Origin of the sequence: Hamadaea sp. NPDC050747 (assembly GCF_040654195.1) — a bacterium.
In the GTDB taxonomy this organism is placed as follows: domain Bacteria; phylum Actinomycetota; class Actinomycetes; order Mycobacteriales; family Micromonosporaceae; genus Hamadaea.
Map to the genome: position 1 here is coordinate 1 of NZ_JBFAHM010000004.1, position 444,398 is coordinate 444,398.

The following is a 444,398-nucleotide window of genomic DNA, read 5'->3' on the forward strand; positions in this document are numbered from 1 at the left end:
CGCGGGTGCACCGGCCACCGTCAAGCTTCGGCTGACGTCGAATCATGGGCCAAGATTCGACCCGGATCCCTGATCCAGCGCCGAAGGGGCCGGAGGCGCGGAGGGCGCCGAAGGGGCGGAGGGAGCCGAAGGGGCGGAGGGCGCCGAAGGGGCCGCAGGGCCGGACGGCGCCGGAGGCGCGGAGGGCGCGGGGTGGGACGAGGGCGCGGCGGCGGTCAGGCCCAGGACGAGGGCCCAGGTCGGGAAGACGAACCAGAGCGCCGCCCCGACCGCGCCGCCGGCCACCCAGGCCCAGGAGACGTCGGTGACCATCGTCACCAGGGTGCCGGCGAGGAAGGCGGCCAGGGCAACCGGGAGCCCGATGAGGAGGATCCGGCTCAGGGTGCGTACGACGCCGCCCAGGGGCAGTCCGGCGAACCCGGCCCACAGCATCGACGCGATCGAGGCGGCGGAGACGAACCCGACCTGGGTCTCGAACGGCATCGCCCCGGTCACCAGCAGCAACTGGAACACCACAACGGTCGCGGCGGCGACCGCACCGACGATCGTCCACACTCGACGGGTGCTGAGCAGGAACACCACCGGTAGCAACGCGGCGTACTGGACGATGACCAGGCAGTCGTTGGCGAAGCCGAGCCAGGTGTCGCGCGGCGTGCCGGTCCACGGCTGCGCCACCACGTAGAAGAGCACCAGGAGGACGTCGGCCAGGAGGCCGATCACGCCGCTGATGATCGCGAACCAGCGCATCGCCGGCACCTCACTCCGGTTCGTTGCCGCTGGCCGGGCCGAGCACGTACGGGGTGGTGTACCCCGCGTACATCAGGTGCGCGAGCAGGCCGTCAGCGGCATGTTTCAGGTTATGACAGTGGTCGGCCCAGATGCCGGGATTGTCGGCCACGAAGGCGATCTCGTACGTCTCCCCGTCGCCGACGTTGAGCGAGTCGATCCACCACGGGCTGCCGGTCGCGCGTACGCCGTCGCGGCTGAGCACCACCGCGTGATGGCCGTGCAGGTGCATCGGATGCACCTCGCCGCTGCGGTTCACGATCGTCATCCGGACGACGTCGCCTTCGTGGACGACGTACATCGGGACGTCCGGGAACAACCGGCCGTTGACGGTCCAGAACATTCCGGGGCGGCCGTCGACGAAGCCCGGGCGGCGGCCGATCTCGTAGCGGAACGTCCGGTCCGGCCGGTCCGGATCGAAGCCCAGCGCGGCCGGGGCACCGTAGGAGAGCAGATCGACTGCCGTCCTCGGCTGCGGAGCCGGTGGAACGTCGCCGGAGCCGAGGACGACCGACAGCGGCCCGCCGAGCTGGACGCGTACGGGTGTGGCCGGCATGGTGAGGAGCAGGTCGACCCGGCCGCCCGCGGTGAGCAGCACGGAGACGTCCCGGACGTCGCCGGGTTCGTGCAGGTCGGTCCCGTCGACGGCGGCGATCCGGAACGGCGCGCCGGTCACCCACACCGACATCGGGCCGTTGTCCGTGTTGATCACCCGCACCCGGACGGTCTGCCCGGTGTGGGCGGCCACTCGCAGATCGGTGGGGGATCCGTTGATCGTGTGCGTGCCGCCGTAGAGGTGGGCCGTCGCCACCGTGTCTACATCGGATGGCTGAGCGGGCAGCACGACAAGCGCTCCGAACAGGCCACGCGCCACCTGTTCGTGCGAGACCTGGACCAGAACGTCCCCGGCTCCGGCGCCACGAATCGGTACACGTGCTCGCCACCGGGGCGTACCGCGTCCTGGGTGACGCCCGCGACGCCGTCCTCGGCGTTCGGCACGTCGACGCCGTGCCAGTGCAGGGTCACACCGCCGGTCACGTCCGCGTTCACCAGGCGTACCTGGACCAGCTGCCCGGCCCGGGCGAAGATCGCCGGGCCGGGCGTCGTGCCGTTCACCGTGTACCGGTCGCCGTCCTGGCGCGCGGTGAGCGTCACCGTCACGTCCGCGGGCCGGTTCCGGTCCGCGACCAGCTCGGTGATCGACCTCGCGCCGTGTGCGGGGTGGTCGCCGCCCGCCGCGCCGCCCAGCTCCACGTGCCCCATGCTCATGAGGGAGTACGCGTCGGGCAGCAGACTGTCCTGCCACCACCATCCCACCGGACCGAGCACGAGCAGGGTGGCGGCGACGGCGATCAGCGGGCGGGCCTTCCTCATGACGCGACGGCGTCCTTCGTCGCCGGGACGTCGGCCGCCCCGGTGTCTCGGCCCACCCGGCGAGCGGTGTAGAGCGCGGTGGCGAACAACAACAACGCGTTGCCACCGTGGATCATGCCAGCGATCGGCAGGTGCGCGTACCCGAGCATCGCCTGGATCGCGACGAGGACCAGGACGGCGGCCCCGAACCACACGCCCTTGGGCACTTTGGCGAAGAACGACGAGATCAGCAACAGCAGAGCGACGAGCGGGATGAGCATCCCGCCGTTGATGCCGTGCACGATGATCCCGACGACCTCGGGGAACGGCAGCGGCCCGTCGCTTTCCATCACGGACTTGTCGAACACGCCGCCGCCGTCCACCCAACTCCCCAGGCCGGCCACCATCCACGCGATCGACATCGCCTGGACGACGACGAGCCCGGCGACGGCGTACGCGAGGACTTTGTAGACGGTTCTCATGGTCTTCCCCCTCGGATCTGACAGCGCCGCCGCGGTGTAGAGGCCGAGTCCCACGGCTCCGGAGACGATCGCGGCGTACCAGGGCACGCCGAGGTCTGCGGCCGGGTAGGCCAGCTGCGCCACGGTGGCGACGGTGAGGACCGCGGCGGAGATCCCGAGCAGGGTCAGCGCCACGGCCGCCGGGCGTACGCCGCCGCGCCGGGCGACACGGCGGTAGCCGACGGCGGCCGTGGCCACCACCAGCCAAGCCGCGACGCATCCGGCGACACCGGTCCAGCCCGAATTCATGCCGTCAGCGTCGGCCGGGCGGCGTCCCGATGTCACGGGACGATGTCCCGGGCGGCCCAGGAATCTGCGCCGGCCGACCGCTACCCGCCGAGGCCCGCCTCCCGGGCCTTGATCACGGCGCCGGAACGGTCGGCGACGTGCAGTTTCGTGATCACGTTCGAGACGTGGTTGCGGACCGTCTTGCCGCTGACCCCGAGCCGCCGGGCGATGGCGGTGTTGTCCATGCCCCGGGCGAGCAACCCGAGCACCTCATGCTCGCGTTCGGTGAGCTGGGGAAACGGCGACGTCGAGGCGGCCTTGGCGAAGTGACCGAGCAGTTTCGCCGCGATGCCAGCCCCGAACACCGCCTCGCCGCGGGCCACCGCCCGGACCGCCGAGACGATCTCCTCCGGACCGGAGCCCTTCAACGCATACCCGTACGCTCCCGCCCGCAGCGCGGCCAGGACGTTCTCGTCGTCGTCGTACATGGTCAGGATCAGCGCCCGGGTCGCCAGCCCCTGCGAGCGCAGCGCCGCCGTGACGGTGAGCCCGTCGCCGTCGGGCATGTTCACGTCGAGCACGGCGACGTCGGGTTGCCGCGCGACGGCCTCCCGCAGAGCCTCCGCGCCGGTCGCGCAGACGGCGACGACGGCGAGGTCCTCCTCGGCGGCCAGGAGCGCGCTCAGCCCCGACACGAACATCGGATGGTCGTCGGCGACCAGCACCCGGATCATCCGGTCCTCCCGTCAGACGGCGGTAATCGGCAGGTGTGCGTGCACCCGGGTGCCGCCACCGGTTCCACCGGCGCCACCGGTGCCTGAGCCTATCGAGACTTCGCCGCCGACCTCGGCGGCGCGCTCACGCATCGACCGCAGGCCGACGCCGGCCGCCTTCGCCGGATCGATGCCCCGGCCGTCGTCGGACACGGTGACCTCGACGGACTCCGGTCGCAGCGTTATCCCGACCACACACTTCGTCGCGCCCGAATGGCGTACCACATTGGTCATGGCCTCCACCGCGATGCGGTAGGCCGCCGTCTCGACCGCGGCCGGAAGCGGACCCGGTGCGCCGTCGCCGCTCACCGAGATCGTGACCTCGCCCGCGAGCGTGGCGGCGCGCGAGCGGACAGCCCCCACCAGGCCCAGCTCGTCCAAGGCGGGCGGACGCAGCGCCTCGACCAGGCGGCGCACGTCGCCCAGCGAGGCAGTGGCCTCGGTGGCGATCTCCGTGAGCGCGGCATGCGCGGCCGAATCCTCCGGTACGCCGCGCGCCGCCAGCCCGGCCTTCAGCCCGATCGCCGCCAGCGTCGGCCCGAGCCCGTCGTGGAGATCTCGCCGGAGCCGCCGGCGTTCGTCCTCTCTGGACGCGACGACCTCGGCCCGCGACCGCACCAGATCGTCGTGCAGCCGGACGGCCTGCACCGCCGGTCCGGCCTGCTGCGCGAGCGAGCCGAGCAACGACAGGTCGACGGGGTCGAGCGGATCGTCGCGGCCCCGCGCCGACACGCGCAACCGGCCGACGGTCTGACCCTGGTAGTGCACCGGTTCGGTGTGGATCGACTCGGCCGCCTTCGCCGGGCCGTGCTCGGCCGCGACGGCGAACCCGCCCGCGCCGTCGGCCAGATCGATCGCGGCATATGGGACGCGCAGCGACCGCGCCACCGTCTCCACCAGCGCGGGCAGCACGTCGGCCGGCAGCAGCACCGCCTGGAGTCGCGTGCCGAGACGATCGAGGGCACCGGCTGGATCATGCCTGTCGCCGTACATCATCTTGTCGACGGCTCGTTGAGCGGCCGCCCGCAACGGGGCCAACGCCAATGCCGCCCCGGCCGCGGCCAGCGCCGCCGCGACCGAGCCGGACAGCCGCAGGACGCTGGCGAGCAGGCCGACGGCGAGCGCGTACCCGGCGACCAGGACGGCCACCGTCGAGGCGTAGACGAGCGATCGGTTCGCCAGCCGTTCGATGTCGAACAGTCGATGCCGCCGTAACGCCACGCCGATCCCGGCGACGAACGGCAGGCCGGACAATCCGAGCGCGCCCCAGGGCAGGGCCGGATGCCCAGTGACCACCTGCGGCAGGTGCCAGCCGACGATGCCCAGCACAGCCGTGAGCACGCCGCCACCGCCGAGCCAGCGCAGCCGCCCGCGCATCGGGGCGCTCGTGCGGCGGTAGCACACGACCCAGGAGATCACCGCCGCGACCAGCGAGAGTCCGGCCACCGTGGTCTCTCCGGTGTGGATCCAGGCCAGGGCGCGCAACGGATTGCTCTCGGCCAGTCCGGCGACCAGGCTGAGCGCCAGCATCACGGCAAGGGGTACGGCGTAGGCGAGCCCGACCGTGCGACGAGAACCCCAGGGGTGGTCCCGGGTGAAGGTCAGCGAGAAGGCGAGCAACGCGCCCCAGGCGATCGAGTACGCCCCGACGGCGTTGAGGTGGAACAGCCAGAACTGCGGCCCGCCCAGCGCCAGCGACAGCACCGGCAGCCCGGCGACCACGACGGCGGTGCTGCCGAGCAGCCCGGCCGCGAGCACCAGCAACGGCCCGGTCGAGCGCTCCTCGGGACGGCGTACGTAGAGGGCGACGGCCAGCGCCGCCAGCGTCAGGACGAAGACGAGATTGCCCCAGGCCTGCTCGGCCAGCGGCCCGATCTGGGGCCGGGTGACCGTGACCTGCTCGGTCCGCCCGGCGACGTCGTAGGGGAGTGCGGCGCCGAGGGCGGGACGTTCGACCGTGCCGAGTCCCTCGTTCAGCGCCCGCCCGTCGATCCCGACGACCAGATCCCCCGTCCGCAGGATCGTCCCGCCCGGGTCGGGGACCTCCACGACGACCCCGTCCGGGCGCAAGGCGGACCAGCCGAGCGGCACCACGGAGCCGTCGCCGGGGGAGTCGAGCCGTGCGGCCACCCCGACGACGCCCAGCACCGCGAGGGCGATCGCCACGACCGCCGGAGCTTTGCGCGACACGTGCTCATCATCGCTGATGCGGGCGATTCGCGAAGGAGGGTGACCGGGGCGCCGACGATGCCGGTTTGTCCCGCGCCCCGGTCACACTGGGTCCGCGACCCGCCTGTTTGCAGCAGAAGCGGGCGCTCGATGGAGCCTGTCGGGGAGGACAGACGGACCGACCGCGTCCAGCGCACCTACCCGCACCGACGCGAGTCCCAGCCTAGAAGCGGCGGCCGCCGAAGATCAGCCGCGTGACAGGACTGTCATCTGCTGCCCGGCGGGGTGGCGGGCACCCGCAGCGTGACCGTCGTCCCCGTCGGGGGCTCGTGCGTCAGGCGTATGTCGCCGCCCCAGCCCGCCACGACGGTCCGGGCCATCACCAGCCCCAGACTCGTGCCGGTGCCCGGTCCGCCCGGCGTCGGCCCGGGACCGCTGTCGGTGACCGTGATCGTCCACGCCACGTCGTCGGCCTCGCCCCGGACTGCGATGCGGTCGCCGGGGCCGGTGAACTTGACCGCGTTGTCCAGCAGGCAGTCCAGCACCGCCTCCAACCGGTCGCGGTTGGCGACCACCGTTCCGGCGGAGCACGCCCAGGACCACTCCCGGTCGGCGGCCGGCGTCCAGCGCCGGACGATCCGGGTCACCTCGGCCGGAAGGTCCAGCGCCTCCGGGACGTACGCGCCGTCGGCGTCGATCAGCGTCACCAGCCGCTGCGTGATCCGGGCGAGTTTGTCCAGCTCGGCCAGCACGGTGTCGGAGTCCTCGCGAGTCCCCGGATCGGCGTGCCGGTCGGCGATCAACTCGGTGAAGCCCCGCGCCACCGTGATCGGCGTACGCAGCTCGTGGGCGACCTGCCGCATCAGATGCTGCCGGGCCTCGGCGACCTGACGATCCCGGTCGGCGGAGTCGGCCAGCGCCAGCAACGCCAGGTGGCGGCGGCGGACCAGGGCGGCGGTCACGGCGATCAAGGCGACGCTGAGCGGGACCTCGAGCGTCTCCAGCCACTCGATCCGGCCGCCCGCCGCATGGCTGACGAGGATCGCGCCGGTCGCGGCGGCGGTCACGCCCACCATGACGGCGAGCTCGACCGGGCGCCACCGGGTGAAGCCGTAGAGCAGCGACAGCCCGATCCACATCAGGTGGAACGGAATCGTCGCGGTGCCCGGGAGCAGCCACATCGCGGTGGCGCAGACGGCCGCGCCCACGAGCCAGACGAACCGCAGCGGCCAGCCCAGCCGGAACGACTCGGGCAGCTTGTGCTTGGGCAGCTTGTTCTTGGGCGGCTTGTGCTTGGGCGGCTTGTCCGCGGACGGCTTGTTACGGAGTGGCGAAGCGATAGCCGACATGGCGTACGGTCTCGATCCGGTCGGGGTGGTCCAGCTTGGCGCGCAACCGGCGGACGGTCACGTCGACGACGTTGCTGCCGGGGTCGAAGGTCATCCCCCAGACGGCGTGCAGCAACTCCGACCGGTCGCAGGCCCGGCCGTCGGCCTCCATCAGATGCCGCAGCAGCAGGAACTCGCGATAGCTCAGCGCCGTCCAGCGCCCGTCCACCGCCACCCGATGCAGCGCCAGATCCAGGCAGATCGGGCCGATGACCACCGAGTCGGCGGCCGGTCCCGGCGCCCGGTCCCGCAGCCGGGCGCGTACCCGGGCGAGCAGCTCCGCCAGCGCGAACGGCTTGCCGACGAAATCGGCCGCGCCCGCCTCCAGGCAGGCGACCCGGGTGCCGACCTCGGGCACCGCCGACAACACGATGACCCGCTGATACGGCCGCTGCCGCATCAGCTCGGCCAGCACCGCCGACCCGTGCAACCCGGGAAGCATCAGGTCGAGCAGAACCAGGTCGAAGTCCTCGCCGGTGGCGTACCGGAGGCCCTCCTCGCCGGTGACGGCCCGCTCGACTACGTGCCCGTCCCGGTTCAGGGCACGCGCGATCAGCCGCGCGACGCCGTCGTCATCCTCGATGAGGAGCAGGCGCGCGGTCCGGGCGGGGGCCGCCTCCGGTGGGGCGGGGGTGGTCGTGACGATTCCTCATGATGGCACGCGACCCGCCGAGGTCAAGATTCCGTTCCCCCTCCGGAAGACGAGAACCGACGAAAGGAGCGTGATGGCTGTGGACGACGCCGACGACTGCCCGCGCTCGACCCGGCCTGAGCCGGCCGCCGTTGTCGGTGCCCGGCACTAAGGTGATCGCCGTGCCCCGACTGGAGTTCAGCGGGCCGGACCTCGGCCGGGTCCGGTTCGCGATCATGCCGTTCCAGGAGACGCTCAAGGCCGCCCGGGGGCTCGGGCTGCCGGTCGCGCCGGCCGGGCTGGCGGGGTGGCGGCACACGGCGTTGTCCCGGCTGCCCGCCGCGGCCCGCCCGGCGCTCGCGTTGTGCGGAGCCCATCCGCGACACCTGCCGGACTTCCTGACCCCGCAGCCGCCGTCGGGCGGGCAGCTCACCTTCGACGACGAACTGGCGGCCGCCCTGGCCGACCCCGGGCTCCCCGTCGAGGACGACACCCAGGCGTTCCGCTCCGTTCTGCGTACCCCTTCGCGAGTGGTGGAGGACCTGCTGGCCGAGCCGGACCGCGGACGGCGGGCCCTCACCGCCTCGTTCGTCGCGCTGCATCGCGCGGTGCTGGCGGCGGACTGGCCGCGGTTGCACGCGCAGCTCGCCGCGGACGTGGCCGAGCGGGCGCGGACGGCGGCCCAGCACGGCGTCGAGGCGATGCTGGCCGGGCTGGCGCCGGGGCTGGTGCGTTGGTCCCACCCCTTCCTCGAGTACGCAGGTCCGCCCGCGCCCGATCACCGGCTCGCCGGTCGTGGCCTCGTGCTGGTGCCGAGCATGTTCCTCACCGACGCCGTGCATCGGCAGCTCAACGACCGGCAGCAGCCGATGCTGTTCTATCCGGCCCGGACCGCCCTCGGGTTCTGGCGGGACGATCGGGCGGCGGACGGCCGGCTCGCCGGGCCGGTGGGCGGGGCGCGGGCGCGCATCCTGCGGCTGCTGGCCGCGCGACCGCGGGGGACGAGTGAACTGGCCGCGGAGCTGGGTGTCGCGCCGTCGACCGCGTCGGAGCAGCTGGCCGCGTTGCGGCGGGCCGGGCTGGTGACGACGACCCGGTCCGGGCGGCAAGCGTGTCATGAGCCGACCGCGCTGGCCTGGTCCTTGTTGGACGTCTACATCGGATGATCAGGCGACCGCGATCGCCTCGATCTCCAGCAGCCACTCCTCGGCGTAGATGTCGGCGATGATGATCGTCACCGCCGGACGGTGATCGCCCAATACCTCTTCGCGAATCCGGCCGTTGATTGTTCGGTACGCCCGGTCGGCGAGGAAGATCCGCACACTGGCGAGGTTGGCGACCCCCATGTCGGCCTCGGCCAGGACGGCGAGGACGTTGCGCCAGGTCAGCCGGCACTGATCGGCGAAGTCCGGTGGGACCGGTTCGTGGCGATCCCACGGCACCTGGCCGCTGACGAACACGGTCCGGCGTACGCCGGAGACGAGAGTGCCGTGTGTGTAGGTTCCGGTCGCCTCGGGCAGGACCGGCGGATCGAGCGCCTGGATCGAGTAGGTCATGGCGGTGAACCGTACGGACCGTCCCTCGTCCGGACGAACGCTTCGGTCGGGGACCGAAACGCCGCCTGTACTTTTTGTGAGATATGCGGCGCTTTGCGAGTATGCCGGACTAGCGTGAACCGTGGCGAGACATCGTCCACGTGGCGAGTGTCCGATCGCGACACCGCGCAAACGGCTCCATACGGCCGACAGACGTCATGACGGTGTATCTCCACAATCAACTAGCCCCGATACATCCTGGGAGTTGCCATGAAGATCGAGTACCTCTGGAAGACCGTGTGGTCCGGCGGCGGGGGCTGCCCGGCCCTCTACCGCACCGACGGCGGATACGTCGTGCAGGGGGTCAAGCTCGACGACGCCACCCGCGCCGCCCTGCGTGACCTGGCCGCCGACGAGGACGCTGTGTACGTTCCGGCCGACGTTCTTGATCGGCTCCGCGAAGTCGCCTGACTACACGACGTAACCCGAAGCGGTGCCTTTACCGCTGGACGGGCATCGTCGGGACTTAGCGGCCTACCGTGAAACGGCGGCACTTCGGGGTCGCACTTTCAGGGGGCGGTACGGGGGACGGCTCTCGGCTGCCATGTTTCGCCAAGTCGACGAAGTAGACGATGACCACCCTCACCGAACGGCAGCGGGAAACCGGGATGCTGGCGGAAGCGCTCAGGGCGCTCCGCCGGCGTACCGGCTTGTCCGGGAAAGACTTCGCCGCCCAGCTCGGATGGCACGCCTCCCGGGTGAGCCGGATCGAGCACGGCCGCCAGATCCCCACCGCCGCCGACCTGCACGCCTGGTCGGCCCTGTGTCAGGTCAGCCGGTCCGAGTCGGCCGAGCTGGCCGGCCTGTTGCGCCGGGCCGAAGCGGAACACCGCGACTGGCGTCGCCGGATGCGCCAAGGCCAGAACTCGGTCCAGGCCGACTACAACCAGCTCGTCGAACGGTCGGCGTCGGTACGCCATTTCGAGGTCGCCTGGGTGCCCGGGCTCGTGCAGACCGCCGCGTACGCCCGGCGGGTGTTCCGCGAGCAGGTCGAGCTGCACGGGCTGGAGGTCCACGACGAGGAGGCCGCCGTCCAGACCCGGCTGGCCCGGGGCCGGCAGCTCTACAACCCGGCGAAACGATTCGAGTTCCTGCTCGCCGAGCCGGTGCTGCGCTGGCGTACCTGCCCGCCGGAGGTGCTCCGGGACCAGCTGGCGGCGCTCCGGGAGATCCTCGCGCTGCCCAACGTCCGCTTCGGGGTGCTGCCGTTGGACCGGCCGATCGCGACCACCCCGCAGAACGGCTTCCAGATCTACGACGCGGTCACCGTCGTCGAGACCTTCAGTGGCGAGATCTTCTTCTCCAACGGCGCCACCGCGTTGTACGCCCGCACGCTCGACCGGCTCTGGGCCGACGCGCTGGTCGGAGCGGACCTCGACGCGCTGCTCACCGCCTCGATCACCTCGCTAGAGTGAGCCTGTACCGGTCTTGGTTGCCGGTGTTCGGCTCTCTTGGGAGGCACAGTGCCGATTCGCGCAGTACGCGGGGCGACCCAGCTGGACGTCGACGAGCGGGAACACCTGCTGGACCGGGTCGCCGAACTCGTCAAGGAGGTCCTGCACAGCAACGACCTCGACACCGAGGACCTGATCAGCGCGATCTTCACGGCCACGCCGGACATCCACTCCGAGTTCCCGGCGTACGCCGCCCGCCTGATGGGGATGTCGGACGTCCCGCTCATCTGCGCCCAGGAACTCGACATCGCCGGGGCGATGCCCCGGGTGATCCGGTTGATGGCCCACGTCGACACCGACCTGCCGCGTGATCGCATCACGCACGTGTACCTGCACGGGGCGGCCGCGCTGCGGCGAGACCTCACACACGTGCACGCCGTGCCGGACTAGCCCGCTACGGCTTGCGACCGTCGTGACGCGTCACGACGGTCGGGTGATGCCGAGCGGCGGGCGCTTCGGGTGGACGCTGAAGTAGGTCAGCCCGTCCGGTCCGGCGACGACGGCCCGCTGAGACCCGCGGGGGAGCCAGACCAGCGCGCCGGGCGCCAGCTCGAGCGTCTGACCGTCGCTGTCGAGGTGGCCGCCCCCGGCGAGGACGTGGATGAGCACGTCGAGGTCGGGTCCCTGGTGAGCGGCGATGCGGTCGCCGGCTGGCAGATGGATGATGTTCGCGTCGAGATGCCGCGGTTCCGCCGTGACGCGCCAGACGGCTCCGGCCGTGTCCGCGTTCGCGACGATGGCGGTGGCGTCGCCGATGAGGCGGGGCTGATCGGTCACGATGTCCAGGCTAGCGGGCCGGTCCTCGGTGAACGCACATGATCAGGGTCATTTCCATGCCGCCATGACAGCATGGAAATGACCCTGATCACGAAAGCGTCCTAGTCGGAGTCGCCGGCGGCGTCGAGCGCGCCCTCGACCGGGAACAGGATCGGGCTGAGGAGGTATCGCGCCCGTTCGGCGGTCGGCTCCATGGCCAACCGGGGCAGGATGGCCCGGCGCAGGTCCTCGACGAGCCCGTCCAGTTCGGCGGGCGTCAGCCAGACCATGTGCTGCCGGTAGCCGACCATGTCCTTCGCCGGGTCGGCGTCCGGCCGGTCCAGGTACGCGGTGAACTCGGCGATCAACGCCGCCATCGCGTCGGCGAAGGTCTGACGATGTTCGTGCGGCGCGACCGGCGTGGCCGTCTCGCGGTCCATCAGCTCATGGTCCCACAGCCGACCCGGGTCGCGGGCCAACGCCGAGATCGACGCGGGAGTCAGGTGACGCTCAGTCCAGGTCGTTGAGGCCGAGCAGGCCGTCCGGCGTACGCGGGGCCACGGGCACCGGCTCGGGCGCCTTGGCCACCGGTGTCGGGGCGGCCGGGGCCGGGGCGACCTGGGCCGGCACGACGGGCTGCTTGCCCCGCTGCTTGCCGCCCTGTGCCGGGGCCTGCGACTGCGCGGCGGTCTGGGGCGGCAGCGCGGTCTCCGCGCCGACTCCGAGGACGCGGAGCTGGCCCTGCATGAAGGTGACGAGCCGGTCGCGGTAGTTGCGCTCGAACTGCTTGAGCCCGTCGATCTCCTGCTGCAGTGCCGTGCTCTCGGCTTCGAGACTGCCCACGATCTCCTCGTAGCGCTGCTGCCCCTCGCGGACGAGATCATCGGCCTGCGCCCGGGCACTGTTGAGCGTCTCGTCGGCGGCGAGGCGGGCGTCGGACAGCGTCTTGTCGGCCTCCCGCTGCAGGGCGTCGGCCTGCGAACGGGCGTCCCGCCCGATGCGCTCGGCTTCGCCGCGCGCCTCGCTGAGCGTCTTCTCGGCCTCCCGGTGCAAGACGTTGGCTCCCGCCCGCGCCTCGCCGAGGATGTCCTCGGCCTGGGCGTGCGCCTCGGCGCGGATCCGGTCGGCTTCCCGCTGGGCGTTGGCGAGGTGTTCGTCGGCGGTCCGACGGGCGAGGACGAGCACCTGGAGGGCCTGCCTTTCGGCGTCGGAGTCGTGGGTGGCCGGATCGGCGGCCGGCCCGGTCGCCGCGGGCAGGCCGCCCGGGGAACCGCCGGGTGCGCCGCCCGGGATCGGGGGCAGCTCATCGGCGGTGGGCGGGGGCGCGAACAGACCCTTGACGCGACCCTTCAGCCGGTTCTCGGTCATCAGTGCCCCTCTCCTCGGACGGTGAAAACTTGATCATGGTACGGCCGGAGTTCCCTGGGCGTGGACCGGCCTGGGAAAGTATGGCGTGAAACCGGGCTAGGAGATAGCCCCGCGAAGAACGCCCGGATACGCCCGAGTCGTCGGCCCGCCCGTACGGGTGACAGCAGCTCAGCCCGCGGCTGGGGTCAGTCCGAGCTGGTCGATCGCCTCGCCGGCGAGCTGATCGGGAGTCTGCGACAGGTCGAGCACGAGCCCGTGCTCGTCGGCCTTCAGGGGCTCGAGGGCGGCGTACTGCGACTCGAGGAGGCTGGCCGGCATGTAGTGCCCGGCCCGGTGGGCCAGCCGGAGCTGGATGACCTGCATCGGCCCGTCGAGGTGCACGAAGGCGAGGTCGGGGGCGCCACTGCGAAGGATGTCGCGGTAGCTGCGGCGTAGCGCCGAACAGGCCAGCACGGTCGAGACGCCGAGCCGGTCCTGATGAGCCAGCCACCAGGCGAGACGGTTGAGCCAGGGAATCCGGTCCGCGTCGTTGAGCGGCACACCGCGCCGCATGCGGTCGACGTTCTCCTCGGAGTGGTAGTCGTCGGCGTCGGCGAAGAGGAAACCGGTGCGCTCGGCGATCAGCCGGGCGACGGTCGACTTGCCGCAGCCGGACACGCCCATGACGACTACGTGTCGTGCTGGGTTCGCCCGTGCGCTGTCCATCGGGACGAGCGTACCGAACGCGTGGCCGGGTCCGCCGCGCTACCGCCCGACCAGCAGACGGACCGGCGCGGTCGCGGTCCGCGGCGCCAGCGGCCCGGTCACCGACCCCAGGACGCTCGCGGTCCGCGCGCCGGTGCAGGCCGGCAGGGTGCCCGCGAGGCCGTGCGCGGTCAGCCACCCGATCAGCGCGAACAGCAGCGCCTCTTTCACATCAGCGGGTACGCCCAGCGCATCCGACGTCGTCACCACGGCCGGTCCCACCAATTCGGTGAGCCGGTCCATCAGATAGGCGTTGCGTACGCCGCCGCCGGAGACGACGATCGAGGCGAGGCCGTGTTCGGCGACCTCGGTGGCGATCGTGACGGCGGTCAGCTCGGTCAGCGTGGCGAGCAGGTCGGCCGGGCTCGCGTCGGTCTGCGGCAGATAGCCGGGATGGAACAGTTCCTTGCCGGTCGACTTCGGCGGCCGCCGGTCGTAGTACGGGTCCTGCAGCAGGTCGCCGAGGAGTCCGGGCAGCACCCGCCCGCTCCGGGCCAGCTCGCCGTTCTCGTCGTACGCCCGCCCGGTCAGCCGCAGCGCAGCCGCGTCGAGCAGGGCGTTGCCCGGCCCCGTGTCGTACGCCAGCCCCTTGGCCGGGACGGTCAGGTTGGCGATCCCGCCGACGTTGAGAGCGCCCGCCGAGGGCCGGTCGGCCAGCAGCAGGGTGTCGAGGATCGCGACCAGGGGAGCGCCCTGACCGCCGGCGGCGATGTCGCGGGCACGGACGTCGGAGACGACGGGCAGCCCCGTGCGCTCGGCGATCCAGGCCGGCTGGCCGAGCTGGAGGGTGCCGAGCGCCTGTCCGCCGTCGACCCAATGGAACAGGGTCTGCCCGTGCGAGCAGACCAGCTCCGGCTTCTCGTCCTGATAGGACTCGGCGACGGCGGCGAACTCCTGGCCGATCCAGGTGTCGAGCCGGCACACCGCGCCGAGGTCGACCCGGTTCGGCGGCAGCGCCGCCCGGATCGCGTCGCGAGTGCGCTCGCTGTAGGGAACGGCGCCGGTGCGGACCAGGCGGGCGTGCAACTGAGGACCGTCGGACTCGAACTCGACCAGGGCCGCGTCGATCCCGTCGTACGAGGTCCCCGAGCTGAGCCCGAGGACCCTCATCCGCGTACCGCTCCCGCGGTGAGGCCGCGGGCGAGGTTCCGCTGGACGAACATGAAGAAGATCGCGACCGGCGCGGCGATGATGGTCGCGCCCGCCATCAGCGGCCCGAACGAGGTCCCCTCGGTGGTGACGAAGTGGCTCAGCCACAGCGGCAGCGTGTACTTCTCGGGACTGCTGATGAGGAAGTACGTGAGCAGATACTCGTTCCAGGCCAGGATCATCGTGAAGATCGACGTCGCGACGAGCCCGGGGACGATGAGCGGCAGCGTGACCCGCCGGAATGCCTGGACCTGGGAGCAGCCGTCGATCATCGCCGCCTCCTCCAGCTCCGACGGCACCCCGAGGACGAAGCCGCGCAGCGCCCACACCGCGAACGGCAACGCGAACGCCAGGTACGCGATGACGAGGCCGGGCACGGCGTCGGTCAGCTGCAGCGCGCCCAGGGAGGCGTCCTGGATCTCCGTGAGGGTCAGGAAGATCGGGATGACCAGGGCGATCGACGGCACCATCTTCATGATGAGGATCGAGATGAGGAAGGTACGCCGCCCGAAGAACCGGAACCGGGCGACCGCCACGGCGGCGGCGAACGCGACCGCCATCGCCAGCAGGACGGTGAGCACGGTCGCGATGGCGCTGTTGCCGGCCGCCTGCCAGAACGTGTCGTCCCCGAAGACCTCGGCGAAGTTGCGCCCGGTCGGGTGCAGCGGGATGAACTGCGGGGTCGCGGAGTACATGTCCCGGCCGGACTTGAACGCCGTCGACACCATCCAGTAGATCGGGAACGCCCACACCACCGCGATCACCAGGCCGAGCGCGGAGTATCCGACGCGGACCGCTCGTCTCATTCGGCTTCTCCCGTCTTGATCAGCTGACGCAGGTAGAAGACGCTCACCACGAGCAGGAGCAGCACCGTCACGACGGCCACCGCCGAGGCGTACCCGTATTCGTGGCCCTGATAGGCCTGCATGTACGCGTAGATGGCCAGCGTCTGGTAGTCGGGCGAGGGCGCGCCGTTGCGCAGGATGTAGATCTGGTTGAAGACGCTGAAGTCCCAGATGACCGACAACGCGGTGACGATGACGAGCACCGGCCGGATCGAGGGGAGGGTGATGCCGAAGAAGACCTGCCGTCCGCCGGCGCCGTCGAGCCGGGCCGCTTCGACCAGTTCGGCGGGGACCTGGGTGAGCGCGGCGTACGTGGTGACCGTGATGAACGGGACGGCGCCCCAGACGACGATGAGCGTCGCGACCGCGAGTCCTTGTTTGGCGTCGGTGTACCAGTTGTGCTGGCCGAGCCCGAGGACGTAGTTGAGGATGCCGAAGTTCTGCTCGGTCATCCAGGCGAAGATCTGCGTCGACACGAAGGTCGGCACCGCCCACGCCATGATCAGGGAGAACGTCATCACCCCCCGCACCCAGCCGTGGACGCGTTCCATCAGCAGGGCCAGGCCGACCCCGACGCCCATGGACAGGCCCACCATGACGACGGTCAGCACGAGGGTGCGGACGACGACCGTCCAGAAGACCGGGTCACTGAGGATGCGGGTGTAGTTCTTGAGGCCGACGAAGGGCGGGCCGGCGTCGCTGAAGATCTGGGCGACGCCCCACTGCTGGAACGACAGGACGATCACCCGGATCAGCGGGAAGCCGATCACCGCCAGCGACACCGCCAGCGCGGGCAGGATGAGCAGGTAGGGCAGGCGCGGGCGCGATCGGCGGGCGCGGGTCGCGCTCGGCCTCGGCGCCGGAAGCGGCCGGGCGACGGCCGGTTCGTCGAGAGTGGACACGGCTCCTCCTGGCGAGCGGACGGCGGTGCGTACGGCGATCCGGGCGGGCGGCGGCACTCCGCCCACCCGGATCGTCGGGCTCAGCTAGGTCAGCTGGCGTTGAGGGTAGTCTCGATCGCCTTGTCCGCGGCGGCCGTGATGTCCTCGATGCTGCCCTTGTTCGTGGCGATGTCCACGAACATGTTCAGCACCGTCTTGTTCTTCTCGACCTGGGCCCAGTTCTTCGCGGCGGGCAGCGTCCAGGTGCTGGACAGGGTGTCGACGTACCCCTTCATCAGCGGGTCGTTGGTCACGATCGTCGTGGTGTTGGCCATGAAGCCACCGTCGACGAACATCTGCTGGACGGCCGGCGCGGTGTACGCCTTGATCCAGGCCTTCGCCCAGTCCTTGTGCTTGCCCTTGGCCGGGATCGCGAGGTCGGAGCCGCCCATGAAGGCCGGCATCGCGCTGCCCGCCTTGGTCGGGCTCGGCATGACGAACGAGCCGATCTGGTCCTTGAGCTTCGCGTCGCCGTCCTTGCCGAAGACCTTCTTCATCTGGCCGCTGGTGTCGTAGAACATGGCGGCCTTGCCCGCGACCATCGTGCTGAACGCGGTGAGGTCGTTGATGGTGCGGTCGCCGTGATAGCCGGCGTCCATCAGCGCCTTCCAGGTCTTCAGGCCGGCCACCGACTCGGGGGAGGAGAAGGTGGCGTCCCACTTGCCGTCCGCGCCCTGCTTGGCGACCTGGCCGCCGGCGTCGTAGATGAACGGCATGGCGCCGTACTGGTGCTGACCGGGCAGGAAGAACGCCGAGAAGGTCGGGTCGGCCTTGTGCTTGTCCGACAGCTTCTGGACGGCCGTCATGAGCTCGGCCCAGGTGGTCGGCGGGGTGGTGACGCCGGCGTCGGCGAGGATGTCCTTGCGGTAGATCACCGCGCGGAGGCCGCCGTAGTAGGGCACGCCGTACAGCTTGCCCTGGTAGGTCGCCGAGTCCTGGAGCGCCTTGACCCAGGTGCCGGAGTTGGCGAACTGGTCCTTGTCGGCGGTCAGGTCGGCGAACGCGCCGTTGCCCATGTACAGGCCCATCTCGGTGGTGCCCAGCTCGATCACGTCGGGCGAGGTGCCACCCTGCGCGGCGGCGTCGAACTTGGTGAGGTGATCCGCCCACGCCTGGTAGGCCACGGTCACCTTGACGTTCGGGTACTCCTTGTTGAACTCCGCGGTGGCGGTCTCGACGGCCTTCGGCCACAGGGTCTGCGCGTCGACCTGGAGCCAGACGGTCAGGTCGCCCTTGGCGTCCTTGCCGCTGCCGGAGTCCTCCTTGCTGCCGCATGCCGCTGCGGCGAACAATGTGGCTGCCGCCACCGCCGCTGCGATGATCCTTCTCTGCATTCCATCCTCCCTGGACAGGTGGCGGTACCTGGATGCTGTCGGATGCTGCTGGACAATCGGTGGAGATGACTGAACCGTGCTGGACCGCTACGCTGGCAGAAACCTCCGCCCTCGTCAATGTGGGTGAAGGAAATCGTCATTAACCAGTTACGAACCGCGGGTTACAGGAGGTGGCGCGGTGACGACCACACCAGTCCGGCCGGAGAATCTGGTCGCCGCGGTCCGCGCGGTGCTGCCCTCGCTGACGCCGTCGGGCCGCCGGATCGCCGAGCTGATTCTGCACGACCCGGCGATGGTCGCCGCGCACACGATAACCGAGTTGAGCGCCGTGTCGGGGGTCAGCGAAGCGACGATCGTGCGTACGGCACGGTCGCTCGGCTTCGCGGGATATCCGCCGCTGCGGCTGGCGCTGGCCGCCGCGGCGGCGCACACGGAGGAGGGCGACCGGCTCGTCCCCGGTGACCTCGGCCCGGACGATCCACTGTCCGACGTGATCACCAAGGTCACCCGGGCCGAGACCGAGGCGCTGGCCGACACCGGCCGGCAGCTCACGCCGGAGCAGCTGGCGCCGGTGGTCGACGCGATCGCCAAGGCGCGCCGGGTCGACGTGTACGGCGTCGCCGCCTCCGGCCTGGTCGCGGCCGACATGGCGCAGAAGCTGCTGCGCATAGGCATCCTGAGTCACGCCTTCTCCGACGCCCATCTCGCGCTGACCAGCTCGGCGCTGCTGCGTACGGGGGATGTGGCGGTCGGGGTGTCCACCTCCGGCGAGACGCCGGACGTCCTCGAACCGATCCGGCGGGCGGCCGCCGCCGGGGCGTACACGGTGGCCATCACCAACAATCCGCGGTCCACTCTGGCCGCCGCGGCCGCGTTGACGCTGGTCTCCGCGGGCCGGGAGACGGCGTTCCGGCCGGCCGCGCTGGCCAGCCGGATCAGCCAGCTGCTGGTGGTCGACTGCATCTTCGTCGGGGTCGCCCAGCGCACCTTCGAGACGTCGCAACCGGCGATACAGGACACCCGCGACGCGGTCAACCGGTTCGTCGCCGACTCCCGGGCGCGGCGACGCCGCTGAATGTGACCCGCCCGTTGCGTACGCCATCGATACTGGACAGTGCACAAGGTCTTAGGCCAGATCCGCATCGTGGGCGAGAGGGGAACCGGCATGGGCGACGGCGATCGGCAGGGGCGCCGCTGGCGCGGCGGCGGCGGGGGCTGCGGCACCGGCGGCGGTTATTTCATCGGGTTCATCGGCGCGGCGGTCTACTACATCCAGCAGGCCGACGGGTTCTGGGAAGGCGTGGTGGGCGTCCTCAAGGCCATGGTGTGGCCCGCGTTCCTGGTCTACGAGGTGCTGAAGTTCGTCAGCGCCTGAGCGGCTGGACCATTACGACCGAGGAGTGACCCGCGGCCTCGGCCGCGGGTCACTCCTCGGTCTGCGTGGCGAAGTCGGCCACGAGCCGGGGGAGCAGGCGAGCCAGGGCGGCCCGGTCGGCCACCGGCCAGCTCCTGGTGGCGTCGGCGACCACGCCCCGGCGGAAGTCCTGGATCCGGCGCAGGGCGGCGTCGCCCGCCTGGGTCAGCACCAGCAGCGACCGCCGCCCGTCGCGTTGATCGGCCTGTCGCCGGATCAGCGACGCGTCCAGAGCCAGCGCGGCCAACCGGCTCGCCCGGGGCTGGTCGACGTCCAGCACCGCCGCCGCCTCGCCGACGGTCAGGGTCTCGTCCCGATCGGCGGCGGCGGCGATGGCGTCGAGCAGCTCGAACACGGAATCGGGCAGCCGTCCGGTCGCGTCCTCGCGGTCCCCGGTGCGCGCGGACAACCGGGCCAGTGCCCGCCGCTTCTGCGCCCGGCGGAGCGCCACCAGTGCGCCTTCGATCGCCGCCACCTGCTCGTCCGCGGTGAGCTTGTCAGCCATGGCACTCCGATGCATACTCGAAGACAATTAGTTGTCATCATACATGTTTCTGGGGGCAGGCACATGAACGCGTCCAAGCCGATCGGCTATTGGCTCCGGCATCTTCACAATCTCCTCGAGGAGCACCTGGACCGGACCCTCGCCGACGACTCCGCCGGTCGGTCGGTCACCCGCCGCCAGTGGCAGCTGCTCGCCACGCTCAGCCGCGGTCCGCGTACAAGTGAGGAGCTGGCCGCGGCGCTCGCTCCGTTCTGGACCGGCGCGGCGGAAGACCCCCGGGCGGCGATCGCCGACCTCGCGGAGCGAGGCTGGATGCGGACCGACGGCGACATGATCAGTCTGAACGAGACCGGCCGCGAGCTGCACGCGCAGCTGGCCACGCGGGTGGAGCAGGCCCGCGCCGTCGTACTCGGCGACCTGACGCCCGAGGACTACCACCAGACCCTGCGCTCGCTTCAGGTCATGGCGGCGAACGTCGCGACGGCCCTGGGCAATCCGGCCCAAACGCCGTCGCCGGTGTCCTAGCGTGGGAGGCATGGCAGCCAAGGCTTTGGTGAACTCGCTGACCCGGGCGCAGCAGGATCTGCTGCGCGAGACCGATCGCGACAACCTCGCGCTGCTCGACGAGGACGGCCTGGTCGAGCTGCACACCCGGATCCGGCGCGCCCGGGACAAGCACGTCGGCCTGTATCGGCGGGAGGCGGCGTCGAAGGTCGCCACCGTCGGCGGCCGGGGCAAGGCGCACGCGAAGAACACCCGCAACCGGGAGACGGCCGAGGTGTTCGAGGACGCGCTTGCCCGGGTCAGCCGGGCGCTCGCCGCCGCCGCGCGGGCCAGCGCCAACGCGCTGCGCGCCGAACGACTCGCGATGGCGCGTGCGGCTCGCTCGGCACCGGCCGTGCCGGCCGGCTCGCGGCGCCCACCGGCCAAACGCGGTACGCCGAGCCAGCGCCGCCGCCCGGCGCCCGACCAGCCCGTGCTGAGCAAACAGCACGCGTCGACGCGGGCGATGGGCGCGCGACGGCAGGCTCGCCGCGACAGCCGTTAGTGCTTCGCCGCCGGTGTTCGGCGCAGCAGCGACAGCGCGGAGACGATGGCCCAGGTGCCCTCCAGCAGGAGGAAACCCCAGGACCGTTGATCCAGCGCGATCACGGCGAGCACGCCGGAACCGGCGAGGTTGAGCAGGAGATAGGTCCGGGAGCGCAGGTCGAGCCGACCGGCTTGCGCGGCGGCGAAGGCGGCCAGGATCAGCAGCGATCCGCCGACTTCGATGAAATCAAGAAGAGTCATGGCGTCTGCGCGCCGTCTTCGCGGGGCCGGGTACGGCGTGCTCTCGTCCGGGGCGTCGCGGAGCGCGAGCGCCGTGATCGAGGATAGCTCACGGATGCGGCGCGCAGGTCCGGCGTACGTAGCTCTCCTGCCAGGGCAGCTCGTAGGGGTCGTGGTCGCCGGTGAACGAGTAGTCCGTCGGCGCGTCGGGATTCGGCATCGAGTCCGGCACGACGTAGACGGTCTGCACGCCCCAGGGGCGGTGGATGCGGACCGGCAGCGGCCAGTCGCCGCGGACGTAGTCGCGGCAGTCGGCGACGGCGTACTCCACATGCAAGGTGGTGACTTCGCCGGGCTGCACCGTCTTGGGCTCCGCCCATGCGTCGAGCAGCGTCAGCGCCTCACCTTCCCGCCCGACCCCCTCGATCGTGATCGGCACGCGGCCGTCGTTGCGGACCCCGAAGGTCACGTCGAACCGCATCGGGCTCAGCGTCGCCGAGGCCGAGTAGCTGCCGTCGGGGGTCAGCGGGTCGGTGAGCGTCCGCCAGCCGACGACGACCGTGCCGGCGGCGAGCGCCACGACGGCAAGGCTCGCCAGGAGCAGCCGGAACGCCCGGCGGCTCAGGCGCCCGGCGTCGCGGTCGAGGGTCTGCCACACCTCGTCGGGGAGCGTCATGCTGTGCAATGTAGCAAGACATTGCTACATTGGGGAGGTGACTCCATGGTGGATCATCCCGGCCTTCCTCGTCGCGCTGCCCGCCCTCGCGGCTGCCTATCACGCGTACGGGCCGATCAGCCGGTCGCGGCTGACGGCGTTCGCCCGCCGGCACGAACTGCCGATCACGACGGCCAACGGCGATCGGGTGATCCGCTACCTCGCGGTGACCCGCCGATGGCGCAGCGCCGGACTGATCGCGGGCTGGGCAATCGCGTTCGCCGTCGAGCTGCCGCAAGGCCGGTTCTCCTTCAACCCGCTGGTGCTCTTCGCGGGCTGGTTCGCCGGTGCGCTGGCGGCCGAGATTCACCTCGCGGTCGGCGTGCACGGCCGCCGTCGCGTGGCATCCCTCGTCCCGCGTACGCCGAAACGCTATGTGAGCACGGTCGTCTGGGGTCTGCTGCCGGTCGGCGCGCTCGCCGGGATCGCAGCGCTGCCCGGGGCCGTCGTCGACCGGACGCTGACCGCCGCGACGGTCGCCTGGGTCGCCCTCGCGCTGGGCATCGTCATCGTGGTCGCCCTGGTACGCCGCAAGGTGCTGCTGCGGGCGCAGCCGGTCGATCCGGCGGACGTGGTCCAGGCCGACGATGCGATCCGAACCCGGTCGCTGCACGTGCTCAGCGCGGGCGGTTTCGCCCTGGCGGCGTACTGCGGGCTGGCCGCGTTGGCGACGCGTGGCGCCGCCGAGGCCGGGGTCGCGACCGCCGCCGGACTGGCCGTGCTGGCGGTCGGCATCACCGCCGCCCGCGGCCGGGGACCCGCCTCGCGGCCGGCCGTATGATCGTCGAGGTCGACACCGGCAGCGCCGTCCCGGTGTACGAGCAGATCCGCGCCCAGCTCGCCACGATGATCGAGACCGGGCTGCTGCCGGCCGGCCGCCAACTGCCACCCGTCCGGCAGCTCGCCGCCGACCTGGGTTTGGCGGTCAACACCGCCGCGCGGGCGTACCGGGAACTGGAGGCGGCCGGACTGGTGACCAGCCGCGTACGCCACGGCACCGTCGTCGCGGACCGGTCGACGCTCAGCCCGACGCAGATCGCCGACCGGCTGCGCGACGCCGCCGCCGAGTACGCCGCGATCGCGCGGCGGCTGGGCGTGCCGGCCGAGCGGGCTGAAGCCGTGGTGCGCAGTGCGCTTCAGGCCAGGACGACGGGCACGCCCGCGTAGGCGGCGTACCGCTGGAAGGCCTCGTCCACGGCGGCGCGTTGACTGCCGGTGAGGGAGACCGTGAGCGACAGCGACGCCGTGAGCTGTTTCGCGGACGCGGTCCGCCGCCACGAACCGATCAACCGGCCGTCGAGGATCAGCGGATGGACGACCAGGTTGGCCCCGAAGCCCGCCAGTCGCCGGCTCTCCGAGTACGCCACCACGTACTCGTCGTAGACCTGCAGGGCGTGCGCCTCCGGGGAGGGCACGGGCGACGACTCGTCGGCGGACGCGTACCAATAGGTCGTTCCATCGCAGGTGACGCTGGACAGGTCCGCGCCGGCCAGGTCGAGGCCCCGGCGGATTCGCGCTACGGGAAGGCTCGACCACCAAGCGAAGTCCTTGACCGTCGCCGGGCCGTGGCCGGTGAAGTAGCGCCGGGTCAGCTCGGCGAGCCCGTCGTCGGCCGACCGGCCGGGAGTCGCCGGTACGCGTTCGCTGACCAGTGCGTACGTGTGCTGCTTGCCGCGCATCGGGCCGCTGCAGACTATGCCTTCGAGTTCCGTGTCGATCACGAGGTACGCCAGCCGGTTGCCGGTCGGGTCGGCGATTCCGGCGGCGGCCAGCGCCCGGCCCAGCTCGGGACGGGTCAGGTGGTTCCCGCCGCCGAGGATGTCCTGAATGAGCGGCCGGGTCTTGGCGGTGGTCGCCTCGTCCACGCCGAGCTGCCGATAGTAGTACGCGTTGAGCTGGTGGACCCGGGGCGCGGCGACGGCCTGCAGCCACACCAGGTCCTCGGCCGCCACGAAGTGCCACGTCGGGCGCAGCGCGTGCACTCGCACGATCCGGCCGGAGTCCACGGCGGCCTGCATCGCGGCTTCGTCCACACCGGAACTGCGCTGCGCCACCGACCACTTCGCGACCGCGTACTCCTGGGCCTGGACGGCGCCGAGACGGCGGACCACCGCGACCGGATCGGGCAGCGGCTCACCGGTCAGCCGCTGGTTGCGCAGGCGTCGTTCGACGATCTCCCGCTCGTCCACCACCGCATCCTATGCGGTCGACCCGGACGCACCGCCGGTTCAGCGCACCGCCGGTCAGCCCAGCGCCGGTCCGTTCAGCCGCCGGTCAGGTCAGCGCTGGGCAGCCCAGCCGCCGGGCGGCTCAGCGTACGGTCGCGGGCGTCGGCACCGGGTCCGGGCGCGCGACGTCGAAGGTGGACGGACGACGGCGGGCCAGCGCGGTCGCGGCGGCCAGCACGAGCAGCGCTGAGAGGCTCATCGCGGCGCCGGCCCACAGCGTGGCGGCGTACCCGAGACCGGCGGTGATCGTGACGCCGCCCAGCCACGCCCCGAGCGCGTTGCCGACGTTGAAGGCCGCGATGTTGGAGCCGGACGCCAGCGTCGGGGCCTGGCCCGCGTACTTCATGATCCGCATCTGGAGGCCGGGCGCGGTCGCGAAGCCGAACGCCCCCATCAGGAACAGCGCGATCACGGTCAGGACCTGGTTCGACGCCGTCATCGCGAAGACCGCCATCACCGCGGTCAGTCCGGCGAGGACGACCGCGAGCGTACGCGGGATCGACCGGTCGGCGCCCCGGCCGCCCAGCGAGTTGCCGACGAACAGACCGGCGCCGAACAGGACCAGCAGCCACGGCACCGTCGCGGTGGCGAAGCCGCTGACCGCCGTCAGCGTGTACGCGATGTAGGTGAACGCCCCGAACATGCCGCCGAAGCCGAGCACCGTCATCAGCAGCGAGAACCAGACCTGCGGTTCGGTGAAGGCGCGCAGCTCGTGCCGCAGCCCGGCGGAGCCGCTGGTCGACGTGTGCGCCGGGACCAGGGCCGCCACCCCGATCAGGGCGACGACGCCGATGCCGGTGATCGCCCAGAAGGTGGCCCGCCAGCCGAGCTGCTGGCCGAGGAAGGTGCCGAACGGTACGCCGAGCACGTTGGCGGCGGTCAGCCCGGTGAACATCATCGCGATCGCGCCCGCCCGACGGGACGGCTCGACCAGCCCGGCCGCGACGACCGATCCGATGCCGAAGAACGCGCCGTGACTGAGTGCGGCCAGAACCCGGCCCGCCATCATCACCTCGTACGTCCCGGCCAGCGCCGAGGTCAGGTTGCCCGCGATGAACAACGCCATCAGCCCGATGAGGACCTGTTTGCGGCCGAACCGGGTGACCGCGGCGGTGAGCCCGATCGCCCCGACCGCCACCGCCAGGGCGTACCCGGAGATCAGCCAGCCCGCGACCGACTCGGTCACCCGGAAATCGGCGGCCACCTCCGGCAGCAGACCCATGATCACGAACTCGGTCAGGCCGATGCCGAACCCGCCGATGGCGAGCGCGAGCAGGCCGAGAGGCATCTTGCGCATGAACCGATAGTTGCACGCGCCGTATATCCGCGCAAGCGTGCTCCTGCTCACTGGTACTATCGAGGCATGGGGATCGGCGATGACGCCGTAGAGATCCGAGCACAGGGCTGGCGTACGCTCGCCGCGCTGCACGGGCTCATCGACACGGCGCTGGAGAAGGCGCTCCAGACCCGGCACAACCTGTCGGTGGTGGAGTTCACCGTGCTGGACGCGCTGTCGCGCCAGGACGGCTGGCACATGCGCATGCAGCAGCTGTCCCGGGCGGCGGCGCTGTCGAGCAGTGCGACGACCCGGCTGGTGAACCGGCTGGAGGAGCGCGGGCTGCTGACTCGCGTGTTGTGCCAGGACGACCGCCGGGGCATCTACACCGAACTGACCCCTCAGGGGTCGAAACTGCTCGACCAGGCGCGGCCGACGCACGACGACGTCCTCGCGGGCGCCCTGGCCGACGCCGAGCGCCTGCCCGAACTGGCGCCGCTGGTCGGCGCCCTGCACCGGCTGCCCGCGCAGGACGCCGTGCGCGCCTAGGCGGCGCTCTCCTCGGGTTCGTGCACGAGCAGCACGATCTCTCCGGTCGCCGCCTTCTGGATCTTCTCGCCGGTCTCCACTTCGTAGACCAGGCCCAGCACCAGCTCGGTGAAGCCACGCGGGCGCGGGCGATGCCCGGTCAGCGTGGCCGAGAGGCGTACGCGTGACCCGACCGGCACGGCGGCGCGCAGCTTCAGCTCCCGCAGTCCCTGGTTGACCATCATGTCGATGCCGTCGATGACGAACACCTCGCCGATCAGCGACGGCGCCAGCGAGATCGTCAGGAAGCCGTGCGCGATGGTGCCGCCGTACGGCCCGGCCGCCGCCCGCTCCGGGTCGACGTGGATCCACTGGTGGTCCCAGGTCGCGTCGGCGAACAGGTCGACCTGCTTCTGCGTGATCTCGTGCCAGGAGCTGGTGCCGAGCGGTTCGCCGAGCTGGGCGGCGAGGTCGCGGACGTGGATGGTCTGGGTCATCGGCTGATCCTACGGCCCGGCTCACCACGGTCGGCGTGTGGTTCCCCGGCCGTGGCGATCAGTTCCTGGTGTACCAGAGTCGTGCGGTCACCGACATCAGGATGACCGCGACGATGACGGCGATCAGCGCGCCCGCCGTGACGGCGAGCAACGGCATCACGCACCACATCGCGAAGCACACGAATAGCGGCCAGCGACCGGGTGGCGGCTCACCCCGGGACAGGGCGACCGCCAGCCGGGGACTGCTGGCTTCCAGATTCCGTTCGATCTCGGCGAGCTGACGTCGCTCCTCGCTGGTGAGCACCGCGAACTCCCTCCGGGGTGACCGTGCGTTGCCGCGACATACCCGCATCGGGGCGTACGCACACCCCGCGTGGTCAGCTCGGCACAGTCGGCGGGATCAGCCGGTGATACGGAATACCAACGGTTGTGGCGTCAACTCTCCCGACGGCGTACGCACCGCGACGGTCGCCGCGTGCGAACCACCGCTGGTGGGCAGCGGCCACACCGGGTCCGCCCCGTCGACCACATGCCGTTCGCCGTCGTACTGCACGGCGTACCCGATGGTGTAGGGGTGGCGGCTGGTGAACCGCGTGGCCGCAGTGCCGCCGCGGACGTCGACGCTGATCCCGATCTCCGCGAGGTCGGGGTAGACGTCCTGGGGCGAGCCGACGAGCAGCTGGCTGGGCCGCAGCTCGTGCTGGAAGTGCGGGACGAACGGCGGTTGGGCCCAGGTCGCGCCGGTCGTGCTGACCTGGTGGAAGTAGGTGAACCACCAAGCCGCGACGTCCGGCCTCATCGGACCGTCGGCCGCGAGCAGCGCGGGCTGCCGGCCGTCGGCGAGGGCGGCCTGAAGCTCCAGTGTGGAGAGAGGGGCGACGTCGAAGCTCCAGTAGGCGCCGTTCTGGCCGTCGAGCACGACCCACTGCCCGAAGTCGTCGATCCAGGCCTCGCTGACCACGTGGCCCTTGCCCCATCCGGCGTGGAAGTCCCGCTGTCGCAGGCTGAGCCGCCGTGCCGGGATGCCGGATGCGTTGAGGGCGTGGGACAGCACGGTGCTGTACTCGACACAGGCGAACCGCAGCCCGTCCTCGTCGACGTGCCGCAGAACGTCGACGGCGTCCTCGTCGGCACCGACGTGGTCGTTGGCGTGTTCCCAGCGGTCCGTCACCCAGTGGAGCAGCGTGACCGCCCGTTCCCAGGAGGAGCCCGACAGCTCCGGCAACAGTGGGCGGAGCTGTTCCTCCCGCTCGGGCGTCGTGCGGAACAACTCCAGCGGCAGTTTCGGCGTCAGCGACGGCCACACGACGATCTCGAGCGGCGCGGGCGGCAGGTTCGCGGTCAGCTTGGCCTGCAATTGCGGCCAGTCGGGCTCCGCCCCGAACGCTCGCTCGAGTTCGCCGTCGAACAACTCGGGCTGGAAGAACCCGCCGTCCAGCGCCTCGAACAGGAAGTCCCGGGCCTCGTCCGCGCGTCCCAGGCGGGCGGCGGCGATCGCGCACCCCGGCGCCCACATGCGCCCCCAATGCTCGTCGGTACGCAGTCGCGGCACGAGCAGGAGAAGGCCTTCGTCGTCCTCGGCGCGCATCAGGTCCTCGGCCTGTACGCGAAGCTGCACACCGTCGGTCATGGGCGTCATTCTGCCGCGTCGGCGGCTTCCTTCGCCGCCCCGGCGGCCGCGGCCCCGGCGCGCGCGTTTGGCGGCGCCGGCCCGCGCGCTTCGGGGCACCAGCCCGGGGTTCGGCGGTGCCAGGGCGCTACGGCGTTGATCTTGGCGAGAAAGGTTGCTGGAGCGACCCTGACTTGCCTAGATCAACTCTTCGGCGCAGTGTCGTAGCCGCGGACGGTCGCGGCGAGCGCGTCCAGCCACAGCCGTCGCGCCCGAGCCGGATCGCCGAGGAATCCCTTGAGCTCCAGCGAGGCGAGGCCGTGGACGAGCGCCCACAGGTGGCGGCCGACGTCGACCGGTTCGTGGTCGCCGAGCCGGCCGGAGGCGGCGGCGCGGCGCAGCGTACGCAGCACCCGGTCGAAGCTGCGGTAGTAGAGCGCCTGGGTGTCGTGGTCGAGGTCGACGCCCTCGCCGAGGTAGATGCCGTAGACGTGCGGGCGTTCGAGGGCGGCGGCCCGGTAGGCGAGCACCAGCTCGGGCAGCTCGTCGAGGGGCTCGTCCTGCTCGGGGACCGCCTCGTGATGACGCCGCATCGTCTCGGCCGCCTCCTGGGCGAGGGCGGTCAGCAGGCCGTTCTTGTCGCCGAACAGGCTGTAGACGGCCCGGGTGCTGGTCCCGGCCTCGTCGGCCACCCGCCGGACGCTGATCGCCGCCGGTCCCTCGCTGTGCAGCGTCGCGGCGGCCGCGGTCAGCAACGCCTCCCGGGTCTGATCGCCGTGTTCCTTCGGTCGTCCCACGCTCGACAGGATAGCGCAACGGTGTTACGTTACGTCGTAACGAAACAGTGTCACGAAACTCTGCCGTGAACGGGGAGGGGTCATGAAGTACGACGTCGTGATCGTGGGGACGCGGGTGGCCGGGGCGGCGACCGCGCTGCTGCTCGCCCGGCAAGGCGTACGCGTGCTCGCGGTGGATCGGGCGCGCGCCGGGACCGACACGCTGTCCACCCACCAGATCCAGCTGCCGGGCGGCGCTCGGCTGAAGCAGTGGGGTCTGCTCGACCGGGTCATCGCGACGGGCTGCCCGCCCGCGTCCTCGGTCCGGTTCGACAGCGGGTACGCCGTGCTCACCGGCGACTATCCGGAGACGGGCGGGGTCGGCGCCGTCTACAGCCCCCGGCGTACGCTGCTCGACCGCCTGCTGCAGGAGGCGGCGGCCGAAGCGGGCGCCATCGTGCGCGACGGCTTCGTCATCGAAGGTGTGCGTACTGGGCGGGACGGGCGGGTCGTCGGCCTCCGGGGTGCGGCCAAGGGCGGCGTCGCCGAGGACATCGAAGCCGACCTGGTCATCGGGGCGGACGGCAAGCACTCCACCGTCGCCCAGGCCGTCGGCGCGGCGACCTATCTCGACCGGGGTGCCACGGCGGCGGCGTGTTACGCGTACTTCGCGGGGCTGCCCGTCTCCGGCGGCGAGGTCTACATCCGGCCCGACCGCATGGTCGGGCTGTGGCCGACCAACGGCGGGCTCACCATCGTCTTCCTCTCCGTTCCGGCGCCCCGGTTCGCCGCGATGCGCTCCGATCTGGACAGTGCCTTCCGGGAACTGGTCGGCGGAGTCGCCGACCTCGGCCCTCGGCTGGCCGCGGCGACCCAGGCGGAACGCCTACGCGCCACACCGGATCTGCCGAACCGGTTCCGTATGCCGCACGGGCCGGGCTGGGCGCTGGTGGGCGACGCCGGCGTCGTCATGGATCCGTGCACCGGCCTCGGCATCGGACACGCCTTGCACGATGCCGAGCTGTTCAGCGAAGCCGTCGTCTCCGGCGACTTCGCCCGGGCGCACCGGGTGCGCGACGCGTACCGCCGGCCGGTCTTCGACTTGACGACGCGGCTGGCGGCGCATCGGCCGGACCCGACCGGCGCCGTGCTGTTCCCGGCGATCGCCCGCGATCCCCGCGTCGTCACGGAGTTCCTGGGCGTCCTGACCGGGATCACGCCGCCGGACCGGTTCTTCCGGCCCGGACGGCTGCGCCACATCGTCGGCTGGCGTGGACTCGGCCGCCTCGCCCGTACGCGCCTCACCGGCGACCGGGCGGTCGTCGACGCGTAGTCGATCACCTGCTTGCGAGATCGATCAGGGCGCCGCGGACACGACACCACCACCCACCCGCCCACACGATTCCACCAAGATCACGACCGATGGTTCATGATCGCGCGGAAAGAGGGGTGGGGAGGAGCGGGGTGGGGGTCAGGTGAGGGTTAGCAGGTTGCGGGCTTTGACTGCCTTCAGGGCCAGCGTCCGGTAGCCGACCGACTCGAAGAGCACCGTGATCCGGTCCTCCTCTTCGCGCATGACGATGCCGGCGCCCCATTCGGCATGGCGTACGCGGGATTGCACGGCGAAGCCGGTGTCCAGCCCGGCCTTGTCCTCGGCCGTCCCGGCGGTGCAGGTGTCGCAGTTGCCGCACAACGCGTCCAGCTCCTCGCCGAAGTAGCCGAGGAGGAACTGGCGACGGCAGTCTTCGGTCTCGGCGTATCCGCGCATCATCTCGACCCGGGTCAGCTCGATCGTGCGCATCTGCTCGGCTTCGGCGGCGGCTGCTTCGACGGCGTCGGCGACGCTCACCGACTCCATCCATTCCAGACCGTCGGCGGTGGTGAGGACGGCCAGCGCCTCCTGCAGCAGGTTGACGGAGCGGGTCACGCGCGCCCGGCTGATGTCGAGCGCCTCGGCGACGTCGTCGAGCTTGATCGGCCCGTCCGCCTCGCGGATGGCCTTGGCGACCTGTCCGATCAGGTCGAGGTCGACCTTGCCCGAGGTGAAGAACCGGGGCAGCCGGAGGTCTTCGGGGCGGAAGTACAGCACGGCGGTCGCCGCCTGCCCGTCGCGACCGGCCCGGCCGATCTGCTGGTAGTACGAGTCGAGCGACTCGGCCGGCGCGGCGTGCAGGACGAACCGCACGTCCGGCTTGTCGATGCCCATCCCGAAGGCGGAGGTCGCCACCACGATCGCCCGGTCGGAGTGCAGGAAGGCGTCGTGCACCTCGGCGCGTTCGGCCGCCGACAGCCCGGCGTGGTAGGCGTACGCCTCTTCACCGGCCTCGCGCAGCGCCTCGGCGTACTCCTCGGTCTCGCCGCGGGTCTGCACGTAGAGCAGGCCGGGCGGGTCGAGGGCGACGACCCGGTCGACGATCTCGCGCCGCTTCTCCCGTTCGGTGACCTCCCGCGACACCTCGAGCCGGATGTTGGGCCGGTCGAAGCCCTTGACCAACTCGACCGCGTCGCGCATGGCGAGCCGGTCGAGGATGTCGGCGCGCACCGGCGGCGACGCGGTCGCGGTGAGCGCGACGACCGTCGGGTGGCCGAGCCGTTCGATGACCTCGCCGAGGCGCAGGTAGTCCGGCCGGAAGTCGTGGCCCCAGGAGGAGACGCAGTGCGCCTCGTCCACCACGAACAGCGAGGGCTTCGCCTCGGCCAGTTCGGCGACGACCTCGTCCTTGGCGAGCTGTTCGGGCGCGAGGAACAGGAATTCGGCGGCGCCGGTCTGGAGCGCCTCGAACGAGGCGTCGTTGGCGCGCTCGGACCGGGACGAGTTCACCACGTGCGCGTCCGGCCCGCCGCGTCCGAGCAGCCCCTTGACCTGGTCGCGTTGCAGCGCGATGAGCGGGGACACGACGATCGTCGGCCCGCCGACCAGCACCGCCGGCACCTGGTAGATCGCCGACTTGCCCGAGCCGGTCGGCGAGACCACCAGCGTGTCGCGGCCCGCCACCACGTGCTCCATCGCCTCCGCCTGCGCTGGGCGCAGGCTCTCCCAGCCGAAGGTGGTCCGGGCTACCTCGCTCAGTCGCTTCAGGGTCTCGCTCATCGCAGCATCCTCGCACGCGAAATCCAGTTGCCGGTCCGCGGTGGTCCCTGTTTTGCTCAGCTCGTACGCACAGCGCAGCGACCACGTGAAGTGGCTTGAGGTTGGGAGATCCGATGCGAGGACGTTCTCTGCTCCGTCCGATTCCCGCCTACGCAGAGGACTTCTCGCTTCGTGTCTACTGTTCGTCCAACTTTGAATCTCGGGATCCTGGCGCATGTCGACGCCGGTAAGACGAGCCTGACTGAGCGGCTGCTGCTGGCGGCCGGGGTGATCGACGTGTTGGGGAGCGTCGACGCCGGTAGTACGCAGACTGATTCGCTGGAGCTGGAACGGCGCCGGGGGATCACGATCAAGTCGGCGGTGGTGTCGTTCGTGGTGGACGGCACGGTCGTGAATTTGATCGATACTCCGGGGCATCCGGATTTCATCGCCGAGGTCGAGCGGGTGCTGGGTGTGCTCGACGGGGTGGTGCTGGTGGTGTCGGCGGTCGAGGGTGTGCAGGCGCAGACCCGGGTGTTGTTCCGCACGGTGCGCCGGTTGGGGTTGCCGGTGGTGGTGTTCGTGAACAAGACCGACCGGGCGGGTGCGGATGTGCCGCGGGTGCTGGCGCAGATCCGGTCGCGGTTGAGTCCGGCGCTGGTGCCGATGCCGGTCGACGTGTCGTCGGCGGCTGATGTGTTGTCCCGGCATGACGACGGTGTGTTGGCGTCGTTTGTGGATGGCACGCTGACGGAGGCGGGGATCCTGTCGTCGTTGCGGGTGTTGTCGCGGGCGGGTGTGGTGCAGGCGGCGTACGCGGGGTCGGCGATCACCGGTGACGGGGTGGATGTGCTGTTGCGGGGGTTGCCGGGGTTGTTGCCGTCGCGGTGTGCGCCGGTGGACGGTCCGGTGTCGGGGGTGGTGTTCAAGGTCGAGCGCGGTGTGAACGGGGAGAAGATCGCGTACACGCAGGTCTTGTCCGGGAGTCTGCGGGTGCGTGACCGGATACCGGTACGTGGGGTCGAGGCGAAGGTGACCGCGATCCAGGTGTTCGACGACGGCGCCGCAGTCCCGCGGACGTCGGCCGAGGCCGGGCGGATCGCGAAGGTCTGGGGACTGACCGACGTCCGCATCGGCGACGCGATCGGCGAGTATCGCGCGACGACCGGTCATCTGTTCGCGCCGCCGACCCTGGAGACGGTTGTCGTGCCCGGCGCGGCCGACCGGACGGCGGTCCACACCGCGCTCGCGCAGCTCGCCGAGCAGGACCCGTTGATCAACCTCCGCCAGGACGACGTCCGCGGCGAGTTGTATCTGTCGCTCTACGGCGAGGTGCAGAAGGAGGTCATCCAGACCACCCTGACCGAGCAGTACGGCGTCGACGTGGCGTTCCGGGAGACCACGATGATCTGCGCCGAGCGGGTCACCGGAGTCGGCGCGGCGGTCGAGCACATCTACCGGAATCCGTTCCTGGCGACCGTCGGGCTACGGGTCGAACCGGGTACGCCCGGCAGCGGCCTGACGTTCCGGCTGGACGTGCCGGTCGAGTCGATGCCGCTGTTCCTCTACAAAAGCGTCGACGTCTTCCGCGACGCCGTGGAGGAGACCGTACGTGAGACGCTCCAGCAAGGTCTGCGCGGCTGGCGGGTGGAGGACTGCGTGGTCACGTTGACCGACTGCGACTACAACTCGCCCGGTACGACGCCCGGGGACTACCGCAAGCTGGTGCCGCTCGTGCTCATGGACGCGTTGCGGCAGGCGGACACGGTCGTGTGCGAACCGGTCCACCGGCTCACGATGGAGGGCCCCGCCGACGTGCTCAGCGCGGTCCTGCGGCTGCTCGCCCAGCACGGTGCGACGCCGTACGCGCCGGCCACGGCCGGGACGGTGTTCGAGCTGACCGCCGACGTCCCGGCGGCCGAGGTGCACGCGGTCCAGCAGCGGCTGCCCGCGTTGACCCGGGGCGAGGGAGTGCTCCAAGCGGAGTTCGATCACTACCGCCCGGTTCGCGGGCCGGCTCCGGAGCGGCCGCGTACCGACTTGAATCCGTTGCACCGCAAGGAGTATCTGCTGCACGTGCTACGCCGGGTCTGAGCCTCAGCCGTCGAGGGTCGCCGCCAGTTCGGCGTTGTGCGCCGCGAACCCGGTCCACTGCGCCGGGGTCGCGGCGACCCGGGCGGCCGCGGCGGCGGCCGTGCACGGGCGGGCCTGCCAGCCGGTGAGCCGCCCGGCCCGGATCTCGAAGCGCACCAGCCGCCCGGCGGCCCAGCCGTGGAAGTCCAGGTCGCCGTCGGCGAATCCGGTCGCGCGCTGGGTCGCCACCACCCAGTCGACCGCCTCGATCTCGGTCTGCACCCGCCCAGCGTGCTCGTACGCCGTTCGCCGGGCGGCCTCGTCCCGCCGCGCGATCAGCTCCGTCTTGAGGCAGTGGACGGCGTCGGGATCGCGGCGCAGCACTCCGGCCAGTGCGGCGGCGAGCTGCTCCCGCGACTGGGGCGTCACGTCGCGTACGCGGGCGAACTCCCGTTCGGCGGCGGTGAGCCGGTCGGCGGCGTACGGGAGCGGGAAGACCCGGTGCAGTCCGGCGACGGCGGCGCGGACCTTCGTCCCGCCGAGATACGGCCCGAAGCCGTCCGCGGCCGGGGCGTACGCCACGCTCAGCCCCGGAGCCGTCGCCGACACGTCCAGCCGCAGCCAGACCGGGGTCTCCTGGCCGCCGGCCGTCCGGTTCCACGGGGTCAGCCGCCGTTCGAGCACGTTGCGCTCCAGCCAGGCCGCCTCGTGCTCGGACGCGCAGACGACCGCCTCCACCCGGGCGACCCGGGGCATCATCCGCCGCAGGTGCGGCCGGTCGTCCAGTTCGGACCAGTACGACAGCGCCCGGCGCCGCAGGTTGACCGCCCGCCCGACGTACAGCGCCCGGCCGCGTTCGTCGCGGAACCGGTAGACGCCCGGTTCTGCGGGCAGACGCGCGGCTGCTCCACGGGGATCGGCTGGGGGCACCGGCTAATAATCGCTGCCGCCGGCCCGATTCGCCAGGAGGCAGATGTACAGGATGACGATCAGCACACCCAGGCCGATCGCCCACAGCGTCCAGGTCTTGGCGCGTTCGGTCCGTTCCTCGGCCAGCCCATGGTCGCCGCGGCTGTTGGCGTCCATCGCCATCGCCGAGAAGACGATGCCGACGATGCCGAGCGGGGTGCAGCAGAACAGGGTGGCCGCGATGGACAGGCCGAGCCACAACCCCGGCGAGCTGTCGCCGCGGTAGGAAGGGCGGCCGTAGGGATCGGTCATGACCACTGTGTAGCAAAGCCGCGCCAATCCCGCCGACCCGTCAGAGCCGGGCCGCCCGGCCGTTGAGGTAGCGTTGCTGCTGGAGGTTGCGCGCGCGATCGGCGGCGTCGCGGTAGGCCTGCCGGGCCTCGTCCCGCCGACCGGCCCGCTCCAGCAGGTGGGCGCGGACGGCGTACAGGCGATGGTCGTCGCGTGTGCGGGCATCGGTGGCCAGCGGTTCGAGGAGGTCGAGCCCGGTCTGCGGCCCGTGCACCATGGCCGCCGCCACGGCGTGGTTCAACGCCACCATCGGGTTGTCGGCCAGCCGCAGCAGCACCTCGTACAACGCGAGGATCTGCGGCCAGTCGGTCTGTTCGGCGGTCGGCGCCTCGTCGTGCAGCGCGGCGATCGCGGCTTGCAGCTGGTAGGGGCCGACCGGCCCGCGCGGCAGGGTCGCGGTGATCAGGGCGACGCCTTCGGCGATCAGGTCCGCGTCCCAGCGGCCGCGGTCCTGCTCAGCCATCGGCACCAGGGCTCCGTCCCGGCTGGTACGCGCAGCGCGGCGAGCGTCGGTCAGCACCATGAGCGCCAGCAACCCGGCGACCTCGGATTCGCCGGGGAGCAGCCGGTGCAGCATCCGGGTCAGCCGGATCGCTTCAGCGGTCAGTTCCACTCGGTGCACTGCGGGACCGGACGTCGTCGCGTACCCCTCGGTGAACACGAGGTAGAGCGTGTGCAGCACGGCGGCGAGCCGCTGGTCGCGGTCGGCCGGCGAGGGCAGCGCGAACGGCTGGCCGCTCGTGGCGACGGTCTGTTTGGCCCGGGTGATCCGCCGCGTCATGGTGTCCTCGGGGACGAGGAAGGCACGGGCGATCTCGGCCGTGGTCAGGCCGCCCACAGCGCGCAGTGTGAGCGCGATCTGGGAAGCGGGCGTGAGTGACGGGTGGCAGCACAGGAACAGCAGGACGAGGGTGTCGTCCTCGGCGGGGCCACCGGATTGCGCGTTCGTGCCCGCCGTCAGCAGCACGTACCGTTCCTCGCGGGCGCGCCGCGCCTGCTCGCTGCGGACCAGGTCGGTGAGTCTGCGGGCGGCGACCGCGATGAGCCAGCCTCGCGGATTGTCCGGCAGCCCGTCGGTGGGCCAGCTCGTCGCGGCGGCCAGCAGCGCCTCCTGGACGGCGTCCTCGGCGAGGTCGAAGTGGCCGAACCGGCGCACCACCGCGCCGAGAACCCGCGGCGCCAGGTCCCGCAGCAGGTCCTCGGTCGGCGTCATGGCGCTGGCGGCGGCCGGTGGCGTCACAGATCCAGCTCGTCGCGCCCGTCGGCGATCGGCCGGACGTCGGCGTACCCGTTGGCCCAGACGTCACCGGGGCTAGGGCAGGCCGACAGCTTGGCGGCGATCTCGGTGGCCCGGTCGAAGCCGTCGCAGTCGACGATCCACCAGCCCGCGAGCACCTCTTCGGTCTCCGCGTAGGGGCCGTCGGTCACCACCGGGACCCCGTTCTCCAGCCCGCGTACGCGACGGGTGTGCACCGGGGCGACGAGCGCCTTGGTGTCGACGAGTTCGCCGGACTCGGCCAGCTCGCGGTTGAAGTTCTCCATGAACTGGTACATCGGCGCCCAGTCCTCGGGGGCGTAGTCGCCCTTGCCGCTCATCAGGTCGTAGTCCGCCTGCGAGCCGAACGTCAGGATCATGTACTTCATCGTGGTCTCCTTCTGCGAACGATCCTTTCACCTGGGACGTCGGAGCCGGGGGACCTGACCGGACATGGTCCGGCGATCAATTCTCCGCGATCGCGTCGTTCTCCCGGGCGCGAGCGGCCCGGCGTGCCACGGCGACGAGGAAGCCGAGGGCCGGTAGCACCAGAAGGCCGACGCAGAGCGGCGTAGCGAGATTCAGCGGGTTGAGCGAGGCGAGCGCGTACGCCCGGCTCGGCCCGGTCAGGGCGAGCTGCCGCCGGCCGGACTCCGGGATGACGACCTCCCACTCGAAGCGGCTGTCCGGGCGCGGGTCGACGACCTGCCAGTCGGTGCCGACGAACGCTCCGGTCACCGGGCCGTGCGCCGTCCCGAACAGCGACGGCCAGTGCCCGTCACAGCGGGAGTGCTGCTGTTCCAGCCGGTCGTAGGTGACGTGGCAGTGGTCGAGGGTCACGGCGCCGACGCCCGGCAGCCCGAGCAGCACGGCGAGCAGACCCGTGCCGACAGCGGCCGCGATCACGACGGCGCGGGGAGCGAACCTTCTCATGACGGGTAGAGGCGCGCCGCCGGGCCGGACGTTGCCGGTCGTCGGCCGGGGCCGCTGGACGTTGCCTCGGACAACTTATTCAGAAATCTGAATGTGGCATTGACGCGGGCATCGTGCGGCCATAAACATTCAGGAAAGTTTCCTAAAAGTTTTAGGAGGGCTCATGCGCACCAGACGCCTGATGGGCGCGCTGCTCACCGCGGGAATCGTGGCCACCGCCCTGGTCGCGACGGCGCCCGCCGCGTACGCCGCGGCCGGCCTGACCGCGACGTTCTCGGCGGCCAACAACGGTTCCTGGTATCTCGACAAGTACGTCGTCGCCAACCCCACGGCGGCGGCGATCACCGGCTGGTCCCTGGAGTTCGACCTGCCGTCGGGGGCCACCCTCGGCAACGTCTACAACGGAGTCGCGAGCCAGTCCGGTTCGCACGTCACGATCGTCAACGCGCACTACAACGGGACGGTGGCCGCCGGGGCGACGACCGAGCCGTACAGCCCGTGGTGGGTGGCGTACGGGTCGGGGGCGGCTCCGCTGAACTGCCGGATCAACGGCAACAAGTGCGACGGCAGCGCCGACCGCGCCCCCGGTACGCCCACCGGCCTGACCGTCACCGGGCGGACGACCAAGACGGCGTCGCTGTCGTGGACCGCCGCGGCCGCCACCGACTTCCCGATCGCGGGCTACGACGTGCTCTCCGGTTCGACCGTCGTGGCCTCCAGCACCACCACCAGCGCGGTGGTGACCGGGTTGACCCCCAACACCGCCTATTCGCTGAGCGTCCGGGCCAAGGACACCCGCGGCAACCTGTCGGCCGCGAGCACACCGGTGAGCGTGACGACGCTGAACCCGGCCGACGACACCACCGCGCCGACGGCGCCGAGCGGGCTGCGCTCGACCGCGAAGAGTTCGACGACGGTGAGCCTGGCCTGGACCGGCAGCACGGACGCCAGCGGCATCGCCGGGTACGACGTCTACACCGGCACGACACTGCGGGCCAGCGTTACCGGCACGAGTGCGACCGTGTCCGGGCTTTCGCCGCTGACGGCGTACGCGTTCACGGTGAAGGCCCGCGACACCTACGACAACGTGTCGGCGGCGAGCAACTCCGTGAGCGTGACGACCGACGACGTGATCGGCTCCGGCCAGTACGCCAAGGTCGGCTACTTCGTCCAGTGGGGCATCTACGGCCGCCAGTACTTCGTCCGCAACCTGGACACCAGCGGCTCGGCGGCGAAACTCACCCACATCAACTACGCCTTCGCCAACATCGACCCGGTGAACCTCACCTGCCTGCAGGGCGTCACCAAGGGCGTGACCAGCAACCCGCAGGATCCCGACCAGGGCACCGGCGCAGGTGACGCGGACGCCGACTACGGCCGCCCGATGTCGGCGTCGCAGTCGGTGGACGGGGTCGCCGACACCGGCTGGGAGCCGTTGCGCGGCAACTTCAACCAGCTCAAGAAGCTCAAGGCGAAGTACCCGAACCTCAAGGTGCTCATCTCGATCGGCGGCTGGACCTACTCCAAGTACTTCTCCGACGTCGCGGCGACCCCGGCGAGCCGGCAGAAGTTCGTCCAGTCCTGCCTCGACATCTACCTCAAGGGCAACCTGCCCGCGTACAACGGGGCGGGCGGCCCGGGCACCGCGGCCGGCATCTTCGACGGCATCGACCTGGACTGGGAGTGGCCCGGCGCGGAGGGGCACGCGGGCAATCACGTGAGCCCCGCGGACAGGGCGAACAACACACTGCTGCTGGCGGAGTTCCGGCGGCAGATGGACACGCTGACCGTCACCACCGGCAAGCGGTACCTGCTCACCGCCTTCACCCCGGCGGACCCGGCGAAGATCGCGGCGGGCTGGGACATCGGCCCGGCCGGGGTGTTCAGCTCGCTGGACTTCGCCAACGTGCAGGGCTACGACTTCCACGGCGCCGGGTCGGACAACTCGTGGGAGCCGAACCGCACCGGCCACCAGGCGAACCTCTACCGCGACACGCAGGACCCGTACGCCTTCGAGTTCAGCGTGAACCTCGCGATCCAGAGCTATCTGGACGCCGGGATCAGCCCCCGCAAGCTGACCTTCGGCCTGCCGTTCTACGGCCGGGGCTGGCAGGGCGTGGCCGCCGGGAGCGTCAACGGCGAGTGGCAGTCGGCCACAGGTGCCGCGCCCGGCCAGTTCGCCGAGGAGGCCGGCACCCGCGGCTACTCGAACCTGATCGCGGGCGTGCCGGGCTGCACGGTGTACCACGACACCCAGTCGGTGTCGACGTACTGCTACACGGGAGCCAACGGGCAGTGGTGGTCCTTCGACGACACCTGGTCGATCGGGCAGAAGATGGCCTGGCTGAAGAGTAAGGGCCTGCTCGGCACGATGATCTGGGAGATGTCGGGCGACACCGCCTCCGGCACCCTGATGGCGGCGGTCAGTTCCGGCCTCTGATCCCGTCATGATCATTGCGTCAGCCATGCTGCTTCAACGGGCATTTCGCCGCGCGAAACGGCATGGCTGGCGCGATGATCACGGGAAGGCCGGTACTACGCTGGGCACATGATCACTCTGGCGGACATCATCGCCGCCCGGCGGCGCATCGAGGGCCGGATCCGGCGTACGCCCGTCTTCGAGGCGGCGCCGGAGCTGGTCTTCAAGCTCGAATACCTCCAGCACACGGGTTCGTTCAAGGCCCGGGGCGCGCTGAACAACGTGCTGGCAGCCCAGGAACGGGGTGATCTCGGTCCGGCTGGGGTGATCGCGGCGTCCGGCGGCAACGCCGGGCTGGCCGTCGCGTGGGCTGCGGCGCAGGTCGGCGTACCGGCCGAGATCCACGTCCCGGCGAACGCGCCGGCCGTCAAGGTGAAGCGGCTCCAGGCGCTCGGGGCGACCGTGGTGCAGACGGGCACCGAGTACAGCCACGCCCTGGCCGCCTCGGCCGAACGCGCCACGCAGACCGGCGCGTTCGTGTGTCACGCGTACGACCAGCCCGAGATGGTCGCCGGAGCGGGCACCATCGCCCTGGAACTCCTTGCGGACACCACGGTGGACACCGTGCTCGTGGCGGTCGGCGGGGGTGGGCTCGTCGGCGGGATCGCGGCCGCCCTGGATGACACCCCGGTACGCGTAGTGGGCGTCGAACCCGTCGCGGCGCCCAGCCTGCATACCGCTCTCGACCGGGGTGGCCCGGTGGACGTCGAGGTCGGTGGCTACGCCGCCGACTCCCTCGGGGCACGCCGCGCCGGCCGGATCGCGTACGCCGTCGCCGAACGCACGGCGATGGTCAGTGCCCTCGTGGCGGACGCGGCGATCCGGGAGGCCCGGCAGCGGCTGTGGGACGAGTGGCGGATCGTCGCCGAACCCGGGGCGGCCGCGGCGTACGCCGGGCTGACCGCGTACCGGCCCGAGCCGGGCGAACGGGTGGCCGTCATCGTGTGCGGGGCGAACACCGACCCGAGTGACCTGGTCTAGCCCTGACCGCCGTCGGCGGGCACGATCAGGGTCTTTCCGCGGAGCCGACCGGCTTCGGCGTCGGCGTGCGCCGCGGCGAGCTCGGCGAGCGGCCGGACGCCGGCGACGTCCACGGCGACCACTCCGGCGTCGACCAGCCGGACGAGGTCGGCCAGCTGCTCCGGGTCTCGCCGCATCACGAACTGCTCACTGCGTACGCCGTCGGCCGCCACCTCGGTGGTGATGGAGACGATCACGCCGCCCGGCCGGACGAGCCCGGCGACCGCGGCTCCCGAATCGGGGACCAGGTGCAGCAGCACGTCGACCGGTTCGGCGACGGCGTCGGCGACGGGTCCCGCGGTGTAGTCGACGATCTCGTGCGCGCCGAAGCGGCGTACGGCGTCGGCGCTGCGGGCGGAGGCGGTGGCGAGCACATGCCCGCCCGCGTGCCGGGCGAGCTGCACGGCCAATCCGCCTACGCCGCCGCCCGCCCCGTTGATGAGGACCCGGTGTCCTGGCCGGATCCGCGCGCGGTCGATCGCCTGCCACGCGGTCAGCCCCGCGATCGGCAGCGCGGCGGCGTCTCTCAGCGGGATGCGCTGTGGGGCGCGTACCAGGAGCTCGGCGGGGGCGACGGCGTACTCGGCGGCTGCGCCGCCGTCGAGCTGACCGATGACGGGGTCGCCCGGCGCCAGCCCGCGCACGCCCGGTCCGACTGCCGTGATCGTGCCCGCGACATCCCAGCCCAGCGTGTACGGCAGCGTGACCGGGAGGATCTCGGTGAGCCAGCCGGACCGGAGCCCGATCTCGGAGGGGTTGACGGAGGTGGCGGCGACCTCGAGGAGGACTTCGCCAGGTCCGGGGACCGGGCGGGCGACGTCGTCGAGGCGGATCACGGACGGGTCGCCGAAGGCGTGGATTCTCGCGGCTTGCATGTCCTCGACGCTAGGCGAACCTTCGCGAGACGATCTATGGGACGCAGTCCCGAAAACTTAAGCAATCGTCTCGTGCGAGAGTGTGCCCGTGGACGTGCTCAGCGACGTGATCAGCGTGATGCGGACGGGCCGGCCCCGGTCGGCGCAGGTAACCTGGCACGCGCCGTGGGCGCAGCGGTTCGCCGGCGTGCCGGGCTCGGCCGGGTTCCAGATCATCCTGAGTGGACCGTGCACGCTGGTCGAGCCCGGGCCGGTGGTGCTGGCTCCCGGTGACGTCCTGCTCCTGCCGCACGGGCGCGGGCTCACCCTCGCCGACAACGCGTCGACGCCGGTGACCGTGCCGGAGTGCGAATCCACCGGGCCGCCCGGTGAGCGCGGCGCCGTCGCCGTGGTGGGCGAGCCGAGCGGTCCGGGCGCTCCGGCGACGGTGACGCTGTGCGGGGCGTACGAGCTGGATCGGGCGCTGACGCATCCGTTCCTGCTGAGCCTGCCGGAGCTGATCCATCTTCCGGCGCACCTCGGCCGGCACCCCGAGCTGCGTACGGTGGTCGACCTGCTCGCGGCCGAGCTGGCCGCGCCCCGGCTCGGCGGCGACGCGGCGGTCCGGGCACTGCTGGACACGTTGCTGCTGCTCATCCTGCGCAGCTGGGTCGACGACGCCGCGCCGGACACCCGGACCGGCTGGGCCGCCGCGTTGCGCGATCCCGCGACGGTGGCCGCGCTGGACGCCGTCCATCGCGATCCGGCCCGGCCGTGGACGGTCGCCGCGCTGGCCGCCGAGGCCGGGCTGTCCCGGGCGCCGTTCGCCCGCCGGTTCGCCGAACTGACCGGGCGGCCGCCGCTGGCGTACCTGACGTGGTGGCGGATGACGCTGGCGGCCAGGCTGCTCCGGCAGACCGACGCCCCGCTGCACGCGATCGCCCGGCGGGTCGGCTACGGCTCCGAGTACGCCTTCACCGCCGCGTTCAAACGCCAGTACGCGTCGCCGCCGGGCCGGTACCGCCGGTCGGGTTAGCCGAAGATCCGGGCCCGGTCGAGGACGCAGACCGCTTCGGTTCGGTCCTCCACCGCGGCATCGCGTTCGTAGCGGAACCCGGCTTTGAGCAGCGCCCGGATCGACTGCTCGTTGGCCGCGTCCGGGGAGGCGAGCACCCGGGGCGCGGCCGGGGCGACGTCGCGGGCGTACGCCCAGATCGCCTGGGGGCCGACGCCCCGCCCGACGAGGGCGGGGTCGCCGAGGAGGTAGTCGATCGCGACGGCGTCGTCGTCGCCCACGGCCTCCGCGTACGCCGGATAGTCGGCGGTCCGGTAGTGCTGGAAGATCCCGGCCGGGACGTCGTCGACGAGCAGCACCTGCACCTGCACGGGGCTGTTGCCGTCGACGCGGGGGCCGTATTTGCGCTCGATCGAGGCCAGGTCGTCGGGCCGGTGCCGCCACCAGTGGGCGACGTGCGGCTCGGCGAGCCAGCCGAGCAGGGCCGGGAAGTCGGCCCGAGTCAGCGGCCGGAACGCCAGGCGGGGCAGCGGTACGCCGGACCCGCGGCGGAAGTTGTCGGCGACCGACTCGGGGGCGAGCCGGGCGAGCGCGACGTCGCGGGCGAGCCACTCGAAGCGGTCGTGCTCGGGGTCGATCATGACGACGGCCGCGGCCGGGTCGACCTCGGCGGCGAAGACCGCCCAGCCGCCGGACAGGTCGACCGGGCGCAGGTCCAGTCCGAGCAGCCCGGCTTCCTCGGCGAGTTCCCGGACTGCGCCGGTCAGCACCGGTTCGCCCGGGTGCCGGGCGCCGGACGGCGAGGTCCAGGCCCAGTCGCCTTCGTAGTCCGGGCCTTCGTGGCTGCGGTGCAGGAGCAGGAACTGCGCCCCGTCCGGGCCGGGACGGCGGACCACGACGCCCGAGCCGCGCGGGTTGTCGGGCGCGATCGGCAGCCCGTCCCACGTGGTTTCGAGCTCTGGCTCCGGCGCACCCTCCGGCTCGGTCGCGACATCCGTCTCTTCGGTCACCCGACGACCCTACCGGTCGGTGCATCTGTGCCGGGCTCCGCGCCGATACGATTGGATCATGGGGATCGACCCGGGCCTGAGCGGTGTGCCGGAGACCGCGCTGTGGACGCTCTATCACCGCGTACGCGAGGCTCGGCGGCCGGACACCGTGCTGCCCGATCCGATGGCGGTGCATCTGATCGAGCAGTTCGACTATCCGTTCGAAACCCGGTTCGGCGTGGGTTTCCCGGTGCAGCCGCAGATCATGGCACTGCGGGCGCGGACCTTCGACGACGAGGTGCGCCGGTTTCTCGGCGATCATCCGGGCGGGCAGGTCGTCGCGCTGGGCGAAGGGCTGGAGACGACCTATTGGCGGGTCGGCGATCCGCAGGTCCGCTGGCTGACCGTCGATCTGCCGCCCATGGTGGAGTTGCGCCGGCGGCTGCTGCCGCAGGAGGACCGGCAGCGGCTGTGGGCCGGGTCCGCGCTGGATCCGGCCTGGCTGGACGAGGTCGACCCGTCGCGGGGCGTGCTGGTGACCGCCCAGGGGCTGATGATGTATCTGCAGCCCGCTGAGGCGGAGGGACTGATCGCCACCGTCGCGGAGCGGTTCCCCGGCGGGCGGATGATCTTCGACGCGATTACGCCGGCGATCGATCAGCAGGTCGTCCGCCACATCCGCGGCCGTAGCGCGTTCGAGCCGCCGCCGCTGCACTGGTTCGTCAGCCCGCAGGACCTGCCCCGGCTGCGCGCGCTGTCACCGGCGATCTCCGGCGTACGCGAGGTGCAGCCCCGGGTCGGCCGCGGTCTCGCGGGCTGGCTGGCGCCCCGGCTGAAGCGCATCCCCGGCCTGAGCCGCCGCCGGCCCATGATTCTCGTGGTGGACTTCTGAGGGACTTGACCCTCACGTAACGGGAGGCGGCAGGCTGGTCCGTGGAAGGAGGGGAGAGGCCATGAGCTATTCCGTGGGCCGGGTCGCCGAGCTGGCCGGCGTCACCGTACGCACGCTGCATCACTACGACGAGATCGGGCTGCTGACGCCGGGCGGCCGGACGAGCGCCGGGTACCGCCGCTACGACGACGCCGACCTGGACCGCCTGCAGCGGATCCTGCTCTACCGGGAGCTCGGGTTCACCCTCGAGGAGATCGCCGTCATTCTCGACGACCCGGAGGCGGACGCGGCCGAGCATCTGCGCCGCCAGCACCGGTTGCTGACCGACCGGATCGCCCGGCTGCGGGAGATGGTGGCGGCGGTCGAATACGTGTTGGAGGCACAGAAGGTGGGCATCAACCTCACGCCGGAGGAGAAGTTCGAGGTGTTCGGGGAGTTCGACCCCGACCGGTACGCCGAGGAGGCCGAGCAGCGCTGGGGCGGCACCGACGCGTACGCCGAGTCGGCGCGGCGGACCCAGCGGTACACCAAGGACGACTGGCAGCGGATTCAGCAGGAGTCCGCCGAGCTGCTGGAGCGCTTCGTCGCCGCGTACGACGCGGGGGTGCCGGCCGACAGCGAGGACGGCATGGCGCTGGCGGAGGAGCATCGGCAGCAGATCACGAAGTTCTACTACGACTGCACGTTCGAGATCCACACCGGGCTGGCCGAGCTGTACCTGGCCGACGAGCGGTTCACCGCGACCTACGACGGGCACCGGCCGGGCCTGGCCCGGTATGTGCACGACGCCATCGTGGCGAACGCGATCACCCGCGCCTGACCCCCGGCGGGCGTGGAGTTCACTCATGCCGGACGCATTGAGAAATTGATGCATTTATTGCTAGCGTCGGCCGGGTAACCGCCACGAGGGGGTCGTGATGACCATGGCCGACCGGTCGCCTGTCTCGTTTCCGTTCGCCGAACCGCCGTCGCTGTACCACCCCTCGCCCGAGCTGGGCGAGCTGCGGGAAGAGCAGCCGGTGGCGCCGGTCGTCTTCCCCGACGGCGCCACCGCCTGGCTCGTCACCCGGCACGCCGACGTACGCCAGGTGCTCACCGATCCGCGTTTCTCCCGGGCGCAGGCCGTCGCGGGCGCGGTCGAATCCGGACTGGGCCGGTTGGCGAGCGAGTCCATCATCGGCATGGATCCGCCCGAGCACACCCGGTTGCGGCGGCTCGTCGCCGGCGCGTTCACCGCCCGGCGGGTGGAGCAGCTGCGGCCCCGGGTGGTGTCCATCGTCGACGATCTGCTGCTCGCCCTGCGGAAGCTGCCGCAACCCGCCGACCTGGTGCACAACTTCAGCCTGGCGTTGCCCGTACGCGTCATCTGCGAGCTGCTCGGCGTGCCGGAGTCCGATCAGTATCGGTTCCACGGCTGGTCCGACTCCGTGATGGGCGACCGCAGCCGCGACCCGGCGATCATCTCGGCCGCCTTCGAGAGCCTGCAGGGCTACCTGTCCGAGCTGATCGCCGACAAGCGCAGGCATCCGGCCGACGACCTGATGACCGCCCTCATCAACGCCCGCGACAACAGCGATCGGCTGTCCGAAGCCGAACTGGTCAATCTCGGCGTGTCGCTGCTCATCGGCGGGCACGAGACGACGGCCAACCAGATCGTGATGATGCTCCTGACCCTGCGGGCGCACCCGGAACAGTGGGCGGCACTCCAGGCCGACCCGTCACTGGTCCCGGCCGCGGTCGAGGAACTGATGCGCTTCACGCAACTCGGCGCGGGCGGTGGCGGCATCGCGCGGGTTACCACCGAGCCGGTGGAGTTGTCCGGCGTCACCATCCCGGCGGGGCAGGCCGTGCTGCCCGCACTCGCCTCCGCCAACCGTGATCCGCGCGTCTTCGCCGACCCGGACACCCTCGACCTCGACCGCGGCGACTCGCACGGGCACCTCGGGTTCGGGGCCGGCGTACACCACTGCCTGGGGGCGCAGCTGGCGCGCATGGAGCTGCAGGAAGCCCTGGCGGGAATCCTGCGCAACCTGCCCGGCTTCCAGATCACGACGGACGACGGCGACATCGCCTTCAAGCCGACGATGATCGTGCGGTCGGTCGCCACCCTCCCCGTCCGGTGGGACGCGTGATGTGGACTGTCCGCGTCGACCGGTCGCAATGCATCGGCTCGGCCATGTGCGTCGGCGTCGCCCGCGACCGGTTCAAGCTCGACGCGGACGACCGCTCGGTGCCGGTGACGTCGCCGATCGAGCCGGACGAACGCGTCCGCGACGCGGCGGCCAACTGCCCGATGGAGGCGATCGAGCTGCGCGACGCCACGACGGGGGAGTTGATCGACCCCTACGCCTGAGCGTCGCTCGGGTAGCGTGCGGCGGGTGATCGACACCTACTCGCTGCCGCCCGGCCCGCCCGACATCATGCCCGAGGGCATAGCCGGCCACGGGGACGTCTTCTACGTCTCCAGCGCCCGGCACGGCGCCCTCTACCGCGGCCGCCTCGGCGAGCCCACGCTGGAGCTGTGGCAACCGGCCGGCGCCGACGGGCGTACACAGGCGCTCGGGCTCACGGTCGACCCGCTCGGGCGCCTGCTGGTCTGCGGCTGGGAGACCGGCCACCTGTTCGCGTACGACACGGCCACCGGCGTGCTGTCCGCGCGGGTCACGGTCGACGCGCCGGTCGCCGGCCTCAACGACGTCTGCGTCCTCGACGGGTACGCCTATGTGACCGACTCGAAACGGCCGGTGATCTGGCGGCTGGCCGTCGACGGGGAGGTGGGACCGGCCGAGGAGTTCGTCGACCTCGGCCCGTTCGGCGCGCCCGACGCGGCGGACTGCTTCCTCAACGGCATCGTCCCCGGGCCCACGCCCGGCACGCTGATCGTCTGCGACCAGGCGGAGGAGGTGCTGTGGCGGGTCGACACCGTCACGGGCACCGCCGAACGGGTGGATCTCGGGGGAGCGCACCTCGCCGGGGACGGCCTGGTCTGGGTCGACGACGTCCTGTACGCCTGCGACAACTCCGAGGCCGACGGCGTCATCCGGATGTGGCTCACCGCGCTGGCGCTGTCCGGCGACGGGCGTACGGGCAAGGTGGTCCAGCGGTGGGAGCGGCCGGTGGCGGACACTCCGACCACGGCGGCGTACCTCGACGGGCGCTTGCTGCTGGTGAACTCGCAGATGTTCGCCGAGCGCAGCGGCTATCCGGTCCGGCAGCCGTTCACGGTCAGCGCGCTGACCCCACCGCACATCTGATGTCCTAGGACGCCGTAGAGGGAGTGACGCATGCTGCCCGAAGGACCACACCGGATCACGGTCAACGACGTCGAGCATTGGGTCCGGATCGAGGGGAGCGACGCCCCGGGCCGGCCGGTGGTCTTCGTCCACGGCGGACCGGGGGCGAACGCCGCGATCCTGGAGCAGACTGTCGGCCCGTATCTGGCCGCGTCGCATCCGGTCGTCTACTACGACCAGCGGGGCTGTGGCCGGTCCGGGCCGGCGCCGGGCTATTCGACCGACGACCTCGTGTCCGACCTGGACGGTCTGGTGGAAGCGCTCGGTTTGGCGCCGGTGACGTTGGCCGGGTTCTCGTTCGGCGGGCAGGTGGCCGCGGAGTACGCGGTGCGCCATCCCGATCGCGTGGACCGGCTGATCCTGGTCGCCCCGTTGATCCAGGGCCCGCTGCGGTGGGACAACCGGCTCGCGGCGATGGACGCGGTGGCCGATCCGGTGTTCCGTCAGCGGCTCCGGGCCGCCGCGCCGTCCGTGGAGTTCACCCTCGGCCATCACGCCTTCGGTGAGCTGGCCGAGTTGTGGGCGGCGATGGACGAGCCGACGGGTGCGCGGTTCTCGTTGCACGATCCGGCGACGCGCCGCCCGCCGGGGCTGCCGGAGGAGGAGGGGCTCGCGCGGAACGTGGCGTTCTCCCAGGCTTTGCTAGCCGAGCGGCGCGATGCTCCGCTGCTGGACGACCTGGCGGACGTGGACGTGCCGACACTCGTCATCGTCGGGCTCTACGACCGCAACGTCGGAGTGGACGCCTGCCGGGACGTCGTGGACCGCATGCCGGACGCGCGATTGGCGGTCATGCTGCGCAGCGCGCACGCTCCGATCGAGGAGCCCGAGGCGTACGCCGCTGCGATGACCGCATTTCTAGTGTCCTAGGACGTCCTACGCGGTGTGATGCCACGTAGACCTATTAGCAGGAGCGCCTTCGGCGCACCGACTCAAAGGGGCCGCCCTTGTCGATCTTGAATTCGACGCATCGGTTCGCCGTCACCGGCGACGTGCTGGTCAAGCGGTACGCCTCGTGGGATCGCGGCGAGCACCTGCGGGAGTGGACGGTGCTGTCGGCGTTGGCCGTCGCGGCACCGGATCTGGTGCCGTGTCCGGTCGAGTCCGGGGTGGACGCCGTACCGCCGTGGCTGTCGATGAGGGTGCTGCCCGGCGAACCGTTGTCGGGGCGGCTCGACGGCGTACGCCTCGACGCGCTGGAGGTGGCGTTGCGCCGGTTGTGGTCGGTTCCGGTCGGGTCGTTACCGCTGCGGCGGTTCGATCCGGCGTACTGCTGCGATGAGGTGCGCCGCCGGTTGGCGGGGTCGGCGCGTCCGGGCGGGGTCGCCGGGGACGCGTTCGACGTGGCGCTCGGCGTGCCGCCGCTGCCGGTGGTGTCGCCGTCGGTGGTCGGGCATGGGGATCCGAATCTGGCGAACTACCTGTGGGACGGCGTACGCGTCCGGGTGGTGGACTTCGAGGACGCGGGCGCGTCGGATGTGGCGTACGAGCTGGCGACGTTGGTGGAGCATCTGTCGGCGCGTGAGGTGGACGCGGACCTGTTCTGCGCGCGGTTCGCCGATCTGGGGCTGGATGCCGGGCGGTTGCGGCTGGCGCGGGTGTGGTGGGCGGCGTTCTGGCTGCATCTGCTGCTGCCGGGTGGGCCGGCGGCGCGCCGGAATCCGCCCGGAACGCTGGAGGCTCAGGCGCTGCGGCTGCTCGCGTTGGCCGGCTGAGTGCCGAGTCCCGCGTGGTATGCGCGCGCTGTCAGCACGATCTCCTCGGGCGGTGTGCGGGTGTCGTCGTATGCCAGGACGTGCTTGGGCTGGTTGCGCAGGGTCCATTCGATGGCCGGGCCGGTGAGGTGGACGCCGAGTACGTCGTGCCACGGCACGGGTCGCCGGAAGCGGCCGAAGCGGATGCCCTCGTCGGTGAGGCGGATGGGCATCGGAGCGCGGCGGCGTCCGGCGCGGCGTCGGCGGGTGGCCGAGTCGATCAGGTGGAAGGCGGCGTAGGCGAGCGCGCTGAGGACGAGAGTCGGCACAGCGCGGGCGGGTTCCAGGGACCGGCCGGTGTGGCGGGCGAGGAGGTAGCCGAGCGGTGCGGCGATGGGTATCGCGGCGAGGACGACTGGCAGGGTGCGGAAGTGGCGGCGGATCGTGTGCGGTTCGGGCCAGGCCGGTGTGGGGGTCTGCTGGATCAGCGCGCGGAGGTTCGGTGTCTCGGCGGTCTCCGGTGGGTTGTGGTGGCGGCGTAGCAGCAGCCCGCTGAGGCCGGCGCCGGCGAAGAACGCCGTGACGCCGAGGACGGCGCTGATGATGATGGGCGCGTCGGCGGCTCCGGCGTCGTGGATGGATCCGCCGAGCAGGAACAGGGCAGCTGCCGCGGCGCCCCATCCGAGGGCGGTCAGCCACACGGTGACCCGCAGGTGGCGCTGGCCCAGAAGTCGGGAGCCGCGGGCGGCGGTGATGATGGCTGCGGCGACGGCGGGGTCGGGGTGGGCTTTGCCGTGTGCGGCGAGCCAGAGGGCTTCGGTCCGGGTGGCCGCGGGCAGCGCGGACCAGGCTGGGTCTGCGGCCGGTGGCATGGGCTGAGGTTAGCGGGTCAGCGCAATTCGCGGCGGATGACGAGTTTGAGGGCGGACCAGACGTCGTCGACGGCGGCGACTTTGACGTCGACGAGGCCGGTGGGCAGGGCGATGTCGCGGATGGCGGCTTCGGTGAGGTCGGTGGGTTCGGCGAGGCCTTTCTTGACGGCGGCTTGTTTGGGCCAGCAGACCCAGTAGGCGGCGTCGGGGGCCATCGCTGTGCGTACTCGGGGGAGGTCGTCGAGCAGCGCGGCGCGGGTGGTGACGAAGGTGAGGATGACGTCGAGCGGGCCGTGCAGGGTGGTGCGGGCGGTGGCGCCGAGGTCGAGGGTGAGGCCGGCGGGCCGATGGAGGACCGCCAGCCGGGTTGTCGGGGTGATGCCGAGTTTGCGGGGCAGGGGAGTGCCGGAGTAGCCGCTCATTCCGATCGCACGGTCAGCAGGAGTTTGCCGGTGGTACGCCGTCCTTCGAGGTCTTCGTGGGCGCGTCGGGCTTGGCTGAGCGGGTATCGCTGGGAGACCTGGATGCGTAGTTGCCCGCCGGCGATCCAGCTGAACAGGTCGTGGGCGCGGCCGAGGAGTTCGTCGCGGTCGGCGACGTAGTGGGCGAGGGTGGGCCGGGTGACGAACAGGGAGCCGAGGCCAGACAGGCGTTGCAGGTCGAACGGTGGTACCGGGCCGCTGGCCGCGCCGAAGAGGGCGATCAGCGCGCGGGGGCGTACGCATTGCAGGTCGCCTTCGAAGGTGGACGCTCCGACGCCGTCGTAGACGATGTCGACGCCGCGGCCGCCGGTCAGTTCTTTGACCTGTTCCGGGAAGGGTGTCTGGTCGTAGCGGATCACGTCGTCGGCGCCGGCTTGGCGGGCGAGTTTCTCCTTCTCCTCGGTGGACACGGTGCCGATGACCCGGCCGCCTTGGAGTTTGATCAGCTGGGTGAGGAGCAGTCCCATGCCGCCGGCGGCGGCGTGCACGAGGACTTGGTCGCCGGGGCGAACGGCGTACGTGGAGTGGGTCAGGTAGTGCGCGGTCAGTCCTTGCAGCATCGCGGCGGCGGCGAGGTCGAGGTCCACCCCGGACGGCACGTGCACCAGCATTTTCTCCGGTACGACGGCCAGTTCGGCGTAGCTGCCGGGCACCGAGCACCAGGCGACCCGGTCGCCGGGGGCCACGTGGGTCACGCCGTCGCCGACTTCGGCGACGATGCCGGCGCCTTCGGATCCGGGGACGAGCGGCAGCGGCAGCGGGTAGCGGCCTTCGCGGTGGTAGACGTCGATGAAGTTCACTCCGGCGGTGGCGACTCGCACGAGCGCCTGCCCGGGGCCGGGCCGCGGGTCGGGGCGTTCGGTGTAGGTGAGGGCCTCGGGACCGCCGGGGGCGTCGACGACAATCGCATGCATTCCCTCACCCTAGTGCGGGCGGGAGCCGGTGGCGCGGTGGTCAGGCCAGGCCCGGCAGGTAGGGCGGCAGGGCGGCGCCGGGGGCGAGGCGCTGGTATTGCGGCGAGTCGACGAAGCGGGCCAGCACGTAGCCGGAGGCCAGGGTGAAGGCCCGCCCGGACAGGATCTCCTCGCCGGGCAGGAACACCTTGTGCACCCGGGTGGGTTCGGGTAGTTCCCCGGCGGGGGTGATCTCGACGACCTGGGCCACGTCTTCGGGGGTGGCGTGGGTGCGCCCGCAGAACGCGACGGTCAGCACGGGGTGGCCGGGGGCGTATCCGGACCAGAACAGTTCCAGGTCGCCGTCGACGGGGACGTGGGCGACCTGGGCCGCGACGCGGGCGCCCGCCGTGGCCGGGTCCTCCCCGGCCTCGACGCGCGCGTGTGGCAGGCTCCACCGGTTGGGCCGGTCGGCGGCCTGGTCGTCGTGCAGGTGCACGAGGATCCGGCCCTGGAAGTCGACCAGGGCCACCAGCGCGATGCGGGCTGTCATGGGTCTAGTCTGCCTCGCCCGATCAAGCCGTGCCGTCCGCACCGGTGAGCGGCTGCGGCCGTCAGCCCATCCAGTTCATCTTGTCGGGGTCGGGTCCGATGCGGCCGTCGGCGTCGAGCCCGTCGATCGCGGCCATGTCCGGGGCGGACAGTTCGAAGCCGAACACGTCGAGGTTTTCGGCGATCCGGGATGGGGTGACCGACTTCGGGATGACGATGTTGCCGAGTTGCAGGTGCCAGCGCAGCACGACTTGGGCCGGCGTACGGCCGTGCGTGTCGGCGATCTTGGCCAGGACGGGGTCGTCGAGCAGTCCCTTGCCCTGCCCGAGGGGGCTCCACGCCTCGGTCGCGATGCCGTGCTCGGCGTGGTACGCCCGCAGCGCCGCCTGGTTGAACCGCGGGTGCAGTTCGATCTGGTTGACGGCGGGGACGACGCCGCTGTCGTCGATGACGCGGGTCAGGTTGGCCTGGGTGAAGTTGGAGACGCCGATCGCGCGTACGCGGCCGGCTTCCTGCAGCTCGACGAGGGTCCGCCAGGCCTCGGTGTACTTGTCCTGCCGCGGAACCGGCCAGTGGATCAGGTAGAGGTCCAGATAGTCCAGGCCGAGCTTGTCCAGGCTGGCGTCGAAGGCGCGCAGCACCTTGTCGTGGTCGTGGTCGTCGTTCCACAGTTTGGTGGTGATGAACAGTTCGTCGCGGGCGATCCCGGACTCGGCGATCGCCCGGCCGACGCCTTCCTCGTTGAAGTACAGCTTGGCGGTGTCGATGCTGCGGTAGCCGGCCCGCAGTGCGGTGGCGACCGCGTCGTGGGCCTGTTGGTCGGGCACCTGCCAGACGCCGAAACCGAGCTGCGGCATGACGACGCCGTTGTTCAACGTGACTGTCTGCATGCTCCCGATGATTCCACTTGCCCGGCGGCGGGATCGGGACAACGCTGCGGAGTGTGACCATCATCCGGGCGTACGCCCTCGAGAGGGATGCCGAGGGCGTCGCCGCGCTCGCCGGCGAGGTGTGGCATCGGCCGGTGCCCGTGCAGGACATCCTGGAGCAGGAGCGGACCGCCCCGGCCGGGCGGATCGCGGTGCAGCTGGTCGCCGAGTCCGGCGGCGTGGTCGCGTATGGGAACGCGATCTGGGATCCGGCGAACCCGGCCGGGTTGTTCCAGGTCGACGTCGTCGTGACGGCCGGACGTCGGCGTCGGGGGCTCGGCTCGGCGCTGCTGACCCGGGTGGAGCGGTTCGCCGTCGAGCACGGCGCGACCCGGCTCGGCGCGGTCGTGCCCGGGTTCGACGAGGACACCGGTACGGCTTTCGCCGCACGTCACGGGTATCGGGTAGTGCGCCGGGCGTATCACTCCTATTTGACGGTGGCCGACGTGGACCCGGGGCTGCTGGCGGAGCCGGACCCGCCGGGCGTCGAGGTGACGACGCTGGCCGCGCTGGGCGACGGTGAGCAGGCCCGGCGGGCGTTGTGGGACGTGCACGAGCGGACGGTGCCGGACATGCCGGGGTCGCGGACCGCGGCCCGGCGGCCGTACGCGGACTTCGCCGAGGCGGTGCTGGGGCGGCGGTGGTTCCGGGCGGACGGCGCGTTCCTCGCGTTCGCCGGCGGTGCGGCGGTGGGTTTGGCGATCGTGTCGTTCCAGCCGGAGAGCGACTCGATGAACCACACGTTCACCGGGGTGCTGCCGGAATGGCGTGGCCGTGGTGTGGCGTCGGCGCTGAAACGGGCCACGATCCGGTACGCGCGGCAGGTGGGGGTGGCGACGATGCGGGCGGGCAACGACGCGGCGAACGCGCCGATGCTGGCGATCAACGCACGGTTCGGCTATCAGCGGCGCGGCGGTCACGTCCGGCTCGAAAAGACTGTCCCGCCTTCTCCGCCGGATGCCGTCCCGCCGATCATGAACTGATGGCCGTGATCGGCCGGTGTGTCGTGTCCGGGGCGTCCTGATCGATTCCCGGGCGCCTTGATCAGCGAGCGGGCTGGGCCGCGGCCGGCGTGGCTGCCGGCGTCGTGGCTGGGCTCGGCTGGTCGGTGGCCGGCAGGACCGCGTCGAGCAGGCCGGGGAAGCGTTCGGCGACCTCGCCGGCGCGCAGCCGGACGTATTTACTGGTGCCTTCGCGGCGGGTGGTGGTCAGGCCCGCTTCGCGGAGCACCTTGAGGTGGTGTGAGCGGGTGGCTTTCGGCATGTCGGGGAACAGGTGGCCGCAGGCGTACTCGTGGCCGCCGGACAGCGTCGCCACGATCTGCAGGCGGATCGGGTCGGACAGGGCGAACAGCACGGCGGTGACCGGTACTTCGGTCAGGGCCGGCTCGTCGGGGTTCACGGCGGAAGTCACGTGATCGTCCTCACCACGTCATTGGTTCGACTTTTCTCGAACAAGCTCCTAGGCTCAGCTTGTTCGGATCTTGTCGAACAATACCTGGCTTGGAAGGGGACCGCCATGGGCCGCGCCGCCGCCCTCACCTCCGTACTCATCTGGGGCGTCCAGTTCAGCGTGCTCGCCGCCGCGCTGCGGCGACTGGACGCGTACCACTTCAGCAGTCTGCGGTTCGCGCTCGGAGCGCTGGTCGTCGCCCTGGTGCTGGTCTGGCGGGAAGGCCGCGGCGCGCTGCGCTACGAAGGCCGCCTGCTCGCCGCCACCGGCTACGGCGCGGCCGGGTTCGCCGCGTTCAGCATCCTGCTCATCGTCGCGCTCGGCTACACGTCGCCGCAGAACGTCGCCCTGGTCGCGGCCACCTCGCCGATCCTCACTCAGCTGCTGCGCTGGGTCCTGGACGGCGTACGCCCCCACCCGGCGATCCTCGCCCTGGCCGTGGCCGCCCTCGCCGGTCTGGCCCTAGTCATCACGAAGGGACAGCTCGGCGGATTCGGCGCGTTCGGCCTCGGCGACCTGATGGCGCTGGGCGCGGCGCTCGGCTGGTCGATCTTCACCTACGGCGCGGGGAAGTTCCCCGGCTGGAGCCCGCTGCGCTACACCACCCTGACCATGATCGGCGGCGCGGGCGTGACGATCGCGGTGACGGTGATCGCCGACCTCACCGGCCTGGCCCACCTGCCGGCGATCTCCGCGGTGTGGGCGGTCACCCCGCACCTGGTCTACGTCGCCGTCATCGGCTCGGTCCTGGCCGCTGGAGTGTGGACGGTGGCCGTACGCTCGCTGGGCGCCACCACAGCGGTCCTGTTCATGAACCTCGTGCCGATCATCGCGCTGCTCGTGGCGGTGGCGACCGGCGCCCGGCTGAGCGCGGTCGAACTGCTCGGCGCGGCGATCACCGTGGCGGCGCTGCTCGGCGCGGCCGCTGTCCACCGGAGGGTGACCGCCACCGCCGCCCGGGCCGCAGGCTCGGCCTCCACGCCGGCTGTTTCGGTCCCGGCGTCGGTTGTTTCGGTCCCGGCGTCGGCCGCGCAGGTCCCGGTACGCTCCGAGGCATGACCATCCCAGGCTTGTCCTTCGGCTCGGCTGCCCGCCTCTACGACACGATCCGGCCCACCTATCCGCAGACGGCGATCACCTGGGCGCTGCGCCCGGTGCTCGGCGAGCGGCCGGTGCGGGTGCTGGATCTGGGGGCGGGCACCGGGCTGCTGTCCGGCGTACTGGTGGCTGCCGGGCACGAGGTGGTCGCGGTCGAACCGGACGACCAGATGCGGGCGGTGGCCGCCGGGAACCTGCCCGGCGTCGAAGTGCTGTCCGGCAGCGCGGAGCAGATCCCGCTGCCGGACGCGTCCGTCGACGCGGTCGTCGTCGGGCAGGCGTACCACTGGTTCACGCCCGAGCGGGCGCTGCCGGAGATCCGCCGGGTGCTGCGCGCAGAAGGCGTGTTCGCTCCGATGTGGAACATCCGCGACGAGCGTACGCCGTGGGTGGCGGCGTTCTCCGAGGTCGTCGGCCAGGAAGGCTGGGGCTTGGACGAAGGCTGGCCGTATGGGGCGGTCGAACCGTGGTTCACCACGCCGGAGCTCGGCATGTTCGAGCACACGGTGCCGATCCCACCGGCGGCGCTGGTCGACCTGGCCCGGTCGCGCTCCTACTACCTGACCGCCGACGCCGACGAGCAGGCGCGGCTGGACCGGGACCTCGCCACGCTGGCCGATACGCACCCGGACCTGGCCGGGCGGGACGTCGTCGACATGCCCTACCGGACGTGCGTATACCGGATGCGGCCCGCCTGACTCTGTCGCAGTCGGGTGGGCGCGTCGCGATCGGGTGAGGCCGTCGCGTTATCGGGTCGGGCCGTCGCGATCGGGTCGGGCCGTCGCGATCGGGTCGGGCCGTCGCGATCGGGTCGGGCCGTCGCGTTATCCCGGATAACGCGGCTTATCGCTCGCGTGAAGGGGACGTTTTCCCGGATAACGTGAGACGGCCCCAACGTGAGACGGCCCCAACGCGAGATGGGTTGGCAACGCGAGACCACCCCAACGCGACACGGGTCACACCCTGTCCCAGGTGACGGGCTCCCGCAGGTCACGCCGCGAGCGGGAGCACCTCCGCGCCGGCCAGCTCGGCGAGCAGTTTGCCCGGCACGAGCAGCTTGCCGCGCCGGCGTCCGCTGCCGATCACGACCCACGGCGTACCGGCGACGGCGGCGTCGACGAGCACCGGCCACGACGCGGGCAGGCCGATCGGGGTGATGCCGCCGTACTCCATGCCGGTCTGCTCGACGGCGTCGTCCATCGGCGCGAACGACGCCTTGCGCGCGTCGAGCCGTTTGCGGATCACCCCGTTGACGTCGGCCCGGGTGCTGGCCAGCACGACACACGCCGCCATCGTGGTGTTCTCACCGCGCCGCCCGGCCACCACGACACAGTTCGCCGACTGCTCCGGCGGCACGGCGTACACCTCGCCGAACACGGCGGTGTCGGCGTTGGCCGGGTCGGTGTCGACCACGAGCACCGACCCGGCGTGCTCCCAGCCGGACAGGGCCGCGGCCACCGGCGGGGCGAGCAGGTCCAGGCGCTCGGCCGCGGGCCAGGCCGCGTCGAAGCGGCCGATGGGCGTGTCAGTCATCCCGCCAGCATACGAACGCCCGCCGCCGGGCTGCGTGACGGCGTGGTCCCGGCCGGGAAACGCTGGGGCGTCGGCGGATACGCGTAGGCTGGCAGCCGATGGCGACCTGTCTGTTCTGCGAGATCGCCGCCGGTCGGCAACCGGCGGCCGTTGTGTACGCCGACGATCTGGTGACGGCGTTCCTGGACATCCGCCCGTTGTTTCCCGGGCACACGCTGGTCGTGCCGAAGGAGCACATCGCGGTGCTGGCCGACCTGCCCGCGCCGGACGTCGGCCCGTACTTCGCGCAGGTGCAGCGGATCGCGGTCGCGGTGCAGTCGGCGATGGGCGGGCAGGGCAGTTTCGTGGCCGTCAACAATGTGGTGTCGCAGAGCGTCCCGCATCTGCACACGCATGTCGTGCCGCGGACCAAGGGCGACGGGCTGCGCGGATTCTTCTGGCCCCGCGCCAAGTACGCCTCGTCGCAGGAGGCCGACGACGTGGCAGCCAAGATCCGCGCGGCCCTCTAGGCAAGCCGCCGCGAAGAAGACGAGCCGTCCGCTAAGGCGAGCGGTAGACGGTCGAGCTACGGCGTACGGTCATCCCGGCGCGTTCGTAGACGCCGAGCGCCCCGGTGTCGGAGTGGGTCCACACGACGCAGGAGCGCCGCCCGGCCGCGTGGCACGCGGCGAAGCAGGCCCGCAGCAGCGCCTGGGCCAGGCCCCGGCCCCGGTGGTCGGCGCGTACGGCGAGGCGTTCGATGTAGCCGTCGGCGATGCCGGGCAGGTCCAGCGCGAGCAGCACGCCGACGATCTGACCGCCGGCGGTCGCGATGACCGATCGCGCCGGGTCGAACGTATCCCGCCCGACCGTCAGCATCGCCCATTCCTCGTAGGACTTGCGCCGCTGCTGCCACTCGTCGAAGGCGTCTTCGAGCACCGTGTACGCGTCGTGCTCGTCGCCGGGCTGGAACGGCCGCAGGGCGATCCCGTCCGGGGCGTCCGGCGCGGGCGGCTCGTCGAACGCGATCGCCAACTGCCAGGAGGTCACCATGGGCGTCCAGCCGTGCGAGCGCAGCAGCCGGGTGGCGGCGTGGTCGCCGTCGGGGACGGTCTGGCTGATCACCGCCGCACCGGCGCGGAGTTCGATCCAGTCGAGCAGCCCGGTCCCGATGCCCCGGCCCCGGTGTGCGGGGTGGACGTCGGCGTCGCTGCGGCGGTTCACCCAGGCCCACGCGGCGACCGTGCCGTCCGGGCCGGTCACCAGCACCGTGTCGCTGGCCGGGTCGAGCCCGGGCCGGCCCAGCACCGCCCGGATCTCGTCGGCGTCGCTCTCGGCATACCCGAGCAGCTGCCGTTCGCAGGCCTGGATCAGCGCGTGCAGCGCGGCGATGTCGCGGGCCTGGACGGGACGGGTGGTGTAGCCGGGCGGAAGGACAAGATCAGTCACCGGCCGAGTCTAGGCGGCCGTCAACTGGGCAGGCCGGCCGCGACCCGCAACCAGAAGTCCACGTCGGACGGGCCGTGGTGGCGGATCGCCCAGTCGACCAGCCGCAGGCTCATGTGCGCCCAGTACGCCCGCAGCCGGTCCGGAGCGAGCGCGGCCAGCCGCTCGTCGAGCATGGGCAGCAGCGCCGGGCTGCGCAGCGCCACGTCGAAGCGCAGCGTCACCAGGTCCAGCGCACGGTCGCCGCGCCCGGCGCCGTCCCAGTCCACGACGCCGGTGAGCGTCCCATCGCCGAACAGCGTGTTTCCAGGATGGAAGTCGAGGTGCACCAGGTCGTCGCCGTCGGCGACGTCGCGGTCCTCCCCGGCCTCGCGTACGCGGCGCAGCAGCGCCCGGGTTCGCCCGTCGTAGGCCGCGAGGGTTTCGTGAACGCAGAACCCGGGACCGCTGCGCCGCAGGAACAACTCCAGCTCACTGCCGGCTCGAGCGTTCGGGCCGGCCGGCATGAGCCCGGCGAACAGGTCGTGGACGGCGAGCAGCTGGCCGAGCGCGTCGGCGTCCAAGCTCGCCGGTGGTACGCCGGGCAGCAGCTCCTGCACGACGTACGGGCCGGCGCACAGCAGATACTCGGGGGCGGGAATGCCGGCGGCGCGGGCGATCGGGATCAGCTGTGCGGTGGCGGCCCGGCCGCTGGACAGCACCGATCGGGTGCCGTCGGGCCAGCGCACGTACGCCGCCCCGACCTCACCGCCCGCGCATGGGCCGTCGTAGCGCAGCCGGACCCCGGTGTGTTCGGCGATGGCGCCGATCGCGGCGTACGGGTCGAGGCGGCGCACCGGGTCGGTCACGGCGCGCAGCGTAACGCTAGGCCCGGTGACGGGTGAAGCGGATAATCCGGGCATGGACCTCAGCGCGTTCTACGGCGTCGTGTCGGGCATCAACTTCACCCTGCTCGGCCTGTGGTGGGTCGCGGTCCGGGAGCGGCCCGAGGTCGGGGTCGGCACCGCCGCCGGACGGAAGATGGCTTACCTGGTCGCGTTGCAGTTCCTGATCCCGGGCACGATGGCGTTGCTGTCGCAGGTCGCGCCGGACGAACCCGGGCTGTGGCGGGCGTCGTTCACCATCGCCGGTGTGGCCGGGGCGTACGGCAGTGTGCTGCTGGGCCGGTCGCTGACGCGGGTGCCGGGGCAGGCGCTCGTCGCGGGCCTGATCCGCTGGGGGTCGGGCCTGCTGTATGCGGCCGTCGCGGTGCTCGCCGCGATACCGGGGCTGACCGCCGGTCTGACCTTGTCGGCGTTGCAGGTCGAGGCGGTGCTGCTGTGCCTGCTGGTGTTCCTCGGTGTGCACGCCGCGTGGGTGGTCGCGATGGTCCCCAAGGAAACCTGAGTCCGGTGCGGTAGGCTCCGCCGCCGTGAGCCTCACCGATCTCTGGGACCGTTTCACCGCCGTCCAGGCGCCTCCGGCGTCCGGCCTCATCCTGGCGACCGCGGTCGCGGCGCTCGCGGCGGTGCTCGTCCCCGCGGTGTGGCGGCTGGCCCGGAACCTGATCACGATCACCCACGAGGGCGGGCACGCGCTCGTCGCGGTGCTCACCGGGCGGCAGTTGCGCGGGATCCGGCTGCACTCGGACACGTCCGGGCTGACGCTGGCCCGGGGCAAGCCGCGCGGACTCGGGATGATCCTCACCTTGTCGGCCGGATATCTGATGCCGTCGCTGCTCGGGCTGGCGGCCGCGGCGGTGCTCGCGACGGGCCGGGTGACTCTGCTGCTGTGGGCGGCGCTGATCCTGCTGTTTCTGGTGCTGCTGCTCATCCGTAACTGGTTCGGGCTGCTGTCGGTGACCGTGACCGGTGCGGTGGTGTTCGCGGTGTCCTACTACGCCGCCGAGGCGACCCAGGCCGCGATCACCTACGTCGCGGTGTGGTTCCTGCTGATCGGCGGGGTCAAACCGGTCCTGGAACTGCGCGGCCGCCGCCGTCGCGGGCGGACCGGCTCCGACCCCGATCAGCTGGCCCGGATCACCGGCGTGCCGGCCGGCGTGTGGATCGCCGTCTTCTCGGTCGCCAACCTCGCCTGCCTCGCGTACGGGGGTTATCTTCTCGTCCAAGACTGGGTTATGTAGACGCCGGGTTTCGATTACCGTACGCGAGGTGATGATCCCCTTCACCTACGCCTTCGACGGCTACTGCGGATGGTGCTACGGGTTCGCCCCCGCGTTGCACAAGTTCGCGCGCGACAACGCCGACCGGGTCAGCATCCGCGTGCTGTCGGCCGGCATGCGCGTCGGCGACCGCATCAAACCGTTCAGCGCCCTGCGGTTCACGACCACCTCCAACGAGAAGGTGACCGAAGCCCTCGGCGCGGTCTTCGGCCCCGGCTACCGCGCGCTGGTCGACGAAGGCAGCTTCGCGATGGACTCGCACGGCCCCGCGTACGGGCTGATCGCGCTCAGCCTCCAGGCCCCGGAGCGGGCACTGGAGTTCGCCGGGGCGATGCAGTCCGCGTTCTTCCTCGACGGGCACTCACTGTCCGACCCCGACACCTACTACGCGCTCGCCGAACGGTTCGGCCTCGACCCCGACCAGGTGGTCGCCGCGCTCGGCCGCCCCGAGGTCCAGGAACGCGCTCTGCGGGAGATGCGGGAGGTACGCGACCTCGGCGTGCCCGGCTACCCGACGCTGCTGATCCACCTGCCCGGTCAGGCTCCGCAGATCTTCGGCGCCGAGGAGATGAGCGGCGACGAGCTGACCGCCGAGTTGACCAAGGTGCTCGCCGAGAACGGCCTGGGCTGATACTGGATCACGTGACCGATCCGCTGCTCACGGCGGCGTACGCGGCGTACGGGTGGAGCCCGGAGGTGACCGTCGCCCCCGGGCCACGCGGCGCGCTCGGCCGGATCTGGCGAGTACGCACCCCGGCCGGTCAGTACGCGCTCAAGCACTCCTTCGAGACCCCGCCGGACGGGCGGCTGCAAGCCGAGCTGCACCTGACCCGGCGGGCCGCCGACGCCGGCGTACGCGTTCCCGCGACCCACCCCGCCGCCGACGGGCGCCTGCAGGTGCCCGCGCCGGGCGGCGGGGTGCTACGGCTCTACGACTGGGTGGACCTGCGCCCGATCGACCCCGCCGCGGCGGACACCCCGGAAAGGCTGGGGGAGTTGCTGGCCCGCCTGCACTCCTGCGCGCCCGCCGCCGGCCAGCAGGAGCCGTGGTACCACCAGGCGCCCGACGCGGCACAGTTCGCGGCCTTCACCGATCAGCCCTGGTCGGCGCGGCTCGACCGGCTGCTTACCGACCTGCCGCAGCTGACCGGCGCGCTGACCCCACCAGATCCGGCGGCGCTGCGGGTGTGCCATCGCGACCTGCATCCGGAGAACGTCCAAGCCGGACCGGACGGCGACCTGGTGGTGCTCGACTGGGATCAGCTCGGCCCGGCCGACCCCGCCCGCGAGCTGGTCCAGACTCTGTACGCCTGGTTCACCATCGACGCCGACGACGCTGCGACCGACGCCTCGAACAACGTCTCGAACAGCGTCTCGAACAGCGTCTCGAACAGCGTCTCGAACGGTGTCGAGGCAGGTGCCGGGGACGCGCCGGTCGGAGATTCGGCGTACCGCCGGGCCGAGGACCGGATGGCCGCCTGCTACGCGGCCTACGTGGACGCCGGGGGACCGGGACGCGTCACCGGGCCGGGCGACTACACGATGCTGCTGGCCGACCGGCTGAACTTCCTGCTGCACCAGGCCCGTATCGCCGCCGACCCAGGAACCTCCGCCGACGACCGGGCCTGGGCCGAACTGGAGATCGACGAGACGTTGCGGCTGCTGCCCACCCCGGAGCAGCTGCGCGTCAGCCCCGCGCGTATCGGGCGAACGCGTCCCGCAGCACCCGGCCCACCTCCGGATGACCCGCGCCGTGCTCAGCCGGGCCGACGATGACCAGCTCCGCGTCGGTCCAGCGCTGCGCCAGCCGGTACGCCACATCCGGCGGCCCGCTCACGTCGGCGCGCCCGGTCACCAGCACACCGGGGATCCCGTTCAGCTTCACCGCGTCGGACAGTAGCTGCCCGTCCGGCAGGAACCCGGCGTTGGCCCAGTAGTGCGTGACGAGCCGGGCGAACTGCAGCCGGAACCTCGGATCGGCGTACCGGGGATCGGGTGACGGGCCGGACAGCACCGCCACATGCGTGTCCTCCCACGCGCACCACTGCTCGGCCGCCGCCGCCCGCACCGCCGGATCCGGATCGCTCAGCAGCCGGGCGTACGCCGCCGCCAGGTTCCCGTCGCGCTCGGCGGCCGGCACATGCCCGGCGAACCGATCCCACTCGGCCGGGAACAACCGCCCCATCCGACGGGTCACCCAGTCGACCTCGGCCGCCGTCGTCGTCACCACACTGAACAGCACCAGCTCCGACACCCGCGCCGGATGCGCCTCGGCGTACGCCAACCCGAGCGTCGACCCCCACGAGCCGCCGAACACCAGCCACCGGTCGACGCCCAGATGCTCCCGCAGCCGCTCGACGTCGCCGACCAGATGCGCGGTCGTGTTCGCCGCCAGCGACGTGTCATGGTCGGCCACGTTCGGGGTGCTACGCCCGCAGCCCCGCTGATCGAACAGCACCACCCGATACCGGTCGAGGTCGAAGTGCCGCGCCCAGGAGGGACCCGAACCCGAGCCCGGCCCGCCGTGCAGGCACACCGCCGGCTTGCCCTCGGGATTGCCGAGCACCTCCCAGTAGAGCCGGTTGCCGTCGCCGACGTCGAGCATCCCCATGCGCACCCCCTCCAAGATTTAACAGCACTGTTATATCATGGCGCCATCTGCCTAGTGGTGTTAGGTTAAAACCTAGAGCTACTAGGGAGATGTCATGAGCCTGCACCACCAGATCCAGACCTACCTCGACCACCTCATCACCACCGGCCGCGAAACCGGCCTCCAAGTCACCGCCTACCACCACGGAAACCTTCTCACCGACGCCGTCGCCGGCCACGCCGACCACCAGGGGAGAGCAGTCACCCCCGACACCCCGTTCTTCGCCTTCTCCATCGGCAAAGGCCTCACCGGCGCCGCCATCCACCTCCTCGCCGACCGCGGCCACCTCGACGACGACCTCCGCCTCGCCGACGTCTGGCCCGAATTCGCCCAGCACGGCAAAGACACCATCACCCTCCGCCACGTACTGACCCACAGCGCCGGACTACCCACCGTCCCCGCCGACACCACCGCCGAACACCTCGCCGACTGGAACCACATGTGCGACCTGCTCGCCGACGCCCAGCCGATCTGGGAACCCGGCACCCGCCACGGCTACCACGCCTGGACCTACGGCTACCTCGCCGGCGAAACCGTCCGCCGCGCCACCGGCCGCACCCTCAGCGACATCCTCGACACCGACATCGCCACACCCCTCGGCGTACCCGGCGAACTACGCTTCGGCGTACCCGACAGCGACCTGCCCCGCCTCGCCGTCCTCGAAGACCACGGCTGGACCGCAGCCTTCACCCAACTCAGCACCTACGCACCCAACGTCGCCGCCGCCGCACCACCCGGCGTACGCCCCGACGCCACCCTCGGCAACCAACCCACCATCCAGCGCGCCGACATCCCCGCCGTCGGCACCGTCACCGCCCGAGCCGCCGCCCGCCTCTACAGCGCCCTGCTCACCGGCGAACTCATCTCACCCGACCGGCTGAAGACCGCCACCACCACCGCCGTCACCGGACCCGACTGGACCTTCGGCGGACCCAGCGCCTTCACCCTCGGCTTCGGCGTCATCGACGACACCTGGATCGGCTACGACGGCAGCGGCGGCAGCATCGCCGCCATGGCACCCGCCCACGGCATCGCCCTCGCCGCCACCAAAAACGCACTGTCCTACGGCGACGACGACCCCATGGACACCATCCGCCGCATGGTCCTCGACGCCGTCACCGGATAACGCCGACACCGGCTACCCGGGCAACAATCACTCCGGCCCGGTCAAGAACGGAACCACCACTGCCAGGAACTCCGCCAAAGCCTCCCGATGAATGTGATGCCCCACCGGAATCTCCACCACCCGCGCATCCGCCAACCGGCCGGCCGCCACCGCGAACAACTCCTGCGGCACATGACTGGCCGCCCCACCCGCCAGCAACAACACCCGCGCCGACACCAGGCCCAGCCGATCCCACCACGCCGGATCCGGATCAGCCAGCTGACCCATCACCGCGACCAGCGCCTCCCACGCGAACGGCAACTCCTCCTCGGGCGGGGGACCCAGCGGACCACCCCGCAGATCCCCAGCCCGAGGCGGCGGACTGTCCTCGATCACCAACCGCCGCACCCGACCCGGCCGCTCCTGCGCCACCAGCCACGACACCGTCCCACCCAGCGAATGCCCGATCACATCCACCGCGTCGGCGCCCAGCACGTCCAGCAACCCGAGCACGTCGTCCCGCATCAGCTCGAACGAGTACGCCCCCGGCCGATCACTGTCCCCATAACCCCGCAGATCCACCGCGTACACCCGATGCGACCCCGCGAACGCCGGAGCCACCGAATCCCACGACGACCTCGTCGACCCACCCGAATGCAACAACAGCAACGGCCTCGCCCCAGGCGCACCCGACACCTCAACCGCCAGCCGCACCCCGTTCACCGTGAAGAACTCCACCGCACCTCCCGGCGTACAAGCTAACCGGACGAACGGAACCGCGCCGCCCCCACAAGCTCGTCCACGACGGACCACGCGACCACCGCAGCCGGATCAGCGGGGGAGACCGGCATGAACTCCGCGACCCCCGCACCCACCACATCACCCTCCGACACCAGACCACGCAGCGCGCCCGTCAACCGAGCCGCCGACAACCCACCCGCCGCCGGGAAACCCACCGACCCGAACACCGACGGATCCAGCACATCCAGATCGACATGGACATAGACCCGCCGCGAACCCACCACCGACACCACCTCCTCCGGCGGCACGATCGCGATCCCCGCCCGCTCGACGAACTCCACCTCACCCGGATCCAGCTCCCGCGCACCCACCAGCACCACCTGATCCGGCCGCAACGGACGCTCCGGCACCAACCCCGCCGGACCCTCACCCAGCAACGTCCGCAACACCATCCCGTGGAACGCCCCCGACGGCGACGACTCCGGCGTATTCAGATCCGCGTGCGCGTCGAACCACACCACCATCAGGTCGTCGAACCGCGCCGACGCCGCCGAGACAGGGGAGAGGTCCACCGAACAGTCCCCGCCCACCGTCACCACGAACCGCCCCGCCAGCTCCGCGACCGCCTTCGACACCCGCGCGGCCACCTGCTCCACAGCAGACCAGACTGGTACGCCGTCCGGCACCTCGACGAACGTATGTTCCAACGCAGGGAACCGCCCGGCGATCAACCCAGCACCGGCAGCCAACCGGCGCGCATCACGCCGTGACGAACCCTGCCACTGTGGAACCACCAGCAGCGCATCCCGCCGGGCGTCTTCAGTGCGGGGCTGCCGGCCGGCCAGGAACCTTCCTAGGACATCCACGTCGAGGTGCACGAGGGGCCGACCGTCCCAGATGGACTCCGGCCCGGCGAACTCCAACGCCAGACCCTCACCGAGCACCAAGTCATCCGCCGACGCCGACGTCTCGGCCAGAAACACGAACCGCTCGACATCCCGCCCCGGCAAGACGTCATACGCGAAGAACTCGAACGGCCCCACCGGCCGCAGACCCGTCTCCTCGAACAACTCGCGGCGCGCAGCTTCCTCCGGCGACTCGCCGGGCTCGATGACACCCCCCGGCAACGCCCACAGGTCCGGGAACGCCGCCTTGTCCGGCGCCCGGAGTTGCAGCAGAACCCGGCCGGCCGGGTCGACGAGAAGAACGACCGCGATCTGGATCATGCGCAGACCCTAGCGGGAGCCTCCGACAGTCCCCGGCGGCCCTTTTGGGCGTGTTTGACCCTAGGCCTACCCCTCACCAGGGGCGTTTCGGCGCTCTACGGCGATCTGAGGGCGTTTTAGCAGGTCAGATGGCATATTGGAGATCAACTCGGGTGGTCAGCGGCCCGGTCGGGCCCGGTCGCTCGGATCTCGTCCGGTTCGGCGGCCGACTTCGGGGTGCCCGCGAGAGATCACCGGTGGAGGAGCGAGCTCTCGGCGAGACGGATGCGTACCCCGACGTTCGGGAGTCGGGCATCTGCCGTTCCGTGATCGTGATCTTGGAGTCGAATTATTGGTTCCCGCCCCCGTCGGTCCGGTCGGTTCACCGTTTCTTCTGCGCGCCCATAACGGTCATTATGGGCGGCCTAAATCCGAGCGGGTTTCCACGTTCAGACCGGATTTCTGGATATCTGGATTAGGAATATCAGTAATCCCGTAATTCATAACCGGACAGGCCGAAACATGTGGGCCGGGTTTCCCCGCGTACGCGGACCGGAATCGCTCCCTCTCGGCCCGCACCAACATGATCAACTAACGGGTGGCGATAATCGGCCGATGCTGCTCGTGATGAGTCGGGGGGTGTCGGCCGCCGGGCGCCTCTCCCCCGCTGCTGATCTTGGTTAGCATGCCGGTCGTGGAGGTTGTGCGGGTCGGGGCGGACGAGTTCGCCGTCGTCGTGGACGGGTTGGCGGACCTGCTGGTGGACGCGGTGGCCGGTGGTGCGTCGATGGGGTTTCTGCTGCCGTTCGGGCTGGTGGAGGCGCGTACGTGGTGGTCGGGTGTGGAGCCGTCGGTGGCGGCTGGGCGTACGGCGCTGTGGGTCGCGCGGGACGCGTCCGGGGTTGTGGGGACCGTGCAGCTGAGGCTGGAGCTGGAGTATCCGAACGGGCGTCATCGGGCCGAGGTCGCGAAGTTCATGGTGGCGTCGCGGGCTCGGGGTCGTGGGATCGGCCGGGCGTTGCTGGCCGCGGTGGAGGCGGCGGCTGCGGGGCTGGGGGTGTCGTTGCTGGTGCTGGACACGGAGACGGCCAGCCCGGCGGAGGGGTTGTATCGGTCGGCGGGGTGGATGGAGCTCGGTGTGATGCCGGGGCATTCGGCGGATCCGTGGGGTGTGCTGCGGCCGACGACGTTCTTCTACAAGCAGCTGTGACGCCGCCCGCGCGACGGGGGTACGCGCGGGCGGCGGGTCTGTGGTGGGCTGGTCAGCCGGCGTTGCCGAAGGCGGTGACGGCGTGGGCTTTGCCGAGCGGGTTGCGGATGGTGACGATCCAGTACTCGCCGGTCGCGGTGAATTGGGCGCTGTAGACCCAGTGGGGTTCCCCGGTGAGGGTGAGGGTGTAGCCGGCGGGTGGGGCGTCGGCGACGACGGAGTCCACGACGCTCTGGGAGGACAGGGCGAGCATGCGGGGCTTGTTGTGGTTGACGAAGGCGTCGAGGTATTCGCGGGCGTACTTCTCGGCGTCGGTGTAGTAGACGGTGACGTCGAGGCGTACTTCGGTGATGGCGTGGTCGGTGGCGTCGTTGCGGGTGCGGATGATCAGGTCGGAGCCGAGTTTGTTGCGGTAGGTGCAGTAGGTGGCGCCGGCAGCGCCGTCGCAGGTGGCTTTGGTCCAGGTCATGTCGAGTTTCGGGGTGCCGATCTTGGTGACCTGGGTGTAGGCGGCGTCGGTGGTGAGGTTTTTCAGCTTGGTGGTGTCGCAGGTGAGCCAGGCTTTCATGAACTGCAGGGCGGTTCCGTCGCCGCCGGTGACGGTGCCGGTCATGGCGCAGGCGGTGGTGGTCGCTGCGGTCGACGGTTGCGGGGAGGCCTCGGTGGTGGTGGTCGCGGCGGGGCCGACGGTGGTGTTGGCCGAGGGTGCGGCGCTGGGTTCGTCGGTGCTCTGGCAGCCGGCCAGGAGGGCGAGGCCGGCGAGCAGTGCGGCGGCGGTCGCGGTGAGGCGCATCGGGGTTCTCCGTCGGTGAGGTCGGTGGCTCAGGTGACCTCACGGTAGGGAGTCGGCGGGTGGTGGGCCATCGGGGGCGGTACGGATCTTTGCCGCCGTCCGGTGGGTCCGTACCGTCGTGCGTACCGGGTGGTCGGGCGGGCCGGTGGGTTCGGGGCGGGCCAGGTGGCGGGCGAGGTATTGGCCGGTGAGGCTGCCGGGCTGGCGGGTCAGGTGGTCGGGTGTGCCGGCCGCGACGAGGGTGCAGTGGCGGAGTTAGCGGACCTTGCGGGTCGTACGCGCGACGATGTCCTCGTATTCGGGGTGCTTGTCGAGCCAGCCGTGGATGAAGGGGCAGATCGGCACGACCGTGCGGCCTTTGGCGCGGGCGTCGTCGAGGACGGCGCGGGCGAGCGTGGAGCCGACGCCCTTGCCCTCGTACTCGGGGATCACCTCGGTGTGGGTGTAGGCGATGATCGCCCCGGTGAGCTGGTAGGTGACGAATCCGGCGAGGTCGTCGCCGTCGCGGGCTTCGAATCGTTCGCGTTCGGGCACGTCGGTCACGGTGAGTTGCATGCGTTCAGCCTAATTCGGTCGCCGGGCGGTATGCGGCGGACCTACGCTGCGCGGCATGACGGTGCGGTGGACGCAGGTGACCGAGCAGGATGCTGCCGCGTGGGCGGGGCTGTGCGCGCGGGCGGAGGAGGTCGACAAGACCGGGGAGAATTACGACGCGGAGGATCTGGCGGAGGAACTCGCCGATCCCCTGGTGTCGCTGGAGCACGGGACGTTGGCCGGATGGGACGGTGACGTGCTCGTCGCGGTCGGTGTGCTGCGGAACCGGGCGACGGCCAATCCGGTGAACCGCGTGTACTTCGACGGCGTGGTGGATCCGGCGTACCGGCGGCAGGGGCTGGGCCGGCGGTTGACGGAGTGGGCGATCGAGACGACGCCGGCGGTGTCCCGGTCAAGGTTCCCGGACGCGCCGATGGAGCTGCACGCTTCGGTGCACGAGCACAACACGGTCAAGGCCGGGTTGCTGACCGAGTCGGGGTTCGCTCCGCAGCGCTGGTTCTTCACGATGCAGCGGCCGTTGGACGGCGAGCTGCCCGAGCCGGTGTGGCCCGACGGCGTACGCGTGGAGGGGTTCGACCACGCGCGGCATGATCTGGCGGCGTTGCGCGTACGCAACGAGTCGTTCGCCGATCACTGGGGCAGTTCGCCGCAGGATGAGGAGTCGTGGCGGCAGTGGTACACGGGCACGCGCGCGTTCGTGCCGGAGCTGTCCTACGTGGCGTTGGCGGGTTCCGGCGACGGGGCCGGCGACGAGATGGTGGCGTTCCTGCTGACGCAGTTCTTCGAGGCGGATCAGGTCGTGACGGGTCGCCGCGAGGCGTGGATCTCGACGATCGGTACGCTGCGCGCGCATCGGCGGCGGGGGCTGGCGTCGGCGTTGATCGCGACGTGTCTGCGGGCGGCGGCCGCGCAGGGCTACGACCGGGCGGCGCTCGGGGTGGACGCCGACAATCCGACGGGTGCGCTGGGCGTCTACGAGGCGGCCGGGTTCACGGTGGACCGCCGGCACGTCACCTACGTGCGGGAGTTCCCGTTGCGTTGATCATTGGGTTCCCGGTTCCGGGACACCGGCGAGACCACGACGGTTGATTCCATGATCACAAGGATGGATCAGCGGAGGTCGGTGAGGGGGACGGTCGGGTCGGCGAGTCTGCCCAGGTCGACGCGTTCGCCTCGATAGCCGGCGCGGACGAGGTCTTGGATCGGGTCGACGACGTCCCAGACGTTGGCGTTCATCCCGGCCAGGACCCGTCCGCCGGACACCCAGAAGGCGAGGAACTCCGGCGCGGTGCCGTCGGGTCTGATCGCGAGATCGCCCCGGACGACGATCTGGTCGTAGCCGTGCAACGGCACGTACCCGGAGTACTCCATGCTCAGGTCGTACTGGTCGGAGAAGAAGTACGGCACCGGGTCGTAGGGCTCGTTGCGGTCGAGGATGGACTTGGCTGCGGCGGGTCCGCCGTTGAGGGCGTTGGCCCAGTGCTCGACCCGCAGGCGGGCACCCACGAGGTGGCTGTTCCAGGCGGCGACGTCGCCGCAGGCGAAGATGTCGGGATCGCTGGTGCGCAGATGCGCGTCGACCGCGACACCGTTGTCGATCTCCAGGCCGCAGGCCTCGGCGAGTTCGGTCGCGGGCCGGATCCCGACGCCGACCACGACCAGGTCGGCGGGGATCTCGGTACCGTCGGTGAGCACGACGTCGGTGATCTGGCCGTCGAGGCCGCCGAATTCGCGCACTCCGGAGTCGAGGTGGAACTCGACGCCGTGCCCGGCGTGCAGGTCGCGGTAGAGGCCGCCCAGCTCGTCGCCCAGGACACGGCGCAACGGCAGCGTCTCGGTCTCGATCACGGCCACCGTGCAGCCGTGCTCGCGGGCGGCCGCGGTCACCTCCAGGCCGATCCACCCGGCTCCGACCACCACGACCTGGGTGCCCGGCTTGAGGTCCGCGCGCAACTGGTCCGCTTCAGGAAGGGTACGCAGATAGCGGACCCCGGAGTTCTCCCCGCCGGGCACGTCGAGACTGCGTACCCGGGAGCCGGTCGCGAGCAGCAGCCGGTCGTAGGGCACGGATTGGCCGTCGGCGAGCGACACGGTGTGCCCAGTGCGGTCGATCGCCACCACCCGGGTGCCCAGCCGCAGGTCGATGCGCTGGTCGACGTACCAGGCCTCGTCGTGGACCTGCCCGCCGTCGCGGGGATCCTTGCCGAGCAGGTAGCCCTTGGACAGCGGAGGCCGTTCGTACGGAAGTTCGGACTCCTCCCCGATCAGCACGACCCGGCCGGTGAACCCTTCGGCGCGCAGCGTCTCGGCGGCTTTGGCACCGGCCAGGGACGCGCCGACGATGACGACGGACTCCATGGGGTCGAGTCTTCCACCGGTGGCGGCCGGGCGCAGCCAGGACGGGCGGCGCGCCACAATGAGTTGTGCGATTCCGGCCGGTGACCTTCGACAGGCTCGTGGCGGAGGTGGCTGAGCGTGTCGTCGCCTTGGACCCCGGGCAGGCCCCGTGGCCCCGGGTGGCGATCGACGGCGCTCCCCCGGCCGAACCGCAGACGCTGGCCGACGCGCTGGTGGCGCCGTTGCGCGTACGCGGGCGGCCGGTGGTGCGGGTGCGGGCCGAGGACTTCCTGCGGCCCGCGTCGCTGCGGTTCGAGCACGGCCGGACCGATCCCGACGCGTACTACGACGACTGGCTCGACACCGGCGGACTGCTGCGAGAAGTGCTCGAACCGCTCGATCCGGGTGGGACGGGCCGTGTGCTGCCGTCGCTGTGGAATCCGGTGACCGACCGGGCTACCCGGGCCCAGTACGTGACGGTGCCGCCCGGTGGGGTGGTCGTCGTCGACGGCGCGCTGCTGCTGGGCCGGTGGCTGCCGTTCGACTTCACCGTCCACCTGCAGCAGTCCCCCGCGGCGTTGGCCCGCCGGACGGCCGACGCCGACCGGTGGCGGCTTCCGGCGTACCAGCGATATGAGCAGGAGGTGGACCCGCAGACGGCCGCGGACCTGGTGGTGCGGGTGGAGGATCCGCGACGCCCGGCGGTGCTGGAGTGAGGCGCGCGGTCCTGGGACTGACCGCGGCGGGCCTGGCCGGTGCGCTGGTGCTGCGCGGTGAGCCGTTGCCGCTGGACCGGTGGTCGCTGGAGGCGCTGGCCGGGCAGCGGGGTCCGGTGGGGACGGCCGTCGCCGGCGCGGTGGCGTTGCTCGGCTCGGGCATGCTGCTGTATCCGCTGCTGGCGGCGCTGGTGTTCGTCCGCGGTACGCGGGCCGTGCTCGCGGTGGCGTTGCTGGCCGCCGCCCAGCTGGGGCACGACGTGCTGCTGGCCGGGGTGCCGCTGGAACGGCCGGACCCCGGGTTGCGGCTGGCGGCGGCGTCCGGGGCGGCGACCGCGTCCGGGCATGCGATGACCGCGGTCGTGGGCTGGGGGCTGCTGCTGACCGTGCTGGGCGTGCCCCGCCGGTGGGTGTACGCGGCGGCGGGGCTGGCCGGGGTGCTCGTCGGCGCGGCCCGCGCCTACCTCGCCGTGCACTGGCTGTCCGACGTGGTCGCCGGTCTGTTGCTCGGGCTCGCGGCGCTGACCGTCTCGCGGTGGGTCCTCGACCGCCCGTGGCCGGCGCTGCGCCGCCCGGCGTGGGATTGGAAGTGGCTGCTGACCGCGGGCGCGGCGGTGTTCGCGCTGGCCCCGATCGTGTGGACCGCACCGGATCAGCGGATGAAAGACCTCCTCGTGTACGCCGGATCGGCGGCGGCCGCCGGTTCCGGGACCGACGTGTACGCCTATCGGACGCCGTTCGGGATGCCGTTCACCTATCCCCCGTTCGCGGCGATCCTGGTCGAGCCGCTGTCGCGGGTGCCGCTGGGGCTGCTGCAGGTGCTGTGGGCGCTCGGCACGGTCGCGCTGCTGATCCCGCTCGCACAGGTCGCCCTCGAACCCGTCGTACGCCGCGTGGGCCTGCCGGTCACGGTGGCGTTGCTGCTGATCAGCTCCCCAGTACGCAGCCATCTGCGGTTCGGCCAGGTCGGCGTGCTCCTGGTGCTGCTGGTGGCGCTGGACCTGCTACGCCCTGGTATTTCCCGGCGTTGGCAAGGGTGGGGGGTCGGGCTGGCGGCGGCGGTGAAACTGACCCCGGCGGTGTACGTGCCGTGGATGTTCGTGACTGCTCCGCTGCGGCGGCGAGGACTGTCGACCGTCCTGTGGGCAGGCGGCGCGACCCTGGTCGGGCTGCTGTTGATGTGGCCGAGTTCGCCGTCCTATCTGCTGCGGGCGGCGTGGGACACCGACCGGTTCGGCGACAACGCCTGGCCCGGCAACCAATCCATACGCGGAGCGCTGCTGCGGGCCGGACTGTCGCCGTTGTGGCTCGTCTGCGCGCTGATCCTGCTGGTCCTGGCAACGTGGGGTGCGCGGCGGCTGGAACTGCGCGGCGACCGGCTCGGGGCGGTGGGCGTCCTGGCGGCGCTGGCCGTCGCGGTGTCGCCGATCAGCTGGGTACACCACCTCGTATGGCTGGCCCTGCCGATCGCGGCCCTCGTCCACTCCGGCCGCACCCGGCTCGCGGCGGTCTGGTACGCGCTGCTCGTCGTGAGCCTGCCCAGCATCGGATCCACGCTGGACGCCCGATGGCCGGTGCTTCATCCACTGTGGGCGTTGATCGTGGACGCTCAGGGGTTGACCGCTGTCGCGGCGGTGGTGCTGCTTCCTTTTCTGCTGCGCTCGCCCCCGCCAGCGGGGGTGCCGGTGCAGCGGGCGGACATTCCTCCCGCCGACGCGTCTCCGGCCGTCTCCCGTACGCCTGCCTAGATCGTGGCGGCTCGTCGCGCTGGCGGCGCAGACGCGCGGTCGGGGGTCCCCTCCGCGCCCGCGTCCGCGCCGCCGCTGCCCCGCAGGCGGCTCATCGGTGGAACGTCACGTACGTCTCGGGCTTCCGGATAGGTCGACAGCGTTCCACCGACGAATCATGCACCGGACCATGACGGCGCTCGACGCCAGGGTTCCGGCGACGGACCGGGCACCGAGTCATGACGCGGCGCCAGGTGATGATCTCCGGAGGCTGACGCACCTATCCCAGGCGCCGTGAGGTACCTGAGCATCCGGAGATCACTGCGCCCACGCGGCCAGCGAGCCCCCGCGAGCGCCGCCAAGGCGGGAAGGCGGGCCGGTGCACAGCCGGAGATCACCGCGCCCACGCCGCGCCCACGCGGCCGGCGGGCCGGGTCAGAGGCGGGACAGCAGTTCTTGGGCCTGGGCCTGTTCGCGGTGGTACCGGCCCGGCCGGGCGGCCACGAGGCCTTTGTACAGTGCGACGGCTTCGGCGGCGGGCGTACGGGCGTCGGCGGGTTGCCCGGCGGCGACCAGGGACGCGCCGAGCGCCCACAGCGCCCGTGCCCGCTGACCGTCGTCGGTGCCGGTCAAGGAACAGGCCTCCTGGGCGGCGGTCACCGCGTCGGCGGGCCGGTCCAGGGCGGTCAGCATCTCGGCGGTGGCGGTGAGGGTGTCGGCGAGCCAGGCCCGGCCGCGGTGCGGCTCGCGGGCGGCGGCCGCGCGAGCCAGGCCGAGCGCGTCGCGCAGCGGGGCCTCGGCCAGCGGCGTACGCCCCAACGCCAGCAGGCAGCGGCCGAGCACGGTCAGAGTCACGCAGTGGCGGAACGAGTGCCCGTCGAATCCCCGGGCGCCGTGCGCGACTGCTTCGTTGACGGCCGCGAGCGCTTCCTCGTCGCGTCCGGCGGCCAGCAGGATCGCGGCGTGATCTGTGCCCGCCGCGGCGAGTTCGGCCGGGTCGGCGGTACGCAGCAACCCGGTCGCCTCGGCCGCGGCGGCCAGGGCTTCGGCCTCCCGGCCGATCTCGTGGAAGTGGCGGGCCTCGGCGGCCAGGGCGAGCCCGAGCCGGCGGGCGTACGCGGCCGGGCGGTCGCCGGACAGGTCGCGCAGCAGCGGGACGATGCGGCCGTCGAGGCGCAGTGCTTCGTCGATGTGCCCGCGGTCGGCTTCGGCGGCGGCGGTCGCAATGAGCGCGTCGGCCAGCATGGGCCGGTAGCGGGCCGGGTCGGCGTCGGCGCGTTCGGCCAGCACCGCCTGGGCGGCGGTCAGGTGCACGAGGGCGTCCTCCGGCCGGCCCGCCGTGCGCAGGTCTTCGGCGTACGCGATGGCGAGACCGGCGACGCGGACCCGCAACCCGGCCGAGGTCGGCGGTGTCCCCGCGGCCGTCCACGCCTCGAGGGCCTGCCGTCCGATCTCGACGGCGCGGTCGATCTCCGCCGAGCGGTCGGCGGCGGTCTGCCCGGCGACGGTGGTGTCCACAGCGGAGCCCAGCGCGAGCCGGGCGCGCTGGTAGAGCTCGGCGGACGAGCGCAAGGCGCGCCAACGGTCACGGCGCAGCAGGTGCAGGAGGATGCCGAGTACGCCGAGGGCGCACAGCGCCACCCCGGCGACGAGTACCACGCGCGCCACGAATTGCCCTCCCCAGCAGGACGTGTCGGCAGAGTACCCGGAGTGTGCCGGGAGCGGCGAGCGACGCCCACGATCTTGGTGAAAGGCGTCCTAAGTACCCTATTGGGTTATAGAGACTTTCGCACTGAATGTCCGATAATGGCGAAGTGGCCTCAACCCCTTGGAGGTGACGACCATGGACGCCATCGGCGGACTCCTCGGTGCCATCGGTGCCCTGCTCAGCGGCCTGCTCGGAATCCTGTTCCCGATCAGCCCGCCCAACCTTCCCGTGACGCCGCCAAGCGTGCCAGGCGTGCCCGGCGCACCCAGCCTCCCCGTGACGCCGCCGGGTCTCCCGGTGGACCCCGGAGCGCCGAGCCTGCCGGTCACCCCGCCAAGCCTGCCCGCAGACCCCGGTCTTCCCGTGGACCCGAGCCTGCCGGTGGACCCGAGTCTGCCCGTCAGCCCCAGCGTTCCGCCGCTGCCCGGCTCGCAACGCTAGCGCCCCGCCCTCGCCCAGCCCTCATCGCGCGCCACCCTCGGCCGCGCCGGTAAGGGACCAGATCACGGTTAGGCCTGGAATCTTGGCCGCCGGAAGCCACCAGATCCCTGATCTGCCGCGAAACGCAGCCGCGAGACGCCGCAGCGAGACGCAGCCGCGAAAGCGCCGCCAAACGAGCGCCGCCAAACGAGCGCCGCCGAAGAGCGCTAGGCGAGCAGCGCGATCACCGCCACAAGAGGAAAGAATCCCTGCATGAGGGCGGCCCGCGCCATCCGCCGTTCGCCGGCGACGAGGACGATCGCCGCGCCGAGCATGCAGGCGCAGGCGAAGCCGGTCAGCGTACGCCCGGCGGTGCCGGACACGAACACGCCGGCGATCGCCCCGATCCCGAGGAACAGGTTGTAGAAGCCCTGGTTGAACGCCCACGGACGGACGGCGTCCACGTCGGACGCGGCCGTGCGGAACCGGCGATGCACCTCCGGGCGGCGGAACAGCAGCGATTCCATCGCGAAGATGAGCACGTGGAGCAGGCCCGCGAGGACCGCGGCGAGGACGGCCACGAGATTCATGCCGTCAGTATCGCCCGCCTGTGGATCAGCGTGTCACCATCGGAGGATGCAGAGCAGCAACCCGGCGTTGGCGAAGTTGTCCGAGACTTCGGCGTCCAACGCGTACGGCGAACCCGGCTGGTATCAGCCCGGCGCGGGCGGCACCGCGACCTACCCCGGTGTGGTCACCAGCGCGCGTACCGGTCTGATGACGGTCGACGGTGTCATCGGCCGCACGCTCGCCTTGATGGCGATGCTGACGCTGGCCGCAGCGGCCGCCTGGATCTGGGTCCCTCAGGAGTTCACCGGCGTCGCGGTGTTCGGCAGCGCGATCGTCGCCTTGATCGTGGGCCTGATCGTCAGCTTCCGCCAGTCGACCAGCCCGGTCCTGATCGGGGCGTACGCGCTGCTCGAAGGCGCGGCGCTAGGCATGATCAGCGAGTGGTTCAACACGGTCTACCCGGGCATCGCCGCCCAGGCGGTGGCGGCGACCATCGGCATCTTCTTCGTGATGCTGATCCTCTACCGGTTCCGCGTCATCCGGGCCACCCCGCGGTTCACCAAGGGCCTGATGGGCGCGCTGATCGCCGCGGTGATCCTGATGCTGGGCAACTGGGTGCTGGCCCTGTTCGGGGTGAACACCGGGCTGCGGGAGGCCGGGCCGATCGGCATCATCTTCAGCCTCGCGATGATCGTCATCGGGGCGCTGACCTTCATCCTCGACTTCGACCAGGTCGAGCAGGGCGTCCGGCACGGGCTCCCGGCCCGCTTCGGCTGGTTCGCCGCCTTCGGCATCATCCTCGGGCTGGTCTGGGTCTACCTGGAGGTGCTGCGGCTGCTCAGCTACCTGCGCGGCCGGGACTAGGCCGGCATCCGCTTCTTCTTGCGGTTCTCGCGAACGATCCTCTGGGCGTCCGGGTCGTCGAGCGCGGCCGGCCGCGCTCCGGGTCGGCCGGCCAGCGGTCGAGATCCGCGAGGTCCGCGACGTCGGCGGGGGCCTGGGCGAGCGTCAGGTTCGCCCGTGGTCCCGGCAATCCCGAGCTGGTACGCAGAAAGCTGTCCCGGTCGGCGCAGCTCCCCGGTGAGCGTTCCGGGCTGGGCACCGTCCCATTCTGATCTCCGCGCACCGGTCCTGTCGGCGTACCGGCCTAAGATGAGCGCGTGTCGCGTAAGGGCTGGCTGCTGTTCGCCGCGTTGGGCATCATCTGGGGCGTTCCCTACCTGTTCATCAAGATCGCCGTCGGTGGGTTGACCCCGGCGTCGGTGGTGTTCTGGCGCTGCGCCATCGCCGCCCTGATCCTGCTGCCGATCGCGATCGCCCGGGGTCAGCTGCGGGCGCTGCTGCCCCATTGGAAGGCGCTGCTGGCGTTCACCGCGGCGGAGATCGCCGTGCCGTGGTTCCTGCTGACCTCCGCCGAGCAGCGGTTGAGCAGTTCGCTGGCCGGGCTGCTGATCGCCGGGGTGCCGCTGGTGGCGGCCCTGCTCGGCTGGGCCACCGGCGGTGAGCGCCTCGGTCCCCGGCGCATTCTGGGTCTGGGCGTCGGCCTGGCGGGGGTGGCCGCCCTCGTCGGGCTCGACCTGTCCGCCGACGACACGTGGGCCCTGGTGCAGATGGCGATCGTCGTCATCGGCTACGCCGTCGGCCCCTTCATCCTCAACCGGCAGCTCAAAGGCGTACCGGGGCTGGCCGTGATGGCGGTGTCGCTGGCGCTGTCGGCGATCGTGTACGCCCCGGCCGGGATCATGCAGCACCCCGCCGAGCTGCCCGGGGCCGACGTGATCGTCGCGGTCCTCGTGCTCGCCGTGCTGTGCACCGCCGTCGCGCTGACCGTGTTCAACGCGCTCATCGCCGAGGTCGGCCCGGTCCGGGGACCGGTCATCACCTACATCAACCCGGCCGTCGCGGTGATCCTCGGCGTCCTCGTGCTCGGTGAGCCGTTCACCGCCGGGATCGGGCTCGGGTTCGCGCTGGTGCTGGCCGGTTCGGTGCTGGCGACCCAGCGGGCGGCCGACAAGAAGGCCCCGGCGCCCGGCCCGGCGGAGGCCGCCGGCGTCGAGCCGGTAGCGTCCCGGAAGTGACTTCGCTCCAGCTTTCCGTCGCCGGCGACACTCAGGTCGGCAACCGCTATCCGGCCAACTTCGACGTGCTCGCCGTGGCGGGCGACCCCGGCGACCGCACCGTCCTCGTGGTCGCCGACGGGATGGGGTCCGGCCGGGGCAGCGCCTTCGCTGGGCGTACCACTGCGGACACCTTCCTGGAGGTGACGCGGACCGGGCCGCCGAGCGCGGACCTGATGCGGGCGGCGGTCGCCGAGTGCCAGCGGCGCGTGATCGACGGCGGGCGGGCCTGGCCGGAGCTGACCGGCTGTACGCTGACCGCCCTGGTCGTCGACGGCGAGCAGGCCTGGATCACGCAGGTCGGCGACTCGCGCTGCTACCGGTGGCGCAACGGGTTGCTGGAGCAGCTGACGGTCGACCACACCGAGGCCTGGCTGGGCGCGGTCAACGGCTGGTGGCCGCACGACTCGCCGCAGGCCCACACCGCCCGCTACCACCTGCTGCGCTACATCGGGCACCCGGACGCCCCCGAGCCGGACGTGCTGAACGTGGCCCTGCGCCCGGGCGACGTGCTGTGCCTGTGCACCGACGGCATCGGCGAGGAGGTGTCCTACCGGAAGCTGGCGCAGGTGCTCGGCTCCGGCTCGACGCCGGCCGAGATGTGCACGTCGTTGCTGGCCGAGGCGCTGGCGACCGGTGGGAACGACAACGCGACCGTGGCCGTCGTCAAAGTCGCCTAGGCGCGCGGTATGCGCGGAGATAGTATGACGGTATGCCCGCGAAGCGTGTGACGATCACGGTGCCGGAGGATGTCGCCCGGCTGATCGAAAACGTCGACAACGTGTCCGCCTACTTCACCGCCGCCGCCCGCGCCTCCGACCGCAGGATGCGGACCGAAGCGCTGCTGCGCCGGGCGGTGGGCGACAACGTCGACCCCGCGGTTCAGGCCCGGGTGCGGGCCAACATCGAGCGGCAGCGCGCCGCGAACGCCGCCGCCCGTGCTCAGCGGGAGGTCCGCGAAGCACAGAAGGCGCTGGAGGAGGCCGAAGCACGGGTCGCCGCGCTCGACGCCCACCCGCGGGGGAACGCCGCATGACGGTCCGGGCGGTCCTCGACACCTCGGCGATGCTCGCCTACGCGAGCGTCGACCAGGCCATCCCCGTGTCGGAGTTCGTCCGGTCGGTCATGGAGGAGAACGAGGCGATCGGCGACGACCCCGACAACGTCGAGGCGTGGGCCGAGATCAGCCAGGTCGGCATCCCCACCTCGACCTTCATCGCCGCCTACGCGCAGGCCGATTCCTTCGGCCGGAACCTGCTCGCCGACCTCGCCTCGGACCTCGCCGTCGCCGAGGAACTCCAGGACGTCGAACGGTCGACGTTCGTGTTCCTGCCGCTCGCCGGCGTCGGCGACATCCTCGAGGCCAGCGAGCTGGAGCACCAGTGGCCGGGGCGTGGGGAGGCCATCCACCACGCGTTGCGCCTGAACGCCGAGCTGGCCACCTTCGATCCGCCCAAGCAACCCATCCCCCGGCTGCAACTCACCGATCTCTCGATGACCTGGGACGACTAGGCGTTCTCGGCCGCCCGGTCCAGCAACGCCCGCCGCTCGGACTCGCTGTGGGTCCGGGCGGCCGCTTCGCGGAACAGGTCCGCCGCCCGTTCCCGGTCGCCCTCACGGGCGGTGAGGTCGGCCTCGGCCGCCCAGGCGAGCGGATAGTCGTCCAGAGCACCCCCGGCGCGGGCCAGCGCGAGCAGTTCGAGGCCAGCGGCCGGGCCGAAGGCGTACCCGTGGGCGACCGCCCGGTTGAGTTCGATGACCGGACTGGGCTGGCGGCCTACGAGGCGGTCGTAGCAGCCGGCGATCGTGGCCCAATCGGTGCGTTCCGGCGACGGCGCGGTCGCGTGACAGGCCGCGATCTGGGCCTGGAGCGCGTACGGGCCGTCACCGGGCAGGTCACGCAGCAACGCGGCCGCCTCCTCGATGGCGCTGTGGTCCCAGCGGGTGCGGTCCTGCTTGTCGAGCGTGACGAGGTTGCCGTCGGCGTCGCGGCGCGCCGCCCGGCGGGAATGCTGCAACAGCAGCAGCGCCAGCAACGCGGTGGCCTCCGGCTGCTGCGGCATGAGCTGGGCGAGCAGCCGGGCCAGCCGGATCGCCTCGGTGGCGAACGCCGGTTCCCCGTCGGCGTTGTAGCCGTGGGTGAACAGCAGGTACAGCACGGCCAGGACGCCGGGCAGCCGCTCGGTCAGCGCCGGGCCTTCGGGGACGGCGTACGGGATGCCCGCGTCGGCGATCTTCGCCTTGGCCCGGGTCAGCCGCCGGGTCATGGTCGACTCACTGGTCAGCAACGCGCGGGCGATGTCGGCCGTCGGCACGGCGCAGATCGTGCGCAGGGTCAGCGCCACCCGGGCCTCCAGCGCCAGCGCCGGATGGCAGCAGGTGAAGATCAGCCGCAGCCGGTCGTCGACGACCTCGTCGGGTGGCTGCGGATCGCCGGTCGCGGCGGTCAGCGCCAGCACAGCCAGGTCGCGGAGCTTGCGGCGTTCCACGGTCGCCCGGCGTACGGTGTCCAGCGCCCGGTTACGGGCCACGGTCATCAGCCACGCCCCCGGATTGCCGGGTACGCCGTCGGCCGGCCACCGTTCGAGCGCCGTCGCCAGCGCGTCCTGGGCGCTGTCCTCCGCCAGGGTCCAGTCCCCGGTGATCCGGATCAGCGCCGCGACGATCCGGGGGTATGCGTCGGCCGCCGCCTCGGCCGCGGCGCCCCGAGCCGCCGCGGCCGAAGACTGCGTCATCACTGCCGAGCCGTCCTCATCGAGCCCGTCCGCATCGAGCCGTCACTGCTCGAAGTCGGCGAACGGGCGGATCTCGATCCGGCCGCCGCGGGCCATCGGGTGCGTACGCGCGACTTCGATGGCCTCGTCGAGGTCGGCGCATTCGATCAGGTCATAGCCGACGATCAGCTCCTTGGTCTCCGTGAACGGGCCGTCGGAGATCAGCAGCTGGCCGTTGCGTACGCGGACCGTGGTCGCCGCGCTGGCCGGGGCGAGGACGTGCCCCTGCAGGCGGCGGCCCTTGGCGTCGTTGGTGGCCACCCACTCGTCGATGTCGGGCTCGTTGGTCGTGTCGGGATCGGGGTCGCCGTCGACGCAGACGAACATCATGTACTTCATGTCAACTCCTCTGTTGCCGAATGTTGCCTTCACCGGAGATGACGATCAACGGGCGGCCGACCGGACAACCACGGGGAAGAAAATCTCGGCGAATCAGCGCTCGCCGGGGAACACCACCCCGACCTGGCCGCGTACGCCGTCGAGCAGGCCCATCACGTCGAGGGTGTCCTGCCAGCTGACCAGCGGACTCTCCTGCAGTCCTTCGCGCAGGCAGCGCATCACCTCGACCGCCTCGTGCACCATCCCGCGGGCGGTGAACGGCACGCGGATCGTCTGCGGGTCGGTGCCCGCCCGGTGCAGGGTGAACGACTCGGGCCGGAAGAACAGCGAGTCCAGCACGATCCGGCCGCGGCTGCCCGACACCGCCGCGCGTACCGGGCTGTCGGCGGTGATGCCGCAGGTCAGAGCGGCCAGCGCCCCCTGGTGCGGGCCGTGCGCGTACCCGAACAGCATCCCGGTGTTGGCGTCGGTGCCCTCCGGGTTCAGCGAAGACCACGCGGTCACCGACGACGGGAGGCCGAGCACCGCGTGGGCGAAGGTCACCGGGTAGACGCCGAGGTCGAGCAGCGCGCCGCCGCCCTGCTGGGGATCGCGCAGGCGGTGGTCGGCGGCGAACGGCCCGGCCAGGTGGAAGTCGGCGTGCACCGTGCTGATCTCACCGATCGCGCCGTCGGCCAGCATTTCCAGCATCCGGCGGAACGCCGGGTTGGTCCGCATCCACATCGCCTCCATGAGGAAGACGCCGCGGTCGCGGGCCAGGTCGATCAACGCCTGGGCCTGGCCGAGGTTCAGGGTGAACGCCTTCTCACACAGCACGTTCTTGCCCGCGCGCAGCATCAGCTCGGCCGCCGGGAAGTGCGCGTTGTGGGTGTTGGCCACGTAGACGACGTCGACGTCGGGGTCTTCGGCCAGCTCCTGCCAGCTGCCGTGGGCGCGCGGGATGTCGAACCGGTCGGCGAACGCGCGGGCGCTGGCGTGGCTGCGGGAGCCGACTGCCACGACGTCGGCGTCGGGCAGCGTACGCAGGTCTTCGGTGAACGTGGCGGCGATGCCGCCGGTGGCGAGGACACCCCACCTGATCTTGTCGGCCATGCGCTCCATCTAACCGGGTCGGCGTACGCCGGATAAGCTCGGCCCGTGCTGGCGACCAAGATCCAGGAAACGTGTCACCTGACCGGGGAGTTCCGGCTGCGCTCCGGCCGGGTCGCGACCGAGTACTTCGACAAGTACCGGTTCGAGGCCGACCCGGTGCTGCTCGACGAGGTCGGGGCGGGCCTGGCCGGGCTGGTCCCGGCGTACGCGGAGGTGCTGGCCGGGCTGGAGATGGGCGGCATCGCGGTCGTCACCGCGCTCGGGCGGCACACCGGGCTGCCGTGCGCGTTCGTCCGCAAGGCCGCCAAGGAGTACGGCACCCGGCGGCTCGCCGAGGGCGCCGAGCTGGCCGGTCGGCGCGTCGTGATCGTCGAGGACGTCGTCACCTCCGGCGGCCAGATCGTGATCTCGACCCGGCAGCTACGCGACCTCGGCGCGATCGTCGACACCGCGCTGTGCGTCATCGACCGGCAGGAAGGCGGCGCCGAGGCGCTGGCCGAAGACGGGATCACCCTGCGGGCGCTGCTGACCCGGGCCGACCTGGAGGCCGCCCGGTCAGCTGGGTGAGGCAGGTGACGGGCGGTCGCCGATCCGCAGGATCAGCTCGCCCGACCCGGACTCGTTGACGACGCGTACGGTCCAGCAGCCCGCGGCCGGGAAGTCGAGCCCGACGCCGAACTCGCCGCCGGGCTTGTCGAACGTGCTGCCGCCGTGCCACTCCGGCCCCCATTCCGGGGTGATCTGCTGCTGACCGGGAGCGTCGGCGGTGACCGTCACCTGCTGCCCGCCCGTGAGGCGTACGACGATCTTCAAGGTCTGCCCGGCGACCAAGGTCCGCTGCGTCGCGAACAACATCACCCACATCTCCACCCCCCGCCCGTACGCCTGGCGTACGAGTGGATCGGCAGCGGCCGTCGCGGGACAGGCGGCGACCGGCCCGATCACGCCGGCGGACGACGCGGCGGGAACGGCGGTCGGAGCAGGGGCCGGGGTGCCGGTGCAGCCGGCGGCGAACAGGACCACGGTCAGCAGGGCGCGTCTCATGCGAAGTGGACACCGCTCGGCGCCGCGAGGTTCCTCAGCACGTTGTGAGCATCTCACCGAGCGTGGCCGCCTCGGGCGGCGTGACGCTCAGCGCGTACCGGCTCTTGGCGGTGACGTAGCGGCGCGCGTAGTCGCACCAGGCCTCGCGGCGCGCCGGATTCCAATGGTCCGGCGTCTGGCTGCGCTTGTCCTGATTGGCCGTCTTGTCGGCGGCGAGCAGGTTGTCGACATCGTTGGCGAAGGCGCGACGCCGATCGAGCGGCCAGGACCACGCTCCGGCCCGCCAGGCGGCGGCGACCGCCACCACGTGGTCGATCTCGATCTCGGACGCGCGGCTGCGATCGTAGGGCAAGGTCTTGCCCGTGTACGGATCGCGCAGCACCCCGGACAGCACGACACAAGGGTTGCCCGTGCTGAGCCGTACCCCGGTCAGGTCGCGCCGCAGCACGTCGTCACGGGTGTCGCAGCCGTTGTGGCCGCCGGGGGCGTCGGTGTCGTCGGTCCACAGCGGATCGCCGAACGACTCCCGGGTGTAGCTGTCCCAGTGGGACTGGGCGGCCCGGGGCAGCTTGGCCAGCAGTGCGTGCGCCGCGTCCTTGGCCGCCACGCCACCGGACGGAACAGACGCCCCAGCCGACGCGGTCGCGGTCGCGGTGGAAGGGTCGTCGAGATGCCCCTGATCCCACCACCAGGCGACCGCCGCCGCGACGAGCAGCAGCAGGACCAGCGTGACGAGCTCCCCCCGATAACGCTTCATCAACCCTCACCATAGGGTGTCCGGGTGAAGTCGGAGCGCCTGATCGCGTTGCTGTTCACGCTGCAAGCGCGGCGTAGCGCCACCGCCGGGCAGCTGGCCGCGATCCTGGAGGTCTCCGAGCGAACGATTCTCCGCGACGTGGCAGCGCTGCAGGCCGCGGGCGTTCCGCTCTACTCCGAACCGGGGCGCGGTGGCGGCATCCGGCTGCTCGACGGATGGCGTACGCGGCTGGACGGGCTCACCGGACCGGAGGCGGCTGCGCTGTTCGTCAGCGGCGTCCCGGCCGCGCTGGCCGATCTCGGGCTGGCCGGTGCGGCGACCACCGCGCAGGCCAAGCTGCTGGCGACGTTGCCGGACGACGCCCGCGAACGCGCCCGGGACCTGGGTGAACGGTTCCACCTGGACGCGCCCGGCTGGTTCCACCGCGACGAGCCACTGCCCCACCTCGCCGACGTGGCGACCGCCGTCTTCGACCGGCAACGGCTGCGGATCAGCTACGAGCGCGGCCGGCAGCTCGTCCACCGGACCGTCGACCCGCTCGGGCTCGTCCTCAAAGCCGGTGTCTGGTACGCCGTCGCCGCCGTCAGTACCGGTGACCTGCGCACCTACCGAGTAGCCCGGATCCGCTCGGTCGATCGGATCGGCGAGCAGTTCGAGCGCCCGGACGGATTCGTGCTCGCGGAGTACTGGGCTCAGTCGGCCGCGGAGTTCGACCGCAGCATCCTGCACGCCACCGTCCGGATCAGAGTGCCGGTCCGGGTGCTGCCGGACCTGGCCCGCCATCTTGGCCGCACCTCGGTGGAAGAGCTGGGCGCGGTCGGCCCGCCCGACGCGGACGGCTGGGTTGAGGCGGAGGTGCTGGTCGAGACGCTGCACATCGCCCAGCATCAGCTGATCGCGCTGGCCCCCGATGTGGAGGTCCTCGATCCGCCGGAGCTGCGGGCGGCACTGGCCGAGGTCGGCCGGAAGCTCGCCGCCCGCAACTCCGTTGGGAACGCCGCCGGTTAACGCCACTTAGCGTCGTCGATCACTTCCTGGCTCTCCAGGTCGTTGACGGCGGCGTACGCCCAGAAGTCGGGCCGGGTGCCGTCGGTGTCGACGACGGCGTACTCCTTGGCCAGCCGGCCGCTGCTGAGGGTCTGCCCGGCGAACCGGGCGGCGTCGGGATCGGCGGCCAGCGCGGCGACGCCCCGGCCCAGGTACGCAGGCGACTCCGACAACGAGAAGTGCGGATTGTCCGGGCCGGCGGCGTCCCGCCAGGTGGCCTCGGTGACGCCGAAATGGTCCAGCATCGCCTCGGACCGCAGGAATCCCGGCGTCACCCCGACCGCCACACAGCCGACCTTCGCCAGTTCCTCGCCCTGCGCCATCGCGATGCGGTTGATCGACGCCTTCACGAGGTCGTAGAAGAACTCACCCCGGTACGCCCGGTTGAACTCGGCGGTGCCGTCGGTGACCTCGATCAGCAGCCCGCCCGGCCGGGCACTCAGCAGTCCGAGCGCGTAATGGCTGGTGATGATGTGCGTACGCAGGCCGAGGTCCAGCATGCGCAGGCCCTTGCCGAGGTCGTGCTCCCACAGTGGCTTGTCCCATTCGGAGAACGGGTCGCCGCCCCAGATGTCGTTGACGAGCACGTCGAGACGGCCCTGCTCGTCGCGTATGCGGGCGACCAGCGCCTCGACCTGCTCGGGGACGAGATGGTCGACTTCGACGGCGTACGCCGTGCCGCCCGCTGCGGTGATCAGCTCGGCGGTCTCTTCGATCGTCTCCGGGCGGCTCATCTCCGACTGCTTCACACGGGTGGTGCGTCCGGTGGCGTACACGGTGGCTCCGGCCAGCCCGAGGTGCACCGCGATGGCCCGCCCGCAGCCACGGGTCGCACCCGCCACCAGGACGACCCGGCCTTTCAAGGGTGTGTTCATACCGGCCAGCGTCCCCGCCAAACCGGACAACCACCGTCAGGTTTGGCGGGGAGATCACGCTGCCGGTCAGGCGACCGGCGTCCGCTCCCGCACCGGGGTCCGCGCGACCGGCTGAGCCTTGCGGCCGCGCCAGACCCGCCACAGCATCCGCGGCGACATCAGCTGCTGCGGGCTGATCAGGAAGTTGACCGCCTTGAGGAAGGTCCGCCCGACGAACGGGTCGGCCTGCGCCGCGACGTGCACCTTCGACAGGTACGCGTTGAGCAGCTTGACCCGGCCGGTCCGCCGGCCCGGCACGTGCGGGAACCGCAGATCGCCGGAGACGGTGATGTCCCACGGCGTGTCCACGATGGCGGTCACGCCCGCGAAGTAGCGCTTGGTCAGCCCGGCGGTCCCCGAGCGCAGGCACTGGCCGAGCCACTGCGCCGCCATCGCGGCCGTCGTCATGCCCTGCCCGTACGCCGGGTTGAAGCAGCACAGCGAGTCGCCGAGGGCCAGGTAACCCTCCGGAAGCCGCTCGCAGCGCTCATAGCGGCGACGGGCGCTGGGGCCGATGCGGAACCGGGTCGGTTCGGTCAGCGGCTCGGCAGTGGCCAGCAGCCGGGCCAGTTCGGGCCCGTCGAGCCGGGCGGCGAACGCCTCGAATCCGGGGCCGTCCGACGGCGGGATGTCGTCGTTGACCCCCATCAACGTGACGATCCAGCGGTCGCCTTCGGCGGCGAGCGTGCCGGTGCTCGTCGGGTTGGCCGGGTGGTGGCCGACGACGATCGCGGCGTAGTCCTGGGCGGCCGGGTCACGGCGGTACTCCCGGGTGACGTAGACCAGACCGGCCTTGACCGTGTCCTCCGGCGGGGCGGCGTACCCGTGCTCGGTCAGCCAGGCTGGACCGCGGTTGCTGCGCCCGGTGGCGTCCACGACCACGTCGGCCGGCAGGATCTCGTCCTGGGTGCGTACGCCAGTGACCCGGCCGTCGGCGACGGTCAGCCCGTCGACGGCGACCCCGGACCGGATCTCGACCTTGGGCAGCGCGGCGACCCGGCTGCGGATGTACGCCTCCAGCGTCGGGCGGCTCACGCACAGCGCGGTCATGTCCGACGGGGCACGCAGCATCCGGCGGCCGTCGTTGTACCAGACCACGTCGGCGTGGGTGTCGGCGGTGACCGCGCCCCGGGCGACGAGATCGGCGGTGAAGCCGGGCAGCAGGTCGTCGAGGATCGCGCGGCCCTTGTCGAGCAGCCCGTGCGCGTGCCGGCTCTGCGGTACGCCCTTGCGGTGGACCGCCGGCTCGAACGCTCGAGCCGGGAGTGCGGACGAAGAGCCGGTGCCCAGTGGCACCGCCGCCATCGGAAGCTCGTCGCGGTCGAGGATCAGGACGTGGTCGAACGTGTCGGCGAGGACTCGCGCGGCCAGCAGGCCCGCGACGCTCCCGCCGACGACGATCGCCCGGCCGGTCCCGGCGGAAGAGTCGGTGCCGGCGGAAGAGTTAGCGGAATGACTGGAGGGGTGCATCGTGAACTCCTGGAAGCGCTTGTGGCGTAACGGATTGGCGAAAGTTAGCCAGCCGCGAGGCATCCAGGGAAAGGAATATGGCGTCAGGTGATAGACAATGTGCAGTGCGCCACAGTGGACAGGCAGTCATCAATGCCACGGAATCGGGCGTACCGCAGAGTGCCGTGACGCTTTCACGACATCGCCGCTCATCCCTGTGAAGGAGTCACCGTTCCGTCGATCGGGTCACCCGACTCGAGGTACACCGTCGCCCCCGCCGCCCGCGCCCGCACCGCCGCGGCGACCCGCTTGGTCAGGATCGGCGGCAGCAACCCGGCCGTCTCGTTGACCTCGTCGTCCACCCGGCAGAACCGATAGCCGCGCAGCTCCTCCGGCTGCAGCCGGATGGCGGCCACGTCGGCCTCGGTGAGCACCCCGCCGTCGAACACGAACGCCATCAGGTCGATCGTCCGGCGACCCCGGGGCGGCGACCAGTCGACGACCAGCAGCCGGCCCAGCGCCCGGTCCAACCCCAGCTCCTCGAGAACCTCGCGGTGCGCCCCGGCCAGCGGCGGCTCGTTGCGCTCGACCACGCCGCCCGGAATCTCCCAGTGGTCCTTGTAGGACGGCTCGACGATCAGCACCCGGCCGGCCTCGTCGAAGAAGACCGCGCCCGAACCGAGGATCTTGTGCGGCAACGACCGGTAGTGCTCGGCCGACGCGCGGCGTACCGGCAGCTGATGCTGGACCTCGCGGCCGTAGGCGACGAACCCGGCCCGGCGCAGGATCGGGCTCGACGTGCCGATACGCGCCTTCACGAGGGCGAATCTCGCGCCGAGCGCGGCGGCCTGGGCGAGCCGGACCGCCAGCAGCGCCCGGTACGCCCCCCGCCCGCGCGCGTCGGCGAGCACACCGCCGCCCCAGAGCTTGGCGACGCCGCCGTCGACGGTGAGCCCGGCCGAGCCGACCGGCCGCCCGTCGATCCGGGCCAGATACCGGAAGACCGTCCGATCCGGACCGGCCGCCACCTGCGTGGCCAGCTCAGCGGCTTCGGCGTCGGCGAACTCCGGCGACGGCAAAGGCTGGCCGAACGCGGCCGAAGCGACCGCGTACGCCTCCGCGAGCTGCTCGGGCGTGTCCACCCGCTCCACCGTCACATCGGCCGGGACGGCCAGCTCCGGCAGTCCCCCACTCAGGTCGTACGCACTGATGTCGTGCTCGCCGACGATCTCGCTGCCCCGCCGGGTCAGCTCGTCGCCCAGGTCGGCCGGGACGGTCGCCGGATGGACGGAGAACACGACGGCGTCGCCGCCGTTGACGCCGGTCAGCCGCAGCGCCTGGGTCACCAGCCGGGCCGGGTCGTCGCCGTACGCCCGCTGGACGGTTCCCTTGCCCTCATGGACGGCCACGGTCACGTCGTCGCTGCTCGCGACGATCGCGTCGTACGGCGTCCACACCCAGGCCGCCGCGGCGGCGAGGGCCTCGTCGCGCAGCTCGTGTTCTCCCATGAGCGTGCATGCTGCCACAGCGGACGGTCGTCTGGTGGCATCGCCGATCTTTCGCCGCCTCCGGTCGCCGGTGTACTCTCGCCGCACCCCGCCTCCCCCAGGAGCCGCCCGTGCCCCCCATCCACTCGCGGCGCCTCGTCCCGGCGCTGCTCGGTGCGGTCGTCGCCGCGCTGCTGCTGACCGGCTGCACCGGCGGCCCGCAGGCGGCCTCGCCCGGCGTGACCGAGCCGGGCTCGCCGACGCCGGAGATCAGCAGCCCCGTGCCGTCCCCGTCGCCGGCCGAGACCCCGTCGCCGATGCCGACGCCGTCACCGACCCGCAAGCCGTCGCCCAAGCCGAGCCCGACCAGGTCGCGTACCGAGTCGGGGGCGTTGTCCTGCAAGTCCACGGTGCCGCTGGTCCGCTCGCAGGCCACCGGGCACGGCCCGGCCGGCTCGGTCAGCGTCACGGGTACGCAGAACGTGGCGCTCACCTTCGACGACGGCCCGGACCCGATCAACACCCCGAAGATGCTGGACATGCTCAAGCAGTGCGGGGTGAAGGCGACGTTCTGCCTGGTCGGCTTCCGGGCCCGGGACCATCCCGACCTCGTGCGCCGGATCGTCGCCGAAGGACACACGGTGTGCAACCACTCGTGGCAGCACCTGCTGGACCTGGCCGCCGACAAGCGGACCGACGCGTACATCAAGCGGGATCTGGAGCACACCAACGAGGTCATCCACGCGGCCGCGCCGGACGCGAAGATCCGCTACTTCCGGGCGCCGGGCGGTAACTTCACGACCCGGCTGGTGCAGATCGCCAAGGATCTCGGCATGACCTCGATCTACTGGTCGCTGGATCCCCGCGACTGGGAGAGCAGCAAGTACGGCACCGGCTCGTCGATGACCAACCACGTCATCAGCGCGGTCGAAAGCGGCGTACGCCCCGGGTCGATCGTGCTGTCGCACGACAACGGCAAGCCGACCACCATCGCGGCGTACCGGGTGCTGCTGCCCTGGCTCAAGGCCAGGTTCCGGCTGATCGCACTGCCGACCGAGACCTGATCACCCGAAGCCGGGCACGATTAGGGGGACGCCCGCGTCCGGACGTCCCCCTGGGTGTCTCGATCAGTAGCCGCTGTTGCTCATCGACGACAGGATCGTGCCGCAGCAGCAGCACAGGATGATCAGCGCCGGCAGGCCGAGGCCGAGGATCAGCGCAAGGGTCTTGTTCGGCGACTCCACGGGGGTGGTGCCGATCGCGCCCGCGCCGAAGGCCCATGGCGGCGACGCGTAGAAGACCTGCGCCTCACCGTAGCTGTTGTCGACGACGATGCTGGCCTCGCCGACCTTCCACAGGTACGGGATCCAGATGGTGATGTGGTGCTGCCCCGGCGCGGCCGGGATCGCGTTGTCGCCCCACTGCAGCCGGTGCTGCTGGCCGTCGATGACCAGCCACGGCTTGAAGAAGGCGAACATGAACGCCAGCCAGAAGTACTTGGTCGAGATCCGAATCATGAGCGCACACCCTAGTGCATCAATGCGAACCGGTGTCACGTGCGTGTCACGCATCTGCGAAATCCCTGGCACAAGCGGTTTTCCGGGCTCTATAACGGTCAGGTGATCAAGTATCCGCGGACGCCCCACCTGGCCGGATCGCGTCTGCAGCCCGGCGACCACGACCTCGCGCAGGCGCCGTTCGACGCCGTACGCGGCCGGCATCTGGTCGTCGAGGAGAAGCTCGACGGTGCCAACGCCGGGATCAGTTTCGACGCCGGCGGCCGCCTGCTGCTGCAGTCGCGGGGCCACTACCTGACCGGCGGTCCCCGCGAGAAGCAGTTCGCCCCGCTGAAGTCGTGGGCGGCGACCGTCGCCGACCGGCTGCGCCCGGTGCTCGGCGACCGGTTCGTGCTCTACGGCGAATGGCTGTACGCCAAGCACACCGTCTTCTACGACGCGCTGCCGCACTACTTCTGCGAATTCGATGTGTTCGATGTGCGTACCAGCGAGTTCTTGAGCACGCCACGCCGCCGCGAGATGCTCGCGGGTCTGCCGGTGACGAGCGTGCCGGTGCTGCGCGAAGGCCGCTTCACCACGGCGGCTGAGCTGACCGCGCTGGTCGGGCCGTCGACCTGCCGGACCGCCGCGTGGCGCGAGAATCTGCGCGCGGCCGCGGCGGAGGCCGGGACCGACACCGATCGGGTCGTCGCGGAGACCGACCGCGCCGACGAGATGGAAGGCCTCTACCTCAAGGTTGAGGAGGACGGCCGGGTGGTCGAACGCTACAAGTGGGTGCGCGCGAGCTTCCTGACCGCCGTCTTGGACTCCGGCACCCATTGGGCCGACCGCCCGATCGTGCCCAACCGGCTCGCCGACCCGGAGGCGCTCTATGCCCATCTTTGACGAACTCTGCCCGCGCGGACCGGAATGGACCGTCGACTGGCCGCGACTGCGCACGGCGTTCGCGTGGCTGCGCCGCCTCGAAGGCGTCGAGCAGGACCCGCGCCACCACGCGGAGGGCGACGTCGCCACCCACACGCGGCTGGCGGCCGAGGCGCTCGCCGCCCTGCCATCGTGGCGCGCGCTCGATCCGGACCATCGGGTACGCCTGTTCGCGGCGGTCCTGCTCCACGACGTCGCGAAACCATTCTGTACGCAGACCGAGGCCGACGGGTCGGTGACGGCGCACGGGCATTCCCGGCGCGGTGAGTTGCTGGCGCGGCGGATCCTGTGGGAGCTGGACGCTCCGCTCGGGTTCCGGGAACAGGTGGCGGCGCTCGTGCGGCACCACCAGATCCCGTTCTGGGCGCTGGAGCGCGACGACGTGGAACAGATCGTGCTGCGCGTCTCGATCACCGCGCGCAACGACGACCTGGCGATGCTGGCGACCGCCGACATCCTCGGCCGGGTGTGCACGGACGCGTCCTCGGTGCTCGACAACATCGAGCTGTTCCGGGAGTACTGCGCCGACCTCGGGGTGCTGGACCGGCCGTGGCCGTTCGCCAACGACCACTCCCGCTACGGCTACTTCGCGACCCCCGGGCGTGATCCGCGCTGGGCGGCGTACGACGACACGACCTTCACCGTGACGGTGATGTCCGGGCTGCCCGGCGTCGGCAAGGACACCTACCTTGCGGGCCTGGACCTGCCGGTGATCAGCCTCGACGCGCTGCGTGCTTCGTTAGGCGTCCGGGCTTCTTCTCCGCAAGGCCCCGTGCTCGCGGCGGCCCGATCGGCGGCGCGAACGCTGCTGCGGACGCGGACCCCGTTCGTGTGGAACGCGACCAACGTGTCCCGCCAGGTACGCCAGCAGATCATCTCGCTCGCCGCCGGCTACGGCGCCCGCGTCCACGTCGTGTCGCTCGAAGCCCCGCCCGGCGCCATTTCGGCGCGCAACTCCGCGCGTACGTCGCCGGTGCCGGCCGCCGCCGTCGAGCGCATGATCGGCCGCTGGGAGACCCCGGATCTGACCGAGGCCCACGCCGTGTCCTGGATCGACACCCGGGTCTGACGGCGGTGCCGGACCGGCCGTCCTGTCGGCCCTGGACGGTATCTTGGGGATCATGGAGATCGTCCCCCGGTTCTCGCCCCCGGCGTCGACCTCGAAGCAGAGCTCCGGCGCGCTCATGCACCCCGTGCAGGAGTACACCGACTTCACCGAGGCCTGGCTGCGCAACCGGCGGCTGTCGGAGCACACCCGCGACGCCTACCGGCGGGACGTCACCTCCTTCCTGGCCTGGTGCGGCGAGCACGACATCGATCCCCGGTCGGTTAAGTTCACGCACGTCAACGAGTACGCCCGCGCGCTGGAGGCGACCGTCGACCCGCGTACCGGCAAGCCGCTCGCGCCGACGACGATCGCCCGGAAGCTGTCCGGCCTGTCCAGTTGGTACGACTTCCTGCTCAAACTGGAGGCGGTCACCGCCAACCCGGTCGGCGGCGCGGACCGGCCGCACGTCAGCCGTGACCACTCGACCACGATCGGGATGAGCCCGGCCGAGGTCGACGCCATCCTGCGGGCCGCCCGAGAGGACGGCGTCCGGGCGTACGCCATCATCGCGTTGCTCGCCGACCTGGGGCTACGCGTCAGCGAAGTGTGCGGACTCGACCTCGACGACCTCGGTCACGAACGCGGGCACCGGACCATCCGGTTCGTCGGCAAGGGCGGCCGTCCCCGCCGCCGGGCGCTGGCCCCGGGCACGGCGTCCGCCCTCGACGCGTACCTGGAAGCGCGGGCCGAGCTGGCCGGGGTCGCCGTCGAGGAACTGACCGGGCCGGTGTTCGTCACCGCCACCGGCGCGCCCGTTGACCGGCACGCCGTCAAACGACTCATCCCGCAGCTGGCCAAGCGCGCCGGGATCCCCAGCGCCGAGCACCTGTCGCCGCACTCGCTGCGGCACGCGTTCGCGACGACGGCCCGGGCCGAAGGCGTACCGCTGGAAGACGTGCAGGACGCCATGGGTCACGCCGACCCGCGGACGACCCGTCGCTACGACCGTGACCGGCACAACCTCGACCGCGACCCCTCGTACGCCATCTGGGCCGCCCGCGCCCGCCGCTCGTCGCCTTCGGAGCCCGCGTCGCCGGAAGACACATGATCAGGGTCATTTCCCTGTCGCCATGGCAACGGGGAAATGACCCTGATCATGAAATCGCCTCGGGTGTGGCTGTGTAACCGGCAGAGCTGCGTAACCGGTGGGGTGGCCGCCGGATCTGGCTTCGGGCGGCCACCCCACTCGGCGGCTACTCCTTCGGCAACGCGAACTCCACCAGATCCCGGTAACGCTGAACGGCCTGCCGCAGCCGTTCAGTGTCGCCTTCGCCGTCCTCCCACTCGGACAGGGCACGCTTACGCTCCGCCAGCGCCGCCGTCAGGCCCTCCAGCGCCTCGTCGGCGAGCGCCTGCGCATCCCGGGCCGCCGCCGCGGGATCGTCGACGAACCGCACCTGGACCTCGTGCCAGCGCCGCCGCAGATCCTCGGCCGCCGCCGCGTCCCACACGCCGGCCACGACCGGCAGCGGAGCCGCTGCTGCTGCCACGGGTGCCGCCGCGGTGGCTTCTTCCACCGCGTCGTCTGCCGTGTCGCCTGTCCCGTCGGCGACCGGCTCCACGTCGTGGCTTGCCGCCACCACAGCGTCTTCAGCCGCCACGTCACCGGCTTCTACGTCTTCGGCTTTGGCGTCGCCCGCATCGGCGGGCTCATCCGCCGATCCCTCGAAATGCCCCGCCTCGGCGAACGCGTCAGCGCCCGCGACCGCATCGGCGTCGTCTGCCTCGGCGACCGGGCCGCTGGCTTTGTCATCCGCCACGTCGGCGGGTTCATCGGCCGAGCCTTCGTAATGGCCAGCCTCAGTCGTCGCGTCAGCCTCTGCAGACGGATCGGCGTCGTCCGTCTCGGTCAGCGCGTCAGCCTCCGCCACCGAATCGGCAGCGCTGGCTTCGGCGTCCGCGGCGGCGGGGCCGTCGTCCTCGGTGATCGCGCCCGGCGACTCCGCCAGATCGGCCGCGTCAACCGTCTCGGCTGCATCCTCGTGTTCTGTCGCGCTTTCCGCCACGTCGTCTCCGACCACGTCGTCTCGGTCTTCGTCGTCCGCCGCGGAAACGTCAGTAGGCTCGTCAGCGGGTTCGTCAGCGGGTTCGTCGGCGACGCCGTCCAGGTCCGCCGCCTCAGCGACCGGCTCGTCCTCCGACGTTTCCGCAACCGCGTCGGCGGGGGGTTCCGCGTCGAGCGTGTCGTCCTGAGCGGACTCAGTCTCGTCGGCTGCTTCAGCGACCGGCTCGGCGTCGTCCGCCGACTCGTCGTCGCCGGGCGCATCCGTGTCGCCGGCGGTGTCGGCGAGCCCGTCACCGTCGTCTTCGTCGTCTTCGTCGTCCGCTGCGAGCGACGCCGGGTCGGCCTCGGCGACCGGCTCGTCGTCCGCGGTCTCGTCCCCGGGTGACTCGTCCGCTTCGGCGGAGTCCGCCTCCGCGACCGGATCATCCACATCGGATTCACCGTCGAGGGACTCACTGTCGACGGCGTCGCCGGGTTCCCGCTGTGCGGGCACCACCAACCGCTGCTCGTCGACCTCCGGGTCGGCGTCCGAAGCAGCGACGTGGTTGTCGATGTCGGCGGCGAAGTCGTCGATGACCTGCGGCTCCTCCTCCGGGCGACCCGAAGGTGCCAGCGGCCCCCGGATCTGGTCTGACTGCATAAGCTTTCCCCTTTCAGGCCGCGTCGATGGACGCGGTGAACTCATGCCGCGTCGTGGTACGCGGCGAACGGTGGGCCGCGTCGTGGGAGGCGCGGCGCGTCATGGCCGCGGAGCCGGGCGACCTTCGGCGGTCGGCTGCGGCCGTTGAGGTGGTACGGGCTCCTCGCCGAGCAGGTCGGCGACGAGCTCGCGATACTGCACTACCGCCTGCCGAAGCTCCTCGACGGACGCCTCATGGCGGCGGGCGCGCTCGCTGATCTCGTGAGCCCGCCGGTAGGCCGAAAGCGTTCGGGCATGGTCGACGGACAGCTGCGCGACCTGGTCGTCGTAATCTCCGGTCGGGTACCCGATCTCACCCACGAGCCGGGTCACGACCTCGTCGGCGGCGCCGACGGCGTCCTCGGGCGCGTCGACGAATCGCGCCTGGACCTCCTGCCATTCATCAGCGTATCTGCTCCGGGCCTCCGGCGTCAGTGGCCGAAGGTCGAGCTCGGCGTGCCGACGCTGCCGTTCGAGCAATTCCTTCTCGGCCGCCGCCTTGCTGTCGTGCTCGGTGACCAGCCGTTCGTATTCGTCGCCGAAGGTCGCCTGCAGTTTCCGGCTGCGCTGGATCCGGATCCCGACGACGACGGCCGCCACGACGATGGCGGCGACCACGAGCAACAGGATGACTTGTGCCGGTGACATGGCCTCTCCTTTCCGGGCGGGCCTCGCATACCCGATGGCCAGAGTTTTCAATCTGGGTGTGCGGCGGCGTCCGGACCGGCGCATGCTGTGGGCATGACCGACCAGACGAGGGTGGCGCGAGCGTTCGCCGGCATCGCCCGCTGCGTCCTGGCGGAATCGCCGGCGGCTGAGGTACTTCAGGTCTTCGCCGACAGTTGCGCTTCGGCGGTGGGGGTGCCGTCGATCGGGGTGAGCGTCGGGCCGGACGGCGACTGCCCGCCCGTCGTGGTCGCGTCCGACGAACGTGCGCATGTCTTGGAGGACTTGGTTTCCGGCGACGGGCCGACCCCGGCCGGCTACGTCCGCGGGCGTGGGCGGCCGCTGGTCAACACGCGGCTCCTGCCGCACGACGGCCGTTGGCCGGCCGTGGCCGAGAATGCGTTGGCCGTCGGCGTCGGGCTGGTCACCGTGCTGCCCTTGCGCGACGGTGACGACGTTCTGGGCACCATCACCTTGTACTGCGACGACTGGGTCGGCTTGGACGCGTCGCGGATCGAGATCGCCGAAGCGCTGGCCGTCACCGCGACGGCGGTTCTGATCGAAGCCCGTCGCCGGGACGCCTCCGCGGCCCGCGCCCGCCGGTTGAGCGAGGCGCTGGACCAGCGCGTCCGGGTGGAGCAGACGATCGGCCGGTTGGCCGAACGCTGGCAGGTCACGCCGGACGAGGCATACCACCGGATGCGGCTGGACGCCGAGGATCGAGGCGTGCCGGTCGACGCTCTGCTGAGGGAGGCGGCGTCCGCGGATCGGGGCTGACCGTATGAGTCCCCGTGACCAGCTTCGCGCCGCGATCCTGCTCGCCACCGCGATGGCCGAGCACGAACGGCAGTGCGCCGAACGATCGCAGCGGTTCGCCGAGCGGCACGAACGCCTCCTCGCCGCCGGCGCGTCCGAGCATCGTGACCTGCACGAACGGATGGTGACCGTCAACCGCGGGTCGGTCGACCGTCACCTTGCCGCCCGGCGCATCCATCTGGCTCACGCCGAGCGCTTACGGAAATGGCGGCTCGATCAGACGCCCGGCGCGGAGCCGCTCCTGTCCGCCATGGCGGAGATCGTCGGTGCGCCTGCCGCACTGACCCTCGTCGGACGCAACCTCGCCCAGGCGTACGCCTCCGCCTCCGATCGGATCGCCGAAGCGGCACAGGATCTGGAGTTGATGCTCAGCGAGGGACCCATGACCGACGCGGTTCGCGCCGGAGCGCCGGTCGTCGCCGAGGTGACCAGCGAATCCGACGCGCTGCGCTGGCCGCTCTACCTGCCGGCGCTGGCCGATCTCGGCGTACGGGAGGTCATCGCGGTGCCGGTCGGGTCCCGCTGGTCCTGTCTGGGCGCGCTCGCCGTGTTCGGTCCCGGGCACGCCGCCGCCACCGTCCGCCGACTGGGCCAGGTCGCCGATGCGCTGACCCAGTCGGTGCTGCTGGCCTCGGACGGCAGCGGCGGTTTTCCCTATCTGACCTTCTTCGACGTCGACGCCGGCCGCAGCACGCTCCACCAGGCGGTCGGCATGCTCTGCGAACGTCTGGGCTGCGACCCGGCCGACGCGCTGGCCCTGCTGCGCGCCCGGGCCTTCGCCGCCGGGCTGGCCGTCGAGACGGTTGCGGCCGGCGTGGTCCGGCGCGAGATCACACTGGACTGACCTCGCCTTGCGGCAAGGCCAGCTCCGGCCCGGCCCAGCGACGGCGCAGCCATCGGTCGTGCGAGGCGATGACGACCGCGCCGGGCGCGGTGCCCAGCGCCTGTTCCAGCTCGTCGGCCAGGGCCAGCGAGATGTGGTTGGTCGGCTCGTCCAGCAGCAGCAGATGCGGAGGTCGCACCAGCAGCAGGGCGAGCGCCACCCGCCGTCGCTGCCCCACGCTCAGCGCGCCCACCGGCCGGTCGAGATCACGCGGCGCCACGAGGCCCAGCTCCACGAGCGGCACCGCCGGGCCGCCCGACTCATACATCTCCCGAGGCGTACGCGTGAAGTCGGGCCACTCGTCGTCCTGCGCCAGCATGGCAGTACGCAGGCCGCGCCGGCGTAGGACGGTGCCTTCCCCGGCGTCGAGCCGGCCGGCGAGCACACTGAGCAACGTGGACTTTCCGCTGCCGTTCGCGCCGGTGATCAGCAGCCGCCCCGAGGCGTCCAGGTCGAGCCGGTCGAGCCGGACGCGTCCGGGCACGTGCAGACCGCGTACGGCGAGCACCGGGCCGTCCTCGGTAGCCGCCGACGCTGTCAACGCCGGAGCCCGGAACTCCAACGGTGCCGGCGGTTTGCGGATCTGCTCCCGTTCCAGCACCGCCAGGCGCTGCTGCGCGTTGCGTACGCGCCGGGAGACCACGGCCTCGATCGCGCGGGCCTTGGCGAAGGCGATGTTCTTGTCGCCGTCACGGGGCGCGCGCCCGGGGTGGCCGATCTGCCGCGCGGTCACGCGGACGGTGTGCCGCAGCAGGTTGATCTCGTCCTGCTGGGCGAGGAACGCCTGTTCCCAGCGGGCTCGCTCGGCTCGTTTCGCGCCGAGATAGTCGCTGTAGGTGCCGCGGTAGCGGGTCGGGCCGCGCCGGCCGGTCATGTGCTGCGCCGGGTCGAGGTCGACGATGTCGGTGCAGACCTCGTCGAGGAACACCCGGTCGTGGCTGGCCACCACGACGACGCCGGGTAGCGCTCGCAGCCGTTCCTCGACGAACGCGACCGCCTCGTCGTCGAGGTGGTTGGTCGGCTCGTCGAGCAGCAACGCCGACGGCTGCCGGACCAGGAGCGCGGCGAGCGCGACCCGGGACCGCTGGCCGCCCGACATCTCCCCGAGCCTCCGGTCGCGGCCGAGCGCGGCCAGGCCGAGCCCGTGGAGCACTTCGTCGGCGCGGCGGTCGGCGTCCCAGGCGCCGATCTCCTCGGCCCGGGTCAGCGCCTCCCCGTAGACGGCGACCGCGTCCGGGTCGTCGGCCGCCCGCTGGGCGGACTCCTCCAGTAGGGCCAGGACGGCCCGGCTCTCGGCCAGCGCTTCGGCGATCACGTCGCCGACCGTGTCCGTGGCGACGAACGGCAGCTCCTGGTGGAGCAGACCGAGATCCGGCGGCCGGACGATCTCGCCGGCGTCCGGGGTGTCCACTCCGGCCAGCAGCCGTAGCAGGGTCGACTTCCCGGCGCCGTTCTCGCCGACCAGGCCGATGCGCTGGCCGGGCGACGCGGTCAGGTGTACGCCGTCGAGCACGGCCCGGGGGCCGTAGAACTTCACAAGGTCACGAGCGACCAGAAAGGGATTCGCAGGCAAGAAAAGACACCACCGAAAGGGTCTGAAGGATGCCCGCCGGGTGTCGTCACCTCGGGCGCGGGCAGGTCGGTGGTGTCACAGCTCCATAGTGCGATCAGGCTAGCACGCTTCCGGGACGCGAGGAACGCCCCGGAAGCGTGCGGCAGGTCACCCTGCCTCAGCCTTTGCCGCCGGACGACGGCTTGCAGGTGAGGTTGATCGGCGTGCCGGCCGGGACGGCGGTGCCCGCCTTCGGCGTCTGCGCGGTCACGACGTACCCGTCCAGCGCGGTCACCACGTTGCCGGCCGGGTCCTTGCAGGTGATCGTCGAGAATCCGGCGTCGGTGAGGATCTGCTGCGCCGACGACCCCTTCTCCCCCACGACGTCCGGGACGGTGATCGTCACCGTGGACGGGCTGACCGACGGGGAGGGCGACGGCACGGTGCTGGCGCTGACCGTCGGAGTGGCACTCGCTCCGCCGGGCACCGCCGTCGCGGACGACGAGGCGGAGGCGGCAGCGGTCGGCGACGCGGGCGCTCCCGGCGTCGTGACGGCCACACTGGGCGACGGGGTGGCCGACGTCGACCCGGTGCCGTCGTCGCGGTTGCCCCAGTAGACGAATCCGGCCACGCAGCACAGCAGGAGAAGGAGCAGCAGGAGCAGCCACAGCCACCATGGGCGGCGCTTCTTCTCCGGCGTACCGGACGGGGGCGGTGGGGCGGCGGGCGGGGTGCTCGCCGGTCCCGACGAGGCCGGTTCGCTCGGTGCCGGCGTCTCGGTGGCTGGCGGCTCCGTCGCGGGCTGGTCCGCGGCCGGCGGCTCCGTCGCGGGCTGGTCCGCGGCCGGGGGTTCCGTCGCCGGTGGTTCGGTCGGCGGTTCGCTCGCCGACGGCCGGTACGCCGGGGCAGCCGGTGGTTCGGCGGCGAAGGCCTGCTCGGTCGGGGCGTCCGCCGGTGTTACGGCGTCGGCCTCCGGTGGGGCGTCGGACGACGCGGCGGCGCCACCGGCCGCAGCGGCTTCCGCAGCCGCGGCGGCTGCGGCGGCTGCCGCCCGGCGACGCCAGTTGATGTACCGGCCGCGCTCATCGCGCGGCGGGTTCGCTCGGGTGTCGAGCGGGAGGTCGGCGGCCTCGTTGTCAGACACTGACGCCTCTCAAGTCCGGGGGGAACTCAGGGATTTCCATCGGACATCGTGAGGTTCGCCGCGCTTTCCGGCACTCGCCCGCAAGGTGCGTGATTCGCGCCGAACGGTCAGCGTACGGGGGTGGAGGCTGTCCACTGGGGAGGGCGTACGCCACAAGTGCGGGCGAAGCCGGACGACACCGATAGCATCGGGACATGACCGATCCTGATCTCCATGCCCGGGCGCTGGCTGCCGAGGCCGCCGCGAACAACGACGCGACCGGCTGGTTCGAGCGCCTGTACGCCGAGGCCGAGGCCGGCGAAGCGGCCGTGCCGTGGGACACGAGGGTGCCGCACCCGCTGCTCGTCGACTGGGCCGACGCGGTGGGCCTGCACGGGCACGGCGAACCGGCGCTGGTGATCGGCTGCGGATACGGCGACGACGCGGAGTTCGCGGCCGCCCGGGGGTTCGGCGTCACGGCGTTCGACGTCTCGCCGAGCGCCGTCGCGGGCGTACGCGCCCGGTTCCCCGAGTCGACGGTCGACTATGTCGCCGCCGACCTCTTCGAACTGCCGAGCGCGTGGCGTCAGGCGTACCAGCTGGTCATCGAGATCTTCACCGTGCAAGCGCTACCGGAACGCCTGCGGGAGGCGGCCGTCGCCGCGATCTGCGAGACCGTCGCGCCGGGCGGACGGCTGATCGTGATCCAGCGTCAGCGGCCGGACGGGCCGGCCCCGGAAGGCCCGCCGTGGCCGCTGACCCGCGCGGACATCGACTTGTTCACCGCGAACGGCTTGGCGGCGGTGCAGGTGGAGTTACTGCCGGACGCCAGTGGCAACGGCGCGCGGTGGCGTGCGGAGTTCCGGCGCCCCGCGTCCTGACCTCTTCCCCGCTCGTCGCAGGACGCTCGTCGCGGATTTCTCGTCGCAGGATGCGGGATAACGCGGCTTTGGCTCGCGCCGAGGGGACGTTATCCGGCATCCTGCGACGGGCAGCCGGACACGGAAGCCCGACCAAGCGCCCGATCAAGCCCGGCGCGCTGGACCCAGTCGCCGCAGCAGCAGGTAGGCCTCACACCCGAGGCAGAGCCCGAAGGCGGCGTTGAGGAACGCCGCGATCAGCGCGAACGCGGTCGCGACGAGGCCGACCGCGGTCGCGCCGGTCAGGAAACCGAGGGCGGCAACGGTGGCGAAGACGAAGCCGACCGCTTGCGCGAACCGTACCGGTTCGGCCGGCTCGACCTCGCGCGGCGGGCCGAGCCGGGGCGCGACCAGGACGCGGAAGAGCACGCCGTAGGGGGCGTGCCGGGCGCTGAGCGCGCCGACGGCGAACACGACCGCCTGAGCGGCGGCGAGCCAGCCGCTCCGGGTGAGCGCGATCACGATGAGTACCACCGTGGTCACCATCGCCGCGAAACGGGGGCCACGGACGTCGAGCTGCATGAACGCCAAGTTACCGGGCAGTTGTGAACTCGCCGAGAACCGCGGCGACCGCTCCCATCAGCTGGGCACGGGTCGGCTGCCCGCTGGCCCGGCGGACGATGTTCCCGCCGGCGTCGACGAGCAGCACCGTCGGCGTACGCATGATGCCCAGCTCGCGGACGGCGTCGAGGTGCGACTCGGCGTCGACCTCGACGTGGCGTACGCCGTCGACGGTCTTCGCCGCCTGCTCGCACAGCACCCGGGTCGCCCGGCACGGGGCGCAGAACGCTGAGGAGAACTGGAGCAAAGTCAGCGGCGTGCCCGGCTGCCAGCCGAGTTCCCGCAGCATCGGCGCCTCCCCCGGAGCCTGGGATGTGAATCGGCCGTTGCGCCGCTTCCACGCGACGCCGATCGCGCTCGCGGCGGCGAGGGCGACGACGACGGTAAACAAGCTGACCAACGGCACCGCTCAACGGTAGCTTCCCGGTGTGAACGAATTGCGGCCGGAAGACTGGGCGACGACGGAACTCACAGCCCGCGGGATCAGCGTGCACGAGGTCACGTGGCCCCACCGATATCCCTGGTCCCAAGTGGCCAAGATCACCACCGACGCCGGGGACATGTGGCTCAAGCTGAACCTGGCCGACACGGTGTTCGAGGCGGGCCTGCTGCGCCTGCTCGGGACGCTGGTCCCGGCGCACGTCGTGGTGCCGCTCGCGGTCGACGCCGTACGCGGCTGGTCGCTGAGCCCGGACGGCGGTGTCACCCTGCGGGCGACCGAGGACGGCAAGTTCCGGATCGAGGTGTGGGAGCAGATGCTCGGCGAGTACGCCGACCTCCAGCGCAGCCTCACCCCGCACGTGGCCGACGTGCTCGCCGTCGGTACGCCCGACCTGCGTCCGCACCGGCTGCCGGAGCTGTTCGACCTGCTGCTGGACGAGCCCCTCGTCCGGGCGAACGTCGCCGATCAGCTCGACGCGCTGGCGGCCGTGCGGCCGGTCGTGGTCCGGGCGGCCGAGGAGCTCGCAGCGTCCGGGATCGCCCCGACGCTGCAGCACGACGACCTGCACGACGCGAACGTGCTCGTCCGGGGCGACAAACACGCCTTCTTCGACTGGGGCGACGCGAGCGTGGCGCACCCGTTCGGGACGCTGCTGGTGACGTTGCGCGTCGCCGCCCGCAAGGCCGAGGTCGAGGAGGGCGACCCGTTGCTGGCCCGGCTGCGGGACGCGTACCTGGAGGCGTGGACGGGTGAGCATGCCCGCGCGGACCTGGTCCGGTGGGCCGACGCCGCGCTGACCGTGACGAAGATCAGCCGCGCGATGTCCTATCGGCGGTCGCTGCAGGACGCTGAGGAGAAGGTGCTCGCCGAGTACGGCGAAGGCGTGTGGGGCTGGTTCGCCGAGCTGCTCGAACCCAACCCGATCTGACCCCCGACACGCCGCCCGGGCGACACCAGTCGGGCGCGTCTGCCAGGAGTGCGCTGGATCAGGGTTCTCGGTCGAATCTTGGCCCAAGATTCGACCCGGAACCCTGATCCAGCGCGCAAGGCAGGCCAGCGCGCAAGCGGGCGAAAGGCCGGCGCGCGGGTTGAAGCTAGCGGCCGGTGAGGCGCGAGACGGCCGGCCGGATCGCCCCACTGGTCTCGGCGAGCGCCTGCCGGGCGGCGTCGACGTCGGCGAGCTGGTGGTCGGGCGCGGCCAGCAGCATGAGCAGCGCCACCGACGGGTCGTCGCCGGATTCGGCCAGCGCTTCGGCGGCGAGGTCGCCGTCGACGTGCGCGGCGGCCGACAGCGTCCACACCGCACGCCGGCGCAGCTTGGCGTTGGTCGGCACGGCGCAGACCATCAGGTTGCCGTAGGTCCGCCCGTACTGGATCATCAGCGCGGTCGAGAACGTGTTGAGGATCAGCTTCGCCGCGGTGGCCGCCTTCATCCGGGTCGAGCCGGTGATGATCTCCGGGCCGGTGTCGGCGGCGATGAAGATGTCGGCGTGTTCGGCCAGCGACGCCTGCGGGTTCGACGTGATCAGCCCGGTGGTCGCGCCCAGCTTGCGGGCTTGCCGCAGCGCCCCGCCGACGTAGGGGGTACCGCCGCTGGCGGCGACGCCGAGCACCAGGTCGCCCGGTTGGACGTCGGAGGCGTCGCGCGCCCCGGCGCTGTCGTCGTCCTCGGCCTGTTCGGCGGCCCGCCACAGGGCGTCCACGCCGCCCGCGACGTGCGGGACGACCTGGTCCGGGCGCAGCGCGTAGGTCGGGCGCAGCTCGGCGGCGTCGGCGAAGGCCACCCGGCCGGAGGTGCCCGCGCCGTAGTAGTGGATGCGGCCGCCGCCGGCCAGGGCGCGTACCCCGGCTTCCACGGCCTCACCGATCTGGGGCAGTACCGCCGCCACCGCCGCCGGCACGGTCGCGTCGGCCTCGTTGATCAGCCGCAGGACGTCGGCCAGCGGCAGTTCGTCGATCCGCTCGGAGGCGGGGTTACGGCGTTCGGTCGGTGCGTCAGGTTCGACTTCCACGTACACGGTTGTTGGTCCTGCCTGCAGAGTGTCGGGACGAGACCGCGTCGTGCGCGCGGTCGAACGCCTCCCACGTCTGGTCCCCGCGTCGTTGTGCGAGCGCGGCGAACAGACAGTCGGCGACGTAGAGCTGAGCGATCCGGCTGACCGTCGCGCCGGTGCGGAAGAAGATGCTCTCCCGACCGGCGCTGGCCAGCACGATGTCGCTCATCTCGGCCAGGGGTGAGCGGGGGTAGTTGGTGATGGCCAGGGTGGTGGCGCCCCGCTGTTTCGCCACACGGACCGGGTCGAGCACTTCGACGGTGCGCCCCGAGTGCGACACCGCGATGACGACGTCCTGCGCGCTCAGGTGCGCCGCCGAGGCGACCGCCCGGTGCACGTCCGAGTACGCCAGGCAGGTGAGCCCGAGGTGGGACAGTTTGTGGTCGAGGTCGGCCACGACGACGTCGCTGGAGCCGACGCCGTACAGGTAGACCCGGTGCGCCCCGTTGAGGGCGTCGACCGCCGCCGCCAGCGCGTCCAGATCGAACGTGTCCACAGTGTCCTGGATGGCGCGCTGGGCGGCGTGGGCCATCTTCTGGGTGATGGCCGGCAGGTTGTCCTCAGGGGCGATGTCGGTCTCCGCGCCGATCGGCACATGCCGACCGGCCGACTGCTGCCGGTCGACCGCCACCGCCAGCAGCAGCCGCAGCTCGTGGTATCCGGTCAGGCCGACGTCGCGGCAGAACCGGGTGACCGTCGTCGCCGAGGTGCCGGCCCGCCGGGCCAGCTCCGAGATGCTGGCCCGGGCGATCTCCGACGGCTGCTCGATGACGAGCCGGCCGACGGCCTGTTCCGAGTCGGGCAGCGAGGGCAGCAGCCCCCGGAGCCGGGCCAGCAGGGAGTCGGCGTCGATCGGCGGGGTGTCACGCAGCGCACCCGAGCCGGAGGCGGCGGCGCCGGAGGAAACAGTCGTCATGCGCACATCATCCGTCACTTCATCTGACCGGCGGTCAGTCCGGCCTGGATTTGCCGTTGGAAGACGGCGTACACGACGAGGACGGGCAGCATGGCCAGGGTCAGACCGGCGAACAGCCGGGAGTAGTCGCCCCGATAGCCCTCGCTGACCGCCAACGCGGCCAGCCCCTGTGCCAGGACGTACTTGTTCTCGTCCTTCAGCAGGACGACCGGCAGCAGGTACTGGTTCCAGTGCGCGAGGAAGTTGAAGATGCCGACGCTGATCAGGCCGGGCTTGGCCATCGGCAGCATCACCCGGAAGAACAGCCGGAACGGTCCGCAGCCGTCGATCAGGGCCGCCTCGCTGACCGCGGTGGGCAGCGTACGGAAGAACGCGGTGAGGAAGAAGACCGTGAACGGCAGCGAGTACGCCGTGTACACCAGCATCAGGCCGGGCAGCGTGTCGAGCATCCCCGCGTCGCGGACGACGAAGAACAGCGGCACGAACGCGAGCACGACCGGGAACATCATGCCGCCGACGAAGGCGAAGTAGATGATCCGGTTGCCCCAGAACTGGTAGCGGGCCAGGGCGTACGCCGCGGTCGCGCCGAGCAGCATCGTCAGCGTGAGCGAACCGAGCAGCACGATGCCGGTGTTGACGAAGTACTGGCCGATGTGGCCGTGCGTCCAGGCTCGGCTGAAGTTGTCCCAGCGCAGCGAGCCCGGCAGACCCCACGGGTCGGACAGGATCTCGTTGTCGCTCTTGAACGCGCTCAGCACCGCCCACAGCAGCGGCAGCGCGGTGAGCAGACCCCAGACGAGCAGGAACGCGTGGGAGAAGACGTTGAGGGTGCCGTCGACGAGGCTCTTGCCGCCGGGCCGCGTCGCCGGGCCCCGTCGCGCCGGTGCGGCCTCGGTCGCCGGGTCGGCCGAAGTCAGAGTGCTCACGACAGCTCGATCCTCTCGCGGCGGGTCAGTCGCAGTGCGACGACGGTGATGGTGAGGGTCAGGAAGAACATGACCACGCCGATGGCCGAGCCGTAGCCGAACTGCGAGTCGCCGAAGGAGACGTCGTACACGCGCTCGCCGATGACGTCGGTGGAGAAGCTTGGCCCGCCGCGCGTCATGATCTGCACCAGCGCGAACGAGTCCATCGCGATGATGGCCAGGTACACCCAGGCGACCTGGATGGTGTCCCACAGCAGCGGCACGGTGATCTTGAACATGGTGGCGAACCGGCTGGCTCCGTCGAGCGCGGCGGCCTCGTAAATGTCCTTGGGCACCGACTGCATGGCCGCGCCGAACAGCACGACGTAGAAGCCGACGTTCGCCCAGACCATGACGGCCACGACCGCCCACAGGGCCACGTCGGGGTCGCCGAGCCAGATCTGCGCGAGGCCGTCGAGCCCGATCGCGCGCAGGCCGGCGTTCAGCAGGCCGGACCGTGGGTTGTAGACCTCGGTCCACAGCACGCCGATGACGGCGACCGACAGCATCTGGGGCGCGAAGTAGATCAGCTTGTAGATCGACGCGCCGCGCACGCCGGTGATCCGGCCGCTGCGCCCGCCGACGTTGAGCATCGTGGCCAGGAACAGCCCGAGCAGGATCGTGACGACGGGCAACAGCAGGAGCAGCCACAGGTTGTGCAGCAGGGCGTTCCAGATGTGCTCGTCGTGCCACAGGCGCTTGAAGTTGTCGAGCCCGACGACGTTGTAGTTCCGTGAAAGCCCGTGCCAGTCCGTCGTGGAGATGACGAAGGTCTGCGCGTACGGGGAGATCACGAAGTACGCGTACAGCGCCAACGGGGGCAGCAGGAAGGTCGCCAGCAGCGGCCATCTCCCGTGCTTCACAGTGTCACCTCCCAAAGGGGGAGCCCTCGCCGGGCTCCCCCTCCGTCTAGCCGGATCACGCGGTGCGCTTGTACTTCTTGAAGGAGCTGTCGGCGGCGATCTCGTCGGCGCCCTTCTGACAGGCCTTGAGGAACTCCTCCGGCGTCGTACGCCCGGAGAAGAAGTCGCCGCACGCGGCGTCGACCAGGTTGCGCTCCAGCTTGCGGTAGTACACCGGGTACACCCAGTTGAAGCCGTTGGAGCCGGACGCCTTGAGCGCGTCGACGACCGAGGACAGGCCCGGCGGCAGGGTGACGCCGTCGGCGGAGCCGGCCACGATGGTCAGGCTGGACACCTTCTGGGTGAAGTCCTTGGCGCCCTTCATCGACAGCATGTGCCGCATGTACTCCAGGCCACCGCGCTCGTTCTTGGCCTTGGCGGGGACGATGAACGGCTCACCGGCGGTGCCGCGGATCGCCTCGAACGGCAGCTTGTCGCCGGCGCCGAGGCTGGGCGTCGGGGCCACCGACATGTTGAAGCCCTGCGGCGTGACGTCCTTCTGCTCGCTCTCCAGCCACGACCCGTTGGGGATCATCGCCGCCTTGCCCTTGCACCATTCCGCCTGCGACTGCTTGTGGTCCAGGCCGGGGCTGCCCTCGAGGATGTACTTGTCCTTGACGATCTGGTACCAGGCGTCGGCCGCGGTCTTCATCGCGTCCGAGGTCCAGGCGTTCGGCTCGAGGTTGTCGATGGCCAGCGCGACGGAGTTGCCGCCGAGCTTGATCGCCGTCGACAGCACGGCCCAGCTGAAGTAGCGCGGGTGCTTGCCGGCGTAGGTCCACGGCGCGATGCCGGCCGCCTTGATGGTCTTGCACAGCGCGATGTGCTCGTCCCAGGTCTTCGGGTACGCCCAGCCCTTGTCGGTGAACAGCTTGCGGGAGTACCAGATGCCGTAGACGCTGTAGGCGTAGTTGAGGGCGTAGACGCCGTCGCCGAAGGTGCCGGAGGCGATCGCGCCCGGCAGCAGGGTCTCGCGGACCTTCTTGCCCGGCACGTCCAGGCTGGGCGCGTCGAGCAGCGGGGTCAGGTCGGCGAGCTGGTTCTGCGCGACGAGGTCGCCCAGCGGGATCTGGCCGGCGCCCGAGTCGTTGATGAAGTCCGGCGGCGTGCCGTCGACGAACCGCGGCTGGAGAGTCTTGTTGATCTCCACGACGGCGGAGTGCTTGATCTCCGCCTTCGGGTAGCTCTCCTTGTACATCGCCTCGTGCGCCTTGGCGTAGTCCTCGCCGAAGCCGCCGTTGAAGATGACGATCTCGAGCGGGGCGTCTTCCTTGACACCGAGCGGGTTCTTGTCGCTCTTGGTGCCCTCGTACTTGTCGGACTTGGTCTCCGGCTCGTCGTCGCCGAGCGCGCAGCCCGCGAGCAGGCCCGCCGATCCGGCGGCCGCAGCCACGCCCGCGCCGGCGCGCAGCACCGTGCGGCGGGTCAGATCATGTGCAGACATTCGGCTGTCCCTCTTCGTTGATGGGAGGTCTAGGGGTGGTGCCTCGTGTGCGGTGCGAGTGGTGAGACTGTGCCGGGTCGCCGTTGCCGTTGTCAAGGTTTAACCGTCACCTTTGTTGGATCGTTAAGAAATCACCGTGACCGGTTCGCGCCGTGTATCGTGCCGCTCGTGCTCACCATCGGCCTCGACGTCGGCGGCACCGGCGCCCGCGCCGCCCTCGCGCGCGACGGCGTCATTATCGCCACGACCAGCACAGATCGACCAACCCGGATCGGAGCGGGCGGGGTCGACGCGGCCAACGCGGTCGCCATCCTGACGCCCCTGGTGCGCGAATTCGTCACCGGCGGCCCCGGGCCGATCGCTGCGGTCGCCGCCGGCCTCACCGGCTTCGCGCTGCTCGGCGACGAGCTGCGGGTACGCCTGCCGCAAGCGCTGGCCGAGGCTACCGGAGCGCCCGTCGTGGCGCTCTGCTCCGACATGCTCACCTCGTACGCCGGAGCGCTGGGCCTGCGCGGTGGGGCCGTCGTCGCGGCGGGCACCGGCGCGGTGGCGTTGGGCTCGGACTGGCAGGGCGCCTGGCATCGGGTCGACGGCTGGGGCTACCTGCTCGGCGACGTCGGCGGCGGTTCGTGGCTCGGCCGGGCGGGCCTGCAGGCGGGGTTGCGCGCCGCCGACGGCCGTCCCGGCGGCTCACCGGCGTTGCTGGCGGCCCTGACCGAGCAGTACGGCGACCCGGCCGCGCTCGTCCGCGACCTCGCCGGGCGCGACGACCGGGCGGGGGTGATGGCCGGGTTCGTGCCCGCGATCGCCGACGCCGCCCGCTGCGGCGACCCGGTCGCCGCCGGCCTGCTCACCGACGCCGGTACGCAGTTGGCCCAGTCGGCGCTCGCCGCGCTGCCGCCCGGCGCGCCGCGCGAGATCGCGTACACGGGGAATCTGTTCCAGGCCGGTCCGGCGTTGTGGGACGCGTTCACCACGACCGTGACCGCCAGCGCGTCGTTGCGGGAACCGGCCGGCAGCGCCGTCGACGGTGCGCTGCGCCTCGCCCAGGGCGCCGCCTCAGGCACCCTGCCCCCCAACGCCCCCCTGCACCTCACCCACCCAGGCTCGTGATCATTGCGTCAGCCATGCTGTTTCGCGCGGCGAAATGCCCGATGCAACAGCATGGCTGACGCAATGATCTTGGCTTGGGCCGGGCAGCGGGCCGGGCGGCTGGTGCAGGGGGCGTCGGGTGCGGGCACCGGGCCGAGCGGTGCCCGCAGGAGGAAAGCCCGGATCACCAACCGGCCGGGTAGTACGCCACCGACCAGCCCCGGTACGAGCCGTGGTCGAGATACCCGGCCACGCCGACGCCGCCGCTGACCGAGGTCCCGATGACCTTGCCCTCGCCGAGGCTGATCGCGACGTGCCCGCTGCCGGCGGAGTTGTGGTACCAGACGAGCGCGCCGCGTGGCGGGATGCCGCTGGTCTTCATGTAGCCGTGGTTGACCATGTAGTCGCCGCCGATCTCGGCGGTGTTCCAGCCCGAGCCGCCCCACCCGTACGCCTGCGCGGTGAACGCCAGGCACAGGTTCTCGTAGGACGTCGACCGGTAGCGTGCGAACGCCCAGTCGATGGCGCCGTTGGCCGACCGCGGGTTCGCCCGCGGCGGCGCGCCGACGTAGTTGCACGAGTCGGCGACGGTGCCGTCCGAGCCGGTGTAGACGTACGCGTCGGAGACGTAGCCGCCGTTGGACAGCATGTCCCAGATGTTCGAGGTGCCGTATGTTCCGGTCACCGTGGTGCCGGTCTGCTGGCACAGGATGGTGACGGCGGCGCCGTCGGCGACGGTGCGCCACCCGTTGTAGCCGGTGCCAGGGCCTGACCGTACGGTCAGCGCGCTGCCGGCGGTGTTGACGGTGCCGGAGCCGTCGGCGTTGGCGACCCCGGGCAGTCCGAGCAGCAGGCCCGTGATCGCGGTGGCGACGACGGCCGCATTGATGAGTTTCCGCATACCGATGATAGTGGGGCGGCCGGTTACACGATCCCTACAGCCGCACTACAGCCCGGCGGCCCGACCCGATGGTAAGCGCTTTCCGAACCTGCTAGCCTGCCCCGATGCACGAGACGTTCGAGGTGACTCCGGCCGGTTTCCAGCTGGCCGGCCGCCCCTTCCGGGTCCTGTCCGGCGCGCTGCACTACTTCCGGGTGCACCCCGATCAGTGGCGCCACCGGCTGCGCATGCTGCGCGCGATGGGGCTGAACACGGTGGAGACCTACGTCCCGTGGAACCTGCACGAGCCCCGGCGCGGCGAGCACCACTTCGCGGGGCTGACCGATCTCGGCGGTTTCCTCGACGCAGCCCGCGACGAGGGCCTGTACGCGATCGTCCGCCCCGGTCCCTACATCTGCGCCGAGTGGGACAACGGCGGACTGCCCTCGTGGCTGACCGGCGCATTGCCGCCGACCCGGTTGCGCTGCGCCGACCCGGAGTACCTGGCCGAAGTGGACCGCTGGTTCGACGTGCTGATCCCGCACGTCGCCGCCCGCCAGCTCACACGCGGCGGCACCGTCCTCATGGTCCAGGTCGAGAACGAGTACGGCTCCTACGGCAGCGACCTGACCTATCTGCGGCACCTCGCCGACGGGCTGCGCGAGCGCGGGATCGCCGTGCCGCTGTTCACCTCCGACGGCCCCGAGGACCACATGCTCACCGGCGGCTCCGTCCCGGGACTGCTCGCCACGGTGAACTTCGGCAGCCGCCCGCTGGAGGCGTTCGCCAAGCTCGCCGAGCACCGCCCGCAAGACCCGCCGATGTGCATGGAGTTCTGGTGCGGCTGGTTCGACCACTGGGGTCACGATCGCGTACTGCGCGACCCGGCCGACGCCGCCAAGGACCTCGACGCGATGCTCGCGGCGGGCGCGTCGGTCAACATCTACATGGCGCACGGCGGCACCAACTTCGGCACGACCGCGGGCGCCAACCTCGCCGCGCCCGGTCTCGACGGCGACTACCGGCCGACCGTCACCTCCTACGACTACGACGCCCCGATCGACGAGGCGGGCCGCGCGACGCCGAAGTTCTGGGCGTTCCGCGAGGTGCTGTCCGCGTACCGCAACGAGGTCGACGGGCCGCTGCCCGAGCCGCCCGCCCCGACGCCGGTCCAGGCCCGCACCTCGGTCACGCTTGCCCAAGGGGTACGCCTGGAGCAGGTCATCGACAGCGTCGGGCTCCCCGAGACGGTCGCGCCGAACCCGCCGACCTTCGAGGAGCTCGGGATCGTCCACGGGATCGTGCGCTACACCGCCACCGTCCCGGGCCTGCGGACGGCGTACCCCTTGGTGCTTCGCGGACTGGCCGACCGCGCACAGGTGGCGGTCGACGGTGTGGTCCTCGGCGTGCTGGAGCGCGACCGGCCCGCGGACCTGTCGTTCGCGGTGCCCGCCGAAGGCGCGCGCCTGGAGCTGCTCGTCGAGTCGATGGGCCGGGCGAACTACGGCCCGATCGTCGGCGAACGCAAAGGCCTGACCGGCGGGGTGCTGCACGAACGTCAGTACGTCCACGGCTGGACCGCCCGGCCCCTGCCGCTCGACGGGCCACTGCCGGCCGTGCCGTGGGACTCCTCCGCTGACGACACTGTGGACGGGCCGGCCTTCCGCCGCGGCTTCGTCACCGTCGGCGAACCCGCCGACGCGTGGCTGCGCCCGGGCGGCGGCAAGGGCTACCTGTGGCTCAACGGGTTCCTGCTGGGCCGCTGCTGGTCGGCCGGCCCGCAACGCGCCCTGTACGCTCCGGCGCCTCTGTGGCGCCCCGGCCCCAACGAACTCGTCGTCCTCACCCTCGACCCGCCCCTCACCGCCGCCACCCCGGCCGTCGTCGACCTCCTCGACTCCCCCGCCTTGTCCTGACCCCCGTCGTGTCCCGTCGATCATGAACCTTCGGTCATGATCGACCGGTGTGTCGTGTCCCTGGCGCCCTGATCGTTTCCCCAGCGCCCTGATCAAAATCGGGGCGTAGCGTCGGCCGCATGGTGGAGATCCTGCGGCCGCACGCCGTACGCCCCGGTGACGTGGTGGCGGTGGCCGCCTTGTCGGCGCCGCTGATGCCGGCCGACGAACCGCTGCTCGACCGGGGTGTGGCCGTGCTGGAGTCGGCCGGGTTCCGCGTACGCGTCGCGGCGCTGGTCGTCGACGGGTCGCGGCGCTGGTGGTCGGCGGGTTCGCCGGAGCGCATCGCCGGGGAGTTCAACGGGTTGCTCCGCGATCCGCAGGTGCGGGCGGTCGTCGCACACACCGGCGGCAATACGACCGCGTCCTACCTGGATCTGGTGGACCTCGACGCGATCCGGGCCGATCCGAAGCCCATCCTCGGCTACAGCGACGTCTCCCTGCTCACTTTGTCCCTGTACGCCCGGCTGGGGTTGGTCGGCTTCCACGCCGACTTCGCCACGCACGGCATGGGGCTGGACTGGTTCGGCCTGGCCGACGCCGCCCGCCGCGCGCAGCTGGCCGACGTCTACCGCCGGGTGCTCGCCGGCGACGCGCCGGTCGTGCTGCCGCCGAGCCGGCCGGACGCCTGGGCGACGTGGCGGCCGGGGGTCGCCGAGGGCCGGCTGGTCGGCGGGCTGCTGAACCGGATCGTGCGCCTGCAGGCGACCCCGTACGCGTTGCGGCAGCACTTCGACGGGGCGCTGCTGTTCTGGGAGGAGGTACGCCGTCCGCTCGAGTGGGTCTGGAACGATCTGCACCTGCTGCGCGTCGCCGGGGTGCTGGACCGGATCGCCGGGATGGTCGTCGGCGTACCGCTGGAGGTGTCCACCGAGTATCCCGATCCGCCGTCGTTGCGTGACGTGGTCCTCGACGTCGTCGGCGGGCGTGACCTGCCGATCCTGGCCGGAGTCGACTTCGGACACACGTCGGCGAACCTGCCGTTGCCGCTCGGCGTGCGGGCCTCGCTCGACGCGAGCGCGCGTACGCTGACGCTGCTCGAATCCGCCGTGCGGTAAGGCCCGGCGGGGTGTCGGTGCCGGACTGTCGGTAGCCTCTGGTAGAAGAGTGCTATCAAACATGTGTTCGGAGAGTGGACGGAGTGGAGTAGCGACGATGACCGGGAAGGGACTGACCAAGACGGATCTGGAGCAGATCCGTGGGGTGCTCGACGGCGGCAAGCGGCCGCGTGTGATGTTCACCGAGTCGGCCGGGCAGATCGCCGGCCAGATCGGCCAGGTCGTCGCCCTGGAGGATCCGGACGCCGGTGACGAGTGGATCGTGGTGAAGTTCGGCGGCGACGCCCTGCCCTTCTCCCCCGCCGATCTCCAGCTGCCGCCGAAGGGCGCGGCCGCCCGGCGTGCCGACGCGGTGGTGACGCCGGCTCCGGAGCAGACTGAGCCGGGTGGGCGGCGTCCGCTCGCGATCGGCGAAGACCTCATCGACCCCGCCAAACCCAGCACCGAGAAGACCGCACGTCAGGAGCCCGCAGTGTCCGATGTCACGCCCGCCGAGCCGGCCGCGCCGGCGCCCCGCAAGCCCGCCGCGCGTGCGGCGAAGGTGAAGACCCCGCCGGGGCTGGTGGTGACGCTGGCCTATACCGAGGGCGAGTGGACGGTCGGCGCGATGCAGGGTTCCAAGGCGCTGGCCAAGCCTTATGTGATCAAGCCGGCCGAGGCGCTGAAGATGGTGAGCCTGCTCGACGTGCCCGGTGTGCAGGAGGCGGTGGAGCAGATCCTGGCGTCCGAGCGGGACAACGCGCGGGCGGCGGCGGAGAAGCTGCGGGCCGAGCTGGCCGAGATCGAGGCGAAGCTGGCCGAGCTGGGCGCGTGACCCGGTCCGGCCGCACACCTGACCGGGGTCAGCTCGGCAGCATGCCTGATCGGGGTCAGGCCAGGAGCACGGCCAGCGGGAAGACCACGAACTCGGCGTAGAACAGCTTCCAGATCAGCATGTAGTAGCGACGGACGGCGTCGGTGTCGGCGCCGTCCACGCGTATCCCGGTCAGCCACAGGACGGCCAGCGCGATCAGGTGCGTGGCGATGAGCACGAGGCTGCTGGCGTCCGGGACGCCGGCCAGCCCGGCGGCGATGACGGCGGCGTACCCGGCGGTCAGGATCGCCTGGCACAGGCGCAGCGTGCGGCGCGGGCCGATGGTCAGCACCAGGGTCGAGACCTGGTGGCGGCGGTCGCCTTCGACGTCCGGGATGTCTTTCATGAGCGCGATGACGGCCGCGAACCCGGCCATGAAGCCCACCATCAGCAGCACGTAGGCGGGCAGCTCAGCCCGTCCGGTGAGCGCCGCCGAGTAGGCGAGGTAGACGCCGAGGTTGGCGACGATGGCGCGGGCGGCGATGATGCACGCCGCGGCCAGCACCGGGAACCGTTTGAGCCGCACCGGCGGCACCGAGTAGCCGGTGCCGATCGCGGCGATGACCGCGATCGCGGTGAACAGGTAGCGGCCTTGCAGCCCGGCCAGCAGCAACGCCCCGGCGCCGGACACCACGACGATCGCGACCGCTACGCCGCGGCGTAGCGTACCGGCGGCCAGCGGCAGGTAAGGCTTGCTGATCCGATCGATCTCGACGTCGGTGAGCTGGTTGAGCCCGACGACGTACACGTTGACGGCGAGGCTGGCGGCGAGCACCAGCAGCCACAGGGCCGGGTCCTGCCGCTGGGCGGCGTGGGTGGCCAGCACATACAGCGCGCACACCGCGAACGCGGTGCCGATGACGGTGTGCGGGCGCGAGAACGCCCACAGGGTGCGTAGTCCCGCCGCGGTGGTCCTCATGCCGCTGACTATGCCTTGATCAAGGACGCCGCACCACCGGCTCGCCTGTGGTGGTGCGGCATTTTCATCCCTCTGGTGCGAGGGTTGAGTCACCCGGGATGGGATGACTGAGTCGCCCGGGACGGAGCGACTGAGTAGGCGACTGAGGCCGTCAGTGCGCCCCGTCCGGGATGTGCTCGACGCCGATGCGCTTGCGGAACACCCAGTAGGTCCAGCCCTGGTAGAGCAGCACCAGCGGAGTGAACACGACCGCCACCCAGGTCATGATCTTCAGCGTGTACGGGGTGGACGACGCGTTCTGCGCGGTCAGGCTCCACTCCGGCAGCAGCGACGACGGGAACACGTTCGGCCACAGGGCCACGAACAGCGAGACCACCGTCAACGCTATGCACGCGGCCGTCCCGGCGAACGCCCAGCCTTCCTTGCGGGTCCCCGGTCGCTGCCCCTTGCGTACCACGATGAGCGACAGGGAGGCCGCGAACGCCGCGACCGCCGCCACGGACAGCGCGATCGACGCGCCGGTGGACCGGTAGCTGAAGGTGAACGCGAAGAACGCTACCGCGAACACCGCGGCGACCAGCCCGGCCTTCGACGCGATCGCGCGGGCCGAGTCGCGGACCTCGCCGGTGGTCTTGAGGGTCAGGAAGATCGCGCCGTGGGTGAGGAACAGCAGCACCATCGTCACCCCGGCCAGCACCGAGTACGGGTTGAGCAGGTCCCAGAACGAGCCGACGTACTCCAGCGGCCCGTTGGGCAGCGGCTGGGGCCGGATCTTGAGCCCGTGGACGATGTTGCCGAACGCGACGCCCCACAGGAACGCCGGGACCACCGACCCGATCACGATGCAGGCGTCCCACCGGCGGCGCCACTTCGGGTCGTCACGGGTGCCGCGGTACTCGAACGCCACCCCGCGCACGATCAACGCGACCAGGATGAGCAGCAGCGGCAGGTAGAACGCGCTGAACATGGTCGCGTACCACTCGGGGAAGGCGGCGAACGTCGCGCCGCCGGCGGTGATGACCCAGACCTCGTTGCCGTCCCAGACCGGCCCGATCGTGTTGATCAGCACGCGGCGGCGGCGTTCGGCCAGCGCCTGGTCGCCGCGGGCCCGGCCGAGGACCGGCAGGAGCATGCCGACGCCGAAGTCGAAGCCTTCCAGGACGAAGTAGCCGGTCCACAGGATCGCGATGAGGATGAACCAGACGGTGGTCAGTTCCATGGTCTTCTCTCCGGCCTAGTAGGCGAACGCCAGGGGCTGGTCGGTCTTGTCCGGCTTCTCCGGCGGCGGCGTCACGTCCGGTACGCCGGCCTTGGCGTACTTGAGCAGCAGCCCGATCTCGACGACGGCGAGCACCCCGTAGAGCACGGTGAACACGGTCAGCGAGGTGATCACTTGGCTGACGCCGACCGACGGTGACACGCCCTGCGCCGTCTTGAGCTGGCCGAACACGATCCACGGCTGGCGGCCCATCTCGGTGAAGATCCAGCCGACCGAGTTCGCGGCCAGCGGCAGCAGCGGCAGGCTCAGCCCGGCCCAGCGCAGCCACCGTCCGCGCGGCGTACGCCCGCGCCGGGTCGCCCACAGCGCCCACAGCGCGACCAGGCCGGCGAGCGCACCGAAGGTGATCATGAGGCGGAACGTCCAGTAGGTCACCGGGATGATCGGCGTGTAGCTGCCCGGCCCGTACTTCTGCTCATACTCGGCCTGCAGGTCGTTGATGCCCTGGACTTGCCCGTCGAAGCTGCCGGTGCCGAGGAACGACAGCAGGCCCGGCACCTCGATCGAGTAGATCGGCTCACTGCCGTCCAGGGTGCCGATCGTGAACAGCGAGAACGGCGCGGGCTGCTGCGTCTCGTACAACGCCTCGGCCGCCGCCATCTTCATCGGCTGCACCTCGGTCATGATCTTGCCCTGGGTGTCGCCGGTGACGAACAGGGCCGCGGTCGCCACCAGCGCCGTCCACCCGCCGACCTTCAACGCGCTGCGGTACGCCCGCCGGTCTTTGTCGTCGGTGGTCTTGTCGCGCATGACGTGCCATAGGGCGACTCCGGCGACCAGTGCGCCGCCGGTGAGGAAGCAGCCGGCGAGGGTGTGCGGGAAGGTGACCAGGGTGACCTTGTTCGTCAGGACCGCCACGAAGTCGGTCAGTTCGGCCCGCCCGGTCTCCGGGTTGAGCTTGAACCCGACCGGGTTCTGCATGAACGAGTTCGCGGCGAGGATGAAGTACGCCGACAGCGCGGTGCCGAACGCGGCGATCCAGATGCACGCGAGGTGGATCTTGCGGGGCAGCTTGTCCCAGCCGAAGATCCACAGCCCGAGGAAGGTCGACTCGAGGAAGAACGCCAGCAGCGCCTCGATCGCCAGCGGCGCGCCGAAGATGTCGCCGACGAACCGCGAGTACGCCGACCAGTTCATGCCGAACTGGAACTCCTGCACGATCCCGGTGACGACGCCCATCGCGAAGTTGATCAGGAACAGCTTGCCGTAGAACTTCGTCAGCTTCAGCCACCGCGCGGCGTGCGGATCGCGACGCTTCTCCGCGCGTACCCAGGCCGTCTGGAACCCCGCCACGAGGAACGACAACCCGATCGTGATCGGTACGAACAGGAAGTGGTAGACGGTCGTGATGCCGAACTGCCACCTGGCCCAGTCGAGCGCGTCCATGCCGGTCCTTTCGCTGGTCGTCCTGCCGCGACCATACGACCGGCCCAGGGGCGTTGGAGGGGAAATGTGACCCAACTCCGCAGGCCGCAGGTCCTGCGCCGGGTGGGGTGATCTGACCGGATTCGATGGGCCGGGCCATCGATCCCCTGCTGGCGGCCGATTCCGCCGTTCGGCACCTGCACCGGCGGCCGACAGAATTCATGTTTGCGCAGGCCGTGGCCACAGCCGACCGCCATGAGCCGATAGCTTGCGGCTATCGTGGCTGCATTGTGCCTCGCCCAACGGGCATCGCCCTGGAGGTTGGCGGTGCCACGCGGCCGAGCTCCGCCGGGGGTCCGCGCGGTGGGATCGCGCCGGCAGCGGGACTCCGCCCGGTGGGGTTGCGCTCCGCCGGCCGGGGTCCGCCCGCCCGGGCCGACTCCGCCCGGCGTGGCTGGACCGGCTCGGTGATCTCCGGAAGCAGGCGTACCTCACTGGCCGGCGGAAAGGTACTCCGCCTTCCGGAGATCACGGACCCGGCCGGGGCGCATGGGGTCGGCCGGGTGTTGCCAGGCGCGGTGGAGGCGGCGGAGGCGGCGGCTGCGGCCCTTCCGGAGGCGGGACGGCACGGTCGCCGCACGACCCAGGCTCGCCAAAGCCGCGCATGGTGACGCGACCGCGCCGCAGGAGCTGCACGAGACGCCCCGGTGACACCGGGCATGGCCTGCATGTGCCACGATCGTCCCGCGATGAGCACGACACCGACACCGACCGGCCCCCGTTGGCGCGCGCCCCTGGTCTGGCGCGTGCTGCAGTTGCTCGCCCGGATCGTCACCGGCTTGCTGGCCCGGCTCGAGGTCACCGGCGATGTGCCCGATCGGCTTCGGCACGGGCCGCTGATTCTGGCCGTGAACCACATCGGCACCTTCGACCCGATCGCGTTTTCCGCCGCCACGCTGAAGATCGGCGTACGGCCGCGGATCATGGCGACAGGGGGGCTGTTCCGTGCGCCGATCGCCGGCGCGGCCATGCGAGCCAGCGGCCACATCCGGGTCAATCGCACCCGGGTGTCGGCCGACGAGGCGCTGGCGTCGGCGGCTGTCGACGACGCGGTCGCCGCGCTCGCCGAGGGCAGTGTCGTCGCCGGCTACCCGGAGGGCCGCATCACCCTCGATCCGGGCCTGTGGCCCGAACGCGGCCGCAGCGGCATGGCCCGCCTGGCGCTCGCGACCCGGGTCACCGTCGTCCCCGTCGCCCAGTGGGGCTCGCACGAGGTCCTCCCGTACGCCGACATCCCGGCCAACCTGGCCCGGGCGGTGTGGCGGGACTTCCGTAAACGCCCGACGGTGAAAGTCCACTTCGGCAAGCCGATCGATCTGTCCGATCTGGACCCCGCCGTACGCGGAGACGTGCAACGCGCGACCGACCGCATCATCGCGGCGTTGCACGCGGAGCTGATCCCGTTGCGGGTGAACGAACCCGACCGGCCCGCCTACACCGACCCGACCCGGCGCAGCGAGACCCGCCGGTCGTTCAACCCCGACTCACGTACGCCGGCGGTGCTTGATGTAGGCGGCGACGACCTCCCGGGTGCTGGACAGTCCCAGCAACGCCCGTAACTCGGCGACGCGGCGATTGGCGGTCCGCAGCGACATCCACTCGGCGGCCGCGGCCGCGGCGATGGTCTGCCCGTCGGCCAGCCGCTCCAACAGGGCCACCTGATCAGGGGCCAGGCGCACCACCCAGTCGTCGGAGCCGGTTTCGGCAGCCAACGCGAACACCTCCCCACCCTCCGCGCCGCCGGGGGGACCGGTGCCGCCGTCGCGTCCCGCCCCTTCGAGGCCTGCCTATTAAATTGACGATCGTTCGGACATTGTCACTGACGACGTACGGATTGACTAGAGGCATCCGGCAACCGGCAGGCCCACCCTCGGGTGAACGTCGGATACCCGCCAGGAAGATGGACGTCGCCGCGAAACCGGCCCCCGCCTCGCGAGCGGGGACACGGCACGCCGGGAAGGGACCGGCCACCCGGATGATCGCGGGCGGCACCCGCTCCTGGCATCATCTGCCGCTATGACCGCAGAAGCGCCGCCCCAAGCGGGGGCCGCCGCCTTGTCCACGCCGCGGGAGCGGCTCGGTTGGTACTTCTACGACTGGGCCAACTCGGCGTTCTCCACGACCGTCGTCACCGCCTTCCTCGGCCCGTACTTGACGGCGATCGCGAAGGCGGGCGCCGACGCCGCCGGCAACGTGCACCTGCTCGGCCTGACGTTCAAAGCCGGCTCGCTGTTCCCCTACGTCACCTCGCTGTCAGTGGCGTTGCAGGTGCTCGTGCTGCCCGTCGCCGGCGCGATGGCCGACCGGTCCAGCCGCAAACGCCGCCTGCTCGGCCTGTTCGCCTACATCGGCGCGTTCGCCACCATCGGCCTGCTGTTCCTCACCGGCGAGCGGTACGCCCTCGGCGCGGCCCTGTTCCTCATCGCCAACGTCGCGTTCGGCGCCAGCGTCGTCGTCAACAACTCGTTCCTGCCGCAGCTGGCCGACGAGAACGACCGCGACGCGGTGTCCAGCCGCGGCTGGGCGTTCGGCTACCTCGGCGGCGGCCTGCTGTTCCTGCTCAACGTCGTCGCCGTCGTCCTGTTCGGCACCGACGACCACAGCAAAGCCGAAGTCGCCCGCTGGTCGCTGGTGTCCGCCGGCGTGTGGTGGGCCGTGTTCACCACACTGCCACTGATGTGGCTGCGCGACCGGCCCGCGTCCGGCGGCGAGCACCGCGGCAACGTGCTGCTCGACGGCTTCCGCCAGCTGTGGCACACCCTGCGCAGCCTCAAGGCGTACCCGCTGACCTTGTTCTTCCTGATCGCGTTCCTCGTCTACAACGACGGCATCCAGACCGTCATCGGCCTCGCCGGCACCTACGCCTCCGAAGAACTCGGCTTCGACATCACCGTCACCATGCCGGTCATCCTCATGGTCCAGTTCATGGCGTTCGGCGGCGCGCTGCTGCTCGGCTGGTTCGCCAAGAAGGTCGGCGCGTGGAAGACCGTCCTCGGCAGCCTCGCCGTCTGGTCGGTCATCGTCATCGCCGCCTACTTCCTCCCCGAAGGCAAGGTCCTGCCGTTCGCCGCGCTCGCCGCCGCGATCGGCCTGGTCCTCGGCGGCAGCCAAGCCCTGTCCCGGTCACTGTTCTCCCAGCTCATCCCCAAGGGCCGCGAAGGCGAATACTTCGGCCTCTACGAGATCTCCGACAAGGGCACCAGCTGGCTCGGCCCGCTGCTGTTCGGCTTCGCCTTCGACCAGACCGGCAGCTACCGGTTCGCGATCGTCTCGCTCATCGCGTTCTTCATCTTCGGCTTCGCCGCATTGCTCGCCGTGCCCATGCGGCGCGCGATCACCGCCGCCGGCAACACGCCGCCCAAGCTTCTCTAACATCAAGTGGTACGCCGTGCGCACACCGGGTGGCGTGCACACGGCACCGCCACGTTTACTAGGCTGCCGCCCGTGGATCACACCGGACACGGGGCGTCCTGCCGGGCGGCGGGCGACGGCAGACTACGCGACGGGGCCTCGCTGAAGTTCTTCTGGGGACCGATGGACTGCGGCAAGTCCACACTGGCCCTGCAAATGGACTACAACCACTCCCGGCAGGGCCGCCGCGGCATCGTCCTCACCCGTAACGACCGGTCGCTGAGCCCCCGCGTCACCACCCGCATCGGCCTGTCCCACGACGCCGTCGAGGTGACCGACGACCTCGACCTCGTGACGCTCGTCCGGGAACGCTGGGCCGCCGGCGCCGCCGTCGACTACCTCATCTGCGACGAGGCCTGCTTCTACACCGAACACCAGATCGAGCAGCTCGCCGACCTCGTCGACACCTACGACGTCGACGTGTACGCCTTCGGCCTGGCCACCGACTTCCGCTCCCAACTGTTCCCCGCCGCGCGACGCCTGTTCGAACTCGCCGACAGCGTCCACCGCCTCCAAGTCGAAGTCCTCTGCTGGTGCGGCCGCCCCGGCCTGCTCAACGCCCGCCTCGTCGGCGGCGCCGTGGCCCGCGAAGGCGAACAGGTCGTCATCGGCGACACCGGCGCCACCCAGGACGACGTGCGCTACCAAGTGCTGTGCCGCAGGCACTACCGCGCCGGCGAACTGGGCGCCACCGACACCGCTCTGGCGCACGACGGCTCGGCTGAGTAGCGTCACCCTATGGGACGAGTAAGCAGCGGTACCTTCGACGAAGCCATATCGGCCTGGCGGCAATGGCAGGACGCACCCTGGGGCAGGCTGCGATACGCCATCGCCGCCCACAACCTGGCCCGCCACCTCGACGAAGCCCTCCCCGGCGGCGCGCCCGGGCGGGTCCTCGACGTCGCCGGCGGCAACGGAGTCGAAGCCGTCCGCCTCGCCACCGCCGGTCACAAGGTGACACTCGTCGACTACTCCGCGCAGATGCTCGCCGCCGCCGGCGAACTCGCCCGCAAAGCCGGCGTCGCCGACCGCATGACCATCGTGGAATCCGACGTCGCCCGCCTGCCCGACCTGCTCGCCGGCCTCGAACACGACCTCGTGCTCTGCCACAACCTGCTGCCCTACGTCACCGACGTCGAAGCCACCCTCACCACCTGCCTCGACGCCCTGCGCCCCGGCGGCGTCCTGTCGGTCATCAGCGGCAACGCCCACAGCGAACCCCTCCGCGCCGCCGTACGCGAACAAGACCCCACCGCCGCCCTCGAAGCGCTCAAGTCTCCGGTTCGCATGACCCGCACCTTCGGCACCCCGATGACCCCCCGCACCGCCGACGAAGTCATCGCCGTCCTGACCAAGCTCGGCGCCCGCGTCGACGGCCACTACGGCATCCGCAGCGTCTGCGACTACATGGCCGACGACGACCGCAAATACGACGCCGGCTTCTACGCCGAACTCGAACGCCTCGAGATGGCCCTCGCCGACCGGCTGCCCTACAAACTCACCGCCCGCCTCTTCCACGTCATCGCCGTCAAACCACTCGCCTGACCGGAGAGCGGCGAAACCACTCGCCTGACCAGCCCGGGGCGCGTACCGTCGCCCGGATGCGCCCCGGACCCGGCGAACTCCTGCACTTCTCCGAAGACCCCACGATCAGCGTCTTCCACCCCCACGTCGCCCCGACCGCCCGCGAAACCGGCGCCTACGTGTGGGCCGTCGACGACGCCCACAGCCCGTCCTACTGGTTCCCCCGCCAATGCCCCCGCGCCATGGCCTGGACCGGCACCCACACCGACCCGGCCGACGCCGCCCGCCTCCTCGGCCCGGCCACCACCCGAGTCCACGTCATCGAATACGACTGGCTCCCCACCCTCCAAACCACCACCCTGTACGCCTACCGCCTTCCCGCCACGGCGTTCCAGCCCATCCACGAAGACCGCCACGCGTACGTCGCGACCACCACCGTCGAACCCCTCGGCCCCGCCGAACCCGTCGGCGACCTCCTCACCGCCCACCGCGACGCCGGCATCCAACTCCGCCTCACCGAAACGCTCTGGCCCTGGTGGGACGAGGTCATCACCAGCACCCTCAGCTTCAGCGGCATCCGCCTCCGCAACGCCCGCCCACGACCCTGAGCCGCACCCCTGAGACTTCCCTGAAACACCCCCACGGCACCGGCGGATGTTGCGCCCACGAGCCATCATGGGCAGATGGTCTTCAAGAAACTCCTGGGCAGCCTCGGCATCGGCGGACCCACCGTCGACACCGTGCTGTCCACCCCGACCGCCACCCCCGGCGGCCCCCTCCAGGGCCAGATCCACCTCAAGGGCGGCGGCACCGACACCGAAATCGAAGGCATCACCCTTATCCTCGCCGCCCACTCCGGCGGCGCCACCTTCGAAGTCGCCCGCATCATCGCCGCCGGCCGCTTCACCCTCCCCGCCGGCGCCACCCACGCGATCCCGCTCAACACCCAGACCCCGTGGGAAACCCCGATCACCACCATCTACGGGCAACCCCTGCCCGGCATCACCCTCGGCGTACACACGCAGGTCGACCTCCGCACCGGCTCCGGCAAAACCGACCTCGACCCGCTCACCATCGCCCCACTGCCGGTGCACAACCACCTCCTCGACGCCCTCGGCAACCTCGGCTGCCGATTCGTCCGCGCCGACCTGCGCCCCGGCCAGCAAGTCGGCCTCCCCGCCCCGGTCGTCCAGCGGATCACGTTCTACGCCCCCGCCGACACCCGCCGGCCCGGCGCACACCTGCCCCAACTCAGCCTCAACTTCGCGGCCAACCCCCACGCGCTCGACATCGCGATCGAAGCCGGCTGGGGCAGCCCGCCCACCCACCACACCCTCGCCCACACCGACGCGAGCGGCGACCTCACCGAGATCATCGGCGGCTGGGTCCGCGAAGCCCTCGCCCGGCTCCCCCAGCAGGCGGCACCCCAAGGCGCGTTCATGCAACCCGCCCAACCCGGCTACCAGCAGCAGCCCGGCTACCGCCCCGGCGGACCCGGATACGCCGCCGCCGGCAACCACGGCGGCTACCGAGGCGGCCATGACCGAGGCTACGAGTACCGCGGCTACGACAGCGGACACCGCCGCGGCCCGGGCATGGGCGGCATGATCGCCGCCGGTGCGGGCGGAGCCGCCCTCGGCTTCCTCGGCGGCATGGTCATCGGCGACATGCTCACCCCCGACGTGAACGTCACCGAAAACGTCACCGAGAACTACTACGACACCGGCGACACCGGCGACACCGGCGGCGACGTCGGCGACAGCGGATACACCGACACCGGCTACGACCCCGGCTACACCGACGCCGGCTACGACAGCGGCTACGACGGCGGTGGCTACGACGCCGGCGGATTCGACGGCGGCGACTTCGGGGGCGGCGACTTCGGCGGAGGCGACTTCTAACCCACCCTGGTCACCAGGCACAGCGCGGAGCTAGGCTGACGCCCATGTTCAAGGCCGTCGTCTGCTTCGCGCTCTTCTTCATCGCCGTCGGAGCAGCCGGCATGTTCTTCGCCGAACAACGCCGAAAGATGGGCAACGGCCCCCGCCGCTGATCAACGCCCCAGCCGCCTCACCCGAGTCGGCCGTGCACCGATGAGCCGAATCAGCGACCGACCGGCGAACCCGGACGAGCCGCCGCATACCACTCGGCCAGATCGGCGAACAACCGCCGATGCTCCTCCGCCGACCCGATCGCCGCCCGCCGCTCCGAATGCCGCACATAAAACTCGATCGCATCCCGCACGAACCGGCGATCGACATCGGCGACCCGCAACGGCAGCGCCGCCCGTGGACGCACCAGCCCGACACCTCGCGGCGCCACCACATCCGACGGCTCCCACACCAGCGCATCATCCCGAAGCCGCAGACCACCGACGGCGAACGCCTCCCACCGAATCGTCACCACACCCAACGGCCTGCCACTCACCACCCCCTGCGGCGTCAGCGCGATCGCAAACCCCCGCACACCTGCCGCCACACTGGGCAGCACCACCGCGACCAGCGCCAGCGTCAACGCCGCCGTGCCGACCATCAGCGGGACCCAGCCAGCACGCCCGAACCGGCTGGCATTCTCCACCCACCAACCGGCCATCAACGCCAGATAAGCCACGAGCATCGCCGTAACCGGCCACCGCACCGGCACCCCGAACCGACCTCGACGCACCACGAACGCCGCGGGCCCCCACGACCGCCCCAACAGCACGAGATTCAGGCACATCGGCGCAATCCCCAGCAACGGAGCCACCGGGACCCACCACCCGTGCGCCTTCAACACCGCACTGACCGCCGCCACCACAGCGACCGCCGCTGCAACCACAATCCACCCGCCGAACCACCGCCGCGGCTCCCCCGGCCTCACGCCACACCCGGCAAACCCTGCGCCGCCGCCAGATCCGCACACAACCGCCGATGCTCGTCCGCCGACCCGATCGCCGCCCGCCGCTCCGGATGCCGCACATAGAAATCCACGACGTCAGCCAAGAACCGCGGATCCACCGCCACCCGACGCACCGGCACCGCCGAGTTGTGCGTCGGCGCACCCCACAACCGCGGCTGCTCCGACAAACCGAACATCAGCCACCACCCCTCCGCCCGATATGCCCCCGGCACCACCGCCGACCACGAAATCAGCACCGTGCCCAACGACTGCCGCAACGTCAGCCCCGCCGCCGTCACCGTCACCACGCCTGACCGCCGCACCGCCACCACGATCTGCCGTACGCACACCGTCGCCAGCGCGCCACCCAAGACCAGCCACACCATGAACGTCGCCCGCAGGACGACGTCGTCCCCGTGCCGCACCACCATCCCGGCCTGGCCGAGCAGAAACGAGGCGACGAGCACCAACCCGGCCAGCGCCGGAACGATCGCCCGCCAAGCCATCGGCACCCCGAACCCGGACGGGCCTACCAGAAAGCCGACCCGTCGACCCGGCCGACCACCCACCGAAGCCAACCCAGCCACCACCCCGGCGACCACGAACAGCGGCAAACCCAGCACCGGCAACCACCACACCATCGCAACCGAACCGACGGCCACCAGCGCCACAGCGGCCACGACCAGCCACCCCCACCACCGAAGCGGCTCCCCCGGCGTACGCATCGACATGGCTGACACGGTAAGTCCACCCGCCAGTGCCACTCATCACACGAACTGGCCCGGCCCAACCCCGAACGGCCACAATCCGCAGCCGTGGACTTCGCCGGACTCCCCATCCTCATGATCACCGCAGCCACCGGCGGAGCCGTCGACGCCATCGTCGGCGGAGGCGGCCTCGTCGTCCTCCCCGCCATGCTGCTGGCCTCCGGCCTCCCCCTGCCCACGATCCTCGGCACCAACAAACTCACCGCGATCGCCGGCACCTCCTCCGCCGCCTACACGTACGCCCGCCACACCGCCATCGACTGGAAAGTCGCCGGCCCCGCCGCCGGATTCGCCGTCCTCAGCTCCGGCCTCGGCGCCCTCTTCGCCGGCAGCGTCCCCGCCGGCGCGTACCGGCCTGTCATCCTCGGCGTACTCGTCGCCGTAGCGCTCTTCGTCACCTTCCGGCCCAGCCTCGGCCTCGCCGCCGACCCCGCCAAACGCACCCCCACCCGCATCGCCGCCATGATCGCCCTCGGCGGCGGCGCCATCGCCTTCTACGACGGCGCGATCGGACCCGGCACCGGCACCTTCCTCGTCCTCGCCTTCACCAGCATCGTCGGCGCCGACTTCGTCCACGGCAGCGCCATGGCGAAGATCCTCAACACCGGCACCAACCTCGGCGCGCTCGCCGTCTTCGGCTTCTTCGGCCACGTCGACTGGCTCCTCGGCGGAATCCTCGCCGTCTGCAACATCGCCGGCGCCCAACTCGGCGCGCGGCTGGCCCTCAAGCGCGGCGCGAAGTTCATCCGGATCGTGCTGCTCGTCGTCGTGCTCGCCCTCGTCGCGCGACTCGGCTGGGACCAGTTCCGCTGACCCTCCCCCACGGAGAAGTCGATGAGGCCCGCACGGGGACGATCAGGGTGCCCGGGACACGACACGCCGCGTGATCACGACCGTTAGTTCATGATCGCGCGGAAAGCCGGCAAGGGCGGGCTTGGGGGTCGGTGCGCCGGAGGCGCTCCTTTTAGGAAAGGTGCTGTGGAGTAACCCGTGGAACAGTCACACCGCGTAGGGCATCCTAGGACTCTAGGTGTATGACAATGTGATCGTGACGCACCCCGATGCCGAGCAGACCCGCCGGGCGCTGCTCGAGATCCGTCCCGATCTCGTGGACGGCTTCGACGAGCACCTTCCGGCCGCCCGGGCGGCAATCCTGAGTCGACTGTGGACCGCGTTACGGCGGGAGCCCGTCCCTGGGGTGGCCCACACGAGGTCGGTCGGCGGCGACGCGCTCGTGACCCTCGCCGACGGGCGGATGGCCATCGGCCCGGCTCTCGGCCAGTACGCCGAAGCCGACGCCGACGTCCGGATTCGCGTCCAGGTGAACGGCGGGACGGCGGCGTACGCCGACCCGGCCGAGCTGCTCAACGCGATGAACCCGGAGACCGTCCACCTCCAACGGGAGCTGAGCAACAGCGTCGCGAACCTGGCCCTGGCCAGGACCGCGCAGACCGGACTGGACCTGGCGGAGTTGCAAGGCGATCCCCGTGGGCTGGCGGTGATGGAGCAGGCGGTCGTGGACGGGCACCCGTTGCATCCGTGTTGCCGTACGCGGCTCGGGATGTCGACCGCCGACGTCCTCGCGTACGCCCCGGAGCACCGGACGCCGGTGGAGTTGCAGATCTGGTCGGTGCCGCCGAGCCGATGGCTCACCACGGGCGCCGGGGCGCCGCCGCGGTTGGTGCTGCATCCGTGGCAGGCCACGCATTACGGCGACGAGCTGCGACGGCTCGGCGGCAAGCCGGTCGACCGGGTGACGGGTCAGCCGCTCATGTCACTGCGCACGCTCGCGGTCGCCAAGGACCGGCACTATAAGACGGCCCTCGGTGTGCAGATGACCAGCGCCGTACGCCAGGTCTCCCCCGCCGCCGTCCACAACGGACCCCGGGTGAGCGACCTGCTGATCCGGTTGGCGGCCGACCTGCCGATCCTCGTCCTGCAAGAGGTGGCGGCCGGGGCGGTGCTGGTCGACGGCGCACCGCACCCGATGTTGGCGTACAGCGTCCGGCGAGCGCCGCTGCCCCAGGCCGGTGACGTCTGGACGCCGTTGGCGGCGGTCGCCCGGCCGGATGTGCTGGACCAGGTCCTGCGGATCGGCTACGGAGGTCATCCGGTCGCGTTCTGGCGGGATCTGACGACCGTGCTGATCCCACCGGTGCTGACGCTGCTGGCCCGGGGCGCCGGGCTGGAGGCGCACGGCCAGAATCTGCTGATCCGGCTCGCGTACGGCCGGCCCGCCGAGGCGGGCTATCGGGACGTCGGCGGCATCCACCTGCACCCCGGTCGCCTGCGGCAGGCCGGGGTGGACCTGCCCGACGTCCGGGGCAGCCTGCCGACCGACGATCTCGACGAGCTGCGGGCCAAGCCGTTCGCGACGCTGTTCGCCGTCGTGCTCACCCAGATCGCGGACCGCCTCGAACATGGGCACGGCGCCGATCCCCAGACGCTCTGGCGGATGGCGGCCGACCTCGCCGAGCAGGCGCCCGATCCGCGCGATCGGCTGGCGTTGGCGGGAACCACCTTGCCGATCAAGGCGACCACTGCCATGCGGCTGGCCGCCGATCCGGTCGCCGACATCTGGGCGACCACGACCAATCCGCTGGCTGGAGTGTGATGACGGAGTTCCGGGACCGCGCGGCCGCCGCCGTCGAGGGCAAGCTCACGGCCGCGCTCCGGCGCGAGGGCCTCGCCCCGGGGGACGTGACCGCGCCGCTGCGGGCCGAACTCGACGACGCGATCGACAAGCTCGCGCTCGCGTACCGCCGCCGGGCCGAGGCCGACGACCAGGCCCGCGCGTCGCAAGCGCCGGACCTGCTCACGCAGATTGAGGGTCAAGCCGCCGACGATCAAGTGGTACGCCTGGAGCAGCTGGCCACCGAGGGTCACAATCTGCACCCGTGCGGCCGCACCCGGCTGGGCTGGACGCGTACCGACGCCGAGGCGCACGACCTGGAGAGCCCGGGCACCACGGTGCGCTTCGTCGGCGTACCAAATGATGATCATCTCGGGGACGACCTGGGTGAGCGGCTCGACGTGCCCGCGCCGCGCGGGCATCGCGCCCAGCCGGTGCACGAGTGGCAGCTGGGCGTCGTGCGGGAGCGGTACCCGCAGCTGCCGGTCTTGGGCGCGAGCCTGCCCGCGCGCGTGACCGCCGCGGTCCGGACACTGTGGACGCCGGTCGGCTATCTGAAGGTGTCGCTGGACGTGCAGATCACCTCGACGCGCCGCACGATCTCGATCGCCAGTACGCGCAACGGCCCGCTGCTGTCGTCGGTGCTGCCGCCGCTGCTGGCCGAGTGCGACGACCGGGCGGTGCTGCTCCGGGAACCGGCCGGCGCGGCGTCGACGCTGGGCTCGGGCCGTGACCTGTCGGCGATCCTGCGGGAGCCGCTGCCGCCGATGGCGTCCGGCGAGCACCCCGTGCCGGCGATCGCGCTGGCGGCGACCGACCCGATCACCGGCGAGCCCATCGCGAAGCTGCTGCTGGCGCGCTCGGGGCTGACCGCGACGGACTTCGCCGAGCAGTACGCCCGCCTCCTGCTGACCCCGGTCCTCGGCATGGTGACCCGGTACGGCGTGGGCCTGGAGGCGCACCTGCAGAACTGCCTGGTGACCTTCACCGGCGGCCGGCCGACCCGGCTGATCCTCCGGGACCTGGCCGGGCTGCGGCTCCACAGCGGACGGCTGGCCGAGGCCAGGCTGAGCGTCGGCCTCTGGCCGGGCTCCGTGGTCGGCACCGACGACGACACCGTGCTGCTGGCGAAGGTGGCGTACACGGCGTTCCAGGCGCACCTCGGCGAGGTCGTCCACGCCCTCGGGGACCCGCCCGGCGCGTGGGCCGCGATCCGCCGTGTTGTGGACGAGATCTACGACGACCTCGCTCCGGCGCTGCCGGACACCGCCAAGGCCGACCACGCGTTCCTCACCGCCACCACGGTGCCGCACAAGGCGCTGGTGCGCATGCGGCTCGACCCGGGCCGCGGCGACATCTACGTGCCGTTGGAGAATCCGCTGCATGAGCCTGCCTGATCAGGTCGTCGCCGCGCTGGCCTCGGCGTCTGCGGCGGCGCGACCCGTTTGCGCCTACGTCTACGACACCGGCGTGGCCCGGGCGCGGGTCGCGGCCGTCCGCGCGGCGCTGCCGCCGGGAGCGACGCTGTACTACGCGATGAAGGCGAACGGGCATCCCGCGCTCGTCGGGGCGTACGCCGAGACGGCCGACGGCCTGGAAGTCGCGTCCGGCGGCGAACTCCAGCTCGCCCTCTCCGCGTCGGCTCGCAGGCTGGCCTTCGGGGGCCCGGCCAAGACTCCGGCCGAACTGGCGGCCGCCCTCGACGCCGCCCGGACGACCGAGCTGACCCTGCACGTCGAAAGCGCCCTCGAACTGCGGCGGCTGGCCGCGCTCGGACCGCTCCCCCCGTCGGCCCGCGTCGCCCTGCGCGTCAACCGCGCCGTCGCCGGACCGGCCGGCTCACACGCCATGACCGGTACGCCGACGCCGTTCGGCATCGACGAGACGCAGCTGGCCTCGGTCGCCGCGCTGGCCGCTTCGCTGGGAGTGCCGGTGTGCGGGTTCCACCTGCACGCCGTCAGCAACTCCCTCGACGCCGGCGCGTACGCCGAGTTCACCGCCGACGCGGTCGCGTGGTCCCGGCGTACGGCGGCGGAGCTGGGCATCCAGCTGCGGTATGTGAACGTCGGCGGCGGCTTCGGCATCTCGTACGACGACGCGGACCGTGGTTTCGATCTGACGGCGCTGGACTGGTCGGCGCTCGACCTGCCGGACGGCGTCGAACTCGCCTTCGAACCCGGGCGCTTCCTCGCCGCCCCCACCGGCTGGTACGCCGCCGAGGTACTGGACCTCAAACAGACCCACGGACGGTGGTTCGCGGTGCTGCGCGGCGGCACCCACCACTTCCGGCTCCCCACCGCGTGGGGCTACAGCCACCCGTTCACCGTCGTACGCGTCGACGACTGGCCGCATCCGTGGGAGCGTCCCGAGATCGCCGGGGTCGACGTCGACGCCGTCGGCGAGCTGTGCACCCCGCGGGACGTGCTCGCCCGTGGGGTGCGCGTCGACCGGTTGCGCGTCGGTGACCTGCTGGTCTTCGGCCAGACCGGGGCGTACGGGTGGGACATCTCCCACCACGAGTTCCTCCGCCATCCGCACCCGGATGTGATCGTCCTCTGACAGCCCGTGACGGGTGATCACAAGATGGTCTCCCAGAACAGCGCAACCCTCTGGTAACCCCCTAGACTGTGCCGGGTCTCACCCCCAAGGAGACCTACTCAGCCCCGCCACCCCCTCGGAGGCACCCGACATGCCGAACGGTCGCTCCGCCGCCGTCCGGTCGCACCGCCGCAGCTCCCCTCGCCGCGGCGGCCGCACCGCGCTGTTCATCCTCGTGCCCGTGCTGGTGGCGGTCGCCGCCGGAGGTGGCGTCTACGGCTACCAGAACCTGCTGGCCGACCGCTGCTCCGGTGAGGTGACCGCGACGATCGTCGCGGCGCCCTCGACCGCGCCCCTGCTCGAGGAGCTCGGCAAGACCTGGGCGGCCACGAGCCCCAACGTGGACGGCCATTGCGGCAAGGTCACCGTGACGCCCGCCGACTCGAACAAGGTCGCCAACGCGCTGTCCGGCGTCTGGCCGAGCGAGCTGGGCCAGCAGCCGGACGTGTGGGTGCCGGAGTCGAGCGCGTGGTTCCGCAGCGCCCAGACCGGCGACGCCGAGGCGATCCTGCCCGACCTGCAGCCCAGCGTCGCCCGGTCGCCGGTCGTGCTGGCGATGCCGAAGGCCATGGCGCAGGCGCTGGGCTGGCCGTCGGCCAAGGTCGACTGGGGCTCGGTCCTCGACCAGGCCGCCGTCAAGGGCTGGAACTCCTACGGCAAGAGCTGGGGCAAGTTCAAGCTCGGCATGACCGATCCGGGCCAGTCGACGCCGGGCCTGCTCGCCCTCTCCGCGATCATCGACCGCGACGACGACCAGGACGTCTCCGACACCGAGCGGCAGGGTCTCCTCAAGCTCAAGACGGTGCTCGAGGTCAAGGCCGACGACACCGGCGCGATCATGGACGAGTTCGACTCCAAGGGCGGCCAGGGCGGCGAAGGCGGGCTGACCTACGTCTCGGCGTTCCCGGCCCTGGAGCAGGAGGTGCTGGCCCACAACCGGGCGCACCCCACCTCGCCCCTCGTCGCGATCTACCCGAAGAGCAACATCGAGGCGGACAACCCGTACCTCGTGCTCGACAACGCCGACTGGGTGCAGAAGCCGAAGCAGGACGTCGCGCGGGCCTTCCTGCGGTACATCCGCACCGACGGCCGGGCGACCTTCCAGAACGCCGGCTACCGCGACGCCAACCGCAAGCCCGGCCCCGACTTCACGCAGGACAACGGCGTGGTCTCCACGTTGACGGCGCTGCCGCGTGGCGTCCTGCTGACCGACGCGGTCAACGACACCATCAACACCTGGACGGCGCTGACCCGGCTCACCAACGCCCTGTTCGTGCTCGACGTCTCCGGCTCGATGGGCGCCGACGTGCCCGGCCTGGGCAAGTCCAAGCTGGACTTGACCAAGGAGGCGGCCAAGCAGGCGGTCGACGTGTTCCAGGGCAAGGGCAACGCCGGGCTGTGGTCGTTCTCGTCGAACAAGGCCGGCAGCAAGTCCTACGTCGAGAACGTGCCGCTCGGCCCGCTCGACGACGAGATGGACGGCGGCACCCGCGAGTCGAAGCTGAAGTCCGCCATCGACGATCTCAAGGCGGGCGGCAACACCGGCATGTACGAGGCCGTGCTGGCCGCGTACAAGGCGGTGCAGGCGAAGTACGTCCCGGACGCCGCCAACATGGTGGTGCTGCTGACCGACGGCGCCAACGACGACCAGGAGAAGAACCTCAAGCTGGCGCAGCTGCTCGACCAGCTGAAGAAGGGCGACCCGAAGCGGCCGGTCACCATCGTCACGATCGCGCTCGGCCAGGACGCCAACGGCAAGGTGCTCTCGCAGATCTCGTCGGCGTCCACCCCGGACGCGCCCGCGCCGCTGGTGTCGAAGGGCTCCTACGACATCACGCCGGTCATGCAGAAGGCCATCTTCGGCGTCCGCTGACCCCCACGGCGTGATCATTGCGCCAGCCATGCTGTTTCAGGCCGCGAAATGCCGGAATTCACAGCATGGCTGGCGCAATGATCATTCGGCGGCCGGTGCAGCGCCGAGCAGAGCCTTGATGGGCGCGGCCTTGGCGGCGGCCTCGGCGACTTCGGCGGCCGGATCGCTGCCCCAGGTGATGCCACCGCCGGCCCACAGATGCAGCTGTGTCGGCGTGGCGGCCACCGTGCGGATGGTCAGCCCCAGGTCCAGCCCGTCCGGGCCGACCCAGCCGAGCGCGCCCATGCTCGCGCCCCGGCCGACCGGTTCGAGCCGGGCGATCTGAGCCAGCGCGGCGAGTTTCGGCGCACCGGTGACGGACCCGCCGGGGCATACCGCGACGAGCAGTTCGGCCAGGCCCACGCCGGGGCGCAGCCGCGCGGTCACGGTCGACTCCGCCTGCCACAGATCGCCCCAGTGCTTCAGGGCGAACAGCTCCTCCACGCGTACGCTGCCGATCTGGGCCACGTGCGCGAGGTCGTTGCGCTCCAGATCCACGATCATGACGTGCTCGGCCCGTTCCTTGGCCGAGGCCAGCAACTGCGCCCGGCCCTCCTCGGTCGCCTTCGCGGTGCCCTTGATCGGGCGTGTCTGCGCAATTCCGGCGCGTACGCGCACGAGGGTCTCCGGCGAGGCACAGGCGATGGCCCACCCCTCTCCGGAGATGAGCCCGCCGTAGTGAGCGCCCCGGAGCCGGGCGAGCCGCTCCAGCGCGGGCACTGGATCACCTGCGTACGCCGCGGCCGCGTGCCCGACGACGTTGACCTGATACACGTCGCCGACGGCGATCGCGTCCCGGACGGCGGCCACCGCCTCGGCATGATCAGACTCCGTCCAACTGGGTATCCAGGGTTCGAGCGCGAACTGCGCAGACGCCGAGGCCGATGAAGAGCCAAGATCACTACTCTGAGTGACGGAATATTCCGAATGTGCGTACACGATGGCGGCGATTTCGGGCACTTCGGGGACCGGAGTCGACCGACCGGGGGACGCGCCGGCCAGCGCCGCCCCGGCCGCCGCCGAGACGTAGAGCGCGGCTCCGCAGACGTCGCCGGGGCCGTGCGGGAGATCGAGCCCGGACCCTGCCGCAGCGAGATCACGTACCGGCAAACCGTGCTCACTCAAGAAGAATTCGACCAGCTCAGCCGGGGTATGGCCAGCACCGACGGGGTCGCCGGGGCGCCATTCGAGCCGAGCGACCGGGGTCGCGTGCCGCCGGCAACGAGCCGGTACGCCGGGCGGCCCGGCGGCCGGTGAAAGCCCCCGCATGGATACCGAATGTACGACGACCGGACTCACTTGGATCATCCAAAGGGTTGATTACTGGGTGTGAGGGGCGTTACTTGCTCGAAATAGCATCGTTCGGCGTAGTAGCGTGCGTGACTGTTCATGTGACCAACTCCACAGGGGCGTGTGATTCGTCACTACAGTGGCGAGGCATCACCCCTCAACCACAGCGGAGACCACCCCATGTGCCAGCACCAACCGCCCTGCCCGAGCGCCGACGCCGTCGACCGTGACGCGGCCCGGGTCGTCGCCAGCTTCCCGGAGCAGGGCTGGAGCCTTCTCTGCAACGGCGTCATCATCTTCGAGGACACCGGCGAGCTGCTCCCGGACGGGAGAATGATCGCACCGCAGCGAGGCCCGGCAGTGCACGCGCTCGCGTGACCTGCGCCACGCTCCTTGTGGCAGCTCAGAACTCCCCCGGCTGACACCGACGGTCAGCCGCCGACCCAGCAGACAGCGCCGAAGCCCCACCGGACAGCACCGAAGAGACCGCGTACCAAAGACTTTCAGGCCCGGCCGACCGAACGGCCGGGCCTCGTGACGTTCCGGGCCGGATCAGGCGAACGCCTCCGGCGGCGGGCACGAGCAGACCAGGTTCCGGTCGCCGTAGGCCCCGTCGATCCGCCGCACCGGCGCCCAGTACTTCCCCACCGGATCCATGCCACCCGGCTGAGTCGTTCCCGACGCACGCGTCGGCCAAGCCGCGACCGACCGCGGGTACGCGTGCGCCCACTCGTCGCCGCTCACCATCGCCGCCGTGTGCGGGGCGTTGGCCAGCGGGTTGTCGTCCTTCGGCCAGACGCCCTCGGCGACGGCGTCGATCTCGCGCCGGATGGCGATCATCGCGTCCACGAAGCGGTCCAGCTCGCCGAGGTCTTCGCTCTCGGTCGGCTCGACCATGAGCGTCCCGGCGACCGGGAAGGACATCGTCGGGGCGTGGAAGCCGTAGTCGATGAGCCGCTTCGCCACGTCGTCCACCGACACGCCGGTCGTCTTGGTCAGCGGCCGCAGGTCGAGGATGCATTCGTGGGCCACCAGCCCCTTGTTGCCCGTGTAGAGCACCGGGTAGTGGTCGCGCAGCTTGGCGGCGACGTAGTTCGCGGCCAGCACGGCGTGCGCGGTCGCCGAGGCGAGCCCGTCCGGCCCCATGAGCCGCACGTACGCCCACGGAATCGGCAGGATGCCGGCGGAACCATGCGGGGCCGCCGAAATCGCCTTGACGGCCTCGTCGCCCCGCCCCGGCAGGTACGCCGCCAGGTGCGCCCGGACCGCGACGGGCCCGACGCCGGGGCCGCCGCCGCCGTGCGGGATGCAGAAGGTCTTGTGCAGGTTCAGGTGCGACACGTCCGCCCCGAACTTGCCCGGCTTGGCGAAGCCGACCAGCGCGTTGAGGTTGGCGCCGTCCACGTAGACCTGACCGCCGGCGTCGTGCACCTTCGCGCACAGCTCCGCGATGCTCGTCTCGTAGACGCCGTGGGTCGACGGGTAGGTCACCATGATGGCGGCCAGCCGCTCGGCGTGGTCGGCGAGCTTACGGTCGAGGTCGACGAGGTCCACGTTGCCGTTCTCGTCGCAGGCCACCACGACGACCCGCATCCCGGCCATCACGGCGCTGGCGGCGTTGGTGCCGTGGGCGCTCGACGGGATCAGGCAGACGTCGCGGCCGTCGTCGCCCCGCGACCGGTGGTACGCCCGGATGGCGAGCAGGCCGGCCAACTCACCCTGCGACCCGGCGTTCGGCTGCACGCTGACCGCGTCGTACCCGGTCAGCTCGGCGAGCCAGCTCTCCAGCGACTCGATCAGCTCGGCGTACCCAGCGGTCTGGGCAGCCGGCGCGAACGGGTGCACGTTCGCGAACTCCGGCCAGGTCACCGCCTCCATCTCGGTGGTGGCGTTGAGCTTCATCGTGCACGAACCGAGCGGGATCATGCCCCGGTCGAGCGCGTAGTCGAGATCGGACAGGCGGCGCAGGTAGCGCAGCATCGCCGTCTCGGAGTGGTGCGTACGGAAGACCGGATGGGTCAGGAAGTCGCTGGTGCGCTCGAACGCGACCGGCGACGCGTCCACCTCGGAGACACCGGCGACGCCGAACGCGGCCCACACGGCGGCGATGTCGGCCGCGGTGGTGGTTTCGTCGCAGGCGATGCCGACCCGGTCGGCGTCGAACGCCCACAGGTTGACGCCCTGCTCGACGGCGGCCGCCACGACCTCGGCGGCCCGGCCCGGCACGACCGCGGTCACCGTGTCGAAGAACCGCTCGGTCGCCAGCTCCACGCCGCCGTCGCGCAGGCCGGCCGCGAGCAGGGTCGCGCTGTCGTGCGCGTGCTGGGCGATCGCGCGCAGCCCGTTCGGGCCGTGGTAGACGGCGTACATGCTCGCCATGACGGCGAGCAGGACCTGCGCGGTGCAGATGTTGCTGGTCGCCTTCTCGCGGCGGATGTGCTGCTCGCGGGTCTGCAACGCCAGGCGGTAGGCCCGGTTGCCGTCCGCGTCCCGCGAGACGCCCACGAGACGCCCGGGCAGCGAGCGCTCCAGGCCCGCGCGCACCGCCAGGTAGCCCGCGTGCGGTCCGCCGAAGCCCATGGGTACGCCGAACCGCTGCGCGCTGCCGCAGGCGATGTCGGCGCCGATCGCGCCCGGCTCGCGCAGCAGCACGAGGGCGAGCAGATCGGCCGCGACCGTGACGAGTGCGCCCTGGGCGTGGGCCGCCTCGATCAGGGCGGCGTGATCCCGGACGGCTCCCGAGGCTCCCGGGTACTGCAGGTGCAGGCCGAAGTACTCGAAGTCGAAGGCCTGATCGATGTCGACGACGCGTACCTCGATGCCGAGCGGCTCGGCCCGCGTACGGATGACGTCGATGCTCTGCGGGAGGGTGTCGGCGTCCACGGCGTACACATTGGACTTGGATTTGGACGACCGGCGCGCGAGCGTCATCGCCTCCGCGGCCGCTGTGGCCTCGTCGAGCATCGACGCGTTGGCGGTGTCGAGGCCGGTGAGGTCGGTGACCACGGTCTGGAAGTTGAGCAGCGCCTCGAGCCGCCCCTGGCTGATCTCCGGCTGGTACGGCGTGTAGGCCGTGTACCAGGCCGGGTTCTCCAGGACGTTGCGCTTGATGACGCCGGGGGTGTGCGTGCCGTAGTAGCCGAGCCCGATCATGGAGGTCAGGACCTGGTTACGCGAGGCCAGCTCGCGCAGCTCGGCGAGGACCTCGGCCTCGGTGGCGGCGGCCGGGAGGTCCAGCTGCTCGTGCCACCGGATGGCCTCGGGAATGGCCGCGTCCATCAGCTCGTCGAGGCTGCTGTAGCCGACCGACTCCAGCATGCGGCGGGCGTCGTCGGAGGTGGGCCCGATGTGCCGCGCGGAGAACGAGAATGGGCTCGTCATGGGTTCTGCTGCTCCCAGGGAGGCGGGGACGATGTCGTCCTCCCCCGCTGTCGCCACCCTGCGCTCCAGCGTCGCCGACCCGTGCGGTCCGGGTGCCTGAGAGGTTCCGGGGAGGAATTGCCCCTTCGGCGCCGTTCTGCCCGGTCTATGCCGGGTACGCGGACTCTCCCGCGCGGGCGTACCAGCTACCCGCCACGGTACCAGTGCCCCGACGGCGGTGCTGTTACGCATCTCTCCCGGCGAGCCGACGATCCGCTGGCCCGGACGGCCGGCGGAGCCGAGGTCTAGGGTGAAGATCGTGACCTACCCACCTGGCTACGCCGCCGCTTCCGACCGTTACGACACGATGACCTACCGCCGGTCCGGGCGCAGTGGCCTGCGGCTGCCCGCGATCTCGCTCGGGCTCTGGCACAACTTCGGGGCCCAGCGGTCCTACGAGGTCGAGCGCGACATCGTCCTGCGGGCCTTCGACCTGGGCGTCACCCACTTCGACCTGGCCAACAACTACGGTCCCCCGCCCGGGACGGCGGAGGAGACCTTCGGCCGGTTGCTCGCCGGCGACCTGAAGGCGTACCGGGACGAGCTGGTGATCTCCACGAAGGCGGGCTACCTCATGTGGCCCGGTCCGTACGGCGAATGGGGCTCCCGCAAGTACCTCACCGCCTCCCTCGACCAGTCGCTGCGCCGGATGGGCCTGGACTACGTCGACGTCTTCTACAGCCACCGGTTCGACCCGGACACGCCGCTGGAGGAGACCATGATGGCTCTGGACGCGGCGGTCCGCGCGGGCAAGGCCCTCTACGTCGGGATCTCCTCCTACCGGTCCGAGCAGACGGCCCAGGCGGCCGCGATCCTGCGCGATCTGGGTACGCCGCTGCTGATCCACCAGCCGTCCTACTCGATGATCAACCGCTGGATCGAGGACGACGGGCTGCTCGACACCCTGGAGGAGGTGGGCGCGGGCTGCATCGCGTTCTCCCCGCTGGCCCAGGGGCTGCTGACCGACCGCTACCTCAACGGCGTACCGGCCGACTCCCGGGTCGCGACGAGCGTCTTCCTGAGCGAGAGCGACCTGACGCCGGAGCGGCTCGCACAGGTCAGCGCGCTCAACGAGCTGGCCCGGGCGCGGGGGCAGTCGCTGGCCCAGCTCGCGCTCGCCTGGGCGCTGCGCGACCCGCGGATGACCAGCCTGATCATCGGGGCGTCCAGCGTGGCCCAGCTCGAGGCGAACGTCGCCGCCCTGGACAACCTGGAGTTCACCGACGCCGAACTGGCCGACATCGACAAGCTCCTTTGACGTTTTGGCGCTGGATCAGGGTTCTCGGTCGAATCTTGGGGCAAGATTCGACCCGGAGCCCTGATCCAGCGCCAAAAGCGCCGTAGAGGTCCGGCGCGGGAGAGGTCCGAAGCGGGAGCGGGTCAGCGGGGGGTGGCGAGGGCGTGTTCCACCCCCGTCTCATGCGGGCCGAGGTAGACCGGATCACGCCGCGACACCACGTCCACGAGCGCCTTGAGATAGGCGCCCTGTTCACGGATGGTCGCCCGCTCCCATTGCGGCCGCCACTGCCGGGCGGTGTCGTCCCCGACGCCGACCGCGTCCATCCCGGCGTCGCGACAGAGGGTCACCGCCCGCTGGATGTGAAAGCTCTGGGTCACGACGATGGCGGCGGTGACGCCGAAGACGCGTACGGCCCGCTGGCACGAGTCGTAGGTGTCGAAGCCCGCGTAGTCGGCCACCACCTTCGGCGCGGGGACGCCGTTGGCCAGGAGCCACTGCTGCATGTGCCCCGGCTCGTCGTACCGCCATTCGCCGTGATCGCCGGAGACGAGGATCGCCTGGACCTTACCGGCGTCGTAGAGCCGCTTGGCCTCCGCCAGCCGGGCCGTCAGGAAGCCCGACGGCCGGCCGTCCGGGTCGACCTGCGCGCCCAGCACCAACGCCACCGGCCGCGCCGGGACGTCGCTCTCCGCGTACACGTGGCCGCGGGCGCCGCCGCGGATCCACAGCTGGCTGGCCGTCACCGTCACGACCCCGGCCAGGCCCGCGATGAGCAGGCCGCGCCGGATCAACCGCCAATGGATCTTCACATTCTTCAGGATGTCGTACGCACGCCAGTTGGTTGCCGGGGCCGGACCTAGGCGACGAAGTTGTTCTGCAGGAAGACGATGATCATCGCGCCCTGCAGACCGACCGCGCCCATGCTGAAGAACCGGTCGAAGCTCGCGTTGCGCCCCATCTTCGCCAGGACGAGGAACGCCGCCGTGCACTCCAGGCTGTAGCGCCACAGCGAACTGAGCGGGTAGTGCGAGTGGATCGGGCTGATCAGCGGCAGCAGCAAGGTGATCGCGGCGAAGACGACGAGGTAGCGATCCTCGGGGCCGAGCTTCCACGGCCCCACCAGCGCCAGCGTCAGCAGTGCGATCATCAGCAGCGCGGTGGCGAGATTGGCGACGTTGCGGAAGTTGTCCGGGGAGAACATCGGCGTCCAGTCGTGGATCATCTTCGCGACCTGGCCGATCGTGGTCCACGGGGCCTGGTAGCCGTCGTGGAACCACGCCTTCTGCGACTCCATGAAGTGGGTGGCGCTGCCGAAGCTCTGCTGCAGGTAGAGCATGTACGCCGCCAGCCCGGACGGCACGAGCGCGATCGACAAGGCGTCCCATCGGATGCGGCGGACCGACCATCCGCGCTGCCGCAGGTACTCGTACACGAACGCGGCGCCCAGGAGGACGCCCGCCATCCGGGTCGCCCCGGCGAGCCCGGCGAGCGCACCGGCGATCCACCAGTGCCCCCGGCGCATGCAGTAGAGCGACCCGACCGCGAGCGCGATGAACATCGACTCGTTGTACGCGGCCACGAGGTAGAACCCGGTCGGGAAGGCGAGCAGGTAGAACGCCGCCCGGCGGGCGTGCCGCTCGTCCATGACCTCCGCCGCGAGGCGGTGCGTCAGGACGAGGGCCACCAGGCAGCACACCAGCGACACCGCCAGGGCCGCCCCGAACGAGCCACCCGGCAGCACGGCGTTGGCGGCGCGGACGGTCATCGGGTAGAGCGGCCAGAACGCGGTCGCCCGGGTGTCCCAGTGGTAACCGGTGTCCGCGATGATCAGGTACCAGGTGGTGTCCCACCGGTTCCAGGCGTCCAGCGCCACCGAGACGCTGTCCGGCGGGTCGCCGGCCTTCGCCGCCAGCCCTTCGAACGGCACCCAGGCGGCGAAGGTGACGACGGCGTACAGCGCCAGACCGGACAACCAGGTCCAGAACCCCACGATGAACGACTGCCGCCAGCGTTCCCGCATGGACGGCCCAGCGGGCGGCGGGGCGGCGTGCTCGCCGCCGGCGGTGCCGGAGGGCGCGGCTTCCTCGGCGGCCTGGGCCGGGATCGCCGAACGGACTGCGGGCGAGGCGCCCTCCAGCGCCAGCGTTTCGTCGGGCATGCGGAGACGATAATGCATGCCTGACTGTCAGCGGTTCAGGGTCAGCGTTCCGTTCACGGCGGTCAACGTCCGGTCATAGCGCCGTCCCGGTTCGGTGAGCGTGTAGTGCAGGCTGGTCGTAGCGGTCGCGTGGCGGTCCTCCCGCGGTACGCCCAGCGTCCAGCCGGCCGTCCCGGTGTACGCGTTCTCCTGCCGGACCGGCACCCCGTCGGTGACGAAGCTCGCCGCGTCGGTCAGCGAGATCGTCGTGACGAGCCGATTCGCCTCGTCGACGCTGATCGCGCCGTCGATCGCGTACCGGCGGTCGGCCAGGCGCACGTCGTGGACCCGTGGCCCGGTGACGGTCACCATCTCACGATCGGTCCACTCGGCGGTCAGCGCGTCCGGGTTCTCCTCCGCGCCCCAGCGGTGGGACGAGGTGTTCGCCAGGTCGCGGGCGACGGTCGTGGTGACGCGCCCGTGCGAGGTGTTCACGAATCCGCTCACCGTCAACCGGTGCGCGCCGTTCGTCGTGACCGAGTCCTGGTCGCTGCCGTCCGCGTACGAGCTGTCGTTGACGAGCGGCGAGGCGACCGATCGCGTGAGCGAACCGGTGACCCGGCTGGATCCGTGGTCCCGCCAGCCGAGCAGGGTGACCGGGAGGTCCCAGCCGGACTGCCCGGCGGGCACCCCGGCGACGGTGACCGACACGGTGTGCTCGCGGCCGTCGGTGAGCAGGCCGGCGAACGGGCTGAGGTCGTAGCGGACCGGCTGGATGTCGAAGGCGCGCGGCGCGGGCAGCACGTACCAGAGGAACGGGTTGGACCAGCCGCCGGTGTAGATGTGCGGATAGGGCGCGGCGATGCCCGCCAGGACGCCGTCGACGCTGATCTGGACCTCCCGGTAGGGGCCCTCGTCGGCCGGGCAGGAGTAGCCCGACTCGGGTGGCGCGGTGAGGTACCAGAACTCCTCGCAGCCGCCGCCGGAGCCGGTCGCGTAGACCTCCGCGACGAGCCGTTCGGTGTTCGGGGCGACGGTCAGGCCGCCGACCCGGGCGGTCCCCTCCGCGTGGACGCCGGTCAGCCCGAACACGTCGTCAGCGCCGCCCCGGGGCGCCGGATGCCCGGCGTCCGCGGTGTAGAACGTCAGGTACGCCTGGACGTGCAGGACGCCGGTGTAGGTGTCGTTCACGACGTTGCCGATGAGCGACTCGACCGGCTGTGGCCGGGCGAACAACGACGAGTACGCCGTCACGTCCTTCTCGACGTGCCAGGCGATCCCCTCCGCCGACGGTTCCGGTGTGGACGTCTTGAAGACGGTGACCCCGCCGACGTTCAGGTATCCGAGGCGGTCGAACTGGCGCCCGGCGACCTGCCCGTCGAGGCTCAGCACGACCTTCGCCCACGGGCCGGCGCACTCGGTGGGCGGCGCGTAGGCCCCTCGGTACGGCGTGAAGTCCTGGAAGTGCGCGTCCACGATCCGCACGCGGCACGACCTCGTCGGCGGTGTCTGGATCGGAGGGTCCGCGGTGAGCGGATCGTGCCAGTCGGTGCCGAACTCCGCCGGCGGCGTGTCCGCCGCGGCCGGTACCGGTGCCAAAACCAGGCCCACGACGAGGCCCGCGGTCAGCAGGCGTCGAAGTCGGAGCATGGGAACCTCCCCAGTATCGATGGATGAGTCCATCTCACTGGAGAGTCGGGTTCACCGCAAGATCAGCACCGCCGGCGCTGCGGACCGGATGTATTCAGCAGCGCGCCTGATGTATTCAGGAAGCTCGCCGGCGGGCGCGGCGGGCCGCCAGCTCGTCGGTGACGCCGAACGGGGCCTCGATGACCGGGGCGGGGTCGCCGACCTCGGCCTCCTCGGGCACGATCGCACGTTCGCCCGGCAGCATCGACAGCGAGCCCTGGATCTCCTTGAACGCGCCGCCGATCGCGATGCCGAACACGCCCTGCCCACCTTGCAGCAGGTCGACGACCTCCTCGGCCGAGCGGCACTCGTAGACCGTCGTGCCGTCGGAGATCAACGTGATGCCCGCCAGATCTTCGACGCCGTGCGACCGGAGCGTCTCGATCGCCTTGCGGATGTTCTGGAGCGAAACTCCGGCGTCCAGCAATCGTTTGACGACTTTGAGGACGACGAGATCACGGAAGGAGTAGAGCCGCTGAGTGCCGGAGCCCGAGGCGTCGCGGATGCTCGGCGAGACCAGCCCGGTACGCGCCCAGTAGTCGATCTGGCGGTAGCTGATCCCCACGGCGTGGCACGCGGTGACCCCCCGGTAGCCGACCGTCGGCTCCGGCAGGATCGCCTCCGCCAGTGTCGCCTGGTCTGCGCTGTAAGGCTCCATACGAATACCTCCACTCCGCGGCGCCGGCAAGCACACAGCTCAGCGCCCGCTCGCGCAACGGCTCGCGGTGGAGAGCGTCGGTGCCAGATCCGACACCTGTCACCCTATAGCGCAGGGCCGGGTGCGGGGTGGAGGCAACACGCGGACACGCCGCGAAAGGAGTATCCGGGTACTCCCGGCGCGGCGGACGGCCGGCGGCTAGCTCGCGAAGTCCTCGGGCGTTACCTGCTCGAGGAACTCCCGGAACTTCTCGACCTCGTCCTCCTGCTCGTCGGGGATGATGATCCCCGCCTCGTCCAGGACCGACTCCGCGCAGCGGATGGGCGCGCCGACCCGCAACGCGAGCGCGATCGCGTCGCTGGGGCGGCCGGACACCCGGATCGCGCCGTCCGAGAAGAGCAGATCCGCGAAGTAGATGCTGTCCCGCAGGTCGGTGATCTCGACCGCCGACAGCGGTGCGGACAGCGCCTGCAGGACGTCTCGCATGAGGTCGTGGGTCAACGGCCGCTGCGGCTTCACGCCCTGCTGTTCGTAGGCGATGGCGGTCGCCTCCACCGCACCGATCCAGATCGGCAGGTACCGGTCGCCATCGACCTCGCGCAGCAGCACGATCGGCTGGTTGGTGGGCAACTCGACCCGCACCCCGACCACGCTCAGCTCACGCACCGTCGCCTCCCTCTCTCCGGCACAGCCCTCAGTTCCACCGTACACGCATCTCACTGGCCGGGCGTGGTGCGCAGCCCTACGCGTACCAGGGCGGCGTGCAGGCGTTGGGACAGCACGGTCAGCTCCCGCACCGTCTCGGCCGCGCGTGCCTGAGCGCTCGGGTCGGGGTGCCGCAGCAACGGCGCCACCAGGGCGGCGATCAGCCCCACCTCACGGTCCGCGGCCGCCCGCCAGGCCCGCAGATGCCGCGCCTGTACGCCGTGCTCCGCGAACGCGGCGGCGACCTCGGCGACGGCCAGCGCGTCGGCGTCGTAGCGGCCACCGGCGTCCGGCGTGAGCAACCCGTGCTGTTCGAGATCGCGCAGCTGCCCGGTGGTCAGCCCGGACCGGTCGCACAGCTCGGCCGTCGTCAACCGGACCGAGGCGGCGTCCCGCGGCTGCGGCGGCGGCACGGCGGAAGGCGTACTGGGCGGTAGCGCGTCGTCCGGGCCGAGCGCGACCAGGTTCGGCCGGCCGGCCGCCTCGACGAGGTCGTCGCCGCCGTCGGCGAGCTGCTCCCGGATGACCCGCAACGGCAGGTACTGGTCCCGCTGCGCGGTCAGCACGAAGCGAAGGCGCTGGACGTCGGCCCGCGAGTACTTCCGGTAACCCGACGGAGTCCGCTGCGGCTCGACCAGCCCCTCGCTCTCCAGGAACCGGAGCTTGGAGATGGTCGTGTCGGGAAACTCAGCACGCAGCTCCGCCAGCACCTCACCGATGCTGAACAGCGGCTGCGCCTCGGCGCGGGCGCGGCCTTCCGCCGCGCCCGGCCGGTCGCCGGGCGTCGCGGCCCGTTCGGACAGCGTCACGACTCCTCGGGGCGGGGCCCCGCGATGTAGACCAGCCGGAACTTGCCGATCTGAACCTCGTCACCGTTGTTGAGGGTGGCCGACTCGACCCGCTCGCGGTTGACGTAGGTGCCGTTGAGGCTGCCCACGTCGCGGACGGTGAAGGTGGACCCCTCACGGTGGAACTCGGCGTGCCGCCGGGAGACGGTCACGTCGTCGAGGAAGATGTCGCTGTCGGGGTGCCGTCCGCTGGTCGTCACGTCGTGGTCGAGCAGGAACCGGGCGCCCGCGTTGGGGCCTCGCCGCACCACGAGCAGGGCCATCCCGGCCGGCAGCTGACCGGAGACCCGACCGGGCACGACGTCGGAGTCGGGACCCTCGAGAACCTCGTCCAACGAGCCGAGGTGCAGGGTCGACGTGACATCGAGCGGAGGGAACTCGTCGCCGGGGCGGGTCATCGGACCACCTCACGATTTCGTCTAGCGGTGCTTCGTCAACAAACCTGGATGCAACGGAGCTTGGGCTGCGATGGCGGCTACGCCCGCGGGCGGACTGCCCTCGGGCGATCGGTTGTGCGAGCGTAGCCAGCCAGGGAAGAAAGGGTCAACCGGACGCGCGGGCAGATCAGCTCTCGGTGAGCTTGCGGTAGCCGTCCGCGTCGAGCAGGGAGGTGAGCGCCGCCGGGTCGCTCGGTTCCAGCTCGACCAGCCACCCTTCGCCGTACGGGTCGGTGTTGATCAGGTCCGGCGAGTCGCCCAGTGCCTCGTTGCGGGCGACGACGACCCCGCTGACCGGGGCGTAGATCTCGGAGACGCTCTTGGTCGACTCGACCTCGCCGAACGCGTCTCCGGCGGCGACGGTCGTGCCGGGCTCGGGCAGCTGCACGTAGACGATGTCGCCGAGCGCGTCCTGCGCGAAGTCGGTGATGCCCACCCGTACCGGATCGGCGCCCACGGCCACCCACTCGTGCTCCGCGGTGTAGCGCAGATTCTCGGGAATCAACGGCTGCTCCTCTTCCATCGTCTACCGCCGGTCCGCCACCGGTCAGGAGGCGGGCTGCGCGTACTGCAGGTCCGGTTCCGCGGCGAGCGCGGACACGGTCACCTTGCCCGGATCTTCGACGATCACGTTACCGCCGTCGCTACTGACCGTCGCGACCACCCCGCCCGGAATGTTCAGCGCGGTCTTCATCGTCGCCGGGTCGCCGATGACGGTGATCGTGTACGGGCCGGTCAGCTTCGTCCCACTGACGTTCAGGCCGCCGTCTGCGTCCTGGAAGTAGGTGGAGACGATGATGCGGACCGCTTGCCCGTTGCCGCCGCTGATCTGCATCGCCTCGGCTCCGGCGTTACGGAGTTCCTCGACGGCGTCCAGGATCCGGGAGGCGCGGACCTGGCCGGAGAAGCGTACGGTGAGGCCGGTTCCCTCGGCGGGCAGCGTTCCCGCCAGGATGCCCAGCTCGTCGGCGCGCTGCTCGGCCGCCGCCCGGGCGGCGTCGGCGCTCTCGCTACCCGCGGTCAGCTCCCGCTTCAGCTGCTCCAGATCCGCGATCTCCTGGCGTACGCGGTTCTCGTTGGAGTCCAGATCGGACAGAATCCGGACGAGGTCGTCGGTCCGGGCGGAGGCCAGCGTCGAGTCCTCCGAGGTGCCCCGCACCTGCACGATCAACGCGAAGCCGAGCAGGCCCACCAGAGCCGCGATGACGACGGTCGCCGCCGACACCTTCTTCTTGGCCGCCGGCGCGGGCGGCTCGGAGGTCTCGGCCGCCTCGCGGGGATGGGACTCGCCGGGCTCAGACTCGTCCGGCTCAGCCTCGGCGGGCTCGGACTCAGCCGGCTCGGCCTCGTCGGCGGCGGCGTCCGGCCGGACCGGTTCGGCGTCGTCGCCCGGCTCGGCGGGATCGTCGTCCGCCGGCCGGTCGAGCCGGATGGTCTGCTCGGCGTCGAACTCCGCGCGCAGCGCCTCCGGGCGTACGCCGTCGAGCCCGTCGTCCCGGTGGGCGTCGTCCGGCCGCCGCTCCGGTTCGGGCTGGTTCTCGTGAGGGTTCGTCATGCCGTCTCCTACGCCCGGAACAGATGCCGCCGGATCGCCGCGACGTTGCCGAAGATGCGTACGCCCAGGACGACCACCACGCCGGTGGAGAGCTGACCGCCGACGCCCAGCTGGTCGCCCAGCCACACGATGAGCCCGGCGACCAGGACGTTGGAGATGAACGAGACGACGAACTGCTTGTCGTCGAAGATCCCGTCCAGCTTGGCCCGCACCCCGCCGAACACGGCGTCGAGCGCCGCGACGACGGCGATGGGCAGATAGGGCTCGAGCGCCGCCGGGACCGTCGGGTCCAGGATGACGCCGAGCAGGACCCCGGCGATCAAGGCGAGGACGGGGATCACTTGCCACCTCCCGATGGCGACGCGGTCGCCGACGGCGACCCGGACACGACTGGCTTGGCGTACCGCAGCTGCGGGTTGGCGGCGGCGGGCAGGGTGAGGTCGTCGCTCCGCTTGACCGAGAACGACATCCCCTTGCTGTCGACGAGCTTGCGGAACAGGTCCGCGGTCGCCGATTCCGAGAACTTCGTCGCCATCGAGCCCGGCCCGATGGCGACGATCTTGTACGGGCCGACGAGCGGCTTGAAGTCCACAAGGATCGCCTCACCCGCCGAGCGGATGGTCGAGGTCGAGGTGAGCCGCTGGCCGTTGATCGCGATGGCCTCCGCGCCGTCGGTGAACAGCTCGTTCACCACGTTGCGCAGGTCCACGAAGAGCACGCGCGCGGTCTTGTCGGCCTGGCCGGTCACCGGATCGGCCTTGGCCGGGCCGTCGCCCAGCGTGATGGTCACCCCGTCGCCGGTCACCCGGCGCAGCCCGGTGGCCGCCTCGTAGGTCCGCAGCCGCTGCAACGTGCTGTCGTTGAGCAGGGCCGCCTGCAGGCTGTTCACCTGCCCCCGCAGCAACTCCTCCCGCCCGGTCAGCCCGTCGATGCGGTCCTGCCGGGTGTGGATGTCGGCGATCAGGCCGTCGCGGGCCGTCTGCCGCTGGGGCTGCTCCTCGACGACCTTCTGGTACGCCACCGCGAGCAGGAAGCCCAAGGCCAGCGCGGTCACCGCGCCGAGCGCCTTGTACGCAGCCTTCGCCGCCGGTGTCCGGCGAGTGGACGCCTCGTACGCGGCCCGGCTGGCCTCGACGGACTCCCGGAACAGGGAGTCCAGCAGATCCGTGCTGTATCGGCGGCGGGCCTGCGCGGCCTGCTCGCCGGTGTCGGGCTGGGGCGCCGGGGCGGCGGTCATGCCGAGCCTCCGGCGGCGACCGGCTGCTTCGCGCGTACCACCGACCGAGCCTGGAGGATGTAGAGGCCGCCGGCGACCCAGTAGAGGACGAGCCCCCACCAGGCCAGCGCCCACCCGATCGCGTGCGCGACCGACGCCACCGCACCGTCGGCGGCGGAGGCGAGCAGCAGCACCGGGAACGCGAACAGAAGGATGAACGTGGCGGTCTTGCCGACGTAATGGACCGGCAGCGGCGGCACGCCGTATCGGCGCAGCACCAGGACCACCACGCTGAGCACGGCCTCGCGGGCGAGCAGCGCGATGGTGAACGCCCAGGGCACGACGCCTTCGACGGTGAACGCGACGATGGTGGCGAGGATATAGAGCCGGTCGGCGACCGGGTCCATCAGCTCGCCGAGGCGGCTCACCTGCCCGAGGCGCCGGGCCAGGTAGCCGTCGATCCAGTCGGTGGTCCCGCCGACCGCCAGCACCGCGACCGCCCAGCCCCACTCGTGCGGGCCGAGGAAGAGATAGAGGAACAGCGGTACGCCGAGCAGCCGCAGAAAGCTGATCGCGTTGGGGATGGTCAGGATCCTCGACCGGGGATCCGCCTGCGTCATCTCGCCCCCCTAGCCTGTCCGCCGCCGAGCCACTATATCCGCCCGGGAGTGGATCATCGCAGTCCCACTCCCGGCCGGGCCACGCTGGGTGGTTTCCGCCCGATTGCGACCGGTCACGCCTCGTCGTCAGGCTTGCCCTGGCTCAGGGTCGGGCTTGCTGCGCCCCACCGTGACGCGGCAGCGCAGCACGTGCTCGCCCGGAGCGAGCTCCGACCGGAGCGTCGGCAGCACCGTACGCGGGAAGTAGAGGTGCGACCCCGGCATCGGGTGGACGATCTCCCCCACGCGGCCGGGATCGTCGGAGCGGATCGAGCCGGCGATCCCCCCGCCGTCGGCGGCGGCGATCCCGTCCCCCGCGGAGGAGGTGGACGACGGCAGCCACGGTACGCAGAACCCGCCCTCGGCCACGTACAGCGTCCGGCCGGTGACGATGCGGTGTTCCCGGAGGTGCGCGTCGCCGTCGAAGGAGAGCCGGGTCTCGACCACCACGTCGGCGTACGGCTCCCATCGGATCACCACGGCCGAGCCGTCCAGCGAGGACTCCCCCGCGGACCGCGTACGCCAGTGGACGCCGTCGTCGGACAACCCGAGCGCCGAGTCGAGCGCCGAGTTCTCCAGGTCGGCTCCGCCCGTCGGCACACTGATCCCCGCGAGCGTGGAGTACGCGAACTTCGCGTACTTGGCCGCTCCGCCCCGGGCGTTCCACAGCGGGGCGTGCTGGCCGTTCAGCGTCACCACGTCCCCGGCGGCGTCCTTGGCCAGCACCATCGTCGGCGCGGGCTGCACCGAGATCGGCTCACGAACCGGGGCGGCCGGCGTGGCGGTCCAGAAAGGATGGCCGGCCGGAGCCGCGAGACCGGAGAAGAACTTGGTCCCCCAGTACGGCGATCCCCCGGCCAGGTACTGCTCGACGACGCCGGTGTTGGGGTAGGCGTACCCGACGGTCAAGCCACCGTCCTCGGCGGCGGCGGGCTGCCGCCACCACCAGTCGAGGTGCCGCTGGGCCAGTCCGCGTACGCGCTCCCAGGGCAGCGCGGGGACGTCGGCAGCGGCGAGCAGCGGCCAGAACGACCCCTGCGCGAACCGGTAGCCGAGGCTGCGCCCGAACGGCACGCCCGCGCCGTCGTCGGCGAACCAGTGCTGGAACTGCTGCGCGAACTCGACCGCCCGCGCCCGGAAGCGGGCGGCCCGCCCGGCGTCGACCGCGCCCAGCGACGCCAGCAGCAAACCGTAGAAGTGGAACCCGAACGGCACGTAGTAGTCCCGGGGTGCGCTCCGCCCCGGCAGGCCGGGACCGTCGGCGTACCAGCCGTCCGCGACCGCGAACTCCTCCAGCCGGTCCAGGTGCGCGGTCACGCGCGCCTCATCCACCGGTACGCCCACCGCGCGCAGCCCGGTCGCAGCCAGCACCGGGAAGAAGTGCCAGTTGTTGTCGACCGGGGTCGCGTTCGCCGCCGCCGACAGCCAGTCCCGGAGGTGGTCGCGCTGCGGTCCGGTCAGCGGATCCCACACCTCGTGCGGGGCGACCGCGAGGGCGTACCCGACGGCGGCGGACTCGACGATGCGCTGATCGAGGTCGGGCGGCAGGCCGATGTACCACGGATGGGCCGGATCGACCGCGGCGGTCAGCGAACCGCGCAGCTCGTCCCACTGGGCGTCGGCCCGCAATCCGCCGGCCGCCGCCGCGGCCAGCCCCCAGAGCGGCCGGGCGACCAGCTCGAACCAGGTCGCGCCGGAGTCGTGGTTGGTGGCGTGGACCGGTTGCCGGTCGGGGCCGAGCGCGGCGGTACGCGTAGCGGGCGAGACGACTGCGAGGAGGGCCGAGAACCAGCCTTCGCGATGGGCAGAAACAGCGCCGTGGATCTGGTGCAACGAGGGCATGGCTGGCAGAATACGATCACAGTAACCGCTTTCACAACGGTTTTCCCAAGACAAGATCGCGAGCACCCCGCCGCCGGCGGACCAGATCGGAGCACCGTGAGCCAGCCGTCCAAGCGCCCCACCATCCGAGACGTCGCCCGCGCGGCCGGCGTCTCGGTCGCGACGGTCTCCCGGGCGCTCTCCGGCGACTACCCCGTCTCCAGCGCGACCCGCGCTCGCATCCAACGGGCCGTCCGCGACCTCGACTACGTGGTCAACGCACACGCCCGCGCGCTCTCGGGGGCAACCTCCAAGGTCGTGGCCATCCTCATGAAGGAGACGGTGACCCCGTTCTACGCGCACATCGCGGCGGGTGTGGAGGCCGAGGCGGCCGAGCACGGACGGCTCTGCCTGGTCTGCACCACGCACGGCGACGCCGACCGCGAGCTGGAGATCATCAAGCTCATGCGCGAGCAGCACGCCGACGCCGTCATTCTCGTCGGCGGGGTCGTGGAGAACGAGGAATACCGCGAGCGGATGAAGCGCTACGCGATCGGCCTGGCCGACGCGGGCTCGAAGCTGGTGACCTGCGCCCGCCCGTCGCTGGGCCCGGACATCCCGGCGATCAGCGTCGAGTACGACAACGTCGGCGGGGCATACGCGGCCACGTCGCACCTGCTCTCCGCCGGTCACCGGCGCATCCTGATGCTGGCCGGGCCGGACGGCTTCACCACCAGCGACCAGCGCGTGGTGGGCTACCGCAACGCGCTGGCGGCATACAAGATCCCGGTCGACCCGGCGCTCGTCAGCCACGGCGACATGGGGCGCGACGGCGGGTACGACCGCACGGCGGAGGTGCTCGACCGGGGCGTCGAGTTCACCGGCGTCTTCGCCGGCAACGACAACACCGCCGCCGGGGCGATCGCCGCGCTGCGGGACCGGGGCAAACGCGTACCGGAGGACGTCAGCATCATCGGGTTCGACGACGTCCCGCTGGCCGGTGACCTCAACCCGCCGCTGACGACGGTGCACCTGCCGCACGAGGAGCTGGGCCGCACGGCGGTGAAGATGGCGTTGCAGGGCAACGGCTCCGGTCGCCAGCACGTCATGCTCGGTACGCACATCGTCGTCCGCGACTCGGTCACCACCGCCACCCCCCACTGACGATCAGCGCTGGATCAGGGCTCCCGGTCGAATCTTGAGGCTGGATTCGACCGCGAACCCTGATCCAGCGCCGGAGAAAAGGCGGTCACGGCGGAGAGGGAGCCCGCGGGCACGAAGATGTCCAGGGAGGACGCCGTGACGGGCGGGACGGCGTGCCACCGGCGTATCCCGACGGTTGAGCCGACCGCGATCCGCTTACCGTCGGCCACCACGGCGTACCCGTCGATCTGCTGACCGGCCTGGAGGTCCTCGCGCAGTTCGAGGTGATCGAACCGCACGGGCGTGGGGAAGATGGCGCGGACGCCGCCGGGGATCGCGGACAGCGTGGCCGGGACGGGACGCGCGAAGCGGCGCCGCAGCTCCCCGGTGACCTCGAGCAACCGGTCGACGTCGGCCGGGTCCAGTCGGCCGGACGGCATGGGCGCGAGGTTGAGCAGCAGGCCGGCGCCGAGCCCCATCGACCGGTAGAAGATCTCCAGCAGTTGCTCCCGGGTCTTCAACACCGACGACGGCTGCCAGAACCAGTCGGCCCGGATCGGGACGTCGCACTCCGGCGGCAGGTAGCGAGGTCCGTCCAACTGCGACACCGCGGTGGTGAACATCGAGACGTCCGTCGCGGAAACGGTGTAGCGCACCGGGTCGGTGGCCAGGCCGTCCTCGTTGCCGATCCATCGGATGGTCGGCTCGCCCAGGTTGAAGACCATCGCGTCGGGTTGATGTTCGCCGACGACCGCCATGATCCGCGCCCAGTCGTAGCTTCGACCCTCGGAGCCCGCGCCGTCGAACCAGATCTCGAACAGCGGCCCGTAGCCGGTGCACAGCTCGGTCAGCTGAGCGAGGTAGAAGTCGTCGTAGGCGCGCGGGTCGTCGTAGCAGGCCGCGTTCCGGTCCCAGGGCGACAGGTAGAGGCCCAGCCCCAGGCCCGCGGCCCGGCACGCTTGGGCCAGCTCCGCGACCACGTCACCCTGGCCGTCGCGCCAGGTCGCGCTCTTCACCGAGTACGCCGTGGTGGCGGTCGGCCAGAGGCAGAAGCCGTCGTGATGTTTGGCGGTGAGCACGACGTACCGCGCGCCCGCCTGCTTCGCGGTTTCGACCCACTGCCCGGCGTCGAGGCCGTCCGGCGCGAAGGTGGCCGGGTCGGCAGTGCCGTCGCCCCATTCCACGCCGTGGAAGGTGTTGATCCCGAAGTGGAAGAACAGCCCGAACCCGGCCTCCTGCCAGGCGAGCTGCTGCGGGGTCGGCCGCATCCGGTTCTCCTCACGCGAAGGGCGGCGCCGGTGGTCCGGCGCCGCCCAGTCGAGCCGTCCTACTGGGCGGCCGCGTACTCCTTGCCGTACTCCTCGCCGATCTTGTCGCCGCCGTCGGCCTTGTACCGCTTGACGGCCGCGTCCCAGTCGTCGAGCGACGCCCGGCCCATGACGACCGCGTTCAGCACGTCGGTAATGGTCTTGCGGATGGCCGCCTCGCTCTTGCTGGCGGTGTCCGAGACCAGCCCGTACGCCGGGTTGCGGACCAGGTTCGGGGCGGTCTTCTGCTCGAACGAGTGCATGAGGGCGATCGCCTCGGGCGACACCCCGGGGTAGAAGAGCACCTGCGGCGCGTCGCAGAGGTAGGTGATGGGCAGGTTGGTCTTGTTCTCCCCGCCCTTCCACAGGTCGGTCTGCGCGGGGTTGCCGTCCGCGTCCCGGGTGAAGTGCGTGCCCTCGACGCCGTAGTGGACCAGCTCGTACTCCTTGGTGCCGAACGGGGCGGCCAGGAAGTCGAGCACCCGCAGCAGCAGCTTGATGCGGTCGGGCGCGGCCTTCTTCAGCACGGTGTAGCCGAAGACGCTCCGGGCGGCGAAGAGCTTGCCGCCGGCGTTCCCGCCGACGTAGGGCAGCGCCGGGGCGACGGTGTACGCGCCCTTGGCCGAGGTGATCATCTGCGAGTACGCGCCGAAGCCGTCGGTGAGGCTGGCGGTGATCTGCCCGGCGAAGTGGGTCTTCGCGTCCACCTGCGACACGGTCAGCGCGTCCGGATAGTACGCGCCCGCCGCGAACAGGTCCCGCATGAACGCCACGGCCTGCTTGAACTCCGGCGTCGCGAAGTACGACACGAAGGTGCCGTTGTCGTTCTTCCAGAGGTTCGGCGCGCCCCACGCGGGGGCGTGCACGCCGAGGCCGAAGTTGCCGCTCTTGCTCGCGCCGAGGGCGTACTTCTTGTCCTTGGTGAGCGTCTTGGCCGCGGTCAGCAGGTCCGAGCTGGTCCAGCCGCCCGCGCTGAACGCCTTGTCGTCGACTCCGGCGCCCTTCCACATCTCCCGGTTGGCGTAGAAGATGTTGCCCGGCGCGGGCCGCTCGACCGGCACGCCCATGATCCGGCCCTTGACCCGGCCCATGTCCTTCCAGGCCCGGGTGGGGATGTTCGCCAGGTTCGGGTACGCCTTCACGGCGTCGCCGGACAGGTACTCCGACAGGTCGGCGCACTTGCTGGCGACGAAGTCGGCCTCGCGCGGCAGGATGTAGCCGCCACCGATGTTCATGATGTCGGGCAGGTCGTCGCCGGCCATCAGGGTGGCCATCTTCGCCTGGTAGTCGGCGTCCGGGACGACGGTCAGCTGCAGGTCGATGCCGAGCGCCTCGTTGACCGCCTGAAGGAACTTGTTGGTCTCCTTCGGGCCGGGCGGCGTGCCGTAGGTGATCACGACCGCCTTGACGACGCTGCCGTCGCCGGGCTTGCCGTTGGTGGCGTTGCCGATCTGCGACGGGTATTTGGTGTAGCCGTTCTGCACGTCGTTGCCGTCGCCCGGCAGGTCCGGGGTGGGCACCTTGGCCGCCGTGTAGGTCGGCCACGCCGCCAGCTCGGTGCCGGCGTTGCCGACACCGCCGCCACCGCTGCCGTCGCCGCAGGCGCTGATCAGCGACGGCACCGCGACCGCGGTCGCGCCCAGGCCGATCGCCCGGAACACCGAGCGGCGGGAAAGCTCCGAAGACATGGAGTGGTTCCTTTCTCGACAGTGAGAATGAGCGGGAGGAGGAGGAGGACTAGCTCTTGATCGCCCCGGTCAGCACTCCGCGGACGAAGAAGCGCTGGACGAACGGGTAGACGAGGATGATCGGGATGACCGCGATGATCACGACGGCCATCCGGACCGTCTGCGGCGCCGACACCGCCGCCGCGTCGGCGGCCGACGGGTCCGCCAGCTGGGCGCCCTGGATGACGTACATCCGCAGCACCTGCTGGATCGGGAACTTCGAGTCCGACATGTAGATCGCGGCGTGGAACCACGCGTTCCAGTAGCTGACCGCGTAGAAGAGGCCGATGACGGCCAGCACCGCCTTGGACAGCGGGAGCACGACGCGCCACAGCACCTGCCATTCGCCGGCGCCGTCGAGGCGGGCCGCCTCGAACAGCTCCTCCGGCAGGCCCTGGATGAAGCCCCGGACGATCACGAGGTTGAACACGTTGATCATCACCGGCGCGATCAGGGCCGCGTAGTTGTCCAGCAGGCCGAGCTGTTTCACGACCAGGTACGCCGGGATCATGCCGGGCGGGAAGAGGAAGGTGAACAGGATGCCGAGCAGGATCTTCTTCCCGCCGACCAGCTGCGGGCGGCTCAGCGCGTACGCCAGCAGGGTGGTGGCGACGAGACTGGCCAGCGTGCCGACGAGCGTCACGCCGATGCTGACGCCGATGGCCTTGGTGACCTGACCACCCCGGAAGATGTCCCGGTACGCGTCCAGCGTGGGATGCTCCGGCCACAGCACCCAGCCGCCGTTGGCGACGACCTCGTCCGGGCTGGCCAGGCTGGTCGAGATGACCACGAGGAACGGGACCAGCACGAGCGCGCAGATGACCACCAGCGCCAGGCCCTTGGCCGCCTTCGTGACCGGCTTGGCGGGCTCCTGCCAGGCCGGCCGGCCCGCCCGCTTGAGGGTCGCGCTGCTCATCGGTAGACCCCCTGCTCGCCGAGGCGGTGGGCGACCTTGTTGGCGGCGTACACGAGGATCGCGCCGATGACGCCCTTGAAGATGCCGGCCGCGGCGGCCAGCGGGAAGTCGCCTCCACCGCCGAGGCTCTTGTAATAGACGTAGGTGTCGATGATCTCCCCGGCCGCCGGGCCGACCGCGTCCCGTTGCAGCAGGAGCTGTTCGAAGCCGACGGAGAGCACCTCGCCGAGGCGCAGGACCAGCAGCAGCACGACGACCGAGCGGATGCCGGGCAGGGTGACGTGCCAGAACCGCCGCCAGGGGCCGGCGCCGTCCATCGCGGACGCCTCGTAGAGCGTGTCGTCGACCTGGGCCAGCGCGGCCAGGAAGATGATCGTGCCCCAGCCCGAGTCCTTCCAGATGACCTGCGCGATGAGCAGCGGCTTGAAGGCGTCCGGGTTGCCGATGATGTCCACGGTGTGCAGGCCGTGATCGGCGAGGAACCCGTTGACCACGCCCGCGCCGCCCAGGATCTGCTGGAACAGCGCGACGACGATGACCCACGAGATGAAGTGCGGCAGGTAAACGACGTTCTGCACCAGGCGCTTGATGGTGGTGCTCGTCAGACTGTGCAGCAGCAGCGCCAGCCCCAACGGCACCGGGAAGTAGAAGATCAGCTGCAGCAGCGAGATCTCCACCGTGTTGAGCACCGCGTGCCAGAAGTCGGCGTCGCCGAACATCTTCTGGAAGGTCTCGAAGCCGACGAGGTTCGACTCGGTGACCGAGATGCCCGGCCAGTAGTCGGTGAAGGCGATGACCATCCCGAAGGCGGCGCCCAGGTGGAAGATCAAGAAGTACGCGAGACCGGGCAGAAGGAACAGCCACAGTAACCGGTCACGTACCAGTTTCCGCCACAGAGGCGTACGATCGCGCGGCACGCGGGGTGCCTTACCTGCGCCTCCGCCATCTGCCGCCGCGGTTTTCCGGGCGATCGTGCTGGCCGTCATGGCCCTCCCTCCTCGGCAAGTGACCGAGAACATAAACCGGTTACTAGCCCGGCGTCAAGAGAGCCGCTTTCCCGCGCAGTCTTGTCCGGCATTGACCTCGTGTGACCGCGCAGATTACAGTGCCGCTCGTACAGAAAGCGGTTTCTGTCAACTGCGCAAGGAGCAGCTCACGATGACTCTCCCCCGCCCGGTCGGCGCCTTCTCGATGCGCCCCGACGTGCTGCCGGCGGCGTTCACCCCGGACCTCCTCGCCCGGCTCGGCGAGCGGCTGGCCCTGATGCCCGCGACCGAGCCCGGCGACGGACCGGCCGTGCTCGGCCCGGACGACGACCGGCTCGCCGAGGTGACCGTCCTGATCACCTCGTGGGAGGCGTTCCGGCTGGACGCGACCGCGCTCGAGCGCATGCCCCGGCTACGGGCGGTGGTGCACGCGGCCGGTTCCGTCCGGCATCACGTCACCGAGGAGGTGTGGCGACGCGGCATCCTGGTCTCGTCGGCCGCCGACGCCAACGCCGATCCGGTCGCCGACTTCACCGCCGCCGCCATCGCGCTCGGCCTGAAGCGGGTGATCCCGATGGCCCGGCAGTACGCCGACACCGGCCGCGTGCCCGCGTTCGGCGAGCGAGTGGGGGCGGACGGGCGGACGGTCGGCGTCGTCGGGGCCTCCCGGATCGGGCGCCGCGTCATCCGCCGCCTGGTCACGGCCGGGCACACCGTCCTGGTCTCGGATCCGTTCCTGGACAAGGCCGACGCCGCGGAACTAGGCGCCCAGCTGACCGACCTCGACGACATGTGCCGCCGCAGCGACGTACTGACGGTCCACGCCCCGGCGCTGCCGGAGACCCGTCACCTCATCAACGCGGACCGCCTGAAACTGCTGCGCGACGGCGCGCTGCTGGTGAACACCGCCCGAGGCAGCCTCGTCGACACCGAGGCGCTGCTGGCCGAGTGCCGCACCGGCCGCCTCGACGCCGTCCTGGATGTCACCGACCCGGAGCCGCTGCCCGTCGGCCATCCCCTCTTCGACCTGCCGAACGTGCTGATCACGCCGCATCTGGGCGGAGTTCAGGGCAGCGAGGTACGCCGCTTCGGCGCGTACGCCACCGCCGAGGTCGAGCGGTTCACGAGCGGGCAGCCTCTGCTCGGCGAGGTACGCCTCGAGGACCTTCCCCGCCTCGCCTAGTCACCGCCGCGTGCACCGCGTACGCAACCGCGACGCCGACGGCGTACCAGAGCAGGTCGGGGGCGTTGAAGGTGCTGCCGAGGATCAGCCGGGCGAGGGCGCTGCGCTCCGACAGCTCGGCCGGGATCGGGCTGAGCTGGAAGAACTCCACCGCCCAGCAGACGGCGAGCGCGATCGCTGCGCTCGGCAACGGCCGGAGCCGGGGCGCGACGACGAGGACGAGGACGTAGACGAGCACGGCGTACAGCGCCACTCCGGCGTACTTCGCGAACACGCCACCTGTGAAGGCGCGTACCCCGAGCCCGGCGAGGAGGACGACGACCGCGGCGAGCACCGCCCGCAGGCGGGTCACCGCTCCTTCCGGAAGACCACCTGGTGTACGCCGTCGTCGTCGTCGAACTCGGTGAGCGGAGACATGCCGAGCCGCCGCATGACGGCCTGCGACCGCACGTTGCCGACCGCCGTGATCGACAGGATTTCCGGCAGGCCGAGACGGTCGAAGCCGTAGTCCAGCACCGCCAGTGCCGCCTCGGTGGCGTACCCGTGGCCCCAGGCCGACCGGGCGAGCCGCCAGCCGATCTCGACCCCGTCGACCGGCGCCTCCTCGTCGACCGCGTCCAGGCCGGCCATCCCGACGAGCTCGCCGGTCTCCAGGACCTCCACGGCCCAGAAGCCGAAGCCGTCACGGTCGATGCACTCCTGGAAGTAGCGGATGGACGCCGCTGCCTGCTCCCGTGACAGCAAAGGGCCGAGATGCTCGCGGACCTCGGGGTCTGCGCTCATCTCGGCCCACGGGTCGAGGTCGGTGTCACGCCAGCTGCGCAGCAGCAGACGGCCGGTCTTGATCTCGATCATCCGGCCAGCCTAGCCGGACGTGTTCAGCGCTCCTCGCGGAACTCAACGTGCTGCTTCACGATCGGGTCGTACTTGCGGACGACCAGGCGATCGGGGTCGTTTCGGCGGTTCTTCCGCGTGACGTACGTGTATCCGGTCCCGGCGGTGGAGCGCAGCTTCACGATCGGGCGGGTGTCGACGGCCATGTCACTCTCCTAGCTCTTTCGACCCCTGACAACGTCACGCCTCGGAGGTTTGTTCCGGGACCAGGTTCCGGCCGATCATGAACTGCCGCACAGCCGCCTCGTCGGTGGCGGTGAGGTGCCGCCGGGGCACCACCAGCCGGGGCCGGCGGTCGGCGTACAAGACCCAGAACTCGGCCGTCTCCACCACGGACGTGACGGCGGCCCACCGGACCGACAGGTGGCCGACCGCGGAGGTCTCCCCTGCCTCGACCTCGCTGATCTCGAAGGTCACCGGATTGGCGAAATGGCGCGGCGAGGCCCGCAGCGTCCGCGAGCCGCAGCGCCATGGGAACGTCACTCCCCAGAGCGCCAGGAGGAGCAAAACCACCGGCTCCACGATCGGAATCCGGTGCAACAACGCGACAACCAGCACGACGTCCGCGAAAGCCAGGGCCGCGAGACCGATCGCGAACCAGAAGAAGATCCGGAACAGAACACGATGCACGATTTTGTACGCACGACGCTGCTCGGCGCAATCCGGCGGCACGGTGAACTCCACGCGGATTCGTGTCTCGGTCGGGGTCACGGGCCGAGCGTACTGGTTCTGTCACGCCCGTTGCCGCGAGAAATGTCGGCCCCTGGAGGCAGGATCTTGCTCATGGGATTTCAGCTCACCATCGACTGCGCCGACCCGGACCGCCTGGTGCCCTTCTGGGCGGCCGCCTTGGGCTACCGCCCGCAGGATCCGCCCGAGGGCCACGCCACCTGGCGGGACTACTACCTGAGCGTCGGAGTCCCGGCCGAGGAGCTCGGCGACGGTCCCTGCGCCGATCGGCTCGAAGACCCGGCTGGAAACGGGCCGTCGATCTGGTTCCAGATCGTCCCCGAGAAGAAGACCGTCAAGAACCGCCTGCATCTCGACGTGATGGTCGGCGGCGGTCGGTCGGTGCCGGTGACAGAGCGCCGGCCCCGCGTGGACGCCAAGGTGGCACAGCTCGTCGACCTCGGCGCGACTGTCCTTTATCGACACGACGGCGACACCGAGGGTCACTACGGGGTGACGATGGCCGACCCCGAAGGCAACGAATTCTGCGTCGCCTGACGGCCATCCCCGCTAACCCGGAATGTAGTAATGCACTAGCGCCGGGCGGCCGTCGGCGTCCAGCCAGTCGGCATGCTCGGTGAACACGTGCCGCCAGCCCGTGCGCTCATAACAGCGGCGCGCGCCGAGAGCGTTGTCGGCCACGCCGAGGAACAGCTCATACCCGTGATCGGCAGCCCACCCGGCGACCTCGTCCAACAGCCGACGTGCGACGCCGCTCTGCCGCGCCGCCGGGACGGTGAAGAGCCGGCTGACCATCGCCGGTGAGCCCAGCGCCGGATCCATCCGCTCGGCGACCGGTGCGGGCGGCTCGGTCCGGCGGAGGGCGGCGTGGCCGACGACGCGGTCTCCAGCCACGGCGACCCAGCTGCTCAGCGAGTCTGCCGGAGTGAGCCAGTCCACCGGATCGGCGGGCCACCGGACCGGATAGGCGTCGGCCACGTGCACCTCCCGGAGGGCTTCGACACAGGACATCACCTGCCCGTCCGTCCGCGGAACCACCATCACGTCCACGAGCCGGAACAATAGCCCACTGCTCGCCGCGGACAGAATGCCAAAGAACCCGTTGACATCTCGCAAAGCCAAAGTACCCTTTGGCATATGCGCGTCACCGATCCGCAGGCGATCCGAGCCCTGGCACATCCCCTCCGGCTGGACCTCCTCGGACTCCTCGGCACCCTCAGCTCGGCGACGGCCGCCCAGTGCGGCCGGATCCTCGGCGTACCGCAGGCGAACTGCTCGTTCCATCTGCGGCAGCTCGCCAAGTACGGCTTCGTCGAGGACGCCGGGCCGGGCGAGGACCGCCGCGAACGCCAATGGCGGATCGCGGTGAAGACACCACGGCTCCGGGTCGACTCCGGTGACGACCATCTGCTCGGCCAGCAGATCGGAAACGTGGTGGTCGACCGCGAGATGGCGGCGATCCGGGCCTACCTCGACCGCGTTCCGGACGAGCGTCCGGAATGGCGCGAAGGGCTGGGCATGGCGACCGCCGTCGTGAAACTCACCGCCGCGGAAGCCGCCGACCTCGCCGCGAAGTGGCGCGCCCTGCTCGAACCGTATCAAGCAGACGCCGACAAACCCGACGCCCGGCACGTCCGCGTGTTCGTGTCCCTCACACCCCTGGGAGAAGCACCATGAACCTCGACGTCACCTGGATCCACGGCGCGCTCGGCGAACCGGCGCTCCAAGTCCACCGGGCCGACGACCACACCTACATCCTGCGGCAGAACAAGGCCGTCACCTACGAGGCTCCCTTCCTCTACCTTCTGGTCGGCGACGACCGCGCGCTCTTGCTGGACACCGGGGCGACCGCCGAGCCGGAGCAGTTCCCGCTGCGGGCGACGGTCGACGAGTTGATCGGCGACCTCCCGCTCGTGGTCGCGCACTCCCACGGCCACGGCGATCACGTGGCCGCCGACGGGCAGTTCGCGGATCGTCCACACACGACCATCGTCGATCGTGACCTCGAAGAGGTACGGGCGTTCTTCGGTTTCGGCCCGGCGCCGGACCGGCTGCCCGACGAGACCGTGCCGTTCGAGCTGGGCGGCCGTACGCTGTCGATCATCGGCTCGCCGGGCCACCACAAGGCGGCGATCACGATCTACGACCCGCGTACGCGCTTCCTGCTCACCGGCGACACCGTGCTCCCCGGCCGGCTGTACGCCTTCGACTACCCCATGTTCCTCGCCACGTTGGACCGGCTGGTGGCCTTCGCCGAGGAGAACGAGATCTCCTACGTCCTCGGCTGCCACGTCGAGATGCGGCGACGGCCGGGCCGCGACTTCCCGATCGGCGCCACCTACCAGCCGGACGAGCGGCCCCTGGAGATGACCGTCGAACAACTGCGGCACGTCCGGAAAGCGGCGTACGAGGTGGCCGGACGCCGGGGCGTGCACCGTTTCGACGACTTCGTCGTCTACAACGAGCCCCGGCAGCGCGACCTGCTCTGGCTCGTGGGCAAGGGGCGACTGCACAAGCTGATCGGCCGGCGTCCCCGCTGACGCCGGGTGGCTCGTCGATCTCCGGAGGCTGACGCACCCCACCGGCGCCCGGTAACGTGCGCGGACCTCCGGAGATCACCACCGGCGACGGCGGTACCCGAGCGGCGGACGCCGTACCCGGCGCACGTGGCACAAGCGCGAGGCGTACGCCGTACCGGAGCGCCGCGCCCCGGCGCGCGAGGCGAGCGCCGTACCGGCTACCGAGCGGCCGCCGTCGAAGACCGCACCACCAGCGAAGCCGGGACGGTGACCGAGCCGTCCGGCGGCCCGACGGCCAGGCCGAGCACCCGCGATCCCAGTTCGGCCAGGTCGAGGCGGATCGTGGTGAGCGGCGGGCCGACGTCGGCCGCTCCGGGCACGTCGTCGAAGCCCACCACGCTCAGGTCGCCCGGGACGCTCCGGCCGAGGTCCCGGGCCGCCGCCAGCACGCCGTAGGCCATCACGTCGTCGAGCGCGAAGACCGCCGTCAGCGATGGATGCGCGGTGAGCAGTTCCCGGGCGGCCGCGTACCCGCCGTCGCGGCTGAAGTCACCGGCCGCGATCGCGGTGGCCGGCAGGACGGACTCGAATCCGGCGAGCCGGTCGGCCACGGTGGCCAGCGCGACCGGGCCGCTGACGACGCCCACCTGCGTATGCCCGAGCGACACGAGATGTTCAGCGGCCATCACCGCGCCCGCGTAGTTCGACGGCAGCACGGCGTCGACGCCCGGCCCGTGGTCGCCGATCGCGACGACGCGACCGCCTTGGTCGGCGTACCCGTCGAGGTGGTCGGCGAGGTCCGCGAGGAAACGCGTACCGGTGAAGGCCGAGGCGGCCAGGATGATCGCGCGTGCGCGCTGGGCGCGGAGCCGGGCGACGTATTCCAGCTCGAGCTGCGGTTCGCGGAAGGTGCACGCGACCATGACCATGAGGTCGTGGTCGCGGGCGGCGCGCATGGCGCCGGCCGCGATCGCTGCGAAGTAGGGGTCGGCGATGTCGTGGACGATCAGCCCGACGATCGAGGTGGTGGCCCGGGCGAGCGCCTGGGCCGGGGCGTGCGAGACGTAGCGCAGGCGATTGGCCTCGGCCAGGACCCGGGCGCGTAGTTCCTCGCGGACGGTTCGGCCACCGCTGCCGTGCAGGACACGGGACGCGGTGGCCAGGGAGACGCCGGCGGCGTCGGCGACCTGCTGCAGGGTCGCCTGTGTTGACGGTTTGTCGCGCACCCCGGTAACGTACCGCCTCACACGCCGTTGGAAAGCGCTTTCCGTCCCCGGACGCCGCCCTACGAAGGGAAAACCATGCGCAAGGTGAACATCATCATGAACGGGGTGACCGGGCGCATGGGCTATCGCCAGCACCTGGTCCGTTCGATCCTGGCCATCCGTGAGCAGGGCGGCCTGCCGCTGCCGGGCGGCGAGGTGCTATACCCGGAGCCCGTGCTGGTCGGCCGCAACGCCGCCAAGCTGGAGGCGCTGTGCGCGCAGCACAACCTGAGCCAGTACACCACCGATCTGGACGCGGCGCTCGCTGACGAGTCCAACGAGATCTACTTCGACTCGCAGGTGACCACGGCGCGGGTCGCGGCGCTGACCAAGGCGATCGAGGCCGGCAAGCACATCTACACCGAGAAGCCGGTCGCCGAGACCCTCGACGAGGCGCTCGGCCTGGCCAAGCTGGCCGAGGCCAAGGGCGTACGCCACGGTGTGGTCGCCGACAAGCTCTACCTCCCCGGCCTGCGCAAGCTCAAGCGCCTGGTCGACTCCGGCTTCTTCGGCCGCATTCTCACCGTACGCATCGACTTCGGCTACTGGGTGTTCGAGGGCGACTGGCAGCCCGCCCAGCGGCCGAGCTGGAACTACCGTTCCGAGGACGGCGGCGGCATGATCCTCGACATGTTCCCGCACTGGCGCTACGTGCTCGACCACGTGATCGCGCCGGTCCGCTCGGTGTACGCCCAGTCGGTGACCCACATCCCGGCCCGCTGGGACGAGCAGGGCGCCGAGTACGCCGCCACCGCCGACGACGCCGCGTACGCCGTCCTGGAGTTGGAGGGCGGGATCGTCGCGCAGATCAACTCGTCGTGGGCGACCCGGGTCGACCGGACCGAGCTGGTCACCTTCCACGTCGACGGTACGCACGGCAGCGCCGTCGCGGGTCTGCGCGGCTGCCGCATCCAGCACCGCAACGCCACCCCGAAGCCGGTCTGGAACCCGGACCTGCCGACCAGCCACGACTTCCGGGCACTGTGGACCGAGGTGCCGGACAACGACGTCTACGACAACGGCTTCAAGGTCCAGTGGGAGGAGTACCTGACGGCGGTCGCGACCGGCGCCCCGTACGCCCACGACCTGTTCGCCGGGGCGCGCGGCGTCCAGCTGGCCGAACTCGGCACGCAGTCCGCCCGCGAGGGCCGCAAGCTCGAGGTACCCGCGCTGTGAGCAAGACCTTTTATGCGGCCGCACATGTCGTCGCCGATCCGCGGGGCGACAACGGCGAGGGCAAGCCGGCCGTCGTCGACTGGGACGCCACGATGCGGTTCCGTCACCACCTCTGGTCGCTGGGACTGGGCATCGCCGACGCGATGGACACCGCGCAGCGCGGGATGGGCCTGGACTGGGCCGCCACGCAGGAGCTGATCCGTCGCAGTGGCGCCGAGGCGCGGGCCGTCAACGGCTTGCTCGCCTGCGGTGCAGGGACCGACCACCTCGCTCCGGGTACGCATTCCCTCGACGCGATCGAGCGCGCGTACCGGGAGCAGCTCGAGGTCGTGCAGGACGCGGGCGCGCGGGTCATCCTGATGGCGAGCCGCGCCTTGGCCGCCAGCGCGCACGGTCCGGCCGACTACGCCCGGATCTATGGCACTCTGCTGACCGAGGTGGATCAGCCGGTGATCCTGCACTGGCTCGGCGACATGTTCGACCCGGCGCTCGCCGGATACTGGGGAGACTCCGATCTCGACAGGGCGGCCGACGCCGTGCTCGAGATCATCCACCAGCATGCCGCCAAGGTCGACGGGATCAAGGTGTCGCTGCTCGACGCCGATCGGGAGATCGCGCTGCGGGCGAAGCTGCCGGACGGCGTGCGCCTCTACACCGGTGACGACTTCAACTACCCGTCGCTGATCGAGAGCGGCTCGCACGCGTTGCTGGGCATCTTCGACGCGATCGCGGTGCCCGCCGCGGCCGCCCGGCAGGCGCTCGACGCTGGAGACACCGCGAAGTTCCGGGAGATCTTGGATCCGACGGTGCCGTTGGCCCGGCACATCTTCGCCACGCCCACCTACCACTACAAGACCGGCATCGTCTTCCTGGCCTGGCTCAACGGGCACCAGGAGGAGTTCCGGATGGTCGGTGGCCAGGAGCACTCGCGCAGCCTCGACCACCTGATCGAGCTGCACCGGCTCGCCGCCGAGTGCGGCGTGCTGAGCGATCCGGAGCTGGCCGCCGCCCGCCTCGCGTCCCTGGTGGCGCCGTGAGACTGTCGCTCAACACCGCCACGGTCAAGAAGGCGTCGCTCGAGACCGCCGCGCGCCTCTGCGCGGAGAACGGCATCAGCGGCATCGGCCCTTGGCGCGACGTCGTCGAGGCCGCCGGTGGGGCGCAGGCCGCGCGCAAGATAACCGACGCGTACGCCTTGAGCGTGACCACGCTCTGCCGGGGCGGGTTCTTCACGACCGGGTTCGGCAAGGGCGCGACGCCGGAGGCACGGGCGGCGGCGCTGGCCGACAACCGGTCGGCGATCGACGAGGCGGCCACCCTCGGCACGAGCGAACTCGTACTGGTCGTCGGCGGGCTGCCGGACGGGTCCAAGGATCTGCCGGCCGCCCGGCAGGCCGTCGCCGACGCCCTCGCCGAGCTGGTCCCCTACGCGACCGACCGGGGCGTACGCCTCGCGATCGAGCCGCTGCACCCGATGTTCTGCGCCGACCGGGCGGTCGTCTCGACCCTCGGTCAGGCGCTGGACCTCGCCGCCCCGTTCGCGCCGGACGAGGTCGGCGTGTGCGTGGACACCTATCACATCTGGTGGGACCCCGACCTGTACGCCCAGATCGAGCGGGCCGGCCGGGAGGGGCGCATCTCGTCGTACCAGGTCTGTGACTGGGTGCTGCCGCTCGCGGCGGACGCGCTCCTGAGCCGGGGGCACGTCGGCGACGGCCACATCGACTTCGCCCCGATCACCGACGCCGTACGCGCGACGGGCTACACCGGGCACGTCGAGGTGGAGATCTTCAACCAGGCGATCTGGGACACCGATCCGGCGATCACCCTCGCCACGATGGCGGACCGCCACCGGCGCTACATCAATCCGCAGGGACCGCTGTGAAGCTCGCCTTCTCGACGCTGGGCTGTTCCGGACTCCCCCTGCCCGAGGTCGTACGCCTCGCGCAGGAGACCGGCTGGCCCGGCGTCGAGCTGCGGGCGGCCCCCGACGAGCCGATCCACATCGGACTGTCATCGGCCGGGCGCGCGGCGGCGAAGGCAGCACTCGAAGGCGTCACGCCGCTCTGTGTCGCGAGCTATGTGAAGGTCGCGGCCGACGGCGACGACGACGCCTGCGTCGCGGACGCGCTCGCCCACGCCGAGCTTGCGAAAGACCTCGGCATCCCCGCCGTGCGGGTCTTCCCGGGCGCCTCGGCGCCCGGGACCGGCCAACTCAGCCCGGGCGCCTCGGCGCCCGGGACCGGCCAACTCAGCCCGGACGCCTCGGCTCCCGGGAACGGCCAGCTCAGCCCGGACGCGGCGCAACCGAGTGCCGAAGCCGACGAGCGAGCCGTCAGAAGGCTCGCGACCATCGCGCAGCGGCTGCCGGACGGCGTACAGATCTGGCTGGAGACGCACGACTCCCACCCTCGCGGAGTCGACGTGGCCCGCATCCTCCACCAGGTCGACGACGACCGCGTACGCGCGATCTGGGACGTCCTGCATCCGTGGCGGGTCGGCGAGCCGCTGACGGTGTCGTTGGCGGCGCTCCACCCGTACCTGGCGCATGTGCAGGTCAAGGATGTGCTCAGCCCGGCCGAACGCACTCCCCTGCCACTCGGCGACGGAAGCGTTCCGCTGCGCGACGCGCTGGACCTGCTCCGGCGCGAGGCGTACGACGGCTGGCTGAGCCTGGAGTGGGAGAGCAAGTGGCATCCCGAGGCCCGGCCGCTGCGGGAGGCCTTGATCGCGAGCCGGGCGTGGCTGGCATCATGATCGCGTGAACGCCCCCTCCGCCACTCTGCGTTCGAAGGCCGACGACGAGACCGCCGCGATCGGGAAGGTCGCCGGGAAGAAGGTCACCCCGGCCGAACTGTTCTGCGACCTGGTGTTCGTGTTCGCGATCGTCCAGGTCTCGGCCCTGCTGCACCACGACCACAGCTGGGCGGGGATCGGCCACGCCGCGGTCCTCTTCCTGCCGCTGTTCTGGGCCTGGTCGGCGATCTCGATCCACGCCAACCTCAACCCGATCGAGAACTCCGCCGACCGGATCACGATGTTCGTCGCGGCGCTGGGCGCGCTGTTCATGGCGGTCTCGGTCCCCGAGGCGTTCGGCGACCGTGGGGTGATCTTCGGGGCCGCGTACCTGGTGCAGCGGGCCGCTCTGACGCTCCACGAGGCGGTCGCGCCCACCGACCGGCACCCGGGGCTGTTCTTCCTCGTCTTCTTCCAGATCAGCGGTCCGCTGATGTTCGTCGGCGGATTTCTGCACGGTCACGCCCGGCTGGCGGTCTGGGGCCTGGCGATCGCCATCGACATCGTCATGCCGCGTCTCATGCGACGCCATCTGAGCCGGATGACCTTCGACCTGCCGCATCTGCTCGAACGCCACGGCCTGTTCCTGCTCATCGCGCTCGGCGAATCGATCCTCTCGGTCGGCGCGACCGCGGTCACCCTCGACCACCTCAGCTCGCCGGTGATCGCGACCATGATCAGCGGGTTCGCGCTCGTCTGCGGCCTGTGGTGGATCTACTTCGTGTTCGCCGGGGCGGCGTTGGAGGAACGGCTGCCGGTCGCGATCGCCCGCCTGCGGACCGACCAGCTCGGCCGCATGCTCGGCTTCAGCCATCTGTGGCTGGTCGCCGGGGTCATCGCGGTCGCGGTCGGCCTCGCCGAGGCCATCGCGCACCCCGAGCACCATCTGGACCGCGGCGTGGCGAGCTTGCTGTTCGGCGGGGTCGCGCTCTACCTGGCCACCTTCGGCTACACCACCTGGCGCATGTTCCGCCGGCTCCCGCTCGCCCGGCTCGTCTCGGCCGCGCTCGTGCTCGGCATGCTGCCGTTCGCGACCGAGGTCCCCGCCGTGCTCGCGCTTCTCGATCTCGCCGTCGTGCTCATGCTCCTCGCCATCATCGAGTACGCCGTCCGCGCGTACCGGGACCGTCAAGCGCGAAAGCGGCCGATCGCACCGGAGGAAGTGCCCGCGTGAGCAGCAAGCTGGGCGGGCGCGATTTCGCCCTGTTCTGGGCCGTGGAGACGTTGTCGACGTTCGGCAGCTCGTTCTCGGTCATCGCGGTGCCGCTGATGGTGCTGCACGCGACCGGATCGGTGACGCAGATGGGCCTGCTCACCGGCGCACTCGGCGCGGCGACGCTGGTCAGCGGCTTCTTCGCGGGGGTGGTGGCCGACCGGTTCGATCGCATGCGCCTGCTGATCATGTGCAATGTGGCCCAGGCCGTGCTGTTCGGCATCGTGCCGCTCGTCTGGTTGTTCGCCAGTCCCCTTTGGCTGCTCTACGTCGTGGTGCCGCTGACGGGCGCCTTCGCCATGCTGTTCCGGGTCACCTACGTGACCGTGGTCCCGCGGCTCGTCGACGCCGACCAGTTGACCCGGGCGAACGGGCGGCTGTCGGCAAGCTTCGCCGCGACCCAGGTCATCGGGCCGATTCTGGCCGGCGTCGTCTCGGGCCGGTTCGGCCCGTCCGTCGCGATCGCCGTGGACGCCGCCACCTTCGTCCTGGCCTCGATCGGCCTGCTGTTCGTCCGCCTTCGAGCGCAGGCGCCGGCCGAGGAGCATGCCGTCCCGGCGAGGATGTCCTTCTGGACCGAGTTCAGCGGCGGCGCGCGCTTCCTCTGGCGGCATCCGGTGCTGCGCTCGATGCTCGTGCTGCTGACGATGATGATCTTCTTCTGGCAGGGCCTGGTCGACGTCGTCATCTTCTACCTCAAGCACGACCTCGGGCAGCCCGACCGAACCGTGGGCTACGTGATGGCGGTCGCCGCGCTGGGGACCGTCGCGGGAGCGCTCGTGGTGGCCCGCGTACGCCGGCTGATCGGGTTCGGGGTGACCTGGATCGGTTCGACCATGCTCGCCGGGCTGTGCGTGGCGGCGATCGCGTTCACCCATTCCGTGCCGGGTGTCGCCGTGTTCACCACCCTCGCGTTCGGCTGCACGGCGATCGGCGGCATCTGCTCGATGTCGCTGCGCCAGGAGATCACGCCGAGTGCCCTGCTGGGCCGGGTGACCTCGGCCTGGTGGACGATCCACTTCTCGCTCGGCCCGATCGGCGCGGCCGTGGTCACCGCGTCGGCCGAACGCTTCGGAGTCGCCCTGGTCATCGGCATCGCCGGGCTGGCGTACCTGCTCATCTCGGCGATCGGCTTCCTCACGCCGATCCGGCAGCCGCATCCGGAGCGACTGGCCGTCGACGCCGTCTGACACGCGGTACGCGGGTCGCCGGGAACGCCCGCATTCGGCATACTGTCGGGCGTCCCCCACCGGCCACTGTGTACTCACCGGAGGATCGCCGGATGACCGCCCCCGAGCCGCCCGCCCTGCCGCCTGCGTCACCAGCTCTGCCGCCTGCGCCGTCCGCCCTGCCCGCACAGCCCTCGCCGGAGGTCGCGCCCGTCGGCGGACGGTTGCCGGAGGTGGTCCGGACGTCGACCGACGCGTTCCGGCGTACGACGGCGAAGCACAACGTGCTGGCGATCGTCGCGCTGCTGACCGTGGCCCTGTCCGTGCTGACCTTCGGCATCCTGGCCCCGATCGGCGCCATTCTCGGGCACTTCGCGCTCCGGCAGATGAAAGGCCGGGAACAGACCGGCCGGGGCATGGCGCGGGCCGCCGTCATCCTGGGCTGGACGTTCACCTTCTTCTTGCCATGCATCACGCTGTTCCTCGGGATGGGCACCATCCTCGCGTTGCTCAAGGCGGCGGCCGAGCTGATCGGCCTGTTCGCCGGCTGAGAACGAACGGCGCGGCTATTCCGTGGCGGAGAGTGACGGCCTTCACACTCCCGATGACGATCTTCGGATCGCCGGGCAGTCTTGCCTGCATGGCAGCCCCCGCTCGCACCTCCGCCACGCCTCGCAAGCTCGTACGCGCCGCCCTGGTCGCGGTGCTCGCCGGGGCGGTCGTCGCTGGACTGGCGGTGCCCGGCAGCGCGCTGGCGGCCTGGGCGGTCAACCACGCCGGGGTCGCCTGGGACGACCTCCCCGAGGCGCTGCAGAACCCGGCCCGGCAGGAGGCCAGCTACCTGTACGCCAGCGACGGCAAGACGCTGCTCACCACGTTCTACGACCAGAATCGCCGCGACGTGAGCCTCGACGAGGTCGCGCCGGTGCTGCGGCAGGCGGTCGTGGCCGCCGAGGACTCCCGGTTCTACGAGCACGGCGGCGTGGATCTCAAGGGCATCCTCCGTGCCGTGGTGGCCAACGGCGCGAGCGGCGAGGTCGAGCAGGGCGCGTCCACGCTGACCATGCAGTACGTCCGGAACGTGCTGAAGAACGATCCCACGCTGACCGACGAGGAACGCGCGGCCGCGACGCAGGTGACCGCCGGCCGCAAGATCAACGAAGCCCGGTACGCGATCACGCTGGAGACCCGGCTGACCAAGGACCAGATCCTGGAGCGGTACCTCAACATCGCGTACTTCGGGCACGGCGCCTACGGCGTGTACGCCGCCGCCCACACCTACTTCTCGAAGGACCCGAGCAAGCTGACCCTGGACGAGGCGTCGCTGCTGGCCGGTCTGCTCCAGTCGCCGGAGTCCGACAACCCGATCGACGGCGACACCAGCCGGGCGCTGACCCGGCGCAGCTACGTCCTGCAGGCCATGGTCGGGCTCGGTGAGATCACCGCCGACCAGGCGAAGACGGCCACCGACGCCGAGCTGAAGCTCACCCCCGGAGCGTCGCCGAACGACTGCACCGCGGCCAAGGCCTCGACCGGCTACTTCTGCGACTACTTCCGCAGCTGGTGGCAGTCGCAGGCGGCGTTCGGCGAAACCGCCGCCGACCGGCTGCAGGCGCTCAAGACCGGCGGCTACCGCATCGTCACGTCGTTGGACGCCAAGGTGCAGGCGACCGCGCAGGCGCAGGTGCTGACCGTGTACGGCTACACGAACAAGCGCGTCGCGCCGATGGCGGTCGTGCAGCCCGGCACGGGCAAGGTCCTCGCGTTGGCGGTGAACCGCCACTACAGCGCCGCCGCCGGGGCCGGCAACACCATGAACCAGCTCGTCGCCGGCAACGGCACGAGCCTGCCGGGCTACCAGGCCGGTTCCACGTTCAAGATGTTCACGATGCTGGCCGCGCTGGAGGCGGGCAAGACGCTGGACACCGGCTACTACTCGCCGAACCAGTACAAGTCCCAGTACGCGGACTCCGGGCCGAACAGCTGTGACGGCTACTGGTGCCCGGAGAACGCCGCGGCCTCGATGGCCGGATACCGGAACATGTGGACCGGCTTCGGCCGCTCGGTGAACACCTACTTCGTGCAGCTGGAGGAAGCCGTCGGCGCGGACAAGGCCGTCGAGATGGCCGAGCGTCTCGGCATCCGGTTCCGGTCCAAGGAGAACCAGCAGAACGCGCAGGACGCGTCGAGCTGGGGCGCGTTCACCCTCGGCACCTCGCTGACCACGCCGCTGGACCTGGCCAACGCGTACGCCACCGTCGCCGCCGAGGGCAAGTACTGCTCCCCCACGCCGATCTCGTCGATCGTGGACGCCGACGGCAAGGCGATCGCGGCCGGGCAGCCCGACTGCAAGCAGGTCATCAGCGCCGAGGTCGCCCGGGCCGCCACCGACGCCGCCCGGTGCCCGGTCGGTCAGCAGTCGGCGTACCACCGGTGCAACGGCGCGACCGCGAGTTCGGTCGCCGGCATCGTCGGCAGCCGCGACGTCGCGGGAAAGACGGGCAGCTCCGATGGCAACGTCACCGAGTCGTTCGTCGCGTACACGCCGCAGATGGCCATCGCGTCCATCGCGGCCAACCCGACCACCAGCAAGGACGCCGTCGGCGCCGCCGTCCAGCGGGACGTGATCCAGGCGGTCGCGCGTACGCTCAACACCTCGCTCAAGGGCGTGGCCGAGAAGAAGTTCACCGCCCCGAAGCTGACCAGTGCCTTCGCGTCGGGGTTCGAACCGCGCGAGGAGCCGAGCCCCACGCAGTCGGAGTCCACGGGCCGGAACAACGGCAACGACAACGGCGGCCGGAAGAACCGGAACACGACGCCGACACCCTCGACCAGCCCGACCAGCGGGCTCGGCGGAATCTTCGGCGGCTGGGGCAACTGACCGAGCAGCCGAACGGTCTCATCGCCCGACCTCCCGGCTGACGCCGGATCGAGCGGGGACGCGACGCCGAGGCGATGATCCTATAGGATCTTGCGACGTGAGGGTCGCACTGTTCGTCACGTGCCTGGCCGACGCCATGTTCCCCGACGTCGGCCGGGCGACGGTGGCGGTCCTGGAACGCCTCGGCGTCGACGTCGTCTTCCCGCCGGGGCAGACCTGCTGCGGGCAGATGCACGTCAACACCGGATATCCGCGGCAGGCGACCAAGCTCGTCCGCAACCACGTCGCGGCGTTCGAGCCGTTCGACTACGTCGTCGCTCCGTCCGGCTCCTGCGTCGGCTCGGTACGCCACCAGCACGCGATGGTCGCCCGCAACGCCGGAGACACCGCGCTGGCCGACCGGGCGCAGTCCGTCGCGGGCCGTACCTACGAGTTGTCGGAGTTCCTCGTCGACGTCCTCGGCGTGGAGGACGTCGGGGCGGCGTACCCGCATCGGGTCACCTATCACCCGACCTGTCACAGTCTGCGGATGCTGCGCGTGGACGACAAACCGCTGCGCCTGCTCCGCCGCGTACGCGGACTGGATCTCGTCGAGCTGCCCGGCGCCGACCAGTGCTGCGGCTTCGGCGGCACCTTCGCGGTCAAGAACGCCGACACCTCGACGGCGATGCTGGCCGACAAGATGCGCAACGTGCTGTCCACCCGGGCGGAAGCGGTCTGCGCCGGCGACTCGTCCTGCCTGATGCACATCGGCGGTGGGCTCTCGCGGCTGCGCACCGGCGTACGCCCAGTCCATCTGGCCGAGATCCTCGCCAGCACCGGGAGCTTGTCATGATCCTTCGAAGAATGATCATCGATAAGCACAGCTTGCGTCATGCGGTCGCCGGCCGAAGGACGGTGGCCGCATGACGCGGACGTTCCTGGGGATGCCGCATGCCCCGGCCGGGGTCGGCCATCTGCACGGCAAGCGGCCGTTCCCCGACGCCGCCCGGGACGCCCTGGCCAACCCTCAACTCCGGCGCAACCTGGGCCACGCGACCGCCACCATCCGGGCCAAGCGCGCCGCTGTCGTCGGCGAACTCGATGACTGGGAAGAGCTTCGCCGCGCCGGGGAGGCGCTCAAGGCGTACACGATGGCTCATCTGGACGAGTTGCTGCCGCAGCTGGAGGCGGCCGTGACCGCCCGCGGCGGGATCGTGCACTGGGCGCGGGACGCGGCCGAGGCGAATCAGATCGTGGTGGAACTGGTCCGCGCGACCGGCGCGGACGAGGTCGTGAAGGTCAAGTCGATGGCCACCGCGGAGATCGGCTTGAACGAGGCCCTGGCGGCGGCCGGGATCGCGGCCGTCGAGACCGACCTGGCCGAGTTGATCGTCCAGTTGGGACACGACGAGCCGAGCCACATCCTGGTGCCGGCGATTCACCGCAACCGGGCCGAGATCCGCGAGATCTTCCTCCGCGAGATGCCCGGGGTCGACCCGGAGCTGACCGACGAGCCCCGGCGGCTCGCGATGGCCGCGCGGGCGCACCTGCGCGCCAAGTTCCTCACCACGAAGGTCGCGATCTCGGGGGCGAACTTCGGCGTCGCCGAGACCGGCACGATCACCGTCGTGGAATCCGAGGGCAACGGCCGGATGTGCCTGACCCTGCCGGACACCCTGATCACCGTGATGGGCATCGAGAAGGTCGTGCCGACCTGGACCGACCTCGAAGTCTTCCTCCAGCTGCTGCCCCGGTCGTCGACCGGCGAGCGGATGAACCCCTACACCTCCACCTGGACCGGGGTGACGCCGGGCGACGGGCCGCAGGCCTTCCACCTCGTTCTGGTCGACAATGGACGGACTGCGGTACTGGCCGACCCGGACGGGCGATCGGCGCTGCACTGCATCCGCTGCTCGGCCTGCCTCAACGTGTGCCCGGTCTACGAACGCGCGGGCGGGCACGCCTACGGCTCGGTCTACCCGGGGCCGATCGGCGCGGTGCTGACCCCGCAGTTGACCGGTGCCGCCACCTCTCTCCCGTACGCCTCCAGCCTGTGCGGGGCGTGTTTCGACGCCTGCCCGGTACGCATCGACATTCCCTCGATGCTGGTGCACCTGCGCTCCACCCAGCCGCATCCGCCTGCCGAGAAGGCCGTCATGGCCGCGACCGCCTGGACGATGTCGTCGGCGGGCCGATTCCGGCTTGGCGAACGGCTGCTGCGGCTCGGCCGGTTGATCACCCGCCGGGGACGGATTCGGCGGCTGCCCCCGCCGCTGTCGGCCTGGACCGACACCCGCGATCTGCCCGCGCCGCCCCAGCAGACCTTCCGGGATTGGTGGGCTGCCCGATGACCGCTCGCGACGACGTGCTGGCCCGGATCCGGGCCGCCAATTCCGGTGTCTCCGCGCCCGCGATCCCCCGCGAGTATCGGCGTACCGGGTCGGTTACCGGTGCCGCGTTGCTGGAGCTGTTCACCGACCGGCTCGTCGACTACAAGGCCACCGTCGTGCCGTGTACGCCGCCCGCCCTGGCGGCGACGCTCGCCGGCATCTGTCGCGACTGGACCGTCGTGGTCCCGCCGTCGTCCGAGCTGACCGTGCCCGGCTCCGTCCCCGACGACGGGCTCACGTACGCCCAGCTCGACGAGATCGACGCCGTCCTCACCGGCTGCGCCGCCGCCTGCGCCGAAACCGGCACCATCGCCCTCGACGCCGGACCCGACCAAGGTCGCCGCGCCCTGACCCTGATCCCCGACCGGCACGTCTGCGTCGTCCGGGCCGACCAGGTCGTGTCCACCGTGCCCGAGCTGCTGGCCCGGCTGAACCCGGCCCGCCCGCTCACCTTCATCAGCGGACCGTCGGCGACCAGCGACATCGAACTGCACCGGGTCGAAGGCGTCCACGGCCCGCGTACGCTCATCGTCGTCCTCGTCGCCTGACCCGGCTCCGGCCGCGACGGACTCAGGCGGCGCGTTTGAGGATCTCCGCAGCGACCCGCTCGGGCACCGCGTCCGGAATCCAGTGGCTCACGCCGTCCAGCTCGACGAAGGCGTACTCGCCGGTCACGTGACGGGCACAGGCCTCGGCGGCTGTGCGCCCGATCGCGATGTCCTCGTTGCTCCAGAGGAACGTCGTCGGCACGGTCACCGGGCCGAGCCGGCCGAAGTCGCCGTACGCCATCGCGCGATACCAGTTGAGGCCGCCGGTGAGCCGGTCTCGGTCCAGCATCGGCGTCACATACCGGTCGACCCGGGCTTCGGGGCAGCCGAGGAACATCGCCCGGATGCGCAGACCGTCGTCTTCGAGGAGGACGTCCTCGGCCTCCGGCGTACGGAAGAAGTCCATGTAGGACGATCGTTCCCGCTGGTCGCCGTCCTCGCGGAGGGCGCGGCCGAATGCGGCCAGGTGCGGCACCGACAACGCGGTGAGCGTGGCGGTCCGGTCGGGGTGGCGGACGGCCAGGTACCAGGCGACCGCCGCGCCCCAGTCGTGCCCGACGATGTGCGCCTGCTCGACCCCGAGCTCGTCGAGGACGGCCAAGGCGTCGGCCGCGCATTCGCTGATCCGGTACGCCTCCACCTCGGCCGGGCGGGCCCCCGGTGAGTACCCGCGCTGGTCGAAGGCGACCGTACGCAGTCCCGCCTCCCGGAGCGCCGGAGTGACGAGATCCCACTCCCCCTTGTGCTGCGGGAACCCGTGGAGCAGCAGGACGACCGGGCCGTCGGCCGGGCCGTCCACGTCGGCGTCGAAGGTCAGCCCGCGTACGTCGAACTTCACGTGACGATCTCCCATCGTGTCAGGCCGAGCGCGGTCGAGACGCTGACGACCGCGGCCGAGCCGGCGTCCGCCGCGAGGGTGCGCAACGGCTCGGTCCGGGCGTACGCCAGCGGCCGCCCGTCCGGCGTCCAAGTCCGCAGCCCGTCGTCCCCCGAGGTGACGAGCATGCCGCCGGAGACGGCGATCCCGGTGACCGGACCAGGAGCACTCGCGATGATCCGCTGCGCCCCGGAGCCCAGGTCCCACCGCCGGATCTGCCCGGCCGCGTCGCCGGAGTACGCGTACCCGCCATGGAGGGCGACGGCCCACACGGGCTCTTCGCCGGGGTGCACCCGAATCAGCTCAGCGCCCGGCCGAAGGATGCGTACGCTCCCGGTCATGTGACCGGTGACGACGAGCCCGTCGTCGGCGATCGCGACCGCCGTGACCGACTCGCCCACCGGTGGTTGAGGCACCTTCTCCCAGCCCGAGCCGATCGCCTTCTCCCAGCCCGAGCCGATCGCCGAGCGCCAGACCGAGACGCCGCCCCGGCCGCCGCCCGCGGCGAGGTGACCACCGTCCGGCGAGGCGGCGAGGATCCGGCCGCCCTCGTGCCAGAACGCGCCACCCGTCAGCGCGGGCGGAACCTCCCGCACCGTCGTCGTGACCTGGGGGAAAATCACCCGGCCGTCGTCGAGCAGCGCCGTAATTCCGGCGCTCGTGACGGCTACGCCGTGAATCGGCTGTCCCAGGTCGACGGACGCGTCGCCCGGCCAGATCCGGAGGTGACCGTCCTGCCTGGCGCCGACGATCAGTCCGCCCGCAATGGGGCCGCCATCCGCCTCGACAGGCCCGACCTGACCCGATCTTGAATCGTTGGCATCGTCAGGGCGACGATTTCCGTTCAAGATCATCCCTGCGCCCAGCTTGGGTCCGCCGCCCGAGCCGCCAACGGGTCCGCCGCCGGAGCCCCCAACGGTCTCGGCGGCGCCGCCGAACCCGGTGCCCGAGCCGCCAGTAGGGTCACCCGAGCCGCGAGCGAACTCCGCAGCACCGCCCGAGCCCCCACCCGAGCCGCCAACGGTTCCAGCAGCCGCGCCGGAGCCGCCGCCACCGAGGCGGCCGCAGGCGACAGCGGTCCACGGAGCGTCCCGAGCGGCGAGCCCGTCCCCGGCGAAATCCCAGACGTGCACCAGCTCCTCGGCGGCCGTGGACACCACTCGCAACCCATCGGGGCTCACCGTCACGCAGCGGACCGGTTGCCGATGCCGCCCGAGGACACGCCCGGGCACGACATCGCCGTCCAAGGTCCGCACCGCCAGCGCGGAAGCCGCCGCGGATGCCCCGGCCGGGGAGGACGCGTCGAGCCGCCAGGCCATGACCTGCCCGTCCCCACCACCCGACACGACGGAGCTCCCGTCGGGCGTCACCGTCACGCTCCAGACCTGGCCCTCGTGCTGGCCGAGCGATCGCCGCGAGTCCCCGGCCAGCGGGAACGCGAAGACTTGGCCGATGTAGGTGCCGACGATGACGGTCGAGCCGTCGGGGGTGACGGTCAGCGTTTCGGCCCAGCGTTTGACCCGGCCGAGGATCCAGCCGGTGCCCGAGGCGAGGGCCCAGACGCGTACGGTGTCGTCCCGGCCGCCGCTGATCAGCAGTTCGCTGTCGGGGCTGAAGGCCAATGACCGGACCTGGTCGTCGTGTTCGCCGACGACGGTCGCCTGGCCGGTGGCGAGGTCCCAGAGGCGTACTCGGCCGTCTTGGCCGCCGGTGGCGACGCGGTCGCCGCTGGGGGCGTACGCGATCGCCCAGATGTGCCCGGCACTGGTGACGAAGGGCGGATCGTCGAGGGAGTACGCGTCGGCGTCGAGCCGCCAGCGTCGCACCGTCTTGTCAGCGGCGCAGGTGACCACTTCGTCGCCGCGTGGGCTCACGGCGAGGGCCCGGATCGCGCCGAAGTGGCGGCCGATGTCGACCGCGCGGCCGTCGTCGAGGTCCCAGCGGCGTACGCGACCGTCGTCGTCCCCCGTGATCAGCTGAGCGGGGCCGGCGAACGCGGCCGCCCAGACCTGACGGCTGCCGGAGTCCACCGTACGCGTCAAGGACCGGCTGGCCCGCCCGGTCGTCGACAGTGCGACGATCGCCGGGGCTTGGCGTGAAGCCGCCGCCGCCCACGGACCGGCTGGGAGTCCGGTATGGACAGCGGTCAGCCCGAGTTGGGTGGCCGGCCGGACGAGCGACGCCCCCAGCGTGGGCGTGGCGATCTCCAGGACGCGCACCGCCGACCGGACCTCCGCCGAGGTGGCGGCCGCGGTCCGCAGTATCGGCCGGACCACGTCGATTCCGAGGGCGTCGATCGCGGTGGCCAGCCAGCCCGGGTCGGCCAGGAAACCGAGGTCGCCGCCGGCCGCCATGACCGCCCAGGGCCGATGTTCGAGCAGGTGCCGAGGGGTGTCCGCCGGCCAGCCGCGGGCGGCCCACGACTCCGCCCAGGCGGCGACCTGCGACGTGAACGGCGCGAGGCGTACCGGGCCGAAGACGAGGTCACGGCAGGTGTCGAGCAGCGTCTGGTGGGCGAACCGCCAGGCGCCCGTGTCCTCCAGGACCCGGCCGAAGCGCGCCCGCAACAGCGCCTCGATCTCGAACGGCGAGACCGCGGAACCGCCGAGGATCAGGGCCACCTCGTCGGCGGTCAACGGACCCGCTGCCGCCGTCAGCACCCCGAGGACTCCACGCGTGGCGGCGTCGGCGGCCAGCTCGCGCAGGTCCGACTCGGCCCGCTGCTCGACCCGCTGCGCCTCGACCACCTGGGTCAGCTCGGCCGGATGGAGTGTCCACAACGGATGGTCCGGGTGGACGTCGTCCGGCACCGGCGTCTTCCGTCCGGTCACCAGCACGTGCGTGAAGAACGGCGTACGCGACGGCAGCAGTGAGGCGACGCTCCGTTGCCCGGCTGGGCGGAGGTCCTCGTCGAGCCCGTCGACGATCAGCAGCAGGTGCCGTTCCAGACGTTCCGCTCGGTCGGCAGCGCGCCCCCACAGATCGGCGAACGCGGCCGCATCCGGCTCCGCGGGCGGGTCCTCACCGAGCAGCGAGGCCAGCTGACCGGTGACGGCGGCGAGGAACCGGTCCGCGCTGGCATCGAGCGCGCGCCGCTGCAGCAGGTACGCCACGCAGTCGACCCCGTCAGGCGGCGAAACGGCCAGATGGGCGGCCACCGCGGTCTTCCCCGCCCAGGGCGGTCCCACGACGCGCCGATAGCCGGGCGAGCCGGTCGCGAAGGCGCGCAGCGCCGCGAGATCGGCGGCTCGGTCCAGCAGCTCCGGCGTACGCCCGGCGACCTCGGCGAGGACGGCCTGGTAGCCCGCTCGCCGGTTAGTCGCGGGGAGGCGTACCAGGGTGGACGGGGTGCAGCCGAGCTCCCGCCACCACAGCCGGGCGTTGGGCAGCCGTTCGATGTGCGTGATCGGCGTGGCGGTCAACGCCGACTCCCCCGCCCGCGGCTGGTGCTCCGTCACGACACCGAGCACGATCTCGTTGCCCGCCGAGCCGGTCACGATCGCGCTGCCGGACACGCCGGACCACTGGCTGCGCCCGAGCGCCTCCTGCTGCGGCGGAAGCGGCCGGGGCGTACTGGTCACGCGCAAGGTCAGCAGGTCGGCGACCCGCTGGTCGGCGGTGGGGATCTCGCCGTCGAGCTGGGCGGTGTCGCGTACCGGCCGGCCGTCGGCCGAGCGTCGCTCCTGAAAACTCGGGTAGCCGATCGCGCGGCAGTCCCGGATCAGCGTCGCCGCCTCCCGGTCCACCGCGCCGAACCGCAGCGGCCGGACACCGGGCACCGGCGTCGCGAGTTCCAGCAGAGCCAGGTCCGCGCGCTCGCCGCCCAGCAACAGGACGGCCGCCGGATGCTCCACCTTGTCCACGCCACGAACGGTGACGGTGCCGTCCGCGGTCACCGCGTGGGCCGCGGTCAGCACCAGCCGGTCGGTGACGAGCAGGCCGGAGCCGCTGATCCAGCCCTCCGCGCCTTCGCACAGCACCTCGACGGCCCGATCGGTGTACCCGGTCACGCGGGTTTCTCCAGGCCGCGCGCACCCACCTTGATCGGGCGGCCGTCGGCGTCGACCGGCGGCTCCAGCACGATGGTCACCTTCTGCACCGACTCGCTCGCGACCCCGGCCTGCCCGCCCAGCTCCAGCACCCAGAACCGCACCCCTGCCTGCGCCTCCGCGCTCCGGGTCACGCCCACCTGGAACTCCAGCGTCACCTGCCCGACCGGGAACTGCACCGGCGCGTCGGCCGCCTCCGCGCTCGCCCGCGCGAGTTCCGCGCGCAAAGCCTGGACGACATCGACGAGCCCGATCTGCGACATGCGGCCCATCCTTCCCGGGCGCTCAGATCATGCGCAAGACCGTCGTGTGCTTCAGGTCCGCGTCCTCCAGGTCCGCATTCACTGGTACGCGGAAAGCAGCGACCTGCTCGAAGCCGGTGGTCGGCCGATAGGCGCGTCCGGGGTCCCCGACGAGCACCAGCGCACCGCGATCGTGCTGCCGTCGCAGGAACCCGAGCATCGCGTTCGCCATGTCCCGGCTGTAGAAGACGTCCCCCGCGAGGACGACGTCCGCCTCCGGGACGGGCAGCTCGGGCGGCGTACTGAGCAGGTCGCCCAGCGCGCGGTCGACGGACACTCCGTTCAGCTCCGCGTTGAGCGCGATCGCGGCGTCGGCGTACTCGTCGATCTCGTTGGCGACGACGTGGCTCGCGCCGGACCGCGCGGCCGCGATCGCGACGAGCCCGCCGCCGGCTGCCAGATCGAGCACGGTCCGGCCGGCGACCAGCTCGGGATGGTCGAGGATGTGGCGGGCGAGCCCCTGGCCGCCGGCCCAGGCGAAGGCCCAGAACGGCGGCGGCAGCCCCTTGCGCCCGGTGACCTGCTCCATCAGCTCCCACAGCGGGATGGCCTCGGCGGCCTGCCGCAGTTTCAGCTCGGGCAGGAACGGCAGCCCCAGCGGTTCGGTGTGGGCCCGGACGAAGTCGATCAGCACCCTCCGACCCTACCCATCGGGCTGATCCGCCGGGCATCGCTCGGGCCGTACGCTGGCCGCCGTGACCTCCGTCGAACACATCCGCGACGCCGCCCGCGCCGACCAGTACTGGGCGCTGGTGCCGCAGGGCCCGGGCTTCTGGGCGCTGTGCCGCTTCGACGACGCCACCGGATTCGTCGGCCCGCCGGTGCACGTCTCCGGCACGATCGGCGGCCACCCCGGAGTGGCCGTGGCCTGGGCGCAGCGGATCACGGGGTTGGCGGGCTGGGTGCCGATGACCTCCCGGCCCGGCATCCTGGTCGAGGAGGCGTACTCGCTGGTTCTGGAGATCGCGCGCCAACCGCGCACCGGGCGGCGGATCGTGTTGCGGGTGGAGGCGGATCCGCAGCGGCCGAGCGGCGCGTCGGTCGTGGTGCGCGAGCGCTGGGACGCCTCGGGCCTCTACAGTGACGCGCTGTCGGTGGTGGACCGGGCGGAGTTCGCCGACGAGACGCAGATGCTCCAGCAGACGGCCGAGGGGTTCGGCCTCGATCCGGCGCTGTGGACGCCGGTTCTGCCCGGCGTGGAGTACGCCCACGGCCCACTGACCTGATCAAAACGCGGACGACGTCCACCAAGCCCGACTCTGTCCTCATTTGACAGACAATCGGACTGGACTGCCACCCCGGGGTGCCGCAGGATGGGTGTCGGTGCGGCGGCGCCTCGTTCGACACGGCTCGCACCCGACCGCGTCGCCGCACCGACACCCTTGACGGCCTGGGCTACAGCGCGCCCGCCTGCTGCATCACACCCACGACGGACTTGGCGATCTCCGGCATCCCGCCGTCGGACGGGCAGTCCACGTAGGCCACGCTGACCGCGTCGACGGTGACCACGTATGAGAACGCGTCGCGGCACTGGGTCGGCTTCTGCGACCGCAGCGCCTCCTGGCCCAGCCGCTGGTCGGAGGTCAGCGCCAGCAACTGGTCCAGCTGAGCGGCGGTGAGCTTGCCGGACTTGGCCGAGCCGTTCTTGGCCGTCGTCGTCCACGCCCCTTCCGGGGTCACGGCGACCTTGTCACTCATTCCGGCGATCCCGCCGGCGCGGCGTACCTCGAGGGTGGTGAACCGGGCAGCGAGGGTCGGCGCGGCCATCGTCGCGCCCGGTGAGGGCTGCTGACCAGGGCTGTTGGCGCAACCGGTCAGCAAGGCGAGGGCAACCGCTATGACACCTAGTGTCCATCGGCCGGACAAGGATGTCACATTCCCAGCATTCACAATGTGTCTTCCTTCGATATATAAATCTCTCGGTGGCTACCGCCATCATCACACTAAGTCGGGGAGGACTCAGTGAGAAGATCCATCGCGATCGCCGGCGCCGCCCTCTTGATGGGCGGCGTTTTGCTCGGCACCGCGCCCGCAAGCGCGGCTCCGGGCGGATCGGCGTCCGCCGTCGCCCGCGCCGACCAGGCGCTGTCCGAGCATAGGGCGGCTGCCGCAGCGTCCGCGTCCGACGCGTTCAGCGCGTACCGGACGATCAACGACGCGAACGGCGGCGCACACGTGCGCTACACGCGTACCTACAACGGGTTGCGGGTCTACGGCGGCGACATCGTCGTGCACACCAGCCCCACCGGCGCGTACGCCGGAACCTCGGTCGGCCTCGCCTCGCCGCTGTCGCTGAGCACCACGGCGAAGACCACCACGGCTCAGGCCAAGGCGGTCGCCCGGCAGAACTTCCGGGGCACCATCACCTCGGTCGGCGACTCCGAGCTGTTCGTCGACGCCTCCTCGGGCACCGGCAAACTGGCCTGGGAGACCGTCGTGTCCGGCTGGGGACCCGACAAGCAGACCCCGTCCAAGCTGCACGTGATCAGCGACGCGGTCACCGGGGCGTACCTCGGCGCGTTCGACGAGATCGAGACGGTCTCCGGCACGGGCAACAGCATCTTCTCGGGCACCGTCACCGTGGACACCACGCTGTCGGGCAGCACCTACTCGATGGTGGACCCGTCGCACGGCAACGGCCGCACCTGCGACCTGAACAACGGGACGTCCACCTGCACCACGTTCACCGACACGGACAACGTGTGGGGCAACGGCACGAACTCCAACCGGCAGTCGGCCGGCGTCGACGCGCACTACGGCGCGGCGCTCACGTTCGACTACTACAAGAACGTCCACGGCCGCAACGGCATCTTCGGCAACGGCACCGGCGTACCCTCCCGCGTGCACTACGGCAACAACTACGTCAACGCCTTCTGGGACGGCGCCCAGATGACCTACGGCGACGGATCGGGCAACGCGAACCCGCTCGTCGCGATCGACGTGGCCGGCCACGAGATGTCGCACGGCGTCACGGAGAACGTGGTCTCCGGCGGCCTGACCTACTCCGGTGAGTCCGGCGGTCTCAACGAGGCCACCAGCGACATCTTCGGCACCGCCGTCGAGTTCTCCGCCAACAACACCTCCGACCCGGGCGACTACCTGATCGGCGAGGAGATCAACATCAACGGCGACGGCACCCCGCTGCGCTGGATGTACAACCCGACCCTCGACGGCGCGTCGCACGGCTGCTGGTCGACCAGCACCAACAGCGTCGACGTGCACTACTCGTCCGGCGTCGCCAACCACTTCTTCTTCGACCTCGCCGAGGGCACCGGCGCGACCCAGTGGGGCACCAGCCCGGTCTGCGGCAGCGCTCCCGCCGTCGTCGGCATCGGCCGGACCAAGGCCGAGAAGATCTGGTTCCGCGCGCTCGACGTCTACTTCACGTCGAACACCCGGTACGTGAACACCACCACGCCGTCCAACACCTCCCGGGCGTACACGCTCAGCGCCGCCACCGACCTCTACGGTCTGTGCAGCGCCGAGTACAAGGCCGTCCAGGCGGCGTGGACCGCGGTCAACGTGGCCGGCTCCGACGCGTCCTGCCCGGCGGGCAACGACTTCTCGATCGCCGCCTCGCCGGCCTCGGGCTCGGTCAACCCCGGCGGTACGCTCACCAGCACGATCAGCACCGCGCTGACCAACGGCTCGGCCCAGACGATCAACCTGTCGGCCTCCGGCCTGCCGAGCGGCGCCACCGCGTCGTTCAGCCCGGCCTCGGTCACCACGGGCGGCTCGTCCACGCTGACCATCGCCACCGCGGCGAGCACCCCGGCCGGCACCTACTCCGTCACCGTGACGGGTACCGGCACCGGCTCGACCCGCACCACCACCTACACGCTGACGGTCAACGGCCCGCCCGGATGCTCGCAGACCAACGCGACCGACGTGACGATCCCGGACAACACCACGGTCGAGTCCCTGATCACGATCTCCGGCTGCACCGGCAACGCCGGCGCGGGCTCCACCGTCGAGGTGCACATCGTCCACACCTACATCGGTGACCTCGTCGTCTCCCTCGTCGCCCCGGACGGCACCGTCTACACGCTGTCCAACCGGGCCGGCGGCTCGACCGACAACATCGACACCACCTACACCGTCAACCTGTCCAGCGAGGTCGCCAACGGCACCTGGCGGCTACGCGTACAAGACGCCGCCAGCGCTGACACCGGCTACATCAACAGCTGGACGCTCAACCTCGGCGGATCGGCGCCGCCGGCCTGCACCGGCACCAACGGCACCGACGTCACCATCCCCGACAACACCACGGTGAACAGCGCGATCACCATCGCCGGCTGCACCGGCAACGCCAGCTCGACCTCCACCGTCGAGGTGCACATCGTGCACACCTACGTCGGTGACCTCGTCGTCTCGCTGGTCGCCCCGGACGGCTCGGTGTACGCCCTGCGCAACCGCACCGGCGGGTCGGCCGACAACATCGACCAGACCTTCACCGTCAACCTGTCCACCGAGGTACGCAACGGCACCTGGAACCTGCGCGTACAAGACGCCGCCAGCGCCGACACCGGCTACATCAACAGCTGGACGCTGACCCTCTGATCACCCCCGGGAAGCGGCGCCGGTCCTCGTGACCGGCGCCGCTTCGCATCATCTCCGGCGCTGATCTCCGCGGCTTCAGGACCAGCGATCGCCCGTCTCCGCGTCCCACAGGTCGATGACGTCGCCCAGGAACTCGTGGACGTATCCGCAGTTGCCGCAGATCAGCCCGAGCGACGACCGGTTGGCCCAGGCCAGATCCAGGAACTCCATCACCGCCGTGTTGAGCTTGATACGCCGGCTGCTGAACAGCCCGCCTTGGCAGACGAGACACCGAAACAGGTTGCCGTTGATCGTCGCCGCCAGCGGCGCTCGCCCACCCGAAGTCATCCTGACACCTTATGAACGTGCCACCACTCGTCCGGCATCTTCTGTGCCGCCGAACGATCCGCCCACGATCGGCGCGACTTCACCCTCGTGCCCTACGGCGACGGCGAATACCGCGTACGCGGCGTGCTCGACGCGGAGATGGCCGCGATCGTCCGGACCGCTCTCGGCCCACTGTCCGCGCCCCGCAGGCCTGCTCCGACAGCAGCGGCCACATCCGTGTCCGGCGAGTGCGCCGGTGCCGGCGCGCCGAACGGGTACGGACGGGCCGCGTCTTGGAAGCGGCGCTTCTAAATGCGGTGGTAGCTCCAGCTGACCATCTCGCCGTCGTGGTAGGGCATCACGCCGTGGAACTGGCGCGGATCGTCGTCCAGCACCATCGGCAGCCACTCGTGATCGCTGGCCCACATCGGGATGCTGCGGATGGCGTCGACCGCGACCCATTCGAGGGTGCCCTCGTCCGGGCCGTCGTGCAGCTCGCCGGAGTAGGCATCGACCCGGAAGATGAAGCCGAGCCAGTCCTCGCCTTGTTTGCCGAAGCCCGGCCACAGCACCGTGCCGCGCAGCAGCAGCTCGTCGGCGATCAGGCCGGACTCCTCCTTGATCTCGCGGCGTACGCCGGTCACCACGTCCTCGGAGCGTTCGACCTTTCCGCCGAGCCCGACGTATTTGCCGAGGTGGACGTCGCCGGCCCGTTTGTTCCGGTGCAGCATGAGCACTCGCTGCCGATCCGGGGAGAGCACGTACGCCAGGGTCGCCAGCACCGGAGTCACCATGTCCCGAACCCTATCGTCCGGCGGAATCGTCAGACCTTCGCGGCACGATGGCGGGGTGTCGTTGCAGAACCGGGTGCTGCCGACCGGTGAGATCGTCCGGGATCCCGGGCGGGGACTGTTCACCGGCAATCGGGGCTGCCTGCACGGGGAGGATCGGGAGCTTGGGGTCTCCCGCTGGCGGTCGAAACTATGGATCTGCTGCGTGCTGGACTGGCGGGGCAGGCAACGCGAGGTGATGCCGCCCGGGCGGTGGACGGCGCTGTTCTTCCTCGACGAGGCGACCGCGTTCGCCGCCGGGCATCGGCCGTGCGCGTACTGCCGACGCCGGGACTTCCTGGCGTACGCCGAAGCCTGGCGTTGTGCATACCAGTTGACGGAAAGGCCGAGAGCCGCGGAGATGGACGCGCGTCTGCACAGTCAGCGAGTCGAACCGCGGACCCGGCGGCAGCGCACGAGCCGCGCGCTGTTCGCGGACCTGCCGGACAGCACGATGATCCGCCTGGCCGGGCCGGCGCTCAAGCTCGGCGGGCTGGCGTTGCCCTGGTCGTTCGCCGGATATGGTGAGCCCGTGCCTGCCGGGGGCGAGGTCGAGGTGCTGACGCCGCCCGCGACCGTGGCGGTCCTAGCGGCGGGCTATCGTCCCGTGCTGCACCCGACCGCGCTCAGGCAAGGCCTTTGAGCCGACGCCACTCGCGGACGACCTCGTCGACGTCGATCCGGTCGATCACCACCGGCGGACCGTCGACCAGACCGCGATTGGCCTGCGCGATGCGGTCGTTGAGGTCGGCGACCATCTGCCGGACCGTCTGCTCGGAGTTCTTCTTGACCGCCTCGTCGAGGATGTCCTCGGCCGCCTTGCGGATCTTCAACGAGGTCGGTGCGAGGCCGCCGAGATTCTCCCGGGCGACCATGCTCTTGAGCCACCAGTCTTCGTCGTAGTGCTCGCCCGCGCCGGGAAGCGGCTTGCCGGTGCCGGGCAGATCGTCGAAGTCGCCCCGTTCCTGGGCCTCACGGATCTGCCGGTCGATGCGCGATTCGTACCAGGTCCCCATGGTCCGACGATACCCGCCGCGATCTTCGCAGCTCGGCGCGGGATGATGAGCGGGTGCCGGATCTGCGCATCACCAGCCGCAACGCCCGCTTCCAGCAGTGGTCGGCGTTGCTGACCAACCGCACCAAACGCCACCGGGCGGGTGAGTTCCTCGTCCAGGGCGTCCGCCCGATCTCGCAGGCCATCGAGCACGGCTGGGCGGTGCGTGCCCTGGTCTACGACCTCGACGCGCAGCTCTCGCACTGGGCCACCGACCTGCTCGACACGGTACGCGCGCCGGCCGTCGCCATGGCGCCCGAACTGCTCGCCGAGTTGGGCGGCAAAGAGGACGACGCGCCCGAGCTGATCGCGGTCGTGGCCCAGCGGCCGGACGACTTCCGGCGTATCCAGCCGGCGCCCGGCCGCCCGGCCGTCGTCTTCGACCGACCCACCAGCCCCGGCAACATCGGCACGCTGATCCGGTCGGCCGACGCGTTCGGGGCGGCCGGGGTGATCGTCACCGGGCACGCCGCTGATCCGTACGATCCGAAGGCGGTGCGGGCCAGCACCGGATCGTTCTTCGCGGTGCCGGTCGTCCGGGCGCCGTCGCATCGCGAGGTGCTCGAGTGGGCGGCGTCCCAATCGCTCGCGGTGGCCGGAACGGATGAGACCGGCGACGTCGACGTGGCCGAGTACGGGTACGAACAGCCCACGCTGCTGGTCATCGGCAACGAGACAGCCGGGATGAGCGCCGGGTGGCGCGAGGCGTGCGACACCGTGCTCAGCATTCCCATGATCGGCGCGGCCAGTTCGCTCAACGCCGCGACCGCCGGTTCGATCGCGTTGTACGAGGCGGCCCGCGCCCGGTCCCGTTCTTGACTCGTTCGAACTACTGTTCGATAATGGTGGCCATGGAGCTGGTGGAGCACTGGTGGAACGGGGGTGCCGGCGGGCACCGCGAAGACGTCATCGTGCGGCGAGGCCCGGAGGGCACGCACGAAGTGGAGCTGCGCGTCGGCGCACGCTCGATCAAGCGCGAATACCGGACGCGCGACGAGGCCAAGACCATCTCCGACGGCCTGCGGGCGGTCGGGGTCTGGCTGGACCTGACTCGGCTACGCTCGTTCGCCGGGCAGGCCGTGGCGCGGTGACTCAGCACGCCGGGACCGAACGGGAGCCCGCGATCATCGCCGTCCACGCCGTCCTGCGGCGAGGCGACCAGGTGCTGCTCGGGCTGCGGCAGGGCACCGGCTGGTCCGACGGTCACTGGCACCTTCCGTCAGGCCACGTCGAGCGGGAGTCGTCGCTCGCGGCACTCGTCCGGGAGTCCTGGGAGGAGCTGGGCGTCGTCGTCGACCCGGCCGCGACGCGGCTCGTCCACGTGCTGCACCACTGGGGCGCGCCGAGTCGCGTCAATCTGTTCTTCGAGGTCGGCGGGTGGGACGGCGAGCCCGTCAACGCCGAGCCCGACAAATGCGCCGCCGTCGGGTGGTTCGACCTCGATCGGCTACCTCCGGTGACAGTGGCCTACGCGGCCCAAGCGCTGGCCCGCTATCGCCAGGGCGTCGCGTACAGCGAGTTCGGATTCGCCTCGGAGCGCGTCCGCTAAGCTCCTCGCCCATGACGGCGGCGGCGATCTTCGACCAGCAGGAACGACGGCAGTGGCGCGACCGCGCCGAGGCGTACGCGGACAGCTTCGCGCACTTGTGCGGGCACACCGCGGCGGCATTGCTCGACGCGGTCGCCGTCCGGCCGGGTGATCGCCTGCTCGACGCCGGCACTGGGACGGGCACGGTCGCCGCGCTGGCCGTCACACGTGGCGCCGCCGTCTCCGCCGTCGACGCGGAGCCTTCCATGGTCGCGTACGCCCGCGAACGGGTGCCCTCCGCGCAGGTAGTCGAGGCGACTCTTCCGGAGCTGCCATTCGAGGACGGTGCCTTCGACCGCGTGGTCGCGAACTTCGTCCTCAACCACGTCGGCGATCCCCGCGCGGCCGCGGCCGAACTGCGTCGCGTCACCCGGCCCGGCGGACGGATCGCCGTGACGATCTGGCCCTACCCCCAGCCGCCACTGCAGCGCCTCTGGGCCGACGCCGTCGAGGTCCCCGGACTGGTCCGCCCGGCCGAGCGAGTCACGGTCGTGCCCGAACTCGACTTTCCCCGCACCGTCGCCGGCCTCGCGGCCTTGCTGAGGGAAGCCGGGCTGGACCAAGTCGGCTGCGATGTCGTCGCGTGGGAGCACATCACCGACGCTGAGGACTGGTGGAGCGGACCGGCCAACGGCATCGCCTCGATCGGGCAACTCGTGGTCGCGCAGACGCCCGAGGTGGTCGAAAGAATTCGCGCTCGCTACCTGGACCTGGCGTCGGCGTACCGGCGTGCGGACGGGCTGCTCGCATTGCCGACTGCTGGCCTGATCGGCGTCGGCACCGCCTGACGCCGCATCGCAGCTGCCAGAGAACGCCCGGCATCGCGGGAACGCCCAGCATCGCGGGAACGCCCAGCATCGCGGGAACGCCCAGCATCGCGGGAACGCCCAGCATCGCGGGAACGCCCAGCATCAGACCGCCGCTAGAACGGGCATCGCCGTAGGAAGCGCCCACCGGTTCCCGGCCCACCGCGATCGGGCAAGCTCCACCGAGTGGGCAGCGAGTGGAACGCTATGCACCTTACGGTGGGCCGGAAAGGTACACCATGTTCCACCGAAGTCCTGTCGCTGGGCCGCCCGGCCAGACGCGCGAGAACCGCGCGAACCGCGAGGCACTCGGCAACCGCGAGACGCGCGAGCGGTCCAGCGATGCCGGAGGTGATCAAGCGGGCGGCACCGGGCGCTCGAAGAAGCTTTCCAGCACCACGACGGTCTGCGTACTGGTGACGCCGTCCACGGCGAAGAGCCGGCGCAGCACGCCCTGCAGCTCCTCCGTCGTCCGCGTACGCACCTTGACCATGAGCGACGCCGCCCCGGCGACGACGTGCGCCTCCAGGATCTCCGGGATGGCGGCGAGCGCCTCCTTCGTGTCGCCCATCCAGGCATTGCCGTCGACCATCACGTACGCGAGAACTCCGCGCCCGACGGCGGCCGCGTCGACGTCCACAGTGGTCCGCCGGATGACCCCGCGCTCGCGGAGCTTCCGGACCCGGTCGTGCGTGGCGGCGGCGGACAGCCCGACGGCCTGCCCGAGAGCGGCGTACGCCGATGTCGCGTCCCGCTGCAGTTCCGCCAGCAACGCACGGTCGACGTCATCCAGATCACTCACGGGTTGACCGTACCAGATTCGGCATGCATAGGATATTCCCGAATGTCATACAGACAGGAGCGAGGAACCATGGAGTCGAACGGCACGGACACGATCCCGGCCCGATTCGAGAAGCTGGACGAGCGGTTCCGCTGGTGCGACGGCGACTACGAGGTACGCCGCCTGTTCACCGGCGCCCGCAAGACGGAGGGGCCGGCGTACTTCCCGGCGGGGCGATACCTCGTGTTCAGCGACATCCCCAACGACCGGCTGCTGCGCTACGACGAGCTCACCGGAGCGGTCGGCGTCTTCCGCCCCACCTCCGGGTACGCCAACGGCAACACCGTCGATCGCGAAGGCCGCCTGATCACCTGCGAGCAGGGCAATCGCCGGGTCACCCGGACCGAGCACGACGGCACCGTCACGGTCCTGGCCGACAGGTACCAGGGCAAGCGTCTCAACAGCCCCAACGACGTCGTCGTCCATGCGGACGGCTCGATCTGGTTCACCGATCCGAGCTACGGCATCGACTCGGATTACGAGGGAAACCAGGCGGAGTCCGAATTGGACGGCTGCTTCGTCTTCCGGCTCGACCCGTCGGGCGAGCTGACCGTGGTCGCCGACGACTTCTGCCGCCCGAACGGGCTGGCCTTCTCGCCCGACTTCCAGCGGCTCTTCATCGCCGACACCCGCCAGGAACCGAGCCACATCCGCGTCTTCGAGGTGACCGCCGACGGCCGCCTCGCCGGTGGCGCCATCCACGCGACCTGCACCTTCGGGCGGTTCGACGGGCTGCGGCTCGACACCGAAGGCCGGATCTGGGCGGCCGCCTGGGACGGCGTCCACTGCTTCGCCCCCGACGGCGACCTGATCGGCAAGCTGCTCCTGCCGGAGTCGGTGTCCAACCTGGCCTTCGCCGGGCCGAAGCGCAACCAGCTCTACATCACCGCGGCGACGTCGCTCTATTCCCTTCGCGTCACCTTCAACGGCGCCCGCTGAAAGGGCGCTGGATCAGGGATCTCGGCCGAATCATGGCCCAAGATTCGACCCAGATCCCTGATCCAGCACAAAAGGCGGGCAGCGCGAAACGCGGGCAGCGGGAAACGCGAGAGGGCAAGCGCAAAAGTCGGGGGTCGGCGCGAAAGGCGAGGCGGCGACCCATGGATATCCGTGATCTGTGGCTATAAAATTCACACTGCCCAATGTGGGAGCGCTCCCAACGCCCAAGGAGACAGCATGCCCAGATTCCGCCTGCTGGCGGCCACGGCGGTGACCGCCTTGATCGCCGGCCTGACCAGCGCCGTCCCCGCGCCCGCCCAAGCGGCCGGCCCTTACAACTACGCCGAAGCACTGCAGAAGTCGATCTGGTTCTACGAGGCGCAGCAGTCCGGCGCCAAGCCGAGTTGGAGCCGCGTCGGATGGCGCGGCAACTCCGGCATGTCCGACGGCTCCGACGTCGGTCTCGATCTGACCGGCGGCTGGTACGACGCCGGCGACCACGTGAAGTTCGGCTTCCCGATGGCGGCCAGCACGACGATGCTGGCTTGGGGAGCGGTCGAGTACCGCACCGCGTACCAGAGTTCGGGGCAGCTGACGCCGCTGCTGAACAACCTGCGGTTCGTCAACGACTACTTCATCAAGGCCCACCCGTCGGCCAACGTCCTCTACGGACAGGTCGGCAACGGCGGCACCGACCACGCCTGGTGGGGACCGGCCGAGGTGATGAAGATGGCGCGCCCGGCGTACAAGATCGATGCCAGCTGTGGCGGCACGGACCTGGCGGCGGAGACGGCGGCCGCGATGGCGGCCAGCTCGATGGTCTTCCGGCCCACGGACAGCGCCTACGCCGACAAGCTGCTGACCCACGCGACGCAGCTGTACACCTTCGCCGACACGGTGCGGAAGAAGTACCACGAGTGCATCACCGACGCGCAGGGGTACTACCAGTCCTGGAGCGGCTACAACGACGAACTGGTCTGGGGCGCGATCTGGCTCTACCGCGCGACCGGCACCGCGTCCTACCTGGACAAGGCCAAGGCCTACTACGCGAACCTCGGCACCGAGCCGCAGTCGACGACGCACTCCTACAAGTGGACGCAGGACTGGGATGACAAGTCCTACGGGTCTTATGTGCTGATGGCCAAGCTGACCGGTGAGCAGCAGTACATCGACGACGCCAACCGCTGGCTCGACTACTGGACCGTCGGCGTCAACGGCGCGAAGATCACCTACTCCCCCGGCGGCCAGGCATGGTTGCAGCAGTGGGGCTCGCTGCGCTACTCGGCGAACACCGCGTGGGTGGCGCTCGTCTACTCGGATTACCTGAGCGACGCGACGCGTAAGGCGCGCTATCACGACTTCGCGACGTCGCAGATCAACTACATCCTCGGCAGCAACCCGAACAACCGCAGCTACATGATCGGGTTCGGCAACAACTCCCCGATCAACCCGCACCACCGCACCGCGCACGGTTCATGGACTGACAGCCTCACCAGCCCGACGAACAACCGGCACGTGCTCTACGGCGCGCTCGTCGGCGGGCCCGGCGCGGCGAACGACGCGTACACCGACGACCGCAGCAACTACCAGATGAACGAGGTCGCCGACGACTACAACGCCGGGTTCACCTCGGCGCTCGTCCGGATGTACTCCGAGTACGGCGGCACGCCGCTGGCGAACTTCCCGCCCACGGAGACGCCGGACGACAACGAGATGTACATCGAGGCGGGCGTCAACGCGTCCGGCGCGACGTTCACCGAGATGAAGGCGACCGTCTACAACAAGTCGGCCTGGCCCGCCCGCGCGCTGACCAACGGCTCGTTCCGGTACTACTTCACCCTCGACGGCAGCACCACGCCGTCGCAGATCTCGCTGTCGTCGGCGTACAACCAGTGCACGGCGCCGACCGGCCCGACGCAGTTCAGCGGGAACGTCTACTACGTGACGGTCTCGTGCGCCGGGCAGAGCATCGCGCCCGCGGGCCAGTCAGACTGGCGGCGCGAGGTCCAGTTCCGGATCGCCAGCACCGGCACGTGGGACCCGACCAACGACTGGTCCTACCAGTCGGCCATCGCACGCGACGCGCACATGACGCTCTACGACGGCGCGACGCTCGTCTGGGGTTCCGCGCCGAGCGGCGGCTCCACCGACACGACTCCGCCGTCATCCCCTGGTACGCCCACCGCATCGGCGATCACATCCACCTCGGCGACGCTGACGTGGACGGCGTCCACCGACACCGGCGGCAGCGGCCTGGCCGGCTACGACGTCTACCGTGAAGCGGGCGCCACCGACGTCCTCGCCGGAACCACCACGTCTCTGTCGCTGGCGTTGACCGGGCTGACCGCGTCCACGTCGTACACCTATTACGTCGTGGCGCGGGACGGAGCCGGGAACTCGACGGCGTCGTCGCCGGTGACGTTCTCGACGAGCGCACCGCCCAACGACACCACTCCCCCGTCGGCCCCCGGTACGCCGGTCGCCTCGGCGATCACGTCCAGCGGCGCGACGCTGACCTGGACCGCATCCACCGACACCGGCGGCAGCGGCCTGGCCGGCTACGACGTCTACCGCGAGGCCGGCACCACCGACGTCCTCGCCGGCACGACCACCACCACGTCGTTCGCCCTCACCGGCCTCACCGCGTCCACTTCGTACACCTACTACGTCGTGGCCCGGGACGGGTCCGGCAACAAGACAGCCTCGTCGCCGGTCACCTTCAGCACCACCACGGCCGCCGCGCTGAGCTGCGACGTCGCGTTCGTGTTCAGCAGCCAGTGGCCGGGCGGCTTCACCGCCGCGATCACGGTCAAGAACACCGGCACGACGACGATCGGCCCGAACTGGACCCTGGTCTTCACCTGGCCGGCGAGCGGGCAGGCGGTCACCCAGGGCTGGTCGGCGACCTTCACCCAGACCGGGCAGATCGTCACGGCGAAGAGCCTCGACTACAACGGCTCCATCGCTCCGGGGGCGAGCGTGTCCCTCGGGTTCAACGGCTCGTACACGGGCTCGAACCCGGAGCCGACCGCGTTCACCCTCAACGGCACCCCCTGCACCGTCTCCTAACCCCGTCACCCCTGCGGGAGGTCCCGCACAGGATCAGGGTTCTCGGTCGAATCATGCTTCAAGATTCGGCCGAGAACCCTGATCCAGCCCCCAAATCGGCCGCCGAAGCAAGCGATCCGGGAGCCCGGGCGCGACAATGGAAGCAGCCGACGAGGGAGGCGACATGGCCAACGAATGGAACGAGCTGGGTGAGAAGCTGGAAGGCCTCGGCCTGAAGCTGAAGATGCACCTCCAGCAGAGCGACACCAGCGAGGTGCCCGACGCGCTGAGCAAGCTCGGGAACGCCGTCCAGGAGGTGTTCGCGGCGGCGGGCAACGCCGTCAAGGACGACGCCGTCCGGGCCGACGTCAAGGAGGCCGGGCAGATGCTCGGCGACGCGCTCGCCAACACGTTCAGCAAGGCGAGCAACGATATCCGCGACCGTTTCGGCAAGAAGCCCGGCGAGTCCGGCCCGGAACCCACGCCGGACGCGCCCGAGACCAAGCCAGCCGACGGGTCAGCTCAGGAATGACAGGATGCGCCGCCAGGCGTCGGCGGAGGCCTGGCGGTTCTCCTGGTGGTGCAGGTCGAAGAAGCTGTGCGGGGCGTCGGGGTAGACGACCAGGTCGTGGGGCGTACCGACGGCGGTGAGAGCCTGATCGAAGCGGTCGATGGCCGACGCGGGGATGCCGGGGTCGGCCCCGCCGAACAGGCCCAGGATCGGCGTCGTCAGCGTCGCGGCGACCTGGTTGGGGCCGGCTGATCCGTTGATCTCGTCGAGCGCCCCGTAGAGCCCGACGACGTGGGAGAGCCCGTAGGACGGATCGGCGGTCAGGAAGGCGAGCCGGCCGCCGAAGCAGAAGCCGAGCGCGGCGACCGGCTGCCCCAGTGTCCGCAGGTACGCGATCCCGGCCGCGATGTCGCCGTACAGGCCGGGCCGGGTGAGCGCCATCAGGTGCGGCAGGACCGTCGCCAGGTCGTCGAACCCGGTGCGGGCCCGGTGATCCACCCCCGCCGTACGCCCGAAGTAGTCGACGGCGAGCGCCGGGTGTCCCTTCTCGGCGAGCCGGAGCGCGAGGTGCTCGTAGAAGCCGGAGAGTCCCCGGTTGTCGGGGAGGATCAGGACCGAGCGGCCGGAGACGTCGGCGGGGACGGCCCGGTACGCGGCGAACAACGCGCCGTCCGCGCCGGTCAGGCGAAGATCGGCGGACTCGGCGGTGGTGACGGGTTCGGAGTGGATCGGCGGCTGGGCGTCGAGGTCGTGGCACATGCGGCCGATGCTAGTTCCGTGATTCGCCCATAATACCACAAAAACGATCTTGAAGCAAGTACGCAGTGGACGGAAATCGATCCGCCGAAGGCCTTAAGGTGTCGCCATGAAGGTCATCGTCTTCGGCGCCACCGGCATGGTCGGCCAGGGTGTGTTGCGGGAGTGCCTGCAGGCCCCCGACGTCGACCAGGTCCTCACCGTCGGGCGGCGGGCCACCGCGCGCGGGCACACCAAGCTGCGCGAGGTCGAAGTGCCCGACCTGGCGAACCTGTCGGCGATCGAGGACGAGTTCGGGGCGTACGACGCCTGCTTCTTCTGCCTCGGCGTCTCCTCGGCCGGGATGAAGGAGGCGGACTACCGGCGGCTGACCTACGACCTGACGCTGGCCGTCGCCCGCCCGCTCGCCGAGCGCAATCCCGAGGCCACCTTCGTCTACGTCTCGGGCGCGGGGACCGACAGCACCGAGCAGGGTCGCAGCATGTGGGCACGGGTGAAGGGCAAGACGGAGAACGACCTGTTCGCCCTGCCCTTCCACGCGTACGCGCTGCGTCCCGGTTTCATCCAGCCGATGCACGGCGAGGTTTCGCGTACGCGCTTGTATCGCACGTTGTACGCGATCGGCCGCCCCGTCTTCCCCTTGGTGCGGCGGCTGTCCCCGAGGTCGGTGACCACCACGGTGAACATGGGCCGGGCGATGCTGACCTTGGCCCGGCACGGCTGGCCGGACAAGGTGCTCGGTCCGGAGCAGATCAACGCGGCGGCTGGACGAAGCTGACTCCGTGCCGCGCCGCCGCGGCGGCGGCGAGCGGAAACACCTCGGCCATCGGGGCGTCCACCGGGATCGACTCGTCGAGGTCGGCGAAGAACCGCCCCATCGCGTCGGTCAGCGTGAACACCAGGAACTTCGCCGACGGCGTGGCGATCGAGAAGGTGTGCTGGGCGTAGGGCGGGACGGTCAGGGCCGCGCCCGGCGTCAGGTCGTAGGCGTCCTCGCCGACCTGGACGCTCATGGTGCCGTGGAGCAGGTAGTAGGCCTCGGGCCAGGCGTGCGTGTGCAGTGGGATGGCATGGCCGCGCGGCGCGTCGATCTCGAAGAGCTCGTAGCCGCCGTCGGTCTGCTTCCCGCCGATCTTCACCGTGTGAATCGCGTCGATGGCCCGCAGCTCCACGCCGTCGCCGGCCGGGCTGTGGTGGACGAAGTGCGTCATGACTCCCCCTTCAACGATCTTTCGAGCTCGGCCAGCCCCGGGCCGCCGAGCCACCGGAGACCGGCCGGACGGCCGGTCAGGACGAGCAGCAGCGCCGAGATCGGCCCCTCGACGCGTACGCCGTCGCCCGCCGCCCAGGACGCATCGGAGGCGACCAGGCGGAGGCCACGCAACCGGCGTCGGGCCCCGAACGGGAAGCTCGTCGACCACACCCGCTTCGCCGAGTTCACCGCCGCCGCGACCGGCATCTTCCGGTCGATGCCCAGCGGGATCGCGATGTCCTGCCCGTGCACGAGGACGTCCAGCAACGGCTCATGGATCGAGGTGCCCGGCGCCGGGCGGCGAGATCCGCTGATCGCCCGCAGATCGGCCACGATCTGGTCGACCGGCCGCTGCGCGCGCTCGACCGCGGTCGCGTACACCATGCGGTTGAAGCTGCCCCGCGCCCGCACGATCTCGCGGAGCACGGTCCCCCACGAGGTGATCGGCCCGAGCGTGAGATGCGCCGCGACGTCGCGGACGCGCCACCCCGGACACAGTGAAGGCTGCTCCCACTGCTCGGGTGTCAATCTGTCGAGCAGGCCGGCCAAGTCGAGCCGCTGGGCATCGACCTCGCGCCAGATCTCGTCGTTCCGCATGATTCGTCTCCCTGCCCGCTCCCGAATCCCTGCCCGCTCTCGTAATTTGGTACGATGCTCTGACCAATTTTAGTCAGAGCGTCTGACCAATTGTCAACGAACCGCAAGGGGAGAGAATGCCGGAGGAACAGCTCAACGTGGGCCTGCTGCTGTTCATCCCGTACCGGGCGATGGAGTCTCGGGTCTTCGCCGAGCTGGCCGAGGCCGGATACGCCGACTTCACTCCGGCCCAGGCCCGCGTGTTCCAGCGGATCGGGCCGGACGGCACGCGCCTGACCGAGCTGGCCGAGGCGGCCGGGGTGACCAAGCAGACCGCCGGATTCCTCGTGGATCAGCTGGAGAAGGCCGGCTACGTGGAACGAGTGCCCGATCCGCGGGACGCGCGCGCCCGGCTGGTGCGTATAGCGAAGCGCGGCCACGAGGCGATTCCCGTGGCCGCGCAGGTGGTGGCGCGAGTGGAGGCGGAGTGGACCGCCCATCTGGGCAAGCGGCGGATGGCTCAGCTCAAGGAGATCCTCGGCGACCTGCGGAGCATCACCGACCCCTACGCCTGACCGTTAGGACGCGCGGTGCAGCTCCCACTTCACGTACCCGCTGTCCAGCGTCGCGGTGTCGCCGGAGCAGGTGTAGGCCAGGCTGTTCTTGGACAGGTCGAGGTTGCCGTCGAAGGCCTTCGTCGTCAGCGGCGTCTCGACGCCGTTCATCACCATGACCGACTTGGTGGTCACCGTGCCGCCCGGCGTCGTGCCGGACAGCTTGCCGTTCTCGCCCGACCACGAGGTACTGGTGGAGCTGCCGTCGAAGGTCTGCTTCATGGTGACCTCCTGACCCATCTGCGTCGTCTTGATGTTGATCGCCGCCTGGGTGAACTTGATCGTCATCTGGTCGGCGAAGGTCAGCGTGATCGCACCGGTGCCGCTGCCGGTCGAGCCGTTGCCGATCAGCGCCGCGGCGGCCTGCGCGAGCTTGGTGACGTCCACGTTCCAGGTGCCCTTGAGACAGTCGGCGCCGGTCGCGGCGCCACCGCCGGTCGTCGGGCTCGCCGCCACGCTGGCGGCCGCCGAGGAGCTGGGCGTACCGCTCGCGGTCGGGGTGTCGGAGCCGCAGCCGGCGAGGGCGAACAGGGATGCGGCCAGCAGGCCGAGCAAAGGCGCCTTGGGGGTCATCGCGCCATCGTGGTCACGGCCCGCCGCCTGGTTCAACGCCGCGTCGGCTTTCAGACATCGGGTACGCCCAGCGGCGCGCCCTCAGCTGGCCGGCCGGGCGAACGGCGCGAACGGGGTCTCCCGGGAGGCCGCCACCGCGGCGAAGGCGTACTCCAGCATCTGGGTCTCGTAGTCAGCCTTGGCCTGGGCCGGCGGACGGCCCGAACCGAGCAGGTCGCTCAGCAGGTGAGCGTCCCGCAGGGCCACATTGGCGCCGTCGCCCCGGCCCGGCGACATGGTGTGGATCGCGTCGCCCAGCAGCGTCACCCGAGGCTCGGCCCAGCGTGCGACCGGACGGGCGGAGGTGATCGTGACGGGGAAGGTCGCCGCCACGTCGGCGGCCTCGACGATCCGGCGTACGCCGGAATGCCAGCCCCGCACGGCGTCGAGCACGCGAGCGTGCAACCCGGCAGGGTCCACTCTGGACGGTCGCGGGCCGGGCATCGTCGCAGTCCAGGAGAAGTAGCCGCCGACGTCGGTCAGGTGGGCGTATGGGGCGATCCGCGCGACCGCCTCCGGGATCGGCGTCCGAGACCGGCAGGTGGCGATCGCGACCGCGGTCCCGTCCGGTGCGATCACGCGGTTGAACGTGTCGATCAGATCGTCGGGGGTCTGCGCCAGCAGCTCCGCCGTGATCGGAGTACGCCCGTACGCCGCCCAGCCCAGGTCGTCGATCACCGCCTCCGGCAGCAGCTTCCGGCGTACCGCCGAAGTGACGCCGTCCGCCCCCACGAGCAGGTCGCCGACGGCACTGGACCCGTCGGCGAAGTCGGCGCGCACCTCCTCGTGCCCGGCGGTGAAGCCGGTGCACGTCTTTCCGAAGTGGACGTCCGGCAGCGCGGTCAGCAGGATCTCGCGCAGAGTGAGCCGGTGTACGCCGAATCCCTCGCGCGCCTCCGGGATGGGCTTGGCGAACTTCGGGACCAGGTCGGGCGACAGGAACACCATGCGAGTGGCCGGGCGCAGCGCAGTCGCCGCCGCCAGGGCGAACAGGTCGGGCGGGAGGCAGGCACGAAGGGCCTGCTCCCCCACGCCTTTCAGACTGATGCGGTAGCCCTGCTCGCGCAGATCGGTGGAGCGCTCGAAGACGGTGGCGGGCAGGCCGGACCGGCGTAGCCCGTGCGCCAGGCACAATCCGCCGATGCCGCCGCCCGCGATCAGGACGGTCATGGCGGCGAAGCTAGCATGATAGCTGTCATGACAGCAAGTTCAGATGAACTATCCTTGGTGAATGACAGACGCTGACGCGCCGGCGGGGCTGGTGCTGGGCGGCGGTTCGCTGCTCAACCAGGTCGGCCGGGAACTCACCACGACGACCGAGCGCCTGCTCGCGCCGTTGGGGCTGACCTCGCAGCAGGCGGCTCTGCTGCTCCACGCCTCGCGGGGCGACGCACCCGGGCCGAGCGCGCTGCGGGCTGCGTTGGGCACCGACACCGCGGGCATGACCCGACTGCTGGACCGCTTGGAGGACAAGGGCCTGCTGCGACGCGTACGCCATCCCAGCGACCGTCGCGCGGTGGTCATCGAGCTCACCGACGCCGGCCGAGCCCTGCTACCGCGCATCCCGCCGGTCTTCGGCCAGGTCAGCCGGCAGGTCTTCGCCGGGTTCAGCGCGAGCGAGGTCGGCGTCATGACCGCCATGCTCCAGCGGATGCTCACCAACCTGACCGCGTGACCGGGCTACACCGCGGGGCTGCGCCGTGCCACTGGATGGGGCCGCCGCACCGGACTGCGTGTGCCGCCACCAGAAGAAGGCCGCCATGCCCAGCGGGATCGGCAGCAGCCAGACGAAGATGCGGAAGATCAGACTCGCCGCGACCAGCTGGGCGTTCAATTCGTCCGACTGCAGGCCCAGCACCCCGATCAGGATCAGCTCGGTCACGCCGAGATTCCCGGGAGTGAGCGGCACCAGCGAGGCGATCGTCCCGAGGGCGTACGCGTAGAGCACCGCCGACGCCGGGAGCACCTCGCGGGTCAGGCCGACCGCCCGCAGCGAGGCGAGCAGGACGCCGTAACTGGCGCCGGTCGCGGCGATCTGGGTCGCCACGACGAGGGGCGCGTTCCGGCGTACGCCGATGACGAGGTGCTCCCGCGTCCGGAGGACGCGTACCGCGACTCCCCGAGGTGGCGGCCGGCGCAGCTTTCGCGCAAGCGCAGTAGCCACCGTCTGGAGCCGGTACGCGAATCGGTGCGCGTAGTCCTCGCGCCGCAGCAGCAGCCACGGTATGCCCACCAGCAGCACCAACGCGGTCACGCCGAGCGCGAAGAACAGCGGCGTGTGCTCGTCGCCGCGACCGGTGATCAACACCGCCGAGGTGCCGACGACGGGAAGGAGCAGCATCGTCAGGTAGCGGCCGATGCCGGCCAGCGCGACCGCTGTGGTCGTCCGGTCGGTGGAGAAGCCCCACGAGCGGCACATGGCGTACCGGGCGGCGAGGTCGGCCCCGGTCGGGAACAGCGCGGTGAGGAAGTTGCCGACGAGGCCGGTCTGCGTGCCGCGCCACCAGCTGAGCCCCGGCAAGGCGGCGACGGCGGACCAGCCGTTCAACGCCAGTACGATCAGGCCCAGCGCGAGCAGGAGCAACAGTTCGCCGCCGGACAGGCCGCGCACCGTCTGCCAGATCTCGGCGTAGCTCGCCACGTGCGGCACGACCCAGCCGAAGACCGCCACCATCGCCACGACGCCGATCAGCCAGACGATCTTCTCCCGCCGGCTTGATCGGGTCATGACGATCATGCTAATCCGGCTATCGGACCCCTCGCGGGCGGAACTGGATGCTGATCCGTGGCCCGGCCGGCTTGGCCGTCTTCAGGATGGCGTGTTCCCAGGTGCGCTGACAGCTGCCGCCCATGACGATCAGGTCGCCGTGGCCCTGTTCGAACCGCAGCACGTCGCCGCCGCCGGCCGGGCGCAGGGCCAGCGCTCGGGGATCGCCGACGGAGACGATGGCGACCATGGTGTCGTGGGTGGCGCCGCGCCCGATGCGGTCGCCGTGCCAGGCCACGCTGTCCTGGCCGTCCCGGTAGTAACAGAGCCCGGCCGTGCGGAACGGCTCCCCCAGCTCCTCGGCGTAGTAGGCGTTCAGCGCCTCCTTGACCACCTCCAGCGACGGGTCGGGCAGTTCGGCGTCCTCGTCGTAGAAGCAGAGCAGCCGGGGGACGTCGACGACCCGCTCGTACATCTGGCGGCGCTCGGCCTTCCACGGGACCTGGTCGCGCAGGCGGAGGAACAGTTCGTCGGCCCCGGTCAGCCAGCCCGGGCAGAGATCGACCCAGGCGCCCCGGCTCAGCTCCACGCGCTGCACCGACCCGGCCAGCGCACCGGGCGTGATCTCGTCACCGAGATCGAACAGCGAGCCCTGAAACGCAGCGGTCATCTTCGCAGCATACGCCGCCGGTTAGCACAGGTGTGCCAGCGGGCGGGTCACAGGCGCCGCCCGTGCCGGTCGAGCCAGCGGAGATATTCGGGCCGCCGCGCCGCATACGCCCGGTACGCCTCCCGGGCGAGCCGAACGAGGTCGTCGAAGCGGTCGGCCAGCGGCCCGTCTCGGCGGCAGACGACCAGGTGACGCAGCGTGATGGGAGTCCCGGCCAACGGGCGGACGACGACGCCGTCCCCAGCTGGGAAGACGGCCTGGCACGGGCTGACCGCGCGCCGGGTCGCCACCATCTCCCGGATCGGCACCGCGTCGGAGATCGTGTACAGCACCCGGGGCGTGAAGCCCGCCTGTTCGCAGGCCAGGTGCCAGCAGTCGGGCCAGCCGGCGCCGTCGGCCGGGGTCATCGCCATCGGCTCGCCGGCGAGGTCGGCCAGCTCCACCTCGTCGCGGTCGGCGTACGGGTGGCCCTCCCAGAGCGCGACGAAGACCGGCTCCTGCACGATGACGTCCCACAGGAGGGTCGGCGGCGGGCGCAGTTCGAAACCGGGATAGTCCACTGTGGCCGCCGCGTCCAGCCGGTCGGCCAGCAGCAGTTCCCAGAGCAGCCGGGGCGAGTATTCGGCGTGCAGGCGTACCTCGGTGGCGGGCAGCCGCGCGCCGAGCCGGTCGGCCAGGCCCACCGACACCGGACCGGCGAGTCCGCCGAGCCGCAACGGCTCGGACTCCCGCCGCGTCTGGTACGCCGCCCCCCGCCGCAGGTCGTCCATCGCCATCAGCATCGACCTGGCCCGGACCAGAACGTACTGGCCGAGCGGCGTCGGCCGCGCGCCCTGGCGATCCCGGACGAAGACCTGCCCGCCGAGTTCGCGTTCCACCCGCTGGAGCAGCGCCGTCAGGGCGGGCTGCGACACCCCGAGGGCCGCCGCCGCCTTGGTGATGCTGCCGGTGTCGGCGATCACGCAGACGGCGCGGAGGTGACGCAGCTCCAGTTCCATAACGCCGATGCTATGGCCACTCGCGATTGCCGCAATGCCTTCATCAATGGGGATATTTGGATGGCCCGCACCCCCTCACGCGAAGGAGGCATCCGTTGCGTCCATCCATCCGGCTGGCCGCCCTGGCGGCGCTCACGTTGGCCGCCGCTTTCGCCGGACCGGCCCCGGCGTCGGCCACTTCCCCGGCTACGCAATGGTTGGAGGCGTTCGCCGAAGACGGTGGCATCAGCCAGATCGCCGTTCCGGCGCAGTCCGCCGCCCAGCGCACCGCCGCCACGGCGGCGGTCACCGCGACCGTCACTCCGTTGCAGCAGACCGGCAGCACGGGCACACGTTTCGACCTCGTCTTCGTCGGCGACGGCTACACCTCGTCCGAGCTGGCCCTCTACCACCAGCACGTCGCGGAGAAGTGGGCGACCCTCACGACCCTCGCGCCGTACAGCACCTACAAGAACTACTTCAACGTGTGGATGGTCGACGTCGTCTCGGCACAGTCCGGGGTGGACAACGACCCGACCCAGGGCATCAGCAAGAACACCGCGCTGGGCATGTACTTCTGGTGCTCCGGCACCGAACGGCTGCTGTGCCTGGACGAGTCGGCCGCGCAGGCGTACGCCGCGAACGCGCCCGCGGTGGACATGATCGTCGCCGTCGGCAACAGCACGAAGTACGGCGGCGCGGGATACTCCACCGTGGCCACCGCGTCCGGCGGCAACGCCCAGTCGGGCCTCATCGTCCAGCACGAGCTGGGCCACTCCATCGGCGGGCTCGCCGACGAGTACGACACCCCCTACAACCGGTACGCGGGCGGGGAGCCGGCCGAGCCCAACGTCACCCGGTACACCGCCGCCCAGCTCACCTCGGGCAAACGCAAGTGGTACGCGCTGCTGGGTCAGGCGACCCCGGACGGCGGCGTGATCGGCGCGTACGAGGGCGCCCGCTACTACAAGTACGGGCTCTACCGGCCGTCGCAGAACTCCGTCATGCGCTCGCTCGGCCAGCAGTTCAACACGATCGGGCTGAACGTGATGACACAGAAGCTCCTCGCCAAGATTCAGCTCACCACCGTGACGGGCGTCGTCCCCGCCGGCTGAGTCAGCGTCCGGCCGGACCGCGCCGAATCGCCGGAGCGACAAGATCGTGTCGCTCCGGCGTCCTGCCACTACTTATGGTTATTGTGCGGAGATGACCGGTTCCGCCCTTCTCCGGCCGTTGCTGTTCGTCGCCGTCGCCCTGATGGGAATCCTGTTCCATCCCACCGGGGCCCACGCCGACGACCGGGTGAAGCTGACCGACACCGAAGCCCGCGCCCGGCTGAAATCTGCCGGCATCACCTGGTGGTCCAGCGGAAACTGCACCAACCGGCAGCGCGCCGACTGCACCTCGTTCGACCAGATCCGGCGTACGACGATCGCGGGCGTCGTGACTCTCCGAAAATCCAGCACCTGCCCGATCATGGTGACCGGCGGGACCGAGACCGGCCACGGCGCCGGGACCTACACGCACTGGAACGGCTGGAAGGTCGACATCGCGCTGAACGACTGCGTCAACGCGTACGTGCGTCGGTGGTTCAGCGACGTCGGGACGATCAGCGGCTGGGGTCACCAGTATCGGGCGCCCTCCGGCAACCTCTACACCAACGAGGGCAACCACTGGGACATCCTGTACTACGGATGTGGTGGCTGCGATCCCGAGCCCACACCGCCGAAACCGGCTCAGGCGGTCGGGCGTACGAGCGCGATCTGGTAGCTGTAGCGGTCGCCGCGATAGGTGGACACCGCCCGTTCCACCGGCCGGTCGCGCTGGTCGAACGCGGTCCGCTCGACCAGCAGCGCCGGGCTGAACGCGGGGACCGCCAGCAGGTCGGCGGCGCCTTGGTCGAGGACGGTCGCCCGGATGGTCTGCTCCGCCCGGACCAGGGTGATCCGGTAGCGCTCGCGGAGCACGTCGTAGAGCGATCCGTCGAGCGGTTCGTCGAGCAGGCCGGGCACCGTCGCGCCGGCCAGGTAGGTGTGCTCCAGGCACATCGGCTCGCCGTCGGCGGTGCGTACGCGTTCGATGTGGACCACCGGAGCGGACGGCGAGATCCCCAGCGCGAAGCCGATCTCGGCCCCGGCCGGGATGTCCTCGGCGACGCGCAGCCGCGAGCCCGGGCGCAGTCCGCGACTGCGCATGTCGTCGCTGAACGAGGTCAGCTCGATGCTCTTGGTGATCGCGGGTGGCGCGACGAAGGTGCCCGCGCCTTGCACCCGGTAGACACGCCGCTCCTGCTCGAGGCGTTCCAGCGCTTGGCGGACCGTCATCCGGCTGACCGCGAACTCCTCGGCGAGGTCCCGTTCGGTCGGCAGCCGGTCGTGCGGGGCCAGCTCGTACTCGATCAGCCGCCCGAGATGGTTCTGCAGCAGCTCGCGCTTCGTCCGCGCCATGTCTCCCACCCGAGCGATTGGTATGAACCATCGAAAGGATACCTGCCGCTTGCGGTCGGACGAAGTCTGAGGCAGACTCGCCAGCGCGCCAATTGGACTAGACCATTCGTGATCTTGGGAGGATGACCGGCGATGAGTGTCCTGGATCGGCTCGTGGGGGGCCTGATCGTGTCCTGTCAGGCGAGGCAGGGTCACCCGCTGCGCTCGGCCGAGATCATCGCGCGGCTCGCGCAGTGCGCGGTCCTGGGCGGGGCGGTGGGCGTACGGGTGAACTCCCCGGAAGACGTCCGCGCCGTCCGGGCGGCCGTCGGCGACCTGCCGATCGTCGCCCTGCACAAGGTGCGCGCGGCCGACCGCGACCTCATCACGCCCCGCTTCGAGCTGGCCGAAGGGCTCGCCGAGGCGGGTGCGGACGTGATCGCCTTCGAGGCGACGGCTCGCATCGACGGGGATCCGGCGCGACTCATCGCCCGGATCCACGACGAGCTGCGGCTGCCGGTCATGGCCGACGTCGCCACCGCCGCCGAGGGATTCGCCGCGTGGGACGCGGGCGCCGATCTCGTGAGCAGCACCCTCTCTGGGTATACATCGGACAGTCCGCAGCGCGAGGAGCCCGACCTCGACCTGGTCGCGGCGCTGGCGGCCTATGGGGCGCGCACGGTCGCCGAAGGCCGGCTGATCACCCCGGACCACGTCCGATCGGCGTTCGCGGCGGGCGCGTGCGCCGTCGTAGTGGGCACGGCGGTCACCGACCCGGCCGCCATCGCCCGCCGCCTGGCCATGGTTTCTCCGGCGTTTTCCAGGGATACGCGGTGAGCAGCGCATCGATTTCACCAGTGATCGGGGTCGACATCGGCGGCACCAAGACCCTGGCAGCCGCAGTCGGGGCCGACGGTGTGATCGGCGAGCGGGTCCGCGTACCGACTCCGGCGGCGGACGGGCCGGACGCCGTGCTCGCGGCGGCCGTCGACGCTGCCCGCAGGGCAGCTGCCGGAGTCGGCGTTGTGGCCTGCGGCGTGGGGACGGCGGGCGCGGTCGACCCGTCGGGGCGGATCAGTCACGCGACGGCCAGCCTGCCCGGGTGGACGGGCACCGACGTCCGGGGCGCTTTCGAGGCGGCACTCGGGCTGACCACCGTCGTGCTGAACGACGTCCACGCGATGGCCCTCAGCGAGGCGGCCGGTGAAGCCGGGACGGTCCTCGTGGTCGCGGCCGGCACCGGGGTCGGCGGCGCACTCCTGCAGGACGGCGTACTGGTGGCTGGGGAACATGGGCTGGCCGGGAGCGTCGGGCACCTGCCGTCGGTCGTCCGGGACGGCCGCCCGTGCGGCTGCGGCGGCGTGGACCACGTCGAGGCGTACGCCGCCGGTCCGGCGATCGCCGCCGACTACGCCGCCCGCCGGCGTTTTCCCGGCCCCGTGGCGCTGGAGGCGGTCGCCGCTGCGGCCGCAGACGGCGATGCCGCCGCACTCGCCGCCATCGACTTGGGCGCCCGAGTGCTCGGAGCCGGACTGGCCGCCGCGGCCACGCTCCTGGACCCGGTCGCGATGGTCCTCGGCGGCGGAGTGCTCCACCTCGGCGGCCGATACCTCTCGACCGTACGCGAGGAGGTCGCCGCGCACTCGCTCGGCGAAACCGGGCGCGCCGCTGTGCGTACCACTGCCTGGGGACCGGCCGCGGTCGTAGCGGGAGCGGCCCGCGCGACCCGGAACGCACGGACCTGACCGGCCGGTTATTCCCCACCGTGGGATCGGTCTCCATCCCGCATGCCGCGCTGATCTTTGTGCCTACGATCAGCGCGGGAGGCTCGCGAAGGAGAACCGATGGTCAACGGCACGGCCCTGCGGACGGCGTGGACGCGGAACATGGACACGCCGCTCCGGCGGTTCCTGCGCACGTCGACCGGCGGCGCGGCCATCCTGCTGGGCGCGACCGTGCTCGCCCTGCTCTGGGCGAACATCAGCCTGTCCTCCTACGAGCGGGTGTGGGAGACCGAATTCTCGATCCACCTGGGACGGTGGGGCATCGAGCTGACCCTGCGCGAGTGGATCAATTCCGGGCTGATGACGTTCTTCTTCTTCGTCGTCGGGCTGGAGGCGCGCCGCGAATTCGACCTCGGCGAACTGCGGGAGCGACGCCGGTTCGCGCTCCCGCTGGCCGCCGGCACGGCCGGCATCCTCGTGCCCATCGGGATCTACCTGCTGATCAACGCGGGCTCGGACTCCGCGCACGGCTGGGGCGCGGCGATGTCGACCGACACCGCGCTGGCGCTCGGGATGCTGGCGCTCGTCGGCCCGCGGTTCCCCGACCGGCTACGGGCCTTTCTGCTCACCGTGACCGTCGTCGACGACCTTCTCGCCCTGGTGGTCATCGCGCTGTTCTACACCGGCGGCGTCGCCCTGGGGCCGCTGCTGCTCGGCGTGCTGTTCCTCCTGCTGGTCCTCGCCGCCCGGATCGCCCGCGTCCGGACCGGCTTCGTCTACGTGGCGCTCAGCATCGCCGCCTGGATCGCCGTGTTCGGCTCCGGCGTCGACCCGATCGTCGTGGGTCTCGTGGCCGGTCTCGTCACGTACGCGTACCCGGCGCCGCGCAGCGAACTGGAGCGGGCCACCGACCTGTTCCGGACCTTCCGCGAGGAGCCCACCGCCGAACTGGAACGGGAGGCACGCGCGGGCCTGCGGCTGGCGGTCTCGCCCAACGAACGTCTCCAGGCGCTGTACCTGCCCTGGACGAGCTATCTGATCGTGCCGCTGTTCGCGCTCGCCAACGCCGGGATCAAGATCGACGGCGAGTTCCTCGGCCGGGCCGTCACGTCGCCGATCACGCTCGGCATCGCCGCCGGTTTCGTGATCGGCAAGCCGGTCGGCATCATCGGCGGCTCCTGGCTGGTGACCCGGCTGTCCAAGGGCCGGCTGCGGCCCCCGGTCGGCTGGGCCGCCGTCGGCGGCGCCGGGACGATCGCCGGCATCGGCTTCACCGTCTCCCTGCTCGTCGCCACCCTGGCGTTCACCGGCGACCAACTCGAGGAGGCGAAGCTCGGCGTCCTGGTCGCGGGATTGTTGGCCTCCGCGGTCACCTGGATCGTCTTCCGCGTGGTGACCATGCTGTCGCCGTTGCGCCGCGCACGTGCCCTCGCCGACGGCGCGGAGTCCATCGTGGACCTCGCTGTCGAGGTGGACACCGATCGCGACCACATCCGGGGACCGGCCGACGCGCGGATCACCATCGTCGAGTACGGCGACTTCGAGTGCCCGCACTGCGGACGGGCCGAACCGATCATGCGCGAGCTGCTGTCCGGCTCGGCCGAGATCGCCTACGTGTGGCGGCATCTGCCGCTGACCGATGTGCACCCGCACGCGCAACTCGCGGCCGAGGCCGCCGAGGCCGCCGCCGAGCAGGGCGCGTTCTGGGAGATGCACGACGTGCTGCTCGATCATCAGGGCGATCTCGACCTGGCCGACCTCGTACGCTACGCCGAGCAGCTGAAGCTGGACACGGAACGGTTCGAGGAGGATCTGCGTACGCGGGAAGGTGCCGCGCGCATCGCCGAGGACGTCGATTCGGCCGATCTGAGCGGGGTCGCCGGGACGCCGACGTTCTTCGTGAACGGGCGACGGCACCATGGCGCGTACGACATCGACTCGTTGAAGGCGGCCGTGCACGCCGCGAAGACCCGCGCGGTGATCCTCAACGTTTAGCCGTCGTACGCGCGGGGTAGCTCCCGCGCCGTGTCTAACTCCGCCGTCCAGATGATGGTTGTCACGACCCGTTTTACCCGTTATCTGCTGAACGGGGTGCGGGTCCCTGCCGCCACCGCCAGTTCGCCTCGTCGGCCGACGGCGGCGGTCCGGGGAGATCGGGATCGGCGTCGGTCCGGCGGAGACCGGCGAGAATGACGGCGAGATAGCGGCGGCGCAGTTCCTTCGTGCGCACCCCGTCCGGTACGCGGATCGCCGCGCACGCCTCCAGCACGAAGCCGAGATCGGAGAGGCCGACGTCCGGCCGCAGTTCGCTCTTCGCCTGCTCGACGAGGCGGGCGGCCAGTTCTCCCGATCGACGGGCCTCCTGCGTCATCTCCGGGGTGGGCGCGAACGTGCCGGCGAGGTGCACGGTGAGCGAGTGGACGTCCGCGTCGACCACGTTGCCCAGGAACGCTTCCAGCGCTTCCCAACCCGGCGTGCCGCCGGCCAATGCGGCTTCGGCTTCGGCGTTGTAGCGCAGCAGGCCGTCCTGGCACAGCCGGCGCAGCATGTCCTCTTTGCCGGGGAACCGGCGATACAGCGCGCTCATGCCGACGCCGGCCCGCTCCGCCACCGCCGCCACCGGAGCCTTCGGGTCGGCCAGGAACACCTCGCGCGCGGCTTCGAGGATGGCCTCGTCGTTGCGGGCGGCTTGGGCTCGGCGGCCGGAAAGTCCTTGGGTCACACCGGTGACATTACCGGAACGGACCATTCCGGTCTACAGTGGCGTCGCGGCGTGCGTGGCGTCGTGACCATCGGTGGAACGCCATCGACGTCATCCGGTCGCCGTAAGGTGCACCGCGTTCCACCGAGCGCGCCCCAGCCCGCGCGGAAACGACGCACGAGGGCCGGTAACGGCGTGAGTTTCACCTCACACGGCGTCACTCAGCCGTTCGGCGGAGCGCGTCCGGGTTGCGAAGACCCGCAACGGATGGGCAGACTATCTGCCTGCCTCGCGTACGACTCGGCGTACGACTCGCGGCGGTTCCGATTGGCGGATTGGACCCGTAACCTGAGTCGGCCCAGAGTCGGTTAAGCCGTGGCAGGCCGGGAGACCGGCACGGCGCGCGGGATGCGGGCGGGAGACCAGCCGCCGCGGCCAGGGGCACCGTCCGCACCCCCGCGTCGTGCAGAAGACCGGCGGTGCAAGAGATTCCGGGTCAGCGATCGTGTTTGTGGACCACGCCGATCGCGCCGGAACCGTGATGGGTCAACGCCCGGCTCACCGAACCGAGCAGCGCCCCGGTGAAACCGCCCCGGCCCCGGCAGCCCACCACCGTCAGGCCCGCCGACCGTGCGGCTTCGATCATCGTGTCCTCGACGTTCTTGCTCGACACGATCCGCTTCTCCACCGGAATCCCCGCGACCTCGGCCGCCGCCTGTTCGAGCACCTCGTCGAGGACGTCGACGTCGTCGCCTTCCGGCCGGGCGTGCACCAGGACGAGCGACGTGCGGCGCAACTGCGCCTCCTCGGCCGCGAACCGCAGCGCCGCTTGGGATTCGGCCGATCCGTCGACGCCGACGAGCACCGGCCCGGCGTCCGGATCGGGGTCCACGCCGGCCATGCCCTCGGCGGTATCAGTGTCGGTGTCGCCCTCGGCGGTGTCGCCCTCGGGGAGTACCGGGCGTACGACGATGACCGGACCTTGGCCGTGCGCGGCGACCTGGCTGGAGACCGAACCGAGCAGCAACTGTTCGAAGCCGCCGACGCCCCGGCTGCCGACGACGGTCACGGCCGCCTCGCGAGACAGCTCGATCAACGCCGCCGCCGGCCCGCCCGGCACCTGACGCGCGGTCACCTCGGTCAACTCCGGGTACGCGTCCCGCAGCCCGTCACCGATGTGGGCGACCATCCGGTCGAGGTCTTCGCGTACCTGGTCGTCGGCGAGCACTCCGGGGTCCATCCCACCCATCGGCGGGTACGCGTACACGGCCGGCTGGTAGGCCAGCACACAGTCGAGGGAGGTCTGCCGGCGGACGGCCAGGCGGGCGGCGTACCGGGCGGCGGCGAGGCTGGAGGGTGAGCCGTCGACGCCGACGACAACTGGAGCGATCATGTGCCACGTTTCCCCCGTACGCCCGGCGGCGAAACAGCCGCCCGTCTTATGGTGAGGGCATGAAGGCGAAGGTCGGCGATCGCTTGATCATGGAAGGCGCCCACGTCGGCGAGGCCCGCCGGGTCGGCGTCGTGCTGGAAGTGCGCCACGAAGACGGTACGCCGCCGTACCTCGTACGGTGGGCGGACGACCACGAGGGGCTGGTGTTCCCGGGGCCTGACTCGCACATCGAGGAACCCCGGGAACGGTGACGTCAGCGGCGACGTCAGCGGAGGGCGGCGGCCAGCTGCCCCAACCCGAGCGAGCCGAGATCGAGCGCTCGCCGGTGGAATTCCCGTAACGGCAGACCGGAGGCGGCGCGCGCGTCGAGCCAGACGCGCTCGCCCGCCTTGTACGCCAACGCCTGCGCCGGTCGGCCGAGGTAACGCGCAAGTTCCGAGGACGCGTACCCGCCTTGCTGGCAGCGGTTCGCCAGCATGTCGTAGGCGGCGTCCGGCGTCCAGGTCCGCCCGTCGCGGTCCGGCAGCTCCAGGTGCAGTCCGATGTCGATCACGACGCGGGCGGCCCGGAGCAGCTGCGCGAACAGGTAACCGAGCCGCGCGCCCGGCTGTGTGTACCAGCCCAGCTCGTCCATCAGGCGCTCGGCGTAGAGCGCCCAGCCCTCCTGCCCGGCCGACAGCCCGCCGAGCAGGTTCAGCCGCTGCCCGAGCGGGTTGCGCCAGGACTCGTAGCCGATCTGCAGATGATGTCCGGGCACACCCTCGTGGTATACGGTCGTGTAGGCGTACCAGGTGGCGAACTCGGTGTCGTGCTCCGGCAGCTGCCACCACACGCGGCCCGGCCGGGTCAGGTCGGCGGACGGCCCGATGTACATCGTCCCGGCCGACGTCGTGACGCGCGACTCGATGCGCCGCAACGGTTCGGGGATGTCGAAGTGCGTACCGTCCAATTCGGACAGCGTGCGTTCGAGCACAGCCTGCAGCCAGTCCGCGAACTCCGGCGGGCTGCCGATCATGCCCGGCGACCCGGGCGCGTCGAGGTGGTCGAGCACGTCGCCGAGACCGGCCCCCGGCATGATCGCCTCGGCCTCCGCGCGCAGCTGTGCCTCGATCGCCTCCACCTCGTCCCAGCCCCACGCGTACAGCTCGGCCAGGTCGGGCCGCACGCCCAGGAACTTGCGCAACCAGACCGCGTACCGGTCCGGGCCGAAGGCCTCAGCCGGGTTCGCCTTCGGCTTCAGGTCCGCGCTGAGCCGGCTCGCCAGCAGCTGGTACGCCTCGACCGCGGCCTTCGTCGCCACAGTCAGCGCGGCCTGGTGCGGTCCTCCGGAGTAGGACGCGGCGAGCTGCTCGGTGTCGGCGATCCACCCGTCGCACCGCGCCACGACCAGGTCGATCTGCCGGGCGGCGGCGACGTGGCCTCGGCTCGCCGCGACGGTCAGGCTCTCGGCGTACCCGGCGAGGGCGCGAGGCACGTCGGCGAGCCGTTCGGCGACCAGCGCCCAGCCCGTCTCCCGCTCGTCCGCGTCCACGTCGCCGGCCGGGACGGCGGCGTCGACCGCCTGGCGGATCATCTGCAGCGGCCCGGTCGCGGCGGCATGCAGCTCCCGGAGATCCTCGCCGCTGTCATGGAACTCGATCATCGACTCGAGGCGTTCGGCGAGATGGTCGAGCAGGCGGCGGTCGTGCGCGGACTCGGCCGGCACCCCGGCGATCTTCCGCAGCTCGGCCGCCGCGAAGTCGGCCCGCGCCTGGTGCCCGGCCGGGCTGTAGTCGGTCAGCCGGTCCGGATCCTTCGCGCCCGCCTCCACGACGGCGGACGTCGGGTCGAGGACGGCGTACGCGGCCAGCAGTTCGTCGGCGAACTGATCCGCGGCCCCCATCAGAAGTACGTCCGCAGCAGCTCGGTGACGGTGTAGTCGTCCTCGACGACCGGGATCACCGACCATTTGTCGAACGCGGTGCACGGATGGGAGATGCCCAGGCACACCAGGTCGCCCACGGCGACCGCCCCTTCGTCGCGTACCGACAGATGCCCGTGATGATCGTTGAGCCGCACGATCTCGAGCCCATCCGCGGCCTCGACCCGCCCGTCGGCCCGCCGGACGCGCAGCGGGACCGGCAGGCCCTCGTCGTAGGGCGCCTCGCGCTTGCCCACACCGAGCAGCGCGAGACCGGGCTCGGGCGTGGCGAGGACCTGGGCCCAGACCTCCAAGGCGGCGTCGAGCGTCCCCTCCCCCGGAACGCGCAGGAACGGCGTCTTGTGCCGATAGGTCCCGTCGTCGTGGGAGATGTACGCGCCGCTGCGCAGCACGAGCCGCAGCCGCCGGCCGTCGAGCCACTGCCCGCCAAGGGTGGCGGTGACCAGGTCGAAGTACGCGCTGCCGCCCGCCGTCACGAGGGGCTCGGCCGGCAGCAGGTGGGCGATCGCCTTGGTCGCCTCGACCAGACTGTCCAGAAAGGACTGCGCGTCCGCGGTGGTCGGCAGGAGCCCCTCGAACGACGAGATCCCGATGAGGTCGAGGTTCGGGGCGTCATGCACGGCCTGGGCGACGGCGACCGCGTCCGCATTCGTCCGGCACCCGGTACGCCCACCGGCGTAGCCCCATTCGAGCAGCACCCGGAAATGCCCGCCCGCCTCGGTCGCCGCCGACAGCCGCTCGACGGCCGCGAGCGAATCCGCGTAGACGAGGATCTCGGTGTCCTGGGTCGCCAGCCAGCGCAGCGCCACCGGGTCCACTACCTCGTTGGCGAGCAGCACGCGGGGCACCCCCAGCGCCGCACACACCAGCGCCTGATTCGGCGTGGCGACCGTGATCGCCCACGCGCCCGCCGCCAGCTGCGCCTGGAACAGCGACGGCGCCATCGTCGTCTTGCCGTGCGGGGCGAACAACGCGCCGTGCCGCTCGCAGTAGTCGGCGAGGGTCCGCACGTTGTGCTCGATCGCCGTACGCCGCGCGACCATCACCGGCCACGTGAACGCCCCGCCGAACAGGTTGTGCCGCGCTGCGGCGAACTCGGTCAGCGTCACCGGCGGGCCCGGATTCCAGACGCCCTTGGTCCGCCAGTCCACGTATTCGTCGGGGATCTTCATCCCCGCATTCTGTCGCCTTTCGCCGGTCCGCTCACACCGGGCTTTCGCTTTCGCCGTGGGCGGAACGCGGACCCGTCGACGTATGTCGAGCAACGGTGTAATCATGTAAGCATGATTCGAGTAGTGAGTCGCACCGAGCAACCACCTCCGGCCGACGACGCCCCGGCCTGGATCACCGGCCTGCTGCCGGACGACTGGTTCACCGGACCGGCGGAGATCGTCATCGACCGCGACGAGATCCTCATCGTCGGCACTCTCGCCGAGCCCGCCCACGCGGCGGACGCGTCCGAGGCCGACCGCGCCGCCGCCGAGCGCGGCCGCATCGCCGCCTATCGCGAGGAGACCCGCGAACGGCGGATCCGGTTCGCCCGGCAGATCGAGCACAAGTACCAGCGGAAGGCCGCCTGGGGCGTGGTCTGCGGCGGCACCCGCGAACTGTTCACCACCCTGTCGGCTCCGGTGATGACCCGGCTGCGCCAGCCGGACCGGCAGGTCCTCGACACGCTCGTGGACGCCGGAGTCGCCCGTTCCCGGTCGGAGGCGCTGGCCTGGTGCGTACGCCTCGTCGGGCAGCATGCCGATCAGTGGCTCGCCGAACTGCGCGACGCCATGACGGCGGTGGACGATCTCCGTAAGCGGGGGCCGGCGCTCTAGTCTTGTCCGGTGGAGATCACCACCGGGACGCTGCATCACGTCGAACTCTGGGTGCCCGACCTCGACCGCGCGGTCGCCAGTTGGGGCTGGCTGCTCACCGAGCTGGGTTACGAGCAGTTCCAGGACTGGCCGGGCGGGCGCAGCTGGCGGCTCGGCCCGACGTATCTCGTAGTGGAGCAGAGCCCGGCGATGAACGCCGGCGAGCACGACCGGCATCGGCCCGGCCTGAATCACCTGGCCTTCACCGTGTCCGGGCGCGACCGCGTCGACCAGCTCGTCGCGGTCGCGCCCGCACACGGCTGGTCGCTGATGTTCTCCGACCGGCACCCGTACGCCGGCGGCCCCGAGCACTACGCCGCCTATCTGGAGAATGTGGACGGTTACGAGGTCGAACTAGTCGCTGACTAGCTTCAGATACGGCAGGTGTGCCCCGCCGAACGGGCCGCGGCGGTCGCGTACCGCGTCGAGCAGCCACCTCGCCGAGGCCTCGGCGTTCGCGACGACGTCCGGCGGGTAGGCGTACCGGACCTGGTGCTCGGCGAATTCGTCCGCGTCGTCGAGCAGCACCCGCCCGTCTTTCATACGCAGCACGTCGAGGTCGAGGTCGACCATGGTCACCTCGCCGGGATGCGGCCAGATCGCCGGGGTGGCGATGTCGCAGTAGATCTCGTTGCGCGCCCCCGGGCCGTTGAAGGCAGCCGTCCACCAGGCATCGTGCGGGATCAGGACCACGTGCGCCCATTCCGCCTCCGTGACGACGTCGTCGTGGCCTTTGCGGACGACGGTCCCCTTGGTCCCGCCGAGCCAGACGCCGTGCTCGTCTTCGCCGAGCCGGCGCGCCTTCTGATGCCAGTGCAGGGAACCGTCGTACTTCGTGTAAGCCAGCCAGACCTCCGCCATGCCGTGACGGTAACGGTCAGCGGGCCGCCTGTCGTGCCCTTAACACGTCGGCGGTGAACGGATCGGCCGGGAAGAACGACTCGATCGCCAGCTCGGCCACGGTCACGTCGGCCGGTATGCCGAAGGTGGCGATGGTGCTGAAGAAGGCCAGCTCGCCGAGCGGCGTACGCAGCCGCAGTGGGGTGACGACGTCGCCCGACCCGGGCGACTCCACCTCCGGCTCCGGATCGTCGCACGGGTACGCCTTCAGCTCCTCGTACAGCTCCTGGAGGTCGGCGTCGCCCGCGACGGCCGCCTGCCGCCGCAGCCGGGTCAGCAGATGCGCCCGCCACTCGCCGAAGTTGACGATGTGCGGCGCCAGCCCCTCCGGGTGCAGGCCGGCCCGCAGGATGTTGGCCGGCGGCTCCAGCAGCCACGGGGCGACCACCCCGGTCAGGAGGTCGATGGCGGCGTTGGCGTCGAGCATGCGCCAGAAGCGGTCGGTCACCACCGCCGGGTACGGCTCGTGTCCCGTCAGCACCTGGCGTACCGCCTGCCACACACCGGCCATGCGGGGCGAGGTGACCTCGCTTTCGGTGTACGCCGGGGCGTACCCGCCCGCGAGGAGCAGCCGGTTGCGCTCCCGCAGCGGCACGTCGAGGTTCTCGGCGAGCCGCAGCAGCATCGGCCGGCTGGGCTTGGCCCGGCCGGTCTCGAGGAAGCTGAGATGCCGGGCGGACACCTCGGCGATCCCGGCGAGGTCGAGCTGGCTCAGCCGGCGGTGTGACCGCCAGTGGCGTAGCAGTTCACCCACCGTGGGCGAGGACACCGTCATGATCGTTCTCCTCCGTCGCGTGGACCGGGGCCAGTCTGCCCGGACATCTGGCGATTCGCCGAACAGACCGGCACCGAGCGGGCAATGCTGAACAGATGACCAGCGGCACGCAGGGTCCTGCGATTCACGAACACGGCCTGATCGGCGATCTGCAGACCGCCGCCTTGATCGACACGAACGGAACCGTCGACTGGTTCTGCGCGCCCCGCTTCGACGGGCCGAGCATCTTCGCGTCCCTCCTCGACCCGGTACGCGGCGGGCACCTGCGGGTGGCGCCCGAGGGCGTCGACTACGTGACCCGGCAGCTCTACCTGCCCGGTACGCCGATCCTGATCACGCGGTTCCTCAGCGAGGCGGGCGTCGGCGAGGTCATGGACTTCATGCCGATCGCCGCGGGCCACGGGAAGGTCGCGACCGATCGGCACCGGCTGGTCCGGATGATCAGCGTCGTCCGGGGCAAGATGCGCTTCCGGTTCGACTGCGAGCCGCGGTTCGACTACGGCCGGGCCCGGACCGAGGTCGAGTACGGCCTGAACGGCGCGGTTTTCCAGGGCGGGGGGATGACGGTCAACATCAACCCGGCCCGCAAGGACCGGATGCTGATCCAGCCCGGCGACATCCAGCGGACCGAGCAGGGGCTGACCGCCTTCGCCGACCTGGTCGCCGGGGACGTCGGCGGCATGGTCCTCGAGACCATGCCGGACGAGCCGCCCCGGGTGTTCGCCCCGGAGGAGATCGTCGCGCTGTTCGAGCAGACCCGGGACTTCTGGCGGTCGTGGATCGGCCGCTCGCAGTATCAGGGCCGCTGGCGCGAGATGGTGGAGCGCTCGGCGATGACGCTCAAGCTCATGACATACGCCCCGACCGGCGCGCTCGTGGCGGCTCCGACGGCCGGCCTGCCCGAGCAGATCGGCGGCGAGCGCAACTGGGACTACCGGTTCACGTGGGTCCGGGATGCTTCGTTCTCCGTCTACGCCCTTCTCGGCCTCGGCTTCACCGACGAGGCGGCGGCGTACATGGGCTGGCTCAACGATCGGGTGAAGGAGTCCAAGAACGGACATCCCCTCCAGATCATGTACCGGGTGGACGGTTCGCCCGACCTCGACGAGGAGGTCCTCGGCCACCTGTCCGGCTACCGTGACTCCCGCCCGGTACGCATCGGCAACGGCGCGGCCGGTCAGCTGCAGCTCGACATCTACGGCGAGGCCATGGATTCGCTGTACCTGGCCGACAGTCACGGGCTCACCATCGGCAACGCGGGCTGGCGTAACGTCCGGGATCTCGTCGACTGGCTCTGCGACAACTGGGACCAGCCGGATGAGGGCATCTGGGAGACGCGCGGCGGCCGGCAGAACTTCACCTACGGGCGCCTGATGTCGTGGGTGGCGTTCGACCGGGCGGTACGCCTCGCCCGCGACAAGGGCCGCCCGGCCGACCTGGCCCGGTGGACCGAGCAGCGCGACGCGGTCTACGAACAGATCATGGACCGCGGCTTCCATCCCAAGCGGGACGCGTTCGTCCAGCACTACGACACCGACGTGCTCGACGCGTCGCTGCTCTACATGCCGCTGGTCGGCTTCGTGGCGCCCAGTGACCCGATGTGGCAGTCGACGTTGCGGGCGATGGACACCGAACTGGTCTCCGACAGCCTCGTCTACCGCTACGACCCGGAGGCCTCGCCGGACGGCCTGCAGGGCTCCGAGGGCACCTTCACCATCTGCTCGTTCTGGTACGTCGACGCGCTCGCCCGCTCCGGACGGCTGGAGGAGGCCCGGCTCACCTTCGAGAAGATGCTCACCTACAGCAACCACCTCGGCCTCTACTCCGAGGAGATCGCCGCGACCGGTGAGCAGATCGGCAACTTCCCGCAGGCGTTCAGTCACCTGTCGCTGATCAGCGCCGCGATGAACCTCGACTTCCAGCTCGATCACGGCGCGGGCTGGGTCGGGCCGGTGCTGAGCCATGCGTAACCGTGCCCTGGTCCCGTTGGCGCTGGCCCAGTTCATCTGCAGCTTCGCCGGCTCCAACATGAACGTGATGATCAACGACATCAGTCAGGACCTGAACACGACGGTGGCCGGCGTACAGCTGTCCATCACGCTGTTCCTCCTGGTCATGGCGGCGTTGATGATCCCGGGCGGCAAACTGACCGACAAGTTCGGCCGCAAGCGCCTGTTCCAGCTCGGGCTGATCACTTACGGCGTCGGCGCGCTGGCCTGCGCGGTCGCGCCCGGGCTGGGCGTCCTGGTCCTCGGGAACTCCATTTTGGAGGGTGTCGGCACGGCGTTGCTCATCCCGCCCGTCTACATCCTGGCCACGCTGTACTTCACCGATCTGACCTCCCGAGCGAAGGCATTCGGCATGATCAGCGCGATGGCCGGGGTTGGCGCGGCGGCCGGTCCGCTCATCGGCGGGCTGATCACCTCCGCCATCAGCTGGCGGGCCGCGTTCGTCTTCCAGGCGCTGGTCATCGTCGTGATCGTGATCCTCGGCCGCGGGCTGACCGATCCTCTGCCGGCCCAGCCCGACCGGAAGTTCGACGTCCGCGGCACGGTGCTGTCGGCGGTGGGGCTCATCCTGATCGTCGGGGGCATTCTCCTGTCCAGCAAGAAGGCCTGGCTCATGCTCCTGATGATCGCCGCCGGGGTCGTGGTGCTCGTGCTCTTCTTCCGGCATGTACGCACAACGGAGGCGGCGGGCCAGGAACCGTTGCTGTCGATGCGATTGTTCGGCAGCCGCGTGGCGAACCTCGGCATGATCACCCAGAACCTCCAGTGGCTCGTCCTGATGGGCACCTCGTTCGTGGTCGCCGCGTTCCTGCAGGTGGTCCGCGGATACAACGCCATCGAGACCGGCCTGATCTTCACCGCGGCCACGGTCGGCATCCTCGGCACCTCGCTGGTGGCCGAACGGCTGGCCAAACGGTGGCCGCAGCGTACGCTCATCGAGACCGGCTTCTTCGTGACCGTCGTCGGCGTCTGCGCGCTGCTGCTGATCGTCGCCTGGTCCAACGGCGGCGCGCCCGCCCTGCTGCCGGGCCTGTTCATCATCGGCGTCGGCATCGGGCTGATGATCACGCCGTCGGTGAACATCGTGCAGTCGGCGTTCGGCGAGAAGCTGCAGGGCGAGATCTCCGGGCTGTCCCGGAGCGTGTCCAACCTGGGCTCGTCACTCGGCACCGCCATCGCCGGCACGGTCATCGTCGCCGGGATCACCCGCACCCCCGAGCGCTCGTACGCCCTGGCGATGCTCGTGCTCGCGGTCGCCGCCCTCGCCGGTCTGCTCGTCGCCGAACGCTTGCCGAAGGAACAGCCGTCAGGCGGCCCCGCTCCCGACGGCGCCACTGCGGACGGCGGCGCGGACGCGACGCAGACCGAGGTACTGGAGATCGATGAACAGCAGAACGGGCAACGCCTGGAGAGCTGACACCGCGACGCCCCACCCGGTGAGGTCGAACGCCCCGCCGAAGGCGACGGCGAGGCTGGCCCCGATCCAGCCCACGTTGAGCACGATGACGGTCCACCCGCCGGCCGGGGAGATGTCCCGTTGAGCCGCCAGCACCGCCAGCCCCGTCGCCCACACGAGCAGGAACACGCCCACGCCGACGGTGAACGCGGTCGGCGTACCGAGCCACTCGTCGAGCTTGCCGCTGAGGACGAGGATGACGACACCGAGACCGGCGGAAGCGCCGGCGTCGAGCCGCAACGCGAAACGCAGAAGATTCATGCGCTTACTGTCGCGGCTCGACGTCATGCCGTCGATTACCTGCCAGGTAATGCGCTGAGCCCCGCCTCGGCCCTCGCCTCAAACCTCGCTGAGGACCAGTGGGGACGATCCGGGGAGCTTCGTGACGTAGTCCGCGCCCATCAGCTGTGACGGGGTCCGGGCGCCGCTGTCGGCGTATCCCTCGGAGAGGAGCTTGACCACCACGGGGAGCGAGCCGGTCACGGTGAGGTCGTAGCCGTTGGCCGTGGTGATCCGGGCGACGCGGCGCTCGCCGGGCGCGGTCACCTCGCCCCAGACGTGCATGGGCCGTTTCGCGCGGGTCTCGGGCGACGGGCCGGGCCGGCTGCCCGCCCGGTTCTGCAGGAACCGCTGGACCGCCCCGATTTTCAGGACGGGCCGCGCGATCTCGGTGAACCGGAGGCCGCGGATCTGGCGGCGGGAGGTCGGTAGGTAGACCTCGATGTCGGGGATGCCGGTGGTGCGGTACGCGCTCGCGACGTCGCCCCATGGGATGGCGACGGCGAGCTTCTCCCCCACGCCGAAGTCGATCGTGCGGGTCAGGCTGCCCATCGGCACCCGGGTGAGGCGGCCCTGCCGGCGCACCCTCGTGCCGCCGACCGCACCTTCCACTGTGGTCTTCGCCGTGCCGGGCGACAACGCCGACCGGGTGTCGAAACCGAGCCGGAGCCGCGTCGCGCCAGGCAGTTCGGCGGCGAGCGTCGCCGCGACGCAGTCGGTCGGGATCACGTCAAAGCCGACCGCCGGGCAGATCACGATCCCGGCCTGCCGCGCCGCCTCGTCGAGCGAGTACGCGTGCTCCAAGACGTCGATCTCGCCGGTGATGTCGAGATAGTGCGCGCCCATTCGGAGGCACGCGGCGAGCATGGGCGCCGAGGTCCGGGAGAACGGGCCGGCGCAGTGCAGGACCAGCGCGACGCCACGCAGACCGGCGTCGAGTCGAGCCGGGTCGTCGAGCGGGAACGCACGCATCTGGAGACCGAGTTCTGCCGCGAGCGGTCGCAGCCTCGTTTCGTCCCGGCCTGCCAGGATCGGCGTCAACCCGCGCGCCACCGCCTCCCGGGCGATCAGCTCACCGGTGAACCCGTACGCGCCGTAGAGCACCCACTCGCGCCCCATCGCACCCTCCCCTTCCCCGGCTTTCCGCGCGGTCATGAACTTTCGGCCATGATCGACCGGCGTGTCGTGTCCACAGCGCCCTGATCGTTCCCCGAACGGACTGATCGGCAGCCTACGGGAGCAGGTGATGGGTGGCGAGGGTTCAGGGCCGGCGGCGAGCCACAGTCAGCACCTGCGTCGGGGTGTTCCAGGCGGCCGTGGTGAGTGGCTGCGGCTGGACCCGGGCCGGGGCGAGCAGCGACAGCGCGTGCTGCGCGCGTTCGGTGGCGGCGTTGGCCTCCCGGCGCAGGCTGCGAGCCTGGTCGGCTGCGGCGACGTAGGCGTCCCAGGCGTTGCGTTCGCGCTGCGCGACCGCCCGGTACGCCGCTTCGCCGGCTTGGCGTACGACCCGGCTCAGTTGGCGCTCCTGGTCGGCGAGGGGGCGTTCAGGATCCCAGCCGTCGCGGCCGGCGACGGCGTCGCCGAGGGCGAGCGGGGAGATCTGCCCACGCAGGGCAGCCTCGGTGACGATCCGGCGGAGGTGGCGTACTCGGGCGGACAGGTCCTCGTCGTTCTCGGTGTCGGAGGCGACGGCAGCGGCCAGGGTCAGCCGGCGCCAGCGTTCGTCGGCCGCGTCGTATGCCTGCTCGGCTCGCTCCAGTTCGGCCTGGGCCTGGTGCCACAACTCCCGCAGGCGCGTTTCCCGGGCTCCGGCGCGGTCGGCCGCGACCGTCACCTCTCCCGCGTATCGGGTGGACTCGACGGCCAGCGTGGACAGCCGTTCCCGCCGCAGCACCGTCGCCGTCCGCAGCCGGGCGGCGTCGCGCGTCCACCGCCGGACGCCGGGGACGATCAGCCAACCGGTGGCGTAGACGGCGAAGAGGACCAGGAGAAACCACAGCGCGGCGGCGTTCGGTACCACGCGAATAACCTACAGCTTTCGCCGTTAATCCGCATCAGATACGACAAGTCCGTTTGTCCACTCTGGACTGTCAGATCAGGTCAACGGCTTGATGAGCAGCTCGAACTCCAGATCGTCGCGCTTGGGCAGCCCGAAACGTTCGTCGCCGTACGGGAACGGGGTCGTCTTGCCCGTACGCGTGTAGCCGCGCCGGGCGTACCAGGCGATCAGCTCCTCCCGGACGGAGATCACGGTCATGTGCATCTCGCGTACGCCGAAGGCCGCGACGGCGACGCGTTCGGCCTCGGCGATGACCGCCTTGCCGACGCCGCCGCCCTGGAGTCCCGGGCGCACCGCGAACATCCCGAAGTACGCGTAGTCGCCGCGATTCTCGACGTGACAGCAGGCCACGAGGTCGTCCGGCCGACCGGCGGCCGTCGCGACCAGCAGCCGGCTGTCGGAGTCCTCGACCAGGTCGGCGACCTCGTCGGCGTCGGTGCGCTGGCCGTCGAGGAAGTCCGCCTCGGTGGTCCATCCGGCCCGGCTGGCCTCCCCCCGGTACGCCGACTCCACCAGGGCCACGATGGCCGGCACGTCGGACTCGGCGGCGAAGCGGAACGAAAGATCCATCAGCCCAGCATAGGCGGATACCCGGCTAGACCGGCACGGCGCGGCGGGCGGCCGGGATCACCAGCGGCGCCCCGGTTTCGGGGCACTCGACGATCCGGCACGGCAGCCCGAAGACCTCTTCGATCAGCTCGGCGGTGACGATCTCGGACGGCTTGCCCTCCGCCACGATCCGGCCGTCGCGCATGGCGATCAGATGCGTGGCGTACCGGGCGGCCTGGTTGAGGTCGTGCAGGACGGCGACGAGCGTGTGCCCCTGGTCGGAGTGCAGCCGGGCGCACAGGTCGAGCACGTCGAGCTGGTGGGCGATGTCCAGGTAGGTCGTCGGCTCGTCGAGCAGCAGCAACGGGGTCTGCTGGGCGAGCGCCATCGCGATCCAGACGCGTTGCCGCTGGCCGCCGGACAGTTCGTCGACGAACGCGGTGGCGAGATCGCCCACCCCGGTGGCCACCATCGCCTGCTGGACGATCTCCTCGTCCTGCGCCGACCATTGGCGCAACAGCCCCTGGTGTGGATAGCGGCCGCGGGCGACCAGGTCGGCGACGGTGATCCCGTCCGGCGCGATCGACGTCTGCGGGAGCAGTCCGAGCGTCCGCGCGACCGTCTTGGCCGGCAGCGCCCGGATGTCCTTGCCGTCCAGCAGGACGGTGCCCGTCTGCGGCCGCAGCGTCCGGGCCAGCGCCTTGAGCAAGGTGGACTTGCCGCAGGCGTTGGGGCCGACGATGACGGTGAACGAGCCGTCCGGGATCACCACGCTGAGATCCTCGGCGACGACGCGCCGCTCGTACGCGAGCTTCAGGCCGGTCGCGGCGAGCCGCGTCATGAACGTCCCCCTTTGCTGAAGCGGCGACGCGCCGCGAGAAGCCAAACCAGGTACGCGCCGCCGAGGATGCCGGTGAGCACTCCGACCGGCAGGTCGCGGCCGGGCACGAGCCGTTGGGCGGCGAGGTCGGCCGCCGTCATGAGGGCCGCCCCCACCAGCAGTGAGGACAGCAGGTTGGGACCGGGGTCACCGGTGATCCGCCGGGCGACCTGCGGTGCGGTCAACGCGACGAACGCCACCGGGCCCGCCGCTGCCGCAGCGGCCGAGCAGAGCAGGACCGCCGCGCCCAGCAGCGACACGCGCACCGGGGTGACGCGTACGCCGAGCGCCAGGGCCTGGTCGTCGCCGAGCGCCAAGGCCGACAGCGGCCGCGACAGTCCGAACAGGACGATCGGCCCGACGACGGTCAGGACGGCCAGGAGGGGCAGTGCGTCCTCCCAGCCCCGGCCGTCGAGGCTGCCGGTCAGCCACAGCATGGCCCGGGACGCGTCGGTGATCTCCGCCCGGGTGAACAGGTAGCCGTTGACGCCGGTCAGTACCGCTGCCACCCCGATGCCCACGAGCACCAGGTGGTTGCCGTGCGAGCCGTGCCGGACGGCGAGCAGGTAGATCCCGGCGCCGGTGACGATCCCGCCGACGAGCGCACCGGCGGCCAGGGTCAGGCTGCCGCCGCCGGTGACGACGATCGCCAGCAGCGCTCCGGCCGCCGATCCCTGGGTGAAGCCGAGCACGTCGGGGCTGCCGAGCGGGTTGCGGGTCAACGCCTGGAAGATCGCGCCGGCCAGCGCCAGGGCCGCCCCGGCGAGCAACGCCGTCACGACGCGCGGGGCACGCAATTCCTGCACGATGTACGCGTCGGCGGGCGTACCGGAGCCGAGGGCCGCTCGCAGTGCGGCACCCGGGCTGAGGGGATAGTCGCCGGTGCTCAACAGCAACAGCGCACAACCGACGGCGACGGCGAGGACGACGAATCCGGCCGCCACCGAACGCGGGCGGAGTTTGACAGAGACGGCGGCGGCGCGCAGGACGGTCATACCGCCACCGCCCGCGTCCGGCGTACCGCCCAGACGAAGAAGGCGCCCCCGGCGACCGCGGTGACGATGCCGACCTGCACCTCGCCGGGCCGGGCGAGGACCCGGCCGAGCACGTCCGCGCCGAGCAGCACGAACGGTGCCACGAGGGCGCTGACCGCCAGCAGCCAGCGCATGTCCGGCCCGGTGAGCGGGCGGACCAGATGCGGCACCAGGAGTCCCACGAAGACGATCGGCCCACAGGCGGCGGTCGCGGCTCCGCAGAGCAGCGTGATGGCGACGATGCAGCCGACCCGGACGACGGCCGGGCGGGCGCCCAGCGCGCGGGCGGATTCGTCGCCGAGCGCCAGCGCGTTCAGCGGCCGGGACAGCACCGCGACCGCGATCACCCCGACGGCGACGAACGGCGCGATGAACAATGTGGACGGAGCTCCGGCCGCCGCCAGCGAGCCGACCGTCCAGAACCGCATGGCGTCCAGCGACGCCGTGTCGAGCAGCTGCACCGCCGACACGTACGCGTACAGCACCGCGTTGACGGCGGCCCCGGCGAGCGCGAGCCGGCCCGGCGTGGCGGTACGCCCACCGCCGACGGCCCACACGAGCACCGAGACGACGGCCGCGCCGAGGAAGGCGAACCAGACATATCCGCTGAGCGAACCGATCCCGAACACCGTGATGGCGGTGACCACCGCGGCGGAGGCTCCGGCGTTGATGCCGAGCAGCCCCGGATCGGCCAGCGGATTGCGGGTCAGTGCCTGCATGACGCCACCGGCCAGGCCCAGCGCCGCCCCGACCTCAAGACCGAGCAGCGTACGCGGCAGGCGCATCTCGCGTACCACCGTGTAGGCGGAGGCCTGGGGGTCGACGAGGCCGGACCAGACCTCGGACAGCGACATCGGCCTTGCGCCCACCGCCAGGCTGAGCGCGGTCGCGGCGGCCAGCAGGACCGCGGATCCCAGCAGGACGGCGGACCGGTTGGGGGGTCGGGAGAGCACGGGGATATCTCCGAAAAGATGTGACACGCCCGGCATGCGAGCTTCGCTTGACAACACTGACTCAGGTAAGGCTAGCCTAACCACAGCTGAGGCGGAAGCCCGGCCCCCCGCGATCCCCGTCGCGGGCTCATCCCCATTCGCAGGAGTAGAACGATGACGCACACCTTCAGCCGCCGCGGCCTGCTTTCGGCCGCCGGAGCCCTCGGACTGGCCGCCCTGACCAGCGCCTGCGGCTCCGGCGACAAGCCCAGCTCGACCTCGGGCACCGGCGGGGCCTGGTCGTTCACCGACGACCGCGGCACGAAGGCGTCCACGCCGAGCCGCCCGCAGAAGGTGGTCGCCTTCATCGGCGCCGCCGCCGCCCTCTACGACTTCGGCATCAGCGACCAGATCGTCGGCGTCTTCGGCCCCACCAAGACGGCCGACGGCAAGCCCGACGTACAGGCCGGCGACTTCCCCATCGACAAGGTCGAGATCCTCGGCAACGTCTGGGGCGAGTTCAACGTGGAGAAGTACGCGGCACTGCGGCCCGAGGTCCTGATCACCGACATCTACGAGAAGGACACGCTCTGGTACGTGCCGGACGAGAGCAAGGACAAGATCGTCCCGCTCGCGCCGACCGTCGGCATCAACGCCGCGCGTACGCCGCTCAACAAAATCATCGAGCGGTTCGGCGAGCTGGCCGCCTCGCTCGGCGCGGACCTGACCGCACCGAAGGTGACCGACGCGAAGACCCGATTCGAGGCGGCGGCCAAGAAACTGGGCGAGGCGGGCAAGTCGACCGGCCTCAAGGTGCTCGCCTGCTCGGCCGCGGCCGACCTGTTCTACGCCTCCAACCCCGGCGTCAACAGCGACATCATGTACTTCAAGGAGCTGGGCGTGGACGTCATCGTCCCGGACAAGCTCGACGACCTCGGCTACTTCGAGAGCCTCAGCTGGGAGAACGCCGGCAAGTACGCCGCCGACATCCTGCTCCTCGACAACCGCAGCTCCACGTTGCAGCCCAAGGACCTCACCGGCAAGCCGACCTGGAACCAGCTGCCCGCCGTCAAGGCCGGCCAGATCGTCGGCTGGAACAGCGAGCCCCGGTTCTCCTACGCCGGCAGCGCAAGCGTCCTCGAACACCTCGCCAACGCCCTGACCACGGCGAAGAAGGTCAGCTGATCGAGATGCAGGCCCTGTCGCACCTGCTCGACGCCGCCGGAGCCGACCGGTACCGGCTGGCGGTCGCGGACGGCGCGCAGCGAGTCGCCCGGCGGATCACCTCCGCCGGGCGGCCGTTCACCGGGATCTCCCCCGCCCGGCTCGCCGACGACATCGACGCGATCGACCTGGACCACCCGCTCGGCGACACCACCGCCGCCCTCGACGAACTGGACCGCGTCTACCTCCGCGACGCCGTCTACTTCCACCACCCCCGCTACCTCGCCCACCTCAACTGCCCGGTCGTCGTGCCCGCCCTGCTGGGCGAGACCGTACTGTCGGCCGTCAACTCCTCGCTCGACACCTGGGACCAGAGCGCGGGCGGCACACTCATCGAACGCCGCCTGATCGACTGGACGGCCGCGCGCATCGACCTAGGGCCGCTCGCCGACGGCGTCTTCACCAGCGGCGGTACGCAGTCCAATGTGCACGCGCTGATGCTGGCCCGCGACGAGGCGCTGGACCGCTTCGCTTGCCCAGCCGATCAGCTGCGCGTGTTCGCCTCCGAGTACGCCCACTTCAGCGTCACCAAGGCGGCCAAGCTCCTCGGGCTGGCCGAGGACGCGGTCATCTCCGTCCCCGGCACCGCCGACCGCCGGATGTCACCCGAAGCGTTGCAGCGGTCCTTGGACGCCTGTCGCCAGGCCGGGCTCGTGCCGATGGCCGTCGTCGCGACCGCGGGCACCACCGACTTCGGCAGCATCGATCCCCTCCCCCAGCTCGCCGACCTGTGCCGGCGTACCGGGGTGTGGTTGCACGTGGACGCGGCGTACGGGTGCGGACTGCTCGTCTCCCGCCGGCGGCGGCTCCTCGACGGGATCGAACGGGCCGACTCCGTCACCGTCGACTACCACAAGTCCTTCTTCCAGCCCGTCAGCAGCAGCGCCGTCCTCGTCCGCGACCGCGCCGTCCTGCGGCACGCGACCTACCACGCGGACTACCTCAACCCCAAGCGAGCTGCCGAGGAACAGATCCCGAACCAGGTCGACAAGAGCCCGCAGACGACCCGCCGGTTCGACGCGCTCAAACTGTGGCTGACCCTGCGCATCATGGGGCCGGACGCCGTCGGCGCGCTCTTCGACGCCGTCGTCGACCTGGCTGACGCCGGCTGGCGGATCCTCGACGCCGACCCCCGCTTCGAAGTCCTCGTCCGGCCCCAGCTGAGCACGCTCGTCTTCCGCTTCGTCACCGCCGAATCACAGGCCGACGCCGCGAACCTGTACGCGCGCAGAGCGATCGCGGAATCGGGCGAGGCGATGGTCGCGAGCACCGTCGTCGACGGCCGCCACTACCTGAAGCTCACCCTGCTCAATCCGCGTACCACCGTCGACGACGTCAGCGCGGTCCTCGATCTCCTCGCTCAGCACGCCGAGACCTATCTGGGGAGCAGCCTTGTCGCAGCATGAGGTCCACGACACCCGGACGCACGACTTCGTGGCCGTCGGGCTCGGCCCGTTCAACCTGGGCCTGGCCTGCCTCGCAGAACCGCTCGGCCTCGACGGCGTCTTCCTGGAGCGCAAGCCCGACTTCGACTGGCACCCGGGCATGCTGCTGCCGGGCAGCACCCTCCAGACGCCGTTCCTGGCCGACCTGGTCAGCCTGGCCGATCCGACGTCGGCGTACTCGTTCCTCAACTATCTCAAGCACTCGGGGCGGCTGTACTCGTTCTACATCCGCGAGAGCTTCTTCCCGCTGCGCCGGGAGTACGCCGACTACTGCCGCTGGGCCGCCCACCAGTTGAGATCCCTCCGATTCGGGCGGCACGTCACCTCTGTGTCCTACCACGACGGTGCGTACGTCGCCGCGACCGCGAGCGGCGAGACCTTCCGCGGACGGCGGCTCGTGCTCGGCGTCGGCACAGTCCCGCATCTGCCACCGGCCGCGGCCGGGCTGCCCGGCGTAGTGCACAGCTCGGCGTACCTGGATCGGCGGGACGCGATACGCGCCAAGGAGAGCGTCACCGTCGTCGGCAGCGGCCAGAGCGCGGCCGAGATCTACCACGATCTCCTCACGAGCCGGGGCGACGACGGCCACGACTACGGCCTCACCTGGATCACCCGGTCGCCGCGGTTCTACCCGCTCGAATACACCAAGCTCACGCTGGAGATGACCTCCCCCGAGTACGCCGACTACTTCCACGCGCTGCCGATGGGCGTACGCGACGCGCTGAACGTGAGCCAGAAACAGCTCTACAAGGGCATCAACGCGGACCTGATCAACGCGATCTTCGACGAGCTGTATGAACAGCGGATCCGGCCGGGCGGCCGGGGCGCGCGTACGCGGCTCATGACGAACACCGCACTGCGTAGAGCGTCCTATGACGCTAGCCAGGACATCTACACCCTCGGGCTGCGGCACGAGGAGCAGGGCGCCGGCTTCGAGCTGCGAACGCAGGCGCTGGTGCTCGCCACCGGCTATCGGCAGCCGGAGCCGGAGTTCCTCGGCCCGATCGGCGACCTGCTCGCCCGGGACCCGGCGGGACGGTTCGCGGTCAGCCGCGACTATCGCATCGACAATGGACAGTCCGGCGCCGTCTACCTCCAGAACGGCGAACTGCACACGCACGGCTTCGTCGCACCGGATCTGGGCATGGGGGCGTACCGCAACTCGGTCATCCTGCGGGACATGCTCGGGCGGGAGGCGTACCCGGTCGAGAAGGCCATCGCCGTCCAGGAGTTCGGGGTGCCCGCATGAGCTTCGAGGTGCGGCACGTCGACCCCGTGGGCGACGCCGAACTGCTCCACGGCTGGGTCACCCACCCCAAAGCGGCCTTCTGGATGATGCGGCACGCCTCCCTCGGCGACGTGGCCGCCGAGTACGCCGCGATCGCCGCCCGGCCGGGCCACGACGCGCTGATCGGGTCGCGGGACGGTGTGCCGGTGTTCCTCATGGAACGCTACGACCCCCGGCACGAACTGGCCGGGGCGTACCCGGTGCGGCCGGGCGACGTCGGAATGCACTTCCTCGTCGCCCCGGCCGAGACGCCGATCCCCGGCTTCACGCGCGCCGTCATCCTGGCCGTCCTCGACCTGCTGTTCGCCGATCCGCTCACCCACCGGGTCGTGGTCGAACCCGACGCCCGAAACACCGCCGTGCACACGCTCAACGCGTACGCCGGTTTCGAGATCGCCGAGAAGGTCCGGCTGCCGCACAAGGAAGCCCTGCTCAGCTTCTGCACCCGCGCGGCGTTCGAGCACGCCCAGCGAAGGAGTCGTCATGTCCATTAAGCACCTGCGCCCCGAGTTGTGGGCGCGCGCCAACCGGCACCTGGCGGCCAAGGCGCTGGCCGAGTTCGCCCACGAGCGGCTGCTCACGCCCATCCCGCACGGCGACGAATTCGCCGTCCGGGCAGCCGGCACCGAGTATCGCTTCGCCGCCCGCCTCTTCGCCCTCGACCACTGGCAGATCGATCCGGACTCGGTGAGCCGGGTCTGGGACGGCGTACGGCTGCCGGTCGACGCCGTCGACCTCATCCTGGATCTGCGCGACACTCTCGGGCTCAGCTCCACCGTGCTACCCGTCTACCTGGAGGAGATCACCAGCACGCTCGCCGGGCTCGCGTACAAGCTCGACCGGCCGCCGGTGGATCTGAGCACGGCCGGCTTTCAGGCCATCGAGACCGGCATGACCGAAGGCCACCCCTGCTTCGTCGCCAACAACGGCCGCCTCGGCTACAGCCTCAGCGACTTCCACGAGTACGCCCCGGAGGCGGCGAACCCCGTCCGGTTGACCTGGATCGCCGTGCACCGGTCGGTCTCGGCCTTCACCTCGTGCTCCGACGTCACCTACGAGTCGCTGATCACCGGTGAGCTTGATCCGTCCACTCTGGAGCGGTTCACCGCGTCCCTCGACGACCCCGGCGACTATCACCTCATGCCGGTGCACCCGTGGCAGTGGCGCAACCGGATCGCCGTCACCTTCGCCGGTGAGATCGCCCAGCGCCGCATAGTCCACCTCGGCGACGGCGACGACCTCCATCAGGCGCAGCAGTCGGTGCGCACCTTCTACAACGTCAGCGCGCCGGACCGGCACTACGTGAAGACCGCCTTGTCGGTGCTCAACATGGGCTTCCTGCGCGGGCTGTCGGCCGAGTACATGCAGGCCACTCCCGCGATCAACGAGTGGCTCGCGGGGCTGATCGCCGACGACCCGGTGCTCGCCAAGACCGGGCTGACGATCCTGCGCGAACGGGCCGCGATCGGCTACCGCCACCCCCAGTACGCCCAAGCCGCGCCGAAGGGCTCGCCCTACCGAAAAATGCTGGCGGCGTTGTGGCGGGAAAGCCCGGTCGTCGCCCCCGGCGAACAGCTCACGACGATGGCCGCGCTGCTCCACGAAGACCTCGCCGTCCAGTGGATCACGCGTTCGGGTCTGCCCGCCGCGGAGTGGCTCCGGCGGTACCTCGACGCGTACCTGACCCCGCTGCTGCACTGCTTCTACGCGTACGAGCTGGTCTTCATGCCGCACGGGGAGAACGTCATCCTGGTGCTGGACGAGCGGGCCGTGCCGGTCCGCGCGATCTTCAAGGACATCGCCGAGGAGATCGCGGTGATGGACCCGGACCTGCCGCTGCCCGCGGAGGCCGAGCGGATCCGGGTGACCGTGCCGGACGAGCTGAAGCTGCTGTCGCTCTTCACCGACGTGCTGGACTGCTTCTTCCGCTTCCTCGCGCCGCGGCTGGAGCCCGTGCTGCCCGAGGCGTCGTTCTGGCAGGTGGTGGCGGATTGCGTCCGCGACTATCAGACCGCCAATCCGGCGCTGGCCGCACGGTTCGCCAAGTACGACATGTTCGCCGAGCGGTTCGACCTGTCCTGCCTGAATCGGCTGCAACTGCGGAACAACCAGCAGATGGTCGACCTCACGGACCCGTCCGGCTCGCTGCAACTCGTGGGTACGCTCGCCAATCCCCTCCACACCGCCCAGCGGGGTGGCGGCGGCGTGTAGCATCGAAGGCCGTGCCCCGTCCGATGCTCCTGCTCGACGTCGACGGCGTCCTCAATCCTTACGCCGCCGTCAGCTGCCCCGCCGGGTTCGGCGAGTACGCCTTCTTCCCGGCCGAGGAGCCCGTACGCCTCTGTGAAGGCCACGCGTCGTGGCTGGCCGATCTCGGGGAGGCGTACGAGCTGATCTGGGCGACCGGCTGGGGGGTCAACGCGAACCGGCTGCTCGCGCCGCTCCTCGGGCTCGCTCAGTTGCCGGTGATCCAGTTCCCGCCCGCGCCGTTCCGGCCGGAGGACAAGGTCCCCGCGATCGCCGCGTATGCCGAGGGGCGCCCGGCGGTGTGGATCGACGACATGCTGACGGCGGAGGCGTACGCATGGGCTGATCGGCGCGCCGAGCCGACGCTGCTGATCGCGGCCGACCCGGCTGAGGGCCTCACCCGTGCGATGGTCGACGAGGCGCTCAGCTGGGCGGCGACGCTCGACGGCGGCCCCGTCCGGCCACGCCGGCGGCTGGCCCTGCATCGGCACCTGCGGCGTCTCCGCACCCGATGACGCGTCCGCTGTTCGGCCTGGCCGCCGCCGTCTGCCTGCTGCACGTCGGGACCGGGGTGACCGCCCATCGGTCCGGGGTCGTCGAGGACGCGGGCGACACCGTCGTCAGCCTGATCATCTCGGCGGCACTGGCCGGCTTTCTACTCGGAATGGCCGCCGTGTTCCGGTCGCGCAAGCTCGCCGTCGCCGCACTGCTTCCGGCGGTGGCCCGGGTCGGCTGTGGCGTGCCGGGCGTGTTCGTCGTGCTGGACGGCGGGCGCCCCTTCGACGGCTGGGCCGCGTACGCCGAACTCTTCGCCGGGGCTGTGCTGATCCCGTTGATCGTCGCGGGGCTCTTCACCGGCGGGCCGTTGATGATCTCCGGAAGGCTGGATACCTCACCGACGGCCGATGAGGTATCCAGGCCTCCGGAAGTCGCGAGCGCTCCCCCGCTCCGGCGGGCAGCGCCGGACTAGCCCGCCGGGCCAGCCTCGCGGGGCGGGCCGCGCGGGGCGGGGCGGGCGGGGCGGGGCGGGCGGGGCGGGGCGGGCCGCGCCGGGCCAGCCGCGCCGGATTAGCCGAGGTAGAGGACCGCGTCCACCTCGATGTCGAACCCGTTGAGCGCCACCGGCACGGTGGTCCGGGCGGGCAGGCCGTCGGCCGGGAAGTATTCGCGGTAGATCTCGTTCATCTCGGCGAAGTCGGCCCAGTCGCGCAGGTAGACGCCGACGCGTACGGCTTGGCTCAGGTCGCCGCCGCAGGCCCGGGCCACCTTGGCGAGGTTGTCGAACGCGGCCCGCGCCTGCTCCGCGAAGGTCCCCTTGACCCACGTGCCGTCCGGCAGCATCGGCACCTGGCCCGAGAGGTGGGCGTACTCCCCGGCGACGATGGCGTGCGACAGTGGGGCCGGGGAAGCGGCGACGTCGTCAGCGCGGATGATCTTCTTGGGCACAGGTCAACCTCCACTACGCGGGTACTGTTCGGCGAGCGCGTCCGGGCTCACCAGCGGACGAGTCATCATGGCCCGGATCGCCTCGTCCCGGGCCGCCAGGGCGGCCCGCTGGGAGTCGGTCAGCGGGATCCAGGGCGCGGGCGGCTCCGGCAGCCGAGCGGGCAACCGGCGACCGGCCCGGTAGGTCGCCTCGTTCACCAGGCGCGTGGGCGCGGTGCGTACCTGGCCGTGCACATCGGCGACCGTCCAGGGCTCCTCGACGAGGCGGAAGACCGCCAGGTCCGCCGGGGCGCCGACGTCGATCGTCCCGGCGGCCAGTCCCAGCACGTCGGCGGGCCGCTTGGTCGCGGCCGCCACGACGTCCGCCAGCGGCCAGCCCACCGCCAGCATCTTGGCCATCGTCGTGGGCAGGTCGAACACCGGGCCGTGCAGCGACCGCGCGTGCAGGTCGCTGGAGACCGTGTGCGGCTTCAGCCCGGCGGCCAGCTGCGCCTCCAGGATGTCGAAGGCGAAGCCGCCCGAGCCGTGGCCGATGTCGAAGACGACTCCCGAGGCGTACGCCTCCTTGGCGGCCGGGTCGAGTCCGCCCGGCAGCGCCGCGGCCGCGATCCCGCTGGCGCAGTGCGTGACGATGTCGCCCGCCCGCAGCAACGGCAGGATCTCGCCCAGCGAAGGCGGCGCTGCTCCGATGTGGACCATCACGGGCAGGCCGCACGCCTCGCCTGCCTCGATCGCCCGGCGCAACGGTTCCAGCCCGCTCGGGCCGACGGCGTGCCGGTCGACGCGCACTTTGAAGCCGCGTACGCGGTCCGGGAAGGCGCGCGCGGTCGACACGGCCAGCTCGACGTCGCAGTTCTCCAGGGCCCGGGACTCCCCTGTGGACGCCACGAGCCCGACCGCCGAGATGTTCAGCAACGCCGGGACGTCCACCGCGAACCGGCGTACGCGCTCGTCGAGGGCAGGGAACGAGAAGGCCCCGGCCGATCCGGCGTCGACCCACGTGGTGACGCCCGAGTGCCACGCCGTCGGGTCGGGGTGGATACCCCAGTAGGTCGCTCCGGCGTACACGTGGGTGTGCAGGTCGACCAGGCCCGGCGTGACCAGGCGCCCGGACACGTCGAGCGTCTCGGCTCCGGCGGCGGCCGGGTCGGCGGCGAGGCCGGGATCGACGGCGGCGATCCGGCCACGCGCGACCGCCACGTCGGCCCGGCGCGGCCCGCCCGGCCGGGTGGGGTCCAGGACGTCGCCGCCGCGGAGCACTAGATCCCATCTCATGTGGTTGATCCTGCCCGATGTTTCGCGGAGGTGGCACACGGGGATCGTCTGGCGTGTCTCGCGAACCGTGACGAGGACGTCCGAGACGGCACATTCGGCCTATCCGCGTGGCACCGGGCATGGAAAGATCGATGGCGGTGAAAGGAGACCGATGACGCCGCAGTTGATCAGCCCGCCCCGCCGCTCGCTGGCCGACCTCGGGGAGGTGATCGGGCCGGACCGGCTGCGAGCGCTCTGGGAGTCCGCCGACGAGCTGCGCCGCCGGTTGGGCGGGCGCACGGTGTGGCAGGTCAACTCGACGGCCACCGGCGGCGGCGTCGCCGAGATGCTCCAAGTGCTGATGGGCTACCTGGCCGACGCGGAGTTGCCGGTGCACTGGCTGGTCGTCGGCGGTGAGGCGGAGTTCTTCGACATCACCAAGCGGCTGCACAACCGAATGCACGGCGCGGCCGGCGGACCGCCGCTGACCGAGTCCGACGCGGCGGCGTACGCACGGGCGACGGCGATCAACGCGGCAGCGGTCGGCGAGCTGACCCGGCCCGGGGACATAGTGGTGCTGCACGACCCGCAGACGGCGGGGATGGCGCCCGGTCTGGCCGCGCGGGGTGTCACCGTGATCTGGCGTTGCCACATCGGCGCCGATCGGCGTACGCCGGTCAGTCAGGAGGCCTGGGAGTTCCTGCGGCCGCATCTGACCGCCGCGGAGGCGTACGTGTTCTCCCTGGCCCACTACCGGCCGGACTTCCTGCCCGCTGAGCGTACGGTGGTCATCCCGCCGTCCATCGACCCGGCCGCGCCCAAGAACGCCGACCTCGACCCGGCGACCGTGGAGGCCGTGCTGCGTGCCTGCGGAGTCTTCACCGGCGGAGCCGACGGACCCGCTCGGTTCATCCGGCGCGACGGCCGTCCCGGCGAGGTGACCCGGACGGCCAAACTGCTCGCCGACGAACTGCCGAGCCCGGACGAACCGATGCTGGTCCAGATCTCCCGCTGGGACCGGCTCAAGGACATGGCCGGAGTGCTGACGGCGTTCGCCCAGCGGGTCGCCCCCGCCGGGCCGGGCTGCCTCGTGCTGGCCGGCCCGCAGGTCGACGAGGTCGGCGACGATCCCGAAGGCGCCCAGGTGTACGCCGAATGCCAAGCGGTGTGGCAGGCGCTGCCGCGCGAGAGCCGCCGCCGGACGGTGCTGGCGAGCCTGCCGCTGGAGGATCTCGACGAGAACGCCGTCATGGTGAACGCGCTCCAGCGGCACGCCACGGTGATCGCGCAGAAGAGCCTCGCCGAGGGTTTCGGGCTGACCGTCGCCGAGGCGATGTGGAAGCGGCGGCCGGTCGTCGGGTCCGCCGTCGGCGGCATCCTGGACCAGCTCGGCGACGGTCGTGGGGTGCTCGTCGAGCCGTCGGACGCGGCCGGCTTCGCCGGAGCGGTACGCCGCCTGCTCGACGATCGCACCGAGGCGGCCCGGATCGGGGAGGCCGCCCACGACTTCGTCCACCAGGAGTATCTCGGCGACCGTCACCTGCTGCGCTGGGCCGGCCTGCTCGGCCGCTTCCTCTGACGAGTCCCTCACCTGCGGCACGGGTGACGCGTAAAGCGGCCTCACCTGGGTAAACGACTCTCGTGGATCATGAACGGGCGGCGCAGCTCGACGCGATCGAGCAGTTCCGTGTCGCAGGCAGACCGCGAACCGGGTGACCGCGTGCGGTCCGGACCGTCTGTTCCCGACGCAGTCGTCGTCGGCGCGGGGCACAACGGCCTTGTGGCGGCCAACATGCTGGCCGACGCGGGCTGGCAGGTGCTCGTATTGGAGGCCACGGACCGCCCGGGTGGCGGCGTACGCTCCGCCGAACTGGTCGCCCCCGGCTATCTGAGCGACTTGTGCAGCGCGTTCTACCCGTTGGCGGCGTGCTCTCCGGCGTTGGCCGCGCTGGACCTGCCCGCGTACGGGCTGCGCTGGCGGCATGCGCCGAGGGTGCTCGCCCACGTGCTGCCGGACGACCGGGCGGTTGTGCTGTCGCGGGAGGTGGCCGAGACGGCCGCCTCGGTCGACGCGTTCGCGGCCGGCGACGGCGATCGCTGGGCGGCGGCAGCGGCGGACTGGGATCGGTTCGGCGACCAGGTGACGGCTGCGCTGCTGAGCCCGTTCCCGCCGGTGCGCGCGGGGATCCGGGTGCTGCGGGACCTGCGCGCGGCAGGTGCGGCCCGGCTGGCCCGGCGGTTGCTGCTGCCCGCCCGTACGCTCGCGGCGGAGCTGTTCCGGGGCGAGGGCGCCCGGGCCATGCTCACCGGGCTCGCCCTGCACACGGACCTGACGCCGCTCGACGCGGCGAGCGGGGTCTACGGCTGGCTGCTGGCCATGCTGGGACAGCGGCACGGCTTTCCGGTGCCCGCCGGTGGGGCACAGCGCCTGACGGACGCGTTGGTCGCCCGGCTGCTCGCCCGGCACGGCAAGATCGTCTACGGCGTGCGCGTGGCTCGGATCGACACGGCGCACGGCCGGGCCACCGGAGTGTCAGCGGCCGACGGTCGCCGCTGGCCGGCCGCTCGTGCAGTGCTCGCCGACGTACCGGCGCCGGCGCTGTATCTGAACCTCATCGGCCCGGAACGACTGCCCGCCGGGCTGGCCGACGACATGACCCGGTTCCAGTGGGACGGTGCGACCGTGAAGCTGGACTGGGCGCTCAGCGAACCGATCCCGTGGTCGGCAGGTGAAGCGGTCGGCGCCGGGACGGTGCACCTCGGCGGGGACGTCGCCGGGCTCACGCGGGCCTCGCTCGACCTCGCCGACGGTCGCGTTCCGGACCGCCCGTTCGTCCTCGTCGGGCAGATGACGACCGCCGACCCGAGCCGGTCGCCCGCGGGGACCGAGTGCGCGTGGGCGTACACCCATCTGCCGCACCGGTCGCAGTGGACGGCGGCGGAAGTGGCCGATTGCGCCGGCCGGCTCGAGGACCTGGTCGAGCAGCACGCTCCCGGCTTCGCCAAGACGGTCGTCGCCCGGGTGGTGAGCGGGCCGGCCGAGCTGGAACAGGAGAACCCGAGCCTCGTCGGCGGCGCGCTCAACGGCGGCACGTCAGCGGCGTACCAGCAGCTCTTCCTACGCCCGGTGCCGGGTCTCGGCCGGGCGGACACCCCGATCGACCGGCTCTACCTGGCCAGCGCTTCGGCGCACCCGGGCGGCGGCGTGCACGGCGCACCGGGAGCCAACGCCGCTCGGGCGGCGCTGGCCCGCGAGCGGCCGGTGACCGGGCCCTTCTATGGCGCGGCGATCCGGCGTACGCAACGCGCCCTGTACGGCGGCTGACTCAGATCCGCACAGCGCCGCCGGGCGCGCCGCGGTCGAGGGTCACGCGAACCGCCGGGCAGCCAGCTCAGCGAGGCGGCGCAGCGCTTCGCGGTTGCGGTAGTGCAGCAGCAGGTCGTCCAGCTTGTTGCGGGTCCAGCGCAGTGGTCCGGCGGCGAACTCCTCGGCCAGCGTCACCTTGGTCTCCTGCGGGCTCAGCGCGGTGAGGCGCAGCCGGACGGTGAGTTCGCCGAACGGCCACAGGTGTGGTCGCATGACCAGTTCGTGGGGCGGGTCGCAGCTGACCGCGACGGTCTTGTCCTTCAGCGCGAGCGGCCAGCCGGCGGCCTGGTGGTAGATGTGCGACCCGGGAGCGGGCCAGTCGGTGTCGACGTCCCGGATGTGGGCCGTGCCCACCACCCAGTCGCTGTAGGTCCAGCCATCGGCCAGCACTGCGAACACCCGGTCGGCCGACACCGGCACGACCTTTTCCACGACCGCCATGACCTGCGGATACCCTCGTTCGGCCGGGCTAGTCCTGGTCCGGCGATCGACGACCCGCTATCGTGCGGCCGATGGGAGCCCACTGGCTGAAGCTGATCGGTGGCATCGTCGCGCCGGGGATCGGCGACCGGGTGCTGCGACGGCGGGTGGCGGGCCGCATCGTGCTCGTCACCGGGGCGTCGGAGGGCATCGGCGCGGCCACGGCGGTCCGGCTCGGTGCGGCGGGCGCGGTCGTGTTGCTCGCGGCGCGGACCGAGAGCCGCCTCGCCGAGGTACGCACGGCGATCGAGGCGGCAGGCGGGCGGGCGTACGCGTACCCGGCCGACCTGTCGGATCCGGAGCAGGCCGAACGGCTGGGCGAACGGATTCTGCGCGACCATCGCCGGGTGGACGTCGTCGTGTGCAACGCGGGCCGGTCGATCCGCCGGTCGGTGGCCGACACCGCCGACCGCTTCCACGATGTCGTCCGTACCACTGACCTGAATTTTCTCGGCCCGGTCCGGCTGCTGCTGACGCTGCTTCCCGCCATGCGGGCGGCCGGCGGGGGTCACATCGTCAACGTGTCGACGGCCGGGGTGCTGACGCCCGGCCAGAACTGGTCGTCGTACCTCGCGTCGAAGGCGGCATTCGACGTGTGGCTGCGGTGTGCCGCCCCGGAACTGCGGCTCGACGGCATCACCGTGACGAGCTTCTACAGTGGACTGGTCCGGACCCGGATGAGCGCACCGACGAAGTACCTGCGGCGTTATCCCGCCGCCAGTCCGGAGGAGGCGGCGAGCACGGTGTGCCGCGCGGTCGCCCGGCGGCCGCGTACGGTGCAGCCCTGGTGGTCCCGGCCGGGCGAGGTGCTGGCCACCGCGTTCAAGGGCCCGGTGGAGCGTGGCATGGCGGCGAGCGCCCGTCTGCTGCCGCTGCGAGCGGTGGTGCTCGTGGATCCGCTGCGCATGCTCCGGCTGGCCTGGGCGAGCCGCCGCTTCGGGTGGACACTCGCGGCGGCCACCGCCGGTGGGCGGACCGGGGAGGTCGCGGTCGTCGACCGAACGGGGTCGCTCACACGCGGCGAGCTTCGGTCGGCGGCGCTGTCCTGCGCGACCGCGCTACGCGACCGCGGCGTCCGTCCCGGCGACCGGGTGGGCATCCGCTGCGCCACCCATCGCGGGCTCGCGATCACCGCAAGCGCGGCCGGGCTGCTGGGTGTCGACGCGGTGTTGCTGCCTCCGAACGCCGATCCGCCGGACACGCTGGCCGTGCTGGTCTCCGACGACGCGCCGGGCACGCCGTGGTCCACGCTCGTCGGCGGCCCCGGCGGCCCGCTCGGCCGTCCCTCGGTCCGCGGCCGGCTCACGGTCCTCACGTCCGGCACCACCGGGACACCACGACTGATACGCCGAAACCTCACCTGGCGTACGCTGCTCGGCCCGGCGCTGGCCCATCTGCGGCACATCCCGATCCGGCGGGGCCGACCGATCATCGTCGCCGTTCCCGCGTACCACGGCTATGGCCTGAGCTATCTGGCGGCGGGTCTGGCGCTGGGCGCGCCCGTCATCCTCGTGCCGGGCAAGGATCCCGCGGCCGTGCTCGCCGCGGCGCGGGAACACCGGCCGACCGCGATCTTCGCGTTGCCCGAGCATCTGGCCGGATTGGCCGCCCAGCCCGACGCGGCCGAGCTGCCGCGCGGCGTACGCATCGTGACCGGCGCGGAACCGTTGGACCCGCAGCTGTCGCAGCAGCTGCTCGACGTCTTCGGCGACCGTGTCTACAACTTGTTCGGCTCGACCGAGGCGGGCTGGGCCGCGATGGCGACCCCGGCCGATCTGAAGGCCGCCCCCGGCACGGTCGGGCGACCGCCGACCGGCGTACGCCTGCACGTCCTGACCGACGACGGCCGGCCGGCGCTGCCGGGCGAGACCGGGGCGGTGCACGTCGGCGGCTGGCTGCCCCGGGGACGTCTCGTCGCCACCGGGGACCTCGGCCACCTCGACCGGGCCGGCCGCCTGATGCTCGACGGCCGCGCCCCGTCGTGACCGATCACCGGCAGGGATAGCTGGACGCCGTGCAGGTGACGCCGGTGTTATACGCGTCGTTGAAGTGCGTGTAGTACGCGTCGTAGAGCGGATGCGTGGCACCCGTCTCCGGCCCCATCTTGACGAAGATCTCGTCGTTCTCGTTGAGGGCGTCCTGCGTCCAGTTCTGCGAGCCGGTGTAGACCCGATACTGGTATGCCGACCCGTTGAGCCCGTACAGCAGGAAGAACTTGTCGTGCACGTGGTCCTTCCGGCGGATCTTCACTCCGGCGGCGAACAGGTCGGCGTACACGCCGCTGTCCATCGCGATCCCGCCGGCCGCGTCGGTCCCGACGGCCATCCACACCGCGCATCCGGCGGACCGGAAGCGTCGGACGAGGCTGACCAGCTCCGGGCGGCCGCCGGTGACGCTGGCCATGCCGATGCGCAGGCGGCAGTCGCTGTTGGGGGTGATGTCGTTGAGCCGGTTCACGATCGTGTCGGTCTGGCCCGCGCCCTCCGGCGACGCGTACGCGTCCGCAGCGGTGCCCAGGTAGTAGCCCCGGCTGGAGGCGGCGTCGTAGTAGTCGTTGCCGGTGAAGTGGCGGCGGTTCCACATGTCGGTGAAGTTCGCGACGAACCCCGCGTAGAGGGCCGAGTCCCCGTACACCGTGATCGCGTTGTTGAACGCGTCCGGGCCGGTCGCGTAGGTGAGGTTGGCCGAGCCGAACCACACGACGTTCGAGCGCGTCGCGCCGTTCGGGTCCACGGTGCCGCTGAACGTGAACATCTTCGTATGCATGTCGCCGTCGGCGCTGGTGCTGATGCAGCCGTGCCCGCCGTTGGTGTTCTGGCAGAACTTGTAGTGCGCCAGCTGCTTGATCGTCGTCACCGCGGGATCGGCGGAGGCCTCGTTCTTGCCGTCGACGACGACCCAGACGGCGACGCCCCGGTTCTGCGCGCGCAGCAGCGCGTCGGCGACGGAGTCGATGCTCAGCGAGTGGATCGTGCCCCGGATCGTGCCACCGGCCGGCGTCTTGTCGATCAACCGCTGCAGTTCGGTGTGGATGGTGTAGTCCCGCCCGGCGTCCGGGTTCGAGAAGTGCGCCCATACGGGGTACCCGCCGATGACCGCGGAGGCCGACGAGACGGCCGCGGCGCTGGGCGCTCCGGGAACGATCGCCACCAGGGCGCCCAGCATCGCGGCCGCGGCCGCGCCGGCCCAGAGCCGGCGAGCCGGAAGTCGAAGCGTCATGGACGCATCTTGATGAAAGACTTTAACGCTGTCAATGTCCGCCAGCGTTGAGCCTTCACGAGCCGAGCGTCACGACCTCCTCCAGTGTGGACAGCGGCAGTGGCCCGTGTCCCAGCACGGCGTGGTGGAAGTCGCGGATGTCGAAGCTCGCGCCACGGGCCGCCCGCATCCGCTCCCCCAGTTCCTCGATGCGCAGCTTCCCGATCATGTACGCCAGCGCCTGCCCCGGCACGGCGATGTACCGGTCGACCTCGTTGGTGATGTTGCTCATCGACAGCGCCGTGTTGTCGCGCATGTAGTCGATGGCGCGCTGCCGCGACCAGCCGAACTGGTGCATACCGGTGTCGACGACGAGGCGGCAGGCCCGCCAGGCGTCGAACGAGACCATGCCGAGCCGGGTCGTGTCGTCGCTGTAGAGGCCCATGCGATCCGACAGGCGCTCGGCGTACAGGCCCCAGCCTTCCCCGTGCGCGGTGATGTAGGTGTACCGGCGGAACTCGGGCAGCTCCCGCTGCGCCTGCGCCAGCGCGATCTGCAAATGGTGGCCGGGCACGCTCTCGTGGAATGCCAGCGCCTCGTACTCGAACCGCGTACGGGTCTGGGGGTGCAGCGTGTTGATGACGTGCGCGCCCGGCCGCGTCCCGTCGCCGGTCGGCGGCTGGTAGTAGCCGAGCACGGAGTTCTCCGCCTCGGCCGCGTCCATCTCGCGTACCACGCAGGGGGCCAGAGAGTAGTCGCGGAACCAGTCCGGCAGCGCCTCCTCGGCCCGGCGGAGCGCGCCGGTGACGGTGTCGACGATCTGCGCACTGGTCTCGAAGCGCAGCGCCGGATCGTCGCGCAGCCGGGCGATCACCTCGTCCGGGTCGCTCGTGCCGAGCACTTTGGCGCCCCGTTCGGAGAACTCCTCACGCAGTCGCGCCACCAGGCGTACCCCTGTCTCATGAATCTCGGCCGGGGTGAGCTCCGTGGTGGTGTGCGCGCGGACCAGGCCGAGGTAGGCGGCCTCGCCGCCGGGCAGCCCGCCCACGCCGACCTCGTCGTCGCCGCGGCCCGCCGGCAGCAGACGGTCCGCGAGCAGCTCGCGGTAGCGGGTCAAAGCGGGCCGCACCGTGCCGCGGACCAGGTCCTCCGCGCGGGCCAGCCAGCGCGTGCCGTCCACGTCCGCGCCCGGCCGCGGGCTGATCAGCGGGTCGCTCTCCAGGTCGCTCGACAAGTACGCATCCAGCTGCGCGACCGCCTGCTCGACGCCCAGTCTCGTGGGAGTACGCCCATCGGCGAGCGCTTCGACGTGCCGGTGGCCGAGGGCGTCCAGGAAGCCGCCGAGTCTCTCCAGGCGCGCCAGGTACGCCTCCGCACCGGCCGGGTCGGCCACCGACGCGGTCGGGATCGTGCCGACCAGCAGCGGCACCACTCCGGCGATGCTCGCGTTGACGGCGACCTCGTCCAGCCCGCCCCGGAGCACCTCCTGCTCGTCGGCGAGCACCCGGGTGAGCCAGGCGTGGCTGACCCGGTCGGTCTCCCCCAGCGTGGCCGGGTCGATCTCGGCGACCTTCGCGGCGATGCCGCCGAGCCGGTTCGCGGCCCGGTCGGCGGCCGCCCGGCTCGGGTCGGGCACCTCGGCGTCGTAGCCCGTCACCCCGAACACCGTGGCGCCGAACGGGTCGTGCTCGTTCCTCGCCCGGAAGTACTCGTCGCCCAGTGCGGCGAGACGCGCGTCCTGTGTCGTGTCCATGGTTCAGCAGCCTATTAGCCTTGGAGTCGTGCAACCGACCGCTGACGCCTCGTCCAACGGCCCGCCCTCCGCGTTCTCTGGCGCCTCGCCCGACGCGTCGTCTGGCGCCTCGCTCGGCGCTGGGGCCGACGCCGAGGCCGACGTGCTGGTGGCGTCGCTCGCTGAGCGGCTCACCGCGCTGACCTTCGCCGGCCGCTCCGCCGACGAGGTCTCTCAGCTGATGCTGGACGAGATCGTCGCGTGGGGCCGCGATCGCGGCTGGCGGGTCTACCGGAGGGCGGCCAGCGTCGCGAAGCTGCCGCCGCCCATGGACAAGCAGCATTCCTATGTCGACGTCGCCTTCGCCCGTCCCGACGGCCGTCCCGTCGTCATCGAGGTCGACCACACCGACCGGCGACGCACCGTGGACAAACTGCTCGAAGAGTCCGCCGCCGGGCGTGTCGCGATCTGGGTCCGCTGGAGCAGCCGCGCCATCGCCGCCCCGCCCGACCCCGTACGCCTCGTCGCCGTCCCGGTGACCTCGAACCGGGGGCTGCACTCGCGGCGGCCCGACCTGCCGGTGCCGTCGCACAGCTCCACCGACCTGGCCGACGCCGAACAGCCCGACCTGTTCTGACCGCGCCGCTTACGTCTGGGGGTGATCATCGCGTCAGCCATGCTGCTTCGCGCGGCGAAATGTCCGCTCAAACAGCATGGCTGACGCGATGATCAAGCGATGCGGTGTGCGGCATCTGCCAGGCGTCGGCGAGGCGGGACTCGGCGAGGTTCTCCCCACCGCCGAAGAACTCGCAGAACTTCATGATCAGCGGATCCCAGGCGACAGGGTCGACGTATGCCGTACCCGGGATGCCCACCTGCTCGTGGACGTACGCCCGGAGCACCTTGGCGTGAAACGCGGTCGCGCTCAGGTCGCTCAACGGATGGGCCGCCGTCACGGTGCACTCCAACTGGATCGGGCACTCCTGGACGCGCCGGGGGCGTACCAGCTGGGACTTCTGGGGAGTGAGGCCCGCGGCCTGGAACTTATCGGCGACGTGGTGGTAGCCCATGGTCGCCTTGTGGGCCGGGACGTCGGCGCGGCCGGTCGTGAGCGCGAGCCGGTCGACCGCGGCGACCAATGTGGAGGGTACGAGGTTGAGCACACATTCGCCCTCGCGGCGGAGGTTGGCGGCGGTCTGGGAGGAGTTCCCCAGCCCGAGTACGCACTCCTGACCGAGCCACCACGCCGAGGACATCGGCGCGAGATTGGTGGTCCCGTCCGGATTGCGCGAGCTGATCATGACGACAGGGGTGCCGAAGTAGAGGACCTTGAGGTCGGTTGTCTGATGCACATCACGATCGTGGCCTGGTACGACGCCAGGTGCTGGCGGGAATCGGCCGTCACGATCATTGGAGCAGGCGGTTGGTCCAGCCGCCCTCGATGATGCCGTCGCCGTCGATCCAGATGCCCCAGTCCACGATGTCGGCGACCTCGACGAACGCCGGTCGCCCGGCCCGGACGGTCGGATCGGTCTCGGCGTCGGACATGCTCACGCCGTGCAGGCGGTCGGGATCGGTCCACGAGGTCACCGTCGACCAGACGAACTCGTCGGCGTCCTTGGTGTGCAGGTGGTGTTTCACCAGCAAATGCGCGGGCGGCTCGATCTCGCCGGCGAGGAAGCGTGTGCGGGCCGACGGAAGCGCGGCCCGAGCGGTCGCGATGGCCGTCTCCATCTCGTCGCTGTGCTGCGACCGCAGGACGCTGGTCGACGGCGTGTCGAACAACGCCGCGCAGATCTGCGCGAGGAATTCGCCGGACGAGGCCGGGAAGTCGTCCGGCGGGACGACCGTCAGGAACGTCTGCTCGTCGAACTGGTCCGGCGGGTCGAGGCGCAGTGGCAGTTGCACCGTCGCCGTCGGATCGCCGCCCGTGTGATCCCCGTACGCCTCCGCGACGTCGGCACTGGTGACGGTCAGGATGCGGGGAACGCTGACGAACGCCGGGTCGTCCGTCTCGTCGACCGCCCGCGACCAGTGCCGGAGCAGGACGACGGCGGCGCCGCTGAGCGCTGCGGTCCACGGCCCGGCCAGCGTCGGCGGCACGTCGAGCACCTGAAGCTCCGGCAGCCCGTAGCGATCGAGTCCCTTGGTGGTCATCCAGATCCCGCGGTCGTCCGGCGACTGCGGTACGAGCACCCAGCGGGTCAGCGTCACCCGGCCCTCTTCGTCCGGCAGCGTCTCCAGGGCCTGCCGCGGATTCAGGATCTGCGGCATGAACGCGTCGATGAGCGTACCGGGGAGGTCCTGGGCGAGTGCGGCGGCGACGCCACGGGCGTGCCACTCGTGCGCGGGCGGCCACCCCGGCCGGAACGCCGCCTGGCAGATCACGACATGGGTGGCGGTGGAGGCGACCCCCAGCTCGGCCGGGGTGGCGCCGAACATCCGCAGATAGTCCAGCGGCAGCGGCGGCGCTTCCTCGACCGGCCAGACCTCCAGCGTCAGCAGCGGCCCGGCCAGCATCTGCAGGGCGCCCGAGCGCAGGGGCTCCGGCAGCCGTAACGCGGCCTGCGCGGCCGCCACGTCGATGTCGTCGGGCGGCGAGGACGTCGTCACGACGTAGGTCGCCTGGACCATCTCGGGAACGCTGAGGGTCACCACGTCGTCGGAATCAGCCACTCAGCCATCGTGCCCAAGATCGGGGCTCCCGGCTAGTACGACGCGAGGTGCGGCGCAGTCGATCATGCCGCCGCGGAACGATCAGTGCTCCGGGGACACGGCTCGCCGGTCGATCACGACCGTTAGTTCATGATCGCGCGGAAAGGGGTTCGGGCGGGGAGGCGAGCGCCGACACGACGACGTCGCACGGGTCGGTGACGGCGTCGATGTCGCGCACGGCGCAGGCGACCCGCCGCAGCAGGGCGCGGAACGCGTCCCGTTCGGCCGGCGACAACGTGCCGAGCACCGTGTCCTCCGCTGTGCGTACCCGTTTCTGGAGGTCTTTGAGGGCGCGACGGCCCGCCGCCGTGGCGACCACCTTGCGCTGGCGGCGGTCGGCCGGGTTGAGCTGCCGCTCGACGAGCCCGGCGGTGACCAGGTCGTCGATGAGGTAGGTCATCACGGTCCGGTCGATGCCCAGGTACGCCGCGAGCGCGAGCTGGCTCGGGTGCTCGCCCCGGACGACCTCCGTGAGCGTCTGGTAGCCGCGCGGGCCGTGGGGGAAGTCGCCCAGTTCGGTGACGACCGTGCTCTGGTACGCCCGCAGCAGCACGCCCAGGCCCCACCCGAAGTCGTCGTGCTCCCGATCCATGACGGGAAGCATACCCGCCGAAGCGCGGTTGCACCTATCATCTGCGCGACATACGATCTGCTCGGCAACACGTATCGGGGAGGACACATGGAGTTCGGCACGTCGATAACCCCGGCCAACGGGGGCGACCCGGTCGGGTTGGCTCGGCGGAGCGAGGAGCTGGGCTTCGACCTGGTCACCTTCCAAGACCATCCGTATCAGCCCCGGTTCCACGACACCTGGACGCTGCTGGCCTGGGTCGCCGGGCAGACCGAGCGCATCCGCCTCGCGGGCAACGTGCTGAATCTGCCGTTGCGCGAACCGGCGGTGCTGGCGCGCAGCGCGGCGAGCCTCGACCTGCTGTCCGGCGGGCGGCTGGAGCTGGCCCTGGGCGCGGGCGGCTTCTGGGACGCGATCGAGGCGATGGGCGGTCCCCGGCGGGAGCCGCGCGAGGCGGTCGAGGCCACCGACGAGGCGATCGACATCATCCGTGGTCTTCACGACGCTGGAGATCCGACGCCGTTCCGCTATCACGGCACGCATTACCGGGTGCCGAACGCGCAACGGGGTCCGCTGCCGGCCCACCACATCCCCCTTTGGCTGGGCGCGCTCGGCCCCCGGATGCTGCGCCTGATCGGCCGCAAGGCGGACGGCTGGCTGCCGAGCCTGGGCCGGGTGACCCCGGACGGCCTCCGGGCGGGCAACAAGCTGATCGACGAGGCCGCGATCGCGGCGGGCCGGGATCCGTCGGACATCCGCCGCATCGTGAACGTCACGCCCGACGTTCCGCTGGCGGTGCTGCGAACCCTGGAAGCGGACACCCTCATCCTCTACACCGACGAAGTGTCCGAGATGGAGCGGTTCGCCCGGGAGATCATGCCGGTGCTGCGCGAGACGAACCGCCGGCCCACCCGGCCGAGCTGGGCGCGGGCGAAACGGCGCGAGGGAATCGACTACGACGGGGTACCGGCGTCGGCGGAGGCGGTCGAGCCCGGCGACATCGACTTTCCCCGCCTGAAGTCGACCTACCTGCGCGGCGGGAGTCCCGGGATCGTGCTGCGACCCCGGACGACCGCCGACGTGGTCGAGGCGCTGGCGTTCGCGCGCCGCCATCGCGACCTTCCGCTCGGCATCCGCAGCGCCGGGCACGGCATCAGCGGACGGTCCACCAACGACGGTGGCATCGTGCTCAGCGTCGCGCGGCTCGACCACGTCGAGATCGTCGGCGACCGCCGGATCCGCGTCGGCCCGGGCGCACGCTGGGCCGACATCGCCCAGACGCTCGCGCCCCACGGGTGGGCGCTCACCTCGGGCGATTACGGCGGCGTCGGCGTCGGCGGCCTGGCCACCGCGGGCGGCGTCGGCTGGCTCGCGCGCAAGCACGGGCTCACCCTCGATCACTTGCGGTCCGCGGAGGTCGTGCTCGCTTCAGGCCAAGTCGTACGCGTTGACGCGGCGCACGACGCCGATCTGTTCTGGGCGATCCGGGGAGCCGGCGCCAACTTCGGGATCGTGACGGACTTCGAGTTCGACGTCGACGAGGTCGGCGACGTCGGGTTCGCTCAGCTGGCCGTGGACGGGAGCGATCCGGCCGGGCTGCTCGAACGGTTCGGCGCGGCCGTGGAGGCCGCACCCCGCGACCTGACGGCTTCGCTCATCATGGGCCGGCCCCGGCCGGGGGCGTACGCGACGATCCTGGCCGTCGTGGACAGCGACGACCCCGAGACGATCGTGTCGCAGCTGGAACCGGTGGCGTCCGTCGCTCCGCTGCTCGACCAGCGCGTCGTCCTCACCCCGTACGCGGGGATCATGGCGAACGCGAGCGGGGCGGACCACGACGGCCAGGGTGAGCCGGCGGCGCGATCCGGGCTGATCGAGCACCTGACGCCGGAGTTCGGCGCCGCCGCCGAGGAACTGCTGCGCAGCGGCGCAGTCCACTTCTTCCAGCTCCGCTCGGTCGGCGGCGCGGTCGCCGACGTCGACCCCATGGCGACGGCGTACGCGAATCGCTCGGCGAACTTCTCGGTGACCGCGCTCGGCGGCAGTCAGCGGCGGCTCGACGAACTCTGGGATCGCCTGCTGCAGCCGCATTTCTCGGGCAGTTACCTCAGCTTCGACACCGACCGGCGACCGGAACGGCTGCGTGACGCGTGGCCGCCGGAGCATCTGGCCCGGCTACGCGAGCTCAAGCGCCGCTACGACCCGGACGGTCTCTTCCGCGACAACTTCTACCTCGGGGACCACTGATGACCGACTACGGACACGACCTGCAGTTCGGGGTGTTCGTCACCCCGGCCGCCCACCCCGCGCAGCACGCCGTCGAGCTGGCCGTCGCCGCCGACCGGGCCGGGCTCGACCTGGTGACCTTTCAGGACCACCCGTACCAGCCGCGCTTCCACGACACCTGGACGCTGTTGAGCTACGCCGCGTCGCGTACGTCGCGGGTGCATGTCAGCGGCAACGTCCTGAACCTGCCGCTGCGGCAGCCCGCCGTCCTCGCCCGGGCCGCCGCCTCCCTGGATCTGCTCTCGGGCGGCCGGTTCGAGCTGGGCATCGGCGCGGGCGGGTTCTGGGACGCGATCGAGGCGATGGGCGGGCGTCGGCTGACCCCCGGACAGTCCGTCCAGGCCCTCGAAGAGGCGATCACCATCTTCCGCGAGATCTGGAACCCGGCCGAGCGGGGCGGCGTACGCGTCGACGGCGAGTTCTATCAGGTACGCGGAGCGAAGCGCGGTCCCGCCCCGGCGCACGACATTCCGATCTGGCTGGGCGCGTACAAGCCGCGCATGCTGCGCCTGATCGGGCGGAAGGCCGACGGCTGGCTGCCGTCGCTGGGCTACCTGCCGGGCGGCCCGGCCGAGCTGGCCTCGCTCAACGCGGTGATCGACGACGCGGCGACCGCCGCCGGGCGTTCACTGAAGGCCATCCGGCGGCTCCTGAACGTCGGCGGGCAGTTCTCCGCCCGGTCCAACGGCTTCCTCAACGGGCCGCCGGATCAGTGGGCCGAAGACCTCGCCGGGCTGACCCTGGAGTACGGCGTGAGCACCTTCATCCTGGCCACCGACGACGCCGCCACGATCGAGCTGTACGCGGCCGAGGTCGCGCCGGCGACTCGCGAGCTCGTCGCCGCCGCCCGCTGACCCGTCCGCTCGCGTCACGTCGGGCGCTTCCGCCCGCGTCGCGTTGCGCGCTTCCGCCCCGTCACGTTTGGCGCTGGATCAGGGTTCCCGGTCGAATCTTGGGCCATGATTCGACCGGGAACCCTGATCCAGTGCTGAAGGGCCGGCCGAGAGTGGAAGGCGGACGGTGAACGTCGTCCGGCCCGGTTCGCTGGCCACCGAGACGCTCCCCCGGTGTGCCGTGACGACGGCCTGCACGATGGCGAGGCCCAGCCCGGTGCTCCCGGCGGTACGCGACCGCGAGCCGTCGCCGCGGGCGAACCGTTCGAAGATGTGCGGCAGCAGCTCAGGCGGGATGCCGGGACCGGCGTCGGAGACGCTCAGCTCGGCCTCGTGACCCGAGGGCGCCACCGTGACGGTGACGACGGTCCCCTCCGGGGTGTGCGTACGCGCGTTGGCCAGGAGGTTCGCGACGACTTGATGCAGGCGCGCCCGGTCGCCGGTGACGACGACGGGTTCCTCGGCGACGTCGAGCCGCCACCCGTGCCGGGGACCGGCGGCGTGCGCGTCGCTGACCGCGTCCACCACGAGCGAGGACAGGTCGACCGGCTGATACTCCAGCGGGCGTCCGGCGTCGAGGCGGGCGAGCAGCAGCAGGTCCTCGACCAGGCCGCTCATGCGGTGCGCCTCCGACTCCATCCGGCCCAGCAGGTGCGCGACGTCGTCGGGGAGGTCGTGGCGGCGGCTGAGTTCGGCGTACCCGCGGATGGAGGCCAGCGGCGTACGCAGTTCGTGACTGGCGTCGGCGACGAATTGGCGTACCTGGGTCTCGCTGGCGTGGCGGGCTTCGAGCGCCTCACCGACGTGGTCGAGCATCCGGTTCAGCGCCGCGCCGACCTGGCCGACCTCCGTACGCGGATCGGTGTCCCGCTCGTCGACCCGTTGTGGCAGCTCGACCTCGCCGCGATCGAGGCGTACCTGGGAGACGCGGGTGGCGGTGGCGGCCACTCTCGACAGTGGACGGAGTGCTCGGCGGACGATCACCGTTCCGCCGATCGCCACCGAGCCGAGCACGAGCACGGTCGCGGCGCCGACGACGATCGTCAGTAACAGCACCGTCTCCTGGGTCTCCTCCAGCGGCAGCCCGGTGATCAAGACCGCCCCGTCGTCCAGCTGGCGCGCGACGACCCGGTACGCCCCCTGGTCGCACAGCTCGATGGTGTGCGCCCGGCCGTCCACCGGGACCGCCAGCAGATTCGCGTACGCGTCGCTGAGGTCGGGCGACGTCTGGCCCTGCTCCGACAGGACGGACGCCGAGGTGACCTGGCCGTCGCAGAGGCGCGCGTTGAGCGTCCCGATGCTCTGCCCGAGCACCCAGTTGTCCTGGTCCGGCTGGCCCGAGCAGCCCTGGCCGGAAGAATCGGCGGCGGGCTTCGGTTTGTGGTTGTCGTAGCCCTTCGGCGCCCGGGTCGCCGCCGCGGTCAGCTGCTTGTCGATCTGACCGTTGAGCGTCTTGGTCAGGGCGACGACGGTCGTGATGCCCACGGCGAGGAACGCCAGAGCCAGCAGCGTCGTCATCGCCGCCACCAGCCGGGCGCGCAACGTCCAGGCCGACGGGCGCGGGAGCAGCCTCCTACGCGGCCGGCTTGAGGACATACCCGGCACCACGCATCGTGTGGATCATCGGCACCCGCCCGGCGTCGATCTTCTTGCGCAGGTAGGAGATGTACAGCTCGACCACGTTGGCCTGGCCGCCGAAGTCGTAGTTCCAGACGCGGTCGAGGATCTGCCGCTTGGACAGCACCCGGCGCGGATTGCGCATGAGGTAGCGCAAAAGTTCGAACTCGGTCGCGGTCAGCTCGATCGTGTGGCCGCCGCGGCGAACCTCCCGGCTGTCCTCTTCGAGCACGAGGTCGCCGACGACCAGCATCGACTCCGACTGGGACTCGGCGCGCACCGAACGGCGTACGAGGGCGCGGAGGCGGGCGACGAGTTCCTCGACGCTGAACGGCTTGGTGACGTAGTCGTCACCGCCGGCGGTGAGCCCGGCCACCCGATCCTCCACCGAGTCCTTGGCCGTCAGGAAGAGCACGGGCACCTCCGGGGCGTCGGCGCGCAGCTTACGCAGCACCTGCAGGCCGTCGAAGTCGGGCAGCATCATGTCGAGGACGACGGCGTCCGGCCGGAACTCCCGGGCCGTACGCACCGCGCTGCCGCCGTCGGCGGCGCTGCGTACCTCCCAGCCCTCGTAGCGCAGCGCCATCGAGAGCAGCTCGGCCAGGGTGGGCTCGTCGTCCACCACGAGCATCCGGACGGGACTGCCGTCGGCTCGCCGCAGTTGCCCTCGCTTGGCCGAGCCGGCCGCCGAAGCCACTGTCACCGACGTCACCGTGGCTGAGTTCACCGAGGCTGGATTCACCGTCATGCCCTCGATGATGCGGGTGATCGCTAGAGGCCCGCTTTTCGTTCGCTGTGTGTTCCCTGTACTTGCCGGCAACCTTCCGGCTCACACGTCACGCCTAGCTCGGGACCGCTGAATGCCGCTGGCGGCCGGTGCTCGCGAGATCGTTGCGGCAGACATGCTGTTTCCGGAGGCGAAATGCCGGAGAATGCAGCTTGGCTGGCGCAATGATCGAGCGGCGGACCTTCGGCGCCGGTAGCCTGGGCGCATGGGCGGCATCCGGGTCGGCACCGCCTCGTGGACCGACAAGACCCTGCTCGCCTCCGGGTGGTATCCGCCGACGGCCGACACCGCGGAGAAGCGCCTGGCGTACTACGCCCGGCAGTTCCCGCTCGTCGAGGTCGACGCCACCTATTACTCCCCGCCCGCCGAGCAGACCGTGAAGCTGTGGGCCGACCGGACTCCAGCCGGGTTCACCTTCAACGTCAAGGCGTTCAGTTTGCTCACCGGACACCCCACGAAGGTGTCGTCGATCTTCAAGGACCTGCGCCCGGAGACCGACAAGTCCTCGGTGTACCCGCGTGACCTGGACCCGAAGACGACCGACGAGATCTGGGAACGGTTCCTGTCTGCACTGCAGCCGTTGAGCGACGCGGGCAAGCTGGGTGTGCTGCTCTTCCAGTTCCCGCCGTGGTTCACCATCCGGCGCTCGAACAAGGACTACATCCTGGAGGCGGCCCAGCGGTGCCGGCCACTGCCGATCGCGGTCGAGTTCCGGCACGCGTCCTGGTTCGCCGGGGACAACCGCGCCGAGACGCTGGACTTCCTCCGCCGGCATCATCTGCCGTTCGTCTGCGTCGACATGCCGCAGGGCCACAAGACCTCGATCCCGCCGGTCGTCGAGGCCACCGCCGATCGCGCGGTCGTCCGCTTCCACGGTCACAGCGACGGCTGGACGAGCCGGGACATCTACGAGAAGTTCGGCTACCTCTACTCGGAGCGTGAGCTGAAGGACTGGGCGCCGAAGCTGGAGAAGCTCGCCGACACCACCGGCGAGACCCATGTGCTGATGAACAACTGTTATTCGGACTACGCCCAGAGGAACGCCAGGCAGCTGATTGACTTGCTCACCAGCGAAAACATGTCCTGATCACCTGACCAATGGGTTTGCATGTCGCTCCTAGTCCCGATAATATCGCGATCATGAGCGCCGCACCATCGGCTCACCCAGACTTCGCGCTCCTCAGCGACTCCTGGGAGTTGACTTTGCGTGCCGATGGCTACGCCGCCAACACCCTCAGCAGCTACCGCCGAGCACTGGCTCACTTCGCCGCATGGCTGGCCGTGCATCAACCCGCCGCGGGACCAGCCGACGTCACCCGCGAGCACGTCCGGGCCTGGATCGTGCACACCCGCGAGACCACCTCCAGCGGCACCGCCCGCTCCGAGTTCGCCGGCGTGCGGCACTTCTTCCGTTGGGCGCTGGCGGAGCAGGAGACCGGCCACGACCCGACCGATGGCGTCAAGACACCCGCGCCCAATGACACCCGGACTGAGCTGCTCAAGGTCGACGACATCAGGGCGCTTCTGGCCACCTGCACCGGACGCGACTTCGTCTCCCGCCGGGACAGCGGGATCGTGTACCTATTCGCCGACGGAGGGCTACGCCTTGCGGAGCTGGCCGGGCTCACCGTGGATGACGTGGACCTACATGAGCGTAGCGTCCTGGTGCAGGGCAAGGGCACCAACCGATCGGGGCCCCGTCGGCGCACGGTATTCCTCGGCGTGAAGGCCGCGCAGGCGCTCGACCGGTACCTGCGGGAGCGCCGACGGCACCCGTATGCGTCGCTGGCACAGCTATGGCTGGGCGATCGGGGCCGCGCGAACCTGACCCCAGACGGCATCGACGCGATGCTGAAGCGCCGGGCCGAGCGCGCCGGTATCGGTCACATCTACCCGCATCAATTCCGACACACCTGGGCGGACGGGTTCCGGGCCGCCGGGGGCTCCGAGGGCGACCTGATGGTGACGGGCGGCTGGCGCTCCCGGGCGATGCTCGACCGGTACGGCCGCAGCAACGCGGAGGGCCGCGCGAGGGAGGCGCAGCGCCGCCTCAGCTTCGGCGACCGGCTCTAGAGACCGCTGACGTCGCGGGGCAGCACGATCACACGATCGCGCGCGGGCCGGGAGACCACGGCGAAATAGGCGGTGTTCAACTTGTCCGCCCGCACCGGGTGCTGCGCGCCGCAATGCTTGCACACGAGGCGCAAGCCGTACGTGCGCCAAACCTGGCCCACGCTGTCGGCCCCGTCAATTCGCGCGAGCAGCCTAGTCAATCCAGCCATTTGCAAGCACTCGTAAGCGGCCGCGTATGACACGTCGGCGGGGGGCGCGGCGAAAAGAGCGGCGGCGACCGCATCCTCGTCAAGATGGAGCATCTCGTCGGGCACGGCCCGAAAGAATGACGGATGCAGGATGCCGCCCGTCATCTGGTCGAGTAGGTGCTTGCAGCACTCACAGAGCAGTCGCACCCGTGCGCCGCTGGTTCCGGCCGGGGGGACCCGCTCCTGTTTTGCCTGCTGGCGACGCATGGACGCCATGCTAACCTGGTCGGACAGGTTCACACATCGCCCGTCTGCGGAACCCCCTAAGTCGCTTCCGCGACGCGCACGTCACTGGCTGGCTCTGGCGTCACTCCCGGCCGCAAACCTCATCCCGGCGGATGCGGGTCGAGGAGCTGACGTCCCCGTGGCCGCATCCACCAGCATGACCCCTGAGCAGAGGTCGCAGCGCGCCCGCCTGGCGGCGCTCGCCCGCTGGTCCCGCGAAGATCCCAAGCCCTCCGGCCTGCGCGCCAATGCTGGGCTGCGCGCGAAGTTCACGCGCGAAGTCGAAGCCGAGTACCCCGGCCTTCCGCCAGCCGAGCTGGCCCGCCGTGCCGAAGTCAGATTCCGCGAGCACATGGTCCGGCTCGCATTGGCTAGCTCGAAGGCTCGGGGTGCTCGCAAGGCGAATGGCGAGTCGCCATGACCGACCCCGATCACCTCTACCACTCCGCAGACCTCGTCTGTTTTGGTGGCACCCACCCCGTCTGGTCTGTGGGTCCCAACGGTGAACTCTGGCCGTGGCTGATCGACCTCGCGCACGAGCACCACGAGGGTGACGTCTGCTGCCACATGGCGACCCCCGCACACGAGCAACTCGGCCGGCTGCCGCGCGAAATCCGTGCCCGCCTCAACCCGTGCCAGGCGATGACCCGGGCCGGCGACGCCTGCACCCAGGCCGCACGACCCGGCCAGCCGTTCTGTCACATCCACGCATCGCGGACCGAGAGGCGGTGACCGTGATGGGTGCTAAGAACGTCATCGCCGCGCTGACCCTCTACTCCGACAAGGTCTACCTCGGCGAGAGGAACGGCGGCATACCCCCGATCTCGCTGATTGTGCTGGTGCACATGGCCGCCCACTCCCGCGACAAGGACGACCCGCCGTTCTACGAGTACGGCCATGACCACATCGCCGCGTCGGCGCTGGGACGGCCGCGACCCACCAGCCAGAACGACCGAAACGCCGATCTCAAGGCCGTTCAGCGCGCAATCGAGCCGCTGAGAAGGATTGGGGCCGTAACCATCGTGCGGAGGCCGACCGTGCGCCGTGACGGCCGGAACAGCACGACCCGCTACGTCCTGAACCTTAAGACGGTCGTCGATACCGAGCGGACGAACATCGTCCAGCGTCGGACAGCTCACGGTGGACGAACCTCGTCCGGTCACGGTGGACGTAGTGCGTCGACACGGGGGACGACCCTCGTCGACACGGGGGACGAACGTCGTCCCCCTAAGGAGTACGAGGAGTTACTCCGTAAGGAAGAGGACGGCGTGGCGGCAAGAAAGCCGCCGCCAGCGCCCGAGGAAGAAATGGTTGCTGTTCGTACGGATCTCGCGGTTCCGCGCGCGCGAGAGGCCGCGAACGATCAGAACACATCGACCACGACAAACCAGCCGACCTGTCCTGACTGCCGCGTCTATCTCGACCGCGATGGCTCCTGCTTCATGTGCGGGAGTTCGTCATGACCGGACAGCACGACCTTGAACACAGCTGCGTCCTCGATGGCGAGCTCGACGACCGGTCACACACCGGCGAGATCCGCACCTGCGCCGCTCACGGCTGCGGCGCGCGTTACGACGACGACCCGGCTGGCTACCAGGCGCACTCGGTCGTGTTCGGCCACCAGCCCCGGAGTCGGCGATGACTACGCCGGAGCCGACGGCAGCCGACCGGCCCGCTGAGCGCCACGCTGACGGCCCAACGCGGCCAAGCGCATACCTCGGTGACCAGGCGAAATGGCGTGAGCGCCTGGCCGCCGTCAGGTCGCGCCAAGATTTTTTAAGCCAGGCCACCCGGACACCCCCCGATCCACCGTGTCCCCGTTCTCCAGTTCGTTCGCGGAGGTTTCGCGAACGCCTGGGGGCCGCCGCCGAGCACCGAGCCGCAGATTTTCCTGCGGCCAAACCGATCGGAGGACTCCGGTCCCGACATGCTGCACCGAACATCGAGAACAAGCGATACGAAGTGAGGAACGAATGACCGACGACAACATGAACGATGACCTGATCGACCTGCCGCTTGAGGTGCCGTTCCCGTTGTACGCGCAGCTGACCGCCTTGTCCGCGCGTAAGGGTCTGGCGGTTCGGGAGATGGCGCTGGCGCTGCTCACGGTCGCCTTGGTGCCCGCCAAGATCCCCGAGGACGCCGATGCGACGTTGATCGCCGCCGCAAGGGCGTTCCTGGCTGGCGACTTCGATGCGATCACCAACCTGCTCGCCGACGTCGACGCCCGTCTGCTGCTGGGTACCGCGTTGGGGATGATCAACAGCGTTGGGCTGACCCTGCACGACGGCGACCATGACGCCTGGGACGCCGAACTGCTGCGCGGGCTTCAGGGAACGGCCCGGCCTGGCGATATAGCAGAAGATTGATCTTCCCCGGTAGACTGGAACCGAGCGCATCGCGAACCGGGCCGACGCGGTGGGGGCAGAAGACCCCCGCGCAGCGTCAGATGAACGCCTCCTCGGCCCGGGGGTGGTGACCTCCCCGTGTCAGGAGCAAGCGTCGGGAGCAGATGACCGACGGCGCGCCCGTAGCCGAACCGCCAGACGAGCGGATTCGAGCGTCCGGGCTGCGCTTCGACACACACCTAAATCTGTCTATCCCCCAAGGTGTGTGTGTTTCCATGGCTACAACCCTTCCCGAGCTTCTGCGCACGCTGGAGACCCAGCGCGCCGGAGCGCGGCGGCGCGAGCAAGATGCCGTCGCCACCATCAAGGACATCTGCGCCAAGGCCCGCCAGGAGGGCCGCGCGAATCTCACCGCGTCCGAAGACATCCGCGTCGCGTCGCTGCAACGGCAGCAGGAGCAGGCGCGCGCTGAGGCGGACCGGCTGGGCCGGGATCTCGCCGAGGCGCAGGATGCCGCCACCGACGAGGTTCGCGACGCGCGGGCGATGCAGACCCGTTCCGCCGAACCGCGTACAACCGGCGCGTCCCTGCCGGCCTATGACCGGGTGGCCCGCATCGGTGGCGAGGCGCGGTCATACCGGCCTGACCACGACCCGAGGGGCAAACGCTTCTTGTCCGACGTGATCGGCGCGAAGCTGGGCGACTATTCGGCCAGCCAGCGCTTGGCACGGCATAACGACGAGGAGCGCGTCGAGAACCCGCAGTACTTCACGCGTGCGGCCGGTGACGCTGGTACGGGCGCGTTCACGGGCCTAGTGGTGCCGCAGTACGTGACGGAGTTGTACGCGCCGAAGGCCCGCGCCCGTCGGCCGTTCGCCGACAATTGTCTGCATCACGACCTCCCGGCCGAGGGCATGACGGTGAACATCTCGGCGATCACGACAGGGTCGTCGGCGGCGTTGCAGGCGTCGGAGTTCACGACGGTGTCCGCCACGAGCATGGACGACACCTTGATCACCGAGAACGTGCAGACCTGCGCCGGCTCCCAGGACGTGTCGCGGCAGGCGATCGAACGCGGCACGTCCATCGAAGAGACGGTCATGGCCGACCTGTTCGGCGCGCACGCGTCCTCCCTGGATTCGACGCTGCTCAACCAGGCCACCACGGGCCTGGCCGCCATCTCGGCGTCGCAGACCTACACCAACGCCACCGTGGATACCACGGCGATCCCAGCCGCGTGGAAACAAGTCATCCAGGCGCAGAACGCCGTCGAGCTGGTGCTGCTCGGCCAGGCCCCGGTGTCCCATGTGGTGATGCATAATCGTCGATGGAATTGGTTGTGTGCGGCGATCTCGTCCTCGTGGCCGGTGATCGCCGGCACGAACGTGCCGCCGCAGTCCTGGGGGCTCCAGCTCACGAACGAGTACGGGCCAAGCGTCCGGGGGGTGACCGCGTCCGGGCTGAAGATCATCGTGGATGCGAACGTCTCGACAACCTGTCTGGCGCAGGCGACCACCGGCGGGACGCAGGACCACATTTACGTGGTGGCCGGCGACGAGTGTCACCTGTGGGAGGACCCGAACGCGCCCATGTTCATCCGGGCCGACCAGCCGCGGGCGAAGGATCTTGCGGTGGTCCTCGTCGCGTACAGCTACTTCGCGTACAGCTTCCGGCGGTACGCGAACGGTTCGGCCGTGATCAACGGCACCGGGCTGGCGACGCCGAGCTTCGCCTAAACCGAGGCCCTTTGCCTCATTTACCCGCCCCCTGGCCAGATCCCAGGGGGCGGTGCCGTCAGACGCGGCTACGCGTATGCAGCTCCCGCATCGGTGGCAATCTCTTCCCTGGCCACAGCGCGTATTTCCTGGATTACATCGCCCAGCTCGTCCACTTGAGAGCCCAGCAAGACGGTCAGCTCCTGGAGTTCGGCAGCGTCGTCCTTCGAACGGGCCGAGACTTCGCGTTCGTTAAGGTCGCACCACCGGTCATAGTTTCCGAGCACAACCAAGATGGCTGGTTGAAACTTCTCCAGTGTTGCTCGGAATTCCTTGCTTCCGTACAGCTCTGTGAGCGCGTCCAGACGTGCGCGATGTACAAGCTCGGAACCTTCACCTTCCCAACGTTTCTTCAGGTTGATGCTGATCCGGAGCGTGTCTCTTACGAGAGCAAACCATGTCAGGACCTCGGTGTACGCATCTCGCTTTAGCTGCTCAAAGGCCAGCCTTCGGTTGTGCTTCTCGGCGCGGCGCGCGCTGAAATTGCTCGAAATCAGCTGAATCGCACTGCCCGCCAAGGCGAGCCCACCACCGACAGCCGCGCCCCATATTGCGGCCACAACTTCCGTATCCATCTAAACTCCCGAATCTTGTTCCAGGATTGACTAGCTCACCTTGGTACCGGAATCGGCGATGAACGACAGAAGCTCGCGGCCGAGCGAAGTGATAGCTGATGCCCACAGCCCGTTTTCCGTCATCATTCCGCTCAATGACTGGCTTATCAGACCAAAGCTCGTTAGGGCGCCCGCGTAGCGATCGATTAGATCGCGACGGCCCGCAAGCTCGGGCATACCAGCTTCGACGATGTCGGCCTTGGGGCCGGCGTAGATGTTCGGTCGGCTGATGCCGTGACTCTCGAACCAGCCAGGCGGGTCGGAGAGCAGCTTCAGCATCCGCACGTGAGTAGGCGTCAGCCGGTCGATCATGTCGAAGAACAGCTGTTGCGTGTCGAGATCGGGCGCGCCCGGCATCACGGAGTTCACGACTGCATTGCGCAAGATCTCAAGCTTCTCCACCCTGGATGTGCGATCGGCGATCTGCGCCGCCGTGGTCAGCGCGTCCATGAACGCATCCTCACTGATCAGCTCTGCAAAGGTGCCGACCTGGTCTTCGAGATCATGGACTTTCTCGGCGAGATCGTTCAGCCAGCGAGTGCGTCGGTCTGCTAATCGCCGACCGGCGAGATCGTTGAGGGCGACCTGTAGGGCGCTGCCTATGGCTGGCACGAAGGAGAGGGCGATCTCCGCAGATTTTGTAAGCCCCTGCTTTCGGTCGCTGTCTTCTGGAAATGGCTCCATAGTGGCATGATGCCGCACGGCCCCCACCATCCCCGCTAGGGTTCATCACCGGTCGCCTTCGTCGAAGGTCAGCAGGCTGTCCACGGCAGCTGTTGCGGCATGGCGGCGGCGATGAAGTCATGCGGTGATGTGCTCCCTGCATCTCGATGCAGCGCATGCCCAAGGACTGAACCCGATAGTTCTTCTACTGCGTTACCGCCGAGGTGTCACCGTGCTCGATCGCATGCTGCTGGCGCACCTGATTCTGCATGGCCATGCGCTCACGGCGCTTGGCTCGGGTGCTCTGACCAGGAGGGGGCGGTTCTGGCCCCAGATCCACATCAAGCTTGATCACCTTCAGGTCCTTGGAGATGGCGCGATGACGCATCCCTGTGTCGTAGGTGATCAACGTGACCTGTCGTTGGGCTAGTGGCTGGATGCTGGCCAGGCGATCGATCAGCTCGTCGTCATCGCTGGGCAGGCGGACATGACCGGGCCGGTCCAAAATGATCTCCACTGTGACTTCGCCGCGTGGAATCCGATTGTCACCTTCGCCGGAGAAGCCAGCCGCGAATAGTCTGGCCGGTCTGCGGGGGTCCGCGACGATCCGGTCCAGGACCGCCAGCGTGTATCCGGCTCGCCACCGGATGTGAACGTCGTTCTTCTCCTTCAGTCGGTCCAGTTCATCGATGACTACCATCGGGATCAGTAGCCGGATCGGTTCAAGAGTTCCGTGGAGGATCTGCTGAAGGTCTAGTTCTTCGATCTTGTCGCCGTGAAGGAAGACGCCGGTATCCATCGCGACGAATCGTTCCCCGTCGTCCGGCCAGCGTTCGGTCTGCCGCTGAAGGTCGGAGATCAAATCGTCGAGGATCCTGACTCGGGAATCCAGCTCCGCGTACAACAGGTTCAAGATCGCCTTGCTATGAAGCTCTCCGGCACCTAGAAGCAGCTCATAACGTCTGGTCAAAATTAGACGGTCAATGTCTCGCGGGCTTACCTGATAGGTCAGCATCGACACGGCCCGGTTGGCCCATGCCACGTACTCAGCGACACGCTGCGACGGTCCCGAGCCATCCGACGTCCCTCTATTGCGAAGATTCTGTGCGTCTGACGAAATCGCGTTGAGCGTCTGAAGCAGGTTCGCCCGGTTGGCCCCCGGGACCATGTCAATGAACATCGGACTATGTTCGCACCGCGGTACGGCGGTGTCTCAAACGGTTTCGGCCCCCGGGTCGCTCAGCGCCATGTTTGCTGAGCCACACAGCTTGCCCTCGGGTCGTCGGATACGTGCAAGCGGCCCCGCGGCCATCTGGGAAACCGGGGCGCTTGAGTTAGTGATCAAATCGCCGTGCGCGGAAAGCGCTGATGCCGTCCTACGCCACCTGCTCGATGCCGGAGACCTTCGCCCAGGGGACGTAGGTATTGGGCCGGCTGTTGGGCACGGTGAACGACAGGCCCTCCGGGAGCCATTCAACGTCGCCGGTGGCCGCGTCCACGACGTCGGCGTTGCCGTTGGCCGGGTTGATGTAGAAGATCCGGACGGTGACGGCGGTGGCCCACCAGGTGGGCTCCAGGAATTCGATTGTGAGCCGGGCCATGATCATGCTCCTTTCGAGCGGATGGGTCAGACCTCTTAAGCCCCGACCGCGTTTGGCGGCCTGGGCTCGTACGGTCTACCCGGCTGCAACATCTTCAGACGTAACCAGCGCGATCGCGTCGGCCAGCTGGCCGGCCAGCCGCCGCGCCGCGTCGAGGGACAGCAGCTCGTCGCCGACGCGCACCTGCGGCGGGTGCTCGTAGATGACGCCGGATTGCTGGTCCACCAGCTCGACCAGGCGAATCGGCTCGGCCCAGATCGACCCACCCGTCTCGGTCGGGATCGGCTCAACCGCCCCGGCGCACTCCCGTAGCTCCGCCACGTCCTCGTGCACCCGGCCATGTTCAGTGACGCACCAGGGTGGGCAAGGTGGCATGTCATTCATGATCATCCCCGTTGGTTAGTCTCGATAAACACGTGCATCGGCTTCGGTTCTGAGCGCTGTTTCCGCAGGTGAGCATGCCGCTAAATGGATCACAGACAACTGCTATTCAGACTACGCCCAGCGCAATGCGAGGCAGCTCCTCGATCTGCTGACGGACACCGACTGAGCTGGGGCGGACGGCGTTCCCACCGGGGTTCGACAGACGTCGATGATGTGATCCACGACATGCCCGCCTGGGGCCGGGCAACGCGCCGCAGTGATCTTGCGTCAAGGTGCTCAGATCACCCTCCCCCTTTGACCCCGGTGGTGCCCTTATGCGCAAAGGCGATCGCAATCCCCTCATGAACGTGGTGTCGCTGCTGATCTGCGGGGTGCTCGCGGGTGTCGTGGTGGCGGCGGCGGCGTTCCCCGCGATCGCGATGTCCGGGCTGGCGGCCAAGACGGGCGCGCAGGCGTTCGCCGATCTGCCGAGCGAGCTGACGGTGAAGCGGTCGCCGCAGATGAGCAAGATCTACGCGAGCGACGGCAGGACCCTGCTGGCCTCGATCTATGACGAGAACCGCCAGGACATCGGCATGGATCAGATCCCCAAGGTGATGCAGCAGGCGATGATCGCCGCCGAGGACCACAAGTTCTACGAGCACAACGGGGTCGACGTGCAGGGCATCGCCCGCGCGTTCGTGGCGAACAAGAACTCCGGGGAGACTCAGCAGGGCGCGTCGACGCTCACGATGCAGTATGTCCGGCTGTCGATCACGTACGCGGCCGACAACCCGAACGACGTGCTCGACGCGGCCGAGGACACGCCGGCACGGAAGCTGCGGGAGGTCAAGTACTCGCTGGCGATCGAGAAGAAGCTGACCAAGGACCAAATCCTCGAGGGCTACCTCAACATCGCGTACTTCGGCAACCACGCCTTCGGCATCTACGCCGCGTCGCAGGTCTACTTCGGCAAGGAGCCGAAGAACCTGACCGTGGAGGAGGCGGCCTTCCTCGCCGGCCTGGTCAAGTCGCCGAGCGACTTCAACCCGATTCAGGACGACGGCTCGGTCAACGAGCAGGCGGCCGCCTACGGCAAGGGCCGGCGCGACTGGGTCATCGACCAGATGCACGAGATCGGCGCGATCACGGCCGATCAGGCGACTCAGGCCAAGGCCAAGGAACTGAAGATCACCGGCAAGCCCGCGCCGAACGGATGTACCGCGACCGCGATCGCCAGCGCCGGCTTCTTCTGCGACTTCCTGCAGCGCTGGTGGACGAACGAACCGGCGTTCGGGGCCAACTCCTACGAGCGCGAGCGGGCGCTGAAGACCGGCGGCTACAAGATCATCTCCTCGCTGGACGTCTCCACGCAGAACGCCGCCAAGGCGAACGTCGAGAAGTACCTCAAGACCGGCAAGAAGCACGCGCTGATGGTGGTTGCGGTCGAGCCCGGCACGGGCAAGGTCCGGTCGATGGCGGTCAACCGGAACTTCAAGATCGACGACGCCGCCAACCCGAAGAACGGCCTGTCCACCGACCCGGCCAAGGCCGCCAAGAACATCCGCGGCACCTACCCGAACACGGTGAACCCGCTGATGAGCGGCGACCAGTACGGCTACCAGTTCGGCTCGACGTTCAAGGTCTTCACGGCGGTCGCCGCCCTCGAGAACGGCTACCCGCTCGACTACACGATCAACTCGCCGTATCAGTGGGTGTCGCCGTTCATCACCGCGCCGGGTCCGGCGAGCTGCGGCGACAAATGGTGCCCGAAGAACGCGTCGCAGTCGATGACCGGCGTCCACACGATGTGGCAGGCGTTCGGCCGCTCGGTCAACACGTACTTCGCGCAGCTCATCGCGCGAGTCGGGCCGGCCAAGGCGGTCGAGGCGGCCAAGCAGATGGGCCTGACCTTCCGGGGCGACCCGAACCAGCAGAACACCGACGCGTACTTCGCGGCGCACCCCGACGCGTGGGGCACCTTCACCCTCGGCGTCACCCAGAACACGCCGATGGAGATGGCCAACGCCTTCGCGACGCTGGCCGCCGACGGCACCTACTGCCAGCCGATCCCGGTCGAGTCGATCACCGACGCCAACGGCGTACAGCTGGACGCGGCGAAGCCGCGCTGCCAGAAGGTGATCGACACTGACGTGGCGCGGGCCGCGATCGACATGGCGCGCTGCCCCCTCGGTGACCGTTCGCAGCTCGGCGGCTGCGCCAACGGCGGCACCGCGCCCTACGTCCACGACATGGTCGGTAAGCCGGTGGCGGGCAAGACCGGCACCACCGACAACGACCGCACCGCCGCGATGGTGGCCACGACGCGGCAGCTGTCGGTGGCGGGCATCGTGGCCGATCCGGACTGGACGAACAACACGGTCAGCGACGCGAACCTCGGCGGGAAGGACGCCCACCGGGACGTCGTCAACCCGGCGGTCGCCGACACCCTGCACGACGGGATGAAAGGCAAGCCGTCGCAGCAGTTCGGCAAGCCGGACAGCACGAAGATCGTGCACGGGACGAAGACGTCGATCCCCAGCGTCACCTGCAAGACGGTGAGCGAGGCGACGACCCTTCTGCGGAACAAGGGCTTCACCGTGACGATCGAGTCCCGCGAGGTGAACTCCACCTGCCCGAAGGGCACCGTCGCCGGGACGTCGCCGAGCGGCTCGACGAGCAAGGGCAGCACCGTGTCCATCCAGGTCAGCAACGGTCAGGGCGGCGGACAGAGCCCGCCGCCCGCCGGCGGTTAGAGGGCGGACCAGCCGGGCGTCGCCGCGACCGCCGGCGGCGCCTCGATCCGCGTACGCCCGACGACCCGCCCGTCGCGGTCCAGCGCCTCGTACGCCACGGCGGACGGGTCGGCGACTGTCAGCACCGCCGCGTCGTCGGCGACGGGGGCCTCCGCGACGGTGGAGTCGCCGACGACGGCCCGCACCGAGACCGCACCCTCGGGCGCGATCACCAGTACGCCGGAGCTCTCCGACTCGAACCGCACGGCGACTGTCGCATGGGGATCGGCGGGGTTCTCCGAGCTGAAGAAGCCGTTCCCGAGACCCTGCTGGTCGTCGTCGTAGCGGATGCTGACCTCGCCGTACCAGCCGCCGAAGGCGTGCGGCGCCGCCGCCACCGTCGTGATCCCCCGGCGTCCCTTCGCCTCACCGTCGGGCCAGGCGACCCGGCCGCCCCAGACGAGCCGCGGCATACCGCTGAGCAGCACACCGCCGTTACGGACGGACGTCAGCGTCTCCTGGGCGTACCTGCGGTCCGGCGTGCCCCGGGCCGTCAGCATCTCCTGGTCGACCACCTTGGTCGTCACCGACAGGACGCCGGTGTCGTAGGGCGCGGGCATCTGCTCGCGCAGCACCCCGCCACACTCCACCCGCCACCATTCGGGCCGGGCGGAGGCGGCGTCGCGCGTCAGGAAGGAGCCGGTCGGCTCGGCCTGCCACCGGTTCAGCTCCGGCCACGCCGCCGAGGACACGGTGCAGCCCGCCGGGGCCAGCGCCACCGTCGCCGTCATCGTGCCGACGTCGGACAGCTCCACGTGATAGAAGGGCTCGAGGCCGTCCCCGTAACCACGCAGCGCCTCCATGCGGGTCAGCGTCGCGGCGTCGGAACCCCGGGGCGCCACGAAGGTGGCCGAGGCGTGGGTCCACGACGACGGCGAAGGATCGGTCAGCGCCAGTGCGACGATCGCGATGCGCCACGGGCCGACGTCGTCGACGTACAGCACCTTCTCTTGGCGTACCGAATATTTGCCGAGGTAGAGCCCGGCTCGGCGCCGTTCCCCGACCAGCTGGGCCACCGCGGCGACGTAACCTGGGTCCGCGAGCGCGACCTTGCCGCGGACCGGCGTGTCCGCGAGCCGTTGTTCCCAGACCCGGACCGCGTCGAAGCCGGTGGCGGGCGGCGGCTCCGGCGCGCGCCCCGGCGCGACGGCCCCAGCCACCGCCAACGCCCCCGCGACCGTGGTCGCGACGACGGCGGTCCGGCGTCGGCGTGACCGGCGGTGACGCACGCGGATCCGGCCGTACGGGTCGTGTTCCGGGCGGACTTCGTCGGCCAGGTCGCGCAGAGCGCGGCCGACCATCTCGTCGACGCTCACAGCGGCATCCTTTCCAGATCGACCGGGTCGAGGACGGCCCGCAGCCGGGCCAGTCCGCGGCTGGCGTGACTCTTGACGTTGCCCAGGGAACAGCCCAGCGCCGCGGCCACCTCGGCCTCGGACATGTCGCTCAGATAGCGCAGGACGACCACCGCCCGGGTACGCGGCGGCAGCGACCGCAGCGCGTCCCGCACCGCGTGACGCTGCGTGACAGCGTCGGCGGTGTCGGCGAACGCCGTGTCCGGAGGCGAGGCGGTCACCAGCTCCCGTCGCCGGACCCGACGCCAGACGCTGATGTGCTGATTCACCATGACCCGGCGGACGTAGGGCATGGGCTCCTCCACCCGCGACCACGCCCGCATGGTGCGGACCAGCGCGTTCTGGACCAGATCCTCGGCCTCGTGCGCCGAGCCGGTGAGCAGGTACGCGATCCGCAACAGCTCGACGTAGCGAGCCTCCACGAATTCGCGGAACCCGTCCTCACCCGGCATCGGCGTGCTCCCCCTTCGGCAAGTGCCGGGCGCGGCCGCTCGGCTACCTGACACGACCCGGTGTCACCGCCGAAGGTTGTGTCCAGGGGCCAAGATCTTCACACGGCCACCTTCGCCGGGGCGAGCGGGGCGACCGCCGCCCGCGACGTACGCAGCCAGACGGAGAACCCGTAGGCCACCAGTCCCCCGTAGACCACGTAGAGGACCGCCGACGGATAGAAGTGCGACTTGATCAGCAGCGGTACGCCGACCGCGTCGACGGCCAGCCAGGCGAGCCAGAAGTCGTTCCAGCCCCGCGCCATGGCGTACGTGGCGACCATGGAGCCGACGAAGATCCAGGCGTCGCACCAGAAGTACCACCGTGGAGCCGGCCAGCCCGCCCCGAATCCGACGAAGACCTGCTGGACGACGGCGACCGCGATCACCCAGAAGGCGACCAGGGCCAGCCGCTCGCGAGCGGTCGCCCAGCGGGGGGTGATCGCCGGGCCGGTGGCGCCGCGACCGCGCGACACGCTGTACCACCGCCACCAGCCGTAGACGCTGGTGACGATGAAGAAGATCTGCCGGCCGGCCTGGCCGAACAGGGTCATCGCCTGCGGATTGTCGAAGGCGACGCCGAAGAACACGGTGAACAGCAGGAGATTTCCGGCGATGCCGACCGGCCAAGCCCAGACCCGGCGGCGCAGGCCGCCGATCGCCGAGGCGAAGCCGAACGCGTTGCCGATGACCTCGCGCCACAGGATGTGCTGGCCGAAGACGGCCAGCTGGGCGTCGAACAGGTCGTGCAGAACACTCATCACAGGGTCCCTTTCCACTATGGACCCCGGGGGACGCGAGACGACGGCGTCAGCCCACGGCTGACCCCGTACGTCGCGTGCTGCCTCCCGTCCGGACTTTCACCGTCGGTCCCGGAGTTTCACCGGGTCAACCGGCCGCTGGCTGCGGCCGGGTCGCGGACTGTCACCGCCGGTTCGGACTTTCACCGACCCCGGAGCACGTCTGTCGCGCAGTATCACACTTGTGCGGCTCGCTCCCTAGGGTGCCGGTCACACACTTCGCTGGGCTGATTCGCAGACGGCGGCTTCGCGTACGTGACCCGGGCTGTGCGCCCGTTATCCGGGATAACGCCGCCTGGAACACTGTGCGAGACCGCGTTATGCCGGATTACGCAGGTCGCGAAGAACCCGCTCGCTAGCCGGCGAGCGCTGCGGCCTCCTCGCGACCCGCGGTTCGCAGGATGCCGGCGATCTTCGCCCGGTGCGCCGATTCCCAGTCGTCCAATGTCTCGGCCGCCTCCTGGGCGAGCTTGGCCGTCGCCTGCGCGGCGATCTCGTCCCGCCGGGCAGCCGGGACGACGACCACGCCCTCCTCGTCGGCGACCACGACATCGCCGGAGTGGACAGTCACCCCGCCGCAGGACACCGGAACGTTCAGCGGTTCCGGGCAGGCCTTCGCCCCCGGAATCGGGATGACCCCGCGGGCGAAGACCGGGAACTGCGCCGCGCGTACCTCGGCGAGGTCGCGGATCAGTCCGTCCAGGACGAACCCGGCGATCCCCCGCGACTGGGCGACGGCGCAGACGTTGCCGCCCGCGAGGGCGTAATCGAGGTCGCCGGACTCGACCACGATCACCGAACCCGGCTCGGCCAGATGGATCGCGGCGTGCAGCATCAGGTTGTCGCCCGGCCGGCAACGGACCGTGTACGCCGGGCCGGCCATGCGCGGCGTCGGCGACCACAACGGCCGGATACCGATGTCCATGACCTGGGCTCGATCCAGGAGGTCGGCCAGGGTGGTCGTGGGGAGGTCAGCGAAGTCGATCACCTCCCCATTTAACAGTACGGACGTACGGTACGCAACCGTCAGAGACCGCCGAAGAACGCCCGCAGGTCCGCGACGACCAGGTCCGGATCGGTCGTGTACGCGAAGTGCCCGCCCCGGTCGAACTCGGTGTAGCGCACGATGTTGTTGGACCGCCCGGCGAAGGTCTGAATCGTGCGGAAGTCCTGCGGGAACACCGCGACCGCGGTCGGCACCTCGTTGGGCTCCTCGCGGTAGCCGGCGCCGCTCTGGGCGTCCTCGTAGTAGTGCCGGGCGCTCGATCCGCCCGTCCTGGTGAACCAGTAGATGCTCACGTGGGTCAAGTAGTTGTCCACGTCGAGGTAGTCCGCGAAGTCGCCCCAGCCGGTCCAGAGTTCGGCGTTCCAGGCCAGCTGGCCGGCCGGCGAGTCGGTCAGCCCGTACGCCAGGGTCAGCGGCCGGCTCTGCTGGATCTTCTGATAGCCCGCCTTGCTCTGGAACTCGGCGGTCGTGCCGGACAGGCTCGCCTTGTCGGCCTCGGAGATCTTGTCGAACTCGGCCGGATCCCCGGACGGGAAGGCGAAGATCTGCAGCAGATGTACGCCGATGAGCCCGGCCGGTGCGAGGATGCCCAGCTCGCGGCCGACCAGTGCGCCCGCGTCGCCACCGGCGGCGCCCCAGCGTTCGTAGCCGAGGCCGGTCATCAAGGTCGCGAACGCCCGGGCGATCCGGGCGCTGTCCCAGCCCGGCTCAGTCGGCGGACCGGAGAAGCCGTACCCGGGCAACGACGGTGCGACGACGTGGAACGCCTGCGCCGGATCGCCGCCGTGCGACCGGGGATCGGTCAGCGGGCCGATCACGTTCAGGAACTCCACGATGGACCCCGGCCAGCCGTGCATCAGCAGCAGCGGCGTCGCGTCCGGCTCGGCCGAGCGTACGTGGAGGAAGTGGATGTTCTGCCCGTCGACCGTCGTGGTGAACTGCGGGATCTCGTTGAGCCGAGCCTCCTGCGCCCGCCAGTCGAAGCCGTCGCGCCAGTGGTCGGCCAGCCGCCGCACGACCGCCGTGGGCATGCCGTACGCCGTACCGCTGCCGGGCACCTCGTCGGGCCAGCGGGTCGCCGCCAGCCGCGACGCCAAGTCGTCGAGCTCGGCCTGCGGAATGTCGATCCGGAAGGGCTTAATGTCGATCGTCTCAGTCATGACCCCGACGTTACGGGGGCATTAGGACGAGTTAATTCCTAATGCGGCAACGCACGGCGCGGACTCCCCGGGCCGCCGCGCCCGGGCCGCCGCGCCCGGGCCGCCCGCGATCTCCGGAATCTCCCGTACCTAACAGCGTCGCGGTGAGGTACCTGAGCCTCCGGAGATCATCCACTCGCGCGCCGAGGCCATCCGACGAGTCGGCAGCCCGCCGCCGGACAGGAGGCAGCCCGCCGCCGCCGTGGAGGAGGCAGCCCGCCGCCGACGAGTCGGCAGCCCGGCGCCGGAGAGGAGGAATGCCCCCCGACGCCGGGCCGCCGACGGCCTGCGATCGGCCGGTCAGGTGGTCAAGTCCCGTCGCCGGAACAGGGCCAGCCCGCCGACGGTCAGCGCGACCGCCACCACAGCCAGCGCGATGAGGGGCAGCGCCCGGGGGTCGGCGACCGGTACCGCCGGCACGTGGCTGAACGGCGAGATGTCGCGGACCGCCTGTGGCAGGCCGAACAAGTCGCCGAGCATGCCGAAGGCGATGCTCACAACCAGTCCCGCCCAGGCGAGCGCGACGCTGATCCGGGGCAGCGCCCCGAAGGCGAGGACGACGAACCCAGCGACGGTCAGCGCGGCCGGCAGCTGGACGAGGGCGGCCCCGGCGAGGGTGCCGACGCTGGTCTGACCACCGGTCGACAGGTCGCCGAGCCCCATGGCGAGTCCCGACGCGACCAGCAGAACCGCGGCGCCCACGACCGCGATGACGAGGTGCGAGGCGACCCAGCGGATCCGGCCGGTCGCCGTGGCCAGGACCGCTTCGGCGGTGCCGGCCGTCTCCTCGCTGCGCAGCCGCAGCAGGACCTGGACGGCGAACCCGGCGGCGAGGACGCCGAAGACCGCCATCATGGCCGCGTAGAAGACGTCCACGAGACCGCCGGACGCTCCCCCGGCGAGCTGGCCCATGAGGTCGGCGACGCCCTTGTTCTCCTCGAAGGCGTCGTTCACCGTGTTGCCGAGGGTGCCGATGCCGTAGCCGAACACGACACCGCCGATCAGCCAGCCGAAGACGGTGCCGCGCTGCAGTCGCCAGGCCAGGCCGGTCGGGCTGAGCAGCGAGGGGGCCGCGGCGGGCGGGCCGAGCCGCGCGGGCACCAGGCCCGCGCCCAGGTCGCGGCGATTCACCAAGGCGTACGCCCCGGCGGCGCAGACGGCGAAGAAGAGCAGCGGGAGGATCAGCACCCACCAGCGCTCTGCGCCGTAGGGCCGGACTTGTTCGCCCCAGCCGAGCGGCGAAAGCCAGGCGACCCAAGAGCTCGTGACCTTGATCCCGTCCGGCCCGATGTCGCCGAGCGCGTCGCCGACGCCCCGGAGGAAGTACGCCACGCCGATGCTCGCGGCGGCGAACCCGTTCGCGGCGCGGGCGGTGCTGAACACCTGAGCCGCCAGCGCCGCGATCCCGGCGAACGACAGCCCGGTGACGAGACTCGCCGCGCCCCAGGCGACCGAGCCCGCCGCCGGTAGACCGGCCCCGAGCAGGGCAAGGGTGGAAAGGAGTCCCATGAGGACGTTCGCGATCACCGCATGGGTCAGCGCGGCGGCCAGGGCGGCGTGCCGGCCGATCGCGGCCGAGCCGATCAGCTCCGCCCGGCCGGTCTCCTCGTTCTGCCGCGTATGCCGGACGACGAGGAAGGTGCTCATCAGCGCCACGAGCACGAGCAGGGATGCGAGGTTCCGGAAATTGACGAGCGCGCCCTGCGTGACGCCGACCGGGATGCCCCGCATCAGCAGGACGGCCGGGCTCGTGACGGCGCCCTTGAGCGCGGTGGCCGCGTCGGCCTCCGTCGGGAACTCGTCCTTGACGGCGGCGGCGCCGGCGTACAGGAGCAGCATCGCGCCGACGATCCAGATCGGCAGCTGCACACGGTCTCGCCTTAGCGCGAGTCTGGTCAACCGGAGCGCGCCCGTCATCGCGACGCTCCCGAGGCCGTGACGGCAGCCGGGCGGTCGTAGTGACGCAGGAACAGCTCCTCCAGCGTCGGCGGCTGGCTGACCAGCCCGCGTACGCCGGCCTCGGCGAGCAGGCGCAGCGCCTGCTCCAGGGCGGTGTTGTCCACAGCGAAGCTCACGTGGCCGTCCCGGGCCTGCAGATCGTGCACACCTGCCAGGGTGGCCAGACCGTCGACCGGCCCCGCGAGGTCGGCCCGGATCGCCGTACGCGTCAGATGCCGCAGGTCGGCGAGCGTACCGGTCTCGACGGCCTGGCCGTCGCGGATGATGGTGAGCCGGTCGCAGAGGGCCTCCACCTCCGACAGGATGTGGCTCGACAGCAGGACGGTACGCCCGCCGCGCTGCACCTCGGCCCGCACGACCTGCCGGAAGACCTCCTCCATCAGGGGGTCGAGGCCGGACGTCGGCTCGTCCAGAATGAGCAGTTCCACATCGGAGGCGAGTGCCGCGACGAGGGCCACCTTCTGCCGGTTGCCCTTGGAATAGGTGCGGGCCTTCTTGCGGGGGTCGAGGTCGAACGCCGTGAGCAGTTCGGCGCGGCGTTGCTTGTTGAGCCCGCCGCGCAGGTCGCCGAGCAGGTCGATGACCTCCCCGCCGGACAGGTTGGGCCACAGCGTGACGTCGCCGGGCACGTACGCCAGCCGCCGGTGCAGCTCGGTGGCCTGTGCCCAGGGATCGCCGCCGAGCAGCCGGACCGTGCCGCCGTCGGAGCGGAGCAGGCCGAGCAGGATGCGGATGGTCGTGGTCTTCCCGGCGCCGTTCGGGCCGAGGAATCCGTGCACCTCGCCCGTGCGGACGGCGAGGTCGAGGCCGTCCAGCGCGCGCGTGCGCCCGAACGACTTCACCAGGCTTTCCACATGGATCGCGTGCGTGATCGCGTCGGACATGGTGGTCGTCACTCCTTCGGAGAGGATTCGGGAGAGGTGTCGAGCAGTCGATCCATCGCCGCGTGCAGGTAGCCGGCCTGCTCGGGCGACAACATGGCGGTGGCGGCGACGTCGATGAGGGCGTGGTTCAGCCGCACGTAGCCCTCGGTGCTGGCGAGGTCGACGCCGAGCACTCGGGACAGTTGATCGGAGAGCAGGAAGAGGCCGAGTTGCATCGCGCAGATCGCGGCCCCGTAGGCCCGCGCGTCGCGTGTCTGCACGCCGGTCTTGCCGACCCACTCCTCGCCGAGGTCGACCATCCGGTCGAACATCGCCGTGGCGGCCGGTGAGCCGTCCCGGATGGACTGAACCAGGTAGCGCTGCAACAGCCGCATCTCCGGGCTGTGGCTGACGAGGAAGCCCGGATCGGCGATCTTGCCGGCGAAGACCTCCTCGCGGAACTGGTCGGTTCGCTCCTGCGCGAAGACGTCGCAGGCGTCGCGCAACGCCTCCTTGGAGCCGAAGTGGTGCCGCAGCAGCCCGGAGGAGACCCCGGCCTCCTGCGCGATGTCGCGGACGGACGCCCCGGCGATCCCCCGGTCGGCGAACAGCCGGATGGCGGCGTCTCGGATGCGAGCCCGGGCGGTCAGATCGTCGGGCGCTCGTTCGCTACACACGCGTATAGCGTACTACACGGCCGTGTAGCCGCCAAGAGGCCGTAGCGGAAGGTAGGTTCGGATCATGGCGACCGCTGACCCCGCAGCCGATCTGGCCCCGAGCGAACTGCGTGTCCTCGTCGCGGTCGAGGCCACCGGCGGTTTCACCGCCGCTGCCGCGCAGCTCGGGCTGACCCAGCCGGCCGTGTCTCACGCCGTCCGAGCCTGCGAACGCAAGATCGGCGTGGTGCTGTTCGAGCGCGGGCGGCACGGCGCCCGGCCCACCCCGGCGGGCGTACGCGCGGTGGCGCACGCGCGCCGCATCCTGCGGCTGCTCGAGACGCTGGGCGCGGAGGCACGAGGAGCCGCGGCAGGCGTCGTCGAGGGCCCGCTGCGGATCGCCGCCTTCCGCAGTGCGGCCGCGCACCTGCTGCCGCCGGTGCTCGCCCGGCTGACCGCCCGGCTCCCCGGCGTACGCCCGGAGGTGGCGATCGTGCGGGAAGTCGGCCGGGGCACCGCCGGTGAGGTCGCCGACGGCCGGGCCGACATCGGCATCGCCACCCTCGGCGGGAGCCAGACGATCCCCGCCGGGCTGCTGTCGGGCCGCCTGTTCGAGGAGCCGTACGCGCTCGCGTACCCCTTGGGCCACCGGGAGCCGCGCGGCCTGCCGTTGATCGACTGGGACGAGAACTGCGGCTCCTACACGCGCGAGTGGTGGTCGCGGCGGGAGTGGCTGCCGCGCGCGACGATCAAGGCGCAGGACGACAGCGTGGTGTTGTCCATGGTGGCGCAGGGCATGGGCATGGCCGTCGCGCCGCGGCTCAGCCTGCTCGGCGCGCCGCCGGGGCTGGCGGTCGAGGATCTGGGCGAGTGCCGTCCCCGGCGGGAGATCGGGTACGTGACGACGCCCGCCATGGCGCAGTCGCTGGCGGTCCGGACCTTCATCCGTGAGCTGCGCTCGACCGCCCGCACGGCCCTCGACCCCGCGTAGCGCACTCCAGCATCGTCGGCACCCAGAGCGGGGGCGAACATCGATCTAGACGAGAAACGGTCGCCTGGACCACCATTTCTCGCCTAGATCAACTAGGGTCGCTCTTACTGGGGATGGACGATGTCGATCATCCAGGGCACGCCGAACTGGTCGACGACCATGCCGAACTCGTCGCCCCACATCTGCTTCTCGAGCTGCATCGTCACCGTGCCCTTGGCGGCCAGCTTCTCCCAGTAGCCGCGCAGCGCGTCTGCGTCCTCGCCGCTGACGCTGATCGAGATGTTCTGGCCCGGCTGGTGTTCCATGCCGGGCGGCAGGTCCGAGGCCATGATGGTGAACCCGGCCGGGGTCTCCAGCAGGGCGTGCATGATCTGGTCCTTGGTGGCCGCGTCGTCCGAGCCGTACTCGCCGAAGGTGTTGAGCTTCAGGTCGCCGCCGAGGACTTCCTGGTAGAACTCCATGGCCTCCCGGGCCGAGCCGGGGAAGTTCAGATACGGGTTCAGGCGCGTGGTCATCGGATCCTCCTGATCGCTGATCGCCCTGACGTGCGGTGTGCTGTCGCCGTCGTTCCTGAGCCTAGGACGATGTCGCGGAGCCGACCGGCGCTTCAGCCGAACGGGTTCGGCGAATTCGGTTGTGCCGGTCCAGGGGGCATGCCATCTTTCGCAGCGTGAACAACCCCGTAGACATCGATCCCGCCGACAGCATCGCGGTCAACCGCGCGAACTGGGACGAACGCGCCCCGGCCCATGCCCAGTCCCCCGACTACAACGTCGCCGACTTCGCCGCGGATCCGGCGTACCTGTCGGAGGTCGTGCGGTTCGACGTCCCCCGGCTCGGGGACATCGCCGGGCTTCGCGGCGTACACCTGCAGTGTCACATCGGCACCGACACCGTGTCCCTCGCGCGGCTCGGCGCGCGCATGACCGGTCTCGACTTCTCGCCCGCCGCGTTGGTCGAGGCCCGCGCGCTGGCCAAGGCCGCCGGGGCCGAGGTCGACTTCGTCGAATCCGACGTGTACGCCGCCGCCGACGTCCTTCCCAACGGGGAGTTCGACCTGGTCTTCACCGGCATCGGCGCGCTGTGCTGGCTGCCGGACGTGCGCCGCTGGGCGGCGGTGGTGGCACGGCTGCTCAAGCCGGGCGGGCGGCTGTTCCTCCGGGAGGGGCATCCGATGCTCTGGGCGCTCAACGAGCACACCACCGACGGCATCCAGGTGACCTACCCCTACTTCGAGACCGCGGAGCCGCTGGTCTTCGACGAGCCGGGCACCTATGTGGCGACGGAGACGCAGCTCGCGCACAACGTCAGCCACAGCTGGAACCACGGGCTGGGCGAGATCGTGTCCGCCCTGCTCGCCGAGGGGATGCGGCTGACGATGCTCGAAGAGCACGACAGCGTGCCGTGGAAGGCGCTGCTCGAAGGCATGGTCTCCGACGAGCACGGTGAGTGGCGGCTGGCCGAGCATCGCGAGCGGGTGCCGATGAGCTACACGCTGCAGGCGGTTCGGGAGCGGTAGCGCGCCGGAGCAGTAAAATCTGTCGCGATGAATGATCCGACCACCGAGGGGTACGCCGCCACTCCCGCCGAGATCGAGGGGATGGTGCGCAACCTCTGCGCGTACGCCTTGAGCGAGCCCGATCCGATGCAGCGCTATGTCGAGCTGACCCATCAGCAGGTGCTGTTCGAGGGCATGGTCGAGGCGATCCGCCGGGAACGCGGGCGGGCGCTGGCCGACCTGATCGTGGCCGGGATGCCGGCCGCTCAGGTGGCGGCCAAGACGAATCTCGCGACCGAACCCAAGGTACGCAAGCTGATCAGTGCCGCCGGTGAGACCGACCGGGTCAAGGCGGCGGCGCGACCAGCCAAAGCCGCCAAAGCGACGAAAGCGGCGAAGCCGAAGAAGGCACCCGAGCCGTTGCCGCCACACCTGGCCGCACCGAGCGGGAAACGCGTACTGACCCCGGCCGATCTGGAGGCGTTGGGCGTCGCACCGAAGAAGCGCGCCGCCCCGAAGCAGCCGCGGGCGAAGAAGGCGGCGGTTCAGAAGAGCGCGAGCTGACCGGGGATCGGATCGCGCCGGTTGCGCCGCCGCCACTGGTTCGGCACGAAGGCCGCGGTCCCACCGGCCGAGTCCGCGCCGTTCGGGTCGGCACGGCCGGTCAGCGCCCACAACGAAGGGCCGAGTGAGATCCCGTGTCCGGACAGCGCCCGGCGCATGACGGCGAGGTCCAGCGGCAGGCGGATGCCGTCGAGCGCCGGGATGCTCAGGTCGTGCTTCATCGCCATGATCCGCCGGTTCCGGTCGACGACCTCGCGGGCTTCCGGCGTACCGAAGTTTGTGGCGGCCCGATCGCCGACGGCGCCCCGGACGGCTTCGGCCTTCCCGTCGTCCCAGGCCGACCAGGCGGCGTCGACGCTGCCGAACGCGGCAAGCAGCCGAGCGGCGGTGGCCGAGCCGAAACCGCGTACGCCATGCAGGTTGTCGGACGGGTCGCCGCGGAGGGCCGCGTAGTCGCGGTACTGGCCGGGTGTGACGCCGTACACGTCGGCGAGGGACTCCGGGGTGACGACGACCGCCTCGTCGAACCCGCCGTTGCGGATGCGCAGCACCGACGTCGTGGGGTCGAGCAGCGCGAAAGCGTCGCGGTCGCTGGTGACGAGAATCGAGTGCCAGCCGGCGCGACGAGCCTGTTCGGCCGAGCTGGCGAGCACGTCGTCCGCCTCGTAGGCCGTCGGCGTGACCACGCACAATCCGGCCGCCCGCAGCAGGTCGGGCGCGGTCGCCAGCTGCGTGGTCAGGTCGGCGGGCTTGTCCGGCCGATGCGCCTTGTAGGCGGGGTACACCACCCGGCGGGCCGACTCGTGCGGGCAGTCGAAGCCGACCACCACCGCGTCGGGCCGGATCTTCGCGGCGGCGCGGGCGATCGAGAGCACGAGCCCGTGCAACGCCCAGACCGGGCGGTCCGCGCCGTCGACGAGCTTGCCGATCGGAGCCGCGTGGTACGCCCGGTGCAGCAGGCTGTTGCCGTCGACGGCGAGCAGCAACGACCGCCGTTTCGCCTGCGCGCCCGAGGCGGCCGTTCCTGAGACGGCAGTCCCCGTGGCAGCCGGTCCCGAGGCAGTAGTCCCCGAGGCTGGGGGCGGCGGGGACGGCGGGGGCACCCGATCAGAGTAGCGTCAGGGTCCGATCTCGATGCCGAGTTCCCGCCGCAGGTGTTTGCGGAGCGCCTCCTCCATCGCGTCCGGCCAGGTCGCCCCGGTCCGTTCGGCCAGCTCCCGCGCGATCGGGAAGAACAGCCGTGAGCAGGCAAGATGCGCCGACACCACCGACGTACGCGTCGCTTCGATCGCCGGCAGGGCGGCGTACGCGGCCAGCCGGTCCGCCGGCAGGACGCCCTTGAGCCGCAGCGCTCCCGCGCGGTCGGCGCCCCGCAGGACGGCGTCCTCCAGCATCACCTGCAGGATCAGCGTACGCAGCAGCGCCGAACCGGAGGCGCCGACGGCATACTCGCTGCGGCCGAGGACGACCGGGAGCAGGCCCAGCACCCGGAGGAACTCCCGGATCAGGTGCTCGACTCGGGCCGGGTCCGGCGACGCCGGCTCGTCGCCGGGCGGCGCGAGCTCACCGAACAGCGGGCGCAGCTGTCCGCGTACGCGGTCGGGAGTGGTGATGGTGACGTCGAAGCGCAGCCAGTCCCCGGTCACGTGGGTGACGACCGTCGTCGTCGCGTCGGCCATCCGCTGGCGGTGGACGACGGGGGCGACGCGGTCGGCGAACGCGTCCCAGTCGGCGGCGAACCCCTTCGGGTCGTCCGTCGCGAGGACGACGTCGACGTCGCTGAACTGGTCCGCCGTTCCCCGGCCGAGGCTTCCGCCGAGCCAGGCGGCCTGGACCCGGCCGTCGGCACGCAGCAAAGCGGTCAGCCGCTCGATCAGTTCGGCGCGGGTCATCGCAGCCTCCGGTTGCCGGGCCCACGATAGAGACTCAGGTAGTACACACCCGCGCCGAACACGTTGAACCCGACGAACGCCGCCAGCCAGGCCGTCCGGGCGTTGCGGGTGAGCAGCGGATTCTGCAGCATGTCGTCGAGCATCCAGGCCCAGAACACGATCAGTGGAGCGACGAGGAGGAACAGCAGAACGCTCTGCAGCAAGGGACTGAGCCGGTTCACGCCGACCAATCTACGTCGGACCGATCAACGTCTCCCTCAGGCCTGAGCCGTGGGGAGACCGAACCAGGCGGTGACCTCCGCGACGAGGTCGTCCTCGCTCGCCGCGCCGTCCACCTCGATCACGCGCAGCCCGAGATCGGCCGCCTCGGCCCGGACCCGCTCGGTGAACATCGCGTCGCGGGCGAGCAGGTTCTCCAGTGCCCTCGGCGGATCACTCGTGCGGCTCGCGATGCTCCACAGCGATCCGCGATGTTCGAAGGCCCGCCGCCGGAACTCCGGGGTCGGCAGCAGCCAGACCGCCCGGTGCGGATCCGCCACCTGCGCCCGGACCAGGTGCGGCAGCAGCCGGAAGCCCTCCACGACGACGCCGCCGTCATCGGCCGCGAGATCGTCGACGATCAGGTCGAAACCCTCGCCGCGATACCAGTGGAACGTGTCGAGCATCGTCTCCGGCGACCGCAGCAGCCACCGCTCGTCCATGTCCATCGCCTGGAACCGCGCCAGATAAGGACTGGTGGTGGGCGTACTGCGCTGGGCGTGGTCGGCCATGACGTCGTCGGTCGCGTACAACCGCAGGCCGTGGGCGGCGGCCAGGCGGCGGGCCACCGTCGACTTGCCGCCACCGCTTCCGCCGCCGATCCAGTAGACCTGCTCCATCAGAACGGGTCGCTCTGGCCGGTCAGCTCCAGGCTCCGGCGCCACAGCTCCGCGCGGGCACCCAAGTCGTACGCCTGATCAGCGGCGCGTTCCTCGCGCATGCGGTCGTAGAAGCGTCCAGTGACGCCGTCGAGGTCCCCGCTGACCGCGAGCCGCCGAACCGACTCCACGCCGACGTCGAGGCTGTCGACCGAGCGGCCGATCGACTTCAGCACCATCTTGGTCGGCATGTAGGTGGCCGGGTGCAGGCTGTTGACGGTCACCTCGTCGGCGGGCAGGCGGTCGGCCAGCTCGAAACCGGAGATGATCTGAGCGAGTTTGCTCTGGGCGTACGCCCGCATGCCGTCGTAGCCGTGCTCGAGCATGAGATCGTCGAAGTCGAGCGGGTACTGCCCGAGCGAGGCGACGTTGACGATCCGCGCCGGAGCGCTCGCCCGCAGCAGCGGCAACAGGTCCACCGTCAACGCGAACCCGGCCAGGTAGTTCACGGCGAACCGCAGCTCGTAGCCGTCGGCGCTGAGCCGCCGGTCGACGCCGTCGGGTTCGCCGCCGCCGATGCCCGCGTTGCTCACGAACACGTCCAGCCGGTCGGCCACTTCGCGGACCTCGGCAGCGAGACGGCGTACCTGCTGGAGATCGGCGAGGTCGGCCACGACGGTCCGGGGACTCTTCCCACGCTGCGCGACCTCGGCGGCGACCTCGTCGAGCCGGGCCGCGTCGCGGCCGTGCAGGATCAGGTCGTGGCCGCCGGCCGCGAGCCGGTACGCGAGCGCGCGGCCGAGCCCGTCGGTGGCGCCGGTGAGGAAGATGGTGCTCATCGTCAGACTCCCGTGTTCGCGAGGGTGTGGACCATTTCGTCGACCAGCTCGTCGTCGAACGGCCGGCGGGTGGCGAGCAGGCGGTACCAGAGCAGGCCGAAGACCAGGTCGAGGACCGTATCCGGGGAGAGGCCGGGCGGCAGGTCGCCGCGCTCTCGTGCCCGGTCCACCAGGTGGCGGAGCGCGGCGCGCCGATGGGCGAGGAACTCCGCCCGGAAGCGCTCGCCGAACGCCGGGTTGACCTGCGCCTCCGCCATCAATGCCCGCAAGGTGTCGGCGATCTGCGGCTGCCCGCCGAGCCGGAAGGTCGCGACGAGGAAGGCCCGCAAATCCTCACGGTAGCCGCCCTCGTCCGGAATCGGGATGTGCAGCTCGGCCTTGGTGGTCAAGGCGTCCAGGAGCACGTCTGCCTTGGACGGCCACCAGCGGTAGATCGTCTGCTTGCCCGCGCCCGAGCGGGCCGCGATGCCCTCGATGGTGAGCCCGGCGTAGCCGACCTCGGCCAGCAGATCGAGGGCGGCCGCAAGGATCGCGAGGCGGCTGGCCTCGCTGCGCTTGCGCCCGGGACGGGCGGGTTGGCGTTCCACGATCACAATGCTAGCGTAAATCGAGACGAGACGTCACGGTTCGAAATTCAAGCCGGCTCAGGTCTCGCGTTCGCAAGGGAGAACCTCATGAGTGACCTCACCGCTCTGATCGTCGGGGGCACGTCGGGTATCGGCCTGGCCACCGCCCGGCTGCTGGCCGCCCGAGGTGCGCGTACGCACATCGCCGGGCGCAGCCGCGACCGGCTGGACGCGGTCGCCGCCAGTGACCCGGGGCTGATCGGGCATCAAGTCGACGGCAACGACCGGGACGGCATCGCCGCCGTCGCCGCGTCGATCGGGCGCATCGACGCGCTCGTGCTCAGCCTGAGCAGTAGCCTAGGCGCCGGCCCCGTCGCCGACCTGGATCTCGGCGTACTCCGGCAGGCGTTCGACGGGAAGTTCTGGGCGCATCTGACCACGCTGCAGACGACGTTGCCCTACCTGGCGCCGGACGCGTCGATCACCTTCGTCAGCGCCATCAGCGCGCGTACTGGGCTGACCGGGACGGCCGGGCTCGCCGCGATCAACGGAGCCATCGAATCGCTCGTGCCGCCGCTGGCGGTGGAACTCGCGCCGCGCCGGGTCAACGCGGTCTCCCCCGGGCTGGTGGACACGCCCTGGTGGAGTGGACTGCCCGCCGACGGGCGGCAGGCGTACTTCGACCAGGTCGCCGCCGCGCTGCCGGTGCGGCATGTCGCCACGGCCGAGGAGGTCGCCGAGGTCGTCGCATTGGCGGCGACCAACCGCAACCTCACCGGGACGGTGCTGGAAGCCGACGGTGGGGCTCGCCTGGCCTCGCTGTAAGCGTTGCGCTTTCACCATCACGGTTATGGTCACGGTGACGGTCACGTTATGCGGGATAACGTCGCTTCGGCAGCGGGTTGAGGGGACGTTATCCCACATAACGCGCGATGGGCACGCCGCCCGCAGGCGCGATGGGCACGCCGCCCGCAGGCGCGATGGGCACGCCGCCCGCAGGCGCGATGGGCACGCCGCCCGCGAGTCGCTCAGGAGCGGGAGACGAGGGCTCGCAGGAAGAACGTCAGGTTCGCCGGGCGCTCGGCGAGCCGCCGCATGAAGTAGCCGTAGTACTCGCCGCCGTAGGGGACGTACACCCGCATCGTGTAGCCGGCGGCGGCGAGCCGCTCCTGCTCGGGGACCCGGATGCCGTGCAGCATCTGGTGCTCCCAGGAGTCGGCGGACCGCTTGTACTGGGCGGCCATCCGCTGGGCGGCCTCGATGATCGCCGGATCGTGCGAGGCGACCATCGGATAGCCGGGACCTGCCATCAGGATGTCGAGGCAGCGCAGGTACGCCGCGTCGATCTCGTCCTTCTTCTGGTACGCCACCGTCGCCGGTTCCTTGTAAGCGCCCTTGCACAGGCGTACGCGGGAACCGGCGGCGGCCAGTTCCCGGCAGTCGGCCTCGGTGCGGTGCAGCGCCGCCTGGACGACTGCGCCGACCCAGGGAAACTCCGTGCGCAGTTTGTGCAGGATACGCAGCGTCGAGTCGGTCGTGGTGTGCGACTCCATGTCCAGGGTGACCGTCGTGCCGACGTCGGCCGCGGCCGTACAGATGCGCCGGGCGTTCGCGAGGGCGATCTCCTCGCCGTCGCCGGGCAGTGCTTGACCGACCGCCGACAGCTTGACGGAGACCTCGGCCAGCGTCCCGTAGGACAGCCCGCCCAGCAACGCCAGGTAGGCCTCCACGGTGGCGTCGGCCTGCGATCGGTCGAGGGTGTCCTCGCCGAGGTAGTCGAGCGTGACGGCGCGCCCGCTGCGGATCAGGTCGCCGGTGACGGCGAGGGCGTCGGTGGTGGCGGTGCCGGGGACGAACCGGTTGACCATCGCCCGGGTCGGGCGCAGGCGCTCGACGACGCGGCGGGTGCGGCCCGATCGGGCGGCCGCAAGCAGGAGGGTACGCATCACGCTGATCACGCTAGGCGGCCGGCGGGCGCTACTGTTTGTGCTGATGGACAACGTACGCGCCGACGGGTTGGAGCAGCGGACAACGCTCCGGGAGATGGTCACCGCGTTGGGCGGGCATCTCGTCGATGTCGTGATCGCTCCGAAGGGCCTGGCGGTCGGCGTACGCGATGTCGTGGTGGCCGACCCTTACGACGATCCGGCGTTGCGGCCGGGCGACGTCGTGCTCGTCGTCGGAGCCCGTGGCGCCGACGCCCGTCCACTGGTGGCGCAGGCCGGGAGCCGGGGAGCCGCCGCGGTCGTGGTCAAGAGCGGCGTGATCTTGAAGGAGGCCGCCCGGGACGCGGGCGTCGCGCTCCTGACCGTGGACGCCGACGCGCGCTGGGATCAGGTGCAGACCCTGCTGCGATCGGGGCTCGCCACCGCCGAACCGGTCGCCCTGCCGAACGAGACGGGCGACTTGTTCGCGCTCGCGCAGACGATCGCGACCTTGACGGGCGGCAGCGTCAGCATCGAGGACGTCGGCAGTCGCGTCCTGGCGTACTCGGCGGTGGCGGGCGAGGTCGACGACCTGCGGCTGCGATCGATCCTGGGCCGCCGCGGCCCGGAGTCGTACCTGGCGCTGCTGCGCGAGTGGGGCGTCTACGACGAGCTGCGCCGACCTGATCACGTGGTGACCGTGCCCGACCATCCGGAGCTGGGCATCCGGCGGCGGCTGGCGATCGGGCTGCACGCGGGCGGCCGGCAGCTGGGCTCGCTCTGGGTGCAGGAGGGCGGCCGGGCGCTGGCCGAGGGTGCGGCCGAGGTCCTGGTCGGCGCGGCGCGGCTGGCCGCGCAGGACGTGGTCGCGCAGGCGCACGGCGCGACGAGTCGCGGCTCCCGATCGCGGCTGCTCGCCGACGGGCTCACCGGGCGCGTACCGGGTGGGCTGGTCGCGGCCGACCTTGGCCTGCCCGCCGGTCCGGCGTTGCTGGTCGCCTGCGACATCCGGGATCAGCCGGGCGACGGCGAACCGGCGGGCGCCGCGCTCCGGCGGGCGCGGGCGGCCGAGATCATCGCGGTGCACGCGGCCGCGTTCCGGCGCAGCGCCGTCACGGCTCAGGTCGGTCCCCGCGTGTACGCGCTCCTGCCCGGCCTCGACGTCGACCCCGCCGGGCCGCAGGCGCAGACTTGGGCGGCTGAGACGACCGAGGCGGTACGCCGGGAGTCGGGTTTCCCGGTGCGGGCCGCGATCGTCACCGCTGCCACGGAAGCGTTGGAGCAGGCCCGTTCCGAGGCCGATCAGGTGCTCCGGGTGCTGCTGCGTTCCCCCGCCCGCCCGGTCGGCACGATGGCCCAGGTACGCGCGGCCGTCCTCCTCGAGGAGGCGCTGGACGCCACGGCCGGCCTGCGCCATCCAGGGCTGGACGCGCTCGCTGCGCACGACGCGGCCCACCACGGCGAACTGGGTGCGACGCTGTCGTCCTACCTGGACGCGTTCGGGGACGTCACAGTCGTCGCCGCGCAGTTGCACGTCCATCCCAACACCGTGCGGCATCGCGTACGCCGGGCGGCGGAGATCGCCGGCCTGGAGCTGGGCGACCCGGAGCAGCGGCTGCTGGCGGCCTTGCTGCTGCGGGGCGCCCGGCGTGGTCCGGCCGAATCCGGCCGGCCGTAGGGATGCTCAGCGCCCGACGGGCGTGAACTCCGGCCGGTCCAGGACCCGGAGCCAGCTGCCGTCCGGCTGACGGCGGGCGACCTGCGCCCGCGCTCCGGCGGCGTCCTTCGGAGGTGTCGCGGTCAACGCCAGGTCACCGTGGATCAACGTCGGCAACGGCGTCTCGGGCTCGAACCGAGCCCCACTCGCGAGGACCTTCTCCCACAGCGCCTGGATCGCGGCCCGCCCCACGGTCTGCCCGCCCGGCGGGTACGCCAGCACGGCGTCCTCCTCGTAGAGGGCGGCCACCCCGGCCGCGTCCCCGGCGTTGGACCGTTCCACGAACAGGCGCGTGATGTCCTCCGGCGTCTGTGCCTTCTCGTACTGCGTCATCGTGCGCTCCTTCCCATCCCTTCCAGCGTCCCGCGTACAGATCTAGAAGTCCAACAGCTGGTTCTTCTGATGACTAGAATCAGCACTTATGGAACTGCGCCAGCTGGAGTACTTCGTCGCGGTGGCCGAGGAGCAGAACTTCACCCGGGCCGGCGACCGCGTGCACATCAGCCAGTCCGGGATCAGCGCGCAGATCCGGCAGCTGGAAAAGGAGCTAGGGGCGGAGCTGTTCGACCGCTCGGGGCGTACCGCGACGCTGACGGTCGCCGGGAAGGCGGCGTTGGAGCACGCACGGGCGGCGCTGGCCGCCGCGGGCGCAGTCGAGCAGGCCGTCGGCGAGGTCAGCGACGTGCTGCGGGGGCGGCTGCGGCTCGGGATGGTGGTCGGCTGCACGGTGACACCGTTGTTCGAGGCGCTGGCCGCCTTCCATCAGGCGTACCCCGGAGTCGAGCTGTCGCTCACCGAGGACGCCTCCGACCGCATGGCCGACGGCGTACGCGCCGGTGAGCTGGACGCCGCCCTGATCGGCGCGGCCGGGGCGCCACCATCCGGAGTGGAGTCATTGACGCTGGTCAGCGAGCCCTTGGTCGCCGTCGTCCCGGCGAGCCATCCCGTGGCGGATCGGCGGACGCTGACACTACGCGCACTGTGTGCGTACCCCTTGGTGTGCATGCCCCTCGGGACGGGGCTGCGGGCGGTGCTGGACCGGGCGTGCGCGGCGCGCGGCCTGACGCCGAGGGTGGTGGTGGAGGCCGGGGCGGGCGACGCCATCGCCGATCTCGCGGGGCGCGGCTTGGGCGTCGGTGTGCTCAGCGCCTCGATGGCGGCGGCCTATCCGCTCACCGCGAAGGTCGTGTCCGACGTGGACGAACCGGCGCTGCTCACCCTGATCTGGCGGACCGCGCCATCCCCCGCGGTACGCCGTTTCGTGAGCCTGGCCCGGAAGAGTTTCAGCGCAGAACGCTGAACCGCAGGTGGTTCGCCAGCGGGGCGGAGGCCTCGCCGATGCGGCGCAGCTTCACGGTCGCGCCACCCGGATGCGCGAACAGCCGCACGCCGTCGCCGAGCAGCACGGGTGCGATGAAGACGGCGACCTCGTCGAGCCACCCGGCCTCGAGGCACTGCCGGGCGACGTCGGCCCCGATGATGTTGACCACCTTCTCCCCCGCGGCCGTCCGGGCGGCCTCGATCGCCTCCTCGAAGTCGTTGACGAAGGTGACTCCGGGAACCGGCTCGGCGGGCGGATTGTGGGTCAGCACGAACTGCGGACCCTCCCAGCCGCCGCCGAACGCCTTGCCCTCGCCTTCGGTGCCGCGATGCGGGTCGTCGCCGCCGAACGACCGCCGGCCGACCAGGATCGAGCCGACCTCGCCGACGAGCGCCTCGGCCGCCGGATCAGGGCCGATGAACTCGGTCAGCCAGGACATGTCGCCCCCGGGCCCGGCGATGAACCCGTCCAGCGACATCGTCGCGGAGTACACCAGCTTCGCCATGGCCGAAGCCTAGGCGCCGAGTCCGACATTTTCCCGCGACGATCTCATTCGTCGGCGCGGCGTGCCTTGATGGCGTCGATGAAGACGAGCCACTCGATCGGCGCGGGGATCACCTGACGGCGGGAACGCTCCTCGCGGTCCCAGCGGTCGTGGTCCCAGCGGTCGTGGTCACGGCGGTCCGGCGCGGGCTCGCCGCAGCCCGTGTCGAGGGTGTGCTCGGTCATCGACGTCACCTGCTCTCCGTACGCCGCGCTCCGTCATATATAGAACGACGCGACTGTCCAGAGCGTTTCACCCGTTACCGCACCGCCGGCACGCCCAGGCTCGCCCGGGCGTACGCCCCCACCTCCGGACCGGCCTCGGCCAGCACGGTTCCCGCCGGACCCCAGATCCGCGAGCGCCCGGCCGCGTCGTCGTAACCGGCGCCGGTCGACCCGGCGAAGCTGGCCGTCACCACCCAGACGCCGTACTTCGCCGCGGTGCGCCGAGCCCGCTCGTCCTGCACGGCGATCTCGTGCGCCCCGTCGAGCGCCCCCGCCACGTACGCGTGGACACCGAGTTCGCAGGTGATCGCGGCGTGCTCGGCGACACCGGTGTCCTTGCAGACCGCGAGGCCGAGACGCCAGCCGTCGACCTCGAGCACCGCCGGAGCGTCGCCCGGCACGAAATGCTCGGGTTCGGCCCCGCCGAGGAACATCTTCCGGTACGCCACGCGTACGCCGCCGCCGTCGATCGCCAGGACGGCGATGTGTCGGCCCGCCGACCCGGATGCCGCGACGGGCGCGCCGGCGAGCGCGATCGCGCCGGTTGCCGCGCAGGCGGCCACGATCGGGGCGAGCCGGGGATCGTCGGCCGCGACTGGCGCGGCGTCGAACTCGTAGCCCGTCAGCGACATCTCCGGGAACACGACGACCCGGGCTCCGGCGCTCCGGACGAGATCGGCGTGCGCGAGCGCGTTGGCGGCGACGTCGTGCGCGGAACAGGCGGGCTGGGCCGCCGCGATGCTCAGCGGAGCCGACGGTGGGGCGATCATGACGACAGGCTAGGTCCGGTTTGTTTCCCGTCTGTGTCGGCTGTGACCGCCTCGGCGTGGTGGCGAGCCTCTGCCAGAAGTCCCGCCAACCGATCTGGGTCGGCCAGTGTTGTGACATGTCCGGTGTGCGGCAGGCGTACGCGTCGGCCGTCCCGGCAGGCCGCGAGGAACTCCCGTTCGTCCGCCCGGAACGGGTCGCGGTCGCCGTTGACCAGCCACACCGGCCCGGCGTACGCCCGGAGCGCGGCGAGCTGGTCGTGGGCGGTGATCGCGGCGACGGCGGACGGCAGCACCGCGCAGCCCACCCCGCCGCTGAGGACGGATTCGGCCACGTCGCGCGGCAGTGCCCGCCGGATCGCGTACGCGCTCACCGCGTCGGCCCGCCGGGGGAAGCGCCCCGCGACGGCCGCGGCCGCCCGGTAGAGCAGAGTCATCGCCCGATTCCGTGCGGTGCAACCCATCGCGACCAGCCCCGCGACCTTCTCGGGATACCGCTCGGCCGTCGCGATCGCGGTGTAGCCGCCGAGGGAGAGTCCGGCCAACAGGGCTCGGCCGCCGGCGGCGTCGATCGCATCGGCCGCGGTCTCCGTGGCCGCTTCGAGGGTGAACACTTCCCCGCGCCGCCGGCCATGGCCGGGCAGATCCGGGGCGAAAGCCGTCGGCCCGAGCCGGATGACGACGGGCTCCCACATCGTGCGGCTGAGCCGGATGCCGTGCAGCAGGACGATCGGGAGCGTCATGCGTCCAGTAAAACACAACGCAACGTTGCGTTGCTATAGTGGCGTCGTGGCGCCTCGCAAGCAGCAGCACATCCTCGACACCACGCTCGCCCTGCTGGCCGAACGCGGATACGACCGGCTGACCATCGAAAGCGTCGCCGAGCGCTCGGGCGTCAACAAGACGACGCTCTACCGGTGGTGGCCCTCCAAACCGGCGCTGCTGGCAGACGCGCTCATCCAGGCACGCGCGCTGGACTTCGGCGTACCGGACACGGGCTCCTTGGAGGGCGACCTGCTAGGGCTGGCAGAGGCGATCGCCGCTCTGCTCACGACTCCCCCCACCGCCGGAATCGCCGTCGCGGCGCTGGCGGCCTCCGCTCAGCATCCCGAACTCGCGACGAGCGTACGCGCGTTCTTCGCCGACCGGATCGCTCGCGAGCGGCCCGTCTTCGAGCGGGCAGTCGCGCGCGGCGAGCTGCGGCCCGACGCCGACCCGATGACCATCGTGGACCTCGTCGCGGGCGCCGTCTGGCTGCGTGCGGTGTTTCGCGGGCAGCCGGTGGACGAGGCGTTCCTGCGTGACGTCGTCCGGCTGGCGCTCACCGGCGTGGCCGCGTGAGCCGGGTGAGCGGCGTCAGACGATCCTGGGCTCCGGCTGTTCAGTGCCGGCCGTGTCCGGGGCGGGTTTCGACGGGAACAACACCGCCGTCAGGTCCCGGCCTTTGAGCAGCCACGACGTGCCGAACGCCCAGACCGCGACGACTTCGCCGAGGTAGAGCGGGGTCAGCTCGCCCAGCGTCAGCCGGAGCAGCCCGCCGACCGCGACCCAGACGACGGCGGCGACGATCGCCCAGCCGCAGATCTTCTGCACCAGTGCCATGCGCCGGTCGTTCTCGTACTTCTTCTCGCGGTACGCGAAGATGAACGCGATCGCCGCGAGGCAGCTGATGAAGACCGCGGCGCAGACGAAGTGGACGATCGCCACCGTGTTCTCGCCCAGGGCCTGCTGGATCGGGGCGCACCCGGCCGGTTGGGGCTCGACGCCGCACAGCGGCGCTCCCGGCTGGATGCCGACCCGCCGGGTCGGGAAGAAGACCACCCCGATGACGGCGATCCCGGCGACCGTGCTGAGCCAGTAGTCCCAGGTCCGGGGCTGCGCCGACATGTAGGTGAGCAGCAGGAAGCCGACCACGCTCAGCCCGGCCACGAACAGGTCGCGCATCGACGAGTGGTAGTACGCGCTGATCGACCCGCGGACGTGGACACTCCCCCGCAGGTACGCCGCCTCGCCGACGATGAACGCGATCGGCAGGGCGAGCCCGATGACGCCGACGACGGTGCGGATGTTCAGATAGGACCGGACGTAGAGGGCGGCCGGGTCCGTGCGGGCGGCGAGGTCCGCGGGGCGCTGGAAAGTGTCGGTGGCGGCCATCTTCCCACGATCCGCCGCTTCGATCATCGACGCAAGATGATCCCCTACACGGTGTACGTCTTGGCCACCAGCACCAGCTCGGAGGTGTGCGACCCTTCGACGCCGACGTCCGGCGGCCGGGGCGTGAACCCGGGCAGACCGGTGAGCCCGTCGCTGCCGTCCATGACGCGTACGCTCACCGGACCGGTCTGTTCGACGGTCAGAGTGAGGGTGAGCCCGTCGGCGGGCGGCGCGTGGAACAGCACCCCGAAGTCGCCGTCCAGCGCGTCGGCGGGAACGGCGCGCCCGGCGACGGTCGCACTGGTCACCTTCGTCCCGGGCAGTTTCAGGTACACCAGGCGGACGTCACGGTTGGGCTTGACGAGCAGATTCAGCGTCCGGCGACTGCCTTCCACTGTGGAGGACGTGACGGTCAGGCTCGGGGCGGGCAGGTCGGCCGCCTGCGCCGGTCCGCTGGCGATCTCGCCGTGCAGCAGCGGGAACTTCGCCTCGACGTGCTCGGTGCCGGTGGCGTACTGGGCGGCCCAGGCGCCCGGCTCGTCGTCGGCGCTGACCCAGCGGGCCTGCCCGTTGTCCGTGTCGAGGGCGTACATGAGCTGCTCGGGAGCGGGATGCTTCGCGTCGAACCGGTCGACCGCCAGACCGACGCCGGTGAACACCAGGGTCAGCACGGCCGCGCCGACCGCCGGCCACAGCGCCCGCCGGGGGAACACCACCCACAAGGCCAAGCCCAGCATCGTCGCGAAGAGCGCGGCCGCGGCGCCGGTGGCCAGGCCCAGCGCCGGGAAGAAGAGCATCACGGTGGGCGCGAGGATCACCACCGCGATCGCGCCGCCGACGGTCACCGCCGCGAGCTTCACCCAAGGGATACGCACAACGAAGGCGACGATGCCCGCCAGTGCCCCGAACAGGGCGGGCAACGCAGCGAGATAGGAACCGCCGGGGGCGAACGCCGCGAGGACGAGGCCGAGGACGGCGAGCCAGCCGAACCCGGCCACGGCCAACGACCACCTCCCGAGACGCCGGCCCCACAAGGCGTACCAGAGCAGTAAGAGGGTCGCGACGAGCGCGACCACGGCGGCGCGGAACCACTCCGGCCGCCAGGGGTCGAGCATCTGCCGGTAGCCGGGCCGGATCGCGACCAGGACCAGCCAGTAGACCTGGGCGAGAATCGGAGCGAGGGCGAGTGGGACGAGGCCGAGCCCGAATGCGGCGGCCTGCCGCCCGAAGCTCGCGCGGCTTCGGACGACGACGCCGAGCGCGACCACGGCGAGCAGCGCGAGCACCGCGACCGGCCAGACGAGCCAGCCCGGGTAGCGCACGAGGTAGCCGAGGACCGGGAAGTAGGTCGAGTCGCCCGCCGACGGCTCCTCCAGAGTGGACAGGTCTCGGGCCGCGAACGCCTTCGTGACCGCGAGCGCGTTCGCGCCGTGATGCTGGAGGCTCGCCTGATCCATGTACTCCGGGCGGTCCTCCGGCGTGTGGTAGACGGCCGACCCGTCGATGTACGCCGTGTTCAGCCCGGTGAACCGGCCCGCGTCGCGGAACGGCGAGAAGTCGGTGTCGTTGGGCAGGATCCGGTAGACCTCGACGGCGAAGCTGGTCGCGACCGGATAGGGCGCGACATCGCCGTAGACGCCGACGACGTCCGCGTTGTCCCGAGTGGTCTCGAACATGATCGCCGGACCGGACGAGCCGCGCGCCTCGAAGTTGAGCACGACGCCACCGTCCTTCGCCAGGTCATGCTGGCCGACGAACGCCTCCGCGCCGCAGAGGCACGCCTCCTCCGCGTCGGTGAACAGGAAAACGACGTCGTTGCGCGGGCGTTCGCCGCTGGTCAGGATGCGGGCGGTTTCGAGGAGCGTGGCGACTCCGGCCCCGTCGTCGTTGCCGCCGTAGGAGACCTGCACCGAGTCGTAGTGCGCGACGAGGAACACCCGGCCGGTCGAGGCGGTGCCCTTCAGCTCGGCGACGACGTTGCGTACGCGGGCCATCGTGTAACCCTCGCCGAGCGCGTCGTCGGCTCCGATCGCGTCCTGGATCCGGGGATCGAGCCCGTAGTCCTTGAGCGTGCCGACGATGTAGTCCCGGGCGGCCTCGGCGTTCTTCGACCCGGCGACGTGCACCGACTCGCCGAGCGTCTGGACGTGGGCGTACGCCCGCCCCGCGCTGAACTCGTCACCGGGGGCGTCGGCGGCCAACGGGGCGGGTGGCTGGACCGTCCACACGCTCAGGACGGCCAGCCCGGCCAGCACGACGAAGACGATGAGACCGCCGAGTGCGCGGCGGGCGGGTGTCTGCTCCACGCCCACATCTTCACCCGGCGGTCCGCCGTCTGTCAGTCAAGCCGGTCGCCCAGGTCGATTTTCAGCTCGGTGATCTGCCGGAACTGATCGTCGAGCAGCCGGGTCACGACCGACCGGATCGCGCCGGCGAACTCCTCCTCGGCGTACTCCCGCAGCGTGCCGGGTTGGACGCGGACCGTCCACTCCTGCATGCCCCGGACCGAGATGGCGATCCTGCCGTCGGGCGACTCGCCGCGGGCGACGATCTGCGCCCGCCGTTCGACGAACTCCCACTGCCCCGCGGTGACCGGCTCGGGCTCGGCGGTGATCGGGACGTCCTCGTCCTCGCTCATGATCTCGAAGTACTCCCGCATGCGGCGGGCCCACAGCACCCGGGCCAGCGCCTCGAGCTGGCCGGGCAGGCGGCTCTCGTCGAGCCACCGGTAGCCGCCGGGGAAGCTCAGCCGCACCTGGTCACGGTCGAACAGTTCCGCCACGATCGCGCCGTCCGGCGTGGACGCCGTGACCACCATGCGGTCGAGTCGCTCGCTCACCATCATCGTCATCACCGTCCTCGGCGCTAGTTGGCGTTGCCCATCATGTCGTGCACATTGCCCCGGGTGGCTCCGGCGAGTTCGGGGCGCATCGGGATCAGCTTCGAGCGGCCGCCCTGCAGCGCGCTCAGATCCTTCGAGACGACCGTGTACACCTTGTTCTGCTCTTCCTTGATGTGCTGGGTCAGCTTCGTCAGGGCCTGCTTGAGTTTCGGCACGATGATCAGCGGATCCGAGCCGGAGATGTTGATCTCCTCCTTCGGCTGACCGGCGGCCTGCGCCCCGACCTGGGCCGCGCCGGCCACGAGTTCGAGCGCGAGCACACCGGCCACGACCGGCCCGCCGGCGAACGCGGTGCCGACCGAGGCGACCGATCCGATGACGGTGAGCACCATCGCCGAGCTGCCGCCCAGACTGCAGTCGTGTTCCAGCGCCTTCAGCGTCTTGTCGGCGATCTTGTTCACGTCTTCCCGCGCGGTCTTCCAGACGCTCTGATAGGCCTGGATCGCGCCGCGCATCACGTAGACGGCGATGAACTGGCTCTGCACCTTCGCCGGGAACGGCTTGATGAAGTTGGTCGTGAAGTTCTGCGCGGCACTACCGGTCCAGCCGTCGACCAACGTGCTGACGTCCATGTGCTTGAGATCGCCGATCGGCGAGATGGTCTCCCCTTCCTTGTTGGCTTTGGTCGGCGGCAGCAGCTGACCGTCGGACAGCTCGGTCAGCGCGCCCTTGAGGTCGTCGATGAGCGTCTTCACCGGACCGTTCGGGTCGGGCAGCTGTGCGAACGGCTCGAACAGCTGCGGGATCTGGCCCCAGGTCGCCATCTCCGCCCGCTGCTCGGCGTCCAGCACCGTCCCGTTCGCCTGGATCTTCTGCGCCCACTCGTTGCACTTCTGCAGGATCTTGTTCGCTTTGCCGCGGATGTCGTCGCTCATGTCAGCCTCACAGCGCCAGCTTGATGTTCGGGATGTCCACCCGGTTGCCGGAGCCGTCCTGGGTGTAGTCGTTGTTCATCAGTTTCTGCAGCTCCGCACGGGCCGCCTGGTCGGTGCGGGCGTACTCCTGCGCGGCCAGGCGCAGCGCCTCCGCGGTCAGCTCGACGTTGTGCCCGGCTTCCTTCACGCAGCCGGCGATGATGTCGCCCATCTGCGAGATCACGTCGGCGTGCTTGTCACCGCCGCCGCCGTCGAAGTCCGCGGGCCGGGTGAAGGCCGCCAACACGTTGTCCGCCGCGTACTGGACCTTGCCCTGCACGCGATAGAACGCCGCCTGCACCACCGGCATCTCGGCATTGGCCGCCCGCACCAGCTCCTCGAGCCGTGCTCCCAGCAGCTGCCCGCTCAGATAATTGCCCACCGCCACCTCCCCAGTCGTTGGCGCTCAGCGAAAAGCTGGGGAACGCACAGTGTGGGATGTGGTGTGACCGCGAGCCCCCCAGCTGCCGTCATCGTAGGAAGATTCCGACACCGGGGACGTCGCACAGGAAGTGGAAATACGCCTACAACTTGCGCGGTATGTGAATGAGGGGGACTACTCCGCCTCGGCGACTCGATCTAGCGCGGGCAGATACTTGCGATACGGCCCGACGTCGAGACGATGCCGCCTGGCCAGCACCTCGGCCATCTGCCCCAGATGGGTGAGGTCATGCGCGACCCAGGCCGACACGACCTGCCGCATCGTGACCTCGCCGAACTCGGGGTGCGACCCGACCCGGTCCAGCTCCCCGCCATCGAGCGCGAGGTCGGCGAGCGTCCGGCGCCGCCCGGTCCGGAACCGGTCCAGCAGGACGTCCACCGCTTCGGGCGCGTCGCGCAGCATCGCCTCCCGGTCGAACGGCTCGAAGACGCGGCCGGCGCCGTGCTCCCGGATCATCCGGATGCGGGGCCGCCAGTTCGTGGCGTCCGCATAGGTCAGGTGCCCGAGGATCGCGTACGCACTCCAGGTGCCCGGCCCGTCGTCGCGATGCAGCCAGGCGTCGGGCAGCCCGCCGAGCAGCGCGGCCACGACGTCCGGCGTCCTGGTCAGGAGGTGTTCGGCAGCGGCCAGGTCGAGGTCCATGCCGCCATGCTGTCGGGTGGGCCGCCGTCCTCACCAGAGCCAATCCCGACCCCTTGGCCCGCGCCGCTTCGATGGTCGTGGGTGATCCACATCCCGTCAGATGTCGTGAAGTAGCTCGATCGCGACACGCGACGGGATGTGGATCATCCGCGGTTCAGGGCGGCGACCATGTGCCGGGTGTTGGCCCAGACGACGTACAACGCCGGGCCGGGCAGCAGGAAAAGCCCGATCGCGGGCTTGGTGACGACCGCGCCGATCAGGATGCCCAGCACGGCCAGGTTCGCCACGCTGACGTACCACTTGCGGACCGACAGGTACGCGGCCGTCACGACCAGCCGCCACGACAGCCGGTCGTCGAGCACCAGCAACGTGGTGGCAGTGACGAACACCAGGACGACGAGCAGGGCCAGCATCGGCGTGGCCGCGCCGAACGGCGTACCGAGGGCGAGCCGGAAGTCGGTGGCGAGCACGATGACGGCGAACGCCGCCGCCGCCCCGATCGCCAGCGACCGGCCGAACCGCTTGCGGTATGTCTGCCAGAACGGCGCACCCGCGAACGAGCCGAACGCGCCCGCCACCGCCGGGCCGAGCAACGCCGACAACGCGACGAAGAACGGCCAGGCCGCCAGCGGTTCCCCGCTGAAGGCGAAGGCGATCAGCAGAGGCAGCGACGCCGCCACGAGGCCGAGGTTGGTCTTTCCGAACGCGTACGCCGTGCTGAAGATCGTGTCGTAGGGCAGCCGGGCGAGCAGTCTCATGCGATCACCCCTTCATCCCGGAGGTGGCGATGCCCTGGATGAAGTACCGCTGGCCGACGAGGAAGATCAGCAGGATCGGCAGGACGGACAGCACCGAGCCGGTCATCATCATTGCGTAGTCGGCGTCGAACTGGCCGACGAACGAGCGCAGACCGAGCTGGATGGTCCAGAGGTCGTTGCTGGTCAGGTAGATGAACGGGCCCATGTAGTCGTTCCAGGTGTTGACGAACGTGAGCAGGCCCAGGCTCGCCAGCGCCGGCTTGGACAGCGGCAGGATGATCCGCGCCCAGATGCCGTACTCGGACAGGCCGTCGACCCGGGCGGCCTCGGACAGCTCCTCCGGGATGGTCAGGTAGTACTGCCGCATCAGGAAGACGCCGAACGCGCCGAACGCCTGGAGCAGGATCAGCGACCAGAACGTGTTCGTCAGGCCGGCCTTCTGCATCATGATGTACTGCGGGATCATGTACGCCTGCCACGGCACGGCGATGGTCGCGATGTACGCGAAGAACAACGCGTCCCGGCCGGGAAAGCGCATCTTGGCGAACCCGTACGCCGCGAAGCTGCCCGTCAGCACCTGCAGGAAGGTGATGACCGCACTCAGGAACACGGTGTTACGCAGGTAGGCGCCCAGCGGAATCTGCGTCCAGATGTCGCTGAAGTTCTTCCACTGGAAGTCCTTCGGGATCCACTGCACCGGGACGGTCAGGACCTCGTTGTTGCGCTTGAGCGAGGCGCTGATCATCCAGAGGAACGGGACGAGGATCGCGACGGCGGCGACGATCAGGACGACGTAGAGCAGCACGCGCCCCGCGACGCGGAACGTGCCACGGCCCCCGGAGGGAATTGCAGTCATGAGCGCTCCCGGCGGTTGTTGAACCAGAACTGCGTCAGCGTGAGCACCAGCACGAGCAGGAACAGCACGAGGGAGATCGCCGAGGCGTACCCGAACTCGCCTTCGACGATGCCCTGGCGGTAGATCTGCTGGGACAGCACCAGGGTCGCCCGGCCCGGTCCGCCGTCGGTCATGACGACGATCAGGTCGAACACCTTGAAGCTCTGCACTGTCAGCAGGATCAGCACGAGGAAGGTGACCGGCCGCAGGCCGGGCAGGGTCACGTGGCGGAACCGCTGCCAGGTGTTGGCGCCGTCCATCCTGGCGGCCTCGTAGTGCTCGGTCGGGATCGCCTGGAGACCGGCCAGGAACAGGATCATGTAGTAGCCCATGTCCCGCCACACGCTGGTGAGGATGACGGCGGGCATGGCCCAGGTGGTGCTCGTCGTCCAGCCCGGCGCGTCGTCGATGCCGATGAAGTGCAGGAACTGGTTGACCGGCCCGACTTCCGGGTTGAACAACATGTTCCACACGATGGCGACCGCGACCATCGAGGTGATGTACGGGAAGAAGGCCGCGGCCCGGAAGAAGCCGACCCCGGCGATCTTGCGATTCAGCAGCAGGGCCAGCGCGAGCGCGGCGAGCACGGTCAGCGGCACATGCCCGAGCGCGTAGTACGCCGTGTTGCGTAGCGCGATCTTGGTCGACTCGTCGTTCAGCAGTCGCTGGAAGTTCTTCAGCCCGATCCACTCGGGCGTGTTGTACGAGTCCCAGTCCATGAAGGACAAGACGAACGCGGCGATCACCGGGATGAGCGTGAGCACCGCGAAGCCGAGGAAGTTCGGCAGGATGAAGCTCCAGCCGATGAGCGTGTTGCGCCACCGGCGCCGGGTGCGCCGCGGCGGCGACGGGGCGGCGGTCGCCGGTGTCGCGGTGAGCAGGTCTGCCATAGTCTCTGCCTTCGTCAGTCCTCAGTGACCCCCGGACCGCCCCGGCCGCCGTCGGCCAGGCGGCGGAGCGGTCCGGCGGAGTGTCACAGCGGTCAGCTGGCCTCGTTCTTGACGCGCTTCTCGATCTCGGCGATGCCCGCGTCGATCGACTTCTCCTTGGTCATGATCAGCTGGTGCTCCTCGTTGAGGATCGTGTCGATCTTCGAGGTCTTGTCGCTGACCGGCATCTCCAGGACGATCTTGTCCGGCGCGAACGCCTTCTTCGACGTCTCGTCGGTGGGCATGCCCTCCAGGCCGAAGTACGACGTGCGGATCTCCTCCGTGAGCAGCGCCGGGACCACGCCGATGGCGGCGATCGCCTTGGCGCCCTCGGGACCGCAGGCGAACTCGACGAACTTCTGCGCCGCGGCGGCGTGCTTGGCGTTCTTGTTCACCGCGAACGCCGTCGGCGAGCCGAACGTCGTCACGCCGGACGCACCGGCCGTCTGGGGCAACGGCGCGATCGCCCAGTCGGCGTCGGTCGAGCCCTTCTTCTTCTCCGCCATGATCTTGGCGATGTACCAGGTGCCCATGGGCAGCATGGCGGTCTTCTTGGTCTCGAACATCGAAGCGTAGCCGGTCTTCTGCGTCTTGGCGGTGCCGTAGTCCAGGGTGGCGCCCGCGTCCTGGATGCCCAGCGCGGTCTTGTACTGGTCGCCGAAGAACTTGTAGTCCGGGCCCAGCAGGTTGCCGCCGGTCTGCGCGGCCGAGATGGCCTGCACGACCGACCGCCAGGTGTGGTGGTAGGTGCCGTACACCTTGTTCTGGCCCGCGCCGGCGGTCAGCGACTTGGCCAGGTCGGCGTACTGGTCCCAGGTCAGGTTCGCCGGGTACTGCTTGCCCGCCGCGTCGAACAGCTTCTTGTTGTAGTACAGGACCCAGAAGTCCTGCCGGTACGGAAGGGCGTAGTACTTGTCGCCCTCCTGCTTGAACGCGTCGAGACCGTTCAGCTTCGCGCCGTTGTCCGACTTCGCCAGCGAGGTGATGTCCTTGAGCTGGCCCCGGCCGGCGTACCGCGCGTAGTCGATGACGTTCTTCATCGTGATGACGTCGGTGCTGTCGCCACCGGCGAGCATCGTGGTCACCTTGGTCGGGTAGTCGTCGGCCAGGATGTCGACCGGCTTGACGGTGATGTCCGGGTTCGCCTTCTGGAACGCGTCGAACAGCGCCTTGAACTCCGGCGTGGAATCCAGGTTCCACACGCTGATGGTCAGCTCGACGGGGCCGCTCTCAGCACTGTCGTCGTCCGAGCCGCAGGCCGCGAGAGGCGCGGCGGCGGCCACGGCCGCGCCGAACGCCAGCAACTTTCTTCTGTTCACGAGGGGTCCTTCCTAGGGAGCGGGAAATCGAGGGGGGCGGTCGTTCTGGTCAGGTCGGGCCAGGTCACCGTGACGATCGGCCCGGAGATGCCGGCTCGCGGAGCCTGCTCGCCGCCGTTCAGCGCCAGGCCCGCGAGCTTCCAGCCGTCCATCTGGTACGCCGAGAGCCACGGAGTGCTGGTGAGCCCGCCGAGGGGAGTGGCGTCCCGGGCTTGATGGGTGCCGGAGACTTCGAATCCGCCGAGGTTCACCGCGACGGACGTGTGGTGGTCGCCGGTGACCGGCCAGCCGCCGACGCGCAGCGCCACGGCCCGGTCCCAGCCGGGCGCGCCGTCCGGATCGGCGACGGGGTCCACCCGCACGCAGCGGACCTCCCATGCGCCCCGGACGATCGACACGGTCGTGAGGGTGGCGGCGTCGACCGCCGGACCCGGACGGCCGGAGCCGTGGTCGGGCACGGTGCGATCCGGTTCGACCCAGTGGGCACGAGCCCGCGAGGCCAGCACGATCGCGCCGTCGACTTCGGCCACTGAGAGCGTCTCGAACCCGGTGCGGTGGGTCGCCCGCCCGTCCGCGTCGAGCAGCACGACCGAGTTGTCCAGCGGCGCGTCCCAGCCCTCGTCGTCCATCAGCGGGGCCGTCGCCGTCGAGTACGCCATCCGCGCGTACAGGGGCGAGTCGCCGGTCCGGTCGCCGGGGTGGGCGTGGTCGGTGCCGTGGTTGTAGACGCGGACGACACCGTCGGCCTGCGTACCCGCGACCGCCCAGCCGGGCGCTGCGATGACGGCGAGCTGGTCGGCCTGCTCGACCGGCAGTGGCTGTTCGACGTCGGTCCAGACCGGATGATCGGCGGGCAGGGCGAGCCCGAGCATGCCCTTGGCGGCCCAGTAGGGAGAGCCCGGTCCGGAGTAGCGCTGGGCGATCGGCCGCCACGGATGGTGCCAGCCCAGGGTCAGCAGGCCGTCGTCGTCCGGTGCCCCATGGTCGGCGAAGTGCTTCACGATCCCGGACGCCGCCCGCCGGACCAGGCCGGGGGCGAGTGCGGGCGAACCGGCGTACGCGCCGACCCAGAACGGGGCGGCGGCGGCGAAGCGGTAGGTGAGGCTGCGGCCCTGGATCAGCGGTGAGCCGTCAGCACCGACGAGACGCACCGCGTCGAGGAGGAAGCGGTCCAGCCGTTCGGCGTACGCCGGCAGCCGCGGAGCGGAGAGCTGTTCCGCGCCGGTCATCCGGCTCCAGAGGATCGGATACAGGTGCAGCGCCCAGCCGGCGTAGTGGTCGTAGTTGCGCGAGACGCCGTCGCAGTACCAGCCGCCGTCGCGGGCGAACGACTCGTGCGTCGCCAGGTCGGCCTCCATGTCGTCGAGCGACCACGGTCCGCCGACGGACGCCAGGAACTGCTCGACGACGATGCGGAACCACACCCAGTTCGAGCGCGGGTAGTCATGGTCGCCGACGACCTCGGCGAGGTAGTCCACGACGCGTTGCTGGACGCCGCTGTCGAGGGCGTCCCACAGCCACGGCCGGGTCAGGTCCAGGATCAGCGCGATGGACGCCGCCTCCACCTTGGCCTGACCGTGTTCACTCGGCCGGACCCAGCGCTCGGGGGACGCGGGATCCGTGCCCGTGGCGATGCCTTGTGCGTACCACTCGAGGAGATGGAGCGGGTCCTCGCCGCGCTCCCCCGCGACGCGGAAGCCGGCGAGCAGCAGGGTGCGGGCGAAGCCCTCGAGCCCGTCCACATCGGTGCCGTAGCCGCCGGGCGGGCCGGGCGGCGTGATGCGCGCGTGCGTGGGCGAGCCGAAGCGCCGGGCCGCGAGCAGCATGCGGTCGGCGAGCGCGGTCCAGTCGTCGCGCGTCCAGCCGGTGATCGGCGAGATGGTCATGCGCTCACCTCGAGTACCTCGCTGGTCACGGCGTCGATCGGGGGTTCACCGGCGATGAATCGTTCCAGTTCGTCCAGTGCCTGGGCGCTCATCCGGCGCGTCTCCGAGCCGAGCGACCCGGCGATGTGTGGTGTGATCATCACGTTGGGCAGCTGGTAGAGCAGCGAATCCTCGGGCAGCGGCTCCGGCTCGGTGACGTCGAGGATGGCGTTGAGCCGGCCGGTCGCGCATTCGCGCTCCAGCGCCGCGTGGTCGATGACCCCGCCGCGGGCGGTGTTGATGACCGTGGCCCCGTCCGGCAGCAGCGCGAGTTCCCGTACGCCGATCGCGTTGCGCGTCTGCGGCAGCTCCGGCAGGTGCAGCGACAGGATCTCCGACCGGGACAGCAGTTCGTCGAGGTCGACGAGGCGGCCGCCGGCGGCCGTCACCGAGGCGGCGTCCGCGTACGGGTCGGTGACGAGAACCTCGGCGGTGTCGAGGGTCTGGAGACGCTCGACGACGCGGCGGCCGATCCGGGAGAACCCCAGGACGCCGATCGTCCGCCCGAAGTTGGACAGATCCTCCCGGGCGGCGACGGTGTACCAGTCGGCGCGGTTCGCGCGGGCCTCCGCCGCGAGCACGTGCGCCTTCTTCCCGGCGAAGATGATGGCGGCCATGGTGAACTCGGCGACCGGTGTCGCGTTGGCCTCCGCCCCGCTCGTGACGAGGATTCCCCGGTTCCACACCTCGTCGGAGACGAGGTTGCGGACGCTGCCGGCACAGTGGAGCACCGCCCGCAGCTTCGGCGCGGCGTCCAGGCGTTCGGGAGTGAGCGTCGGGCACCCCCACGAGGTGAGCAGTACCTCCGTCTCGGCCAGGCGGGCGCGGGTGTGCGGCGCGTCGAGGTCGTCCGACCAGATCGGATCGCCGAGGTCGGCGAACGACCGCAGCCGCTGCATCTCCTTCGGGCCGAATTGGAGCCGGAAACTGTCGGGCCGCATCACGAGCAGTGCCTGCGGACGGTGCATGCGATCTTGCCTTCCGGTGTCCCTCAGGGAGGGGGTTCGTTTGTGTTCGTTTTTGTTCGTTCGATCGGGGTGAGAGGGAGTAGATCGCATGCAGAACTGCACCACAAGGTTTCGTTACCAGTCTGTAACACGATATGGCTCGGAACTCGGCGCACTTTTGTGATCGAATCTGATCGGTTCTGAGCGTATGCCGATCACCGGCTGATGACTGAGGGGGTTCTCGTGCCGTCGACACCAGGGCGCACAATCGAACTCCCGACCGTGCACCCCCTCATCCGCCCGACGCTGGAGGCGCAGCAGTGACCCTGTCCGAGCCCCCGCTGCTGCCCGCCGAACGACGCGAACGGCTGCTCGCCGACCTGCGCGTACGCGGCACCCTGCGGGTCAGCGACATCGCCCGCTCGCTCGGCGTCACCGCCGTGACCGTGCGCCGCGACATCGCCCAGCTCGCCGACGAGGGCGCGATCGAACGCGTGCACGGCGGGATCCGGCTGCCCCGCCAAGCCGGGCCTGTCCTGTCCCCCGCGGTGACGGTCGACGAGGATGCGACCTCCGCCCCGGACGAGTCGGAGCTGGCCGCCGTCGGGATGGTCGTACCCTCGCTGGACTACTACTGGCCCGCCATCGTGCAAGGCGCTCGCGACGCCGCCCCGGCCGCGGGCGTACGCATCGTGCTGCGCGGCTCGTCCTATGACGACGTCGCCGACGTCCGCCGCCAGGTCAGCTGGCTGCTGGAATCGATCGGCATCCAAGGCCTGCTCATCGCCCCGCCGACGGTGGGAGCCGAGGCCGCCGAGCTGATCACCTGGCTCACCGGGCTGGAGATCCCGGTCGTGCTGGTCGAACGCACCGCCACCGTCGGCCCGTATCACGAACACGTCGAGTCGGTCACCACCGATCACGCGTTCGGCGCGAGCCTCGCGGTGCGCTACCTCGCCGCCGAAGGCCACCGGCGCATCGGCTTCTTCGCCTCCGCGACCAGCCCGCACACGCCGAAGGTGCGGCTGGGCTGGCGGGATACCGCCACCGAACTGGCCCTCGACCTCGACGGCACGCCCGACGTCATCTCCCCCGACCATCGCCATCCGCAGTGGAGCGAAGAGGTCGACCGGGCGCTCGACGCCTGCGTCGCGACTGGGACGACCGCCCTGCTCGTGCACTCCGACCGGGAGGCGATCTCGCTGGTCGCCCGATGCGAGGAACGCGGCATCCGGGTGCCCGGCGACCTGGCCGTGGTCGCGTACGACGACGAGGTGGCGGGCTTGGCGAACCCCGCGCTCAGCGCGGTCCGACCGGCCAAGTTCACCATCGGCGAGACCGCCGTCCAGCTGCTCGCCCAGCGCATGCAGGCCGGCCGCGACCGGCCCGTTCGTCGCGTACGCGTCAGCCCGCGGCTGGTCGTCCGCGACTCGAGCGGGCGCTAGAGGTTCACCCAGTACCGTCTGGTTCGGCCGAGGGCGGTGTCGCGCACGTCTTCGAGGACTCCCCCATTGCGCTCGATCGTCCGGGCCGACCCGGTATTGGCGTCATCGCACGTGATCAGCACTCGGTCCAGTCCTCGTTGCTGGGCGCGCCGCAAAACCTCGGCGAGCGCCCAGGAGGCGATGCCGCGTCGGCGGGCCGACGGGCGTACGCCGTAGCCGATGTGGCCGCCGGCGTTCAGCAGGAAGTCGGTGAGCTGGTGCCGCAGCGTGATCGCGCCCAGGATCTCGTCGCCCTCGGCGATCCACCAATAGTCGGCGTGGACCCGACCCTCCTCGACCGGCACCGACGTGTCCGACTGCCGCCGCAGGTACGCGACCCAGGCCGCGAACCCCTCGGGCGTGCTCACGTCGTACTTCGCCGACAGCCCCGTGCCGTGCACCTCCTCGCCGCCCCACTCGTCGCGGAACTCCAGCCAGGCGCGGTACCGGTCGGCGGCCGGTTCGATCAGGTCCAGCATGCCCTCACCGTAGGCACCGGAGGCGATACCCGCTTCCCAATTACCCGCCCGGCGGTGTTCACTTCTGACCCATGGGCCCTGTGTTGTCGCACGTCGTCGATGTCCTCCCGCAGTTCCTGCTGGCCTGCCTCGTGCTGGCGGTGCTGCCCGGCCCGGCCACGGCGCTGTTCCTGCACCGCTCGGTCCGCGACGGCCGGGCGGCCGGACTCGCGGCCGTCGCCGGGAACGAGATCGGCATCTTCGCCTGGGCGCTGGCGGCCGGTAGCGGCTTGACCGCCCTGCTCCAGGCCAACCGCATGCTGTTCGACGCGCTGCACATCGTCGGCGCGGGCGTCCTGGTCTGGCTGGGCGTCTCCGCCTGGCGCAGCGCGGGCCGCCTCGACGTGGCCGCCCTCGCCGACCTGACTCCCCCGCGCGGGCGTACGCCGGCCGCCGCGTTCCGGGCCTCGCTCATGTCGATCGCGGCCAACCCCAAGGCGGCCGTCTTCGCCTTCTCCTTCTTCCCTCAATTCCTGCCCGCCGACGGACCCGTCTTCACCACCACGCTCGCATTGGCAGCCGTGCAGGTGATCCTCGACGGCGCCTACTGCGCCCTCATCGTCCTGCTGGCCGTACGCGTACGCGGCTGGCTGTCCCGCGCGTCCGTCCGGCGTCGCCTAGAACGCACCCTCGGCGCCGTGCTCGTCGCGCTCGGCGTACGCCTCGCCGCCGAAACCCGGTGAGCGAGACGCCATGCCATTGATGGACGGCGCCCCGCCGCTGTACTTGCTGAAGGTCGAACGCTACGGCTTCATCGACGACGGCTGGCCGCCCTGGGTGAAGGCACGGCTGGTGGACGCCGACGGCCGCACATGGCATTTCCACGAAAAGATGCCGACGCTCTTCACCGACGACGAGCCCACCGAGGCGACGCCGTTGCCCGTGATCTGCGATTCCTGCCGGCCTCTCGGCATCATTCGCCCTTCGTATGCGCTCAGGCGCCGTTTCGCGCACAGGGAGGGTGAATGTCGCCGCGAACCGGCGCGAAATCGCAGATGTAGGGCACACGAATGCCTCACTTGCCGCATCTTCGATGGAGGGTGTTGCGGACGGGCCTTCGTTGTGGGTCGATGAAGGTGGGTGGGAGGAATTCGGGGAAGCCGTCGGGTCGGATGCGGACTTCCCAGTGCCCGTGGTGGATCTCGCGATGGTGGAACGCGCAGAGTAGAACGCTATTGGCCAGGCAGGTGTCGCCGCCGTCTGCCCAGGCCTTGAGGTGATGACCGTGACACCACTGCGGTGGCCGATCACATCCCGGGAACGCGCATCCCTTGTCCCGCAAGACAAGCGCCCGCCGCAGGGGTCCGTCGATCAATCGTCGGGCGCGGCCGACGTCGAGGACTTGGCCGTCGCCACCCAACACCGTTGGGATGATCATGGCGTCGCAGGCGAGGCGTCGCACGGTCTCGGGGGTGAGCAGGTCTCCGGTGTCGAGCAGGCGGGCGCCGACTTTGGCTTGCAGGGCGTCCCACGGCAGCGTGACGGTCAGGTGCGGCTTCTCCCCACCGTTGTCGGGCAGTTCCCCGGCGTTGAGGATCCGCTGGCACAGCTCGATCAACGCATCAGCCCGCCGGGCACCAGCCGAGCGCAAATCTGCCTCGCCCGGCAGCGCCCGGCCAGCTGAGCCCGCAGCACCGTTTCTGCCCCCGTCGTCCCCGCCCGCGCCACCTTCACACCCGGCGCTACCTTCCCAGCCTGCGCCGCCATCGCCGCTCGCGCTGCCTTCCCCTCCCGCCCCGCGGTTCCCGGTCGCGCCGCCAATCCCGTTCGCGCCGAGGTTCCCGTGCGCGCCGCCGTTCCCGCTTGGCGCGCCAGCACGGGCGCACGCGCGACCGGAACCGGCGCACTCGCCGGACACGGATGTGGCCGCTGCGGTCGGGGCAGGCCTGCGGGGTCCGGACAGCGGATCCAGGGCTGTTCGGACGATCGCAGCCATCTCCGCGTCGAGCACACCACGCACCCGGTATTCGCCGTCGCCGTACGGGACGAGGGTGAAGTCGCGCCGATCATGCGCCGATCGTTCGGCCCGTTCCAACTCCCGGCGAAGCCGATCCTCGGCGATCTCCGGCGCGATCATCTCCAGGATCTGCGACCGGTGCTTCTCCAACACCTCCGGGCGAAGGTGGTCGTCGACAGCCAGCCGAGTCAGCGCGTCGGCGGCCTTCGCCTTGCCCACCTCACCCACCGCCGAGGGCAGGTCGTGGACGGTCTTGGCGATCACCCGCGCCTGCTCCACGTTGACCTGCCCCGAAGACAACGCCGACTCCACCACGGGAACAGCGGGCAGCATCGCCGCCAGAGACACCCACGCACGAGCGTCCCTGTCCCGGATCGCCAACAGAAACGTCAGCCAGTTCACCGTCCCGGTCGCACCCGCGTTATACGGAACCTCACGACCTTCAGCGGTAGCGATCAACGCCGCCAACCGACCCGACAAGCGCTGGATCAACGCGAACGTACGCCGGACTTCGTCGGTGATCTCGGCGTCCGAAAGCGTCCACAGGGGACCGGCGAGCAGCTCGGCGACATCCGCCTCCACCTGCGCCAACACCCCCGTGCCCATGAGATCAAGTTTAGAACGCCTGTCGGAGTGCTAACCGGGGGAAGAAGGAGGCGGCACACAAGATGCCAAGGGCGATCAAGCCCCTTGACCTGTCCACATCAGATGCCGTGGGAGAACGTGTACGGAACGGCGCCGATCAGCGACGCCGCCGGAGGGCATTTCAGTAGCCGATGCGGAAGGTGGCGTCCTGCTTGTCGGTGGTGGTGCTGATCGGGTCGATCCGCAGCACGTAGTTGGAGTGGCGGACGTAGCGGTCCGGATAGTTGTAGGACCGCAACGACGTCCAGGACGCGTCGGCCAGTCCCGCGACCTTGTAGAAGGTGGCATCGGCGGCGAACACGCTGCTGTTGTCGTTCGCGTTGAGCACGAGCGCGTAGTTGCTGTGCCGCAGATAGCGGTCGGGGTAGTTGACCGACCGGAAGGAGACGCCGACCGAGTCGGCCAGACCCGGCACCAGCGTCCACAGCTGATCCTGATACGGGTCGAACGGGTACGCGTCGATCCGGCCGACGTTGTTGGCGTGGCGGACGTAACGGTCGGGATAGTTGTACGACTTGAGCCGGTTCCAGGTCGGCGTGCCCCAGCCGCTGGTGAGGTTCGCCAGCTCGGCAGCGGTCACCGGGGTCAGGCCAGGGTGCTTGGAGTTCAGCGGCTGGGTGTAGGCCCGATCGTTCAGCGGACTCCACGACCCGCCCGCGAGATTGCTGGTCTGCCAGCAGAAGAAGCGCCCGTTCGGGCTCCACGTGTCGCCCCACAGGTACCAGGTGTTGGCGGTGTTGGACTTCACGATCTCGGGCGCCTCGACGCCGCGGCCGGGACTGACCGCCGAGCCGCTGACCGTGAAGCTGCCCGGGTTCAGCGTGCCGGACTGGGCGCCCTGGAGTGTCGAGCTGCGTTTGAAGTACAGGTAGTTGACCCCGTTGGCGCTGACGAAGTCGCCGTCGATGACGTCGTAACCGGGGTCGAAGAACGTCTGCGGAGCCGAAGCCGTCACGAAGTCGCTGGTGTAGTTGACCATGAGCACGTTGTGGCCGCCGGCAACCGCGGAATAGACGACGGCGTACTGTCCGCGACTGGCGTCCCACACGGCCTCCGGAGCCCAGGCGTGCGTGGCCAGGGAGTGCACTTTGAGCAGCCGGTAGTTGCGGAATGTACGCAGATCGGCGGAGTCCCAGACGTGCAGGTACTGGCTCTGGTAGGTCCAGTCGGTGCCGTTCAGATCGGTGGCCAGGACCACGAACGTGCCGTCTTGTTTGCGCAGGATGAACGGGTCGCGCAGGCCACGGCTGCCCGACGTCGGTGTCGCGACCGGGTTGTTCTGGTTCAACGGCGTCCAGTTCAGGCCGTCGGAGCTCACCGCGAGATGGAGGGCGTAGCTGGCCGCGGTCATCGACGGCGATTCGGTGAAGTAGGCCATCGCGTAGCCGGCGTAGGTCGCGGCGAAGGCCGGTTCCGGCCGCAGCAGCAGACCGGCGACGGCCGTGCCGCCGAGAAGATTCAGGACGGTGCGCCGTTTCATGGGTTCCCTCTTCCGGATGTTAGCGCTAACATCGTCTCCGCAAGACGTAGACAGAAGTCGATAGCTGGATAGAAGGAAACTATCGCCATAAATACGGCGACTGTCAAGTCATCGGGCGAGCGCGCTGAACAGCAGCGCCGCGTCGGCCGTCGGCGGCAGGTCGCTCACCTGGCCGTCGCCGACCTCGACTACTCGCCACTCGCCGTCCGCGCGCAGCGCCATGTCCGTCGTGACGAACCGGCCGCCGAGCGCCGCGACCAGCGGCGTGATCGCGCGGAGGTCGGGTCGTGGGGCCTGGTCCGGGGTGTCGGGGTGGGCGCTGACGAGCACCGGTTCGGCATCCACCCACCACACTCTCGCCTCGGCGGTACGCCCAGCGGCGCGGCCGAAGTCCTCGAAGCGGCGTACCACGATTCCGCCTTGGAGCGTGTCCTCCTGCAGCTCGATCAGGCGGGCGATGACGCGTGCGGCATGGCCGGCGTCGGCGAGGTCGGGGAGGAAGCAGGCCTCGGTCCACTCGTGTTTGCGGGATTTGACGTAGTCCTTGACGATGCCGGGACCGTCGCCGAGCGGCTGGACGAGGTCGGCGACTTCGTCGGCGGACAGTAGGTCGAACGGCTTCCGCGGAGTCCAGACGGTCGCGGGGGTGACGGCGGCGAAGGTGGCGTACCAACCGGGTAGTTCGTGCGCCGCGCGGTAGTCGTCGGGTTCGACGCGCAGCGGTGTGCCGTGGGCGGCGAGCACAGCCGCGAGTTCGGCGTACCGGTCGGCCGGGATCATCCAGCCCCGATACCAGACCGGGCCGAGGTCGGCGGGGACTCGCCGCGTGGCGACGATCGCGTTGCCAGCGAGGATCGCGTCATGGTCGACGAGGGCGATCGCGCCGCCGAGGTCGCGGACGAGCGCCGCCTGGCCGGCGAAGTACGGGTCGACCCGATGAGGGCTCAACGGGTCGGCGCAGAACAACACGGTGAACGCAGCCACCCGACCACGGTAGTCACTCGCCCGCGTGCCGGCGCGCCGTACCGCGGCGTGGCGACGGTGCGTTACGGCAGGGGCGCTCGCGGCGGCTGGCCGGGCGGGGCCGCCCGGTTCTTCCGTTGCGCGGAGACGACGACGGCGATGACGGCGGCGGCGACCCCGCCGACCACGGTCACGACGATCAGCAGCACGATGGCGAACAGCAGCCACGAGGCCACGGGAACCTCCAGGGGAATCCGGGTCCACCGAGGATAGTTCAGCGCGGGTCTCGCGAAATGCACTGTCCGTTTTAATCGTCTTGATACGCTTTTGGCCATGCTGCGGCATCCCTGGCGGCCCGTGATCGGCGCGACGATCGCGTCGGTCGTGCTGGCCGCCGCCATCTACCTGGGCAGCCGTGGCCTGCGTACGTTCGACTCAGCGCTCGCCCCGTACGCCGTGGCGACGGTGTTCCTCGTGTTCGGCGCGACCTACCGCTATCTGGTGTGGATCTCGCGACCCGGGGCGCGGCGGCTGTTCCGGAAGGGCTTCGGCGCTCTGTTCAGCTGGGACAACTTCCGGCGTACGCCGACCGCGCTGCCCCGCATGGCGGCCACCTATCTCGGCTTCCAGAAGTTCCTCGGCGCCCGGTCGCGGCCCCGCTGGGTGGCTCACCAGCTCGTCTTCTGGGGATGCGTCCTCGCCGCGTTGATCACCTTCCCGCTGACCTGGGGCTGGTTCACCTTCACCGCGAACAGCGGGAGCGGGCCGCAGTACACCATGAACCTCTGGGGCTTCGGGATCCTGACGTTCGACGCCTTGTCCGTGTTCGGCTGGATCATGTTCCACGGCCTCGACCTCGCGGCTGTGCTCGTCATCGCGGGCGCCGGCTACTTCCTGGTACGCCGCATGCGCGACCGCGAGGCAACGACCGGTCAGCGGTTCGGCTACGACTTCCTGCCGTTGCTGGCGCTGATCACGATCTCGGTGACCGGGCTGCTGCTGACCTTCTCCAGCGTGTTCCTCCACGGCGGCGGTTACGAGTTCCTGGCTGTCCTGCACATGGCCTCGGTCGTGCTGACCTTGATCTATCTGCCGTTCGGCAAGTTCTTCCACATCATCCAGCGCCCGGCCGCCGTGGGTATGCAGCTGTTCAAGTACACCGCCCGCGGGCAGGTCGCGCAGTGCCTGCGGTGCGGGCAGGAGATCGACACGGCGGCGTACTTGGAGAACCTGCGCGGGACGATGCGCGACCTCGGGCTGGACTTCGACGAATGGGCCGCCACGTGCCCGGACTGCAAACGGCGACTGCGCGGTCGGGCGTACCTGACCTCGGTGAAGAAGGGCTTCTGACGGCGTGAGCGTCGACCCGACTCTGACCCCTCCGGGCACCCGGAACTTCCGCGACGCGGGCGGGTTGCCCGCCGGCGCCTGGCGCGCCCTCTACGGCGACGAGACGCTGGTGCCGACCCACTGCTGCTTCTGCGGCGTCCAGTGCGGGATGTATCTGCGGGTCCGGGGCGGCAAGGTGTTCGGCGTCGAACCCCGCAATCACGACATCAACCGCATGCGGCTGTGCCCGAAGGGGCTCAACGCGTACCAGCAGGTCAATCATCCGGACCGGCTGACCGCGCCGCTGCTGCGGACCTCGCGTGACGCGGACCTGCGCCCGGTGAGCTGGGACGACGCGCTGGATTACACGGCCGGCCGGATCCAGGCGATCCAGGCCGAGCACGGCGTGGACGCGTTCGGGATGCTCGGCGGCGCGAGCCTGTTCACGGAGAAGACCTACCTGGTGGGCAAGTTCGCGCGGGTGGCGCTGAAGACCCGGCACGTCGACTACAACGGCCGGCTCTGCATGGTCAGCGCGGCCGGGGCGAACAAGCTCTCGTTCGGCATCGACCGCGCGGCCAACCCGTTCGCCGACATCCTGCTCACCGACTGCGTGCTGATCGCCGGGTCCAATGTGGGCGAATGTTTCCCGGTGATGACCCAGTACCTCTGGGGCGCACGGGATCGCGGCGCGAAGCTGATCGTGGTCGATCCGCGCGAGACGAGCGTCGCCCGGACCGCCGACATCCACGTGGCGCTGCGGCCCGGCACCGACGCCGCGTTCTTCAACGCCGTGCTGCACGTGGTGATCCGGGAAGGCCTGGGCGATCAGGAGTACGTGGACGAGCACACGACCGGCTGGGACGACCTGGCCGAGACCGTGCGGGCCTATCCACCCGAGCGCGCGGCCGAGATCTGCGGCGTCCCCGCAGAACAGGTGGAACAGGTGGCCCGGATGTTCGCCACCGCGCCCAAGGCGATGGCCTGGCACGCCCGGGGCATCGAGCACCACACGCAGGGCGTCGAGAACTGCCTGACCGTGATCAACCTGTGCGTGGCGACCGGCAACCTCGGCAGACCGGGCGCGGGCTACGGGACGATCACCGGGCAGGGCAACGGCCAGGGTGGGCGCGAACACGGGCAGAAGTCCGACCAGCTGCCCGGCGGTCGGTCCATCAACGACCCGGTGCACCGGCGGCAGATCGCCGAGATCTGGGGCATCGACGAGGCCGACCTGCCCCAGGCGGGGACCTCGATGATGGAGATGGTCCATCAGATGAGCCGTGGGGAGATCCGCGGCCTGTTCGGGATGTGCAACAACCCGTTCGTGTCACTGCCGGACTACGCCGTCGTCAAGGCGGGCTACGACGCGCTCGACTTCCACGCGCAGTGCGACTTCTTCCTCTCCGAGACGGCCGCCAACGCGCACGTCGTCCTCCCCGTCACCACCTGGACCGAGGACGACGGCGTCATGGCCAACGCCGAGGCGCGGGTGATCCGGCACCGCAAGGCGCAGGAGCCGCCGAACGGCGTACGCACGGACACGTGGGTGTTGTGCGAACTGGCCCGGCGACTCGGCGCGGGCGACAAGTTCGCCTTCACGTCGTCGGCCGACGTCTTCTCCGAGCTGCGGATCGCGTCGCGGGGCACGGTCAACGACTACTACGGCATCACCTATGAGCGGATCGAGGAGACGGGCGGCATCGCCTGGCCCTGCCCGGATCTGGACCACCCCGGTACGCCCCGGCTGTTCGAGGACGGCCGCAGCTACCACGCCGCCGGCAAGATCCATCTGCAGGCCGTCGAGTGGCATCCGCCGGCCGACCCGTACGACGACGACTTCCCGATGCGGCTGACCACCGGGCGTACGGTGGCGCACTTCCTCTCCGGCAATCAGACGAGACGCCTCGGTGGCCTGGTCGAGCAGACGCCCCGGCCGTGGGTCGAGATCCACCCCAGTCACGGGTACGCCACCGGCGAAGCGGTGACGGTGGTGACCCGGCGCGGCGAGGCGACCTTCCCGGCGCTGGTGACCGAGGCGATCCGGCCGGACACCGTGTTCGTGCCGTACCACTGGCCGTTCCCGGTGGCGGCGAACGCGCTGACGATCGACGCGCTCGACCCACGTTCGAAGATCCCGGAGTACAAGGTGTGCGCCTGCCGCCTCGAACGTGCCACCGCCGTGGTCGACGTCCCGGCACCGCCGATGCCGCCCGGGCGGGAGGCGTACCCGGCGGCGCAGGCCGCCCGGTCGGACCCGAATCCGCCGACGTCGTCTCAGGGAAGGGGGTTCTAGCCGCCATGATGGGCCGCACCCTGTTCATCGATCCGGGGCGTTGCATCGGCTGCGAGGCCTGCGTCTCGGCCTGCCGCGAATGCGACTCGCACCGCGGCAAGTCGATGATCCACCTCGACTTCCTGGAACCCGGGTCGACGGTGGCGTCCATGCCGACCGTGTGCATGCACTGCAGCGACCCGGTCGCGCCGTGTGCCCAGGTCTGCCCGGCCGAGGCCATCCTCGTCACGGAGGACGGCGTGGTCCACGACGCCGACAAGACCCGCTGCATCGGCTGCGGGAACTGCGTCAACGCCTGCCCGATGGGCGTACCGAAGATCGACCTCGCGGCCAAGCTCCAGTACAAGTGCAACCTCTGCTACGACCGTACCGCGCACGGGCTGGCCCCGATGTGCGCCACCGTCTGCCCGACGGGGGCGCTCTTCTACGGGTCGCTCGACGAACTGGAGGCCGACCGGCCCGGCGTACGCGTCTCCGACCGGTTCGACTTCGGTGGGTTCCCGCTCGGCACCGGGGTCGGCGTGGTCGTCCCGGCCGACCGGGACCAGCCGGTGCCGGGCGGCTTCCTCCCCAGCGTGCTCGGGGAGCCGCTGTGACCACACACGACTCCGGAGTGGACACCCCGGACGCCGACCTCGACCGGTTGCGCGCCGACGACCTGACCTCGCGGCGGGACTATTTGCGGATCGCGGTGACCGTCTCCGGCGGGCTCGCCGTCGGCGGCATCGCGACCGCGGCCGGGCTGTTCCACCGGCACGGCGACGGGACGGCCGAACCGCTGCGCATCGCCGAGCGCATCGAACCAGGCCAGTCGGTCGCGTTCGCGTACCCGGGCGAGGAGGATCGGGCGGTCGCAATCCGGCTGGCCGACGGCACCCTGGTCGCGTACTCGTCGATCTGCACCCACCTGGCCTGCGGCGTGCTGTGGCGGGCCGACCGGGGTGACCACGGCGAGCTCTACTGCCCTTGTCATGAGGGCGTCTTCGACGCGCGGACCGGGCGGGTGACCGGGGGCCCGCCGCCGCGGCCGCTGCCACGCGTGATCGTCGAGGAGCGCACCGACGGGATCTACGCGACCGGCACCGCGCGTTCGGTCGAAGCGTCATGAGCAATCAGCCGACCCACGATCGCTATCCCCAGATCCGCCCGACGAGCGGGTACGCGGATTCGCGCATCAGCGCGACGGGTCCCGGGCCGGGCGCGGGCGTGGACGCCGATCCCGAACTGTCGGCGATGCTGTCGGCCCGGACCGGCATCGTCCTCACCATCCTGATCGGACAGTTGTGGGCCTTGGCGGTCGCCGTCGACGCCTGGATGACCGGAACGGTCGCCACCGCCTGGTGGCTCGCGGCCTTCCAGGTCGCGTCGTTCGTCGTGGCGTACGCCGTGTGGCGAGCCGGAGACCGGAGAGATCGATGAACGAGACGCCCTCGCGCACCGCGTACGTCAACGTCATCCTGGCGGCGACGTCGTTCCTGCTCTGCTCCTGGGCCTGGGGACTGATCAGCCCGCTCGGCGGCCGGCTCGGCACCGCCCTGCACCTGAGCTCCTTCCAGCAGTCCCTGCTGGTCGCCGTCCCGGTGCTGGTCGGATCGCTCGGCCGGATCCCGGTCGGGGCGCTGACCGACCGCCTCGGCGCGAAGGTGATGCTCCCCGCGATCTGCTTCCTGACGATCCTTCCGGTGCTGGCCCTGATCCCGGCGTACGACTCCTATCCGGCGCTGCTCGTCGTCGGGTTCTTCCTCGGCCTCGGCGGTACGCCGTTCGCCGCGGCCATCCCGCACGGCAACGGCTGGTTCCCACCCGCGCGACGCGGTTTCGCGCTCGGGGTCATCGGCATGGGCATGGGCGGAACGGCGATCGCCGCCCTGCTCACCACTCCGATGCTCGACCACTTCGGACGCAACGCCCAGTTCGTGCTCGTCGCGATCGTGCTCGCCGTCTTCGGGCTGATCCTGCTCGCCGTGCTTCGCGACCCACCCGGGCGCACACCGCCGGCCACATCGTTCGCCCAGCGCTTCGGCACCGCCGCCCGGCAACCGATGACCTGGCCCCTGTCCGGCCTGTACGCGATCACCTTCGGCGGCTACGTCGCGTTCGCCGTCTACCTCGTGACCTACCTGCAGACCGCGTACGGGTTGGAACCCAACGACGCCAGCCTCAAAGCCGCCGGGTTCACCCTCGTCGCCGTCGTCCTGCGACCCTTCGGGGGCTCCCTGTCCGACCGGATCGGCCCGGCCCGAGTCCTGACCGGATGCCTCGTCGTGGTCACGGCGATGGCGCTCTGGCAGTCCTTCCAGCCGTCGCTCTACCCGTGGGCGACCATCACCTTCCTCACGATGGCGGGCGCCCTCGGCGCGGGAGCGGGCGCAGTCTTCGCGCTCGTCTCCCAAGTCACCGCGAAAGACCAGATCGGCTCGGTCACCGGCATCGTCGGCGCGGTGGGCGGGCTCGGCGGATTCGTCCCGCCCCTGGTCATGGGCGCCATTCACGGCATCACCGGCTCGTACGCGCTGGGCCTGGTCCTGCTCGCGATCGTCGCGTTCGCCGGGCTCGCGTACTCGTGGTTCCTGGTCCGGCGGCCCACGCCGGCGACTCCGGCCCCGCGGCGCCCCGCCGCCCCCTGACCGCCTCTTTTCCGCGATCATGAACTATCGGTCGTGATCAACCGGCGTGTCGTGTCCACAGCGTCCTGATCGATTCCGCATGGACATGATCAGCCGACGGTGATCAGGAGCTGACTGACGATCCAGAGCAGCTGCCGAGCGAGGTCGAACTCTCGCGGTTGATGGTTCGGCCACGCCGAGGCTCGCAGTCGCGCCTGCAGCGGTGCCCGCAGCTCACGAAGAGCGGTGACCTGGGGCGGACTCAGGTGGCCGTCCGCGATGACGAAGGCGCCCGCGATGGCGAGGACCTGCCGGCCGTGCTCGTCCGCCTCGCAGCCCGCCCGGTGTCGCCAGCGTTCGACGGCCACGAGGGCGCCACCGCGCACGTCGCCGTACCACTTGACGGGCCAGGACGGATTCGTCTCCGCGGGATGCGGGGCGCGCTGGCCGGATCGCTTGGCCACCCGGCGGCGGGCGGCGTACGCGGCGACGTCGGCGAGCCACAGCGACCGGCTTCGGGACAACGCGTCCAGCGCTCGCAGGAGAGCCGCCTCGTCCCGGCGGATCGGACCCGCGACCTGCCGCAAGTACGCGAAGGTGGCCTGATAGCCGATCGGCCGGTACAGCTGGACGCAGCTGCCCAACGCGGTCAGCCGTCGATTCCACGGCAGGTGCGGGTCGGCGACCTTCCGGGCGTAGGTGCCGAAGCTCATAGCACCCCCGCGAAGGCAGCCGCGTGCTCCCGGACGTACGCCGCATCGGAGTCGTACAGGTCAGCGTGGCCTTCGGCGAGGTGACGGGCGAAGGCCGCATCTCCGGCAGCCGCCCGGCTCCGGATCAGCTCCGCCATCGCGCGTACGCGTTCCTCGACGACGGCCGGCAGCTGCGCCCGGTCGGCCGCGGGCAATCCGTACGCGTCGCAGAAGAGCCGTAGGCGATCAGCCTGCTCGGCGACGGTGCCACGACGGTCGTGGTTGGCCGGGCCGCCGAGCGGGACGAACCGGTAGACGGCGTGCGCGATGTCCCAGACCCGCGGACCTGGATGCGCGGTGTCGAAGTCGATCAGCGCGACCGGATGACCCGCCCGGAACACCGTGTTGTACGGCGCGACGTCGCCATGGCAGACGACCTCGGCGGGCTCCCGAGCCGGCTGATACCACGGTCCGTCGGCCGCGAACCCGGCCGTGGCCTCGTGGTACGCCCGCAGCAGCCGAGCCGCGGCGACGAGCGTCTCGCCGGACCACACGTACTCGGGCATCGGATAGCCGGGGACGTCACCCGCGACGAAGTCGACGATCTCGTGGCCGTCGCCGTCGAAGCCGTGGGCCCGGGGCGCGCCGGGGAATCCGGCGTCCGCCAGGTGCCGCAGCAGGGCCTGCACCGTCGGCGACCAGGGTCCGGCCGGGCGGTGCAGCAGCGAGCCCCGGCGGACTACCGCGTTGACGCCACCGCGCAGGATTTCTTGATCCACTCGGCCGAAGATACAGTCACGGAATGGACGTGTCATGGGGGTTTGTCAGCGGTCGGCGGCTCGACCGGCACGGTCTGACCACTCCGGCCGCCGACGTCCCGGCCGCCGCGCGGGCGATGTGCGGTACGCATGCCCAGGTGCTCTCCGCCGCCGAGCTGTCGATCGGGCTCCGGCTGGCCGACGCGACCCGGCAGGATGTGCAGGACGCCTTGTGGACCGAGCGGACCCTGGTCAAGACGTTCGGTCCGCGGGGAACCGTGCATCTGCTGCCCGCGCAGGATCTGGCGCTCTGGTGTGGTGCGCTGGGCGCGATCCCGGCGGCCAATCCGTTTCCGGCCGGCGTACGCGTGACGCCGGAGCAGGCCGAGGAGCTGATCACCGCCATCGGGGCGATCCTCGCCGACGGTGAGTTCACCGTGGACGAACTGACCGAGGCGCTCGGCGTACGGGTCGGGTCGTGGGCCGTCGACCCGGTCATGCCCGCGTTCCAGACGCTCTGGCCGAGGTGGCGGCAGATCACTCACCTCGCGGCGCATCGCGGGGTGCTGTGCTTCGGCCCGAACAAAGGCCGCAACGTCACCTACACCAACCCCGCCCGGTGGCTTCCCGGCTTCACGCCCGCTGCGGCCCGCGAGGCAACCTCCTGGCTACTGCACACCTATTTGTACGCCTATGGCCCGGCCACTCCGCAGCACTTCGCGCGCTGGCTCGCCGCGCCGCCGCGCTGGGCGAACGACGTCTTCGCCGACGGAGACCTCGACGAAGTCGTCGTGGAAGGCACCGCCGCCTGGGTGAATCGCGGGGACACGGAGTTCCCGAACACGGCTGGCGGCGTCCAGTTGCTGCCCCACTTCGACGCGTACGCCGTCGGCGGTCAGCCGCGTGACCTCTTGTTCCCGGGCGAGGCGGCGACACGGGCGCTGGCCGGAAGTCAGGCGGGCAATCATCCGGTGCTGCTCGTGGACGGAATCGTCGCCGGGGTGTGGCATCAGAAGAAGTCCGCCAAGAACGTCGCGATCACCGTCGACCCGCTGCGTACGCTGTCCCCCGGGCATCGCAGGCAACTCGATGCGCAGGCCGACCGGATCGGCGCGATCCTCGGGCTGAAACCGTCACTGACGATCGACGCGGTGACCGTCGGCCCGCACGCGTGATCAGTCCCTCGGGGAATCGACCAGGGGGCTGTGGACACGACACGCCGGTCGATCACGACCGTGAGTTCATGATCGGCGGGATAGGGGGCGGCGGGACTGAGGGCGGCGGGACAAGGTGGGAGAGGACGGCGGAGGCGATGACCAGGTCTTGCCAGGACATGCCGGAGCCCTTGTAGAACACCGGGCCGGGCGGCACGACGTAGGTTCCCCGCACGACTGAGGCCATCGGGACGAGGCGGTCGGGGGTGAGCGACCCGGCGGCGATGGCGAGGACGACGTCGCCGCATTCTCGCAGGGCGGTCGCCGGGTCTTCGACGATGACGGTCGCGCGCCCGCAGAAGGCCGCGTCGACTTCCCGGGCGTCGGGCGTGTGCGCGCCGATCGCCGCGACGACGGCGTCGTCCCGTAGCTCCGACGAGTCGAACACGGGCTGTGTCGAAGTGGTGGCACAGATGATCACGTTGGCGTCGCGCAGCGCCGGGCGTACCCCTTGGGAAGACACCACGTCGAGGGAGGCGACGTCGTAGCGCGCGGCCAGGGTTTCGGCGTGGCTGTGGCCTTGTGGCCCGGCGCCGAACACGACGACCCGCAGGGCGCCGAGCCGGTCGAGGGCCGGCTGCAGCGCCGCGACCGTGACCGCAGGCGTTCGGAGCGTGGTGAGCGCGGCGCCGTCGAGGAGCGCGACCGGCTGGAGTGTTTCGGAGTCGAACAGCGCGTAGACCGCGTTGATCCGAGGCAGGCCGCGGTCCGCGTTGCCGGGCGCGACGGTCGCGAGCTTGACCCCCGCGTGCCCGCCGGCTTCGGCCGGCATCATCAGGAGTTCGCCGTGGCTGAGCGGCACCGAGGTACGCGCGACCGATGCGGCGGGGTCCAGGCCCGAGCGGAGCGCCGCGGTGATGGCGTCGACGGCGGCCGAGGGGCTGAGCGAGCGCCGGATCGCGTCGGCGTCGAGGTAGGGGATCATCTCAGCACGAACCCCGGCAGGTCGTCGCCCGGATCGACGAAGAAGGTGTGCTCCCCGGTCGGGTACGCGCTCCCGGTGATACACGGCACGACCGCAGGATGTCCGTCCACAGTGGTCTCCGAGGCGATCGTCGCGGTGAACCGCGAGCCGACGATGGAGTCGTGCGTGAAGGTCTGCCCGGCGGTGAGCCGTCCCGTCGCCGCCAGCGTGGCCACCCGGGCGGCGGTGCCCGAACCGCAGGGCGACCGGTCCAGCTCGCCGTCGGCGAAGATCGTCACGTTGCGGTGGTGGAGCGGGCCCAGTTCCTCGTAGAGGATGGTGCCGTAGACGCCGCTGAGCCGGTCGTCGCTCGGGTGTCTCGCCCACGGGCTGTCGTTGAGCGCCCATTTGATCTCGCGGCCGACGGCGATGAGGTCCTGGTAGGACTCCGGTGTCACGGTCAGGCCGAGCGAGGCCGCGTCGACCTGTGCGTAGATCGCTCCGCCGAAGCTGACGTCGACGCGGTACTCCCCCACTTCGACGTCGCGGGCGATCAGGTAGCTGGGCACGTTCACGAAGTCGACCCGGCCGTCCCCGGTGTGCACGCGAGCGGTGACTCGCCCGGACGGCACGTCGATGATCACGTCGGTCCGGTCGCCGGTCACCGGCACCAGTCCACTGCGGACAGCCCACGCGCCGAGCGCGATGGTGCCGTGCCCGCAGGCGGTCGAGAACCCGTCCTTGTGCCAGAACAGCACGCCCAGGTGTGCTCCGTCGTCGTCCGGCGGCACGAGGAAACCGCCGTACATGTCCGCGTGCCCGCGCGGTTCGAAGCACAGCAGCCGCCGCAAGCCGTCCACCCGTGGGTCGCTCATCGCGGTCACCCGCCGGTCCGCGACGGTCTTGCCCGCGATCGGCCCGGGGTCGGTCACGATCCGGAAGGGCTCACCGCCCGTGTGATAGTCGACGGTACGCACAACGCCGTGATCCATGCGGTCAGCATATTTACCAGCACCGGCCGTCGGGGAGCGCGTCGAGGCCGGGGACGCTCAGGTGCAGCACTTCATAGCGGTCGCCGGACTCCTCCGGGGAGACGGCGTCCCGCCACAGGACGAAGCGCAGCAGCTGCCAATGGTGCGGGTCCACAGCGAGCGCGGCGGTGTGCATACCGTCGCCGAGGGCGGACAGCTCGGCGATTTCCCGCTCGACCAGGGCCGCCATCCCGTCCGGTTCGCCGGGCGGCGGGATCGGGGTGATGCGGCGCGTCGCCTTCGTCGGCGGGCCGCTTCGCGCTGGTCCGGCGTACGCGGCGAGGCCGGTGAAGTGGCGTACGACGGGCCGGCCGAAGTCCCGGACGATGTTGTGGAAGCCGCCGCCGAACAGGAAGTGGGCCATCGCCCCCGGATCGTTCCAGAGGTAGAACGGGGCGTACTGGTTCACCGGGGAGCCGTCGACGCCGCGTTCCCGCATCAGGTACGCCTTCAGCCCGAGTCCGGGACGGTCGTCGAGGACGTGGCCGCCCGCGGCCACCCGCTTGCGGATGATCCCCATGTCGTAGTCGGCGGGCAGGGTGATCTCGTACTGCTTCGCGTACACGGGTTACCTCTTCAGCAACTCGATGATGCCGGTGATCGCCTGGTCGAACGGGTCCGTCGAGCCCGCGGCGCGGGCGAGGACGTAGCCGCCCTGCAGGACTGCGACGAGGGCCGCCGCGGTCGCCTCGGGGCGGTCCTCTTCGGCGAGCACCTCGGCCAGCCGGTTTCGGAGCCAGGCGAAGGTCTCCTCGATCGGGGCGCGCAGGACCGGATCGGCCATGACGTCGGGGTCCTGGGTCAGCCGCCCGATCGGGCAGCCCTTGAGGACGTCCCGCTCCCGGCGCAGGTACGCGGTGATCCGTTCGGCCGGGGTGCCCGGTCCGCCCAGCTGAGCCTCGGCCTTCGCGCGCAGGTCATCGGCGGTACGCCGAATCGCCGCGAGCGCGAGGTCGGGCTTGCCGGTGAAGTGGTGGTACATGCTGCCCTGACCGGCGCCCGCCCGCTCTTGGATGGCGCGCGGGCTCGTGCCGGTGTAGCCGCGTTCCCACAGCAGCTCGCGGGTGCTCTCGATGAGGCGGTCGGCCGTGCTCACCTTCGCACCGTACATACTAGTAGGTACAGAACGCAAGATCGCGTGTCGACTGTGGCGGTACGCAGGCATCCAGCGCCGGGACACCTGCGTACCGTCACAGTCGCTGAGAGCGTGCCGGAGTCAGGAGAACGCCGTCAGGAAGCGGTCGCGGAACTGGTCCATCGGCCAGACCGGGGCGTTCGCCGCGGGCCGCAGCCCGTCGGTCCACCCCCACGACGTGGTCCGGTCGAGCAGGGTCCGGTCGCGGGCCACGATCGTGATCGGCACGTCGCGCCCGGCGCCCGGCCCGGTGACCGCAGGCGCGGGCTGGTGGTCGCCGAGGAAGACGAGCACCAGGTTGTCGTCGCCGTACGTCTCCACATAGGAGATCACGGTCTGCAGGGAGTAGCTGATCGCCGTGCGGTAGTCCGCACGCAGCCGGGCCGGATCACGGTGGATCACGAGGTCGGCCGAGTCGCCGGAGCCGGGCTTGCTCTCGAAGGTCGAGCCGTCGCCGACCTGGTCCCAGCTCCGCAGGGTCGGCACCGGCTCCCACGGAGCGTGGCTGGAGATCAACGGGATCACGGCCATCACCGGCGGCCGCCCGGTCTGCGCCCGTTCCCGCTGCTGGAACTGCGACAAGGTGTACTGGTCGGGCATCATCGCGAAGGCGTACAGGGGACCCTGGTAGTCGAGGTCCTTCGAGGCGTACACCTGGTCGTAGCCGAAGAAGCCGGCCTCCGGGAAGTCGGCGACGGTGGCGGGCATGACGGCGACCGCCCGCCCGCCGCTCTGGGCGTACGCCGAGGTGAGGGTCAGCCGGTCGCTGCGGGTGAGGGTGTCGTAGCGCTGCTGGTTGTCCACCCAGAGGCCGGACAGCAGCGTCGAGTCGGCCAGCCAGCTCCCGCCGCCGACGACCGGCGAGGTGAGAAAGCCGCTGCGGGCGGCGTACCCGGCACGGGCCAGGCGCGCCATGCCGTCGGCCAGCACCTGGTCGATCTGCGGCGCGATCTCGGGCCGGTCGAGCGCGGTACGCCCATAGCTCTCGATGATCGCGAAGACGACGTCCTTGCCGCGCAGTCCGGTCAGCAGCCGATCGGCGGGGACGTCGGCGAACTCGTCCTGCTTCAGAGCGGCGGCGAACTGGCGCTGATCCTCGATCCCGGCGGTGACCTGGCGTACGCGGTCGTAGCCGTCGCGGGCGGCCACCGGGACGGCGGTGACCAGTTGCGCGCCGGTGATCGCGAGGATCACCCAGCCCACGGCGAGGACGCCGAGGACCACCCCGGCCGGGGTCCGGTGGTCGACCGACACCTTCGCGATGCTGCGGAAGGCGACGACGGCGAGCCCGAGGACGAGCAGGCCCAGCAGGATCACGCCGACGATCGCGGCGATCTCGACCCCTCGGCCGCTCGACAGGCGCAGATAGGTGGCGCCGGAGCCGAGGAAGCTCCAGTCGGCGACCGGGTCGAACGGCCGGTCGAGGACGGTGGAGAAGCCGAGGCTGAGGATCTTCAGAATCGCCAGCACGCCGAGCACGACACCGATGACGGGGACGCCGACCCGGCGGGCCTTCGGCGGCAGCACCAGGATCAGGCCGAGGCCGATGATCAGGTCGATCGGCAGCCGGACGAACGCCGCCGGGCTGAGCCGGCCCACCTCGTCGGGCGCGAGCAGAAGCGCGACGAGCACGAGGACGGCGAGGACCGCCGCCCCGATCGCCAGCGGACGCCGGATGCGCACCCGCTCATCATCGCAGGTGACCGTTGAAGGTATGACCGCCGAGCTTGGCCTTGGCCGCCAGGTATCCCGCGTTGGCCGGGGACAGGTGGACGCCGGTCGCCACGTGCTCGGTCACGGCGATGCCGAGCCGGCCCAGCTGCTCGGCCTTGTCGGGGTTGTTGCTGAGCAGCGCGATCCGGTCCGCCCCGAGCGCGTGCAGCATCTGGGCGGCGACGGTGTAGTCCCGCTCGTCCTCGGCGTGCCCCAGCGCGAGGTTGGCCTGATAGGTGTCGAGCCCGGCGTCCTGCAGCGTGTACGCCTCGAGCTTGGCGTACAGGCCGATGCCGCGACCCTCCTGCCGCAGGTAGAGCAGGTATCCCCCGGCGGCGGTGATCAGTTCGGCCGACTCGCGCAACTGCGGGCCGCAGTCGCAGCGCTGGCTGCCGAACACGTCGCCGGTCAGGCACTCGCTGTGCGGGCGGACCAGCGGCGGCGTCCCCGCGGGGATCGTGCCGAGCCGCAACGCGACGTGTTCCTTGGCGTCGACCAGGCCGGTGAACGAGAAGACCCTCGCCACGGTGGTGTAGCCGTCGGCGAAGCGCAGCGGGACGGTGACCTCGGTCCGGATTCGGGCAGTCGGAATCTCCTCGGGGATCATGCGCCACCCCCGGACGCGTCGCAGCGCGGCGAGAGGGCGTACCGCATCAGCACGACGTCGCCGATCTGGCGTACCTCGGCGAGGGTCGCCCGGCGTCCGGGGTGGAAGGGGTACCGGCCGTCCCCGACGAACCGCCGCCCCCGGGAGTCGCCCACGAAGAACGGGGCCACCACCAGGTGCAGCTCATCGGCCAGGTCGGCGGTGAGGAATTGGGTGTGCACGGTGCCGCCGCCCTCCACCATCAGGCGGCGTACGCCCCGCGCGTAGAGGTCTTCGGTCAGCGCCCGGAGGTCGACCGGCTGCCCGCCGTCGACGATGGTGGCGCAGCCGCCCAGCCGGGCCTTGGCTTCGCTGACGGCGTCGCTCTGGCAGTAGACGAGCCGCTCGGCGTCGCCCGCCGTGAAGAACGCCGCCTCCGGGTCGAGCATGGCCGAGCCGGTGACGGTCACCTTCATCGGACTCGACGGCAGCCCGAGGCGTACGCGTTCGTCGCGCCGGTCACCCGAGCGGATCAGCAGGCGCGGATTGTCGTGCCGGATCGTGGTCGCGCCGACGAGGATCGCGTCGTGCGCGGCGCGTACGGCGTCGACCCGGTCGAAGTCGGCGTCGTTGGACAGCAGCAGCCGGTCCTCGGTCGGCCCGCTGAGGTAGCCGTCGATCGACATGCTGCAACTGAGCAGGATGTAGGGGCGGTCAGCCATGGGCGGCCACCCCCGCGTCCGGAGTAGACGGTCGCAGCACCCGGGCCAGCAGCACCAGCGCGCCCGGCAGGCAGGCCACCAACCCGAGTACGCCGTAGGTCACCGCGGTGGCGACGCCCTGCTCGGCGGTCAGCCCGGCCGCGCCGAACGCCCAGGCGGCGACGCCTTCGCGAGGTCCCCAGCCGGCGAGGTTGAGCGGCAGCATCATGGCCAGCAACGCGCACACCGTCAGTGGCAGCAGCCGCGTCACGGACGCGGTGGCACCAGCCGTCCGGGCGGCCACGACGAACGTGGTCAAGTGCCCAGCGAGGATCACCGCCGACAGCCCCGCGACACCCAGCCAGGGCATCTCAGCGGCCCTCCGCCGCTGCCGCCAGGCCAGGACGCCGGCCAGCACCGCGAACGGGATCAGGGCGTACAGGGCGTAGTGGCGTACCGGGGACGGCAGGACGGCCAGCAGCAGCACGCCGAGCCCGGCGACCACCGCCTGACCGGCGATCCGCTCGACCGCCACCGACCGCACCCCGAGCCGGACGTCCCCGATGGACCGTCCATGGCGGACGGCTCGATGGACGTCGCCCGCGATCCCGCCCGGCAGCGTCGTGTTGAGGAACTGCGCCCGGTAGTACGCCGCGATCGCCCGGTGCAACGGCAGGTTCACCCCGAGCCGGGTCGCCACCAGCCGCCACCGCCACGCCGAGCACACCGTCGTCAGCGCACCCGCCGCGAGGGCGACGCCGAGCGCGACCGCGTCGATCCGGCGTACGCCGGTCAGAAAGGGACCGGCGCCCACCCGCCACAACAACACGGCGAGCAGGGCTAGGCCGCCGATCGCTCGGATCCACCCCCAGAACGGGCGGCTCGGTCTGGACGCGGTCATCCACCCACCCTAACTACCGCCGGATGCGCCTGGACTAAACATCGCCGGACCGCCGGTGCGACCGGCGCGGCGGGGGTTTCCGCCCGGCCGTCCGATATCCCGGACCGCACACTGATGAGTTTCGCGGCGTGCGGCAGTCTGATCAGAGCAACCGCCGCACTCGACGACAGACGAGGTGATCATCGTGAAGTTCCAGGCCGTCATCGAACTCCATGGCAAGACCGCGACCGGGATCGTGGTGCCAGACGAGGTGGTCGAAGCTCTCGGCGCGGGCAAGCGGCCACCGGTGCGCGCCACGATCCGGGGCTATGCGTACGAGACGACCATCGCGCCGATGGGCGGCCGGTTCCTGATCCCGGTCAGCGCCGACGTCCGCGCCGCGGCCGGGGTGGCCGCCGGGGACGAGGTCGAGGTGGAGGTCGTCGTCGACGCCGCTCCCCGGCAGGTCGAGGTGCCCGACGATCTGGCGTCGGCATTGGACGCCGTGCCGGCCGCCCGGCAGACCTTCGACGGGCTGTCGGTCAGCCTGCGCAAGTACCACGTGACACAGGTGACTGGAGCGAAGACCGACGAGACTCGGCAGCGGCGCATCGAGAAGGCCGTCGCGACTCTTGCCGAGGGCCGCGCCCGCTGACCGGAGAGCGGTCGGCCGGACCGCACGGCGCGACCGGCACGCCAAGCGCCGGAGGGCCGATCCGGAGCGCAAGATCGGCGACGGGGAAAATGGGGACGTGCTCGGTCTCGAACTCGTCGTCCTGCTCGGCCTCGCGCTGCTGATCTGCGGCCTGCTGGCCCGGCGTACGGGGGTGGCCTCCCCGGTGCTGCTGCTCGGCTGCGGGGTGCTGCTCGGCTTCATCCCGGCGCTCCGGGAGGTGCACCTGCCGCCGGAGATGGTGCTGCTGTTGTTCCTGCCCGCCCTGCTGTACTGGGAGAGCATCACCACCTCCCTACGCGAGATCCGCAACAATCTTCGCGTCATCGTGCTCGTCAGCACCGCGCTCGTGATCGCCACGGCGGGCGCGGTCGCCTGGGCGGCGCACGCGCTCGGACTGCCGTGGGGTCCCGCGTGGGTGCTTGGAGCGGCAGTGGCGCCGACGGACGCGACGGCGGTCGGCGTACTGGCCCGGGCGTTGCCCCGCCGTCAGGTGACTGTGCTGCGCGCCGAGAGCCCGATCAACGACGGGACCGCCCTGGTCATCTACGGGCTTGCGGTCGGCGTCACCGTCGGCGAGGAGCATCTGAGCACCCTGCACGTGAGCTGGCTGTTTCTGGTCGCGTACGCGGGCGGGGCACTGGCCGGCGCGCTCGTGGGCTGGCTGTCGGTGCAGGTCCGGCGCTGGGTCGACGACCGGGTGCTGGGCAACGTCGTGACGATCCTGACCCCGTTCTCGGCGTTCCTGCTCGCGGAGCTGGTGCACGCGTCCGGCGTACTGGCGGTCGTCGTCGCGGGACTGTGGCTGAGCCAGGCCGGGCCGCGGGTCATCCGGGCGGAGGCGCGGCAGCAGGCCGAGGCGTTCTGGTCGATGGCGACCTATCTGCTGAACGGGACGTTGTTCGTGCTGATCGGCCTGCAGGTGCAAGACGCCGTACGCGGTCAGGACGGCAAGGCGTTCACGGAGGGCCTGACGGCGGTGGCGGTCATCTCGGCGGTGGTCATCGGCACCCGGTTCCTCTGGCTGTTCACCACGCCGTACCTGATCCGGGCGCTGGACCGGCGACCGCAGCAGCGGCTGCGCCGGGTCGGCGCCCGGGGTCGCGTGGTGAGCGGGTTCTCCGGCTTCCGGGGTGCGGTGTCGCTGGCCGCCGCGCTCGCGGTGCCCCGGATGATGACCTCGGGAGAGCCGTTCCCGAATCGGGACATGATCATCTTCGTCACGACCGGCGTCATCGTGGTGACCTTGGCGCAGGCGCTGCTCCTGCCCCGGGTCGTACGCTGGGCGCACCTGCCGCCCGACGACTCCCCCGCCCAGGAACGGCACCTCGCGGAGACGACCGCGACCGAGGAGGCGCTCGCGGCGATGCCCCGGATCGCCGACGGTCTGGGGGTCGAGCCGAAGGTCGTCGACCGGCTGCGGCACGAGTACGAGAAGCATCTGCGGGTCCTGCGGGCGTCCGAGCCGGACGTCGACGACCAGCCCGCGTTGACCTACGACCAGCAGTACACCGAACTCAAGCTGGCCGTGCTGGCGTACAAGCGGGCGACGGTCGTGCGGCTGCGCGACGACGGCAGCATCGACGACATCGTGCTGCGCGACGTGCAGACCCGGCTCGACCTGGAGGAGGTGCGGCTGACCCGCCGCGAGGCCCTCGACTAGCGCGCGCATAGGGTGATCGCATGCGCACAACAACGGTGGGAACCGAAGGTCCGGAGGTCGGCGTCATCGGCCTCGGCTGCATGGGGATGAGCCACGCCTACGACGATCCAGCCAACCGCGACGACGCGACCTCGATCGGCGTGATCCGGCAGGCGCTCGACCTCGGCGTGACACTCATCGACACCGCCGACGTCTACGGTCCCTACACCAACGAGGAGCTGGTGGGCCGGGCGCTGACAGGGGCGTACCGGGAGCGGGCGGTGCTGGCCACGAAGGTCGGGCTGGTGCCCGGCGGCCAGGGCGGCGCGACCACGAATACCTCGCCGGGAGTCGGCCGCGACGGCAGCCCCGAACACGTCCGCCGGTCGATCGATGCCAGCCTGCGGCGGCTCGGCACCGACCATGTGGACCTCTACCAGCTGCACCGGGTGGACCCGGCGGTGCCGATCGAGGAGACCTGGGGCGCGATGGCGGAGACCGTCGCGGCGGGCAAGGCCCGGCACATCGGCCTGTCCGAGGTCGGCGTCGAGGAGATCCGGCGGGCGCAGGCGGTGCACCCGGTCGCTTCGGTGCAGTCGGAGCTGTCGCTGTGGACGCGCGACCCGCTGGCCGAGGTGCTGCCCTACTGCGCGGCCGAGGGCATCGCGTTTCTGCCGTTCTCGCCGTTGGGCCGCGGATTCCTCGCCGGTCGCGTGTCGTCGTTCGACGAGTTGCCCGCCGACGACTTCCGGCGGAAGCTGCCGCGTTTCCAGCAGGACGCGCTGCGGGCCAACCTCGCCCTCGTCGGCCGGGTCCAGGCGGTCGCCGACCGGGCCGGGGCGACTCCGGCACAGGTCGCGCTGGCCTGGGTACTCGCACAGGGCGAGCGGGTGATCCCGATCCCGGGCACGAAGACCCCGAAATACCTGGTCGACAATGCGGCCGCGGCCGACCTCCGGCTCAGCGCCGAGGACCTGGCCGAGCTGGACGCGCTGCCAGCCCCGGAAGGAAGCCGGTACTAGACATGGCCGTGGTGTACAAGGCTGATCTGCAGCCGTCGAAGCTCGACCTGGTGAACGCCTGGCTGCCGGGCCGCCCCTGGTTCGCGGGACCGGCCGGTGTGCCGGTGGACCGCATCGCCGCCTGTCGGTTCGACGACCCGGCCGGTGAGGTCGGTGTCGAGGCGATCCTGGTCCGAGCCGGGAACGGGCCGATCTATCACACGCCGCTGACCTACCGCGGCGCTCCGCTGGCGGGAGCGGAGGCGTACCTGCTCGGCACGTCGGAGCATTCGGTGCTGGGCACGCGGTGGATCTACGACGCGCTCGGCGATCCGGTCTATGCCGCCGTCCTGGCCGCTGCCATCGTGTCCGGCGGCGGCGAGGCCGAGGAGTACGTCGAGGACGAGGACGGCCGCCAGGAACGCCGGGAGCCCTCGATGACGGTGCGTGGCAGCGGCATCCCCGGCACGGTCGCGGCTCGGATCACCGTCGTCCGCGACGTCGTCGACGGCGACCCGGCCCGGGTGATCACGGACGGCGCCGAACTGCACGTCGTCCGGGTCGTCGGCACGCCGGTCGAGGGCGCGACGCTCACCGCGACCTGGCCGGGCGCGACCCCAGCGGTGCTCGCGTCGCTGTAGGCACGTCGCAGTGGTCACGTCGCAGTGGTCACGTCGCAGTGGTCACGTCGCAGTGGTCACAGAGCCGAGCGGAACTTGCGGACGGTCTCGTCCCAGCCGGTCAGCGCCGACCGCCGGGTCAGCGCGGCCGTCCGCAGGTCCGCGCGCACGTGCGGGTCGGTGAGCCAGGAGCGCACGGCCCGCGCGTAGGACGCCGGGTCTTCGGGCGGCACGAGCAGCCCGCCCCGGCCCAGCGCCTCCGGCACGCCGCCGACATCGGTCGCCACCACCGGCATCCCCCGGGCCAGCGCCTCGATGATCACCATGCCGTAGGTCTCCCCCCGGCTCGCGACGCACAGCAGATCGCCAGCCCATCGGGTACGCACACCGCCGAGCACGATCCGGTCGGCCAGGCCGGCGGAGTCGATCTGCTTCCGTAAGGCGTCCACATAGGCGGGGTCGCGATCGAGCGGGCCGGCGCAGTCGAGCGTCCACTCCAGATCGGTCAGGCTCGCGAGCGCGTCCACGAGGATGTCGTGCCCCTTGACCGGGGTCACCGCGCCGACGCAGACCAGCTTCGACCCCGCCGCCGTCCAGGCTTCGACCGGCGCGGCGTCCACCCCGGGTTCGGCGACGTAGACCCGGTCGCTGCGGTACGCGTACAAGCCGATCACGAGCCGGCGGGTCCACTGGCTGGTGGTGACGACGGCGCCGACCGAGCGCAGCGCCCGGATTTCCTCGGGAGTGGACAGTGGCATGTGCATCAGCAGGACGAGTCGCAGCCGCCGGTGGCGGGCGAGCACCTCGGGGGCCGCGGAGCCGACCAGCCCGTCGAGGATGACCGTGGCCTGGTCGGGCTGGGCGGACAGCACCTCGTCGAGCCGGTCGAGGTCGGCCGGGGACGGGTGTGGCCAGGCGCCCTGGACGGGATGTTCGACCACGTCGAGACCCTGAGCGCCGAGCCCGTCGATGACCCGGCGGTCGTAGATGTTGCCGCCGCTGGGCGTGGCGTCGATGTCGTTCGGGACGACGAAGTGGACGGTCGCCGCACTGCCGGTCATAGGGCTCTTTCGTAGGTGGCCCAGGCGATATGCGACTCGTGCAGGGTGACGGCGAGGCCGCTGAGCCCCCGCGCGGTCTCGCCGAGCTGTCCGGAGTGGACGCCGTCGGCCAGCCGGTCGGCGATCGCCCGGGCGAGCACCTCGGTGGTGGTGTTCAGGCCGGTGAACTCGGGCAGCTCGTCGAGGTTGCGCAGGTGGTACGCGCCGACGATCTGCTTGAGCGTGTCGGCCGCCAGTGCGATGTCGACGACGACGCCGTCACTGTCCAGATCAGACCGCTTGAAGGTGGCGTCGACGACGAAGGTCGCGCCGTGCAGCCGCTGGGCGGGCCCGAAGGTCTCGCCGTGGAAGCTGTGCGCGATCATCATGTGATCCCGGACGGTAACGCTGAACACTTCACTCTCCTGGGTTCTCGTCGGCGTAGGTGATGACGTGGCACATCGGCAGGTCGCCGGCGGCGATGCGGGGCAGGACCTCCGGCAGGTCCCCGAAGGGCGACTCGCCGCCGAGCAGCGCGTCGAAGACCGGATCTTTGAGCAGGTCGAGCGCGGTACGCAGGCGGTCGCCGTAGGTGCGGCTGTCCCGGCGGGCGGGCGCGACCCGGCCGACCTGACTGCTGCGCAAGGTAATCCGTCCGGAGTGGAAGATCCCGCCGAGGCCGAGGCTCACCTCGCGGTCGCCGTACCAGCTCAGTTCGGTGATCGTGCCCTCGTCGCGGACCAGGTCGAACGCCGTACGCAGACCCGCCTCGGTCGCGCTGGCATGGTAGACGAGGTCCCGGCCGGTCCGGGCGGCGGCCGGAGTCGCGAAGCGCGCGTGGATCTTCGTGGCGACCGCCCGCTTCGCCTCGTCGACGTCGACGAGTTCCACGTCCACGCCGGGGATCTTGGCGAGCACTGCGGCGACCCCGCACCCGACCATGCCCGCGCCGATGACCGTCACCCGGTCGCCGACCAGCGGCGGGGTGTCCCAGAGGGCGTTGACCGCCGTCTCGACGGTGCCCGCGAGCACGGCACGTTTCGGATCCACGCCGGGGGGAACCTCCACCACGGCGCTCCTCGGCACGACGTACCGGGTTTGGTGGGGATGCAGGGCGAACACGGTGGTCCCCGCGTCCGGCCCGGCCTCGATCACGCCGACGCTGAGGTAGCCGTATTTGACCGGCGCCGGGAAGTCGCCCGCCTGGAACGGGGCGCGCATCCGGGCGTACTGGTCGGGGGGCACCTCGCCGCGGAAGACGAGGGTCTCCGTGCCCCGGCTGACGCCGGAGTAGAGCGTACGGACTTCGACGTCGTCGTCGCCTCGCTGCGGGAGAGCTTCCTCGCGGATCTCTCCGGCTCCGGGCGTACGCACCCAGAAGGCGCGTGCTGTGCCAGTCCCCATAATTGATGATTGTGCCGATGATGCGTACCGGACCGGTGGCAGGGCTCGCCGTTCAGGTCGGACTCCTCGCCGGACTTTCCGGTTCGGTGGGGTTGACCGGGCTCGGCTGGACGCTGGGCGCCGCCTACGGGCTGACCCTCGCCGGCCTGCTGACCTGGGCTTTGCGGTCGGACGGCCGGGATCTCGGCCCGGCTGACCGGATCACGCTGGCGCGCGCCACGCTCGTCGGCGGGGTGCTGGCGATGTCGGTCGCGGTCCCCGGCCCGGTGTGGGTGATCGTCTGGACGTCGACGCTGGCGTTGATCCTCGACGCGATCGACGGCTGGATCGCCCGGCGTACCGGGACCGACTCGCCGCTGGGCGCCCGGTTCGACATGGAGGTCGACGCGTTCCTGCTGCTCGTGCTCGCCGTCTACGTCGGGCGGTCGGCCGGGGTGTGGGTGATGCTCATCGGGCTCATGCGCTACCTGTACGCCGTCGCCGGCCGGCTGCTTCCGTGGCTGCGCGGCCAGGTCCCCTACCGGCACTGGCGCAAGGTCGTCGCCGCCGTGCAGGGCATCGTGCTCGTCTGCGCCGCGTCGGGGATCTTCCCCCACTGGGCGGTCGTGACCGCGTTGGCCGCTGCCCTGGCGCTGCTGCTCGAATCGTTCGGGCGGGACGTCGTGTGGCTCGCCGCGCAGCGCTTTCCCGCGTTGCGCCGGCTCGGCCCGCTTGTCTTCCCACTGGCCGCAAATGCCCGCGCCTGGGACGGCCGCCCCCTTGTACGCTCCTCGGCATGACCGACGGGGAGATCAAGATCCGGCGCTCGGCCCGGGTCCTGCTGCTGGACGCCGATGACCGTGTACTGCTGTTGAAGATCCACGACCCGTCCGCGGTGCGTGGCCCCAATCCCCTGCCGAGCAGCGACTTCTGGCTCCTCGTCGGGGGTGGGGTCGACGCCGGTGAGACCTACGAGCAGGCCGCCCGGCGGGAGGTGTTCGAGGAGACCGGCATCACCGACCTCACCCTCGGCCGGTGCATCCTGGAGCACGACAAGGTCGTCGAGAATCCCTACGGCGAACTGCAGCACGTGTACCAGCAGATCTTCGTGGGCCGGGTGCCGTCGGGCGTACCGGTGAGCTTCGACGGGCACGAGCCGCTGGAGGCGTCGACGACCCTCGGCTACGCCTGGTTCACCCAGGCCGAGATGCTCGACCGCGAGCGACACGAGACGTTCGTCCCGCTCGGCCTGAGCGGACTGTTCGCCGAGGCCCTCCTACGCTGAGCGGCATGGACGTGTTCGCCCGCGCCTGGGGCCTGACCCGATCGATCGCGATGTATCACGGCGTCCCCGGGCGGCAGCGCCGGATGCGCCGGTTCTACGGCCAATTCCTGGGTCCGGGCGACCTCGGGTTCGACATCGGCGCGCACGTCGGCAATCGCGTACGCACCTGGCGGGCGCTGGGCGCGCGGGTGATCGCCGTCGAGCCCCAGCCCGACTTCGTCCGGCTGCTGCGGCTTCTGTTCGGCCGTTCGCGCGACGTCGTCCTGGTGCCCTCGGCGGTGGGCGCCGCACCCGGCCGGACGGCGATGGCGCTGTCGTCGGCGACCCCGACGGTCTCCTCGATGTCCCCGGAGTGGATCAGCTCGGTCACCCGGGATCACCGGTTCGCCGGGATTCGCTGGAACCGGACCGTCGCCGTGGACGTCGTCACGCTCGACCAGCTCGTCGCGGCGTACGGCGTACCAGCGTTCGTGAAGATCGACGTCGAGGGCTTCGAGCCGGAAGTGCTCCGCGGCCTGTCCCACCCGGTTCGCGCGCTGTCGTTCGAGTACCTGCCGCCCGCGCACGACGCCGCGCTCACCTGCCTGGACCTGGTCGAGAAGCTCGGCGATTACGAGTACAACTACTCGCCGGTCGAGACCATGCGGCTCGCCTCGGCCGGCTGGCTCGACGCGGCCGGGCTGACCGCGCTGCTGCAGCGGTTCCGTCCCTTGGGCCGTTCCGGCGACGTGTACGCCCGCCGCAGGTCTCAGCCGGTCACGCCGCGCCGCGAAGATATGTGAGTACCGCGGAGACGCGACGATCGGAGTCGGGGTCGAGATCGAGTTTGGCGAAGATGTTGCCGACGTGTTTGCGGACCGCCGCTTCGCTGACGACCAGCCGCTCGGCGATCGTCGGATTGGTGTAGCCCTCGGCCATCAAGGCGAGCACCTCGCGTTCGCGGTGGGTGAGCGTGGCGAGCGGACCGTCGTTGCGACGCCGGGCGACGAGATGGCGTACCACGTCGGGGTCGATGACGGTGCCGCCCGCGGTGACCCGGTCGAGGTTGTCGAGGAACTCGCGAACGTGACTGACGCGGTCCTTGAGCAGGTAGCCGATCCCGCCGCCGGAGGTGGAGGCGAGCAGGTCGGCGACGTACGCCTCGGCGATGTACGCCGACAGCAGGACGATCGCGACGCCGGGATGCGCGGCCCGGATCGCGACGGCGGCCCGGAGCCCCTCGTCGGTATGGGTCGGCGGCATGCGGATGTCGGTGATCACGACGTCGGGCTGCCGCCCGGCGGTGTACGCCAGCAGCGCGTCGGCGTCCGCGACGGCGGCGACCACCTCGTGACCGGCCTTCTCCAGGATTCCGGCGAGTCCTTCGCGCAGGAGCGCCGAGTCCTCGGCGATCACGATGCGCAACGACCGTCTCATTGGCTGATCGGGCATGTCATTCTCACGTGGGTCGGGCCGCCGGGCGGGCTGCTGATGTCGAGTACGCCGTCGACGGCGTCGATGCGGGCGGCGAGACCGGCCAGTCCGGTCCCCCGGCTCGGGTCGGCGCCTCCGTGGCCGTCGTCCACGACGATCACGGTGAGGGCGTCGTCGGCCACCCAGGCGTGCACCTGAGCGGTACGCGCGCTGGAATGGCGGGCGATGTTGGTCAACGCCTCGCTGACGAGGAAGTACGCCGCGGTCTCCACCCGGGCGGGCAGCCGCTGCCCCGGCAGGTGCAGGTCGGTGTCGACCGGGACCGGCGACCTTGCGGCCAGCTCGTGAATCGCCGGGCCGAGGCCGTGGTCGGTGAGGACCTGCGGATGGATGCCGCGCACGGTCGCCCGGAGGTCCTCCAAGGCCTCCTCGGCAAGGGAGTGCGCCTGGGTGACCAGGTCGAGTGCGGGTCCCCCGGCCAGCTCCAGCTCGGCCCGCCCCAGTGTCATCGTCAGGGCGACGAGCCGTTGCTGCGCGCCGTCGTGCAGGTCGCGTTCGATGCGGCGACGCTCCGCTTCGAAGGCGTCGACGAGCCCGGCCCGGGAGCGGCGTAGCTCGGTGACGGCGGCGACCAGCCGAGCCTCGGGTGGATCGAGCAGGAGCCGGGTGAGCGCGGCCTGGGCGCTGGCGAGCGCGGTCACCAGATATGCGGCGACGGCGAGCGCCACGACCCCGGCCGCCACGGCGAACGCGGCTTCACCGGTGCTCTCGATCCGCCAGCCGAACACCTCCACCGGCTCGTACCGGACGAGGACCGGCGCGAGCAGCAGCACGAGCGGGGTCGTGATCGCCACCGACAGCACGAGGACGTCGACGAGCCACCAGACCGTCGCCAGGAGGACGGCGTACCCGATCTCCGGCCACGCGACGGGCAGGGTCCGCCAGGTACGCAGCCGTTCCCGCAGCGCCGGGCGCCGGCCGTCGGACGGCTGCGGGAACACCAGCCGGAGCCGAGCCCGCTCGAGCTCCGCGAGGACAGTGGTCACCAAGGGGATGCTCACCAGGAGCAGGAGCCCGACCACGGTCAGCCCGAGGACGAACATCGCCGCCAACACCGACAGCAAGCCGATCCCGAGCGGCACGGCCGACAGCAGGTAGACCAGCGATCGCCACGGCCACGCCGAGAGGAGGAAACGCCAGGGCCGGCCGCGTACGGCGGTCCAGGCGTCGGCGTAGGGGCTCACTTCACCCAGCGTAGGGGTTGGCCGAGCCGGCGACGGTAGCGCGTGCGCTACCGTCGGACCTCGCGCCTCGGCCAGTGCGCCGGATTCGCGTACGGGCTGGACTGGACGCATGACACAGACCCTCACCGCCCCGGCCGTCGCGCTGGAGCACGTGATCCGCACCTACCGCTCCCGGGCCGGCGACGTCGCGGCGCTTCGCGGCGTCACCCACGCCTTCGCTCGCGGCAGCTTCACCGCGATCATGGGGCCGTCCGGTTCGGGGAAGTCCACTCTGCTCCACGTCGCCGCCGGGCTCGACCGGCCGGATCGCGGCCGGGTGACGGTCGCCGGCACGCCACTGGACAGCCTAGGTGAGACCGCTTTGACGGAGTTCCGCCGGACCTCGATGGCGTTCGTGTTCCAGTCGTACAACCTGCTCGACGCCCTGACGGCGTACGACAACGTCGCTCTGCCGGCCAGGCTCGCGGGGCTGCCGGTCGACCCGGCGGCGGTGCTGGACGCGCTGGACCGCGTCGGGCTGCGTACGCTGCCGAAGCGCCGTCCCGCCGAACTGTCCGGCGGGCAACAGCAGCGGGTCGCGATCGCGCGGGCGCTGTACGGCGTACCGGGAGTGATCTTCGCCGACGAACCGACCGGCGCGCTCGATCGGAGCACCGGCCGAGAAGTCCTGACGCTGCTCCGCGCGCTGGCGGACGGCGGCCAGACGGTGGTGATGGTGACCCACGATCCCCTCGCCGCCTCGTACGCCGACGAAACCTTGTTCCTCGCGGACGGGCAGACGGTCGGCCGCCTCCATCGGGCCGACGCCGACGCGATCGCCCGGCGCATGACCGAGCTGGAACGCCGATGAGCTCGGCGACCCTGCGGCTGTCCCGCCAAACCGTTCGGGCGTCCTGGCCCGCCTACCTGGGCGCGTTCGTCGCCCTCGCCAGCGGTGTCGTCCTGATCGCCACCACGGTCACCCTGATCGGCTCGGTCGACGCCACCCTCGCCACGCTCGGCGGCGGGGCGACCCAGGATCAGCGGTCCCAACTCGACGACTTGACCTCGATGTTCGGCATCATGTCGGCGATCTCGCTGTTCATGGCGATCTTCGTCGTCGGCAGCACGTTCGGGTTCGTGATCGCGACCCGGCGACGCGAACTGGGCCTGCTGCGGCTCATCGGCGCCACCGGGCGCCAGGTACGCCGTCTCGTGCTCGGCGAGTCGATCGTCGTCGCCGTAGCGGCCGCCGTCGTCGGATGCCTCGCGGCGACGCCGCTGACGGGGCCGGTGCTCGGTCTGATCCGCCTCATCGGGCTCACCGACCTGCACCTCGTCGCACCACCTGTCTGGCCGGCCTGGGCGATCGCCGCACCGACCGGCATTGCCGTGGCGATGCTGGGCGCCCGGCGATCCGCCCGGCGGGCTGCTCGGATCTCCCCGTCGGCGGCGCTGCGGGAGGCGACGGTCGAGCGCACCCGTCCGAGCGTCGCGCAACTGGTGGTGGGGATCCTCTGCCTGGCCACCGTGCTCACCACGATCGTGCTGACTCAGCGCGCGGAGCCGCTCTTCGCCCTGGTGACGTCGGTCCTGCTGCCTGAAGTCGTGGTCATCGCGCTCATGTCCTTCGGGACGCTGATCGTCCCGCGACTCGCGGCGCTCCTGGCTCTCCCGTTCGCTGGTCGCGACGTGACCGCCCGGCTGGCCCGCGACGAACTCCGGGCCGGCGTACGCACGACGACCTCGGTCGCCGCGCCGGTCATCGCGATCTCCGCCATCGCCGGGTCGATGCTGCTCGCGCTGAGTTTCACCGCCGACTGGACCTCCGCCCAGGACCGCGCCCAGCTCCACGCGCCGCTGGTGGTACGCCCCGGCACCGGGCACGAGCGTGAAGCCGCGACCAAGATCGCAGCGGACCCTCTGGTAGGGACGGTCGACGTTCGCCGCCAGGTGACGCTCCCCTTCGGAGAGGACGAGCAGGAGCGCCTCGAGGTCGACGTGGTCGACGTCGGCACCGCGATGGTGGCCCGGGGACTGCACGCTACGAAGGGCGATCTCGCGCGCCTTCGCGGCCCGGCCGTAGCCGTCTCCGAGACGCAGGTGATCGACAGCGGGGTCGGGGTCGGCGGCCGGCTCACCGCCTGGATCGACGGCCGGCGGACGGACCTCACCGTGGTCGCCGTCGTGCCCGCCGCCCCCGACCTCTACTCCGACATCTTGCTGCCCGCTGATCTCCTGAACGCGGCCGAACCCGGCGGCGACTTGTTCGTCGTCCCCGTGCCGGGTGCGGAGACTCAGGCCGCGGCGGCGCTCAGCCGGACGCTGGCCGGGAGCGGCAGCCGGGTGCTGACGGCGGAGGAATGGATCGGCGAGGTCACCGACCAGGTGCGGCGCAGCAACAACTTCGGCCTCACCGTCCTGCTTGGACCCGCTGGGTTCTATGCGGCGATCGCGGTGGTCAACGCCACGCTGATCGGCGCGACCGGGCGACGTCGCCAGCAGCGGACGCTCGACCTGCTCGGCGCGACCCGGCGCCAGGTACGCCGATCGGTGCTGTGGCAGGCCGTTCTGGTCACCGGCGCGGGACTGGTCCTCGGCGCCCTCACCACCGCGCTGCTCGGCTGGCACGTCCGCCGGACGGTCACCGCCGACCTCGCCGGGAGCGGAGTGGACGTCCCGATGACCATTCCGTGGCTCCCGCTGGCCGCTATCGTCGTCGCCTGCGTCGGGCTCGCCTTGGCGGCGGCCGCGGCAGGCACGGCCGACCTTCGCAAACGAGCCGCCGCGTGATCGGGCCGAGTAAGCGGGCCGCCGGGTAATCGGGCCGCCGCTTGATCGGGCCGCGTGATCAGGCCGCCGCGTGATCACGCCGGGTGATCAGATCGCGTGATCGGGCCGGGTGATCGGGCCGGGTCCGCTCGCTCGACGGGCGGGCCCGGCGCGACGACCGGCTACGGCCAGGCGATGCCGAGCGCCTCGGCCAGTTCCTTGTCGGCCGGCTCGACCAGGTGGCGGCCGTCCGGCAGGGCGACGACCGGGATCGACATGCGACCGTCCTGCACCCGCTGGACGTAGTCGCGCGCCGTGTCGTCCGCGTCGGTGTCGATCCAGGCGTACGCGACGCCGTTGCGGTCGAGGAACCGCTTGGTGCGTACGCAGTCGCCGCACCAGGTCGCCCCGTACACGGTGAGGGTGTCAGTCATGTCTCGATCAAGTCCCAGCCGCCGCCCGCTATTCCCACCACGGCAGGGATGCGGATGCCGGCCGACTGGCCGCTACTCGGCCACCCGGACCTCTTGCATCACGGCCGTCGCGGTGGATACCGTCCGCTCGTGTCCTACCTCGAGCTGGCCTGCCGCCTGTTGCTGGTGACCGTCTTCGCGACCGCCGTGGCGGGGAAGATCGCGAGCCGCCCGGCCTGGCGGGCGTTCGTCGACTCGCTCAACCGCATGGACGCCGTCCCCGCTCGCCTGCTGCAACCGGCCGCGTGGGCCTCACTCGCCGCGGAGATCGCAATCTCGCTCCTGCTCGTGGTGCCTGGCCGAATCTTCGGGGCGGCCGGGTTCGTCCTCGCGATCGGCCTGCTCGGATCGTTCACAGTGGCCATCACGAGCGCGATCCGCCGCGGCAAGAACGCGCCCTGCCGGTGCTTCGGCGCGTCGGTCACGCCACTGGGATGGAGTCACGTCTTTCGCAACTCGGGCCTGATGGCGCTGGCCGCGCTCGGCCTGACCGCCGCGCTGAGCGGCGGCCCGATCGAGGTGGCGCCCGCGGTCGTCGCGGCCGCCACCGGCGTCGTCGTAGGCCTGCTGGTCACCCGGCTCGACGACCTGCTCGCGCTCTTCCGCACTCCCTGAAACAGCCACTGGTACGCCACGGCGCTCAGCGGGCGACCACTTCGGACGCGGCGGCGACGGCGTACGTGGCGAGCCAGCAGAGTCCGATCAGGAGGCCGATCGCGGCGGGGATGAGCGCCCGGACGAGGCCCCGGCCCCGAGCCCGCCAGCCGCAGACGATCGCCAGGACGCTGGGCGCCGTCGCCATGCCGACCAGGGCGAACCGGACGAGCAGATCCCGCCCGGGATGCGGCGGCAGGTGATAGTCGGGAATCCACGTCCGCAGCCCGACCCCGGTCGCCCAGGCGCCGCCGAGCGCGACGACAGCGGCGAGCGCCCCGATCCACGCGTACGCCAGGGTCGGGTCGTCGACGTCCTCGGTCGCGATCGCGTCGGTCGGCGACTCCACCGGCAGTTCCATGGCGCACCTCTCCGCGTACCACATCTGCTGGAGGAAACGCTGCGCGGACCGGGACGTAACGGACTAACCAAGCGCGGCTGCGACCGCCACCCCGACGAAGATCACCTGGAGCACCGTACGCAGCGGCAGCGGGGTGGCCGGCTTGCCGCCGAGCGTGAGTCCCCGGCGTGCGGCCTGGACGTTGGCGGGGAACATCGCGAGCATCAGCAGCGCGAGGCAGATCGCGGCAAGCGGGGCGAGTGGCTTGATCAGCAGGCCCACCGCGCCCGCGAGCTCCAGGACACCGGTCAGTGTGACGAGCAGGTCCGGCCGGGGCAGCCGTGGCGGGATCATGGCGATCATGTCGCGCCGCCACTCCGGGAGGAAGTGCACGACGCCGGTCGTGACGAACATGAGCGCGAGGCCGCCTCGCAGGGCGGGCTGCCAGGCGTCGAGTGCATCCACGCCGACGAGGCCGAGCAGGCGCAGGACGGCGAAACCGCCGATGAGAGCGATGAGAGGGGCCATGACGCGTCTCCAATCTTGTCGACGACAAGATTGCTCCCTGATCGCGAACTTGTCAACGGCAAGATTCGTGACGCGCCCCACTCGATTCGCTGCGGATCACGGTTACGCGCCCCTGGCGAGGCGGTGGAGACCTGAGACCTGCGTAACCGTGATCCGCAGCCGAACGGTCAGGGCTTGCGGGCGATCACCACTCCGTTGGCGCCGGGCGCGTTCAGTGGGACGACGCGGACGTCGGCGAAGCCCGTCTCGGTGAGCCAGGTGGCGTACTCCACATCGGAGTAGTTCCGGCCGCCCTCGGTCTCGACGATCATGTTCATCCCCATCAGCGCCGCTTCGGCGGGCCCGGTCCGGTCGGCGTTGAGCAGCAGTTCGGAGATGATGAGGACGCCGTCGGGCGGCAGCGCGGCGTAGCACTTCGCGAGCAGGTCGCGGTTGGTCGCCTCGTCCCAGTCGTGCAGGATCATGCTCAGCAGCAGCACGTCATAACCGGCCGGCAGCGCCGGGTCCGCGCGGAAGTCGCCCGGCACCGTCTCGATGCGGTCGGCCAGTCCGGCCGCCGCGATCTTCCCGGCCGCGATCTCGCACACGTGCGGCAGATCCAGCACCGCGGCCTTGAGGTGGCCGAAGTTCCGGCACAGTTCGATCGGGTACGCCCCGCCGCCGCCACCGACGTCGAGCAGCCGCGAATGCGGCCCGAAGTCGTACGCCGAGGCGAGGGTGCGCGCGGTGAAGATGGAGGTGGAGAACATGGCCTCCCAGAACTCGGCCAGCATCGCCGGATCGCCGGTCTCGAAGGCCGAGCGGTCGGTGTCGGGATCCCAGGTCAGCGGGCGGTCGTCGCGCAGCGCCTCGCCGATGCGATGCCACGGCAGGTAGGTCTTCACGTCGCAGTACCGGACCTGTCCGCCGAAGTAGTAGGGGCGCCCGGCGACGAGGAACTCCTCGGCGATCGCGGAGTTGCGATAGCCGTCGCCGTCCCGGTCGAGCAGGCCGAGCGAGGCGCAGGCGGCCAGCAGCATGTCGGCGGGGCGGTCGGCGAGCCCGAGTTCGTCGCGCAGGTCGGCGACCGTGACGACCCGGCCGCCCGCGATCCGGGTGAACAGGTCCAGCTCGACGGCGACGGCGAGGGTCTTGAAGCTCCAGAAGCCGGTCACGAGCCGCATCAGCGGAGTGGGAGTGATCATCCGGCCATTCTCATGTAGACGGTTTGAGCCCGTCCAGCAGTACGGTGAGAAATGCGTTGATGTGATCGGCCGCTCCGGACCGGGCGACGGCGTACGCGGCCTCGCCGATGACCGCCGTCAGGGTGCCGAGCGGGATGTCGGCGCGTACGCGGCCCGCCTGTTGGGCGCCGGTGAGCATCGTCTCGACGGTGGCGACGAGCTCGCCACGGAGTGCCGTGGTCTCCGGCGCAGCCAAGCCCCGCAGGTTGTCGCCCGCCGCGTGGTGCGCCGCCTGGAACGTCATCAGCTCGCCGAGGAACGTACGCAGCGCCCGATCCGGCCGGTCATCAGCGGCCAGTTCGCGCGCTCGGGCGACCACGGGGCGCAGCAGTCCCGCGACGGCCGCGTCGAGGAGCGCCTCCTTGCCGCCGAACGCGCGCACGACGGTGCCCGCGCCGAGGCCGGCCTTCTTGGCGATCGCCTCGACCGTGAGCGCGGCATCGGGCTCGGCGAGCAGCGCGGTGGCGGCGTCGAGCGCCAGCTGCCGGTTGCGTACGGCGTCGGCCCGGCTCGGAGTTGACATCTGGAACGTCCCTTCCACATAATCTGGAACGAGCATTTCAGTTATCGTACTCGAGGAGTGGCCGTGAACCATCGCATCCTGATCTCGGGCGCGAGCATTGCCGGGCTGACCCTGGCGCACTGGCTGTCCAGACACGGTTTCCAGCCCACCGTCGTCGAGCGGGCGGACCGGCTGCGGGCCGGCGGCAACGGCGTCGACGTACGCGACCAGGCCACCGCCGTCGTGGACCGCATGGGCCTGCTGCCCCAGATTCGGGCGGCCGCCACCGACGTGCACGGCATGAAGTTCGTCGACGCCGACGACCGGGCGGTGGCCCGGATCGACATCCGCGACCCGGGCAGTGTGGAGATCATGCGCGGCGACCTGGTCGCCCTGCTGCACAGCGTGACCGACGTGGAGTACGTCTTCGGCGACCGGATCACGGCGCTGCGCCAGCGCGACGACGGCGTCACCGTCGACCTCGCCCACGGCGGTACGCGCCGGTTCGACTTGGTCGTCGGAGCCGACGGGCTGCACTCGGCGACCCGGCGACTGGCCTTCGGCCCCGAGGCGGACTACCTCCGCTTCAAGGACCATTACTTCGCGTTCGCCGACGCCGACGCGGCGCTCGGCGAGGACCGCTGGGTCACCATGTTCAACACCCCGGGCAAGATGGCCGGACTCTACCGGTCCGGCAACCATCCGCAGGCCAAGGCGTACTTCATCTTCCGGTCCCGGCCCATCGCGGTCGATCACCGCGACGTCGCCGAGCACAAGCGCCTGGTGCGGGAGGCGTTCGGGAAGGATCGCTCGTGGCGGATTCCGGAGCTGCTCGACGCCGCACTCGCCGATCCCGAGTTCTACTTCGACGCACTGAGCCAGGTGAAGATGCCGACGTGGTCGGCGGGCCGGTTCGCGTTGACCGGGGACGCCGCCTGGTGCGCCTCCCCCGCCTCCGGCGCCGGCGCCGAACTGGCGCTGGTCGGGGCGTACAAGCTGGCCGAGGAGCTGGCCGCGGCCGACGGCGACCACCGGATCGCCTTCGACCGGTATCACGCCGCCCACCGGGGGCTGGTCGCGAAGAAGCAGCGGATCGGCGTGAACGTCCGGGTCATGGTGCCTAGGACCGAAGGCGGCCGACGCGTACGCGACTTCGCCGCCCGCCTCCGGTCCTAGGCCACCACTATGGACTTGTGCAGGTGAGAGTGGGAGTGGACGGGCTGCCGTTGGCGAGGAAGCCGAACGTCGTCGACGCTCTAGCCCCGAGATTCCCGTTGTACGACAGGTTCCTCACCGTCACGGCCGAGCCGCCGACCGTGAAGGTGCCGCCCCAAAGCTGGGTGATGGTCTGGCCGGAGCCCAGCGTCCAGCCGACGGTCCAGCCGTTGATCGCCGAGCCTCCGGCAGTGACCGTCACCTCGCCCTGGAAGCCTCCCGGCCAGGAGTTGACCGTCCGGTACGCGGCCGCGCACGCTCCCGTCGGAGGCGGCGAGGATGGCGGGGGCGACGACGGCGGCGGTGAGGACGGTGGAGGCGAAGAAGGCGGCGAGGACGAGGGTGGTGGCGACGTCGGGCTGTCGCTCAGCACCGGAGTCGTCCAGTCCCGCCAGTCCGCCAGGTTCCCCGCTTTCAGGCTGGAGATCCGGAACGTTCCGGCGGCACTGCCCGTCTTCAGCAGATACTTCTGCAGGTTCTGCACCAAGGGCGTACGCCACTCCGACCGCACGGCACAGTGCGTACCGTCCTGAATGTCGGACCAGTAGGTGATGTTCTCGCCCGCGCCGAGGGCCTTGTAGACCTCGGCGCCCGCGAGCGCGGCGACGCTGCCCGAACGGGCGGCGAGCCAGTCGATGCGGGGGTTCTCCATGAGGAACAGCCCACGGGGCGCGACCATCGCCACCATCTCGTGGGTGTCGACCGGCAACGCGGCCGGGTTGCCGGTGTACGAGCCGAACGCGTCGCCGAGCCACGGCTGCTCCGAGTACGCGCTGCTCAGCGGTTGTGCACCGGACTCACCCGGAATCCCGCGGAAGATGGGCGCTCCCCCGCTGCCGGACTCGATCGGCATGGTCAGCGCGATCCGCTGGTCGAACGCGCCGATGACGAACGCGCCCTTGCCGTAGCGGGAGCAGCCGGTGACGCCGAGCCCGTCGGCCCGCAGCACGCTGCCGCCGGACTGCTCGATGACGTCGATGATCCGGCTGACGCCCCAGGCCCAGGCCATCAGAATGCCGGTGCTGCTGGTCGCGCCGTAGACGTTGTAGAACGCGCCCTGCTTGTTGTTCCGGGCGGTGCCCTCCTTGCCGACGGCAAGCGGGTCGTAGTTGATGACCGCGACGCCGCTACTTTGGATGGTCGACGTGTCGGCGCCGAGCCCGCCGACCACGATGACGGCCGGATAAGGCGCGGCGCCGGTGCTGGGCACGCTGACACTCGCCGAGAAGCTCGAGCTGCGGCCGTTGTCGCTGACGTTGACCGTGATGCCCGTACGCGACACCGTGCCGCTGACGCTCGCCGGCTTCGGCGGTTTCGTGCCGTAGACGGTGGCCTCGGCCTGCTTCTTGATCTCCTCGCGGCGGCATCGCCAGTCCGACTTGGACGTGATACGCGTGCCGTCGATCTTCTGGAACGGATCGGGCAGCTTGCTGGTGGACGGTGTGGAGCCGGGCAGAGACACCGCGCAGCCCGAGCCCTCATCCTCGACCGCGGCGGCGAGGGTGAGAGCGGTGGGCGCGGCGTGAGCGACGACGGTGGCCGCCCCAGCGACGACGAGCGCGGCGACCGCCAGGGCGAGGACGGTCGGCCGCACGCTGGAACGGCCCGGGATGTGGATCACTGGGCCTCCCCGATGGATGATCACAGATGGTCGGGCAGAACCAGAGTCGATCGATGAGACCCTCTACGTCAATAGCTTTCCGGAAACTTCCGGTCGTTGGCACGCTTCGCCGGTCTAGTGACGCAGGTGGAGATGGCGATCAGCCCTCGGAAGACTTCCGGAGTTCCCGGGACTTGCCACGAAACTCGGCCACGACCTCGTCGCCGCAGGTGACGGTCACGTCGTAGATGCCACTGCGGCCGTACCGGGTGCGCTCTGCCGCGACGGCGGTCAGCACGTCGCCCAGCTTCGCCGCGCGCACGAAGACGATGTCGCACGCCTCCGCGACCGTCGGAGTCCCGTAGGTGTTGCACGCGAACGCGAACGCCGTGTCCGCCAGCAGGAACACGAACCCGCCGTGACAGATGTCGTGCCCGTTGATCATGTCGCGGGTCACCGTCATCCGCGCCGTCGCCCGGCCCGGCGCGACCTCGTCGACGGTCACTCCCGCGCGCTGCGAGGCGAGATCGCCGGCGTACATCGCGTCGGCGGAACGCCGGGCCAGCTCAAGCGCGTCGTCCAGCTCGTTCACGGTGATCACGGTACCGCCCACCCCACCCCACGCCACGCGTGCGGGGCCTTCGGCGCTTCGGGCAGGTTCCGGCGACTCATTGCCCCGCGTGCGGGGCCTTCGGGACTGCGGGCAGGCTCCGGCGACTCATTGCCCCGCGTGCGGGGCCTTCGGGGCTGCGGGCAGGTTCTGGCGACTACCGGAAGGCCAGGTACCTAACCGGTGCCGGGAAAGGTACCTGGCCTTCCGGAAGTCGGGCCCCAGCCGGAAGCCGCGCCCCCGGAAGTCGCGCTCTCGCGGGAGGCGAGCCGCCGGAAGCCGCGCCGCCGCCGGGAGGCGGGAGTCGGGCCCCAGCCGGAAGCCGCGCCGCCGGAAGTCGCGCCCCAGCCGGAAGCCGCGCCCCCGGAAGTCGCGCCCTCGCGGGAGGCGAGCCGCCGGAAGCCGCGCCGCCGCCGGGAGGCGGGAGTCGGGCGCCAGCCGGAAGCCGCGCCCCAGGAAGTCGCGCCCTCGCGGGAGGCGAGCCGCCGGGAGGCGGGAGGCGGGCCCACCGGAAGGCGAGCCCCGCCAGGAAGCCGAGCGCAGCGCCCGCGAGAGGAGGTCAGTCGCGGCGGGACGGCTCGGCCGACGCCGGGATCGGCGTGAGCGGCTGTACGCCCAGCTCGTCGATCAGCTCGCTCTCCCGGGTCACCAGGTCGGTGGCCGGCTGCGTACGCGGTGAGACCATCGAAGCGGCCGCGCCGAGGATGCCCATGACGATGGCCAGCCAGAAGACGACGACCAGCCCGTCGTGGAACGGCCCGGCGATGAGGTCGGGGAAGAACTGCCGGTCGGTGAGCGTCGCCGCGTTCGCCGGCGGGAGCTGGCCGAGGATCTGCGGCCCGAGCAGTTCCTGGATCGGGTTGTAGCCGAGGAACGCCGCGAACAGGGTGCCCACCGGCGGCAACGACGCGATCGTGTGCGCCGCTTCCGGCGGTACGCCCTGCGCCGTCAGTCCGGAGTCCAGAGTGGACGGCAGCGAACCCGAGAGCCCGGCGACCATCAGGGAGAAGAACACGCCGATCGAGAGCACCATGCCCGCGTTCTGGAAGGTGGCCCGCATGCCGGAGGCGACCCCACGTAGGTGCGCCGGGACGCTCGACATGATCAGCGCCGTGTTCGGGGCGGAGAACAGCCCGCCGCCGAACCCGTTGAGGAAGACCAGTAGCGCGAAGACGCCGTAGTGGAAGTTCGTCGGCACCAATAGCAGTGCGGCGAACGACGCCGACATGAGCAGCAGCCCACCGGCGGCGAACGGGCGCGGGCCGAACCGGTCGGACAGGAACCCGGACAGCGGACCGGCGGCGAGGAACCCGACCGTCAACGGCAGCAGGTAGATGCCCGCCCACAGCGGGGTCTGCTCGTAGTCGTAGCCGTGCAGCGGCAGCCAGATGCCCTGCAACCAGATGATCAGCATGAACTGCAGACCGCCGCGCGCGATCGAGCCCAGCAGGCTGGCCGCGTTGCCGCCCGTGAACGCCGGGATGCGAAACAGCCGCAGCGGGAACATCGGTTCGGCGACCTTGGCCTCGATGACGCCGAACGCCACCAGCAGCAGCGCTCCCCCGGCGAGCCCGGCGACGATCCACGGGTTCGTCCAGCCCATCGAGTGGCCCCCGTACGGCTGGATGCCGTAGGTGATCGCGGCCAGCACCGCGGTCAGCCCGGCGGCGAAGGTGAGGTTGCCCCACCAGTCGATCTTCCCCGGCCGGCGTACGCCGTTGTCCCGCAACGACTTGTAGGCCCAGATCGTGCCGGCGACGCCGATCGGGACGTTGACCCAGAAGATCGAGCGCCAGTTCCACTCCGCGAGGACCCCGCCCAGCACCAGTCCGATGAAGGATCCGGCGATGGCGGCGACGATGTTGATGCCGAGCGCCATGCCCCGCTGGGCGGCCGGGAACGCGTCGGTGATGATGGCGGCCGAGTTCGCCATGAGCATCGCGCCGCCGATCGCCTGCACCACCCGCCAGCCGATCAGCCACAGGGCGCCCTTGCCGCCGGTGAACGGGTCCAGCGAGAGGATCACCGAGGTGGCGGCGAAGATGGCGAAGCCCAGGTTGTAGATGCGTACGCGGCCGTAGATGTCGCCGAGCCGGCCCAGGGTCACCACGAGCACGGCGGTGACGAGCATGTAGCCCATCAGCATCCAGAGCAGGTAGCTGACGTTGCCGGGGAGCAGCGGGTCGAGGTCGACGCCGTTGAAGATGGCGGGCAGCGAGATGAGCACGATCGAGGAGTTGATCGTGGCGATGAGCATGCCGAGGGTCGTGTTCGACAACGCGACCCACTTGTAGCGATCGGTCATGCGATCACCGTCCGGCGGTCGGCGCTCCCGTGACGGAAACTGTGCTGGCCGGTGGCCAGCTCGCGGCTGTTCATTGAGCTTTGCTCTCCGGAGAGGTGACGAGATCGGCGAGGGCGTTCAGGGCGGGGAGGGCGGCCTCGATCGCGGCGGCGTCGCGGGGATCGAGCTGGGCCAGCAGGGCGGCCACTTTGCCGCTGCGGATCGTGCGGTGACGCCTCAGTAAGTCGCGTCCGGCCGCGGTGATCTCGACGAGCACCACCCGGCGGTCGCCGGGATCGGCGGTACGCACGGCGAGCGAGTCCCGTTCGAGCCGAGACACGATCTGCGTCATCGCGGGCTGCGTGACGCCTTCGACGCCGGCCAGTTCGGTGAGCCGCCGAGGTCCCTCGCGGTCGAGGGTCGCCAGCGTCGACGCGACGGACAGGCTGAGGCCGGAGGGGCTGAGCCGGCGCAACGCGGTGAACACCCGCACGACGGTCGTACTCAGATCCGTTTCAGCCGAGACGTTCGGGTCAGCCGGGACGGAGGTGGACCGCATACGGCATTTCTATCACGAGCTTATAGAAGTTCCTAATGCATCCCGCGTACGCCGCCGCTCCAGGTAGCGGCCCGGCCATTGGGCGGCCGTCCCGATGACGGACAACAGCGCGGGGGCGAGCAGCGAGCGTACGACGAAGGCATCGATCAGAATCCCCGCGGACAGTGCGAAGGCCAGCTCTCGGAAGGGCCGCAAGGGCACCAGCGCGAGCAGGCCGAAGCTGAGCGCTAGCGTGAACGCGGCCGTGCGGATCGCGCGCGCCGACTCCGGCAGGGTGATGGCGAGCGCCTCGCGCAGCGGCCGGCGGCGGGCCTCGCGCCAGGCAGGCCCGACGCCGAAGATGTTGTAGTCGGAGCCGAGCGCGACGAGCAGCACCGCCGCGGCGAACGGGACGTAGAAGGTGAGCCCGTCGTTGCCCAGCCAGTCCTCGAAGACTCGTGTCGTCAGGCCCAGCGTGGCGAGGATGGCCAGCACGCTGCAGGCCAGCAGAGCCAGCGGAGCCGTGAGCGCACGCAGGTACAGGACCAGGAACAGCAGGTTCGCCGCCAGCGCGGCCAGGGCGATGCGACCTAGGTCGTGGACGGTTTGGTCCACGATGACGTCCGCGATCGCCGTGTCGCCGCCCAGGCTGAGCCGCGTACCGCCGAGGCCGGCGCGGTCGGCCAGCCCGGGCAGGTCCGCCTGCAGCCGGGTCACCGTCTGCACGGCATGCGCGCCGAGTGGTTCGTCGGACAACACCACCAGGTAGCGGGCCGCGCTGCCGTCCTTCGCCTCGAACAGCGGGCGTACCTGCTCGATCAGGCGATCGTCCGGGCCGACGACCGCGGCCACCCCCGGCTCGTTCGCCAGCGCCTCGCGCAAGCGGGCCAGTTCCGCCGTCTTCCCGGCCACACCCGCGCCCTCCACCAGCACCTCGGTCGGCGACAGGATCCCCTCGGCGAATCCCGCCTCGGCCTGGGCGGCCGCCTGGCGCGCGGGATGGCTCGCCGGCAGTGCCTCCACAAAGGAGACGCCGAGCGTCATGTGCCGCACCGGCAGCGCCGCCCACACCAGTCCGCCGACGCACGCGACCAGCACCACGAACGAGAATCCCGGCCAGGTCAGCACGCGCGCCCACCAGCCGCGCGGCTCGCGTACCGCCACCGGCCGCTGCCGCCCCCGCCACGGCGACCACAAGACCGCACGGCCGAGAATCGCCAGCAACGCCGGCACCAGCGTCACCGCCACCACCATGCCGATGGTCACCGCCACCGCCAGGCCCGGCCCGAACGCGCGGAACGTCGGCGATCCGGCCACGATCAACGCGCCGGTCCCGGCCGCGGCGGTCGCTCCGGCGGTCATGATGATCGGCGAATACCGCGCCGTCGCCAGCCGCGCGGCCGCCACCCGGTCCAGGCCGTCATCAAGGTGTACGCGTAAAGCCGAGACGTAGAACACGACGTAGTCGGTGACCACCCCGAGCAGCAATGCGACCAGCAACGGCTGAGTCTCCTGCGGAACCGCGACGTCGAAGTGCGCCGCGAGCGCGCCGCCCACCCGCAACGTGATCACGATCGCCAGTCCGGCCACCGCCAGCGCCAGCACCGGCGCGACCAGGGAGCGGAACGCGAACGCCACGATGACGAACACCGCCGCGACCGTCGCCACCTCCAGCCAGGTCAACGAGTCCAGCACGATGCGGCCCTGCTCGACGCGGGCGGGCACCGATCCGGTGACGCCGACGACGTGATCCTGCGGCCCGTAGTACTTCTTCACGAACTGGTCGGCCGCCTCGACCTGCTCGGCCAGGCTCACATCGGGCCGCGTGAACAGGTACGTGATGATCGTCGTCCCGTCCTCCCGGGACCCCGGAAGCAGCTTCTTCTCGTTGGTGATCGGCACCGCCGCCAGAATCGGCTGCACATCGGCGTACTGGCCCTCCGACACCGCCTTGGCCCGGGAGACCGCCTTGGCCTGCACGTCGAGCGGCAGCCCCTGCGGATCCCGTTGCACCACCGCAACCCGGCTCAGCAGCGGAAAGCCGAACTTGTCATAGGAGCGCATCTCGGTCTGCACCGCCGGGTTCCCCGCGGAGACGAGCTGGCTCAGATCTTCCCCGCCCGGCCCGACCGCCGGCAGCAACCGCACCGCCGCGACCGCCGCGACCAGCCAGAACGCGACGACCACCCAGCGCAGGGCGACCAAGACCCAGGCGTAGACCTTCATTGCCGCTCCCCTGCCGCTCGCCGCGTTCCGATGTGCGCGGCGGGTACCCCCCGACCGTCCACCGGAAACCCGGTGAGTCGTCCGGAGCGCGGGCATCTAGATTGGAGCGATGCAGCGTACGCCGCCGGAGGAACTGATCGCCGAGGCCGCCCAGAACCCCGGCGGCTACGTCTACGAGATCGACGGAGACCTGATCAGCGACCCCGACGGGTACATTCCGCCGGAGGCGATCCGGGGCGCCTGGGAGGTCGGCGCGGACGGCGTCCTGACCGGCGAGTACGCGCCGAATGAGAAGCACGGGCCGCCCCAGGACGACTTCGCGTACCTGACCGAGGCGGATCACTGGCTCGACTGGCTGGGTGACGACCCCGCCTCCGCCGTACGCGATTCGGTCCTGGAGGTGTTGCGGGAGCAGGTGCCGGAAGCGTCGCTACGCTGGATGAAGATCGTCGCCGAGCCGCGTTTCCTGACCGCTGGACGGCCTACCCCGGACGATCCGGACAAGTTGCTGGTCACGCGGGCGGCGCTGGCCGTGTCGTTCGCGTTGGGCGTCGACTCGCCCGGCGACCGCTACGAGATCTTGTGGGGCGTCTTCAGCGCCGCCGTCGTCGGCCTGGACGAGCCGGTCGGCCGAAGCCGCATCTGGTTCGACCTGTGGACCGACCTCGACGAGGTCGAAGAACAACTGCCGGACCGCATCACCAGCTTCTGACATCCCGTCGGCGCCCCAGGTATGCCGAAGCAGCCCGATTCTCGGCGTCATGCGCCCGCCATTTGCGCAAATGGCCGCATGAGCGCATACCTCGGGTACATGATCACGAAATCGGGCCGGACATCGCATACCCAGGGCGCACATCGACGGGCGGCCGATAAGGACGTTCGGCAGGGAGCATCGCCCGAACCGAGTCAAGGCGGCCGCCTCGGACCAAAGCCCGGATCTCGTGACATTTCGTGGTGATGTCGTCGATGCCGGCGATCCACTCCTCGGTGTAGCGGCGTACGGCGTCGCCGGAGAGGCCGACCTGGATCGCCCGGTGCGGCAGAGGGCGCAGGTGCAGGTCGCGTTCGGGGTCCCACTGGATGCGGACAGGTGCGCGCAGCGACTGCTTCCATTCGTCGCGGTCGCCGTGGAGGTCGCGTTCGTAGCTGCTCAGCGCGCCGTTGGCTAGCGCCCAGTCGAAGCCGTGACGGCGGAGGCGGATGGCCAGTACGCGTTCTTGGCCGGGTTTGTCCGCCCAACCGCAGCGGTACATCATCCAGAGGAAGGACGGCTTGATCCAGGTCATCCGATCACGCTTGAATCCTGGGCCGAATCGCCCGAAACGGGCGGCCGGCTCGGCGATATCGGGGCGATATGCCTGGTAGACCGTGATGGTCTCGTCGTCGTACAGCGCCCGGATCTGACGGGCGGGTATCTCGTTCATAGCGGAATCAAGGTATCGAGCGGAAATTCGGTTGAGCGTCCGAGTTTGGCCGCGATAGCATCCCCCGCCGCAATCGAGGCGAACCCCTCGCAGCGTACGCACGCTGGACAGAGGACGGGCGTGACTGTCGGCTGAATCATCACGGCGAGGGATGGATTTCAGCATGGGCGGATTCACCGAGATCGAAGCAGAGCAGGCGTACCTCGCGAACGCGCGGGGCGCGTTGGACCGGATGCGGCAGGACGTGCTGGACACGGAGACGCCGGAGTTCGTCTCGGGCACCGACGAGGTGTGGTTCAACACGATGTACCGGATGGCCCGCGCGCAGCGCGGCCGGGATCTCCTCGATCTGCCGGACGTCCCGCTGTTCTTCGGGCGGCTCGACTACGACCCGGGCACGGTCTTCGAGGACTCCGGCGGTGGCGAGGACCGCGTCTATGTGGGGCGTCGGCACGTCCGGGACAACGACGGCACGCCGCTGGTCGTGGACTGGCGGGCGCCGGTGGCGATGCCGTTCTATCGTGCGACGCCGAAGGACCGGCTCAGCGTCGTCCGGCGCCGGCGCTACGGTTTCGCTGAAGGTGCGCTGCTCACGGCGTATGAAGACGAGATTCTGGGGAGCGGGACCACCGGGCCGAGCGCGTTGCTGGCCGCGGAGATCGAGCGGCCACGGTCCGGGCCGATGCGCGACATCGTCGCGACCATCCAGCCCGAACAGGACGAGCTGGTCCGCGCGCCGCTGCAGCCGAGCATTTGCGTGCAGGGCGCGCCCGGGACCGGCAAGACCGCGGTGGGCCTGCACCGGCTGGCTTACCTGTTGTACGCGGAGCCGCAGCGCCTCGGCGCGGGCGTGCTGGTGGTCGGGCCGAACCGATCGTTCTTGTCCTACATTCGCCACGTGCTGCCGGCACTGGGCGAGGTCTCGGTCGGGCAGAAGACGATCGACGAGCTGCTGGACCGGCCGTTGTCCGCTGTGGACTCCGCAGAGGCCCTGGTGGTGAAGGGCGACGCGCGGATGGCCGAGGTGCTGCGGCGGGCACTGTGGAGCCATGTCTCGCTGCCCGCCGACGACCTGGTGTACGTCCACGGCTCGACCCGCTATCGCGTCGGCCAGGGCCGGATGTCGCAGATCGTGACCGAGATGCAGACCGTACGCTACGCCGCCGGGCGCGACGGCGCGGCGCAGCGGATCGCCGGGCTGGTCGTGATGCAGATGGAGCGGCGCGGTGCGACGCCGGACGATCGCGAGGTGGCGGCGGTGGCCCGGTCGAAGCCGGTCAAGGCGGTGCTCGACGCGGTGTGGCCGCGCCTGACGCCGGAGCAGGTGCTCTTCCGGCTGCTGTCCGATGCGGATTTCCTCGCCTCCTGCGCGGCGGACCTCCTGTCCCCCGACGAGCAGAAGGCGGTCCTGTGGGCCAAGCCCGGCCGCTCGGTGAAGTCCGCCCGCTGGTCGGCCGCGGACGCGGTGCTGCTCGACGAGCTGGCCGGGTTGATCGATCGCGTGCCGTCGCTGAGCTATCTGATGGTCGACGAGGCGCAGGACCTCAGCCCGATGCAATGCCGGGCGCTCGGACGGCGCTGCGCCAACGGGTCGCTGACCGTTCTGGGCGACATCGCGCAGGGCACCAGCCCGTGGGCGGCCGGTGACTGGCCGTCGCTGCTCGCCCACCTCGGCAAGCCGGACACCGAGGTCTCCGTGCTCGACCGCGGCTTCCGGGTCCCCGCCGCGATCATCGAGTACGCCGCCCGGCTGCTGCCGGCCATCGCGCCTGGGCTGAGCGTGCCCACGTCGGTGCGGCAGACTTCCGGGGCGCTCTCCGTCGACTCCGTCGCGGGCTCCATGGAATCGGCCGTGGTGTCGGCCTGCCGTTCCCGGTTGGCCGCCGAAGGCTCCATCGGTGTGATCGCCGCCGACTCCGACATCGCCGCACTCCACGCCGCACTCACCGCGGAAGGGTTCGACGTCTCACTGGTGGGCGTCGACGAGGACGCCCTGGAGGCTTCACGGGTGGTATGCGTACCGGCCGGGCTGGCCAAAGGGCTCGAGTTCGACTCCGTGATCGTGGTCGAACCCGCCCGGGTCGTCGACGCCGAGGAACGGGGTCTGCAGCGGCTCTACGTCGCGCTGACCCGGGCGGTCAGCTCGCTGCAGGTGCTGCACGCGTCGCCGCTGCCCGCCGCTCTCGCGTGATCATTGCGCCAGCCATGCTGTTTCGGGCAGTGAAATGCCCGAGTTAACAGCATGGCTGACGCAATGATCATGCTCAGTACTGGAAGGCCGAGCGGACCGCGCCACCGGCGATGGCGCACCAGGTGGAGTGGTCGACCTTGCCGTTCGGGTCCAGCCCGTGGAGGCGCTGCATGTCTTGAACGGCCTTCTTGGTGACGTAGTCGAACTCGCCGGTCACGAGGACCTCCGGCCAGCCCTTGCGGTTCAGCATGTACTGCACCGCGCTGACCGGCAGGCCGGTGGCGTCCTTCTCCAGGTCGACGACCAGCGCCTCCCACGTGTCCAAGGTGAAGGTCGCGTCGACGTCGACCGCAATGCCGTTGGCCGCCTGGAACGCGCCGACGGCCGCGACCGTGGCCGCACCGAACGCGCCGTCGATCGGCACGGTGTAGCCGTGGTGGTTGAGCAGGTATTGGCCCACCTGCACGACCGGGCTGTTGACGAAACGCCAGATGTCCGGCCAGCGCCGGGCCGGGATGTCCGCCTTGGCGGTGCCCATGGCCTCGGCGACGCGGCTGCGTACCGAGGGGAAGAGCTTGTAGAACTCGATGCCGGGGCAGTCGGTGAACCGGAAGTCCCAGTGCCCGAAGATGTCCCAGGCGTGCAGCCCGAACCGCTGCGATACTGCGACGCACAGCCGGACGAGTGAGTCCAGCAGGGCGTCCGGCGGCACCTCGGTGACGTAGGTGCCCTCGTTCTCGATGCCGATCGCGTTGCCGTTCTCGCCGGGGCAGTGCGCGGCGACGACCTGGTGGTCACCGGCCTCCAGCCGTTCGAGGCTGCGGTGGCGGCCTTCGAGGACGTAACCGCCCCGGCTGACGGTGAAGTGCTGGCCGGTGTCGGCCCAGCCGTTGCCGTCCATGTGCAGGTTCTGGCAGTCCTGCGCCAGCTTGACGGCCTGCTCCCGGGAGTAGTCGGTGACGTTCGGGAACGCCATGTGGTGCAGGATGATCTTGTTCGTGGTGTTGTTGGTCAGCTGGATCGTGCTGGACGGCGGGCGGGCGCCCCACGAGTCGCAGTCGATGATCCAGGGGAACTCGGTGCTCGGGGCGGCCGACGCGGGCGCGCCGGTGGCCAGCTCGGTGCCGACGACCGCAACTGCGGCCAGGCCCAGGCCGGCGCGCAGGAGCGTACGCCGATCCACTTCGGAGATCGCGTCGGAGATGTCGTGTGCCATGAGGACCTCTTGGGGGCGAGGGTGGCAGATTTCTTCTTCTTGCCACAGGATCACGAAGACTATTTGCGCTCCGCAGTCCCCGCAAGACCCTGGTAGGCGGACACCCCCAGCAGCTTGTCGACGGTGACAAACTTGTAACCCCGCGAGAGCAGACCATCCACCGTCTCGCGTACGGCGACGACGGTTTCGCTCCGGTCTCCGCCGTGGCCGTCGAACCCGTCGTGGAAGATGAGGATCGACCCGGGGCGCGTCTTCGCGATCGCCCGGTGCGCCATGCGTACGCCGGACGGCTGGAACACCTCCAGTGCGTGCCCGAACTCCCCCGCCACCGGGTGCAGATCACGGCGGCGCAGCATCCGCAGAAGCGCCGGATGCCGCCACAGCCACGGCGTACGCGCCAACGCCGGAGTGCACCCGATGACCCGGGTCAGGATCTCCTGGGTCCGCTCGACCTCCCGCTCGTACGCACCCGGCCGCAGATAGGTGCCGAACCGGTGGCTCAGCGAGTGGTTGCCGACCACGTGCCCGGCGGCGATCACGCGCCGGACGACGTCCGGGTGCCGCTCGACGCACTGTCCAACATGGAAGAAGGTGGCCTTGATGCCCCGATCGTCGAGGATGTCGAGAATCTCCGAGGTGTAGGGCTCGTTGGGCCCGTCGTCGAAGGTCAGCGCGACGACCCTGTCCTCGGCCGGCGAACGATGCGGATAGCTCCGCGCCGTCGGCCCGAACGGCGCCATGAACAGCCAGTACGCCGCGCCCCCGAACGCGACGACCAGCAGAGGCGCGGCAAGGACGATCACCGGGTCTCCTGCCCGGCAAGCACCGGTACCGGCATCGGCGCCGTCGCGACGACGGGAACCGCGGCCCGCGCCGAAGCCGAGGCGGCGGGCTGGGCGGGCAAGGTCGCCTGGAAGGAGCCCTGGTCGTGCCGGAACGCCGGAGCCGAGCCGAGCACCCGCCGGCCGGCGATCCGGTTCACGCCGTAGGTCAGCAGGTAGTGCACCGGCAGGCTGACGAACACGTTGTACGCGAGCCCCCGGGTGAACCGCCGCCCCGAGGTGAAGGTGGGGTTGGCGTGGGCGTAGACGACCCGGCCCCGGTTGCGCAGCCGGCGCAGCTGGTCCAGCTCGTCGCCGCCCTGGGTCAGGTTCGTGTCGTAGCCCGTCCAGGCGTCGCGGCGGAACGCGATGTTGGTGGCGCTGGCGTACATGGCCCGGCCGGTCAGCTTGTAGACGCCGTTGACCGCGCCGAACAGCACCCGGCCGTACACGCGGCCCCAGCGCGGGCCGTCGGCGTACTCGCAGGGGCCGACGACGGCGACGACGTCGTCGCCTGCCCGGAACTGCTCGTCGATGCGGCTGAGCCAGTCGCGCCCGTAGACGGTGTCGGCGTCGGCCGAGACGACGATCTCGCCGCGCGCCTCCAGCGTGCCGCGCTGCCGCGCGTTGCAGACACCGGGGACCGGCTCGGACACGACCCGTGCGCCAAGGTCGCGGGCGATCTGAGCGGTGTCGTCCGTGCAGTTGTTGTCGACCACGATGACCTCGACGCCGCCGGAAACGCCCTCGTCGAAGTCCTGCTTCCGCAGCGACAGGAGGGCGTCGGCGAGGTAGCCGGCCTCGTTGAAGCACGGGATGACGACGCTGAACCTGATCTTCTCTGCCATGCGGTTCAGTCTTCGGCCCCGAGCCTGCCTGAACCATCAGGAGCTCCCCCGAGTTCGATCTGGGGTTATCCCCCGTAAGACCCTGCGCTCAGCCCCAAGAAGACCGGCGGTACCCAGGCGAGGGAACCCGGGCGGCGGGGTGAACAACTCACGGGTACCTGAGTATCGGCGCTCATGCCCCGGCCGCCCGGGCTGCCGAGGATGGAGGCCATGGACGAGGTTTATCTCGGATCACCGACGTACGCGCTGGGCGCCCAGAAGCGGCACGTCCGCGAGTCCGCCGAAGCGGGGCTGCTCCGGTCGGCCGCGAGCGACCTGGAGGCGGCCGGCTTCCGGTGGCATCACGTGTGCGGGCCGGACGAGACGGCGTACGACTTGGCGCGCCGGGCGGTCGCGGAGATCGAGGCCGGCGGCGGCCTGCACGACATCGACGCGATCGTCTACGCGACCTGCCTGCCCGAGCCGCAGGACGGCCCGGTACGCGACGTGAAGGTGCTCATGGACTTTCCGGCCGGCCGGTTGCAGGCGGAGTTCGGGTTGCGCGACGCGGTCGTCGTCGGGGTGCATCAGCAGGCCTGCACGGGGATGCTCGGCGCGCTGCGGATCGCCCGGGCTCTTCTCGCCACCGAACCGGGGTGGCGGCGGGTGTTGTGTGTGACCGCCGACCGCTTTCCCGACGGCGCCTGGTACGAGCAGGCGTACAACGTGATCTCGGACGGCGCCGCCGCCTGTGTGGTCGGCAGGGAGCCGGATGTCTGTCGATTGCTGACGGTGCACCAGATCACCAACGGCGGCCTCGGCCGGGCCGGTGACGACGAGACCGTCGGCACCTATTTCGCGTACACGCACCGGATCGTGCGCGAGACCGCCGCGCGGATCGGGGCGTCGCCGGCCGAGCTGGACTGGATCGTGCCGCAGAACACCCACGAGCAGGCGTGGCGCATCCTGGCCCGGTTGCTGGCGGTCGACCACGGCCGGGTGTGGCATCCGTCGTTGCCGGACGTGGGCCACGTGATCTCCGCCGACGTGGTGGTGAACCTGACCGCGCTGCTGGATTCCGGCCAGGCGCGGCCCGGTCAGCGGATCGCGCTGGCGATGGCCGGGTTCGGGCTGAACTGGCAGTGCGCGGCGCTGGAGGTGACGCGATGAGCGCGTTGGCGACCGCGTTGGCGGAGGTCGCGCCGACGGCCGAGCGGCTCAGCCGCTTGTCGCAGCGGGCCTTCCAGAACCCCTACACGGCGGTCGAGTGGCCCGCGACAGTGGACCCCGAACTGGACTGGTTCACCAGCCCCGAATACGTCAGCCTCTACGGCACCGAAGTGTGGTCGGGCCTCGACGAGAAGGCTCGCCGGCGGCTCGCCTTCCACGAGGCGGCCGGCTTCTACAGCCTCAACATCCACGGCGAGAAGTCGTTGATGCAGGGGCTCGCCGCCCGGCTGTACCGCAGCGATCTGGCCGCCTTCACCGGCTATCTGCACCACTTCCTCGACGAGGAGAACAAGCACAGCGTCTACTTCGGCGGCTTCTGCACCCGGTACGCCCGGGTGCACCGGACGCGACAGCTGCCGTTCGCCACCGAGCGGCCGCGCGACGTGGACGACTTCCTGTTCTTCGCCAAGACGATGATCTTCGAGGAGATCGTGGACCACTACAACCGGGTCCAGGCCCGGGATCGGCGGCTGCACCCGCTGGCCCGGTTCATCAACGACAGTCACCACCGGGACGAGGCCAGGCATCTGGCGTTCGGCCGTCAGCTCGTCGGCGCGCTCTGGGCCGCGGGAGCACCGTGGCGGGAGGAGGCGGAGATCCGGGCCGACCTCAGCCGGTTCGTGACCGCTACCTGGCGCGACTACTACCACCCTGACGTCTACGCCGACACCGGGTTCGCCGAACCCTGGGAACTGGCCGACGCGGCCTGGTGCGCGCCCGCCCAACGGGAGCATCGCCGCCGGGTCTCGGCCAAGTGCCTGCGGGTGCTGGCGGCGGCCGGCGTACTGGTCGAGGAGCCCGCCGATGCGTTCTGAGCCCGAGATCCGGCAGGCGTTGCGGACGTTCGTCGCGCGGCACGCCGGTGACGTCGTGATCACCGATCAGACCGCACTGTTCTCGGTGCGCGTGCTGCGATCGATCCACCTGCCGGAGCTGATCATGCTGCTCGAACGGCTGCGCGGTGCGCCGATCGACGTCGAACAACTGCGGATCGGCGACTTCGACAGCATCGACGCGATGCTCACCCGATTCGGGGGGCCATCATGACCACCCTCGCCGAGCTGACCGACCTCGGGCTCCGCTGGGACGCGTACGGGCAGTCCGGGCTCTCCGGGCCGTTGCTGCGTCTCGCCGAGGACCTCGACGGCGCGTTCCGCCGCCTTGCGGCACAGTGGAGCGCCACCGAGGAATGTCCACCCCCGACACTGCCCGCCTCGGCCCTCACCGGCCACCTGCGCGCGTTCCCGCAGCAGGCCACGTTCGCGTTCGGGCTCGAACCCACCGACGCCAACCTCGGCGAGTTCGCCGACGGCCCGGTGGTCGACGAGGAGGGGTCCGTGGTGCTCACGCGCACCGGCCCGGTCACGGCGGTCCTCACTCCCGCCGCCTGCTTCCACGTGTACGCACAACGCCGAGGTGCGCAGCTGGCGCAAGCGGCGTACGTGACGACGCGGACCACCTGCTTCCGGCGCGAGGAGCGGTACGACCCGCTGCGGCGGCAGTGGAGCTTCTCGATGCGGGAGATCGTCTGCCTGGGCACCCCGGCCGAGACGGCGTCGTTCCTCGCCGAGACCCGGGAGCTGGTCGACGACTTCGCTCGCCTGATCGACCTGCCGCTGAGCTGGTCGCCCGCGACCGATCCGTTCTTCCGGCCGCATCGCCAGCCGGGGTTCCTGCTGCAACGCGTACTGCCGGTCAAACACGAGGCGGCGTACGGGTCGCTGGCGCTGAGCTCGGCCAACCGGCATCACGAGCACTTCGGCTCCGCCTTCGGCATCTCGCGGGCGGGCGTACCGGCGTCGACCGCCTGCGTCGCCTTCGGCCTCGAACGCTGGCTGTACGCCGTCGTCGACCGGCACGGAACGAACCCGGACGGCTGGCCGGATCTCACTACTCTCACGGACAAGGTGGTTACCCGATGACGACCCTGATCACCGGCGCGGACGGCTACCTGGGCAGTCGCCTCGCCGCCGCCCTCGCCGCCACCGACGACCTCGTCCTCGCGGTACGCGCGGCGGACAACGCCGAGCTGAACCGCAAGCGGGCGAAGCTGGCCCATCTTCCCGGGGCGGAGGTCGTCCCCGCCGATCTGCGCGACGGCGACCCGTTCGCGTACGTCGACCCCCGGCGAATCACCCGCATCGTTCATGCCGCCGCGCTCATCCGGTTCGACCTCGATGAGACGACCGCCGAGCAGGTCAACGTGGCCGGGACGGCCCGCGTACGCGACTTCGCCCTCCGCTGCGACCGCCTCGACCGGCTCGTGTTCCTGTCCACCCTGTACGCGGCCGGCCGCCGTCGCGGCGAGGTACGCGAAGAGCGCCTGGCCGACGCCGGATTCGTCAACCACTACGAGTGGTCGAAGTGGGCGGCGGAGGAGGTCCTGCTCGACGCGGATCTGCCGTTGACCGTCCTGCGCCTGCCGACTGTGATCGCCGAGGACGGGAGTGGCGAGATCGGTCAGTTCAACGTCTTCCACCACACGCTGCGGTTGTTCCATCGGGGTCTGCTGACCTTGGTGCCCGGTGATCCGGCGACGCCGTTGAGCCTGGCCACCGCCGAGTTCACCGTCGACGCCGTCGGGGCGCTGCTCGCCGCCGATCCGGGGATCTACCACGTTTGCGGCGGCGCCCTCCCGCTCGGCACGGTCATCGACGCCGCGTTCACCGTGTTCGAGCAGGACCCGGTTTTCCAGCGGCGGATGCTGCCCCGGCCGGTGCCCTGCGACCGGGCCGCGTTCCTCGACCTGGCCGACGCCGCTCAGCGACTCCGGGGCGGCGCCCTGCAACCGGCGCTGCCCTCGATGCTGCCCTTCGCCGAACAGCTGTACCTGCCCAAGACGTTCCGGACCGATCGGCTGCGGGCGGCCTGGCCCGCCCATGCCGGTCCCGACCGACCCGACCCGGTCGCCGTGGTGACGGCGGCGAGCCGTGCCCTGGTGGCCGGCTTGGCCGGTCCGGTGGAGAGGAGATCCCATGCTGCGGCGCGATGAACTGCCCGGAGCCGTCGACGACCGGCTGTTCTTCGCCCAGGTCCGGGAGGATCCGCAGGTCGAGATCGACGCGCTCGCCGGGCACTGGGACGGCCCGATCGCCGTCGTCAGCTCGGCCGGGTGCACCGCGTTGTCGCTGGTCGCCGCGGGCGCACCAGACGTCACCGGGGTCGACGTCAACCGTACGCAGAACCACCTCGTGGAGTTCAAGGCGGCCGCGATCGACCGGCTGGATCGGCCGGCCGCACTCGGGCTGCTCGGTGCGGTCCCGATGAGCGCCGACGACCGGCGGTACGCGTACCGGGGCATCCGGGGGGTGTTGAGCCCGGCGGCGAGCCGCTATTGGGACGGCCGCTCCGCCGCTGTCGGCCGGGGCGTGCTCCAGTCCGGCGTCACCGAGCGGCTGATGCGGCTGATCGCCCGGGTCGTCCGCACGACGCACCGGAGCCGGGTGCCGCAGTTGCTTCGTCTGTCCACCATCGATGCACAGCGGCAGTTCTACCGGGACGAGTGGGACACCCCGGCCTGGCGGGCGCTGTTCCGGGTGCTGTGCAACCGGCTGGTGCTGCGGCGGGCGTACGACGAGAGGTTCTTCGCACACGTCGAGAATCCGAGCTATGCGGCGCACTTCCACGCCGTCGCCGAGCACACGCTGACGAATCTCACGGTGTCGGACAACTACTTCCTGCACTGTCTGCTCACCGGCAGCTATCCGGTCGAGAGCCGGCCGCCCTATCTGGCCGGGACCGTGCCGGTCGACCGCCTCCGGCTCGTCGACGCCACGTTCACCGACTATCTGCGTACGCGCCCCGACCGCAGCATGGCCGGGTACGCGCTGTCGAACATCTGCGAATGGCTGACACCGGACCAGATCGACGAGTTGTTCGCCGAGATCGTCCGCACCGCCCGGCCCGGCGCGCGCCTGGTCTTCCGAAACTTCGTCGGCTGGACCGAGGTGCCCGAACGCTGGCGTGACGCCGTACGCGAGGACCGCCCGCTCGGCGAGAAGATGATCAGCGGCGACCGGAGCCTGTGCCAGCGCCGGGTCGCCGTCTGCGAGGTGGCCGGATGAGGGTCCGTGACGCTCGGCCCGGCGACAACGCCGGACTGGTGAGCCTGGCCGCGCAGTCCACGATGGACGGGGACCTCGCGCTGCGGTTCGACCGCGAACCGGACTACTTCGCGCTGAACCGCCTGGCCGGGCAGGAGTGGCGGGTCGGCGTGGTCGACGGCGACTCCGGGCCGCTCGGATGCATCGCAGTCGCCCGGCGGACCGCGTACCTCGACGGCGAACCCGGCTCGATCGCGTACGTCGGAGATCTGAAGGTCCACCCGGACTTCCGGCGGCGGGGCGTCGCGCGAGCGCTCGGGCAGTGGGCGTACCAGACCGCCTTGGACCTGGTGGGGCCGACGGCGCCGATGATCTCGACGATCCTGGCGGGCAACGACGCCGCCACGACGCTGGCCCTGGGGTTCGTCCCCGGCGTGACTCGGTGGGCGACGATCCGCTCGGCCAGCGTGGATCTGCTGACCCGCCATCGGCCACGCCGATCGGACCTCGCCGTACGCCTCGCCGGGCCGGCCGACGAGCCGGAGATGGTCAAGCTTTGGCACCGGCTGGCCGTGCGGCGGCAGTTCGCACCCGCCCTCGACGGGTTCCCGCTCGAGCAGCCCGGCCTGGACTACCTGCTGGCCCGCCGGCCGGACGGTGAGCTCGCCGGCTTCGTCGGGCTGTGGGACCAGCACGAGATCAAGCAGATGCGGGTCATGGGCTACTCCGCCCGGCTGGCCGCCGTCCGGGTCGCCTTCAACGCCGCCGCGCCGCTGTTCGGGGCGCCCCGCCTGCCGAAGCCGGGCGGCGCACTGGCCTACCGGACGGCGGTCAACGTCTGCGCCTCCGATGTCGAGACGCTGCAGACGCTGCTGCGCCACGGTTGCGACCGGCTGCACGGACGGTATTCGTTCCTCACCGTCGGCCTCGACGTCGGCGACCCGCTCGCCCGAGCGTTGACGGGGTTGCGGGCGCAGCCCACCGATGTGGATCTGCTCGTCCTCAACGGCCCCCGCGATCGCCGTACGCCGATCCACTTCGAGATCGCGACGGTCTAGGCCCCTGCCCTGAGTGTCCATAGTGCACGATTGGTGATCGACATCCCGGAAAGTGTCGCCGGGCCTCCGGATTTCGACACGCGACGGGCTGTGGATCATCGCGAGTGGCACCGGCACAGCGCGGTGTCGGTGGCCGTGGCTAGAGTGCCGCGCATGACAATGCGTCGTGGTTGGGTCTCCGCCGGGCTGGGACCCCGTCGTCCGGTGAGCGGGACCTACGGCTTCGACCCCGCCGAGGATCTCCCGTCCCTTCCGGTGGATCACCCGGGCGGGCTCCACGCCTGGATGACCGGCCTGATCCCGCTCAACGAACTCGCCAAGGGCCGCTACGGGCTCGACACGCTGGGCGGGCCGGTCCGCGTGGCAGCGCATCGAGCCGCTTTGCCCGAGTCGTTCGTCGCCTTCGTGACCGACCCGGCGCTGCGCGACTCCGTCCCCACCTGCACGTCGTGCTACTGGGAAAGCGACCTGCCGACCGCGCCCAGCCCGGTCACCGAGGGCGCCACTCTCGTCCGCTTCCTCAACGACCAGCAGGGCTGCCTGTTCTGGTACCTGCACCTGCTGCCGACCGGCGAGCACGAGGTCCTCTGCGGCGGCATCGCCTACGACTGCGAGGAAGCCGATCCGCAGGAGGCGGCCGAGGACCTCCTGCTGGTCGCCGACGGCTTCGACGAGTTCATCGCCCGGTTCTGGATCGAAAACCTCGCCTGGTACGAGGTCGTCGGCCAGAAGCGCCCCGAAGAAGAGCTGTCGCCACCCGTACGCGACTACGTCCGCCAGCTAGGCCCGATCGAGGAACTCGGCTGACCACCGGCGTCAGTGGGGAATCGCGCGGCGCGGACGGACCTCGGTCTGCTCGCGGTAGGCCTCGATCGCGAGCCCGACCTCCAGCGGCGTACGGGAGTGCTCGATCAGGTCGCGGTAGCGCAGTTCGCCGGCCAGCGCGTCCAGCCCCACCACGAAGTACAACGCCATCAACGGGTTGACGAACAGCTCGGTGCCACGCGTCCGCACGGTCACCGGCGCGTTGCCGAACTGACCCCGCAGCGCCGCCGCGACCTGCCCGTGCACGATGCTGGCATGCTTCGGGTGTTCGCGTGCGGCGTGCGCGACCGCCTCCAGGTAACCGTCCGGCGACACGGTGCAGGCGCCGTGATAGCCGCCCGCCCGTTGTAGCGCGGCCAGGTTCTCCAACACGTGCGCATGGCAGACACCGTGATGTGAGTCGATGCCGAAGCCCAGACTGACGACCAGTTTCAGCGGCACGTCGAGGCCGGCGACCGCTGTCAGGCTGGTCATGTCCTCCTCCGGCGTGCCGATGCCGGCCTCGTCGCCCCGCATCAGGATGTCGGTGCCGCCGTCGGCCAGGACGATCGCGTCGACGCCGAGCACCTCGACCAGCTTCCGGTAGGCCGCCCGCAGCGGACGGACGCCGGTGCGTTCGAAGGCGTACACGACGGGATCGTGGCCCTTCGTGTGCAACCAGCGGGCGAGCGCGCGTTCGGGAAAGTACCGGTCGTTTCCGGGCGAGTCCGGCCGGATCGCGGCGAGCCCCGTACGCAGCCACGCGTCCGGCTTGAGCATGCCCAGTTCGCTGATCGAGAAGCCGGCCAGCGACACCTCTACGCCTTCAGCCCGCAGCGCGAGGGCGAGCGGGAGCCCGGCGTACACGTCGAAGCCACCGCCGGCCCCGGCGATGAGCACATGACGGGCCGACCGGAGGCGGTCGGCGATGGGCAGGGAAAGCAGCGTCACGCGGTCACGGTAACGACCGTCTCGACGTGTTCGCGACGCATTTCAGCTGAGCAGGGCCAGCAGGAAGTCGGTCTTCGCCTGGGTGTACGCACGCGCCGGGCGTCTGCCGGACGGCCAGGTCGATCACGGGTTTCGCGGCGAGCCCCGGGACGGAGGTCGAGCCGATGTGCTCGACGCCGCCACTCAGCCCGCCGAGCACCGTCGCCACCTCGGCCGCGTACGCCGCGCCGGTGGGCAGCCACGACGGGTCGTGGTCGACGACTGTCACGGTTCCGTAGGGCAAACCGAGCTGGGCCATGCCGTGACTCTACGGGCCCAGGGTACGAGCTGAAGCAGGCCGAACGTCACCTCCACGGCGAGAAAGCCCCACAGGATTCCGCTCACCCCGTGCCCCAGGGCGTACGCGAACCAGGTGGAGAACAGCATCCGGGCGATGCCGTCCAACAGCCCGTGGATGGGCAGCGTACGCGTGACCCGCAGCAGCGCCCAGATCAGCACGACCGAGCCCATCAGGGTGGCGTACAGCGATTGGAGAGGGTCGAGGGGCGGGAAGCCGCCGAGGCCGACCGCCGTTCCCACGGCCGACAACGCGTCGTGCAGCAGCGCGTACGTCCACGGGGTGGCGAATCCGGCCGTCACGACCAGGTCGTACCAGGCGCTGATCCGGACGACACGCAGGTAGTTCTTCGTCATGATCGGGACGCTAAACCCTGGAGTACGCTTCAAGGTCAAGTCAGGGAGGAACATGCGCATCGGGGAACTCGCCGAACGGGCCAGGCTGACCACGGACGCCGTGCGGTTCTACGAGAGGGTCGGGCTGGTGTCGAGCCGTCGGCTGAGCAACGGATACCGCGACTTCCCGCCCGAGACGCTGCCCTGGCTGGAGTACGTCCGGACGGCGCAACGCCTCGGGTTCTCGCTGGCCGAGATCGTCCGGGCCGGCGAGCGGCTGAAGGACTCCCCCGACAGCGCCGCGGCGCTGTCCGCGTTGTTCGCCGAGAAGATCGAGGTGATCGACGCCCGGATGGCCGACCTCGCGGCGATGCGGGCGGAGCTGACCGAACGGGTCGCCACAGCGTGCCCACTGCAAGTCGCGGCGACCGCATGAGGTCGGACGCCGGTGACGAACTCGCTCCCGTGCCTCCGACGACCTTGACCGCGCTGGAGAACGCACTGCGAGCCAGTTGGGCCGCCGACACGTGCTCCCCCGACGACCTGGAGCGGTGGGGCTGGGACGGCGCCAATCCGTCCCGCGGCCACTGCGATGTGACCGCGTTGATCTTGCACGACCTCTTCGGCGGCGACCTGGTCCTGGGCGACGTGCACACCGCCGACGGGGCGCCGCAGGGCTACCACTGGTGGAACCGCCTGGGCAGCGGGATCGAGATCGACCTGACCCGCGAGCAGTTCCAGGCGGGCGAGGTCGTCTCCGGCGCCCGGATCGTCCAGCGGCCGCCCGGTCCGTTGAAGCGGCGCAACGACGAATACGAGCTGCTGCGGCGGCGGGTCGAGGATCAGCTCGGCGAGCCGCTTCCGCGTCACGACACGGCTCAGGCGTCGGTGTAGCCGATCTTCTGCAGGTCGTACCAGGTCTTGTAGAGGCCACCCCGGGCGATCAGCTCGTCGTGCGTACCTTGGTCGACCAGGCGGCCCTCGTGGAGCACGAAGATGACGTCCGCGTGGCGTACATTGGCGAGCCGGTGGGTGATCAGCACGGTGGTCTTCGTGCCGTGCCGGGCGCGGACGGACGCGAACAGGGCGGCTTCGGCTCGGGCGTCCAGCGCCGACGACGGCTCATCCATGATCAGCAGATCCGCGTCCTTGAAGAACCCGCGAGCGGCGGCGAGCCGCTGCCATTGGCCGCCGGACAGGTCCTGGCCGCCTTCGAAACTGCGGTCGAGCAGGGTGGCGTACCCGTGGGGCAGGTCGAGGATCATCTCGTGGGCGACCGCCGCCCGGGCGGCCGCCTCGACCGGATCGCGCCCCCCGTCGACCGCCAGGTCGCCCAGGCGGATGTTGGTCTCGGCGGTGAACGGCCACTGCCAGTGGTCCTGCGTCACCGCCCCGAACGCGGCCCGCACCGCGGCGGCGTCGAGGTCCGGCAGCCGGTGCTCGTCCCACCAGACGGTGCCCTGATCCGGTGCCCGCAGTCCAGTGAGGACCGCGGCGAGGGTGGTCTTGCCCGAGCCGTTCTCCCCCACGAACGCCACTGTCTGTCCGGCTTGGATGGTCAGGCTCACCCCGTCGATCGCCGGGCGGTCGCGGTCGGCATACCGGAGGGTCACCTCGTCGAGCCGGAGCGTGCGGAACCGTTGCGGCACAACCGGTTCCACCGGCCCGTCGGGGGTCAGCCCTCGCGCCCGGGTCAGGAACTCCTCCAGATCACGCAGGTGACGGCCATCGGCGTACAACTCGTTGATGTAGATGGTGGCCACGTGCAGGCTGTTCCGCGCCGATTGGAGAGCGACCACGGCGGTGGCTGCGGCCGCGAGCGGGAGGTGCCCGGTGATCAGGAGGCCCGCGAGCAGGCCGTAGACCCCGGCGTTGCAGGCGCCCGTGATGATCGCGCCGACGGTGGTCGTGGCGGTGACCGCTCGCGCGAGCCGCAGCTGGGCCGCGGTCTCGGCGTCCATGACCACGTCGTACTGTCGCAACAGGAAGTCGCGCAGATGGTAGGCGCGCAGTTCGGCGGCGGATCCGCGGCGTGCCATCAGCTCCGTGAGGATCCACACTCGACGGCGGCGGATCGAGCCCAGCAGATATTCGCGGTAGCGCTGCCCGCCCGCGCGCAGCGCCGCCCAGGCCTCGGGGACGCTCGCGGCGAGCAGCGCCACCGGCAGCAGCGGGTGCAGCAGCGCGAGGGCGGCGCCCGCGGCGATCACCCCGATGACGCCCGCCAACAGGTTGATCGCGTGCCGGACCACATTCCACACCGCGTCCACGCCTCGCCCGCTGCCGCGTTCCAGCTCGTCCGTGAAGCCTTCACTGTCGTACGCCGAAAGGGGCACCGCGGTCGTCGCCTCGAAGAGGGAGCGCTCGGCCTGCTGGCGCAACCTGGGTTCGAGGCGGGTCTGGGTCCACCCGGAGGCGATGCCGAGCCCGCCGCGCACGGCGATGAGAGCGACCAGGGTGAGCAAGGCGGGCAGGGCGGCCTCGACGCGTTCGACGGTCGGGCCCTGCGACAGCACGGCGATGAGCACCCGTTGGGTGGTCAGCAGACCCAGCGTCGCCAGGACACCGGCGGTGACCGTGATCGCGATGGTGGCGATCGTGCCCGCCCGGTCGGCGGCGATCGCCCGGCGGAACGCGGTCGCGATGAGGCGCGGAAGGGCTTTGGCGACCCCGGTGATCCCGGCGTCGACGCGCGCTTGGAGGCCGACCTCCCACCAGGCGCTGCGCAACTTCGGTAGCTCGCTCACCCGCTCTATCGTCGCGGCGTGAGCCCGATTCACGAAGAGTCCTACGCCCTTACGTGAGCGCCTTCGCGTAACAGTGGGTCCAGAGCTGGCCGACGTACTTTCCGTAGCGCGGGGTCTCGGCGTATCCGCTGCTCTCGTAGAGGGCCATCGCCTCGGGCTGCAGATTGCCGGTGGTGAGCCGGATCGTCTGATATCCCCGCGCACGACCTTCGTCTTCCACCGCCGCCAGCAGCGCCCGGGCCAGTCCGCGACCCCGGTACGCCGGGCTGACGAACATCCGCTTCACCTCGCCGGTTTCGTCGTCGGCGTGTTGCAGCGCGACGCAGGCCACCGCCTGCCCGTCGACCACCGCGACGAGGTAACTCGCGTCGGTCTGGACGTGCGACCGGCCCTCGGCCCCGTATCGGGCGACGAGTTGCGCGAAGGCCGCGTCGAGCAGGGCGGCCAGGTCGGGATCCCCGAGTTCCCGCTTCTCCACGTGCATGTGATCACCGTAGGCCGAGCGCGTTACGCAGTTGTTTCGCGACCTCGGCTGCCGGCCTCCGTCGGCCTCAGCGGCGGCCGCCCGGCTCCCAGGCGTACACGTCGATGACGGCGTACCGGTCGGCGGTGAGGATGCCGCGGGCCGCGTCCGCGTCGGCCGCCCGCAGCAGCGCCGCCGTCCCCAGCCAAGCCGCACCGTCATCCGACAGCAGCGGCCCGTACGCGATCAGCCCGTCTTCCTGGCGTGCCTCCAGGTCAGCCGGTTCGCCCTCGCCCAGCCCCAGCACGAGGTAACGGTTGGCCTCGTCGCGCAGCCCTGGGAACTCCCACATCGTCCGACCGAGCAGATTGCGCCACCGCCGCAGCAGCACATCCCGGTACGCCCCGGCCTGGTAGTTCGGCTCCTCGAAGGCGAACCGCCGGGCGGCGGCCGCATCCGGCAGGTCGACGATGTGCACGCTGCCGAGCAGGGTCTCGCCGTCCACCGAGAAGACCGGACCCCGCGCGATCAGCTCCGCCTCGAACCCATCCATGTACGCCCAATGCGGCTCGATCAGCGCGTCCCGCAGAGACAGCGAACCCGGGCGGTCGCGGTGGTAGCAGAAGAACTCCATGTCGATCATCTTGGTGCACGCGTTGGCCGCGCCACGGATCGGGTGCTTGATCCACATCCCGTTCCGTGTCGAAATCGCGGCCGGATGCGACACACGACGGGATGTCGATCACTCGTCGCACGACGAAAAAGATCCCGAACGCCCGGTCCGCGGCGAGTGTAGGCGCCCACGCGATGCCTAGCTTGGAGGGCGGCGGGGATGAGGCTGTTCGGCCCCTTCTCGGACGTCGCCGAGTGACTTCCCGCCACCCTGACCGCACGCCCGGACTTCAGGTCAGCTGACCGGCCCAATCGATGTGAGCGAAGCCTACCGTTCGGATAGGACAGAATCGGGGCGGACGTTCCAGGAGCCGAGCACCGGCTGGTCGTGCTCGCTGGTCAGGATGCTGACCGTCGCGGTGTGCGGATGCGCCAACAACCGCCCCGCCTCGGGGGGCAGGCCGAGCCACCGAGCGGCGAGGACGCGTTGCAGGTGGCCGTGCAGCACGAGCACGACGTCACCGTCGGACAAGAGCGGCCGGACTCGGGCCAGGACGGCGTCGACCCGGCTCGCGACCTGGGCCGCCGTCTCACCGGGATGAGCCGCGTCTGCGGGGAGGACGCCGTCGCGCCAGAGGTCCCAGTCCGGACGGGTCGCCTCGATCTGCCGCTCGGTCAGGCCCTCGTAGCCGCCGTAGTCCCACTCCCGCAGATCGTCGTCGGCACGCACGTCAGCGAGGCCGAGCAGCGTCGCGCTCTGCACCGCGCGCCCGGCCGGGCTCGTGAACGCCGCCGCCACCGGACGGGATGCGAAGACGGGCCTCAGACGGCGTACGGCGGATCGGCCGGCCTCCGTCATCGGGATGTCGGTGCGTCCGGCGTACTGGCCGGTGCGGCTCCACTCGGTCTCGCCGTGGCGTACGAGGATCAGCTCGCCCATGTCAGGAGTTCCAGCCCGCTTGCTCGCACAGCGTCAACACCTCGCGGAACGCCGCCAGGTTCTCCTGGAACACGTCGAGGCGGTGCAACTGGTCGTCGACAGTGTCAGTGCCCGCCTTCTGCTTCTCCGCGTACGCGTCCACCGTGTCGGCGTAGCGCTCGCTCTTCAGGGAGGCGACCGCCAGCGCCGCTGTCGGAAGGCTGCGGTTGGATCGGCGGCGGTGCAGGCTGCATGTTTCGATCCTTTGTGGAGGTACGGCGATTGGTCAAGCGCCGCCGACGGTACCAGCCGTCATCGCATCGAGCGGCGCGCCTGGACGGAACCTCCCGTCAGGAGGCGGTGGGGGCGCGCGCGGGGGTCGGCCGCATTCTCGCGGGCTTGACCAGAGTGGCGATGGTGCCGACGACGAGGCCCAGGGTCAGGGCGGTCGCCTGCATGACGGCGGCGACCAGGTCGCTGAGCGCCTCGCCGGTCTGGCCGCCTTCGAGCGTGGTGAGTCCGCGCAGCGCCACCGCACCGACGGTGAGGGCGAAGAACCCGCCGAGGATCAAGACGATGCGCGGGGGCGTGTTCTCGGACCATTCGAGGAGGCCGACCGCGGCCGACAGCACGACACCGGCGACGAAGGTCCCGGCGATGTGGTCGGTCAGGGCGGTGGCCACCAGTTGGGTGCCCCAGGCCAGGTAGACGAGCAGGAGCATCCAGAGGAAGTCACGGGGGCGGGCGGTGAAGGTCAGGACCAGGCCGATCGTGAAGGGGATCCAGGAGGCGACCACGATCCAGAACGGCAGGCTGTCCGGAACGGTTCGTTCGGAGAGGCTGGCCGCGCCGGCTTGGGTGATCTCGGCCGCGATGATCAAGCCGACGGCCAGTTCGACGAGGATGAAGACGGCTTGGGCAAGCCGGACCGCACCCGGGGTGAACTGCCCGACGGCGAGTTCGGCGGCGGCCGCGCAGAGGTAGTCGCCGGGGATGAGCACGAACAGCGCCGGGATCATGACCAGCACCGGGCCCCCGGGCGCGTTGGCGGCGTCGAGTAGTCCGAACGCCACCACGCCGACGGCGATGGGGCCGATGATCGGCAGGACCAGGTCCATCCGGCGGAAGCGTCCGGCCAGCAGGAACAGCAGACCCATGACGAGGCCGAGCAGGGCGCTCGAGCCGACTTCCCGCCAGGTCGCCTGGACGCTGGGCGCGAAGCCGACGGCGAACAGCGCGACGCCGATCACTTTCAGCCAGTCGGGGAAGGGCGCCCGGCTGCTCTCCAGTGTGGTCAGGGCGCGGTCGGCCTCGGCCAGCGTCAGCCGGCCGGAGGTGATCGCGGTGACCAGGTTTTTCGATTGCGCCACCCGGTCGAGGCGGGCGAGTTGGGGGACTGCGCGTACGGTCACGACGGATTCCGGGCCGTCCGGGTGGGCCACCGTGACGACGGCGGCCTCCGCGATGAGCAGCACGTCGGCCCGGACGCCGAAACAGGCGCCGACCCGCCGGACGACGTCGCGTACGTCGAACGCGCCTTCGGCGCTGTTGCGCAGGAAGAAGCGGGTGAGCCGCCGCAGGAACGCGTCGATCTCCGCGGGTTCGCCGCTCACGTTTCCACGGTCCCGGGCATGACCTCACGATAGCGAGTCATTTCCGACTTAGCGCACGATTTCCTGCCGAACCCGCAACCCGTCAGAGTGTCCTATGATCAGCGGCCATGCGGGGTCAGAAGCTGCTGGGATGGCTGGGCGTGCTGGGCATGTCCGGCCTGCTGGTCTACGCCGTCTACACCAACTGGCCCCGGGAGCAGGGCCCGCGGCCGTACGTCGCGCCGTCGTTCGCCGAGCCGTCCGAGGCCGGGCACAAACGCGCCTTCCACGAGATCTGCCCGCTGATCAACCGGCCCGAGGTCCTCGCCCTCGTGGAGACTCCGCCCGAGGTGCACGGCCAGGGCACGTCGTTCGACCCGGACGGGATGTCCTACCTCAGCTGCAACGTCAAACTGCCGACCCGAGCCGTCCGGCTCGACGTCGGGCGCGGCGTCGACGTCGCCGCCATGACCGAGGCGGCCACCGGCGGGCACAAGCTCACGGTGCTCGGGCGCCCCGCGATCTACGAACAGGAGCATCTGATCGCTCCGACCGCGCGGCTCACGATCGCGTGGGACCCGAGCGATCCCAGCGCGTACGCGAGCATCGCGGTCTTCCAGAACCAGGGGTACGCCGACGAGGCGACCCTCGTCGCCATGGCGGAACTGATCGTGCCGAACTTGAAACGCTGAAACCCGTTGCTGCGGCACACGATCCTCCTCTACCGTCAGGCGTCCGGTGATCGAGGCCGGGCACGGGGAGGATCACGATGACGAAGCTGAATCAGATCATCGCGCTGGAGAAGGGCGTCAAGGCCACCGCCGAGACGACTTTGACGAAGGCGTACCACGAGGCGCAGAAGCCGGACCTGTTCGCGGGTCTCATCCGGACCTACGAGCCGCTGGAGGAGGACGGTTACGTCCTGCCTTCGGAGTCGAAGAAGGTCACCGCAAAGGTGCCGGCGCTGGTCTCGGAGATCCAGGCGGCCGTGGAGCGGCTGATCGACCTCACGCTGACCAAGGACACCGCGAACGCGGGTGCGAAGGCCGATGTGAAGGTCGGCGACACCGTCCTGGCGCGCGACGTCCCGGTGACGACGCTGCTGTGGCTGGAGAAGCAGCTGACGAACCTGCGGACGTTCATCTCCAAGCTGCCGGTCACCGACGTCGCCGACGACTGGACGTGGGACGCCGACAACCAGGTGTTCCGGTCGGCCACCGTGAAGACCATGCGGTCGCGCAAGTCTGAGGACTTCATCGTCGTCGTTCCGCCGACGGACAAGCACCCGGCGCACGTGGAGAAGGTGACCAAGGACGTCCCGGAGGGCACCTGGTCGACCACGAAGCTGTCCGGCGCGGTTTCGCCGTCGCAGCGCGACACCTGGCTGGCGCAGGTCACCGCGGTGACCGAGGCCGTCAAGACCGCGCGCGAGCAGGCGAACCTGGCCGAGGTGGTGGACGCCAAGATGGGCAAGGCGATCCTGGACTTCATCTTCACCGAGAACCGCGCCTGACGCGGCGCGCCCAGAGACCCCCGGCTTCGGCCGGGTGAGCACAAGATGAGATTGAGGCTTGAGTTCATCACTGACGCGGGCCGGCAGTGTGCAGGTTCGAGTCCTGCCCGGGGCACTCACGTCCCGGTAGCCCAACTGGCAGAGGCGACCGGCGGCATCCAGACTCTTGCTCCAAGCTCAACCACAGTTCGGCCAGTTCGCATCGATCAGCGCCAGGCAGTGGATTCGCAGACCCCAGTTCGAATCTGGGCGGGACCTCTCTCGTGGTCTCGTGGAGTAGCGGCAACTCGGCAGCCGATAGGAATGACCTGGAGCTTTAAATGTGGCGGCGAGCGCCGGACGCGACGTGATGGCGCAGTAGCAGCGCATCGGACTCTTCATCCGACGGACGCCGGTGCGAATCCGGCTCACGTAACAGGGGGCCACGCCAGGGTAGGCGTGGCCCCCGCCTATGCGGCCGGTTCGGTCAGGCCGCCGCTGCCGGCACGCGGACGTCGGTGAGCACGAGGTTGCGGCCGTCCCGCCAGAAGAATCCGTGCAGAATGAAGGTGAGCCGGGTGGCCTTCACCTTCGCGTCCCGCACGACGAAGACGACTTTGAGCCGCTGGCCGTACGGCAGGCCGCTGTCGCCGGTGCTGCCGCCGAAGGGAACGTCCGTGAGCTCATTACCGGTTTGGTCGACGATGAGGTAGCCCATCTGGCCCGGCTTGGACTTCGTCGTACGCGTGACGTAGGCCGTGATGGTGATCGACGGGAACGTCTCACCCATCCATTTGCTGGACGTACGCCGCGTCGACACGACCTCGAACCGCATGCCGTACCCTTCGGCGACCCAGGGGGCCGGGCCGGTGGCGGCGACGGTGATCGGCTCGTTCCGCCCGCAGATGTCGGTCAGCAGTTTCTCGCAGACCACCGGGAAGCCGCGCTGGACTGCGTAGGTGAGGCCGACGCCGCCGATGCCGACGACGAGCATGACGACGACCACCCAGACGACGGACACGTAGCGGATCCGCCGCGGCGTGGCTTCCGGCCGGCCCGGATGCTCGACCGGCGGCGGGGGCTCACCCTTGGGCAGCACCGTGAGGAGCAGGGCGACGACCGCACTGACCCCGATGAGGGCGAGCACGAGCGGCACCGGGTCCAGCTTGTCCTGCGTGATGACGGTGATCCCGATGCCGCCCGCGTTGCTCAGGATCTCCGCGACGATGGTGGCCAGGACGCCGATCCAGGCGCGCTTGCGCCGCACGGCCGGTCGGGTCGGCGCGCGCTGTCCAGGCATCTCCACAGGGGCGAATGCTAGGTCAGCGGGCGCTCACCGTCAGTCGGCCATGCGACGCGTACGCATCGCGAGGAGCGCGTCGATCTCGCCGATGTGCCCGAAGCTGCCCTGCAGGACGGGCGCGAGCCAGCTGTAGCGGCTGCGCTGCCCGCCCAGTCCGGGGGCGGGCTCATGGAGTTGCCCGGTGGTCAGGCCGCTCAGGTCGGCCCGGAGGCTGTCCGTCACCTCGGAGAAGTACGCCAGCAGCTCGGCCGAGGTCAGGAACGGAACGGCGTCGACCTCTTCGACGGTGAAGCCGGTGACCACGCCGTAGCCCTGGAAGCCGAGTCCGGTCGGGTCGTAGCCGGTGCGGGCGGCCCACCCGTTGCGGTGCCACACTTCGCCGCTGACCGGCTCGGCGCGCCACGCCTGGTGGGTGAGCAGGTCGAGCCAGCGGGTGAAGTGCCAGAGCGTGACGCCGACGCTGTTGCCGCCGGGGTCGGGCCGGTACGCGACGGCGTCGTCCGGCAGATCCTGGAAGCGGTGGCGGACGGCTCCGGCCAGCTCGTCGAGCCAGGTCGCGAACAGGTCGACGACGGTGTCGGGGGCGGCGGCGGCCGAACCTCGGCCGGTCTCGTCGGTCACGACGTTCCCTTCTTGACGTGAGCAGCCTTGACGTGAGCGGGCTCGACGTGAGCGGGCTCGACGTGAGCGGAGTGAACCTGAGCGGCGGCGATCAGCACGACGGCGGCAGCCCGGGCGTCCAGCGCCGGTTGGGGGCCGGGATCGACCAGGGCGGTGGCGACCGCCCCCTCCATCAGGACTTTCAGCTGCCGGGCGAGCGCTTCCGGATCGCGTACGCCCATCGCGACGGTCCGCGTGGTGATGAAGTCCAGCAGCCGTCGCTTGTGGAGGCTGGCGACCGGGCGTGCGGGGTGATCGGGGTCGGGCAGGTCGGCGGCGGCGTTGACGAACATGCAGCCTCGGTAGCCCGGTCCGGACGCAGCCTCGCTGAGCAGGTCGAAGACGGCGAGTAGCTGGCCCTCCGGGTCGGCCGCGCGAGCGGAGACGGCCGCGGTCAGCTGGTCGTGCCAGCCTGCGCTGCGGACGGTCAGGGCCTCGGCGACGAGCGCGTCCTTGCCCGGGAAGTGCAGGTAGAGGGTGCGTTTGGTGGTGCCGGCCTGGCCGGCGATGGCGTCCACGCCGACGGCGTTGACCCCTCGGGCGGCGATGAGGTCGATCGCGCTGGCGATCAGCGAACTACGGGCGGTCCCTCGCGGTGTCACGCCTACTACATATACCGGTCGGTGTACTAGCCCGCAAGTGCGACGATGTTCACCAGCGACGGCGGGCGCACGATCACTCGGGCCACTTCGGACGCGCCCAGCGTCGTGCGTACCTTCTGGGAGGCGAGAGCGAGCTCCCGCAAGCGCGACTCGCTGACGTCCGGCGGCACCGCGAGCTTGTCGCGGACCTTGCCGTTGACCTGGACGACGCAGGTGACCGACTCGGTGACCAGGAGCGCGGGGTCGGCGACCGGCCAGGGCCGGGCGCAGACCGACGGCGGGTGGCCGAGCCGCTCCCACATCTCCTCCGCGGTGAACGGCGCGAAGCACGACACCATCGCCGCCAGCGCCTCGACACCCTCCCGGGTGACCGGACCGCTCGGCGAAGCCTTGCGCAGCACCGTCGTCAGCTCCATCAGTCGCGCGATGGCCACGTTGAACCGGCGACCGTCCATCGCGGACGTGGTCTCCGCGATCAGGCGATGCACCGCTCGCCGCAGCTCCTCATCGGACTCTCCCGTGGACGGTGCGAGCGACCCGGACAACCGCCACAGGCGGGCAAGCCACTTGACCGCACCGGCAGGCGAGACGTCGGCCCAGTCGATGTCGTCCTCGGGCGGCCCGGCGAACAGCATCGTCACCCGGACGGCATCGGGCCCGTAGCTCGCGATCTGCTCCTGGAGATTGACGAGGTTGCCCAGCGTCTTGCTCATCGCCTTGCCGTTCATGATGACCTGGCCCTGGTTGGTCAGCCGGGTGAACGGTTCGGTGAACGGCAGCAGACCGAGGTCGTGCAGGGCCTTGGTGAGCCAGCGGGCGTACATGAGGTGGCCGGTGGCGTGCTCACGGCCGCCGATGTACTCGTCGACCGGCAGCCAGCGGTCCACGCCGGCCGGATCGAACGGCCCGCCCTCATACGACGGATTCGGGTAGCGCAGGAAGTACCACGAGGAGTCCACAAAGGTGTCCATCGTGTCGGTGTCGCGCCGCGCGGGGCCGGCGCACTGCGGACAGTCCACTGTCACCCAGTCGGTCGCGCTCGCCAACGGTGACCGGCCGTCCGTCGGCCGCAGGTCGTAGCCGCTCGCAGGCAGGGTCACGGGCAGTTCGTCGTCGGGCACCGGCACCAGCCCGCACTGTGGACAGTGAACGATCGGGATCGGCGTGCCCCAGTAGCGCTGCCGGGAGATCAGCCAGTCGCGCCACCGGTAGGTGACCGCCTCCTGCGCGCCGATCCGCTCGACGATCGCTTGTTTGGCCTCAGTGGACGCCAGCCCGGTGAACTCCCCCGAGTCGACCAGCCGCCCCTCCCCCTCGGTGGCGACGTCGGTCTCGCGCGGGTCGGCTTCGCCGGTTTCGATCACTGGGCGTATTGGCAGCGCGTGGACCAGCGCGAAGTCCAGGTCCCGCTGATCGTGCGCGGGCACCGCCATGATCGCGCCGGTTCCGTAGTGGGCCAGGACGTAATCGGCCGCGTACACCGGCAGACGCTCGCCGGTCGCCGGGTGGATCGCGTACCGGCCCAGGAAGACGCCGGTCTTCGGCCGGTCCGCCGCCAGCCGCTCCAGTTCGGTCGCGGTCGCGGCCTGCTCACGGTAGGCCTCGAAGGCGGCCCGCCGGCCGTCGCTCACCAGCTCCGCGGCGAGCGGCGCGTCCATCGCCACCACCAGGAAAGTCGCGCCGAACAACGTGTCCGGGCGTGTCGTGAACACCCGGACCGCGTCGTCCCGGCCTTCGATCTCGAACAAGATGTACGCACCAACGGAGCGCCCGATCCAGTTACGTTGCATCGCCAGGATCTCGTTGGGCCAGCGCCCGGCCAGCTGAGCCATGTCGTCGAGCATCCGCTGGGCGTACCCGGTGGTGCGGAAGAACCACTGCGTCAACGGCCGCTGGACGACCACCGCGCCGCACCGCTCGCAGCGGCCACCGACGACCTGTTCGTTGGCCAGCACGGTCTGGTCGTTCGGGCACCAGTTGACCGCCGCCTCCTTCCGGTACGCGAGGCCGGCCGCGAACAGCCGCAGGAACAGCCACTGGTTCCACCGGTAATACTCGGGATCCGACGTGTGCAGCCGCGTACGCCAGTCGAACGAAACGCCGAGGCGGCGGAACGAGCGCGCCTGGGTCTCGATGTTGGCGTAGGTCCAGTCGCGGGGGTCGAGGCGGCGTTTGAGGGCCGCGTTCTCGGCGGGCAGCCCGAAGGAGTCCCAGCCGATCCCGTTGAGCACGTTCTGGCCCCGCATCCGCAGATAGCGGGCGATCGCGTCGCTGATCGAGTAGACCTCGGCGTGGCCCATGTGCAGGTCGCCCGACGGATACGGGAACATGCTGACGACGTACGACCGAGGCGTGTCGTCGTCCCGCGCCCGATAGACGCCCAGCTCGTCCCAGATCGCGATCCACTTGTCGACGACCGGGTTCGGGTCGTACGCCTCTTCGCCGCTGTCGATGGCCATCTACGTCAGTCTGGCATCGCTTTGATACAACATGCACATGAATTCGCGTACGGGGGTGGTCAGCTGGGTGCTGGCCGGCGCGATCCTGTTCTCGCTGGCCAGCGGGGTTTCGATCGCGTGGTTCGACGCACACGACCCGGACGGCACCGTCGTCTTCGTCCTCGTCCTCGGTTCGATGGGCGTGGCGTTGCTGGGCGGTCTCGCCGGGATCGTCGTCAACGCGATGCGGCTGGCCTCGCTGCGCTCCTGCCGACCCGCCCGATTCACCGTGCGGAGCGGCGCGTTCCGCATCCCGCCGATGGTCGACCTTCGCCTCAACGGTGTCATGGGCATCCTCCTCGTGGGACCGCTGGCCGGAACGATGTGGCGGACGCCCGACACGCGCGGCATCGCGATCGCCTTCGTCGTCGTCATGACGATCTCGATCGGGCTGCTCCTCGCCCTCGGGCCGGGACCGGTCTTCGAGCTGCGCCCGACAGGCGTTTACTGGAACGCGCGTATCTTCCGGCGGCACATCCCGTGGGAGGCCCTCGCCCCGGGCGGCCCAAACCGGCCGCGGCCGTCGGATTATCGACTGCCGTTGATCATTTCCCGGCCGGAGCTGGTGTCCCAGCGGGGGATGCGCCTCGGCAGCGGGACCGCCGAACGGCCGAACCTCTCGCTGGCGTTGGACGTCCTGCCAGTGTTCCTGGCCGACGCGATCCACTGGTACGCCGATCACCCCGAGCACCGGGCGGCCATCGGTACGCAGGCCGAGCACGACCGGCTCCGCGCCGCCCTCGGCGCCGGGAACCCGTAGGAGGCGGAGGCGCACAGCGCCCTCCGCCTCCATGACGCGTCCCGAGTCGGCGGCGTCAGCGCGACAGCGCTCGCTGCAGCTGGGCCTTCGTCATCGTGGACCGGCCCTTGATGTTGCGGTCCTTGGCCTCGTTGTAGAGCTGCGCCTTGGTCTGGCCCTTGGGCCCGCCGTGCGACCGCTTGCCGCCCCGCTCCCCCGACGACATGTCGGACAGCGACAGCTTGCTGGCCGTCTTCGACTCACCATGACGGGCGCGCTCCTTGTTGACGGTCCGCGCCGCCATCTCCTCCGCCCGATCGGTGGACATGCCGCGCTTCTTCGCGCTGGACTTGATGTGCTCGTATTGCCGTTCGCGCTTCGGGCTCGATCCAGCGGGCATGGCTTTCTCCTTTCGTTGTGCCGGTCGCCTGGCCTCCGCGTGACCCGCTGCGGATCACGCCGTGGCGGACATCAACGCCAGGGGGTCGGCCGGCGCCTTGGACTTGGCGGCCTCCATCTGCTCGCCGAGTTCGGCGAGGCGATTACGGCCGAGGGACTTGCGCACCTCGGGGAACCACTCCTGCTCCTCCTCCTCGACGTGATGCTCGACGTTCTCGATCAGCACCGTGACCTTGGCGTCGAACGTCTCGTCGGCCGGATTCAGCTTGGCCAGCTCGGACAGCAGCCAGGCGACCACGTGATGCTCCTCGACCGACTCGAGGACGTGCTCGTCGTTGTCCGGGACCTCGGCGCGCGCCGCCGGGTAGAAGATCGTCTCCTCGATGAACGCATGCGTCGTCAGCTCGTGAATGATCTTGTCGACCAGCGTCCGCTTCTGCTCGGGCGAGGCGTCCTTGTGCGTACGCTCGAACTCCCGGAACAGCCGCTTGACCGCTTTGTGGTCCTCTTTCAGCAGTACGATCCCATCCACAGCGCGCTCCTTCGCGTCCGACGTCCGGCCCGGCCACCTGGGCCTACCCGAGTCATCCCCGTGGCCACGGGACCTCAAACCCCGAGCCGAGCCGGTGGTGGCACACGAGTGCTACAACATCGACTATGGCCTACGCGAAGTCCAGCCGCGCGCTGCAGACGTCCGTCACGACGGCAGCGGTGTACGCCGTCGCGGTCGCGGTCGGCCTCCCCTATCTGCGCGCCGTGGGTGCGGAGAGCGCTCTGCTCTGGACCGGAGTCGGGACCGCTGCGGTGGCCGCCGGCACGGTGGTCGTACTGCTCGTCCGTAGCCTGGTCATCAACCTGCGTACCGGCAACCGCCCGGCTCGCTTCGCCGTCACCGACGACGCGTTCACGGTCCCGCCGGCGAACGACCTCCGCTGGGTCGTCGTCGGGTTCCTCGTCGTGGCCGGACCCGCAGCCGGGGTGGTGGGTCTGAACGCCGTCGACGGCGGCGGTTTCGCCTGGTCGATGACGCCGGCCGTCTTCGGTCTGTTCTTCCTGCTGCATAGGTTGTGGCGGATCGGCTCGGCACCGGGCCTGCGCCTCACCCCGGACGGGGTGGACTGGAACATCGGGATCTTCAGCCGCCAGGTGCCCTGGGAGTCGCTCGCGCCGGGCGGGCCGCCACGCCCGTCGCCGAACACGCACCTGATCCAGCTGCGCCTACTGCGTCCGGACCTGGTGACGCAGCAGGGGCAGGCTGTCGGGACGGGGCAGCGGCACGCGCCGGTCATCCCCGCCCGGGTCGGCATCGACACGGCGCTGCTCGCGGACGCGATCCGCTGGTACGCCGAGCATCCGCAGGACCGGGCCGCGATCGGCACTCCGGCTGAGCACGAACGTCTACTCCGCGTTCTCGGTTCCGCCGATCAGCCGAGCGAACCGCCCGCGCCACCGACGCCACCCGCCGAGCTGACCGCGGCCACCTGGGCGATCGTCGCCGGAGTGGTCGTCGCGCCGCTGCTTGCCACCGCGCAGCTCATCCTCGCGATCGTCGTCCGGCCTGAGCTCGACTCGATCGACTCCGACGAGTTCGCCCCCTCCGGCGGGGTGACGGTCGGGCTCGCCGGCCTGTCGCTGGCCGGCGTCCTCGTGGCTGGATCGGTGGCCGTCCTACTCCTGCGTCACCTCCGGCACGGCGTCGACCTCGCCCGCGTCACGTTGGCGTTCCTCGCCGCCGCGGCCCTCGTCTGGGCGATGTGCCCGCTGCAGTCGCCGCTGCCCGGTCTGATCGCCGACGAGGCGCCCCCCGTCGGCACGCCCATGCAGCTCGGTTCGCTGAGCGGGAACCTTGCCGTCGCCTGCCTCGCCGTGAGCTCACTGGTCCTGTTGCTGACCGGGCCGGTCACGGCGTACACCCGCCGCTGAGGCCGACGCGGCGTGATCATTGCGTCAGCCATGCTGTTTACTCGGGCATTTCGCTTTCTGAAGCAGCTTGGCTGGCGCGATGATCAGGCGGGAGAGGAGTGCCCGGCGTTGTGGTGAGCTACCAGATCCGGGAGGTCGTCCAGCGAATCGATGCGGAACAGGCTTCGCTCCGCGACGGCCGGCATGTCGAGGATGTGACCCCAGGGTCCGCGCCGGATGAGGCAGGTCTTCAGGCCGGCTTCCAGCGCTGGGCGTACGTCGTTGTCGGGGCGGTCGCCGACGTAGAGGATCGCCGAGGCGTCGACGCCGCTTTCGCGGACGACGTGGTCGAAGAAGGCTGTCGACGGCTTGGCCGCGCCCCATCCTTCGGAGGTGCCGATGACGTCCACCGACAGGTCCAGCCCGCGCAGGATCGTCTCGGCATACGCGGGCTGGTTCCCGGCCAGGCCGACGAGCAGGCCCTGTTCCTTCAGCCGGGCCAGGCAGCGGCGGGCGTCCGGATAGAGGTCTTCGTCGTCGAACGTCTCGGGCCGGCCGGCCGCCTCGCGCCGCTCTCGCTCGGCTTCGAGGTCGAAGCCGGGGCGAACGATCTCGAACGTCTGCCGGAAGTCCAGGCCCCGGGCGATCACCGCGCCGAGGACGGCCGACAGCGTGTGACGCGGTACGCCGATCCAGTCCGCCCAGGTCGCGAACTCCCGCGACTCGTCCAGAATGGTCCCGCCGACGTCGAAGAAAACCGCCTTGATCACCAGCACCCCCGGTCAGCTCGATGTCGTCCCGGCGGACACGGTCCCACATCTCCCGGGTGAGCCGCTACTGCCGAGTGCGCGCACTCCCCCGGCCGGCCCAGAAGCCGCGCGGCCAGCGCCATCCGCGGTCGGGCGACAGCATTCCGAGCGCGAGCAGGTAAGACGTGGGCCGCTCCGTAGAGTCTTCTCACCGGACCGGGGTCCGCTAAGGCGTACGCGGGGATCAAGATCGCGACGGTCGTGGACATTGAGATCTTGCTAACGCGCGCCGAGTTTCCGTCTTGATCAGGTGGGTACGCGATCTTCGCAAGGCCAGAAGACGTGACGCAGGAAGACGGGGGTTTTCTGATGATCAGCACGCAACAGCTGAACCTGCTGGCCGGAGCCAAGGTGTACGACGCTGCCGGGGAGAAGATCGGGTCGGTCGGCCAGGTCTATCTCGACGGTGACGACGGGCACCCCGCATGGGTCGCCGTGCGTACCGGATGGTTCGGCACGAACGAGAACTTCGTGCCCCTCGACGACGAGAGCCATATCGAGGGCCACGAACTCCATGTGTCGGCCATGAAGGACGAGGTTCGGGGCGCGCCGCAGGTCGAACGGGAGTCCGGAAATCTGAGCGAGCGATCGGCGGCCGAGCTGGACCGGTACTACTACAACCTGCCGGCCGGCAAGTTCGCCGGTCGCGCATCGTCGGCCATCGGCGAGTCCATCCGGGCCGGTGCGGACCGGACGGGCGACCAGGCTCGGCTGGGCAGCGACATGCGGATGGGCGACCGGACGCAGACCGCCGGCCGGAGCGGGATGGGCGAGAAGTCCGAGAACCTCAACCTCACCCGCTACGAGGAGCAGCTGCGGACGGGCAAGCAGCAGGTCGAGACCGGCAAGGTCCGCCTGCGCAAGCACGTGGTGACCGAGAACGTCGACATCACGGTCCCGGTCAGCCACGAGGAGGTCCGCGTCGAACGCCGCCCGATCGACGGGCCGGGATCCCGGCGGGCGACGGGTGAGCATCCGTTCGCCGAGGAGACCGCGGAGGTGACTCTGCACGAGGAGCGGCCGACCGTCAGCAAGGAGACCGTGCCGGTGGAGCAGGTCGGTCTCGTGACGGAGACCCACACGGAGCAGCAGCACGTGCAGGGCACCGTACGCAAGGAGCAGGTCGATGTGGAGGACGACCGCTCCGGACGGGACCGTAGGCGGTAGCGGGTCCGGCGGCTGGTCCTCAGGCGAGGACCAGCCGCAGCCCGACGACGGTCATCGTCGCGGCGACCAAACCGTCCAGCAGCCGCCAGGTCGCCGGGCGGGCCAGGCGCGGGGCGAGCCGCCGGGCGGCGCCGCCGAGTCCGGCGAACCAGACCGCGCTGGCGAGCGCGGCTCCGGCGGCGAACCACCATCGGTGTTGCTCCTGGCTGGCCAGTCCGCCCAGGAGCAACACCGTGTCCAGGTAGACGTGCGGGTTGAGGTACGTGAACGCCAGGCAGGTCAGCAGGGTGGCACGCAGTCCCGCTCCGGCGCCCGTCGCCGCTTCGAGGAGCCCGGGTCGCAGCATTCGGCGTACCGCCAAGGTCGCATAGGCGAGCAGGAACGCGGCGCCGGACCACCGGATGACCTCGAGCACGACGGGCCGGTCGGCGACGACGGTGCCCAGGCCCGCGACGCCCGCCGTGATGAGCAACGCGTCGGAGACCGCACAGAGCGCGACGACCGGCAGGACGTGTTCGCGGCGGAGCCCTTGGCGCAGCACGAAGGCGTTCTGGCTGCCGATGGCGACGATCAGGCCGAGGGAGGCGCCGAATCCGGCGAACAGTGAGCTGAGCACAGTGCAACGGTAGGAACGTCCACTGACGTAGTCCAACTAATGATTCTTAGGGTCGATTAGCATTGCTTAGGTGACCTTGGACTCCGCCCAACTGCAGACCTTCGCCGCGGTGATCCGCGAGGGCAGCTTCGAGGCGGCGGCCCGCGCGCTGAACATCACGCCCTCGGCGGTGAGCCAGCGGATCAAGGCGTTGGAGCAGACCGCCGGGCAAGTATTGGTGCGGCGGGCCAAGCCGTGCCTGGCCACGGCGGCGGGCGAGCCGCTGCTACGGCTGGCCGGGCAGGTCGCGTTGCTGGAGCGCGAGGCGCTCGACTCAGCGCGGGGCGGCGCCGGCGACGGGGATGAGTCGTGGACGCGGCTGCCGATCGTGGTCAACGCCGACTCGCTGGCGACCTGGTTCCTGCCGGCGTTGGCGGCGGTCCCGGCGACCGCGCGGTTGCTGTTCGACGTACATCAGGACGACGAGGACTACACCGCCGAGCTGCTGCGCAGCGGCACCGTGATGGCGGCCGTCACGACGCAGAACGTGCCCGTGCAGGGCTGCCGCGTCCAGCGCCTGGGCACGATGCGGTACCTGCCGGTCGTCGCGCCCGGCGTACGCGAGCGGTGGTTTCCCGCCGGCGGCACGGCCGACGAGTTCGCGTACGCCCCGATGCTGCTGCTCAACCGGAAGGATCAGCTGCAGCACCGGTTTCTGCGTACGGTGACACGGCGAGCGTTGGACCCGCCGATCCACTACGTGCCGTCGGCGGACGCGTTCAACCGGGCGATCGGGCTGGGACTGGGCTGGGCGTTGATGCCGGAGCACCTGGCGACCACCGAGATCGCCGCGAAACGGGTGCTCCGGCTGCCCGGCCGGCCGCTGGACGTGCCGCTGTACTGGCAGCACTGGCGGTTGGAGTCGGCGGCGTTGGCCACGCTGACGACCGCCGTACGCGACGCCGCCGCGACCGCGTTGCGCTGACGTCAGCCGTGCGCGGTCGGACGGTGATGACCGAAATGGCCGGTCTTTCGGCGTACCACCAGCAGTGCCACGAGCTTGACCGCCACGGCCGCGAGCACAGCGACGAGCAGTGGGACTGTCCACCCACGACGCAACGCCGCCCCGGCGAGACCGGCGTGGACGGCGATCGCGATCAGCACGCCGACCGCGACGACCGGCGCGACCCAGCGGGACCGCGGCCGGTGGGACCACGCGACGGCGAGCGGGGTGCGGCCGCCGAACCGCTGGAAATCGCGCGTGACGATGTCGCGGATGCGGCGCAGCGCCTGATCGTCGGTGGCCTCGATCTGCACGAGGAGCGCAGTGGCCTCGGCGGTCAGCGTGCAGCGGCCGTCGGGAAAGGCGACGACGCCCTGGGACTGCTCGCGCTCGGCGCGCACGCCCATCGCTCGGGCATGGTCGCAGAACTGCTTGAGGAAACGTTCGGCGCGGTCGGTCTCGATCCGCGCGATGTCGGTCGGCATGCCGTCCAGTTTTATCGAGACACAGTGTCTACGTCAACAACGAAGTGTCGGAGTGGAGGCATGGTGTAACCTCCGAGGGTGCCCAAGTTGTGGACGGAGACGATCGACGCGCACCGGACGGCGCTGCGAGACGCGATCCTCGACGCCACCGCGACGCTGGTCGCCGAACACGGGCTCGTCGGGCTGACGATGTCGCAGATCGCCGACCGGGCCGGGATCGGCCGGGCGACGCTGTACAAATACTTCCCCGACGCCCAAGCGGTCGTCGCCGCCTGGCACGAACGGCAGCTCACCCGTCATCTGGAACAGGTACGCGCGGCGGCCGATCCGGCCGTGCCCGCGGCAGACCGCCTGCAGGCGGTCCTGCGGGCATACGCCCAGCTCCGGCACGCGTCGCACGCGCACCACGACAGCGACGCGGCGTTGGCCCTGCACGAGACCCGCCACGCCGACCAGGCCCACCAGACGTTGCGGGGATTCGTCCGCGACCTGATCACGGAAGGCGCGCGTGCCGGGCAGCTGCGGTCCGATGTGAGCGCCGACGAGCTGGCGGCGTACTGCCTGGCGGCGTTGAACGCCGCGGTCGCGCTGCCCAGCCGCGCCGCCGTCGACCGGCTCGTCAAGGTGACGGCGGCGGGACTCAAGGATTCCTGACCATTGAGGCCTTCCTGCGGAGGCCTTACTCCTGAGATTTCCTTGCCAAGGCTTCACTACGGGGCTTCACTACGGGGCTTCGCGATGGGCCTTCACCGCTGGGGCGGGGTCTGCGGCCAGCCGGCCGGCGGGGACGTCGGCGCGGGCGGCGGCGCGTACGCCCCGTAGGCCGGCGGTTGGGCCTGCGGCGGGACGGGCTGACCCGGCCACCCGGCGGCCGGCGGTGCGACCGGCGGCTTCGGCCCGGTCGCGCCGACCCGCGGCAGCACCAGCGCGGCGATCAGCAGAATGATGCCGAGGTCGAACACGATCCGGCTGGCCGCCCAGATGTACTCGTTCGTCTCGGTGACGACGTCGAAGTCCTGCAGCAGCCAGTACAGTGTGGCCAGACCGAAACAGGCCAGGCCGAGCACGGCCGCCAGAGTCGAGAGCAGACCGTTCTTGCGGACGCGGAGCAGGACCGCGATGGCCCCGACGAACGTCAGCACCAGGACGAAGATGTCGTCGAACTTCGCGAAGTTGGAGTAGAACCCCAGATCCACGGCTTCGAGGGACGAGGCGGCGAGAGACATGGCGCTGAACCTATCCGATCCGGGGAAACGCCGGTACGGCCGTCCGTCCTTCGCATTGGGCCAGCAGGCGGGCAGCCCCCTCGGGCAGGAACGGCGTGAGTTCCCCGGCGATGAGCCGGCAGGCCGCCAGCAGGTCGTCCAGCACCGCGGTCTTGGCCGCCGAGTCCCGGTCACCGAGTTGCCACGGCCGGGTCGCGTCGATGTGCTGGTTGGCCTGCTCGACGGCGGAGCAGAGGGCCCGAGTGGCCGTCCGGAAGTCACCGTCGCCGAGCGCCCGGCCGATGTGTTCCGGCAGTACGCCGAGCGCTGCGGTCAACGGCCCGCCGGCCGCTGCCGGTGGCGTGGCGCCGAAGTGCTTGCGTACCAGGGTGGTCGTGCGATGGACGAGGTTGCCGAAACCGTTGGCGAGATCGCGGTCAGCCCGGTCGACCAGCCGGGTGGTGGTGAAGTCGGTGTCGCCGAGCCGGGCGACGTCGCGCAGCAGCCACCAGCGGACGGCGTCGGCGCCGTAGCGCTGGATCAGCCGCACCGGGTCGACGGTGGCGCCCGCGCTCTTGCTGATCTTCGCGCCGTTCAGGGTGAGGTAGTCATGGACGAGGATAGTGGTCGGCAACGGCTGACCGGCCGACAGGAGCAGGGCCGGCCAGTAGACGGCGTGGAACCGCACGATGCCCTTGCCGATCACGTGGATGCGCTCGTCCGACTCGGTCCACCACTGGTGGTAGCGCGGTGAGTCGTAGCCGAGCGCGGTGACATAGTTGCCGAGCGCGTCCCACCAGACGTAGACGGTCTGGCTGGGATCGCCGGGCACCGGGATGCCCCAGCCACCCGAACGTGCGGCGGGACGCGAAACACTGATGTCCGACAGGCCACCGCGCAGAAAGGCCAGCACCTCGTTGCGCCGCGCCGCGGGCTCGACGCGTACGCGGCCCGACTCGACCGCCGCGAGCACCTCGTCCTGATAGCGGGACAGGCGGAAGAACCAGTTCGACTCCGTCACCGGCTCCGGCGGTACACCGTGTTCCGGGCAGACGCCGTCCACCAGGTCGACCGGAGCGTAGAACTGCTCGCAGCCTCCACAGTAGAGACCCGAGTACGCGCGGCGATAGAAGTCGCCCCGGGCCGCGCACGCCTCCCACAGCCGCGCGACGCCGTCGGCGTGCCGCTGGTCGGCACTGGTACGCACGAAGTCGTCGCACGCCACCTGCAGCGGTTCGGCCAGCGCGGCGAACCGGGCGGCGTTGCCGTCGACGAAGGTACGCGTGTCGACGCCGGCGGCTCGGGCGGCCACCACGTTCTTCAGCGCGTTGTCGTCGGTGCCGGTCAGCAGCCGTGCCTCGTGCCCGATCCGGCGCGCATGCCGGGCCAGGACGTCGGCCTGCACGAGTTCGAGGGCGTACCCGAGATGCGGTTCGGCGTTGACATAGGGAATGGCGGTGGTGACGTAACGGCGTCCCATGGCGGGTCCTTTCCAGCCTGGCCCGCGTACGCCGAGATGCCCCGCCGCCGCGGGGTATGTCGTCGGAAGTCTCAGCGCACGACGAATGGCCCCGGGAAGGGGCGCATCATTGCTCCGGTCGGCGCTGCTCGCATGGCGGCATCGTGGCACGCCGCGCGGGCAGCCGTCACCCGGATTTCCCGGCACCGGCGGCTCGCACATCGGGGGCGCACGTCCCGGCGCACGTCCCGGGGCACGTCCCGGGGCACGTCCCGGCGCACGTCCCGGGGCACGTCCCGGCGTACGTCCCGGCGCACGTCCCGGCGCACGTTATCCCGGATATCGCGGCTATACCCGCGCTTGAAGGGGGCGTTATCCCGGATAACGCGCCGGGACGGTCGCTACAACGCGCCGAGAACGCCGGGGCTGAACCGGTCCCGCGCTGCACGCGGCTGGGCTACGTTGACCTGATGGGACTGAGCCGCCGTCACCTGCTGACCGCGGCGGGCCTGAGCCTGACCGCCGGCGTCACCGCGTGCGGCTCGAAAAACGAGCCGACGGGCGCCGCTTCGTCCACGCCTACCTCGGCCGGCCCGACGAGCCCCGCGCCGACCACGACCGGGCTCGACGAGGCCGCGCTGCGGCGTAAGGTCGCCAGCCTGCTGGTCGTCGGGTTCCGCGGGCAGACAGTCACCGCCGACGACTGGATCGTGAAGGCCGTCCGGGACCAGCACATCGGCGGCATCATCCTGTTCGACACCGATCAGCTGACCGGCCGGCCCCGGAACATCACCTCGCCCGCGCAGGTCACGCAGCTCGTCACGACGCTGCGCGAGGCCGCGCCCGGCCCGCTCATCGTCTCGATCGACCAGGAGGGCGGGCGCATCTCCCGCCTCAACCCCGGCAACGGCTTCCCGGCCAGCCAGTCTCAGGCCCAGGTCGGCGCGGTCAACCAGGCCGCGCACACCACATCCTGGGCCGAAGGACTGGTACGCAGCATGACGTCGGTCGGCGTGACGATGAACTATGCGCCGGTCGTCGACCTGGCCACGAACCCGGACAACCCCGCGATCGCCAAACTCGGCCGCAGCTTCTCGGCTGACCCGAACGTCGTGGTCGGCAACGCGACCGAGGAGATCAAGGTGCATCGCGCGAACCGGATCAAGACCTCGATCAAGCACTTTCCCGGTTTCGGCAGCGCGACCGGTAACACCGATTTCGACGTGGTCGACGTGACCGGCACCTGGAAACGCAGCGACCTCATTCCGTTCCAGCGGCTCATCGCCGCCGGCACCACCGACTCGGTCCTCGTCGCCCACCTGCTCAACCGGCACCTCGACCCGGACAAGCCGATGTCCTTGTCCCGCAAGGTGGTCGACGACCTGTTGCGCGGCGAGCTGGGCTGGACCGGACCGGTCGTCAGCGACGACATGCAGGCCAAGGGCATCACCGCCAAGTACGGCACCGCCGAGGCGTTCACCCTCGCCGTCCAGGCCGGTGTCGACCTCCTCGTGTACGCCAACCAGCAGGTCTACGATCCGAAGATCGTCACGAAGATCCTCGATGTGGCGGTGGACCGGGTCAAGCGCGGTGATCTGACGATGGCGCAGATCGACGCGGCGGTGGCCCGGGTCGACACGCTACGTCCCTAGACGATCTCGACGAGGACCGGCCCGACCCGCAGTACGCCGTCGGTCAGCGGCGTACACCGGATGCCGCCCCTGTTGCGCAACCGGTCCCGGGCGCCCGGCCCGATCGTGGCGTCCATCCAGGCGCACGGGTTTGCCGGGCGGTTCGCCTGGAGGCGTACCGGGCCGTCGCCGCAGTCCAGGATCAGGATCGAGCCGACGAGGTCGTCCACCGGAACCCCGGCCAGCAGGACGTTGCGGCGTACGTGGGTGAGGTCGGCGCCGGGCGGCAGCGAGTCCTGCGCGATCACCGTCACGGCGGCGTCCTTGTGCGCCTGATGTCCGAAATAGCGGTCGCCGACGATGCCCAGGCCCGCGCGGAGGCGTACTTCGGCGACCAGTTCGCCCGGCGGAGCGGGCGCGGGCCCGTCCTGCGGCCGTCCCTCGAAACGATGGACCGGTGAGGCGAGCAACTGCACGATCTCCGGCATAAGCGCATGGTACGCGGCCCCGGGTTTGCCGAGTATCCGCGCACGTCAACCTCCGACCGCTACGGTGGGACCATGGGCGAGAACCCGCTCACCCCGGCTGAGCTGGGCGAAGACCCGGTCGCACCGGACACCGCGAACCGGCCGGCCCGGCGTACGTGGCCGATCTGGGTGGCGATCGGAGTCGCGGCCGTGCTGTTCCTCTGCTGTGCCGGGACCGCCACGGCGGGCGCCGTCGTGTGGAAGATGCGCCACGACGACTTCACCGTCACCGGCGATCTGACCCTGGCCGACAGCGGCACGAAGGACGGCGCGGTCTGCTCAGGCAACGAGATGTACGGCGACATCACCCCGGGCACCCAGATCGTCGTCAGCGACGCCGAGGGGACCGTGGTCGCGGTCGGCACGCTGGGCGAGGGCATCTCGAAGGGCTCCGACTGCGTCTTCCCGTTCACCATCGAGCACGTCCCGAAGGCGCAGAAGTTCTATGGTCTGACGCTCGGCCAGCGGGGCACCCTGACCTACACGCCCAAGCAGTTGAAGGAGGGCTTGCACCTCTACCTTTAGGCTCCGGATCCCCCGAGCTTGGCGACCGCGATCCGGGCTGCCTTCTTCGCGACCGGAACCGGGCTGTCCACGTGCCGGCTGATCTGCTCGACCGCCCGGGTGGCCTTGAGCTTCATCAGGGCGGTGATCGCGAAGGCCACGACGTCGTCGTCGTCCAGTTCGCCGATCAGCACGTCGATGACCTCTTCCCGGCGCGGCCCCTTGCCGATCCGGCCCAGGGCCTGCACGACCATCTGCCGGGCGCCCCGATGGCTGCGATCGGTGGCCAGCTCGATCATCTCGTCGAGCAGTGCGGCGTCGGCCACCTGGTCCAGCGCGTTGCCGACCGTCCACTTGTACCCCTCCGGCAGCCGCGGATCACGGAAGAGGCGTACCAGTGCCGGTCCGGCGTCGGGCCGGGCCGCCCGGACGCTGAGCGCCCGGGCGACGGTGTCCCACAGGTACCACCGGTCGCGGTCTGGCAGGTCCGCCGTCCCGATCTCCTCGATCCAGCGGATGAGGACCGGGACGGCGGCTTCGGGCAGATCCTCGAGGGTGGTGAGGTCGCCGGGGTGCTTCACCCGCACCCCGGCGGCCGCAAGGTCTTCGGTCATCTGCCGCGTCACATGTGCAAGGGCGGTAGCCATTTGTAGATCCTTATGAGCCGCAGCTCCTGAGCCGCGCGCATCGAGGTCGTGATGATCGCGTCCTGGCGCACGATGTACACCGGGACCTTGCCCACCGATTCGCCGTACAGTATCAAGTCGAGCGTCTGACCAGTGAAGTCGACGGTGTCCTCGGCCTTGACCTCGACCACCGTTCGCCGTTTGGCGTTGTAGTCCGGGAAGCGGCGGGCCGCTTCGCCCGAGAAGGATCTGACCGCCTTCTTGCCTCTGGCCGGGATGCCCAGTGCCTTCTCGGCCTCGGCGCCGACGATCCGGTTGATCCGCAGTTGTGCGATCCGTGCGGCTCGCTTGGCGAGCACCGCCGCTTCGGCGGCCTTGGCGGCCTGACGCGCCCGGATGACGTTCTTGATCTTGGCGATGCCCTTACCGCCGAAGACCAGCTCGGCGACGGAGAACACCGCGCGTCCGATGGCTTCGCCGTAGTTGCCCCGGTTCCAGTCGTCGGCGATCGGGTCCCAGATGCTGTGCCAGACGCCGCCCCAGAATTCGCCCGGGTTGTCGCCGGCGTAGTTCCACAGCTCGCTGATCTGCTCGCCGCAGGGGAAGCAGCCGACCACCGCGGCGCCGAAGTCCCACAGCCCGGTGACGGTCGCCCAGGCCTGTTCGCCGATGCCCTTGAAGAACCCGCCGATCTGCTTGAGCCAGTTCGGGATGGAGAAGTGCCCGTCGACTTCGAAGTTCCCGACGGGGTTGCCTGAGGCGAACAGGTACCGGTTGGCGGTGCCCGCTCCCATGCCGAGCTGGAAGTCGGCCAGGGCGCCGGTGTAGAAGTCGGGCGTGAGGAACCGCGACGCGGTCGGCGAGTAGTCGCGGAATCCCATGTCGTAGGTGCCGCTGGCCTGGTCCCATCGTTGCGCGTTGAACCGGTAGAGGTTCACCGGCCGCTTGACGCGGAGCAGGTCGGCGGAGTCCGGCTTGTCGACGCCGGTGAACATCGGGGCGTCGTCCTGGCCGTACGCGGTGTAGCCGTAGGTGGCCCGGGTGTTGCCGCTGGTGTCGGTGATCGCTTCGACGTCGCCGCGGGCGTTGTGCACGTAGTTGAACTCGCCCGTGGGTCCGCCGTCGTTCGCGGTGACGGTCTGCGAGATCCGCTCGCTGCCGGCGCCGTACCGATAGGCGGTGGTGCTTGTGGTGCTCGTGCCGACACCGGCGGTCCGTTCCTCCGACAGCACCAGGTCGCTGGCGCCCATGTACCGGATGGCGGTGTCGGCCTGTCCTTCCAGCTGCGCGCCGGTGTCGCTCGCGCCGTAGATCTTCCGGCTCGTGGAGATCGTGCGGTTCAGGGTGTCGTACGCGTAGTCGGTGATGGACTGGTACCGGAAGTAGGAGACCTCGTTCCGGATCTTGCGGTCGAACCCGTCGTAGCAGTATCCGCTGAAGCTGTTGGACGGGTCGACTGGATCGCCGCCGGTGACGATCGAGGTGGATCGGATCTGCTCGGTCCGGCCGAACGGGTCGTAGTAGTAGAAGGACGAGGTCGTGGTGGTGGTGCCGTCGTCGTTCGGCGACCCGCCGATGGTCTTGGTCAACCGGTTGCGGTCGTAGAAGTTGGCGGTGGTGCTCTTCTTTCCGCCGGGCTCGGTGAACTCCTCGGTGAGGATGTTGCTGTTCGCGTCGTAGACGTACTTCTCGGCCCGGTCGGTGCCCTTGGCGACCTGGGTGATCCGGTCCCGCGGGTCGTACTGGTAGGTCAGGGTCCGGTCCAGGTACGCCGCAGTGTTGTCGGCGTTCATCAGCCTGGCGACGTCTTCGGCCGGATTGCCGTTGAGGTCGTACTTGAGGGTGTGTTCGGCGATCAGGCGCCCAGGCGTACCGGTGTTTTCGGCGAGGTGGCGCAGGCGACCGTCGGCGTAGTAAGTGAAGTCGACGTTGCCGCCGAGCGGCTTGGTCTGATGGGCGAGCTGGCCGCGTGGCGTGTAGGTGTACGAGCTGATCCGCGGGTTCGGATCACCGGCCTGGGTCAGGTTCTTCGCCGTCGTGACGAGATCCCGGGCGTCGTACACGAACTCGTCGATGAGCGAGTCGAAGGTCCGCTTGGTCACGTTGCCGTTGGCGTCGTAGTCGTAGGTGGAGGTGTGCTGCACCGCACCGGAGTCGAGCTCGCTCATCCCGGCCAGTTGGTTGAGCCCGGTGTAGGTCATCGTGTAGCGATCGATCTGGGAGCCGGTGCTCCCGTCGCTCAGCGTGGTGAGGTTGCCGTTGGCGTCGTATGTGTAGGTGTACGACTGACGCTCGTTGTCGATCACTCCGGTGGTGTCGCGGACGAACTTGATGGCGTCGGCCACGACGATGCCGTTGGCGGCGTCCGAGAGGGTGACCTGATCGGTGTTGGTCAGGATCACCATCGGATAGGTGCCGAGGCTGACCCACTCGCCGGCATGCTGGGTCTGGTCGACGACCTTGGTCTGGCCGAACAGCGTGTACTTGGCGTCGGTGGCCGCTCCGGCGACCGCCGGATAGCGCACGAACACCTCGTAGTCGTCGTTCGCATGGCGGTTCGGCGGCACCCAGGTGAACTTGTTCGCGCCTGTGCCGGGCGCGTGGGTGGCGTAGTCGGTGCCGACGTAGCCGGTGCCCTGCGTGCTCGTCGTCCAGTCGCCGACGGTGGTGACGTAGTGCTCGTCGGTGTTGTCCCACAGCGACACGTCGCTGCCGACCGGTACGCCTTCGTCGGCCCGGTTCTGCAGTTTCCCGTCGGGGTAGTACGACATCGTCATCGTGTGGGTGAGGCCGCCGTCGGCGCCGGTGACGGTCCGGCGGGTCTGCTGACCCAGGGGGTTGTAGTCGAACGTCGTCGAGATGCCGAACGGATCGGTCGTCGACGCGATCCAGCCGTTGTCGAGGTAGGTGTATCCGGTGTCGACCCGAGGACCTGCCGCTCCCGGGACCTTGCCCGAGGTCGGCTGGGAGACCTTGGTCAGGTTGCCCACCTCGTCGTAGGTGTACTGGACCTTCTCCCCGACGGTGTAGTACGCGTCGTCCTTGTCGTACGGAAGGACCTGCTCCTTGATCCGGTTGAGTTCGTCGTACACCGCGACCTGGGCGAAGTCGTCCGGGTCGTCGGTGGTGGCGACGCCGCGCGGGCTGACCACCTTGGTGCGGTTGCCGACCTGGTCGTACTCGTAGCGCGTGAGGTGGTACGCGACGACGCCCCCGACCGTGTCGTACGGCTCCTTGGCTTCGGCCAGCAGTCCACGCGCGTCGTAGGTCAGGAAGGTCTGGTTGTTCTCCTCGTCGGTGGTCGTGACCATCAGCCCGTCGCGGTCGTAGCCGACGCTCGAGGTGAATCCGGCCGCGTCGGTCGAGGTGCGGACCTGACGATCGCTGTCGTAGGTGACCTTCGTGGTGAAGTCGTCCGGGTCCGCGGTGGCGTTCTTCAGCTGGTCGACCACCTTGGTGATGTTGCCGACGCTGTCGAAGGTGTAGCTGATGACACCGTTGCGGGCGTCGGTGATCGAGGTGTTCTGGTAGATCTCGTCGTACGCGTACCGCGTCACGAAATCGTCGGCGTCGGCGGTGAGGTTGCCGTTCGGCTCGGTCACCGTGAGGACGTTGCCGACCTTGTCGTAGCCGTAGCTGGTCTTGCGCTCCGGCCCGCCGGTGGTGTCCTTCGGCGCGAAGGTGGCCGTCGTCCGGTCGCCGGAGTCGTAGGTGGCGGTCGTCTTGGCGCCGTTGGCGGCGGTGGATTCGAGGATGTTGTCGTTGGCGTCGTACACCGGAGCCGGTTTGACCAGGAAGTCGCCGGTCGCCGCGTTCTTCGGCACCCGCGCCGTCAGCGGCCGGTTCATCAGGTCGAAGCCGAACGTGCTGGTCTTGCCCTTGGCGTCGGTCACCGACACGACGTTGCCGCGCTCGTCGTACGCCTTGGTGCTGGTCCGCGTCAGCGCGTCGGTGCTCGTCTTCGGCAGGCCCGTGGGGTCGTAGGAGCCGAACGAGGTGCTGTGACCGTTGGCGTCGGTGATCTTCGTCAGCTGACCGTAGGTGTCGTAGGCGTAGGTGGTGGTGTAGTCGCCGTCGGCCGGGGTGCTCGTGCCGGCGGGATCGGTGGCGCTGGTGAGGTTGCCCTCCAGGTCGTAGCCGAACGTCCAGCGCCGGCCTTCGGAGGACTGCTTGGCGATCAGGTCGGCCCAGTGCCCGGTCAACCCCGTCTGGTACGCGTACGTGGTGCCGGGCCAGCCGTTCTTGACCTGTTCCGCCGTCTTCGACTCGGTCGGATAGCCGGTCTTCGGGTCGTACGCCGAGGTCGACACCGCGCCGTCGGCCTCTTCGAGGCGGATGACGTTGTGGTCGCCGTCCCAGCCGAGTTTGGTCGTCTGGTTCTTGGCGTTGGTGGTCTGGAACGTCCGGCCGTATCCGTCGGTGCGGAAGGTGGCCGGGTGGTTCTCGGCGTCGACCACCACGGTGGTGATGGTGTCGCCGGTCGGCCCGTCGGGATCGCTGTAGGCGAAGGCGATCGGGTTGCCGAGCCGGTCGGTGTAGTCCTTGGTGGCCCAGTGGAACTTCGGGTCGTCGTCTGGCAGGTCGTAGTACCTCAGCGCAGTACCGTGGCCACGCGGGTCGACGACCTTCACGAGCTTGACGTTCTTGTTGCCCTGCGTCATGTCGTACTGGAAGCCGAACACCTTCGGCTGGGTCCATCCGGCGCCGTCGATCAGCTCGCCGAGCAGGCCCTTGTCGGTGTAGGTGAAGGTCAGCGTTCGGCCGGAGATGTCCACGATGGACCGGACGTGGTCGATGATCTTCGGGTTGGTCAGATTGCCCTGCCCGGTGACCTTGGCCCAGGTGGTGTCGTTGACGTAGTCGTACGTGTCGCCCTTGGCCCAGTAGGTCAGGGTGAGCGTCTGGCGTCCGGCGGCGTCGGTGATGTACTTCAGGAACTTGGTCGGCTTGTTCTGTGAGCGGCGGACCTCGTAGGTGAACGTCATGAGGTTGCCGTTCTTGTCCTCAATCGACGACAGGTATCCGTCGCAGTCGTAGTAGAAGACCGTGCGGTCGGGCCGGGTCATCGTCCAGGCGCGGTCTGCCTCGGTCTGCGCCTTGCAGGACACGAGTTGCTGCAGGAACAGGTGCACGCCCTTCGGCGAGGTCCACTCGTTGGCGGTGGCGTTCCAGGTGAAGGTGTGTGTGGTCCCGTCGCCGTCGGTGAGTTTGACCGTCGTCGGGTTCGGGTTCGGATGGAAGTCCAGGGCCGAGCCGAGGCGCAGCGGCGACGACGCTTGCAGCGACCAGCCGTACCCGGTGACCGTGTCGGTGGTGTCCTGCGAGTTGTACGCCAGCCGCAGGACGGTGGCGATGCCGCGGGAAGGGTTGCTCAGGGCGTCGTAGGTCCAGACAGTGTTGCCCGCGTGGAGGTTGTTCATCAGCGCCGACCCCGCGCCGGTGTCGACGCCGTCGTAGCTGTAGAAGCTCTCCAGGCCCAGCTCGTCGGAGGTCGGTTCCTCGACGGCGACCTTCTGGTCCAGCGAGGCGATGCCGCTGCCGGCCGACAGCCATTGGCCGGTGGTCTTGTTGTGCAACTCCCAGCGCAGCACGTAGTCGGTGCGTTTGTTGGCCGGGTCCGAGGACACGGGTGTCTTGACGGTGGCGGCGACGTCGGCGGTCGTGCCGGCGGCGATGTCCCGTGGCAGCGCGGTCGCGACCTGGTTGCCGCTGGTGGTGACGTCGGTGCCGTCCGGCAGGCTCCAGTGGTAGGACAGCTCCCAGGTCGCGGTGGTCCACGCCGTGCCCGTGGGGTTGGACACCGAGACGGTCACCGGATAGGTGCTGTCGGGAGCCATCAGCCCGGCGGTGCCCGGGGCGTAGTAGGTGGACTCGGGCGTCGGCTCCAGGTAGGTGACCCGCAGGGTGGGGCGCAGCATCGGCTCGGCGCCCTCGCTGGACAGCAGCATCGCCCGCTGGGTCGACGCCACCTCGTCCCGCATCTTCAGCAGGAACCCGTAGTTCGAGGCCGGGCTGGTCAGCCAGTTCTTGACGGTGTTCGTCACCGTCCACGACTCCCACTCGGGGTCGTTGGTGAACCCGTCGAAGTAGGACTCGGCGGTCGGGTCGTAGTCGCCGCCGGGTGTGGTCCACGCGGTGCCGGAAGCGGCGCTGTTCCAGGTGGCGGTGGTCTCGTCGAAGGCCCGGGTGAGCCGATGCACGTCGACCTTGCCGTCGGTCACGTTGCCCGGGTACAGGCCGGTGTTCCACATCTCCAACTGGGCGTCGACCACGTTCGCGTTCGCCGGCACGCCGGTCAGATTGGCGAACTTCACCAGGCCGCGAGTGTCGCCGTAGGCGCTGGAGTTGTTGCCGGGCGACACGTAGGGGTCTCCGCCGTAGACGTTGACGTTGGCCGTGGGCTGCGCCGCGGACAGCGTCGTGTCCGGCACCTGGTTGGCCGTCGTCTCCCGGAACACCTTGGTGATGCGGCCCGCCTTGGGCAGGAGCGCGCCCTGGGTCGGCCCGGCGATGACCTGCCCGTCGGCGGTCTTGACCGCGATCATGTAGTAGTAGAAATGCCGCTTCAGCGGATCAGTCTCATCCGTGGGCGTCGGCACGGCGGTGGTGTCCTGGTAGGCCAGCGCGTTCTTGGCGACCGGCGCGACCAGGGTGGCCGCCGACGGCACGAAGGTCTGGTAGACGCTGCGGTGCACCTGGTATTCGACGATGTCGTCCGCGGTGGACGCCGAACCGGTCGGATCCACGTAGGCCGGCCAGGTCAGGGCGGCACCCGTCGAGGCGATCGTCGTCGGGGCGTCCACGGAGACGCCGGGCCGGCCGAAGGTCACCACCAGCTTCGGCAGGTTGTAATCGCGCCGGTTGTTGTCGTACGCGTACTCCGACGCCTCGTAAACGGGTCCGCCGCGGCCCTTGTCCTGCTCGTCGACGGCCTTGATCATGAAGCCGTAGTTGGGCTGGACACCGTTGACCCAGTCCTGCACCACGTTGCGGACCGGGAAGCTGTTCCAGACGCTGGAGACACCGGCCTTCTTGGTGGTGGTCCCCCACTTGGTGAACCGCACAGCGTCGGCGATCACCGACTTGTTCGCCACGTCGCCGAGCACGACCTTGCCGGTGGTGCCCGCCGCGAACGGATGCACCCCGAGGGTCTTCCACACGCCGTCGGCCGCGCCGGTCTGGTCCACCGTGTACGCCTTCGACCCGCCGTTGTAGTACACCGTGTATGGAGTCAGGGTCGACCGGTCAGCCTCCGAAGTGAAGTGCACCTCGACCTGATAGTTCCCGGCTTCGGTGATCGTCGGCGTCCACGTGTGCGTGTTCCCCGCCGTCGCGTCGTTGTTGTAGCGGTAGTCAGCGCCGATCGCCTTGGCCGTCAGCGAGTTGGTTGAGTACGGCCACGTGCCGGAGAACGACGTCCCGGCGTCACCGTCGTCGACCACGACCACGTTCCCGGCGGGCTGCGCCGCCATCGCCGTGTTGATGGTGCCCCACGTCGCCGTCGACTCGTCCCACGCGCTGGTCACGCGCCGCGCTTCGAGCGCCACGTCGTACGAGTAGTCCCAGTGCGTCTGCGAGTAGTACAACTGCAACTGCGCGTCGTCGATCGGGGTCCCGGCCGGGATGCCGGTCAGCGGGAACCGCACGAGCGAACGCCAGGTGTTCGTCGACTCGGTGCCGACCTTGAGCTGGTAGGTGCTGTTGTAGTTCGTGCCGGTCGTGCCGGAGTAGATCTCGACGTCCTGCCCGTCCGACGGCACCGGCTGGATCTTGATCGTGGGGTCGATCGTCACCGGGTACTGCCGGGCCGCGTCGGCCAGCCAGGCCGCGTCCGGCACGAGCGTGATCTCGGCCGTCGAACCGTTCTGGGTCAGGATCTGGGCCACGTTGCGCGACATCGTCTTGCCGACGTCGGACTTCGCGTCGTCCTTCGAGTCGAACATGTACGGCGCGGGCATCACGAACAACACCCGGCCGCCGTCCGGCCCGGTGAACTCGATCGACCCGTCGGCCGCCTGCCGCGCCACGAGACCACCGGTCTTGATCGACAGGGTCACCGCGAACGGCTCGGCCGGCGCCTTCGCCAGGACGAAGTCCTCCTGCAACGTCGTCGGCGTCACCTCGTAGACCACGTCCGCGCCACCCGCCGCGCCCGGGTAGGTCACCGTTGAGCCGTCGACCTTCGGCGTCAGGTCCGTGGCCGGCCCGGTCAGGCCCAGCTCGATGTGCCGGCCGCCGGACTCGAACCGCACCAGCTTGTCGGACCGGTCTCCGAAGCGGGAGGTGAAGGCGTTGGCGACATTCTGGTACGCCCACCCGCCCGAACCCGCCCGGACGGACAGGTCGATCGGCTTCCACGTACCACCGTCGCGGTAGTTCAGCGGAGTCTGCGACACCTCGGCCTGCATCCGGCCGTCCGACAGCAGATAGAACCGGGCGTTCTGCGTACGCCGCGAGGTCAGCTCCTTGACCCGCTTGGCCGGCGCCCATGCCTTGCCCTTCGATCCGGGGTCGTCGTGCGGCACCCCGTCCAGCCGCAGGTCCACCGACTTCGGCGGCTCTTTGGGCCGGGGCGCGCTGCTCGCCCCGAACAGGTGGCGTATCGGATCCCAGAAACCGCCTGGATCGTCGGCGGCCTGCTGCGTGCTCGACGGTGCGGCGAACGCCGGCACACCCGAACCCATGATCATGACGACACTCAGCGCGCTGGCGAGCAGCCAGCGTCGGCTCCGGTTTCGCAAGGCCGAATCCTCCCCAGGACCGGGTGCCCAGCACCCGAAACGGCCCATCGGTCCAGGGATTCGACGACGACGTGCGGCCCCCGTGCCGACGGTCTTCGGTTGTCGGCGCCGCCGATGCAATATGCATCCGCGACGATGGGCCACATCCTGGGCAGCGATGAACGTCGCTGTCAACGGCGTCTCCCGTACACCGGAGCGGCGTATCGACCGTGATCGTCAGGCTATGGGCCTGGGCAAACGGGCGCCGTCGTCGGCGAGCGGCGGACCGGTTGGGCGTTACGGAGCCGTTATCCGTGTCGCGGCATCCTCGACAGCCGGGCGTCACGGCCGCCGTCACAGTCGCGACGCGGTTCCATCCATCGATGTCACATTGACTCTCATCGTCGCGATCGGGCAGGATCGCCGCCCATGACGAGGATCAAGCACTTCGCAGCCGCGCTGGCCCTGGCGGTGCTGGCGATCGCCGGCACGCAGGCGGCCCTGATCACACCGGCGGCCGCCGCCGGAAGCTGCTGGGGATCGGACTGCAATCACTACGATCCGAACACGTTGGGATGTGGCAGCGACGCCTACACGCTGGAGAAGATCACCGAGAATCTCGTCACCATCGAGCTGCGGTACTCCCCGAGCTGCTACGCCGCGTGGACGCGATTCGAGGTGCACAGCGACTTCGCCTTCCCGACGACGGTCTTCCTGCGCGGGTCGTCCACCACCGAGTACCGCAACCTGCCGATCTACGAGGGCGCCAAGGGCTGGACGGCGATGGTCTCCTTCCAGCAGGCCGTCAAGTCGTGCATGCAGTGGTACAACGGCGGCTACTACGAGATCTGCACTCCCACCCATTGAGCGCGCGAACGGGCGGGCCGGAAACACCGGCCCGCCCGCGTACGCCTGGATCAGCGGATCAGGGCAGGAAGTAGTTCGGGTTCGGCAGCTTGAAGGTGCGGTCGGCGTACCCGCCCTCCAGGTCGCTGAACTGGTCGCCGAAGTTGGCGACGATGTCGTAGCCGAGCGACTCGATGTGTGCCCGGGTCGCCGACTTGTAGTGCACGGTCGTGCACGAACCGTTGGGGTCGCCCGCGCACGCCGCCTTCAGGTAGTCCGGGTACTGCGCCACCGGGGGCTTGGTGAACAGCCCGTCCTCGCCGTTGACCAGCGTCGTCGGCGCCGGGTAGCCCGCGTCAACGCCCACTCCGTCGGCGGTCAGGTTGCCCAGGGTGGCCGCCTCCTGCGCCAGCGGACGGCCGGTCAGGAAGAAGATCGCGTACCCCTGCTCCTGAGCGTGCCGGACGAGGTCGACCATGCCGAAGACGGCCGGGAAGCGCTGCTCGGTGACGAACTGCCCGTTGGTCGTGGGGTTGTACGCCCAGTTGCTGAACACCTCGTAGTTCCAGGTCAGCAGGGTGGTGTCGTCGACGTCGAGGACGATCGCCTTCTGCTCGCCCGGCTTGTGCGACATGGCGTCCAGCCACCGCTGCCCGGCCGAGGCGACCTTGCGCGCCTCGTCGGCGTAGTTGCCGTCGGACGCGGCGATGCCGCTGCCGAGCGGGTCGCCGTAGTAGTTGCGGATCTGCTGCCGGAGGACGTCGATGTTGGTGATCTGCTCGGCGTACTTCGGGGTGATCGTCTTGATGGCCGGCTGCGGGGTCGCCGCAGAGGCCAGCCCGCCCACCGCGACCAGGGCGATCGCCGCCAGCGACAGGGTGAGGACGCGGCGCGGTGAGCGCCAGGATCGTGAAGTCACGTCACGTTCCCTTCATCGGGAGTTCAGATAACCTCGTGACGCTAACCCCATGATCGGCTCGACGCACGGCAGGGCGCGCGACCAAAAATGCATTTGCCGGGGCATGCGATGATCGATCCCATGATTCGCCTCATGCGAAAGGGCGTGCGCGCCCTCGCGGTATGACCGCGCCGCGGCACCTTCGTGCCGCCTTCTGGAAGCAGGCCGCCGACATCCGTGACGAATGGCTTCGTCTCGGTCTCGCCTGGGGTCCGGCCGATCGGTCCGTCGCCCGCGTCGCGATCACCAAGGTGTACGCGTCGATGGGCCGCCCACAGCCGGAGTTCGTCTGGGTTCGATCGCCCCGCGAAGCCCAGCCACTCGTACGCGAGCTGCCGACCTTGGACCACCTGTACGCCTGGGTCTCCGCTCCCCCGCCGGAGGCGGATCCGCCGCTGGCCAGTGACCTGGCGACGGTGGTGGCCCGGCTGCGGTGGCGGATGGACGATCGGATCGAGGCTCCGGCGTTCGATCCCAAGCCGCCCAAACGCAAGAAGGGTGAGCCCTGGCCGGAGCACTCGGTCGACCGGGCGCTCGACTTCGGGGTCCCGTTCGTGGAGATCCTGCGCCGGCACGTCCGCGAGGAGCTGTTCCGGCAGCTGATCCGGGCGTACGCCGCTCCCGCGAAGCGGTCGCTCGGCGAGCCGAGTCCGGTCTGCTGGTTCGGCCAGCAGGAGTCGCACTGGATCGCGTACTACGACGTGTGGCGGCAACTCGGCCTCACCGACTTCGGCCCGGCGCTCGACGCCGAACTCGACGTCTGGGCCGACGTCGCGCGGTCGGCCGGCTGGTTCTGGCCCGGTGAACACGTCTGTGTGGTCGCGGAGAAACCCGTCCGCCCCGGCGTCTACGCCGACGGCTTCACCGTCCCCGCCTGACCGACCCGACCTGACCGACCCGACCTGACCGACGGCGCTGGATCAGGGATCTCGGTCGAATCTTGACCGATGATTCGACCGAGATCCCTGATCCAGCGCCCAAGCAGGCCACGTGAGGAGGGTCAGCGGGAGACGCGGATCGGGCGGCTCGGGTGGACGGCGTGCCAGCCCGCGTGCGGCTGGTCGGAGTGCCGTCCGCCTTCGCGGCCGAGCGTGATCTGCGTGTCGACCCGGCCCGGCCCGTCGATGCGCACGCCGAGGGCGGTCGGTCCGTAGCCGCTGGCCACGAGGGTGTAGGCGCCGTCGGTCAGGTCGTCGACCGCGAAGGCGCCGGTCGCGTCGGTGTGCGTACTGCCGCGCACGGTCCCGGCCGCGTCCAGGAGGACGACGAGCGCGTCTTTCAGCGGCTTGCCGTCCGGTCCGCGTACCGTCCCGGCCACGGTCGCCGCGCGGCGCAGTGGCAGCTCACGCTCCACTGTGTCACCGGGCGTCAGGTCGATCGCGAGGGCGGCGGGCAGGTAACCCTCGGCGGTCACGGTCAGGGTGTGGCGTCCGGCTTCGAGCCGCTCCAGCACGAGCCGGCCCGCGTCGTCCGCTCGCGCCGTCGCCACCTGCCGGCCCGCGTCGTCGGTCAGGTTCGCGGCCGCTCCCGGCACGCGCGTCGCCACGACCAGCGTCGCCGCTCCCGCCAGCAGGATCTCGTGATACGCCGTCGCAGCGACCTGTACCCGTGACGCGTCGGGGCGGTATCCGTCGGCCGCGGCGACCAGCACGTAGTTTCCGGCTCGTGGGGCGCCGACGGTGAAGGTCCCGGTCGCGTCGCTCGTGGCGGTGGCGAGCAGTTCCCCACCGGCGGCCAGCAGACTGAGCCGGACCTGGGCGATCGGCGTACCGGCCGAGCTGTGGACCACGCCGGTGAGGTGGTGGGCGGTCTCGACGACCGGGGCGTCGTGCGTACGCAGGGAGACGGCGGGTAGCACGCTGACGCAGATCAGCGCGATGACCAGCAGCGGAACCAGAGCGAGGAAGATGGGCGGCAGTGCATCGGCGAAGGCGCGGGCGATCCCGTCGCGTACGGCGTCGGGCAGCTCGGCCAGCCGCGCCGGGGTCAGCGAGCCCACGCCGCCGGTGATCGGCACCCCCGGCAGCTCCGTGGTGATCGCGTCGTAGAGCCGCGTCGTGAACAGCGAACCGCAGATGGCCACGCCGAGCGCGCCGCCGACCTGGCGGACGAAGGTGACGGCGGAGGTGGCGACGCCGAGGTCGGCGCGGTCGGCGGAGTTCTGCACGACGAGCACGAGCACCTGCATGATCAGGCCGATGCCCAGTCCGACGACGACCATGTACGCACTGATCAGGGCGCGGGTGCTGTGTTCGTCCAGGGTGGACAGCAGCCAGAGGCCGAGTCCGGTGAGGATCGCGCCCACGATCGGGTACGCCTTGTACCGCCCGTTCCGGCTGATCAGCTGCCCGGACGCGATGGCGGTCACCAGGATGCCCGCGACCAGCGGCAACATGAGCAGGCCGGAGTTGGTGGCGTTCGCGCCCGTCACGACCTGCATGAAGATCGGCAGATAGCTGATCGACCCGAACATCGCCACGCCCACGGCGATGCTGGCGACGGAGGCGAGGGCGAAGGTCCGATCCCGGAACAGTCGCAGCGGCAGGATCGGCTGTGCCGAGAATCGGGCGCTGAGCAGCCACAACACCGTGAATCCGAGGGTTGCCGCGATCAGCCAGCGGATCTGTGCGCTGCCCCAGGCGTACTCGCTGCCGCCCCAGGAGGTGACGAGGACCAGGCCGGTCACCGCGGCCGAGAGCAGCGCGGCGCCGAGGTAGTCCACCCGCGAGCGTGAGGTGGGTGCGGGCAGCTTGAGCACGACGACGATCATCGCGAGGGCGATCGCCCCGAGCGGCAGATTGATGTAGAACACCCATCGCCAGCTCGCGTGATCGGTGAGATAGCCGCCGAGCAGCGGACCGGCGACCGAGGCGACGCCGAACGCCGCGCCGATGAAGCCCATGTAGCGGCCGCGATCCCGGGGCGGGACGAGGTCGGCGAGGATCGCCTGGGCGAGCACCATCAGCCCGCCCGCGCCCACGCCCTGCACCGCCCGGTACGCGATGAGCTGCGTCATCGTCTGCGACCAGCCGCACAGCGCCGATCCGGCGAGGAACACCGCGATCGCGAAGATCACCACGGGCTTGCGGCCGTAGATGTCGCCGATGCGGCCGTAGAGCGGCAGGGTGACCGTCGAGGTCAGCAGGTACGCCGTCACCACCCACGAGATGTGGTCGAGCCCGTTGAGGTCGCCGACGATGGTGGGCAACGCGGTCGCCACGATCGTCTGGTCCAGGGCGGCGAGCAGTACGCACAACATGAGCGCGACGAAGATAGTGAGCAGCTTGGCTTTCTGCGTCTTCGGGTCCATCGTGGCGTTCATCGCCTGACTAAACGAGCCGTACGTACGTTACGAAACGGCCATTTCACGCATCCGCTGCGGTAAACCGGGTGACCCCGGCGTACGCCCTGGATAGGGTCGGGCGGTGCCCGAACTTCAGCGTCTTGATCAGCGTCACGCCCCGGCGGTGCTCGCCTTCGAAGCGGCCAACCGCAGCTACTTCGCGGCCAGTGTCCCCGACCGAGGCGATGACTATTTCGCCGAGTTCGCCGACCGGTTCGAGGCCCTGCTGAAGGAGCAGGATGCGGGCATCTCCGCCTTCCACGTGCTCGTCGACGACGACGGTTCCGTGCTGGGCCGGTTCAATCTGATGGACCTCGTCGACCACGGGGCGGACCTCGGCTATCGGGTCGCGCAGGCGGCCGCCGGGCGGGGCTTGGCCACGGCGACCGTTCTGGAGCTCTGCGACCTCGCGGCCGACCGGCATGGGCTGCGCACCTTGCGGGCAGCCACCTCGCATCGCAACATCGCTTCTCAGCGAGTGCTGGTCAAGGCCGGCTTCGTCGAGGTAGGCCCGGCGGACCCGGCCGACCTCAGCGGCGAACCGGGCACCTGGTATCAGCGGGAGCTGGGAACTTCGACGGTGATGTGACCCATGGTCAGCGATGGGACCTGGGCGACGACGTCGCCGTCGGGGTTGATCGCGCAGGTCGGGCCGTAGCCGATGTGACTGGTGCCGCGCTCCCCCGTGACGTCGGCGGAGACGAGCCACATCCCCGTTTCGCGTACGCGTCGAGTGCGGATCTCGTTGTGCCGCTCGCGCCAACTCTCGGCACTGGCGCGGCGGATCATGTTCTGCGCGGGCAACAGCAGCAGGTCCGCGCCTTGGGCGGCGACTGCGGCGGCGGCTTCGGGGAACTGGGCGTCGAAGCAGATGTTGATCCCGAAGCGTACGCCCCGGCGGTCGAAGACCGGGTAGGCGTCGCCGGGGTCGAACAACGCCTCGCCCGGCACCAGATGGGTTTTGCGGTAGTAGCCGGACAACTCGCCCCGGTCGAGGACGACCGCCGTGTTGTAGAGGCGATCGCCGGCGCGCTCGACGACGCCGAAGACCAGGGTGACCTCGACCGCTGCGAGGCGACGCTGGACGGCTGCGAACTCGGCGGACCTCAGGTCGACGGCGTACCGGTTCAGGTGGGCGGCTTCGACGAGGTAGCCCTGCAGGAAGCACTCGGGGAACAACAGCAGATCGGCGTCGGCGGCCCGACGGGCGAAGTCTTCGATGCAGGCCAGGGCGGCGTCCACGGCACCGAGGAGTTCCGGCGTCTGGCAGGCCGCCACGCGCAGTCCGGTCACGAGGTCCTCATGGGCGCGCCGATCGCCGGGTCGCGGGTGTTGGTGAGGAAGTCCGTGGCGGGGAGCTTGCCGTCGGCCCGGCGGGGTCCCTGCGCCGTGCGCGGATCGCTCTGCCGCAGCGTGCTGGTGGTCCAACCGGACTGATTCCACGAGTTGGCGTCCTCGACGGCGACGTCGGCCAGCACGGCGTCCCGGTTGTTGGCCAGGGCGAGATTGTGGGAGAACTGGGCGGCGGAGTAGAAGAACGCGAATCCGTCCTTGGCGTTGCGGTACGCGGTGTTGTGGCTCAGCCGCAGCCCGCCTCGGTTCGCGCTCTCGGTGAACCCGTAGCCGGCGTTGTCCCAGGCGGCGCTGTTGGTCACGACGTGGGCCACGGCCGGGGCCGGATCGCCGCCGCCGAGCCGGAAACCGTTGCCGGATCCGATCACTGCTTGCGTGGCGTCGTGCCAGAGGTCTCGGCCGTTGGCGTACGCCCAGCTGCGGTCGACGGTCACCGGGGAGGTGAACTCGTGCAGGTCGAAGCCGTCGTCGACGTTGGACCAGAACCGGCAGCCGCGGACGGTGTTGCCGGTGCCGGAGCCGTATTTGAAGGCGAGCCCGTCGGCGGCCGCGCCGGTGTCGTGGTTGCGGTAGAAGTCGCTGTCGAGGACCTGGTTGCCGGTGGTGCCGTCGCCGCGCAGCATCAGCCCGGTGCCGTTGTTGTCGTGGAAGGACACTCCGGTGAAGACGACCGAGCGGCAGCCCACGCACACGTACGCGTGGGTCGGCGCGTTACGGATCTCCAGTCCCCGGATCGTCCAGTACGCGGCCCGCTGGGTGACGAACCAGTCGGTGTGCGGGACGGCGGTGGCGTCGAAGACGGGGTGTTCCCCGGCGGCGCTGGTCAGGGTGATGCGCTTCTGGGCCGTTCCGTTGGTGGCGATCTCGACGGATTCGGCCGGGCGATACGTGCCGCCCCGGACGATGATCGTCTGACCGGGGCGCACGACGGAGACCGCTTTGGCCAGGGTCGCGTACGGGTGGGCCTGGGTTCCGTCGCCGTCGTCGTCGCCGCCGGGTGCCAGGTAGATCTGACCGGTCGCGGCGCTCGGCGTACTCGTCGGTGCGGGCGGAACCGACGACGGTGCGGTGGAGACCGTCGGGGCGGAACCGGCGATGGGCGGGTTGGCCGTGGGCGGATCCTCCGGAGTGGGCGACGGGAGCAGCACGATCGCGGCCGTGACCGCGGCCGCCGCGGTCGCCCCGGCCGTGATCGTGGCGGCGGGCTTGGCGGTCAGCAGCTGCCAGGCGCGGGCGAGCAGCCCCGCCGGTGCGAACGGGCCGCTCGCCGCCTGGGCGATCGCGGTGGCGAGGCCGCCGGCGATCGGGAGCAGGCCGATCTGAGCGAGCGCGACGTCGTCAGGGGCGAGCCGGCCCGCGACGATGCACTGTGGGCAGTCGCGGACGTGGCGGTGCAGCCGTTTGACCCAGCGGGAGTCGGCCCGGCCGTCCCAGCCCTGGGCGGCCGACTGCAGTCCGGCGCAGCGGGGCATGGCCCGCCAGGCGGCCAGGATGAGGCGCGCGCGGTCCAGGTGGGCGCGCATGCGCTGGATCCGTACGCCGGTGTGCGCGACGGTGATGCCGAGGGTGGCCGCGATGTCGGCCCGGCTGAGCCCGCCGAGCAGTTCCTGCCACCACAGGGCGAGGATGCGGCGGTCCTCGCCATCGAGCCAGCGGGTCGCCTCGCGGACGGCGTTGCGCTGCCCGGCGAGGCGGGCTCGGGTGATGGCGTCGTCGACGAAGTCGGCCTCGGGGTCGGGCTGGTCGTCGGCCTCCTGCCAGACGTCGAGGCGGTAGGGCGTGCGCCGGGACCGTTCGCGTTCCCGGATCTGGCGGACGGCGATCGCGACGAGCCAGGATCGGAAGCTCTCGGGTTCGCGCAGTCCGTGCAGTCCTTGGACCGCGCGCAGCATCGTCTCCTGGACGACGTCGTCGACGTCGGGGTGGCCGTCGAGGGCGCGGCCGACGATGTTGTAGACCAGCGGCAGATGACCGGTGAGCAACTCGGCGAGGGCCTGCCGGTCTCCGTCACGGGCGGCGACGACCTGCGTGGTGTCCGCGAGCACGGGCGACATCGTGGCGCGCCGCACGTCGCGCTGTCAAGACATCTACCAGTGACGATTTTCTCCGGACCGGCGACAAAATTGTTATGGGTTCCCGGACCGGCCCGTCTCCTGATCGACACCGCTCCACGGATCGTCCCAGGAGGACCCATCCATGAACACCTCACGATCGCCTGGCGGACGCCCATCCGCCCGGTACCGCCGTCCGCTGGTGGCCCTGGCCACCGCCGTCCTCGGACTGGCCGCCGGATTCATGCTGATCACGATGCCCGCGGCCGAGGCGGCGGTGGCACCGGTGAACGGTGGCGTGTACACGCTCGCCTCCGGCGCCAGCGGCAAGTGCATCGACGTCGTCGCGGCCGGCACCGGCAACGGCGCCCTGCTGCAGCAGCTGGCCTGCAACACCGCCGCGACCGACATGCAGTTCAAGGCCGTCAGCCAGTCCGGCGGCTACGGACTGGTCAACACCAACAGCGGCAAGTGCGTCGACGTGCCGTACGCGGACACCACCAGCGGCATCCAGTTGTGGCAGTGGACCTGCGGCGCGAGCACGAACCAGACGTGGACGTTCACCGCGTCGACGGCCGCCAGCGGCAAGTACCTCATCAGGAGCGTCGCCACCGGCCTGTGCGTGTCCGACAAGGACGGCTCCACCTCCGGCGGCAACCCGATCATCCAGGAACCCTGCTCCGACATCGCCCGCATGCAGTGGTCGTTCACCTACGTCACCGGAACGACCTCCGGCCCGACTGCCACCGCCGGTACGCCCACCGTCGCGGCCGACGGCACCGGCCGCTACCGCACGGTGCAGGCCGCGGTCGACGCGGTTCCGGCGAACAACACCAGCCGGGTCGTGATCACGATCAAGGCCGGGACCTACCGGGAGATCGTGACCGTGCCGGCGAACAAGCCCTACATCACGCTGCAGGGGCTGGGGTCGTCGGCGGGCAACACGGTCATCGTCAACAACCACTACGCCGGGGCGTACGGTACCTCCGGCAGCGCGACCGTGTTCGCGTACGGGCACGACTTCGTCGCCACCAACCTGACGATCTCCAACGACTTCGACGAAAGCTCGGTCACCTCGGGTCAGCAGGCCGTCGCGTTGCACCTCAACGCCGACCGCGCGGTGCTGTCGAACGTACGCCTGCTCGGCGACCAGGACACCTTCCTGGTCAACGACGCGACCCGGGCGTACGTGAAGAACTCCTACATCGAAGGCACCGTCGACTTCATCTTCGGCGGCGGCACGATCGTGTTCGACGGCTGCAGCATCTACGAGAAGCGCTCGACCGGCGGTCCGATCACCGCCGCGAGCACGGCGGCGACGAAGACCTACGGCTTCCTGTTCTACAAGTCGACCATCACCGGCGCGACCAACAACACGACCCAGCTCGGCCGGCCGTGGCGGCAGGACGCCCAGGTGCTCTATCGGGAGTCGTCGCTGAGCGCGACCATCGCCACCGGTCAGCCCTGGACCAACATGTCCACCAACACCTGGCAGAACGCCCGGTTCCGGGAATACAAGAACACCGGCTCCGGCGCGACCGTCAACAGCAACCGCCCGCAGCTGTCCGACTCGCAGGCCGCCACCTACACCCCGCAGAAGTACCTGGCCGGTTCCGACGGCTGGAACCCGATCTCGTGAAGGAGCCCGTGATGCTGAAGAAACGCTTCATCGCCGGTCTGGCGGCCGCGGTGTGCACGGTCGCCGCCGGGATCATGCTGATCACGGTGCCGATGGCGGAGGCGGCGGTGGCACCGGTGAACGGTGGCGTCTACACGCTCGCCTCCGGCGCCAGCGGCAAGTGCATCGACGTCGTCGCGGCCGGCACCGGCAACGGCGCCCTGCTGCAGCAGCTGGCCTGCAACACCGCCGCGACCGACATGCAGTTCAAGGCCGTCAGCCAGTCCGGCGGCTACGGACTGGTCAACACCAACAGCGGCAAGTGCGTCGACGTGCCGTACGCGGACACCACCAGCGGCATCCAGTTGTGGCAGTGGACCTGCGGCGCGAGCACGAACCAGACCTGGACGTTCACCGCGTCGACGGCCGCCAGCGGCAAGTACCTCATCAGGAGCGTCGCCACCGGCCTGTGCGTGTCCGACAAGGACGGCTCCACCTCCGGCGGCAACCCGATCATCCAGGAACCCTGCTCCGACATCGCCCGCATGCAGTGGTCGTTCACCTACGTCACCGGGGCCACGGCCTCACCGACGGCCGGTGGGCGTACGTGGTCGAACACGGCCGACGGGTTCGCCGCGGGCACGACCGGTGGCGCGGGCGGCACGACGGTCACCGTCACCAACCAGGCCGACCTGGTGAAGTACGCCGCCGCGAGTGCGGCGTACGTGATCCGGGTCAGCGGCACGATCACGGTCACCCCGTACGGCTACGAGATCCCGATCGCGTCGAACAAGACGATCATCGGCGTCGGGACCTCCGGGCAGATCAAGAACGGCGGCCTGCACCTGAACCCCGGCACCCGCAATGTGATCATCCGAAACCTGACCATCGGCGACACGAAGATGGCTTCGGACGACCCCGACGACAAGGACTTCGACTACGACGGCATCCAGATGGACACCGCCGACCACATCTGGATCGACCACAACAGGATCCACGACACCAACGACGGGCTCATCGACAGCCGCCTGGACACCACGTACCTGACGGTGTCGTGGAACGTGCTCAGCAACACCAACAAGGCGTTCGGCATCGGCTGGACGAGCAACGTGACGGCGCGGATGACGATCCACCACAACTGGATCCACGACACCAACCAGCGCAACCCCAGCACCGACAACGTCGCGTACGCGCACCTTTACAACAACTACATGCAGAACATCACGTCCTACGGGAACCTCTCCCGGGGCGCGACCAAGATGGTGCTGGAGAACAGCTACTTCGAGAACGTGGCGAACCCGTACTACAACGACACGTCCGCCGCGCAGCTCAAGCAGTCCGGCAGCATCCTGGTGAACTGCTCCGGCAAGGTCCAGACCAACGGCTCGGCGTTCACGCCGTCGAGCTTCTACTCGTACACGCTCGACTCGGCGGCCAGCGTGCCGTCGTTGTTGCGCACGTACGCGGGTCCGCAGGCGAACATCGCCTGATCTGTTCCGGTGGGGTCGCAAGACATGGGCGCACGCGACCCCACCGGTCACCCGGTTCCCTCGTCCGGCGTCTGGCCCGGCCGGGCCGCACCGGCGACGGCGACCGATCGCTCCGCCCGGGCCATCGCACTGCGGTAGAGCGGGCCCTCGAAGACTCGGCGGGGCACCACCCGCATCGCGTGCCGCAGGGCGTACGCCGAAGCGGTCGCGGACAAGTCGGTGGTCGGCAGCCCTGGCATCAGGTAGAGGCGGCGCGCCCACCGAGGCAGCAGGCTGACCCCGAGCGCGCTGAAACTCCACCAGGCGAACCGCACCGGCGTCAGGCCCAGCCCGTACGGCATGGGCGGCGAGACGAGGAACCGCAGCACCTCCAGCGCGCCCGGAGTCGTCGCCAGCTGTGGTCGCATCGTGGCGTAATACTCGGCCACGTCGGCGGCCGTGCCGGGCACCGCCTCCGGGTCCAGCCCGACGAGCGCCGCCGCCCGGCGCTGCTCGGTGTAGTAGCCGTCGACCTCGTCGGCGGTGAGCCCCAGGCCGGCCCGCTGGGCGGTGGTGACGAACGAGTCGACCTCGGTGACGTGCACCCAGCGCAGCAGTTCGGGGTCGTCGGCCCGGAACGTCTCACCGGTCTCCGGGTCGACGGCGGTCATGGCGGCGTGGATCGCGCGGACCCGCCGACCGGCCGCCTCGGCCTGGGCGGTCGTCCCGTAGACGACCGTGGCGACATAGGTGATGGTGCGCTGGAGGCGACCCCAGGGGTCGTGCTTGAAGTCGGAGTTCTGCATGACGCCGGCGATCGCGCGGGGGTGCAGCGCCTGCAACAGCAGCGCCCGGGGCGCGGAGATCAACAGGATCGGGTCGGCGTGCACCCGCCACGTGATCGACTCCGGGCCGAACAGGCCTACGTCGCCAGCCATCATCCGAGCGTACGCCGGTCGCCCGAGGCCGGTCGCGATCGTCTCAGCGAGGCTCGGCGGGTTTGCCGTTGGCGGTGGCGGCGGCGATGAGCGCGGTGACTCCGCCGATGAGGATCGGGCAGCCGATCGACAGCAGACTGAGCACACCGAGGATCACGAGCACCACTCCGGCGAAGCCGAGCAGTCCTCGACGGTGTGCCCGGCGCCGGTCGACGGCGTACGCACACAACACCATCGAGACCCCGAGCGCGGCGAGCACCCACCACAGTGGCGCGTCACCCTGGCCGCGCATGATCACGACGTACGCGGTCAGCATGACCGCCGAAGTCACGGCGGCGATCGCCGCCAGCAGATCCCATCGACGCCCCACCATTCGAGGGTAGGCGACGTGTCGTTGACAAATTCGAAATACATCGATACCGTACTCGCTTAGGAAAGCGCTTTCCAATACCAACACCGCCCCTGCGCGCCCACGCATTGGCGGACGGCGCGCAGATCCCACCGGAGGTCATTCATGACGTCTCCCTCGCACCACCCACTCCACGGACGGCTCCTGGCGCTGGCCGGGACGATCGCCCTCGTCGCGGCCGGTCTCGCCGTCTCGGCCGCGCCCGCCTCGGCCGCCACCTTCAACCTCGAAGGCTGGGCCACCCAGGGCGGCGGCACCACCGGTGGCAGCGGCGGCTCGACCGTCACCGTCACCAGCGCGTCCGCCCTGGCGAGCGCGGCCGGTTCGAGCACCAAGCAGATCATCCAGGTGAACGGCAAGTTCAGCTGCTCCAGCGAGATCACCGTGGCGTCGAACAAGACGATCATCGGGGTCGGCTCAAACTCCGGGCTCACCGGCTGCGGGCTGAGGCTCAAGAGCGTCAGCAACGTCATCATCCGCAACCTGGTCATCGCGAAGGTGCCGGCGAGCGTCGGCAACGGCGACGCCATCCACGTCGAGAAGTCGACCCGGCTGTGGATCGACCACAACGACCTGTCGAGCGACACCAGCCACGGCACCGACTACTACGACGGGCTGCTGGACATCACGCACGCGGGCGACTACATCACGGTGTCCTGGAACAAGTTCCACGACCACATCAAGTGCTCGCTCGTCGGGCACAGCGACGACAACGCGTCGGAGGACACCGGGCACCTGCGGATCACCTACCACCACAACTGGTTCAGCAACTGCGACCAGCGCGGGCCGCGAGTGCGCTTCGGCAACCCGGTGCACGTGTACAACAACTACTACTACAACTCGGGCACCTACGGGGTGGCGTCGACCTGCAACGCGGGCGTCTACCTGGAGCGCAACTACTTCGAGAACACGCCGAACTCGGCGGTGTCGCAGACCGGCAGCTCGCCTTCGGGCAACATCAAGTTGCTCAACAACTACCTGGTCAACTCCGGCACCCCGGCGGCCCGCAACGGGGCCAGCGTCGCGGCGATCCCGTACGCGTACACGGTGGACGCCAACTCGTCGGTGAAGTCGATCGTCACCTCGGGCGCGGGCACCGGCAAGATCTGACCCACGTGATCAGGGTTCCCGGTCGAATCATGCGGCATGATTCGACCGGGAACCCTGATCCAGCGCCGAAAGTCAGCGGGCGATACGCAGCCGCCGGGCGAGCCGGGCGGACCGCCGCCGGCCGCGGGCCACCAGCGTCTCCCCCCGCCGCACGAGCGCCGGAATCCGCCGGGGCACATCGACGACATCACTGTCGGAGGAGTGTGGGGAGGCCGGGAACAGCGCCAGCGTCCGGCCGACCGGAGCCGCTCCTTCCACGAGCAGGTGGCAGGTCGGTGTGACCCGGGCGTTGACCTCCAGCAGGTACGCCTCCCCCGACTCGGTGATCATGAAGTCGAAGCCGCAGAACCCGGTCAGCCCGAACCGTTCCACCAGTACGCGAGCGGCCGAAGCCAGCTGCGGGTGGTCGATGACCCGGATGACCGCCGCGGGTCCCCTGGGCTCGGTCGCCGCCACGACTTCGAGGCACACCACCGCGGTCGCCTGTCCTTCGAAGCAGGCCGCCGTCACGATGCCTTCACGGCCTTCGATGAACCGCTGCGCGTTCACCACCGGGCGTACGCGGCGGAGCCAGGCGGCGAACGGAGCCGCCTCGAAGTTGACGAGCAGCCGCTTGAGCGCTCGCGGCAGGCTGGGCGGGTGCGCCACCGACCGCCAGGCGCTGCGGACGTCGTCCGGCGTACGGACGAACGCCACTCCGCGGCCACCCCAACTGCCGTCGGTCTTCAACGCGTACGGGACGGTCCAGTCGTCCAGCTGCCGCCGGTCCACCACGACCGCCGTCTCCGGCGCGGTGACACCCAACGACTTGGCCGTCGCGGCCAGCTCGGACCGCGAGGTCACCGAGGTCCACTGCGCGGTGTCGCCGAGCGACCGGCCGACGAGGGCGGCCAGCGCAGGATCGGTCATCTTGACCGAGTCGTGCAGCCGCCGCAGCAACGCCAGCGCCCGCTCGTCGTCGGGCAGGATGATGTCAGGCTGGGCCCGGCGGATCGCGGCCACCAGCGACCGGCGTCGCCACAACCTGTTGAGCCTGCAGTCGGCGACCAGGCCGTCGATTACCTCCAGCACATGCCCGCGAGGCCGGCACGCCGACACCTCGAAGCCCGCCTCGGTCAGCGCGTGGGCCAGCCGGGCGGCGGCGAACCAGCGCATCGTGCTCAGGATCATCGGCCGTTCGAATCCGGGCCGGGGGCGTATTCCGGACCAGCCGGGCCGGGCCGCCGCGAGCGCGTGGTCGATCACCCCCGCCACCGCGGCCGCCGCAGCCGGTTCCCGCACGACCTCGAGGTGGTCACCGTCGACCCGCTGCACGACGAGCCGCTCGGCCAGGCCCGCCCACAGCCCGGCCACATCGCAGCCGAAATGCCGGTCCTGCGAGGTGGCGATCAAGGTCAACGTGCCGGGATAGGTCCGCGGGCGATAGGCCGCCATCGACTGATACGCGTAAAGAGCCGAACGCGTCTCGGCGCTCGCCACGTCGCGTACCGAGTCCGCGGCCTTCGCGCTGCGCCGCGCGAGTCGCCGGATCAGGCGTACGCCGCGCAGCCGGATCTCGGCCAGGGCCGCCAGCGGCCGCATGCGCACGATGCGGCCCAGCTGCCAGCTTGTGCGGCGCAGCAGCGCGCGTACCCACGTCTTTCGGGGCCAGAAGCGCTCGTCGTAGACGCCCTCGATGAGAAACAGCGCGCCGACGTCCTCCCCGGCGGCCCGTAGCTGCTGGGCGACCTCGAGGGCGAGCAGTGCTCCGAAGGAGTAGCCGCCGACGCGGTACGGCCCGGCCGGCTGCAGCCCCCGGATCGCCTCGACGACCTGCGCGGCCGCGGCGGGCAGGCCGATCGCGTCCGGCAGCACCGGCATCAGCCCGTACACCCGCTGCGGCCCGGTCATCGCCTGCACCGCCGGAAGCAGCTCGGTGATGTCGCCTTCCACGCCCGGCATCAGGAACAGGGTCTCCCCGTCGTCGCCCGGCTTCAGCAGCTCGAGGCGTACGCCTTCGGCGGCTGCCGCGTCCGCGGCGAGCGTGGAGGTCATCTGGTCGCCGCGGCTCTACGGGCGAGGACCCGCGCCACCCGGGGCGCGACGTACTCCGCGCCGACCATGAACCGCATGAGCGGCCCGAAGCTGTTGGCCGCCGGCGGCCCCACGAAGTACAGGCCGCGCACGGAACTCTCGAATCGGCCGGACAGCACCGGCATCTTCTCGTGTGTCCGGATCGCCGACCGCAGGCTGTCGCTGAAGAACTCCAGCCGCTCGACGTCGGGCCAGTAGCCGGTCGCCGCGATGACGTGATCGGTGCGGCGCTCGATCGGGCCGTCCGGCGTACGCAGCACCAGCCTGGCCTTGCCGCCGTCCACGGTGGCCTGCTCGATGACGGCGTTGAGCGTCGTGGACACCCCGGCCTCGAAGCGCGGCTTCATCCACCACGCCGACGACGGACCGAGGTGACGGCGGATGATCTTCACCCGGAGGCCGCCGGGCAGGAACCGGAACAGGTTCGGCCGCTTCTGGAAGATCCACGACCGCAGGCCCGGGCCGATGCCGGTGGACGGGTGCCGCAGCCGCTGGTAGAGGCTGCGACCGCCGGGCGGCTGCGCGGAGGCGAACTTGATCCGGTCGCGCCGGGCGACCAGTGACGTGTTCGCGCCGGCCTCGGCGAGCAGGGCGGCGATGTCGACGGCGGACGAGCCGGCGCCGATCACGGTGACGTCACGACCGGCGAAGGCGGACAGGTCGTGGTGGTCCGACGCGTGCGAGACGAGGTTCGCCGGCAGGCCGGACAGCTCCTGCGGCATCCGCGCGAAGTGGGTGATGCCGACGGCCGCCACGACCAGGTCGGCCGTGAGCGTCTCCCCGTCGTCCAGCTTGAGCGTGAACCCCTCCGCTCCCTTGTCCAGCGCGATGACCTGACGGTCCTCGACCTGCGGCACGAACCGCTTCTGGAAGTCGACCGCGTAGGTCGTGAACACGTCGAGCTCGACCGGGACCGCCGTGTCGTCGTAAGCGATTCCGTTCTCGGCGCAGTACGCCGACAAGCGGCTGCCCGGCTCGGGCGAGCTGAGGCTCGACGCGAACCCGTCAGACTTCAACGACATACCCGCGGGCATGTGACGCAGCCACGTGTCGATCGGCGTGCCGAAGATGCGATGAGGCACGCCGAGCGACCGCAGATGCGCCGCGATGGACAGTCCGTAGGGTCCCGCGCCGATGATGGCTACCCTGGTCACGAACCCGCACCCCCACAACGACTTCGGGTCACCTCTGAAGTCGGGGACCCGTACGATAACCGGGGATGCTATTCGCGAAATGGACTAGTCAATAGCGACGTGAAGCGTCAGACTCCCGACACCGGTCACCCGCCTGGAGTGCTGCGTACGCAGAATGCCGGAAAGGCGGGTTGCCCGGTCGGCCGGACGGTCAGGTAGGCGTCATCAATTCCTCGACATCGGACGCGAATCGTCGCGGAGGAACGACGTCCAACCGGCCAGTGTGGAGGGCGACGGCGTACGCGTCGTCGACGACGACCACGACTCGGTGGCCAACTCCGGCTCGGGCCAGCGACGCCACCGGCTGACGCTCACGAGGGCCAGCAGCAGCATCGCGCCGACCAGCGCCGACGTCCCCGTACGCAGCGGCGCGCTCAGATCGGCGTGCAGCCCGCCGAACGAGATGTCCTTCGACAACGCGTCGACCACCCCGTGCGGGGCGACCAGCAGCAGGATGTAGCTGCCCGCGTACAGGACGCCGGTCAGCACCGCGCCGAGCGGGGACATGCGCAGGGTCGCGATGAGGCCGAGGAGCAGTCCGGCGACGAGGAGGAAGACGAGCGGGCGCAGGACGTCGGCGCCGCTCGGGGCGGCGGTGTTCGCGTCGTCGAGAACACGCAGGGAGGTGGACTGCCCGATGGCGAGCAGGAACCAGGACAGCGGGGCGATGACGAGGGCGGCGATCAGGGTCCAGAGGTGTCGCATGCGCGGGATCTTAAACGCGTTCGCCGCTCGCGTCCTGTTTTGTACGCCTCGTCAGCAGTCATTCACCCTCTGCGATCACCGCGGCGATCAATGCGGCGAGAAGCGCGGTGCGACCCGGAATCTCCGCCACCACAACGTGTTCGTCGTCGGCGTGGGCTCCCCCGCCGACCGCGCCGAGCCCGTCCAGCGTCGGTACGCCCATCCCGGCGGTGAGGTTGCCGTCCGATCCACCGCCGACGGCCGTCTTCGTCAGCGGGGGCAGGCCCAGGTCGGCGGCCAGCTTGGCCGCCTTGGCGAACAGGGCCGCGGAGGAGTCGGCGGTCATCGGGGGCCGGTGGGACAGGTTCGACAGCTCCAGGCGTATCCCTGGATCGACGGGTCGCAGCGCGCGGAGCGCGAGATCGACGCGCGAGAGTTCGCCCGGCGTGGTCGCCCGGACGTCGATCGCGACCTCGGCCAGCGCGGGCACGGTGTTGCGGGAGGTGCCCGCGGACATGAGGGTGGGCGTCACGGTCGTGCCCAGCGAGGTGTCGCCGAGCGTCGCGATGGCCAGGATCTGGTGCGCCAGTTCGATTCCCGCGTTGTGGCCGAGTTCCGGCTCGAGCCCGGAATGCGCCGCCTTGCCGTGTACGCGCAGCGAGTAGCCCGACGATCCCTTGCGTTCGGTCTTGAGCGCGCCGCCGGGGCCGGACGCCTCCAGCACGAGCGCGGCCTTCGCCCCGGCCGCCTCGGCCTCGATGAGCGCCCGCGAGCCGGGCGAGCCGAGTTCCTCGTCGCCGGTGACCAGCAGGGTCACGCCGCTGCGGTCGGTCAGCGAGGCGATCGCGTGGAACGTCATGACCAGGCCGGTCTTCATGTCGAAGCAGCCCGGACCGCGCAGGACGCCGTCGGTCACCATGCAGGGATGTGTCGTGAGCGAGCCCAGCGGCCACACGGTGTCGTGGTGGCAGAGCACCAGTACGCGTGTCGGCCCGCCGAAACGCCAGATCAGGTGGATGCCGTCGCGTTCCGGCGGCGCACCGAGCCGTTTCGTGCCGAGGGCGGCGACGGCGTCGGCGCTGCGCATCAGGGCGGCGTCGTCGGAGGACGGGGACTCGGTTTCGACGAGGGTTCGGATGTCGTCCAGCATTGCTCCATGATCAGGGTCATTTCCCTGGCGTCCTAGCGACGGGGGAAATGACCCTGATCATGAGCGTTACCGCAGCGGCGGATTGGCGTACTGCACCAGTTCGATCGCCTGCTGCGGGAACCATGCCCCGGCCGCCGGATCGGCGATCCCGCCCCGTGCCGGGTCGACGCCGGTGCCCGTGCCACGGTCGCACTGCCCGTCGGACTGACCGGGCGTCTTGATCCATAGATACGCGTCCACCAGCGGGTCGCCGGTGTTCGACGTCGGCTTCAGCCCGAGCCCACGACCGGGCGGGTTGCACCAGTCCTGCGCGTCCGGCCAGCCGTTGCCGGCCGGCGGCGTCCACGGCCCCTGCCCGTTGCGGCTGGTGTCGATCACGAAGTGCGGCAGGGCGTCCGGTGACACCGCGCCGACGTTCTGGTCGTACCACGCGTCGGTCAGACCCCACGTGCTGAAATCGGCCGGGTTCGCCGGATAGTACTGGCTGGCACACCAGTCGAAGTGACCGCGCGCCCAGTCCGGTCCCTGCGTACCGAAGTAGACGCACTTGGCGATCCAATTGCCGTACTTCAGCTGACGCTCGGTCGTCTGATAGTTCGACAGGTTCACGAAGAACCCGTCGGCCTGCTGGACGCCCGCCTTGACGAGCCGATCGGCGGCGTCACCCGAGCCGAGCCAGCCGCTGTGCGTACCGTCGAGGTAGACGCTGGTGTTCGGCAGTGCCTTGAGCTTCGCCACCGCGTAGTTCAGCATCGCGAACCGCTCGCTCGCCGCGGTCGCCGGGTCGGCCTCGGCCGGCTTGCACCACTCGGACGCGCCGTTGATCGACGTGTACCAGGGGATGATGCCGAGGCTGTCCGGCTCCAGCGCCACCACGACCTCGTGGCGGCCGATGCCCGCGGCGAAGGCGTCGATCCAGGCCTCGTACTCGGCCACGCTGGTCGCACCGCCCGCGGAGTACTGGGCGCAGTCCCGGAAGGGGATGTTGTACGCCACCAGCACCGGCACCTTGCGCTGTATCGCCGCCCGGGTGACCTCGGACTTCACCGCCTTGGTGACCTCCTGACCCTCGCCGGCGGTGAACCACACCGCCTGCGGGGTGCTGACCATGGTCAGCAGCTTCGTCGCCAGACTCCACTGGCCGTGCGCGTAGAGCGAGGCGATCTGCTGGACGGCCGCCGGGTCGGGCTGCGGAGTGTAGAACCGCGTGCCGTCGTCGTGCGCGTACGCCGGGGCGGCGGCGAACGCGCCGGCCAGAACGGCCGCCGATAGTGCCGTGAAGATGCGCTTCACCGATGTTCCTCCTGGGGGAACGGAGACAGTGGGAACGCTCCCAACGGTGTCCGGCGTACGCGGAGATGTCAACACCTCGATCGGCTGAGTTCACCGACGCGACGACCGGCTTTTGTCGGGGTGGCTGGGTACGGTGCGGCAATGCGCTGGATGGAGTTCGAGAAGGAGCAGCCTCGCCTGGCCGGACTGACCCGCGCGAGGCTGCTGACGCCGGGCGTCGTGCTGGTGTGCACCGTCCGGGCCGACGGCACGCCCCGGCTCAGCCCGGTCGAGCCGTACATCATGGAGGGCCAGTTCTGGCTGTCGATGCTGTGGGGCTCGTGGAAGGCCAAGGACCTCGTGCGCGATCCGCGGATCCTCGTGCACAACATCGTCACCAGCCGCAACGGTGGCGGGGACGGAGAAGTGAAAGTCCGCGGCACCGCCGTGCCGGTCGAAGACCACGCGGTCCAGGAACGCTATGCGGCGAGTGTCGCCGAGACGATCGGCTGGCAGGCGATCCCGGGGCGGTTCCACCTGTTCGCCATCGACCTCACCGAGGTCGCGTACCTGCACTACGACGACGCCACGGGCGACCAGTACACGGTGCTGTGGCCGCAGGGCGCGGAGTTCGTCCGCCGGGGCACTAGCGCGACGTCGGTGGGCGATCCGGAGCCGCTCGGCGACCGGCTCCTGGTCTAGGGCGATCCCGCGACGTCACGGCGTGACGATGTCGAACATGACGTCGAAGTCGTCGAGCATGCTCAGCAGCTGGACGAGCCGCTGCTTGTCCCCGGCGACCGTGACGGCGCCGTCCGCGATCGCCTTGTCGAACGTGGACTGCCCCAGCGAAATCCCGTCCAGCGCCGCCTTGGTAAGCGTCAGGCTGACGTCGGGGTGCTCGTGCTTCTTACCGGGCCGGTAGGTCAGCGTCGCGTTGCGCAGGGTGACGGCATAGGTCTCGTCGAGGTCGGTGAAAGTCCAGTTCATCCGGGTCTCACGGACGTGGGCGGCCTTGTCGCCGTTGAGGCGGATACCCAGGTAGTCGAAGTACAGCTCCGGGCTCATCGCGCGGATCATGTCCGGGCTGGCCGTCGTCAGGCCGACGCCCTGGAAGACGCCGTTGCGCAGCTCGTGCGCGCCCATCAGGTACAGCGATCGCCAGGTGCCGTTCTCGCACTGGTAGCCCAGTTGTTCGAGCGCGTCGGCCTGCAACGCGATCGCCTCTTTGTTGCCCGGGTCGGCGAAGACCAGGTGGTTGACCAGTTCGGCGGTCCACCGATAGTCCCCGGCGTCGAACGCCTCCCGGCCGGCCGCGAGAACCTTGTCGGGCCCGCCGATCGCCAGCACGTAGCGCTTGGCCGCCTCCACCGGCTGGTGCGGGTTGAGATGGGCCGGATTGCCATCGTAGAAGCCGAGGTAGCGCTGGTAGATCGCGCGTACACCGTGACTGATCGTGCCGTAGTAGCCGCGCAGGTACCAGCGCTTCTCCAGGTCCGGCGGCAGCTTGGTCAACGTCTCGGCGATCTCCATCGGGGTCAGGCCGTGGTTGATCAGGCGAAGCGTCTGGTCGTGCAGGAACTGGTACATGTCCCGCTGGTCGGCGAGGAACTCGGCCACCCGCTCGGCACCCCAGGTCGGCCAGTGGTGGGAGGCGAACACGACGTCGGAGCGGGCGGCGAACAGATCGATCGCCTCGTCGAGGTAGCGGGACCACTGGCGCGTGTCGCGTACCTCCGCGCCGCGCAGGGTCAGGATGTTGTGCAGGGTGTGGCAGGCGTTCTCGGCCGCGCACAGGGCACGCATCTGCGGGAAGTAGAAGTTCATCTCAGCCGGCGCCTCGGTGCCCGGCGTGAGCTGGAACTCCACCTGCACCCCGTCGATCGTGCGGGTGCCGTTCTCGGTGATCAGGTCGGTGGGCGGGATCAGGGTGATGGTTCCGTTGGAGACCGCCTTGCCCAGGCCGATGTCGACCTGGCCGCGCTCGTCGCGGGGCAGGAAGACGCCGTACTGGAAGTGCGACCGGCGGCTCATCGCGGTTCCGGCGAACACGTTCTCCGACACCGCGTGATAAAGGAACCCCTCCGGGGCGTAGATCTTGACCTCGCCGGAGGCGACCTGCTCGTCGGACACGATCGCGCGTACGCCGCCGTAGTGGTCGACGTGGCTGTGCGTGTAGATCACCGCCACGACGGGCTTGTCGCCCCGGTGTTTGCGATAGAGGTCCAGTCCCCTGGTCGCGGTCTCGGTGGAGATCATCGGGTCGATGACGATGACGCCAGTGTCGCCCTCGACGATCGTCATGTTCGAGATGTCCATGCCGCGCAGCTGATAGATGCGTTCGGTGACCTCGAACAATCCGGCCACCCGGTTGAGCTTGGCCTGCCTCCACAGGCTCGGGTTCACCGTCGCCGGCGCCTCGTCGGCGTCCTCGAACGCGTACGCGCCCATGTTCCAGGCTGGGATGGGCGCACCGTCGGCCCGCGGGACCGCGTCGGTCGAGGCCTCCTCGACCAACCCCCGCCGCACGTCCTCGAAGTCGGTCAGATCGTGGAACGGCAACGCGCCCAGCACCGCCGCGTTCGCCGCGGCTGTAACCGCTGTCGCCTCCTTGGCAGCCGCGCGCGATTCATCCACTGACGTCATGATGGTCCCCCTTCGCCCTTCGTCGGAGCCTAAACCGACCAACAGCGCTAGACGGACGAAACATAAGAATCAGGTAGAGCGCCGAGATCCTCCTCCGTTCGGCCGCATCTCGTCGGCCGAGCAGGCCGGCTTCGTTCGGGACGCCCAGCGAGGAACCACCGTTGATCTTGGCTGTCTTATGCTTCCTCGACCTACCACCCTCTCAAAGGAGCAACAAGTGCGCCGCGCACTCCTCATGGCCGCCGCCGTCGGCACGCTTTTCTTGACGGCCGCCTGCGGCAAGGGCACTGACACCCTCAGCGCCACCCCGACGGGCAGCCCGGCGATCTCGCCCAGCTCCGCCGTCTCGCCCGGCCCGGCCGTGTCGCTGGTGGCCCGGGAGACCAGCTGCCTGGAATTCGAGACCGCGTCGGCCGAGGTCGCCAAACAGTTGCTGGCCTCCATGGAAGGAGCCTTCGACGTGCTCGGCGAGACCGACGAGGCCAAGATCGAGGCGGCGATGGCCGGAGTCGTCACCAAGATGAAGGCGGCCGTGAGCGACTACCGGGCCGCGGTGTCGAGGTCGGCCGCAGCGGCGGGCGATGCCGCGATCAAAACCGAGCTGACGACGATCGCCGACGAGCTGACGAAGATCGAGGCCGAGTTCGCCAAGGTCACCACGGCCAAGGACGTCGACAGCCTGCCGAAGGTCGAGTCCGCGGCGATGGATGCCGCAGCCCGCAGGCTCGAGGCACTCTGCAAGTGATCTCCGGCCCACCGCCGACGACGTGAGAGGCTGACGGGATGAGAGTCGGAGTGGTGATCCTGCCGGATCGGCCGTGGGCGCAGGCCCGGCGGCTGTGGGAGAAGGCGGAGGCGGTCGGCTTCGACCATGCCTGGACCTACGACCATCTGGGCTGGCGGGATCTCGTGGACGGGCCGTGGTTCGACGCGATCGCCACGTTGACCGCGGCGGCCGGGGTGACCGGGCGCATCAAGCTCGGCACGATGGTGGCCTCGCCCAACTTCCGGCATCCGGTGCACTTCGCGCGGGAGATCAGCACGCTGAACGACATCAGCGGCGGGCGCGCGATGATCGGGGTGGGCGCGGGCGGGCTGGCCGGGTTCGACAACGACGTCCTCGGGCTGCCGCATCTCGACCGGCGGCAACGGTTCGAGCGGTTCGCCGAGTTCGTGGAGCTGCTGAACCGGCTGCTGCGCGAGGGCCGGGTGACGTTCGACGGGGCGTACTACCGGGCGGTGGACGCCCGGTGCGAGGTGAGCGACCTGCCGCTGGTCGTCGCAGCCGAGGGTCCGCGCGGGATCAAGCTTGCCCAGAAGTACGGCGACGCGTGGGTTGCCGGCGGCGAGGTGACCGAGGACGTCGAGGCCTGGTGGGCGTCGGTCGAGCGGCTGAGTGATCGCAATCCGGTCAGCACCACCCGGTTTCTCATCCTGGATCCGAGGTCGGCCACCTACTCGCTGTCGAGTGTGGACTATTTCGTGGACGCGGTCGAACGGGCCGAGCGGCTCGGCTTCACCGATGTGCTCACGCACTGGCCCCGGGAGAGCAGCTGGTTCACCGGCGACGAGGCCGTGCTGGACGAGGCGATGGCGGAGCTGAAGCGCCGGGGGCTCACCGGCGGGTGAGGCGGTCGAGCGTACGCAGACCCAGGCGCGCCATCGGCGGATTGGTCTCGGCGTAATACCACGGTAGGCCCATCGCCTGGGCGAACGCCCAGGCGCGGCCGCGTTCCCACTCGAGGTCGTCGCAGCCGAGCCGGTCCCGCAGCACCTGCCGGGGACCCGCTTCGAGCAGATGCCACGCGCTGACCAGGTCCAGCGCCGGATCGGCCGCGCCGAGCCCGCCCACGTCGAGGACGCCGGCGAGGCGGCCGTCAGCGACCAGCACGTTGCCCGGAATCAGGTCGCCGTGCGTCATGGTGTCGGGCGCCGTCCGCGGCAGCTCCCGGAACTCCGCCCACATCGCCCGGAGCCGGGGCACGTCGAGGATCCCCTTGCTGCGGTCGAAGCAGAAGTCGAGCCAGCCGTCGGAGTTCTTCAGGTCGCCACCCCGGCCGCTACCGCTGAACGTACGCCCACGGGTGTCGATCGATCGGACCCCGGTGATGAACTCGGCGAGGTCTTCGGCGAACCCGGCCGACTCAGCGGGATCGGCCACGGTCGCCACCGTCCCCGCCAACCACGTCTGCACCGACCAGGGCAGTGGATAGCCCGCACCCGGCTCGCCGAGCGCGACCGGCTCGGGGGTGCGGAAACGCGTACGCCCGGCCAGTTCGGCCGACGCGTCGGCCTCGGCGCGCAGGATCTGCCTGACCTCGGCGACGTCACCTGGGACGAGGGGGAAGCGGGCGGCGAGGTCGTCGCCGATCCGGAAGATCGCGTTGACCGTGCCTTCGGAGGACGCGACCGGGGTGATCGGCAATGTCCGCCACTGCGGAAACTGGTCGCCGACCAGGGAACGGACCGTCTCAGGAGTGACTTCGAGCTGGTCGGCATGCATCGGCACGCCGATCAGGCTACGCGGTCGTCCACCAGCAGGCCGACCGCCACCGGGTCGCTGTCGAGGGTCGACGGCGCCGTCCGGGTGAGCGTCATGGCACGCGTCGAGATCCGCAACAGCAGTTGCAGCACGACGCCGACGACGGGGAACGCGATCAGATAGACGAGCGCCTCGACGACGGTGGCCCGGACGTCGTTGGCCGCGCCCAGCGGCACCGGCCGCCCGACGAGCGCGTCGAGGCAGAGCATCTCGGCCCGGACCAGGTCGTACTCCAGCCAGCCGATGATGACGACGCCGAGCAGGATCGCGCCGAGGTCCAGCAGCCGGGGCGGCAGGTCCGACCAGGCGCGCAACTCGTCGAGGCCGCGCCCGAACTGGCGCCCGAACGCGATCAGCTCCACCAGCGCGGCCAGCGCGAAGATCGGCAGAAGCTGGGCGACAGTGGACGCGAAGGCCTCGTGCATCGGCACAGGGTCGCATGCCGGGCGCTCCGGCAGAGTCGGAAAGTCGTCATGGCGTACGCCCCGGCCGGTACGTTATGAGGCATGACGTTGCTTCCCCGCGCGCTCGCCTGGCGGCGTACCGACACGACGGGCGGCGAGTACGCCGGTTACGACGATCGCGAGGGGCTCACCGCCCACGGGTACGCGTTCACGGCCGCGCCGGTGGCGTACGCGTGCCGGTATGAGCTGTCCGCCGACGGCCGCTGGGCCAGCAGCCGGCTCGACGTCACGGTCGAAGGCCCCGGCTTTCTGCGTACGCTCAAAATGGAGCGAGCGGGTGGCCGCTGGCGCATCACGACCTCGGAGCGCGGGAACCTCAACGCTGTGCTGCCGACCGCGCCGCTGGCGGGCACCGAGGAGCCGGAGCGGCTGACCGACGCGCTGGACGTCGACCTGTACGCCTCTCCCCTGACCAACACCCTGCCCATCCGGCGGCTGAACCTGCTCGGCAAGCCCGCCGGGACGAGCACCACGATCGTCGCGGCCTGGGTGCTGTTGCCGAGCCTGGCCGTGGTGCCGTCGGAGCAGACCTACACGGTGCTCGGCGACGGCCTGATCCGGTACGCCTCCGGCACGTTCACCGCGGACCTCACGGTCGACGAGGGCGGGTACGTCGTGACGTATCCCGGCCTCGCCGAACGCTAGATCTGGGTAACCAGCGAATCCGTCAGGCGGGCGTGCGGGTGCCGCCGTAGGACGCGACGAGGGCGTCGGCCACGATCGCCGCGTCGGCGTCGGCCAGGTCCGCCGGATACTCGGGCAGCAGGTCGTCCCAGACGACCAGCCACGACCCGTACAGCTGCAGCTGCCCCTCGGGCCGGGCGAAGAACCAGATGTGCAGGTGCGCGCCGCCGTCGCCGAGCCGGTACACGTGCGCCCGGCCGATGTTCGGCAACGCCTGGAGGTGCCGCACGAGGTGGGTGCTGATCACGCCGAGTTCCGCGGCCAGCTCGTCCGGCAGGTCGGCCAGGTCGTAGTGGTCGCGCGGGCGCAACATCAACACCAGGGGTACGCCGACGCCCGAAATGCGGGCGAGCCGCCATTTCTCGGTGAACCAGATGCCCTCGTCGCGATTGCCGCACGCCCGGCAGTCGGCCGGATCCTCGCCGTGGCGGGGCGGCTCGGGCACGACCGGCGGACGCAGCGGCGACACTCGCAGCTCGTCCTGCTCGAACGGGCTGACGTCCCAGCCCGTCATCCGGGCCAGCGGCAGACGCCGTTCCTCGTCGGCGGCGGCGATCGCGTGGGCGTAGTACTCCTCGGGGTCCATAGCCATGATCGGGACCCTAACCGGGGTGGACGTCGAACTCCACGTCGTACCGGTCGCCCCGGTAGCGCGAGCGACCCCACTCGATCGCCGATCCCGACGCGTCGTAGGCGACCCGGTCGATGACGAACGACGGCAGCCCGACCGGCACGTCGAGCAGGTCGGCGTCGGTCTCGTCCAGCGCGATGACCGAGACACGGTGGGCGGCGGTGGCCACCTGCACGCCCCAGCGCTCCTGAAGGATGGCGTACAGGGAACGGTCGTCGGCGAGCAGGTCTTCCAGCCCGGGGAACCGGTGGGCCGACAGATGCGTGTTCTCGACCGCGATGGGCACCCCGTCGGCCGTACGCACCCGGTGCAGGGCCACGATCGGATCGCCTTCGGCCAGGTGCAGGCGTTGCGCGATCAGCTCGGTCGCTGGGCGTACTCCTAAAGAGACGACCCGCGCACCCGGCGCGAGGCCGCGCAGCCGCATGTCGTGGCTGAACGAGCCGGTGGTCGTGCCATGGGTGAGCCGTGGCTCGGCGACGTAGGTGCCGGCGCCGTTCACGCGGCGGACGAGCCCCCGGGTGACCAGGTCGGTGATCGCCTGCCGGGCGGTCATGCGGGCGACCTGGAACCGTTCCGCGATGGACCGCTCCGATGGCAGCAGCGTGCCGGGCGGCTGCTCGCGCACCATCGCCTCGAGGATCTCCCGCAGCTGCTCACCTTTGGCGCGATCGCCGTCGATCGCGGCGGGGAGCGGAATCTCCGGGAACGTGTTGTGCGGGCTACGGGCCATGGTGCTCCGAGGAAGGACGAGGTCAGGCGTCGCCGAGGCGGACACGCCCACCGTACTGCCGCAGGATCTCGGCGTTGCGCTCGTAGCCGCCGGGCGTGTTGGCCGAACGGTACACCAACGGCTGCGTTCCCGCGGCCAGCTGAGCGGCCACCACTTCGGCGACGAGCAGGTTCGCCGCGAGGACGCCGGTCAGCCCGGACAACGGCCCGAACCTGTCGCCATCTGGCATCGGCACGGCGGCGTCACCCCATGGTGCACCATTGTCGATGACGACGTCGGCGAGCTCGGCCAGCGACGGGCTGCGCTTCGCGGCGGTGGCGTGGTCGATCGAGGTGATCGCGATGACCTTGTGCCCGTGGGACTGCGCGAGCTGGACCATCTCGACGACGGCGGTGTTGCCCCCGGAGTTCGACGCGACGACGAAGATGTCCTCAGGCCGGATGTCGGCCAGCGCCCAGATCCGCTCGGCGACGCCGGACTCGCGTTCCAGCAGCGGATCGAGGATGTCGGCGACCTTGGTGTCTCCATAGTAGACGAGATCGCGGATCGCCAGCTGGTTCGCGGGGATCAGGCCACCGGCCCGGCCGACCAGTTCCAACGCCACCCCGCGGGAATGCCCGGTGCCGTACGCCTGAAGTACGCCGCCGGCGGTGAGCGCGTCGGCGACCAGGCGCCCGGCTTCGGCGATCGCCTCGCGTTGGGTGGTGATCAGCCGGTCGACGGCGGCTCGGGCGATCTCGGCGTACGCGTTCATGACTCTCCTCCGGTCAGCGCGGCGAGCAGGTTCGCCGCCGTTCGGATGATCTGTTCGGCGCTGCCGGGTGCGGCCGCGCTGGCGAGGACTTCATAGGTGGCCGACCCGTAGGCGGAGGCCGGCGGGAGATAGCCGGGATAGGCGTTCGTATATCCGAGCACGACGACGGGCCGGGAACAAGCATTGCGCAGTTCTTCCGCCGCACCGAGGAAGGGTTCACCGGGCAACCCGGCCAGCAGCAGATCGCCGATGCGGGCGGCGGTGACCTCCGCTTCGATCTCCCCCGCCGGCGCGTCATCCCCCGCGCCTTCCTGCGCGCTCGCCCCCGCGCCTTCCGGCGCGTTATCCCCCGCGCCTTCCTGCGCGTTATCCGGGATAACGTCCCCTCTGGGGCGCTCGGACACCGCGTTATCCCGGATAACGCGACCGCCCGGAGCGGGGGAACGCATCATGGCGGCCATCCGGGCGCCGTCGAGGTTGCCTTCGGCGATGCGTACGGCGACCGGGTCGGTCGCGCTGCGGATGTCGTTCTCGGCGGCCGCGATGAGGGCGTTCGCGTCGACCGGCGGTTTCGGGGCGAGGTCGATCTCCCGGCTGCGCCAGCCGAGGTCACTCCCGGACCGCCAGCCGGATTCGCCAGCGGCGGCGCTCCCGCCGCCACGCGTCGAGCCGCCACGCGTCGAGCCGCCACGCATCGAGCCGTCACGCGTCGAGCCGTCACGCGTCCCGCCGTCACGTGTCCCGCCGTGGAGGTCGCCTCCGGCGCTGTCGCCGGTCTTGTCCAGGAGTTCGACGCACCGGTCGGCCACGATGGCGCCGAGCCGGTCGAGTTCGGCGGCGTCCTGGGCCTGACGCGTACGCCGGGTGCTGATGTCGCCGGCGGCGCCGGTGGCCACGGCGATCCACGTCCCGGATCCGAGCCGGTCGGCCAGCGCCCGGCGGACCGCCCCGGTCAGGTCGGCGCTGACGAGGAGGTTCCGCGACGGCAGGACGGTCGGATGCACCGGCAGCACGACGAGCACTCCGGCGCGGCGGTCGCCGGCGACGACTTCGACGACGTCGAGGGGCACCGACGAGTCGCCGGTGGGGTGGCTGCGTACGGCGCCGACGCCGTGGAGCGGGCCGGAGTGGACCCGGCCGGTCGCCTCGGTCTCGGCCCGGCGCGCTGCCGCGACGGTGCCGGCGGCCGTGGCGGTGAGGACGGCGAGCCAGTCCGGCGGGGTGACCGTCCCGCCCGGTACGCACCCGGTCTCCGGCCCGGCGTGGGTGTGGCTGGCGGCGAGCCAGAGGACGTCCACCTCGGACACGACGTCGCGGACGGCGCGGGTGAGGTCGGCGTTGACGCAGATCGCGTCGACCAGCGCCAACGCGAACCGGTGTATGCCGTCGAACCAGGTGATCGCCGTCACGCTCAGCGGGTCGAGGGTTCCGGTGGACGTTCCTTCGCGGAAGGCGTACCCGCCCATGGGGGTGCCGGGCGGGACGGTCAGGGTCTGGGTGGCGAAGCCGACTCTCATCGGTGGGTCACCCGCATCAGTCCGGAGTGGATCCCGAGGTCGGGGGCGGCGGCGAGGTTGGCGGCGCCGTCGAGTCCGTCGCCCAGCGGCTCGCGCAGGCGTACGCCGGGCCGCCGGAGGGCGAGGTCGTCGGCGAACCGGCGACGCAGGGTGTCGTTGCGTAGCAACCGTCCGGTCCACGAGACGGGCAGGTCGGCCGGGCCGGCGGCGGCCGCGACGGTGGCGGCGAGTTCTTCGGCGGCCTCGGCGACGATGTGTCCGGCGTACGGGTCGGTCTCGGCGAGGTCGAGGACTGCGGGGGCGAACTCGGCGATCCGCGCGACGGCGTCGGGGGCGGGGTAGAGCGATTCGGCGAGGTCGGCGAGGTCGCCGAAGTGGTCGGTGGCGCGGCCGGTCAGCGGGGTGGGTTCGATCCGGCCGTCGTGGCCGCGCAGGGCGACGTCGAGGCCACGTCGGCCGATCCAGAATCCGCCGCCCGCGTCTCCGCACAGGTAGCCCCAGCCGTCGACCTGGCGGCGTACGCCGTCGGGATCGAGCCCGAGGGCGATCGCGCCGGTCCCGGCGGCCAGCACGACCCCGGGTTCGAGTCCGAAAGCGCCCGCGTGCGCGGTGACGACGTCTCCGGCGATCAGGATTCGGGTGGCGTCGAGGTGGTCGAGCAGTCCGGCGGCGAGGGCGGCGTATTCGTCGGCGGAGCCCAGGACGCTGGTCAGTCCGAGGCAGACGGTGCCGACCGGCGATTCGGGGGCGAGGGAGGTCCATGGTGCGGCGACGGCGGCCAGGACGGCGGCGGCCGGGCGTACGCCTTGCCGGTAGGTCAGTCCGGGCGCTTCGGCGACGCGCGTGACCTGACCGTTTCGCGACAGCGCGAGACGCATACGCGTCTGGCCAGCGTCGATCGCCACGTCCACCATGTCAGCCATGCGGGGCATCGTAATACCGGTCTAGACCGAAAGCCAGAGGCGGGTTTACGCTGCCCCGCATGAGATTGGCTCTCGTCACTGTCCTGGCCGCCGTCGCCGCACTCGGGCAGGCCTCCCCCGCCACCGCCTCCGACCTGCGGGTCTACACCTCACTACCCGGTGTCTACCAGGTCCAGGCGACCTCCACCAACGGCACTCCGGTCTTCCACGACCTGGGCGCCCGGATCACCGTCCCCGCCGGGACGACCACGTATCTGAGCAGCAAGCTCGTCGTGTCGCAGGCGACCGTCGTCACCGAGACGTCGCACCTGGTCTACTGCCGGCAGGCCGGTTCCACGACCCTCGTCGACCGGCTCGTCTCGGGTCAGAACGTGCTCACCGGGACGACCACCACGATCCTCACCCGGGGCATGATCACCGCACCGGCCTCCGGCGACCTGACGTGCTCGCTGGAGGCGATCTTCATCGACCACTCCGCCAGCACCGGAACGCGCACGATCCGGGTCGAGGCGTCCACCTACCTCGAAGACGTGTTCGGCGTGCTGGCCGCGTCGGCCCAGACCTACCAGCCGTCGCGTATCCGGGTCGACAGTGGCTACTACGCCGCACCGGTCACGTTCACCGCACCGGCCGGGGTGACGAGCATCCAGGCCATCGGCGACGTGAACGTCACGACCTGCTACGGCACCAGGCCCGAGACGCTCTGCGTCGGCGGCCGGCTCACCGGCGGCTACGCGTACGTCGGCACGCAACTGGTGGTGCACCAGCTCAACCAGGACGGATCGGTCTGCAACACCACCACCAACGGGGCGCTCGCCGGCGTCACGGTGTCCAACACCGTCCACCACTTCAAGATCAATACCTGGCACACGGCCGTTCCCGTGCTGGCCGGCTGCACGTCGCATACCTTCTCCGCCTCGACCAGAGTGACCGCCAACGCGGGCGCCGAGTCCATCATCGTGGAGGCCAACCACCAGTCCCTGACGGCGTTGTTCGTGCCCTGACCCAGCCGACGGGTGTCGTACCGCGGTGACATCATTCGCGGCATGACACCCCTCACCGTCCGCCAGGGCGACGCGACGAGCCCGCAGGCCAAGGGACCGAAGGTGATCGCGCACATCTGCAACGACCTCGGCGGCTGGGGCAAGGGTTTCGTGCTGGCGATCTCCAGGCGCTGGCCCGAGCCGGAGCGCGACTACCGCGAGTGGCATCGGCACCGCGCCGGCAACGACTTCGGGCTGGGCGCGGTCCGCCTGATCCAGGTCGCCCCCGACGTGTGGGTGGCGAACATGGTCGCCCAGCATGGGATGAAGACCGGCAGCAACGGCCCGCCGATCCGCTACGACGCCGTCGAGCGCTGTCTCGCCAGGCTCGCGGAGCTGCTGCCGTCTGGCGCGTCGGTGCACATGCCCCGCATCGGCACGGGGCTCGCCGGCGGCTCGTGGGACAAGATCGAGCCCTTGGTCGTACGCACACTGTGCGCACGGGACATCCCGGTGACGGTGTATGACTTCGGCAAATGACCCGTTGACCGCCGTCGCGTGGGGCACGCTGCACCACGCGTACGGGGTGGCCGGCGATGTGCCGGATCTGGTGCGCGCCTTGGCGTCGGACGACGAGGACGTCCGCCTCGATGCGCACAATCGGCTGCGGGGCACCGTCTATCACCAGGGCACGCGCTGGGAGGCCAGCGCGTACGTCGTCCCGTTCCTGGTCGCGACCGCGGATGAACCGTCCACACCGGACCGCCCGCTGGTCGTGGATCTGCTGCGCCTGGTGGGCCTCGGCGACCTCACCGACCGGGCGCTGCCGTTCGCCGGGTTCCCGTCGTTCGACGCCGGGCTGCGCAGCCGTATCCGGGAGCTGCTGCCCGCTTTCTACGACGGCGAGCTCGCGGACGACGACTTCGAGACCATGGACGCCGCCGCGCAGGTGTGGGCGGCCGACGCGTACGCGGCCATGGCCCGGCACGGCGACGTGTTCCGCCGGTGGCTTCGTGATCCCGACGCCGAGGTCGCCGCCCGGGCCGCCGAGCTGCTGGCGTGGGTTCCGACGACGCCGGCCGTCGTGGGCGACTTGATCGCGCTGCCCGACGGCGGCGGCGTACGCGCGAGCGCCAACCTGGCCCTGGGGCACCTAAGCGGTCAGGACTCGGCGGTGCTCGCCCGGCTCGACGGGCAACTGTCCGATCCGGAGCCGATGATCCGCTGGTCGGCGGCGGTCGCCGTGGCTCTGCGTACGCGGCCCGGCATCCCGCCGCAAGTGCGCCGGTTGCTGACGGACGAACGTGATCCCCGGCATCCGGTGAGCGTTCCCGGGTGGCAGCGACCGCTGGCGGGGTTCATGGCGGTGGCGCTCACTCCGCCCGGATAGCGTCCCGGGCCTCCATCAGCGCGAACCCGAGCAGGTTCAGCCCCCGCCACTGCGCCGGGTCCGACGCACGGGGGTCGGCCGCGCCCAGCCCGATGCCCCAGATCCGGTCGAGCGGGCTCGCCTCGACGAGCACCCGCTCCCCCGTGCCCAGCAGGTACGCCCGCAGGTCGTGGTGCTGACCGAACTTCGCGACGCTGCCCGCCACGACGATGGCGTAACGGTTGTCGTCCCAGGTCTGCTGATCGAAGCCGCGTACTTCCCGGCCCAGCTTCTTCGCCTCGCCCGGCGTCGACGCCGCCAGCACCCGCTCGGCCATCTCGTCGTCGCCGAACAGCTTCGCCTTGGACCACATCATCCAGTGCTCGGCGGTGGCGTAGGCCCGCCCGCCGATCTGGAACGACGAGGGCCACCACTGGCTCAGGCAGCCGGCCCCGACGCTTCCATCAGGTTGGGGTTTGTGCCCCCAGAAGTGGAGATATTTGACCTTCTTCCCGGAAGAGACAAGGTCGGCCAGATCAGTGCGGGTGTGCGCGAGCATGCCCGACAGTGTGCCGGACGCCTATGACACTGCGCGACCCGCCAGCTACTCAAACCGCGTCTCAGTCGACCGCCCTGATGACTTCTCGGCGGGGGCGGGTGCCAAATCTTGGCGCTCGTGGATGGGCGGCGAAGGGCGGCGAGGAGGAGAGATAGATGAAGGAAACTCATTCCCGGCCGCGCCGACCTGGCCGCGGGGCTTGCCAGGTGGCTCTGACCAGCGCATAGTTGCAGGTAACCCCCACCCCCTTCGTGAGGATTCGCACCATGCTTGCCGACGACGACCGTTCTCAACGCCATGATGTCGAGGCGTTGATGGAGATGACGCACGAGACGATGATGGCGCGCTGGGAACTGGGCCTGGTGACGCCGATGTCGGCGACGATCAGCACGTTCGCCAAGACCGACGGCAGCTGGTGGACGGCGGCCGAGCAGATGTGGCGCCGGGTGTCGCTGGCCGAGGAGAACAAGCGGCTCGACTTCCACCACGACCGGTTCGGCAGCAACGTGCAGGCGGCCGGCCCGCCGCAGTCGCTGTTCGGCGGGCAGAGCCGCAGCTTCGGCACCTCCGCCTGAACGACACGGCCGGAGCGCGTCAGCTCCGCGGGGCGACCAGCTTCGCCTCGAGGCGCTGACGCACCGGCCAGCGCACGTCGCGGGCCCAGCCGAGCTTCTCGAAGATCCAGATCAGCCGCGCGGATGGATCGATCTGCCCGCGCAGTACGCCGTGCCGGGCTCCGGTCGGATCGGCGTGATGCGAGTTGTGCCAGCTCTCGCCGAAGGACAGGATCGCCAGCGGCCAGAAGTTGGTGGCCTTGTCGCGGCTTTCGAAGGGCCGCTCGCCGAACACGTGGCAGACGGAGTTGACCGCCCAGGTCACGTGGTGCAGCAGCGCCATGCGTACCAGTCCGGCCCAGAAGAAGGCGGTCAGCGCGCCGGTCCAGGACCCGCTGAGCAGGAGGCCGATCAGTGCCGGGGCGAGCAGGGACAGGGCCGCGATCGGGCCGAACAGCTTGCCCACCAGCCGCATGTCCTTGTCGTTGAGCATGTCGGGAGCGAATCGGGCCCGGTTGCTCAGTTCGCGGCGCAGCATCCAGCCGACGTGGGCGTGGCCGAGGCCTTTCAGCAGCGCGGCCACCGATGTGCCGTAGCGCCACGGCGAGTGCGGGTCGCCTTCGCGGTCGGAGAACGCGTGATGGCGGCGGTGGTTGGCGACCCATTGGATGGGCGAGCCCTGAACGGCGAAGGATCCCGCGACGGCGAGAGCGACGCGCAAGCCGCGCCGGGCCTTGAACGATCCGTGGGTGAGCAGCCGGTGGTAGCCGGCGGTGACGCCGAATCCGGCGACCACGTAAATCGTCGCCGCCATGGCGATGTCGGCGGCGGACAGGCCCCAGCCCCAGGCGAGCGGTACAGCCGCGGCAAGCGCGACGAACGGGACCACGACGAAGATCCACATGGTGATCGCGGCGGCGGTCCCCTGCCGCGCGTCGAGCAGCGGTTTGGGGGTACGCAGATCGGGCGCGGTGTTCAGTGACGTCATGACGCTCCTGCACGGGGTTGGCCGGACAGGCGCCCGACGTCGGCGGACTCGACCCGGGGTGGTCGAGGGATCTGACAGTACCCGGCGACTTGCCCAAATCGCCAAGATCACCACAAAGTTCCATTTATGCTCGGCTGCCGGTAACCCGCGCGGCAGCCGGGGACAGGACCTGGGTGATCGTGGAGTACTCTCGGACAGTCTTTGTCGACCATCACGCGCCGCGGCCGAGCAGTCTGCGCCGGGTGGGACGACCCCCCTACGTTCGGAGTACGCATGGCGGCCCGCCGCCCCTCCTCGACCACCTCCACTTCCGGGTTCGCGCAGCTGGGTCTGCCCGCCGCCCTGGTCTCGGCCCTCGACAGTCAGGGCATCACGACGCCGTTCCCGATCCAGCTCGCCACCATCCCCGACGCCCTCGCCGGGCGCGACGTGCTGGGCAAGGGCCAGACGGGCTCCGGCAAGACGTACGCCTTCGTCCTGCCGCTGCTGGCCCGGCTGGCCGCGTCGGGCCGCGTACGCCAGCCGAAGCGTCCCCGCGGGCTGATCCTCGCGCCGACCCGCGAACTGGCCGATCAGATCGCCGCCAGCGTCGCTCCCCTGGCGCGCACCATGTCGCTGCGGTCGTTGACCGTCTACGGCGGCGTCGGGCACGCCCGGCAGATCAAGGGCCTGCGCGACGGGGTCGACGTGCTGATCGCCTGCCCGGGACGGCTCGCCGACCACATCGACGCCGGTCACGCCGATCTGAGCGCGGTCGAGATCACCGTCATCGACGAGGCGGACCACATGGCCGACCTCGGGTTCCTGCCCGCCGTACGGCGGCTGCTGGAGCAGACCCCGGCCGGTGGGCAGCGGCTGCTGTTCTCCGCCACGCTGGACGCCGGAGTCGACGTGCTCGTGCGGCGCTTCCTGCAGCAGCCGGTCCGGCACACCGTCGAGCCGCGCCGGCAGGCCGCTCCGGAGATGCACCACCACGTGCTGCATCTGCAGGCACAGGACCGCTTCCCGGTGCTGGTCGACCTCACCAGCGCGCCCGGCCGGTCGGTCGTGTTCACCCGCACCAAGCACGGCGCGAAGGCGCTGGCCCGCAAGCTCGTCGCGGCCGGCGTACCGGCGGTCGAACTGCACGGCAACCTCGGGCAGAACGCCCGGACCCGCAACCTCGGCGCGTTCTCCGACGGCACGATCACCACGCTGGTCGCCACCGACATCGCCGCGCGGGGCATCCACGTCGACGACGTCGCGCTGGTCATCCACGCCGATCCACCGCTGGAGCACAAGGCGTACCTGCACCGGTCGGGACGCACCGCCCGCGCGGGAAGCACCGGCACCGTCGTCACGCTGGCCACGGACGATCAGATCAAGCTGGTACGCGATCTGACCCGCAAGGCGGGCGTGTCGTCGACGACCACCCGGCTCCGGCCGGGCGACCCGCTGCTGACCGAGATCGCTCCCGGCGACCGGAGTCTCGCCGAGCCCACGCCACGGACTCCCGCCCCGGCGCCCGCCACCGCCGCCCCGCGAGGCCGGCGTCGCCCGGCCCGGCATCGCCCGGCTTCGGCTGCGGGCGGTCAGCCGAGCCAGCCCAGTCAACCCAGCCAGGCCGGCCAGTCCGGCGGCGCCGCCGCGTTCTCCGGTCGTACGCGGGTGGGGTCGCGCCGCAGCCGCTGAGCGGGCACGTCAGCCCAGCATCGCCGCCTTACGCAGCAGCACCGACCGTTCCCGCTGGTTGGTGCAGAGCCGGGCGGCCGACTCCAGCTCGGCGCGGGCCTCCGACCGCCGTCCGAGCCGGGCCAGCAGCTCTCCGCGTACCGTCGGCACCAAATGCGAACCGGGGAGCCGGTCGGCGGCGATCAGCTCGTCCACGATGGCCAGGGCGGCTGCCGGACCCGAGGCCATGGCCACGGCGACGGCCCGGTTGAGGTCGACCACCGGCGACGGCGCGACCCGGCCGAGCGCCTCGTAGAGCACCACGATCCGGTCCCAGTCGGTCGCCTCGGCGGACCGCGCCGACGCGTGCACCGCGGCGATGGCCGCCTGCAAGCCGTACGGGCCGAGGCCGTGAGCCGAGGCCTTGGCCAGCGCGGCCAGGCCACGATGGATCGCCGAGATGTCCCACCGCCGCCGGTCCTGGTCCTCGAGCAGGATCGGCGAACCGTCCGAGGCGATCCGGGCCGGGAAGCGCGCCGCCGTCAGCTCGAAAAGGGCGAGCAGGCCGTGGACCTCCGGCTCGGCCGGCAGCAGCACAGCGAGCGTGCGAGCCAGCCGGATCGCCTCGTACGCCACCTCCGGACGCAGCAGCCGGTCACCGGAGGTGGCCGTCGACCCCTCGGTGAAGATCACATAGAGGACGCTGAGCACGCCACCGAGCCGCTCCCGGCGCTCGGCGGCCGGCGGCACCTCGAACGGCACGCCGGCCGCGGCGATCGTCTTCTTGCCCCGGGTGATGCGGGCCTGCACCGTCGGCACCGGCACCAGGAACGCGCGGGCGATCTCCTCGCTGGACAGCCCGCCCACCACCCGCAGGGTCAAGGCCACCCGCGCCTCCGGCGACAGCACCGGGTGGCAACTGATGAACATCAGGGCCAGGACGTCGTCGTCGATCCGGTCGGGGTCGACATCCTCCTCGACCGGCGGCTCGGCGGCCAGCAGCGCGTAACGATCCCGCAGAGCGGCCCGGCGGCGGATCGTGTCGATGGCCCGCCGCCGAGCCGTCGCCATCAGCCAGCCGGCCGGATTGGCCGGGGCGTCGAGCGGCCAGGAGACCAGCGCCTCGGCCACCGCTTCCTGCGCCGCGTCCTCGGCCAGCCCGAAGTCGCCGGTGAACCGAGTCAGCGCGGCGACGATCCGCGCCGACTCGATCCGCCAGACGGCCTCGACATCGGCCGCGCTCATCAGCCCCGGCCGGTGGTCTCGCGTGCGGCCCGTTCCTCCACGATCCGCTCATAGTCCGGCGGAAGCTCATCGCTGCCGGCCACCCGGCGGACCTCGATCTGGGATCCGGCCACCGCCGGGCACCGCTTGGCCCACTCGACCGCCTCCTGCTTCGACGAGACGTCGAGCAGGAAATAGCCGCCGAACAACTCCTTCGTCTCCCCGTACGGCCCGTCGGTGACCACGGGGGCCTCGGCGCCGAAGTGCACCACGACGCTTTTGCTCGGCTCGTCCAGACCCTCGGCCGCCAGCAGAACCCCCTCTTTCATCATCTCCTCGATGAACCGGCCGGTCGCCGCCATCGCCTCGTCGATCGACGCCATCATGGCCGCGTTCGACTCATCGGTGCCCCGCATGATCAGCATGTACTTCGGCATCGCGTACTCCTCGTCCGGCGGGCCGCCGCTCGGCCCGCGCACCCACACGTCGAACGGGCCGCCGCCGGATCGACACGGCGTCGTCCCCGATTCGGCCACCGCCATTCTGCTCACACTCTCGTAACACGCCGCGTGCTGGAGTGAGCTGCAGAAACCGGCAATGAGCGAGGACCGAAACATGACGCAGGTGGACACGGTGGCGACCCGACAAGACAGCGACGGCATCACTTTCCCCGGCGCGGCACGGCCGGGATGGTGGCGACGCGGGCCGGTCCTGACCACTCTGGTGGTGCTGCTGGGCCTGGTCATGCTGCTGCACGGGCAGGTGCCGAACCGGATCGGGAACCTCGGGAGCTTCATCGAGACCGTCCTGCCCTGGTTCGGGGTCTTCATCCCGATACTGCTGGCGATGGCGTTCTGGCGCCGGTCCGCCACCGCGGCGGTCGCCCTGCTGCTGCCGGGCGTGGTGTGGCTGAGCCTGTTCGGCGGGACGCTCGGCGACAAATCCCAGCCGGGCAGCGACCTTACGCTGGCCAGCCACAACGTGGCGGCCGAAAATCCCGACCCAGCCGGCACGGCGCGTACGCTGGCCGCCTCCGGCGTCGACGTGCTGGCCCTGGAAGAGCTAACCGAGCAGGCCCAGGAGGTGTACGAGCGGAAACTGGCGCAGGCGTACCCGTATCACGCCGTGCTGGGCACGGTCGGCTTGTGGAGCAAGCTGCCCTTGTCGGACGTCGGGCCGGTCGACACCGAGCAGGACGCCGGGCCGTTGGGCGACGCCAAACCGCTGGAGGCGACGCTGCCGTACAGCCGGGCGCTGCGGGCCACCGTGGCCACCGACCACGGGCCGCTCGCGGTTTATGTGGCGCACCTGGGATCCGTCCGGGTGAACGCTCGTGCCGGGTTCTCGACGGAGACGCGCGACCGGAACGCGACGGCGCTCGCCAACGCCCTCTCCGCCGAACGGAACCAGCGAGTGGTGCTACTCGGCGACCTGAACGGCAGCACGGGCGACCGCGCGTTCAGCGGCATCACCGCAGGGATGACCTCGACCCAGGACGCGGCCGGGGACGGCTTCGGCTTCACCTGGCCGGCCGCCTTTCCCGTGGTACGCATCGACCACATCCTGGTCCGCGGGGTGACACCGGACAGCTCCTGGGTGCTGCCCGCCACCGGCAGCGACCACCGGCCGGTGGCAGCCGGCATCAGCTGGTGACCAGCGGCGGGCGGCGGCCCATCGGAGCCACCGCCCGCCACTGTGCTCCAGCACGTCCCTACAGCGGGGCGACCCAGTACGGAGTCACGTCCATCCAGCCGTTCGCCGCCGCTCCGGTGAGGCGGCCGCTGCTGGTCGTGGCGAGGCTGTACCAGGAGTCGACGTAGTCGGGGTCGTCGGTCCACCACGACGACGGCATCGCGTCCAGGATCGCGCTGACGAGCGGGATGTAGACGCCGGCATCGGCGATCGTCAGCAGCGCGGCCGCGATGGCCTGAGCGAGCTGTAGATAGTTGGTGTCACCGTCGTCCTCCATCATGACGGCGTCGGCGAGGTTGTACTTGTACGCCGAGAAGTGCACGAGGAGCTGGTTCGGGTAGTAGGTCGTGCCGTCCTTGTCGAGGTACGGCATCTGCACGATGTCGACCTTCGGGTGCCCGTCGAGACCGAAGCCGCTGACGACGGTGTAGATCTCGGCATCACCCTTGATCCAGGGCTCCTTGTCGTCGCTGAGCCGGACAGCGTTGATCTTCGTCGCCCAGTAGCCGCCGGTGAGCGAGGCAGCGGCGAGCGCCGACGTCGGCTCCTGCGCGGCGAGAACCTGCCGGACGACGGACAGGCCGAGGGGCAGGGCGCGGGCGGTGTCGACCTCGACGACCAGGACGGGACGGTGTGGGACCTGGTCGGCGGCCAGGCTGATCCGGTCACCCGCCGGGTCGTACGCGACGACCGTGGTGGCCTCGTCGTCGGAGGGTGCGGCGGCGACCAGCGGGATGCCGTGGGCGACCTGCGAACGCATGCTCACGTCAGCCAGGCGTACGCGCAGCAGGGATTCCGTGCCGTCGGGAAGTCCCTTGGCCACGCGTACGGCGTGGTTGGCCGCGGTGACGTCGGCGGCGAATCGCGTACCCAACCGAAGAGCAGCGAGATCGACGGGCCTGGCGGCGACCGCGGCGGTGACCCGCGACCGGGCCGCGGGCCGGCCGAGTTCGGTGGCGAGCCGATGGGCGAGCGTGTCGGTGACGGCGGCGACCGAACCGCCGGTGACCGGGTCGGCCGGCGCAGCCTGGGTGGCGGTGGGAAGGCCGATAGTGAGGGCGGCGGCGAGTAGGACGGTGAGGGCGCGGCGTGCATTGGGGTGGTACACGCTGTCTCCTTGAGTCGTGGGGCGTGGCGTGACCACGCACCATCGTGACCAATCGATTCGTCAATGATCGCCGCTCGACGATTGGTCTACAAGGGACTTCGGTTGGCCGGATCGGGCATCGGCCACGTCGATCAGGGCTGCGGGGTCTTGGCGCGCTGCCGCGCGTAGTACGCACGAGCACGATTGCGGTCGCCGCAGTCTCTGGTGTTGCACCAGCGGCGGTTGCGCCGCGGTGACGTGTCGAGGTAGACCCAGCCGCACTTGGCGTCTTCGCACTGGTGGAGCCGGTCGAGGTCGTCGCGTTGGAGTAGCGCGACGAGGCCGCGGACGATGCGGTCCGGGATCAGGCGCAGGCCGGTTTCGCGGTCTTGCCAGTGCCAGCGGTCGCCCACTCGGACGAGGTCGGCGGCGGCGATCGAGGTTCGATACAGGCCGGCGAGGTCGGCGGCGGCTGCCGCGTCCCCCTCGACCAGTGCCGCGTAGGCGCGCTCGCGCGCGGTGATGACCGTCTGCCGTTCCCGCTCGGCGACGGCGTCGTGGGTGGTGGCGAGGTCGCGCAGGTTCGCCGCTTCCGGTGGGCTGATCAGGTCGGATTCCGCGCACCAGTCGACGACGTCGGCGAAGCTTCGCAGCCGCTCGGCCCGGTCATCGCCGCCGAGCCGCCAGTCGACGGTGTTCAGCAGGTCGAGCATGCGATCGCCGGCGATGTGACCGAATCTCACGCGATCTCCTCTCACGGGTAAACCCATTATTGCATGTGAGAAGGCGACGTGACATGCTCACACCTGATCGGGCAATCACCCATGAGAAGATCTTCGGGAGCAGCATCGTGCCAGCCAGCACCACCCGCACCCCGTTCGCCGCGCTGTGGGCGTCCCAAGCGTCCTCGAACCTCGCCGACGGGCTGCTGCAGGCGGCGGCTCCACTGCTCGTCGCCAGCCTGACCCGCGACCCGCTCGTCGTGGCCGGCATGACGGTCGTGCAGTTCCTGCCATGGCTGATCGCGACCCTGCCCGCCGGCGCGCTGGCCGACCGGGTGGACCGGCGCCGGATCCTCACCGCCGGCAACTGGCTGCGCGCCGCCGGGTTCGCGCTGCTCGCGGTGACCTTGGCAAACGGCTGGCACCACGTCGGCCTGCTCTACGCGGCGGTGTTCCTGGCCGGGTGCGCCGAGACGATGGTGGACAACGCGGCGCTGACCATCCCGCCCCGCCTGGTGCCTCGGGGGCGGCTCGAACGCGCCAACGGCCGGCTGTTCGCGACCCAGTCCGTCATCAACACCTTCGTCGGCCCGCCGACCGGGGCGGCGCTGTTCGCGCTGGCGGCGTCGGCGGCCTTCTTCACCGGCGCGGCCGCCTTCGCCCTCGCCGGACTGGCCGCCCTGCTGCTGCCCGCGCTGCGCCCCACCAGCGAGGAACAAGGCCGGCGCCGCTCGACCCCGACCTCGATCACCCACGAGATCCGCTCAGGTTGGATCCACTTCTGGCGGCACGACCTGCTGCGCCGGGTCGCCTTCATCTCCGCCTCGATCAACTTCTTCAGCTCGGCGACCGGCGGACTGCTCGTCCTGCTGATCACCGGCGACTACCAGGTGCCCATGTCGCGGTACGGGTTGTTCATCGGCGTACCCGCGGCTGGGGCGATCATCGGCTCGCTGCTCGCCGAACACGTCGTGCCCCGCGTCGGCGGCGGTCCGATCACCTGGCTGGCGGCCCTCGTCCCGGCCGCCAGCTATGCCGTCCTCGGCCTGGGCGGGAGCACTCCCCTCGCCCTGACCGGCATGTTCTGCGCGGCCGTCGCCTCGTCGCTGAACCAGATCGTCGTGAGCACCCTGCGTCAGGCGACGGTCCCCGACGAACTGCTGGGCCGGGTCACGGCCGCGTACCGGCTGATCGTGCTCGGTGTCGTCCCGCTCGGCGCGCTGGCCGGCGGCCTGCTCGGGCGCGGCCTGGGCGTCCGCGCCACGTTCCTCGCCGCCGCGGTCGGACTCGGGCTCGCAGCGCTGCTGTTCGCTTCCCGGGTCACCACTCGAGC

Annotated in this window: 461 protein-coding genes, 1 tRNA gene, 1 pseudogene and 3 riboswitches (1 of these 466 running past the window's edge); of the genes and pseudogenes, 198 read left to right on the top strand and 265 right to left on the bottom strand. The window is 70.7% G+C overall.

The genetic code is table 11. The features are described from left to right. Positions 1-42: 42 nt before the first annotated feature. From AB0H43_RS09175 to AB0H43_RS09210, 8 genes are all read right to left on the bottom strand, one after another. Entirely contained in the window at positions 43-747 is a 705-nt protein-coding gene (locus tag AB0H43_RS09175) for a hypothetical protein (protein ID WP_359998653.1), read from the bottom strand. A 10-nt stretch (positions 748-757) separates the two neighbouring features. Continuing rightward, positions 758-1,597, bottom strand: a complete 840-nt coding sequence (locus AB0H43_RS09180) for a multicopper oxidase domain-containing protein (protein WP_359998655.1) — start codon at positions 1,595-1,597, stop codon at positions 758-760. A 5-nt stretch (positions 1,598-1,602) separates the two neighbouring features. Continuing rightward, positions 1,603-2,160: a multicopper oxidase domain-containing protein gene (locus AB0H43_RS09185; RefSeq protein WP_359998657.1), complete on the bottom strand. Its 558-nt coding sequence runs from the start codon at positions 2,158-2,160 to the stop codon at positions 1,603-1,605. Further along, complete coding sequence (locus AB0H43_RS09190) at positions 2,157-2,909, bottom strand: hypothetical protein (protein WP_359998659.1); 753 nt, start codon at positions 2,907-2,909, stop codon at positions 2,157-2,159. Before AB0H43_RS09190 ends, AB0H43_RS09185 begins: the two co-directional genes overlap by 4 nt. Positions 2,910-2,989: 80 nt before the next feature. Next, on the bottom strand, positions 2,990-3,622 hold the full coding sequence (locus AB0H43_RS09195; RefSeq protein ID WP_359998661.1) for a response regulator transcription factor: 633 nt from the start codon (positions 3,620-3,622) through the stop codon (positions 2,990-2,992). A gap of 12 nt (positions 3,623-3,634) precedes the next feature. Further along, complete coding sequence (locus AB0H43_RS09200) at positions 3,635-5,851, bottom strand: histidine kinase (protein WP_359998663.1); 2,217 nt, start codon at positions 5,849-5,851, stop codon at positions 3,635-3,637. Between the two features lie 245 nt (positions 5,852-6,096). Continuing rightward, on the bottom strand, positions 6,097-7,179 hold the full coding sequence (locus tag AB0H43_RS09205) for a HAMP domain-containing sensor histidine kinase (protein WP_359998665.1): 1,083 nt from the start codon (positions 7,177-7,179) through the stop codon (positions 6,097-6,099). Next, the gene (locus AB0H43_RS09210; protein ID WP_359999312.1) at positions 7,151-7,864 is read right to left on the bottom strand and encodes a response regulator transcription factor; all 714 of its coding nucleotides are present in this window, start codon (positions 7,862-7,864) and stop codon (positions 7,151-7,153) included. Before AB0H43_RS09210 ends, AB0H43_RS09205 begins: the two co-directional genes overlap by 29 nt. Before the next feature lie 167 nt (positions 7,865-8,031). On the opposite strand from AB0H43_RS09210, the gene AB0H43_RS09215 reads away from it, so the two are divergent. Further along, the gene (locus tag AB0H43_RS09215) at positions 8,032-9,015 is read left to right on the top strand and encodes a DUF5937 family protein (protein WP_359998667.1); all 984 of its coding nucleotides are present in this window, start codon (positions 8,032-8,034) and stop codon (positions 9,013-9,015) included. On the opposite strand, the gene AB0H43_RS09220 is transcribed toward AB0H43_RS09215, so the two are convergent. After that, positions 9,016-9,405, bottom strand: coding sequence for a RidA family protein (locus AB0H43_RS09220; protein ID WP_359998668.1), 390 nt, complete (start codon positions 9,403-9,405; stop codon positions 9,016-9,018). It lies immediately after the preceding gene. 249 nt (positions 9,406-9,654) lie between these two features. Between AB0H43_RS09220 and AB0H43_RS09225 the strand changes: the two genes are divergently transcribed. The 3 genes from AB0H43_RS09225 (at position 9,655) to aroH (ending at position 11,288) form a co-directional block, all read left to right on the top strand. After that, a complete protein-coding gene (locus AB0H43_RS09225; RefSeq protein WP_359998670.1) occupies positions 9,655-9,855 on the top strand; it encodes a lipid A biosynthesis lauroyl acyltransferase in 201 nt (66 codons plus the stop codon). 161 nt (positions 9,856-10,016) lie between these two features. Then, on the top strand, positions 10,017-10,859 hold the full coding sequence (locus tag AB0H43_RS09230) for a Scr1 family TA system antitoxin-like transcriptional regulator (protein WP_359998672.1): 843 nt from the start codon (positions 10,017-10,019) through the stop codon (positions 10,857-10,859). A gap of 48 nt (positions 10,860-10,907) precedes the next feature. Beyond that, positions 10,908-11,288 (top strand): chorismate mutase, encoded by a 381-nt coding sequence (gene aroH / locus AB0H43_RS09235; protein ID WP_359998674.1) that lies wholly within the window; start codon positions 10,908-10,910, stop codon positions 11,286-11,288. A 30-nt stretch (positions 11,289-11,318) separates the two neighbouring features. Here the strand turns inward: aroH and AB0H43_RS09240 are convergent, their stop codons facing one another. The 8 genes from AB0H43_RS09240 to AB0H43_RS09275 all read right to left on the bottom strand — a co-directional run bounded on the left by AB0H43_RS09240 (position 11,319) and on the right by AB0H43_RS09275 (position 18,035). Further along, positions 11,319-11,675: a hypothetical protein gene (locus tag AB0H43_RS09240; protein ID WP_359998676.1), complete on the bottom strand. Its 357-nt coding sequence runs from the start codon at positions 11,673-11,675 to the stop codon at positions 11,319-11,321. 101 nt (positions 11,676-11,776) lie between these two features. Next, on the bottom strand, positions 11,777-12,094 hold the full coding sequence (locus AB0H43_RS09245; protein WP_359998678.1) for a hypothetical protein: 318 nt from the start codon (positions 12,092-12,094) through the stop codon (positions 11,777-11,779). A 70-nt stretch (positions 12,095-12,164) separates the two neighbouring features. Further along, a complete protein-coding gene (locus AB0H43_RS09250) occupies positions 12,165-13,022 on the bottom strand; it encodes a hypothetical protein (protein WP_359998680.1) in 858 nt (285 codons plus the stop codon). Between the two features lie 168 nt (positions 13,023-13,190). Next, positions 13,191-13,727 carry a gluconokinase gene (locus AB0H43_RS09255; RefSeq protein ID WP_359998682.1) on the bottom strand — a complete coding sequence of 179 codons (537 nt, stop codon included), beginning with the start codon at positions 13,725-13,727 and terminating at the stop codon, positions 13,191-13,193. A 39-nt stretch (positions 13,728-13,766) separates the two neighbouring features. Next, the gene (locus AB0H43_RS09260; protein WP_359998684.1) at positions 13,767-14,876 is read right to left on the bottom strand and encodes an anhydro-N-acetylmuramic acid kinase; all 1,110 of its coding nucleotides are present in this window, start codon (positions 14,874-14,876) and stop codon (positions 13,767-13,769) included. Further along, positions 14,873-15,721: a carbohydrate ABC transporter permease gene (locus tag AB0H43_RS09265; protein ID WP_359998686.1), complete on the bottom strand. Its 849-nt coding sequence runs from the start codon at positions 15,719-15,721 to the stop codon at positions 14,873-14,875. Before AB0H43_RS09265 ends, AB0H43_RS09260 begins: the two co-directional genes overlap by 4 nt. Next, positions 15,718-16,662: a sugar ABC transporter permease gene (locus AB0H43_RS09270; RefSeq protein ID WP_359998688.1), complete on the bottom strand. Its 945-nt coding sequence runs from the start codon at positions 16,660-16,662 to the stop codon at positions 15,718-15,720. Before AB0H43_RS09270 ends, AB0H43_RS09265 begins: the two co-directional genes overlap by 4 nt. 89 nt (positions 16,663-16,751) lie before the next feature. Next, positions 16,752-18,035, bottom strand: a complete 1,284-nt coding sequence (locus AB0H43_RS09275) for an extracellular solute-binding protein (RefSeq protein WP_359998690.1) — start codon at positions 18,033-18,035, stop codon at positions 16,752-16,754. A gap of 178 nt (positions 18,036-18,213) precedes the next feature. Between AB0H43_RS09275 and AB0H43_RS09280 the strand changes: the two genes are divergently transcribed. Further along, positions 18,214-19,110, top strand: a complete 897-nt coding sequence (locus AB0H43_RS09280) for a MurR/RpiR family transcriptional regulator (RefSeq protein WP_359998692.1) — start codon at positions 18,214-18,216, stop codon at positions 19,108-19,110. A gap of 69 nt (positions 19,111-19,179) precedes the next feature. Next, positions 19,180-19,410 (top strand): hypothetical protein, encoded by a 231-nt coding sequence (locus AB0H43_RS09285; RefSeq protein ID WP_359998694.1) that lies wholly within the window; start codon positions 19,180-19,182, stop codon positions 19,408-19,410. A 49-nt stretch (positions 19,411-19,459) separates the two neighbouring features. Here the strand turns inward: AB0H43_RS09285 and AB0H43_RS09290 are convergent, their stop codons facing one another. After that, complete coding sequence (locus AB0H43_RS09290) at positions 19,460-19,954, bottom strand: MarR family transcriptional regulator (protein ID WP_359998696.1); 495 nt, start codon at positions 19,952-19,954, stop codon at positions 19,460-19,462. A 63-nt stretch (positions 19,955-20,017) separates the two neighbouring features. Here AB0H43_RS09290 and AB0H43_RS09295 point away from each other — a divergent pair, with 63 nt between their 5' ends. Beyond that, positions 20,018-20,479, top strand: coding sequence for a hypothetical protein (locus tag AB0H43_RS09295; protein ID WP_359998698.1), 462 nt, complete (start codon positions 20,018-20,020; stop codon positions 20,477-20,479). 10 nt (positions 20,480-20,489) lie between these two features. Next, positions 20,490-21,002: a hypothetical protein gene (locus AB0H43_RS09300; RefSeq protein ID WP_359998700.1), complete on the top strand. Its 513-nt coding sequence runs from the start codon at positions 20,490-20,492 to the stop codon at positions 21,000-21,002. Here the strand turns inward: AB0H43_RS09300 and AB0H43_RS09305 are convergent. Continuing rightward, on the bottom strand, positions 20,999-21,244 hold the full coding sequence (locus AB0H43_RS09305) for a hypothetical protein (protein ID WP_359998702.1): 246 nt from the start codon (positions 21,242-21,244) through the stop codon (positions 20,999-21,001). The two genes, AB0H43_RS09300 and AB0H43_RS09305, sit on opposite strands and share 4 nt — an antisense overlap. A 6-nt stretch (positions 21,245-21,250) precedes the next feature. After that, a riboswitch (guanidine-III (ykkC-III) riboswitch) is annotated at positions 21,251-21,317 on the bottom strand. Positions 21,318-21,332: 15 nt separating this feature from the next. Continuing rightward, the gene (locus tag AB0H43_RS09310) at positions 21,333-21,899 is read right to left on the bottom strand and encodes a hypothetical protein (protein ID WP_359998704.1); all 567 of its coding nucleotides are present in this window, start codon (positions 21,897-21,899) and stop codon (positions 21,333-21,335) included. 37 nt (positions 21,900-21,936) lie between these two features. Here AB0H43_RS09310 and AB0H43_RS09315 point away from each other — a divergent pair, with 37 nt between their 5' ends. Then, positions 21,937-22,719: a hypothetical protein gene (locus tag AB0H43_RS09315; RefSeq protein WP_359998706.1), complete on the top strand. Its 783-nt coding sequence runs from the start codon at positions 21,937-21,939 to the stop codon at positions 22,717-22,719. Next, on the top strand, positions 22,716-23,105 hold the full coding sequence (locus tag AB0H43_RS09320) for a GntR family transcriptional regulator (RefSeq protein WP_359998708.1): 390 nt from the start codon (positions 22,716-22,718) through the stop codon (positions 23,103-23,105). Before AB0H43_RS09315 ends, AB0H43_RS09320 begins: the two co-directional genes overlap by 4 nt. On the opposite strand, the gene AB0H43_RS09325 is transcribed toward AB0H43_RS09320, so the two are convergent. Together AB0H43_RS09325 and AB0H43_RS09330 are read right to left on the bottom strand one after the other, a co-directional pair. Next, positions 23,075-24,127, bottom strand: a complete 1,053-nt coding sequence (locus AB0H43_RS09325; RefSeq protein WP_359998710.1) for a winged helix DNA-binding domain-containing protein — start codon at positions 24,125-24,127, stop codon at positions 23,075-23,077. The genes AB0H43_RS09320 and AB0H43_RS09325 overlap by 31 nt on opposite strands. Before the next feature lie 121 nt (positions 24,128-24,248). Beyond that, positions 24,249-25,463 (bottom strand): MFS transporter, encoded by a 1,215-nt coding sequence (locus AB0H43_RS09330; RefSeq protein ID WP_359998712.1) that lies wholly within the window; start codon positions 25,461-25,463, stop codon positions 24,249-24,251. Positions 25,464-25,529: 66 nt separating this feature from the next. Between AB0H43_RS09330 and AB0H43_RS09335 the strand changes: the two genes are divergently transcribed. After that, positions 25,530-25,991 carry a MarR family transcriptional regulator gene (locus AB0H43_RS09335; protein ID WP_359998714.1) on the top strand — a complete coding sequence of 154 codons (462 nt, stop codon included), beginning with the start codon at positions 25,530-25,532 and terminating at the stop codon, positions 25,989-25,991. Here the strand turns inward: AB0H43_RS09335 and AB0H43_RS09340 are convergent. From AB0H43_RS09340 to AB0H43_RS09355, 4 genes are all read right to left on the bottom strand, one after another. Next, entirely contained in the window at positions 25,988-26,467 is a 480-nt protein-coding gene (locus AB0H43_RS09340) for a MaoC family dehydratase (protein ID WP_359998715.1), read from the bottom strand. The genes AB0H43_RS09335 and AB0H43_RS09340 overlap by 4 nt on opposite strands. Positions 26,468-26,525: 58 nt before the next feature. Continuing rightward, positions 26,526-26,771 carry a DUF3040 domain-containing protein gene (locus tag AB0H43_RS09345; protein ID WP_359998717.1) on the bottom strand — a complete coding sequence of 82 codons (246 nt, stop codon included), beginning with the start codon at positions 26,769-26,771 and terminating at the stop codon, positions 26,526-26,528. A gap of 96 nt (positions 26,772-26,867) precedes the next feature. Continuing rightward, positions 26,868-28,097: a transglutaminase-like domain-containing protein gene (locus AB0H43_RS09350; RefSeq protein ID WP_359998719.1), complete on the bottom strand. Its 1,230-nt coding sequence runs from the start codon at positions 28,095-28,097 to the stop codon at positions 26,868-26,870. 182 nt (positions 28,098-28,279) lie between these two features. Continuing rightward, entirely contained in the window at positions 28,280-28,873 is a 594-nt protein-coding gene (locus AB0H43_RS09355; protein ID WP_359998721.1) for a WHG domain-containing protein, read from the bottom strand. Positions 28,874-28,955: 82 nt separating this feature from the next. On the opposite strand from AB0H43_RS09355, the gene AB0H43_RS09360 reads away from it, so the two are divergent. After that, the gene (locus AB0H43_RS09360; RefSeq protein ID WP_359998723.1) at positions 28,956-30,185 is read left to right on the top strand and encodes an NAD(P)/FAD-dependent oxidoreductase; all 1,230 of its coding nucleotides are present in this window, start codon (positions 28,956-28,958) and stop codon (positions 30,183-30,185) included. Positions 30,186-30,323: 138 nt separating this feature from the next. Here the strand turns inward: AB0H43_RS09360 and AB0H43_RS09365 are convergent, their stop codons facing one another. Further along, positions 30,324-31,943 carry a RecQ family ATP-dependent DNA helicase gene (locus AB0H43_RS09365; protein WP_359998725.1) on the bottom strand — a complete coding sequence of 540 codons (1,620 nt, stop codon included), beginning with the start codon at positions 31,941-31,943 and terminating at the stop codon, positions 30,324-30,326. Between the two features lie 192 nt (positions 31,944-32,135). Here AB0H43_RS09365 and AB0H43_RS09370 point away from each other — a divergent pair, with 192 nt between their 5' ends. Continuing rightward, the gene (locus AB0H43_RS09370; protein WP_359998727.1) at positions 32,136-34,016 is read left to right on the top strand and encodes a translation factor GTPase family protein; all 1,881 of its coding nucleotides are present in this window, start codon (positions 32,136-32,138) and stop codon (positions 34,014-34,016) included. Positions 34,017-34,019: 3 nt separating this feature from the next. Here the strand turns inward: AB0H43_RS09370 and AB0H43_RS09375 are convergent, their stop codons facing one another. The 5 genes from AB0H43_RS09375 to AB0H43_RS09395 all read right to left on the bottom strand — a co-directional run bounded on the left by AB0H43_RS09375 (position 34,020) and on the right by AB0H43_RS09395 (position 37,443). Then, positions 34,020-34,925 carry a hypothetical protein gene (locus tag AB0H43_RS09375; protein ID WP_359998729.1) on the bottom strand — a complete coding sequence of 302 codons (906 nt, stop codon included), beginning with the start codon at positions 34,923-34,925 and terminating at the stop codon, positions 34,020-34,022. Between the two features lie 3 nt (positions 34,926-34,928). After that, a complete protein-coding gene (locus AB0H43_RS09380) occupies positions 34,929-35,216 on the bottom strand; it encodes a CD225/dispanin family protein (RefSeq protein ID WP_359998730.1) in 288 nt (95 codons plus the stop codon). 40 nt (positions 35,217-35,256) lie between these two features. Continuing rightward, positions 35,257-36,468 carry a DUF6596 domain-containing protein gene (locus tag AB0H43_RS09385; RefSeq protein ID WP_359999313.1) on the bottom strand — a complete coding sequence of 404 codons (1,212 nt, stop codon included), beginning with the start codon at positions 36,466-36,468 and terminating at the stop codon, positions 35,257-35,259. A gap of 23 nt (positions 36,469-36,491) precedes the next feature. Next, the gene (locus AB0H43_RS09390; protein WP_359998732.1) at positions 36,492-36,899 is read right to left on the bottom strand and encodes a YciI family protein; all 408 of its coding nucleotides are present in this window, start codon (positions 36,897-36,899) and stop codon (positions 36,492-36,494) included. A 76-nt stretch (positions 36,900-36,975) separates the two neighbouring features. Next, on the bottom strand, positions 36,976-37,443 hold the full coding sequence (locus AB0H43_RS09395; RefSeq protein ID WP_359998734.1) for a hypothetical protein: 468 nt from the start codon (positions 37,441-37,443) through the stop codon (positions 36,976-36,978). A 163-nt stretch (positions 37,444-37,606) separates the two neighbouring features. Between AB0H43_RS09395 and AB0H43_RS09400 the strand changes: the two genes are divergently transcribed. After that, positions 37,607-39,883: a glycosyl hydrolase family 18 protein gene (locus AB0H43_RS09400; protein ID WP_359998736.1), complete on the top strand. Its 2,277-nt coding sequence runs from the start codon at positions 37,607-37,609 to the stop codon at positions 39,881-39,883. A 108-nt stretch (positions 39,884-39,991) separates the two neighbouring features. After that, complete coding sequence (locus tag AB0H43_RS09405) at positions 39,992-40,903, top strand: serine/threonine dehydratase (RefSeq protein ID WP_359998738.1); 912 nt, start codon at positions 39,992-39,994, stop codon at positions 40,901-40,903. On the opposite strand, the gene AB0H43_RS09410 is transcribed toward AB0H43_RS09405, so the two are convergent. Further along, positions 40,900-41,817 carry an NADP-dependent oxidoreductase gene (locus tag AB0H43_RS09410; RefSeq protein ID WP_359998740.1) on the bottom strand — a complete coding sequence of 306 codons (918 nt, stop codon included), beginning with the start codon at positions 41,815-41,817 and terminating at the stop codon, positions 40,900-40,902. The genes AB0H43_RS09405 and AB0H43_RS09410 overlap by 4 nt on opposite strands. Positions 41,818-41,905: 88 nt before the next feature. Between AB0H43_RS09410 and AB0H43_RS09415 the strand changes: the two genes are divergently transcribed. Next, positions 41,906-42,832, top strand: a complete 927-nt coding sequence (locus AB0H43_RS09415) for an AraC family transcriptional regulator (RefSeq protein ID WP_359998742.1) — start codon at positions 41,906-41,908, stop codon at positions 42,830-42,832. Here the strand turns inward: AB0H43_RS09415 and AB0H43_RS09420 are convergent. Continuing rightward, entirely contained in the window at positions 42,829-43,821 is a 993-nt protein-coding gene (locus AB0H43_RS09420) for a GNAT family N-acetyltransferase (RefSeq protein WP_359998744.1), read from the bottom strand. The two genes, AB0H43_RS09415 and AB0H43_RS09420, sit on opposite strands and share 4 nt — an antisense overlap. Positions 43,822-43,879: 58 nt before the next feature. Between AB0H43_RS09420 and AB0H43_RS09425 the strand changes: the two genes are divergently transcribed. From AB0H43_RS09425 to AB0H43_RS09455, 7 genes are all read left to right on the top strand, one after another. After that, positions 43,880-44,692 carry a class I SAM-dependent methyltransferase gene (locus AB0H43_RS09425; protein ID WP_359998746.1) on the top strand — a complete coding sequence of 271 codons (813 nt, stop codon included), beginning with the start codon at positions 43,880-43,882 and terminating at the stop codon, positions 44,690-44,692. Positions 44,693-44,753: 61 nt separating this feature from the next. Continuing rightward, positions 44,754-45,512, top strand: a complete 759-nt coding sequence (locus AB0H43_RS09430; RefSeq protein WP_359998748.1) for a MerR family transcriptional regulator — start codon at positions 44,754-44,756, stop codon at positions 45,510-45,512. A 97-nt stretch (positions 45,513-45,609) separates the two neighbouring features. Next, complete coding sequence (locus tag AB0H43_RS09435; RefSeq protein WP_359998749.1) at positions 45,610-46,824, top strand: cytochrome P450; 1,215 nt, start codon at positions 45,610-45,612, stop codon at positions 46,822-46,824. After that, complete coding sequence (locus tag AB0H43_RS09440; protein WP_359998751.1) at positions 46,824-47,045, top strand: ferredoxin; 222 nt, start codon at positions 46,824-46,826, stop codon at positions 47,043-47,045. The genes AB0H43_RS09435 and AB0H43_RS09440 overlap by 1 nt, the downstream gene beginning before the upstream one ends. Before the next feature lie 25 nt (positions 47,046-47,070). Then, complete coding sequence (locus AB0H43_RS09445; RefSeq protein WP_359998753.1) at positions 47,071-47,946, top strand: hypothetical protein; 876 nt, start codon at positions 47,071-47,073, stop codon at positions 47,944-47,946. Between the two features lie 30 nt (positions 47,947-47,976). Then, positions 47,977-48,855, top strand: coding sequence for an alpha/beta hydrolase (locus AB0H43_RS09450; RefSeq protein WP_359998755.1), 879 nt, complete (start codon positions 47,977-47,979; stop codon positions 48,853-48,855). A gap of 77 nt (positions 48,856-48,932) precedes the next feature. Then, the gene (locus AB0H43_RS09455) at positions 48,933-49,700 is read left to right on the top strand and encodes a phosphotransferase (RefSeq protein ID WP_359998757.1); all 768 of its coding nucleotides are present in this window, start codon (positions 48,933-48,935) and stop codon (positions 49,698-49,700) included. On the opposite strand, the gene AB0H43_RS09460 is transcribed toward AB0H43_RS09455, so the two are convergent. From AB0H43_RS09460 to AB0H43_RS09480, 5 genes are all read right to left on the bottom strand, one after another. After that, entirely contained in the window at positions 49,667-50,551 is an 885-nt protein-coding gene (locus tag AB0H43_RS09460) for a hypothetical protein (RefSeq protein ID WP_359998759.1), read from the bottom strand. The genes AB0H43_RS09455 and AB0H43_RS09460 overlap by 34 nt on opposite strands. 17 nt (positions 50,552-50,568) lie before the next feature. Beyond that, positions 50,569-50,973, bottom strand: coding sequence for a DUF3052 domain-containing protein (locus AB0H43_RS09465; protein ID WP_359998761.1), 405 nt, complete (start codon positions 50,971-50,973; stop codon positions 50,569-50,571). Next, positions 50,970-51,947 (bottom strand): quinone oxidoreductase, encoded by a 978-nt coding sequence (locus tag AB0H43_RS09470; RefSeq protein ID WP_359998763.1) that lies wholly within the window; start codon positions 51,945-51,947, stop codon positions 50,970-50,972. The genes AB0H43_RS09465 and AB0H43_RS09470 overlap by 4 nt, the downstream gene beginning before the upstream one ends. Before the next feature lie 40 nt (positions 51,948-51,987). Next, positions 51,988-52,479 carry a hypothetical protein gene (locus AB0H43_RS09475; RefSeq protein WP_359998765.1) on the bottom strand — a complete coding sequence of 164 codons (492 nt, stop codon included), beginning with the start codon at positions 52,477-52,479 and terminating at the stop codon, positions 51,988-51,990. A 61-nt stretch (positions 52,480-52,540) separates the two neighbouring features. Continuing rightward, positions 52,541-53,368: an aldo/keto reductase gene (locus tag AB0H43_RS09480; RefSeq protein ID WP_359998767.1), complete on the bottom strand. Its 828-nt coding sequence runs from the start codon at positions 53,366-53,368 to the stop codon at positions 52,541-52,543. 53 nt (positions 53,369-53,421) lie between these two features. Here AB0H43_RS09480 and AB0H43_RS09485 point away from each other — a divergent pair, with 53 nt between their 5' ends. Continuing rightward, positions 53,422-54,390, top strand: a complete 969-nt coding sequence (locus AB0H43_RS09485) for a GNAT family N-acetyltransferase (protein ID WP_359998769.1) — start codon at positions 53,422-53,424, stop codon at positions 54,388-54,390. Between the two features lie 61 nt (positions 54,391-54,451). Here AB0H43_RS09485 and AB0H43_RS09490 read toward each other — a convergent pair whose 3' ends face one another. Then, the gene (locus AB0H43_RS09490) at positions 54,452-54,820 is read right to left on the bottom strand and encodes a metalloregulator ArsR/SmtB family transcription factor (protein WP_359998771.1); all 369 of its coding nucleotides are present in this window, start codon (positions 54,818-54,820) and stop codon (positions 54,452-54,454) included. Positions 54,821-54,925: 105 nt separating this feature from the next. On the opposite strand from AB0H43_RS09490, the gene AB0H43_RS09495 reads away from it, so the two are divergent. Together AB0H43_RS09495 and AB0H43_RS09500 are read left to right on the top strand one after the other, a co-directional pair. Further along, complete coding sequence (locus AB0H43_RS09495; protein WP_359998773.1) at positions 54,926-55,918, top strand: DMT family transporter; 993 nt, start codon at positions 54,926-54,928, stop codon at positions 55,916-55,918. Further along, a complete protein-coding gene (locus tag AB0H43_RS09500) occupies positions 55,915-56,655 on the top strand; it encodes a class I SAM-dependent methyltransferase (protein ID WP_359998775.1) in 741 nt (246 codons plus the stop codon). Before AB0H43_RS09495 ends, AB0H43_RS09500 begins: the two co-directional genes overlap by 4 nt. 292 nt (positions 56,656-56,947) lie before the next feature. On the opposite strand, the gene AB0H43_RS09505 is transcribed toward AB0H43_RS09500, so the two are convergent. Further along, complete coding sequence (locus AB0H43_RS09505) at positions 56,948-57,490, bottom strand: YbaK/EbsC family protein (RefSeq protein ID WP_359998776.1); 543 nt, start codon at positions 57,488-57,490, stop codon at positions 56,948-56,950. A gap of 98 nt (positions 57,491-57,588) precedes the next feature. On the opposite strand from AB0H43_RS09505, the gene AB0H43_RS09510 reads away from it, so the two are divergent. Then, on the top strand, positions 57,589-57,999 hold the full coding sequence (locus AB0H43_RS09510) for an HIT family protein (protein WP_359998777.1): 411 nt from the start codon (positions 57,589-57,591) through the stop codon (positions 57,997-57,999). 31 nt (positions 58,000-58,030) lie between these two features. Here AB0H43_RS09510 and AB0H43_RS09515 read toward each other — a convergent pair whose 3' ends face one another. Together AB0H43_RS09515 and AB0H43_RS09520 are read right to left on the bottom strand one after the other, a co-directional pair. After that, on the bottom strand, positions 58,031-58,918 hold the full coding sequence (locus AB0H43_RS09515) for a GNAT family N-acetyltransferase (protein ID WP_359998779.1): 888 nt from the start codon (positions 58,916-58,918) through the stop codon (positions 58,031-58,033). 20 nt (positions 58,919-58,938) lie between these two features. Beyond that, a complete protein-coding gene (locus tag AB0H43_RS09520; protein ID WP_359998781.1) occupies positions 58,939-59,763 on the bottom strand; it encodes a phosphotransferase in 825 nt (274 codons plus the stop codon). A gap of 52 nt (positions 59,764-59,815) precedes the next feature. Here AB0H43_RS09520 and AB0H43_RS09525 point away from each other — a divergent pair, with 52 nt between their 5' ends. The 4 genes from AB0H43_RS09525 to AB0H43_RS09540 are packed head-to-tail and all read left to right on the top strand — an operon-like array spanning position 59,816 to position 62,852. Continuing rightward, the gene (locus tag AB0H43_RS09525; protein ID WP_359998783.1) at positions 59,816-60,301 is read left to right on the top strand and encodes a hypothetical protein; all 486 of its coding nucleotides are present in this window, start codon (positions 59,816-59,818) and stop codon (positions 60,299-60,301) included. A 25-nt stretch (positions 60,302-60,326) separates the two neighbouring features. Then, positions 60,327-61,037 (top strand): M50 family metallopeptidase, encoded by a 711-nt coding sequence (locus AB0H43_RS09530; protein ID WP_359998785.1) that lies wholly within the window; start codon positions 60,327-60,329, stop codon positions 61,035-61,037. 31 nt (positions 61,038-61,068) lie between these two features. After that, positions 61,069-61,707 carry a DsbA family protein gene (locus AB0H43_RS09535; RefSeq protein WP_359999314.1) on the top strand — a complete coding sequence of 213 codons (639 nt, stop codon included), beginning with the start codon at positions 61,069-61,071 and terminating at the stop codon, positions 61,705-61,707. Positions 61,708-61,718: 11 nt separating this feature from the next. Next, positions 61,719-62,852 (top strand): phosphotransferase, encoded by a 1,134-nt coding sequence (locus AB0H43_RS09540; protein WP_359998786.1) that lies wholly within the window; start codon positions 61,719-61,721, stop codon positions 62,850-62,852. Here the strand turns inward: AB0H43_RS09540 and pip are convergent. Beyond that, positions 62,764-63,687, bottom strand: a complete 924-nt coding sequence (pip, locus tag AB0H43_RS09545; protein ID WP_359998788.1) for a prolyl aminopeptidase — start codon at positions 63,685-63,687, stop codon at positions 62,764-62,766. The genes AB0H43_RS09540 and pip overlap by 89 nt on opposite strands. A gap of 94 nt (positions 63,688-63,781) precedes the next feature. On the opposite strand from pip, the gene AB0H43_RS09550 reads away from it, so the two are divergent. Then, positions 63,782-64,852 carry a serine hydrolase domain-containing protein gene (locus AB0H43_RS09550; RefSeq protein ID WP_359998790.1) on the top strand — a complete coding sequence of 357 codons (1,071 nt, stop codon included), beginning with the start codon at positions 63,782-63,784 and terminating at the stop codon, positions 64,850-64,852. A 27-nt stretch (positions 64,853-64,879) separates the two neighbouring features. Here the strand turns inward: AB0H43_RS09550 and AB0H43_RS09555 are convergent, their stop codons facing one another. Together AB0H43_RS09555 and AB0H43_RS09560 are read right to left on the bottom strand one after the other, a co-directional pair. Beyond that, positions 64,880-65,569 (bottom strand): alpha/beta hydrolase, encoded by a 690-nt coding sequence (locus tag AB0H43_RS09555; protein ID WP_359998792.1) that lies wholly within the window; start codon positions 65,567-65,569, stop codon positions 64,880-64,882. A gap of 20 nt (positions 65,570-65,589) precedes the next feature. Continuing rightward, the gene (locus AB0H43_RS09560; protein WP_359998794.1) at positions 65,590-66,798 is read right to left on the bottom strand and encodes an arginase family protein; all 1,209 of its coding nucleotides are present in this window, start codon (positions 66,796-66,798) and stop codon (positions 65,590-65,592) included. Between the two features lie 673 nt (positions 66,799-67,471). Between AB0H43_RS09560 and AB0H43_RS09565 the strand changes: the two genes are divergently transcribed. Next, complete coding sequence (locus AB0H43_RS09565) at positions 67,472-67,987, top strand: GNAT family N-acetyltransferase (protein WP_359998796.1); 516 nt, start codon at positions 67,472-67,474, stop codon at positions 67,985-67,987. 52 nt (positions 67,988-68,039) lie between these two features. Here AB0H43_RS09565 and AB0H43_RS09570 read toward each other — a convergent pair whose 3' ends face one another. Further along, complete coding sequence (locus AB0H43_RS09570) at positions 68,040-68,780, bottom strand: hypothetical protein (RefSeq protein ID WP_359998798.1); 741 nt, start codon at positions 68,778-68,780, stop codon at positions 68,040-68,042. A gap of 255 nt (positions 68,781-69,035) precedes the next feature. Further along, the gene (locus tag AB0H43_RS09575) at positions 69,036-69,335 is read right to left on the bottom strand and encodes a GNAT family N-acetyltransferase (RefSeq protein WP_359998800.1); all 300 of its coding nucleotides are present in this window, start codon (positions 69,333-69,335) and stop codon (positions 69,036-69,038) included. A 55-nt stretch (positions 69,336-69,390) separates the two neighbouring features. On the opposite strand from AB0H43_RS09575, the gene AB0H43_RS09580 reads away from it, so the two are divergent. After that, entirely contained in the window at positions 69,391-70,377 is a 987-nt protein-coding gene (locus AB0H43_RS09580; protein ID WP_359998802.1) for a GNAT family N-acetyltransferase, read from the top strand. 68 nt (positions 70,378-70,445) lie between these two features. On the opposite strand, the gene AB0H43_RS09585 is transcribed toward AB0H43_RS09580, so the two are convergent. Continuing rightward, positions 70,446-71,693, bottom strand: a complete 1,248-nt coding sequence (locus AB0H43_RS09585) for an FAD-dependent oxidoreductase (protein WP_359998804.1) — start codon at positions 71,691-71,693, stop codon at positions 70,446-70,448. A 65-nt stretch (positions 71,694-71,758) separates the two neighbouring features. Between AB0H43_RS09585 and AB0H43_RS09590 the strand changes: the two genes are divergently transcribed. Together AB0H43_RS09590 and AB0H43_RS09595 are read left to right on the top strand one after the other, a co-directional pair. After that, positions 71,759-72,388: a uridine kinase gene (locus AB0H43_RS09590; RefSeq protein ID WP_359998806.1), complete on the top strand. Its 630-nt coding sequence runs from the start codon at positions 71,759-71,761 to the stop codon at positions 72,386-72,388. Next, positions 72,385-74,136 carry a glycosyltransferase 87 family protein gene (locus AB0H43_RS09595; RefSeq protein ID WP_359998808.1) on the top strand — a complete coding sequence of 584 codons (1,752 nt, stop codon included), beginning with the start codon at positions 72,385-72,387 and terminating at the stop codon, positions 74,134-74,136. Before AB0H43_RS09590 ends, AB0H43_RS09595 begins: the two co-directional genes overlap by 4 nt. Positions 74,137-74,550: 414 nt before the next feature. Here AB0H43_RS09595 and AB0H43_RS09600 read toward each other — a convergent pair whose 3' ends face one another. Beyond that, positions 74,551-75,783: a tetratricopeptide repeat protein gene (locus AB0H43_RS09600; RefSeq protein ID WP_359998810.1), complete on the bottom strand. Its 1,233-nt coding sequence runs from the start codon at positions 75,781-75,783 to the stop codon at positions 74,551-74,553. Between the two features lie 175 nt (positions 75,784-75,958). Between AB0H43_RS09600 and AB0H43_RS09605 the strand changes: the two genes are divergently transcribed. Next, positions 75,959-76,264 (top strand): hypothetical protein, encoded by a 306-nt coding sequence (locus tag AB0H43_RS09605; protein WP_359998812.1) that lies wholly within the window; start codon positions 75,959-75,961, stop codon positions 76,262-76,264. Between the two features lie 206 nt (positions 76,265-76,470). On the opposite strand, the gene AB0H43_RS09610 is transcribed toward AB0H43_RS09605, so the two are convergent. Beyond that, positions 76,471-76,833, bottom strand: coding sequence for a DUF1304 domain-containing protein (locus AB0H43_RS09610; RefSeq protein ID WP_359998814.1), 363 nt, complete (start codon positions 76,831-76,833; stop codon positions 76,471-76,473). 46 nt (positions 76,834-76,879) lie between these two features. On the opposite strand from AB0H43_RS09610, the gene AB0H43_RS09615 reads away from it, so the two are divergent. From AB0H43_RS09615 to AB0H43_RS09635, 5 genes are all read left to right on the top strand, one after another. Then, positions 76,880-77,677 (top strand): Bax inhibitor-1/YccA family protein, encoded by a 798-nt coding sequence (locus AB0H43_RS09615; protein WP_359998816.1) that lies wholly within the window; start codon positions 76,880-76,882, stop codon positions 77,675-77,677. 296 nt (positions 77,678-77,973) lie between these two features. Further along, the gene (locus AB0H43_RS09620) at positions 77,974-78,891 is read left to right on the top strand and encodes an EamA family transporter (RefSeq protein WP_359998818.1); all 918 of its coding nucleotides are present in this window, start codon (positions 77,974-77,976) and stop codon (positions 78,889-78,891) included. After that, positions 78,888-79,610 carry a protein phosphatase 2C domain-containing protein gene (locus tag AB0H43_RS09625; protein WP_359998820.1) on the top strand — a complete coding sequence of 241 codons (723 nt, stop codon included), beginning with the start codon at positions 78,888-78,890 and terminating at the stop codon, positions 79,608-79,610. The genes AB0H43_RS09620 and AB0H43_RS09625 overlap by 4 nt, the downstream gene beginning before the upstream one ends. A 32-nt stretch (positions 79,611-79,642) precedes the next feature. After that, positions 79,643-79,966, top strand: a complete 324-nt coding sequence (locus AB0H43_RS09630) for a hypothetical protein (RefSeq protein WP_359998822.1) — start codon at positions 79,643-79,645, stop codon at positions 79,964-79,966. Further along, positions 79,963-80,442 (top strand): hypothetical protein, encoded by a 480-nt coding sequence (locus AB0H43_RS09635; RefSeq protein WP_359998824.1) that lies wholly within the window; start codon positions 79,963-79,965, stop codon positions 80,440-80,442. Before AB0H43_RS09630 ends, AB0H43_RS09635 begins: the two co-directional genes overlap by 4 nt. On the opposite strand, the gene AB0H43_RS09640 is transcribed toward AB0H43_RS09635, so the two are convergent. The 3 genes from AB0H43_RS09640 to AB0H43_RS09650 form a co-directional block, all read right to left on the bottom strand. Further along, positions 80,439-81,665 carry a sigma-70 family RNA polymerase sigma factor gene (locus tag AB0H43_RS09640; protein ID WP_359998826.1) on the bottom strand — a complete coding sequence of 409 codons (1,227 nt, stop codon included), beginning with the start codon at positions 81,663-81,665 and terminating at the stop codon, positions 80,439-80,441. The genes AB0H43_RS09635 and AB0H43_RS09640 overlap by 4 nt on opposite strands. 42 nt (positions 81,666-81,707) lie before the next feature. Then, entirely contained in the window at positions 81,708-82,043 is a 336-nt protein-coding gene (locus tag AB0H43_RS09645; RefSeq protein WP_359998828.1) for a YciI family protein, read from the bottom strand. A gap of 93 nt (positions 82,044-82,136) precedes the next feature. Next, entirely contained in the window at positions 82,137-83,135 is a 999-nt protein-coding gene (locus AB0H43_RS09650) for a Gfo/Idh/MocA family oxidoreductase (RefSeq protein WP_359998830.1), read from the bottom strand. Positions 83,136-83,180: 45 nt separating this feature from the next. Here AB0H43_RS09650 and pyrE point away from each other — a divergent pair, with 45 nt between their 5' ends. Then, the gene (gene pyrE, locus AB0H43_RS09655; protein ID WP_359998832.1) at positions 83,181-83,702 is read left to right on the top strand and encodes an orotate phosphoribosyltransferase; all 522 of its coding nucleotides are present in this window, start codon (positions 83,181-83,183) and stop codon (positions 83,700-83,702) included. Here pyrE and AB0H43_RS09660 read toward each other — a convergent pair. Both AB0H43_RS09660 and AB0H43_RS09665 read right to left on the bottom strand, forming a co-directional pair. Then, the gene (locus AB0H43_RS09660; protein WP_359998834.1) at positions 83,691-84,179 is read right to left on the bottom strand and encodes a hypothetical protein; all 489 of its coding nucleotides are present in this window, start codon (positions 84,177-84,179) and stop codon (positions 83,691-83,693) included. The genes pyrE and AB0H43_RS09660 overlap by 12 nt on opposite strands. A gap of 34 nt (positions 84,180-84,213) precedes the next feature. After that, on the bottom strand, positions 84,214-84,936 hold the full coding sequence (locus AB0H43_RS09665) for a DUF1524 domain-containing protein (RefSeq protein WP_359998836.1): 723 nt from the start codon (positions 84,934-84,936) through the stop codon (positions 84,214-84,216). 24 nt (positions 84,937-84,960) lie between these two features. Here AB0H43_RS09665 and AB0H43_RS09670 point away from each other — a divergent pair, with 24 nt between their 5' ends. Beyond that, positions 84,961-85,944, top strand: a complete 984-nt coding sequence (locus AB0H43_RS09670) for a YafY family protein (protein ID WP_359998838.1) — start codon at positions 84,961-84,963, stop codon at positions 85,942-85,944. On the opposite strand, the gene AB0H43_RS09675 is transcribed toward AB0H43_RS09670, so the two are convergent. The 3 genes from AB0H43_RS09675 to AB0H43_RS09685 all read right to left on the bottom strand — a co-directional run bounded on the left by AB0H43_RS09675 (position 85,941) and on the right by AB0H43_RS09685 (position 89,854). Further along, positions 85,941-86,858: an SDR family oxidoreductase gene (locus AB0H43_RS09675; protein ID WP_359998840.1), complete on the bottom strand. Its 918-nt coding sequence runs from the start codon at positions 86,856-86,858 to the stop codon at positions 85,941-85,943. The two genes, AB0H43_RS09670 and AB0H43_RS09675, sit on opposite strands and share 4 nt — an antisense overlap. Positions 86,859-86,924: 66 nt before the next feature. Next, a complete protein-coding gene (locus AB0H43_RS09680; RefSeq protein ID WP_359998841.1) occupies positions 86,925-88,367 on the bottom strand; it encodes a squalene monooxygenase in 1,443 nt (480 codons plus the stop codon). 188 nt (positions 88,368-88,555) lie between these two features. Further along, positions 88,556-89,854, bottom strand: a complete 1,299-nt coding sequence (locus tag AB0H43_RS09685; RefSeq protein ID WP_359998842.1) for a GNAT family N-acetyltransferase — start codon at positions 89,852-89,854, stop codon at positions 88,556-88,558. A 110-nt stretch (positions 89,855-89,964) separates the two neighbouring features. Between AB0H43_RS09685 and AB0H43_RS09690 the strand changes: the two genes are divergently transcribed. Then, positions 89,965-90,897, top strand: a complete 933-nt coding sequence (locus AB0H43_RS09690) for a polysaccharide deacetylase family protein (protein WP_359998843.1) — start codon at positions 89,965-89,967, stop codon at positions 90,895-90,897. Positions 90,898-90,960: 63 nt separating this feature from the next. Here AB0H43_RS09690 and AB0H43_RS09695 read toward each other — a convergent pair whose 3' ends face one another. Next, on the bottom strand, positions 90,961-91,350 hold the full coding sequence (locus tag AB0H43_RS09695) for a hypothetical protein (RefSeq protein ID WP_359998844.1): 390 nt from the start codon (positions 91,348-91,350) through the stop codon (positions 90,961-90,963). Positions 91,351-91,452: 102 nt separating this feature from the next. On the opposite strand from AB0H43_RS09695, the gene AB0H43_RS09700 reads away from it, so the two are divergent. The 3 genes from AB0H43_RS09700 (at position 91,453) to AB0H43_RS09710 (ending at position 94,430) form a co-directional block, all read left to right on the top strand. Next, on the top strand, positions 91,453-92,235 hold the full coding sequence (locus tag AB0H43_RS09700) for an RNA ligase family protein (RefSeq protein ID WP_359998845.1): 783 nt from the start codon (positions 91,453-91,455) through the stop codon (positions 92,233-92,235). Then, the gene (locus tag AB0H43_RS09705) at positions 92,222-93,343 is read left to right on the top strand and encodes an AAA family ATPase (protein WP_359998846.1); all 1,122 of its coding nucleotides are present in this window, start codon (positions 92,222-92,224) and stop codon (positions 93,341-93,343) included. The genes AB0H43_RS09700 and AB0H43_RS09705 overlap by 14 nt, the downstream gene beginning before the upstream one ends. A gap of 115 nt (positions 93,344-93,458) precedes the next feature. Further along, positions 93,459-94,430, top strand: a complete 972-nt coding sequence (locus AB0H43_RS09710) for a tyrosine-type recombinase/integrase (protein WP_359999315.1) — start codon at positions 93,459-93,461, stop codon at positions 94,428-94,430. 145 nt (positions 94,431-94,575) lie between these two features. On the opposite strand, the gene AB0H43_RS09715 is transcribed toward AB0H43_RS09710, so the two are convergent. Both AB0H43_RS09715 and AB0H43_RS09720 read right to left on the bottom strand, forming a co-directional pair. Further along, entirely contained in the window at positions 94,576-96,027 is a 1,452-nt protein-coding gene (locus AB0H43_RS09715) for a hypothetical protein (protein ID WP_359998847.1), read from the bottom strand. 99 nt (positions 96,028-96,126) lie between these two features. After that, positions 96,127-96,714 carry a hypothetical protein gene (locus tag AB0H43_RS09720; RefSeq protein WP_359998848.1) on the bottom strand — a complete coding sequence of 196 codons (588 nt, stop codon included), beginning with the start codon at positions 96,712-96,714 and terminating at the stop codon, positions 96,127-96,129. 93 nt (positions 96,715-96,807) lie between these two features. Here AB0H43_RS09720 and AB0H43_RS09725 point away from each other — a divergent pair, with 93 nt between their 5' ends. Then, complete coding sequence (locus AB0H43_RS09725; protein WP_359998849.1) at positions 96,808-97,509, top strand: GAF and ANTAR domain-containing protein; 702 nt, start codon at positions 96,808-96,810, stop codon at positions 97,507-97,509. Between the two features lie 4 nt (positions 97,510-97,513). Beyond that, the gene (locus AB0H43_RS09730; protein ID WP_359998850.1) at positions 97,514-98,392 is read left to right on the top strand and encodes an ANTAR domain-containing protein; all 879 of its coding nucleotides are present in this window, start codon (positions 97,514-97,516) and stop codon (positions 98,390-98,392) included. Here the strand turns inward: AB0H43_RS09730 and AB0H43_RS09735 are convergent. Both AB0H43_RS09735 and AB0H43_RS09740 read right to left on the bottom strand, forming a co-directional pair. Next, positions 98,379-99,968 (bottom strand): ABC-F family ATP-binding cassette domain-containing protein, encoded by a 1,590-nt coding sequence (locus AB0H43_RS09735; protein ID WP_359998851.1) that lies wholly within the window; start codon positions 99,966-99,968, stop codon positions 98,379-98,381. The genes AB0H43_RS09730 and AB0H43_RS09735 overlap by 14 nt on opposite strands. Before the next feature lie 193 nt (positions 99,969-100,161). Then, the gene (locus AB0H43_RS09740) at positions 100,162-101,127 is read right to left on the bottom strand and encodes a PASTA domain-containing protein (protein ID WP_359998852.1); all 966 of its coding nucleotides are present in this window, start codon (positions 101,125-101,127) and stop codon (positions 100,162-100,164) included. Between the two features lie 194 nt (positions 101,128-101,321). Here AB0H43_RS09740 and AB0H43_RS09745 point away from each other — a divergent pair, with 194 nt between their 5' ends. Further along, positions 101,322-101,987 carry a class I SAM-dependent methyltransferase gene (locus tag AB0H43_RS09745; RefSeq protein ID WP_359998853.1) on the top strand — a complete coding sequence of 222 codons (666 nt, stop codon included), beginning with the start codon at positions 101,322-101,324 and terminating at the stop codon, positions 101,985-101,987. Positions 101,988-102,131: 144 nt separating this feature from the next. Here the strand turns inward: AB0H43_RS09745 and AB0H43_RS09750 are convergent, their stop codons facing one another. Together AB0H43_RS09750 and AB0H43_RS09755 are read right to left on the bottom strand one after the other, a co-directional pair. After that, complete coding sequence (locus AB0H43_RS09750) at positions 102,132-102,548, bottom strand: DUF4395 domain-containing protein (protein ID WP_359998854.1); 417 nt, start codon at positions 102,546-102,548, stop codon at positions 102,132-102,134. A gap of 10 nt (positions 102,549-102,558) precedes the next feature. Next, positions 102,559-102,993 carry a thioredoxin family protein gene (locus tag AB0H43_RS09755; RefSeq protein WP_359998855.1) on the bottom strand — a complete coding sequence of 145 codons (435 nt, stop codon included), beginning with the start codon at positions 102,991-102,993 and terminating at the stop codon, positions 102,559-102,561. Between the two features lie 22 nt (positions 102,994-103,015). Here AB0H43_RS09755 and AB0H43_RS09760 point away from each other — a divergent pair, with 22 nt between their 5' ends. Further along, positions 103,016-103,957, top strand: coding sequence for an aminoglycoside phosphotransferase family protein (locus AB0H43_RS09760; RefSeq protein WP_359998856.1), 942 nt, complete (start codon positions 103,016-103,018; stop codon positions 103,955-103,957). 166 nt (positions 103,958-104,123) lie between these two features. Here AB0H43_RS09760 and AB0H43_RS09765 read toward each other — a convergent pair whose 3' ends face one another. From AB0H43_RS09765 to ngcE, 5 genes are all read right to left on the bottom strand, one after another. After that, positions 104,124-105,041 (bottom strand): N-acetylmuramic acid 6-phosphate etherase, encoded by a 918-nt coding sequence (locus AB0H43_RS09765; RefSeq protein WP_359998857.1) that lies wholly within the window; start codon positions 105,039-105,041, stop codon positions 104,124-104,126. After that, on the bottom strand, positions 105,025-105,999 hold the full coding sequence (locus tag AB0H43_RS09770) for a MurR/RpiR family transcriptional regulator (RefSeq protein WP_359998858.1): 975 nt from the start codon (positions 105,997-105,999) through the stop codon (positions 105,025-105,027). Before AB0H43_RS09770 ends, AB0H43_RS09765 begins: the two co-directional genes overlap by 17 nt. A 14-nt stretch (positions 106,000-106,013) precedes the next feature. Continuing rightward, positions 106,014-106,802 carry a carbohydrate ABC transporter permease gene (locus AB0H43_RS09775; RefSeq protein ID WP_359999316.1) on the bottom strand — a complete coding sequence of 263 codons (789 nt, stop codon included), beginning with the start codon at positions 106,800-106,802 and terminating at the stop codon, positions 106,014-106,016. A gap of 119 nt (positions 106,803-106,921) precedes the next feature. After that, positions 106,922-107,827, bottom strand: a complete 906-nt coding sequence (locus AB0H43_RS09780) for a sugar ABC transporter permease (protein ID WP_359998859.1) — start codon at positions 107,825-107,827, stop codon at positions 106,922-106,924. 55 nt (positions 107,828-107,882) lie between these two features. Then, complete coding sequence (ngcE, locus tag AB0H43_RS09785; RefSeq protein WP_359998860.1) at positions 107,883-109,310, bottom strand: N-acetylglucosamine/diacetylchitobiose ABC transporter substrate-binding protein; 1,428 nt, start codon at positions 109,308-109,310, stop codon at positions 107,883-107,885. Between the two features lie 168 nt (positions 109,311-109,478). On the opposite strand from ngcE, the gene AB0H43_RS09790 reads away from it, so the two are divergent. Then, entirely contained in the window at positions 109,479-110,423 is a 945-nt protein-coding gene (locus AB0H43_RS09790) for a BadF/BadG/BcrA/BcrD ATPase family protein (protein WP_359998861.1), read from the top strand. Between the two features lie 163 nt (positions 110,424-110,586). Here AB0H43_RS09790 and AB0H43_RS09795 read toward each other — a convergent pair whose 3' ends face one another. Continuing rightward, positions 110,587-111,303, bottom strand: a complete 717-nt coding sequence (locus AB0H43_RS09795) for a hypothetical protein (protein ID WP_359998862.1) — start codon at positions 111,301-111,303, stop codon at positions 110,587-110,589. Positions 111,304-111,407: 104 nt separating this feature from the next. Here AB0H43_RS09795 and AB0H43_RS09800 point away from each other — a divergent pair, with 104 nt between their 5' ends. The 3 genes from AB0H43_RS09800 (at position 111,408) to AB0H43_RS09810 (ending at position 115,109) form a co-directional block, all read left to right on the top strand. Next, the gene (locus AB0H43_RS09800; RefSeq protein WP_359998863.1) at positions 111,408-113,198 is read left to right on the top strand and encodes a beta-galactosidase family protein; all 1,791 of its coding nucleotides are present in this window, start codon (positions 111,408-111,410) and stop codon (positions 113,196-113,198) included. Between the two features lie 119 nt (positions 113,199-113,317). After that, a complete protein-coding gene (locus AB0H43_RS09805; protein ID WP_359998864.1) occupies positions 113,318-114,295 on the top strand; it encodes an LD-carboxypeptidase in 978 nt (325 codons plus the stop codon). Between the two features lie 97 nt (positions 114,296-114,392). Then, positions 114,393-115,109 (top strand): hypothetical protein, encoded by a 717-nt coding sequence (locus AB0H43_RS09810; protein WP_359998865.1) that lies wholly within the window; start codon positions 114,393-114,395, stop codon positions 115,107-115,109. A gap of 55 nt (positions 115,110-115,164) precedes the next feature. Here the strand turns inward: AB0H43_RS09810 and AB0H43_RS09815 are convergent, their stop codons facing one another. The 3 genes from AB0H43_RS09815 to AB0H43_RS09825 all read right to left on the bottom strand — a co-directional run bounded on the left by AB0H43_RS09815 (position 115,165) and on the right by AB0H43_RS09825 (position 118,732). Beyond that, on the bottom strand, positions 115,165-116,067 hold the full coding sequence (locus AB0H43_RS09815) for a homogentisate phytyltransferase (protein ID WP_359998866.1): 903 nt from the start codon (positions 116,065-116,067) through the stop codon (positions 115,165-115,167). 151 nt (positions 116,068-116,218) lie between these two features. Continuing rightward, entirely contained in the window at positions 116,219-117,286 is a 1,068-nt protein-coding gene (gene cydB, locus AB0H43_RS09820) for a cytochrome d ubiquinol oxidase subunit II (protein ID WP_359998867.1), read from the bottom strand. Between the two features lie 15 nt (positions 117,287-117,301). Continuing rightward, positions 117,302-118,732 (bottom strand): cytochrome ubiquinol oxidase subunit I, encoded by a 1,431-nt coding sequence (locus AB0H43_RS09825; RefSeq protein ID WP_359998868.1) that lies wholly within the window; start codon positions 118,730-118,732, stop codon positions 117,302-117,304. 374 nt (positions 118,733-119,106) lie between these two features. On the opposite strand from AB0H43_RS09825, the gene AB0H43_RS09830 reads away from it, so the two are divergent. Beyond that, positions 119,107-119,382, top strand: a complete 276-nt coding sequence (locus AB0H43_RS09830; protein WP_359998869.1) for a hypothetical protein — start codon at positions 119,107-119,109, stop codon at positions 119,380-119,382. Between the two features lie 78 nt (positions 119,383-119,460). Beyond that, positions 119,461-120,330, top strand: a complete 870-nt coding sequence (locus AB0H43_RS09835) for a lysophospholipid acyltransferase family protein (protein ID WP_359998870.1) — start codon at positions 119,461-119,463, stop codon at positions 120,328-120,330. Here the strand turns inward: AB0H43_RS09835 and AB0H43_RS09840 are convergent. Next, a complete protein-coding gene (locus AB0H43_RS09840) occupies positions 120,256-120,492 on the bottom strand; it encodes a hypothetical protein (protein WP_359998871.1) in 237 nt (78 codons plus the stop codon). The genes AB0H43_RS09835 and AB0H43_RS09840 overlap by 75 nt on opposite strands. Before the next feature lie 277 nt (positions 120,493-120,769). Between AB0H43_RS09840 and AB0H43_RS09845 the strand changes: the two genes are divergently transcribed. The 5 genes from AB0H43_RS09845 (at position 120,770) to AB0H43_RS09865 (ending at position 125,607) form a co-directional block, all read left to right on the top strand. After that, entirely contained in the window at positions 120,770-122,143 is a 1,374-nt protein-coding gene (locus AB0H43_RS09845) for an MFS transporter (RefSeq protein ID WP_359999317.1), read from the top strand. A gap of 141 nt (positions 122,144-122,284) precedes the next feature. Continuing rightward, positions 122,285-122,911, top strand: a complete 627-nt coding sequence (locus tag AB0H43_RS09850; RefSeq protein ID WP_359999318.1) for a thymidine kinase — start codon at positions 122,285-122,287, stop codon at positions 122,909-122,911. 9 nt (positions 122,912-122,920) lie between these two features. Continuing rightward, entirely contained in the window at positions 122,921-123,727 is an 807-nt protein-coding gene (locus AB0H43_RS09855) for a methyltransferase domain-containing protein (protein WP_359998872.1), read from the top strand. Between the two features lie 56 nt (positions 123,728-123,783). After that, entirely contained in the window at positions 123,784-124,314 is a 531-nt protein-coding gene (locus AB0H43_RS09860; RefSeq protein ID WP_359998873.1) for a DUF6886 family protein, read from the top strand. A gap of 75 nt (positions 124,315-124,389) precedes the next feature. Further along, positions 124,390-125,607 (top strand): sporulation protein, encoded by a 1,218-nt coding sequence (locus AB0H43_RS09865; protein ID WP_359998874.1) that lies wholly within the window; start codon positions 124,390-124,392, stop codon positions 125,605-125,607. Between the two features lie 202 nt (positions 125,608-125,809). Here the strand turns inward: AB0H43_RS09865 and AB0H43_RS09870 are convergent, their stop codons facing one another. Together AB0H43_RS09870 and AB0H43_RS09875 are read right to left on the bottom strand one after the other, a co-directional pair. After that, a complete protein-coding gene (locus AB0H43_RS09870; protein WP_359998875.1) occupies positions 125,810-126,451 on the bottom strand; it encodes a hypothetical protein in 642 nt (213 codons plus the stop codon). Positions 126,452-126,561: 110 nt separating this feature from the next. Beyond that, on the bottom strand, positions 126,562-127,314 hold the full coding sequence (locus AB0H43_RS09875) for a hypothetical protein (protein ID WP_359998876.1): 753 nt from the start codon (positions 127,312-127,314) through the stop codon (positions 126,562-126,564). 111 nt (positions 127,315-127,425) lie between these two features. Here AB0H43_RS09875 and AB0H43_RS09880 point away from each other — a divergent pair, with 111 nt between their 5' ends. The 5 genes from AB0H43_RS09880 to AB0H43_RS09900 all read left to right on the top strand — a co-directional run bounded on the left by AB0H43_RS09880 (position 127,426) and on the right by AB0H43_RS09900 (position 134,453). Further along, positions 127,426-128,163, top strand: a complete 738-nt coding sequence (locus AB0H43_RS09880; RefSeq protein ID WP_359999319.1) for a TSUP family transporter — start codon at positions 127,426-127,428, stop codon at positions 128,161-128,163. Positions 128,164-128,398: 235 nt separating this feature from the next. Next, complete coding sequence (locus AB0H43_RS09885; protein WP_359998877.1) at positions 128,399-129,964, top strand: IucA/IucC family protein; 1,566 nt, start codon at positions 128,399-128,401, stop codon at positions 129,962-129,964. After that, on the top strand, positions 129,964-131,379 hold the full coding sequence (locus AB0H43_RS09890; RefSeq protein WP_359998878.1) for an IucA/IucC family C-terminal-domain containing protein: 1,416 nt from the start codon (positions 129,964-129,966) through the stop codon (positions 131,377-131,379). Before AB0H43_RS09885 ends, AB0H43_RS09890 begins: the two co-directional genes overlap by 1 nt. Next, a complete protein-coding gene (locus tag AB0H43_RS09895; protein WP_359998879.1) occupies positions 131,366-132,541 on the top strand; it encodes a type III PLP-dependent enzyme in 1,176 nt (391 codons plus the stop codon). The genes AB0H43_RS09890 and AB0H43_RS09895 overlap by 14 nt, the downstream gene beginning before the upstream one ends. Before the next feature lie 130 nt (positions 132,542-132,671). After that, the gene (locus AB0H43_RS09900) at positions 132,672-134,453 is read left to right on the top strand and encodes a substrate-binding and VWA domain-containing protein (RefSeq protein WP_359998880.1); all 1,782 of its coding nucleotides are present in this window, start codon (positions 132,672-132,674) and stop codon (positions 134,451-134,453) included. A gap of 81 nt (positions 134,454-134,534) precedes the next feature. Here the strand turns inward: AB0H43_RS09900 and AB0H43_RS09905 are convergent, their stop codons facing one another. Continuing rightward, the gene (locus AB0H43_RS09905; RefSeq protein WP_359998881.1) at positions 134,535-135,800 is read right to left on the bottom strand and encodes a chorismate-binding protein; all 1,266 of its coding nucleotides are present in this window, start codon (positions 135,798-135,800) and stop codon (positions 134,535-134,537) included. A 162-nt stretch (positions 135,801-135,962) separates the two neighbouring features. Here AB0H43_RS09905 and AB0H43_RS09910 point away from each other — a divergent pair, with 162 nt between their 5' ends. Then, positions 135,963-136,160 (top strand): DUF5999 family protein, encoded by a 198-nt coding sequence (locus AB0H43_RS09910; RefSeq protein WP_290863684.1) that lies wholly within the window; start codon positions 135,963-135,965, stop codon positions 136,158-136,160. A 174-nt stretch (positions 136,161-136,334) separates the two neighbouring features. Here the strand turns inward: AB0H43_RS09910 and gcvP are convergent, their stop codons facing one another. Next, complete coding sequence (gene gcvP / locus AB0H43_RS09915; protein WP_359998882.1) at positions 136,335-139,163, bottom strand: aminomethyl-transferring glycine dehydrogenase; 2,829 nt, start codon at positions 139,161-139,163, stop codon at positions 136,335-136,337. A 74-nt stretch (positions 139,164-139,237) separates the two neighbouring features. Then, positions 139,238-139,344: riboswitch (glycine riboswitch) on the bottom strand. A 117-nt stretch (positions 139,345-139,461) separates the two neighbouring features. On the opposite strand from gcvP, the gene mgrA reads away from it, so the two are divergent. Then, positions 139,462-140,460 carry an L-glyceraldehyde 3-phosphate reductase gene (gene mgrA, locus AB0H43_RS09920; RefSeq protein WP_359998883.1) on the top strand — a complete coding sequence of 333 codons (999 nt, stop codon included), beginning with the start codon at positions 139,462-139,464 and terminating at the stop codon, positions 140,458-140,460. Between the two features lie 122 nt (positions 140,461-140,582). Here the strand turns inward: mgrA and AB0H43_RS09925 are convergent, their stop codons facing one another. The 13 genes from AB0H43_RS09925 to AB0H43_RS09985 all read right to left on the bottom strand — a co-directional run bounded on the left by AB0H43_RS09925 (position 140,583) and on the right by AB0H43_RS09985 (position 152,188). Continuing rightward, positions 140,583-141,245: an ElyC/SanA/YdcF family protein gene (locus tag AB0H43_RS09925; RefSeq protein ID WP_359999320.1), complete on the bottom strand. Its 663-nt coding sequence runs from the start codon at positions 141,243-141,245 to the stop codon at positions 140,583-140,585. 53 nt (positions 141,246-141,298) lie between these two features. After that, positions 141,299-142,600 (bottom strand): mannosyltransferase family protein, encoded by a 1,302-nt coding sequence (locus AB0H43_RS09930; RefSeq protein WP_359998884.1) that lies wholly within the window; start codon positions 142,598-142,600, stop codon positions 141,299-141,301. A gap of 27 nt (positions 142,601-142,627) precedes the next feature. Continuing rightward, the gene (locus AB0H43_RS09935; RefSeq protein WP_359998885.1) at positions 142,628-144,229 is read right to left on the bottom strand and encodes a peptide-N4-asparagine amidase; all 1,602 of its coding nucleotides are present in this window, start codon (positions 144,227-144,229) and stop codon (positions 142,628-142,630) included. Positions 144,230-144,344: 115 nt separating this feature from the next. Further along, on the bottom strand, positions 144,345-144,926 hold the full coding sequence (locus AB0H43_RS09940) for a MerR family transcriptional regulator (protein WP_359998886.1): 582 nt from the start codon (positions 144,924-144,926) through the stop codon (positions 144,345-144,347). A 198-nt stretch (positions 144,927-145,124) separates the two neighbouring features. Beyond that, a complete protein-coding gene (locus AB0H43_RS09945; RefSeq protein ID WP_359998887.1) occupies positions 145,125-145,592 on the bottom strand; it encodes a bifunctional nuclease family protein in 468 nt (155 codons plus the stop codon). Between the two features lie 50 nt (positions 145,593-145,642). Continuing rightward, positions 145,643-146,359 (bottom strand): MerR family transcriptional regulator, encoded by a 717-nt coding sequence (locus tag AB0H43_RS09950; protein WP_359999321.1) that lies wholly within the window; start codon positions 146,357-146,359, stop codon positions 145,643-145,645. Between the two features lie 77 nt (positions 146,360-146,436). Next, entirely contained in the window at positions 146,437-146,877 is a 441-nt protein-coding gene (locus tag AB0H43_RS09955; protein WP_253750632.1) for an FHA domain-containing protein, read from the bottom strand. Between the two features lie 166 nt (positions 146,878-147,043). Then, on the bottom strand, positions 147,044-147,421 hold the full coding sequence (gcvH, locus tag AB0H43_RS09960; RefSeq protein WP_290863753.1) for a glycine cleavage system protein GcvH: 378 nt from the start codon (positions 147,419-147,421) through the stop codon (positions 147,044-147,046). 42 nt (positions 147,422-147,463) lie between these two features. After that, complete coding sequence (locus tag AB0H43_RS09965; RefSeq protein WP_359998888.1) at positions 147,464-148,471, bottom strand: DUF881 domain-containing protein; 1,008 nt, start codon at positions 148,469-148,471, stop codon at positions 147,464-147,466. An 8-nt stretch (positions 148,472-148,479) separates the two neighbouring features. Further along, positions 148,480-148,812 (bottom strand): small basic family protein, encoded by a 333-nt coding sequence (locus AB0H43_RS09970; RefSeq protein ID WP_359998889.1) that lies wholly within the window; start codon positions 148,810-148,812, stop codon positions 148,480-148,482. Next, positions 148,809-149,708, bottom strand: a complete 900-nt coding sequence (locus AB0H43_RS09975; RefSeq protein ID WP_359998890.1) for a DUF881 domain-containing protein — start codon at positions 149,706-149,708, stop codon at positions 148,809-148,811. Before AB0H43_RS09975 ends, AB0H43_RS09970 begins: the two co-directional genes overlap by 4 nt. After that, positions 149,705-150,307, bottom strand: a complete 603-nt coding sequence (locus AB0H43_RS09980; protein ID WP_359998891.1) for a CDP-alcohol phosphatidyltransferase family protein — start codon at positions 150,305-150,307, stop codon at positions 149,705-149,707. Before AB0H43_RS09980 ends, AB0H43_RS09975 begins: the two co-directional genes overlap by 4 nt. Positions 150,308-150,433: 126 nt before the next feature. Next, positions 150,434-152,188, bottom strand: a complete 1,755-nt coding sequence (locus tag AB0H43_RS09985; protein ID WP_359998892.1) for a DUF2264 domain-containing protein — start codon at positions 152,186-152,188, stop codon at positions 150,434-150,436. A gap of 96 nt (positions 152,189-152,284) precedes the next feature. On the opposite strand from AB0H43_RS09985, the gene AB0H43_RS09990 reads away from it, so the two are divergent. Continuing rightward, positions 152,285-153,331, top strand: coding sequence for a LacI family DNA-binding transcriptional regulator (locus AB0H43_RS09990; RefSeq protein ID WP_359998893.1), 1,047 nt, complete (start codon positions 152,285-152,287; stop codon positions 153,329-153,331). A gap of 14 nt (positions 153,332-153,345) precedes the next feature. On the opposite strand, the gene AB0H43_RS09995 is transcribed toward AB0H43_RS09990, so the two are convergent. From AB0H43_RS09995 to AB0H43_RS10010, 4 genes are read right to left on the bottom strand one after another with little or no spacing between them, the layout of a single operon-like run. Continuing rightward, positions 153,346-154,725, bottom strand: coding sequence for an alpha-L-fucosidase (locus AB0H43_RS09995; RefSeq protein ID WP_359999322.1), 1,380 nt, complete (start codon positions 154,723-154,725; stop codon positions 153,346-153,348). Further along, the gene (locus AB0H43_RS10000; protein ID WP_359999346.1) at positions 154,638-156,305 is read right to left on the bottom strand and encodes a hypothetical protein; all 1,668 of its coding nucleotides are present in this window, start codon (positions 156,303-156,305) and stop codon (positions 154,638-154,640) included. The genes AB0H43_RS09995 and AB0H43_RS10000 overlap by 88 nt, the downstream gene beginning before the upstream one ends. Before the next feature lie 49 nt (positions 156,306-156,354). Next, positions 156,355-157,260 carry a carbohydrate ABC transporter permease gene (locus AB0H43_RS10005; RefSeq protein WP_359998894.1) on the bottom strand — a complete coding sequence of 302 codons (906 nt, stop codon included), beginning with the start codon at positions 157,258-157,260 and terminating at the stop codon, positions 156,355-156,357. After that, the gene (locus AB0H43_RS10010) at positions 157,257-158,177 is read right to left on the bottom strand and encodes an ABC transporter permease subunit (protein WP_359998895.1); all 921 of its coding nucleotides are present in this window, start codon (positions 158,175-158,177) and stop codon (positions 157,257-157,259) included. The genes AB0H43_RS10005 and AB0H43_RS10010 overlap by 4 nt, the downstream gene beginning before the upstream one ends. 241 nt (positions 158,178-158,418) lie before the next feature. On the opposite strand from AB0H43_RS10010, the gene AB0H43_RS10015 reads away from it, so the two are divergent. Then, a complete protein-coding gene (locus AB0H43_RS10015) occupies positions 158,419-159,429 on the top strand; it encodes a hydroxyacid dehydrogenase (RefSeq protein WP_359998896.1) in 1,011 nt (336 codons plus the stop codon). Here the strand turns inward: AB0H43_RS10015 and AB0H43_RS10020 are convergent. Genes AB0H43_RS10020 through AB0H43_RS10035 form a run of 4 tightly spaced genes read right to left on the bottom strand, consistent with a single transcriptional unit; the run spans position 159,368 to position 161,034 of the window. Continuing rightward, positions 159,368-159,781: a DUF2809 domain-containing protein gene (locus tag AB0H43_RS10020; protein ID WP_359998897.1), complete on the bottom strand. Its 414-nt coding sequence runs from the start codon at positions 159,779-159,781 to the stop codon at positions 159,368-159,370. The two genes, AB0H43_RS10015 and AB0H43_RS10020, sit on opposite strands and share 62 nt — an antisense overlap. Then, positions 159,778-160,284: a GNAT family N-acetyltransferase gene (locus tag AB0H43_RS10025; RefSeq protein WP_359998898.1), complete on the bottom strand. Its 507-nt coding sequence runs from the start codon at positions 160,282-160,284 to the stop codon at positions 159,778-159,780. The genes AB0H43_RS10020 and AB0H43_RS10025 overlap by 4 nt, the downstream gene beginning before the upstream one ends. Positions 160,285-160,307: 23 nt before the next feature. Next, positions 160,308-160,469 carry a 50S ribosomal protein L33 gene (rpmG, locus tag AB0H43_RS10030; RefSeq protein ID WP_359998899.1) on the bottom strand — a complete coding sequence of 54 codons (162 nt, stop codon included), beginning with the start codon at positions 160,467-160,469 and terminating at the stop codon, positions 160,308-160,310. Between the two features lie 34 nt (positions 160,470-160,503). Continuing rightward, complete coding sequence (locus AB0H43_RS10035) at positions 160,504-161,034, bottom strand: YcxB family protein (protein ID WP_359998900.1); 531 nt, start codon at positions 161,032-161,034, stop codon at positions 160,504-160,506. Between the two features lie 72 nt (positions 161,035-161,106). On the opposite strand from AB0H43_RS10035, the gene AB0H43_RS10040 reads away from it, so the two are divergent. Then, positions 161,107-161,550: a VOC family protein gene (locus AB0H43_RS10040; RefSeq protein WP_359998901.1), complete on the top strand. Its 444-nt coding sequence runs from the start codon at positions 161,107-161,109 to the stop codon at positions 161,548-161,550. A 12-nt stretch (positions 161,551-161,562) separates the two neighbouring features. On the opposite strand, the gene AB0H43_RS10045 is transcribed toward AB0H43_RS10040, so the two are convergent. Next, positions 161,563-162,054 (bottom strand): GNAT family N-acetyltransferase, encoded by a 492-nt coding sequence (locus AB0H43_RS10045; RefSeq protein ID WP_359999323.1) that lies wholly within the window; start codon positions 162,052-162,054, stop codon positions 161,563-161,565. Positions 162,055-162,150: 96 nt separating this feature from the next. Between AB0H43_RS10045 and AB0H43_RS10050 the strand changes: the two genes are divergently transcribed. Then, entirely contained in the window at positions 162,151-162,690 is a 540-nt protein-coding gene (locus tag AB0H43_RS10050) for a helix-turn-helix domain-containing protein (protein WP_359998902.1), read from the top strand. Continuing rightward, positions 162,687-163,553, top strand: a complete 867-nt coding sequence (locus AB0H43_RS10055; RefSeq protein WP_359998903.1) for an MBL fold metallo-hydrolase — start codon at positions 162,687-162,689, stop codon at positions 163,551-163,553. The genes AB0H43_RS10050 and AB0H43_RS10055 overlap by 4 nt, the downstream gene beginning before the upstream one ends. A gap of 197 nt (positions 163,554-163,750) precedes the next feature. Here the strand turns inward: AB0H43_RS10055 and AB0H43_RS10060 are convergent, their stop codons facing one another. Continuing rightward, positions 163,751-164,758 carry a LacI family DNA-binding transcriptional regulator gene (locus AB0H43_RS10060; RefSeq protein WP_359998904.1) on the bottom strand — a complete coding sequence of 336 codons (1,008 nt, stop codon included), beginning with the start codon at positions 164,756-164,758 and terminating at the stop codon, positions 163,751-163,753. A 75-nt stretch (positions 164,759-164,833) separates the two neighbouring features. Here AB0H43_RS10060 and AB0H43_RS10065 point away from each other — a divergent pair, with 75 nt between their 5' ends. The 11 genes from AB0H43_RS10065 to AB0H43_RS10115 all read left to right on the top strand — a co-directional run bounded on the left by AB0H43_RS10065 (position 164,834) and on the right by AB0H43_RS10115 (position 176,952). Further along, positions 164,834-165,973, top strand: a complete 1,140-nt coding sequence (locus tag AB0H43_RS10065) for a Gfo/Idh/MocA family oxidoreductase (protein WP_359998905.1) — start codon at positions 164,834-164,836, stop codon at positions 165,971-165,973. Then, complete coding sequence (locus tag AB0H43_RS10070) at positions 165,970-167,010, top strand: dihydrodipicolinate synthase family protein (protein WP_359998906.1); 1,041 nt, start codon at positions 165,970-165,972, stop codon at positions 167,008-167,010. Before AB0H43_RS10065 ends, AB0H43_RS10070 begins: the two co-directional genes overlap by 4 nt. Then, positions 167,007-167,858 carry a sugar phosphate isomerase/epimerase gene (locus AB0H43_RS10075; protein WP_359998907.1) on the top strand — a complete coding sequence of 284 codons (852 nt, stop codon included), beginning with the start codon at positions 167,007-167,009 and terminating at the stop codon, positions 167,856-167,858. The genes AB0H43_RS10070 and AB0H43_RS10075 overlap by 4 nt, the downstream gene beginning before the upstream one ends. Further along, a complete protein-coding gene (locus AB0H43_RS10080) occupies positions 167,855-168,730 on the top strand; it encodes a sugar phosphate isomerase/epimerase family protein (RefSeq protein ID WP_359998908.1) in 876 nt (291 codons plus the stop codon). The genes AB0H43_RS10075 and AB0H43_RS10080 overlap by 4 nt, the downstream gene beginning before the upstream one ends. Positions 168,731-168,734: 4 nt before the next feature. After that, on the top strand, positions 168,735-169,943 hold the full coding sequence (locus AB0H43_RS10085; RefSeq protein ID WP_359998909.1) for a low temperature requirement protein A: 1,209 nt from the start codon (positions 168,735-168,737) through the stop codon (positions 169,941-169,943). Beyond that, positions 169,940-171,172: an MFS transporter gene (locus tag AB0H43_RS10090; protein WP_359998910.1), complete on the top strand. Its 1,233-nt coding sequence runs from the start codon at positions 169,940-169,942 to the stop codon at positions 171,170-171,172. The genes AB0H43_RS10085 and AB0H43_RS10090 overlap by 4 nt, the downstream gene beginning before the upstream one ends. A 92-nt stretch (positions 171,173-171,264) precedes the next feature. Then, positions 171,265-171,702: a DUF4190 domain-containing protein gene (locus AB0H43_RS10095; RefSeq protein WP_359998911.1), complete on the top strand. Its 438-nt coding sequence runs from the start codon at positions 171,265-171,267 to the stop codon at positions 171,700-171,702. Positions 171,703-171,791: 89 nt separating this feature from the next. After that, a complete protein-coding gene (locus AB0H43_RS10100; protein WP_359998912.1) occupies positions 171,792-174,032 on the top strand; it encodes a transglycosylase domain-containing protein in 2,241 nt (746 codons plus the stop codon). A 97-nt stretch (positions 174,033-174,129) separates the two neighbouring features. Next, positions 174,130-174,867 carry a (Fe-S)-binding protein gene (locus AB0H43_RS10105; protein ID WP_359998913.1) on the top strand — a complete coding sequence of 246 codons (738 nt, stop codon included), beginning with the start codon at positions 174,130-174,132 and terminating at the stop codon, positions 174,865-174,867. Positions 174,868-174,937: 70 nt separating this feature from the next. Beyond that, on the top strand, positions 174,938-176,365 hold the full coding sequence (locus AB0H43_RS10110) for a LutB/LldF family L-lactate oxidation iron-sulfur protein (RefSeq protein ID WP_359998914.1): 1,428 nt from the start codon (positions 174,938-174,940) through the stop codon (positions 176,363-176,365). Next, the gene (locus tag AB0H43_RS10115; protein ID WP_359998915.1) at positions 176,362-176,952 is read left to right on the top strand and encodes an LUD domain-containing protein; all 591 of its coding nucleotides are present in this window, start codon (positions 176,362-176,364) and stop codon (positions 176,950-176,952) included. Before AB0H43_RS10110 ends, AB0H43_RS10115 begins: the two co-directional genes overlap by 4 nt. 22 nt (positions 176,953-176,974) lie before the next feature. On the opposite strand, the gene AB0H43_RS10120 is transcribed toward AB0H43_RS10115, so the two are convergent. The 4 genes from AB0H43_RS10120 to AB0H43_RS10135 are packed head-to-tail and all read right to left on the bottom strand — an operon-like array spanning position 176,975 to position 182,814. Next, positions 176,975-177,790, bottom strand: coding sequence for an alpha/beta hydrolase (locus AB0H43_RS10120; RefSeq protein WP_359998916.1), 816 nt, complete (start codon positions 177,788-177,790; stop codon positions 176,975-176,977). After that, positions 177,787-181,839, bottom strand: a complete 4,053-nt coding sequence (locus tag AB0H43_RS10125) for a hypothetical protein (protein ID WP_359998917.1) — start codon at positions 181,837-181,839, stop codon at positions 177,787-177,789. Before AB0H43_RS10125 ends, AB0H43_RS10120 begins: the two co-directional genes overlap by 4 nt. Beyond that, the gene (locus tag AB0H43_RS10130; RefSeq protein WP_359998918.1) at positions 181,836-182,141 is read right to left on the bottom strand and encodes a trypco2 family protein; all 306 of its coding nucleotides are present in this window, start codon (positions 182,139-182,141) and stop codon (positions 181,836-181,838) included. Before AB0H43_RS10130 ends, AB0H43_RS10125 begins: the two co-directional genes overlap by 4 nt. A 22-nt stretch (positions 182,142-182,163) precedes the next feature. Beyond that, complete coding sequence (locus AB0H43_RS10135) at positions 182,164-182,814, bottom strand: 50S ribosomal protein L11 methyltransferase (RefSeq protein ID WP_359998919.1); 651 nt, start codon at positions 182,812-182,814, stop codon at positions 182,164-182,166. Between the two features lie 61 nt (positions 182,815-182,875). Between AB0H43_RS10135 and AB0H43_RS10140 the strand changes: the two genes are divergently transcribed. Continuing rightward, complete coding sequence (locus tag AB0H43_RS10140) at positions 182,876-183,406, top strand: hypothetical protein (protein ID WP_359998920.1); 531 nt, start codon at positions 182,876-182,878, stop codon at positions 183,404-183,406. 169 nt (positions 183,407-183,575) lie between these two features. Here AB0H43_RS10140 and AB0H43_RS10145 read toward each other — a convergent pair whose 3' ends face one another. Next, positions 183,576-184,055 carry a hypothetical protein gene (locus AB0H43_RS10145; RefSeq protein ID WP_359998921.1) on the bottom strand — a complete coding sequence of 160 codons (480 nt, stop codon included), beginning with the start codon at positions 184,053-184,055 and terminating at the stop codon, positions 183,576-183,578. An 87-nt stretch (positions 184,056-184,142) separates the two neighbouring features. On the opposite strand from AB0H43_RS10145, the gene AB0H43_RS10150 reads away from it, so the two are divergent. Continuing rightward, on the top strand, positions 184,143-186,740 hold the full coding sequence (locus AB0H43_RS10150; protein WP_359998922.1) for a M4 family metallopeptidase: 2,598 nt from the start codon (positions 184,143-184,145) through the stop codon (positions 186,738-186,740). 75 nt (positions 186,741-186,815) lie between these two features. Here AB0H43_RS10150 and AB0H43_RS10155 read toward each other — a convergent pair whose 3' ends face one another. Both AB0H43_RS10155 and AB0H43_RS10160 read right to left on the bottom strand, forming a co-directional pair. Further along, complete coding sequence (locus AB0H43_RS10155; RefSeq protein WP_359998923.1) at positions 186,816-187,067, bottom strand: hypothetical protein; 252 nt, start codon at positions 187,065-187,067, stop codon at positions 186,816-186,818. 287 nt (positions 187,068-187,354) lie between these two features. Further along, positions 187,355-187,840: an 8-oxo-dGTP diphosphatase gene (locus AB0H43_RS10160; protein ID WP_359998924.1), complete on the bottom strand. Its 486-nt coding sequence runs from the start codon at positions 187,838-187,840 to the stop codon at positions 187,355-187,357. Positions 187,841-187,895: 55 nt separating this feature from the next. Here AB0H43_RS10160 and AB0H43_RS10165 point away from each other — a divergent pair, with 55 nt between their 5' ends. After that, positions 187,896-188,519 carry a hypothetical protein gene (locus AB0H43_RS10165; protein ID WP_359998925.1) on the top strand — a complete coding sequence of 208 codons (624 nt, stop codon included), beginning with the start codon at positions 187,896-187,898 and terminating at the stop codon, positions 188,517-188,519. Here AB0H43_RS10165 and AB0H43_RS10170 read toward each other — a convergent pair. Then, positions 188,503-188,892 carry a DUF1992 domain-containing protein gene (locus AB0H43_RS10170; RefSeq protein WP_359998926.1) on the bottom strand — a complete coding sequence of 130 codons (390 nt, stop codon included), beginning with the start codon at positions 188,890-188,892 and terminating at the stop codon, positions 188,503-188,505. The two genes, AB0H43_RS10165 and AB0H43_RS10170, sit on opposite strands and share 17 nt — an antisense overlap. Positions 188,893-188,945: 53 nt before the next feature. On the opposite strand from AB0H43_RS10170, the gene AB0H43_RS10175 reads away from it, so the two are divergent. Genes AB0H43_RS10175 through AB0H43_RS10190 form a run of 4 tightly spaced genes read left to right on the top strand, consistent with a single transcriptional unit; the run spans position 188,946 to position 191,306 of the window. Then, the gene (locus AB0H43_RS10175) at positions 188,946-189,749 is read left to right on the top strand and encodes a TrmH family RNA methyltransferase (protein ID WP_359998927.1); all 804 of its coding nucleotides are present in this window, start codon (positions 188,946-188,948) and stop codon (positions 189,747-189,749) included. 32 nt (positions 189,750-189,781) lie between these two features. Continuing rightward, positions 189,782-190,021 (top strand): hypothetical protein, encoded by a 240-nt coding sequence (locus AB0H43_RS10180; protein WP_359998928.1) that lies wholly within the window; start codon positions 189,782-189,784, stop codon positions 190,019-190,021. Then, complete coding sequence (locus AB0H43_RS10185) at positions 190,018-190,479, top strand: NUDIX domain-containing protein (protein WP_359998929.1); 462 nt, start codon at positions 190,018-190,020, stop codon at positions 190,477-190,479. Before AB0H43_RS10180 ends, AB0H43_RS10185 begins: the two co-directional genes overlap by 4 nt. 11 nt (positions 190,480-190,490) lie before the next feature. Continuing rightward, positions 190,491-191,306, top strand: coding sequence for a class I SAM-dependent methyltransferase (locus AB0H43_RS10190; RefSeq protein ID WP_359998930.1), 816 nt, complete (start codon positions 190,491-190,493; stop codon positions 191,304-191,306). A gap of 373 nt (positions 191,307-191,679) precedes the next feature. Here AB0H43_RS10190 and AB0H43_RS10195 read toward each other — a convergent pair whose 3' ends face one another. Then, the gene (locus AB0H43_RS10195; protein WP_359999324.1) at positions 191,680-192,117 is read right to left on the bottom strand and encodes an Lrp/AsnC family transcriptional regulator; all 438 of its coding nucleotides are present in this window, start codon (positions 192,115-192,117) and stop codon (positions 191,680-191,682) included. Positions 192,118-192,195: 78 nt separating this feature from the next. Between AB0H43_RS10195 and AB0H43_RS10200 the strand changes: the two genes are divergently transcribed. The 3 genes from AB0H43_RS10200 to AB0H43_RS10210 all read left to right on the top strand — a co-directional run bounded on the left by AB0H43_RS10200 (position 192,196) and on the right by AB0H43_RS10210 (position 196,684). Further along, positions 192,196-193,104, top strand: a complete 909-nt coding sequence (locus AB0H43_RS10200; RefSeq protein WP_359999325.1) for an SMP-30/gluconolactonase/LRE family protein — start codon at positions 192,196-192,198, stop codon at positions 193,102-193,104. Between the two features lie 237 nt (positions 193,105-193,341). Then, complete coding sequence (locus AB0H43_RS10205; protein WP_359998931.1) at positions 193,342-196,173, top strand: glycoside hydrolase family 9 protein; 2,832 nt, start codon at positions 193,342-193,344, stop codon at positions 196,171-196,173. 163 nt (positions 196,174-196,336) lie between these two features. Beyond that, positions 196,337-196,684 (top strand): hypothetical protein, encoded by a 348-nt coding sequence (locus AB0H43_RS10210; protein WP_359998932.1) that lies wholly within the window; start codon positions 196,337-196,339, stop codon positions 196,682-196,684. On the opposite strand, the gene AB0H43_RS10215 is transcribed toward AB0H43_RS10210, so the two are convergent. Next, complete coding sequence (locus AB0H43_RS10215) at positions 196,670-197,422, bottom strand: dienelactone hydrolase family protein (protein ID WP_359998933.1); 753 nt, start codon at positions 197,420-197,422, stop codon at positions 196,670-196,672. The genes AB0H43_RS10210 and AB0H43_RS10215 overlap by 15 nt on opposite strands. Positions 197,423-197,528: 106 nt before the next feature. Between AB0H43_RS10215 and AB0H43_RS10220 the strand changes: the two genes are divergently transcribed. Further along, on the top strand, positions 197,529-198,197 hold the full coding sequence (locus AB0H43_RS10220; RefSeq protein ID WP_359998934.1) for an NAD-dependent epimerase/dehydratase family protein: 669 nt from the start codon (positions 197,529-197,531) through the stop codon (positions 198,195-198,197). On the opposite strand, the gene AB0H43_RS10225 is transcribed toward AB0H43_RS10220, so the two are convergent. Both AB0H43_RS10225 and AB0H43_RS10230 read right to left on the bottom strand, forming a co-directional pair. Then, positions 198,172-198,630: a cupin domain-containing protein gene (locus tag AB0H43_RS10225; protein WP_359998935.1), complete on the bottom strand. Its 459-nt coding sequence runs from the start codon at positions 198,628-198,630 to the stop codon at positions 198,172-198,174. The genes AB0H43_RS10220 and AB0H43_RS10225 overlap by 26 nt on opposite strands. Then, positions 198,627-199,268 (bottom strand): maleylpyruvate isomerase family mycothiol-dependent enzyme, encoded by a 642-nt coding sequence (locus AB0H43_RS10230; RefSeq protein ID WP_359998936.1) that lies wholly within the window; start codon positions 199,266-199,268, stop codon positions 198,627-198,629. Before AB0H43_RS10230 ends, AB0H43_RS10225 begins: the two co-directional genes overlap by 4 nt. Before the next feature lie 116 nt (positions 199,269-199,384). Between AB0H43_RS10230 and AB0H43_RS10235 the strand changes: the two genes are divergently transcribed. Continuing rightward, a complete protein-coding gene (locus tag AB0H43_RS10235; RefSeq protein ID WP_359998937.1) occupies positions 199,385-199,822 on the top strand; it encodes a MarR family transcriptional regulator in 438 nt (145 codons plus the stop codon). A gap of 3 nt (positions 199,823-199,825) precedes the next feature. Here AB0H43_RS10235 and AB0H43_RS10240 read toward each other — a convergent pair whose 3' ends face one another. Then, the gene (locus AB0H43_RS10240; RefSeq protein WP_359998938.1) at positions 199,826-200,434 is read right to left on the bottom strand and encodes a hypothetical protein; all 609 of its coding nucleotides are present in this window, start codon (positions 200,432-200,434) and stop codon (positions 199,826-199,828) included. Between the two features lie 81 nt (positions 200,435-200,515). Then, positions 200,516-201,643 (bottom strand): NAD(P)/FAD-dependent oxidoreductase, encoded by a 1,128-nt coding sequence (locus AB0H43_RS10245; RefSeq protein ID WP_359998939.1) that lies wholly within the window; start codon positions 201,641-201,643, stop codon positions 200,516-200,518. Between the two features lie 61 nt (positions 201,644-201,704). On the opposite strand from AB0H43_RS10245, the gene AB0H43_RS10250 reads away from it, so the two are divergent. Continuing rightward, complete coding sequence (locus tag AB0H43_RS10250; protein ID WP_359998940.1) at positions 201,705-202,148, top strand: MarR family transcriptional regulator; 444 nt, start codon at positions 201,705-201,707, stop codon at positions 202,146-202,148. A gap of 99 nt (positions 202,149-202,247) precedes the next feature. On the opposite strand, the pseudogene AB0H43_RS10255 reads toward AB0H43_RS10250, so the two are convergent. From AB0H43_RS10255 to AB0H43_RS10265, 3 genes and pseudogenes are all read right to left on the bottom strand, one after another. Then, positions 202,248-203,210: pseudogene (locus AB0H43_RS10255) on the bottom strand (lysylphosphatidylglycerol synthase transmembrane domain-containing protein); the annotation flags it as partial. Between the two features lie 10 nt (positions 203,211-203,220). Continuing rightward, positions 203,221-203,850, bottom strand: coding sequence for an alpha-ketoglutarate-dependent dioxygenase AlkB (locus AB0H43_RS10260; RefSeq protein ID WP_359998941.1), 630 nt, complete (start codon positions 203,848-203,850; stop codon positions 203,221-203,223). A gap of 47 nt (positions 203,851-203,897) precedes the next feature. Next, positions 203,898-204,848 carry a LysR family transcriptional regulator gene (locus AB0H43_RS10265; protein ID WP_359998942.1) on the bottom strand — a complete coding sequence of 317 codons (951 nt, stop codon included), beginning with the start codon at positions 204,846-204,848 and terminating at the stop codon, positions 203,898-203,900. 95 nt (positions 204,849-204,943) lie between these two features. Here AB0H43_RS10265 and AB0H43_RS10270 point away from each other — a divergent pair, with 95 nt between their 5' ends. After that, positions 204,944-205,942, top strand: a complete 999-nt coding sequence (locus tag AB0H43_RS10270) for a M64 family metallopeptidase (protein WP_359998943.1) — start codon at positions 204,944-204,946, stop codon at positions 205,940-205,942. Positions 205,943-206,033: 91 nt separating this feature from the next. Further along, entirely contained in the window at positions 206,034-206,597 is a 564-nt protein-coding gene (locus AB0H43_RS10275) for a hypothetical protein (RefSeq protein WP_359998944.1), read from the top strand. Here AB0H43_RS10275 and AB0H43_RS10280 read toward each other — a convergent pair. Next, positions 206,564-207,274, bottom strand: a complete 711-nt coding sequence (locus AB0H43_RS10280; protein ID WP_359998945.1) for a GntR family transcriptional regulator — start codon at positions 207,272-207,274, stop codon at positions 206,564-206,566. The genes AB0H43_RS10275 and AB0H43_RS10280 overlap by 34 nt on opposite strands. Positions 207,275-207,406: 132 nt before the next feature. Here AB0H43_RS10280 and AB0H43_RS10285 point away from each other — a divergent pair, with 132 nt between their 5' ends. The 3 genes from AB0H43_RS10285 (at position 207,407) to nhaA (ending at position 210,972) form a co-directional block, all read left to right on the top strand. Next, positions 207,407-208,090 carry a putative N-acetylmannosamine-6-phosphate 2-epimerase gene (locus AB0H43_RS10285; protein ID WP_359998946.1) on the top strand — a complete coding sequence of 228 codons (684 nt, stop codon included), beginning with the start codon at positions 207,407-207,409 and terminating at the stop codon, positions 208,088-208,090. Further along, positions 208,087-208,998 carry an ROK family protein gene (locus AB0H43_RS10290; RefSeq protein WP_359998947.1) on the top strand — a complete coding sequence of 304 codons (912 nt, stop codon included), beginning with the start codon at positions 208,087-208,089 and terminating at the stop codon, positions 208,996-208,998. The genes AB0H43_RS10285 and AB0H43_RS10290 overlap by 4 nt, the downstream gene beginning before the upstream one ends. A gap of 99 nt (positions 208,999-209,097) precedes the next feature. Continuing rightward, positions 209,098-210,972, top strand: a complete 1,875-nt coding sequence (gene nhaA, locus AB0H43_RS10295; protein ID WP_359998948.1) for a Na+/H+ antiporter NhaA — start codon at positions 209,098-209,100, stop codon at positions 210,970-210,972. A gap of 73 nt (positions 210,973-211,045) precedes the next feature. Here the strand turns inward: nhaA and AB0H43_RS10300 are convergent, their stop codons facing one another. Beyond that, positions 211,046-211,699 carry a helix-turn-helix domain-containing protein gene (locus AB0H43_RS10300; protein ID WP_359998949.1) on the bottom strand — a complete coding sequence of 218 codons (654 nt, stop codon included), beginning with the start codon at positions 211,697-211,699 and terminating at the stop codon, positions 211,046-211,048. A 475-nt stretch (positions 211,700-212,174) separates the two neighbouring features. Then, a complete protein-coding gene (locus tag AB0H43_RS10305) occupies positions 212,175-213,071 on the bottom strand; it encodes a universal stress protein (protein ID WP_359998950.1) in 897 nt (298 codons plus the stop codon). A 59-nt stretch (positions 213,072-213,130) separates the two neighbouring features. Between AB0H43_RS10305 and AB0H43_RS10310 the strand changes: the two genes are divergently transcribed. Then, positions 213,131-213,322 (top strand): DUF1918 domain-containing protein, encoded by a 192-nt coding sequence (locus AB0H43_RS10310; protein ID WP_359998951.1) that lies wholly within the window; start codon positions 213,131-213,133, stop codon positions 213,320-213,322. A gap of 14 nt (positions 213,323-213,336) precedes the next feature. On the opposite strand, the gene AB0H43_RS10315 is transcribed toward AB0H43_RS10310, so the two are convergent. Both AB0H43_RS10315 and AB0H43_RS10320 read right to left on the bottom strand, forming a co-directional pair. Then, positions 213,337-214,953, bottom strand: coding sequence for a DUF885 domain-containing protein (locus AB0H43_RS10315; protein ID WP_359998952.1), 1,617 nt, complete (start codon positions 214,951-214,953; stop codon positions 213,337-213,339). Then, on the bottom strand, positions 214,953-216,164 hold the full coding sequence (locus AB0H43_RS10320) for an alanine racemase (RefSeq protein WP_359998953.1): 1,212 nt from the start codon (positions 216,162-216,164) through the stop codon (positions 214,953-214,955). The genes AB0H43_RS10315 and AB0H43_RS10320 overlap by 1 nt, the downstream gene beginning before the upstream one ends. Positions 216,165-216,287: 123 nt before the next feature. Here AB0H43_RS10320 and AB0H43_RS10325 point away from each other — a divergent pair, with 123 nt between their 5' ends. Both AB0H43_RS10325 and AB0H43_RS10330 read left to right on the top strand, forming a co-directional pair. Further along, the gene (locus tag AB0H43_RS10325) at positions 216,288-216,818 is read left to right on the top strand and encodes a hypothetical protein (RefSeq protein ID WP_359998954.1); all 531 of its coding nucleotides are present in this window, start codon (positions 216,288-216,290) and stop codon (positions 216,816-216,818) included. A gap of 15 nt (positions 216,819-216,833) precedes the next feature. Further along, positions 216,834-217,226 carry a VOC family protein gene (locus AB0H43_RS10330; RefSeq protein ID WP_359999326.1) on the top strand — a complete coding sequence of 131 codons (393 nt, stop codon included), beginning with the start codon at positions 216,834-216,836 and terminating at the stop codon, positions 217,224-217,226. Here AB0H43_RS10330 and AB0H43_RS10335 read toward each other — a convergent pair. Together AB0H43_RS10335 and AB0H43_RS10340 are read right to left on the bottom strand one after the other, a co-directional pair. Further along, positions 217,212-217,718, bottom strand: coding sequence for a DUF402 domain-containing protein (locus tag AB0H43_RS10335; RefSeq protein ID WP_359998955.1), 507 nt, complete (start codon positions 217,716-217,718; stop codon positions 217,212-217,214). The two genes, AB0H43_RS10330 and AB0H43_RS10335, sit on opposite strands and share 15 nt — an antisense overlap. Before the next feature lie 16 nt (positions 217,719-217,734). Beyond that, entirely contained in the window at positions 217,735-218,532 is a 798-nt protein-coding gene (locus AB0H43_RS10340; protein WP_359998956.1) for a helix-turn-helix transcriptional regulator, read from the bottom strand. A gap of 95 nt (positions 218,533-218,627) precedes the next feature. On the opposite strand from AB0H43_RS10340, the gene AB0H43_RS10345 reads away from it, so the two are divergent. Together AB0H43_RS10345 and AB0H43_RS10350 are read left to right on the top strand one after the other, a co-directional pair. Then, on the top strand, positions 218,628-220,502 hold the full coding sequence (locus tag AB0H43_RS10345) for a glycoside hydrolase family 15 protein (protein ID WP_359998957.1): 1,875 nt from the start codon (positions 218,628-218,630) through the stop codon (positions 220,500-220,502). Then, positions 220,495-221,958, top strand: a complete 1,464-nt coding sequence (locus tag AB0H43_RS10350; protein ID WP_359998958.1) for an MFS transporter — start codon at positions 220,495-220,497, stop codon at positions 221,956-221,958. The genes AB0H43_RS10345 and AB0H43_RS10350 overlap by 8 nt, the downstream gene beginning before the upstream one ends. Here the strand turns inward: AB0H43_RS10350 and AB0H43_RS10355 are convergent. From AB0H43_RS10355 to AB0H43_RS10385, 7 genes are all read right to left on the bottom strand, one after another. Next, positions 221,848-222,258 (bottom strand): hypothetical protein, encoded by a 411-nt coding sequence (locus AB0H43_RS10355; protein ID WP_359998959.1) that lies wholly within the window; start codon positions 222,256-222,258, stop codon positions 221,848-221,850. The two genes, AB0H43_RS10350 and AB0H43_RS10355, sit on opposite strands and share 111 nt — an antisense overlap. A gap of 78 nt (positions 222,259-222,336) precedes the next feature. Beyond that, on the bottom strand, positions 222,337-223,395 hold the full coding sequence (locus tag AB0H43_RS10360) for a saccharopine dehydrogenase NADP-binding domain-containing protein (protein ID WP_359998960.1): 1,059 nt from the start codon (positions 223,393-223,395) through the stop codon (positions 222,337-222,339). Positions 223,396-223,537: 142 nt separating this feature from the next. Continuing rightward, positions 223,538-224,296, bottom strand: a complete 759-nt coding sequence (locus AB0H43_RS10365) for a hypothetical protein (protein WP_359998961.1) — start codon at positions 224,294-224,296, stop codon at positions 223,538-223,540. A 75-nt stretch (positions 224,297-224,371) separates the two neighbouring features. Beyond that, positions 224,372-224,905, bottom strand: coding sequence for a GNAT family N-acetyltransferase (locus tag AB0H43_RS10370; protein WP_359998962.1), 534 nt, complete (start codon positions 224,903-224,905; stop codon positions 224,372-224,374). A gap of 25 nt (positions 224,906-224,930) precedes the next feature. Further along, on the bottom strand, positions 224,931-225,725 hold the full coding sequence (locus AB0H43_RS10375; protein ID WP_359998963.1) for an ABC transporter ATP-binding protein: 795 nt from the start codon (positions 225,723-225,725) through the stop codon (positions 224,931-224,933). After that, a complete protein-coding gene (locus AB0H43_RS10380; RefSeq protein ID WP_359998964.1) occupies positions 225,722-226,759 on the bottom strand; it encodes an iron chelate uptake ABC transporter family permease subunit in 1,038 nt (345 codons plus the stop codon). The genes AB0H43_RS10375 and AB0H43_RS10380 overlap by 4 nt, the downstream gene beginning before the upstream one ends. Further along, the gene (locus tag AB0H43_RS10385; protein ID WP_359998965.1) at positions 226,756-227,751 is read right to left on the bottom strand and encodes an iron chelate uptake ABC transporter family permease subunit; all 996 of its coding nucleotides are present in this window, start codon (positions 227,749-227,751) and stop codon (positions 226,756-226,758) included. Before AB0H43_RS10385 ends, AB0H43_RS10380 begins: the two co-directional genes overlap by 4 nt. Positions 227,752-227,904: 153 nt before the next feature. Here AB0H43_RS10385 and AB0H43_RS10390 point away from each other — a divergent pair, with 153 nt between their 5' ends. The 7 genes from AB0H43_RS10390 to AB0H43_RS10420 are packed head-to-tail and all read left to right on the top strand — an operon-like array spanning position 227,905 to position 234,904. Beyond that, complete coding sequence (locus AB0H43_RS10390; RefSeq protein WP_359998966.1) at positions 227,905-228,915, top strand: ABC transporter substrate-binding protein; 1,011 nt, start codon at positions 227,905-227,907, stop codon at positions 228,913-228,915. A gap of 5 nt (positions 228,916-228,920) precedes the next feature. Next, complete coding sequence (locus AB0H43_RS10395) at positions 228,921-230,360, top strand: aspartate aminotransferase family protein (RefSeq protein WP_359998967.1); 1,440 nt, start codon at positions 228,921-228,923, stop codon at positions 230,358-230,360. Continuing rightward, the gene (locus tag AB0H43_RS10400; RefSeq protein ID WP_359998968.1) at positions 230,347-231,648 is read left to right on the top strand and encodes a SidA/IucD/PvdA family monooxygenase; all 1,302 of its coding nucleotides are present in this window, start codon (positions 230,347-230,349) and stop codon (positions 231,646-231,648) included. The genes AB0H43_RS10395 and AB0H43_RS10400 overlap by 14 nt, the downstream gene beginning before the upstream one ends. Beyond that, the gene (locus AB0H43_RS10405) at positions 231,645-232,181 is read left to right on the top strand and encodes a GNAT family N-acetyltransferase (protein ID WP_359998969.1); all 537 of its coding nucleotides are present in this window, start codon (positions 231,645-231,647) and stop codon (positions 232,179-232,181) included. Before AB0H43_RS10400 ends, AB0H43_RS10405 begins: the two co-directional genes overlap by 4 nt. Continuing rightward, complete coding sequence (locus tag AB0H43_RS10410; protein WP_359998970.1) at positions 232,171-233,898, top strand: IucA/IucC family siderophore biosynthesis protein; 1,728 nt, start codon at positions 232,171-232,173, stop codon at positions 233,896-233,898. The genes AB0H43_RS10405 and AB0H43_RS10410 overlap by 11 nt, the downstream gene beginning before the upstream one ends. Positions 233,899-233,909: 11 nt before the next feature. Continuing rightward, positions 233,910-234,449 (top strand): HAD domain-containing protein, encoded by a 540-nt coding sequence (locus AB0H43_RS10415; protein ID WP_359998971.1) that lies wholly within the window; start codon positions 233,910-233,912, stop codon positions 234,447-234,449. After that, on the top strand, positions 234,446-234,904 hold the full coding sequence (locus tag AB0H43_RS10420) for a hypothetical protein (RefSeq protein WP_359998972.1): 459 nt from the start codon (positions 234,446-234,448) through the stop codon (positions 234,902-234,904). Before AB0H43_RS10415 ends, AB0H43_RS10420 begins: the two co-directional genes overlap by 4 nt. Positions 234,905-235,002: 98 nt before the next feature. Here AB0H43_RS10420 and AB0H43_RS10425 read toward each other — a convergent pair whose 3' ends face one another. Together AB0H43_RS10425 and AB0H43_RS10430 are read right to left on the bottom strand one after the other, a co-directional pair. Beyond that, positions 235,003-235,380: a RidA family protein gene (locus tag AB0H43_RS10425; RefSeq protein WP_359998973.1), complete on the bottom strand. Its 378-nt coding sequence runs from the start codon at positions 235,378-235,380 to the stop codon at positions 235,003-235,005. Between the two features lie 3 nt (positions 235,381-235,383). Next, the gene (locus AB0H43_RS10430) at positions 235,384-236,655 is read right to left on the bottom strand and encodes an amidohydrolase/deacetylase family metallohydrolase (RefSeq protein ID WP_359998974.1); all 1,272 of its coding nucleotides are present in this window, start codon (positions 236,653-236,655) and stop codon (positions 235,384-235,386) included. Positions 236,656-236,806: 151 nt separating this feature from the next. Here AB0H43_RS10430 and AB0H43_RS10435 point away from each other — a divergent pair, with 151 nt between their 5' ends. Both AB0H43_RS10435 and AB0H43_RS10440 read left to right on the top strand, forming a co-directional pair. Next, complete coding sequence (locus AB0H43_RS10435; RefSeq protein ID WP_359998975.1) at positions 236,807-238,213, top strand: glycosyltransferase; 1,407 nt, start codon at positions 236,807-236,809, stop codon at positions 238,211-238,213. A gap of 141 nt (positions 238,214-238,354) precedes the next feature. After that, positions 238,355-239,959, top strand: a complete 1,605-nt coding sequence (locus tag AB0H43_RS10440) for an NAD(P)/FAD-dependent oxidoreductase (RefSeq protein WP_359998976.1) — start codon at positions 238,355-238,357, stop codon at positions 239,957-239,959. A 42-nt stretch (positions 239,960-240,001) separates the two neighbouring features. Here the strand turns inward: AB0H43_RS10440 and AB0H43_RS10445 are convergent, their stop codons facing one another. Then, positions 240,002-240,442, bottom strand: coding sequence for an SRPBCC family protein (locus tag AB0H43_RS10445; RefSeq protein WP_359998977.1), 441 nt, complete (start codon positions 240,440-240,442; stop codon positions 240,002-240,004). A gap of 71 nt (positions 240,443-240,513) precedes the next feature. Here AB0H43_RS10445 and AB0H43_RS10450 point away from each other — a divergent pair, with 71 nt between their 5' ends. Further along, positions 240,514-242,466, top strand: a complete 1,953-nt coding sequence (locus AB0H43_RS10450; RefSeq protein WP_359998978.1) for an SDR family NAD(P)-dependent oxidoreductase — start codon at positions 240,514-240,516, stop codon at positions 242,464-242,466. Positions 242,467-242,470: 4 nt separating this feature from the next. On the opposite strand, the gene AB0H43_RS10455 is transcribed toward AB0H43_RS10450, so the two are convergent. Both AB0H43_RS10455 and AB0H43_RS10460 read right to left on the bottom strand, forming a co-directional pair. Then, the gene (locus AB0H43_RS10455; RefSeq protein WP_359998979.1) at positions 242,471-243,700 is read right to left on the bottom strand and encodes a phospholipase D-like domain-containing protein; all 1,230 of its coding nucleotides are present in this window, start codon (positions 243,698-243,700) and stop codon (positions 242,471-242,473) included. A gap of 55 nt (positions 243,701-243,755) precedes the next feature. Further along, the gene (locus AB0H43_RS10460; RefSeq protein WP_359998980.1) at positions 243,756-245,432 is read right to left on the bottom strand and encodes a DUF885 domain-containing protein; all 1,677 of its coding nucleotides are present in this window, start codon (positions 245,430-245,432) and stop codon (positions 243,756-243,758) included. A gap of 28 nt (positions 245,433-245,460) precedes the next feature. Here AB0H43_RS10460 and AB0H43_RS10465 point away from each other — a divergent pair, with 28 nt between their 5' ends. Beyond that, positions 245,461-246,048, top strand: coding sequence for a hypothetical protein (locus tag AB0H43_RS10465; RefSeq protein WP_359998981.1), 588 nt, complete (start codon positions 245,461-245,463; stop codon positions 246,046-246,048). A 67-nt stretch (positions 246,049-246,115) separates the two neighbouring features. Here AB0H43_RS10465 and AB0H43_RS10470 read toward each other — a convergent pair whose 3' ends face one another. From AB0H43_RS10470 to AB0H43_RS10480, 3 genes are all read right to left on the bottom strand, one after another. After that, positions 246,116-246,763 carry a flavin reductase family protein gene (locus tag AB0H43_RS10470; RefSeq protein WP_359998982.1) on the bottom strand — a complete coding sequence of 216 codons (648 nt, stop codon included), beginning with the start codon at positions 246,761-246,763 and terminating at the stop codon, positions 246,116-246,118. Positions 246,764-246,818: 55 nt separating this feature from the next. After that, the gene (locus tag AB0H43_RS10475; RefSeq protein WP_359998983.1) at positions 246,819-248,087 is read right to left on the bottom strand and encodes a DUF2314 domain-containing protein; all 1,269 of its coding nucleotides are present in this window, start codon (positions 248,085-248,087) and stop codon (positions 246,819-246,821) included. A gap of 127 nt (positions 248,088-248,214) precedes the next feature. Next, positions 248,215-248,718 (bottom strand): MarR family winged helix-turn-helix transcriptional regulator, encoded by a 504-nt coding sequence (locus AB0H43_RS10480; RefSeq protein ID WP_359998984.1) that lies wholly within the window; start codon positions 248,716-248,718, stop codon positions 248,215-248,217. An 87-nt stretch (positions 248,719-248,805) separates the two neighbouring features. On the opposite strand from AB0H43_RS10480, the gene AB0H43_RS10485 reads away from it, so the two are divergent. Together AB0H43_RS10485 and AB0H43_RS10490 are read left to right on the top strand one after the other, a co-directional pair. Beyond that, positions 248,806-250,944, top strand: a complete 2,139-nt coding sequence (locus tag AB0H43_RS10485) for an LLM class flavin-dependent oxidoreductase (RefSeq protein ID WP_359998985.1) — start codon at positions 248,806-248,808, stop codon at positions 250,942-250,944. Beyond that, positions 250,944-251,837, top strand: coding sequence for an LLM class flavin-dependent oxidoreductase (locus AB0H43_RS10490; RefSeq protein ID WP_359998986.1), 894 nt, complete (start codon positions 250,944-250,946; stop codon positions 251,835-251,837). The genes AB0H43_RS10485 and AB0H43_RS10490 overlap by 1 nt, the downstream gene beginning before the upstream one ends. 78 nt (positions 251,838-251,915) lie before the next feature. Here the strand turns inward: AB0H43_RS10490 and AB0H43_RS10495 are convergent, their stop codons facing one another. Further along, complete coding sequence (locus AB0H43_RS10495) at positions 251,916-253,394, bottom strand: HAMP domain-containing sensor histidine kinase (RefSeq protein WP_359999327.1); 1,479 nt, start codon at positions 253,392-253,394, stop codon at positions 251,916-251,918. A 55-nt stretch (positions 253,395-253,449) separates the two neighbouring features. Then, complete coding sequence (locus AB0H43_RS10500) at positions 253,450-254,124, bottom strand: response regulator transcription factor (RefSeq protein ID WP_359999328.1); 675 nt, start codon at positions 254,122-254,124, stop codon at positions 253,450-253,452. 361 nt (positions 254,125-254,485) lie between these two features. Between AB0H43_RS10500 and AB0H43_RS10505 the strand changes: the two genes are divergently transcribed. Together AB0H43_RS10505 and AB0H43_RS10510 are read left to right on the top strand one after the other, a co-directional pair. After that, positions 254,486-255,367 carry a DUF72 domain-containing protein gene (locus AB0H43_RS10505; RefSeq protein ID WP_359998987.1) on the top strand — a complete coding sequence of 294 codons (882 nt, stop codon included), beginning with the start codon at positions 254,486-254,488 and terminating at the stop codon, positions 255,365-255,367. A 53-nt stretch (positions 255,368-255,420) separates the two neighbouring features. Further along, the gene (locus tag AB0H43_RS10510) at positions 255,421-256,353 is read left to right on the top strand and encodes a tyrosine-type recombinase/integrase (protein WP_359998988.1); all 933 of its coding nucleotides are present in this window, start codon (positions 255,421-255,423) and stop codon (positions 256,351-256,353) included. Here the strand turns inward: AB0H43_RS10510 and AB0H43_RS10515 are convergent. Further along, entirely contained in the window at positions 256,350-256,808 is a 459-nt protein-coding gene (locus AB0H43_RS10515; RefSeq protein ID WP_359998989.1) for a hypothetical protein, read from the bottom strand. The genes AB0H43_RS10510 and AB0H43_RS10515 overlap by 4 nt on opposite strands. A 157-nt stretch (positions 256,809-256,965) precedes the next feature. Between AB0H43_RS10515 and AB0H43_RS10520 the strand changes: the two genes are divergently transcribed. The 6 genes from AB0H43_RS10520 to AB0H43_RS10545 all read left to right on the top strand — a co-directional run bounded on the left by AB0H43_RS10520 (position 256,966) and on the right by AB0H43_RS10545 (position 260,910). Then, positions 256,966-257,247: a hypothetical protein gene (locus tag AB0H43_RS10520; RefSeq protein WP_359998990.1), complete on the top strand. Its 282-nt coding sequence runs from the start codon at positions 256,966-256,968 to the stop codon at positions 257,245-257,247. Continuing rightward, complete coding sequence (locus AB0H43_RS10525; RefSeq protein WP_359998991.1) at positions 257,244-257,558, top strand: hypothetical protein; 315 nt, start codon at positions 257,244-257,246, stop codon at positions 257,556-257,558. Before AB0H43_RS10520 ends, AB0H43_RS10525 begins: the two co-directional genes overlap by 4 nt. Next, the gene (locus AB0H43_RS10530) at positions 257,555-258,289 is read left to right on the top strand and encodes a hypothetical protein (RefSeq protein WP_359998992.1); all 735 of its coding nucleotides are present in this window, start codon (positions 257,555-257,557) and stop codon (positions 258,287-258,289) included. The genes AB0H43_RS10525 and AB0H43_RS10530 overlap by 4 nt, the downstream gene beginning before the upstream one ends. Further along, positions 258,286-258,468: a hypothetical protein gene (locus tag AB0H43_RS10535; protein ID WP_359998993.1), complete on the top strand. Its 183-nt coding sequence runs from the start codon at positions 258,286-258,288 to the stop codon at positions 258,466-258,468. Before AB0H43_RS10530 ends, AB0H43_RS10535 begins: the two co-directional genes overlap by 4 nt. A 331-nt stretch (positions 258,469-258,799) precedes the next feature. Further along, on the top strand, positions 258,800-259,195 hold the full coding sequence (locus AB0H43_RS10540) for a hypothetical protein (RefSeq protein ID WP_359998994.1): 396 nt from the start codon (positions 258,800-258,802) through the stop codon (positions 259,193-259,195). Positions 259,196-259,449: 254 nt separating this feature from the next. Further along, positions 259,450-260,910 (top strand): hypothetical protein, encoded by a 1,461-nt coding sequence (locus AB0H43_RS10545; RefSeq protein WP_359998995.1) that lies wholly within the window; start codon positions 259,450-259,452, stop codon positions 260,908-260,910. Positions 260,911-260,978: 68 nt separating this feature from the next. Here the strand turns inward: AB0H43_RS10545 and AB0H43_RS10550 are convergent, their stop codons facing one another. The 5 genes from AB0H43_RS10550 to AB0H43_RS10570 all read right to left on the bottom strand — a co-directional run bounded on the left by AB0H43_RS10550 (position 260,979) and on the right by AB0H43_RS10570 (position 264,160). Then, positions 260,979-261,524, bottom strand: coding sequence for a hypothetical protein (locus tag AB0H43_RS10550; RefSeq protein WP_359998996.1), 546 nt, complete (start codon positions 261,522-261,524; stop codon positions 260,979-260,981). A gap of 30 nt (positions 261,525-261,554) precedes the next feature. Beyond that, positions 261,555-262,247, bottom strand: coding sequence for a hypothetical protein (locus AB0H43_RS10555; RefSeq protein ID WP_359998997.1), 693 nt, complete (start codon positions 262,245-262,247; stop codon positions 261,555-261,557). Positions 262,248-262,431: 184 nt separating this feature from the next. Then, positions 262,432-263,406 carry a PIN domain-containing protein gene (locus tag AB0H43_RS10560; RefSeq protein WP_359998998.1) on the bottom strand — a complete coding sequence of 325 codons (975 nt, stop codon included), beginning with the start codon at positions 263,404-263,406 and terminating at the stop codon, positions 262,432-262,434. Positions 263,407-263,602: 196 nt separating this feature from the next. Then, a complete protein-coding gene (locus AB0H43_RS10565; protein WP_359998999.1) occupies positions 263,603-263,827 on the bottom strand; it encodes a hypothetical protein in 225 nt (74 codons plus the stop codon). 75 nt (positions 263,828-263,902) lie between these two features. Beyond that, a complete protein-coding gene (locus AB0H43_RS10570; protein WP_359999000.1) occupies positions 263,903-264,160 on the bottom strand; it encodes a hypothetical protein in 258 nt (85 codons plus the stop codon). Positions 264,161-264,525: 365 nt separating this feature from the next. Between AB0H43_RS10570 and AB0H43_RS10575 the strand changes: the two genes are divergently transcribed. Next, positions 264,526-266,946, top strand: a complete 2,421-nt coding sequence (locus AB0H43_RS10575) for a penicillin-binding protein (RefSeq protein ID WP_359999001.1) — start codon at positions 264,526-264,528, stop codon at positions 266,944-266,946. Here AB0H43_RS10575 and AB0H43_RS10580 read toward each other — a convergent pair. From AB0H43_RS10580 to AB0H43_RS10615, 8 genes are all read right to left on the bottom strand, one after another. Further along, a complete protein-coding gene (locus tag AB0H43_RS10580; protein ID WP_359999002.1) occupies positions 266,943-268,301 on the bottom strand; it encodes a hypothetical protein in 1,359 nt (452 codons plus the stop codon). The two genes, AB0H43_RS10575 and AB0H43_RS10580, sit on opposite strands and share 4 nt — an antisense overlap. After that, positions 268,298-268,792 carry a SigE family RNA polymerase sigma factor gene (locus AB0H43_RS10585; protein WP_359999003.1) on the bottom strand — a complete coding sequence of 165 codons (495 nt, stop codon included), beginning with the start codon at positions 268,790-268,792 and terminating at the stop codon, positions 268,298-268,300. The genes AB0H43_RS10580 and AB0H43_RS10585 overlap by 4 nt, the downstream gene beginning before the upstream one ends. Before the next feature lie 98 nt (positions 268,793-268,890). Next, a complete protein-coding gene (locus tag AB0H43_RS10590; RefSeq protein ID WP_359999004.1) occupies positions 268,891-269,589 on the bottom strand; it encodes a nicotinamide mononucleotide transporter family protein in 699 nt (232 codons plus the stop codon). A 73-nt stretch (positions 269,590-269,662) separates the two neighbouring features. Further along, positions 269,663-269,793, bottom strand: a riboswitch (FMN riboswitch). 190 nt (positions 269,794-269,983) lie between these two features. Beyond that, a complete protein-coding gene (locus AB0H43_RS10595; RefSeq protein WP_359999005.1) occupies positions 269,984-270,616 on the bottom strand; it encodes an RraA family protein in 633 nt (210 codons plus the stop codon). Between the two features lie 38 nt (positions 270,617-270,654). Further along, positions 270,655-271,794 (bottom strand): epoxide hydrolase family protein, encoded by a 1,140-nt coding sequence (locus tag AB0H43_RS10600; RefSeq protein WP_359999006.1) that lies wholly within the window; start codon positions 271,792-271,794, stop codon positions 270,655-270,657. 339 nt (positions 271,795-272,133) lie between these two features. Beyond that, entirely contained in the window at positions 272,134-273,702 is a 1,569-nt protein-coding gene (locus AB0H43_RS10605; RefSeq protein WP_359999007.1) for an anibiotic ABC transporter, read from the bottom strand. Between the two features lie 44 nt (positions 273,703-273,746). After that, on the bottom strand, positions 273,747-274,676 hold the full coding sequence (locus AB0H43_RS10610) for an ABC transporter ATP-binding protein (RefSeq protein ID WP_359999008.1): 930 nt from the start codon (positions 274,674-274,676) through the stop codon (positions 273,747-273,749). Positions 274,677-274,684: 8 nt separating this feature from the next. Beyond that, positions 274,685-275,332, bottom strand: coding sequence for a TetR family transcriptional regulator (locus AB0H43_RS10615; RefSeq protein ID WP_359999009.1), 648 nt, complete (start codon positions 275,330-275,332; stop codon positions 274,685-274,687). A gap of 64 nt (positions 275,333-275,396) precedes the next feature. Here AB0H43_RS10615 and AB0H43_RS10620 point away from each other — a divergent pair, with 64 nt between their 5' ends. Beyond that, complete coding sequence (locus tag AB0H43_RS10620; RefSeq protein WP_359999010.1) at positions 275,397-276,302, top strand: LysR family transcriptional regulator; 906 nt, start codon at positions 275,397-275,399, stop codon at positions 276,300-276,302. A gap of 104 nt (positions 276,303-276,406) precedes the next feature. On the opposite strand, the gene AB0H43_RS10625 is transcribed toward AB0H43_RS10620, so the two are convergent. Further along, on the bottom strand, positions 276,407-276,817 hold the full coding sequence (locus AB0H43_RS10625; protein ID WP_359999011.1) for a VOC family protein: 411 nt from the start codon (positions 276,815-276,817) through the stop codon (positions 276,407-276,409). Between the two features lie 155 nt (positions 276,818-276,972). Between AB0H43_RS10625 and AB0H43_RS10630 the strand changes: the two genes are divergently transcribed. Then, positions 276,973-277,821: a class I SAM-dependent methyltransferase gene (locus AB0H43_RS10630; RefSeq protein ID WP_359999012.1), complete on the top strand. Its 849-nt coding sequence runs from the start codon at positions 276,973-276,975 to the stop codon at positions 277,819-277,821. A 27-nt stretch (positions 277,822-277,848) separates the two neighbouring features. Next, positions 277,849-278,364, top strand: a complete 516-nt coding sequence (locus AB0H43_RS10635; protein ID WP_359999013.1) for a hypothetical protein — start codon at positions 277,849-277,851, stop codon at positions 278,362-278,364. On the opposite strand, the gene AB0H43_RS10640 is transcribed toward AB0H43_RS10635, so the two are convergent. From AB0H43_RS10640 to AB0H43_RS10665, 6 genes are read right to left on the bottom strand one after another with little or no spacing between them, the layout of a single operon-like run. Beyond that, entirely contained in the window at positions 278,346-279,467 is a 1,122-nt protein-coding gene (locus tag AB0H43_RS10640; RefSeq protein ID WP_359999014.1) for a 5'-3' exonuclease, read from the bottom strand. The genes AB0H43_RS10635 and AB0H43_RS10640 overlap by 19 nt on opposite strands. A 15-nt stretch (positions 279,468-279,482) precedes the next feature. Next, the gene (locus AB0H43_RS10645) at positions 279,483-280,256 is read right to left on the bottom strand and encodes a nucleotidyltransferase domain-containing protein (RefSeq protein ID WP_359999015.1); all 774 of its coding nucleotides are present in this window, start codon (positions 280,254-280,256) and stop codon (positions 279,483-279,485) included. Then, the gene (locus AB0H43_RS10650) at positions 280,253-280,477 is read right to left on the bottom strand and encodes a hypothetical protein (RefSeq protein ID WP_359999016.1); all 225 of its coding nucleotides are present in this window, start codon (positions 280,475-280,477) and stop codon (positions 280,253-280,255) included. The genes AB0H43_RS10645 and AB0H43_RS10650 overlap by 4 nt, the downstream gene beginning before the upstream one ends. Positions 280,478-280,513: 36 nt before the next feature. Then, positions 280,514-281,134: a hypothetical protein gene (locus AB0H43_RS10655; protein WP_359999017.1), complete on the bottom strand. Its 621-nt coding sequence runs from the start codon at positions 281,132-281,134 to the stop codon at positions 280,514-280,516. Further along, positions 281,134-281,952: an SDR family NAD(P)-dependent oxidoreductase gene (locus AB0H43_RS10660; RefSeq protein ID WP_359999018.1), complete on the bottom strand. Its 819-nt coding sequence runs from the start codon at positions 281,950-281,952 to the stop codon at positions 281,134-281,136. The genes AB0H43_RS10655 and AB0H43_RS10660 overlap by 1 nt, the downstream gene beginning before the upstream one ends. Positions 281,953-281,954: 2 nt before the next feature. Next, entirely contained in the window at positions 281,955-282,539 is a 585-nt protein-coding gene (locus tag AB0H43_RS10665; RefSeq protein WP_359999019.1) for a TetR/AcrR family transcriptional regulator, read from the bottom strand. Positions 282,540-282,626: 87 nt separating this feature from the next. Here AB0H43_RS10665 and AB0H43_RS10670 point away from each other — a divergent pair, with 87 nt between their 5' ends. Continuing rightward, positions 282,627-283,343: an SDR family oxidoreductase gene (locus AB0H43_RS10670; protein WP_359999020.1), complete on the top strand. Its 717-nt coding sequence runs from the start codon at positions 282,627-282,629 to the stop codon at positions 283,341-283,343. A gap of 203 nt (positions 283,344-283,546) precedes the next feature. Here the strand turns inward: AB0H43_RS10670 and AB0H43_RS10675 are convergent, their stop codons facing one another. Then, positions 283,547-284,467, bottom strand: coding sequence for a proline dehydrogenase family protein (locus AB0H43_RS10675; protein WP_359999021.1), 921 nt, complete (start codon positions 284,465-284,467; stop codon positions 283,547-283,549). Positions 284,468-284,510: 43 nt separating this feature from the next. On the opposite strand from AB0H43_RS10675, the gene AB0H43_RS10680 reads away from it, so the two are divergent. After that, the gene (locus AB0H43_RS10680; protein ID WP_359999022.1) at positions 284,511-286,121 is read left to right on the top strand and encodes a helix-turn-helix domain-containing protein; all 1,611 of its coding nucleotides are present in this window, start codon (positions 284,511-284,513) and stop codon (positions 286,119-286,121) included. Positions 286,122-286,127: 6 nt separating this feature from the next. Here the strand turns inward: AB0H43_RS10680 and AB0H43_RS10685 are convergent, their stop codons facing one another. Beyond that, positions 286,128-286,493 carry a nuclear transport factor 2 family protein gene (locus tag AB0H43_RS10685; protein WP_359999023.1) on the bottom strand — a complete coding sequence of 122 codons (366 nt, stop codon included), beginning with the start codon at positions 286,491-286,493 and terminating at the stop codon, positions 286,128-286,130. Between the two features lie 88 nt (positions 286,494-286,581). Between AB0H43_RS10685 and AB0H43_RS10690 the strand changes: the two genes are divergently transcribed. Beyond that, the gene (locus tag AB0H43_RS10690; protein WP_359999024.1) at positions 286,582-287,460 is read left to right on the top strand and encodes a LysR substrate-binding domain-containing protein; all 879 of its coding nucleotides are present in this window, start codon (positions 286,582-286,584) and stop codon (positions 287,458-287,460) included. Here the strand turns inward: AB0H43_RS10690 and AB0H43_RS10695 are convergent. From AB0H43_RS10695 to AB0H43_RS10710, 4 genes are all read right to left on the bottom strand, one after another. Further along, positions 287,444-287,986 (bottom strand): dihydrofolate reductase family protein, encoded by a 543-nt coding sequence (locus AB0H43_RS10695; RefSeq protein ID WP_359999025.1) that lies wholly within the window; start codon positions 287,984-287,986, stop codon positions 287,444-287,446. The genes AB0H43_RS10690 and AB0H43_RS10695 overlap by 17 nt on opposite strands. A 44-nt stretch (positions 287,987-288,030) precedes the next feature. Further along, positions 288,031-288,210, bottom strand: a complete 180-nt coding sequence (locus AB0H43_RS10700; protein WP_359999026.1) for a hypothetical protein — start codon at positions 288,208-288,210, stop codon at positions 288,031-288,033. A gap of 74 nt (positions 288,211-288,284) precedes the next feature. Then, positions 288,285-289,019, bottom strand: a complete 735-nt coding sequence (locus tag AB0H43_RS10705; RefSeq protein ID WP_359999027.1) for a carbon-nitrogen hydrolase family protein — start codon at positions 289,017-289,019, stop codon at positions 288,285-288,287. After that, positions 289,016-289,759 carry an alpha/beta hydrolase gene (locus AB0H43_RS10710; protein ID WP_359999028.1) on the bottom strand — a complete coding sequence of 248 codons (744 nt, stop codon included), beginning with the start codon at positions 289,757-289,759 and terminating at the stop codon, positions 289,016-289,018. Before AB0H43_RS10710 ends, AB0H43_RS10705 begins: the two co-directional genes overlap by 4 nt. A gap of 46 nt (positions 289,760-289,805) precedes the next feature. Between AB0H43_RS10710 and AB0H43_RS10715 the strand changes: the two genes are divergently transcribed. After that, positions 289,806-290,357, top strand: a complete 552-nt coding sequence (locus AB0H43_RS10715; protein ID WP_359999029.1) for a TetR/AcrR family transcriptional regulator — start codon at positions 289,806-289,808, stop codon at positions 290,355-290,357. A gap of 15 nt (positions 290,358-290,372) precedes the next feature. Here AB0H43_RS10715 and AB0H43_RS10720 read toward each other — a convergent pair whose 3' ends face one another. The 12 genes from AB0H43_RS10720 to AB0H43_RS10775 form a co-directional block, all read right to left on the bottom strand. Then, the gene (locus AB0H43_RS10720; RefSeq protein WP_359999030.1) at positions 290,373-291,197 is read right to left on the bottom strand and encodes a hypothetical protein; all 825 of its coding nucleotides are present in this window, start codon (positions 291,195-291,197) and stop codon (positions 290,373-290,375) included. Positions 291,198-291,214: 17 nt separating this feature from the next. After that, the gene (locus AB0H43_RS10725; protein ID WP_359999031.1) at positions 291,215-293,476 is read right to left on the bottom strand and encodes a M28 family peptidase; all 2,262 of its coding nucleotides are present in this window, start codon (positions 293,474-293,476) and stop codon (positions 291,215-291,217) included. Positions 293,477-293,508: 32 nt separating this feature from the next. Then, on the bottom strand, positions 293,509-294,015 hold the full coding sequence (locus tag AB0H43_RS10730; RefSeq protein ID WP_359999032.1) for a hypothetical protein: 507 nt from the start codon (positions 294,013-294,015) through the stop codon (positions 293,509-293,511). Between the two features lie 20 nt (positions 294,016-294,035). Beyond that, positions 294,036-294,947, bottom strand: coding sequence for a hypothetical protein (locus AB0H43_RS10735; RefSeq protein WP_359999033.1), 912 nt, complete (start codon positions 294,945-294,947; stop codon positions 294,036-294,038). A 7-nt stretch (positions 294,948-294,954) separates the two neighbouring features. Beyond that, a complete protein-coding gene (locus AB0H43_RS10740) occupies positions 294,955-295,368 on the bottom strand; it encodes a hypothetical protein (protein WP_359999034.1) in 414 nt (137 codons plus the stop codon). Positions 295,369-295,542: 174 nt separating this feature from the next. Next, positions 295,543-296,070 carry a DinB family protein gene (locus AB0H43_RS10745; protein ID WP_359999035.1) on the bottom strand — a complete coding sequence of 176 codons (528 nt, stop codon included), beginning with the start codon at positions 296,068-296,070 and terminating at the stop codon, positions 295,543-295,545. A 143-nt stretch (positions 296,071-296,213) separates the two neighbouring features. After that, positions 296,214-296,828 carry a hypothetical protein gene (locus AB0H43_RS10750; protein ID WP_359999036.1) on the bottom strand — a complete coding sequence of 205 codons (615 nt, stop codon included), beginning with the start codon at positions 296,826-296,828 and terminating at the stop codon, positions 296,214-296,216. A 4-nt stretch (positions 296,829-296,832) separates the two neighbouring features. Further along, positions 296,833-297,684 carry a carbohydrate ABC transporter permease gene (locus tag AB0H43_RS10755; protein ID WP_359999037.1) on the bottom strand — a complete coding sequence of 284 codons (852 nt, stop codon included), beginning with the start codon at positions 297,682-297,684 and terminating at the stop codon, positions 296,833-296,835. Continuing rightward, positions 297,681-298,613 (bottom strand): sugar ABC transporter permease, encoded by a 933-nt coding sequence (locus AB0H43_RS10760; protein ID WP_359999038.1) that lies wholly within the window; start codon positions 298,611-298,613, stop codon positions 297,681-297,683. The genes AB0H43_RS10755 and AB0H43_RS10760 overlap by 4 nt, the downstream gene beginning before the upstream one ends. Before the next feature lie 92 nt (positions 298,614-298,705). Then, on the bottom strand, positions 298,706-299,971 hold the full coding sequence (locus AB0H43_RS10765) for an extracellular solute-binding protein (RefSeq protein ID WP_359999039.1): 1,266 nt from the start codon (positions 299,969-299,971) through the stop codon (positions 298,706-298,708). Further along, the gene (locus tag AB0H43_RS10770) at positions 299,968-301,857 is read right to left on the bottom strand and encodes a DUF2264 domain-containing protein (protein WP_359999040.1); all 1,890 of its coding nucleotides are present in this window, start codon (positions 301,855-301,857) and stop codon (positions 299,968-299,970) included. The genes AB0H43_RS10765 and AB0H43_RS10770 overlap by 4 nt, the downstream gene beginning before the upstream one ends. Then, a complete protein-coding gene (locus AB0H43_RS10775; RefSeq protein ID WP_359999041.1) occupies positions 301,854-302,864 on the bottom strand; it encodes a hydroxyacid dehydrogenase in 1,011 nt (336 codons plus the stop codon). The genes AB0H43_RS10770 and AB0H43_RS10775 overlap by 4 nt, the downstream gene beginning before the upstream one ends. A gap of 299 nt (positions 302,865-303,163) precedes the next feature. Between AB0H43_RS10775 and AB0H43_RS10780 the strand changes: the two genes are divergently transcribed. Next, positions 303,164-304,288 (top strand): substrate-binding domain-containing protein, encoded by a 1,125-nt coding sequence (locus tag AB0H43_RS10780; RefSeq protein WP_359999042.1) that lies wholly within the window; start codon positions 303,164-303,166, stop codon positions 304,286-304,288. Here AB0H43_RS10780 and AB0H43_RS10785 read toward each other — a convergent pair. Further along, positions 304,285-304,806, bottom strand: coding sequence for a GNAT family N-acetyltransferase (locus AB0H43_RS10785; protein WP_359999043.1), 522 nt, complete (start codon positions 304,804-304,806; stop codon positions 304,285-304,287). The two genes, AB0H43_RS10780 and AB0H43_RS10785, sit on opposite strands and share 4 nt — an antisense overlap. Before the next feature lie 71 nt (positions 304,807-304,877). On the opposite strand from AB0H43_RS10785, the gene AB0H43_RS10790 reads away from it, so the two are divergent. After that, entirely contained in the window at positions 304,878-305,528 is a 651-nt protein-coding gene (locus AB0H43_RS10790; RefSeq protein WP_359999044.1) for a LysE family translocator, read from the top strand. A 10-nt stretch (positions 305,529-305,538) separates the two neighbouring features. Continuing rightward, positions 305,539-305,919, top strand: coding sequence for a hypothetical protein (locus tag AB0H43_RS10795; protein ID WP_359999045.1), 381 nt, complete (start codon positions 305,539-305,541; stop codon positions 305,917-305,919). Here AB0H43_RS10795 and AB0H43_RS10800 read toward each other — a convergent pair. The 4 genes from AB0H43_RS10800 to AB0H43_RS10815 form a co-directional block, all read right to left on the bottom strand. Beyond that, complete coding sequence (locus AB0H43_RS10800; RefSeq protein WP_359999046.1) at positions 305,861-307,408, bottom strand: DUF222 domain-containing protein; 1,548 nt, start codon at positions 307,406-307,408, stop codon at positions 305,861-305,863. The genes AB0H43_RS10795 and AB0H43_RS10800 overlap by 59 nt on opposite strands. 160 nt (positions 307,409-307,568) lie before the next feature. Further along, entirely contained in the window at positions 307,569-308,927 is a 1,359-nt protein-coding gene (locus AB0H43_RS10805; RefSeq protein WP_359999047.1) for a glycoside hydrolase family 43 protein, read from the bottom strand. 108 nt (positions 308,928-309,035) lie between these two features. Then, complete coding sequence (locus AB0H43_RS10810; protein ID WP_359999048.1) at positions 309,036-309,911, bottom strand: ATP-grasp domain-containing protein; 876 nt, start codon at positions 309,909-309,911, stop codon at positions 309,036-309,038. Positions 309,912-309,973: 62 nt separating this feature from the next. Beyond that, positions 309,974-310,126, bottom strand: a complete 153-nt coding sequence (locus AB0H43_RS10815; RefSeq protein WP_359999049.1) for a hypothetical protein — start codon at positions 310,124-310,126, stop codon at positions 309,974-309,976. A 97-nt stretch (positions 310,127-310,223) separates the two neighbouring features. On the opposite strand from AB0H43_RS10815, the gene AB0H43_RS10820 reads away from it, so the two are divergent. The 6 genes from AB0H43_RS10820 to AB0H43_RS10845 are packed head-to-tail and all read left to right on the top strand — an operon-like array spanning position 310,224 to position 316,142. After that, a complete protein-coding gene (locus AB0H43_RS10820; protein ID WP_359999050.1) occupies positions 310,224-311,240 on the top strand; it encodes a hypothetical protein in 1,017 nt (338 codons plus the stop codon). A gap of 4 nt (positions 311,241-311,244) precedes the next feature. Further along, positions 311,245-313,515 (top strand): molybdopterin oxidoreductase family protein, encoded by a 2,271-nt coding sequence (locus AB0H43_RS10825; protein WP_359999051.1) that lies wholly within the window; start codon positions 311,245-311,247, stop codon positions 313,513-313,515. 5 nt (positions 313,516-313,520) lie between these two features. Further along, complete coding sequence (locus tag AB0H43_RS10830) at positions 313,521-314,111, top strand: 4Fe-4S dicluster domain-containing protein (protein WP_359999052.1); 591 nt, start codon at positions 313,521-313,523, stop codon at positions 314,109-314,111. Next, positions 314,108-314,623, top strand: a complete 516-nt coding sequence (locus AB0H43_RS10835; RefSeq protein ID WP_359999053.1) for a Rieske 2Fe-2S domain-containing protein — start codon at positions 314,108-314,110, stop codon at positions 314,621-314,623. Before AB0H43_RS10830 ends, AB0H43_RS10835 begins: the two co-directional genes overlap by 4 nt. Beyond that, positions 314,620-314,934 (top strand): hypothetical protein, encoded by a 315-nt coding sequence (locus AB0H43_RS10840; protein WP_359999054.1) that lies wholly within the window; start codon positions 314,620-314,622, stop codon positions 314,932-314,934. Before AB0H43_RS10835 ends, AB0H43_RS10840 begins: the two co-directional genes overlap by 4 nt. Next, a complete protein-coding gene (locus AB0H43_RS10845) occupies positions 314,931-316,142 on the top strand; it encodes an MFS transporter (protein WP_359999055.1) in 1,212 nt (403 codons plus the stop codon). Before AB0H43_RS10840 ends, AB0H43_RS10845 begins: the two co-directional genes overlap by 4 nt. Positions 316,143-316,231: 89 nt before the next feature. Here the strand turns inward: AB0H43_RS10845 and AB0H43_RS10850 are convergent, their stop codons facing one another. Continuing rightward, positions 316,232-316,834, bottom strand: coding sequence for a hypothetical protein (locus AB0H43_RS10850; protein WP_359999056.1), 603 nt, complete (start codon positions 316,832-316,834; stop codon positions 316,232-316,234). Continuing rightward, complete coding sequence (locus AB0H43_RS10855; RefSeq protein WP_359999057.1) at positions 316,831-317,592, bottom strand: aminoglycoside phosphotransferase family protein; 762 nt, start codon at positions 317,590-317,592, stop codon at positions 316,831-316,833. Before AB0H43_RS10855 ends, AB0H43_RS10850 begins: the two co-directional genes overlap by 4 nt. Before the next feature lie 23 nt (positions 317,593-317,615). Between AB0H43_RS10855 and AB0H43_RS10860 the strand changes: the two genes are divergently transcribed. Then, positions 317,616-318,746 (top strand): winged helix DNA-binding domain-containing protein, encoded by a 1,131-nt coding sequence (locus AB0H43_RS10860; RefSeq protein WP_359999058.1) that lies wholly within the window; start codon positions 317,616-317,618, stop codon positions 318,744-318,746. A 52-nt stretch (positions 318,747-318,798) separates the two neighbouring features. On the opposite strand, the gene AB0H43_RS10865 is transcribed toward AB0H43_RS10860, so the two are convergent. The 8 genes from AB0H43_RS10865 to AB0H43_RS10900 form a co-directional block, all read right to left on the bottom strand. Continuing rightward, a complete protein-coding gene (locus AB0H43_RS10865; protein ID WP_359999059.1) occupies positions 318,799-319,710 on the bottom strand; it encodes an ornithine cyclodeaminase family protein in 912 nt (303 codons plus the stop codon). After that, entirely contained in the window at positions 319,707-320,681 is a 975-nt protein-coding gene (locus AB0H43_RS10870; protein ID WP_359999060.1) for a proline racemase family protein, read from the bottom strand. Before AB0H43_RS10870 ends, AB0H43_RS10865 begins: the two co-directional genes overlap by 4 nt. A gap of 13 nt (positions 320,682-320,694) precedes the next feature. After that, entirely contained in the window at positions 320,695-321,285 is a 591-nt protein-coding gene (locus tag AB0H43_RS10875) for a DUF4865 family protein (protein ID WP_359999061.1), read from the bottom strand. Between the two features lie 3 nt (positions 321,286-321,288). After that, entirely contained in the window at positions 321,289-321,816 is a 528-nt protein-coding gene (locus AB0H43_RS10880; protein ID WP_359999062.1) for a TetR/AcrR family transcriptional regulator, read from the bottom strand. A 120-nt stretch (positions 321,817-321,936) separates the two neighbouring features. Further along, positions 321,937-323,538 (bottom strand): sulfatase, encoded by a 1,602-nt coding sequence (locus AB0H43_RS10885; RefSeq protein WP_359999063.1) that lies wholly within the window; start codon positions 323,536-323,538, stop codon positions 321,937-321,939. Between the two features lie 7 nt (positions 323,539-323,545). Further along, the gene (ribA, locus tag AB0H43_RS10890) at positions 323,546-324,175 is read right to left on the bottom strand and encodes a GTP cyclohydrolase II (protein WP_359999064.1); all 630 of its coding nucleotides are present in this window, start codon (positions 324,173-324,175) and stop codon (positions 323,546-323,548) included. Continuing rightward, positions 324,172-324,876 (bottom strand): dihydrofolate reductase family protein, encoded by a 705-nt coding sequence (locus tag AB0H43_RS10895; protein WP_359999065.1) that lies wholly within the window; start codon positions 324,874-324,876, stop codon positions 324,172-324,174. Before AB0H43_RS10895 ends, ribA begins: the two co-directional genes overlap by 4 nt. After that, positions 324,869-325,756 carry a lysylphosphatidylglycerol synthase transmembrane domain-containing protein gene (locus AB0H43_RS10900; protein WP_359999066.1) on the bottom strand — a complete coding sequence of 296 codons (888 nt, stop codon included), beginning with the start codon at positions 325,754-325,756 and terminating at the stop codon, positions 324,869-324,871. The genes AB0H43_RS10895 and AB0H43_RS10900 overlap by 8 nt, the downstream gene beginning before the upstream one ends. A 184-nt stretch (positions 325,757-325,940) precedes the next feature. Here AB0H43_RS10900 and AB0H43_RS10905 point away from each other — a divergent pair, with 184 nt between their 5' ends. The 4 genes from AB0H43_RS10905 (at position 325,941) to AB0H43_RS10920 (ending at position 329,692) form a co-directional block, all read left to right on the top strand. Then, entirely contained in the window at positions 325,941-326,390 is a 450-nt protein-coding gene (locus tag AB0H43_RS10905; protein ID WP_359999067.1) for a YdeI/OmpD-associated family protein, read from the top strand. Positions 326,391-326,487: 97 nt separating this feature from the next. Next, a complete protein-coding gene (locus AB0H43_RS10910) occupies positions 326,488-328,071 on the top strand; it encodes a Na+/H+ antiporter (protein WP_359999068.1) in 1,584 nt (527 codons plus the stop codon). A gap of 20 nt (positions 328,072-328,091) precedes the next feature. Next, positions 328,092-329,072, top strand: a complete 981-nt coding sequence (locus tag AB0H43_RS10915) for an aldo/keto reductase (RefSeq protein ID WP_359999069.1) — start codon at positions 328,092-328,094, stop codon at positions 329,070-329,072. A gap of 2 nt (positions 329,073-329,074) precedes the next feature. Next, on the top strand, positions 329,075-329,692 hold the full coding sequence (locus AB0H43_RS10920; protein ID WP_359999070.1) for a hypothetical protein: 618 nt from the start codon (positions 329,075-329,077) through the stop codon (positions 329,690-329,692). Between the two features lie 56 nt (positions 329,693-329,748). On the opposite strand, the gene AB0H43_RS10925 is transcribed toward AB0H43_RS10920, so the two are convergent. The 3 genes from AB0H43_RS10925 to AB0H43_RS10935 are packed head-to-tail and all read right to left on the bottom strand — an operon-like array spanning position 329,749 to position 332,115. Continuing rightward, positions 329,749-330,732 carry a glycosyltransferase family 4 protein gene (locus tag AB0H43_RS10925; protein ID WP_359999071.1) on the bottom strand — a complete coding sequence of 328 codons (984 nt, stop codon included), beginning with the start codon at positions 330,730-330,732 and terminating at the stop codon, positions 329,749-329,751. Beyond that, entirely contained in the window at positions 330,729-331,127 is a 399-nt protein-coding gene (locus tag AB0H43_RS10930; RefSeq protein WP_359999072.1) for a 6-carboxytetrahydropterin synthase, read from the bottom strand. Before AB0H43_RS10930 ends, AB0H43_RS10925 begins: the two co-directional genes overlap by 4 nt. A gap of 1 nt (position 331,128) precedes the next feature. Continuing rightward, a complete protein-coding gene (locus AB0H43_RS10935) occupies positions 331,129-332,115 on the bottom strand; it encodes a zinc-binding alcohol dehydrogenase (protein WP_359999073.1) in 987 nt (328 codons plus the stop codon). Positions 332,116-332,132: 17 nt separating this feature from the next. Between AB0H43_RS10935 and AB0H43_RS10940 the strand changes: the two genes are divergently transcribed. The 3 genes from AB0H43_RS10940 to AB0H43_RS10950 are packed head-to-tail and all read left to right on the top strand — an operon-like array spanning position 332,133 to position 334,161. After that, positions 332,133-332,894, top strand: a complete 762-nt coding sequence (locus AB0H43_RS10940) for a CDP-alcohol phosphatidyltransferase family protein (protein WP_359999074.1) — start codon at positions 332,133-332,135, stop codon at positions 332,892-332,894. Beyond that, on the top strand, positions 332,891-333,379 hold the full coding sequence (locus AB0H43_RS10945) for an NUDIX domain-containing protein (protein WP_359999075.1): 489 nt from the start codon (positions 332,891-332,893) through the stop codon (positions 333,377-333,379). Before AB0H43_RS10940 ends, AB0H43_RS10945 begins: the two co-directional genes overlap by 4 nt. 5 nt (positions 333,380-333,384) lie before the next feature. Next, complete coding sequence (locus AB0H43_RS10950; protein WP_359999076.1) at positions 333,385-334,161, top strand: FkbM family methyltransferase; 777 nt, start codon at positions 333,385-333,387, stop codon at positions 334,159-334,161. On the opposite strand, the gene AB0H43_RS10955 is transcribed toward AB0H43_RS10950, so the two are convergent. Together AB0H43_RS10955 and AB0H43_RS10960 are read right to left on the bottom strand one after the other, a co-directional pair. Next, the gene (locus AB0H43_RS10955; RefSeq protein ID WP_359999329.1) at positions 334,136-334,783 is read right to left on the bottom strand and encodes a response regulator transcription factor; all 648 of its coding nucleotides are present in this window, start codon (positions 334,781-334,783) and stop codon (positions 334,136-334,138) included. The genes AB0H43_RS10950 and AB0H43_RS10955 overlap by 26 nt on opposite strands. 8 nt (positions 334,784-334,791) lie before the next feature. After that, on the bottom strand, positions 334,792-336,036 hold the full coding sequence (locus AB0H43_RS10960; protein WP_359999077.1) for a sensor domain-containing protein: 1,245 nt from the start codon (positions 336,034-336,036) through the stop codon (positions 334,792-334,794). Positions 336,037-336,145: 109 nt separating this feature from the next. Here AB0H43_RS10960 and AB0H43_RS10965 point away from each other — a divergent pair, with 109 nt between their 5' ends. Then, a complete protein-coding gene (locus tag AB0H43_RS10965; RefSeq protein ID WP_359999078.1) occupies positions 336,146-336,886 on the top strand; it encodes an ABC transporter ATP-binding protein in 741 nt (246 codons plus the stop codon). Beyond that, the gene (locus tag AB0H43_RS10970) at positions 336,883-338,808 is read left to right on the top strand and encodes an FtsX-like permease family protein (RefSeq protein WP_359999079.1); all 1,926 of its coding nucleotides are present in this window, start codon (positions 336,883-336,885) and stop codon (positions 338,806-338,808) included. The genes AB0H43_RS10965 and AB0H43_RS10970 overlap by 4 nt, the downstream gene beginning before the upstream one ends. 161 nt (positions 338,809-338,969) lie before the next feature. Here AB0H43_RS10970 and AB0H43_RS10975 read toward each other — a convergent pair whose 3' ends face one another. Continuing rightward, the gene (locus AB0H43_RS10975) at positions 338,970-339,221 is read right to left on the bottom strand and encodes a glutaredoxin domain-containing protein (RefSeq protein WP_359999080.1); all 252 of its coding nucleotides are present in this window, start codon (positions 339,219-339,221) and stop codon (positions 338,970-338,972) included. A gap of 129 nt (positions 339,222-339,350) precedes the next feature. Between AB0H43_RS10975 and AB0H43_RS10980 the strand changes: the two genes are divergently transcribed. Beyond that, on the top strand, positions 339,351-339,875 hold the full coding sequence (locus AB0H43_RS10980) for a MauE/DoxX family redox-associated membrane protein (protein WP_359999081.1): 525 nt from the start codon (positions 339,351-339,353) through the stop codon (positions 339,873-339,875). Between the two features lie 25 nt (positions 339,876-339,900). Here AB0H43_RS10980 and AB0H43_RS10985 read toward each other — a convergent pair whose 3' ends face one another. From AB0H43_RS10985 to AB0H43_RS11000, 4 genes are all read right to left on the bottom strand, one after another. Further along, the gene (locus tag AB0H43_RS10985) at positions 339,901-340,275 is read right to left on the bottom strand and encodes a hypothetical protein (protein ID WP_359999082.1); all 375 of its coding nucleotides are present in this window, start codon (positions 340,273-340,275) and stop codon (positions 339,901-339,903) included. A 63-nt stretch (positions 340,276-340,338) separates the two neighbouring features. Next, positions 340,339-340,782, bottom strand: coding sequence for a DoxX family protein (locus AB0H43_RS10990; RefSeq protein ID WP_359999083.1), 444 nt, complete (start codon positions 340,780-340,782; stop codon positions 340,339-340,341). 167 nt (positions 340,783-340,949) lie between these two features. Then, a complete protein-coding gene (locus tag AB0H43_RS10995; RefSeq protein WP_359999084.1) occupies positions 340,950-341,966 on the bottom strand; it encodes a methyltransferase in 1,017 nt (338 codons plus the stop codon). Between the two features lie 10 nt (positions 341,967-341,976). After that, positions 341,977-342,564: a TetR/AcrR family transcriptional regulator gene (locus tag AB0H43_RS11000; protein WP_359999085.1), complete on the bottom strand. Its 588-nt coding sequence runs from the start codon at positions 342,562-342,564 to the stop codon at positions 341,977-341,979. 27 nt (positions 342,565-342,591) lie between these two features. Here AB0H43_RS11000 and AB0H43_RS11005 point away from each other — a divergent pair, with 27 nt between their 5' ends. Beyond that, positions 342,592-343,683: an FAD-dependent monooxygenase gene (locus tag AB0H43_RS11005; protein WP_359999086.1), complete on the top strand. Its 1,092-nt coding sequence runs from the start codon at positions 342,592-342,594 to the stop codon at positions 343,681-343,683. Between the two features lie 7 nt (positions 343,684-343,690). On the opposite strand, the gene AB0H43_RS11010 is transcribed toward AB0H43_RS11005, so the two are convergent. The 5 genes from AB0H43_RS11010 to AB0H43_RS11030 all read right to left on the bottom strand — a co-directional run bounded on the left by AB0H43_RS11010 (position 343,691) and on the right by AB0H43_RS11030 (position 350,980). Next, positions 343,691-345,343, bottom strand: coding sequence for a cellulose-binding domain-containing protein (locus AB0H43_RS11010; protein ID WP_359999087.1), 1,653 nt, complete (start codon positions 345,341-345,343; stop codon positions 343,691-343,693). Between the two features lie 139 nt (positions 345,344-345,482). Next, positions 345,483-345,863, bottom strand: a complete 381-nt coding sequence (gene paaI, locus AB0H43_RS11015) for a hydroxyphenylacetyl-CoA thioesterase PaaI (RefSeq protein ID WP_359999330.1) — start codon at positions 345,861-345,863, stop codon at positions 345,483-345,485. Positions 345,864-346,491: 628 nt separating this feature from the next. Then, on the bottom strand, positions 346,492-348,237 hold the full coding sequence (locus AB0H43_RS11020) for an MFS transporter (protein WP_359999088.1): 1,746 nt from the start codon (positions 348,235-348,237) through the stop codon (positions 346,492-346,494). A gap of 70 nt (positions 348,238-348,307) precedes the next feature. Continuing rightward, on the bottom strand, positions 348,308-348,775 hold the full coding sequence (locus AB0H43_RS11025) for a MarR family transcriptional regulator (protein WP_359999089.1): 468 nt from the start codon (positions 348,773-348,775) through the stop codon (positions 348,308-348,310). A gap of 12 nt (positions 348,776-348,787) precedes the next feature. Further along, entirely contained in the window at positions 348,788-350,980 is a 2,193-nt protein-coding gene (locus tag AB0H43_RS11030; protein WP_359999090.1) for an MMPL family transporter, read from the bottom strand. Between the two features lie 109 nt (positions 350,981-351,089). On the opposite strand from AB0H43_RS11030, the gene AB0H43_RS11035 reads away from it, so the two are divergent. Continuing rightward, on the top strand, positions 351,090-351,692 hold the full coding sequence (locus tag AB0H43_RS11035) for a hypothetical protein (RefSeq protein ID WP_359999091.1): 603 nt from the start codon (positions 351,090-351,092) through the stop codon (positions 351,690-351,692). A gap of 103 nt (positions 351,693-351,795) precedes the next feature. On the opposite strand, the gene AB0H43_RS11040 is transcribed toward AB0H43_RS11035, so the two are convergent. Next, positions 351,796-352,404, bottom strand: coding sequence for a DUF4291 domain-containing protein (locus AB0H43_RS11040; protein WP_359999331.1), 609 nt, complete (start codon positions 352,402-352,404; stop codon positions 351,796-351,798). Between the two features lie 163 nt (positions 352,405-352,567). Here AB0H43_RS11040 and AB0H43_RS11045 point away from each other — a divergent pair, with 163 nt between their 5' ends. After that, on the top strand, positions 352,568-354,595 hold the full coding sequence (locus tag AB0H43_RS11045; RefSeq protein WP_359999092.1) for an AAA family ATPase: 2,028 nt from the start codon (positions 352,568-352,570) through the stop codon (positions 354,593-354,595). Between the two features lie 73 nt (positions 354,596-354,668). On the opposite strand, the gene AB0H43_RS11050 is transcribed toward AB0H43_RS11045, so the two are convergent. The 3 genes from AB0H43_RS11050 to AB0H43_RS11060 are packed head-to-tail and all read right to left on the bottom strand — an operon-like array spanning position 354,669 to position 357,480. Continuing rightward, positions 354,669-355,811 (bottom strand): N-acetylmuramoyl-L-alanine amidase, encoded by a 1,143-nt coding sequence (locus AB0H43_RS11050; RefSeq protein WP_359999093.1) that lies wholly within the window; start codon positions 355,809-355,811, stop codon positions 354,669-354,671. Between the two features lie 59 nt (positions 355,812-355,870). Then, positions 355,871-356,614 carry a polysaccharide deacetylase family protein gene (locus AB0H43_RS11055; RefSeq protein ID WP_359999094.1) on the bottom strand — a complete coding sequence of 248 codons (744 nt, stop codon included), beginning with the start codon at positions 356,612-356,614 and terminating at the stop codon, positions 355,871-355,873. Beyond that, on the bottom strand, positions 356,611-357,480 hold the full coding sequence (locus AB0H43_RS11060; RefSeq protein ID WP_359999095.1) for a glycosyltransferase family A protein: 870 nt from the start codon (positions 357,478-357,480) through the stop codon (positions 356,611-356,613). The genes AB0H43_RS11055 and AB0H43_RS11060 overlap by 4 nt, the downstream gene beginning before the upstream one ends. Before the next feature lie 210 nt (positions 357,481-357,690). Between AB0H43_RS11060 and AB0H43_RS11065 the strand changes: the two genes are divergently transcribed. From AB0H43_RS11065 to AB0H43_RS11100, 8 genes are all read left to right on the top strand, one after another. Beyond that, a complete protein-coding gene (locus tag AB0H43_RS11065) occupies positions 357,691-358,629 on the top strand; it encodes a 3-oxoacyl-[acyl-carrier-protein] synthase III C-terminal domain-containing protein (protein WP_359999096.1) in 939 nt (312 codons plus the stop codon). Further along, on the top strand, positions 358,626-359,504 hold the full coding sequence (locus AB0H43_RS11070) for a diiron oxygenase (protein ID WP_359999097.1): 879 nt from the start codon (positions 358,626-358,628) through the stop codon (positions 359,502-359,504). Before AB0H43_RS11065 ends, AB0H43_RS11070 begins: the two co-directional genes overlap by 4 nt. Next, a complete protein-coding gene (locus AB0H43_RS11075) occupies positions 359,494-359,736 on the top strand; it encodes a hypothetical protein (RefSeq protein WP_359999098.1) in 243 nt (80 codons plus the stop codon). The genes AB0H43_RS11070 and AB0H43_RS11075 overlap by 11 nt, the downstream gene beginning before the upstream one ends. Beyond that, the gene (locus AB0H43_RS11080; RefSeq protein ID WP_359999099.1) at positions 359,733-360,611 is read left to right on the top strand and encodes a hypothetical protein; all 879 of its coding nucleotides are present in this window, start codon (positions 359,733-359,735) and stop codon (positions 360,609-360,611) included. The genes AB0H43_RS11075 and AB0H43_RS11080 overlap by 4 nt, the downstream gene beginning before the upstream one ends. Then, on the top strand, positions 360,608-361,681 hold the full coding sequence (locus tag AB0H43_RS11085) for an SDR family oxidoreductase (protein WP_359999100.1): 1,074 nt from the start codon (positions 360,608-360,610) through the stop codon (positions 361,679-361,681). Before AB0H43_RS11080 ends, AB0H43_RS11085 begins: the two co-directional genes overlap by 4 nt. Continuing rightward, positions 361,665-362,753 (top strand): DUF3419 family protein, encoded by a 1,089-nt coding sequence (locus AB0H43_RS11090; RefSeq protein WP_359999101.1) that lies wholly within the window; start codon positions 361,665-361,667, stop codon positions 362,751-362,753. The genes AB0H43_RS11085 and AB0H43_RS11090 overlap by 17 nt, the downstream gene beginning before the upstream one ends. Continuing rightward, a complete protein-coding gene (locus AB0H43_RS11095) occupies positions 362,750-363,790 on the top strand; it encodes a GNAT family N-acetyltransferase (RefSeq protein WP_359999102.1) in 1,041 nt (346 codons plus the stop codon). Before AB0H43_RS11090 ends, AB0H43_RS11095 begins: the two co-directional genes overlap by 4 nt. Before the next feature lie 153 nt (positions 363,791-363,943). Further along, complete coding sequence (locus AB0H43_RS11100) at positions 363,944-364,597, top strand: hypothetical protein (RefSeq protein WP_359999103.1); 654 nt, start codon at positions 363,944-363,946, stop codon at positions 364,595-364,597. 9 nt (positions 364,598-364,606) lie between these two features. On the opposite strand, the gene AB0H43_RS11105 is transcribed toward AB0H43_RS11100, so the two are convergent. From AB0H43_RS11105 to AB0H43_RS11115, 3 genes are read right to left on the bottom strand one after another with little or no spacing between them, the layout of a single operon-like run. Continuing rightward, positions 364,607-365,545 (bottom strand): DUF1152 domain-containing protein, encoded by a 939-nt coding sequence (locus tag AB0H43_RS11105; RefSeq protein WP_359999104.1) that lies wholly within the window; start codon positions 365,543-365,545, stop codon positions 364,607-364,609. 4 nt (positions 365,546-365,549) lie between these two features. Then, positions 365,550-365,843 carry a GrpB family protein gene (locus AB0H43_RS11110; RefSeq protein WP_359999105.1) on the bottom strand — a complete coding sequence of 98 codons (294 nt, stop codon included), beginning with the start codon at positions 365,841-365,843 and terminating at the stop codon, positions 365,550-365,552. Next, positions 365,810-366,238, bottom strand: coding sequence for a hypothetical protein (locus AB0H43_RS11115; protein WP_359999106.1), 429 nt, complete (start codon positions 366,236-366,238; stop codon positions 365,810-365,812). Before AB0H43_RS11115 ends, AB0H43_RS11110 begins: the two co-directional genes overlap by 34 nt. Positions 366,239-366,290: 52 nt before the next feature. On the opposite strand from AB0H43_RS11115, the gene AB0H43_RS11120 reads away from it, so the two are divergent. Further along, a complete protein-coding gene (locus AB0H43_RS11120) occupies positions 366,291-366,653 on the top strand; it encodes a MerR family transcriptional regulator (RefSeq protein ID WP_359999107.1) in 363 nt (120 codons plus the stop codon). A 29-nt stretch (positions 366,654-366,682) separates the two neighbouring features. Continuing rightward, entirely contained in the window at positions 366,683-367,111 is a 429-nt protein-coding gene (locus tag AB0H43_RS11125; protein WP_359999108.1) for a hypothetical protein, read from the top strand. Here the strand turns inward: AB0H43_RS11125 and AB0H43_RS11130 are convergent. The 6 genes from AB0H43_RS11130 to AB0H43_RS11155 form a co-directional block, all read right to left on the bottom strand. Next, complete coding sequence (locus AB0H43_RS11130; RefSeq protein ID WP_359999109.1) at positions 367,096-368,964, bottom strand: ABC transporter ATP-binding protein; 1,869 nt, start codon at positions 368,962-368,964, stop codon at positions 367,096-367,098. The two genes, AB0H43_RS11125 and AB0H43_RS11130, sit on opposite strands and share 16 nt — an antisense overlap. 49 nt (positions 368,965-369,013) lie before the next feature. Beyond that, on the bottom strand, positions 369,014-369,448 hold the full coding sequence (locus tag AB0H43_RS11135) for a GNAT family N-acetyltransferase (protein ID WP_359999110.1): 435 nt from the start codon (positions 369,446-369,448) through the stop codon (positions 369,014-369,016). Between the two features lie 67 nt (positions 369,449-369,515). Continuing rightward, entirely contained in the window at positions 369,516-370,118 is a 603-nt protein-coding gene (locus AB0H43_RS11140; protein ID WP_359999111.1) for a YciI family protein, read from the bottom strand. Between the two features lie 249 nt (positions 370,119-370,367). Next, positions 370,368-370,979, bottom strand: coding sequence for a histidine phosphatase family protein (locus tag AB0H43_RS11145; protein ID WP_359999112.1), 612 nt, complete (start codon positions 370,977-370,979; stop codon positions 370,368-370,370). A 1-nt stretch (position 370,980) separates the two neighbouring features. Then, the gene (locus AB0H43_RS11150; RefSeq protein ID WP_359999113.1) at positions 370,981-371,121 is read right to left on the bottom strand and encodes a hypothetical protein; all 141 of its coding nucleotides are present in this window, start codon (positions 371,119-371,121) and stop codon (positions 370,981-370,983) included. Positions 371,122-371,308: 187 nt separating this feature from the next. After that, complete coding sequence (locus tag AB0H43_RS11155; RefSeq protein ID WP_359999114.1) at positions 371,309-372,571, bottom strand: threonine/serine exporter family protein; 1,263 nt, start codon at positions 372,569-372,571, stop codon at positions 371,309-371,311. Positions 372,572-372,678: 107 nt separating this feature from the next. On the opposite strand from AB0H43_RS11155, the gene AB0H43_RS11160 reads away from it, so the two are divergent. The 3 genes from AB0H43_RS11160 to AB0H43_RS11170 all read left to right on the top strand — a co-directional run bounded on the left by AB0H43_RS11160 (position 372,679) and on the right by AB0H43_RS11170 (position 374,478). Next, complete coding sequence (locus AB0H43_RS11160; protein WP_359999115.1) at positions 372,679-373,242, top strand: hypothetical protein; 564 nt, start codon at positions 372,679-372,681, stop codon at positions 373,240-373,242. A gap of 77 nt (positions 373,243-373,319) precedes the next feature. Next, the gene (locus AB0H43_RS11165; RefSeq protein ID WP_359999116.1) at positions 373,320-374,063 is read left to right on the top strand and encodes a hypothetical protein; all 744 of its coding nucleotides are present in this window, start codon (positions 373,320-373,322) and stop codon (positions 374,061-374,063) included. 342 nt (positions 374,064-374,405) lie between these two features. Further along, positions 374,406-374,478 (top strand) — tRNA-Lys (locus AB0H43_RS11170). A 51-nt stretch (positions 374,479-374,529) separates the two neighbouring features. Here AB0H43_RS11170 and AB0H43_RS11175 read toward each other — a convergent pair. From AB0H43_RS11175 to leuS, 4 genes are read right to left on the bottom strand one after another with little or no spacing between them, the layout of a single operon-like run. Then, on the bottom strand, positions 374,530-375,348 hold the full coding sequence (locus tag AB0H43_RS11175) for a hypothetical protein (RefSeq protein WP_359999117.1): 819 nt from the start codon (positions 375,346-375,348) through the stop codon (positions 374,530-374,532). 33 nt (positions 375,349-375,381) lie between these two features. Then, on the bottom strand, positions 375,382-375,966 hold the full coding sequence (locus tag AB0H43_RS11180) for a DinB family protein (protein ID WP_359999118.1): 585 nt from the start codon (positions 375,964-375,966) through the stop codon (positions 375,382-375,384). Beyond that, positions 375,963-376,607 (bottom strand): TetR family transcriptional regulator, encoded by a 645-nt coding sequence (locus AB0H43_RS11185; protein WP_359999119.1) that lies wholly within the window; start codon positions 376,605-376,607, stop codon positions 375,963-375,965. Before AB0H43_RS11185 ends, AB0H43_RS11180 begins: the two co-directional genes overlap by 4 nt. A 26-nt stretch (positions 376,608-376,633) precedes the next feature. Then, positions 376,634-379,066 carry a leucine--tRNA ligase gene (gene leuS / locus AB0H43_RS11190; RefSeq protein WP_359999120.1) on the bottom strand — a complete coding sequence of 811 codons (2,433 nt, stop codon included), beginning with the start codon at positions 379,064-379,066 and terminating at the stop codon, positions 376,634-376,636. 37 nt (positions 379,067-379,103) lie between these two features. On the opposite strand from leuS, the gene AB0H43_RS11195 reads away from it, so the two are divergent. Further along, positions 379,104-379,865 carry a hypothetical protein gene (locus AB0H43_RS11195; protein ID WP_359999121.1) on the top strand — a complete coding sequence of 254 codons (762 nt, stop codon included), beginning with the start codon at positions 379,104-379,106 and terminating at the stop codon, positions 379,863-379,865. Between the two features lie 55 nt (positions 379,866-379,920). On the opposite strand, the gene AB0H43_RS11200 is transcribed toward AB0H43_RS11195, so the two are convergent. Both AB0H43_RS11200 and AB0H43_RS11205 read right to left on the bottom strand, forming a co-directional pair. Continuing rightward, positions 379,921-380,244, bottom strand: coding sequence for a plasmid stabilization protein (locus AB0H43_RS11200; protein ID WP_359999122.1), 324 nt, complete (start codon positions 380,242-380,244; stop codon positions 379,921-379,923). 54 nt (positions 380,245-380,298) lie between these two features. Continuing rightward, positions 380,299-380,775, bottom strand: a complete 477-nt coding sequence (locus tag AB0H43_RS11205) for a hemerythrin domain-containing protein (protein WP_359999123.1) — start codon at positions 380,773-380,775, stop codon at positions 380,299-380,301. Positions 380,776-380,900: 125 nt separating this feature from the next. On the opposite strand from AB0H43_RS11205, the gene AB0H43_RS11210 reads away from it, so the two are divergent. Continuing rightward, positions 380,901-382,166, top strand: a complete 1,266-nt coding sequence (locus AB0H43_RS11210) for a hypothetical protein (RefSeq protein WP_359999124.1) — start codon at positions 380,901-380,903, stop codon at positions 382,164-382,166. 83 nt (positions 382,167-382,249) lie between these two features. Here the strand turns inward: AB0H43_RS11210 and AB0H43_RS11215 are convergent, their stop codons facing one another. Further along, positions 382,250-382,915, bottom strand: coding sequence for an HAD family hydrolase (locus AB0H43_RS11215; protein WP_359999125.1), 666 nt, complete (start codon positions 382,913-382,915; stop codon positions 382,250-382,252). 348 nt (positions 382,916-383,263) lie between these two features. Between AB0H43_RS11215 and AB0H43_RS11220 the strand changes: the two genes are divergently transcribed. Continuing rightward, positions 383,264-384,121 carry a PRC and DUF2382 domain-containing protein gene (locus AB0H43_RS11220; RefSeq protein WP_359999126.1) on the top strand — a complete coding sequence of 286 codons (858 nt, stop codon included), beginning with the start codon at positions 383,264-383,266 and terminating at the stop codon, positions 384,119-384,121. A gap of 19 nt (positions 384,122-384,140) precedes the next feature. Here AB0H43_RS11220 and AB0H43_RS11225 read toward each other — a convergent pair whose 3' ends face one another. Beyond that, positions 384,141-384,737, bottom strand: a complete 597-nt coding sequence (locus AB0H43_RS11225; RefSeq protein ID WP_359999127.1) for a LysE/ArgO family amino acid transporter — start codon at positions 384,735-384,737, stop codon at positions 384,141-384,143. Positions 384,738-384,813: 76 nt separating this feature from the next. Between AB0H43_RS11225 and AB0H43_RS11230 the strand changes: the two genes are divergently transcribed. After that, positions 384,814-385,701, top strand: a complete 888-nt coding sequence (locus AB0H43_RS11230; RefSeq protein WP_359999332.1) for a LysR family transcriptional regulator ArgP — start codon at positions 384,814-384,816, stop codon at positions 385,699-385,701. 2 nt (positions 385,702-385,703) lie between these two features. Here AB0H43_RS11230 and AB0H43_RS11235 read toward each other — a convergent pair whose 3' ends face one another. Further along, a complete protein-coding gene (locus AB0H43_RS11235) occupies positions 385,704-386,204 on the bottom strand; it encodes a DUF2218 domain-containing protein (protein ID WP_359999128.1) in 501 nt (166 codons plus the stop codon). A 78-nt stretch (positions 386,205-386,282) separates the two neighbouring features. On the opposite strand from AB0H43_RS11235, the gene AB0H43_RS11240 reads away from it, so the two are divergent. Then, positions 386,283-386,858, top strand: coding sequence for a TetR/AcrR family transcriptional regulator (locus AB0H43_RS11240; RefSeq protein WP_359999129.1), 576 nt, complete (start codon positions 386,283-386,285; stop codon positions 386,856-386,858). A gap of 92 nt (positions 386,859-386,950) precedes the next feature. On the opposite strand, the gene AB0H43_RS11245 is transcribed toward AB0H43_RS11240, so the two are convergent. Together AB0H43_RS11245 and metG are read right to left on the bottom strand one after the other, a co-directional pair. After that, complete coding sequence (locus AB0H43_RS11245) at positions 386,951-387,430, bottom strand: hypothetical protein (RefSeq protein ID WP_359999130.1); 480 nt, start codon at positions 387,428-387,430, stop codon at positions 386,951-386,953. A 10-nt stretch (positions 387,431-387,440) separates the two neighbouring features. Next, complete coding sequence (gene metG, locus AB0H43_RS11250) at positions 387,441-388,889, bottom strand: methionine--tRNA ligase (protein ID WP_359999131.1); 1,449 nt, start codon at positions 388,887-388,889, stop codon at positions 387,441-387,443. 449 nt (positions 388,890-389,338) lie between these two features. Here metG and AB0H43_RS11255 point away from each other — a divergent pair, with 449 nt between their 5' ends. Continuing rightward, on the top strand, positions 389,339-390,520 hold the full coding sequence (locus AB0H43_RS11255; RefSeq protein ID WP_359999132.1) for a glycoside hydrolase family 3 N-terminal domain-containing protein: 1,182 nt from the start codon (positions 389,339-389,341) through the stop codon (positions 390,518-390,520). Here AB0H43_RS11255 and AB0H43_RS11260 read toward each other — a convergent pair. Then, complete coding sequence (locus AB0H43_RS11260) at positions 390,517-390,987, bottom strand: molybdenum cofactor biosysynthesis protein (RefSeq protein WP_359999133.1); 471 nt, start codon at positions 390,985-390,987, stop codon at positions 390,517-390,519. The two genes, AB0H43_RS11255 and AB0H43_RS11260, sit on opposite strands and share 4 nt — an antisense overlap. A gap of 72 nt (positions 390,988-391,059) precedes the next feature. Between AB0H43_RS11260 and AB0H43_RS11265 the strand changes: the two genes are divergently transcribed. Beyond that, positions 391,060-391,551 (top strand): hypothetical protein, encoded by a 492-nt coding sequence (locus tag AB0H43_RS11265; protein WP_359999134.1) that lies wholly within the window; start codon positions 391,060-391,062, stop codon positions 391,549-391,551. Here AB0H43_RS11265 and AB0H43_RS11270 read toward each other — a convergent pair. Together AB0H43_RS11270 and AB0H43_RS11275 are read right to left on the bottom strand one after the other, a co-directional pair. After that, positions 391,548-392,177, bottom strand: a complete 630-nt coding sequence (locus AB0H43_RS11270) for a HEAT repeat domain-containing protein (protein ID WP_359999135.1) — start codon at positions 392,175-392,177, stop codon at positions 391,548-391,550. The two genes, AB0H43_RS11265 and AB0H43_RS11270, sit on opposite strands and share 4 nt — an antisense overlap. Beyond that, the gene (locus tag AB0H43_RS11275; RefSeq protein WP_359999136.1) at positions 392,153-400,897 is read right to left on the bottom strand and encodes a DNRLRE domain-containing protein; all 8,745 of its coding nucleotides are present in this window, start codon (positions 400,895-400,897) and stop codon (positions 392,153-392,155) included. The genes AB0H43_RS11270 and AB0H43_RS11275 overlap by 25 nt, the downstream gene beginning before the upstream one ends. A gap of 408 nt (positions 400,898-401,305) precedes the next feature. Between AB0H43_RS11275 and AB0H43_RS11280 the strand changes: the two genes are divergently transcribed. Beyond that, positions 401,306-401,743, top strand: a complete 438-nt coding sequence (locus AB0H43_RS11280; RefSeq protein ID WP_359999137.1) for a DUF2690 domain-containing protein — start codon at positions 401,306-401,308, stop codon at positions 401,741-401,743. 58 nt (positions 401,744-401,801) lie between these two features. Here AB0H43_RS11280 and AB0H43_RS11285 read toward each other — a convergent pair whose 3' ends face one another. After that, positions 401,802-402,641 carry an HAD family acid phosphatase gene (locus AB0H43_RS11285; protein ID WP_359999138.1) on the bottom strand — a complete coding sequence of 280 codons (840 nt, stop codon included), beginning with the start codon at positions 402,639-402,641 and terminating at the stop codon, positions 401,802-401,804. A gap of 161 nt (positions 402,642-402,802) precedes the next feature. Between AB0H43_RS11285 and AB0H43_RS11290 the strand changes: the two genes are divergently transcribed. Then, positions 402,803-403,558: a hypothetical protein gene (locus AB0H43_RS11290; RefSeq protein WP_359999139.1), complete on the top strand. Its 756-nt coding sequence runs from the start codon at positions 402,803-402,805 to the stop codon at positions 403,556-403,558. Positions 403,559-403,680: 122 nt separating this feature from the next. Here the strand turns inward: AB0H43_RS11290 and AB0H43_RS11295 are convergent, their stop codons facing one another. After that, positions 403,681-406,002, bottom strand: coding sequence for an MFS transporter (locus tag AB0H43_RS11295; RefSeq protein WP_359999140.1), 2,322 nt, complete (start codon positions 406,000-406,002; stop codon positions 403,681-403,683). Between the two features lie 103 nt (positions 406,003-406,105). Between AB0H43_RS11295 and AB0H43_RS11300 the strand changes: the two genes are divergently transcribed. Continuing rightward, the gene (locus AB0H43_RS11300) at positions 406,106-406,612 is read left to right on the top strand and encodes a GNAT family N-acetyltransferase (RefSeq protein WP_359999141.1); all 507 of its coding nucleotides are present in this window, start codon (positions 406,106-406,108) and stop codon (positions 406,610-406,612) included. On the opposite strand, the gene AB0H43_RS11305 is transcribed toward AB0H43_RS11300, so the two are convergent. Then, positions 406,579-407,316: a carbon-nitrogen hydrolase family protein gene (locus AB0H43_RS11305; protein ID WP_359999142.1), complete on the bottom strand. Its 738-nt coding sequence runs from the start codon at positions 407,314-407,316 to the stop codon at positions 406,579-406,581. The two genes, AB0H43_RS11300 and AB0H43_RS11305, sit on opposite strands and share 34 nt — an antisense overlap. After that, a complete protein-coding gene (locus AB0H43_RS11310; protein ID WP_359999143.1) occupies positions 407,313-409,421 on the bottom strand; it encodes a sigma-70 family RNA polymerase sigma factor in 2,109 nt (702 codons plus the stop codon). The genes AB0H43_RS11305 and AB0H43_RS11310 overlap by 4 nt, the downstream gene beginning before the upstream one ends. 151 nt (positions 409,422-409,572) lie before the next feature. On the opposite strand from AB0H43_RS11310, the gene AB0H43_RS11315 reads away from it, so the two are divergent. Both AB0H43_RS11315 and AB0H43_RS11320 read left to right on the top strand, forming a co-directional pair. Next, positions 409,573-411,066, top strand: a complete 1,494-nt coding sequence (locus AB0H43_RS11315) for a pectinesterase family protein (protein ID WP_359999144.1) — start codon at positions 409,573-409,575, stop codon at positions 411,064-411,066. 11 nt (positions 411,067-411,077) lie between these two features. Continuing rightward, a complete protein-coding gene (locus AB0H43_RS11320; protein WP_359999145.1) occupies positions 411,078-412,535 on the top strand; it encodes an RICIN domain-containing protein in 1,458 nt (485 codons plus the stop codon). Positions 412,536-412,582: 47 nt separating this feature from the next. Here the strand turns inward: AB0H43_RS11320 and AB0H43_RS11325 are convergent, their stop codons facing one another. Together AB0H43_RS11325 and AB0H43_RS11330 are read right to left on the bottom strand one after the other, a co-directional pair. Next, entirely contained in the window at positions 412,583-413,452 is an 870-nt protein-coding gene (locus AB0H43_RS11325) for an oxygenase MpaB family protein (RefSeq protein ID WP_359999146.1), read from the bottom strand. Positions 413,453-413,495: 43 nt separating this feature from the next. Beyond that, complete coding sequence (locus AB0H43_RS11330; protein WP_359999147.1) at positions 413,496-413,822, bottom strand: hypothetical protein; 327 nt, start codon at positions 413,820-413,822, stop codon at positions 413,496-413,498. Between the two features lie 144 nt (positions 413,823-413,966). Here AB0H43_RS11330 and AB0H43_RS11335 point away from each other — a divergent pair, with 144 nt between their 5' ends. Next, positions 413,967-414,971, top strand: coding sequence for a right-handed parallel beta-helix repeat-containing protein (locus AB0H43_RS11335; protein WP_359999148.1), 1,005 nt, complete (start codon positions 413,967-413,969; stop codon positions 414,969-414,971). A gap of 72 nt (positions 414,972-415,043) precedes the next feature. Here AB0H43_RS11335 and AB0H43_RS11340 read toward each other — a convergent pair whose 3' ends face one another. The 5 genes from AB0H43_RS11340 to AB0H43_RS11360 form a co-directional block, all read right to left on the bottom strand. Further along, positions 415,044-417,005, bottom strand: coding sequence for a thioesterase domain-containing protein (locus tag AB0H43_RS11340; protein ID WP_359999149.1), 1,962 nt, complete (start codon positions 417,003-417,005; stop codon positions 415,044-415,046). After that, positions 417,002-418,198, bottom strand: coding sequence for an NAD(P)/FAD-dependent oxidoreductase (locus AB0H43_RS11345; protein ID WP_359999150.1), 1,197 nt, complete (start codon positions 418,196-418,198; stop codon positions 417,002-417,004). The genes AB0H43_RS11340 and AB0H43_RS11345 overlap by 4 nt, the downstream gene beginning before the upstream one ends. Before the next feature lie 204 nt (positions 418,199-418,402). Further along, entirely contained in the window at positions 418,403-418,942 is a 540-nt protein-coding gene (locus AB0H43_RS11350) for a hypothetical protein (RefSeq protein WP_359999151.1), read from the bottom strand. Positions 418,943-419,000: 58 nt separating this feature from the next. Beyond that, complete coding sequence (locus tag AB0H43_RS11355; RefSeq protein WP_359999152.1) at positions 419,001-420,071, bottom strand: M20/M25/M40 family metallo-hydrolase; 1,071 nt, start codon at positions 420,069-420,071, stop codon at positions 419,001-419,003. Between the two features lie 66 nt (positions 420,072-420,137). Next, complete coding sequence (locus AB0H43_RS11360; RefSeq protein WP_359999153.1) at positions 420,138-421,364, bottom strand: glycoside hydrolase family 6 protein; 1,227 nt, start codon at positions 421,362-421,364, stop codon at positions 420,138-420,140. Between the two features lie 141 nt (positions 421,365-421,505). Between AB0H43_RS11360 and AB0H43_RS11365 the strand changes: the two genes are divergently transcribed. Beyond that, positions 421,506-422,045, top strand: a complete 540-nt coding sequence (locus AB0H43_RS11365; RefSeq protein ID WP_359999154.1) for a pyridoxamine 5'-phosphate oxidase family protein — start codon at positions 421,506-421,508, stop codon at positions 422,043-422,045. Between the two features lie 15 nt (positions 422,046-422,060). Here AB0H43_RS11365 and AB0H43_RS11370 read toward each other — a convergent pair whose 3' ends face one another. Beyond that, positions 422,061-423,989: an alkyl sulfatase dimerization domain-containing protein gene (locus AB0H43_RS11370; protein ID WP_359999155.1), complete on the bottom strand. Its 1,929-nt coding sequence runs from the start codon at positions 423,987-423,989 to the stop codon at positions 422,061-422,063. Between the two features lie 217 nt (positions 423,990-424,206). Between AB0H43_RS11370 and AB0H43_RS11375 the strand changes: the two genes are divergently transcribed. Beyond that, a complete protein-coding gene (locus AB0H43_RS11375) occupies positions 424,207-424,734 on the top strand; it encodes a hypothetical protein (protein ID WP_359999156.1) in 528 nt (175 codons plus the stop codon). Between the two features lie 38 nt (positions 424,735-424,772). Then, on the top strand, positions 424,773-425,618 hold the full coding sequence (locus AB0H43_RS11380; protein WP_359999157.1) for an LLM class flavin-dependent oxidoreductase: 846 nt from the start codon (positions 424,773-424,775) through the stop codon (positions 425,616-425,618). Here AB0H43_RS11380 and AB0H43_RS11385 read toward each other — a convergent pair. Continuing rightward, a complete protein-coding gene (locus AB0H43_RS11385) occupies positions 425,605-426,492 on the bottom strand; it encodes an aminoglycoside phosphotransferase family protein (RefSeq protein ID WP_359999333.1) in 888 nt (295 codons plus the stop codon). The two genes, AB0H43_RS11380 and AB0H43_RS11385, sit on opposite strands and share 14 nt — an antisense overlap. 11 nt (positions 426,493-426,503) lie before the next feature. Then, a complete protein-coding gene (locus AB0H43_RS11390; RefSeq protein WP_359999158.1) occupies positions 426,504-426,956 on the bottom strand; it encodes a hypothetical protein in 453 nt (150 codons plus the stop codon). An 81-nt stretch (positions 426,957-427,037) separates the two neighbouring features. Between AB0H43_RS11390 and AB0H43_RS11395 the strand changes: the two genes are divergently transcribed. Further along, positions 427,038-427,640, top strand: a complete 603-nt coding sequence (locus AB0H43_RS11395; protein ID WP_359999159.1) for a putative glycolipid-binding domain-containing protein — start codon at positions 427,038-427,040, stop codon at positions 427,638-427,640. 22 nt (positions 427,641-427,662) lie between these two features. Here the strand turns inward: AB0H43_RS11395 and AB0H43_RS11400 are convergent, their stop codons facing one another. The 5 genes from AB0H43_RS11400 to AB0H43_RS11420 are packed head-to-tail and all read right to left on the bottom strand — an operon-like array spanning position 427,663 to position 432,237. Next, a complete protein-coding gene (locus AB0H43_RS11400; RefSeq protein ID WP_359999160.1) occupies positions 427,663-428,271 on the bottom strand; it encodes a hypothetical protein in 609 nt (202 codons plus the stop codon). Positions 428,272-428,281: 10 nt separating this feature from the next. After that, the gene (locus AB0H43_RS11405) at positions 428,282-429,043 is read right to left on the bottom strand and encodes a GntR family transcriptional regulator (RefSeq protein ID WP_359999161.1); all 762 of its coding nucleotides are present in this window, start codon (positions 429,041-429,043) and stop codon (positions 428,282-428,284) included. A gap of 22 nt (positions 429,044-429,065) precedes the next feature. After that, positions 429,066-429,797: an SIS domain-containing protein gene (locus tag AB0H43_RS11410; RefSeq protein WP_359999162.1), complete on the bottom strand. Its 732-nt coding sequence runs from the start codon at positions 429,795-429,797 to the stop codon at positions 429,066-429,068. Then, entirely contained in the window at positions 429,794-431,314 is a 1,521-nt protein-coding gene (locus tag AB0H43_RS11415; protein WP_359999163.1) for a hypothetical protein, read from the bottom strand. The genes AB0H43_RS11410 and AB0H43_RS11415 overlap by 4 nt, the downstream gene beginning before the upstream one ends. Further along, a complete protein-coding gene (locus AB0H43_RS11420; RefSeq protein ID WP_359999164.1) occupies positions 431,311-432,237 on the bottom strand; it encodes a BadF/BadG/BcrA/BcrD ATPase family protein in 927 nt (308 codons plus the stop codon). Before AB0H43_RS11420 ends, AB0H43_RS11415 begins: the two co-directional genes overlap by 4 nt. Positions 432,238-432,296: 59 nt before the next feature. Here AB0H43_RS11420 and AB0H43_RS11425 point away from each other — a divergent pair, with 59 nt between their 5' ends. The 3 genes from AB0H43_RS11425 to AB0H43_RS11435 are packed head-to-tail and all read left to right on the top strand — an operon-like array spanning position 432,297 to position 434,610. Beyond that, complete coding sequence (locus tag AB0H43_RS11425) at positions 432,297-433,241, top strand: hypothetical protein (RefSeq protein WP_359999165.1); 945 nt, start codon at positions 432,297-432,299, stop codon at positions 433,239-433,241. 42 nt (positions 433,242-433,283) lie between these two features. After that, positions 433,284-433,760: a macro domain-containing protein gene (locus tag AB0H43_RS11430; RefSeq protein ID WP_359999166.1), complete on the top strand. Its 477-nt coding sequence runs from the start codon at positions 433,284-433,286 to the stop codon at positions 433,758-433,760. Then, positions 433,744-434,610, top strand: coding sequence for a hypothetical protein (locus tag AB0H43_RS11435; protein WP_359999167.1), 867 nt, complete (start codon positions 433,744-433,746; stop codon positions 434,608-434,610). Before AB0H43_RS11430 ends, AB0H43_RS11435 begins: the two co-directional genes overlap by 17 nt. On the opposite strand, the gene AB0H43_RS11440 is transcribed toward AB0H43_RS11435, so the two are convergent. Further along, the gene (locus tag AB0H43_RS11440) at positions 434,594-435,148 is read right to left on the bottom strand and encodes an NADAR family protein (protein ID WP_359999168.1); all 555 of its coding nucleotides are present in this window, start codon (positions 435,146-435,148) and stop codon (positions 434,594-434,596) included. The genes AB0H43_RS11435 and AB0H43_RS11440 overlap by 17 nt on opposite strands. Before the next feature lie 266 nt (positions 435,149-435,414). Between AB0H43_RS11440 and AB0H43_RS11445 the strand changes: the two genes are divergently transcribed. Then, entirely contained in the window at positions 435,415-435,723 is a 309-nt protein-coding gene (locus AB0H43_RS11445; RefSeq protein WP_359999169.1) for a hypothetical protein, read from the top strand. A 19-nt stretch (positions 435,724-435,742) separates the two neighbouring features. Here AB0H43_RS11445 and AB0H43_RS11450 read toward each other — a convergent pair whose 3' ends face one another. Beyond that, complete coding sequence (locus AB0H43_RS11450; protein ID WP_359999334.1) at positions 435,743-436,606, bottom strand: acyl-CoA desaturase; 864 nt, start codon at positions 436,604-436,606, stop codon at positions 435,743-435,745. 357 nt (positions 436,607-436,963) lie between these two features. Here AB0H43_RS11450 and AB0H43_RS11455 point away from each other — a divergent pair, with 357 nt between their 5' ends. After that, a complete protein-coding gene (locus AB0H43_RS11455; RefSeq protein WP_359999170.1) occupies positions 436,964-438,361 on the top strand; it encodes a DEAD/DEAH box helicase in 1,398 nt (465 codons plus the stop codon). 9 nt (positions 438,362-438,370) lie between these two features. Here the strand turns inward: AB0H43_RS11455 and AB0H43_RS11460 are convergent, their stop codons facing one another. Beyond that, positions 438,371-439,585, bottom strand: coding sequence for a DUF6596 domain-containing protein (locus tag AB0H43_RS11460; protein ID WP_359999171.1), 1,215 nt, complete (start codon positions 439,583-439,585; stop codon positions 438,371-438,373). Next, positions 439,585-440,106, bottom strand: a complete 522-nt coding sequence (locus tag AB0H43_RS11465) for a YciI family protein (protein WP_359999172.1) — start codon at positions 440,104-440,106, stop codon at positions 439,585-439,587. Before AB0H43_RS11465 ends, AB0H43_RS11460 begins: the two co-directional genes overlap by 1 nt. A 73-nt stretch (positions 440,107-440,179) precedes the next feature. Here AB0H43_RS11465 and AB0H43_RS11470 point away from each other — a divergent pair, with 73 nt between their 5' ends. Beyond that, complete coding sequence (locus tag AB0H43_RS11470; protein ID WP_359999173.1) at positions 440,180-441,217, top strand: endonuclease/exonuclease/phosphatase family protein; 1,038 nt, start codon at positions 440,180-440,182, stop codon at positions 441,215-441,217. 58 nt (positions 441,218-441,275) lie between these two features. Here AB0H43_RS11470 and AB0H43_RS11475 read toward each other — a convergent pair whose 3' ends face one another. Further along, positions 441,276-442,364, bottom strand: coding sequence for a DUF3103 family protein (locus AB0H43_RS11475; protein WP_359999174.1), 1,089 nt, complete (start codon positions 442,362-442,364; stop codon positions 441,276-441,278). A 131-nt stretch (positions 442,365-442,495) separates the two neighbouring features. After that, positions 442,496-443,086 carry a CGNR zinc finger domain-containing protein gene (locus AB0H43_RS11480; protein ID WP_359999175.1) on the bottom strand — a complete coding sequence of 197 codons (591 nt, stop codon included), beginning with the start codon at positions 443,084-443,086 and terminating at the stop codon, positions 442,496-442,498. Positions 443,087-443,139: 53 nt separating this feature from the next. On the opposite strand from AB0H43_RS11480, the gene AB0H43_RS11485 reads away from it, so the two are divergent. Beyond that, a protein-coding gene (locus tag AB0H43_RS11485; RefSeq protein WP_359999176.1) for an MFS transporter crosses the window boundary here: on the top strand, positions 443,140-444,398 show its 5' portion. The gene runs 55 nt beyond the window's last position; 1,259 of the gene's 1,314 nt are visible here — the first part of the coding sequence; the start codon lies at positions 443,140-443,142; its stop codon lies beyond the right edge, outside the window.

Coding starts and splice junctions, on each gene's coding strand:
- AB0H43_RS09175 (WP_359998653.1), bottom strand. CDS start 747: ATGCGCTGGTTCGCGATCATCAGCGGCGTGATCGGCCTCCTGGCCGAC.
- AB0H43_RS09185 (WP_359998657.1), bottom strand. CDS start 2,160: ATGAGGAAGGCCCGCCCGCTGATCGCCGTCGCCGCCACCCTGCTCGTG.
- AB0H43_RS09190 (WP_359998659.1), bottom strand. CDS start 2,909: ATGAATTCGGGCTGGACCGGTGTCGCCGGATGCGTCGCGGCTTGGCTG.
- AB0H43_RS09195 (WP_359998661.1), bottom strand. CDS start 3,622: ATGATCCGGGTGCTGGTCGCCGACGACCATCCGATGTTCGTGTCGGGG.
- AB0H43_RS09205 (WP_359998665.1), bottom strand. CDS start 7,179: ATGTCGGCTATCGCTTCGCCACTCCGTAACAAGCCGTCCGCGGACAAG.
- AB0H43_RS09220 (WP_359998668.1), bottom strand. CDS start 9,405: ATGACCTACTCGATCCAGGCGCTCGATCCGCCGGTCCTGCCCGAGGCG.
- AB0H43_RS09225 (WP_359998670.1), top strand. CDS start 9,655: ATGAAGATCGAGTACCTCTGGAAGACCGTGTGGTCCGGCGGCGGGGGC.
- AB0H43_RS09230 (WP_359998672.1), top strand. CDS start 10,017: ATGACCACCCTCACCGAACGGCAGCGGGAAACCGGGATGCTGGCGGAA.
- AB0H43_RS09245 (WP_359998678.1), bottom strand. CDS start 12,094: ATGGACCGCGAGACGGCCACGCCGGTCGCGCCGCACGAACATCGTCAG.
- AB0H43_RS09250 (WP_359998680.1), bottom strand. CDS start 13,022: ATGACCGAGAACCGGCTGAAGGGTCGCGTCAAGGGTCTGTTCGCGCCC.
- AB0H43_RS09255 (WP_359998682.1), bottom strand. CDS start 13,727: ATGGACAGCGCACGGGCGAACCCAGCACGACACGTAGTCGTCATGGGC.
- AB0H43_RS09260 (WP_359998684.1), bottom strand. CDS start 14,876: ATGAGGGTCCTCGGGCTCAGCTCGGGGACCTCGTACGACGGGATCGAC.
- AB0H43_RS09265 (WP_359998686.1), bottom strand. CDS start 15,721: ATGAGACGAGCGGTCCGCGTCGGATACTCCGCGCTCGGCCTGGTGATC.
- AB0H43_RS09275 (WP_359998690.1), bottom strand. CDS start 18,035: ATGCAGAGAAGGATCATCGCAGCGGCGGTGGCGGCAGCCACATTGTTC.
- AB0H43_RS09290 (WP_359998696.1), bottom strand. CDS start 19,954: ATGGCTGACAAGCTCACCGCGGACGAGCAGGTGGCGGCGATCGAAGGC.
- AB0H43_RS09295 (WP_359998698.1), top strand. CDS start 20,018: ATGAACGCGTCCAAGCCGATCGGCTATTGGCTCCGGCATCTTCACAAT.
- AB0H43_RS09300 (WP_359998700.1), top strand. CDS start 20,490: ATGGCAGCCAAGGCTTTGGTGAACTCGCTGACCCGGGCGCAGCAGGAT.
- AB0H43_RS09305 (WP_359998702.1), bottom strand. CDS start 21,244: ATGACTCTTCTTGATTTCATCGAAGTCGGCGGATCGCTGCTGATCCTG.
- AB0H43_RS09310 (WP_359998704.1), bottom strand. CDS start 21,899: ATGACGCTCCCCGACGAGGTGTGGCAGACCCTCGACCGCGACGCCGGG.
- AB0H43_RS09320 (WP_359998708.1), top strand. CDS start 22,716: ATGATCGTCGAGGTCGACACCGGCAGCGCCGTCCCGGTGTACGAGCAG.
- AB0H43_RS09330 (WP_359998712.1), bottom strand. CDS start 25,463: ATGCGCAAGATGCCTCTCGGCCTGCTCGCGCTCGCCATCGGCGGGTTC.
- AB0H43_RS09335 (WP_359998714.1), top strand. CDS start 25,530: ATGGGGATCGGCGATGACGCCGTAGAGATCCGAGCACAGGGCTGGCGT.
- AB0H43_RS09340 (WP_359998715.1), bottom strand. CDS start 26,467: ATGACCCAGACCATCCACGTCCGCGACCTCGCCGCCCAGCTCGGCGAA.
- AB0H43_RS09350 (WP_359998719.1), bottom strand. CDS start 28,097: ATGACCGACGGTGTGCAGCTTCGCGTACAGGCCGAGGACCTGATGCGC.
- AB0H43_RS09360 (WP_359998723.1), top strand. CDS start 28,956: ATGAAGTACGACGTCGTGATCGTGGGGACGCGGGTGGCCGGGGCGGCG.
- AB0H43_RS09365 (WP_359998725.1), bottom strand. CDS start 31,943: ATGAGCGAGACCCTGAAGCGACTGAGCGAGGTAGCCCGGACCACCTTC.
- AB0H43_RS09380 (WP_359998730.1), bottom strand. CDS start 35,216: ATGACCGATCCCTACGGCCGCCCTTCCTACCGCGGCGACAGCTCGCCG.
- AB0H43_RS09385 (WP_359999313.1), bottom strand. CDS start 36,468: ATGACGCCGACCGAGGACCTGCTGCGGGACCTGGCGCCGCGGGTTCTC.
- AB0H43_RS09390 (WP_359998732.1), bottom strand. CDS start 36,899: ATGAAGTACATGATCCTGACGTTCGGCTCGCAGGCGGACTACGACCTG.
- AB0H43_RS09395 (WP_359998734.1), bottom strand. CDS start 37,443: ATGAGAAGGTTCGCTCCCCGCGCCGTCGTGATCGCGGCCGCTGTCGGC.
- AB0H43_RS09400 (WP_359998736.1), top strand. CDS start 37,607: ATGCGCACCAGACGCCTGATGGGCGCGCTGCTCACCGCGGGAATCGTG.
- AB0H43_RS09405 (WP_359998738.1), top strand. CDS start 39,992: ATGATCACTCTGGCGGACATCATCGCCGCCCGGCGGCGCATCGAGGGC.
- AB0H43_RS09410 (WP_359998740.1), bottom strand. CDS start 41,817: ATGCAAGCCGCGAGAATCCACGCCTTCGGCGACCCGTCCGTGATCCGC.
- AB0H43_RS09425 (WP_359998746.1), top strand. CDS start 43,880: ATGGGGATCGACCCGGGCCTGAGCGGTGTGCCGGAGACCGCGCTGTGG.
- AB0H43_RS09430 (WP_359998748.1), top strand. CDS start 44,754: ATGAGCTATTCCGTGGGCCGGGTCGCCGAGCTGGCCGGCGTCACCGTA.
- AB0H43_RS09435 (WP_359998749.1), top strand. CDS start 45,610: ATGACCATGGCCGACCGGTCGCCTGTCTCGTTTCCGTTCGCCGAACCG.
- AB0H43_RS09440 (WP_359998751.1), top strand. CDS start 46,824: ATGTGGACTGTCCGCGTCGACCGGTCGCAATGCATCGGCTCGGCCATG.
- AB0H43_RS09450 (WP_359998755.1), top strand. CDS start 47,977: ATGCTGCCCGAAGGACCACACCGGATCACGGTCAACGACGTCGAGCAT.
- AB0H43_RS09460 (WP_359998759.1), bottom strand. CDS start 50,551: ATGCCACCGGCCGCAGACCCAGCCTGGTCCGCGCTGCCCGCGGCCACC.
- AB0H43_RS09465 (WP_359998761.1), bottom strand. CDS start 50,973: ATGAGCGGCTACTCCGGCACTCCCCTGCCCCGCAAACTCGGCATCACC.
- AB0H43_RS09470 (WP_359998763.1), bottom strand. CDS start 51,947: ATGCATGCGATTGTCGTCGACGCCCCCGGCGGTCCCGAGGCCCTCACC.
- AB0H43_RS09475 (WP_359998765.1), bottom strand. CDS start 52,479: ATGACAGCCCGCATCGCGCTGGTGGCCCTGGTCGACTTCCAGGGCCGG.
- AB0H43_RS09480 (WP_359998767.1), bottom strand. CDS start 53,368: ATGCAGACAGTCACGTTGAACAACGGCGTCGTCATGCCGCAGCTCGGT.
- AB0H43_RS09495 (WP_359998773.1), top strand. CDS start 54,926: ATGGGCCGCGCCGCCGCCCTCACCTCCGTACTCATCTGGGGCGTCCAG.
- AB0H43_RS09500 (WP_359998775.1), top strand. CDS start 55,915: ATGACCATCCCAGGCTTGTCCTTCGGCTCGGCTGCCCGCCTCTACGAC.
- AB0H43_RS09505 (WP_359998776.1), bottom strand. CDS start 57,490: ATGACTGACACGCCCATCGGCCGCTTCGACGCGGCCTGGCCCGCGGCC.
- AB0H43_RS09510 (WP_359998777.1), top strand. CDS start 57,589: ATGGCGACCTGTCTGTTCTGCGAGATCGCCGCCGGTCGGCAACCGGCG.
- AB0H43_RS09525 (WP_359998783.1), top strand. CDS start 59,816: ATGGACCTCAGCGCGTTCTACGGCGTCGTGTCGGGCATCAACTTCACC.
- AB0H43_RS09535 (WP_359999314.1), top strand. CDS start 61,069: ATGATCCCCTTCACCTACGCCTTCGACGGCTACTGCGGATGGTGCTAC.
- pip (WP_359998788.1), bottom strand. CDS start 63,687: ATGGGGATGCTCGACGTCGGCGACGGCAACCGGCTCTACTGGGAGGTG.
- AB0H43_RS09550 (WP_359998790.1), top strand. CDS start 63,782: ATGAGCCTGCACCACCAGATCCAGACCTACCTCGACCACCTCATCACC.
- AB0H43_RS09560 (WP_359998794.1), bottom strand. CDS start 66,798: ATGATCCAGATCGCGGTCGTTCTTCTCGTCGACCCGGCCGGCCGGGTT.
- AB0H43_RS09570 (WP_359998798.1), bottom strand. CDS start 68,780: ATGCGCCTCACCGCGACCGCCGCCGCACTGCTCGCCGGCCTCGCCCTC.
- AB0H43_RS09575 (WP_359998800.1), bottom strand. CDS start 69,335: ATGCAACTCACCGTGACCGACGTGCCCGAACGCGAACGATTCGAAGCC.
- AB0H43_RS09580 (WP_359998802.1), top strand. CDS start 69,391: ATGACGGTGCGGTGGACGCAGGTGACCGAGCAGGATGCTGCCGCGTGG.
- AB0H43_RS09585 (WP_359998804.1), bottom strand. CDS start 71,693: ATGGAGTCCGTCGTCATCGTCGGCGCGTCCCTGGCCGGTGCCAAAGCC.
- AB0H43_RS09605 (WP_359998812.1), top strand. CDS start 75,959: ATGGACGCCATCGGCGGACTCCTCGGTGCCATCGGTGCCCTGCTCAGC.
- AB0H43_RS09610 (WP_359998814.1), bottom strand. CDS start 76,833: ATGAATCTCGTGGCCGTCCTCGCCGCGGTCCTCGCGGGCCTGCTCCAC.
- AB0H43_RS09615 (WP_359998816.1), top strand. CDS start 76,880: ATGCAGAGCAGCAACCCGGCGTTGGCGAAGTTGTCCGAGACTTCGGCG.
- AB0H43_RS09630 (WP_359998822.1), top strand. CDS start 79,643: ATGCCCGCGAAGCGTGTGACGATCACGGTGCCGGAGGATGTCGCCCGG.
- AB0H43_RS09635 (WP_359998824.1), top strand. CDS start 79,963: ATGACGGTCCGGGCGGTCCTCGACACCTCGGCGATGCTCGCCTACGCG.
- AB0H43_RS09640 (WP_359998826.1), bottom strand. CDS start 81,665: ATGACGCAGTCTTCGGCCGCGGCGGCTCGGGGCGCCGCGGCCGAGGCG.
- AB0H43_RS09645 (WP_359998828.1), bottom strand. CDS start 82,043: ATGAAGTACATGATGTTCGTCTGCGTCGACGGCGACCCCGATCCCGAC.
- AB0H43_RS09650 (WP_359998830.1), bottom strand. CDS start 83,135: ATGGCCGACAAGATCAGGTGGGGTGTCCTCGCCACCGGCGGCATCGCC.
- AB0H43_RS09660 (WP_359998834.1), bottom strand. CDS start 84,179: ATGAGACGCGCCCTGCTGACCGTGGTCCTGTTCGCCGCCGGCTGCACC.
- AB0H43_RS09665 (WP_359998836.1), bottom strand. CDS start 84,936: ATGAAGCGTTATCGGGGGGAGCTCGTCACGCTGGTCCTGCTGCTGCTC.
- AB0H43_RS09675 (WP_359998840.1), bottom strand. CDS start 86,858: ATGAACACACCCTTGAAAGGCCGGGTCGTCCTGGTGGCGGGTGCGACC.
- AB0H43_RS09680 (WP_359998841.1), bottom strand. CDS start 88,367: ATGCACCCCTCCAGTCATTCCGCTAACTCTTCCGCCGGCACCGACTCT.
- AB0H43_RS09685 (WP_359998842.1), bottom strand. CDS start 89,854: ATGGGAGAACACGAGCTGCGCGACGAGGCCCTCGCCGCCGCGGCGGCC.
- AB0H43_RS09695 (WP_359998844.1), bottom strand. CDS start 91,350: ATGATTCGGATCTCGACCAAGTACTTCTGGCTGGCGTTCATGTTCGCC.
- AB0H43_RS09705 (WP_359998846.1), top strand. CDS start 92,222: ATGCCCATCTTTGACGAACTCTGCCCGCGCGGACCGGAATGGACCGTC.
- AB0H43_RS09710 (WP_359999315.1), top strand. CDS start 93,459: ATGCACCCCGTGCAGGAGTACACCGACTTCACCGAGGCCTGGCTGCGC.
- AB0H43_RS09715 (WP_359998847.1), bottom strand. CDS start 96,027: ATGCAGTCAGACCAGATCCGGGGGCCGCTGGCACCTTCGGGTCGCCCG.
- AB0H43_RS09720 (WP_359998848.1), bottom strand. CDS start 96,714: ATGTCACCGGCACAAGTCATCCTGTTGCTCGTGGTCGCCGCCATCGTC.
- AB0H43_RS09725 (WP_359998849.1), top strand. CDS start 96,808: ATGACCGACCAGACGAGGGTGGCGCGAGCGTTCGCCGGCATCGCCCGC.
- AB0H43_RS09730 (WP_359998850.1), top strand. CDS start 97,514: ATGAGTCCCCGTGACCAGCTTCGCGCCGCGATCCTGCTCGCCACCGCG.
- AB0H43_RS09745 (WP_359998853.1), top strand. CDS start 101,322: ATGACCGATCCTGATCTCCATGCCCGGGCGCTGGCTGCCGAGGCCGCC.
- AB0H43_RS09750 (WP_359998854.1), bottom strand. CDS start 102,548: ATGCAGCTCGACGTCCGTGGCCCCCGTTTCGCGGCGATGGTGACCACG.
- AB0H43_RS09770 (WP_359998858.1), bottom strand. CDS start 105,999: ATGACGACTGTTTCCTCCGGCGCCGCCGCCTCCGGCTCGGGTGCGCTG.
- ngcE (WP_359998860.1), bottom strand. CDS start 109,310: ATGTCTGCACATGATCTGACCCGCCGCACGGTGCTGCGCGCCGGCGCG.
- AB0H43_RS09795 (WP_359998862.1), bottom strand. CDS start 111,303: ATGCGGAAACTCATCAATGCGGCCGTCGTCGCCACCGCGATCACGGGC.
- AB0H43_RS09800 (WP_359998863.1), top strand. CDS start 111,408: ATGCACGAGACGTTCGAGGTGACTCCGGCCGGTTTCCAGCTGGCCGGC.
- AB0H43_RS09805 (WP_359998864.1), top strand. CDS start 113,318: ATGGTGGAGATCCTGCGGCCGCACGCCGTACGCCCCGGTGACGTGGTG.
- AB0H43_RS09810 (WP_359998865.1), top strand. CDS start 114,393: ATGACCGGGAAGGGACTGACCAAGACGGATCTGGAGCAGATCCGTGGG.
- AB0H43_RS09815 (WP_359998866.1), bottom strand. CDS start 116,067: ATGAGGACCACCGCGGCGGGACTACGCACCCTGTGGGCGTTCTCGCGC.
- cydB (WP_359998867.1), bottom strand. CDS start 117,286: ATGGAACTGACCACCGTCTGGTTCATCCTCATCGCGATCCTGTGGACC.
- AB0H43_RS09825 (WP_359998868.1), bottom strand. CDS start 118,732: ATGGACGCGCTCGACTGGGCCAGGTGGCAGTTCGGCATCACGACCGTC.
- AB0H43_RS09835 (WP_359998870.1), top strand. CDS start 119,461: ATGAGCACGACACCGACACCGACCGGCCCCCGTTGGCGCGCGCCCCTG.
- AB0H43_RS09855 (WP_359998872.1), top strand. CDS start 122,921: ATGGGACGAGTAAGCAGCGGTACCTTCGACGAAGCCATATCGGCCTGG.
- AB0H43_RS09860 (WP_359998873.1), top strand. CDS start 123,784: ATGCGCCCCGGACCCGGCGAACTCCTGCACTTCTCCGAAGACCCCACG.
- AB0H43_RS09865 (WP_359998874.1), top strand. CDS start 124,390: ATGGTCTTCAAGAAACTCCTGGGCAGCCTCGGCATCGGCGGACCCACC.
- AB0H43_RS09875 (WP_359998876.1), bottom strand. CDS start 127,314: ATGTCGATGCGTACGCCGGGGGAGCCGCTTCGGTGGTGGGGGTGGCTG.
- AB0H43_RS09880 (WP_359999319.1), top strand. CDS start 127,426: ATGATCACCGCAGCCACCGGCGGAGCCGTCGACGCCATCGTCGGCGGA.
- AB0H43_RS09890 (WP_359998878.1), top strand. CDS start 129,964: ATGACGGAGTTCCGGGACCGCGCGGCCGCCGCCGTCGAGGGCAAGCTC.
- AB0H43_RS09895 (WP_359998879.1), top strand. CDS start 131,366: ATGAGCCTGCCTGATCAGGTCGTCGCCGCGCTGGCCTCGGCGTCTGCG.
- AB0H43_RS09900 (WP_359998880.1), top strand. CDS start 132,672: ATGCCGAACGGTCGCTCCGCCGCCGTCCGGTCGCACCGCCGCAGCTCC.
- AB0H43_RS09905 (WP_359998881.1), bottom strand. CDS start 135,800: ATGATCCAAGTGAGTCCGGTCGTCGTACATTCGGTATCCATGCGGGGG.
- AB0H43_RS09910 (WP_290863684.1), top strand. CDS start 135,963: ATGTGCCAGCACCAACCGCCCTGCCCGAGCGCCGACGCCGTCGACCGT.
- gcvP (WP_359998882.1), bottom strand. CDS start 139,163: ATGACGAGCCCATTCTCGTTCTCCGCGCGGCACATCGGGCCCACCTCC.
- AB0H43_RS09930 (WP_359998884.1), bottom strand. CDS start 142,600: ATGCCCGACGAAACGCTGGCGCTGGAGGGCGCCTCGCCCGCAGTCCGT.
- AB0H43_RS09935 (WP_359998885.1), bottom strand. CDS start 144,229: ATGCTCCGACTTCGACGCCTGCTGACCGCGGGCCTCGTCGTGGGCCTG.
- AB0H43_RS09940 (WP_359998886.1), bottom strand. CDS start 144,926: ATGGAGCCTTACAGCGCAGACCAGGCGACACTGGCGGAGGCGATCCTG.
- AB0H43_RS09955 (WP_253750632.1), bottom strand. CDS start 146,877: ATGACCCGCCCCGGCGACGAGTTCCCTCCGCTCGATGTCACGTCGACC.
- AB0H43_RS09965 (WP_359998888.1), bottom strand. CDS start 148,471: ATGACGAACCCTCACGAGAACCAGCCCGAACCGGAGCGGCGGCCGGAC.
- AB0H43_RS09975 (WP_359998890.1), bottom strand. CDS start 149,708: ATGACCGCCGCCCCGGCGCCCCAGCCCGACACCGGCGAGCAGGCCGCG.
- AB0H43_RS09980 (WP_359998891.1), bottom strand. CDS start 150,307: ATGACGCAGGCGGATCCCCGGTCGAGGATCCTGACCATCCCCAACGCG.
- AB0H43_RS09985 (WP_359998892.1), bottom strand. CDS start 152,188: ATGCCCTCGTTGCACCAGATCCACGGCGCTGTTTCTGCCCATCGCGAA.
- AB0H43_RS10000 (WP_359999346.1), bottom strand. CDS start 156,305: ATGTCTTCGGAGCTTTCCCGCCGCTCGGTGTTCCGGGCGATCGGCCTG.
- AB0H43_RS10005 (WP_359998894.1), bottom strand. CDS start 157,260: ATGAGCAGCGCGACCCTCAAGCGGGCGGGCCGGCCGGCCTGGCAGGAG.
- AB0H43_RS10015 (WP_359998896.1), top strand. CDS start 158,419: ATGACTCTCCCCCGCCCGGTCGGCGCCTTCTCGATGCGCCCCGACGTG.
- AB0H43_RS10025 (WP_359998898.1), bottom strand. CDS start 160,284: ATGATCGAGATCAAGACCGGCCGTCTGCTGCTGCGCAGCTGGCGTGAC.
- rpmG (WP_359998899.1), bottom strand. CDS start 160,469: ATGGCCGTCGACACCCGCCCGATCGTGAAGCTGCGCTCCACCGCCGGG.
- AB0H43_RS10040 (WP_359998901.1), top strand. CDS start 161,107: ATGGGATTTCAGCTCACCATCGACTGCGCCGACCCGGACCGCCTGGTG.
- AB0H43_RS10045 (WP_359999323.1), bottom strand. CDS start 162,054: ATGGTGGTTCCGCGGACGGACGGGCAGGTGATGTCCTGTGTCGAAGCC.
- AB0H43_RS10050 (WP_359998902.1), top strand. CDS start 162,151: ATGCGCGTCACCGATCCGCAGGCGATCCGAGCCCTGGCACATCCCCTC.
- AB0H43_RS10055 (WP_359998903.1), top strand. CDS start 162,687: ATGAACCTCGACGTCACCTGGATCCACGGCGCGCTCGGCGAACCGGCG.
- AB0H43_RS10065 (WP_359998905.1), top strand. CDS start 164,834: ATGCGCAAGGTGAACATCATCATGAACGGGGTGACCGGGCGCATGGGC.
- AB0H43_RS10095 (WP_359998911.1), top strand. CDS start 171,265: ATGACCGCCCCCGAGCCGCCCGCCCTGCCGCCTGCGTCACCAGCTCTG.
- AB0H43_RS10100 (WP_359998912.1), top strand. CDS start 171,792: ATGGCAGCCCCCGCTCGCACCTCCGCCACGCCTCGCAAGCTCGTACGC.
- AB0H43_RS10110 (WP_359998914.1), top strand. CDS start 174,938: ATGACGCGGACGTTCCTGGGGATGCCGCATGCCCCGGCCGGGGTCGGC.
- AB0H43_RS10115 (WP_359998915.1), top strand. CDS start 176,362: ATGACCGCTCGCGACGACGTGCTGGCCCGGATCCGGGCCGCCAATTCC.
- AB0H43_RS10130 (WP_359998918.1), bottom strand. CDS start 182,141: ATGTCGCAGATCGGGCTCGTCGATGTCGTCCAGGCTTTGCGCGCGGAA.
- AB0H43_RS10155 (WP_359998923.1), bottom strand. CDS start 187,067: ATGACTTCGGGTGGGCGAGCGCCGCTGGCGGCGACGATCAACGGCAAC.
- AB0H43_RS10160 (WP_359998924.1), bottom strand. CDS start 187,840: ATGGTGACTCCGGTGCTGGCGACCCTGGCGTACGTGCTCTCCCCGGAT.
- AB0H43_RS10170 (WP_359998926.1), bottom strand. CDS start 188,892: ATGGGGACCTGGTACGAATCGCGCATCGACCGGCAGATCCGTGAGGCC.
- AB0H43_RS10180 (WP_359998928.1), top strand. CDS start 189,782: ATGGAGCTGGTGGAGCACTGGTGGAACGGGGGTGCCGGCGGGCACCGC.
- AB0H43_RS10190 (WP_359998930.1), top strand. CDS start 190,491: ATGACGGCGGCGGCGATCTTCGACCAGCAGGAACGACGGCAGTGGCGC.
- AB0H43_RS10200 (WP_359999325.1), top strand. CDS start 192,196: ATGGAGTCGAACGGCACGGACACGATCCCGGCCCGATTCGAGAAGCTG.
- AB0H43_RS10205 (WP_359998931.1), top strand. CDS start 193,342: ATGCCCAGATTCCGCCTGCTGGCGGCCACGGCGGTGACCGCCTTGATC.
- AB0H43_RS10210 (WP_359998932.1), top strand. CDS start 196,337: ATGGCCAACGAATGGAACGAGCTGGGTGAGAAGCTGGAAGGCCTCGGC.
- AB0H43_RS10215 (WP_359998933.1), bottom strand. CDS start 197,422: ATGTGCCACGACCTCGACGCCCAGCCGCCGATCCACTCCGAACCCGTC.
- AB0H43_RS10220 (WP_359998934.1), top strand. CDS start 197,529: ATGAAGGTCATCGTCTTCGGCGCCACCGGCATGGTCGGCCAGGGTGTG.
- AB0H43_RS10225 (WP_359998935.1), bottom strand. CDS start 198,630: ATGACGCACTTCGTCCACCACAGCCCGGCCGGCGACGGCGTGGAGCTG.
- AB0H43_RS10230 (WP_359998936.1), bottom strand. CDS start 199,268: ATGCGGAACGACGAGATCTGGCGCGAGGTCGATGCCCAGCGGCTCGAC.
- AB0H43_RS10235 (WP_359998937.1), top strand. CDS start 199,385: ATGCCGGAGGAACAGCTCAACGTGGGCCTGCTGCTGTTCATCCCGTAC.
- AB0H43_RS10240 (WP_359998938.1), bottom strand. CDS start 200,434: ATGACCCCCAAGGCGCCTTTGCTCGGCCTGCTGGCCGCATCCCTGTTC.
- AB0H43_RS10245 (WP_359998939.1), bottom strand. CDS start 201,643: ATGACCGTCCTGATCGCGGGCGGCGGCATCGGCGGATTGTGCCTGGCG.
- AB0H43_RS10250 (WP_359998940.1), top strand. CDS start 201,705: ATGACAGACGCTGACGCGCCGGCGGGGCTGGTGCTGGGCGGCGGTTCG.
- AB0H43_RS10260 (WP_359998941.1), bottom strand. CDS start 203,850: ATGACCGCTGCGTTTCAGGGCTCGCTGTTCGATCTCGGTGACGAGATC.
- AB0H43_RS10265 (WP_359998942.1), bottom strand. CDS start 204,848: ATGGAACTGGAGCTGCGTCACCTCCGCGCCGTCTGCGTGATCGCCGAC.
- AB0H43_RS10275 (WP_359998944.1), top strand. CDS start 206,034: ATGACCGGTTCCGCCCTTCTCCGGCCGTTGCTGTTCGTCGCCGTCGCC.
- AB0H43_RS10280 (WP_359998945.1), bottom strand. CDS start 207,274: ATGGCGCGGACGAAGCGCGAGCTGCTGCAGAACCATCTCGGGCGGCTG.
- AB0H43_RS10285 (WP_359998946.1), top strand. CDS start 207,407: ATGAGTGTCCTGGATCGGCTCGTGGGGGGCCTGATCGTGTCCTGTCAG.
- nhaA (WP_359998948.1), top strand. CDS start 209,098: ATGGTCAACGGCACGGCCCTGCGGACGGCGTGGACGCGGAACATGGAC.
- AB0H43_RS10305 (WP_359998950.1), bottom strand. CDS start 213,071: ATGATCGCTCCAGTTGTCGTCGGCGTCGACGGCTCACCCTCCAGCCTC.
- AB0H43_RS10310 (WP_359998951.1), top strand. CDS start 213,131: ATGAAGGCGAAGGTCGGCGATCGCTTGATCATGGAAGGCGCCCACGTC.
- AB0H43_RS10315 (WP_359998952.1), bottom strand. CDS start 214,953: ATGGGGGCCGCGGATCAGTTCGCCGACGAACTGCTGGCCGCGTACGCC.
- AB0H43_RS10320 (WP_359998953.1), bottom strand. CDS start 216,164: ATGAAGATCCCCGACGAATACGTGGACTGGCGGACCAAGGGCGTCTGG.
- AB0H43_RS10335 (WP_359998955.1), bottom strand. CDS start 217,718: ATGGCGGAGGTCTGGCTGGCTTACACGAAGTACGACGGTTCCCTGCAC.
- AB0H43_RS10340 (WP_359998956.1), bottom strand. CDS start 218,532: ATGACGGTGTCCTCGCCCACGGTGGGTGAACTGCTACGCCACTGGCGG.
- AB0H43_RS10345 (WP_359998957.1), top strand. CDS start 218,628: ATGACCAGCGGCACGCAGGGTCCTGCGATTCACGAACACGGCCTGATC.
- AB0H43_RS10350 (WP_359998958.1), top strand. CDS start 220,495: ATGCGTAACCGTGCCCTGGTCCCGTTGGCGCTGGCCCAGTTCATCTGC.
- AB0H43_RS10355 (WP_359998959.1), bottom strand. CDS start 222,258: ATGAATCTTCTGCGTTTCGCGTTGCGGCTCGACGCCGGCGCTTCCGCC.
- AB0H43_RS10360 (WP_359998960.1), bottom strand. CDS start 223,395: ATGGGGCGCGAGTGGGTGCTCTACGGCGCGTACGGGTTCACCGGTGAG.
- AB0H43_RS10370 (WP_359998962.1), bottom strand. CDS start 224,905: ATGGATCTTTCGTTCCGCTTCGCCGCCGAGTCCGACGTGCCGGCCATC.
- AB0H43_RS10375 (WP_359998963.1), bottom strand. CDS start 225,725: ATGACGCGGCTCGCCGCGACCGGCCTGAAGCTCGCGTACGAGCGGCGC.
- AB0H43_RS10380 (WP_359998964.1), bottom strand. CDS start 226,759: ATGACCGTCCTGCGCGCCGCCGCCGTCTCTGTCAAACTCCGCCCGCGT.
- AB0H43_RS10390 (WP_359998966.1), top strand. CDS start 227,905: ATGACGCACACCTTCAGCCGCCGCGGCCTGCTTTCGGCCGCCGGAGCC.
- AB0H43_RS10395 (WP_359998967.1), top strand. CDS start 228,921: ATGCAGGCCCTGTCGCACCTGCTCGACGCCGCCGGAGCCGACCGGTAC.
- AB0H43_RS10405 (WP_359998969.1), top strand. CDS start 231,645: ATGAGCTTCGAGGTGCGGCACGTCGACCCCGTGGGCGACGCCGAACTG.
- AB0H43_RS10410 (WP_359998970.1), top strand. CDS start 232,171: ATGTCCATTAAGCACCTGCGCCCCGAGTTGTGGGCGCGCGCCAACCGG.
- AB0H43_RS10420 (WP_359998972.1), top strand. CDS start 234,446: ATGACGCGTCCGCTGTTCGGCCTGGCCGCCGCCGTCTGCCTGCTGCAC.
- AB0H43_RS10430 (WP_359998974.1), bottom strand. CDS start 236,655: ATGAGATGGGATCTAGTGCTCCGCGGCGGCGACGTCCTGGACCCCACC.
- AB0H43_RS10435 (WP_359998975.1), top strand. CDS start 236,807: ATGACGCCGCAGTTGATCAGCCCGCCCCGCCGCTCGCTGGCCGACCTC.
- AB0H43_RS10445 (WP_359998977.1), bottom strand. CDS start 240,442: ATGGCGGTCGTGGAAAAGGTCGTGCCGGTGTCGGCCGACCGGGTGTTC.
- AB0H43_RS10450 (WP_359998978.1), top strand. CDS start 240,514: ATGGGAGCCCACTGGCTGAAGCTGATCGGTGGCATCGTCGCGCCGGGG.
- AB0H43_RS10455 (WP_359998979.1), bottom strand. CDS start 243,700: ATGACGCTTCGACTTCCGGCTCGCCGGCTCTGGGCCGGCGCGGCCGCG.
- AB0H43_RS10460 (WP_359998980.1), bottom strand. CDS start 245,432: ATGGACACGACACAGGACGCGCGTCTCGCCGCACTGGGCGACGAGTAC.
- AB0H43_RS10480 (WP_359998984.1), bottom strand. CDS start 248,718: ATGGATCGGGAGCACGACGACTTCGGGTGGGGCCTGGGCGTGCTGCTG.
- AB0H43_RS10485 (WP_359998985.1), top strand. CDS start 248,806: ATGGAGTTCGGCACGTCGATAACCCCGGCCAACGGGGGCGACCCGGTC.
- AB0H43_RS10490 (WP_359998986.1), top strand. CDS start 250,944: ATGACCGACTACGGACACGACCTGCAGTTCGGGGTGTTCGTCACCCCG.
- AB0H43_RS10495 (WP_359999327.1), bottom strand. CDS start 253,394: ATGACGACGCTGCTGGCTCTGGCGTTCCTCGCCGTGGGCATCACGACC.
- AB0H43_RS10500 (WP_359999328.1), bottom strand. CDS start 254,124: ATGCTCGTGGTGGACGACGAGCCCACCCTGGCCGAGCTGCTCTCGATG.
- AB0H43_RS10505 (WP_359998987.1), top strand. CDS start 254,486: ATGGGCGGCATCCGGGTCGGCACCGCCTCGTGGACCGACAAGACCCTG.
- AB0H43_RS10510 (WP_359998988.1), top strand. CDS start 255,421: ATGAGCGCCGCACCATCGGCTCACCCAGACTTCGCGCTCCTCAGCGAC.
- AB0H43_RS10515 (WP_359998989.1), bottom strand. CDS start 256,808: ATGCGTCGCCAGCAGGCAAAACAGGAGCGGGTCCCCCCGGCCGGAACC.
- AB0H43_RS10525 (WP_359998991.1), top strand. CDS start 257,244: ATGACCGACCCCGATCACCTCTACCACTCCGCAGACCTCGTCTGTTTT.
- AB0H43_RS10535 (WP_359998993.1), top strand. CDS start 258,286: ATGACCGGACAGCACGACCTTGAACACAGCTGCGTCCTCGATGGCGAG.
- AB0H43_RS10540 (WP_359998994.1), top strand. CDS start 258,800: ATGACCGACGACAACATGAACGATGACCTGATCGACCTGCCGCTTGAG.
- AB0H43_RS10545 (WP_359998995.1), top strand. CDS start 259,450: ATGGCTACAACCCTTCCCGAGCTTCTGCGCACGCTGGAGACCCAGCGC.
- AB0H43_RS10550 (WP_359998996.1), bottom strand. CDS start 261,524: ATGGATACGGAAGTTGTGGCCGCAATATGGGGCGCGGCTGTCGGTGGT.
- AB0H43_RS10555 (WP_359998997.1), bottom strand. CDS start 262,247: ATGGAGCCATTTCCAGAAGACAGCGACCGAAAGCAGGGGCTTACAAAA.
- AB0H43_RS10560 (WP_359998998.1), bottom strand. CDS start 263,406: ATGTTCATTGACATGGTCCCGGGGGCCAACCGGGCGAACCTGCTTCAG.
- AB0H43_RS10565 (WP_359998999.1), bottom strand. CDS start 263,827: ATGGCCCGGCTCACAATCGAATTCCTGGAGCCCACCTGGTGGGCCACC.
- AB0H43_RS10575 (WP_359999001.1), top strand. CDS start 264,526: ATGCGCAAAGGCGATCGCAATCCCCTCATGAACGTGGTGTCGCTGCTG.
- AB0H43_RS10585 (WP_359999003.1), bottom strand. CDS start 268,792: ATGCCGGGTGAGGACGGGTTCCGCGAATTCGTGGAGGCTCGCTACGTC.
- AB0H43_RS10590 (WP_359999004.1), bottom strand. CDS start 269,589: ATGAGTGTTCTGCACGACCTGTTCGACGCCCAGCTGGCCGTCTTCGGC.
- AB0H43_RS10600 (WP_359999006.1), bottom strand. CDS start 271,794: ATGACTGAGACGATCGACATTAAGCCCTTCCGGATCGACATTCCGCAG.
- AB0H43_RS10610 (WP_359999008.1), bottom strand. CDS start 274,676: ATGTCCGACGCGATCACGCACGCGATCCATGTGGAAAGCCTGGTGAAG.
- AB0H43_RS10620 (WP_359999010.1), top strand. CDS start 275,397: ATGGCGACCGCTGACCCCGCAGCCGATCTGGCCCCGAGCGAACTGCGT.
- AB0H43_RS10625 (WP_359999011.1), bottom strand. CDS start 276,817: ATGACCACGCGCCTGAACCCGTATCTGAACTTCCCCGGCTCGGCCCGG.
- AB0H43_RS10635 (WP_359999013.1), top strand. CDS start 277,849: ATGAATGATCCGACCACCGAGGGGTACGCCGCCACTCCCGCCGAGATC.
- AB0H43_RS10645 (WP_359999015.1), bottom strand. CDS start 280,256: ATGACCCGCGCCGAACTGATCGAGCGGCTGACCGCTTTGCTGCGTGCC.
- AB0H43_RS10655 (WP_359999017.1), bottom strand. CDS start 281,134: ATGGAGCAGGTCTACTGGATCGGCGGCGGAAGCGGTGGCGGCAAGTCG.
- AB0H43_RS10660 (WP_359999018.1), bottom strand. CDS start 281,952: ATGAGCACCATCTTCCTCACCGGCGCCACCGACGGGCTCGGCCGCGCG.
- AB0H43_RS10670 (WP_359999020.1), top strand. CDS start 282,627: ATGAGTGACCTCACCGCTCTGATCGTCGGGGGCACGTCGGGTATCGGC.
- AB0H43_RS10680 (WP_359999022.1), top strand. CDS start 284,511: ATGGACAACGTACGCGCCGACGGGTTGGAGCAGCGGACAACGCTCCGG.
- AB0H43_RS10685 (WP_359999023.1), bottom strand. CDS start 286,493: ATGACGCAGTACGAGAAGGCACAGACGCCGGAGGACATCACGCGCCTG.
- AB0H43_RS10690 (WP_359999024.1), top strand. CDS start 286,582: ATGGAACTGCGCCAGCTGGAGTACTTCGTCGCGGTGGCCGAGGAGCAG.
- AB0H43_RS10695 (WP_359999025.1), bottom strand. CDS start 287,986: ATGGCGAAGCTGGTGTACTCCGCGACGATGTCGCTGGACGGGTTCATC.
- AB0H43_RS10700 (WP_359999026.1), bottom strand. CDS start 288,210: ATGACCGAGCACACCCTCGACACGGGCTGCGGCGAGCCCGCGCCGGAC.
- AB0H43_RS10705 (WP_359999027.1), bottom strand. CDS start 289,019: ATGATCGCCCCACCGTCGGCTCCGCTGAGCATCGCGGCGGCCCAGCCC.
- AB0H43_RS10710 (WP_359999028.1), bottom strand. CDS start 289,759: ATGACGCTCCCGATCGTCCTGCTGCACGGCATCCGGCTCAGCCGCACG.
- AB0H43_RS10720 (WP_359999030.1), bottom strand. CDS start 291,197: ATGATCGAAGCGGCGGATCGTGGGAAGATGGCCGCCACCGACACTTTC.
- AB0H43_RS10730 (WP_359999032.1), bottom strand. CDS start 294,015: ATGATGGTGAGCGAGCGACTCGACCGCATGGTGGTCACGGCGTCCACG.
- AB0H43_RS10735 (WP_359999033.1), bottom strand. CDS start 294,947: ATGAGCGACGACATCCGCGGCAAAGCGAACAAGATCCTGCAGAAGTGC.
- AB0H43_RS10745 (WP_359999035.1), bottom strand. CDS start 296,070: ATGGACCTCGACCTGGCCGCTGCCGAACACCTCCTGACCAGGACGCCG.
- AB0H43_RS10750 (WP_359999036.1), bottom strand. CDS start 296,828: ATGAGACTGCTCGCCCGGCTGCCCTACGACACGATCTTCAGCACGGCG.
- AB0H43_RS10755 (WP_359999037.1), bottom strand. CDS start 297,684: ATGACTGCAATTCCCTCCGGGGGCCGTGGCACGTTCCGCGTCGCGGGG.
- AB0H43_RS10760 (WP_359999038.1), bottom strand. CDS start 298,613: ATGGCAGACCTGCTCACCGCGACACCGGCGACCGCCGCCCCGTCGCCG.
- AB0H43_RS10770 (WP_359999040.1), bottom strand. CDS start 301,857: ATGACCATCTCGCCGATCACCGGCTGGACGCGCGACGACTGGACCGCG.
- AB0H43_RS10775 (WP_359999041.1), bottom strand. CDS start 302,864: ATGCACCGTCCGCAGGCACTGCTCGTGATGCGGCCCGACAGTTTCCGG.
- AB0H43_RS10785 (WP_359999043.1), bottom strand. CDS start 304,806: ATGCTGGACCTGATCGAACCGGCCGCCGACCGGTACCGCGCCTGGCTG.
- AB0H43_RS10790 (WP_359999044.1), top strand. CDS start 304,878: ATGGGCCCTGTGTTGTCGCACGTCGTCGATGTCCTCCCGCAGTTCCTG.
- AB0H43_RS10795 (WP_359999045.1), top strand. CDS start 305,539: ATGCCATTGATGGACGGCGCCCCGCCGCTGTACTTGCTGAAGGTCGAA.
- AB0H43_RS10800 (WP_359999046.1), bottom strand. CDS start 307,408: ATGGGCACGGGGGTGTTGGCGCAGGTGGAGGCGGATGTCGCCGAGCTG.
- AB0H43_RS10805 (WP_359999047.1), bottom strand. CDS start 308,927: ATGAAACGGCGCACCGTCCTGAATCTTCTCGGCGGCACGGCCGTCGCC.
- AB0H43_RS10820 (WP_359999050.1), top strand. CDS start 310,224: ATGCTGCGGCATCCCTGGCGGCCCGTGATCGGCGCGACGATCGCGTCG.
- AB0H43_RS10830 (WP_359999052.1), top strand. CDS start 313,521: ATGATGGGCCGCACCCTGTTCATCGATCCGGGGCGTTGCATCGGCTGC.
- AB0H43_RS10840 (WP_359999054.1), top strand. CDS start 314,620: ATGAGCAATCAGCCGACCCACGATCGCTATCCCCAGATCCGCCCGACG.
- AB0H43_RS10845 (WP_359999055.1), top strand. CDS start 314,931: ATGAACGAGACGCCCTCGCGCACCGCGTACGTCAACGTCATCCTGGCG.
- AB0H43_RS10850 (WP_359999056.1), bottom strand. CDS start 316,834: ATGAGCTTCGGCACCTACGCCCGGAAGGTCGCCGACCCGCACCTGCCG.
- AB0H43_RS10860 (WP_359999058.1), top strand. CDS start 317,616: ATGGACGTGTCATGGGGGTTTGTCAGCGGTCGGCGGCTCGACCGGCAC.
- AB0H43_RS10865 (WP_359999059.1), bottom strand. CDS start 319,710: ATGATCCCCTACCTCGACGCCGACGCGATCCGGCGCTCGCTCAGCCCC.
- AB0H43_RS10870 (WP_359999060.1), bottom strand. CDS start 320,681: ATGGATCACGGCGTTGTGCGTACCGTCGACTATCACACGGGCGGTGAG.
- ribA (WP_359999064.1), bottom strand. CDS start 324,175: ATGATCCCCGAGGAGATTCCGACTGCCCGAATCCGGACCGAGGTCACC.
- AB0H43_RS10895 (WP_359999065.1), bottom strand. CDS start 324,876: ATGGCTGACCGCCCCTACATCCTGCTCAGTTGCAGCATGTCGATCGAC.
- AB0H43_RS10900 (WP_359999066.1), bottom strand. CDS start 325,756: ATGACCGCGTCCAGACCGAGCCGCCCGTTCTGGGGGTGGATCCGAGCG.
- AB0H43_RS10915 (WP_359999069.1), top strand. CDS start 328,092: ATGCGCACAACAACGGTGGGAACCGAAGGTCCGGAGGTCGGCGTCATC.
- AB0H43_RS10920 (WP_359999070.1), top strand. CDS start 329,075: ATGGCCGTGGTGTACAAGGCTGATCTGCAGCCGTCGAAGCTCGACCTG.
- AB0H43_RS10925 (WP_359999071.1), bottom strand. CDS start 330,732: ATGACCGGCAGTGCGGCGACCGTCCACTTCGTCGTCCCGAACGACATC.
- AB0H43_RS10935 (WP_359999073.1), bottom strand. CDS start 332,115: ATGGGGACTGGCACAGCACGCGCCTTCTGGGTGCGTACGCCCGGAGCC.
- AB0H43_RS10940 (WP_359999074.1), top strand. CDS start 332,133: ATGATGCGTACCGGACCGGTGGCAGGGCTCGCCGTTCAGGTCGGACTC.
- AB0H43_RS10945 (WP_359999075.1), top strand. CDS start 332,891: ATGACCGACGGGGAGATCAAGATCCGGCGCTCGGCCCGGGTCCTGCTG.
- AB0H43_RS10950 (WP_359999076.1), top strand. CDS start 333,385: ATGGACGTGTTCGCCCGCGCCTGGGGCCTGACCCGATCGATCGCGATG.
- AB0H43_RS10965 (WP_359999078.1), top strand. CDS start 336,146: ATGACACAGACCCTCACCGCCCCGGCCGTCGCGCTGGAGCACGTGATC.
- AB0H43_RS10970 (WP_359999079.1), top strand. CDS start 336,883: ATGAGCTCGGCGACCCTGCGGCTGTCCCGCCAAACCGTTCGGGCGTCC.
- AB0H43_RS10975 (WP_359999080.1), bottom strand. CDS start 339,221: ATGACTGACACCCTCACCGTGTACGGGGCGACCTGGTGCGGCGACTGC.
- AB0H43_RS10985 (WP_359999082.1), bottom strand. CDS start 340,275: ATGGAACTGCCGGTGGAGTCGCCGACCGACGCGATCGCGACCGAGGAC.
- AB0H43_RS10990 (WP_359999083.1), bottom strand. CDS start 340,782: ATGGCCCCTCTCATCGCTCTCATCGGCGGTTTCGCCGTCCTGCGCCTG.
- AB0H43_RS10995 (WP_359999084.1), bottom strand. CDS start 341,966: ATGATCACTCCCACTCCGCTGATGCGGCTCGTGACCGGCTTCTGGAGC.
- AB0H43_RS11000 (WP_359999085.1), bottom strand. CDS start 342,564: ATGCTCGTTCCAGATTATGTGGAAGGGACGTTCCAGATGTCAACTCCG.
- paaI (WP_359999330.1), bottom strand. CDS start 345,863: ATGTACGCCGGCGATCTCGCCTCGCAGCGCGCGGGAGTGACCGTCGAC.
- AB0H43_RS11020 (WP_359999088.1), bottom strand. CDS start 348,237: ATGACCGATCGCTACAAGTGGGTCGCGTTGTCGAACACGACCCTCGGC.
- AB0H43_RS11025 (WP_359999089.1), bottom strand. CDS start 348,775: ATGCGGTCCACCTCCGTCCCGGCTGACCCGAACGTCTCGGCTGAAACG.
- AB0H43_RS11030 (WP_359999090.1), bottom strand. CDS start 350,980: ATGAAGGTCTACGCCTGGGTCTTGGTCGCCCTGCGCTGGGTGGTCGTC.
- AB0H43_RS11035 (WP_359999091.1), top strand. CDS start 351,090: ATGCAGCGTACGCCGCCGGAGGAACTGATCGCCGAGGCCGCCCAGAAC.
- AB0H43_RS11040 (WP_359999331.1), bottom strand. CDS start 352,404: ATGAACGAGATACCCGCCCGTCAGATCCGGGCGCTGTACGACGACGAG.
- AB0H43_RS11045 (WP_359999092.1), top strand. CDS start 352,568: ATGGGCGGATTCACCGAGATCGAAGCAGAGCAGGCGTACCTCGCGAAC.
- AB0H43_RS11050 (WP_359999093.1), bottom strand. CDS start 355,811: ATGGCACACGACATCTCCGACGCGATCTCCGAAGTGGATCGGCGTACG.
- AB0H43_RS11060 (WP_359999095.1), bottom strand. CDS start 357,480: ATGGCAGAGAAGATCAGGTTCAGCGTCGTCATCCCGTGCTTCAACGAG.
- AB0H43_RS11065 (WP_359999096.1), top strand. CDS start 357,691: ATGGACGAGGTTTATCTCGGATCACCGACGTACGCGCTGGGCGCCCAG.
- AB0H43_RS11070 (WP_359999097.1), top strand. CDS start 358,626: ATGAGCGCGTTGGCGACCGCGTTGGCGGAGGTCGCGCCGACGGCCGAG.
- AB0H43_RS11075 (WP_359999098.1), top strand. CDS start 359,494: ATGCGTTCTGAGCCCGAGATCCGGCAGGCGTTGCGGACGTTCGTCGCG.
- AB0H43_RS11080 (WP_359999099.1), top strand. CDS start 359,733: ATGACCACCCTCGCCGAGCTGACCGACCTCGGGCTCCGCTGGGACGCG.
- AB0H43_RS11085 (WP_359999100.1), top strand. CDS start 360,608: ATGACGACCCTGATCACCGGCGCGGACGGCTACCTGGGCAGTCGCCTC.
- AB0H43_RS11090 (WP_359999101.1), top strand. CDS start 361,665: ATGCTGCGGCGCGATGAACTGCCCGGAGCCGTCGACGACCGGCTGTTC.
- AB0H43_RS11095 (WP_359999102.1), top strand. CDS start 362,750: ATGAGGGTCCGTGACGCTCGGCCCGGCGACAACGCCGGACTGGTGAGC.
- AB0H43_RS11100 (WP_359999103.1), top strand. CDS start 363,944: ATGACAATGCGTCGTGGTTGGGTCTCCGCCGGGCTGGGACCCCGTCGT.
- AB0H43_RS11110 (WP_359999105.1), bottom strand. CDS start 365,843: ATGGCCCAGCTCGGTTTGCCCTACGGAACCGTGACAGTCGTCGACCAC.
- AB0H43_RS11115 (WP_359999106.1), bottom strand. CDS start 366,238: ATGACGAAGAACTACCTGCGTGTCGTCCGGATCAGCGCCTGGTACGAC.
- AB0H43_RS11120 (WP_359999107.1), top strand. CDS start 366,291: ATGCGCATCGGGGAACTCGCCGAACGGGCCAGGCTGACCACGGACGCC.
- AB0H43_RS11135 (WP_359999110.1), bottom strand. CDS start 369,448: ATGCACGTGGAGAAGCGGGAACTCGGGGATCCCGACCTGGCCGCCCTG.
- AB0H43_RS11140 (WP_359999111.1), bottom strand. CDS start 370,118: ATGTGGATCAAGCACCCGATCCGTGGCGCGGCCAACGCGTGCACCAAG.
- AB0H43_RS11145 (WP_359999112.1), bottom strand. CDS start 370,979: ATGGGCGAGCTGATCCTCGTACGCCACGGCGAGACCGAGTGGAGCCGC.
- AB0H43_RS11160 (WP_359999115.1), top strand. CDS start 372,679: ATGCGGGGTCAGAAGCTGCTGGGATGGCTGGGCGTGCTGGGCATGTCC.
- AB0H43_RS11165 (WP_359999116.1), top strand. CDS start 373,320: ATGACGAAGCTGAATCAGATCATCGCGCTGGAGAAGGGCGTCAAGGCC.
- leuS (WP_359999120.1), bottom strand. CDS start 379,066: ATGGCCATCGACAGCGGCGAAGAGGCGTACGACCCGAACCCGGTCGTC.
- AB0H43_RS11195 (WP_359999121.1), top strand. CDS start 379,104: ATGAATTCGCGTACGGGGGTGGTCAGCTGGGTGCTGGCCGGCGCGATC.
- AB0H43_RS11200 (WP_359999122.1), bottom strand. CDS start 380,244: ATGCCCGCTGGATCGAGCCCGAAGCGCGAACGGCAATACGAGCACATC.
- AB0H43_RS11210 (WP_359999124.1), top strand. CDS start 380,901: ATGGCCTACGCGAAGTCCAGCCGCGCGCTGCAGACGTCCGTCACGACG.
- AB0H43_RS11220 (WP_359999126.1), top strand. CDS start 383,264: ATGATCAGCACGCAACAGCTGAACCTGCTGGCCGGAGCCAAGGTGTAC.
- AB0H43_RS11235 (WP_359999128.1), bottom strand. CDS start 386,204: ATGCCGACCGACATCGCGCGGATCGAGACCGACCGCGCCGAACGTTTC.
- AB0H43_RS11245 (WP_359999130.1), bottom strand. CDS start 387,430: ATGTCTCTCGCCGCCTCGTCCCTCGAAGCCGTGGATCTGGGGTTCTAC.
- metG (WP_359999131.1), bottom strand. CDS start 388,889: ATGGGACGCCGTTACGTCACCACCGCCATTCCCTATGTCAACGCCGAA.
- AB0H43_RS11255 (WP_359999132.1), top strand. CDS start 389,339: ATGGGACTGAGCCGCCGTCACCTGCTGACCGCGGCGGGCCTGAGCCTG.
- AB0H43_RS11260 (WP_359999133.1), bottom strand. CDS start 390,987: ATGCCGGAGATCGTGCAGTTGCTCGCCTCACCGGTCCATCGTTTCGAG.
- AB0H43_RS11265 (WP_359999134.1), top strand. CDS start 391,060: ATGGGCGAGAACCCGCTCACCCCGGCTGAGCTGGGCGAAGACCCGGTC.
- AB0H43_RS11270 (WP_359999135.1), bottom strand. CDS start 392,177: ATGGCTACCGCCCTTGCACATGTGACGCGGCAGATGACCGAAGACCTT.
- AB0H43_RS11280 (WP_359999137.1), top strand. CDS start 401,306: ATGACGAGGATCAAGCACTTCGCAGCCGCGCTGGCCCTGGCGGTGCTG.
- AB0H43_RS11290 (WP_359999139.1), top strand. CDS start 402,803: ATGACCGCGCCGCGGCACCTTCGTGCCGCCTTCTGGAAGCAGGCCGCC.
- AB0H43_RS11295 (WP_359999140.1), bottom strand. CDS start 406,002: ATGAACGCCACGATGGACCCGAAGACGCAGAAAGCCAAGCTGCTCACT.
- AB0H43_RS11315 (WP_359999144.1), top strand. CDS start 409,573: ATGAACACCTCACGATCGCCTGGCGGACGCCCATCCGCCCGGTACCGC.
- AB0H43_RS11320 (WP_359999145.1), top strand. CDS start 411,078: ATGCTGAAGAAACGCTTCATCGCCGGTCTGGCGGCCGCGGTGTGCACG.
- AB0H43_RS11325 (WP_359999146.1), bottom strand. CDS start 413,452: ATGGCTGGCGACGTAGGCCTGTTCGGCCCGGAGTCGATCACGTGGCGG.
- AB0H43_RS11335 (WP_359999148.1), top strand. CDS start 413,967: ATGACGTCTCCCTCGCACCACCCACTCCACGGACGGCTCCTGGCGCTG.
- AB0H43_RS11340 (WP_359999149.1), bottom strand. CDS start 417,005: ATGACCTCCACGCTCGCCGCGGACGCGGCAGCCGCCGAAGGCGTACGC.
- AB0H43_RS11350 (WP_359999151.1), bottom strand. CDS start 418,942: ATGCGACACCTCTGGACCCTGATCGCCGCCCTCGTCATCGCCCCGCTG.
- AB0H43_RS11355 (WP_359999152.1), bottom strand. CDS start 420,071: ATGCTGGACGACATCCGAACCCTCGTCGAAACCGAGTCCCCGTCCTCC.
- AB0H43_RS11365 (WP_359999154.1), top strand. CDS start 421,506: ATGCGCTGGATGGAGTTCGAGAAGGAGCAGCCTCGCCTGGCCGGACTG.
- AB0H43_RS11370 (WP_359999155.1), bottom strand. CDS start 423,989: ATGACGTCAGTGGATGAATCGCGCGCGGCTGCCAAGGAGGCGACAGCG.
- AB0H43_RS11380 (WP_359999157.1), top strand. CDS start 424,773: ATGAGAGTCGGAGTGGTGATCCTGCCGGATCGGCCGTGGGCGCAGGCC.
- AB0H43_RS11385 (WP_359999333.1), bottom strand. CDS start 426,492: ATGCATGCCGACCAGCTCGAAGTCACTCCTGAGACGGTCCGTTCCCTG.
- AB0H43_RS11390 (WP_359999158.1), bottom strand. CDS start 426,956: ATGCACGAGGCCTTCGCGTCCACTGTCGCCCAGCTTCTGCCGATCTTC.
- AB0H43_RS11395 (WP_359999159.1), top strand. CDS start 427,038: ATGACGTTGCTTCCCCGCGCGCTCGCCTGGCGGCGTACCGACACGACG.
- AB0H43_RS11400 (WP_359999160.1), bottom strand. CDS start 428,271: ATGGCTATGGACCCCGAGGAGTACTACGCCCACGCGATCGCCGCCGCC.
- AB0H43_RS11405 (WP_359999161.1), bottom strand. CDS start 429,043: ATGGCCCGTAGCCCGCACAACACGTTCCCGGAGATTCCGCTCCCCGCC.
- AB0H43_RS11410 (WP_359999162.1), bottom strand. CDS start 429,797: ATGAACGCGTACGCCGAGATCGCCCGAGCCGCCGTCGACCGGCTGATC.
- AB0H43_RS11415 (WP_359999163.1), bottom strand. CDS start 431,314: ATGAGAGTCGGCTTCGCCACCCAGACCCTGACCGTCCCGCCCGGCACC.
- AB0H43_RS11420 (WP_359999164.1), bottom strand. CDS start 432,237: ATGGCTGACATGGTGGACGTGGCGATCGACGCTGGCCAGACGCGTATG.
- AB0H43_RS11425 (WP_359999165.1), top strand. CDS start 432,297: ATGAGATTGGCTCTCGTCACTGTCCTGGCCGCCGTCGCCGCACTCGGG.
- AB0H43_RS11430 (WP_359999166.1), top strand. CDS start 433,284: ATGACACCCCTCACCGTCCGCCAGGGCGACGCGACGAGCCCGCAGGCC.
- AB0H43_RS11435 (WP_359999167.1), top strand. CDS start 433,744: ATGACTTCGGCAAATGACCCGTTGACCGCCGTCGCGTGGGGCACGCTG.
- AB0H43_RS11440 (WP_359999168.1), bottom strand. CDS start 435,148: ATGCTCGCGCACACCCGCACTGATCTGGCCGACCTTGTCTCTTCCGGG.
- AB0H43_RS11445 (WP_359999169.1), top strand. CDS start 435,415: ATGCTTGCCGACGACGACCGTTCTCAACGCCATGATGTCGAGGCGTTG.
- AB0H43_RS11450 (WP_359999334.1), bottom strand. CDS start 436,606: ATGTGGATCTTCGTCGTGGTCCCGTTCGTCGCGCTTGCCGCGGCTGTA.
- AB0H43_RS11455 (WP_359999170.1), top strand. CDS start 436,964: ATGGCGGCCCGCCGCCCCTCCTCGACCACCTCCACTTCCGGGTTCGCG.
- AB0H43_RS11460 (WP_359999171.1), bottom strand. CDS start 439,585: ATGAGCGCGGCCGATGTCGAGGCCGTCTGGCGGATCGAGTCGGCGCGG.
- AB0H43_RS11465 (WP_359999172.1), bottom strand. CDS start 440,106: ATGGCGGTGGCCGAATCGGGGACGACGCCGTGTCGATCCGGCGGCGGC.
- AB0H43_RS11470 (WP_359999173.1), top strand. CDS start 440,180: ATGACGCAGGTGGACACGGTGGCGACCCGACAAGACAGCGACGGCATC.